Source organism: Janthinobacterium sp. Bl 1 (assembly GCF_058215535.1).
Genome location: NZ_CM177086.1, coordinates 1,996,637 through 2,449,905 on the forward strand (window position 1 = coordinate 1,996,637; position 453,269 = coordinate 2,449,905).

General features: G+C 63.2%; 407 protein-coding genes, 17 tRNA genes, 1 other RNA gene, 2 pseudogenes and 1 riboswitch (2 of these 428 running past the window's edge). Of the genes and pseudogenes, 243 read left to right on the top strand and 184 right to left on the bottom strand.

The annotated features are described in order from the left end of the window. The 3 genes in view from rsgA to AC4BCN_RS09005 are tightly spaced (at most 47 nt apart) and all read right to left on the bottom strand, a layout consistent with a single transcriptional unit that may run on beyond the window. Positions 1-505, bottom strand: the 5' portion of a protein-coding gene (gene rsgA / locus AC4BCN_RS08995) for a ribosome small subunit-dependent GTPase A (protein WP_034785059.1). 401 nt of this gene lie to the left of the window's left edge; 505 of the gene's 906 nt are visible here — the first part of the coding sequence; its start codon is at positions 503-505; its stop codon lies beyond the left edge, outside the window. After that, positions 502-867, bottom strand: a complete 366-nt coding sequence (locus tag AC4BCN_RS09000; protein ID WP_490493101.1) for a 4a-hydroxytetrahydrobiopterin dehydratase — start codon at positions 865-867, stop codon at positions 502-504. Before AC4BCN_RS09000 ends, rsgA begins: the two co-directional genes overlap by 4 nt. Positions 868-914: 47 nt before the next feature. Next, positions 915-2,144, bottom strand: coding sequence for a M48 family metallopeptidase (locus AC4BCN_RS09005; protein WP_490493102.1), 1,230 nt, complete (start codon positions 2,142-2,144; stop codon positions 915-917). 56 nt (positions 2,145-2,200) lie between these two features. Here AC4BCN_RS09005 and orn point away from each other — a divergent pair, with 56 nt between their 5' ends. Further along, positions 2,201-2,809, top strand: a complete 609-nt coding sequence (gene orn, locus AC4BCN_RS09010; protein ID WP_185982107.1) for an oligoribonuclease — start codon at positions 2,201-2,203, stop codon at positions 2,807-2,809. Positions 2,810-2,939: 130 nt separating this feature from the next. Here orn and AC4BCN_RS09015 read toward each other — a convergent pair whose 3' ends face one another. Then, positions 2,940-3,305, bottom strand: coding sequence for a hypothetical protein (locus tag AC4BCN_RS09015; RefSeq protein WP_490493103.1), 366 nt, complete (start codon positions 3,303-3,305; stop codon positions 2,940-2,942). After that, positions 3,302-4,246, bottom strand: a complete 945-nt coding sequence (gene gcvA, locus AC4BCN_RS09020) for a transcriptional regulator GcvA (RefSeq protein WP_490493104.1) — start codon at positions 4,244-4,246, stop codon at positions 3,302-3,304. The genes AC4BCN_RS09015 and gcvA overlap by 4 nt, the downstream gene beginning before the upstream one ends. Before the next feature lie 237 nt (positions 4,247-4,483). Between gcvA and AC4BCN_RS09025 the strand changes: the two genes are divergently transcribed. From AC4BCN_RS09025 to AC4BCN_RS09045, 5 genes are all read left to right on the top strand, one after another. Further along, on the top strand, positions 4,484-5,383 hold the full coding sequence (locus AC4BCN_RS09025; RefSeq protein WP_490493105.1) for a DMT family transporter: 900 nt from the start codon (positions 4,484-4,486) through the stop codon (positions 5,381-5,383). Between the two features lie 212 nt (positions 5,384-5,595). Continuing rightward, complete coding sequence (locus tag AC4BCN_RS09030; protein ID WP_490493586.1) at positions 5,596-6,681, top strand: hemin-degrading factor; 1,086 nt, start codon at positions 5,596-5,598, stop codon at positions 6,679-6,681. After that, positions 6,669-7,607 carry a heme/hemin ABC transporter substrate-binding protein gene (locus AC4BCN_RS09035; RefSeq protein WP_490493106.1) on the top strand — a complete coding sequence of 313 codons (939 nt, stop codon included), beginning with the start codon at positions 6,669-6,671 and terminating at the stop codon, positions 7,605-7,607. Before AC4BCN_RS09030 ends, AC4BCN_RS09035 begins: the two co-directional genes overlap by 13 nt. Beyond that, positions 7,604-8,656: a FecCD family ABC transporter permease gene (locus tag AC4BCN_RS09040; RefSeq protein WP_490493107.1), complete on the top strand. Its 1,053-nt coding sequence runs from the start codon at positions 7,604-7,606 to the stop codon at positions 8,654-8,656. Before AC4BCN_RS09035 ends, AC4BCN_RS09040 begins: the two co-directional genes overlap by 4 nt. Positions 8,657-8,664: 8 nt before the next feature. Continuing rightward, positions 8,665-9,453, top strand: a complete 789-nt coding sequence (locus AC4BCN_RS09045; protein ID WP_490493108.1) for an ATP-binding cassette domain-containing protein — start codon at positions 8,665-8,667, stop codon at positions 9,451-9,453. 9 nt (positions 9,454-9,462) lie between these two features. Here AC4BCN_RS09045 and AC4BCN_RS09050 read toward each other — a convergent pair whose 3' ends face one another. From AC4BCN_RS09050 to AC4BCN_RS09075, 6 genes are all read right to left on the bottom strand, one after another. Further along, positions 9,463-9,897, bottom strand: a complete 435-nt coding sequence (locus AC4BCN_RS09050; protein ID WP_490493109.1) for a hypothetical protein — start codon at positions 9,895-9,897, stop codon at positions 9,463-9,465. After that, entirely contained in the window at positions 9,894-11,333 is a 1,440-nt protein-coding gene (locus tag AC4BCN_RS09055; protein ID WP_490493110.1) for an efflux transporter outer membrane subunit, read from the bottom strand. The genes AC4BCN_RS09050 and AC4BCN_RS09055 overlap by 4 nt, the downstream gene beginning before the upstream one ends. Further along, entirely contained in the window at positions 11,330-12,412 is a 1,083-nt protein-coding gene (locus tag AC4BCN_RS09060) for an HlyD family secretion protein (protein WP_490493111.1), read from the bottom strand. Before AC4BCN_RS09060 ends, AC4BCN_RS09055 begins: the two co-directional genes overlap by 4 nt. 28 nt (positions 12,413-12,440) lie before the next feature. Beyond that, complete coding sequence (locus tag AC4BCN_RS09065; protein WP_490493112.1) at positions 12,441-13,967, bottom strand: MFS transporter; 1,527 nt, start codon at positions 13,965-13,967, stop codon at positions 12,441-12,443. Between the two features lie 178 nt (positions 13,968-14,145). Beyond that, positions 14,146-15,081 carry a LysR family transcriptional regulator gene (locus AC4BCN_RS09070; protein WP_072456293.1) on the bottom strand — a complete coding sequence of 312 codons (936 nt, stop codon included), beginning with the start codon at positions 15,079-15,081 and terminating at the stop codon, positions 14,146-14,148. A gap of 77 nt (positions 15,082-15,158) precedes the next feature. Then, a complete protein-coding gene (locus AC4BCN_RS09075; RefSeq protein WP_034759318.1) occupies positions 15,159-15,857 on the bottom strand; it encodes a UPF0149 family protein in 699 nt (232 codons plus the stop codon). A 103-nt stretch (positions 15,858-15,960) separates the two neighbouring features. Here AC4BCN_RS09075 and AC4BCN_RS09080 point away from each other — a divergent pair, with 103 nt between their 5' ends. Both AC4BCN_RS09080 and AC4BCN_RS09085 read left to right on the top strand, forming a co-directional pair. Then, on the top strand, positions 15,961-16,974 hold the full coding sequence (locus AC4BCN_RS09080) for a serine/threonine protein kinase (RefSeq protein ID WP_490493113.1): 1,014 nt from the start codon (positions 15,961-15,963) through the stop codon (positions 16,972-16,974). Between the two features lie 125 nt (positions 16,975-17,099). Continuing rightward, positions 17,100-19,535, top strand: coding sequence for a coiled-coil domain-containing protein (locus tag AC4BCN_RS09085; protein WP_490493114.1), 2,436 nt, complete (start codon positions 17,100-17,102; stop codon positions 19,533-19,535). Positions 19,536-19,545: 10 nt separating this feature from the next. Here the strand turns inward: AC4BCN_RS09085 and AC4BCN_RS09090 are convergent, their stop codons facing one another. From AC4BCN_RS09090 to AC4BCN_RS09140, 11 genes are all read right to left on the bottom strand, one after another. Continuing rightward, positions 19,546-20,499 (bottom strand): hypothetical protein, encoded by a 954-nt coding sequence (locus tag AC4BCN_RS09090; protein ID WP_128140109.1) that lies wholly within the window; start codon positions 20,497-20,499, stop codon positions 19,546-19,548. A 224-nt stretch (positions 20,500-20,723) separates the two neighbouring features. After that, entirely contained in the window at positions 20,724-21,098 is a 375-nt protein-coding gene (locus AC4BCN_RS09095) for a DUF8785 domain-containing protein (protein ID WP_034759290.1), read from the bottom strand. A 33-nt stretch (positions 21,099-21,131) separates the two neighbouring features. Next, a complete protein-coding gene (locus tag AC4BCN_RS09100; RefSeq protein WP_490493115.1) occupies positions 21,132-22,376 on the bottom strand; it encodes a TerD family protein in 1,245 nt (414 codons plus the stop codon). Then, positions 22,373-23,359, bottom strand: coding sequence for an HpcH/HpaI aldolase/citrate lyase family protein (locus tag AC4BCN_RS09105; protein ID WP_128140107.1), 987 nt, complete (start codon positions 23,357-23,359; stop codon positions 22,373-22,375). The genes AC4BCN_RS09100 and AC4BCN_RS09105 overlap by 4 nt, the downstream gene beginning before the upstream one ends. Continuing rightward, on the bottom strand, positions 23,352-24,458 hold the full coding sequence (locus tag AC4BCN_RS09110) for a cysteine protease StiP family protein (protein ID WP_456148931.1): 1,107 nt from the start codon (positions 24,456-24,458) through the stop codon (positions 23,352-23,354). Before AC4BCN_RS09110 ends, AC4BCN_RS09105 begins: the two co-directional genes overlap by 8 nt. Beyond that, positions 24,455-25,207 carry an HAD family hydrolase gene (locus AC4BCN_RS09115; RefSeq protein ID WP_490493116.1) on the bottom strand — a complete coding sequence of 251 codons (753 nt, stop codon included), beginning with the start codon at positions 25,205-25,207 and terminating at the stop codon, positions 24,455-24,457. The genes AC4BCN_RS09110 and AC4BCN_RS09115 overlap by 4 nt, the downstream gene beginning before the upstream one ends. Further along, positions 25,185-26,342: a phosphoribosyltransferase domain-containing protein gene (locus AC4BCN_RS09120; protein WP_072456304.1), complete on the bottom strand. Its 1,158-nt coding sequence runs from the start codon at positions 26,340-26,342 to the stop codon at positions 25,185-25,187. The genes AC4BCN_RS09115 and AC4BCN_RS09120 overlap by 23 nt, the downstream gene beginning before the upstream one ends. Then, positions 26,339-27,376, bottom strand: a complete 1,038-nt coding sequence (locus tag AC4BCN_RS09125) for an ATP-grasp domain-containing protein (RefSeq protein ID WP_490493117.1) — start codon at positions 27,374-27,376, stop codon at positions 26,339-26,341. The genes AC4BCN_RS09120 and AC4BCN_RS09125 overlap by 4 nt, the downstream gene beginning before the upstream one ends. Before the next feature lie 94 nt (positions 27,377-27,470). Then, complete coding sequence (locus tag AC4BCN_RS09130) at positions 27,471-28,187, bottom strand: TIGR00266 family protein (RefSeq protein WP_034759265.1); 717 nt, start codon at positions 28,185-28,187, stop codon at positions 27,471-27,473. Positions 28,188-28,388: 201 nt separating this feature from the next. After that, a complete protein-coding gene (locus tag AC4BCN_RS09135; protein WP_128140103.1) occupies positions 28,389-28,964 on the bottom strand; it encodes a TerD family protein in 576 nt (191 codons plus the stop codon). A 101-nt stretch (positions 28,965-29,065) separates the two neighbouring features. Continuing rightward, positions 29,066-30,148 (bottom strand): DUF475 domain-containing protein, encoded by a 1,083-nt coding sequence (locus AC4BCN_RS09140; RefSeq protein ID WP_490493118.1) that lies wholly within the window; start codon positions 30,146-30,148, stop codon positions 29,066-29,068. A 247-nt stretch (positions 30,149-30,395) separates the two neighbouring features. On the opposite strand from AC4BCN_RS09140, the gene AC4BCN_RS09145 reads away from it, so the two are divergent. From AC4BCN_RS09145 to AC4BCN_RS09160, 4 genes are all read left to right on the top strand, one after another. Continuing rightward, positions 30,396-30,821, top strand: coding sequence for a divergent PAP2 family protein (locus tag AC4BCN_RS09145; RefSeq protein WP_219330213.1), 426 nt, complete (start codon positions 30,396-30,398; stop codon positions 30,819-30,821). A 239-nt stretch (positions 30,822-31,060) separates the two neighbouring features. Continuing rightward, positions 31,061-32,233 (top strand): efflux RND transporter periplasmic adaptor subunit, encoded by a 1,173-nt coding sequence (locus tag AC4BCN_RS09150; protein WP_128140100.1) that lies wholly within the window; start codon positions 31,061-31,063, stop codon positions 32,231-32,233. Positions 32,234-32,236: 3 nt separating this feature from the next. Continuing rightward, positions 32,237-35,458 (top strand): efflux RND transporter permease subunit, encoded by a 3,222-nt coding sequence (locus AC4BCN_RS09155; RefSeq protein ID WP_139090853.1) that lies wholly within the window; start codon positions 32,237-32,239, stop codon positions 35,456-35,458. Positions 35,459-35,597: 139 nt separating this feature from the next. Next, the gene (locus AC4BCN_RS09160; RefSeq protein ID WP_490493119.1) at positions 35,598-36,065 is read left to right on the top strand and encodes a hypothetical protein; all 468 of its coding nucleotides are present in this window, start codon (positions 35,598-35,600) and stop codon (positions 36,063-36,065) included. A gap of 104 nt (positions 36,066-36,169) precedes the next feature. On the opposite strand, the gene AC4BCN_RS09165 is transcribed toward AC4BCN_RS09160, so the two are convergent. The 5 genes from AC4BCN_RS09165 to AC4BCN_RS09185 all read right to left on the bottom strand — a co-directional run bounded on the left by AC4BCN_RS09165 (position 36,170) and on the right by AC4BCN_RS09185 (position 42,879). After that, the gene (locus AC4BCN_RS09165; RefSeq protein WP_490493120.1) at positions 36,170-37,093 is read right to left on the bottom strand and encodes an SAM hydrolase/SAM-dependent halogenase family protein; all 924 of its coding nucleotides are present in this window, start codon (positions 37,091-37,093) and stop codon (positions 36,170-36,172) included. A gap of 17 nt (positions 37,094-37,110) precedes the next feature. After that, on the bottom strand, positions 37,111-39,624 hold the full coding sequence (locus AC4BCN_RS09170) for a TonB-dependent receptor plug domain-containing protein (protein WP_490493121.1): 2,514 nt from the start codon (positions 39,622-39,624) through the stop codon (positions 37,111-37,113). A 112-nt stretch (positions 39,625-39,736) separates the two neighbouring features. Beyond that, the gene (locus AC4BCN_RS09175) at positions 39,737-40,615 is read right to left on the bottom strand and encodes an NAD(P)H-hydrate dehydratase (RefSeq protein ID WP_490493122.1); all 879 of its coding nucleotides are present in this window, start codon (positions 40,613-40,615) and stop codon (positions 39,737-39,739) included. A gap of 18 nt (positions 40,616-40,633) precedes the next feature. Continuing rightward, positions 40,634-41,398, bottom strand: a complete 765-nt coding sequence (locus AC4BCN_RS09180) for a histidine phosphatase family protein (RefSeq protein ID WP_456148937.1) — start codon at positions 41,396-41,398, stop codon at positions 40,634-40,636. An 80-nt stretch (positions 41,399-41,478) separates the two neighbouring features. Next, positions 41,479-42,879, bottom strand: a complete 1,401-nt coding sequence (locus AC4BCN_RS09185) for an L-cystine transporter (RefSeq protein ID WP_070300878.1) — start codon at positions 42,877-42,879, stop codon at positions 41,479-41,481. A 263-nt stretch (positions 42,880-43,142) separates the two neighbouring features. Here AC4BCN_RS09185 and AC4BCN_RS09190 point away from each other — a divergent pair, with 263 nt between their 5' ends. After that, on the top strand, positions 43,143-43,520 hold the full coding sequence (locus AC4BCN_RS09190; RefSeq protein ID WP_490493123.1) for a nuclear transport factor 2 family protein: 378 nt from the start codon (positions 43,143-43,145) through the stop codon (positions 43,518-43,520). A gap of 9 nt (positions 43,521-43,529) precedes the next feature. Next, entirely contained in the window at positions 43,530-43,919 is a 390-nt protein-coding gene (locus AC4BCN_RS09195) for a hypothetical protein (protein ID WP_490493124.1), read from the top strand. A 3-nt stretch (positions 43,920-43,922) separates the two neighbouring features. Here the strand turns inward: AC4BCN_RS09195 and AC4BCN_RS09200 are convergent, their stop codons facing one another. Both AC4BCN_RS09200 and AC4BCN_RS09205 read right to left on the bottom strand, forming a co-directional pair. Beyond that, on the bottom strand, positions 43,923-44,528 hold the full coding sequence (locus AC4BCN_RS09200; RefSeq protein WP_490493125.1) for an IMPACT family protein: 606 nt from the start codon (positions 44,526-44,528) through the stop codon (positions 43,923-43,925). Between the two features lie 57 nt (positions 44,529-44,585). Further along, positions 44,586-44,852: a hypothetical protein gene (locus AC4BCN_RS09205; protein ID WP_490493126.1), complete on the bottom strand. Its 267-nt coding sequence runs from the start codon at positions 44,850-44,852 to the stop codon at positions 44,586-44,588. A 66-nt stretch (positions 44,853-44,918) separates the two neighbouring features. On the opposite strand from AC4BCN_RS09205, the gene AC4BCN_RS09210 reads away from it, so the two are divergent. The 4 genes from AC4BCN_RS09210 (at position 44,919) to AC4BCN_RS09225 (ending at position 48,336) form a co-directional block, all read left to right on the top strand. Next, complete coding sequence (locus AC4BCN_RS09210) at positions 44,919-45,692, top strand: AraC family transcriptional regulator (RefSeq protein ID WP_490493127.1); 774 nt, start codon at positions 44,919-44,921, stop codon at positions 45,690-45,692. A gap of 271 nt (positions 45,693-45,963) precedes the next feature. Next, positions 45,964-46,530 carry a PAAR domain-containing protein gene (locus AC4BCN_RS09215; protein ID WP_338681337.1) on the top strand — a complete coding sequence of 189 codons (567 nt, stop codon included), beginning with the start codon at positions 45,964-45,966 and terminating at the stop codon, positions 46,528-46,530. Continuing rightward, positions 46,527-47,246: a VRR-NUC domain-containing protein gene (locus tag AC4BCN_RS09220; RefSeq protein WP_338681338.1), complete on the top strand. Its 720-nt coding sequence runs from the start codon at positions 46,527-46,529 to the stop codon at positions 47,244-47,246. The genes AC4BCN_RS09215 and AC4BCN_RS09220 overlap by 4 nt, the downstream gene beginning before the upstream one ends. A gap of 4 nt (positions 47,247-47,250) precedes the next feature. Next, on the top strand, positions 47,251-48,336 hold the full coding sequence (locus tag AC4BCN_RS09225) for a type VI immunity family protein (protein ID WP_338681339.1): 1,086 nt from the start codon (positions 47,251-47,253) through the stop codon (positions 48,334-48,336). 73 nt (positions 48,337-48,409) lie between these two features. On the opposite strand, the gene AC4BCN_RS09230 is transcribed toward AC4BCN_RS09225, so the two are convergent. Together AC4BCN_RS09230 and AC4BCN_RS09235 are read right to left on the bottom strand one after the other, a co-directional pair. Beyond that, a tRNA-Lys gene (locus AC4BCN_RS09230) sits at positions 48,410-48,485 on the bottom strand. A gap of 79 nt (positions 48,486-48,564) precedes the next feature. Continuing rightward, a tRNA-Lys gene (locus tag AC4BCN_RS09235) sits at positions 48,565-48,640 on the bottom strand. 119 nt (positions 48,641-48,759) lie between these two features. On the opposite strand from AC4BCN_RS09235, the gene AC4BCN_RS09240 reads away from it, so the two are divergent. Both AC4BCN_RS09240 and AC4BCN_RS09245 read left to right on the top strand, forming a co-directional pair. After that, complete coding sequence (locus AC4BCN_RS09240) at positions 48,760-49,218, top strand: MarR family winged helix-turn-helix transcriptional regulator (RefSeq protein WP_128140089.1); 459 nt, start codon at positions 48,760-48,762, stop codon at positions 49,216-49,218. Further along, positions 49,215-50,714, top strand: coding sequence for an MDR family MFS transporter (locus AC4BCN_RS09245; protein WP_490493128.1), 1,500 nt, complete (start codon positions 49,215-49,217; stop codon positions 50,712-50,714). Before AC4BCN_RS09240 ends, AC4BCN_RS09245 begins: the two co-directional genes overlap by 4 nt. Here AC4BCN_RS09245 and AC4BCN_RS09250 read toward each other — a convergent pair. Continuing rightward, positions 50,708-51,796: an NADH:flavin oxidoreductase/NADH oxidase gene (locus AC4BCN_RS09250; protein ID WP_490493129.1), complete on the bottom strand. Its 1,089-nt coding sequence runs from the start codon at positions 51,794-51,796 to the stop codon at positions 50,708-50,710. The two genes, AC4BCN_RS09245 and AC4BCN_RS09250, sit on opposite strands and share 7 nt — an antisense overlap. A gap of 106 nt (positions 51,797-51,902) precedes the next feature. Here AC4BCN_RS09250 and AC4BCN_RS09255 point away from each other — a divergent pair, with 106 nt between their 5' ends. The 3 genes from AC4BCN_RS09255 to AC4BCN_RS09265 all read left to right on the top strand — a co-directional run bounded on the left by AC4BCN_RS09255 (position 51,903) and on the right by AC4BCN_RS09265 (position 54,943). Then, positions 51,903-52,217 carry an ArsR/SmtB family transcription factor gene (locus AC4BCN_RS09255; protein ID WP_490493130.1) on the top strand — a complete coding sequence of 105 codons (315 nt, stop codon included), beginning with the start codon at positions 51,903-51,905 and terminating at the stop codon, positions 52,215-52,217. 200 nt (positions 52,218-52,417) lie between these two features. Continuing rightward, entirely contained in the window at positions 52,418-53,683 is a 1,266-nt protein-coding gene (locus AC4BCN_RS09260) for a hypothetical protein (protein ID WP_490493131.1), read from the top strand. Positions 53,684-53,812: 129 nt separating this feature from the next. Then, the gene (locus tag AC4BCN_RS09265) at positions 53,813-54,943 is read left to right on the top strand and encodes an acyltransferase family protein (protein WP_490493132.1); all 1,131 of its coding nucleotides are present in this window, start codon (positions 53,813-53,815) and stop codon (positions 54,941-54,943) included. A gap of 40 nt (positions 54,944-54,983) precedes the next feature. Here the strand turns inward: AC4BCN_RS09265 and AC4BCN_RS09270 are convergent, their stop codons facing one another. The 11 genes from AC4BCN_RS09270 to ybgC all read right to left on the bottom strand — a co-directional run bounded on the left by AC4BCN_RS09270 (position 54,984) and on the right by ybgC (position 61,283). Then, a complete protein-coding gene (locus AC4BCN_RS09270; RefSeq protein WP_490493133.1) occupies positions 54,984-55,220 on the bottom strand; it encodes a type II toxin-antitoxin system RelE/ParE family toxin in 237 nt (78 codons plus the stop codon). Between the two features lie 13 nt (positions 55,221-55,233). Further along, positions 55,234-55,437 (bottom strand): type II toxin-antitoxin system RelB family antitoxin, encoded by a 204-nt coding sequence (gene relB, locus AC4BCN_RS09275; RefSeq protein WP_456148949.1) that lies wholly within the window; start codon positions 55,435-55,437, stop codon positions 55,234-55,236. A 143-nt stretch (positions 55,438-55,580) separates the two neighbouring features. Next, positions 55,581-55,656 (bottom strand) — tRNA-Lys (locus AC4BCN_RS09280). 89 nt (positions 55,657-55,745) lie between these two features. Further along, positions 55,746-55,821 (bottom strand) — tRNA-Lys (locus tag AC4BCN_RS09285). A 67-nt stretch (positions 55,822-55,888) separates the two neighbouring features. Continuing rightward, entirely contained in the window at positions 55,889-56,647 is a 759-nt protein-coding gene (gene ybgF, locus AC4BCN_RS09290; protein ID WP_128140083.1) for a tol-pal system protein YbgF, read from the bottom strand. A 134-nt stretch (positions 56,648-56,781) separates the two neighbouring features. Continuing rightward, positions 56,782-57,303 carry a peptidoglycan-associated lipoprotein Pal gene (gene pal, locus AC4BCN_RS09295; RefSeq protein WP_034759187.1) on the bottom strand — a complete coding sequence of 174 codons (522 nt, stop codon included), beginning with the start codon at positions 57,301-57,303 and terminating at the stop codon, positions 56,782-56,784. Between the two features lie 43 nt (positions 57,304-57,346). After that, a complete protein-coding gene (gene tolB, locus AC4BCN_RS09300; RefSeq protein ID WP_034759574.1) occupies positions 57,347-58,615 on the bottom strand; it encodes a Tol-Pal system beta propeller repeat protein TolB in 1,269 nt (422 codons plus the stop codon). Positions 58,616-58,620: 5 nt separating this feature from the next. Further along, positions 58,621-59,640 (bottom strand): cell envelope integrity protein TolA, encoded by a 1,020-nt coding sequence (tolA, locus tag AC4BCN_RS09305; protein WP_139090864.1) that lies wholly within the window; start codon positions 59,638-59,640, stop codon positions 58,621-58,623. Between the two features lie 48 nt (positions 59,641-59,688). Next, complete coding sequence (locus tag AC4BCN_RS09310) at positions 59,689-60,129, bottom strand: ExbD/TolR family protein (protein ID WP_223278896.1); 441 nt, start codon at positions 60,127-60,129, stop codon at positions 59,689-59,691. 15 nt (positions 60,130-60,144) lie between these two features. Next, positions 60,145-60,834 (bottom strand): protein TolQ, encoded by a 690-nt coding sequence (gene tolQ / locus AC4BCN_RS09315; RefSeq protein WP_128140080.1) that lies wholly within the window; start codon positions 60,832-60,834, stop codon positions 60,145-60,147. A 47-nt stretch (positions 60,835-60,881) separates the two neighbouring features. Continuing rightward, on the bottom strand, positions 60,882-61,283 hold the full coding sequence (ybgC, locus tag AC4BCN_RS09320; protein ID WP_230519454.1) for a tol-pal system-associated acyl-CoA thioesterase: 402 nt from the start codon (positions 61,281-61,283) through the stop codon (positions 60,882-60,884). 283 nt (positions 61,284-61,566) lie between these two features. Then, a riboswitch (ZMP/ZTP riboswitch) is annotated at positions 61,567-61,691 on the top strand. 111 nt (positions 61,692-61,802) lie between these two features. On the opposite strand from ybgC, the gene glyA reads away from it, so the two are divergent. The 11 genes from glyA (at position 61,803) to AC4BCN_RS09375 (ending at position 74,427) form a co-directional block, all read left to right on the top strand. Then, a complete protein-coding gene (glyA, locus tag AC4BCN_RS09325) occupies positions 61,803-63,050 on the top strand; it encodes a serine hydroxymethyltransferase (protein ID WP_034759173.1) in 1,248 nt (415 codons plus the stop codon). Between the two features lie 143 nt (positions 63,051-63,193). Continuing rightward, positions 63,194-63,655: a transcriptional regulator NrdR gene (nrdR, locus tag AC4BCN_RS09330; protein ID WP_034759169.1), complete on the top strand. Its 462-nt coding sequence runs from the start codon at positions 63,194-63,196 to the stop codon at positions 63,653-63,655. Between the two features lie 221 nt (positions 63,656-63,876). After that, positions 63,877-64,467: a type IV pilus modification protein PilV gene (pilV, locus tag AC4BCN_RS09335; protein ID WP_490493134.1), complete on the top strand. Its 591-nt coding sequence runs from the start codon at positions 63,877-63,879 to the stop codon at positions 64,465-64,467. Continuing rightward, complete coding sequence (locus AC4BCN_RS09340; RefSeq protein WP_490493135.1) at positions 64,464-65,432, top strand: PilW family protein; 969 nt, start codon at positions 64,464-64,466, stop codon at positions 65,430-65,432. The genes pilV and AC4BCN_RS09340 overlap by 4 nt, the downstream gene beginning before the upstream one ends. Positions 65,433-65,444: 12 nt before the next feature. Next, positions 65,445-66,101: a pilus assembly PilX family protein gene (locus tag AC4BCN_RS09345; protein WP_490493136.1), complete on the top strand. Its 657-nt coding sequence runs from the start codon at positions 65,445-65,447 to the stop codon at positions 66,099-66,101. Further along, complete coding sequence (locus tag AC4BCN_RS09350) at positions 66,098-69,955, top strand: pilus assembly protein (RefSeq protein ID WP_490493137.1); 3,858 nt, start codon at positions 66,098-66,100, stop codon at positions 69,953-69,955. Before AC4BCN_RS09345 ends, AC4BCN_RS09350 begins: the two co-directional genes overlap by 4 nt. A 59-nt stretch (positions 69,956-70,014) precedes the next feature. Next, the gene (locus AC4BCN_RS09355; RefSeq protein WP_490493138.1) at positions 70,015-70,515 is read left to right on the top strand and encodes a type IV pilin protein; all 501 of its coding nucleotides are present in this window, start codon (positions 70,015-70,017) and stop codon (positions 70,513-70,515) included. A 66-nt stretch (positions 70,516-70,581) separates the two neighbouring features. Then, a complete protein-coding gene (locus tag AC4BCN_RS09360; RefSeq protein ID WP_128140075.1) occupies positions 70,582-71,112 on the top strand; it encodes a GspH/FimT family protein in 531 nt (176 codons plus the stop codon). Positions 71,113-71,151: 39 nt separating this feature from the next. Next, positions 71,152-72,252 carry a bifunctional diaminohydroxyphosphoribosylaminopyrimidine deaminase/5-amino-6-(5-phosphoribosylamino)uracil reductase RibD gene (ribD, locus tag AC4BCN_RS09365; RefSeq protein ID WP_490493139.1) on the top strand — a complete coding sequence of 367 codons (1,101 nt, stop codon included), beginning with the start codon at positions 71,152-71,154 and terminating at the stop codon, positions 72,250-72,252. 27 nt (positions 72,253-72,279) lie between these two features. Next, the gene (locus AC4BCN_RS09370) at positions 72,280-72,915 is read left to right on the top strand and encodes a riboflavin synthase (RefSeq protein ID WP_035826106.1); all 636 of its coding nucleotides are present in this window, start codon (positions 72,280-72,282) and stop codon (positions 72,913-72,915) included. A 99-nt stretch (positions 72,916-73,014) separates the two neighbouring features. Beyond that, on the top strand, positions 73,015-74,427 hold the full coding sequence (locus AC4BCN_RS09375; RefSeq protein ID WP_490493140.1) for a hypothetical protein: 1,413 nt from the start codon (positions 73,015-73,017) through the stop codon (positions 74,425-74,427). Here the strand turns inward: AC4BCN_RS09375 and AC4BCN_RS09380 are convergent. Then, positions 74,424-74,849, bottom strand: coding sequence for an OsmC family protein (locus AC4BCN_RS09380; protein WP_034759136.1), 426 nt, complete (start codon positions 74,847-74,849; stop codon positions 74,424-74,426). The two genes, AC4BCN_RS09375 and AC4BCN_RS09380, sit on opposite strands and share 4 nt — an antisense overlap. 445 nt (positions 74,850-75,294) lie before the next feature. On the opposite strand from AC4BCN_RS09380, the gene ribBA reads away from it, so the two are divergent. From ribBA to nusB, 3 genes are all read left to right on the top strand, one after another. After that, positions 75,295-76,416, top strand: coding sequence for a bifunctional 3,4-dihydroxy-2-butanone-4-phosphate synthase/GTP cyclohydrolase II (ribBA, locus tag AC4BCN_RS09385; protein WP_128140071.1), 1,122 nt, complete (start codon positions 75,295-75,297; stop codon positions 76,414-76,416). 173 nt (positions 76,417-76,589) lie between these two features. After that, entirely contained in the window at positions 76,590-77,072 is a 483-nt protein-coding gene (gene ribH / locus AC4BCN_RS09390; protein WP_070219579.1) for a 6,7-dimethyl-8-ribityllumazine synthase, read from the top strand. 91 nt (positions 77,073-77,163) lie between these two features. Next, positions 77,164-77,634: a transcription antitermination factor NusB gene (gene nusB / locus AC4BCN_RS09395; RefSeq protein WP_034759129.1), complete on the top strand. Its 471-nt coding sequence runs from the start codon at positions 77,164-77,166 to the stop codon at positions 77,632-77,634. Between the two features lie 119 nt (positions 77,635-77,753). Here the strand turns inward: nusB and AC4BCN_RS09400 are convergent, their stop codons facing one another. After that, positions 77,754-78,677 (bottom strand): transglycosylase SLT domain-containing protein, encoded by a 924-nt coding sequence (locus AC4BCN_RS09400; RefSeq protein WP_490493141.1) that lies wholly within the window; start codon positions 78,675-78,677, stop codon positions 77,754-77,756. A gap of 478 nt (positions 78,678-79,155) precedes the next feature. Here AC4BCN_RS09400 and ubiD point away from each other — a divergent pair, with 478 nt between their 5' ends. From ubiD to AC4BCN_RS09435, 7 genes and pseudogenes are all read left to right on the top strand, one after another. After that, the gene (gene ubiD / locus AC4BCN_RS09405) at positions 79,156-80,640 is read left to right on the top strand and encodes a 4-hydroxy-3-polyprenylbenzoate decarboxylase (RefSeq protein WP_034759127.1); all 1,485 of its coding nucleotides are present in this window, start codon (positions 79,156-79,158) and stop codon (positions 80,638-80,640) included. A gap of 192 nt (positions 80,641-80,832) precedes the next feature. Continuing rightward, positions 80,833-80,931: signal recognition particle sRNA small type (gene ffs / locus AC4BCN_RS09410), an RNA gene on the top strand. A 239-nt stretch (positions 80,932-81,170) separates the two neighbouring features. Further along, positions 81,171-83,501 (top strand): annotated as a pseudogene (dnaX, locus tag AC4BCN_RS09415) (DNA polymerase III subunit gamma/tau). 42 nt (positions 83,502-83,543) lie between these two features. Next, positions 83,544-83,870 (top strand): YbaB/EbfC family nucleoid-associated protein, encoded by a 327-nt coding sequence (locus AC4BCN_RS09420; RefSeq protein WP_034759121.1) that lies wholly within the window; start codon positions 83,544-83,546, stop codon positions 83,868-83,870. Between the two features lie 47 nt (positions 83,871-83,917). Next, complete coding sequence (gene recR, locus AC4BCN_RS09425) at positions 83,918-84,508, top strand: recombination mediator RecR (RefSeq protein ID WP_034786598.1); 591 nt, start codon at positions 83,918-83,920, stop codon at positions 84,506-84,508. Positions 84,509-84,515: 7 nt separating this feature from the next. After that, positions 84,516-85,808 (top strand): CaiB/BaiF CoA transferase family protein, encoded by a 1,293-nt coding sequence (locus AC4BCN_RS09430; protein WP_490493142.1) that lies wholly within the window; start codon positions 84,516-84,518, stop codon positions 85,806-85,808. A gap of 66 nt (positions 85,809-85,874) precedes the next feature. Then, a complete protein-coding gene (locus AC4BCN_RS09435) occupies positions 85,875-87,008 on the top strand; it encodes an esterase-like activity of phytase family protein (protein ID WP_490493143.1) in 1,134 nt (377 codons plus the stop codon). On the opposite strand, the gene AC4BCN_RS09440 is transcribed toward AC4BCN_RS09435, so the two are convergent. The 4 genes from AC4BCN_RS09440 to AC4BCN_RS09455 form a co-directional block, all read right to left on the bottom strand. Next, positions 86,977-89,136: a putative bifunctional diguanylate cyclase/phosphodiesterase gene (locus AC4BCN_RS09440; protein WP_490493144.1), complete on the bottom strand. Its 2,160-nt coding sequence runs from the start codon at positions 89,134-89,136 to the stop codon at positions 86,977-86,979. The genes AC4BCN_RS09435 and AC4BCN_RS09440 overlap by 32 nt on opposite strands. A gap of 1 nt (position 89,137) precedes the next feature. Continuing rightward, the gene (locus AC4BCN_RS09445) at positions 89,138-91,999 is read right to left on the bottom strand and encodes a hybrid sensor histidine kinase/response regulator (protein ID WP_490493145.1); all 2,862 of its coding nucleotides are present in this window, start codon (positions 91,997-91,999) and stop codon (positions 89,138-89,140) included. A 310-nt stretch (positions 92,000-92,309) separates the two neighbouring features. Continuing rightward, positions 92,310-92,510 (bottom strand): YbdD/YjiX family protein, encoded by a 201-nt coding sequence (locus AC4BCN_RS09450; protein ID WP_092718220.1) that lies wholly within the window; start codon positions 92,508-92,510, stop codon positions 92,310-92,312. Then, positions 92,510-94,570 carry a carbon starvation CstA family protein gene (locus AC4BCN_RS09455; protein WP_128140064.1) on the bottom strand — a complete coding sequence of 687 codons (2,061 nt, stop codon included), beginning with the start codon at positions 94,568-94,570 and terminating at the stop codon, positions 92,510-92,512. Before AC4BCN_RS09455 ends, AC4BCN_RS09450 begins: the two co-directional genes overlap by 1 nt. A gap of 246 nt (positions 94,571-94,816) precedes the next feature. Between AC4BCN_RS09455 and AC4BCN_RS09460 the strand changes: the two genes are divergently transcribed. The 5 genes from AC4BCN_RS09460 to AC4BCN_RS09480 all read left to right on the top strand — a co-directional run bounded on the left by AC4BCN_RS09460 (position 94,817) and on the right by AC4BCN_RS09480 (position 100,436). Then, the gene (locus tag AC4BCN_RS09460) at positions 94,817-96,190 is read left to right on the top strand and encodes a cache domain-containing protein (protein ID WP_490493146.1); all 1,374 of its coding nucleotides are present in this window, start codon (positions 94,817-94,819) and stop codon (positions 96,188-96,190) included. A gap of 6 nt (positions 96,191-96,196) precedes the next feature. After that, the gene (locus AC4BCN_RS09465) at positions 96,197-96,826 is read left to right on the top strand and encodes a response regulator transcription factor (RefSeq protein WP_139090879.1); all 630 of its coding nucleotides are present in this window, start codon (positions 96,197-96,199) and stop codon (positions 96,824-96,826) included. Positions 96,827-97,090: 264 nt separating this feature from the next. Further along, a complete protein-coding gene (locus AC4BCN_RS09470) occupies positions 97,091-98,215 on the top strand; it encodes an EAL and HDOD domain-containing protein (protein ID WP_490493147.1) in 1,125 nt (374 codons plus the stop codon). 1 nt (position 98,216) lies between these two features. Beyond that, entirely contained in the window at positions 98,217-100,262 is a 2,046-nt protein-coding gene (locus AC4BCN_RS09475; protein ID WP_490493148.1) for a putative bifunctional diguanylate cyclase/phosphodiesterase, read from the top strand. Between the two features lie 84 nt (positions 100,263-100,346). Further along, positions 100,347-100,436 (top strand) — tRNA-Ser (locus AC4BCN_RS09480). Between the two features lie 288 nt (positions 100,437-100,724). On the opposite strand, the gene AC4BCN_RS09485 is transcribed toward AC4BCN_RS09480, so the two are convergent. Beyond that, positions 100,725-102,125: an aminotransferase-like domain-containing protein gene (locus AC4BCN_RS09485; RefSeq protein ID WP_490493149.1), complete on the bottom strand. Its 1,401-nt coding sequence runs from the start codon at positions 102,123-102,125 to the stop codon at positions 100,725-100,727. Between the two features lie 272 nt (positions 102,126-102,397). Here AC4BCN_RS09485 and AC4BCN_RS09490 point away from each other — a divergent pair, with 272 nt between their 5' ends. Both AC4BCN_RS09490 and AC4BCN_RS09495 read left to right on the top strand, forming a co-directional pair. After that, complete coding sequence (locus AC4BCN_RS09490) at positions 102,398-102,643, top strand: hypothetical protein (RefSeq protein WP_128142543.1); 246 nt, start codon at positions 102,398-102,400, stop codon at positions 102,641-102,643. A 221-nt stretch (positions 102,644-102,864) separates the two neighbouring features. Then, on the top strand, positions 102,865-103,137 hold the full coding sequence (locus tag AC4BCN_RS09495) for a DUF4242 domain-containing protein (protein WP_490493150.1): 273 nt from the start codon (positions 102,865-102,867) through the stop codon (positions 103,135-103,137). A gap of 190 nt (positions 103,138-103,327) precedes the next feature. Here the strand turns inward: AC4BCN_RS09495 and AC4BCN_RS09500 are convergent, their stop codons facing one another. Both AC4BCN_RS09500 and AC4BCN_RS09505 read right to left on the bottom strand, forming a co-directional pair. After that, positions 103,328-103,717 carry a hypothetical protein gene (locus tag AC4BCN_RS09500; protein WP_338681385.1) on the bottom strand — a complete coding sequence of 130 codons (390 nt, stop codon included), beginning with the start codon at positions 103,715-103,717 and terminating at the stop codon, positions 103,328-103,330. Between the two features lie 40 nt (positions 103,718-103,757). Continuing rightward, positions 103,758-104,504, bottom strand: a complete 747-nt coding sequence (locus AC4BCN_RS09505) for a hypothetical protein (protein ID WP_152546563.1) — start codon at positions 104,502-104,504, stop codon at positions 103,758-103,760. A gap of 242 nt (positions 104,505-104,746) precedes the next feature. Between AC4BCN_RS09505 and AC4BCN_RS09510 the strand changes: the two genes are divergently transcribed. From AC4BCN_RS09510 to AC4BCN_RS09525, 4 genes are all read left to right on the top strand, one after another. After that, positions 104,747-105,199 (top strand): GNAT family N-acetyltransferase, encoded by a 453-nt coding sequence (locus tag AC4BCN_RS09510; protein WP_254798629.1) that lies wholly within the window; start codon positions 104,747-104,749, stop codon positions 105,197-105,199. Then, the gene (locus tag AC4BCN_RS09515) at positions 105,200-105,694 is read left to right on the top strand and encodes a hypothetical protein (RefSeq protein WP_338681388.1); all 495 of its coding nucleotides are present in this window, start codon (positions 105,200-105,202) and stop codon (positions 105,692-105,694) included. 98 nt (positions 105,695-105,792) lie between these two features. Further along, on the top strand, positions 105,793-105,996 hold the full coding sequence (locus AC4BCN_RS09520) for a DUF3079 domain-containing protein (protein WP_338681389.1): 204 nt from the start codon (positions 105,793-105,795) through the stop codon (positions 105,994-105,996). Positions 105,997-106,060: 64 nt separating this feature from the next. Beyond that, on the top strand, positions 106,061-106,555 hold the full coding sequence (locus AC4BCN_RS09525) for a prolyl-tRNA synthetase associated domain-containing protein (RefSeq protein ID WP_338681390.1): 495 nt from the start codon (positions 106,061-106,063) through the stop codon (positions 106,553-106,555). A 10-nt stretch (positions 106,556-106,565) separates the two neighbouring features. On the opposite strand, the gene AC4BCN_RS09530 is transcribed toward AC4BCN_RS09525, so the two are convergent. Continuing rightward, positions 106,566-107,801, bottom strand: a complete 1,236-nt coding sequence (locus AC4BCN_RS09530) for an MFS transporter (RefSeq protein WP_425324032.1) — start codon at positions 107,799-107,801, stop codon at positions 106,566-106,568. 156 nt (positions 107,802-107,957) lie between these two features. On the opposite strand from AC4BCN_RS09530, the gene AC4BCN_RS09535 reads away from it, so the two are divergent. Then, positions 107,958-108,575: a TetR/AcrR family transcriptional regulator gene (locus AC4BCN_RS09535; protein WP_338681391.1), complete on the top strand. Its 618-nt coding sequence runs from the start codon at positions 107,958-107,960 to the stop codon at positions 108,573-108,575. On the opposite strand, the gene AC4BCN_RS09540 is transcribed toward AC4BCN_RS09535, so the two are convergent. From AC4BCN_RS09540 to AC4BCN_RS09555, 4 genes are all read right to left on the bottom strand, one after another. Next, positions 108,572-108,973, bottom strand: coding sequence for a GNAT family N-acetyltransferase (locus tag AC4BCN_RS09540; RefSeq protein ID WP_338681392.1), 402 nt, complete (start codon positions 108,971-108,973; stop codon positions 108,572-108,574). The two genes, AC4BCN_RS09535 and AC4BCN_RS09540, sit on opposite strands and share 4 nt — an antisense overlap. 143 nt (positions 108,974-109,116) lie before the next feature. Then, entirely contained in the window at positions 109,117-111,906 is a 2,790-nt protein-coding gene (locus AC4BCN_RS09545) for a TonB-dependent receptor plug domain-containing protein (RefSeq protein WP_338681393.1), read from the bottom strand. A 607-nt stretch (positions 111,907-112,513) separates the two neighbouring features. Further along, positions 112,514-112,981: a GNAT family N-acetyltransferase gene (locus AC4BCN_RS09550; protein ID WP_338681394.1), complete on the bottom strand. Its 468-nt coding sequence runs from the start codon at positions 112,979-112,981 to the stop codon at positions 112,514-112,516. A 36-nt stretch (positions 112,982-113,017) separates the two neighbouring features. Further along, positions 113,018-113,677 (bottom strand): XAC2610-related protein, encoded by a 660-nt coding sequence (locus tag AC4BCN_RS09555; RefSeq protein WP_070304132.1) that lies wholly within the window; start codon positions 113,675-113,677, stop codon positions 113,018-113,020. A 165-nt stretch (positions 113,678-113,842) separates the two neighbouring features. Between AC4BCN_RS09555 and AC4BCN_RS09560 the strand changes: the two genes are divergently transcribed. Next, positions 113,843-114,499 carry a tetratricopeptide repeat protein gene (locus AC4BCN_RS09560; protein ID WP_070304131.1) on the top strand — a complete coding sequence of 219 codons (657 nt, stop codon included), beginning with the start codon at positions 113,843-113,845 and terminating at the stop codon, positions 114,497-114,499. On the opposite strand, the gene AC4BCN_RS09565 is transcribed toward AC4BCN_RS09560, so the two are convergent. Genes AC4BCN_RS09565 through AC4BCN_RS09590 form a run of 6 tightly spaced genes read right to left on the bottom strand, consistent with a single transcriptional unit; the run spans position 114,486 to position 122,012 of the window. Further along, a complete protein-coding gene (locus tag AC4BCN_RS09565) occupies positions 114,486-115,463 on the bottom strand; it encodes a ribonuclease Z (RefSeq protein WP_034759052.1) in 978 nt (325 codons plus the stop codon). The two genes, AC4BCN_RS09560 and AC4BCN_RS09565, sit on opposite strands and share 14 nt — an antisense overlap. A gap of 38 nt (positions 115,464-115,501) precedes the next feature. Continuing rightward, on the bottom strand, positions 115,502-116,335 hold the full coding sequence (fdhD, locus tag AC4BCN_RS09570) for a formate dehydrogenase accessory sulfurtransferase FdhD (RefSeq protein WP_034759049.1): 834 nt from the start codon (positions 116,333-116,335) through the stop codon (positions 115,502-115,504). A 12-nt stretch (positions 116,336-116,347) separates the two neighbouring features. Continuing rightward, positions 116,348-117,268: a bestrophin family protein gene (locus AC4BCN_RS09575; protein WP_034759046.1), complete on the bottom strand. Its 921-nt coding sequence runs from the start codon at positions 117,266-117,268 to the stop codon at positions 116,348-116,350. A gap of 27 nt (positions 117,269-117,295) precedes the next feature. Beyond that, positions 117,296-118,276, bottom strand: a complete 981-nt coding sequence (locus AC4BCN_RS09580; protein ID WP_034759042.1) for a cytochrome d ubiquinol oxidase subunit II — start codon at positions 118,274-118,276, stop codon at positions 117,296-117,298. Positions 118,277-118,306: 30 nt separating this feature from the next. Then, complete coding sequence (locus AC4BCN_RS09585) at positions 118,307-119,686, bottom strand: cytochrome ubiquinol oxidase subunit I (RefSeq protein ID WP_338681398.1); 1,380 nt, start codon at positions 119,684-119,686, stop codon at positions 118,307-118,309. Between the two features lie 13 nt (positions 119,687-119,699). Next, the gene (locus AC4BCN_RS09590; RefSeq protein WP_034759036.1) at positions 119,700-122,012 is read right to left on the bottom strand and encodes an FdhF/YdeP family oxidoreductase; all 2,313 of its coding nucleotides are present in this window, start codon (positions 122,010-122,012) and stop codon (positions 119,700-119,702) included. A 165-nt stretch (positions 122,013-122,177) separates the two neighbouring features. On the opposite strand from AC4BCN_RS09590, the gene AC4BCN_RS09595 reads away from it, so the two are divergent. Both AC4BCN_RS09595 and moaA read left to right on the top strand, forming a co-directional pair. Next, entirely contained in the window at positions 122,178-122,462 is a 285-nt protein-coding gene (locus AC4BCN_RS09595) for a helix-turn-helix domain-containing protein (RefSeq protein WP_034759551.1), read from the top strand. 103 nt (positions 122,463-122,565) lie between these two features. After that, positions 122,566-123,633, top strand: a complete 1,068-nt coding sequence (gene moaA, locus AC4BCN_RS09600; protein WP_051992023.1) for a GTP 3',8-cyclase MoaA — start codon at positions 122,566-122,568, stop codon at positions 123,631-123,633. 5 nt (positions 123,634-123,638) lie between these two features. Here the strand turns inward: moaA and AC4BCN_RS09605 are convergent, their stop codons facing one another. Further along, complete coding sequence (locus AC4BCN_RS09605) at positions 123,639-125,060, bottom strand: aminotransferase-like domain-containing protein (protein ID WP_034759030.1); 1,422 nt, start codon at positions 125,058-125,060, stop codon at positions 123,639-123,641. Positions 125,061-125,214: 154 nt separating this feature from the next. Between AC4BCN_RS09605 and AC4BCN_RS09610 the strand changes: the two genes are divergently transcribed. From AC4BCN_RS09610 to AC4BCN_RS09635, 6 genes are all read left to right on the top strand, one after another. Continuing rightward, positions 125,215-126,177 (top strand): Dyp-type peroxidase, encoded by a 963-nt coding sequence (locus tag AC4BCN_RS09610; protein WP_338681400.1) that lies wholly within the window; start codon positions 125,215-125,217, stop codon positions 126,175-126,177. 46 nt (positions 126,178-126,223) lie between these two features. Then, positions 126,224-126,607, top strand: a complete 384-nt coding sequence (locus AC4BCN_RS09615) for a hypothetical protein (RefSeq protein WP_046682396.1) — start codon at positions 126,224-126,226, stop codon at positions 126,605-126,607. A 108-nt stretch (positions 126,608-126,715) separates the two neighbouring features. After that, positions 126,716-128,551 carry a lipid A export permease/ATP-binding protein MsbA gene (gene msbA, locus AC4BCN_RS09620; RefSeq protein WP_034759026.1) on the top strand — a complete coding sequence of 612 codons (1,836 nt, stop codon included), beginning with the start codon at positions 126,716-126,718 and terminating at the stop codon, positions 128,549-128,551. A gap of 156 nt (positions 128,552-128,707) precedes the next feature. Continuing rightward, positions 128,708-129,823 carry a toxin-antitoxin system YwqK family antitoxin gene (locus AC4BCN_RS09625; RefSeq protein ID WP_338681401.1) on the top strand — a complete coding sequence of 372 codons (1,116 nt, stop codon included), beginning with the start codon at positions 128,708-128,710 and terminating at the stop codon, positions 129,821-129,823. An 8-nt stretch (positions 129,824-129,831) separates the two neighbouring features. Further along, positions 129,832-130,965: a toxin-antitoxin system YwqK family antitoxin gene (locus AC4BCN_RS09630; RefSeq protein WP_338681403.1), complete on the top strand. Its 1,134-nt coding sequence runs from the start codon at positions 129,832-129,834 to the stop codon at positions 130,963-130,965. Between the two features lie 132 nt (positions 130,966-131,097). After that, positions 131,098-131,547, top strand: coding sequence for a MarR family winged helix-turn-helix transcriptional regulator (locus AC4BCN_RS09635; RefSeq protein ID WP_490493151.1), 450 nt, complete (start codon positions 131,098-131,100; stop codon positions 131,545-131,547). Here the strand turns inward: AC4BCN_RS09635 and AC4BCN_RS09640 are convergent. Beyond that, a complete protein-coding gene (locus AC4BCN_RS09640) occupies positions 131,537-132,877 on the bottom strand; it encodes a chloride channel protein (protein WP_490493152.1) in 1,341 nt (446 codons plus the stop codon). The genes AC4BCN_RS09635 and AC4BCN_RS09640 overlap by 11 nt on opposite strands. 83 nt (positions 132,878-132,960) lie before the next feature. Continuing rightward, positions 132,961-133,881: a LysR family transcriptional regulator gene (locus AC4BCN_RS09645; RefSeq protein ID WP_490493153.1), complete on the bottom strand. Its 921-nt coding sequence runs from the start codon at positions 133,879-133,881 to the stop codon at positions 132,961-132,963. 94 nt (positions 133,882-133,975) lie between these two features. On the opposite strand from AC4BCN_RS09645, the gene AC4BCN_RS09650 reads away from it, so the two are divergent. After that, positions 133,976-134,986, top strand: coding sequence for a zinc-binding alcohol dehydrogenase family protein (locus AC4BCN_RS09650; protein ID WP_490493154.1), 1,011 nt, complete (start codon positions 133,976-133,978; stop codon positions 134,984-134,986). A gap of 6 nt (positions 134,987-134,992) precedes the next feature. On the opposite strand, the gene nhaR is transcribed toward AC4BCN_RS09650, so the two are convergent. Then, a complete protein-coding gene (gene nhaR / locus AC4BCN_RS09655) occupies positions 134,993-135,892 on the bottom strand; it encodes a transcriptional activator NhaR (RefSeq protein WP_139090894.1) in 900 nt (299 codons plus the stop codon). Between the two features lie 159 nt (positions 135,893-136,051). Between nhaR and AC4BCN_RS09660 the strand changes: the two genes are divergently transcribed. Together AC4BCN_RS09660 and AC4BCN_RS09665 are read left to right on the top strand one after the other, a co-directional pair. Beyond that, a complete protein-coding gene (locus tag AC4BCN_RS09660; protein WP_072456397.1) occupies positions 136,052-137,014 on the top strand; it encodes a TerC family protein in 963 nt (320 codons plus the stop codon). A 64-nt stretch (positions 137,015-137,078) separates the two neighbouring features. Next, positions 137,079-137,480 (top strand): tellurite resistance TerB family protein, encoded by a 402-nt coding sequence (locus tag AC4BCN_RS09665; protein WP_034759008.1) that lies wholly within the window; start codon positions 137,079-137,081, stop codon positions 137,478-137,480. Here the strand turns inward: AC4BCN_RS09665 and AC4BCN_RS09670 are convergent, their stop codons facing one another. Together AC4BCN_RS09670 and AC4BCN_RS09675 are read right to left on the bottom strand one after the other, a co-directional pair. Then, positions 137,481-137,834 carry a YnfA family protein gene (locus AC4BCN_RS09670; RefSeq protein ID WP_139090895.1) on the bottom strand — a complete coding sequence of 118 codons (354 nt, stop codon included), beginning with the start codon at positions 137,832-137,834 and terminating at the stop codon, positions 137,481-137,483. It lies immediately after the preceding gene. A gap of 45 nt (positions 137,835-137,879) precedes the next feature. Then, positions 137,880-139,043 carry a sugar diacid recognition domain-containing protein gene (locus tag AC4BCN_RS09675; RefSeq protein WP_490493155.1) on the bottom strand — a complete coding sequence of 388 codons (1,164 nt, stop codon included), beginning with the start codon at positions 139,041-139,043 and terminating at the stop codon, positions 137,880-137,882. Positions 139,044-139,185: 142 nt separating this feature from the next. On the opposite strand from AC4BCN_RS09675, the gene AC4BCN_RS09680 reads away from it, so the two are divergent. Both AC4BCN_RS09680 and AC4BCN_RS09685 read left to right on the top strand, forming a co-directional pair. Beyond that, entirely contained in the window at positions 139,186-140,517 is a 1,332-nt protein-coding gene (locus tag AC4BCN_RS09680; RefSeq protein WP_490493156.1) for an MFS transporter, read from the top strand. A 32-nt stretch (positions 140,518-140,549) separates the two neighbouring features. Further along, positions 140,550-141,830 (top strand): glycerate kinase type-2 family protein, encoded by a 1,281-nt coding sequence (locus AC4BCN_RS09685; RefSeq protein WP_490493157.1) that lies wholly within the window; start codon positions 140,550-140,552, stop codon positions 141,828-141,830. Here the strand turns inward: AC4BCN_RS09685 and AC4BCN_RS09690 are convergent, their stop codons facing one another. After that, a complete protein-coding gene (locus AC4BCN_RS09690; protein ID WP_490493158.1) occupies positions 141,831-142,847 on the bottom strand; it encodes a zinc-binding alcohol dehydrogenase family protein in 1,017 nt (338 codons plus the stop codon). A gap of 171 nt (positions 142,848-143,018) precedes the next feature. Between AC4BCN_RS09690 and AC4BCN_RS09695 the strand changes: the two genes are divergently transcribed. From AC4BCN_RS09695 to AC4BCN_RS09710, 4 genes are all read left to right on the top strand, one after another. Then, the gene (locus AC4BCN_RS09695) at positions 143,019-143,924 is read left to right on the top strand and encodes a LysR family transcriptional regulator (protein WP_490493159.1); all 906 of its coding nucleotides are present in this window, start codon (positions 143,019-143,021) and stop codon (positions 143,922-143,924) included. A gap of 96 nt (positions 143,925-144,020) precedes the next feature. Continuing rightward, positions 144,021-145,565 carry a DUF1800 domain-containing protein gene (locus tag AC4BCN_RS09700; protein ID WP_490493160.1) on the top strand — a complete coding sequence of 515 codons (1,545 nt, stop codon included), beginning with the start codon at positions 144,021-144,023 and terminating at the stop codon, positions 145,563-145,565. 11 nt (positions 145,566-145,576) lie between these two features. Beyond that, positions 145,577-146,767, top strand: a complete 1,191-nt coding sequence (locus AC4BCN_RS09705; RefSeq protein ID WP_490493161.1) for a DUF1501 domain-containing protein — start codon at positions 145,577-145,579, stop codon at positions 146,765-146,767. Positions 146,768-146,856: 89 nt separating this feature from the next. Further along, positions 146,857-147,957, top strand: a complete 1,101-nt coding sequence (locus tag AC4BCN_RS09710; protein ID WP_490493162.1) for an AI-2E family transporter — start codon at positions 146,857-146,859, stop codon at positions 147,955-147,957. Between the two features lie 107 nt (positions 147,958-148,064). Here AC4BCN_RS09710 and AC4BCN_RS09715 read toward each other — a convergent pair whose 3' ends face one another. Then, the gene (locus tag AC4BCN_RS09715; protein WP_010396348.1) at positions 148,065-148,289 is read right to left on the bottom strand and encodes a hypothetical protein; all 225 of its coding nucleotides are present in this window, start codon (positions 148,287-148,289) and stop codon (positions 148,065-148,067) included. A 141-nt stretch (positions 148,290-148,430) separates the two neighbouring features. On the opposite strand from AC4BCN_RS09715, the gene AC4BCN_RS09720 reads away from it, so the two are divergent. Genes AC4BCN_RS09720 through AC4BCN_RS09730 form a run of 3 tightly spaced genes read left to right on the top strand, consistent with a single transcriptional unit; the run spans position 148,431 to position 150,933 of the window. Further along, positions 148,431-149,189, top strand: coding sequence for a phosphatase PAP2 family protein (locus AC4BCN_RS09720; RefSeq protein WP_490493163.1), 759 nt, complete (start codon positions 148,431-148,433; stop codon positions 149,187-149,189). Between the two features lie 12 nt (positions 149,190-149,201). After that, the gene (locus AC4BCN_RS09725; RefSeq protein WP_490493587.1) at positions 149,202-150,110 is read left to right on the top strand and encodes a diacylglycerol/lipid kinase family protein; all 909 of its coding nucleotides are present in this window, start codon (positions 149,202-149,204) and stop codon (positions 150,108-150,110) included. A 4-nt stretch (positions 150,111-150,114) separates the two neighbouring features. Next, positions 150,115-150,933: a metallophosphoesterase family protein gene (locus tag AC4BCN_RS09730; protein ID WP_490493164.1), complete on the top strand. Its 819-nt coding sequence runs from the start codon at positions 150,115-150,117 to the stop codon at positions 150,931-150,933. A 30-nt stretch (positions 150,934-150,963) separates the two neighbouring features. On the opposite strand, the gene AC4BCN_RS09735 is transcribed toward AC4BCN_RS09730, so the two are convergent. The 4 genes from AC4BCN_RS09735 to AC4BCN_RS09750 form a co-directional block, all read right to left on the bottom strand. Further along, positions 150,964-151,254, bottom strand: coding sequence for a type II toxin-antitoxin system RelE/ParE family toxin (locus tag AC4BCN_RS09735; protein WP_139090904.1), 291 nt, complete (start codon positions 151,252-151,254; stop codon positions 150,964-150,966). Then, entirely contained in the window at positions 151,247-151,492 is a 246-nt protein-coding gene (locus AC4BCN_RS09740; RefSeq protein WP_485879335.1) for a type II toxin-antitoxin system ParD family antitoxin, read from the bottom strand. The genes AC4BCN_RS09735 and AC4BCN_RS09740 overlap by 8 nt, the downstream gene beginning before the upstream one ends. Positions 151,493-151,588: 96 nt before the next feature. Next, a complete protein-coding gene (gene cls, locus AC4BCN_RS09745; RefSeq protein WP_490493165.1) occupies positions 151,589-152,965 on the bottom strand; it encodes a cardiolipin synthase in 1,377 nt (458 codons plus the stop codon). 11 nt (positions 152,966-152,976) lie between these two features. Beyond that, on the bottom strand, positions 152,977-155,088 hold the full coding sequence (locus AC4BCN_RS09750) for a site-specific recombinase (RefSeq protein WP_128140029.1): 2,112 nt from the start codon (positions 155,086-155,088) through the stop codon (positions 152,977-152,979). A 320-nt stretch (positions 155,089-155,408) separates the two neighbouring features. On the opposite strand from AC4BCN_RS09750, the gene AC4BCN_RS09755 reads away from it, so the two are divergent. Next, complete coding sequence (locus tag AC4BCN_RS09755; protein ID WP_139090906.1) at positions 155,409-156,518, top strand: porin; 1,110 nt, start codon at positions 155,409-155,411, stop codon at positions 156,516-156,518. On the opposite strand, the gene AC4BCN_RS09760 is transcribed toward AC4BCN_RS09755, so the two are convergent. The 3 genes from AC4BCN_RS09760 to AC4BCN_RS09770 all read right to left on the bottom strand — a co-directional run bounded on the left by AC4BCN_RS09760 (position 156,506) and on the right by AC4BCN_RS09770 (position 159,040). Continuing rightward, positions 156,506-157,084, bottom strand: coding sequence for a DUF3617 domain-containing protein (locus tag AC4BCN_RS09760; protein ID WP_139090907.1), 579 nt, complete (start codon positions 157,082-157,084; stop codon positions 156,506-156,508). The two genes, AC4BCN_RS09755 and AC4BCN_RS09760, sit on opposite strands and share 13 nt — an antisense overlap. Before the next feature lie 67 nt (positions 157,085-157,151). Beyond that, positions 157,152-158,699, bottom strand: a complete 1,548-nt coding sequence (locus AC4BCN_RS09765; RefSeq protein ID WP_128140026.1) for a TerC family protein — start codon at positions 158,697-158,699, stop codon at positions 157,152-157,154. An 83-nt stretch (positions 158,700-158,782) separates the two neighbouring features. Further along, the gene (locus tag AC4BCN_RS09770; protein ID WP_490493166.1) at positions 158,783-159,040 is read right to left on the bottom strand and encodes a hypothetical protein; all 258 of its coding nucleotides are present in this window, start codon (positions 159,038-159,040) and stop codon (positions 158,783-158,785) included. A 294-nt stretch (positions 159,041-159,334) separates the two neighbouring features. Between AC4BCN_RS09770 and AC4BCN_RS09775 the strand changes: the two genes are divergently transcribed. Continuing rightward, a complete protein-coding gene (locus tag AC4BCN_RS09775) occupies positions 159,335-162,181 on the top strand; it encodes a M16 family metallopeptidase (RefSeq protein WP_490493167.1) in 2,847 nt (948 codons plus the stop codon). Positions 162,182-162,251: 70 nt separating this feature from the next. On the opposite strand, the gene AC4BCN_RS09780 is transcribed toward AC4BCN_RS09775, so the two are convergent. The 4 genes from AC4BCN_RS09780 to AC4BCN_RS09795 all read right to left on the bottom strand — a co-directional run bounded on the left by AC4BCN_RS09780 (position 162,252) and on the right by AC4BCN_RS09795 (position 164,544). Further along, a complete protein-coding gene (locus tag AC4BCN_RS09780; protein ID WP_128140864.1) occupies positions 162,252-162,887 on the bottom strand; it encodes a YiaD family glycine zipper/OmpA-like lipoprotein in 636 nt (211 codons plus the stop codon). A gap of 211 nt (positions 162,888-163,098) precedes the next feature. Beyond that, entirely contained in the window at positions 163,099-163,245 is a 147-nt protein-coding gene (locus AC4BCN_RS09785; RefSeq protein WP_010396376.1) for a lmo0937 family membrane protein, read from the bottom strand. Positions 163,246-163,440: 195 nt separating this feature from the next. Next, positions 163,441-163,707 (bottom strand): hypothetical protein, encoded by a 267-nt coding sequence (locus tag AC4BCN_RS09790; protein ID WP_490493168.1) that lies wholly within the window; start codon positions 163,705-163,707, stop codon positions 163,441-163,443. Positions 163,708-163,872: 165 nt separating this feature from the next. Next, on the bottom strand, positions 163,873-164,544 hold the full coding sequence (locus AC4BCN_RS09795) for an outer membrane lipoprotein (protein ID WP_490493169.1): 672 nt from the start codon (positions 164,542-164,544) through the stop codon (positions 163,873-163,875). A 174-nt stretch (positions 164,545-164,718) separates the two neighbouring features. On the opposite strand from AC4BCN_RS09795, the gene AC4BCN_RS09800 reads away from it, so the two are divergent. After that, a complete protein-coding gene (locus tag AC4BCN_RS09800) occupies positions 164,719-165,495 on the top strand; it encodes a Crp/Fnr family transcriptional regulator (RefSeq protein WP_252867014.1) in 777 nt (258 codons plus the stop codon). 85 nt (positions 165,496-165,580) lie between these two features. On the opposite strand, the gene AC4BCN_RS09805 is transcribed toward AC4BCN_RS09800, so the two are convergent. Beyond that, positions 165,581-165,799, bottom strand: a complete 219-nt coding sequence (locus tag AC4BCN_RS09805) for a YMGG-like glycine zipper-containing protein (RefSeq protein WP_086138583.1) — start codon at positions 165,797-165,799, stop codon at positions 165,581-165,583. Positions 165,800-165,968: 169 nt separating this feature from the next. After that, positions 165,969-168,005 (bottom strand): AsmA family protein, encoded by a 2,037-nt coding sequence (locus tag AC4BCN_RS09810; protein WP_490493170.1) that lies wholly within the window; start codon positions 168,003-168,005, stop codon positions 165,969-165,971. Between the two features lie 256 nt (positions 168,006-168,261). On the opposite strand from AC4BCN_RS09810, the gene AC4BCN_RS09815 reads away from it, so the two are divergent. The 7 genes from AC4BCN_RS09815 to AC4BCN_RS09845 all read left to right on the top strand — a co-directional run bounded on the left by AC4BCN_RS09815 (position 168,262) and on the right by AC4BCN_RS09845 (position 172,630). Continuing rightward, positions 168,262-168,666, top strand: a complete 405-nt coding sequence (locus AC4BCN_RS09815; RefSeq protein ID WP_051992010.1) for a DUF4398 domain-containing protein — start codon at positions 168,262-168,264, stop codon at positions 168,664-168,666. Between the two features lie 26 nt (positions 168,667-168,692). Further along, positions 168,693-169,592, top strand: a complete 900-nt coding sequence (locus AC4BCN_RS09820) for an OmpA family protein (RefSeq protein WP_034758945.1) — start codon at positions 168,693-168,695, stop codon at positions 169,590-169,592. Between the two features lie 84 nt (positions 169,593-169,676). Beyond that, positions 169,677-170,213, top strand: a complete 537-nt coding sequence (locus AC4BCN_RS09825; RefSeq protein WP_070304102.1) for a ferritin-like domain-containing protein — start codon at positions 169,677-169,679, stop codon at positions 170,211-170,213. A 58-nt stretch (positions 170,214-170,271) separates the two neighbouring features. Next, the gene (locus AC4BCN_RS09830; protein WP_034758939.1) at positions 170,272-170,574 is read left to right on the top strand and encodes an ElaB/YgaM/YqjD family protein; all 303 of its coding nucleotides are present in this window, start codon (positions 170,272-170,274) and stop codon (positions 170,572-170,574) included. Positions 170,575-170,591: 17 nt separating this feature from the next. Next, positions 170,592-170,978 carry a phage holin family protein gene (locus AC4BCN_RS09835; RefSeq protein ID WP_070224915.1) on the top strand — a complete coding sequence of 129 codons (387 nt, stop codon included), beginning with the start codon at positions 170,592-170,594 and terminating at the stop codon, positions 170,976-170,978. A 21-nt stretch (positions 170,979-170,999) separates the two neighbouring features. Then, positions 171,000-171,338: a hypothetical protein gene (locus AC4BCN_RS09840; RefSeq protein WP_034758933.1), complete on the top strand. Its 339-nt coding sequence runs from the start codon at positions 171,000-171,002 to the stop codon at positions 171,336-171,338. A gap of 137 nt (positions 171,339-171,475) precedes the next feature. Then, the gene (locus AC4BCN_RS09845) at positions 171,476-172,630 is read left to right on the top strand and encodes a patatin-like phospholipase family protein (RefSeq protein ID WP_436483993.1); all 1,155 of its coding nucleotides are present in this window, start codon (positions 171,476-171,478) and stop codon (positions 172,628-172,630) included. A gap of 90 nt (positions 172,631-172,720) precedes the next feature. On the opposite strand, the gene AC4BCN_RS09850 is transcribed toward AC4BCN_RS09845, so the two are convergent. The 3 genes from AC4BCN_RS09850 to AC4BCN_RS09860 are packed head-to-tail and all read right to left on the bottom strand — an operon-like array spanning position 172,721 to position 173,726. Further along, positions 172,721-173,023, bottom strand: coding sequence for a hypothetical protein (locus AC4BCN_RS09850; protein WP_490493171.1), 303 nt, complete (start codon positions 173,021-173,023; stop codon positions 172,721-172,723). Between the two features lie 44 nt (positions 173,024-173,067). Further along, on the bottom strand, positions 173,068-173,220 hold the full coding sequence (locus tag AC4BCN_RS09855; RefSeq protein ID WP_010396415.1) for a DUF3309 family protein: 153 nt from the start codon (positions 173,218-173,220) through the stop codon (positions 173,068-173,070). Positions 173,221-173,279: 59 nt separating this feature from the next. Further along, a complete protein-coding gene (locus tag AC4BCN_RS09860; RefSeq protein ID WP_128140018.1) occupies positions 173,280-173,726 on the bottom strand; it encodes an outer membrane lipoprotein in 447 nt (148 codons plus the stop codon). Between the two features lie 269 nt (positions 173,727-173,995). Here AC4BCN_RS09860 and AC4BCN_RS09865 point away from each other — a divergent pair, with 269 nt between their 5' ends. The 3 genes from AC4BCN_RS09865 (at position 173,996) to AC4BCN_RS09875 (ending at position 176,216) form a co-directional block, all read left to right on the top strand. After that, complete coding sequence (locus AC4BCN_RS09865; protein ID WP_034758917.1) at positions 173,996-174,550, top strand: hypothetical protein; 555 nt, start codon at positions 173,996-173,998, stop codon at positions 174,548-174,550. 82 nt (positions 174,551-174,632) lie between these two features. Next, positions 174,633-174,944: a BON domain-containing protein gene (locus AC4BCN_RS09870; RefSeq protein ID WP_128140016.1), complete on the top strand. Its 312-nt coding sequence runs from the start codon at positions 174,633-174,635 to the stop codon at positions 174,942-174,944. 72 nt (positions 174,945-175,016) lie between these two features. Further along, positions 175,017-176,216: an AI-2E family transporter gene (locus AC4BCN_RS09875; protein WP_425324033.1), complete on the top strand. Its 1,200-nt coding sequence runs from the start codon at positions 175,017-175,019 to the stop codon at positions 176,214-176,216. A 57-nt stretch (positions 176,217-176,273) separates the two neighbouring features. On the opposite strand, the gene AC4BCN_RS09880 is transcribed toward AC4BCN_RS09875, so the two are convergent. Together AC4BCN_RS09880 and AC4BCN_RS09885 are read right to left on the bottom strand one after the other, a co-directional pair. Next, positions 176,274-177,221 (bottom strand): YihY/virulence factor BrkB family protein, encoded by a 948-nt coding sequence (locus AC4BCN_RS09880; protein WP_034758909.1) that lies wholly within the window; start codon positions 177,219-177,221, stop codon positions 176,274-176,276. Positions 177,222-177,292: 71 nt separating this feature from the next. Next, positions 177,293-178,321 (bottom strand): OmpA family protein, encoded by a 1,029-nt coding sequence (locus tag AC4BCN_RS09885; protein WP_490493172.1) that lies wholly within the window; start codon positions 178,319-178,321, stop codon positions 177,293-177,295. 471 nt (positions 178,322-178,792) lie between these two features. Between AC4BCN_RS09885 and AC4BCN_RS09890 the strand changes: the two genes are divergently transcribed. Both AC4BCN_RS09890 and pbpC read left to right on the top strand, forming a co-directional pair. After that, positions 178,793-184,537 carry an alpha-2-macroglobulin family protein gene (locus AC4BCN_RS09890; RefSeq protein ID WP_490493173.1) on the top strand — a complete coding sequence of 1,915 codons (5,745 nt, stop codon included), beginning with the start codon at positions 178,793-178,795 and terminating at the stop codon, positions 184,535-184,537. A 17-nt stretch (positions 184,538-184,554) separates the two neighbouring features. Further along, on the top strand, positions 184,555-186,639 hold the full coding sequence (pbpC, locus tag AC4BCN_RS09895) for a penicillin-binding protein 1C (protein ID WP_490493588.1): 2,085 nt from the start codon (positions 184,555-184,557) through the stop codon (positions 186,637-186,639). 54 nt (positions 186,640-186,693) lie between these two features. On the opposite strand, the gene AC4BCN_RS09900 is transcribed toward pbpC, so the two are convergent. The 10 genes from AC4BCN_RS09900 to AC4BCN_RS09945 all read right to left on the bottom strand — a co-directional run bounded on the left by AC4BCN_RS09900 (position 186,694) and on the right by AC4BCN_RS09945 (position 195,580). Next, a complete protein-coding gene (locus AC4BCN_RS09900; protein WP_490493174.1) occupies positions 186,694-187,290 on the bottom strand; it encodes a hypothetical protein in 597 nt (198 codons plus the stop codon). 153 nt (positions 187,291-187,443) lie between these two features. Further along, positions 187,444-187,773, bottom strand: coding sequence for a hypothetical protein (locus AC4BCN_RS09905; RefSeq protein WP_490493175.1), 330 nt, complete (start codon positions 187,771-187,773; stop codon positions 187,444-187,446). A 115-nt stretch (positions 187,774-187,888) separates the two neighbouring features. Continuing rightward, entirely contained in the window at positions 187,889-188,401 is a 513-nt protein-coding gene (locus AC4BCN_RS09910; RefSeq protein ID WP_128140003.1) for a hypothetical protein, read from the bottom strand. Between the two features lie 27 nt (positions 188,402-188,428). Then, complete coding sequence (locus AC4BCN_RS09915; protein ID WP_490493176.1) at positions 188,429-188,923, bottom strand: hypothetical protein; 495 nt, start codon at positions 188,921-188,923, stop codon at positions 188,429-188,431. A 116-nt stretch (positions 188,924-189,039) separates the two neighbouring features. Then, positions 189,040-190,386, bottom strand: a complete 1,347-nt coding sequence (locus AC4BCN_RS09920) for a sigma-54-dependent transcriptional regulator (RefSeq protein ID WP_490493177.1) — start codon at positions 190,384-190,386, stop codon at positions 189,040-189,042. Then, the gene (locus tag AC4BCN_RS09925) at positions 190,373-192,274 is read right to left on the bottom strand and encodes a sensor histidine kinase (protein ID WP_490493178.1); all 1,902 of its coding nucleotides are present in this window, start codon (positions 192,272-192,274) and stop codon (positions 190,373-190,375) included. Before AC4BCN_RS09925 ends, AC4BCN_RS09920 begins: the two co-directional genes overlap by 14 nt. A gap of 30 nt (positions 192,275-192,304) precedes the next feature. Then, the gene (locus AC4BCN_RS09930) at positions 192,305-193,096 is read right to left on the bottom strand and encodes an ABC transporter ATP-binding protein (protein WP_034786306.1); all 792 of its coding nucleotides are present in this window, start codon (positions 193,094-193,096) and stop codon (positions 192,305-192,307) included. Positions 193,097-193,107: 11 nt separating this feature from the next. After that, complete coding sequence (locus AC4BCN_RS09935) at positions 193,108-193,917, bottom strand: ABC transporter permease (protein WP_370385376.1); 810 nt, start codon at positions 193,915-193,917, stop codon at positions 193,108-193,110. Between the two features lie 27 nt (positions 193,918-193,944). Continuing rightward, entirely contained in the window at positions 193,945-194,946 is a 1,002-nt protein-coding gene (locus tag AC4BCN_RS09940; RefSeq protein WP_436484003.1) for an ABC transporter substrate-binding protein, read from the bottom strand. A 397-nt stretch (positions 194,947-195,343) separates the two neighbouring features. Then, positions 195,344-195,580, bottom strand: a complete 237-nt coding sequence (locus AC4BCN_RS09945; protein WP_070304091.1) for a hypothetical protein — start codon at positions 195,578-195,580, stop codon at positions 195,344-195,346. 467 nt (positions 195,581-196,047) lie between these two features. Between AC4BCN_RS09945 and AC4BCN_RS09950 the strand changes: the two genes are divergently transcribed. Together AC4BCN_RS09950 and AC4BCN_RS09955 are read left to right on the top strand one after the other, a co-directional pair. After that, positions 196,048-196,548, top strand: a complete 501-nt coding sequence (locus tag AC4BCN_RS09950; RefSeq protein ID WP_223278908.1) for a winged helix-turn-helix domain-containing protein — start codon at positions 196,048-196,050, stop codon at positions 196,546-196,548. A gap of 268 nt (positions 196,549-196,816) precedes the next feature. Further along, positions 196,817-197,689, top strand: a complete 873-nt coding sequence (locus tag AC4BCN_RS09955; protein WP_490493179.1) for a M90 family metallopeptidase — start codon at positions 196,817-196,819, stop codon at positions 197,687-197,689. 4 nt (positions 197,690-197,693) lie between these two features. On the opposite strand, the gene AC4BCN_RS09960 is transcribed toward AC4BCN_RS09955, so the two are convergent. After that, positions 197,694-198,383: a LytR/AlgR family response regulator transcription factor gene (locus tag AC4BCN_RS09960; RefSeq protein ID WP_490493180.1), complete on the bottom strand. Its 690-nt coding sequence runs from the start codon at positions 198,381-198,383 to the stop codon at positions 197,694-197,696. Further along, positions 198,380-200,041 (bottom strand): histidine kinase, encoded by a 1,662-nt coding sequence (locus AC4BCN_RS09965; RefSeq protein ID WP_490493181.1) that lies wholly within the window; start codon positions 200,039-200,041, stop codon positions 198,380-198,382. The genes AC4BCN_RS09960 and AC4BCN_RS09965 overlap by 4 nt, the downstream gene beginning before the upstream one ends. A 164-nt stretch (positions 200,042-200,205) precedes the next feature. Here AC4BCN_RS09965 and AC4BCN_RS09970 point away from each other — a divergent pair, with 164 nt between their 5' ends. The 3 genes from AC4BCN_RS09970 to AC4BCN_RS09980 all read left to right on the top strand — a co-directional run bounded on the left by AC4BCN_RS09970 (position 200,206) and on the right by AC4BCN_RS09980 (position 203,616). Further along, complete coding sequence (locus tag AC4BCN_RS09970) at positions 200,206-202,320, top strand: serine hydrolase domain-containing protein (protein ID WP_490493182.1); 2,115 nt, start codon at positions 200,206-200,208, stop codon at positions 202,318-202,320. Between the two features lie 173 nt (positions 202,321-202,493). After that, positions 202,494-203,060 (top strand): glycine zipper domain-containing protein, encoded by a 567-nt coding sequence (locus AC4BCN_RS09975; protein ID WP_456149053.1) that lies wholly within the window; start codon positions 202,494-202,496, stop codon positions 203,058-203,060. 196 nt (positions 203,061-203,256) lie between these two features. Then, positions 203,257-203,616, top strand: coding sequence for a hypothetical protein (locus AC4BCN_RS09980; RefSeq protein ID WP_034758862.1), 360 nt, complete (start codon positions 203,257-203,259; stop codon positions 203,614-203,616). 20 nt (positions 203,617-203,636) lie between these two features. Here AC4BCN_RS09980 and AC4BCN_RS09985 read toward each other — a convergent pair whose 3' ends face one another. Next, positions 203,637-204,503: a universal stress protein gene (locus AC4BCN_RS09985; RefSeq protein WP_034758861.1), complete on the bottom strand. Its 867-nt coding sequence runs from the start codon at positions 204,501-204,503 to the stop codon at positions 203,637-203,639. Positions 204,504-204,671: 168 nt separating this feature from the next. On the opposite strand from AC4BCN_RS09985, the gene phbB reads away from it, so the two are divergent. Then, positions 204,672-205,418 carry an acetoacetyl-CoA reductase gene (phbB, locus tag AC4BCN_RS09990; RefSeq protein ID WP_490493183.1) on the top strand — a complete coding sequence of 249 codons (747 nt, stop codon included), beginning with the start codon at positions 204,672-204,674 and terminating at the stop codon, positions 205,416-205,418. Positions 205,419-205,586: 168 nt separating this feature from the next. On the opposite strand, the gene AC4BCN_RS09995 is transcribed toward phbB, so the two are convergent. The 6 genes from AC4BCN_RS09995 to AC4BCN_RS10020 form a co-directional block, all read right to left on the bottom strand. Continuing rightward, positions 205,587-205,967, bottom strand: coding sequence for a TraR/DksA family transcriptional regulator (locus AC4BCN_RS09995; RefSeq protein WP_456149055.1), 381 nt, complete (start codon positions 205,965-205,967; stop codon positions 205,587-205,589). Positions 205,968-206,077: 110 nt separating this feature from the next. After that, on the bottom strand, positions 206,078-206,497 hold the full coding sequence (locus AC4BCN_RS10000) for a VOC family protein (RefSeq protein WP_034758858.1): 420 nt from the start codon (positions 206,495-206,497) through the stop codon (positions 206,078-206,080). 84 nt (positions 206,498-206,581) lie between these two features. Then, positions 206,582-207,055, bottom strand: a complete 474-nt coding sequence (locus AC4BCN_RS10005) for a hypothetical protein (RefSeq protein ID WP_490493184.1) — start codon at positions 207,053-207,055, stop codon at positions 206,582-206,584. Further along, on the bottom strand, positions 207,040-207,909 hold the full coding sequence (locus AC4BCN_RS10010; protein WP_490493185.1) for a hypothetical protein: 870 nt from the start codon (positions 207,907-207,909) through the stop codon (positions 207,040-207,042). Before AC4BCN_RS10010 ends, AC4BCN_RS10005 begins: the two co-directional genes overlap by 16 nt. Before the next feature lie 37 nt (positions 207,910-207,946). Further along, on the bottom strand, positions 207,947-208,729 hold the full coding sequence (gene otnI, locus AC4BCN_RS10015; protein WP_490493186.1) for a 2-oxo-tetronate isomerase: 783 nt from the start codon (positions 208,727-208,729) through the stop codon (positions 207,947-207,949). Positions 208,730-208,860: 131 nt separating this feature from the next. After that, the gene (locus AC4BCN_RS10020) at positions 208,861-210,231 is read right to left on the bottom strand and encodes a DEAD/DEAH box helicase (RefSeq protein ID WP_077401657.1); all 1,371 of its coding nucleotides are present in this window, start codon (positions 210,229-210,231) and stop codon (positions 208,861-208,863) included. Positions 210,232-210,393: 162 nt separating this feature from the next. Between AC4BCN_RS10020 and AC4BCN_RS10025 the strand changes: the two genes are divergently transcribed. From AC4BCN_RS10025 to AC4BCN_RS10035, 3 genes are all read left to right on the top strand, one after another. Further along, a complete protein-coding gene (locus tag AC4BCN_RS10025) occupies positions 210,394-210,777 on the top strand; it encodes a hypothetical protein (protein WP_490493187.1) in 384 nt (127 codons plus the stop codon). Positions 210,778-210,879: 102 nt separating this feature from the next. Further along, positions 210,880-211,533 (top strand): hydrolase, encoded by a 654-nt coding sequence (locus AC4BCN_RS10030; protein ID WP_034758835.1) that lies wholly within the window; start codon positions 210,880-210,882, stop codon positions 211,531-211,533. Positions 211,534-211,600: 67 nt separating this feature from the next. Beyond that, positions 211,601-213,451: an amidohydrolase gene (locus AC4BCN_RS10035; protein ID WP_490493188.1), complete on the top strand. Its 1,851-nt coding sequence runs from the start codon at positions 211,601-211,603 to the stop codon at positions 213,449-213,451. A gap of 13 nt (positions 213,452-213,464) precedes the next feature. On the opposite strand, the gene AC4BCN_RS10040 is transcribed toward AC4BCN_RS10035, so the two are convergent. The 3 genes from AC4BCN_RS10040 to AC4BCN_RS10050 are packed head-to-tail and all read right to left on the bottom strand — an operon-like array spanning position 213,465 to position 215,913. Next, positions 213,465-214,823 carry a vWA domain-containing protein gene (locus AC4BCN_RS10040; protein ID WP_490493189.1) on the bottom strand — a complete coding sequence of 453 codons (1,359 nt, stop codon included), beginning with the start codon at positions 214,821-214,823 and terminating at the stop codon, positions 213,465-213,467. Then, complete coding sequence (locus tag AC4BCN_RS10045; protein WP_490493190.1) at positions 214,823-215,425, bottom strand: TadE/TadG family type IV pilus assembly protein; 603 nt, start codon at positions 215,423-215,425, stop codon at positions 214,823-214,825. The genes AC4BCN_RS10040 and AC4BCN_RS10045 overlap by 1 nt, the downstream gene beginning before the upstream one ends. Further along, positions 215,425-215,913 (bottom strand): TadE/TadG family type IV pilus assembly protein, encoded by a 489-nt coding sequence (locus tag AC4BCN_RS10050; RefSeq protein ID WP_485879388.1) that lies wholly within the window; start codon positions 215,911-215,913, stop codon positions 215,425-215,427. Before AC4BCN_RS10050 ends, AC4BCN_RS10045 begins: the two co-directional genes overlap by 1 nt. 562 nt (positions 215,914-216,475) lie before the next feature. Between AC4BCN_RS10050 and AC4BCN_RS10055 the strand changes: the two genes are divergently transcribed. From AC4BCN_RS10055 to AC4BCN_RS10100, 10 genes are all read left to right on the top strand, one after another. Beyond that, on the top strand, positions 216,476-217,171 hold the full coding sequence (locus AC4BCN_RS10055) for a LuxR C-terminal-related transcriptional regulator (RefSeq protein WP_490493191.1): 696 nt from the start codon (positions 216,476-216,478) through the stop codon (positions 217,169-217,171). A 204-nt stretch (positions 217,172-217,375) separates the two neighbouring features. Next, on the top strand, positions 217,376-217,549 hold the full coding sequence (locus AC4BCN_RS10060; RefSeq protein WP_070304077.1) for a Flp family type IVb pilin: 174 nt from the start codon (positions 217,376-217,378) through the stop codon (positions 217,547-217,549). A gap of 116 nt (positions 217,550-217,665) precedes the next feature. After that, entirely contained in the window at positions 217,666-218,226 is a 561-nt protein-coding gene (locus tag AC4BCN_RS10065; protein ID WP_490493192.1) for an A24 family peptidase, read from the top strand. 42 nt (positions 218,227-218,268) lie between these two features. Then, positions 218,269-219,096 carry a Flp pilus assembly protein CpaB gene (gene cpaB / locus AC4BCN_RS10070; protein ID WP_490493193.1) on the top strand — a complete coding sequence of 276 codons (828 nt, stop codon included), beginning with the start codon at positions 218,269-218,271 and terminating at the stop codon, positions 219,094-219,096. 27 nt (positions 219,097-219,123) lie between these two features. After that, positions 219,124-220,620, top strand: coding sequence for a type II and III secretion system protein family protein (locus AC4BCN_RS10075; RefSeq protein WP_490493194.1), 1,497 nt, complete (start codon positions 219,124-219,126; stop codon positions 220,618-220,620). A gap of 9 nt (positions 220,621-220,629) precedes the next feature. Beyond that, positions 220,630-220,902: a pilus assembly protein gene (locus AC4BCN_RS10080; protein ID WP_436484026.1), complete on the top strand. Its 273-nt coding sequence runs from the start codon at positions 220,630-220,632 to the stop codon at positions 220,900-220,902. 37 nt (positions 220,903-220,939) lie between these two features. After that, positions 220,940-222,100 (top strand): CpaE/TadZ family protein, encoded by a 1,161-nt coding sequence (locus tag AC4BCN_RS10085; protein WP_490493195.1) that lies wholly within the window; start codon positions 220,940-220,942, stop codon positions 222,098-222,100. Positions 222,101-222,163: 63 nt separating this feature from the next. Next, positions 222,164-223,510, top strand: a complete 1,347-nt coding sequence (locus AC4BCN_RS10090; protein ID WP_490493589.1) for a TadA family conjugal transfer-associated ATPase — start codon at positions 222,164-222,166, stop codon at positions 223,508-223,510. 5 nt (positions 223,511-223,515) lie between these two features. After that, complete coding sequence (locus AC4BCN_RS10095) at positions 223,516-224,484, top strand: type II secretion system F family protein (RefSeq protein WP_490493196.1); 969 nt, start codon at positions 223,516-223,518, stop codon at positions 224,482-224,484. Positions 224,485-224,502: 18 nt separating this feature from the next. Continuing rightward, the gene (locus AC4BCN_RS10100) at positions 224,503-225,444 is read left to right on the top strand and encodes a type II secretion system F family protein (protein WP_490493197.1); all 942 of its coding nucleotides are present in this window, start codon (positions 224,503-224,505) and stop codon (positions 225,442-225,444) included. 76 nt (positions 225,445-225,520) lie between these two features. On the opposite strand, the gene AC4BCN_RS10105 is transcribed toward AC4BCN_RS10100, so the two are convergent. After that, positions 225,521-226,303, bottom strand: a complete 783-nt coding sequence (locus tag AC4BCN_RS10105) for an inositol monophosphatase family protein (RefSeq protein ID WP_034758799.1) — start codon at positions 226,301-226,303, stop codon at positions 225,521-225,523. 195 nt (positions 226,304-226,498) lie between these two features. Here AC4BCN_RS10105 and AC4BCN_RS10110 point away from each other — a divergent pair, with 195 nt between their 5' ends. The 12 genes from AC4BCN_RS10110 to AC4BCN_RS10165 all read left to right on the top strand — a co-directional run bounded on the left by AC4BCN_RS10110 (position 226,499) and on the right by AC4BCN_RS10165 (position 240,425). Next, positions 226,499-227,263, top strand: a complete 765-nt coding sequence (locus AC4BCN_RS10110) for an RNA methyltransferase (protein ID WP_490493198.1) — start codon at positions 226,499-226,501, stop codon at positions 227,261-227,263. Beyond that, positions 227,260-228,162: a LysR substrate-binding domain-containing protein gene (locus tag AC4BCN_RS10115; RefSeq protein ID WP_490493199.1), complete on the top strand. Its 903-nt coding sequence runs from the start codon at positions 227,260-227,262 to the stop codon at positions 228,160-228,162. Before AC4BCN_RS10110 ends, AC4BCN_RS10115 begins: the two co-directional genes overlap by 4 nt. A 90-nt stretch (positions 228,163-228,252) precedes the next feature. Next, the gene (locus tag AC4BCN_RS10120; protein ID WP_490493200.1) at positions 228,253-229,446 is read left to right on the top strand and encodes an MFS transporter; all 1,194 of its coding nucleotides are present in this window, start codon (positions 228,253-228,255) and stop codon (positions 229,444-229,446) included. Between the two features lie 70 nt (positions 229,447-229,516). Beyond that, positions 229,517-230,044: a hypothetical protein gene (locus AC4BCN_RS10125; protein WP_490493201.1), complete on the top strand. Its 528-nt coding sequence runs from the start codon at positions 229,517-229,519 to the stop codon at positions 230,042-230,044. Between the two features lie 7 nt (positions 230,045-230,051). Then, the gene (locus AC4BCN_RS10130; protein WP_490493202.1) at positions 230,052-231,686 is read left to right on the top strand and encodes a GMC family oxidoreductase; all 1,635 of its coding nucleotides are present in this window, start codon (positions 230,052-230,054) and stop codon (positions 231,684-231,686) included. After that, positions 231,683-232,639 carry an esterase/lipase family protein gene (locus AC4BCN_RS10135; RefSeq protein ID WP_490493203.1) on the top strand — a complete coding sequence of 319 codons (957 nt, stop codon included), beginning with the start codon at positions 231,683-231,685 and terminating at the stop codon, positions 232,637-232,639. The genes AC4BCN_RS10130 and AC4BCN_RS10135 overlap by 4 nt, the downstream gene beginning before the upstream one ends. A 285-nt stretch (positions 232,640-232,924) precedes the next feature. Further along, positions 232,925-236,563, top strand: a complete 3,639-nt coding sequence (locus AC4BCN_RS10140) for an EAL domain-containing protein (protein WP_490493204.1) — start codon at positions 232,925-232,927, stop codon at positions 236,561-236,563. A 152-nt stretch (positions 236,564-236,715) separates the two neighbouring features. Then, the gene (locus tag AC4BCN_RS10145) at positions 236,716-237,297 is read left to right on the top strand and encodes a phasin family protein (RefSeq protein WP_490493205.1); all 582 of its coding nucleotides are present in this window, start codon (positions 236,716-236,718) and stop codon (positions 237,295-237,297) included. A gap of 138 nt (positions 237,298-237,435) precedes the next feature. Beyond that, entirely contained in the window at positions 237,436-238,107 is a 672-nt protein-coding gene (locus tag AC4BCN_RS10150; RefSeq protein WP_034758777.1) for a TetR/AcrR family transcriptional regulator, read from the top strand. A gap of 41 nt (positions 238,108-238,148) precedes the next feature. Then, positions 238,149-238,922, top strand: coding sequence for a tetratricopeptide repeat protein (locus tag AC4BCN_RS10155; RefSeq protein ID WP_034758773.1), 774 nt, complete (start codon positions 238,149-238,151; stop codon positions 238,920-238,922). An 11-nt stretch (positions 238,923-238,933) separates the two neighbouring features. Next, entirely contained in the window at positions 238,934-239,479 is a 546-nt protein-coding gene (locus AC4BCN_RS10160; RefSeq protein WP_046682536.1) for an LOG family protein, read from the top strand. Between the two features lie 349 nt (positions 239,480-239,828). Continuing rightward, entirely contained in the window at positions 239,829-240,425 is a 597-nt protein-coding gene (locus tag AC4BCN_RS10165) for a PEP-CTERM sorting domain-containing protein (RefSeq protein ID WP_128139971.1), read from the top strand. A 96-nt stretch (positions 240,426-240,521) separates the two neighbouring features. Here AC4BCN_RS10165 and AC4BCN_RS10170 read toward each other — a convergent pair whose 3' ends face one another. The 3 genes from AC4BCN_RS10170 to AC4BCN_RS10180 all read right to left on the bottom strand — a co-directional run bounded on the left by AC4BCN_RS10170 (position 240,522) and on the right by AC4BCN_RS10180 (position 242,153). Beyond that, entirely contained in the window at positions 240,522-241,034 is a 513-nt protein-coding gene (locus AC4BCN_RS10170) for a YgjP-like metallopeptidase domain-containing protein (protein ID WP_034758768.1), read from the bottom strand. A 178-nt stretch (positions 241,035-241,212) separates the two neighbouring features. Beyond that, positions 241,213-241,593 carry a KGG domain-containing protein gene (locus AC4BCN_RS10175; protein WP_490493206.1) on the bottom strand — a complete coding sequence of 127 codons (381 nt, stop codon included), beginning with the start codon at positions 241,591-241,593 and terminating at the stop codon, positions 241,213-241,215. A gap of 47 nt (positions 241,594-241,640) precedes the next feature. Beyond that, entirely contained in the window at positions 241,641-242,153 is a 513-nt protein-coding gene (locus AC4BCN_RS10180) for a phasin family protein (RefSeq protein WP_490493207.1), read from the bottom strand. A gap of 144 nt (positions 242,154-242,297) precedes the next feature. Between AC4BCN_RS10180 and AC4BCN_RS10185 the strand changes: the two genes are divergently transcribed. The 3 genes from AC4BCN_RS10185 to AC4BCN_RS10195 are packed head-to-tail and all read left to right on the top strand — an operon-like array spanning position 242,298 to position 243,960. Beyond that, positions 242,298-242,459 (top strand): hypothetical protein, encoded by a 162-nt coding sequence (locus AC4BCN_RS10185; RefSeq protein ID WP_490493208.1) that lies wholly within the window; start codon positions 242,298-242,300, stop codon positions 242,457-242,459. 37 nt (positions 242,460-242,496) lie between these two features. After that, on the top strand, positions 242,497-243,378 hold the full coding sequence (gene purU / locus AC4BCN_RS10190; protein ID WP_034758753.1) for a formyltetrahydrofolate deformylase: 882 nt from the start codon (positions 242,497-242,499) through the stop codon (positions 243,376-243,378). Positions 243,379-243,417: 39 nt separating this feature from the next. Continuing rightward, the gene (locus tag AC4BCN_RS10195; RefSeq protein ID WP_490493209.1) at positions 243,418-243,960 is read left to right on the top strand and encodes a YaeQ family protein; all 543 of its coding nucleotides are present in this window, start codon (positions 243,418-243,420) and stop codon (positions 243,958-243,960) included. Between the two features lie 60 nt (positions 243,961-244,020). On the opposite strand, the gene AC4BCN_RS10200 is transcribed toward AC4BCN_RS10195, so the two are convergent. Then, positions 244,021-244,815 (bottom strand): head GIN domain-containing protein, encoded by a 795-nt coding sequence (locus AC4BCN_RS10200; RefSeq protein WP_139090958.1) that lies wholly within the window; start codon positions 244,813-244,815, stop codon positions 244,021-244,023. Positions 244,816-245,000: 185 nt separating this feature from the next. Here AC4BCN_RS10200 and AC4BCN_RS10205 point away from each other — a divergent pair, with 185 nt between their 5' ends. Next, positions 245,001-245,636 carry a class I SAM-dependent rRNA methyltransferase gene (locus tag AC4BCN_RS10205; RefSeq protein WP_034758744.1) on the top strand — a complete coding sequence of 212 codons (636 nt, stop codon included), beginning with the start codon at positions 245,001-245,003 and terminating at the stop codon, positions 245,634-245,636. Positions 245,637-245,688: 52 nt separating this feature from the next. Here AC4BCN_RS10205 and AC4BCN_RS10210 read toward each other — a convergent pair whose 3' ends face one another. Both AC4BCN_RS10210 and AC4BCN_RS10215 read right to left on the bottom strand, forming a co-directional pair. Next, entirely contained in the window at positions 245,689-246,963 is a 1,275-nt protein-coding gene (locus tag AC4BCN_RS10210; RefSeq protein WP_490493210.1) for a c-type cytochrome, read from the bottom strand. Beyond that, positions 246,960-247,682: a c-type cytochrome gene (locus AC4BCN_RS10215; protein WP_490493211.1), complete on the bottom strand. Its 723-nt coding sequence runs from the start codon at positions 247,680-247,682 to the stop codon at positions 246,960-246,962. The genes AC4BCN_RS10210 and AC4BCN_RS10215 overlap by 4 nt, the downstream gene beginning before the upstream one ends. 155 nt (positions 247,683-247,837) lie before the next feature. Here AC4BCN_RS10215 and AC4BCN_RS10220 point away from each other — a divergent pair, with 155 nt between their 5' ends. Both AC4BCN_RS10220 and AC4BCN_RS10225 read left to right on the top strand, forming a co-directional pair. After that, positions 247,838-249,259, top strand: coding sequence for an aminotransferase-like domain-containing protein (locus AC4BCN_RS10220; RefSeq protein ID WP_490493212.1), 1,422 nt, complete (start codon positions 247,838-247,840; stop codon positions 249,257-249,259). Between the two features lie 89 nt (positions 249,260-249,348). After that, the gene (locus tag AC4BCN_RS10225) at positions 249,349-249,696 is read left to right on the top strand and encodes a DUF4870 domain-containing protein (RefSeq protein WP_034758731.1); all 348 of its coding nucleotides are present in this window, start codon (positions 249,349-249,351) and stop codon (positions 249,694-249,696) included. A gap of 21 nt (positions 249,697-249,717) precedes the next feature. Here the strand turns inward: AC4BCN_RS10225 and AC4BCN_RS10230 are convergent, their stop codons facing one another. From AC4BCN_RS10230 to AC4BCN_RS10240, 3 genes are read right to left on the bottom strand one after another with little or no spacing between them, the layout of a single operon-like run. Then, positions 249,718-250,143, bottom strand: a complete 426-nt coding sequence (locus AC4BCN_RS10230; protein ID WP_072456552.1) for an SMI1/KNR4 family protein — start codon at positions 250,141-250,143, stop codon at positions 249,718-249,720. A 20-nt stretch (positions 250,144-250,163) separates the two neighbouring features. Next, the gene (locus tag AC4BCN_RS10235) at positions 250,164-250,811 is read right to left on the bottom strand and encodes a 3'-5' exonuclease (RefSeq protein ID WP_490493213.1); all 648 of its coding nucleotides are present in this window, start codon (positions 250,809-250,811) and stop codon (positions 250,164-250,166) included. 9 nt (positions 250,812-250,820) lie between these two features. After that, positions 250,821-251,330 (bottom strand): ProQ/FINO family protein, encoded by a 510-nt coding sequence (locus AC4BCN_RS10240; RefSeq protein WP_485879409.1) that lies wholly within the window; start codon positions 251,328-251,330, stop codon positions 250,821-250,823. Between the two features lie 580 nt (positions 251,331-251,910). On the opposite strand from AC4BCN_RS10240, the gene rpoD reads away from it, so the two are divergent. Next, positions 251,911-254,469, top strand: coding sequence for an RNA polymerase sigma factor RpoD (gene rpoD, locus AC4BCN_RS10245; protein WP_128139960.1), 2,559 nt, complete (start codon positions 251,911-251,913; stop codon positions 254,467-254,469). Positions 254,470-254,533: 64 nt separating this feature from the next. On the opposite strand, the gene AC4BCN_RS10250 is transcribed toward rpoD, so the two are convergent. From AC4BCN_RS10250 to ppc, 3 genes are all read right to left on the bottom strand, one after another. Further along, positions 254,534-255,673, bottom strand: coding sequence for an HAF repeat-containing protein (locus AC4BCN_RS10250; RefSeq protein ID WP_490493214.1), 1,140 nt, complete (start codon positions 255,671-255,673; stop codon positions 254,534-254,536). A gap of 54 nt (positions 255,674-255,727) precedes the next feature. After that, a complete protein-coding gene (locus AC4BCN_RS10255; protein ID WP_490493215.1) occupies positions 255,728-257,524 on the bottom strand; it encodes a PAS domain-containing sensor histidine kinase in 1,797 nt (598 codons plus the stop codon). A 179-nt stretch (positions 257,525-257,703) separates the two neighbouring features. Continuing rightward, the gene (gene ppc, locus AC4BCN_RS10260) at positions 257,704-260,553 is read right to left on the bottom strand and encodes a phosphoenolpyruvate carboxylase (RefSeq protein ID WP_490493216.1); all 2,850 of its coding nucleotides are present in this window, start codon (positions 260,551-260,553) and stop codon (positions 257,704-257,706) included. A 243-nt stretch (positions 260,554-260,796) separates the two neighbouring features. Between ppc and hemC the strand changes: the two genes are divergently transcribed. The 4 genes from hemC to AC4BCN_RS10280 are packed head-to-tail and all read left to right on the top strand — an operon-like array spanning position 260,797 to position 264,922. Continuing rightward, positions 260,797-261,801, top strand: a complete 1,005-nt coding sequence (gene hemC / locus AC4BCN_RS10265) for a hydroxymethylbilane synthase (RefSeq protein ID WP_436484053.1) — start codon at positions 260,797-260,799, stop codon at positions 261,799-261,801. Next, positions 261,794-262,576, top strand: coding sequence for a uroporphyrinogen-III synthase (locus AC4BCN_RS10270; protein WP_490493217.1), 783 nt, complete (start codon positions 261,794-261,796; stop codon positions 262,574-262,576). The genes hemC and AC4BCN_RS10270 overlap by 8 nt, the downstream gene beginning before the upstream one ends. Beyond that, the gene (locus AC4BCN_RS10275) at positions 262,573-263,721 is read left to right on the top strand and encodes a uroporphyrinogen-III C-methyltransferase (RefSeq protein ID WP_058049383.1); all 1,149 of its coding nucleotides are present in this window, start codon (positions 262,573-262,575) and stop codon (positions 263,719-263,721) included. Before AC4BCN_RS10270 ends, AC4BCN_RS10275 begins: the two co-directional genes overlap by 4 nt. 4 nt (positions 263,722-263,725) lie before the next feature. Further along, the gene (locus AC4BCN_RS10280) at positions 263,726-264,922 is read left to right on the top strand and encodes a heme biosynthesis protein HemY (protein WP_080698801.1); all 1,197 of its coding nucleotides are present in this window, start codon (positions 263,726-263,728) and stop codon (positions 264,920-264,922) included. 78 nt (positions 264,923-265,000) lie between these two features. Here the strand turns inward: AC4BCN_RS10280 and AC4BCN_RS10285 are convergent, their stop codons facing one another. Continuing rightward, the gene (locus AC4BCN_RS10285) at positions 265,001-267,442 is read right to left on the bottom strand and encodes a membrane-bound PQQ-dependent dehydrogenase, glucose/quinate/shikimate family (RefSeq protein WP_490493218.1); all 2,442 of its coding nucleotides are present in this window, start codon (positions 267,440-267,442) and stop codon (positions 265,001-265,003) included. Between the two features lie 611 nt (positions 267,443-268,053). Between AC4BCN_RS10285 and ppa the strand changes: the two genes are divergently transcribed. Continuing rightward, positions 268,054-268,596: an inorganic diphosphatase gene (ppa, locus tag AC4BCN_RS10290; protein ID WP_034786159.1), complete on the top strand. Its 543-nt coding sequence runs from the start codon at positions 268,054-268,056 to the stop codon at positions 268,594-268,596. A gap of 52 nt (positions 268,597-268,648) precedes the next feature. Here the strand turns inward: ppa and AC4BCN_RS10295 are convergent, their stop codons facing one another. Then, positions 268,649-269,782, bottom strand: a complete 1,134-nt coding sequence (locus tag AC4BCN_RS10295; protein ID WP_490493590.1) for a GNAT family N-acetyltransferase — start codon at positions 269,780-269,782, stop codon at positions 268,649-268,651. Between the two features lie 91 nt (positions 269,783-269,873). On the opposite strand from AC4BCN_RS10295, the gene AC4BCN_RS10300 reads away from it, so the two are divergent. Further along, on the top strand, positions 269,874-271,490 hold the full coding sequence (locus AC4BCN_RS10300) for an NAD+ synthase (RefSeq protein ID WP_490493219.1): 1,617 nt from the start codon (positions 269,874-269,876) through the stop codon (positions 271,488-271,490). Positions 271,491-271,531: 41 nt separating this feature from the next. Further along, positions 271,532-271,870, top strand: coding sequence for a P-II family nitrogen regulator (locus AC4BCN_RS10305; RefSeq protein WP_034758685.1), 339 nt, complete (start codon positions 271,532-271,534; stop codon positions 271,868-271,870). Between the two features lie 143 nt (positions 271,871-272,013). Here AC4BCN_RS10305 and AC4BCN_RS10310 read toward each other — a convergent pair whose 3' ends face one another. The 3 genes from AC4BCN_RS10310 to trxB all read right to left on the bottom strand — a co-directional run bounded on the left by AC4BCN_RS10310 (position 272,014) and on the right by trxB (position 274,415). Next, positions 272,014-272,643 (bottom strand): trimeric intracellular cation channel family protein, encoded by a 630-nt coding sequence (locus AC4BCN_RS10310; RefSeq protein ID WP_034758680.1) that lies wholly within the window; start codon positions 272,641-272,643, stop codon positions 272,014-272,016. 136 nt (positions 272,644-272,779) lie between these two features. Beyond that, positions 272,780-273,454: a Smr/MutS family protein gene (locus AC4BCN_RS10315; RefSeq protein WP_490493220.1), complete on the bottom strand. Its 675-nt coding sequence runs from the start codon at positions 273,452-273,454 to the stop codon at positions 272,780-272,782. Between the two features lie 7 nt (positions 273,455-273,461). Beyond that, the gene (gene trxB / locus AC4BCN_RS10320; protein ID WP_034758671.1) at positions 273,462-274,415 is read right to left on the bottom strand and encodes a thioredoxin-disulfide reductase; all 954 of its coding nucleotides are present in this window, start codon (positions 274,413-274,415) and stop codon (positions 273,462-273,464) included. Positions 274,416-274,630: 215 nt separating this feature from the next. On the opposite strand from trxB, the gene AC4BCN_RS10325 reads away from it, so the two are divergent. The 3 genes from AC4BCN_RS10325 (at position 274,631) to AC4BCN_RS10335 (ending at position 279,046) form a co-directional block, all read left to right on the top strand. Next, positions 274,631-276,991: a DNA translocase FtsK gene (locus AC4BCN_RS10325; protein ID WP_070304042.1), complete on the top strand. Its 2,361-nt coding sequence runs from the start codon at positions 274,631-274,633 to the stop codon at positions 276,989-276,991. 5 nt (positions 276,992-276,996) lie between these two features. Further along, a complete protein-coding gene (gene lolA, locus AC4BCN_RS10330; protein ID WP_490493221.1) occupies positions 276,997-277,653 on the top strand; it encodes an outer membrane lipoprotein chaperone LolA in 657 nt (218 codons plus the stop codon). 73 nt (positions 277,654-277,726) lie between these two features. After that, positions 277,727-279,046 carry a replication-associated recombination protein A gene (locus AC4BCN_RS10335; protein WP_100876302.1) on the top strand — a complete coding sequence of 440 codons (1,320 nt, stop codon included), beginning with the start codon at positions 277,727-277,729 and terminating at the stop codon, positions 279,044-279,046. A gap of 2 nt (positions 279,047-279,048) precedes the next feature. On the opposite strand, the gene AC4BCN_RS10340 is transcribed toward AC4BCN_RS10335, so the two are convergent. Continuing rightward, positions 279,049-279,786 (bottom strand): NAD-dependent epimerase/dehydratase family protein, encoded by a 738-nt coding sequence (locus tag AC4BCN_RS10340; RefSeq protein WP_490493222.1) that lies wholly within the window; start codon positions 279,784-279,786, stop codon positions 279,049-279,051. Beyond that, positions 279,783-280,073: a DUF2917 domain-containing protein gene (locus AC4BCN_RS10345; RefSeq protein WP_051991977.1), complete on the bottom strand. Its 291-nt coding sequence runs from the start codon at positions 280,071-280,073 to the stop codon at positions 279,783-279,785. The genes AC4BCN_RS10340 and AC4BCN_RS10345 overlap by 4 nt, the downstream gene beginning before the upstream one ends. A gap of 180 nt (positions 280,074-280,253) precedes the next feature. Between AC4BCN_RS10345 and AC4BCN_RS10350 the strand changes: the two genes are divergently transcribed. From AC4BCN_RS10350 to AC4BCN_RS10370, 5 genes are all read left to right on the top strand, one after another. Then, a complete protein-coding gene (locus AC4BCN_RS10350; RefSeq protein ID WP_490493223.1) occupies positions 280,254-281,675 on the top strand; it encodes an aminotransferase-like domain-containing protein in 1,422 nt (473 codons plus the stop codon). A 149-nt stretch (positions 281,676-281,824) separates the two neighbouring features. Continuing rightward, positions 281,825-282,028 (top strand): hypothetical protein, encoded by a 204-nt coding sequence (locus AC4BCN_RS10355; RefSeq protein WP_070304037.1) that lies wholly within the window; start codon positions 281,825-281,827, stop codon positions 282,026-282,028. 135 nt (positions 282,029-282,163) lie between these two features. Then, positions 282,164-283,453 (top strand): serine--tRNA ligase, encoded by a 1,290-nt coding sequence (gene serS / locus AC4BCN_RS10360; RefSeq protein WP_072454834.1) that lies wholly within the window; start codon positions 282,164-282,166, stop codon positions 283,451-283,453. Between the two features lie 76 nt (positions 283,454-283,529). Next, a tRNA-Ser gene (locus AC4BCN_RS10365) sits at positions 283,530-283,619 on the top strand. Between the two features lie 268 nt (positions 283,620-283,887). Continuing rightward, positions 283,888-283,977, top strand: a tRNA-Ser gene (locus AC4BCN_RS10370). A gap of 159 nt (positions 283,978-284,136) precedes the next feature. On the opposite strand, the gene AC4BCN_RS10375 is transcribed toward AC4BCN_RS10370, so the two are convergent. Then, the gene (locus AC4BCN_RS10375) at positions 284,137-284,757 is read right to left on the bottom strand and encodes a hypothetical protein (RefSeq protein ID WP_338681543.1); all 621 of its coding nucleotides are present in this window, start codon (positions 284,755-284,757) and stop codon (positions 284,137-284,139) included. Between the two features lie 129 nt (positions 284,758-284,886). Between AC4BCN_RS10375 and hisC the strand changes: the two genes are divergently transcribed. The 13 genes from hisC to AC4BCN_RS10440 all read left to right on the top strand — a co-directional run bounded on the left by hisC (position 284,887) and on the right by AC4BCN_RS10440 (position 299,833). Continuing rightward, complete coding sequence (gene hisC / locus AC4BCN_RS10380; protein ID WP_338681545.1) at positions 284,887-285,942, top strand: histidinol-phosphate transaminase; 1,056 nt, start codon at positions 284,887-284,889, stop codon at positions 285,940-285,942. Between the two features lie 186 nt (positions 285,943-286,128). Continuing rightward, positions 286,129-286,458: a PadR family transcriptional regulator gene (locus tag AC4BCN_RS10385; RefSeq protein WP_034758635.1), complete on the top strand. Its 330-nt coding sequence runs from the start codon at positions 286,129-286,131 to the stop codon at positions 286,456-286,458. A gap of 11 nt (positions 286,459-286,469) precedes the next feature. Next, entirely contained in the window at positions 286,470-287,000 is a 531-nt protein-coding gene (locus AC4BCN_RS10390; protein WP_338681546.1) for a DUF2812 domain-containing protein, read from the top strand. 1,085 nt (positions 287,001-288,085) lie between these two features. Then, the gene (locus AC4BCN_RS10395; protein WP_490493224.1) at positions 288,086-288,955 is read left to right on the top strand and encodes an NAD(P)-dependent oxidoreductase; all 870 of its coding nucleotides are present in this window, start codon (positions 288,086-288,088) and stop codon (positions 288,953-288,955) included. Between the two features lie 205 nt (positions 288,956-289,160). Then, complete coding sequence (locus tag AC4BCN_RS10400; RefSeq protein ID WP_490493225.1) at positions 289,161-290,225, top strand: YeiH family protein; 1,065 nt, start codon at positions 289,161-289,163, stop codon at positions 290,223-290,225. 16 nt (positions 290,226-290,241) lie between these two features. Next, positions 290,242-291,591, top strand: coding sequence for a D-amino acid dehydrogenase (locus tag AC4BCN_RS10405; protein ID WP_490493226.1), 1,350 nt, complete (start codon positions 290,242-290,244; stop codon positions 291,589-291,591). A gap of 29 nt (positions 291,592-291,620) precedes the next feature. After that, positions 291,621-292,436: a thiazole synthase gene (locus tag AC4BCN_RS10410; protein ID WP_490493227.1), complete on the top strand. Its 816-nt coding sequence runs from the start codon at positions 291,621-291,623 to the stop codon at positions 292,434-292,436. 70 nt (positions 292,437-292,506) lie between these two features. Beyond that, entirely contained in the window at positions 292,507-293,514 is a 1,008-nt protein-coding gene (locus AC4BCN_RS10415; protein ID WP_490493228.1) for a porin, read from the top strand. A gap of 225 nt (positions 293,515-293,739) precedes the next feature. After that, entirely contained in the window at positions 293,740-295,554 is a 1,815-nt protein-coding gene (gene xsc / locus AC4BCN_RS10420) for a sulfoacetaldehyde acetyltransferase (protein WP_490493229.1), read from the top strand. A 188-nt stretch (positions 295,555-295,742) separates the two neighbouring features. Beyond that, positions 295,743-296,744, top strand: a complete 1,002-nt coding sequence (gene pta / locus AC4BCN_RS10425) for a phosphate acetyltransferase (RefSeq protein ID WP_490493230.1) — start codon at positions 295,743-295,745, stop codon at positions 296,742-296,744. Between the two features lies 1 nt (position 296,745). Next, positions 296,746-297,507: a TSUP family transporter gene (locus AC4BCN_RS10430; protein WP_490493231.1), complete on the top strand. Its 762-nt coding sequence runs from the start codon at positions 296,746-296,748 to the stop codon at positions 297,505-297,507. A 299-nt stretch (positions 297,508-297,806) separates the two neighbouring features. After that, positions 297,807-298,694, top strand: coding sequence for an RNA ligase family protein (locus tag AC4BCN_RS10435; RefSeq protein ID WP_490493232.1), 888 nt, complete (start codon positions 297,807-297,809; stop codon positions 298,692-298,694). Beyond that, positions 298,691-299,833 (top strand): AAA family ATPase, encoded by a 1,143-nt coding sequence (locus AC4BCN_RS10440; RefSeq protein WP_490493233.1) that lies wholly within the window; start codon positions 298,691-298,693, stop codon positions 299,831-299,833. Before AC4BCN_RS10435 ends, AC4BCN_RS10440 begins: the two co-directional genes overlap by 4 nt. Before the next feature lie 4 nt (positions 299,834-299,837). Here the strand turns inward: AC4BCN_RS10440 and AC4BCN_RS10445 are convergent, their stop codons facing one another. From AC4BCN_RS10445 to AC4BCN_RS10455, 3 genes are read right to left on the bottom strand one after another with little or no spacing between them, the layout of a single operon-like run. After that, positions 299,838-301,568, bottom strand: coding sequence for a cobaltochelatase CobT-related protein (locus AC4BCN_RS10445; protein WP_490493234.1), 1,731 nt, complete (start codon positions 301,566-301,568; stop codon positions 299,838-299,840). After that, complete coding sequence (locus tag AC4BCN_RS10450; protein WP_490493235.1) at positions 301,565-302,539, bottom strand: AAA family ATPase; 975 nt, start codon at positions 302,537-302,539, stop codon at positions 301,565-301,567. The genes AC4BCN_RS10445 and AC4BCN_RS10450 overlap by 4 nt, the downstream gene beginning before the upstream one ends. A 40-nt stretch (positions 302,540-302,579) precedes the next feature. Beyond that, entirely contained in the window at positions 302,580-303,428 is an 849-nt protein-coding gene (locus tag AC4BCN_RS10455; RefSeq protein ID WP_490493236.1) for an IclR family transcriptional regulator, read from the bottom strand. Positions 303,429-303,641: 213 nt separating this feature from the next. On the opposite strand from AC4BCN_RS10455, the gene xsc (AC4BCN_RS10460) reads away from it, so the two are divergent. From xsc (AC4BCN_RS10460) to AC4BCN_RS10510, 11 genes are all read left to right on the top strand, one after another. Then, a complete protein-coding gene (gene xsc / locus AC4BCN_RS10460) occupies positions 303,642-305,447 on the top strand; it encodes a sulfoacetaldehyde acetyltransferase (protein WP_490493591.1) in 1,806 nt (601 codons plus the stop codon). A 287-nt stretch (positions 305,448-305,734) separates the two neighbouring features. Beyond that, a complete protein-coding gene (locus AC4BCN_RS10465; RefSeq protein WP_072454822.1) occupies positions 305,735-306,151 on the top strand; it encodes a nuclear transport factor 2 family protein in 417 nt (138 codons plus the stop codon). Positions 306,152-306,176: 25 nt separating this feature from the next. Further along, complete coding sequence (locus tag AC4BCN_RS10470; RefSeq protein WP_490493237.1) at positions 306,177-307,616, top strand: NAD(P)/FAD-dependent oxidoreductase; 1,440 nt, start codon at positions 306,177-306,179, stop codon at positions 307,614-307,616. Positions 307,617-307,730: 114 nt separating this feature from the next. After that, positions 307,731-308,792, top strand: a complete 1,062-nt coding sequence (tauA, locus tag AC4BCN_RS10475) for a taurine ABC transporter substrate-binding protein (RefSeq protein WP_490493238.1) — start codon at positions 307,731-307,733, stop codon at positions 308,790-308,792. A gap of 84 nt (positions 308,793-308,876) precedes the next feature. Then, positions 308,877-309,692 (top strand): taurine ABC transporter ATP-binding protein, encoded by an 816-nt coding sequence (locus AC4BCN_RS10480; protein WP_035828937.1) that lies wholly within the window; start codon positions 308,877-308,879, stop codon positions 309,690-309,692. A 79-nt stretch (positions 309,693-309,771) separates the two neighbouring features. Then, positions 309,772-310,566, top strand: coding sequence for an ABC transporter permease subunit (locus tag AC4BCN_RS10485; RefSeq protein ID WP_051959683.1), 795 nt, complete (start codon positions 309,772-309,774; stop codon positions 310,564-310,566). A gap of 292 nt (positions 310,567-310,858) precedes the next feature. Next, positions 310,859-312,286: an amino acid permease gene (locus tag AC4BCN_RS10490; protein ID WP_338681561.1), complete on the top strand. Its 1,428-nt coding sequence runs from the start codon at positions 310,859-310,861 to the stop codon at positions 312,284-312,286. After that, the gene (sorA, locus tag AC4BCN_RS10495; protein ID WP_490493239.1) at positions 312,279-313,505 is read left to right on the top strand and encodes a SorA family sulfite dehydrogenase catalytic subunit; all 1,227 of its coding nucleotides are present in this window, start codon (positions 312,279-312,281) and stop codon (positions 313,503-313,505) included. Before AC4BCN_RS10490 ends, sorA begins: the two co-directional genes overlap by 8 nt. A gap of 10 nt (positions 313,506-313,515) precedes the next feature. Next, a complete protein-coding gene (sorB, locus tag AC4BCN_RS10500) occupies positions 313,516-314,127 on the top strand; it encodes a SorB family sulfite dehydrogenase c-type cytochrome subunit (protein ID WP_072454818.1) in 612 nt (203 codons plus the stop codon). Between the two features lie 299 nt (positions 314,128-314,426). Beyond that, the gene (locus AC4BCN_RS10505; RefSeq protein ID WP_490493240.1) at positions 314,427-315,872 is read left to right on the top strand and encodes a glycoside hydrolase family 19 protein; all 1,446 of its coding nucleotides are present in this window, start codon (positions 314,427-314,429) and stop codon (positions 315,870-315,872) included. 103 nt (positions 315,873-315,975) lie between these two features. Then, a complete protein-coding gene (locus tag AC4BCN_RS10510; RefSeq protein ID WP_490493241.1) occupies positions 315,976-318,339 on the top strand; it encodes a chitinase C-terminal domain-containing protein in 2,364 nt (787 codons plus the stop codon). A gap of 109 nt (positions 318,340-318,448) precedes the next feature. Here the strand turns inward: AC4BCN_RS10510 and AC4BCN_RS10515 are convergent, their stop codons facing one another. Beyond that, positions 318,449-319,723, bottom strand: coding sequence for a maltoporin (locus AC4BCN_RS10515; RefSeq protein WP_490493242.1), 1,275 nt, complete (start codon positions 319,721-319,723; stop codon positions 318,449-318,451). Between the two features lie 310 nt (positions 319,724-320,033). Between AC4BCN_RS10515 and AC4BCN_RS10520 the strand changes: the two genes are divergently transcribed. The 8 genes from AC4BCN_RS10520 (at position 320,034) to AC4BCN_RS10555 (ending at position 329,699) form a co-directional block, all read left to right on the top strand. Then, a complete protein-coding gene (locus AC4BCN_RS10520; protein ID WP_139090994.1) occupies positions 320,034-321,338 on the top strand; it encodes an ABC transporter substrate-binding protein in 1,305 nt (434 codons plus the stop codon). 94 nt (positions 321,339-321,432) lie between these two features. Continuing rightward, complete coding sequence (locus AC4BCN_RS10525) at positions 321,433-322,293, top strand: carbohydrate ABC transporter permease (protein WP_070306090.1); 861 nt, start codon at positions 321,433-321,435, stop codon at positions 322,291-322,293. 10 nt (positions 322,294-322,303) lie between these two features. After that, positions 322,304-323,122: a carbohydrate ABC transporter permease gene (locus AC4BCN_RS10530; RefSeq protein WP_034758454.1), complete on the top strand. Its 819-nt coding sequence runs from the start codon at positions 322,304-322,306 to the stop codon at positions 323,120-323,122. A 15-nt stretch (positions 323,123-323,137) separates the two neighbouring features. Continuing rightward, a complete protein-coding gene (locus AC4BCN_RS10535; RefSeq protein ID WP_070306091.1) occupies positions 323,138-324,184 on the top strand; it encodes an ABC transporter ATP-binding protein in 1,047 nt (348 codons plus the stop codon). A gap of 1 nt (position 324,185) precedes the next feature. Continuing rightward, the gene (locus AC4BCN_RS10540; protein ID WP_490493243.1) at positions 324,186-325,661 is read left to right on the top strand and encodes a mannitol dehydrogenase family protein; all 1,476 of its coding nucleotides are present in this window, start codon (positions 324,186-324,188) and stop codon (positions 325,659-325,661) included. A gap of 15 nt (positions 325,662-325,676) precedes the next feature. After that, complete coding sequence (locus tag AC4BCN_RS10545) at positions 325,677-326,594, top strand: helix-turn-helix domain-containing protein (RefSeq protein WP_139090997.1); 918 nt, start codon at positions 325,677-325,679, stop codon at positions 326,592-326,594. 55 nt (positions 326,595-326,649) lie between these two features. Further along, complete coding sequence (locus tag AC4BCN_RS10550) at positions 326,650-327,576, top strand: helix-turn-helix domain-containing protein (protein ID WP_051991963.1); 927 nt, start codon at positions 326,650-326,652, stop codon at positions 327,574-327,576. Between the two features lie 71 nt (positions 327,577-327,647). After that, complete coding sequence (locus tag AC4BCN_RS10555; RefSeq protein WP_490493244.1) at positions 327,648-329,699, top strand: esterase-like activity of phytase family protein; 2,052 nt, start codon at positions 327,648-327,650, stop codon at positions 329,697-329,699. Between the two features lie 102 nt (positions 329,700-329,801). Here the strand turns inward: AC4BCN_RS10555 and AC4BCN_RS10560 are convergent, their stop codons facing one another. Together AC4BCN_RS10560 and AC4BCN_RS10565 are read right to left on the bottom strand one after the other, a co-directional pair. After that, the gene (locus AC4BCN_RS10560) at positions 329,802-331,886 is read right to left on the bottom strand and encodes a S9 family peptidase (RefSeq protein WP_490493245.1); all 2,085 of its coding nucleotides are present in this window, start codon (positions 331,884-331,886) and stop codon (positions 329,802-329,804) included. Positions 331,887-332,004: 118 nt separating this feature from the next. Next, the gene (locus AC4BCN_RS10565) at positions 332,005-332,712 is read right to left on the bottom strand and encodes a glutathione S-transferase family protein (RefSeq protein WP_490493246.1); all 708 of its coding nucleotides are present in this window, start codon (positions 332,710-332,712) and stop codon (positions 332,005-332,007) included. A gap of 115 nt (positions 332,713-332,827) precedes the next feature. Here AC4BCN_RS10565 and AC4BCN_RS10570 point away from each other — a divergent pair, with 115 nt between their 5' ends. From AC4BCN_RS10570 to AC4BCN_RS10580, 3 genes are all read left to right on the top strand, one after another. Then, complete coding sequence (locus AC4BCN_RS10570) at positions 332,828-333,193, top strand: winged helix-turn-helix transcriptional regulator (RefSeq protein ID WP_139092584.1); 366 nt, start codon at positions 332,828-332,830, stop codon at positions 333,191-333,193. Between the two features lie 61 nt (positions 333,194-333,254). Further along, on the top strand, positions 333,255-333,845 hold the full coding sequence (locus AC4BCN_RS10575) for a hypothetical protein (protein ID WP_139092583.1): 591 nt from the start codon (positions 333,255-333,257) through the stop codon (positions 333,843-333,845). Between the two features lie 239 nt (positions 333,846-334,084). Further along, positions 334,085-335,728, top strand: coding sequence for a methyl-accepting chemotaxis protein (locus tag AC4BCN_RS10580; RefSeq protein WP_490493247.1), 1,644 nt, complete (start codon positions 334,085-334,087; stop codon positions 335,726-335,728). Here the strand turns inward: AC4BCN_RS10580 and AC4BCN_RS10585 are convergent. The 3 genes from AC4BCN_RS10585 to AC4BCN_RS10595 form a co-directional block, all read right to left on the bottom strand. Next, complete coding sequence (locus tag AC4BCN_RS10585) at positions 335,700-336,548, bottom strand: DUF2071 domain-containing protein (RefSeq protein WP_490493248.1); 849 nt, start codon at positions 336,546-336,548, stop codon at positions 335,700-335,702. The genes AC4BCN_RS10580 and AC4BCN_RS10585 overlap by 29 nt on opposite strands. A gap of 62 nt (positions 336,549-336,610) precedes the next feature. Further along, positions 336,611-337,393: a 3-hydroxybutyrate dehydrogenase gene (locus tag AC4BCN_RS10590; RefSeq protein ID WP_070306111.1), complete on the bottom strand. Its 783-nt coding sequence runs from the start codon at positions 337,391-337,393 to the stop codon at positions 336,611-336,613. 92 nt (positions 337,394-337,485) lie between these two features. Continuing rightward, positions 337,486-338,547 (bottom strand): AraC family transcriptional regulator, encoded by a 1,062-nt coding sequence (locus AC4BCN_RS10595; RefSeq protein ID WP_490493249.1) that lies wholly within the window; start codon positions 338,545-338,547, stop codon positions 337,486-337,488. A 139-nt stretch (positions 338,548-338,686) separates the two neighbouring features. Between AC4BCN_RS10595 and AC4BCN_RS10600 the strand changes: the two genes are divergently transcribed. The 5 genes from AC4BCN_RS10600 (at position 338,687) to AC4BCN_RS10620 (ending at position 346,307) form a co-directional block, all read left to right on the top strand. Next, positions 338,687-340,297 carry an FAD-binding oxidoreductase gene (locus AC4BCN_RS10600; protein WP_490493250.1) on the top strand — a complete coding sequence of 537 codons (1,611 nt, stop codon included), beginning with the start codon at positions 338,687-338,689 and terminating at the stop codon, positions 340,295-340,297. Beyond that, a complete protein-coding gene (locus tag AC4BCN_RS10605) occupies positions 340,294-341,862 on the top strand; it encodes a glycerol-3-phosphate dehydrogenase/oxidase (RefSeq protein ID WP_490493251.1) in 1,569 nt (522 codons plus the stop codon). Before AC4BCN_RS10600 ends, AC4BCN_RS10605 begins: the two co-directional genes overlap by 4 nt. After that, complete coding sequence (locus AC4BCN_RS10610; RefSeq protein ID WP_490493252.1) at positions 341,859-342,203, top strand: hypothetical protein; 345 nt, start codon at positions 341,859-341,861, stop codon at positions 342,201-342,203. Before AC4BCN_RS10605 ends, AC4BCN_RS10610 begins: the two co-directional genes overlap by 4 nt. Before the next feature lie 3 nt (positions 342,204-342,206). Continuing rightward, the gene (locus tag AC4BCN_RS10615; protein ID WP_490493253.1) at positions 342,207-343,784 is read left to right on the top strand and encodes an FGGY-family carbohydrate kinase; all 1,578 of its coding nucleotides are present in this window, start codon (positions 342,207-342,209) and stop codon (positions 343,782-343,784) included. A 249-nt stretch (positions 343,785-344,033) separates the two neighbouring features. After that, complete coding sequence (locus AC4BCN_RS10620; protein WP_490493254.1) at positions 344,034-346,307, top strand: TonB-dependent hemoglobin/transferrin/lactoferrin family receptor; 2,274 nt, start codon at positions 344,034-344,036, stop codon at positions 346,305-346,307. A gap of 202 nt (positions 346,308-346,509) precedes the next feature. Here AC4BCN_RS10620 and AC4BCN_RS10625 read toward each other — a convergent pair whose 3' ends face one another. From AC4BCN_RS10625 to AC4BCN_RS10635, 3 genes are all read right to left on the bottom strand, one after another. Continuing rightward, entirely contained in the window at positions 346,510-347,868 is a 1,359-nt protein-coding gene (locus AC4BCN_RS10625; RefSeq protein WP_490493255.1) for a diguanylate cyclase domain-containing protein, read from the bottom strand. A 289-nt stretch (positions 347,869-348,157) separates the two neighbouring features. After that, entirely contained in the window at positions 348,158-349,351 is a 1,194-nt protein-coding gene (locus tag AC4BCN_RS10630) for an aminotransferase-like domain-containing protein (protein WP_490493256.1), read from the bottom strand. A gap of 176 nt (positions 349,352-349,527) precedes the next feature. After that, complete coding sequence (locus tag AC4BCN_RS10635) at positions 349,528-350,439, bottom strand: DMT family transporter (RefSeq protein ID WP_490493257.1); 912 nt, start codon at positions 350,437-350,439, stop codon at positions 349,528-349,530. A gap of 137 nt (positions 350,440-350,576) precedes the next feature. Between AC4BCN_RS10635 and AC4BCN_RS10640 the strand changes: the two genes are divergently transcribed. The 3 genes from AC4BCN_RS10640 (at position 350,577) to AC4BCN_RS10650 (ending at position 354,791) form a co-directional block, all read left to right on the top strand. Then, a complete protein-coding gene (locus AC4BCN_RS10640) occupies positions 350,577-352,010 on the top strand; it encodes an aminotransferase-like domain-containing protein (protein ID WP_490493258.1) in 1,434 nt (477 codons plus the stop codon). A gap of 89 nt (positions 352,011-352,099) precedes the next feature. Next, on the top strand, positions 352,100-354,019 hold the full coding sequence (gene htpG, locus AC4BCN_RS10645; RefSeq protein ID WP_490493259.1) for a molecular chaperone HtpG: 1,920 nt from the start codon (positions 352,100-352,102) through the stop codon (positions 354,017-354,019). Positions 354,020-354,227: 208 nt separating this feature from the next. Further along, positions 354,228-354,791, top strand: a complete 564-nt coding sequence (locus AC4BCN_RS10650; RefSeq protein WP_456149132.1) for a TetR/AcrR family transcriptional regulator — start codon at positions 354,228-354,230, stop codon at positions 354,789-354,791. A 15-nt stretch (positions 354,792-354,806) separates the two neighbouring features. Here AC4BCN_RS10650 and AC4BCN_RS10655 read toward each other — a convergent pair whose 3' ends face one another. Next, positions 354,807-355,223 carry a hypothetical protein gene (locus AC4BCN_RS10655; protein WP_490493260.1) on the bottom strand — a complete coding sequence of 139 codons (417 nt, stop codon included), beginning with the start codon at positions 355,221-355,223 and terminating at the stop codon, positions 354,807-354,809. An 80-nt stretch (positions 355,224-355,303) separates the two neighbouring features. On the opposite strand from AC4BCN_RS10655, the gene AC4BCN_RS10660 reads away from it, so the two are divergent. Further along, complete coding sequence (locus tag AC4BCN_RS10660; RefSeq protein ID WP_490493261.1) at positions 355,304-355,933, top strand: TetR/AcrR family transcriptional regulator; 630 nt, start codon at positions 355,304-355,306, stop codon at positions 355,931-355,933. On the opposite strand, the gene AC4BCN_RS10665 is transcribed toward AC4BCN_RS10660, so the two are convergent. The 4 genes and pseudogenes from AC4BCN_RS10665 to AC4BCN_RS10680 form a co-directional block, all read right to left on the bottom strand. After that, complete coding sequence (locus AC4BCN_RS10665) at positions 355,930-356,631, bottom strand: DsbA family oxidoreductase (protein WP_490493262.1); 702 nt, start codon at positions 356,629-356,631, stop codon at positions 355,930-355,932. The two genes, AC4BCN_RS10660 and AC4BCN_RS10665, sit on opposite strands and share 4 nt — an antisense overlap. Positions 356,632-356,692: 61 nt before the next feature. Beyond that, positions 356,693-357,025 carry a carboxymuconolactone decarboxylase family protein gene (locus AC4BCN_RS10670; protein WP_139092567.1) on the bottom strand — a complete coding sequence of 111 codons (333 nt, stop codon included), beginning with the start codon at positions 357,023-357,025 and terminating at the stop codon, positions 356,693-356,695. 63 nt (positions 357,026-357,088) lie between these two features. Next, positions 357,089-357,634, bottom strand: coding sequence for an OsmC family protein (locus AC4BCN_RS10675; RefSeq protein WP_490493592.1), 546 nt, complete (start codon positions 357,632-357,634; stop codon positions 357,089-357,091). A 21-nt stretch (positions 357,635-357,655) separates the two neighbouring features. Further along, positions 357,656-358,750, bottom strand: a pseudogene (locus tag AC4BCN_RS10680) (alkene reductase); the annotation flags it as partial. A 165-nt stretch (positions 358,751-358,915) separates the two neighbouring features. On the opposite strand from AC4BCN_RS10680, the gene AC4BCN_RS10685 reads away from it, so the two are divergent. Further along, a complete protein-coding gene (locus tag AC4BCN_RS10685) occupies positions 358,916-359,281 on the top strand; it encodes a hypothetical protein (protein ID WP_139092565.1) in 366 nt (121 codons plus the stop codon). Here the strand turns inward: AC4BCN_RS10685 and AC4BCN_RS10690 are convergent. Beyond that, complete coding sequence (locus AC4BCN_RS10690) at positions 359,258-359,989, bottom strand: alpha/beta fold hydrolase (RefSeq protein ID WP_139092564.1); 732 nt, start codon at positions 359,987-359,989, stop codon at positions 359,258-359,260. The two genes, AC4BCN_RS10685 and AC4BCN_RS10690, sit on opposite strands and share 24 nt — an antisense overlap. A 134-nt stretch (positions 359,990-360,123) precedes the next feature. Between AC4BCN_RS10690 and AC4BCN_RS10695 the strand changes: the two genes are divergently transcribed. After that, positions 360,124-361,161 (top strand): hypothetical protein, encoded by a 1,038-nt coding sequence (locus tag AC4BCN_RS10695; RefSeq protein WP_490493263.1) that lies wholly within the window; start codon positions 360,124-360,126, stop codon positions 361,159-361,161. 1 nt (position 361,162) lies between these two features. Here AC4BCN_RS10695 and AC4BCN_RS10700 read toward each other — a convergent pair whose 3' ends face one another. The 5 genes from AC4BCN_RS10700 to kynU form a co-directional block, all read right to left on the bottom strand. After that, entirely contained in the window at positions 361,163-362,188 is a 1,026-nt protein-coding gene (locus AC4BCN_RS10700; RefSeq protein WP_490493264.1) for a leucine-rich repeat domain-containing protein, read from the bottom strand. A 2-nt stretch (positions 362,189-362,190) separates the two neighbouring features. Beyond that, complete coding sequence (locus tag AC4BCN_RS10705) at positions 362,191-364,245, bottom strand: toxin-antitoxin system YwqK family antitoxin (protein WP_490493265.1); 2,055 nt, start codon at positions 364,243-364,245, stop codon at positions 362,191-362,193. 102 nt (positions 364,246-364,347) lie between these two features. Then, positions 364,348-364,893, bottom strand: a complete 546-nt coding sequence (locus AC4BCN_RS10710; RefSeq protein WP_490493266.1) for an RBBP9/YdeN family alpha/beta hydrolase — start codon at positions 364,891-364,893, stop codon at positions 364,348-364,350. Between the two features lie 15 nt (positions 364,894-364,908). Further along, positions 364,909-365,796 carry a tryptophan 2,3-dioxygenase gene (gene kynA, locus AC4BCN_RS10715; RefSeq protein ID WP_490493267.1) on the bottom strand — a complete coding sequence of 296 codons (888 nt, stop codon included), beginning with the start codon at positions 365,794-365,796 and terminating at the stop codon, positions 364,909-364,911. An 8-nt stretch (positions 365,797-365,804) separates the two neighbouring features. Further along, entirely contained in the window at positions 365,805-367,055 is a 1,251-nt protein-coding gene (gene kynU / locus AC4BCN_RS10720; RefSeq protein ID WP_490493268.1) for a kynureninase, read from the bottom strand. A 606-nt stretch (positions 367,056-367,661) separates the two neighbouring features. Between kynU and flhD the strand changes: the two genes are divergently transcribed. The 14 genes from flhD to cheY all read left to right on the top strand — a co-directional run bounded on the left by flhD (position 367,662) and on the right by cheY (position 380,627). Then, positions 367,662-368,009 carry a flagellar transcriptional regulator FlhD gene (flhD, locus tag AC4BCN_RS10725; protein ID WP_490493269.1) on the top strand — a complete coding sequence of 116 codons (348 nt, stop codon included), beginning with the start codon at positions 367,662-367,664 and terminating at the stop codon, positions 368,007-368,009. Positions 368,010-368,039: 30 nt separating this feature from the next. Further along, the gene (flhC, locus tag AC4BCN_RS10730) at positions 368,040-368,603 is read left to right on the top strand and encodes a flagellar transcriptional regulator FlhC (RefSeq protein WP_338681606.1); all 564 of its coding nucleotides are present in this window, start codon (positions 368,040-368,042) and stop codon (positions 368,601-368,603) included. A 75-nt stretch (positions 368,604-368,678) separates the two neighbouring features. Further along, complete coding sequence (locus AC4BCN_RS10735; RefSeq protein WP_490493270.1) at positions 368,679-369,485, top strand: class I SAM-dependent methyltransferase; 807 nt, start codon at positions 368,679-368,681, stop codon at positions 369,483-369,485. A 218-nt stretch (positions 369,486-369,703) separates the two neighbouring features. Then, entirely contained in the window at positions 369,704-370,564 is an 861-nt protein-coding gene (gene motA / locus AC4BCN_RS10740; RefSeq protein ID WP_128139895.1) for a flagellar motor stator protein MotA, read from the top strand. Between the two features lie 58 nt (positions 370,565-370,622). Beyond that, complete coding sequence (motB, locus tag AC4BCN_RS10745; RefSeq protein ID WP_034758370.1) at positions 370,623-371,597, top strand: flagellar motor protein MotB; 975 nt, start codon at positions 370,623-370,625, stop codon at positions 371,595-371,597. A 46-nt stretch (positions 371,598-371,643) separates the two neighbouring features. Further along, entirely contained in the window at positions 371,644-372,192 is a 549-nt protein-coding gene (locus AC4BCN_RS10750; RefSeq protein ID WP_034758366.1) for a hypothetical protein, read from the top strand. An 83-nt stretch (positions 372,193-372,275) separates the two neighbouring features. Further along, positions 372,276-372,641 carry a response regulator gene (locus AC4BCN_RS10755; protein WP_034758362.1) on the top strand — a complete coding sequence of 122 codons (366 nt, stop codon included), beginning with the start codon at positions 372,276-372,278 and terminating at the stop codon, positions 372,639-372,641. Positions 372,642-372,684: 43 nt separating this feature from the next. Continuing rightward, complete coding sequence (gene cheA / locus AC4BCN_RS10760; RefSeq protein WP_490493271.1) at positions 372,685-374,883, top strand: chemotaxis protein CheA; 2,199 nt, start codon at positions 372,685-372,687, stop codon at positions 374,881-374,883. 30 nt (positions 374,884-374,913) lie between these two features. Further along, complete coding sequence (locus AC4BCN_RS10765; RefSeq protein ID WP_034758356.1) at positions 374,914-375,420, top strand: chemotaxis protein CheW; 507 nt, start codon at positions 374,914-374,916, stop codon at positions 375,418-375,420. Positions 375,421-375,616: 196 nt separating this feature from the next. Beyond that, entirely contained in the window at positions 375,617-377,341 is a 1,725-nt protein-coding gene (locus AC4BCN_RS10770) for a methyl-accepting chemotaxis protein (protein WP_490493272.1), read from the top strand. 70 nt (positions 377,342-377,411) lie between these two features. Further along, positions 377,412-378,284: a CheR family methyltransferase gene (locus AC4BCN_RS10775; protein ID WP_092712375.1), complete on the top strand. Its 873-nt coding sequence runs from the start codon at positions 377,412-377,414 to the stop codon at positions 378,282-378,284. Positions 378,285-378,293: 9 nt separating this feature from the next. Further along, a complete protein-coding gene (cheD, locus tag AC4BCN_RS10780; protein ID WP_034758343.1) occupies positions 378,294-378,902 on the top strand; it encodes a chemoreceptor glutamine deamidase CheD in 609 nt (202 codons plus the stop codon). A 108-nt stretch (positions 378,903-379,010) separates the two neighbouring features. Beyond that, positions 379,011-380,081: a protein-glutamate methylesterase/protein-glutamine glutaminase gene (locus AC4BCN_RS10785; RefSeq protein ID WP_035826603.1), complete on the top strand. Its 1,071-nt coding sequence runs from the start codon at positions 379,011-379,013 to the stop codon at positions 380,079-380,081. Between the two features lie 147 nt (positions 380,082-380,228). Further along, positions 380,229-380,627 (top strand): chemotaxis response regulator CheY, encoded by a 399-nt coding sequence (gene cheY, locus AC4BCN_RS10790; RefSeq protein WP_026132837.1) that lies wholly within the window; start codon positions 380,229-380,231, stop codon positions 380,625-380,627. Between the two features lie 75 nt (positions 380,628-380,702). Here cheY and AC4BCN_RS10795 read toward each other — a convergent pair whose 3' ends face one another. Continuing rightward, positions 380,703-381,455 (bottom strand): SDR family oxidoreductase, encoded by a 753-nt coding sequence (locus AC4BCN_RS10795; RefSeq protein ID WP_338681610.1) that lies wholly within the window; start codon positions 381,453-381,455, stop codon positions 380,703-380,705. A gap of 293 nt (positions 381,456-381,748) precedes the next feature. On the opposite strand from AC4BCN_RS10795, the gene AC4BCN_RS10800 reads away from it, so the two are divergent. Beyond that, complete coding sequence (locus AC4BCN_RS10800) at positions 381,749-382,201, top strand: hypothetical protein (protein ID WP_139092555.1); 453 nt, start codon at positions 381,749-381,751, stop codon at positions 382,199-382,201. 39 nt (positions 382,202-382,240) lie between these two features. Here the strand turns inward: AC4BCN_RS10800 and panC are convergent, their stop codons facing one another. The 5 genes from panC to metG all read right to left on the bottom strand — a co-directional run bounded on the left by panC (position 382,241) and on the right by metG (position 387,048). Further along, a complete protein-coding gene (gene panC, locus AC4BCN_RS10805) occupies positions 382,241-383,080 on the bottom strand; it encodes a pantoate--beta-alanine ligase (protein WP_456149145.1) in 840 nt (279 codons plus the stop codon). 54 nt (positions 383,081-383,134) lie between these two features. After that, positions 383,135-384,058 carry a segregation and condensation protein A gene (locus AC4BCN_RS10810; protein WP_490493273.1) on the bottom strand — a complete coding sequence of 308 codons (924 nt, stop codon included), beginning with the start codon at positions 384,056-384,058 and terminating at the stop codon, positions 383,135-383,137. A 17-nt stretch (positions 384,059-384,075) separates the two neighbouring features. Continuing rightward, on the bottom strand, positions 384,076-384,285 hold the full coding sequence (locus AC4BCN_RS10815) for a DUF3460 family protein (RefSeq protein ID WP_035826611.1): 210 nt from the start codon (positions 384,283-384,285) through the stop codon (positions 384,076-384,078). A gap of 107 nt (positions 384,286-384,392) precedes the next feature. After that, on the bottom strand, positions 384,393-384,872 hold the full coding sequence (locus tag AC4BCN_RS10820; RefSeq protein ID WP_034758490.1) for a GNAT family N-acetyltransferase: 480 nt from the start codon (positions 384,870-384,872) through the stop codon (positions 384,393-384,395). 19 nt (positions 384,873-384,891) lie between these two features. Next, positions 384,892-387,048, bottom strand: a complete 2,157-nt coding sequence (gene metG / locus AC4BCN_RS10825) for a methionine--tRNA ligase (protein WP_490493274.1) — start codon at positions 387,046-387,048, stop codon at positions 384,892-384,894. A gap of 160 nt (positions 387,049-387,208) precedes the next feature. Between metG and apbC the strand changes: the two genes are divergently transcribed. From apbC to AC4BCN_RS10840, 3 genes are all read left to right on the top strand, one after another. Next, the gene (gene apbC, locus AC4BCN_RS10830; RefSeq protein WP_034758315.1) at positions 387,209-388,297 is read left to right on the top strand and encodes an iron-sulfur cluster carrier protein ApbC; all 1,089 of its coding nucleotides are present in this window, start codon (positions 387,209-387,211) and stop codon (positions 388,295-388,297) included. A gap of 154 nt (positions 388,298-388,451) precedes the next feature. After that, positions 388,452-388,859: a DUF4399 domain-containing protein gene (locus AC4BCN_RS10835; protein WP_072454785.1), complete on the top strand. Its 408-nt coding sequence runs from the start codon at positions 388,452-388,454 to the stop codon at positions 388,857-388,859. 138 nt (positions 388,860-388,997) lie between these two features. Next, positions 388,998-390,674: an alkaline phosphatase family protein gene (locus AC4BCN_RS10840; RefSeq protein WP_338681619.1), complete on the top strand. Its 1,677-nt coding sequence runs from the start codon at positions 388,998-389,000 to the stop codon at positions 390,672-390,674. A gap of 208 nt (positions 390,675-390,882) precedes the next feature. On the opposite strand, the gene AC4BCN_RS10845 is transcribed toward AC4BCN_RS10840, so the two are convergent. Both AC4BCN_RS10845 and lysA read right to left on the bottom strand, forming a co-directional pair. Further along, a complete protein-coding gene (locus AC4BCN_RS10845; RefSeq protein WP_490493275.1) occupies positions 390,883-392,445 on the bottom strand; it encodes a phospholipase D family protein in 1,563 nt (520 codons plus the stop codon). Positions 392,446-392,507: 62 nt separating this feature from the next. Beyond that, positions 392,508-393,752: a diaminopimelate decarboxylase gene (lysA, locus tag AC4BCN_RS10850; protein WP_490493276.1), complete on the bottom strand. Its 1,245-nt coding sequence runs from the start codon at positions 393,750-393,752 to the stop codon at positions 392,508-392,510. Between the two features lie 148 nt (positions 393,753-393,900). Between lysA and AC4BCN_RS10855 the strand changes: the two genes are divergently transcribed. The 17 genes from AC4BCN_RS10855 to aqpZ all read left to right on the top strand — a co-directional run bounded on the left by AC4BCN_RS10855 (position 393,901) and on the right by aqpZ (position 403,456). Beyond that, positions 393,901-394,812 carry a LysR family transcriptional regulator gene (locus tag AC4BCN_RS10855; protein WP_139092551.1) on the top strand — a complete coding sequence of 304 codons (912 nt, stop codon included), beginning with the start codon at positions 393,901-393,903 and terminating at the stop codon, positions 394,810-394,812. A gap of 154 nt (positions 394,813-394,966) precedes the next feature. Beyond that, positions 394,967-396,373 carry a glutamate--tRNA ligase gene (gene gltX, locus AC4BCN_RS10860; RefSeq protein WP_128139883.1) on the top strand — a complete coding sequence of 469 codons (1,407 nt, stop codon included), beginning with the start codon at positions 394,967-394,969 and terminating at the stop codon, positions 396,371-396,373. A 124-nt stretch (positions 396,374-396,497) separates the two neighbouring features. After that, positions 396,498-396,573: transfer RNA gene (locus AC4BCN_RS10865), tRNA-Ala, on the top strand. A gap of 67 nt (positions 396,574-396,640) precedes the next feature. After that, positions 396,641-396,716 (top strand) — tRNA-Glu (locus AC4BCN_RS10870). 133 nt (positions 396,717-396,849) lie between these two features. After that, positions 396,850-396,925 (top strand) — tRNA-Ala (locus AC4BCN_RS10875). Between the two features lie 36 nt (positions 396,926-396,961). Continuing rightward, a tRNA-Glu gene (locus AC4BCN_RS10880) sits at positions 396,962-397,037 on the top strand. 47 nt (positions 397,038-397,084) lie between these two features. Continuing rightward, positions 397,085-397,160 (top strand) — tRNA-Ala (locus AC4BCN_RS10885). 301 nt (positions 397,161-397,461) lie between these two features. Beyond that, positions 397,462-397,537, top strand: a tRNA-Glu gene (locus tag AC4BCN_RS10890). Positions 397,538-397,661: 124 nt separating this feature from the next. After that, positions 397,662-397,737: transfer RNA gene (locus tag AC4BCN_RS10895), tRNA-Glu, on the top strand. Positions 397,738-397,803: 66 nt separating this feature from the next. Beyond that, positions 397,804-397,879: transfer RNA gene (locus AC4BCN_RS10900), tRNA-Glu, on the top strand. 95 nt (positions 397,880-397,974) lie between these two features. Further along, positions 397,975-399,144, top strand: coding sequence for an elongation factor P maturation arginine rhamnosyltransferase EarP (gene earP / locus AC4BCN_RS10905; protein ID WP_490493277.1), 1,170 nt, complete (start codon positions 397,975-397,977; stop codon positions 399,142-399,144). 135 nt (positions 399,145-399,279) lie between these two features. Next, positions 399,280-399,855: an elongation factor P gene (locus AC4BCN_RS10910; RefSeq protein ID WP_034758247.1), complete on the top strand. Its 576-nt coding sequence runs from the start codon at positions 399,280-399,282 to the stop codon at positions 399,853-399,855. 200 nt (positions 399,856-400,055) lie between these two features. Beyond that, on the top strand, positions 400,056-401,162 hold the full coding sequence (locus AC4BCN_RS10915; protein WP_223279124.1) for an amidase family protein: 1,107 nt from the start codon (positions 400,056-400,058) through the stop codon (positions 401,160-401,162). Positions 401,163-401,191: 29 nt separating this feature from the next. Further along, entirely contained in the window at positions 401,192-401,602 is a 411-nt protein-coding gene (locus AC4BCN_RS10920; RefSeq protein WP_490493278.1) for a hypothetical protein, read from the top strand. A gap of 65 nt (positions 401,603-401,667) precedes the next feature. Then, positions 401,668-402,126: a hypothetical protein gene (locus AC4BCN_RS10925; RefSeq protein WP_490493279.1), complete on the top strand. Its 459-nt coding sequence runs from the start codon at positions 401,668-401,670 to the stop codon at positions 402,124-402,126. Beyond that, positions 402,126-402,551 (top strand): GNAT family N-acetyltransferase, encoded by a 426-nt coding sequence (locus AC4BCN_RS10930; RefSeq protein WP_490493280.1) that lies wholly within the window; start codon positions 402,126-402,128, stop codon positions 402,549-402,551. The genes AC4BCN_RS10925 and AC4BCN_RS10930 overlap by 1 nt, the downstream gene beginning before the upstream one ends. A 215-nt stretch (positions 402,552-402,766) precedes the next feature. Continuing rightward, on the top strand, positions 402,767-403,456 hold the full coding sequence (gene aqpZ, locus AC4BCN_RS10935; RefSeq protein WP_490493281.1) for an aquaporin Z: 690 nt from the start codon (positions 402,767-402,769) through the stop codon (positions 403,454-403,456). 158 nt (positions 403,457-403,614) lie between these two features. On the opposite strand, the gene AC4BCN_RS10940 is transcribed toward aqpZ, so the two are convergent. Beyond that, positions 403,615-404,445: an AraC family transcriptional regulator gene (locus AC4BCN_RS10940; RefSeq protein WP_485879484.1), complete on the bottom strand. Its 831-nt coding sequence runs from the start codon at positions 404,443-404,445 to the stop codon at positions 403,615-403,617. Between the two features lie 228 nt (positions 404,446-404,673). Between AC4BCN_RS10940 and AC4BCN_RS10945 the strand changes: the two genes are divergently transcribed. The 4 genes from AC4BCN_RS10945 to AC4BCN_RS10960 all read left to right on the top strand — a co-directional run bounded on the left by AC4BCN_RS10945 (position 404,674) and on the right by AC4BCN_RS10960 (position 408,600). Then, complete coding sequence (locus AC4BCN_RS10945) at positions 404,674-405,825, top strand: MFS transporter (RefSeq protein ID WP_490493282.1); 1,152 nt, start codon at positions 404,674-404,676, stop codon at positions 405,823-405,825. Between the two features lie 236 nt (positions 405,826-406,061). Further along, positions 406,062-407,444: a cysteine--tRNA ligase gene (cysS, locus tag AC4BCN_RS10950; RefSeq protein WP_490493283.1), complete on the top strand. Its 1,383-nt coding sequence runs from the start codon at positions 406,062-406,064 to the stop codon at positions 407,442-407,444. 42 nt (positions 407,445-407,486) lie between these two features. Continuing rightward, a complete protein-coding gene (locus AC4BCN_RS10955; RefSeq protein WP_490493284.1) occupies positions 407,487-408,056 on the top strand; it encodes a hypothetical protein in 570 nt (189 codons plus the stop codon). Next, positions 408,049-408,600 (top strand): hypothetical protein, encoded by a 552-nt coding sequence (locus AC4BCN_RS10960; RefSeq protein WP_490493285.1) that lies wholly within the window; start codon positions 408,049-408,051, stop codon positions 408,598-408,600. The genes AC4BCN_RS10955 and AC4BCN_RS10960 overlap by 8 nt, the downstream gene beginning before the upstream one ends. Here AC4BCN_RS10960 and dbpA read toward each other — a convergent pair. The 6 genes from dbpA to AC4BCN_RS10990 form a co-directional block, all read right to left on the bottom strand. Continuing rightward, entirely contained in the window at positions 408,587-410,011 is a 1,425-nt protein-coding gene (gene dbpA, locus AC4BCN_RS10965) for an ATP-dependent RNA helicase DbpA (protein WP_139092542.1), read from the bottom strand. The two genes, AC4BCN_RS10960 and dbpA, sit on opposite strands and share 14 nt — an antisense overlap. A gap of 110 nt (positions 410,012-410,121) precedes the next feature. Beyond that, positions 410,122-410,358, bottom strand: a complete 237-nt coding sequence (locus AC4BCN_RS10970; protein ID WP_034758223.1) for a hypothetical protein — start codon at positions 410,356-410,358, stop codon at positions 410,122-410,124. Between the two features lie 205 nt (positions 410,359-410,563). Next, positions 410,564-412,228 carry an acid phosphatase gene (locus AC4BCN_RS10975; RefSeq protein ID WP_490493286.1) on the bottom strand — a complete coding sequence of 555 codons (1,665 nt, stop codon included), beginning with the start codon at positions 412,226-412,228 and terminating at the stop codon, positions 410,564-410,566. A gap of 105 nt (positions 412,229-412,333) precedes the next feature. Further along, the gene (locus AC4BCN_RS10980) at positions 412,334-414,829 is read right to left on the bottom strand and encodes a TonB-dependent siderophore receptor (RefSeq protein ID WP_490493287.1); all 2,496 of its coding nucleotides are present in this window, start codon (positions 414,827-414,829) and stop codon (positions 412,334-412,336) included. Positions 414,830-414,931: 102 nt separating this feature from the next. Continuing rightward, positions 414,932-415,942 carry a FecR domain-containing protein gene (locus AC4BCN_RS10985; RefSeq protein ID WP_490493288.1) on the bottom strand — a complete coding sequence of 337 codons (1,011 nt, stop codon included), beginning with the start codon at positions 415,940-415,942 and terminating at the stop codon, positions 414,932-414,934. Position 415,943: 1 nt separating this feature from the next. Then, entirely contained in the window at positions 415,944-416,462 is a 519-nt protein-coding gene (locus tag AC4BCN_RS10990; protein ID WP_128139868.1) for a sigma-70 family RNA polymerase sigma factor, read from the bottom strand. 228 nt (positions 416,463-416,690) lie between these two features. On the opposite strand from AC4BCN_RS10990, the gene AC4BCN_RS10995 reads away from it, so the two are divergent. Next, the gene (locus AC4BCN_RS10995) at positions 416,691-417,359 is read left to right on the top strand and encodes a hypothetical protein (RefSeq protein ID WP_128139867.1); all 669 of its coding nucleotides are present in this window, start codon (positions 416,691-416,693) and stop codon (positions 417,357-417,359) included. Between the two features lie 68 nt (positions 417,360-417,427). Here AC4BCN_RS10995 and AC4BCN_RS11000 read toward each other — a convergent pair. The 5 genes from AC4BCN_RS11000 to AC4BCN_RS11020 all read right to left on the bottom strand — a co-directional run bounded on the left by AC4BCN_RS11000 (position 417,428) and on the right by AC4BCN_RS11020 (position 420,145). Continuing rightward, a tRNA-Met gene (locus AC4BCN_RS11000) sits at positions 417,428-417,504 on the bottom strand. Between the two features lie 142 nt (positions 417,505-417,646). Then, a tRNA-Met gene (locus AC4BCN_RS11005) sits at positions 417,647-417,723 on the bottom strand. Between the two features lie 56 nt (positions 417,724-417,779). Continuing rightward, entirely contained in the window at positions 417,780-418,958 is a 1,179-nt protein-coding gene (locus AC4BCN_RS11010) for a 50S ribosomal protein L11 methyltransferase (RefSeq protein ID WP_490493289.1), read from the bottom strand. Between the two features lie 58 nt (positions 418,959-419,016). After that, complete coding sequence (locus tag AC4BCN_RS11015) at positions 419,017-419,874, bottom strand: hypothetical protein (RefSeq protein ID WP_490493290.1); 858 nt, start codon at positions 419,872-419,874, stop codon at positions 419,017-419,019. Positions 419,875-419,935: 61 nt separating this feature from the next. Beyond that, the gene (locus AC4BCN_RS11020) at positions 419,936-420,145 is read right to left on the bottom strand and encodes a hypothetical protein (protein WP_034755039.1); all 210 of its coding nucleotides are present in this window, start codon (positions 420,143-420,145) and stop codon (positions 419,936-419,938) included. A gap of 177 nt (positions 420,146-420,322) precedes the next feature. Here AC4BCN_RS11020 and AC4BCN_RS11025 point away from each other — a divergent pair, with 177 nt between their 5' ends. After that, the gene (locus AC4BCN_RS11025; RefSeq protein ID WP_490493291.1) at positions 420,323-420,490 is read left to right on the top strand and encodes a hypothetical protein; all 168 of its coding nucleotides are present in this window, start codon (positions 420,323-420,325) and stop codon (positions 420,488-420,490) included. Between the two features lie 4 nt (positions 420,491-420,494). Here the strand turns inward: AC4BCN_RS11025 and AC4BCN_RS11030 are convergent, their stop codons facing one another. The 3 genes from AC4BCN_RS11030 to AC4BCN_RS11040 all read right to left on the bottom strand — a co-directional run bounded on the left by AC4BCN_RS11030 (position 420,495) and on the right by AC4BCN_RS11040 (position 428,740). Beyond that, on the bottom strand, positions 420,495-424,253 hold the full coding sequence (locus tag AC4BCN_RS11030; RefSeq protein WP_490493292.1) for an AAA family ATPase: 3,759 nt from the start codon (positions 424,251-424,253) through the stop codon (positions 420,495-420,497). Between the two features lie 16 nt (positions 424,254-424,269). After that, a complete protein-coding gene (locus AC4BCN_RS11035; protein WP_490493293.1) occupies positions 424,270-425,496 on the bottom strand; it encodes an exonuclease SbcCD subunit D C-terminal domain-containing protein in 1,227 nt (408 codons plus the stop codon). 142 nt (positions 425,497-425,638) lie between these two features. Beyond that, positions 425,639-428,740 (bottom strand): PAS domain-containing protein, encoded by a 3,102-nt coding sequence (locus AC4BCN_RS11040; protein WP_490493294.1) that lies wholly within the window; start codon positions 428,738-428,740, stop codon positions 425,639-425,641. A 201-nt stretch (positions 428,741-428,941) separates the two neighbouring features. Here AC4BCN_RS11040 and AC4BCN_RS11045 point away from each other — a divergent pair, with 201 nt between their 5' ends. Both AC4BCN_RS11045 and AC4BCN_RS11050 read left to right on the top strand, forming a co-directional pair. Then, positions 428,942-429,313, top strand: coding sequence for a YajD family HNH nuclease (locus tag AC4BCN_RS11045; protein WP_034755042.1), 372 nt, complete (start codon positions 428,942-428,944; stop codon positions 429,311-429,313). A 20-nt stretch (positions 429,314-429,333) separates the two neighbouring features. Beyond that, on the top strand, positions 429,334-430,002 hold the full coding sequence (locus AC4BCN_RS11050) for a response regulator (RefSeq protein WP_128139862.1): 669 nt from the start codon (positions 429,334-429,336) through the stop codon (positions 430,000-430,002). Between the two features lie 63 nt (positions 430,003-430,065). On the opposite strand, the gene AC4BCN_RS11055 is transcribed toward AC4BCN_RS11050, so the two are convergent. Continuing rightward, positions 430,066-432,219 (bottom strand): TonB-dependent receptor domain-containing protein, encoded by a 2,154-nt coding sequence (locus AC4BCN_RS11055; RefSeq protein ID WP_490493295.1) that lies wholly within the window; start codon positions 432,217-432,219, stop codon positions 430,066-430,068. Between the two features lie 169 nt (positions 432,220-432,388). On the opposite strand from AC4BCN_RS11055, the gene AC4BCN_RS11060 reads away from it, so the two are divergent. Further along, positions 432,389-433,735 carry a sensor histidine kinase gene (locus AC4BCN_RS11060; RefSeq protein WP_490493296.1) on the top strand — a complete coding sequence of 449 codons (1,347 nt, stop codon included), beginning with the start codon at positions 432,389-432,391 and terminating at the stop codon, positions 433,733-433,735. A gap of 33 nt (positions 433,736-433,768) precedes the next feature. Here AC4BCN_RS11060 and AC4BCN_RS11065 read toward each other — a convergent pair whose 3' ends face one another. Both AC4BCN_RS11065 and AC4BCN_RS11070 read right to left on the bottom strand, forming a co-directional pair. Beyond that, complete coding sequence (locus AC4BCN_RS11065) at positions 433,769-436,981, bottom strand: di-heme oxidoredictase family protein (protein ID WP_490493297.1); 3,213 nt, start codon at positions 436,979-436,981, stop codon at positions 433,769-433,771. Positions 436,982-437,270: 289 nt separating this feature from the next. Beyond that, positions 437,271-438,239: an IS1595 family transposase gene (locus AC4BCN_RS11070; RefSeq protein ID WP_490493298.1), complete on the bottom strand. Its 969-nt coding sequence runs from the start codon at positions 438,237-438,239 to the stop codon at positions 437,271-437,273. Positions 438,240-438,429: 190 nt separating this feature from the next. On the opposite strand from AC4BCN_RS11070, the gene AC4BCN_RS11075 reads away from it, so the two are divergent. The 8 genes from AC4BCN_RS11075 to AC4BCN_RS11110 all read left to right on the top strand — a co-directional run bounded on the left by AC4BCN_RS11075 (position 438,430) and on the right by AC4BCN_RS11110 (position 451,477). Then, positions 438,430-439,707, top strand: coding sequence for a winged helix-turn-helix domain-containing protein (locus AC4BCN_RS11075; protein WP_490493299.1), 1,278 nt, complete (start codon positions 438,430-438,432; stop codon positions 439,705-439,707). After that, positions 439,704-440,696: a DUF2804 domain-containing protein gene (locus AC4BCN_RS11080; RefSeq protein WP_490493300.1), complete on the top strand. Its 993-nt coding sequence runs from the start codon at positions 439,704-439,706 to the stop codon at positions 440,694-440,696. Before AC4BCN_RS11075 ends, AC4BCN_RS11080 begins: the two co-directional genes overlap by 4 nt. 106 nt (positions 440,697-440,802) lie before the next feature. Beyond that, the gene (locus AC4BCN_RS11085) at positions 440,803-443,469 is read left to right on the top strand and encodes a bifunctional acetate--CoA ligase family protein/GNAT family N-acetyltransferase (RefSeq protein ID WP_490493301.1); all 2,667 of its coding nucleotides are present in this window, start codon (positions 440,803-440,805) and stop codon (positions 443,467-443,469) included. A 115-nt stretch (positions 443,470-443,584) separates the two neighbouring features. Further along, complete coding sequence (locus AC4BCN_RS11090; RefSeq protein ID WP_490493302.1) at positions 443,585-444,217, top strand: hypothetical protein; 633 nt, start codon at positions 443,585-443,587, stop codon at positions 444,215-444,217. A 190-nt stretch (positions 444,218-444,407) separates the two neighbouring features. Continuing rightward, positions 444,408-446,987, top strand: coding sequence for a DUF349 domain-containing protein (locus AC4BCN_RS11095; protein WP_490493303.1), 2,580 nt, complete (start codon positions 444,408-444,410; stop codon positions 446,985-446,987). Then, the gene (gene moaE / locus AC4BCN_RS11100; protein ID WP_338681670.1) at positions 446,984-447,457 is read left to right on the top strand and encodes a molybdopterin synthase catalytic subunit MoaE; all 474 of its coding nucleotides are present in this window, start codon (positions 446,984-446,986) and stop codon (positions 447,455-447,457) included. Before AC4BCN_RS11095 ends, moaE begins: the two co-directional genes overlap by 4 nt. Before the next feature lie 121 nt (positions 447,458-447,578). After that, positions 447,579-450,185, top strand: coding sequence for an ATP-dependent chaperone ClpB (gene clpB, locus AC4BCN_RS11105; RefSeq protein WP_490493304.1), 2,607 nt, complete (start codon positions 447,579-447,581; stop codon positions 450,183-450,185). Between the two features lie 170 nt (positions 450,186-450,355). Next, positions 450,356-451,477, top strand: a complete 1,122-nt coding sequence (locus tag AC4BCN_RS11110; RefSeq protein WP_034755057.1) for a polyamine ABC transporter substrate-binding protein — start codon at positions 450,356-450,358, stop codon at positions 451,475-451,477. Between the two features lie 84 nt (positions 451,478-451,561). Here AC4BCN_RS11110 and AC4BCN_RS11115 read toward each other — a convergent pair whose 3' ends face one another. From AC4BCN_RS11115 to ppk1, 3 genes are all read right to left on the bottom strand, one after another. Continuing rightward, on the bottom strand, positions 451,562-451,690 hold the full coding sequence (locus AC4BCN_RS11115; protein ID WP_256267160.1) for a hypothetical protein: 129 nt from the start codon (positions 451,688-451,690) through the stop codon (positions 451,562-451,564). A gap of 198 nt (positions 451,691-451,888) precedes the next feature. Continuing rightward, a complete protein-coding gene (sixA, locus tag AC4BCN_RS11120; protein WP_070304180.1) occupies positions 451,889-452,347 on the bottom strand; it encodes a phosphohistidine phosphatase SixA in 459 nt (152 codons plus the stop codon). A 25-nt stretch (positions 452,348-452,372) separates the two neighbouring features. Next, on the bottom strand, positions 452,373-453,269 hold the end of the coding sequence (gene ppk1, locus AC4BCN_RS11125; protein WP_485879506.1) for a polyphosphate kinase 1. 1,197 nt of this gene lie beyond the right edge of the window; the window shows 897 of its 2,094 coding nt (coding positions 1,198-2,094); its start codon lies off the right edge, out of view — the gene reads right to left on this strand; it ends in the stop codon at positions 452,373-452,375.

Here is a 453,269-nt window from a genome sequence, read left to right on the forward strand (position 1 = left end):
TCGACGACTGGCCCGCCAGCAGGGGCGCCAGGGTGGCCACGGCATGCTCGGGTTCGGCGCGCGCCGACACTTCATCGACGGGATAGCCCATCGAGGAATACGGCAGCAGGCGTTCGCGGGCGCGTTCCAGCGACGCGGTCACGTCCGTTTTGTTGAGGATGATGCGCGCTTCGATGCCGGCCGCGTCGGCCGCCACCAGCGAGCGCGAGATCAGGTCGTCGGCAAAGCCCGGCTCCGTCGCCACGACGATGAACAGCTGCGTCAAATTGGCGGCCAGCAATTTCGATTTGTACTGGTCCGAGCGGTACAGCAGGGTCTTGCGTTCCTCGATGCGGTCGATGACGGCCTGGTCGTTCGAGGTGCGCGTCAGGTGCACGATGTCGCCCACGGCCACATTGGTTTTCTTGCCGCGCGTCACGCATTGCAGTTTGGCGCCGTCCACGTCGGCCAGGTAGTGGCGGCCGTGGGCGGCGATGATGACGCCCGTCAACTTGCCTTCGCTCATGCGGTCACCTGGCTGCTCTGGTAGATGAGGTCTGCCTTGGCGGCGCAGATGAAGTCGTTTTCGGACAGGCCGCCGGCGCCCTGGTTGACCGAGTGCGTGTCGTAGCGCACGGCGCAGGTTTTGTAAGTAATGATGAGCTCCGGATGGTGGTCTTGCGTATGGGTCATATAGGCCAGGGCGTTCACGAACGCCAGGGTCTGGTAGTAATTCTTGAAGCCGAAGTCGCGGCACAGCTTGCCATTTTGCACCGTCCACTGGAGCAGCAGGGCATGCAGGGTGGCGATGTCCGTGTCGCCCAGCGCCTGCTGGCGCGGCGAGCAACTCAGTTGGGCCAGGTCTTGCGAAGTCGATGGCGTAGTCATGTCGTAGCCCCTTTCAGGTGGCGGATGCGCACGCTGGCCGGCGGGTGCTAGTCGTAAAAGGCCGAGTGCAGCGGGTCGGGCGTCAGGGTCGACGCATTGTCTTCATACATTTTGACGAGGGCCGAGACGAGGTCGTCCGCCTGCGTGTGCGTGGCGGCAAAGGCATCCGCTTCGAATTCGTGCTTGCGCGAGCTGAGCGACGTCAACGGTCCCAGCAGGAAAGTGAAGACGGGCAAGGCCAGCATGAACAGCAGCAGGGCCAGCGCGTCCGTCGGCTGGCCCGTCAGCGCCAGGGCGACAGGGTCGACACCGAGGCCCGCGTAAAACCATGGCTGCGTCTTCAGGAAGCCCAGCAGCGCGAGGAAACCCAGCGAGATGACGAACATCATGGCGATGCGCTTGACGATGTGCTTGAGCTTGAAGTGGCCCAGTTCATGCGCCAGCACGGCTTCGATTTCCTGCGGCGCCAGGCGCGACAGCAGGGTGTCGAAGAAGACGATGCGCTTGTTGGCGCCAAAGCCCGAGAAATACGCATTGCCGTGGGCGCTGCGCTTCGAGCCATCCATGACGAACAGGCCTTTCGAGGCGAAACCGACGCGCTGCATCAAGCCTTCGATGCGGCTTTTCAGCGCTTCGTCGGCCAGCGGCGTGAATTTGTTGAACAGTGGTTGAATAAAGTTGGGGAAGATGACCATCATCAGCAAGGAGAACGCGCTCCAGACTATCCAGGCATAGAACCACCACAGGTCGCCACTTTTTGCCATCAGAACAAGTATGACCCAGAGTAACGGCAGGCCGACGGCCGTGCCCATGCCTATGTTCTTGAGCAAGTCCGTGAAAAACAGCTTGCTTGCCATCATGTTGAAGCCGAAACGCTGCTCCAACACGAACTGCTGGTAGTACTCGAAGGGCAGGTCGATCAGGCCGGAAATGGCGGCAAAGGCGGCGATCAGGCCGATCTGGTACAGCATGGGCGAGCCCGGCCCCATCCATTCATTCAGGTGCAGCGCCAGCCATTGTAGGCCGCCCAGCAAGGTAAAACCGATCAGCACGGCGTAGTTGACCAGCAGGGTCAGCAGGCCGAACTTGGTCTTCGCCACCGTGTAGTCGGCCGCCTTCTGGTGCGCGGCCAGCGGGATTTTTTCCGCGAATTCGGGCGGCACCGCGGCGCGGTGGGCCAGCACGTGGCGAATCTGCCGCGAAGCGAGCCAGAAGCGCACGGCCAGGGTCAAAACGAGGACGGATACAAACAAAATCGAAAACGCGAGTGAATACATTCTGTGCCTGTGAGAAAATGGCTGATTATTTAGTTTGATTAGGCCAAGAGAGAATTATGTCACAAGCGACCGACTTAACTGCAGCCACCTCTGCATCCGCCCCCGCACCCGCCGTGCCGGCACGTCCAAACGAGATGAACCTGGTCTGGGTCGACATGGAAATGACGGGCCTGGAGCCCGATACCGACCGCATCATCGAAGTGGCGGTGGTGGTCACGGACATGCATTTGAACCTGCTGGCCGAAGGCCCCGTGTTCGTGATTCATCAATCCGATGAAACCCTGAACAAGATGGATGCCTGGAACAAGGGCACACACGGCCGCTCGGGCTTGATCGACAAGGTGAAAGCGTCGACCGTGACGGAAGCCCAGGCGGAAGCGGAGCTGATCGCGTTCCTGAAGAAATACGTACCGGCAGGCAAGTCGCCCATGTGCGGCAACACCATCGGCCAGGACCGCCGCTTCATGGTGCGCGGCATGCCGAAGCTGGAAGCGTTCTTCCACTATCGCAATGTTGACGTATCGACACTAAAAGAGCTGTGCAAGCGCTGGAAGCCTGAAATCGCCACCGGTTTCAAGAAGCACCAGAAGCATACGGCGCTGGCCGATATCCTGGAATCGATCGAGGAATTGAAGTACTACCGCGAGCACTTCATCAAGTTGTAATGATGTTGTCGGCTTACGCGCTGCGCGCTAAGCCGACCTACGGGCTCTGATCTGTTGCTCCGGCTGGTTTGGTGGTGTTGTCGGGTTACGGGCCATCCACCGCCGCTGGCGTAGGTCGGCGTAGGTCGGCTTAGCGCCCTGGCGCGTAAGCCGACGCATCCACCGGCTCGACATCGAGGGCGGACCAAGCGCCATCCTCATCCTGCCACTCCAGCACAAACGGTCCCGTTTGCCGCAAGTCCGTGATCCAGCGCACCTCGCCTGGCTGGCGGAAATAGGCCACGCACTGGCCGAACCCCTGCCCCAGCCGGCACAGCACCAATCCCTCGCCCGCCACGGCGCACCATTGCTCATGGTCATCGATCAAGGCTACGGCCGGGTCGCCATAGAACTCGCCCACGCTGGTTTGCCTGCCATCGGCCGCCATCACCGTGGCATGTTCATATTCATGCTGCACACTATATTCGGCGCTGCGCGCCAGTTCCCTGCTCGTCATGCTGTCTCCACTGTGGTCCAGACGGTTTCCTGGTCGGCGCGCGCCTCGGCGATCAGCCATTCGCAGAATGCATGCACGAGGGGCCGTGTTTCCGCCTGGGGCGAGCGCAGCAGATAATAGCAGTGGGGGCCGCGCACGGCGTGTTCGAATACGCGCACCAGGCGGCCAGAGCGCAAATCGTCGCCGATCAGGGGACTGGCGGCAATGGCCACGCCCTGGCCGCTGGCGGCTGCGTCCAGGCACAGATAGGTGTGCGAAAAGCGCGCGCCGCTGTTGCCGCTATTGCCGCTGTAATGCACGCCGCAGCTGTGCAGCCAGCGCGTCCAGTCGATTTCGCCGGGCAGATGCACTTCCGGCTCGTCGTGCAGCAGCGGGTAGCGCAGCAGGTCGGCGGGGTGGCGCAGGCTGGCCGCGTTGGCGCGGAAACCGGGGCTGCAGACGGCGGAAAACCATTCTTCCATCAATAAATCCACTTTCAGGCCCGGATAGCGGCCCGGTCCCAGGCGGATGGCCACATCGACGCCATCGCGCGCCAGGTCGACCGGGTGCATCGAGGCCAGCACGCGCAGTTCGATCTGCGGGTAGCGGTCGCGCAGCCGGCCCAGGCGCGGCATCAGCCAGCGCGAGACGAGCGAGCTGGTGGCCGTCACCGTCACCACCTTGTCGTCGCCCTGGCGCCGCGCCTGTTCGGACACGTCGGCCAGCTGGTTGAGGATCGGTCCCAGCGAGGCCGCATAGCGCTGGCCCGCGCTGGTGAGCACCACGCCGCGCGGCAGGCGCTGGAACAGCACGATGCCCAGCCACGCTTCCAGCTGTTTCACGTGGTGGCCGATGGCGCCGGCCGACACGTGCAATTCTTCGCCCGCGCGCTGGAAGCCTTCATGGCGGGCGGCCGCTTCGAAGGCGTGCAGGGCGGCGAGTGGGGGCAGGGGACGTGACATGGCATTCTCAGGAGAATTGAGCCTCAGTAATATTTGGCCTATCCGTGAAGAATATTGGTTTGTTTCATTTTGCGCAAGCGAATATGATGCCGTCACTGCGTAAAGTGACCCGCAATAGGATTCACGCATGAATCATCTCCCGGCCTTGCTGGGCATTTATATTTACAACGTTACAACGCCTGGAAAACCGTCGCGATACGCAGCAGGTTTGCCCAGGTGTACTCAAAGAGGTTAGTCATGTCTGATCGCCGCGCTGTTGCGCTGGTGTTGCTGTCGGCCGCCGGTTTCGGCAGTTCCGCAGTGTTTGCCAAGGCGGCATATGCGTCCGGGGTCAACCCGTCGACCATGCTGGCCTTGCGTTTCGTTATCGCCGCCATGCTGTTGCTGCCGCTCGTGTGGCTCGGTGGCTGGCGCTTGCCGCGCGGCCGCCTGCTGGCCGCCTACATGCTGATGGGCCTGATGTACACGGCCCAGTCGCAAGGCTATTTCAATGCCCTCATGTATGCCAGCAGCGGCCTGTGCGGCATGCTGCTGTACGTGTATCCCGTGCTGGTCACCATTCTGGCGCTGGCGCTGGGCTGGGAAAAGCTGGACCGCCGCATGCTGGTGCTGATGGCGCTGGCCATTGCCGGCATGGCCATCACCCTGGGCGGCAAGCTGCAGGGACAGCCCATCGGCATCGCCCTGGCATTGATGGCGGCCGGCGTGTACGCCGTGTACATCCTGTTTGGCAACAGCCTGTCGAAAAGCCGCGAGAATATTCACCCATTGGCCGCCTGCGTCGTGATTTTGGGCACGGCCGGCCTGTCGAACAGCGCGATCGCCCTGTGGCAGGGCGTGTCCTTGCCAGGCACGGCGACGGGCTGGCTGGCCGTCAGCGCCATCGCCCTGTTCTCGACGGCCATCGCCATTGCCGCCTTCTTTGCCGGCGTGGCGCAGATCGGCGCGGCCAAGGCATCCATCATTTCCACGTTCGAGCCCGTGATCACGATGGCCTTCGGCGTGACCTTGCTGAAGGAGTCCGTCAGCGGCACGCAATTGCTGGGCGGCGCCATGGTGCTGGCCGCCGTGGTCTTGCTGGCGCAGCGGCCCACTGCCAAGCCGGTCTCCATGCCGGCCGTGCAAGCGAGCGCCTGACCTTTTTTCCCGAACTGATCGGTTGTATCGATCGGTCTCCTTTGCGCCGCGACGGGTTTCCTGTCGCGGCGCTTTTTTTTGCGCGTATTTTCTTCATATAAATAACACTTGATTGCGAATGATTCTCATTTATAATTGACTTCAAGATTCCCCCACCACCAGCCAGCCCATGCCAGCCAGTGTTCGCCTTGAAAGGAGACACCGTGTCGAGCATGCCCCCTATTTGCAATACCGAGCTGGTCACCAGCGAATTTACCCGCCTGCGCCGCGAGAAAAAAGCCCGCCACCGCGACATCGCCGAGGAACTGGGCATTTCCGAAGGCGAGCTGATCGCCGCGCATGCCGGCCTGTCGCTGGCCAATGGCGCCTTGCTGGGCGCCGAGCGCCTGCAGGCCGACTCGCCCGCCATCATCGCCGCGCTGGAACCGCTGGGCGAAGTCATGGCACTGACGCGCAACGCTTCGTGCGTGCATGAAAAGACGGGTGTCTATCGAAAAGCCAGCCACAACAATCACGTGGGCCTGGTGCTCGGTGGCGACATCGACCTGCGCGTGTTCTACCGCCAGTGGGCGCACGGCTTTGCCGTACGCGAGATGGGAGAAAAGGAAGTGCAGCGCAGCCTGCAGTTTTTCGATGCGGCCGGCCAGGCCGTGCACAAGATTTTCCTCAAGCCGCAAAGCGATATTGCCGCCTATGACGCGCTGGTCGCGCATTTTGCCGACGCGGACCAGGCGCCCGGCATTGCCGTGACGGCGCTGGCGCCGCCGCCGGCCGAATTGCCCGACGCGCAGATCGACGTGGCCGGCTTTCGCGCCGCCTGGGCCGACTTGCGCGACACGCATGAATTTTTCACCGTACTGAAAAAATATTCGGTCTCGCGCCTGCAGGGCTTGCGCCTGGCCGAGCCGCGCTTCGTGCAGCAGCTCGACAAATCCTGCGTGCTCGACCTGCTCAAGGACGCCGCGCTTGAAAAAGTATCGATCATGGCTTTCGTCGGCAATGCCGGCATGATCCAGATCCATTCGGGCCCCGTGCACAAGATCGCCGTGATGGGGCCGTGGATCAATGTCCTCGACACGCGCTTCAACCTGCATTTGCGCGAAGACCATATCGCCAGCGCCTGGGTGGTGAAAAAGCCCACGGTCGATGGCCTGGTGACGTCGGTGGAACTGTTTGACGCCAAGGGCGACACCATCGTCATGTTCTTCGGCGAACGCAAGCCGGGCGTGCACGAATTGTGCGAATGGCGCCATATCGTCGACCGGGTGGCGCAGGAGGGCGAACTATGCGCCGCATGATCGCCGCCAGCGTGGCGCGCCGCATCGCGCTGAAAAAGATGGGGGCGGGTGCGCTGGCCCTGGCCGCGCCGATGCAGGTGCTGGCCGCCGTGTCCGACGCGGGTAAGCCTGTGGTGAAAACGCGGCGCATCGTCAGCGTGGGCGGCGCCCTGACGGAAATCGTCTATGCGCTCGAAGCGCAGGGTGAACTGGTGGGCGTCGATACGACGTCGCTATATCCAGCTGTGGCGCAACAGCTGCCGCAGGTCGGCTATGCGCGCACCTTGTCGGCCGAGGGCGTGCTGTCGCTGGCACCCACGCAGCTGATCGCCACCGAGGAAGCGGGGCCGCAAGCCGTGCTGCGCCAGGTGCGCGACGCGGGCGTGCCGGTGGCGGTGCTGAACGCGAATAACAAATTCGAAGGCTTGCTCGAACGGGTGAAACAAGTGGGGCAGATCACGGGCCGTGCCGATCCGGCCGCGCGCCTGGCGCAAGCCTTGCAGCAGCAGTGGGACGGCGCCCTGGGCAAGGTGCGCCAGCGCGGCCACTCACCGGTACAATCAGCTGTGCGCGTGCTGTTTATCCTCGCCCATGCGCCGAACCAGGTGATGGTGGGCGGGCGCGAGACGGGCGCCGACGCCATGCTCGCGTATGCGGGCGCCGTCAACGTGATGGGCGGGCAGGGTGGATTCGCCGGCTACAAGCCGCTCACGCCGGAAGCCGTGATCGCCGCGCGGCCCGACATCGTGCTCGTCACGGACCAGGGCTTGAAAGCGTCGGGCGGCGTGGACGGCATCTTGAAACTGCCAGGCCTGGCGCAGACGCCGGCCGGGCGCAAGCACCGCATCGTGTCGCTGGAAGCCATGCTGCTCTTGGGCTTTGGCCCGCGCATGCCGCAGGCGCTGGCCGAACTCGACGCCGCATTTGTCAAAGCCATGGCCGCATGAACGTGGCCTGCGCGATGTACGCCGCGCATTGTCGCTGGCCACGCTGGGGTGCTGGCGGCATGCTGGCTGTGGCGTTGTTTGCCGGTCTGCTCATCGCCGTGCAGGCGGGCGCCGTGCCCGTGACGCTGGCCGACTGGCTGGCGCCATTTCAAGCGGGCGGCGAGGCGCTGTCCGGCGGCGCGTATGTGCTGTGGCATATCCGTTTGCCGCGTGCCCTGTTCGCCGCCCTGATTGGCGCCGCGCTGGCGCTTGCCGGCGGCTTGACGCAAGGGCTGTTCCGCAATCCGCTGGCCGACCCGGGGCTGCTGGGAGTGAGCAGCGGCGCCGCCTGCGCGGGCGCGGCCACCATCGTCTTTGCCGCCAGCCTGCACGTGGCGCCCGAGCTGCGCGTGTGGCTGCTGCCGGGGGCCGCGTTTGCGGGCGCCATGCTCATCTACGTGCTGCTCGACCGCGTTGCCCGCTGGGCCACGCCCGGCTCCATCGTCGGCCTGCTGCTGACGGGCGTGGCGCTGAACGCCATCACGGTGGCCGTCATGGGCCTGTGCATCTACCTGGCCAGTGACGACCAGTTGCGCACCCTGACTTTCTGGACATTGGGTTCGCTGTCGGCCGGCAGCTGGCGCCAGGTGGCGGCCTTGCTGCTGGTGCTGGCGGGCGCGCTGTGGGCCACGCGCTACCTGATGCGTGCATTGAACGCGCTGGCGCTGGGCGAGGCGCAGGCCCTGCACGTGGGCGTCGACGTGAGCCGGCTGCGCACGCAGGTGATCGTGCTGGTGGCCGTGCTGACGGGGTTTGCCGTCGCCTGGTGTGGCGGCATCGGTTTTATCGGCCTGATCGCGCCGCACCTGGTACGCACCTGGCTGGGCGCCGACCAGCGCCGCGTGCTACCGCTGTCCATGCTGGCCGGCGGCTTGCTGCTGCTGTTGGCCGACACCCTGGCGCGCACGGTCGCCATTCCCGCGGAAGTCCCCGTCGGCATTTTCACGGCCTTGCTGGGCGGGCCATTTTTCCTGATGCTGTTGCGGCGCTTCCGCCACGGCACCGCCTAGAGGTGAACATGACGCCCCTGCTGGAACTCTCCTTCGCCACAACACAACTGGGCCAGCAGTATTTCGGCCCCTTCACTGTGCGGGTGGCGCCCGGCGAGCGCATCGCCATCCTCGGTCCCAGCGGCGCGGGCAAGTCGACCCTGCTCAAACTGATGGCATGCGAACTGCAGCCGCAGGCGGGCCAGGTGATGCTTGCCGGCCGTCCCCTGGCGCGGTGGCCGCTGGCCGACCTGGCGCGGTGCCGCGCCGTGCTGCCGCAAGGCTCGAACGTGGCCTTCGGCTTGCAGTGCGAACTGGTGATCGGCCTGGGACGGGTGGCGCGCCTGGTCGATCCGCAACTGGAGCGCATCGTGCAGGACGCTGCCGCGCTGGCGCACGCCGGGCATCTGCTGGGCCGCCGCCTCGATACCCTGTCCGGCGGCGAGCAGGCCAGGGTACAGCTGGCGCGCATCTTCGCGCAGATGTGGGACGTACGAGATGGCTTGATACTCGTCGATGAACCGCTGGCGGCGCTCGATCCCGGCCTGCAGTTCGATCTGCTCGACAGCCTGCAGCAGTTTTGCGCCGCGCGCGGCCACGCCGTCATCGCCATCCTGCACGATATCAACCACGCCTTGCTGGGTTTCGAGCGCCTGCTGCTCGTGCGCTCGGGCCAGCTGGTCGCAGACATCGCCAGCGATGCCGGCGCCGTGCCCGCCCTGGCCGCGCTGTACGGCATCGCCCTGACGACGGCGACCAGCAGCGACGGTCACGTGTGCGTCATCCCTGCCAGAAGCGCGGTGCGCAGGGCCGCCTGATCGACCCATTTACCAGACGTCCGCCGCGCGCGGCCGCGCCATCTGGCCGCTGCCCAGCAGCCACACCATCAGGGCGTCGGCCTGTTCGCGCGTGGCCGCCACCTCTTGCACGATGCCGAACGCTTTCATGGCGCCGGCCGCCATCGCCTGCAGGCGCGCGCGCCGTTCCGCATCCGCCTCGATGGACACCAGGCCGCGGCAAATGGCGGCCAGCGCCACCTTGTTGTGCTTGAGCCACAGGCCGCGCCGCTTGCGGTCGACCTGCGCTTCGTCGCTGCGTTCTTCTTCGAACAGCATGACGAACGGTTCGCCATGGCGCAGCAGCGCATCCATGTCGTTTTCCCACAGCGGGGCATAGCCGGCGACGGCCGTTTCAGGGCGAAAGCGCACGATGGGAAAGTCGCTGACGTCGTGGATGGAAAAATGTGCGGGGTTCGGTTTCATTGGGTACTTTCTTGCGGGGTGCTTGAAAAGGCTTGCCAGCCGCCGCCCAGCGCCTTGTAGACCTGGACCAGCGACAGCGACGCGGTGGCGCGGCTGTCGACCAGCGCCGCTTCGTTGTTCAATAGGGTGTTTTGCACGTGCAGCACGTTGATCAGGTCCGTGCCGCCCTGGCGGTACTGCAGTTCCGCGCTGTCCAGCGCGCGCCGTCCCTGTTTGACGGCTTCATCGAGGCTGGCCTGGCGGCGGGCGTTGGCCTGGTAGCCGGACAAGGCGTCTTCCACCTCGTGCCAGGCGGCCAGTACCGTCTGCCGGTAGGCGATGGCCGCTTCCTGCTGCTGCGCTTCGCGCAATTGCAGCTTGCCGCGCAGGCGGCCGCCATCGAACAGGGGCACGCTGAAGCCGGGACCGAAGGCAAAGCGCTTGGCATCCCAGCCGATATCGGACAGCTGCATCGCTTGCAGGCCGACGCTGCCCGAGAGCGTGATGCGCGGATAAAAATCGCCTTGCGCCACGCCGATGGCGGCCGTGGCCGCGTGCAGCTGCGCTTCGGCGCGGCGGATGTCGGGACGCCGTTCGGCCAGGCTGCTGGGCAAGCCCAGCTGCACTTGCATGGCCACGGCGGGAATGTCCTTGACCGCCGCCAGCTCCGCCTGCAAAGCTTGCGGTGGCAACGCCAGCAAGAGGGCGAGGGCATTGCCCAGGCGCGCTTCGCGCTGCTGCAGCGGCGGCAAACGCGCTTCGATGGTGGCCACGTGGGCCGCCGCCTCGGCCTCGTCGAGCTGCGTCGCCGCGCCTTCGCGCAGGCGGATGCGGGTCAGCTCCAGTGTATGGCGGGCGATGTCGAGCAGCTGCTGCGTAATGGCCAGGGTTTGCTGCGCGCCGCGCAGCTCGATGTAGTCGCGCGCCGTTTCGGCCAGCACGGCCAGCAGCACGCCGCGCTGTGTCTCCATCGCCACGTCGACGCGCGCGTTTGCCGCTTCCACTTCGCGCCGCACGCGGCCCCACAGGTCCAGCTCCCAGGCCGCATCGAGGTTGCCTTGCCACAGGCTGTAGGCGGATTGGCCGTTGTTGCGTGACGGGTCGCTCAAGCCTTGTTCGCTGTTGCGCGCGCGGCTGTAGCCGCCATTCGCGCCCAGGGACGGGCCTTGCGCGGCGCCGATGACGCCGCGCGCGGCGCGGCTCTGTTCGAGCCGGCTGGTGGCCGCCAGTACGTCGAGGTTGGCGCCGGCGGCGCGCCGCAGCAGGGACGACAAGGTCGCGTCGCCAAAGCTGTCCCACCAGTGCTGCTCGATGGCGCCATCCTGTGCCGCCGCGAATCGGGCATCTTCCGCCTGACGCCATTGCTGACCCAGGTCATGGGGCGGACGCTGGAAGTCGGTGCCGACGCTGCCGCAGCCGGCCAGGCCCAGGGCCGTGATCAAGATCAGTGCTTTCATCGCGCGCTCACCTGTTGCAGCTGTTGACGGCGCGCGGCCGTATCGATGCGCACTTCGGCCGACATGCCCACGCGCAGGCGAGTGCCCCGGTCCCGGTCGCCATCCTGCTCCGGGTCGAGCGCGATCCGCACGGGGATGCGCTGCACCACCTTGGTGAAGTTGCCGGTGGCGTTTTCCGGCGCGATGGCGGCAAACGTCACGCCCGTGGCCGGCGCGATGCTGTGCACGGTGCCGTGCAGGAGCACGCCCGGATAGGCGTCGACGGCGATGCTGGCGCGCTGGCCCTGGCGCACGTGCGTGAGCTGGGTTTCCTGCAGGTTGGCGACGACGAAGCTGCGGTTCAGGGGCACCACGGCCATCAGGCTGGCGCCGGGAGCGACCAGGGCGCCGACGCGCACGGCGCGGCGTCCCACGATGCCGTCGATGGGGGCGCGCAGCTGCGTATGCGACAGATCCAGTTCAGCCCGTTGCAGGCTGGCGCTGGCGCGCAGCAGGGCCGCTTCGGCCGCGCCTTGCTGCGCTTGCAAAATGTCCGTCTGCTTGCGGGTGGCGACGAGGGCGGCGCGGTTTTGCGCCAGGCGCGCGCGGCTCACGTCGAAGCGCGATTGCGCCTGCTGGGCGTTTTGCACGCTGCCGGCGCCCTGGCCGGCCAGGTGCGTTGACCGGGCCAGTTCCTGCTGCGCCAGTTTGTCTTCCGCCTGGTTGGCCTCGACCAGGGTGCCGGCTTGTTCGATCACAGATTGCTGGCGCTGCAAGGTGGCGCGGGCATAGTCCAGCTGCGCCTCGGCGCCCGCTACTTCGGCGCGTGCCGAGGCGGCGGCGGCCTGATAATCGCGGTCGTCGATGCGGGCCAGCAGCTGACCCGCCTTGACAGCCTGGTTGTCTTCCACCAGCACTTCCCGCACGATGCCGCCCACCTTGGGAGAAAGCACGGTGTAGTCGGCGCTGACGAAGGCGTCGTCGGTGCCTTGTTCTTCGCTGCGGGATAACAGCAGTTGCCAGGCGCAAAAGGCGAGGGCGCAGGCCAGCAGGGCCAGGCCGAGGAGGAAAGCGCGCGAGCGCAGTATGGGTTTTTGCATGGGGATGCTCTTTCGTAAAAATGAAAATTCAAGCGGCGCGCGGCGGATAGACGCGCGTCGGCAGGATGGGGATGATCACAATCATGGCCAGCGCGATGGCGGCCACGCAGAGGTACAGGTCGGACGAGGTCAGGGTGACGACTTGCGCATGCATGCGCTGTGCCAGCCCTGGCACATCGACGGCGCCCGGCAGATTGCCCAGGCGTTCGCTGAGCACCGTTGAATGAAAATGGTTGCGGCGCGTGATCAGCGCATCGAGCACGCCGGTGGCGACGACGGCCGACATGCCCTTGATGGTGTTGAACCAGGCCGAGGCGAATGGGCCATCCTGCGGCGCCAGACCCGTGGTAGCGAGCAGCAGCAAGGGAATCACGGCCATCGGTTGCGCAAAGATCTGCACGGATTGCAGCAGGTAGAAATGCGTGCGTATCCAGTCGGGAGACATGCGCGCGCCCAGCACGCAAGAGACGGCCAGCATGCCCAGGCCGATGGCCAGCACCCAGCGGCAGTCGACGGCGCGCAGATTGCACAGGGCGGCCACCAGCGGCAGGGCGACCAGCTGCGGCAGCGCCACCATCAGCATCACGGGCGCCGTTTGCAGCGGGCGGTAGGCGTGCACCTGCGCCAGGTAGGACGAGGGGATCAGGATCACGGCCAGCAGCACGAACAGCACGCCGCCCAGGGTCAGCAGGGCGTGGCTGAGATTGCGCCGCGACAGCAGCTGCAGCTTGAAAAACGGCAGTGGATGCGACCACTCGTTGATGAAGAACAGCACCAGCAGCACGGCGCCGCCGCCCAGCAGCACGCAGATCAGGGGCGATGCGAACCAGTTCAGGCGCTCGCCCTGCAGCATGCCGACCACCAGCATGCTGATGGCGGGCAGGCCAAGCAGCAGGCCGCGCCAGTCGAACTGGCGGAAACGTTCGAGGCGCAGCGGGTCTTGCGGCAAGCCCCAGGACACCATCAGCAGGGCGACGATGCTGCCCGGGACGACTTGCCAGAACGCCCATTGCCAGCCCAGGTACTCGGTCCAGAAGGCGGCCAGCGGCGTGCCCAGGCTGGGACCGAAAGTGGCGCTCAGCGCATAGCCGCCCAGGCCATACAGCTTGATGTTGGGCGGCAGGAAGCGCAGCGCCACCGTCATCAGCATGGGCGGCAGGGCGCCGCCGGCCGCGCCCTGCACCACGCGCAGGAACATCAGCACGGACAGGTTCGGCGCAAACGGGCATAGCAGGCCCGCGGCCATGCAGACGATGATGGCGGCGGCCGTCAGGCGGCGCAGCGAAAAGGTGACGGAACACCACGGCGCGAACGCCATGGCCGACACCGAGGCGGCCGCATACAGGGCCACGAGCCAGCTGGCGTCGTCGCGCGCGATGCCCATGGCGCCGCGGATGTCGGCCAGCGCGATCTTGGTGATGTTTTCATTCAGGCCGGCCACCAGCACGGCCAGCAGCACGCCGGTCAGGCCCGTGGCCAGGCGCAGGCCGAAGGCGGGAGGTGCGGGCGGCGGCGCGGCCGCAGGGGCGGCGCCGGGAAGGGGTACAGCGGACACAGGGAACTCCGTGGATGAGGATTAGTCCACGCAGTATAGGTAGCCGTTAATCTTGTGAAAATTGATAATTAAGGAAGTGTGAATTGCGTCTGGCGCAATGATGGGTGGGGTCGGACCCTGTGGGTCTGACCCCGGTCTTTGTCGTTGGGTTTGGCGTGTGAGTTCAGATCAACCCCAATCAAATGCTGGGGTCAGACCCGCAAGGGTCTGACCCCGTGCACAGCTCCTTGATCATCCGGCGTAGCCAGCGGTGCGCGTGGTCGTGGTCGAGGCGCGGGTGCCAGGCCTGGAAGACTTCCACGCTGTCGACGGGGATGGGCAGTTCGAACGTGCGCAGCTTCAGGCCCAGGCGCTCGACGATGGCCAGCAGCGGTGTGGGCATCAAGGGCAGCAGCAGGCGCGAATCGGCCACGGCGAAGATGGCGGACTGGAAGTTGGGGCTGATCAGCGAAACCCGGCGCGTGTAGCCCCGCTCGGCCAGTGCCGTGTCGAACGGGCCGCGCGCCAGGCCGCGCCGCGAGACGCTGATATGTTCGTATTCGGTAAAACTGTCGAGGTTGATGGGGCCGTCGAAGATCGGGTGGTCGCTGCGGGCGATGCCGACAAAGCCGCTGCTAAACAGCTGCTGCAGCTTGATGTCGGGCGCAAAGGCGCGCCGCGCGCTGATGTACAGGTCGATGCGGCCCGCGTGCAGGGCGTCGTTTTCCGTGGCCCCATCGCCTTCGGGCACGAAGCGCAGCACCGTGTGCGGCGCGTGCACGGCCAGGAGGTCGCGCAGCTTGCCGCCGTAGGCGCCGACAAACACGTCGTTGGCGCACAGGCTGAACGTGCGTTCCAGGGTGCGCAAGTCCACTTCGCGGCCCGACGTGAAGATGGCGTGCGCCTGCTCCACCACGCCGCGCACCTGCTCGCGCAATTCCAGCGCGCGCGGGGTGGGCGCCAGGCCGCGCCCGGAGCGCACGAAGACGGGGTCGCCGATGGCGTCGCGGATGCGCGCCAGGGTGCGGCTCATGGCCGGCGCGCTCAAGTTCATGCGCCGCGCGGCGGCCACGGCGCTGCCTTCCTCGAGCAGGATGTCGAGGGCGACGAGCAGGTTCAGGTCGGGAAGTTTCATGCGCCGATTATAGCCCGGGGGCCAGCGTCGGCGCTGCGCCGGCAGGACGCCGGCGCAACAGGGATGCTACTGCGCGATTACTCGGCTGCCGGCTCGGCGCCGCAGCATTTCTTGAACTTCTTGCCGCTGCCGCAAGGGCAGTCGTCGTTGCGGCCCACTTTCGGCTCTTCGCGTTTCATGGTTTGCACCGGTGCCTTGCGGCGCGGGACCCAGAAACGGTGGATGGCCGGCAGGTTCGCTTCCAGTTCCTGCGCCAGCTTGTGCGCCTTGACCGGGTCTTCCACCAGTTTCAGCTCTTCTTCCTTGATTTCGTCGGCGCCCAGCAGGTAGATCGGCTGCATCAGCTCGGCCACTTCGGAATCCCAGATTTCATTCCACGAGCCTGGACGCAGTTCCATGCCGTCCCAGAAGCCCCAGCACCAGGCTTCGGCGTCGATCAGGGTCTGGCCTTCGTAGTCGTGTTCGACGAACAGGGCTTCGAACTCCTTCGGCGCCACTTCGAACGTCACCAGCACTTCGTTCATGAAGCGCATGATCAGGTTGACGATGCGTTCTTCTTCCTTGCTGTTCTTGAATTTCGGCGCGTCGTTGACATCTTCGCCCCACACGCGCGGCAACCACTCGGCCGGCATGATCGGTTCCGGACCGATGGCCACGGCCGTCAGATAGCCGTGCAGCATATCCATGGTCATCGCGTCTTCGGAGCACCGGTCCGACAACAGGAATTGGTCTAATTCGTCAAATTCTTTTTCTGATAATGGCTGTTCGAGTTGCATGGCTTGCTCTTTGATTGAATGTAAGGCGCCAGTATACGCCTTGCTGCGGCTTGCCGCCGAAGTGTTTGCACCTGCGGCCCGCGCGCGCCTTACAATGTCGCTTATGCACAATGAAAACCAGCCGCACGAGGACGACCGGCCCGTCCATCCCTTTTCCGCCCTGAGCCCCGATTGCGTGCTCGATGCCCTCGACAGCGTGGGACTGCGCGGCGATGGCCGTCTGCTGGCCTTGAACAGCTATGAAAACCGCGTCTACCAGGTCGGCATCGAAGACAGCGCGCCGCTGGTGGCCAAGTTTTACCGTCCCGCGCGCTGGAGCGATACGGCCATCCTGGAAGAACACGCGTTCGTGTCGGAGCTGGTCGAGCGCGAAATCCAGGTGGTGCCGGCGCTGGACATCAATGGCAGCACCCTGCACCAGTACCAGGGCTTCCGTTTTGCCGTCTTCCCCCGCCACGGCGGCCGCGCGCCCGAGCTGGACGACCCGGCCACTCTGGAATGGATAGGGCGCTTCATCGGCCGCATCCACGCCGTCGGCGCGCTGTCGACCTACAAGGAACGGCCGGCGCTCGACCACCAGACGTTTGGCGTCGAACCGCGCGAGTTTCTATTGGAAGGTAATTTCCTGCCGCCCGAACTGCTGGCCGCCTATTCCAGCGTGGCGCAGCAGGCGCTCGACGGCGTCAAGCGCTGCTATGACCGCGCGGGCGACGTGGCCATGCTGCGCACGCACGGCGACTGCCATGGCGGCAACGTGCTGTGGACAGACGCCGGCCCCCATTTCGTCGATTTCGACGACAGCCGCATGGGACCGGCCATCCAGGACCTGTGGATGATGCTGTCGGGCGAGCGCGGCGACATGGTGCGCCAGATGAGCGACATCCTGGCCGGCTACGAGGATTTTTGCGATTTCGACCCGCGCCAGCTGTACCTGGTCGAAGCGCTGCGCACCCTGCGCCTGATCCATTATTCGGCCTGGCTGGCGCGCCGCTGGGACGACCCCGCCTTCCCCGTCGCCTTCCCGTGGTTTAACACGCAGCGGTATTGGCAGGACCGGATATTGGAACTCAGGGAGCAGGTGGCGTTGATGGACGAAGCGCCATTGTGGCCTGTTTGACCTAAACGCCCGAAAAGGGCGGTAAACGCCCCTCTTCTTGCCGCGCTGATTTGTGCATGCCTGCTCGATAATGGTGTTAATAAATTCCCATAAGCAACGGAATTCACCCGAACAAGCGAGAAATCATGCAAGCACAGCAAAATCAGCGCCAGGCCGCCTCCCTCACCGTTGCGTATTCCGCCGACGACGAGTTCGACCAGGACAGCATCGTCTCGCTGCATGATTTCAAGGACCTGGAGCGCAAGGCGGAAGTGCCGGCTGCCGCCATCGCGTCCGAACCGCAAGCCGAACCGCAAGCTGAACCGGCAGCCGAAGCCGATACCAAGGCGCCCGCCGTCGAACGCCAGAAAATGGAATTGAAAGCCATCCACGAGGCGATTGCCCGCGTGGAAGCGGAAGCGAAAGCTACCTGCGCCGCCGAAAGCCGCGCGCTGGCCGAGGCGCGCGTGCGCTCGCTGGCCGAGGACCGCGCCGCCATCGACGCGGCCGCCGCCGCCGCCGCCCAGCAAAATGCGCAGGCCGCCGAGGAAGCGATTGCCGCCAACCGCGAACGTCTCGATACCATGCGCGCCGCGGCGCAAGCGAGCGTGGCCCGTCTGGAAGCCGTCAAGCAGGAGACGGCCGAACTGCGCGCCCGCGTGGAGTCCGACAATGAAATCCGCCTGGCCGCCGAACAGCGTGCGCGCGCCGAACAGGAAAGCCGCTTGCGCGCCAGCGAGCAGGTGGCCGTGCAGTCGGAACTGGCCGAGCAGGCCGCCCGCGCCGCCGAAGAATTGCAAGTGCAGACGGAGCAGGCGCGCCTGCAGGCCGTCGAGCGCGTCGCCGCCGTGCAGGCGGCCAAGGAAGAAATGGTGGGCATCGCCTCGGCCGATGCACGAGTGGCAGTGCTGGCGCGCGAACGCGAGCGCCATGCGCACGGCGCGCGCCAGACGGCGCAGATGCTGGCCGAAGCGGAAAGCGAAGCGCTGGACTTGACGGTGCAGCGCGAGCGCGCCGACCAGATCGCACTGGAATCGGCCTTCAACCGCGCCGCCGCCGAAGTGCGCGCCCTGGAAGAAGCGCGCGCGTTGGCGCACCTGGAACAGGAGCGCGAAGCCATCGCCTTGGCGCAGGCGGAATCGGAACGCCATGCGGCGCAGTCGCTGCGTTTGCGCCTGCAGACGGAAAAGGAATTGCGCGACGCGGCCATCCACCGCGAGCGCCTGGAAATGGTCGCCGTGGCCAGCGCGCAGGCGCGCCGCGATGCCGACGTGCGCATCCTTGCCGCCACCGAGGCGCGCATCGAGGTGGACCGCCAGCTGCGCGCCGTGGCGCTGGCCCGCGTGACGGCCGAACAGGATGCGGAAATCGCCGGCCACGCCAAGCTGGAAGCGGAAACGGCGGCCCTCGAAGAAACCAAGGCACGCGAAGCGGCCGAACAGGCAGCCGCCGTGGCAGCCGAGCGCGAACTGGAAGAGCAGCAGCGCGCCGCCAGCCTGGCGCAGGAGCGCGCCGAACTGGCGCGCCAGGCGTCGGAACTGGTCGCCAGCCAGAATGAAGCCGAGCAGGCCGAAGTCGATGCCGGCAAGGCGACATTGGCCGCGCAGGAACAAGCGTCGCAACTGGCGCAGGAAAAAGCCCGTCAGGCAGAGCAGCTGCTGCAGGCGGAGCAGGAGCGCCTGGCCGCTGAACAAGCCGCCATCGCCGCCCTGAAAGAAAAACTGGAGGCCGAAGCGCTGGCGTTCAACGCGGCGCAGGAACGCATCGCCGCAGAAGGCGCGCAAGCGGAGCTGCTGCGCGGCCAGCACGCGGCCGAACAGGCTTTGCGGGAAGCGGCGCAAAAGGAAGCGGACGCCATCCGCATCCTGATGGACCAGGCCCTGGTCGAAGGCGAAAAAAAGGCCGCCGCAGCGTTAGCCGTGCAGGCACAGGCGCGCCTGGCCGTGGAGCTGGGCCAGGTGCATAGCGAGCGCGCCCGCGTGGAAGAAGACAAGGCGCAAGCGGCCGATGCGCTGCTGGCGTCCGAGCGCGATTTTGTCGCGGCCGAACGCGAGTCGCTGGCCCTGATCGCGCAAAAACTGGTGCAGCAGCGCCAGACCAGCAGCGCAGAAGAGCGCGCCTCGCAAGCCATCGCCGGCCGCCTGGAAGCGGAAAAGCAGGCCACGGCAGCCGCCGAAACGCGCGCTGCGATGGAACAGCAGGCGCTCGACGCCATGCGCCAGCGCGAGCAGCTGGAATTGGCGGCACAGCAGGCCGCCAGCGAGAAACTCGACGCGCAGCAAGCCTTGCTGGCCAGCGCCCAGGCCCATGCGGCCCTGCAGCGCAAGGCGGCCGAGACGACGCGCGCGATGGCGGCCGCCAAGCAGCAATTGCTGGAACGGGAAATGGAGCGCGCGCAGCAGCAAGAGCGCGAACTGGCCGCCCTGCGCGCCAGCCTGGAGCAGCCGCAAAGCGCATTTTCCAGCTCCCTGACCGCCGCCCGCGCGAAAGCCGAACAGGTGAGCTCGGCCAGTTTGACGCGTGAAGTGATCGAGAGATTGACGCAGCCGAACGACGCCGGCGCCGTGTGGCGTTCGCGCTAGGCTCGAACGTTTAAAACTTCCTGCCCACGCCCACCAGCAGCACATCGGCATCGCGGTGGTAATCTGTTACCACCCGGTTCCACGCCACTTGCGCCAGCCAGTGGCGGTTGACATGGTAGCGGGCCACGGCTGACAGCAAGCCTGTCAGGCGCGTATCGTGGCCCTGGGTGTCGCGGCCGTCCCAGGCCACGTAGGGCCCCGCGCCCATGCCGAATTCCACCTTTTCATTGAGCGAGCGGATCAGCCACAGCTGGGCGGCCGCGCCGCGCCGGTGCGCCAGCACCGTGCTGCCTTCGTCGATGAGGGTGGCGCTCCAGTCCACGTATTTTCCCGCCGCGCGCCGGTATTCCAGGGTGAACGGGCGCGAGGATTCGGAGCGGAAGCTGTTGACGATGGTGTGGCCTGTTGACAAGGTCAAGGTGTCGTCGTACGCCCAGTTCTGCAAGTGCAGCTTGGCGCCCGGCACGCCGTCATAGCGGTAGCCGGCGCCGATCAGCAGGTGCGTGGTGGTGTCCTTGCCGCTGGGGCGGATGCGGTTGACCTGGGCCAAGGCATACCAGCGGTTGTCGAATTGCCAGCGCGCCTGCAGGCTGGCGATGGAACCCCAGCCGTGGTCATTGTCGAAATTGTGCGGCGCTTCGTCCGTCTTGGCCGTGTCGAAGAAAAAATAGCGGCCGATGCCGGCGCCCAGCATCAGTCCCTGGTCCACGTTTTTCGTGCGCAGCCAGACCTGGCCCGCCATGCCGTCGCGGTGATGGTTTTCCGGATGCCCTTCGTTGATATACGACAGGCTCACCGCATTGTAATTGCCCACCGGCTGCGTGTAGCTGATGGCGCCGACAAAGGTGCGTTCATTGGTCGAGTTGACTTTCAGGGAACCTGCCATGCCGGAGATATCCTGTGCCTGGGTGGACAGGGGGAGGGCGGCGGCCAGCAGGGCCAGGACGGTGTATGGTAGGCGCATGACGTTTCCAGTGACAGAGGTGAATACACGCTAACGGTCGTCTGGCGGCGCATCATGCGATTGCGCAAGCATCTTGCACATTGACTACATTTGTAAACTGTTTCAGCCAGAACTCATCACAAGTGTATAAGAAAGTCAGAATGCGTGAGGCGCGTCAGCGATGAGGCGGGAGAGAGGGGCGGTACTGGCAGGGGGGGCCGGCGCGATGCTGCGACATTGCGGTGTTACTGGCTCAATACGACTTTATCGGCAAAATATTCCGTCTCGCCGAAGCATTGCGTGGGCACGCCCTTGTGCTGGCTGTAGGTGACGAGGATGCGCTTGCCGGCGGCCGCCGTCAACTGCTTCGCCACATCTTCATCGCGCACGCTGAACTGGAATTTTTCCGGGATGGTGCCCGGCAGCGCCGTCAGCAGCAACTCACCCTCCCATGTCTTGCAGATCCAGCCCCGCTTGGAGAACTTTTGCAGGTAGCCCGCCCGTTCGCCTTCCGAGTACGAGAAGCTGAGGGCCATCCACGTGTAGGCTGCCAGCAGCAGGAAGCCGGCCACGAGGAAGATGGCAAAGGCGAAGGTGACTTTTTTGGTCGTAGGGGTCATGTTAGGACTTTTATCGTTAAATTGTACGTACACTCAGTCTTTCCGTCCGGCTTTCCAGTTCAAGCCAAAGTTATATCTTTCGTCCATGGCCTGGTGCGCCGTGATTTTACCTTGGCCGCCGAAGTATTCCACCAATTTTGTCACCTGCAGGTTGCCGCCGTGGTTTTCCAGCATGGCGATGGCGCACATGGCGTGCTGGCTGTCGCTGTCGAGGCGCACTTCCACCGTGGGCTGGCCGGGAATCTCGATCGTCACGACGCCATCGGTGGCGGCCCAGTTCGGCACGCCTTCATAGATGAAGGCGTAGACGAGCACGCGCTTGATCTGGTCGAAATGGGTGCCGTTGATGAAGATGTTTTCGCCGCTGCTGATGCTGCCCGTGCGGTCGTCGCCTTCCAGGTGGATGTACGGCGGACGGTCGTAGGCGCCCCAGCTGTTGCCCAGTGCCTGCACGGCGCTTTTGCTGCCATTGCTCATTTCGAACAGGCAGCCGATATCGAGGTCGATGCCGCCCGAGCGGCCGGCCGGCTTGTTGAACAGCTTGCCGAGGAAGCCCGTGTCCAGTTTCGATGCGGGCGCCTGGCCTTGCGACGCATTCTGGTTCCAGTTCAGGTTGACCTTGATGCGGCCATAGCCGCCGCTGTCGCGCTTGTCGAGCGAGATCTTGTCGCCGCGCTTTTCCAGACGGATTTTCGACAGCGAGATTTTATTCGCCGCAGGCGGAGCTGCTGGCGCAGGCACGGAAGCCGGTGCTGGCGCCGGGGAGGACGCCCCCGCTTCGCTGCCGCCGAAGTGCTTCAGCAGCGCCGCCAGGCCGCCCGCGAAACCCTGGCCCACGGCGCCGAAGCGCCAGCTGCCGTCGCGGCGATACAGTTCGCCGATGATCACGGCTTTCTCGTCCTGGAAGTCATTGCCCGTGAAGGCGAACGTGGCCGCCTGGCCCAGCGCCATGCTGGAGTTGCCCAGCGCGCGCATGCTGCCCTGTTCCGTCGCCGCAGTAAACACCAGCTTGTCGATCGACGCGGGCAGGCGGGCAAGGTCGACCTGGAAGGTGGAGCGGGGACCATTCAGTTCCACCGTGACGGCATTGTCGGGCGCGCTTTTCTGGTTGTAGAACACCATGTAGCGGTCGTCCGACAGCTTGCCGGCCGCATCGACGCCGAAGCAGCTGACGTCCACTTCCATCGAACCCGAAACGATATCGAGCGTGACGGCAAACGGGCCATTCAAGCCCAGGTCAGCCAGTTTGCCTTTTTGTCCGCGTGTGAAATTGGTCATGGTCGTGCAATCCCTTCGTCGCTTGAGAGTTGAGTCAATGAGGTAGTCGGATGGTGCGCGGCGGCGCCATCGGCCGCATGGCGGATGCCGAACAGGCGCGCCTGCTCGATGATGCGCAGCGCCCAGCTGGAATGGGTCGCCACCTCGCACATCGATTCCTGCATGCGGAACACGGCCGGGCTGTCCGGGTCGATGATGCGCAGCGCCAGTTCGATGTCCGACTGCGCCACCTGGTAGTGGCGTTCGATCTGCGGCACCTGGTCCGGGTGGATGGCCGTCTTGGCGATCATGCCGTGCGCCATGTCCTGCGCCACTTCCGCGTCGAGCCAGCTGCCCTGCGACAGGTGCTCGAAGACGGGCGCCGTCAGCTGGAAGCCGTGCGGTTTGAAGATCGTCACCAGGCGGCCGATGACCTGGCCCAGCGGCGTCTGGTAGATGGTACCGCTGGTGGGGCGGCGCAATCCCAGCAGGGCCAGCAGATCGTTGCCGCCGATGCGCAGGGCCAGGATGCGGCGCCGCACTTCCGGCGCGGACAGGATGATGCGGAACTGCTTCATTTCCTCGTCGTCGAATACTTCCGCCGTTTCCAGGGTCGGCATCAGCAGATGGTGCGTGTGGCGCACCAGCTCGAAATACGCGTTGAAATTGCTGCGCGTGGATTTCGGCAGCACGAAGCCGCTCAATTTGTCGGCACCGGGCATGGCCAGCACGCGCGCCAGCACGTCGAGATTGCGCACGCGCACGAAGCGCAAGGTATCCGAGTCGTCGCACATGTTTTGCAGCGCCAGCGACAGGTTGAACAGCGCGTAACTGAGGTCGCGTTCCGCAATGGCGTCTTCGGTGCAAAGGATCACCGAGCGCAAATGGCTGAATTTGTCGCCATTGGCGATCGCCAGCAAATCCTTGTGCGTGGTCGGCACATACATGGAGGCGCCGAGCGCCGCTTTATGCTCGCTTTGTGGGTGTAGGGAGTTGTTATCCATCGACTGCGCTCCTGATAAGGGCAACCGCCTGGTAAGGCAGCGCCGGTTCTACTGTGACGGGTATGGCTTTTTCCTGCGCCAGAAGCAGCAAATGTGCCACGTCCGGCGCATTCGTGTCGCGCACGATCAGGCGCTCGGGCACGCGGCGCAGCAGCACGCGCGTCGCTTCGCCGATGCCCGGCTTGATCAGGTTGATGTCGCTGATGCCGTATTCCTGCTGCGTGGCAGCCATGTAGGCTTGCGAGCGGGCCGCCATTGCTGGCGCATCGCTCGCTTCGGCCAGCGGCACGCCGCTGCTGGCGGCAATGGCCACGGCGTCGGCCACCAGGCCGTCGGCGAAAGCGCGCGACTGGTCGTGCTGCTCGAACTGCGCGTAGTACACGCAGCCGTGGAAGTCGTCCGGGCCGATGGCTTCGTTGAGCACGGAGCGGCTCACCAGCCCCGAGACGGTGGCATTCAGAATGCTCGATGGGATCAGGTAGTCGCTGGCCGAGGCGGCGCAGGCGGCCGTGCCGGCCAGGTCGGACAGCACGAACAGGCCGCCGTCGATCGCCGTGCCATGCGCCGCATTGAAGTCGTTGACCGTCTGGCGCAGTTCGCGCGAAATCACGCCCTTGCCCGTCCAGCCGTCGACGAAGACGAGGGAGTCGGCCGCATGGCCCTGCGCCAGGATGTGCTGCAGGGCGTTCGCGTCGATGCCGCGGTCGCGGATGATGGAGACGGAATAATGGCTGCATTCGCGCTGGAATACCTGGCGCAGCAAGTGACCCAGGATGACGCCCACGGGCGTGCCGGCGCGCGCCAGCGACACCAGCGTGATGGAACCCGTGCGGCGCGCCGCGATCAGCGCGGCCAGGCGCAGGCAGTCGCGCGCCATCTGCAGGCGGTTGGCCGCAAACGCACTCTGGAACAGGGCCAGGTAGGCGGGCGAAGGCAAGGACTCTGGCGACAGCATTTCGCTGTAGTGGCGCTGGCCGGACTGGATCAAACGCTCTTTTTCGGCCAGGTCGCGTATCGGTTCGAGCGCCATCGGCGTGAGCAGGAACTCCACGTCTTCCTGGCGGTAGCTGCCGCTGAAATGCTGCGTGCCGCCGGTCATAGCGCCGCCACCGTGAGTGCCGCCAGCTGGGTGCCGTTGGGGATGATGGCGTAGTCGCAGGCCGCCATGAAGCGGGCGTCCGAACGGCTGTCGCCCATGCCGAAGCTGACGATGGGGCCATGTTCGGCTTCCAGTTCCGCGCGCAGGTAGGCGACGGCGCGCGCCTTGTTCAAGGTCTTCGGCAGCACGGCCAGGTTGTTGCCGTTGCGGTGAATGAAGTAGTCGGAACCTTCGGTGGCTATCCACTGCTGCAGCACCTGTTCTTCGATGTCGGCCAGGCGTTCGCCGCGCGCTTCATGGTCCTTGACGACGATGTAGAACGGCGTGTTGTAGTCTTCGATCAGGCGCGCGCGCGAAGGCATGCCCGTCTTGACCTGGAAATCGTCGATCATGCGCATGGCGTCCCGAAGGCCGGGCAGGGCCGTCTGCATGTCGTCCTGCATCAGGGCCAGCCAGCCAGAGTCGAGCGCGCCGCCAGGCTGCAGCACGATGCCGCCGTAATCGAGCACGCTGTAGCTGGTAAACGGCAGGTTGACCCGGCGGAAGGCGTCGCCATTTCTGGCAGTGGCGGGAATCAGGGTCATGCCGCTTTGCGCGAATTCAAAGAAGGCGCGCTGGCGCGCCGTCGTAAACGAGCAGGCGTCGCCATTTTTCAAATAGGCGGCCGCTTGCAGGTCGGTCTCGCCCGGGCATTTTTTAGGGGTCTGGAACAGTGTGTCGTCCAGATCAACAAACAGGAATTTCTTCAATTTTGGTCTCTGACTGAAAGTGGAACAGGCGGCCGTTCAACTGGCCGGCGAGTTGCATGAGGGCCGGGCTGGCCGGGGTTTCATGGCAGATGAAAACGTGCTGGTACTGGCCAGGCGCCACGTTGTACAGGTAGTTGGCGATGCCTTCGCCGTAATTGTCGTCGCAGTTGACGATGTGGCCGACGGAACCCCACGACAAAATCGGCGAGCGCGTGGTCGACTGCACCACGACGTTCTTGCCCAGCGCTTCGAGTTCGCGCGCCAGCAAAAACGACGGGTGCATGAATTCGCCCGTACCCAGTACGAGCACCGAATCGCCGGCGCCGATTTCCTGCGCCAGCTGCACGGCCAGGCCTTGCGGCGGCGCCAGGGCGCGGCCCACGCCGATGCGGCCGAACGCGGGGCTGGCGCCCCGTTCCGCATTCGCCTCGAAGCGCTGTGCGCTGGCCGCCACGGGAGCCGGCGCGTCGCCGGCCTGGAATGCATACTGGCCGGAGAGCGCCGCGCCGATGCTGGTGGGCAGGCCGAAACGCTCGCTCAAGCCCGCGTTGGCGGCCTGGCCCATGAAATTGGTGATCACGCCCAGGTGCAGCTTTTCCAGCTGCGGATAACGCGCGCGGCACACTTGCACCAGGTTGGCGAAGGTGTTGCCGGTCGACGCTTCATCGTCGATCAGCACCAGGCTGCGCGCCGTGGAAAACAGGGCGCTGGCCGCGTCCGACAAATGCAAAAACTGGCGCGGCGCGTGGCTGTGCGATTCCTCGAATTCGAAGAAGGGCACCGTGCCCACGCGGTAGCGCGAGCTGTGCAAAAACAGGGCTTTGCCATTCGGGTTGGCGCGCAGCCATGCCTCGAACACGCCCTGGCCCAGGCCGACGGCCGTTTCCGCCATGGCGATGAAGACGACGGGACCGGGCAGGCTGGGGGGAATCTGCGCGGCCAGGTCGTCGTGGATGGTTTGCATGGCGCGCGGAGTGACGGGCCAGTGCTTGCCCAGCACTTTGGACAGGAACAGGAAGCCGCGCTTGGCGTTGGCGCGCGCGGCAAAGCCGATCAGCCAGTCCAGCGGAAAGCGCGCCTCGTCCACTGTCAAGGTCAGCTCGCCCGTGGGCATCTGCTGCTTGACGATGTTCATGGCAGCTCCACGGCGTAGGCGGCTTCGCCCACGCGCATGCCTTCCTGGACGGCGGGCACGGTGAGCTTGTCAAAGCCCTGGTCGAAACCGGCCAGCGCCAGGTAGGGCAGGTTGGGGCCGGCCGCGCAAGCCATGCCGATGCCGCCCGACATGCGTGGGTTGATCTCCAGCAGCGCCAGGCCATTCGCGCCTTCGCGGAACTGGATGTTGAAGACGCCATTCAGGCGGTAGTCGTGCGCCAGTTTCTCGCAAGCCGCCAGCAGGTCGTCGCGCAGTTCGATCAGCTGGCCGCTGCCGCCCCCATGCAGCTTCTTGCGCGGGACGGCGCAAATGAGCTTGCCCTGGTCGGCGACGCAGTCGGCGCTGTATTCGTGGCCATCGAGGTATTCCATCAGCAGCAGGGTCTTGAACGATGCCATCTGCGCCAGGCCGTTGCGCAGCTCCTGTGTATTGATCTGGTAGGCGGCGCCGGCCAGCAGCAGCTGGGCGCTGGTGCGCTCTTCATCGAGAATGGCAAAGCCCAGGGCATACACGGATTCGGACGGCTTGATGCACAGTTTGCGATGCAGCGGCCGCAGCTCGGCGTAGGCGGCGTCGTATTCGGCGATGGTGGTCACGGCGCGATAGTCGGCCGGGCGCGCCATCGGCAGATCGAGGCCGTCGCAGAAGCGCGCCTTGTCGTGCATCAGGGTCAGCGTCTCTTCGCTGGCCACGCTGAGCACGCGCGTGCCGATGGCGGCGAAGCGCGCGCTGGCGCTGCCGATCAGGCCCGCTTCCTTGCCGGGCCAGAAAATCGTGATGCCCCGCTCGCGGCAAAATTCCAGGCACCACTCGACATAATTGAGGCCCGTGAGGCCCGACGGTTCGACCGCGTATTCGTGGGCGGACAGAAAGGCGGCAGCGTGCGCGTTCGTATTGCTGCACACGATGTGATAGCGGGGCGCGCCGTTTGTCGCGGCCATGTCGGCCTCGCGGATCAGACGCATGGCCGTGCCGACCGAGGAAAATGTTTTGTTGAACCAGACTCTTTGCATGTACGGGGACCGGGTGGAAATAGGGGAGCCGCGCGCAGGTGCGCGCGCGGGGATTCTAAACGACCAGACTTAACCTGGCCTTAGAAGGAGGAAATCAGCCGGCTTTGCCCGACGCCGTCCACTTCAGGAACGCATCGCGGTTGCGCGAGCAGATGAACACCTTGCCCGAGCCGGAAAAGCGCAGCACGATGCCTTCGCCGCTGGTCACGCTGTTGACGATATTGCCGAGGAAGCCGCCGATGCCGCCGCCGCTCGCGCCGCCGCCCGTGGTCACGGAAATCTCGTATTTCAGGCTGCTGTCCCAGCAGACGACGTGGGAATTGTCGATCACGACATCCTTGCCCGGCTCGACGTCGAGCTGGAACATGGAGCCGAAGCCCGACACCACCACTTGTCCCGTGCCGGCCGTCTCCATGACGAAGAAGCCGCCCGACTGGGCGAACAAGGCGTTGCCGATGCTTTGCGTGCGCACCTTCATTTCCGTGCCCGAAGTGGCGGCGACAAAGGCTCCGTCGTTGAGCAGGTACTGGCGCGCGCCCACGTCGACCACTTCGATGGCGCCCGGCAGGGTGGGCGAGAGCAGGCAGTCGCCGCTGCCGCGCACCGCTTCGATATGCTGCTGGAAGAACGATTCGCCATTCGCGAAGCGGCGCATGATGGCGCTGCCCAAGCCGCCCGTCATCTTGCCTTTCAAGTCCAGCGCCGTCTCCATCATCACCATCGCATCGGATTCGCAATAGATGGTTTCGCCCTGCTTCATGCTGACGTGCAGGAATGGATCGACGTCGCCCGTGACACTAAATACTGGCATGATAAATCTCCAAAAAAAAGCCGCCTGAACTGTGCAGGCGGCAGCAATGATATGACATTAAGATAATTCACCTCGGAAAACCGTAGCGAGCAAGCTCGATTTCGGGTTAAGTCGCGCAGCTGTACGGAGGTACGGGACCGCCGAGGTAGCGAGCAACGCAGGCCCGAAAGTGAGCGGCGCAGTAGGTTTAACGAGCGTGAATCAAGCGTTGACGCCGAACGAGCGTGCGAGGGGGCCCAGGCCGCCGTTGAAGCCCTGGCCGATCGCCTTGAACTTCCATTCGCCGTTGTAGCGGTAGATTTCGCCAAAGATCATCGCCGTTTCCGTCGAGCTGTCTTCGGACAGGTCGTAGCGGGCGATTTCTTTTTCGCCTTCCGCGTTCAGGCAGCGGATGAAGGCTTTCGAGACCATGCCGAAGTTCTGGCGGCGCGCGTCGGCGTCGTGAATGGTGACGGTGACGCTGATGCGGTCGATGTCGGCCGGCACGCGCGACAGGTCGATTTCGATGCGCTCATCGTCGCCGTCGCCTTCGCCCGTGGTGTTGTCGCCCGTGTGGACGACGGAACCGTCGGTCGACTTCAGGTTGTTGTAGAAGATGAAGTCAGAGTCGCCACGGACTTTGCCGTCGCTTTTCAGGAGGAACGCGCTACCGTCAAGGTCGAAGGTGGCGCCGTCCGTCGAACGAGGATCCCAGCCGAGGCCGACGATGATCTTCTTCAGGTTCGGTGCTTCCTTGCTCAGGTTGACGTTGCCGCCTTTTTGCAAACTGATTGCCATGTGGTGCTCCTTTTTAATAAATAACTCAAACAGACCTGCATGGGATGAGCGCCATGGCGCTCGTGCCATTACTCTTTCAACTGGGGGCGGAGCCCCCGATTTCAAGCTTCTGCCGCGTGCCGTTTGCGATAACGCAGCGATGACCACAGCGAGACCAGGATGAAGGCCACGCCCGACAGGCCGGTGAACCACTCCGGAATATGGTACTTGACGGACGCCAGCATGATCAAGGCGAGAATCCCGATCGCATAATGGGCGCCGTGCTCGAGGTAGACGAATTCGTCCAGGGTACCCTTGTGCACGAGGAAGACCGTCATCGAGCGCACGAACATGGCGCCGATGGCCAGGCCCAGCATGATGATGACGACGTCGTTGGTGATGGCAAACGCGCCGATCACGCCGTCAAAGCTGAACGAGGCGTCCAGCACTTCCAAGTACAGGAAGCCGCCGATACTGCCGCGCGCCACCGTTTTTACCAGGTCGCCATTGCCGTTTTTGGCCGGCGCGGCGCCTTCTTCCTCCTCATCCTGCAAGTCCGGTTCGCCTTCTTCCAGCAAGCCGCTGATCCAGTTCACGCCGATGTAGACGGCGATGCCGACGATGCCGGAAGCGAGCACGCTGTATTTTTCGTCCACGGGACCCATCGCCACGCAGGCGGCCACGGCGCCCATGGTGATCAGCACGGCCAGGCTTTCGGTGCCCAGTGCGTTGACTTTTTCCTCGGCCCAGCCCAGCCAGTGCAATTCTTTCTCGTCGTCAAACAGGAAGTTCAGGAAGACCAGCAGCAGGAAAGCGCCGCCGAAGGCCGCCACTTGCGCATGGTTGTCCGTCAGGTGCTTGGCGTATACGTCCGGCGTCGTGGTGGCCATGGTCCACACGTCGACCAGGCCCAGGCCCGTGGCCACCGATACGATGACGAGCGGGAACAGCAGCCGCATGCCGAAGACGGCCACGAGGATACCGACTGTCAAAAACAGTTTTTGCCAGAATTCATTCCAGTGGCGCAAGACCGAGGCGTTGACCACGGCATTGTCGAACGACAGCGACACTTCCATGATGCCCAGCACGCCCGTGATCCACAGCGCCTGGATCATGCCGGCCATGCCGCCATGGCTGTAGCCCCACCAGCCCGACACCGCCATCAGGATAAAAGTGACTAAAAAGGAAATTCTGAAATGCCGCATGAGGACCCCGTTGCAAGTATGAAGACGTTTGATTATCCGCGCCGCTGTGCGCGCCGCACTCAGTGTTGATATACGTCAATTGTTGTATATGCCATGATTTTATATGATCGCCGCCCCCGGCGGCGTTTTTATGACCCGACGAAGGACAGTTCTGCTGGCGCGGATGATCTGCGATAATTGCGGCGCGCCTGTCTGGCTGCCGCAGCCCCAGACACACACTCTACATCTATATAAGAAGGAATACCCCGTGGATATCGCTTACCTCGTCACGCCCCTGATCACCTGGATCCTGGTCGGACCGATCAAATTCCTGATCAACAGTGTCCGCACGCGGCAATGGGCGTTCGGCCTGGTCGGCAATGGCGGCTTTCCCAGCAACCATAGCGCCGTCGTCTCCAGCATGGCGACCCTGATCGCCTTGCGCGAAGGCATCGGCCATCCTGCCTTCGGCGTGGCCGTGACCTTGGCCTTTATCGTCATCATCGACGCCAACAGCCTGCGCCAGCACGTGGGCAAGCAGGCAGCCGCCATCAACCGCCTGGCCGGCGAAGCTGCCAGTCCTGCGCACAAGACCTTGCGCGAGCGCATGGGCCATACCCTGGTGGAAATCGCCGGCGGCTTGTGCACGGGCGTGGCCATCGGTTTCCTGATCAACACCGTGTTTGCCCGCTAAGTTCGCTTCTCCTGAAACGCAAAACCCCGCTTTAAGGCGGGGTTTTGCGTTTCAGGGCGTAAAAACTACGTTTCATCCATTGAATAAAGCATTACAGGAAACCGCCGATTGACATGCCCGGATGCGCTCATGGATACTTTGGCGCTTGTGGTTTTAATAAAAATAAATGCTTGCTATCGCCTGCAGCCCTATCCGGGCCGCCGGGACGGTCGTGGCGCTATCTATCCGGAGAAATACCCATGTTGCGCAAAACCCTGTTTGTTCTGGCAATCGCTTCTGCCCTGGCCGCCTGCGGCAAAGAGTCCAAAGATCCCGGCAAGGGCGGCAAGGATGGCAAGGAACAGGCGGGCGCCGCCGTCAATCTGCTGGTCTCCCCGGAAGACATGCTGACCATCCAGAGCAATGCGCTGGCGTCGGGACCTGTCATCACCGGTTCCGTGCAGCCCGAGCGCAACGCGGACTTGCGCGCCGAAGTGTCGGCCGTGGTGATCCAGGTGCTGAAGGAAAACGGCGAAGCCGTGAAACGGGGCGACGTGCTCGTGCGCCTGGACGAAACGGCCATCCGTGACAGCCTCAATTCGGCCGAAGAAGCGAGCCGCGCCTCGAGCCAGGTGCTGGAACAGTCCGAACGCATGTTCCAGCGCATGAAAACCTTGCGCGCCTCGGGCATGACGTCGACGCAGGCGCTGGAAGACGCGGAAATCCGCCGCAACAATGCGCAAAGCGATCTGTCCGCCGCGAAAAGCCGCGCCGCCCAGGCCCGCCAGCAGTTGCAGCGCACCCTCGTGCGTGCGCCGTTTGACGGCATCGTGAGCGAGCGCAAGGTATCGAATGGCGATACGGCGCAAATCGGCAAGGAATTGATCCGGGTCATCGATCCGACCAGCATGCGCCTCGAAGGCTTGGTGTCGGCCGACAAGATCGGCGTCGTCAAGGTGGGCCAGCCCGTGCTGTTCCGTATCAATGGCTATCCAGGGCAGGATTTCGCGGGCAAGGTGCGCAGAGTCGATCCTGCCGCCAACGCCGTCACGCGCCAGGTGGCCGTGCTGGTCGATTTCAACGACAAGGAACAGCCGCGTGTGGCGGGCCTGTATGCGGAAGGGCGCATCGAGACGGAAACCGTCAGCGCGCTGATGATCCCCGATTCGGCCCTGGTGAAGGCGGGTGACGTGACGTACACGTGGAAAGTCAAGGACAAGGCCTTGCATAAGGTCAACTTGCGCATCGGCGCGCGCGACGTGCGCACGGGCCAGTGGGAAGTGCAAAGCGGCCTGGCCAGCGGCGACACCGTGCTGCGCACGCCCGGTTCCACCTTCAAGGATGGGCAGAAAGTGGAATTGACGGCAGCCAAGGCCGTGCCCGCCGCTGCCGTGGCCAGCAGCAGCGCCGCCGTTGCCGGTAAAGGAAACTAAGCCATGTTCCTTTCCGATTTCAGTATCAAGCGGCCCACGGCCACCATCGTGCTGATCCTGGCGATGATGTGCGTCGGCTTGCTGGCGCTCAAGAAGCTGCGCGTCAATCAGAACCCGGACGTCGAAGTGCCCTTCATCGTCGTCAGCATTCCTTACCCTGGCGCCTCGCCCGACACGGTCGAGCGCGAAGTGGTGAACCGCCTGGAAAAGTCGCTGCAAAGCATTTCCGGCGTGACCGAAGTCAACAGCGATTCGAATGAAGGTTCGGCCAGCATCTTCCTGAAGTTTTCCTTCAACACCAACCTGATCGAAGCGTCCGACAATATCCGCAATGCGATTGCCGCCGTGCGCTACAAGTTGCCGACGGAAATGCGCGAGCCTATCTTGCAGCGCATCGACCCGGCCGCCGAACCGATCATGCAACTGGCGCTGTCGTCGAATTCGCAAAGCCACGCGGAAATTTCGCGCCTGGCCGAGGACGTGCTGTCGGACCGCTTCCGCACCGTCGATGGCGTGGCGCTGGTCAACGTGGGCGGTTCGCTCAAGCGCGAACTGTCCGTGCTGCTGCGGGCGGAAAAATTGCGTGAGTACAATGTGTCCGTCAGCGACGTCGTGACCGCCTTGCGCAACCAGAACACGAATGCCCCCGTGGGCAAGGTGCGCGGTATTCTGGACGAGAAAAGCATCCGCCTCGTGGGCCGCATCGAGTCGCCAAGCGACTTCGAGAAAGTCGTGATCAAGCGCCGTGGCGAGGAAATCGTGCGCCTGGCACAAGTGGCCACCATCGAAGACGGCTTTGCCGAAGTCAACAGCCTGAGCATGCGCAGCGGCAAGCCCAACGTGGGCATTTCGATTACCCGCGTGCGCGACGCGTCCACCGTCAGCGTGGCCAACAAGATCCGCGACATGGTGGCGGAAATCAACAAGACCTTGCCGAAGGGCACCTTGCTGCAAGTGACGCGCGACGGCGGTGAAAACGCCCAGCATAGCTTGAACAATGTGATCGAATCGCTGGTGCTGGGCGCCGTGCTGACGATTTTCGTCGTCTACGCCTTTTTGAACTCCTGGCGTTCGACCCTGATCACGGCGCTGAGCTTGCCCACGTCCGTGATTGCCGCCTTCATTGCCGTGTGGCTGTGCGGCTTTACCCTGAACTTCATGACCCTGCTGGGCCTGTCGCTGGCCATCGGCGTGCTGATCGATGACGCCATCGTCGTGCGCGAAAACATCGTGCGCCACATGCAGATGGGCAAGGACCGCCGCACGGCCGCGCTGGAAGGCACGGCCGAGATCGGCATGGCCGTGGCCGCCACGACCTTCTCCATCATCGCCGTTTTCATTCCCGTGGCCTTCATGCCCGGCATCTCCGGCGAATGGTTCCGTCCGTTTGCCTTGACGGTGACGTGCTCGGTGCTCGTCAGCCTGGGCATCTCGTTTACGCTCGACCCGATGCTGTCGGCCTACTGGGGCGACCCGGTCGAGGAACACTCGGCGCCGAAAAAAGGCATTGGCCGCGTGCTCGATAAATTCAACCACTGGTTCGACCATCAGGCCGACCGCTACGGCCGCGTGATCGCCTGGGCTCTGCATCACCGCCGCTGGATGGCCGTCATCGCCTTCGGCAGCCTGGTGGGCGCCATTGTCCTGCACGCTACGCATGGCGGCACGAGTTTCCTGCCGGCATCCGATTCGGGCAACCTGATGATCAATGTGCGCACGCCATCGTCGAGCAGCATCGAGTATTCGCGTCTGAAACTGGAAGCGGCGGCCGTATTGGCGCGCACCTTGCCTGAAACCAAGGATACCAACAGCTCCATCAATGCGGGCGGAGGACGAGTCTATGTCGACATCGGCAAGCGCAACACCCGCAAGCGTTCGGCCAAGGAAATCGCGGTCGAGCTGCGCGAGAAGATGTCGCGTCTTGTGGGCGCCGAATACGTGGTCCAGGACGACTTGAGCAACGGTTCGCAAAAACCGATCCAGGTGGAATTCACGGGCCCGGATTCGCGCAAACTGATGGAAATTACGAATGCCTACATGGACAAGCTGCGCGCGATTCCTGGCGCCGTCGACGTGGGCCTGTCCGAGCAGGATCCGAAGAACGAGCTGCAGATCGAGCTCAACCGTGGCCTGGCCAACTCGATGGGTATCTCCGTCAACGACGCGGCGCAATCGTTGCGCGTGGCGTTTGCCGGTGTGGAAGTGGGCGACTGGGTCGATCCGACGGGCGAAACGCGCGACGTGGCCGTGCGCCTGCATCCCGACGACCGCGTGGCATCGGAAAATATCGAGCGCCTGCCGATCAGCGTGACGGGCACGTCGCAAATGGTGCCGCTCGACCAGATCGCCACCATTACCATGGGCAAGGGCCCATCCGGCATCGAGCACAAGAATGGCAAGCGCACGATTACCGTGTCGGCAAATGCGCAAGGCCGCTCGAACGGCGAAGTGACAAGCGACGCCATGAAGCTGGCCAACTCCATCGACTTCCCGCCCGGCTACGGCCTGGCGCTCGGTGGCGCGGGACAGGACCAGCAAGAGCTGTTCACGGAAATGCTGATTGCGCTGGTGATGGGTATCGGCCTGATGTATTTGATCCTGGTGATGCAGTTTGGTTCCTTCACGGCGCCGGTGGCCGTGATGATGTCCTTGCCGCTCAGTTTGATCGGCGTGGTGGTGGCGCTGGTGATCACGAACAACACCCTCAATCTGATGAGTTTTATCGGTATCATCATGCTGATGGGTCTGGTCGCCAAGAACGCCATCCTGCTGCTCGACGCGGCGCGCAAGCGTGAGGAAGAGGGCCATGGCCGCGAAGAGGCGCTGATGTATGCCGGCCGCATGCGCCTGCGCCCCATCCTGATGACGACGTTTGCGCTGATCGCCGGCATGTTCCCCGTGGCGCTGGGCCTGGGCGAGGGCGGCGAGTTCTACCGTCCATTGGCGATCGCCATCATCGGCGGCACCATCACCTCGACGATTCTGACCCTGCTGGTTGTGCCGACCTTCTATGACAGCATCGAGATCGCCCGCGATGGCGCCGTGGCCAAGTTCCACCGCCGCGCCGCGCGCATGCCCGTGGCAGTGGCCATGATCTTGACCCTGCTCGAGTGCGTGCTGACCCTGTTGCTGGTGCGCTTCGTCTACCGCATGCTGAAGAAGGCCGTGCTGTTCCTGATGGGACGCCGCACGCCGAAAGCGACATCGGTCAGCCTGCAAAAGTAATACCGGGCCAAGGCGCAGCTTTCGCTACGCCGTGGTATTGCAAGAGCCTTCTGCGGAAGGCTCTTTTTTTGTCTGCGCTTAACTGCTGCGCGGCGGCGTGGTGGTACCCGTACCTGTGCCCGTACCAGTGCCGGTGCCAGTGACCGTACCTCCGGTGCCGGTTCCTGTGCCCGGCGTGGTGCCGTTGGGGGGCGTGGTTGGCGGCGTGGTCGTGCCATCGGGGTTGGTTGTGCCTGGTGTCGTCCCCGGCGTTGTGCCGGGTGTCGTGGTATCCGGCGTGGTGGTGCCCGATGTGCCGCTGGTCCCGCTTGTTCCGCTGGTGCCGGGTGCGGTTGCCGGGTTCGTCGTGTTCGGCGAGGTGGTGGCACCGGTGCCAGTGTCGGTGTCGTTACGTTTGTTGCATCCGCCCAGCAGCGCACAGACGATGGCGCTACCGAGAACGAGCTTGCTGGTGGTCAGGAGTGGAGCCGTCATGATTGTTCCTTTTCAGTGGAATGCTGTCGTGGAAAAGCATGCCTTGCCAGATCGCGCATCTGGAACAAGGCTGGCATCGTTTGCAAAATTTAGAGTAGGCAGGTGGACGCAGGTTCACCACAATTACAAATGAGCGGCGTTGTGGAGGCGGGGAAAGCGTTTGGTTTGACGTAGCGCAAACCTGCAGTAGCAAAATTTGAAACGGCCAGGACTGCGTGTCCTGGCTGCGGACCATGCTTATTTCGACGAAGAAACTTTGCTCACTTCCACTTCCCAATCCACGCCCGACTCGATGTGGTGTTTGGCAGCAAAGTCACCCTGGCTGATGGCGACAGCCACGTCGAGCAGGCTGTTCAGGTAGACCAGCGGCTTGCCCTTGGCGACGCCGCCAAACGTGTGCTCGAATGGCGCCGTGACCTTGGCCACTTGCTTACCTTTGTGCAAGATGCGCACTTGCAGAGGATCGTGCAGTTTTACCTGCAACTCGTCGAGCAGCGATTTCGGGATATTCGTCCACACATTGCCATACTTGACGTCCAGCACGGGCACGATGCCGCGGATGGTGTTGCCGTCGCGGACAGGCTTTTGATACGCGATTTTCACCACGGATTCGCTCGGCAATTGCGGGCCCACCTGTTCATAGCGGATGGCGCCTGACGCCAGGCGCGCACCGACATACGCGTACACGTCGCGGCCATGGAAGGTGTACGACTCGGCGGATCCCGCCAGGCGGTTGATCTTTTCATCGATTTCGCGCAGCTCTGCCACGCCGTCGCGCTCGGCGATCAGGGTGAACAGGCCATTGTCCGGCCCCACGAAGTAGCGCCCACCCTTGGTTTTCAGCACCACCGACTTGCGATTGGTCCCCACGCCCGGGTCGATAACGGACACAAACACCGTGCCTTGCGGCCAGTAATTGGCTGTCTGGTACAGGCGGTAGGCGCCCAGCCAGATGTCGTAGTCGGGAATCTGGTGCGTCAGGTCCGAGATGGTCAGCTGGGGATCGACGCCATAGGCGACGCCATGCATGGCGGACACTGCGCCATCGGCCGTGCCGAAGTCCGTCATCAGCACCAGCGGTGTGGCGGCCTGGGCGGCGGACAGCATGAGGGCGCTCAGGCAGGTGCCGGCGACGAGGTGGGATATTTTCTTGATGATCATGGGTTCTTTCCGTGGCGTTAGAAGGTGTAGTTCAGCTTGGCGTAAAAGTACGCGCCATTGACGCCGATGGGGTTGATGAAATTGTAGGGCAGGGCGCCGCCATACGTGGCGTTATTCGTTTCCCGCACGCGCTGCGGATAGCGGTCGAGGATGTTGTTGCCGCCCACGCTCAGGGTCAGCTGCCTGCTCAGTTTCAGCTGGCCTTCCAGGTCCAGCGACCAGACGGCGCCGAAGCGCTGTGCGGGGATGCCGTCGATCAGGGGCGCATCGCTGTCGTACGAAAAATCTTTCAGCTCGCCAAAGCGCGTGGCGCGCGCCTGCACGCCCCAGCCGGCCGCCTGCCAGTCGGCGCCGAGTATCAATTTGCTGTTGGGGGACGCATGTTTGATGCGGAACAAACTCGTCTCCGTCAGCAGGGTCAGACTCGGATCGATATTGGCCAGCGCAGCGGAACTCTGGCGCACCTTGTCGAGGCTGGTCTTGTTCAGGTTCAGCGCCGCGTTCAGGTTCAGTTTTCCTGACGTGAACGCCAGGTCGTGGTTCAACACCACATCCAGGCCGCGGGTAGCGGTGTCGAGCAAATTGGCCAGGTAGGCCACAGACTGAATGTCGCTGCGGCCATTCGCGGCCAGGTAGGCCGTGACGGCGTCGCTTTGCAAGTCGCTCGAGCGCGTGATGCGGTCGCGGATGCGGATCACGTAGGCATCCACCGTCACGCTGGTGGCGGCGGCCGGTTTCCAGGCCAGGCCCAGCGAGACGTTGGTCGATTTTTCAGGTTTCAGCTGTTGTGCCCCGAAGCTACGCGCCAGCGGGTCGCTGGCCGGCAGCAGGGCCGCCGTTTGCAGGGCCGTGCCATCGGCGTTGAAGTTCAGCGTGGCAAAGCGGAAACCCGTCTGCACGAGGGCTGGCGCGCGGAAACTGTTCGACAGCGAGCCGCGCACGAGGAAGTTCTCCGTCACTTTATAGCGGGTGGACAGCTTGCCCGTGCTGGCGCTGCCGAAGTCGCTGTAGTGCGAATAGCGGGCGGCGGCGCCCACCAGCAGGCGCGACGTGATATCGCTTTCCACGTCCGCATACACAGAGCGGATCTGGCGGCTGCCGTCGTAGGCGTCCGATGGGCGCAAGCCCGGTCCGGCCTGGGCGCCCGGTGGCGCATCCGTGAAGCTGCCGGCCGCATACGAGGCTGGGTCGCCGGCCGAGCTGGTGTAGGTTTCGCGCATCCATTCGGCGCCCACGGCCACGCTCAAGGGAGCGGGCAAGCCGATGTCGATGGTCCGCGTGGCATCGACGTTCAAGGCGTTCTGGCGGAAATCGAAGCCGGCCAGGCTGAAGCGCGTGGGGCTGGCTGCACCCAGCGAAGCGTTGACGGAATGGCTCACGCCGTAGTCAAAGCGGTCGCTGCCGTGGCGCGCGCTGGCGTCCCAGTTCCACTCGCCCGCGCTGCCGCGCACGCCGGCCACGATGCTGAGGTCGCGTTTGTCGCCATTGGTGACGGGGCGGTAGCCGTTCGGATACAGGGCCAATACGTTCGACGGGTCGCCCGGATAGCGGAAGTAGGCGCTGCCGTCGGACTTGCGCTCGTTGAGAGTGGCAAACGAGTACAGATCGAGGCCGTTGGCCAGGGTGAGCTGGGTGTTGTAGAACACATAGTTGTTGCGCTGGCGCGAGTCGCCCGACTTGAACACGACCTTGCCGTCGAGCGCCTGGTCGGCTGGCGTGAAGTTATAGGACGTCCAGCCAGCGTCGCTGGGGCCGGCCCGTTCCGTGGGCGAGCGGCGCCGCGTTTCCGCGCCGAAGCGGAAGAACCCCGCCTCGCCCAGCGGCACGCCATAGTCGGCGTTGACGATGACGGTCTGGCCATCCGTCAGGGTTTGATCTGTCGGATCGAAATGCGTGTGATTGGCGCCGTAGCTGATGGACGCGGCGCCGCCCGTGCGGGCCTTTTTCAGCACGATGTTGATGACACCCGCCACGGCGTCGCTGCCGTACTGGGCGCCGGCGCCGTCGCGCAGGATTTCGATGTGGTCGATGGCGTTGGGTGGAATCGCATTGATGTCGACCGGCACGGTGCCGGCAAAGCTGCTTTCCGTGTCGAGCACGGCGCTCGTGTGGCGGCGCTTGCCGTTGATCAGCACCAGCACCTGGTCGGGCGCCAATCCCCGCAACTGGATGCCGCGCACGGAGTCAGACGCGCCGCTCGACTCGATGCGGGGGAAGTTGATCGACGGCGACAGGTTTTGCAGGGCCGCGCCCACGTCGCCCGTCGACAGCGCATTGCTCACTTCGCGCGCGCCGAAACGGTCGATGGGCACGCTGCTGTCGAACACCGTGCGGTTGCGCGCGCGCGAACCGACGACGGTGACCTGGTCGATGCTGGCGCTGGCCGTCTCTACGGCCGTGCCTGTGCTGGTGCTGGTTTGCGCGTCCTGGGCCCAGGCGGGCGCGGCGGCCAGCATGGCGCAGGCCAGCACGATGGCGCGCAGCGGCGTGGCGGGAAGGGATGGGGAGGCGGTTGAATGGCGCGGATACAAGGCGGTGTCCTTTGGGCTCGATTAATGTTCGTATGGAAACAATTGCAATGAGCTTAAGGGAGGCGCCCGCCAGCGCTAACGATTCTTTCTGGATATGCTTATGCTGTTGTTTTTATGCCGCCAGATTGCGCAGCAGCGCCGGAATCTCGGCCGGGATTTCGCGCGCCAAGTAGCCGAGGATGCCGAAGCGCAGGGCCAGCTGTTCGCCCGCCAGCGCATGCAGGGCGATGCCCCAGGCGCACGCCTGCTCCAACGGTGCACCGCGCGCCGCCAGGCCCGTGATGATGCCGGCCAGGGTGTCGCCGGAACCGGAAATGGCCAGGCCGATATTGCCGCCCGCATGCGTCCAGGTCGTGCCATCGGGCATGGCGATGACGGTCAGCGCGCCTTTCAGGGCGACGATGGCATTCCAGCGCCGCGCCGCGTCCGTGGCACAGGCATGCGGGTCGGCCAGCACGGCGTCTTTCGACAGGCCCATCAGCTGGGCCAGCTCGCCCGCGTGCGGCGTCAGCAGCACGGGCTGGTCGAAGCGAAAGTGCGCGGGCTTGCGCACGACCTGCATGGCGCGCGCGTCAAGGATCAAACGGCTGGCGGCAAACAGGGGCAGCAGGTGGCGCATCAGCTCGCAGCTGGCGGCCGTGTCGCACATGCCCGGCCCGACGAGCACGGCGTCCACCTTGCCGGCCAGCGGCGCCAGCTGGTGTTGCGCCTCGTGCCGGAAGCCGCCTTGTGCCGTTTCGTCCAGGCCGATGACCCGCGCCTCGGGCATGGCGATGGCCACTTGCGCCGCCACCGACGCGCCCGTCGCCAGGGTCAGTTTGCCCGCGCCCGCGCGCAGGGCGGCCGTGGCCGCCAGCAGAATGGCGCCCGGCATTTCCGCCGAGCCGGCGACGATCAGCAGATGGCCGCGCACTTCCTTGTCGCCGTCGGGCTGAGGCATGGGCAGGGGCCAGGAGCGCAGCAGGGTAGGCGTGATGTCGGTGGTGTCCATGCATGGTCTCCGAGAAAACTAGGACTTGGGCGCGGCCGGCATGTCGGGCTGGGCCGTGACAGGTGTACCCGATTCTTCCAGTGGCGCGACGAAGTTGCACAGGTCCAGCTGCAGCTTGCCGTGCTTGCCCAGGGCGGGATTGAAAGCATAGGACGTGACGCCGCAGTTGGGCACGTCGGCCGCCTTGTCGATGGCCAGGATGGCTTGCTCGTCGCAGCGCTCGAGCAGGTAGCGGAAGCAATTGACGATGACCTGGTGGCCGACGATCAGCACCCGCTCGCCCCGGTATTCGCGGGTGATGGTGTCGAGCACGCTGCGCAGGCGCAGGATGACGTCGCACCAGCTTTCGCCGCCCGGCGGACGGAAGTAAAACTTGCCGACGTGCTGGCGCTGCTCGTGCAATTCCGGGTACTTGCTGGCGATGCCGTGCACGGTCAGGCGGTCGAGGATGCCGAATTCCTTTTCGCGCAGGCGCTCGTCGGCCACCACGGAGCTCAAGCTGTCCGCATCGATGCGCGCCAGCACGGCTTGCGCCGTCTGCTGCGCCCGCACGTACGGCGAATACAGCACGACGGTCGGTTGTTGTTCAGGGGGAAGGGTGGCGAACCAGTCGCCGAGGGCTTGCGCCTGGCGCGTGCCAAGCTCGGAGAGGGGGACGTCGACATCGCGCTCGGCGATGGCGATCAACAACTGCTTTTCCGCTTCGGCGGCATCGCGCGCCACGTTGCCGGCACTTTGGCCGTGACGCACGATCCAGATTTGCTGCGGCCATTTCTGTTCCATCGCCTTGCGCCTTCCTCTGCATTTATTGTTGATAAATATAGAGGAAAGCGGCAAGGCGCGGCGCGCCGCTGGAGAGATGCTTAGGCGGCGTGTTCCGCTTCGTCGAGGTCCGGCGCGTCGTCGCTGTTGTAGACGGCCAGGTCGGTCTGTCCCATGACCCTGCTGGTGACGGTGCCGGCCGTGATCGAGCCGCTCACGTTCAGGGCCGTGCGGCCCATGTCGATCAGCGGTTCGACGGAGATCAGCAAGCCGGCCAGCGCGACGGGCAAGTCCATCGCCGACAGCACGATCAGCGCGGCAAACGTGGCGCCGCCGCCCACGCCGGCCACGCCGACGGAACCGATGGTGATGATGGCCAGCAAGGGCAGCAGGAAGCTGACCGTGAATGGATCGACGCCGACTGTCGGGGCGATCATGACGGCCAGCATGGCAGGATAGATGCCGGCGCAGCCGTTCTGGCCGATGGTCGAGCCGAACGAGGCGGCGAAGTTGGCGATGCCTTCCGGCGTGCCCAGGCGCTGGGTTTGCGTCTGCACGCTCATCGGAATGGAGCCTGCGCTGGTGCGCGACGTGAACGCGAAGGCCAGCACGGGGAAGACTTTTTTCACGAAGCGCAGCGGGTTCAGGCCCACGCCGGCGATGATGGCCAGGTGCACGAGGAACATCAATATCAGCGCGCTGTACGAGGCGACGACGAAGTTGATCAGTTTCAAGATGTCCGTGTAGCTCGACGAGGCGACCACTTCAAACATCAGTGCGAACACGCCGTACGGCGTCAGACGCAGCACCAGCGTGACCATGCGCATGACGATGGCGTGCGCCACTTTCATGAAGTTCTCGAACGAGGCGAAAATCTCCGGCTTTTTCGCCGCGATGCCCGTGGCCGAAATGCCGATGAAGATCGAGAACACGACTACGGCGATGGTCGACGTCTTGCGCGCGCCCGTCATGTCGAGGAAGGGGTTGGTCGGCACGAAGCTGACCAGCAGTTTCGGCAGGGACAGGGCTTTCGCCGTTTCCAGCGAGCCTTGCAGCTGTACGCCGCGCGCCACTTCGGCGGCGCTCGACGTCAGGCCGACAGCCGTCAGGCCGAACAGCTTGGCCATCAAAATGCCCAGCGCGGCGGCGACGGTCGTAGTGATGAGCAGGGTGCCGATGGTCAGCGCGCTGATCTTGCCCAGCGAGCTCGCGTCCTTGAGTTTCAGGATGGCGGAAATGATGGACACCATGATCAGCGGCATGATGATCATCTGCAGCAGTTTGACGTAGCCGCTGCCGACGATGTCCATGTATTCATTGGTGCCGGCGATGATGGGCGAGCCGGCGCCGTACAGCCACTGCACGGCCGCGCCGAGCAGCACGCCCAGGCCCAGGCCCGTGAAGACGCGCACGGTAAACGTCGCGTGTTTGCGTTGCTGGTGGAACATGAAAGCGAAGACGAGCAACGCAACGAGCAGGTTCAGGATGATGTTAATTGCCATGAAGGGGCCTTATCTTGGTTTTATTCGAGACTGCACGGAGCACATAAAACAGTACTACAACTGACAGCTGCCCCAGCCCGGGGCGGAAGGGCAAGCACTGTACAGTACTATGGTGGCGTTTTGCGCAATACCGCTGCGAATATTACGCTATATAAATATGCTTCACAGGTATAAGCCTTGTGGCTGATTGTGAATTTAGCTATTTCGTGCAAGCATGCTTTTCCCGTTTGCTAAGATGCGCCAGACTATTTGATAGGAAGAAGATGAATGCATTAACTGAAGTACAAGTGCTCGATGCGGAAGAGCGCTTGCGCCTGGCCATGATGGCCTCCGACGTGGCGGCGTTGAATGTCTTGCTGGCCGACGATTTGCTGTTTACCAATCACCTGGGCCACTTGCTGAGCAAGCATGCGGACCTGGCCGCGCACGAGCAGCGCCTGCTGGCCATCACCGACTTGCGCGCGTCCGAGCGCCATGTGCGCATCAACGGCAGCGTGGCCGTGGTCTCCGTGCGCATGCAGCTGACGGGCATCTATCATGACGTGGAAACGCATGGCGACTTCCGTTTTACGCGCGTCTGGGCGCAGGACGCGGCCGGCGCGCTGCAAGTGATCGCCGCCCAGTCCGGCGTCGTGGCTTGAGGAGTATCAGTGGATCATCGTTCCAAAGGGCAGCTGTTTGAAGCTGTCATCGCCGCCGGCCCGGCCACCCTGGCCATTACGGCCGGCTACCCCGTGCTGTTGTACAACCTGGTGCGCACCTGGGCCGACGCCCCCGGCGCCAATGCGCTGGCCGCGCTGCTGCTGACGGGCGGCGTGTGGGCCTTGCTGGAATTCTGGCGCATCGCGCTGGCCACGGTGGCACGCAAGGCATATGCATTCAACTGGCGCTTCTGGCTGGCCATCGCCGGTTTTCTTGGCTGCTTCGTGCGTTTCGTACCGGACATGCCTGCCGGACTGATGTTGCTGTTGATGGTGCTGCCGGCGCTGGCGTGGACGCATTTCATCATGCTGCAGCTCAAGCGCCCGCCCAATTTGTAAGTTTTATTCTTCCTCTTCGGCTTCCAATTTCAGCCAGGCTATCCGTCCATTGCCCGCCTCATGCAGATGCGCGAGCAGGGCGGTGGCCGCCGTTTCAGGCAGGCTGAAGTCGAACAGCACGTGCTCGCCGTGTTCCACGTTCAGCAAGGTAGCGCCGGCGCCATCGAGTTCGCGGCGCAGCATGCCTTCCATCGCATACGGCACCGTGCAGCGCAGGGTACGCTGGCGCACGATGGCCGTCTTTTCCGCTTGCAACAACGCTTGCGCCACGCTATCCGTGTAGGCCCGCACCAGGCCGCCCGCACCGAGCTTGATCCCGCCAAAGTAGCGCACGACGGTCGCCAGCACGCCTTCCAGGTCCTGGTGGCGTAGCACGTCGAGCATGGGCCGCCCGGCCGTGCCGCTCGGTTCGCCATCATCGACGGCCGCCGACTGCCCGCCCGCCAGCAGCGCCCAGCACACATGGCAGGCGCCAGGATGCTGCGCCTTCAAGTCATTGACCACCTGCTGCGCGTTGGCGCGGTCCGTCATCGGCTGCACGCAACCGATGAAACGGCTTTTCTTGATGATCAGTTCGCTGTGGACTGGGGCGGCAATGGTAAACGGCATGGCGGGTGCGAAGGCGGGCAAAGCAGCATGATAGAGGAAATGCGCGCCGTGGACGAGTCAGCCTGCTCGCGCTGCAGGAGCGGCCACCAGTTCGCGCAGCGCCGCATCGCGCACTTGCACAATATCGAACAGTCCCAGCGCGTGCAGGGCGGGCAGGGCGTCGACAATGTCGCGCTCGGCGATGGTCCGTTCGGCGATGCCGCTGGACTCGTCCAGCCATAGCCGGGCATTGGCCAGGAAGGCGCCCACCGTGCCCTTGCGTACGGTGACGCCATTGAACTGGCCCTGGTTTTGTTGATCCGGCAATACGTCTTCTGCGCGCATGATGCACTCCTGAATGTTGGAAAGACTTCACTGTATGATGGCCAGATTGTCTTGCCTGCGTTGTTTATGCCATTCAATACGTCAAATCCGTCAATCTTGTCATCATCGCTGCCGCTGCGCGCCATGCGCATTGTCCAGCCACAGGAGAGGTTGACGGCGGCGCACCGCCACGCCAGCGGCCAGCTGTTCGGTGCCATGCGGGGCTTGCTTTCCGTTGCCGCCGACAGCGGGCAGTGGGTGGTGCCGGTCAGCCACTGCGTGTGGATGCCGCCCCATCACGTCCATGGTCTGCGTTCGCATGGCCCGTTTGCGGGCTGGAGCGTGTATGTGGACGAAGCCAGTTGCGCCAGCTTGCCCGCCGCGCCTTGCGTGATGCGCGTCTCGGGCTTGCTGCGCGAAGCGGTGGGCCGCGCCAGCGCCTGGGACGATGGCGCGCTCGACGCACGGCAGGAACGGGTCGCGGGCGTGATCCTCGACGAAATCGCCGCCGCGCCGCACGAGCCCTTCGGCTTGCCCCTGCCCACGGACCCGCGCCTGCTGCGCGTGGCGCGCGCCATCCTCGATGACCTGGCCGACGAGCGGGGCGTGGAAGCGCTGGCCGCCTGGGCCGGCGTATCACCGCGCACCCTGGCCCGCCGTTTCACGATCGAGACCGGTTTTACGCCTTCCGCCTGGCGCCAGCGCGCCCGCATCCTGCGCGCCTTGGAATTATTGGCTAGTGGCCAGCCTGTCACGGCGATTGCGCTGGACCTGGGCTACGACAACGTCAGCGCCTTCATCGCCATGTTCAAGCGGGTGATGGGCGTGACGCCGGGGAGGTATGGGGAGGGGATGGAATAGCTGGTGCGCAAAACAAAAAGCCAACCGCGAACGGTTGGCTTTTTGTTTGCTGCAAATTCTTGGTAGGCCGTGCGAGATTCGAACCTGCGACCAACGGATTAAAAGTTCAGGCCTCTAACGTGTCAGAACCCGCATGCATTCCCCGTTCTTGTGCTCAGTACTATCTTTGCCCGGACTTCTCACTGCGGTACCTAGAACTTGTTGCGTTTTATTATTTTCCCTTTACAATGAATTGTTAATGTTTTTTTTATAAGATTAATGTGAGGGCAATATGGGGCAGCTTATCATCGTATTAGGCGACAAAACAGACCATGGCGGGATAGTGATTACAGCAGGGTCTACGACGGACACTATGGGGTTTCCGTGGGCGCGTCAGGGTGATATGGTGAGTTGTCCGCGTTGTAAAGGCGTGTTTCCAATTGCGCAAGGCGATCCCAACTTCATTTCTGATGGTGCTCCTGTCGCCTACGACGGCTGCAAGGTCGCGTGTGGGGCAACCCTCATCGGTGGCAAGCAGGGCATAACAACGACTGTTCCTAGTGGCGGAGCCGCCCCCGGTACTGGAGGTGGACTTGATGATCGGTTTGGGCTGATTAGCGGTACGATGGCTGCGGCCTACGAAGACGAACCTGTAGACTCGGAGGGGCAGAGGTTCAAGGGCCGCTTCCAAGTGCTTGACCGTATCACTGGCGAACCTGTTGCAGCTACTAGCGTGCGTGTACGATCAACGGACGGCCAGTACCTTACCGGGCAGACTGACAGCGAGGGATTCACTCAATGGATCGAGCGTGATGCCTCCGAAGCGCTTGCGTTTGACCTTATGGAGTCAGGCGCATGAGTGGCCCTTACCCTACAGGAGAAATGTCGCTCAATGGAACTACAACACCTGTTCATATCAATTTCGCCGAGGTAAACGGAAAAGACAAAGACGTACTGTGTATGGCTGTTTGCGAGTGTAAGGCTGTGCCAGAAATTGGTAAGAAAGGGCAAAGCCTGCGGCAAGTGTGCGTATCAAAAATGATGAGCAAACGCGACGCCTTGGCGGGTTATCAGAGCGAGCACAAGGCTGAAGTCAACTACGATATGACCAAGTACCCGCCAGTGCCGATCATGGATTTCAATACAAAAACGATGGCCCACCGTTGGGCGCCCGGCTGGATTAAGAAGAACTGGGACGCCGACCCTACGCATCCGCTATGGTTGCCGGGCGAAGGTTATGTGCGCCGCCCGGATGTTGTTATCGTCAAAGACCCTACAAAGCCGCCAACACACGACAATATCAAACAGGTAGTCGAGATCAAGTTCGATGGTGACCCTTGGGGCAGCCTTCAAGCAGAAAGCTATGAAATAATATCTGGCGAAGACAAGTTGGCATTGCTGACGCCGACAATGTGTAGCTGTGACGATCCAGACCGCAAGAAGCGTACAGAGGATTTGAAGGCGGAAGAACTGAAGGACGAGTTGAAGGGAATGCTTGACATCATCGCCAATAAGGGCGGGCGTGGTGGAAGACGTCCTAGGCTACCCAAGAAACTTCCGAATCTAAAGGACTAAGAGCATGGATGAACTTTCAAAAATCGACAGGATTAAGCTCCTGAAAGAGAATCAGGAAAGGATGGCGATTCCCGGTGGCCAATTCATGGAACGTGCGAAGAAAGGCTACGTGGGGGCGATTCCCGCCTTGACAGGTACGTTGTTCTTCAAAGACGCCCATACGCCTGCTGCACGGGCTGCAATTTGTGCATGCTTCGACGAGTACGAAGCCATAGCAGGGCAATATCTTACTTGGCTCTGGCGTGAAGAGCCTAAAGATGGCAAGGATCGTCTGCCCTACCGTGACGCCCAGCCTATGGCTGAGTTGATGAAGCAGCTAACGGAGGCTAGTGCCGTAAGCTTCGGGTACACGAGTGGGGAGCAGAATGTAGACGCGGGTGAATGGGAATTTCAAGTCGCTGGCAGGGGTGACTGGCAGGCTAAGATGGGTACTTGGGGGCTGTCTGTCGTACGCTTTTCCATGCCCCATTTGTACGCGGAAGAACACCCGCTGGCCTTTCAGGCGATGTTTGTCAAGTTCGCCGACTTGTTGAAAGCCGTGCATGGGTATGGCGGCAATGGGCTGGTGCTGTCGTTGGTGCGTGCCTACGACAACGAGCCTACTGAAGCGATCACCTCAGAAGAATACTATGACTACGACATTGGCAGTCCTATCAAGGCAATGAAGGGTGCCGGGACTGGGATTAAAACAGTGTCATGGCTGACCGCGATCAATAACGAATTGCTTGAAAAGGCCGGCGGTATTTCGGCGGCGCGCTCGGAGTTGCCGATGGACTGGTTTGCCCTGTACCCGTACAGCGAAGGCATAGTCATTCAGGCTGGGCCTTACGCGGCACCTGCGTCAGTAGATGATGATCCACAGCCAGCATCCTATGTGTTGCCGAACATGCTGCTGAAGGAAGTAAGAAGCACCAACATGGGAAGTTTTCACGGCGCATCTGCGTTTGGTGAGCCGCGTATCCGTGGCGCTGCTGCCGCTCGCTGGATGGCTCGCTTTGATGTGCCGCCTGAGGAACTGCTTAGTTTCAAAGCCAAGCTGTTGGACGAACCTAAGCTAAGCAAGGAGACGACGTTGCCAGGGCGACTTTAAAAATAGAAATACAGGGACGCAAAAAAGGGCTACGCGCCGAAGCGGGTAACCCTGCCCTGTCCTGCTAAATTCTTGGTAGGCCGTGCGGGATTCGAACCTGCGACCAACGGATTAAAAGTCCGCTGCTCTACCAGCTGAGCTAACGACCCAAAAACTTTGACAACTAACTGCGGTAACTCTGTGCGGCATGTGCTTGCCATGAAGACTTGCAAACAAACCACAAATTCTTGGTAGGCCGTGCGGGATTCGAACCTGCGACCAACGGATTAAAAGTCCGCTGCTCTACCAGCTGAGCTAACGACCCAAGGGCGGCTATTATGACGGCCAGCGGCGGTTTTGGGAAGGGCAGGGGCGGAAAAAACCTTGCATGGTGCCCGGACGTGCACTAATATAGGTAGATAGTCTACCTACTTATAAATTCTTATGTCCACTACCGAAGACCTTCCCATCCCCGAACGCGCGCTGGCGCTGTCCGATGAATTGCGCACGGCGTTCAAGCGTTTGCTGCGCTCCATGCAACGCGAAGGGGGCGAGCTGGAAGGCAGCGTGTCGATGATGCAATACATGCTGCTGGCCCTGATCCACGAGCAGCCCGGCATCGGCGTGGCCGCGCTGGCGCGGCTGCAGAACGTGCGCGGGCCGACCGTCAGCGCGCAGGTCAAGTCGCTCGAAGAGGCGGGGCTGGTCGAGCGCGGCGCGCCCGATCCGCAAGACCGGCGCCGCTCGGGGCTGCAGGTGTCCGCGCAAGGCCTGGCCATCCTCGAAACCCTGCGCGCGCGCCGCCGCGATGTGCTGGCGCAGCGCATTGCCCGTCTGACGCCGCAGCAGATCGATGCACTGGAAGCGGCCATGCAGCCGCTGCTTGAGATCGGACAAGCATGAGTCGCCACGATCAAGCCACAGGCGCAGAAAAAGGCGCTGCCAAACCCGTCACCGAGCGCGAAGTGCGCGCCATCTATCTGGGCCTGATGGCCGTGCTGGGACTCGGTGCGCTGGACCAGAGCATCGTCGCCACGGCCTTGCCGCGCATCGTCGATGACCTGGGCGGCATGGCCCATCTGTCGTGGGTGGTCACGGCCTACGTGCTGGCCTCGACGGCCACCATGCCCCTGTACGGCAAGCTGGCCGACCAGTACGGCCGCCGTCCCATGATCATTACGGCCCTGCTGACCTTCTTGCTCGGTTCCGTGCTGTGCGGGCTGGCGCAGAACATGACGGAACTTATTATCTTCCGTGCCATTCAGGGCCTCGGGGCGGGCGGCTTTATGCCGCTGGCGCAAATCATCATCGGCGACATCGTGCCGCCGGCCGAGCGGGGCAAGCGGCAAGGCATGGTGCCCATCGTGTATGCCGTCACCAGCGTGCTCGGTCCCGTGCTGGGCGGCGTGATCACGGATGCCTTGTCGTGGCACTGGATTTTCTATGTCAACCTGCCCATCGGCGCGGCTGCTTTTGTCATCATCGCGCGCGCCATGCGCAAACCGGCGCGCACGCATGCGCACAAGATCGATTATCTGGGCTCGGCATTGCTGACGGGCGCCATCACGGCGGCGCTGCTGGTGCTGGCGCTGGGCGGCACCGAGTGGCCGTGGGATGGGCTGGCCATCAAGGTGTGCGGCGGCATTGCCGTGCTGCTGGGGATCTGGCTGGCGGTGCACGTGGGGCAGGTGGATGAGCCCGTGCTGCCGCCCGACCTGTTCGAAAACCGCACCTTCAATATCGCCAGCCTGGTGATGGCCGTGACCTTCATGGGCCTGATGGGCGCCAGCGTCTTCTTTCCCTTGTTCTTCCAGCTGGTGATGGGCACCAGTCCGGCGGAGTCCGGCGTGATGACGGTGCCGATGATGGTGGGGCTGGTGGCGTCGTCAATCTTCAACGGCCGGGTGCTGTCGCGCTCGGGCAAGTACAAGATGGTGCAGGTGGCGGGATTGGCGGTGGCGCTGCTGGCGTTTGCCGTGCTGGCCTGGGGCATGGAAACGTCGCGTGGCTACTGGATCATCGAGCCAGCCATCTTTTTCCTCGGCACGGGGCTGGGACTGGTGATGCCGAACATGACGATCGCCGTGCAAAATGCCTTGCCCCTGGCGCGCCGCGGCGTGGGCACGGCCATGCTGGCGTTTTTCCGCTCGCTGGGCGGCTTGCTGGGCGTGACGGCGTCCGGCGCCATTCTCGCACATCAGCTGCACAAGCACGGCGTGGAAGCCGTGTCGGCGCTGGGTGCGCAGGCGGCGGCGCAGACGGTGGACGTGTACCGCCATGCGATCGCCAGCGTGTTTGGCGCCGGCGCCGTGCTGCTGCTATTGGGACTGGTCTTCCTGTTGTTCCTGCCGGAACTGCCCCTGGAGGGACATCCGGCGACGGTCAAGGACGATCAATAGCGCTCGAGCCAGTGCGCGTATGGCGCCGGCAGGGTCCACGAAGCGCGGTCCACGCCGAGTTCTTTTGCGGCAAAGTATGCCCAGTGCGGATTGGCCAGGTGCGCCTTGCCGACCATCACCACGTCGAGCTGCTCTTCCTTGACGACGCGCTCGGCAATCGCTGGCGTGCCGAATCCCCAGGCGGACGAGACGGGAACGCCCGCTTCGCGGCGCACGCGCTCGGCAATCGGGCCCATGAAGGCCGGGCCCCATGGAATCGACACGTCGGGAATCGTGAAGCCCATGCTGACGCTGATCATGTCCATGCCCGCGTCCTTGAACTGGCGCACGAGGCCGATCGATTCGAGCAGGGTTTGCTCGTCGCGGCCATCGAATTCCAGCACGCCAAAGCGGATCGTCAGCGGCAGGTGCTCTGGCCACACTTCGCGCACGGCTTTCAATGTTTCCAGCAAGAAGCGGCTGCGGTTTTCCAGGCTGCCGCCATAGATATCGTCGCGCTGGTTCGAGTGGGCGGAAAAGAAGCTTTGCGCCAGGTAGCCGTGGGCGAAGTGCAGCTCCAGCCATTCGAAACCGACTTCGCGGGCGCGTACGGCCGCGTCGACGAAGTTCTGTTTCACGCGGGCGATATCGTCGAGGTCCATGGCGCGCGGCACTTTCGGCAGGCCGCCGCCAAAGGCGATGGCGGACGGGGCGATGGTTTGCCAGCCGCGCGCGTCGCCTTCAGGGATGTGGTCGTCGCCTTCCCATGGACGGTTGGCGCTGGCCTTGCGGCCCGCGTGGGCGATCTGGATGCCGGGCACGGAGCCGGCCGCCTTGATTGCTTTGACGACAGGCACGAAGGCTTGCGCCAGGTCATCGTTCCAGATACCCGTGCAGCCGGGCGTGATGCGGCCTTCCGGTGCCACGGCCGTCGCTTCGACGATCACCAGTCCCGCGCCGCCACGGGCCATGCCCGCGTAATGCGACAGATGCCAGTCGTTGGCCACGCCATCGACGGCCATGTACTGGCACATGGGCGGCACGGCGATGCGGTTGCGCAGGGTGATGCCTTTGAGGGTGTAGGGCTGGAAGAGGGCGGACATGGTGGCCTTTGTGTTTGTTGGTGGAAATGTGGGTGAATGCTGATTCGGAAGTTCGTAAATATTCGAAGAATGGAATTAGTATAGCGCATGCTGTATGATTCTGCACATGCGTCCACATAAACATCCTGCCGCCAGCGAATTCGTGCTCGAAAGAGTGCTGTACGCCTTGAGCGATTCCATTCGCCTCGACATCGTGCGCCACCTGGCCAGAGTCGACGCGGCCGCTTGCGGCGATCTGGACGGCGGGCGGCCGAAGTCGACCGTTTCCCACCATTTCAAGGTCTTGCGCGAAGCGGGCCTCGTCTACACGGAAAACGCGGGCACGACGCACATGAACACCTTGCGCCGCGCCGATATCGAAAGCCGCTTTCCCGGCTTGCTCGGCGCCATCCTGGCGCAGCCTCCAGCGAATCAGCCCTGAATCTGTCGTAGAATGCCTGCAAGATTGCCGAATTTGCAGCACTGGAGTGCAGTCTCAAGCTGAAAGGTTGATCACGCATGAGAATTCCTGCACGCTATCGCTAGTGCTGCGCCACCGCTTTCGTACTGCTCACTGGCTGCTGGCCTTACACGGAGCCGGCCACGGGCGAATATGCCGATGTGTTGCGGCGCGGCGAAAAGGTGACCAAGGCCGACACGTACGGGCGGTTTGCCGCCTTGTCGGTCGAGTACCGCCAGGGTGGCGGCTCCCTGATGTCCACGCACAACAATTCCATGCGGCTGATCCATAGCGATAAAGTTGTCGTCAAGACCACCGATGGCATCGAGCGCTGGACCGACTTCGCCCAGCCCGTCTTTTTCGTCAGATTGCCTGACGATGACAGCGTGCTGGCGCTGGTCCACGAGCAAGCGGGCAAGGCCGTGGTCGAGAAGATCGCGGCGTCGAAAGACGGCTACCGTGGCACCGAGACGTACACGCATGGCTTTCCATTGTCCCCCGGCGTGCGCTATTTTCCCGGCGACCAGTGCCCCGGTTTCCTGTTGCGTGGCTTGCCGCTGAAAACCACCGTGCTGCCCAGTCCGCCAGAAAGCGACGGCGACCTGCACGCCCAAGTCCTGGCGGCCATCTCGCCCGATGGGGCATCATTTGCGTTTGTCGACAGCGAGTATGCGCCGTCCGTGGTGCTCGTCGTCGATGCGGACGGCAAGCGGCGCGACCCGATTCCGCTGCCGAGAATTTACCTGGCGGACGCGCCCACCTACCAATTCCATCCTTACGAGCGGTTATGGGCCTGGTCGCGCACGGCGCTGCCATGGCACAAGAACGGCGCGGGCAGCTGGGAAGTGCGGCCGGACGGCACCGCGCCCGAGGCTGTCGGCGCGCGTAATGCGGTCGAGCAATTGTTTATCAGCGATCAGACGGGTTACCGTAGCTGTTTTGCTGCCGCGAATGCCGCCTGCCAGCCCGGCTGGCGCGGGGCGAACGCCGCCGAGCAGCGCAAGACTTTTGTATGGGACGGCAGCACGCCGCCGTTTGCCTATGTGCCGGTAGCCACCACAGCCGCTTTTGGTGCCAGGGTCGGCTTGCTGTTGTTGTCCGGGAGATGCTGCCGTGTGCCGTCTTACCATTTGTATCTCGATGGCGCGCCGGCGGCGGTGGCCGCGCAATTGTCCGCACGCTTGCGCGAGAGCAAGACGCCGTTCGTACGTATCGACGAGTGCCCGCGCCGCGTCGGCTATGAGGGCAAGTGCGAGGTGCAGCTGGCCCGACAGATCGGGCGGGCGCAGTCGCTTGGGCGCGAACTGGAGCAGCTGCTCGATACATGGGAAGAGCACGATGGCGTGCTGTTCGTCATGCCGTCCATGGCGGTCGCCGTGCGCGCGAACGAGCAGGGCGGCAGCGTGATCCAGACCCTGTTGCGTGCCGATTTTTCGCGCAAGGATTGATATCGGTCGTCTGCCGCGCGTCACCGAAATGCCAGGCTCGGCTATGATGTCGGCCTTTCGGTAAATCCTCGGCCGCGCGCCCGTTGCGCGCATGGCTGGCGAGACTACCTGGCACGGCAAGGATAGGGAATGACGGCAGCAGCAGTGGTATCACAGGCGGACCTGGCACATCGTCCGCAGTTTGGCTGGATCAATGGTTTGAAGGCAGGCGCGGCGCAGCTGATCGTGTTGCACCATCTGGCGTTTTACGGGCCCATGTCCGACTACGTGCAGCCGCTGTGGCCCGAGCTGCTGGACTGGCTCGGTGGCAGCGCGCGCATCGCCGTGCAAGTGTTTCTCGTCATCGGCGGCTTTCTCGTCGCCAAATCGCTCTCGCCCGCCGGCCGCCCCGGCATCGCCAACCCTCTGCAAGCGGTCTGGCGCCGCTATGCCAAGCTGGCGCCGCCTTTCCTGGCTGCCACCTTGCTCGCGGCCATCATCACGCCTGTGGCCGGCATCTGGATGCAGCACGACTCCATGTCGGCCGCCGTCACCCTGGGCCAGCTGAGCGCCCATGCCTTGCTTTTGCACGGCGTACTGGGCTATGAGTCGCTGTCGGCCGGCGCCTGGTACGTGGCCATCGATTTTCAACTGTACCTGCTGACCGTATCGCTGCTGTGGCTGAGCGGCCGCGTGGCGGGCCAGCGGCGCCGGCACTGGCTGATGCCGCTGGCCGTCACCGTGGGCATCACCTTTTCCCTGCTGTATTTCAATCTGGACGCGGACTGGGATAACTGGGCGCCGTATTTCTTCGGCAGCTATGGTCTCGGCATGCTGGCCTGGTGGGCCAGCGATCCGGCCCGTAAACCCGGCGCCATGACCGTGCTCATGGCCATGGCCGCCGTGCCCGTCCTGCTGGCCCTGGCCGTCGACTACCGCAGCCGCATCGCGCTGGCCCTGATCGTCGCCTGCGCCCTGTTCCTGTTCGGCCGCGCCCGCACGCCTGCACAGGGCGGCGCCTGGAACATCATCAACGCGCTGGGCCGCATCTCGTACGCCGTGTTCCTCGTCCACTTTCCCGTCAGCCTGCTGGTGAATGCCTTGTTTGTCACCTACGTTCCACTCGATCCCGAGTGGCAGGCACTGGGCATGCTGACGGCCTGGGGCGCCAGCCTGGCGGCCGGCGCGGCGTTTTACCGCTGGGTGGAGGTGCCGCTGGGGCGGGTGATGGGGAGTGTGGTGGCGCATCTGGCCGGGCGGCAGGCGCTGGTGTCGCGTTAGAAACTCGGGGCGTCATGCAAAAGGGTGGAGGTATTGTTGCTCAAGGATATAGTTGCCGCGTATGCATGACGGCAAGAATTTCTATCGCGCTTGCTTCAACTCGATACACGACGACATAGTTTGGATGGGCAACCAGTTCGCGCGTGCCTGAAACTCTTCCGGACCGGTATAGGTGAGGGTGGCAGGGAAGCCGGGAGATGGCGTTGTCGATGTCATGGTAAAGCTGCAGCGCTGCCGGCCGGTTGTGCTGCGCGATATACGTGAGTATCGCGGTCAAATCTTCTTGAGCTTCAACCTTCCATTAAATCGGCAGCATGGCCGTCAGTCTGCGGCGTGACGATTTTCCTCAGTTGCGCCATGACTGTCTCGTGCGAGGCGGTAGCGCGGTCATCATTGAGCGATGCCAGCACCTTTGCGCGAAACCATTGTTCATAGGTTTCGGCTGCTTCCGTTGTAGCAAATTCGGACATGGTCGAGGATGGTGTGGCGTTCATGATTGTCTGATTATACGACGGTCCGATAAAGCTGTATCGCAGGTGGCAAGGCGTTTGATTTGTGTCAGCGATGGCATCGCGTGCAAGTGATGCTGCTGAAAACAAAAAAGCCAACCGCGAACGGTTGGCTTCTCTGAAGTATTTGGTAGGCCGTGCGGGATTCGAACCTGCGACCAACGGATTAAAAGTCCGCTGCTCTACCAGCTGAGCTAACGACCCAAAAACTTTTTACAACAACTTCGGTAACACTGTGCAGTAAAAAAATGCTTGCTATAACAACTCGCAAGCAGATCAGTACTGCGTATTCGTGGTAGGCCGTGCGGGATTCGAACCTGCGACCAACGGATTAAAAGTCCGCTGCTCTACCAGCTGAGCTAACGACCCGAAGAAGAAAGATTATAGGGGGTGCCCGGGATTCTGTCAAACCTAACGGGCAACTTTTTCCCCGCTTTTACTTTTTGCCGCCCCGTTCCTTGGCGGCCTGGGCCGCGCTGGAGTCAGGGTAGCGCGAGATCAGGGCGTTCAGCGTCTTGGTCGCGTTGGCCTTGTCTTTCAGCTCCGTGTAGCAGCTGGCGATGTTGAGCATGGCGTCGGGCGCTTTCGGGCTGTCCGGGTAGTTCTTCAGCACTGCCTGCTGGGCCGTGATGGCGCTCTTGCAGTCGCGCTGGGCGTAATAGGCGTTGCCCAGCCAGTATTGCGCGTTGGCCGCGTAGGCCGATTCCGGATAGCGTTTGACGAAGCCGTCCAGGGCCGTGACGGCGCCCTTGTAGTCGCCTGACTTGAACAGGCCGAACGCGGATTCGTACGCGCTTTGCTCGGATACGCCCACGGCCGCTTCCTGGCCGTCAATGGTGACCTGGCGCGGTTCGAGCTTGCGCAGGCGCGCGTCGATGTCGGTGTAGAAATCTTTCTGGCGCTTCTGCACATTCGCCAGGTCGTTGCCCAGTACTTCGATCTGGCCGCGCAGGCGGGCGATCTCTTGCATGGTCTGGTCGTGCTGGTTGATCAGGCTCAGGGTGCTGGTCTTGTCCGCCTTGCTGTCGACGCGGCTGTTCAGGTCGCGCGCCATGGCGTCGACCTTGGCGCGCAGCTCGAGGATGGCCTTGCGCGCTTCGTCGTCATCGAACAGGGCGGCGTTGGCGTGCAGGGGCAGGTAGGCAAACGCGGCCATCAAGGCGGCGGCGACGCCGGCTTTCGAGAATGTCATCATGGGTCGGGCTTTCTAAGGTTACGCAAACATGCAAACGGGGCGCCGGGCGGTGAATCACCGCGCTGCGCCCCATTATTATGCCTATGACTGGCCAGTTAGGTAAGCGCCAATGCTGGCGCGCTCACCTGTCAACATCAATAAACGATGTCAGCGCGGCGGTTTTCTGCCCATGCTGCTTCGTTGCTGCCTTGTGCTTTAGGCTTTTCTTTGCCCAGCGACACGGCTTCCATTTGGCCTTCTGGCACGCCCAGGGCTGCCATCGACTTGCGCACGGCTTCAGCACGTTTCTGGCCCAGGGCCAGGTTGTACTCAGCGCCACCGCGTTCATCGGTGTTACCTTGGATCAGGATTTTGCGGCTAGGCGTTTTCACCAGGTAAGCAGCGTGGTTTTGCACGACTGGGGTGTCCGCTTCGCGCACGACGTATTTGTCGAAGTCGAAGTAGATGCTGCGGTTAGCCAGCACGCCTTTTGGATCGTCCAGTGGATCGACCGATGCGGTCGTCACTGGCTGAACTTGACGAGTGTCAACTGGAGCTGCGACTTTTTCAGGAGCGCGCTCAACCACTGGGGTTTCTGCTACTTTGACTGGGGTGCTGCAGGCGGACAGCAGAGCTGCGGTAGCGGCGATGAAAGCCAAACTTTTAAAGTTACTCATTTTTATTCTCCGGGTCATGGTTAAAGGTGAAACTGTACAGCATTTACTTCATAAAAGGACCCCAGGTGGGCTCCTTGATATTGCCAGCTTGCGTAGTCAAACGCTGTTTGACGCGGCCATCCACCGATACCACTGCCAGCGACTTGCGTCGTCCGGATTCGGTCGCGTACATGATATATTTCCCGTTGGGCGAAAAGCTCGGTGATTCGTCGTTGGCGGTGTCCGACAGACGCAGTTCCTGGCCACTAGCCAGGTCGAGCGCGTAGAGCTGGAAATTGCCGTCGCGACGGGAAATATAAGCAAGTGTCTTCCCGTCGGACGAGATCCGCGGGCTGATGTTGTAGGAGCCGCCAAACGTCACGCGCTTGGCTTCGCCACCGCTGGCCGACATACGGTAGATTTGTGGTCCGCCGCTGCGATCGCTGGTGAAGTAAATGCTTTGGCCATCGGCCGAGAATTGAGGTTCCGTATCGATGCCGCTGCTGGTGCTGGTGCGGCGCAAGCCGCTGCCGTCGGCATTGACGGTGTAGATCTGGGTATGGCCGTCGCGCGACAGGGCCACGGCCAGGCGCGAGCCGTCCGGGCTCCAGCTCGGCGCGGAATTGCTGCCTTTTTCATTCGACACGATGGTGCGCTGGCGCGTCACCAGGTTTTGCACGTAGACGATGGGCTTTTTCTTTTCAAACGACACATACGCGACCTTGGTGCCGTCCGGCGACCAGGCAGGCGAAATGATCGGCTCGTTCGAGCGCAGGGCGACCTGGATGCCTTCGCCATCGGCGTCGGCCACTTCCAGCCGGTATTCGCGGCCCGATTGCGTGACGTAGGCGATGCGCGTGGCGAACGCGCCTTTGACGCCCGTCAGCTTTTCATAGATATCGTCGGCGATCTTGTGCGCCAGCAAGCGGTTGAACTGCGGCGCGGCCGCATTGTTCATGCTGGAAATCTGCGCACCCTTGATGGTGTCGAACAGCTTGTAGCGCACGTCCAGGCGGCCATCGGCCATGCTTTGCACGGTGCCGGCCGCCAGCGCATCGGCGCCGCGCGACTTCCACTGCTCGTAGCTGACGGGCGCCGTTTCCGATACGGGCGCATCGGCATCGATCAGCTTGAACACGCCGCTGCGCGCCAGGTCGGCCTTGATAATGCCCGACAGCGATTGCGGCGCCGCCGATTCATTGACGAAGCTGGCGACAGCCACCGGAATCTGGTTGCTGCCGATCCCCGTAATCTCCACGCGCAGCTGCGCCTGGGCGCTTGACGCTCCCAGCACCAGGCTGGCGCAGAGCACGACATAGCTCATTTTTTTCATGGTCATCATTTAGGCAAATCCTTCATCTCGAATATGAGTTCAATCTCGCGTTCCACGGTGCCGTCTTTTTTCTTCGGCAGTGGCGACGATTTATTAATGGCGTTTTCCACCGAGCTGTCATACGCCGGCAGGCCGCTACTTTTAATCTTTCGGACCGAAATAATTTCCCCAGTTGGCAGTTGCTCGATCTTGAACACGGCGCGCGGGTTGCCCGGCACGTCCGTGCTACCGCTGTACGCGATATTGCTCTTGATCTTGCTCGTCAGGGCAGCGACATAGCCGCTGTCCTTGCGTGGCGCGGTCGATTTCTCGGCCGTGCCCGTCGTACCGGCGCCCGCCGCACCCGTGATGCGGCTCATTTCCGCAGCGCGTGCCTTGTCGGCGGCCTTTTTCTCTTCCGCCGCTTTTTTCGCCTTGGCAGCTTTTTCCGCCGCCGCTTTTTTATCGGACAGTTCTTTCTCGGCTTTTTCTTCCGCCGCTTTTTCTTTCTCTTTGGCCTGCTTGGCTTTCTCCAGCTTGTCGGCCTTTTCTTTTTCCAGCTTTTCAGCCTTGTCTTTTTCTTTCTGCTTCTGTTTTTCCAGTTCGCGCTTTTCTTCCTCGCGTTCCTTCTGTTCCTGCTTGCGGCGTTCTTCGGCTGCCGCTTTCTCTTTTTCTTCCTTCAGCTTGGCCTTTTTGCGTTCCAGAGCGATCTCCGCCTCGCGCAGGTCGACCTTCGGCTCGGGCGCGGCCACCGGCGGCGGTGGCGGCGGGGCCGGCTGTTCCACTTCCGGTTCCGGCGGCGGCGTTGGTGTCGGCTCCGGTTCCGTCGCCACTTCGGGCGGCGGCGCGGCCGTCTGCACTTTCATGTCCCACACTTCCGCTTCGACGGCGACAGGTTCCGTATTTTGCCAGTGTACGCCCACCCACAGGAAAAACAGCAGCCCAAGGTGCATCGCCAGCGCCAGGCCCAGCGAGGGCCAGCGGCTGCGTTCGCGCGGCACGCTGTAGGGCTTGCCGAGTACATGGTCGATTTGTTTGTTCTGCAAAGTCTAGTCTATCTAAAAACGGTCAAGTCTGGAAACAGGATGCTGCGCTTACTTGGTGGCCAGGCCAACGCGGGTAATGCCCATCTTTTTCGCTTCCGAAATGAGCTGGATCACATCGTCGTACTTGCTTTCCTTGTCGCCCGCGATCATTACGGGATAATCGGGATTGCTCTCGTGCAAACCGCGCAGCTTGCGCAGCAGGGCGTCGCGGTTCGGTTCCGTTTCCGGCGACAGCTGCTCCTTGCCGATGACGCCGATCGACAGCGAACCATTCGGTTTCAGCACGATCTGAATATAGTCATCGGGCGGTTTCGCCGACTTTTCCGCGTTGGGCAAGTTCACCACGCTGGGATTGTTCGACGACGGCATCACCATGAAAATGATCAGCAGCACCAGCATCACGTCGATGTACGGCACGACGTTGATCTCGGACTTGAACTTGCGGCCACGGCCGCCGCGCATGCCGCCGCTATTGAATGAGGAACCCATGGACGCTGCTCCCTCTTAGCGCGACTGGCGCTGCAAGATGTTGGAGAATTCCTCGACGAAGCTCTCGAAGCGGATCGCCAGGCGGTCGATGTCATGCGAAAAACGGTTGTAGGCGACGACGGCGGGAATCGCGGCGAACAGGCCGATGGCCGTGGCGATCAGCGCTTCGGCAATGCCGGGCGCGACGGCGGCCAGGGTGGCTTGCTGCACGTTGGCCAGGCCGCGGAAGGCGTTCATGATGCCCCAGACGGTGCCGAGCAAGCCGATATACGGCGAGACGGAGCCGACGGAAGCGAGGAAAGCCAGGTGCGATTCGAGCACGTCCATTTCACGCTGGAAGGCAGCGCGCATGGCGCGGCGTGCACCGTCGAGCACGGCACCGACGTCCAGCGCGTCGCGCGAACCGTAGGAAGCCTTGCCCTTGATGAATTCGCCCATGCCTGCATCAAAAATGCGGGCCAGCGCGCCGCTCTGGTCGCGGTTGCCGCTGGCGTTCTGGTGCAGCGCATGCAGGTTGCCGCCGGCCCAGAAGCTGCGTTCGAATTCGATGGTTTGCTTGCGCGCTTGGCGCACGGCAAACATCTTGCGGAAAATGTAGGTCCAGCTGGTCAGGGAAATCAGCAGCAGCAGTGCCATGATCAGTTGCACGATCAGGTGGGCATTGGAGATGAGCGCGAGGAAAGAAAGATCTTGTGTAACGTTCATTGGCTGGCAGTCTGTTGGGTGAATTATCCGGAGGTGGCGGGTGGGGTTCAGGCGGCGCGCATGCGGGCCGCTACCGCATCGGGCACGGCGCGCGGGCGCAGTGCCGAATCGACGCAGCCGATCTTGACGCGTGCCGTGTTGAGCAGGCTGTCGCCGCACCAGGCTTGTTGCAGGAAAACGATGGAGGCGCGCCCCATTTTCTCTATGCTTAATGTCAATCTTACCGTGTCATCGAGCCTGGCTGGCGCATGATAGTCGGCGTTAACGCTTTTGACAACGAACATCGCGTCATGCTGCTCCAGCAATTCCTGCTGGCCCACGTCGATGGCGCGCAGCCATTCGGTGCGCGCTCGCTCGAAGAATTTCAGGTAGTTAGCGTAATAGACGATGCCGCCGGCGTCGGTGTCTTCATAGTAGACACGTACGTTCCAGGTAAAGACTGAAGGCATGTTTATTGCGCCAGTAGTGAGATTGAGCAACATTTTACGCGATTTTTCTTCTTGTGACTGTGGGCGCTTGCTGGAAAGCCATGCAAAAGCTGCATATAAGTTGCACCGCAGCATTGTAAATCGGCGTGCTGCAATGGCAAGCTTCGTAACATACGCTTACAAGCCTGAGCCAGGTTTAAGTCCAGCTTAAGACYCCAGGCCTGCGGTGCGCGCGCGGCGATTATAGCCGCACGGTTGCATTCCTTGCTCAATTTCGGCACTTAACTTACAATTTGCATTCCATTACGTCTCACGTGACTGGCGAAAAGTCGGGCGATCTCCATGGATGGTGATCGGCAAACCGGCGAAAGGTGGGCACCCACCGGGAAACGTGAGATTTTTCATCAGCCGTTCGCCTGGGTAGCCACTATGGAAAAGCACGAAGAGGCTGCCTGTCCAATGTTGTTATTCACTTAACGCCGGCTCCCCTCATTCGATCCAATCTGCCAGTACAAGCACCCTCATACTTGGAGTTTTTACATGTTTGCAAAAGATCACACCCTCGCCAACGTCGATCCTGAATTGTTCGCCGTCATTCAAAAAGAGAACACGCGCCAGCACGATCACATCGAACTGATCGCGTCGGAAAACTACACGTCGCCAGCCGTAATGGAAGCGCAAGGCTCGCAGCTGACGAACAAGTACGCCGAAGGTTATCCAGGCAAGCGCTACTACGGTGGCTGCGAATACGTCGATGTGGCCGAGCAACTGGCCATCGATCGTGTGAAACAGCTGTTCGGCGCCGAATGCGCGAACGTGCAGCCGAACTCCGGCTCGCAAGCGAACCAGGGCGTGTTCTTTGCCATGTTGAAACCAGGCGACCTGATCATGGGTATGTCGCTGGCCGAAGGCGGCCATCTGACCCACGGCATGCCGCTGAACATGTCCGGAAAATGGTTTGACGTCGTGTCCTACGGTTTGACGGCGGAAGAAGACATCGACTACGAGGCAATGGAGCGCCTGGCGCGCGAACGCAAGCCGAAGCTGATCATCGCCGGCGCGTCCGCATTCTCGAAAAAGATCGACTTCGAACGCTTCAGCAAGATCGCCAAGGAAGTTGGCGCCTACTTCATGGTCGACATGGCCCACTACGCCGGCCTGATCGCCGCCGGCCTGTACCCGAACCCGGTGCCGTTCGCCGACTTCGTCACCTCGACCACGCACAAATCGCTGCGCGGCCCGCGCGGCGGCATCATCCTGATGAAGGCCGAACACGAAAAAGCCATCAACTCGGCCATCTTCCCTGGCATCCAGGGCGGCCCGCTGATGCACGTGATCGCCGGCAAGGCCGTCGCCTTCAAGGAAGCGCTGAGCCCTGAATTCGTCGAATACCAGAAGCAAGTGATCAAGAACGCCGACGTGCTGGCGAAAACGCTGATCAAGCGCGGCCTGCGCATCGTGTCCGGCGGTACCGAATCGCACGTCATGCTGGTCGACCTGCGCGCCAAGAACCTGACGGGCAAGGAAGCCGAAGCCATCCTCGGTTCCGCGCACATCACCTGCAACAAGAACGGCATCCCGAACGACCCGCAAAAACCATTCGTCACCTCGGGCATCCGCCTGGGCAGCCCGGCGATGACGACGCGCGGTTTCAAGGAAGCGCAAGCGGAAGAAGTGGGCAACCTGATCGCCGACGTGCTGGACAATCCGCATGACGCCGCCACCATCGAGCGCGTGAAAGCGGCCGTGAAAGTACTGGCCGACGCGCACCCTGTGTACGCCGCATAATAATTTGTCCAGAATGTGTCATACGGAGTAAGATTCTGTATGACACATTCCTTCGTGCCCAAGGGCGCCCGGAGTGATTCGGGCGCCCTTTGTACAAGGGCGGCGATTTCCCGTAATTATTACTATAAAGTTGTAGCCAGCCCATGAAATGTCCATTTTGCCAGCACGGCGACACCCAGGTTCTCGATACGCGCGTATCGGAGGAAGGGGATGCCATTCGGCGCCGCCGCCGCTGCGGCAAATGCGACAAGCGTTTTACCACGTACGAACGGATTGAACTTATCATGCCGGCCGTCGTCAAAAAGAATGGCAGCCGGACGGAGTTCGCTGCGGATAAGTTGCGCGGCAGTCTGATGCTGGCCTTGCGCAAGCGTCCCGTTGCGGCCGCCTCTGTGGATACGGCCATCGCCTCCATCCAGGAAAAGCTGCTGACCAGCGGCTTGCGCGAAGTCGATTCCGGCTATATCGGCGAACTCGTCATGCAAGAATTGAAGCGCCTCGACAAGATCGCCTACATCCGCTTCGCTTCCGTCTACAAGAATTTCGAAGACCTGGCCGAATTCCAGGATGCGATCGCCGAAGTGGGGCAGGCGCGCAAGCCTTGACCTTCGGCTTCTCGTTCACCTACGTCAAGGTTCGCCTGGCTAAGCGGCCTGTAATCACCACCGCTGTGTTCCCCTGGCAAGCGGCCTGATCAATCCCACCGCTGTTCTTCCCATCTTATTGCCGTGTTGTTTGCGCCAGCGCAGACCCGGCTTTTTGCGCGCGCCTATCTTGTAGCTGGGCCGCCTGTTCCTGCGACTCTTTCTGCGGAAGGGAATAGCGCATGCGCAATAGCGGTCGCACTATGTTTCCTGCCGGTGGCAGCAGCCTCGTCGAGGTGCTCGTGTCGTTGCTGCTGTTGGCGCTGGGTCTGCTGGGCGCCAGCATCCTGCAACTGCACTCCCTGCGCGCGCGCCATGAGTCGGCGCTGTTGTCGGCGGGCGTGCAACTGGCTGCAGGTATGGCAGAACGCATGCGCGCGAACAGCGTGCTCATGAATGGCCCCGATACGGGCAATCCCTACCTGAACGTGGCCTACGCGGCGGCGGACGACGCCGAAGCGGGCGGCGTTGCGCCCGACTGCTTCGGCGCCACTGTCTGCAGCGCGGCCGACCTGGCGCAATTCGACATCGCCGAATGGAAGCAGCGGCTGCATGCGGCCTTGCCCGGCGCGCGCCTGCATATCTGCCGCGACACTTCCGCATGGGATGCCGCCGCCCAGGGCTTGCAGTGGACGTGCAGCGGCGGCAAGGGCGCGCCCATCGTCATCAAGCTGGGCTGGCGCGGCCGCCTGCCCGATGGCTCGCCCGCCGTGAATGCGGCAGGCGAGTCGCTGCCCAGGCTGGCATTCCAGCTGGGCGGAGGCGGTGCATGAGCGAGGTCCTGTATCGGCATCGCGGCATGAGCTTGGTCGAATTGCTGGTGGCCCTGTCGCTGGGTGCGCTGCTGATGCTGGCCGCCAGTAGCGTATTGCTGGCGGCCAGCGGCAGTTATGGCGACCAGTCCGCCAGTGCGCGGCTCGATGACAACGGCCGTTATGCGCTCGACACCATCGCCCGCGCCGTGCGCCAGACGGCGTACGTGAACTGGGACAGCAGCGCCGCGCCCGTCGCCCATGCCGATGACGACAGCGCGAATGTGGCCGGGCTCGATGCGCGCAGCCTGGGCAAGAACAGCGAGGGCATCAGCGGGGCGTTGCCCGGCGCCCTGCATGGCAGTGACGTGCTGGCCCTGCGCTATTACGGCGCCGGCAAGGGAGAGGGTGGTGACGGCTCCGTGCTCAATTGCGCGGGCTTCGGCGTGGGTGCCGCGCAAACGGAGGCGCAGCGGGGCTGGAGCATTTTCTATGTGGCACAAGGTGCCGATGGCGAGGGCGAGTTGCGCTGCAAATACCGTGGCGAGAACGGCTGGGGCGCGGACGCCATCATTCGCGGCGTCGACGGTTTTCAGGTGCTGTATGGCCTGGACACGGATACGCCGCCCGACGGCGTGGCGAACCGCTATGTCAACGCCAGCGCGTTCGAGGCCTACGATGCGGCGCTGGTGCTGGAGGGGGCGGATGCGGCCGCGCGCCAGCGCGATCTGCACCGGCGCACGCACTGGAAGCGCGTGGCCAGTGTGCGCGTGGCCCTGTTGCTGCATGGCGAGGCGGGCCAGGCGGACAAGATGATGGCATTGGGGCCGGCGCAGTTCGACCTGTTCGGCAAGGCGTATGCCGAGGCGCACGGCGCCGGCGACACGGGCGTGCGCATCGCGCGCGCCTCCTTGCCCGCCGCGACGCGCTCGCGGCTGCGGCAACTGGTGCAGACGAGCATCATGCTGCGCAACGGGCCGGCCTAGGCGGGCAGCGCGATGGCTTGCACGGGCATCCGCCGTTGCGAACCGTGGTGCCCAACTTGCGTACGCCACGGTGGCGCCACCCTCGTGTATGTGCTGTGCCTGCTGGTGATCATCTTGTTGCTGGGCATATCGGCGGCGCAGATGGCCTTGCAGGGCGAAAAGGCGGCACGCGGCGAGCGCGACCGGCAGATCGCGTTTCAGGCGGCGGAGGAGGCATTGGTGGATGCGCAGAACGATATCGAAGGTTTACCTGGTGCGCCCGGACGCAGCAGCCTCTTCGGGCCAGGCAGTGCGGCAGGGTTTGCGGACGGTTGCGGCGAAGGAGGCGCACTGGGCCTGTGCCTGCCCGCAGCGCCGGACGCGCCGGCCCTCTGGCTAAGTACGGATCTCGATGGTGCCGACGCTGGCAGCCGCGCGGTGCCGTATGGCCAGTTTACGGGCGCCGTCATGCAGACGGGGCAGGGTTTTCTGCCGTCGCGCCGACCCCGCTACCTGATCGAACTGCTGCCGTTTCACCCGCCCGGCGCGCAGGCCACGGCAGCGGCCGGCGGCCTGGCCACGGAAAGCTATGTGTACCGCATCACGGCCATCGGTTTTGGGGCGCAGGAAAGCACGCAAGTCGTGCTGCAAAGTTATTACCGCAAGCAGGCGGTGGGAGCGGGGCCATGAGGGCTTGGATATCTGGCCGGCTGCTGGTCGGCTCGATTTGCCTGGCTTGCGGCGCCGCCATCGCGGCCGCTCCTCCCGTGGTGCTGGCGCGGGCCGACGCGGGTTTGTACGGCGCCAGGGTGCCGCCGAATCTGCTGCTCAACCTGTCCCTCACGCATGCTGCCGCCGCTGCCGCGCATGGCGGCGACTATGCGCCGCAGCGCGAATACGCAGGGTACTTCCATGCGCGCATGTGCTACAGCTATCCGTACCGCAGCAAGGATGGCGCCATGCTGCCGGACTTGCGCGTAGCGACCGCTTACTTCTCCGTGCTGAAACCGGCCGATGCCTTGCACGGCTGCGGCGGCGACAGTTTCAGTGGCAACTTTCTCAACTGGGCCAGCGCCAGCATGCTCGACATCGTGCGTTATGCCTTGACGGGCGGCGACCGCGTCATCGACGAAGTGCGCAAGACGGTGCTGCAGCGCGCCTATTTGCCCGACGCGGACAGTCCCATCGACTTCTTTGCCCACCCCGTCTTTTTCCCGCGCAAGATACTGCAGACAGGCGTGGCGGCCGCGACGCCGTTTGCGCTGGCGCAACTGGCCATCGTTTCCTGCCGTAATCGCCTGCTGTTCGGCGACGCCAGCTTGCCCCCGGGCGGCAGTTGCGATGCGCCCGGCACTGCAGCCACGCACGGCGTGTTCCTCGCGCGCGTGCGCGTTTGCGATGCCGATGAAGGGCCGGTGCGCGACGACTTGTGCCTCGCGTATGGCAAGAACTACAAGCCGGTGGGCGCCGTGCAGCGCCATGGCGGCAGGGTACGCGTGGGCGTGTTTGGCCATTTGAACGGCGTGTCCGGCAACGCCGGCCCCGTGTATGGCGGCGTGCTGCGCGTGCCGCTGGCCCATGTGGGCAGGCAGCGCTGGGCGGCGCCCGACTTTATGCCGCAAGACAATGCCGACGCCGAGTGGAATCCCGCCAACGGCGTGTATGCGGCTCAATCTACGTCCAAAGCTGCAGGCTCTGGCGGCGGGGTGACCGCTTACATCAATGGCCTCGGCCGCGGCAATGCCGGGTATCCGGGCGCGTACGCGAAGGCGGCGCCGCTGGCTGAATTGCTGTACGAATCACTGCGCTACCTGCAGGGGCGGCAGGCAAGCCCTGTCGTGCCACCCGCCACGGCCCCGCCTGCCATCGACGACGGTTTTCCGGTCGTAACGCCATGGAGCGACCCGCAAACGGCCAGTTGCCAGCGCCAGGCCGTCGTCAGTCTCGGCGACGCGGGCATGGCCGGTGACCGTTACGTGCCCGGCAATGTTCCTGTGGCTCCCGCATCCAACGGCGACCGCGCACGCGCTGCCGATGGCTTCGCGCTGCCGCCTTTCGATGCGATGGTGTGGACGCATGCGGTGGGCAGCCTGGAAAGCGGTGGCGCGCAGGGCAATCCCGCGCCACGGCCGGACTTGGCGGCACTGGAATTGCTGGCCGACGGGGTGGGCGGCGCCAGCTACCACGCGGCGGGGCTGGCTTATTGGTCGCACGTGCAAGCCTTGCGTCCTGGCGGCAAGAACGACGGCGTTGCCAAGGTCGAGCACTACGCGGGCGACTTGCGCCAGGGCGATCCGGCCGGCGTGCCCGCCACCACACCACTGCTACTGGCGGCCAAATATGGCGGCTTTCTCGATGCGAATGGCGACGCCAACCCGTTCAAGAGCGCGACGGGCAGCGCGCTGGACGAGTGGAGCCTGGATGGCCGCTGGCCCGCCCATTATTTGTCCGGCAGCGATCCGGCCTCCCTGATCGCGGGACTGCGCGCGGCCTTTGTAGCCGCCGACAAGGCTACCTTGCCGGCGACGCTCGCGGGGCCAGCCCTGATGGCGCTGGCCAGCGTGACGGAAGAGGCATACTGGTTCCAGACGCAGCTGCGCCTGGCCGATGGCGGCATGACCGTGTCACGCTCTGCGTTTGCCGTGGGCGCAGATGGCGCACTGCTTCCCGGCAAGCCATGGTGGCGCGCCGGCGGCCAGGATAAGCCCGTGCCGGATGGAGCGCCCGCGGCCTTGCGTCCCGTCTATACGCTCGACGCCAAGGGTGCTCTGATGCCGCTGGCCTGGAAGGGGCTCGACGCGGAACAGCGCGGCGCATTCGACGGCGGCGATGGACGGGGAGAAGCGCGCCTGGCGTATCTGCTTGGTCAGCGCGGGAGCGAGGTGGGCCAGCCGAGTGGCTTCCTGCGGCGCCGCTCAGGCAGCCTGGGTACCGCGCCGCATGGCAATCTGCTGTACGTGGGCGCGCCGGGGCTGGGCATGCCGGGCGCCAGCTATGGCGTGCACCGCAAGGCGCTGCTGCAGCGGCGCAAAATGCTGTACCTGGGCGCCAACGATGGCTTGCTGCATGCGTTCGATGCGCGTACGGGCAGCGAATTGTTTGCCTATCTGCCGCAAGCGCTGCTGCGCGCTGCGCCAGCCGCTGCGAGCACTCACTACAGCCCTGGCCCGCTGCTTGACGGCGCGGCGGCCACGGCGGAAGTAATGGCGCTCGGACATTGGAAGACGGTGCTGGTGTCGGGCATGGGCGGCGGGGCGCAAGGCGTGTTTGCGCTCGACATTACCGACCCGGCCCGCTTCGCGCAAGACGGGGCGCTGGGGGAGTTTACGGACCACGACGACAGGCTGATGGGCAACGTGCGTGCGCCGCCCGCTTTCGCCCGCATCAACATGGGCGGCAAGGAGGGTGCGCCGGCCTACCGCGATTTTGCTGTCGTCGCCAGCGGCTATAACAACCATGTCAATGACGGCAAGGACACGACGGCGCCCGCATCGGCCGCCGCCATCTTCTTGCTGGCGCTGGACAAGGCGCCCGGCACACCATGGACGTTGGGAAGTAATTACTTCCGGCTCAAGGTGCCTGTTGCCATCGGTGGCGGTGATGGTGGCCATGGCAGCGAGGCGGATACGGGCGCCAATGCCGTCCTCCACGCGCTGGGTCCGCCTTCCGTGGTGCCGGGCAGCGACGGTGCGCTGGCCTTCCTGTATGCGGGCGATTTGCAGGGCAATATCTGGCGCTTCGACTTGGCTGGCGGGCCGCCATGGAAAGAGGGGCAGGGACGCAAGCTCGTTTTTGTCGCGCGCGATGCGCAGGGCCGGCGCCAGCCCGTGACGCAGCAGCTGAATGTGGCGTATGCGCCCGGTGGCGGCTATCTGCTGCTGTTCGGCACGGGCAAGCTGGTCGAGGCGGCCGATACCTGGCCCGCCGCCTTCCTGCCGCAGTCGTTTTACGCCGTGCACGACGATGTGCGGAAGTCGTCCTCCACGCACAGCCGGGCCGACCTGGAGCAGCGCAGCCTGAGCGAAGCGGCAGGCGGCGTGCGCGTCGATGGCGCCGAACTGCGCTATACGGGCAGCGATGCCATGCGCGGCTGGTACTTCGATTTTCTCGATACCGCGCAGACGGGCGAACGCAGCATCAACAGTGCCGTGCTGGCCGCCGGCAAGGTGCTGTTCAATACCGTCCTGCCGGGGCGCGACCCTTGCGCCAGGCCGGCCACCCGCCTGTACGTGCTCGACGTGCTGAGCGGCTTTGCGGCCGATGGCGACGGGGTCGTGCAGGCGGGCGCGCAGACAGGGCGCTTGTACGATGGCCTGGCGCGCGCGCCGCCGCTGGCGCTGGAACTGAACAGCACGGTGGGCGCCGCGACGGCGGCAGGGCGGGCCGAGGGACGCAAGGAACTGGCCGTGCTGCAGCCTGGCTTGCCCGGCGCGGCCAGCGCGGCGGTGCTCAAGGTCGTCAGCGCGCCGTTGCCGGCCCGGCGCCTCAGTTGGCGCGAAGTGGCGAACTGGCGCGAATTGCACGAGGCGGCCAAGAAAAAATAGGCCCGGCAAGGCGGAGGCACGGTATCGGCTGGCGCTTTTTTGGGAAGAAGGAAGATCGCATGGGGACGCTGGCAAGGCAGAACCGGGCCGCTGCAAACGGTGGTGCTCTTGCTGCCGCCCCGGGCTTCAGCCTGATCGAACTGCTGTCCGCGCTGGCGATCATGAGCTTGCTGCTGGCGCTGGCCGTGCCCGCTTATCAAGGCCATCTCGTGCGCGCCAAGCGGGTGCAGGGGCAGGCGGCCCTGCTGCGGCTGATGCAACAGCAGGAGCGCTATTACTCGCAGAACAATCACTATCTGGCATTTTCCTCGGCGTCGCCGGCTTCGCAGGCGCAGCAATTCCCGTGGTGGTCGGGCGACGGGGGCGCGGCCGGCAGCGCATATGAAATCGAGGCGCTGGCCTGTCCGGGCCTGGCGATCGGGCAATGCGTGCTGTTGCGCGCCATGCCGGGCACGTCCAAGGTTGATGCGCAATTCCAGGATGCCGATTGCGGTGTCCTGTCCTTGAGCAGCACGGGCCAGCGCGGCAGCAGCGGCCCGGCCAGCCGTTGCTGGCCTTAAGCCATGGCCACGCGCAAGCGGCCACCGAGGAGCAGGCACAAATTCGGGCGTACCCTCGGGCATACCATGCTCGAATTGCTGGCCGTGCTGGCGATTGCCGCGCTGCTGGCGGCCGCTGCCTTGCCCAGCTTGCAGCAGGTACTGGCGCGCCAGCAAGTGCGCGCGGCGGCCACGGACTTGTTCTCGGCCATCGAACTGACGCGGGCGCAGGCGATGGCGCGGGGACAGCGCGTGTTGCTGATGCCGGCCGGGCCCGGTGGCACGGACTGGCGCACGGGCTGGCTGATCTTCATCGACCGCAATGCCAGCCTGGCGTTCGATGGCGATGATGAATTGCTGTTCCGCCAGGGGCCGCTGCCGGAGGGCATCACGGCGCAGTTCGCGTTTTCGTCGGCCACGGCGCCGTTTTATATCGCCTACAATGGCGCAGGACGCAGTTGCAGCGCGACCAATAGTCTGGCGGCGCGCTGGGGTACTTTGTCCCTGGCTTTGGGAAAGCAGGTGCGCCATATTAAAATCAATATGCTGGGCAGGGTGCGCGTGTGCGATCCGCAGCAGCAAGCGGCCAATTGCAGCGGCGTGGCCGACAGTTCGTAGCAAGACTGATCAATTACTCACCTTCAAGCAAAGTAGCCCGTGGAAATACTCAACGATATCGATGGCATGCGCCTGGCGCTGGAATGGGCGGCGCGCGGTCTGTACACGACCTCGCCCAATCCCCGCATCGGCTGCGTGATCGTCAGGGATGGCCAGGTGATCGGCGCCGGCGTGACGCAGGCGGCCGGGCAAGATCATGCCGAGGTGCAAGCGCTGGCCAATGCGGCGGCGCGCGGCAACGACGTGCGCGGCGCCACCGCTTATGTCACCTTGGAGCCGTGCAACCATCACGGCCGTACCCCGCCATGCTCCGATGCGCTCGTGCGCGCGGGACTGGGCCGCGTCGTGGCCGCCATGACGGACCCGAACCCGCTGGTGGCGGGGCAGGGACTGGCCAAGCTGGAAGCGGCCGGTATCGCCGTCACCACGGATGTGCTGGCCGACGAAGCCTATGAAATGAATATCGGCTTCTTTTCGCGCATGCAGCGCGGCAAGCCGTGGGTGCGCATGAAAACGGCGGCCAGCCTGGACGGCATGACGGCCTTGCACAATGGGCAAAGCCAGTGGATCACGGGGCCGCTGGCGCGCGCCGACGGCCACGCCTGGCGCGCGCGCGCCTGCGCCATCCTGACGGGCATCGGCACGGTCAAGGCGGACGACCCGCAACTGAACGTGCGCGCCGTCGAGACGCCGCGCCAGCCGCGCCGCATCGTCGTCGACAGCCGGCTCGACATCAGCCTCGACGCGCGCATCTTGCAAGGTGGCGGCACGTGGATCGTGGCGGCCGTCGCCAACCCGGAAAAGGAAGCGCAGTTGCGTGCCCTGGGTGCGGAAGTCATCATGCTGCCGAACGGGGACGGCAAGGTCGACCTGCCCGCGCTGATGCTGGAACTGGGACGCCGGCAAATCAATGAAGTCCACGTCGAGGCCGGCGCCAAGCTGAACGGTTCGCTGATCCGCGAAGGCTGCGTCGACGAGTTGCTGGTCTATCTGGCGCCCACCTTGCTGGGAGACGCGCAAGGCATGTTTGACTTGCCTGCATTGACGGATATCAAGCAGCAGCGCACTTTGCAATTTCACCAGGTTCAGCAAGTGGGCGAAGATGTGCGTATCCTTGCAAGATTCGCCCAGCGCAATTAATACTTTTATACTTTATAGGGTTAGTTCATGTTTACAGGAATTGTTGCCGCCATCGGCAAGATTGAAACCGTGCAAGCACTTGACGGCGGCCTCGATGCCGGCGTGCGTCTGAACATCCATGCGGGCGGCTTGCCGCTGGCCGATGTGGCCTTGGGCGATTCCATCGCCATCAATGGCGCCTGCATGACGGTGGTGGAAAAATCGGACACCGGCTTTGCCGTCGATGTCTCGCGCGAAAGCCTCAATTGCACCGTGGGCCTCGATACCACCACGGAAGTGAACCTGGAAAAAGCCCTGACCCTGGCCGAGCGCCTGGGTGGCCATCTGGTCTCCGGCCACGTGGACGGCCTGGGCATCGTGCGCAAGTTCGAAGCCGTGGGCGAATCGTGGGAACTGGTGATCGAAGCGCCGCACGAGCTGGCGAAATACCTGGCCTTCAAGGGTTCCGTCGTCGTCAATGGCGTGTCGCTGACCGTCAACCGGGTCGAAGACTTGGGCGCGGGCGCCGTCAACGGCTGCCGTTTCTCGATCAACCTGATCCCGCACACGATCGCCATGACGACCCTGAAACACTTGACGGTCGATGGCAAGGTCAACCTGGAAATCGATCTGATCGCCCGCTATGTCGAGCGCATGTTGTCGCTGGACAAGGCTGCCGCTTAACACTGCAGCTTGAAGCAGCACAGCCGCGGCCTTGCCAAGCGTGTGTTGCTTTTCTTTCAGACGCGCATACTATGAAGCTTTCCGCAGTGGAGGCTAGCCATGGACCCGATTTCGCGCGCAACCGTGCCCAATACCATCCCGGCCGCGTCTCGCGTGGGCGAGACGGTACCGCTGGCGCCGCTGGCGCCTGCGCTGCCCGTGCCGCCGTCCAGCGCGGCGGCGGCCCTTGCCATCCAGTCCTCGACCCAGGTCGACATCTCCCCGCTGGGCCAGTTCCTGTCCGGCGTGGCCTTGTCGCGCCGGCAACTGCTGGCCTTGCAGGGCGCCACGGAAGAGGCCAGGGCGGCAAATACCCCCGTGAATGTCAATGACGATTTGCTGGCGCTGGCGCGGCAGTTGACGGAATCGTTCGCCCAGCTGCAAACGAGCGGCATCGACGCCAGCCAGCTGGCGACGGCCGGCGACACGCCGGGCAGCCTGGCGCAGCGCTACGATTTGCTGTCGGGCGACGGCACGACGGATGCGGCCGCCACGCTGGCGCAGGACGGCAGCTTGCTCACGCAAGCGCAGCTGGCCCGCATCGGCATCGACTTGCGCAATGAAGATGTCGATGCGCCAACGTTGCAAGCCGCCTATGCGGCCGACAGCAATGCCACCCTGGACGCCTTGCAACAGGGAACGGACGTGCTGGCACAGGTGGGCGCCGTGCTGGCCCGGCAGCAGGGCGCGCCGCTGGCGACCAATGTCGAAGCGGATTTGACGGGCGAAACATTGCCGTCCAGCGCCGTGCAGGCGTCGCAAGCCACGCAGCCGCAGCCCATCGACGATGCGCCGCCTCAAACGGCTGCCATCGCACAGCGGCATCTGGAACTGCAGCGGCAACTGGAAGCGGAAGAGCTGAACCTGGACTTGCAGGAACTGCGGCCGCCACCGGCGACAGCCGGCCAGGATCTGCAGCAGGCGCAGCGGGCCGGCCAGCGGCGTTTTGACGCCCAGGATATCGACACGCAGCGCCTGGATGCCGAACGCCAGGCCCTGCGGCAGGAAGATGCGCGCCTGGACGCGTTACGCCAGGATCAATTGCAGCAGACGCAGCGCGAAGAGCAGGCGCAGGCGGCAGCCGATGCGATGGAGCGTACACGGCTGACCTCGGCACAGCTGGCCGACAGCGATGCCCAGTTGCTGGCGCAGGCAGAGGCCGCGCGCGCGCAGACCCGGGCGCGCGATACCCAGTTACAGGCGCGAGCAGGACTGGAGGCGACGGCCCAGGCCCGGCTGGCCCAGCAAAATGCCCAGGCGCAGCAGCAAGCCGCGCAAGCAGCGGGCCAGGCCGTGCCCTTGCCGTCATCGCAAGACCCGTCCGTGGCGGCGGCTATTGCCGCGTATAACCTGAACAATGCAGCCCTGAATCCCGGCCTGATGAACCGGCCATTGCCGGCCAGCGACTCGCGCCTGCCGCTGGTGGCGCCGGTGGCTGCTGTGGAACCCGTCAAGCCCGTGCCTAAAATCTAGGGCAGCAGGGTGGCGTCCAAGGTAATGTTGGCTTTCAGCAGTTTCGATACGGGGCAGCCAGCCTTGGCCTTGCCCGTCAATTCCTCGAATTTCGCCTGGTCGGCGCCCGGTATCTTCGCTTTCAAGATCAAATGGACGGCCGTGATGGCAAAGCCGTCGTCCACCTTGTCGAGGGTCACTTCGGCCGTCGTCTCCATTTTTTCCGCCGTCAGGCCCGCTTCGCCGAGGATCAGCGACAGGGCCATGGTGAAACAGCCCGCGTGCGCGGCGCCGATCAATTCCTCGGGGTTGGTGCCGGGCTTGCCTTCGAAGCGGCTGGCAAAGCCGTAGGGATATTCCTGCAAGGCGCCGCTGCGCGTGCTGATGGCGCCCTTGCCATCCTTGATGCCGCCTGACCAGATTGCCGATCCGTTGGTTTTCATATTGCCGCTCCTGTGTAGGGTATCGCTGCGAGTGGGGTATCAGCGCCGTGGCGTTGACGGGCTGATCTTATGCTCTTTGCAAGGCCGGCGGCGCGCGTCTTGCCGCCGCCGTGTGCGCTGGAACGGGGAATCGGCGCTTTGTGGGGCATGCAGGGAGGCTGCCGGCATATCCGTGCCGCTAAACTGTCTTATTTCAGGTCTGCAAGCGCTAAATCCTTTAAAATAGCAGGTTATAAGAAAATTCCCGGAAATCTGAGGAATATTCGTGCTTGATGTTTCAGGTTTAGGTTCAGTTTTTAGTTACACTAACAACGCCTGGCAAAACCGACGCGAGCGGTTTGGCCAGGCGTCATACAAGCGCAAWTGTATTAAGTTTTAGTGTTCATAACACGCCGGCAAAACCGACGCGCAGCAGGTTTGGCCAGGCGTCATACAAGGATGAACAATGTCTATATCCAGCACCGAAGAGATCGTCGCTGAATTGCGCGCCGGCCGCATGGTGATACTGGTCGATGAAGAAGACCGGGAAAATGAAGGCGATCTGGTGCTTGCAGCCGATTTCGTGACGCCTGAAGCCATCAATTTCATGATCACGCATGCGCGTGGCCTGGTCTGCCTGACCCTGACGGAAGAGCGTTGCGACGAGCTGAACCTGTCGATGATGACGTCGCGCAACGGCACCGCCTACGGCACCAATTTCACGGTCTCCATCGAAGCGGCCGAAGGCGTGACGACGGGCATTTCCGCCGCCGACCGCGCCAAGACCATCCAGGTGGCCGTGGCCAAGGGCACGCAGCCCAGCGATATCGTCCAGCCCGGCCATATCTTCCCGCTGAAAGCGCAAAAAGGCGGCGTGCTGATGCGCGCAGGCCATACGGAAGCCGGTTGCGACCTGACGGCCATGGCCGGCTTGACGCCCGCGTCCGTGATTTGCGAAATCATGAAGGACGACGGCACCATGGCGCGCCTGCCGGACTTGCTGGTGTTTGCCGAGCAACATGGCCTGAAAATCGGCACGATTGCCGACCTGATCCATTACCGCAGCCAGACCGAGTCCCTGGTCGAACGCGTTGCCGAGCGCACCCTGCATACGGCGCACGGCGAATTCCGCCTGATCGCCTTCCGCGACAAGCCCAGCGCGTCGGCCCATCTGGCCCTTGTGCATGGCGACCTGGCCCCCGGCCTGGAAGCGCTGGTGCGCGTGCACCAGCCCGTTTCCCTGCTGGACGTGCTGGAAAGCGAAGCGACCACCCACTCGTGGACGGTGGCCGCCTCGATGGCCGCCATCAAGCAGGCCGAGCGTGGCGTGATGGTCTTGCTGAACTGCGGCGAGACGTCGAGCGAGCTGTTTGCCCAGTTCGCCGCCCTGGATACGCCGCAAGCCAAGCCGAAAGGCCGCGCCGCCAGCATGGATCTGCGCAGCTATGGCATCGGCGCGCAAATCCTGCGCGACCTGGGTGTGAGCAAGATGCAATTGCTGGCCAGCCCCCGCAAGATGCCGTCGATGGTCGGTTTCGACCTGGAAGTGACCGGTTTTCAGTGCCATCCTGGCCAGACGCCTGACTAAATCTACTGCGCGTCGCGATTTGCGGTCTGTGATGCTCACTGTACCTTCGTACAGTTGCGCTTCTCGACCACAACTCGCTGCCGCTCGCTACGATTTTGTCAGGCGTCGATGTGAGAGTAAACGATGGCGGCATGTGCGTGCCGCCCTGAACCACCAGATTAAAGAGGCTTATGATGACCGTAGGAACATATGAAACCAATTTTGCCGGCGAAGGTTTGCGCGTCGGTATCGTCCAGGCACGATTCAATGAAATCGTCGGTGGTGGCTTGCTGTCGGCATGCCTGGAAGAGTTGAGCAAGCTGGGCGTGGCCGATGAAGATATCCTGCACGTGACCGTGCCGGGCGCCCTGGAAATCCCACTGATTCTGCAAAAAATGGCGGAAACCGAGCAATTCGACGCCCTGATCGCACTGGGCGCCGTGATTCGCGGTGAAACCTACCACTTCGAGCTGGTATCGAACGAATCGGGCGCGGGCATCACGCGCGTCGGTCTCGATTACGGCATCCCGATCGCCAACGCAGTGTTGACGACCGAAAACGACGAGCAGGCGGAAGTGCGCATGCTGGTCAAGGGAGCTGAAGCGGCGCGCGTGGCAGTGGAAATGGCTAATCTGGCGCAAGCGCTGGAAGAGTTGCAGGAATCCGAGGAGGACTAGCCGTGAGTGCGCCGAAGCATGCTGCGTTGCAGCGCCTCGCCGTATTCGTCACTATCTGCAGTACATACGTACTTAAGAACAGGTAACAATCATGACTGAGAAAAATTTGCTCGCCAATCCCAGCAAAAACCGCACGCCGCGTCACCGCGCGCGCGAGTTTGCGCTGCAGGGCTTGTACCAGTGGCTGCTGAACAATGAAGACGCGACCACCGTCGTGAACAATATTCGCGCGGCCCACGGTTTCGACAAGGCCGATGGCGATCATTTCACGGTGCTGCTGTACGGCGCCATCAAGGATTCGCTGGCGCTGCGCGAAAGCATGGCACCATTGATCGACCGCAATATCGCGGAACTGTCGCCGATCGAACATGGCATCCTGCTGATCGGCGCTTTCGAGCTGAAGAACAACATGGAAATCCCGTACCGCGTCGTCATCAACGAAGCGGTCGAGCTGGCCAAGTCGTTTGGCGGTATCGACGGTCACAAGTATGTGAACGGCGTGCTGGACAAACTGGCAGTGAAATTCCGCGAGGAAGAAGTCAACGCCAACAAGCGCAAGTAATACAGCGTAGTTCCTGCGGCGGCTGCCGCAGGGCAACAAAAAAGCCACCGGCACTTGCGTGCGGTGGCTTTTTCATTGGGTGCTGCTTTTTGGATGCCCCTGTGAGGGCTTTTAAAGGGTCACAGGCCGGCGATCTCGTTGTGGGGCAATACTTTGATGGTGATGCCGCTTGCCGCTTCTGCTGCCGGTGCCTTGGCTGGTGCTGGCGTGTTCGATGCCATCACCGGCGTCGTGGTCGGCACGCGCTGGCCAGCCGACACTTGTTTCAGGCGGCGGTATTCGGCCAGCACGCGCGAGCCGTAGCCCGAATCGGTGGCGAAGTTGGCGGCGCCGACATAGGTTTTCAGGCCCGCTTCGACGGAACCGCCACGCGTGACGTAGTCTTTCAGGATCAGGGATCCGACGCGGATGTTGGCGACGGGATTCAGGGCTGCTTGCACGCCGCCCATTTCCTGGAAGCGCTCGTGGTGCACTTTCGACATGACTTGCATCAAGCCTTGTGCGCCGACGGGGCTTTCCGCGAACGGGTTCAAGCCCGATTCGATGGCCATCACGGCCAGGATCAGCAGCGGGTCCAGCTTGATTTCGCGGGCCGTCAGGTAAGCCGTCGACACGAGCATATTGGTCGCGTCGTTGGCCACGCGGTAGCGCTTGGAGAGCCAGTTGGTAACCCATTGCTGCTGCTTTTGCGTGCCCAGCAAGGCTTTTTCTTCCTTGCTCAGCGGTGCGTCGCTGGCGGCGGCCGTTTGCACGGAAGCGGGCGCTTCCATCAGTGCCGACAGGGCTGGCGCTTCAACGGCTTGCGCTTCTGCCATCGGCAGCGGGAATAGGCTGTGCGTCAGTTGCTTGCCCAGGTCAGGGCGGAACATCAGCAGGGCGATCAGTGCCAGGGCGGAAATGCCGAAGACTGTCAGTGTGTGTTGTGCCGTGGTTAAAACGCCACGGGCCGAAATGGCTTGTGCGCGGGCGCGCAAACGCGCCAACGCTGGCTGACCAGCCACGGTTGAAGCAGGTAATGCTGCTTCAGTGCTACGATGAGTCATAGAGTTCCCCGAAATGTCGCGTCAACAGGCAGTCCCTCCGCGGTGTCGCGGTGTTGTGGGTACTGCCAATGCCGTGCATCAGAAATATCATCGTTTCCGCCGCGTATGGATGCGTGCGAGAAACGCCGTCATTGCTTGCTTGAGCTGATCGGTCCCATGCTGGTATTGGATCAGTCGCAATACAACTTTTACCGGGGGTAAGGCAGACGCCTTTTGAAAACACTCCTTAAAATGTCATGTGGAGCCCCGACTCCGTGAATGAAAGAGAAACGCTAAAATCAAGCTCTGGGCCGGCGTGCTCTTTCAAGTTGGGCGAATTGTAGAAGCCGTTTTATATCAAGTCAATACTAACGAATCGTTTCTTTATTACTTTTATGTCTTACTTTTTGACTTGCATTGTGCCAAAAGCCAATAAAATCAATTACTTGGCATAGATCCTTCAGCAACGGCGTCCGACGTCAAAAAAAATTAAAAACACATGAAATATTCAGATTTACGAGATTTTATTTCTCAACTGCAACAAATGGGTGAACTTAAGCCCATTTCGACCCCCATTTCACCGATTTTGGAGATGACGGAAGTGTGCGACCGCACCTTGCGCGCGGGCGGACCGGCCTTGCTGTTCAATAATCCGACGGGATACACCATGCCGGTGCTGGGCAACCTGTTCGGCACCACGCGCCGCGTGGCGCTGGGCATGGGCGCGGAAGACGTCAGCGAGTTGCGCAAGATCGGCCATGTGCTGGCGCGGCTGAAGGAACCGGAGCCGCCGAAGGATTTCAAGGATCTGCTGGGCCTGGGCTCGCTGGTGAAATCCGTGTGGGACATGTCGCCCAAAGAATTGCGCGGCGCGAAGTGCCAGGAAATCGTCTGGGAAGGTAACGACGTCGACCTGGCGCGCCTGCCGATCCAGCATTGCTGGCCTGGCGACGTCGCACCGCTGATCACTTGGGGCCTGGTGATCACCAAAGGGCCGAACAAGAAGCGGCAAAACCTCGGCATCTACCGCCAGCAGGTATTGGGACGCAACAAGGTCATCATGCGCTGGCTGGCGCACCGGGGCGGGGCGCTGGACTTCCGCGAGCACGCGATTCAAAGCAAGGGCAAGCCGTATCCGATCGCCGTCGCGCTCGGTGCCGATCCCGCTACTATATTAGGGGCCGTCACGCCGGTGCCTGACAGCCTGTCCGAATACCAGTTCGCCGGCTTGCTGCGCGGCAGCCGCACGGAGCTGGTGAAAGCCATCGGCAGCGAGTTGCGCGTGCCGGCGTCGGCCGAAATCGTGCTCGAAGGCCATATCTACCCGGACGAAAACCATCCGAGCGGCTACGAGCACGCGCTGGAAGGGCCGTATGGCGACCACACGGGCTACTATAATGAGCAGGACAGTTTCCCTGTGTTTACCATCGACCGCATCACCATGCGCCGCGACCCGATCTACCACTCCACGTACACGGGCAAACCGCCGGACGAGCCGGCCGTGCTGGGCCTGGCCCTGAACGAAGTGTTCGTGCCGCTGCTGCAAAAGCAGTTCAGCGAAATCACCGACTTCTATCTGCCGCCCGAAGGTTGCAGCTACCGCATGGCCGTGGTGCAGATCAAGAAACAGTACGCGGGCCACGCCAAGCGCGTGATGTTCGGCGTGTGGAGTTTCCTGCGCCAGTTCATGTATACCAAGTTCATCGTCGTCGTCGACGAAGACGTGAATATCCGCGACTGGAAAGAAGTCATCTGGGCCATCACCACCCGTGTCGACCCCATCCGCGACACGACCCTGGTCGACAATACACCGATCGACTACCTGGACTTCGCCTCGCCGGTCAGCGGTCTGGGCAGCAAGATGGGTATCGATGCGACGAATAAATGGCCGGGCGAAACGACGCGCGAGTGGGGCACGACGATTGCCATGACGCCGGAAGTGAAGGCCAAGGTGGATGGGATTTGGCAGGAGCTGGGTTTATAGGTAGTGACGTAGGTCGGCTTAGCGCGCAGCGCGTAAGCCGACGTTGCGGTGCTTGCATGTTCGAGGCTTGGATACTCAGTAGCGCCTGCATACAGCGTGCGGCTTAGGCCGGCCTAAGCCGACCTACGCCGACCTACTCAGCATTCACACGGCAATTTCCCAATCTTGCGCAGGTCGGTTATAATTGTCCTTGGCGGGCCCCTGCGCATCGTGGCATGGCTAACCTGGTCAGGTCGGGAACGAAGCAGCCACGGCTATTAACCATGAGTGCCGCAGATCAGGCTCGCCTCCTTCGGGAATGTTTTATCAGGATCAACAATCAAGCTGCCATGGGCAGCTTTTTTGCTTTTACGGCCCCGTTTTCTTGCCGATCCGCAGCATTGTCGGGCTTGCCGTGTTTTCACTGTTTCTAGCTGGCCATGTTATACAATTGCTGCTTTGCCGCGTTTGCCAGATTTGTCCTGGCCCGGCCATGAGGCTTGCGCCCGCCGCGCAGGATCACCCGCAAAATCGCATGGTAAAATCTCAGCATGTCCTATCAAGTCCTCGCCCGTAAATACCGCCCCAAGAATTTCGAGACGCTCGTCGGCCAGGAGCACGTCGTGCGCGCGCTCACGCATGCCTTGCACAGCGGCCGATTGCATCACGCCTACCTGTTCACGGGCACGCGCGGCGTCGGCAAGACGACCCTGTCGCGCATCCTGGCCAAGTCGCTCAATTGCATCGGCCTTGACGGCACGGGCGGCATCACGGCCCAGCCTTGCGGCCAGTGCGAAGCGTGCACGGCGATCGATGCGGGACGCTTTGTCGACTATATAGAGATGGATGCGGCGTCGAACCGCGGCGTCGATGAAATGGCGCAGCTGCTCGAGCAAGCCGTGTATGCACCAAGCAATGCGCGCTTCAAGGTCTATATGATCGATGAGGTGCACATGCTGACGAACCACGCGTTCAATTCCATGCTGAAGACCCTGGAAGAGCCGCCCGAGCACGTCAAGTTCATCCTGGCCACGACGGACCCGCAAAAGATACCCGTGACCGTGCTGTCGCGCTGCCTGCAGTTCAACCTCAAGCAGATGCCGCCCGGCCACATCATCAGCCACCTGGACAATATCCTGGGGCAAGAGGGCATCACCTTCGAACAGCCGGCCTTGCGCCTGCTGGCCCAAGGCGCCCACGGTTCCATGCGCGATGCGCTGTCCCTGACGGACCAGGCCATTGCCTACGCGGCCGGCGCAGTGACCCTGGACGCCGTGCAAGGCATGCTCGGTGCGCTCGACCAATCGTACCTGGTACGCCTGCTCGACGCGCTGGCGCAGCAGGATGGCGCCGACCTGCTGGCCGTGGCCGACGAGATGGCGTCGCGCAGCCTGTCGTACAACGGCGCCCTGCAAGACCTGGGTACCTTGCTGCACCGCATTGCGCTGGCGCAAACCGTGCCCGCCGCCTTGCCGCAGGATCTGCCTGAGTACGCGGACATCGTCCGTTTGGCTACCGCGTTTGACGCGGAAGAAGTCCAGCTGTTTTACCAGATCGCCGTGCATGGCCGCAATGAACTGGGCCTGGCGCCCGACGAATACGCGGGCTTTACCATGACCTTGCTGCGCATGCTGGCCTTTCGGCCCGGCATAGGCGGCGCCGAAGGTGTGCCTGCTGCCGCGCCAGCTTCTGTATCGGGCAACCGTCCCGCTGCCGTGGCCGCCGCGCGCGCCGCGGCTGGCGCATCCGCACCGGCCGCCCGCGCCGCCACGAACAGCGTGGCCAGCCATGCAGCCGTGACCCCGCCCGCCGTGGTCGCCGCCGCTGCCGCCMGCMTGGMCMRCAGCGAAGCGCAACGCCYRYKSGYGGSYGSSCCGGCACCGGCACCGGCAGCTGTAGCCGCCCCGGCGCCGGCACCAGTGGCGCCGCCACCTGCCGCTCCGGCTGCGGCCGCCCCGGCAGCATCGGGCGCCCCGATCAGTTCCGCCCGCGCCGCCATCAATGCGGCGCTGGAAGCGGCCCGTGCCGCCTCGAAAGGCCGTCCGGGCAGCGCGCCGTCGGCGCCATCGTCGGCGCCCAAGCCGGCTGCCCCCGCACCGGCAGCGGAAGCTGTCGCCGCAGCGCCAGTGGCCCCGGCCGCACCTGTGCAGGCAGCACCGCCACCGCCCGCCGCCGCAAAAGCGCCTGCGCCGTGGGACGATGCGCCACCGGTCGCCGTGATGGAAGCGCCAGTGGCCGCTACGGCGCCCGTGCAGCAGGCGCGTCCTGCCGCGCCGCCGCCACAGCAGGCACCCGCCGACGACGACTTGCCGCCGTGGGTCACCGAATTCTCCGACGACAGCGCTTCGGCTGCCGTGTCGGCACCCGCCGCGCAGAGCAGCGAGCAGCCGGCCGTCATCATGCCGCAGCGCGCCGCCAAGCAAGCCGCGCCGAGTGGGCCATATGTGATCACGCCCGTGCCGGGTCTGGACTGGGACGGCAACTGGCCAGCCGTCGCCGCCGTGCTGCCCCTGCGCGGCATAGCCCAGCAGCTGGCCGTGCAGGCCGAGCTGATCGAATGCCTGCACGACGGCCACAGCACGACTTTCCGCCTGCGCGTGCCGATCGACACGTGGCGCAGTCCGGCCAACGTGGAAAAACTGGCGGCCGTGCTCAGCGAGCGCTTCGGCCGCAAGGTCAATGTCGACACGGAACTGGGCGCCGTCTGGTACACGGCCAGCGCGGAAGCGCAGGCCCACCGCGAGGCGTGCCAGCTGCAAGCGGAAGCAACCATCGCCAGCGATCCCTTCGTGCTCGACATGAAGCGTGCATTCGACGCTTTTGTTGTGCCGGGAACGATTACCCCTGCACCGGCCGGCTCCGCCGCGCCGACCCTGCATTGATTATTAACAAAACTCATAAACTGAATTGAACGGAGCATTCTCATGATGAAAAATCAACTGGCTGGCCTGATGAAGCAGGCGCAAGCAATGCAAGACAACATGAAAAAGGCCCAGGAACAACTGGCGCTGGTGGAAGTGGAAGGCCAGTCCGGCGCCGGCCTGGTGAAAATCGTCATGACGTGCAAGAACGACGTCAAGCGCGTGTCCATCGACCCGTCGCTGTTGGCCGACGACAAGGACATGCTGGAAGACCTGGTGGCCGCCGCCTTCAACGACGCCGTGCGCAAGGCGGAAGCGACGTCGGCTGAAAAAATGGCAGGTTTGACTGGCGGCATGAACTTGCCAGCCGGCTTCAAAATGCCATTCTGATGCACTGCCGCATGCGCTCGATCTATGGCACGGGGCAAGGTTGATCCATGTCCAAGTCGCTTGAATTCTTGACCGAGGCGCTGCGGCGCCTGCCCGGCGTCGGCCCCAAGTCGGCGCAGCGGATGGCGTTTCATTTGTTGCAGCACGATAGGGAAGGCGCGGCCATGCTGTCGCGCGCCCTGTTCCAGGCCGTCGATGCCGTGCATCACTGCGGCCTGTGCAATACCTTTACCGAACATGAAGTGTGCGAGACCTGTCTCGACGAAGAGCGCGACAAGCGCTTGCTGTGCGTGGTGGAAACGCCCGCCGACCAGCTGATGATCGAGCAGACGCTTACCTACAAGGGCCTGTATTTCGTGCTCATGGGTAGATTGTCTCCGCTGGACGGCATCGGCCCGAAAGATATCCACCTCGAAAAACTATTGAACCGCGCCAACGATGGCGTGGTCGGCGAAGTGGTGCTGGCCACCAACTTTACCAATGAAGGCGAAGCGACGGCCCACTACATCAGCGAAATGCTGAAGGCGCGGGGCTTGCGCGTGAGCCGCCTGGCCCGCGGCGTGCCCGTGGGCGGCGAACTGGAATACGTCGACGCGGGCACGATTGCCCGCGCGATGCTCGACCGCAGGGCAACCTGATTACAACATGACAGAATCCTCCGCGACCACTGGTCCATTGCAAGGCATTAAAGTGCTGGAACTGGGCACCCTGATCGCGGGGCCGTTCTGCGCCCGCATGCTGGCCGAATTCGGCGCCGACGTGATCAAGATCGAGTCGCCCGATGGCGGCGACCCCATCCGTACCTGGCGCGTACTGAAGGATGGTACCTCGCTGTGGTGGTCGGTGCAGGCGCGCAACAAGAAAAGCGTCACCCTGAACCTGAAGTCGCCCGAGGGCAGGGCGATTGCCCGCCAGCTGGCCCTGGAAGCGGACATCATCATCGAGAACTACCGCCCCGGCGTGCTGGAAAAGTGGGATCTCGGCTACGAACAGCTCAAGCAGATCAAACCGTCCATCATCATGGTGCGCCTATCCGGCTTTGGCCAGACGGGCCCGATGAAGGATTTGCCGGGTTTTGGCGCCATCGGCGAATCGATGGGCGGCTTGCGCTATGTGTCCGGCTTTGCCGACCGTCCGCCCGTGCGCGTCGGCGTATCGATCGGCGACTCCGTGGCGGCCCTGCACGGCGTGATCGGCGCCATGATGGCTTTGCGCCACCGTGACGTGACGGGTGGGGCGGTCGCCGGCGAAGGGCAGATGGTCGACGTGGCGCTGTACGAATCCGTGTTCAACCTGATGGAATCCTTGGTGCCCGAATACGACCAGGCGGGCGTGGTGCGCGAGCGCACGGGCGGCTCGCTGCCCGGCATCGTGCCCTCGAATACCTACACGACGGGCGACGGCGAAAACATCGTGATTGCCGGCAACGGCGACGCCATCTTCAAGCGCTTGATGCTGGCCATGGGCCGCATCGACATGGCGGGCGACCCGCAACTGGCACGCAATGACGGGCGCGTTGCGCGTACACAGGAAATCGACGCCGCCATCGGCGCCTGGTGCGCCACGCACACGATAGACAGCGCGCTGGCTGTGCTGAAGGCGGCGGATGTGCCGGCCGGCAAAATCTACTCCGTGCGCGACATGATGAGCGACCCGCAATTTCTCGCCCGTGAGATGTTCGAACAGCACCAGTTCCCCGACGGCACGCCCGTCAAATTGCCCGCCATCAGCCCGAAACTGTCGGCCACGCCGGGCAAGACACAATGGCTGGGGCCGACCCTTGGCCAGCACAACGACGAGGTGCTGGCGTCGCTGGGCTACGATGCGGCCGCCATTGCGCGGCTCAAGGTCGATGGGGTGGTGTACCGGTGTGATGCCGATAATGTATGTCGGATTAGCGGCGCTTCGCCGCGTAATCCGACGCTACCACTGTACTGACCAATAATGTTGTCGGATTACGCGCTTCGCGCTAATCCGACCTACGCAACTTATCTGATACCTGCCATGCACCGATTTCTCCACCGTGCGCTTGCCCTGGCATCCGCCGCCATTGTCCTCTCCGCCTGCGCCAGCTTCCCCCACGATGCACCGATTACGGGCCTGCGCCTGATCGGCGAACAGCGCATCGCGCTCAAACACGCGTTCGAGGGCACCTCGGTGGGCGGCTTGTCCGGCATCGATTACGATGCGGCCAACAAGAGCTGGGTGATGGAAAGCGATGACCGCTCGGAAATCAATCCGGCCCGCTTCTACCGCGCTGCCTTGAACTTTGACAGCAAGGCGTTTACCAGTGTGACCTTGAGCAGCGTGCATTTCTTCACGCAGCCCGATGGCAGCCGCTATCCGAACCTGGCGCATGCCAAGCTGGACCGGAGCGACCAGGTGGCCGACATCGAAACCATCCGCGTCGATCCGCAGGATGGCAGCCTGTGGTACGGCAGCGAAGGCAACCGCAAGGTGGGTCTGCACCCGTTCGTGCGCCACGCCGATAGCGGCGGCCGTTACCTGGCCACCTTGCCGACACCGGCCATGTTCAATGTCTCGAAGGAAGGAATCGGCTCGCGCAACAACATGACGTTTGAAGCGCTGTCGTTTGCCAGCGATGGCAAGAGCTTGTGGCTGGGCATGGAAGCGGCCCTGTACCAGGACGGCCCGCTGGCCACGCCCGATAACGGCTCCATCGTGCGCATCACGCGCCTGGACCGCGCAGGCAAGGTGCTGGGCCAGTATGCGTATCCGATTGAGCCGGTGGCGTCGCGGCCCGGGCCCGGACGCGAGGCGGACAATGGCGTGTCGGAAATCCTCGCCGTCAACGACCATCAGTTGCTGGTGGTGGAGCGGGCCGGCGTGGCCAATGCGGACGGCGTCTACACGAACCACGTGCGCATCTACGAAATGGAAACGGAGGGCGCCACCGATGTGCAGGCGCTGCCGGCCCTGGCGGGCGCGACCTATGTGCCGGCGCGCAAGCGTTTGCTGCTGGACCTGGAAAAGATCGGCCTGGCACGGGTCGACAATATCGAAGGCATCAGCTGGGGCCCGCGTCTGGAAAACGGCCGCCGCAGCCTCGTTTTGATTTCCGACGACAATTTTAATCCGCTGCAAGTCACGCAAATCCTTGCCTTCGAAGTGCTCTAGTTTCCAGGCTGGCCAGCTGGTTCGCCTGCCTGGCCAGCATGGCCGTGATCGTGTCGTGCGGTGAAGGGTGGCCCAGGAAATAGCCTTGCACCATGTCGCAGCCGTATTCTTCCAGCATCACCAGCTGCTCGTCCGTTTCCACGCCCTCGGCCACCACCACCATCTTCAAGCCATGCGCCATGGCGATGATGGCGCGCGTGATGGCCGCGTTTTCCGCATCCTGCGGCAAGCCGGCGATAAAACTCTTGTCGATCTTCAAGGCCCGCACGTCGAAGCGTTTAAGATAATTCATTGAAGAATAGCCCGTGCCGAAGTCGTCGATGGACAGATACACGCCGATGCCACGCAACTGCTCCAGGGTCACCATGGTGGCGCGCGCATCGTCCATCAAGGTCCCTTCCGTCAATTCCAGTTCCAGCAGGCGCGCATCGAGGCCCGTGTCGGCCAGGGCCGAGAGCACGATCTGCATCAGGTTTTCATCCTTGAATTGCTTGGCCGACAGGTTGACGGCCATGCGGATGGCGCGCCCGCTACCGTTTTGCCACGCCTTGGCCTGGTTGCAGGCCGTGCGCAGCACCCATTCGCCGATGGGCACGATCAGCCCCGTTTCCTCGGCCAGCGGGATGAATTCCGTGGGCGAAATGATGCCCCGTTCCGGATGGCGCCAGCGCACGAGCGCTTCCACGCCGACGATCTGCGTACTGGGCACGTCGATCTGCGGCTGGTACAGCAAATATAGTTCGTTGTTCTGCAAGGCTTTCCTCAAGCCCACTTCCATCTTGACGTGGCTCATGATTTCCATCGTCAGCGACGAGCTGTACAGCTTGGCATTGTTCTTGCCGCAGTTCTTCGCGTGGTACATGGCCGTGTCCGCATATTTGAGCAGCGAGTTGCAATCCTCGCCATCTTCCGGATACAGCGAGATGCCGATGCTGGCGGTGACGAAAATCTCGTGCGCCTCGATCATGAACGGCCGGCGCATGGCTTCCTTGACCCGGTGCGCCACGTTCAGCGCATCTTCCACCCGTTCCAGGTCGGGTATCAATATCGTGAATTCATCGCCCCCCAGGCGCGCCAGGTTGCTGCCGCCGAAGGTGGCTTCAAACTCGTGTTCGGCGCGCAGCACCAGGTCGCTGGGGCGGATGGTTTCGCGCAGGCGCTCGGACACCACCTTGAGCAAATGGTCGCCCACGTCGTGGCCCAGGGTGTCGTTGATGCGCTTGAAGGCGTCGAGGTCCATGAACAGCACGGCGAATTTCTTGTCGTGCTCCTTCGAGCGCACCAGTTCGCGTTCCAGGGTTTCCAGGAACGCCTGCCGGTTGGGGATGCCCGTCAGGCTGTCGCAATAGGCGAGGCGGCGTATCTGTTCTTCCGTGCGCTTGCGCTCGCTGATGTCGCGTACCAGGCCCAGCACTTCATCGGCCCCCGTCGCCACCAGGCGCGCTTCGAAATGGCGCGTGCTGTCTTCGTGCGTGAGCGTGTAGTCGACCGAGCCGATGTGCTGCGTGGCCAGCACGGCGTGCGCCTGGTCGAGCAGGCGCGCGGCGATTTCGGGCGGCAGCACGTCGCGGATATGGCTGCCCACGCAGTCGGTGATGGAAAAGCCGGCGCTGGCGTCGTGGCCCTGTTCGTAGTCGAGATAAAAACCTTCGCTGTTGAGGCGAAAGAAGGTGTCCGGGATGGCGGCCAGCACGGCGCGGTTGTGCGCATCGGCGATGCGCAGGCGGGCGATGGCGTCGCTGGCGCGCAGCACGTACAGCACGCGGTGCCCGAGGATGGGCCAGTTGATGGGCTTGGAAATGAAATCCGTCGCGCCCACCTCGTAGGCGCGCGTGACGGCTTCCAGCTCGTCGCCGCCCGTGACCATGATGATGGGCACCGTGCCGCCCACTTCCTGGTGGCGGATTTCGCGGCACACGGCAAAGCCGTCCATGGCCGGCATGTCGACGTCGAGCATGACGAGGTCCGGGCCGCTGTGCTTGTAGCTGGCCAGCGCCTGCACGCCGTCTTCGGCCTCGATCACGTCCAGGCCCACCTGCGTGAGCATTTGCCGCATCAGCAAACGCATCACGGGATCGTCGTCGGCCACCAGCACCAGGCCGCGGGGAGGGGAGAGGGGCGCTGTCATGTCAGTGTTCCTTCACGAGGATGGCGTTCAGCGATTCGCGTACGGTCAGGAAGGCTTGCTGCATCTGCTGCAGCAGGGCAGCCGCGCCCTCGGTGCCGCCGCCGCGGCCCAGTTTTTCCATCTCCTTGCACAGCTGCGCCAGGCCGTCGGCGCCCACGTTGGCGCTGCCCGACTTGAGGCTGTGCGCCACCTTGCGCAGCGCTTCCGCATCGGCGCCGGCAATCGCTGCGCGCATGGCGCTCAACTGGCGCGGCGTCTCGCTGGTAAAGGCGAGGATGACCCGCTCGAGCAGCGCATCGCCATCCGTGCCGGACAGGGCGCGGATGTTTTCCAGCGCCTGCCGGTTCAGCGGCTGGGCCGATGTCGGCGTTTGCTCGGGCGGCGGTGCGGGCTGCACCTCCACAGGCGCTTGCGGCTCCGGCGCTTCGCTGTGGTGCACGGTGGCCGCGCGCGGCAGGGTGATCCAGCGGGCGATCGTGTGGCCCAGGTCCTGCTGCGTGAACGGCTTGCTCAGGTAATCGTCCATGCCGGCCGCCAGGCACGCTTCGCGGTCGCCCTGCAGCGCATTGGCCGTGATGGCGACGATGGGCAGCACGCGCGCGTGGCCGCACTGCTGTTCATGGCGGCGGATTTCCGCCGTGGCGGCAAAGCCATCCATCACGGGCATCTGGCAATCCATCAGGATCAAATCGAAATCCTCGGCCTGCGCCGCCTGCATGGCTTGTTCGCCGTTGCGCGCGCAGACCACGTCCAGGCCCAGGCTGTCGAGCATGGCCAGCGCCACTTCCACGTTGACGGGATTGTCCTCGGCCAGCAGCACGCGGCGGCGCTGGCGCCGGCCCACTTGCCTCGCCGCATGCGGCGGATGGATGCGCATGCCCTCGCTGGCGCGCGGCGGCGTGACGATGCAGTCGAACAGGTCGCATTCGCGGGCCGGCTTGATCAACTGGAAGGCCACGCCCGCCTCGCGCCGCTGCACGGGGTCGGCCGCCGCCTGTTCCGTGCTCAGCAGCAGAAGCTTGAGCTCGGCCAGCAGCGGGTCGCTCTTGATGGTGGCGGCCAGGGCCAGGCCGCTGGTGCGCGGCAATTCCATGTCGAGCAGCGCCACGCCATACGGCGTGCCCGCCTGCGCGGCCGCGTGCAGCTTGGCCAGGCAGTCGCTGGCCGTGCCGGCGCTGTCGCTGACGATGTGCCAGCTGGCCAGTTGCCGCTCCAGCACGGCGCGCGTGGCCGGTGTGTGGTCGACGATCAAGGCGCGTAACCCTCGCGTGGTTTTCAGGTTGAATGACGGGTCGTCGCTGTCGACTCGCCGCTTATCGAAATTTACTTCGAACCAGAAGATCGATCCTTGCGTTAAAGCATTATCAACGCCGATAGTGCCGCCCATCAGCTCCACCAGCTGCTTCGAGATCGTCAGTCCCAGGCCCGTGCCGCCATGCTTGCGCGTGGTCGAGCCGTCCGCCTGCGAGAACGATTCGAAGATGCGCGTCTGCGCCTCGCACGACACGCCGATGCCCGTGTCGTGCACCTCGAAACGCAAGCCCACGCTGGGCGCGTCTTCGCTGCAGACGGTCACTTTCACGGTGACCTTGCCCGTTTCCGTGAACTTGATGGCGTTGCCCAGCAGATTGACGATGATCTGGCGCAAACGGTTCGGGTCGCCGCAGATGGCAATCGGAATGTCAAACGCGATGTCGAATTCCAGGCTGATGTTTTTCGCTTGCGCCTGCGGCGCGAACACGTGTTCTATGTCGTCGAGCAATTCGCGGAAATTGAAGCGGATGTATTCCACGCTCAGTTTGCCCGCCTCGATCTTGGAAAAGTCGAGGATGTCGTTGATGATCACCAGCAAATTCTGCCCCGAGCGCTGCACCATGCTCGTGTAGTGGCGTTGCTGCGGGCTCAAAGGGCTGGCCAGCAGCAGCTCCGTCATGCCCAGCACGCCATTCATCGGCGTGCGGATTTCATGGCTCATGGTGGCAAGAAACGCGCTTTTCGCCTGGCTGGCCGCCTCGGCCGCATCCTTGGCCTTTTCCAGCTGCGCCGTGCGCACGCCCACCTGGCGCTCGAGCTGGTCGCGGTAATTGGCCAGGGTGCTGTCGCGGCTGTCGATCTGCGCCAGCATGTCGTTGAAACTGTCGATCAGCACGCCCAGCTCGTCGCTGCGCTGGTGCGCGATGCGGTGGCTGTAGGTCTGGCTGCTCGACACTTTCTGTGCCGTATCGATCAGCTTGGTGATCGGTTCGGCGATCACGCTTTTGAAGCGCCGCGCGAGGAACACGGCGATCAGGAAGGACAGCACGGTGGCGCCGCCGATGGCGCCCACGTGGCGGCCGATGTCGCGCCACATGTGGTTCAGGTCGGCCTCGATCAGCACGGCGCCGATCAGCTGCTGCAGCTGCTGCTCGCCTGGCCGGTAGACGGGACGGTACAGACGCATGGCGGGCGCCAGGGGCGTGCCCGTGCCTTGCGTGACGGGCTGCACGGCCATGTCGGCCAGCAGGGCCGGGTCCAGGTCTTCCGGCGAGGCCAGGCCATCGGCATGCTGCGGCGCGCGGTACAGGGCGAACAGGCGCCCGTTCCGGTCGAACAGCGCCGCCTGGGCGACCTCGTCGCGCGCGGCCAGCGCGGCCAGCACCTGTTCCGCCTGCGGCTGCGCCGATTTGCCTGCCAGCAAGTGCCCCGCGCCGGCCGCGCCGATCACGCCCGCCAGGGACAGCAACTGCTTGCCTTCATCGTCCTTGTGGCTGAGCACGGATGTCAGCGCAAACGCCACGAACACCAGCAGCAGCGCGCAGCCCGACGACAGTACCGAAATCATGGTCAGCTTCTGGCTGATGCTGGAGCGTTGGAAATTGAACATGGTTGCGGCGCTTCTCCGGTCGGCCTGTTGACTGTTTTTTAATTTCCTATTGGAAAAATATAGACGCGAAGACACACCATGATATTGATGTGGGTCTAAGGAAGGAGAGGGGAGGGAAACTTATACGAGATGAAACAAATAGGGCGGTCCTGCAAGACCGCCCTCAAATTATTGCTGAGCTACAACACCTGATCCAGCCGTAGCGAGCGGAAGGGAGAGGTGGCCGAGAAGCGCAACCGTACTAAAGTACGGTGAGCATCGCAGGCCACCTATACCGACGCGCAGTAGGCTGGGGCAGGTGTCACCACAGCTAACAACAACCACCACGCTTACCGGCGCCGCCGTAGCGGGCTTCCTGCCGTTCGCGGAAGAACTCTTCATACGTCATCATCGGCTCGCCGGGATGGGTGACTTCCCGGTGCGCCACATAGGTGTCGTACTCGGGCAAGCCGCACATGAGCCGCATGCTTTGCCCCAGATACCGTCCAGCCTTGATGATATCGGCTATCATCATTGCACCGTGGGCATGGCCTGGAATGGCGTTTCCTTGGTGCTCGGCTTGCTGTCGGCGCGCGCCTTCAGGATGGTGCGGATGCCGAAGAACAGCACGCTGACGACGACCACCACGAAGAAGGCTGCAAGGCCCGCGTCCAGGTAATCGTTGAAGATGATCTGCTGCATCTGCGCCACCGACTTGGCCGGCGCCAGCAGGGTGCCTTCATCGAGTGCCGCCGAATATTTCTTGGCATGGGCGAGGAAGCCGACGCGCGGATTGGCGTCGAAAATCTTTTGCCAGCCTGCCGTCAGGGTGCACAGCAGCAGCCAGATGGTTGGCGTGATGGTGACCCATGCGTACTGGCCACGTTTCATCTTGAACAGTACGCACGTGCCGAGGATCAGCGCAATCGCGGCCAGCATCTGGTTGGCGATGCCGAACAGCGGCCACAGGGTGTTGATGCCGCCCAATGGATCGACGACGCCCTGGTACAGGAAGTAGCCCCAGGCCGCCACGCACAGGCCCGTGGCCAGCAGGTTGGCGATGACGTTTTCCGTCTGTTTCAAGGCTGGCACGAAGCTGCCCAGCAAGTCTTGCAGCATGAAGCGGCCGGCACGCGTGCCCGCATCTACTGCCGTCAGGATGAACAGTGCTTCGAACAGGATGGCGAAGTGGTACCAGAAGGCCATCATGGCCTTGCCGCCGATGGCGCCGGACAGGATCTGCGCCATGCCGACGGCCAGGGTTGGTGCGCCGCCGGCGCGCGAGATGATGCTGTGCTCGCCCACGTCCTTGGCCGTTTGCGTCAGCATTTCCGGCGTCACATAGAAGCCCCACTGCGAGATCGCCTGTGCGGCGGACTCGGCCGTGGTGCCGATCAGGGCGGCCGGGCTGTTCATGGCGAAATAGATGCCTGGTTCGATGGTCGAGGCGGCCACCAGGGCCATGATGGCGACGAACGATTCCATCAGCATGGCGCCATAGCCGATGAAGCGGGCATGGCTTTCGTTTTCAATCATCTTCGGCGTGGTGCCCGAGGAAATCAGCGCGTGGAAGCCGGAGACGGCGCCGCAAGCGATGGTGATGAACAGGAAGGGGAACAGATTGCCCGACCAGACAGGGCCGGAGCCGTCGATGAACTTGGTCATGGCCGGCATTTTCAGGTAAGGCGCGACGACGATGATGCCGATGGCCAAGCCCAGGATGGTGCCGATTTTGAGGAATGTCGACAGGTAGTCGCGCGGCGCCAGCAGCAGCCACACGGGCAGGACCGAGGCGATGAAGCCGTAGCCGATCAGCATCCACGTCAGTTCCGTGCCGGTGAACGTGAACATCGGGCCCAATACCGCGTGTTCCTGCACGTACTGGCCGCCGATGATGGCCAGCATCAGCAAGACGAAGCCGATGATGGAAATTTCGCCGATGCGGCCGACGCGGATGAAGCGCGAGTACACGCCCATGAACAGGGCGATGGGGATCGTCGCCATCACGGTGAAGCTGCCCCATGGGGAGCCAGTCAGCGCCTTGACGACGATCAATGCCAGCACGGCCAGGATGATGACCATGATCATGAAGCAGCCGAGCAAGGCGATCATGCCGGGAATCTCGCCCAGTTCAGCTTTGATCAGGTCGCCCAGCGAGCGGCCGTCGCGGCGCATGGAAATGAACAGCACGATGAAATCCTGCACGGCGCCGGCGAACACGACGCCAGCCAAAATCCACAGCATGCCTGGCAGATAGCCCATCTGTGCGGCCAGCACGGGGCCGACGAGGGGACCGGCGCCGGCGATCGCCGCGAAATGGTGGCCGAACAGCACATATTTGTTGGTTGGCACGTGGTCGAGGCCATCGTTGTGCTTGAAGGCCGGCGTCATGCGACGCGAGTCCAGGCCCAGCACCTTGTCGGCGATGAACAGGCTGTAGAAACGGTAGGCGATCAGATAGACGCAGACGGCGGCGATGACGATCCAGATCGCGCTGATCGATTCGCCGCGTTGCAGGGCAACGACGCCCAAGGACCCGGCGCCTGCCAGCGCAAGCGCTGCCCAGCCGAGCTGTTTGAAAATGCGGTTCATGCTTCCTCCAGAGATGTGACGGGCGCTGTGCCGTGCGATGATGTGTGCTGCCGAGCCTGGTCGTCGCCAGTTTGGGTGTGAATTCGTGGTATCTGCAGCTTATGGCGAGTATTCAGGAATCGTATAATTGCCGCAAGCGCAGCACTACGCAGTAACGCTCAGTATTACTACGCAGACCGATCGCCGCGCCGCGACGTAAAATCACGCATTCCCACCAGCATCGACACCGCCCGAGCGCGCAAGGCCATGAAACTCAGACAGAAAGTCATCTTCCTCGCCATCACGCCGCTCATCCTCGCCCTGTGCGCCATCGTGTTCGCCGTGCGGCACCAGGCGATTACCCTGGCCGAGCAGCAGCGCGCCACCATCCAGCAAGCGTATTTGGCCAGCAAGGAGGCCGAACTCAAGCATTACGTGACCCTGGCCAGCCATTCCATCGCCTCCCTGTACCAGTCGGGGCGCAAGGATGACGCCACGCAAGAGGAGGCCAAGCGCATCCTGTCCGCCCTCAGCTATGGCGACGATGGCTATTTCTTTATCTATGATTTGCAGGGCAAGTCGCTGATGCATCCGCGCCAGCCCGAACTGGTGGGGCAGAACCTGTGGCAATTGCGCGACGCCGAGGGCAATCTGACCATCCAGCGCCTGATGCAGCGGGCCAAGAGCGGCGGCGGCTTCGAACGCTACAACTGGATCAAGCCGTCGACGAACAAGTCCGCGCCCAAGCTCGGCTATGTGATCCTGATGCCGGAATGGGGCTGGATGATGGGTACCGGCATTTATATGGATGACGTGGACCAGGCGCTGGCCAAGGTCGACGCCCAGCAGTCGCGCAATATCCGCTCGACCATGGAGCTGATCGCCGCCATCGCCATCCTCGGCTCGCTGCTGGTGGCCGCCTGCGGCCTCGTGCTGAACTTGCGTGAATTGCGCGTGGCCGATGCCAAGCTGAAAGTGCTGGCGCAGCGCGTGGTGGAATCGCAGGAGGAAGAGCGGGCGCGGCTGTCGCGTGACTTGCATGACGGCATCAGCCAGTGGCTGGTATCGATCAAGCTGCAGATCGAGGCGGGCATCGCGCGCCTGGGCGGCAATGCGGAACAGAAAGACAAGGCGCCCGCCACGTTCGAGCGGGCCGCCGAGCAGCTGAACAAGGTGCTGGGCGAGGTGCGGCGCATTTCGCACAATCTGCGCCCGGCCATTCTGGATGACCTGGGCCTGGCCGCCGCGCTCGACCACCTCGTGCATGAATTCAACGACAGCAGCAGCGCGCAAGCCAGTTTCACGGCCAGCCCCGCGGCGGCGGGCGAGGGCTTGCCCGATATGGTGAATACCGTGTTGTTCCGCATCGCACAGGAAGCGCTGACCAATTGCGAGCGCCATGCCCACGCCCGCGGCGTGGAAGTGAGTCTGCGCGAGGCAGGCAAGGCCGTGGAATTGCGCATCCAGGATAATGGCGGCGGCTTCGATTTCGACGGCATCGCCCTGCATCCGCAGCGCGGCATCGGCCTGCGCAACATGACGGAACGCATGGAAGCCATCGGTGGCGGCCTGCACATCACCTCGTCCCCTGCCGGCACCGTGGTGCTGGCGCGGCTCGAGCTTTCCTCCACATTAAAATAGAGAACCATGACCGAGAAGATCAACATCCTGCTGGTGGACGACCATCCCCTCGTGCGCGACGGCTTGCGCGCGCGCCTGGAAGCGGTGGCGCATTTCGACGTCGTGGCCGAGGCGGGCGGCGCCGACGAAGCATTGAGTCAGGCGCGCGCGCACCAGGTAGACCTCGTGCTGATGGATATCAATATGCGCGGCACAAACGGGATTGAAGCAACGGCGCTGTTCAAGCAGGCGTTTCCGCAGATCGCCGTGCTGATCCTGTCCATGCACGACAAGCTCGAATATGTGTCGCAAGCCATCGCCGCCGGCGCGCGCGGCTATGTGCTTAAAGATGCCCCTGGGAAAGATATTGTGTTTGCCATCGAGACCGTGATGTCCGGCGGCATTTATTACAGCGCCGCCCTGGCGCGGCAACTGTCTCGGCCGCAAGTCCACGATTCTTTCCTCACCACGCGCGAGCAACAGGTGCTGCAGCACATCGCGGGAGGCCAGTCGAACAAGCAGATCGCCCGCGCGCTGGACCTGAGCGTGCGCACGGTGGAGACGCACCGGCTGAACATCAAGCGCAAGCTCGGCATCGAAGGGCAGGCTGAATTGATCAAATACGCGGTCGAGCACGCCCATGGCGGCAGCGCCTGAGCAAGCGTGCGCGGCGCCGTGTTGTTGGCTAAGCCGCATGCCAGGCGGGTCTCGCGGGGGAATGTTCTTTTTGAACATCTATTGCCAAAATTAAACTGTTTCGTGGGTGAGATTCGGATAGAATGATTCTCGCTGTCGAGGGCATCCCTGTCGGGCCAGGGTTGCCAATGCTGGTCAGTTTATTTACTATGGCGCCCTACCCACACTGAGATACCGATGTCAGCGTCTGAATCAAACCTGTTTCCGTTGGTGGGATTACAAGCAGTGGCCAATGCTCATAACGAGTGGGTCGCTGTCACCTTGCATGTACCGCAGGCCTTGACGGCGCCGCTGCTGGCGGCGCTGGCCGCTGCCGATGCGTATGCCTTCCTGGCGCCGCTCGATTGCATCATTCCCCTGGCCGACCCGCATGGCGTGGACGAGGCCGTGCTGGCGCAACTGGCGCCGCAACGCACCATCTTCCGTTTGCCGGCCCAGCTTGCCGGCGACAAGCAACTCCAGAAAAAATGCCGGCAATGGCGCGACGCCGGCTACCGCATCCTTCTCGATGGCGCCGATGCCGGTCCCGTGGCGGCGGCGCAAGTCGACGCGCGCGCGCTGAGTTTTGACGCGGCAGGCGCACACCCGGCCCTGCATCAGCTGCTGCCCTTGCCGGGGCCGCACCTGGCCTACAACATCGCCGACGCGGGGCAGATTGCCTCATTGCAAGAACTCGGTGTCAGCTGGTTTGCCGGCGATTACGCCTTGCAGCATGCGCGCCAGCAAGGCGAGCCGGAAGACGCCACGTCGCGGCGCCGGCTGATGTCGCTGCTGGGCCTGTTGGCCCGCGATGCTGACGCGCACGAGCTGGAAGTGCCGCTCAAGCAAGACCCGGCCCTCAGCTATCATTTATTGAAACTGGTCAATTCAGCCGCCTTCGGTTTCACGGCGCCGATTACCAGCTTCAGCCAGGCCATTACCTTGCTGGGCCGGCGCCAGCTGCAACGCTGGCTGCAATTGCTGCTGTATGCGCGGCAACAGGACGATGGCAAGATCCATGCACTGCTGCCGCTGGCGGCCGTGCGCGCGGCGCAGATGGAAGCGCTGTGCCAGCTGCGCGGCGGCGACCGCGACGCGCAAGACCTGGCCTTCATGGCGGGCGTGTTTTCGCTGCTCGACGTCCTGCTGGGCATGCCGATGCAAGAGATCATCGCCACCCTGAACCTGGCGCCCGAAGTCAGCGCCGCCTTGCTTGAGCGCAATGGCGAGCTGGGTACCTTGCTGGCGCTGGTCGAAAGCGCCACGCCGCCGCCGGACGGCTTGCGCCGCGCCGGCATCGATGGAGAAACCTATTGGCGCAGCCTGCTGCAGGCCTACCAATGGGCCATCCAGGTCAGCCGGAACCTCTAGCATGACCCTGTTTCCGGTGTCGGATTTCCTCGGTGACAGCGCCGCCCTGTGCGACGCCGTCGTGCGTTTGCGCGGCCCCGCGCTGGTCGCTGAGCTGGGCCGTATCGCCAGCACGGTGATGGCCAGCCCGCATGGCCAGTTCCTGCCCGTGGCCACTACGGACGCCGCCGCGCCGGCCGTACCATTTCCCCGCGATACGCCCGCCCTGCTGCAGGAAGTCAGTTTCGACGGCCACTGTTTCGGCCATTACAGCGTGGCCGGCCGTCCGCTGTATAACGATGCCGACCGCCGCCACCTGGCCAGCCTGGCATCGTTGACGGCCGGCGTCCTGCAAGTGCATTCGCTGGCACAACGCTCGACTCATGCCTACGCGCAAGTCGAAGCCTTGCTGGCGCAGCAGACGCAAATCCTCGACCAGTTGCACGAATCCGTGCTGACGATGGACTTGACCGGCTACATCACCAGCTGGAACAAGGGTGCCGAGCGCCTGTTCGGCTACACCTCGGTGGAAGCCGTTGGGCGCAACATCCTGTTCCTGTACGAGGACGAAGACACGGGTTTCCACGATGCCTTCCTGGAGCAGGGAGGGCGCCTGATGGAGGTGCGCCGCCGAAAGAAGTCGGGCGAGATCTTCTGGGCCAGCTTGTCCCTGTCGCCGCTGCAAGACCTGGACGACAAGCCGATCGGACTCATCGCCTACCTGACGGACATCACGGAACGCAAGCTGGCCGAAGAGCGGCTGCACCACCTGGCCTATTACGACCCGCTGACCAGCCTGCCCAACCGCACCTTGCTGGCCAAGCTGGTCGACCAGGCCCTGAGCGTGGCGCAGCGCAGCAAGATGCTCGGCTGCGTGCTGTTCATCGACCTGAACCGCTTTAAACTGATCAACGACACCCTGGGCCGGCGCATCGGCGACGAACTGCTGCGCCAGGTCTCCCTGCGTTTCCGCCAGGTATTGCGCGACCAGGACCTGGTGGCGCGCCTGGGCGGCGACGAGTTCGCCGTCGGCCTGTTCGACATTGGCCAGCATTTCGAAGCGAGCATGGTGGCGCAAAAGCTGCTGGCCTCGCTGGTGGAGCCGTTCCTGATCGAAGGCCACGACTTGCGCGTGGGCGCCAGCATCGGCATCAGCGTCTACCCGCAAGACGCGCAGGACGCGGAAACCCTGCTGCGCCTGGCCGACATCGCCATGTACCGCGCCAAGCAGGACAGCGGCGGCGAAGCGGAAAGCGTGGCTTTCTACAGCCAGGACATGAACCTGGGCATGCAGGCGCGCATGCGCCTGGAAACAGGCTTGCGCCAGGCTTTGTCCGAACAGCAACTGCTGCTGCACTACCAGCCGAAATACGCCCTGGGCAGCGGCCGCATCATCGGCGCCGAAGCGCTGGTGCGCTGGCACCACCCGCAGCACGGCATGATCCCGCCCGCCGAATTCATTCCCCTGGCCGAATCGACGGGCCTGGTGGTGCAAGTGGGCGAATGGGTGCTGGAGGCGGCCTGCGCCCAGGCGCAAGCATGGAAACTGGCCGGCCTGCCGCCGATCCGCCTGGCCGTCAACGTCTCCGCCCGTGAATTCACGGCAGCCTTGCCGGCCAGAGTGGCGGCGACCTTGGCCCGCTACGGCCTGGAAGCGGCCTGGCTGGAACTGGAAATCACGGAAAGCACCCTGATGCACAACATCGAGAGAGTCATCGGCATCATGGACCGCATCACGGCCTTGGGCGTGGCCCTGTCCCTGGACGACTTCGGCACCGGCTACTCAAGCCTGTCCTATCTGAAACGCTTCCCCATCGATACCCTGAAAATCGACAGGTCTTTTACCACCGGCATCCCCACCGACGCCAGCGACTGCGCCATCGCCAGCACCATCATCAGCATCGCCCAGCAGCTGCACCATAAAGTGATCGCGGAAGGCGTGGAAACGGCCGAGCAACTGGCCTTCCTGAAGAGCTCAGGTTGCGACGAAGTGCAGGGCTACCTGTTCTCGCGCCCCTTGCCTGCGGTGGAGTTCGAGCGGGCGCTGCGGGAAAACTGGGGCGTATAAGGCAGGCGTGCCCGCTCTTTCCTGTCAGGCAAACGGTGCTAGCCATTGGTAAGCCACCGACCTTTATGTATAATGCTGCCATCTGGAAGCGTGGCCGAGTGGTTGAAGGCACTAGTCTTGAAAACTAGCGACGGGTTAAACTGTTCGTGAGTTCGAATCTCACCGCTTCCGCCAAGACATAAAAAATCTGAGTTACGTCGAACCTATACTGCCTGGTGGAAGCGAGCAGGGCGCCTGCGCGCCCTGCGTGTGAGATTCGAAGGGCTGGGCCTACCGGCCCAGCCCGCCCCGAATCCTCCATTTGCTGCCGCTGAGCGGCAGCCCCGCGCGCCGCAGGCGCGCGTTCGTGGTTCTAATCAGCTTTTCGACTGAGCCAGCTTCCACAGCATCCAACGCCTCAGTCCGAGTCTGAATGCCAGACCAGCTCATAGTGTAATAAACCAGACACAGGTTTGCGGACAATTAAACCACAGCAGCGCTGAACGACTCGGGCCGCCGCGCAAGCAGATGAGACAGTCGTTGCAGGCCCGCCTGCAAGCGTTCACGGTCCTTGATGCTGCCCAACGAGATCCGGATGGCATTCACGGAGTCGCTGCCAGTGGCGAATGCCTCCGCCGGCGTGACCGCGATGCCGGAGCTGGCGGCTGCACGCGCAAGCTGTGAAGAGTTCCAATACGCCGGCAACTCGATCCATACATGCAGGCCGTCACCCAAGCCGCTGTAGCGCCCCGCGAGAATATCGCGCGCCATCCGGTGGCGCAGGCGCGCCTCGTTGCGTACGCCTGCCAGCAATCCGTCAGCCGAACCGTCGAGTATCCACTGCGTGGCCAGTGCGGCCGTCAGAGGCGCGACCATCAGCGCAAAGGATCTGAGCGCGACCAGGAAACGTTCGCGCTCGAATGGGTCGCGTATCAGCACGAACGCGACACGCAGGCCGGGTGTCAGGCATTTCGACAGGGTGGAGATGTAGATCACCTGTTCCGGGGCAAACGTGGCAACAGGCGGCGGCGGGGCTTCGGCAAGCAGCCAGTAGGGATCATCCTCGACGATGCGCACATTGCAGCGCTGCGCGATGCTGGCGAGCTCCTTGCGCCGGCGTTCCGGCATGGTGATGGCGGTCGGGTTCTGTAATGTGGGATTGAGGTAGACCAGCCCGGGCTTGTGCTGGCGGCATGCTTGCTCGAGCATCTCGGGCAGCATCCCGTCCTTGTCCGCTTCCACGGCAATGACGTGCCGGCCGAATTGGCTTGCTGCGGCACGCAAGCCAGGGTAACTCATCGGCTCTGCCAGGATGACATCGCCAGGCTCCGTCAGCGCAAGGATCAATGCGGCGATCGCCGCTTGCGCACCGGGACAGACAAGGACCTGTCGAGCATCCAGATGTCCAAACATCGGTGCCAGCCATTTGGCCCCGGCCTGACGGTCGGAATCGCTTCCCCCTCCCAGGTGATAAGTCATCAGCAATTCATTATCTGCCCGCATCAATACCTGAGACAAACCTTGTTTCAGCATGTCGTCGAAGTCCACGCCATCGGGCGGTGGCGGGGTATTCATGGAGAGGTCAAGGATAGCGGTCAATTCGACTTTCGGCGCCGCGACATACGTGCCGCGAGCGCCGCGGCCCTCCAGCAAGTTGCGGCGTCTGGCTTCATCGTAGGCGCGTGTGATCGTCGTCAGGTCGACGTCCAGCTGCGCTGCCAGGTGACGCTGCGGAGGCAGACGGTCACCCGGTCTCAAGGATCCGTCTGCCACCGCCGCCTGCAAGGCATCGGCAATCTGCAAAAAACGTGGCCCCCCGTGCGGCGGCAATCGCGGCAACCAGATCGTCACATTGTCATCTTGTATGGCTTTCAACTGGGACATTTTGTCTCAATGTATGGAGATTGTTTTAAGGTAGTATGCCTTATAACGTGCAGCAACACCAATCTTGTATGGAAGTCGCTGACGTTTCTCCTCGCGCATCCGCATTCGGCACATCGCTGCGTCCGATGCCCTTGTTATTTCATGGGTAGCTATAATGGAAGAGTCAAACAGGATGCCTGGGGGATGGTTTGAACGGAAGCTGCTGAAGCAGCGTTTTGAGGCAGTGCTCCTCACGATAGATAGTGTCAAGTAATAGACTGGAAATACTTCAAATGATGGATTGGACACCTATAGTCTTCGTTACCTTCAAGGCTCTCGTGCTCGGCACGGGCATGTTCTTCGCCATCAAGTGGCATTACGATCAAGGCAAGAAGGACAAGGATAAGGCGAAGCAGAATCGCGCTGTGCTGCGCGCGAGCGGCAAGGTGGTCGCAGGCTTCATGCTATTGCTCATGGTCCTGGGACTCGTCACCTTCGTCGTTGTCAGGATGGTCGGTTTGGACATGACCTTCCCATGATGGCACCGCTTTGGCTGCGGATATCGAGTCATGCCGCAGCCATGACTCTCTGCCGCCATTTACGGGCCCGGCGCGCCGACCAGACTCGTATGTGTATTTTGTGGTGTTTTAAATAACACCAACCCACCAGCATGGTATATAACTAATAGATGTCACGTCATGTGTGACGCATGGGATTGGCGAGCCTTGTGCTCGCCCGAAAAACTCATAAGGAGAGCGCTATGCCAAAGTACGTTATTGAGCGTGATATTCCCGGGGCTGGAAAGTTGTCAGGGCAAGAACTTCAAGCCATTTCGCAGAAGTCATGCGGTGTACTAAGCAAGATGGGACCACAAATTCAATGGGTCCAAAGTTATGTTACCGGCGATAAAATCTACTGTGTTTACATCGCTGCAAATGAAGAACTGGTTCGCGAACATGCCCAGCTAGGCGGCTTCCCTGCAAGCCGCGTGTCGGAGGTCATCTCGGTCATTGATCCGACTACGGCGGAGTAGTGCCGCCCAAGTACTGTAGCCTCGTCCTTGGCGGAGCTTCGCTCTGATAATGCTGAACGTGGTCAAGCCGTTGCCGCCGCGCGGCAGCTCCGCGCGCTGTGGGCGCGCGTTCGATTATCTAATCAGATTTCGATTGAGCCAGCTTTCACAGCACCCAACACATCAGTTCGTTTCTTCAATCCTCACCTGATCATTTACGCGCGATCGGCCCCTTATCGACCGGCACAAACACTTCCCATTTATGTTGTATCGTGGGCTTTACGGTCTTGTCGCAATTCACAGCAACATTCGGTCCAGACAGGCCATGGCTCTTCGGAACCCATTTCACCCGCAAAGCTACCGCACATTTTGCCACCAGAATCTTCCGGTTCGGCTCCAATACCTGCCAGCTTGTTCCATTTTTGGAATTCTCGGCAGCCATGAATTTTACTGCTGCATCCCTGATTTCAAACAAGCCATGTATGTCACCGCGTGTCCGATCCTTGTCAAGCGTAGCAGCGAATGCCGATGCGGTACCGGCGGCAAGAACGCCGACAAGGGCGGTGCACACGCGTTTATTCAATCGTAACGGTAGCAACATATTTACTATCCAAATCGGCAACTTCGCCACCCTCACAAAATCAAGCCGCTTCACCGCGTCTATAAACAAACTCCTGACGGCCAATACCCTGCGTAACAAAGTCCGCATCCGGCGGTATGGTTTCCCAGAAAAACACATGTTTAAAAATGGGGATTTTGTTGAATTTTTTTGAGCGGAATATCCATCTGTTTTTCGTGAAATCGCTGTAGCGGTCGCCTTTGAACTGCTTGTGCACAGTGGTGAAAGGAAGCAACCTTTCCGCAATATCCGGGAATGAATAATCGGGATGGTTTTCCTTGAATTTCTCAAAAATTTCAAATTGATCTCTGCAGATAACTTGAATGGCAGTTTCCGGAAAGCGATAGCGCGGGGACCACAGGACGTTCCAGCCTGATTCGATTTCATTGATGAAATTCACCAGGCGCGGCGTCATGATATAGGCATCCGACTCGATATGGATGATCTTATCCACGCCTAATTCATTTGCCACCTTGACCGAGTGGAGAAAGCTACGCCACCAGCCAGGGTAGTCGGCCCCGCTTTGTCGTCCCAGATTGTTATCGAAGCGAATGATGAGATTTTTATCGCCATTCGACGCCAGCGGAGCGCTATGGGAAACTGTATTGATGATTTCGGCAGGTGGAAGAAATGGCGATCCATCATCAATCATTATCTTCTTTACCGCATTGATAGGAACATCTTTGTAATAATCGAGCCACCGCTGATACCGACTTCCCCATGATGGGGCATCTTTTATAAAGCTGGTGCAGAATATAATGGCTTTCATTTGCTCAGCACATTCTTTGTATTTGAAAAGTTCAGGTTATTCATGATTTGATCATTAAAATTTTCAACTATTTTAACAGATTGGAGGCGCCCTAATAACTGAATGGACATCCCGGCGATGCGGTGCCGCCTCCGCCCGCAGTACAGGCGGCCAAGCATCGGCGCAAGGACAAGAGGCCCCCAGGCTGCTCACTGATGCCGTAGCGTCCATATGCCTCAATCATCGCTGGTGATACTATCCCCATGGCAAAGGTCTCCCACGCGCAATCTTCTTACACCCGTGAACCAATGAAAAACACCACTATCGAATATCGTCATAACTTTCCCCTTGATCCGCTGGACGTTGTTCGCGTGTTCGATCAATCCGGCATCAAGCGGCCCACCAGCAACCTCCCTCGAATCGCGCGCATGTTTGCCGCGCCTTGCCTGGTGCTGTCGGCATGGGTGGATGGCGAGCTTGTGGGGCTGGCCCGTTCGCTGACCGACCATGCGTATTGCTGCTACCTCTCGGACCTGGCCGTAGACAAGCAGTACCAGGGCCTCGGTATCGGCAAAGAACTTGTCAAACGCACCCAGGCCATCATCGGCGAGGAAGTGTCCTTGATATTGCTGTCCGCCCCCGATGCCATGTCCTACTATCCGACACTTGGTTTTGAGCCTGCCGGCAATGCTTTCGTCATTCGGCGCAAACATTGAGTGAGCGCTTCAAGCCATTCCTGCGCCCTGATGAAACCCGTCTACACCCTCGCCGAAGCCCTGGCACAAGACCCGGCCCGTATCGCCAAGACCCGATCTCTCACTCTCGACAGTTCCAGGCCCCGCATGGGCCTGAAAGGCAGCCAAGGCCTGTTCGCTTCGGACGAGTGGTGGGAAAGCATCAAAGCCGGGCGCATCCAGACGCAAACGGTGACGGGCAGGATCGAGCGCATGTATTTCGCGGGCCAGGATAGCCGGCGTGGCGATCAAGTCAACAGTTTTACCTTGCGCCTGGCGGATGGCTCGACATTCGACGAGAGCATCTACACGCACCGCAAGCAGGACACCAAGCTGTTCGTGCCTGGCGCCATGGTGACGATGGTGTATGCGCTGGACGAACTCAAGGAGCAGCCGGCCGCCGACGGTAGTGTCAATGTGGCGCGTATCGTGCTGGAAGGGTATTGTGTCTTTCAGCCACACGAGCCATCTGCATAGAATTGACCTCGGACAAATTCCTCACTGGAATTCGTTTGACCGCCTCACGCGCCAGGTCTAGAGTCAACAAGGAGACTTCAACCGACTGCGTCCCCCCCATGGCCAAGCCCTTTCCCCTGAACCCCAAGAACCCCGAACGCATCTGCTGGGGCTGCGACAAGTATTGCCCGCCGGACGCCATGCGTTGTGGCAATGGTTCCGAGCGCACGCAGCACCCGATCGAGCTGTTTGGGGAAGGCTGGAATGACTGGGGGCTGGCGGCGGCCGACAGGGCCGACAAGGAGCCGGAGAATAAGCCTTGATGGCAATCCCCGCCACGCATTGACCCGCTACAATTCCTCATTGCGTCCGAGCTGAGGAATCACCATGCAAGAAACCCTGTCCCGCTGGCTGGAAAGCAATGCCGGCGATTGCCCATTCGTCGAGCACCCGGCCGTGCACACCATCGATGAAGCACTGATTCATGTGCCAGCCATGCCCGGCTTGATGGTGAAGAATCTGTTCGTGCGCGACGAGAAGGGGCGGCGGCATTTTCTCGTCATCGTGCCTTTCGACAAGCGCATCGGCCTGGCGGCGCTGGGACGTTTGCTGCCGTCGAGCAAACTGAGCATGGCTTCGCCCGAACGCCTGCTGCAGCACCTGGGCATCACGCCTGGGGCCGTCAGTCTGTTTGCGCTGATCCACGACAGCGCGCAGGCGGTGGAACTGCTGCTGGACCAGGCTGTGTGGGACGCTGATTCAGTGCAAGCTCATCCGCTGCGCAACACGGCCACGGTGGCGCTGTCGCATGCCGCCTTCGTCGATTTCCTTGCGCATACAGGCCACGTGCCCCGCATTCTGAACGTACCGGCAGCTATTTAAATAGGGTCTTTCAATGCCCGGTCACGGGCGCGCCGCCGCTGCGCCGTCCCGGCCGGAAACCGTGTTCGCGGGCCGACCAGGCGACAAGGAAGGCCAGCACCAGCAAGCTCACCATCGCCCACGGGAAAGCGCCCGCGCCCCAGGTTTCCAGCAGGGCGCCACCCACCACGCCCGCGGCCGCAATCGCCCCATTCCACGCCACCACATTCATCGACAAGGCCACGTCGGCGCCGCTGCCGGCCGTGTCCGCCAGCGCCGTTTGTAAAAGCGTTGCCGCGCCGCCAAAGCTCAGTCCCCATATGGCCATGCCCACGTAGATCAGGGTGGGGATGTACGACGCGAGGCCCAGCACGAGGGCCGTCACGGCGAACACGACCAGGCTGGCCAGCACGGTGGCGCGCAGGTGGCGCTCGACCAGCTTGCCCGTGATCCAGATGCCGGCCATGGCGGCGGCGCCGAAGACGAGCAGCACCAGGTCGATTCGCCGCGTCAATCCGGCCGGCGCGACGAACGGGGCGATGTAGGTGTAGAGAATGTTGTGGGCCAGCATCCAGGCGATGACGACGGCCAGCACGGGGCGCACGCCCGGCGTCGTGAAGACGCGGCGCAGGGGCAGGCGTTCATGGACGGACTGGCCCGGGTAGTCGGGCACCTTCGCCAGCACCCAGGCGATCAGGATCAATGTCAGTGCAGAAATGATCCAGAACGCGGCGCGCCAGCCGACGAGCGAGCCGAGCAAAGTGCCCAGCGGCACGCCCAGGGACAGGGCGACGGGGGCGCCCACCATGGCCAGCGCCAGGGCACGGCCTTGCTGATGCGGCGCCACCATGCGACGCGCGTAGCCGGCGAGCAAGCTCCACGCCAGCCCGGCCGCCATGCCGGCAAAGAAGCGGGCCGCCAGAGTCAGCCAGTAGTGCGACGACAAGGCCGTGACGGTATTGAACACGAGAAAGCCGATGATGGTCAGCAGCAGCACGTTGCGGCGGCGCCAGCCGCGCGTGGCGATGGTGAGCGGAATGGCCGCCAGCAGGGAGCCGAGCGCGTAGGCCGTGACCATTTGCCCGGCCAGCGCGGCGCTGATGTCGAGCCCCGCGCTGATCTGCGGCAGCAAGCCGGCGGGCAAGGTTTCAGTAACGATGCAGATAAAACCCGTCATGGCCAGGGCCAGCAGGCCGGCAACGGGGAGGCGGTCGGCCAGCACTGGGCTGGTTCCGGTAGTGATAGTGGCGTGATTCACGGCAAACATCCTTGTAAAGTAATCGGGCGCAGAAATCCCACGACCGTTATAGCGGTATATATGTATCGATCAGTATAAATATAGGCGATGGCGCGCCGCGTTGTCAACGACTTCTGTATCGAGTAGTATGTAAGTAGCGTATAAGCAGATGAGAAGGAGCGATGGATGGCGCAAATGGGACGGCCGCGCACGTTCGACCGGCAGGCAGCGGTGGAACAGGCCATGTTTTTATTCTGGCAACAGGGGTATGAATCGACGTCCTTGAGCCAGCTCAAGGCGAGCCTGGGCGGCGGCATTTCCGCGCCCAGCTTTTATGCGGCGTTCGGTTCGAAGGAAGCGCTGTTCCGCGAGGCGGCGCAATGCTATCTGGACACGTTTGCCCGCGTGACGGAATGCCTGTGGGACGATAGCCTGGCGCCGCGCGCGGCCATTGAGCAGGCCTTGCGCCAGTCGGCCAGCATGCAGTCCGAGCCGGGCCACCCGCCCGGCTGCATGGTGGCGCTCGGCTGCATGAGCGCGCCGACGGCCGAGCATGCGGCCGTGGCTGCACCGCTGACGGCTTCGCGCGCCCGCACGCGCGCCGGCTTCGTGCACTGCGTCAAGCGGGGCATGGCCAGCGGCGAATTGCCAGCAGATATGGATGCAGTGGCGCTGGCGTCCGTCTTCGACAGCTTTTTATCGGGCGTGGCGATCCAGGCCCGCGATGGCGTTGGCTACGCCGTGTTTGACTCTGCCATTACGCAGGTGATGCGCGTGTGGGATGTCAGCCGCTTGACCGCCTAGGCTGTAAAGCGAAACTCCAGCACATCGTCGCCATACTTGTCCGTTTCGCCCGTCGCCGTCCAGCCCAGGTAGCGGTAAAAGCCGAAGGAGCGCGAGGCGGGATCGCTGGAGCAGCCGAGGAACAGCCGCTGATGGCCTTGGGCCCGCAGTTCCGCCATTACCAGTTCCAGCAAGGTCTTGCCGATGCCTAAGCCTTCGAATGCGGGCGAGCTGTTTGGCGAAGGCTGGAATGACTGGGGGGCTGGCGGCGGCTGACAAGGAAAATGGCGCGGACAAGAGGACGCCATGAGCCGATGGTGGCCAGGCGGCAAACTGCTTGTCGGCGGCTGAAACCGTCCACTCTTCGCTTTCCTCCGCGAAGCACGATAATCGGCGCATCGCCTGTGCGCCACGCTCATTACCTATTGAACACGCCAAGACCGGGCTAAGTGCCTGGGTGAACCATCGGCATCCCCCTTCTGAAACTAAAAAGGGCTGAAGCCTGTGCAAGACAGGACTCAGCCCTTGGCTATCGGCGCACCATCACGCCGGCAGCAGGCGATTACATGAAGTGGTAGTTGGCGCTGATACGGAAGTAGCGGCCTTGACCATTGTGCAACTGTGGATTGAAGCCTTCCACTGCGTAACGTGGATCGTATGGCGCCTTGATATCAAACAGGTTCTTGATATTGAACGACAAGGTTAGATCCTTGAAGCCCGTGTAGGAATACGCCATATTGGTCGTCGTCCAGCTCTTCACGTCGCAGCTGCTGATGTAGTTGCTGTACTTCGGCAAGCCACCGAGTCCATATGCCGACTTCGGTTGACCCACGCCGTACTGGCAATATGGTTTCTCGTAGACCACGTCGTTGTCGCTACGGCGCAGCAACGATACGGGACCGACGAAATCTACCGACGTCGTCAGCGAGTGGTCGCCACGCGTCCAGTTGACGGACAGGTTGCCGCGGTTCTTCGGATTGTCGCCGACCGAAGTCGCATAGTCGGACAGGCCGCCGTTCGCACCGGAGGTGTCGGTTGCCACTTCGCCCGGACGCTCGGCGCGCTTGAAGCTCATCAGATAGCTCCAGTTCAGGTTGGCGGTCAGACGGCCCAGATCGCCCAGCGATTTGCGGTACGCCACTTCGAAATCGATGCCCTGCACTTCGGTGCTGCCCTGGTTCACATACGAACGGTTGACCTGGGAAATCGGACCAGAGTTAGGCACCACGTTGCCATTGCCATCGGTCACCAGGTTGACCGGATTGTTGTCGCGTATGACGCTGCCAGGGTAGCGGTCTTGACGATCAACCATGTACTGCGCACTGAACAAGGCGGTTTCATCCACTTTCTTGATGCGGTAGTAATCGACCAGCACGTCGATTTCCTTGGTCGGCGCCAGAATCAGGCCCAGGGAGTAGCTCTTCGATGTTTCAGGACGCAGATCAGGCGTGGCTGCGGACAGGCTGGAAATGCCTTTCTTGCAATCGCTGATATCGGCGCCGGAGGCAGGGTGAACGCCGTCCGGGCAGCGCAGCGGGTCGACCACGTTGCTGAACGACTGCACGCCGCCAGGCGAAACCTGGGTCAGCGCAGGGGCGCGGAAGCCTTCGGCATAGGTGCTGCGCACGGCCACGCGGTCGCTGATGGTCCACTTGGCGCCGACTTTCGGCACGAAGTTGGCCTTCAGGTTAGGATATTTGTCGTAACGGCCGGCAAAGTCCATTTCAAAGTATTTCGCAAACGGCGTGCGTACTTCGATGAAGGTCGAGCTGACATTGCGGCGGCCGTCGGCCGACGAGTTGGCCAGGCCGATGATGTCGCCGCGCTGGGTCGCCATGTCTGGCGTCAGGCCGATTTTTTCTTGACGGAATTCTGCGCCAAAGGCCACGCCAACCTGGCCGCCGGCCAGCTGGCCAAATGCGGTACTGGCCTTGGCGTCGACTTGCGTTACCTGGGCATAGCCGCGGTTTTCCAGGTCGCGCGTGACGCTAGGATCGGCATTGACCTGCGCCAGGGTCCAGTTTTGCGTCATGACTTTTTCCAGGGTCGGGCGATACAGCATGCCGTTCCAGTTTTCGACGCGCTCGGCACGGTTCCACAGTACGGCCGTTTCCCAGTCCCATGCACCAGCCGTGCCGCGCACGCCGGCGAGCAAGCGATAGGTTTCGTTCAGATTGACAGCGCCGCCAGGGGCGCTGACGCGGTAGCCGACCGCGGCGCGCTGCGTCGAAAACGGATTGTCAGGATGACCTACCGGCAAGATCATCTGGAACTGCTGCGGTGCGCCGTTGAGTTGATACACGGTGGTCGAAGCCGTACTGCGGAAGGCCGTTGGCACGCGCAGATAGGTGCGCTCGGAACGGCTGTAGCCGGCTTCGGCAAAGGCGGTCATGTCCTGGTTGATCTCGAATGTGGCGCGCGACAGGATGTTGGCGTCCTTGCCGGCGCTTTGCACTTCGGCGTAATCGTCGATGTTGAAGTTGCAGAAGGTGCGGCCTACCAGCGGGTCGCTTGCCAGCATGTTGTGCGCCGCCATGTTGCCGGTAATTTGCTGCGACGTAGGGCAGTCCAGGCGATTGACGATTTGCGCGCGCTGGGCGTAAGTGGTGGCGAATTTCTTCGTGCCTGGCACTGTCTCAGCGTAGAAGAAAGGCGACGTGGTTAGACTGCTGGAGAACGGGTTCAGGCGGCCGTTGATGTCGGCATACATGCCTCTCTCGACGTCCTTTTCGTTCTTGATGATGGTGCTGTCGCGCTTGGCTACGTCAAAGCTGACGAAGGCATTGAAGCGGTCCTTGCCAAAGCCGAAGATGCCGCTGGCGCTCTTGCGGGCAAATTCGCCGTCGTCGTTGGCGCTGATGCTGGCGCTCATTTCGGCGCCCGTGTACTTGGTTTTGGTAATGAAATTGACTACGCCGGCGATGGCGTCGGAACCATACACGGCCGAGGCGCCATCCTTGAATACTTCGACGCGTTCGATGGCCGACACGGGAATGCTGTTCAAGTCATAGACGGCCGATTTGCCCTGGTTCGGGTCGGCATAGGCGGATGCGGTGATGCGGCGGCCATTGAGCAAAATCAGCGTGGAAGACGAACCGAGGCCACGCATGGAGGCGGTTGCCGCACCGCGGGCGAAGCCGCCGTCGGTCACGTCCACCGACGAGCCCGAGCCGAAAGCAGGGATCGAGTGCAACAGTTCGGCCACAGTATTGGCGCCGGTGGCGGCAATCTGCTTGGCATTCAAGGTCTGGATAGGCGAGGAGCCTTCTTTTTCCGTGCGCTTGATGTTCGAACCGGTTACCAGGACTTTTTGCAAGGCCGGCTCTGCCGGTGCTTCCTGTGCAAATGCCATATGGGATGAGGATAATGTCAATGCGACAGCGACGACGCTGCGCTTCAAAACAAACTTCTTAGTCAATTCACTTCTCCGTACAGGTCATTCTCAGGACCCGTTTTTATGCGAAAAACTGTTGAAACAAGCGCATCGCGATAAGCGCGCGCCTGCCAACCCGATCTAGTTGACCGTTCAAGTGCAGTCATTTTTGTAAAATGTGATATTCATTTTACCTAGCAGACACATAAAAACATTTCTATGCAGGCAATGTCAATTTTATCTAGTACTGTTGCTCTTATTTACAACAGTAAAGATTTTCTTAACAAATAGATGCTACTGAAATTTCCGTTTTTTCAGCAGGTGATGAACGGAAGGACGCGCGCGCAGCGTGAGGCGGTGGGCATGAGAGAACATGCCGCTTCGGGCGGGCCACCTGTGATTCAAGGCTGTTGCCTTGCTGTCAATTCACGTGTGGCGGGAAATTGTCAACAGGAGTTTTTTTGATAACAGTGGAATAGCTGTCGCCAATATGCCGATATCGTCATGATGTAGAGCGCAAGTGGCTGTGGGAAAAGTGACGGGCTGCGCATGACAGAGGCGATGACGGTCCTCCCCTCCCTTGTTGTCAGTTGAGCATGAACTCCAGCACATCGTCGCCATATTTGTCCGTCTCGCCCGTCGCCGTCCAGCCCAGGTAGCGGTAAAAGCCGTAGGAGCGCGAGGCGGGATCGCTGGAGCAGCCGAGGAACAGCCGCTGATGGCCTTGGGCCCGCAGTTCCGCCATTACCAGTTCCAGCAAGGTCTTGCCGATGCCTAAGCCTTCGAATTCCGGCAGCAGGGCCAGGACGATGATTTCGCCCGTGTCGCGCTCGCCAAAGCAGTAGCCGACCAGTTGGCCGTCGTGATGGCAGACCTGGCCAGGCAGGCTGCCCGAACGCATCATTTCCGCCCAGGAATCGGCCGTGATACCGACTTCCGCCAGACGTTCTTTTGGGATGGCATTTTGCCGCGTCTTGCCGCGCAATTCGATGAAGGCCGGCGTGTCTTCCTCTTTGGCGGCATGAAAAGTAATCGATGCTGGATGTGTCGTCATATGTGTTGTTCGATGGTGTCGGATTGGGGGTAAATATCACTCCCAGGATTTGCGCATGATGTGCGCATGGCGCTGCCAGTCAACTACATTTCTCTTTTCGATGGCTTGCTGGCCAGGATTACCGCTATCGATGATTTCATCCTTGACGATGATCAAGTCGTTTTTTTCATTCAAGCGATATTCACGGTAGCGTTCGCAATCCTGTTCGCGCCGGGCGGTGGCGATTAATTTGTCAGCCCGCCACTTATAGCTGTCTTCATAAAAACATTGTGCCGCGCAGCCGCAATTGGGGATGCCGCCTTTGATTGCTCGATCGGCCATGCTGATATCCAAATTCGGAATGGCTGATAGTGGTTTGTTGAAACGGTATTGCTTCGCCGGCGAATCCCACAGCCACACATCGGAACAGCGGATGCGCCCCTGGCTATCCGTGTAGCCGGTGACCCACAGGTCGGCCTGGCCGTCGAAATTCATGTCCAGCAGCAGCGCGTGCAAATTGCCCGTGCCACTGCTGCTGCAACTGCCATTGATCCACTGCTTGCCGATTTTCAGCTGGTAGGTCTGTTTTTCATCGTGATTCGCATAGCGGATATCCGTGGCTTGCCGTACTTTGCCTGTCGCGGCTTTGTCCAGGTGCAAGGTGCCGCAATAAGCCGAGGTGGAAATCAGGGATAAAAGCAGAGCAATCAGTTTCATGGCGATATTCTTGGGCAGGCAATTGGGCGCAATGGCTAGATTGCATCATGCGGAGAATGATCATAACGCATGATTTGGGCAACGCGCCACACCATTCCCTATCGTGCATTCTGCGCGGAACAGTGCTGTGTACAATGCCAAAAAATCCCCGAATAAGGAATTCTGATGACATCCTCTCCCGAATCTTTGAATGAAGCGGGCATCCTCGCTTATAACGACGATAACCACGCCGAGGCGTTCAGGCAATTCGACGCGGCCGCGCGCACTGGCGACCCGGCCGGCCAGCATTTACTGGCCAGCTTGTATTACCAGGGGCATGGCGTGACGCAAGACTTGCCGAAAGCGGTGGAATTGTTCACGGCCGCCGCGCAAGCGGGTTTCCCGCCGTCGCTGGCCAACCTCGCCCTGATGTATGCGAGCGGTGATGGCGTCGCGCAAGACATGGCGCAATCGCTGGCTTACGGACGCCAGGCGGCCGAGGCGGGCGATGGCCAGTCGCAATTCAACCTGGCGCAGGCGTACCGCAAGGGCGATGGCGTACCGCAAGACTATGCCGAGGCGGCGTTCTGGTACAAGCAGGCGGCCGAAGCCGGTTCCCTGTCGGCGCAGAATGAATACGGCTTGCTGTACGCGCAAGGGCAGGGCGTGGAACTTGATTATGTGCAAGCGTACGCGTGGATCGCCATGCCGGCCGAGGCGGGCAGTACGCAATCGATCAAGAACCGCGACCAGTTGCTGGAAATCCTTACGCCCTCACAGCAGCAAGCGGCGCGCGCACTGGCGGCCGAATATGCGGCCCAATATGGCGTCAATCCCCACTAGATTTCTTTGCCGGCAGCTTGCTCAGCACACCGGCCGCATCGAGTTCATAGCTGTCGAAATCGCGTGCGAGGAATAGTTCGCCCGAGTAATGCAGCCGGGCCTCCGCTTCCAGCTCGGCCATGCCTTCCGCATGGTGATAGCGGGCGCTGAAGTGGGTGAGGATCAGGTTTGGCAAGCGCACCGCTTCGGCGAACTGCGCCACGCGCTGCACGGAACTGTGCGTGGGGCCGGGACCCACTTTCTGCAGCATCGCTTCCGTGTAGGTGGCTTCATGCACGAGCAGTTGCGCGCCGGCGCAGGCGTCCGTCAGCAACGACGGCGTGTCGTTGTCGCCGCCGATCACCACCGTGGCGCGCTGCGTTTCCGTCTGGCGGAAAGCGCCGGCCGCTAGTACCGTACCATCGTCGAGTGTCGCATCCTGGCCCGCCTGCAAGAGTCCCCAGGCGGGACCGGGCGGTACGCCGGCCGCCAGCAGGGCCGGCTTGTCCAGCTTCCACCTGCTTGTTTCCAGCGCAAAACGGTAGCCAACGCTTGGCGCCCGGTGCGACAGCGCGTGGCGCTCGATGGTCAAGCCCGCTGCTTCATGCACGACTTGCGCGCTGTCCACGTCGATATGGATCAGCGGGTACGTCAAAAACAGTTCCGTGTGCAGCAAGGTGGCATCGATCCAGGCCTTGATGGCGGCCGGGGCGATCAGCAGCAGGGGCCTCTTGCGTCCCGTCATCGAGGCGCTGGCCAGCAGGCCCGGCAGACCGTAGCTGTGGTCGCCATGCACGTGGGTGATGCAGATGCCGACCAGGTCGTGCACGGACAGGGGGATGCGCTGCAGCCGGTGCTGCGTCGCTTCGCCGCAATCGATCATCCACCAGTCGCGGTTGTGCGTGGTTTGCAGGGCCAGCGACGTGACGTTGCGGTAGCGCGTGGGCACGCCGGAAGAGGTGCCGAGAAAAGTCAGTTTGAACATGCCCGCATTATGCGGCAGCCGTGCGGGCTTGCCAATGTTCAGCCCACCGGTGGCACCTCGTCTGCCGTGTAATCGACAAAACCGTCGCGGCGGCAAAAGCTGGCCAGTTGCATGCCGGCCTGGCGCGCGATGCGGATGGCCAGCGAGGTGGGCGCCGAGATGGTGGCGACGAGCCCGATATGCATGCGCGCCGACTTGCGCACCAGTTCATAGCTGGCGCGGCTCGACAGGAAGACGAAGCCGTCGTGCATGGCGATGCGGTGCAGGGCCAGGTAGCCGATCAGTTTATCCAGGCCGTTATGCCGGCCCACATCCTCGAACACTTTCACGATGGCGCCCTCGGCCGTGCACCAGGCGGCGGCATGCACGCCGCCCGTCTTGTGCATCAGCTCCTGGTAGGGCAGCAGTTCGCGCGCGGCGCGGCCGAGGATGGCGCTGCTGGCGACCAGCGGCGGTAGGGGACGCGTGATCTTTTCCGGCACCAGGTCCAGCAGGGCCAGGCTTTCGATGCCGCACACGCCGCAACCGGTGCGCCCGGACATCGCGCGGCGGCGGCCCTTGAGCCGCATCAAATCCGGCTGGGCAATGGTCAGCCGCACTTCCGCGCTGTCCTCGCCGCAGCACACGTCGAGGTCGTAGATGTCGCGTACGCTGCCGACGATGCCCTCCGTCAAGGTAAAGCCGACGGCGAATTCCTCGAGGTCGCGCGGCGTAGCCATCATCACCGCGTGGGCGATGCCGTTGTAGACGAGGGCTACGGGATACTCCTCGGCCACCATGTCGTGGCCCGCCGTGGCCACACCGGCCTGGTGGCGCACCATGGGAACTTCCAGGAAACCGTCGCGTTCGGTGGTAGTGGTATCAAAGTCCATGCTGTTCTCCCGTTAATTGATTTGATAGCGCGGGCAGGGCTGGATCGATGGCGGCAGCGGGTCGCCGTTCAATTCCAGCAGCGAGCGTTCTGTTTCCCGCGTCATGGCGTTCAGGGCCAGGCAGTTGGGCGCCAGGCCGAACGGTTCGGCGATCTGTTGCGCGATGGCTTCCAGCGCAAACAGGGTGTAGGCAACAAAGACGGAAATGAGGGGCGTGGCCACGCCGATGGCGTCCACCAGGCCCAGCGGCAGTAAAAAACAGTACATGTAGACGGTGCGGTGCACCAGCACGCCATACGGATATGGAATCGGCGTGTTCTTGATGCGCTCGCAGCCGGCCACGGTGGCGGCCAGGTCGTTGAGCTGCGTGTCGAGCATCCACAGCAGCTGCGTCTGGCCCGGCTGGCGCCGCACGGCGTCGTACAGCATGGCCCGTACCGCATGCAGCACGGCGACGGGTTTGAAGTGGATACCTTGCAAGCGCTGCACTTCCTCGGCCGGCAGGTAGCGCGCCAGGTCTTGCTGCGGATCTGTCTGGCGCAGCTGGTGCTTGAGCGCGTAGACGAAGGCGGTCAGGCGGCGCAGCAGCAACTCGCGGTCCAGGCCGCTCGTTTCCTGCGGCAGATACGTGATCGCCTGCGAAGCCAGGGCCCGTGCGGCGATCAGCAATTGCCCCCAGATATGCCGCGCCTCGACAAAGCGCGCATAGCTGGCGTTGTTGCGAAAGCCGAGAAAGATCGCCAGGCTGATGCCGACCATGGGAAATGGCGCCGTATCGAGCGGAATCTTGACGCCGAAGATACGGCCATCCGTCAGCAAGGCCAGCGAACTGACGACCAGCATCAGCAGCAATTGCGGGATGATGGCTTGCAGCACCGAGCCATCCCATACGAACAGCATGCGAAACCAGTTGGTGGTGGGGCGGATAATCATGATGGAAGACGCATGCCGTGATGCCGGTTAATGTTTCCGGGGCACGACTTTGCCCTCGAAGACGTAGTATTGGAACAGGTTGTAGCCGATCATGATCGGCAGCATGGCACCCATGCCGATGAGCATGAAGATCAGGGTCGGCTCATCCGAGGCGGCCGCCGCGATGCTCAGCTTGCCCGGTACGAGGTCGGGGAAAAAGCTGATGGCCAGGCCCGCGAACGAGGCCAGGAACAGCACGATGGCGCCGCGGAACGGGCCGCGCACGCCGTTCACGTGCACGGCCCACAGGATGTAAATAAAAGCGCTGGCGGCGATGGCGGCCAGGGCCAGCAGCACGCCGAACACGCCCGGCTGCGCCCAGCGGTCGTGGCCGATGGCGCTGAAGACCATGGTGCCGGCCGACAGCACGATGGCGGCTGCGACAGTCGCCAGCACGCTGGCCGTCGCGTAGCGGCGCGCCGCCGCTTCCAGCTGGCCGCCCGTCTTCTTGATCAGGTACGTGCTGCCCAGCAGGCAATAGCCGGCCACCACGCCCAGCGCCGTGCACGCCGTGAAGATGCCGCTCAGCCAGCCCGGCTGCAAACCCGTGATGATTTCGCCCAGCACCACGCCTTGCGCCACGGCGGCCAGCAGGCTGCCCACGCCAAAGACCAGGTCCCACAGGCGCTTGTTGCCGGCCGCATGGCGGAACTCGATCGAGGCACCGCGCATGATCAGGCTGGCGATCAGCAGCATGATGGGGATGTACAGCTGTTCCAGCAAAGTGGCGTAAGCGCTGGGAAAGGCGCCGAACAGGGCGCCGCCCACCACCACCAGCCAGGTTTCGTTGGCGTCCCACACGTGCTCGATGGACTGGAAGATCAGGTTGCGTTCCTGTTCGCGGCGGGTGAACAGGCTGAGGATGCCCACGCCCAGGTCGAAACCGTCCGTGACGACGTAAAAGATCAGCATCAGGCCGATCAGGCCGAACCAGGCATTGCCCAGCATGGCATGCGAATTCATCTCCATTACAAACTCCTTGATTGGTAGCGGCGCATTTCAGTAGCCCACGGCATGAGTAGCGTCCGGCAGCGGCAGTGCCACGTCCGGGCCTTGTTGCAGCCATTTCTTGGCAAACACAAAGAAAGTGACGAACAGCACGATGTAAAACACGAAGAACATCAGCATGCTGCCGGCCACGGCATGGGCCGCCACGTCGGAGACGGCGTCGCGCGTGCGCAGCAGGCCGTACACGACCCATGGCTGGCGTCCCACTTCGCGCACGATCCAGCCGCACTCGACGGCGATGTAGGGCAGCGGTATCGTCAGCACCCAGGCCAGCAGCAGCTTGCGGTTGCGCACGAACTCTTCCACCCGTCCGCCCACCTTGCGCCAGACCACGAAGGTCCAGAACGACAGCAGCACGAACCACATGCCGATGCCGGCCATGGCGCGAAACGCGTAGTACAGCAGCGGCAGCATGGGCGGCTGGTCTTCGCGGGCGATGTCGGCCAGGCCCGTGATCTTGCCCGTGGCGCTATGCGTGGCGATCACGCTGAGCATGCCGGGCACTTCGATCGACCAGTCATTCTTTTGTTCAAGCTGGTTGGGCCAGGCCAGCAAGGACCAGGCCGCGCCTTCACCATCGCGGTTCGTGTGCCAGTGGCCTTCGATGGCCGCACCCTTGGCGGGCTGGGTCTTGAAGACATCGACGCCGCTCGAATCGCCGAGCCAGACCTGCAACGGTGCGATGATGAGCAGCAGCATCAGCGCCAGCTTGAACGAGCGGGCGAAGAAGGCCGGTTCGCGGCGCTTGAACATACACCAGGCGGAAATGCCGGCGATGACGAACAAGCCCGTTTCCACGGCGGCCACCCACATGTGGCCCACGGCCCAGGCCATGTCGGGATTGAAGATGGCGGCCACGTAATCGGTGACGACGATCTTGCCGTCGACCACGCGCACGCCGGCCGGCGTCTGCATCCAGGAATTGGCGACCATGATCCAGAACGAGGAAATGCTGGAACCCAGCGCCACCATGCCGGTGGCGAACAAGTGCACGCCCTTCGGTACGCGGCCCCAGCCGAACATCATGACGCCGATGAAGCCCGCTTCCAGCATGAAGGCCATGGCGCCCTCGAAGCCGAGGATGTTGCCGATGAACTGGCCCGAGTGGTGCGAGAACGGCGCCCAGTTGGTGCCGAACTGGAACTCGAGGGGAATCCCGCTGACGACGCCGACGGCAAAGTTCAGCACCAGCAGCTTGCTCCAGAAGCGTGCGTGGCGGTAGTAGACGGGGTCGCTGGTGCGCAGCCACAGCGCCTCGACAACGAACAGGAACAGCGACAGGCTGATCGTCAATATGGGCCACAGGATGTGGAAGATGGCCGTCATCGCAAATTGCGCGCGCGACAGGTCCAGAGTATCGAAACCGAACATGGCGTTCTCCTGATCAGCTGAGGGCGGCCGAAGGCGACAGCAGCACGGGGATGGATTTGAAGGTCGGCGTGCGCGAACCTTCACCCACGCTGTCGAGCGGCACCAGCGGATTGGTTTCCGGGTAGTAGGCGCCGATGCAGCCGCGCGGAATGTCGTACTCGACCAGCAGGAAGCGGTCGGCGCGGCGGGCTATGTCGTCATGCCACACGCCGATCAGGTCGACCCAGTCGCCGGCCGCAAAGCCCAGCATGGCCAGATCGTCCTTGTTGATGAAGACCACGCGGCGCTGGCCGAACACGCCGCGGTAGCGGTCGTCCATGGCGTAGATCGTCGTGTTGTACTGGTCGTGCGAACGCGTGGTCATCAGCACCATCAGGCGCTCGCCATATTGCTGGCGTGCACGGTGGATCGGTGTGTCCAGTTCGATGGCGTTGACGAGGAATTGCGCCTTGCCGCTGTCCGTCTTCCATACCCGTTCACGCGAGGCGATTTTCAGGTGGAAACCGCCCGGTTTGGCCACGCGCAAGTTGTAGTCGAAAAAGTCGTCGAAGACTTGTTCGATAGAATCGCGCAGCAGCGCATAGTTGCCGGCATAGCGCAGCCAGTCGATCTTTTCGCTGCCGATGGTCGCTTGCGCCATGCCGGCCACGATGGCGATTTCCGAACGCAGATTGGGCGAAGCGGGCTGGTTCATGCCGAACGAGATATGCACCATGCTCATCGAGTCTTCCACCGTCACGCCTTGTGCCACACCTTCCTGCACGTCGATTTCCGTGCGGCCCAGGGTGGGCAGGATCAGCGCATCCTTGCCGTGTACGAGGTGGCTGCGGTTGAGCTTGGTGGAGATGTGCACGGTCAGGTCGCATGAGCGCAGCGCGTCCCACGTGCGTGGCGTGTCCGGCGTGGCCATCGAGAAATTGCCACCGAGCGCCACAAACACTTTGACTTTTTTTTCCAGCATGGCGGCGATGGTGCCGACGGCGTCGTAGCCGTGGTGGCGCGGCGGCTCGAAATTGAAGACGAGGCCCAGGCGGTCGAGGAATTCCTTGGTCGGCTGTTCCTCGATGCCCATGGTGCGGTCGCCCTGCACGTTCGAGTGGCCGCGCACGGGACACAGGCCCGCGCCGCGCTTGCCGATATTGCCGCGCATCATCATCAAGTTCGACAGGATTTGCACGGTGGCCAGCGAGTTCTTGTGTTGCGTCACGCCCATGCCCCAGGTGGCGATGACGGCCTTGCCCTTCACGTAGATCTGCGTAAGTTCCTCTATCTTGTCGCGCGCCACGCCCGATTCGGCCAGCAGCAAATCCCAGCTTTCGGTGCGCAGGTCGGCCGCGAACGCGTCGAAGCCCGTCGTGTGTTCGGCGATGAAGGCGCAGTCGAGCACGCGCTCCTGGCCGTGGGCGATGGCCTCGTCATCGAGCTCGACGACGCGCTTGGCCATGGCCTTGATCAGCGCGAAGTCGCCGCCCAGGGTGGGGCAGATGAACAGCGAGCAAATGTTCGTGCTGCCGCCCGTCAGCATTTCCAGCGGGTGCTGCGGGCTCGTGAAGCGCTCCAGGCCCCGTTCGTGCAGCGGGTTGATGGACACGATGACGGCGCCGCGGCGCGACGCTTCGCGCAGTTCGCCCAGCATGCGCGGATGGTTGGTGGCCGGATTCTGGCCGAACAGCAGCAGGGTGTCCGCATGCTCGAAGTCGTCCAGCAGCACCGTGCCCTTGCCGATGCCCACCGTTGCCGGCAAGCCGCGGCTCGTCGCTTCGTGGCACAGGTTGGAACAGTCGGGAAAATTGTTCGTGCCGTAGGCGCGCACGAACAGCTGGTACAGGAACGCCGCTTCGTTGCTGGCACGGCCCGACGTGTAGAAGGCGGCCTGGTTCGGGTCGTCCAGCGCGTGCAGGTGGTGCGCCACGAGGGCGAACGCGTCGTCCCAGGAAATGGCCTGGTATTTGTCGCTGGCGGCGTCGTACACCATGGGGTCCGTCAAACGGCCATGTTGCTCCAGATCATAGTCCGACTGCTCCATCAGTTCGGTGACCGTGTGCTCCTGGAAAAACTCGGGGCGCACGCGCTTGCTCGTCGATTCGGCGGCCACGGCCTTGACGCCGTTTTCGCAGAACTCGAACGTCGACGCGTGTTCGCGGTCGGGCCAGGCGCAGCCGGGACAGTCGAAGCCGTCTGGCTGGTTTTGCTCGAACAGCGAGCGGTAATTGCCCGCGCTGACTTTTTCCTTGAACAGGTTGATGGCCACGTACTTGAGGGCACCCCAACCGGCCGCGGCATGGGTGTAGGGCGCGATGCGCGCGTCGGACTTTGGCTTGCTCATGATGACTCTCCTGGTGATGTGCGATGGGACAATCACATGGTAGGGGGGGCGGACTGCCCCGTAGGCGCACAGTTCCGGCTAAAAAAACAGAGTACAGATGGCAAGACGAGGATGCCGGTCGCGCCGGCGCCGGCCGTGATTTATGATGAGGACAAGGAGAAGAACATGCACAAGGAAGACAAGGAAGAGGGAATCGACGCGGCGCTGATCGCGCTGCTGGCACTGCTGTGGGAAGCACGGCGGGATGCGCCGGAAAAACCGTGGTCACTGGCCAAGCTGGCCAAGCGGGCAGGAATACAGATGAGCACCTTGCTGCGCCAGCTCAATGCCCTGTCCAGCGCGGGGCTGGTGAGCGTGACGACGGGGGAGAATGGCGGCGGCAGCGCTTCCTTGAGCGCGGCGGGCACCGAGCTGTGCGCCAGCGTGTTCGCGCCACCGCAAGGAGAGTAAAGCCGAATCTGTACTCTATCGCCTGGCACCGGACTGTACCTCCTTGAGTGCCTGCTTTCGTCCTATGCTACTTCCAGACGAATGCACATCAAGGGGAAGCACAATGAACACCATCAGGTATCCGCAGCCAGGCCATAGTGAACCATGCGTGGACATGCTGGGCCGCCCCCTGACGGACTTGCGCATTTCCGTCATCGACCAGTGCAATTTCCGCTGCACCTATTGCATGCCGGCCGAGCTGTACCCGAGCGATTATCCGTTTCTTCCCTCCAGCGAGCGCCTGTCCTTCGCGCAGATCGAAACGATGGCGCGCGCCTTCGTGCGCCTCGGCGTGAATAAAATCCGCATCACGGGCGGCGAGCCGCTGCTGCGCAAGAACCTGGAGCAGCTGATCGAGCGCCTGGCGCGCTTCACAACGCCGGACGGGCGCGCCGTGAGCATCGCGCTGACGACGAATGGCAGCTTGCTGGCGGCCAAGGCGCGTTCGTTGAAGGATGCAGGCCTGGACCGGGTCACCGTCAGTCTCGACAGTCTGGACAACGGTATTTTCCAGTGCATGAATGGCGTCGACTTTCCCGTCGAGAAAGTGCTGCACGGCATAGAGGTGGCACAAGCCGTGGGATTGAACCCCGTGAAGGTCAACATGGTCGTGCAGAAAGGCGTCAACGACAGCCAGATCGTGCCGCTGGCGCGCCGCTTCCGCCACACGGGCGTGATCCTGCGCCTGATCGAATTCATGGACGTGGGCGGCATCGGCGCTTGGTCGCGCACGCATGTCGTCACGTCCGAGGCGGCGCGCGCGCTGATCGCGGCCGAATTCCCCCTCGTGCCGCTGGCCGAAGGCAAGCCTGTCTTGCACGAGACGGCCAGCCGCTACCGTTACCGTGATGGCGGAGGCGAAGTGGGTTTCATTTCCAGCGTGTCCCAGCCGTTCTGCGGCGACTGCAGCAGGGTGCGCGTGTCGTCCGATGGCAAGCTGTTTACCTGCCTGTTCGCCCAGGACGGCCTCGACCTGCGGCCCCAGCTGGACTCGGCGCAAGGCCTGGAAACTCTGCTGCGCCAGCACTGGCAGCGCCGTGGCGACCGCTATTCGGAAGTGCGCGGTGCGCTGGCCCAGCTTGGCGGGCGCAAGCAGTATCCCACCGTGCGCATGTCGCTGGTGGGCGGGTGAATGGTCTAGAGGAATTCGGTGATGAGTTTGCCCAGCAAAATGATGGCTTGCTCGACGTCCACGCTCCACGGATAACTGTAGTTGAGGCGGATACAATGCCTGTAGGCTTGGCTGACGGAAAACATGCGCCCCGGGCCCACCGTGATCTTGCATTCCAGCGCGCGCCGGTACAGTTGCATGGAGTCTATGTCGCCGGGCAATTCCACCCACAGCACGTAGCCGCCCTGCGGATGCGAGATTTTCGTCCCGGCAGGAAAGAAGCGCAGCACGGCGGCGGCCATGATGCGTGCCTGCTGGGCATAGGCCTTGCGGGTGCGGCGCAGATGCTGTTCGTAGCCATCGTTTTGCAGGTATTCGGCAATCGCCAGTTGCGGAAACGAGGACGTGGCCAGGGTGTTGAGGAATTTGAGTTCCTCCACCTTGCCCCGGTAGCGCCCGGCCAGGGCCCAGCCCACGCGCTGCGCGGAACTGAGGCTCTTGGAAAACGAGGAACAGTGCAGCACCATGCCCTTGCGGTCGTACGACTTGAGCGAGGACGGGTGGGCGTCGCCGTAATACAGTTCGTTGTAGACGCCGTTTTCGATGGCGGGCACGTCGTGCTGCTCCAGCAGCTGGACCAGGGCGCGCTTGCGCTGGTCGGACATCTGGAAGCCCAGCGGATTCTGGAAGTTCGGCATCACCATGACGGCGGCGATCGGCTGCCGGGCCATGATGTCGGCCAGCGCTTCGATGCTGATGCCGTCGTACGGATCGGTGGACACTTCCACCACCTTCATGCCCAGCCGTTCGACGGCCATCAGCATGGCATAGAAGGTGGGCGACTCGACGGCGATGGTGTCGCCCGGCTTGGCCACGGCTTGCAGGCACAGGTTGATCGCTTCCGTGGCGCCCACGGTGACGATGATTTCATCGGGATCGACGGCCAGACCGTTTTCCATGTAGCGGCGGGCGATTTCGCGGATCAGCTGCGGGTTGCCCGGCGGCAGGTCGTCCGTCATGTTCCACACGCGGTTGCGGCGCGCCACGGCACCCGCATACTGGTTGATGCGTTCCCAGGGAAACAGCGACGGGTCGGGGTAGGGCGAGCCCAGCGGGATGGCATCGTGCAAGCCAATCGAGCGCAATGTCGACAGCACCAGGCGGCTGACGTGCACTTCCGCCGGAACGGGACTGGGCTGGGAGGCCTGCATGCACAGGTCGGCGGTCTGCACATCGCCGGCGCGCGGGCGCACGAAGTAGCCGGACTGGGGCCGGCTTTCGATCACGCCCATGCTTTCCAGCTTGACGTAGGCGCGCAGCACCGTGGTGATGCTCAGCTTGTGCTGCTGGCTGGTCTGGCGCACGGAGGGAATGCGTTCGCCGGGCAAGAGCACGCCCTTGGCCACCAGTTGCTCGATCTCGCTGACGAGCTTTTCATACAATTTCATTGGTATCCATTCTTTGATTCTTGCTCTACGTCATTGCATTATCGTCCAATTCATGGAGGCGGTATGGCTGCGGCCACCGCATGTTGTCGAAATGAAACTGTCGTTCGGCAGTTCTGGTTTAATATCCACACAGAAAGTAAAAAAGGAACATTTGATGGCAATCCCACAAAGCATGCTGTCTGTCGTCGCGCGCGACGAAGTGCATTTGCAGTTCAATGTGAAGGCCGGCGTCGATATGCGGCAGTTGTTCAAGCTGCTGGGCAAGCTGTGGGAATCCGAAGTCACGGGCATCCTCGACCCCACCCTGAACCGCCACCATCAGTTGACGGGTGGCACGGCCAACGTGGTACTGGGATTCAAGCCCGATCTGTGGCGCGCCGCTTGCCCCGGCTGCGTGCCGGACAACATGGCATCGTTCGCGCAAGACCTGGTGGGCGCCAACGGCAAGACGGCGCCGGCCACCCAGCACGATTTCTGGGTCTGGATCACGCAGTCGAACGCGGCCAACCTGTACGACAGCATGCGCACGACGCTCACTTTGCTGAGTCCGTTTGCAGAGCTGGCCAGCGAGCAGGTGTGTTTTCCGTATCACAATAACGTGACCTTCGACGGCTTTGCAGACGGCGTCGCCAATCCGAATCCGTTTCGTGCCAACGGCGTGGCCATCATTCCGGACGGCGAGGCGGGTGCGGGCGGCTCGACCGTGCTGCTGCAGAAATGGCGCATGGACGTGGAACGCCTGCGCGCCTTGCCCGTGCACGCGGCGGAGCAGGTGTGGGGCCGCACCAAGGCAGGCAGCCATGAATTGTCGCCGCTGCCCGTCGATTCCCACGTGGGCCGCAATCAGTTCATCCGCGATGGCGAGGAAGTCGATATCGTGCGCCGCAATGCCAATTACGCCAATGCCAGCGAGGCGGGTGTCATGTTTGTCGGTTTTTGCAAGGACATCACGGTGACCATGGGCATGCTGCGGCAAATGTACGGTGTAGGCTATGATGGCGTCACCAAGACGGACAGGCTGCTGGATTTTTCCACGGCGCTGTCGTCGGCGATCTATTTCGTGCCCAGCATCGATGCCTTGCTGACCGTGGGTATTTCGCCGGCGGATCCCGGCTAAGGGCCGCCCCGGCGGTTCCGATTTTTACTTTTACTAGGAGTTTTTCATGCGTATTCGTCCCGCCACCTTGCTGTCCGCCCTGATCTTCGGCAGCGTCGTCTTCAGCGCTTCCGCTTCCGCCGTCGGCCTGGGTTTCCTGGCCGATACGCCGATGGCTTACCTGAACAAGAATGACAAGCCCGTCTTCGTCAAGGCCGTCACCGACGTGCTCAATGACAAGAAAGATGGCGAAACCGTGCAATGGAGCAATGAAGGCTTGCGCAATTCCGTGCGCATCGCCGCCGAAATCACGGCCAGCGACACGGAAAAGACGGATGCGCAAACGTGCCGCAAGGTGCAGGTGGGCTTGAGCGCCAAGGGCCAGGAACAGACGCTCAAGCTGAAGGTCTGCAAGGCCGGCACGGCCGCGTGGAAAGTGGCGAAGAGCTGATCGTCCGTGTTGTTCCCTTGCCGGTTCTGCACCGGCAAGGTGCGACTTTCCTCTAGGTAAGTCTGGCAGCGGTTAGAATCACGCTTTACCCTCACTTTTCTCACCTGCATGCAGCAAAGTCGCCTCCTGTTTTTCCGCCTGGCCGGCCAGTTTCGCCGCTATGGCGCCATCGTTGCCGCCACCTTGCTGGCCGTGGGCGTGGCGTCCGCCACCGATGTGTTGTTAATCCGCCAGTTGCAAAACGTCGTCGATGCCATGCGTACGACGGCCAGCACGCAGGTCGCGCCCGCGTCCGGCGTGATGGGCATGCTGCAGGGCTGGGTCGACCGTTTCTTGCCGGCACAGGCGGGGCAGGTGGACTTGTGGGTGATTCCCGCCACCATCCTGGGCCTGGCCGTGCTGCGCATGGTGTCGAGCTTTGCCGGCGATTACGGTTCCGTCTGGCTATCGAGCCGGGTGCAGGCCGATTTGCGCGAAAAAATGTTCGCCACCATCATGCGCCTGCCCAGCCGCTTCTTCGACACCACCACCACCAGTTTGACGCAGTCGCGCGTGGCCTTCGACGCCAGTCAGGTGTCGCAGGCGGGCTTGAACGTGCTCAACGTGATGGTGCGCGATTCCGTCGCCACCGTCGGCTATTTGATCCTGCTGTTCAGCATCGACGTGAAACTGGCCCTGTTCTGCATGGCGTCGATGCCCATCGTGGCCATCGTCGTGACCTTGGCGGGACGCCGCATGCGCCATTTGAGCAAGAGTTCGCAGCAAGCCGTGGGCGAGCTGACGTCCGTGCTCGACGAAAGCATCGCCGGCCAGCGCGTGGTGAAAATTTTCGGCGGCCAGGATTATGAGCAGGCGCGCTTCGTCGACGTGGTCAAGCGCAACCGCCAGCTGGCCGTCAAGCATGCGGCCACGTCGGCCATGAATTCCGGCTTCATCATGATGCTCGTCGGTATTACCCTGTCGTCCGTGATCTATTTCGCCATGCTGCGCGCGCAAAGCGGCGCCATCACGCCAGGGGCCTTCGTTGCCTTCATGGGCGCCTTGATGGCCATGCAGTCGCCGATCAAGAATTTGACGAAGATCAATGAGCCGCTGCAGCGGGGCCTGGCGGCGGCCGAGTCCGTGTTCGGCCTGATCGACACGCCGCTGGAACCGGACCCGGGCACAGTGGCCCCGGCGGCCGTGCAGGGCAATTTGTCCCTGCAGAACGTGCAGTTCCGCTACAACAGCGACGACCCCGATGCGCCCACGGCCTTGAGCGATATCACGCTCGACATTCGCGCCGGCGAGACGGTGGCCCTGGTGGGCGGTTCCGGCGGCGGCAAGACGACCTTGCTGGGCTTGCTGCCGCGCTTCTACGACGTCAGCGGCGGCCAGATCCTGCTCGACGGCGTCGACGTGCGAGACTACGCCTTGCTGGCCCTGCGGCGCCAGTTTGCCCTCGTCAGCCAGGATGTGATTTTGTTCAACGACACGATGGCGGCGAATATCGCGTACGGCGACCCGGCCCCGGACCAGGCCCGCATCGAAGCGTCGGCGCGCGCCGCCTATGCGCATGACTTCATCATGCAACTGCCGCAAGGCTACGCCACCCAGGCGGGGCAGAACGGTTCACGCCTGTCGGGCGGACAACGCCAGCGCCTGGCGATCGCGCGCGCCCTGTACAAGGACGCGCCGATTTTGCTTCTGGACGAAGCGACCAGCGCGCTCGATACTGAGTCGGAGCGTTCCGTGCAGGCCGCGCTGGAAGTGCTGATGCGCAACCGCACCACCATCGTCATCGCCCATCGTTTGTCCACCATCGAAAGCGCCGACCGCATCGTCGTCATGCAGGGCGGGCGCCTGGTGGAATCGGGCAGCCACGGCGACTTGCTGCGGCAGGGTGGCGCGTATGCGCGCCTGCATGCGAGCCAGTTGTCGCCAGTCAAGGATAGCGTGGGCTGAGGTGTGGCGCGTCTGGCGTGCCAGCGCATCCGCCGGGCCGGAGCCGGACCAGCAGGTCCGTCCCGGCCTTTTTTCATGGGGCGGCAATCGTGCCCATGGCGCAGGGCGCTTGCCTTTATGATGGTGGCCGCAAAGCAACATGAACAATGGAACAACATGAAAAATCAACAAACGATGCGCTGGCTGCTGGCCGCCGCGCTGGGCGCAGCCTTGCCGCTGGCGGCGCAGGAGTCGCCGGCGGCGCCAACGCCAACCCTACAGGAGGAAGACCAGACTATGTATCTGGATGAAAATTTCATGCCAAGCAACCAGCGCCGCGCCGTGTATGCGCTGCGCACGCCGCCCGTGCGCGACGAGGCGCTGGGCGCCTGGCATATCCGCCTCGAATTTCCCGACACGCCGGGCGTGCTGGCCTTTGAAACCTACACCACGGACCTGGACTTGAGCCAGGTCAAGTTCGTGCGTTTTCGCAAGTCCTACTACGAGAATGGCCAGTTGCTGCGCGAAACCTATTTCAATGACCAGGGCGAGGAGCTGCTCGGCGGCTGCGTGTACTTTGAAAACGGCCAGGTCAAGCAGAAGGTGACGGCGCTGCCGAACGGGCGCGACAGCATCTCGGAAACGTATCACGAGAATGGCCAGCTGATGAGCCGCATCTTGTATCACGGCGACGAGATGGCCGATGGCGAGCACGTGTCGTATGGCGCGAACGGGGCCGTCAGCAGCCGCTCGTATCAACGCAATGGCCAGATGGATGGCGTGCAGGAATCGTTTTATGACGATGGCAAGCTGTTCCAACGGGGACAGTTCGTCGATGGCCAGCGCGAGGGCGAGTTTGTCACGTATGCGCAGGACGGCAAGGTGCTGGCCAAAACCGTCTGGGTGCACGGCCAGCCCGATGGCTGGTCGTTTGAAAGCCATGGCAATGGAAAACTGTCGAACAAGACGCTGTACCAGAAAGGTAACGTGCTCAGCCTGGAAAAGTGGGGAGCGAATGGCCATCCCATTTTTGCGTGGCATAAAGATGCACAGGGGCGTGACCACGGCGATACGACGGAGTGGCATGCCAACGGCGTGCGCGCCAGCGTGACCCCGTTCGTCAAAGGCCAGCGCCACGGCTTGCTGCAAACCTGGTACAGCGACGGCAGCCCGCGGCAAATCGTGCCGTATGAACACGGCAAGAAGCACGGCATCGAGCGCCACTGGGATAAGGCCGGCAAGCTGGTGCTGGAACAGGCATGGCAGGATGGCCAGCCGGTGGCGGCGAAGTAGTGGCTAACATGCATATTGGGACCGGCCAGCCATATCGACGGACCATGCGCCTGGTGCTGCTGGCTGCGCTCATGACGGCGGTGCCGCTGGCGGCGCAGGAGCAGGCTCCGGCACAGGGGCAACAGCAGGCGCAGGACAAGAGCGTCTATCTGGACGAAGACTATGCGGCGAGCGATGTGCGCCACGCCGCTTATGCGCTGCGCACGGCGCCCGTGCGCGACGAGGCGCTGGGCGCCTGGCATGTGCTGCTGGAGTTCCCCGATGCACCGGGCACGGTGGCGCTGGAAACCTACGCCACCGGCCCCGATCTGAGCCAGGCCAGCTTCCTCCACTTGCGCAAGTGGTATTACCCGAATGGACAGCTGGCCCGCGATGAGCGGCTCGATGCCCAGGGCAATGTACTGACGGGCAGCACGTCATTCTATGCAAACGGGCAGGTCAAGCAGCGCGTGACCGTGCTGGCGAACGGGCGCGACAGCATCTCCGAGAATTACCATGAAAATGGCCAACTGATGAACCGTATCAGCTACCACGGCAAGCAGATGGCCGATGGCGAGTACGTATCGTACGGGCCGAATGGCAGGATGAGCAGCCGCGCCTTCCTGAAAGGCGGCAAGATGCATGGCTTGCAGGAAGTGTTTTACGCTGATGGCAAGCTGTTCCAGCGCAGTCATTTTATGAATGACAAGCAGGATGGCGAATTCCTTACTCTTGCCGAAGATGGCAAGGTGCTCGCGCGCAAGGTCTGGGTGGATGGCGAAGCCGATGGCTGGTCGTTTGAAAGCCATGACAATGGCCAACTGGCGCAAAAGGCCCTGTACCGCAAGGGCAAGCTGCTGAGCATGCAGAAGTGGGGCCGCAATGGCAAGCCGTCGATCGCCTGGCAGCAGGACGCACAGGGGCGCGAGCAGGGCGATGTCACGGAATGGTATGACAACGGCGTGCGCGCCAAGGTCATTCCGATGCGCGATGGCCAGCGCCATGGCTTGCTGCAAGTCTGGGCGAGCGACGGCAGTCTGCTGCAGCTTGTGCCGTATGAGCACGGCAAGAAGCACGGCATCGAGCGCCGCTGGGATAAGCGGGGTAAACAGGTGTGGGAGAAGACTTGGCAGGCCGGAGTGCAAGTGCCCGCCGGTCAATAGGCAGTAGGGGGACGCCCGCCATTGCAGGTATTATGTACGGATTCCGGCCCGCCAGCAGGCGCGAAGCCGGCGGGATAACTGGAGGCAATGGTGGCGGAAGCGGAAGTATCGGCGATAGCCAGGGCGCAGGGCATGGCCTTGCAAAACATGCGCGTCGTCATGCGCGCGGCGCAGCGGCACTCGGCGCAGATCGAGAAGCAATGCGGCGTGTCGGGCGCGCAATTGTGGGTGATGCAGGAATTGCTGGAGCGGCCGGGCCTGCGCATGGGCGAGCTGGCCGGCAAGATGTCGCTGCACCAGACGACGGCCAGCAACCTGGTCGACGCGCTGGTGAAAAAATCCTATGTGCGCAAGGCGCGCGACCAGCCCGACCAGCGCGTGGTCACCTTGACCCTGACGGCGGAAGGCCAGGCCGTGATCGCCGGCGCGCCGCAGCCGGCGCGCGGTTTGCTGCCCAGTGCGCTGGCCCAGCTGGACCCCGATAGCCTGGCGCACCTGAACCAGGGCTTGGACGCCTTGCTGGCCGTCGTCGCCCCCGATGACAGGCAGGCGGGCATGCAGCCGTTTCCGTTTACGATGTAGTTTCCCGGCCCGCTTGCTGCAGCGGCAGCCGCTGCAACTGCAGCTGCGCCAGCGCGCCGTACAGCGGCTCGCTGAGCACGCGCGACACCGTGCTGGCCACCACGGCGCAGGCCATCAGGCTCAGCACCATGCCGTGGCCATCGACCATTTCCATGACAATGATAAACGCCGTCAGCGGCGCCTGCGTGGCGGCGGCCAGGAAACCCACCATGCCCAGCGCGATCAGGGCTGGCGCGTGCGGGTAGTGCAGCAGCACGGCGATATCGTGGCCGATACCGGCGCCGATGGCCAAGGAGGGCGCGAAAATGCCGGCCGGCACGCCCGACCAGACGGTCAGCCACGTCGCCACGTATTTGAAGGCGACAAAGGCGGGCGCCACGTCGGACGAGCCTTCCAGCATGGCGCGCGTGGCCACGGTACCGCTGCCGAACGTGGCGCCGTGGCTGGCGATGCCGATGGTCGCCACCAGCACACCGCAGACGGCGGCGAACAGCACGGGCCGGCCTTTTCTCCACGCAGACAATTTTCCTAATGGATTGCCCCGGGCGGACGCCAGCAGCAATCGCGCAAACAGGCCGCCCGCCACGCCCGCCACCAGGGTCACGAGCAAGCCTGGCAAGGCCAGCGCCAGGCCGATGGGGCCCGGGTGGATGATGCCGAAGTGGGTCGCGTTGCCGTGTATCGACACGGCCATCATGCCGGCCAGCACGATGCCGGCGACGATGAGGCCGCTGTTGCGCTGCTCGGGCGAGCGTGACAATTCCTCGATGGCAAACATCACGCCGGCCAGCGGCGTGTTGAAGGCAGCCGCGATGCCGGCCGCGCCGCCGGCCACCAGCAGGGAATGGGCGCTCACTTGCGAGTGACGGGGCAGCCAGCGGCGCGCGGCCAGCATCACGCCCGCGGCGATCTGCACGGACGGCCCTTCGCGCCCCAGCGACAATCCGCCCAGCAAGCCGCCCGCCGTCAGGACGATTTTCGCGGCACTGAGTTTCAGGGACACGAACAGCGAGCGCTGCTCGGGCGCCACGGCCGGGTCCAGTGTCGCCATCACTTGCGGGATGCCGGAGCCGGCCGCGCCCATCGCATAGCGGCGCGTCAGCCAGACCAGCAGGGCGGCGCAGGCCGGTGTCCACAGCAGGGCGAACCACCAGGCCTTGCCGTTAAAAAAGAGAAACAGGTCGAGCGCTTCCTCGGCCAGCCACGTAAAGCCCACGACGACGAGCCCCGCGATGGCGGCCATGCCGACGACGACGGCGCGCGACCACCACAGGCGCGGGTTGGCAAATTCATGCTTGAAGGCAGAGGGAATATCGTGCAAGTGCTTCATTGCGGCAAGTCCAGGAAGGGGCGCGCAGGGCGTCGGGAAGACTTGCCATTATATAGATGTATTTGCTCAAATGTATTTGAGCCTCATCTTCCGTGGGCGGCTGGCAACAGTATGTCTGTTTCGGCCAGGAAATCGACGAGGGCCCGTACTTTCGGCGCCAGGTGCGGCCCGGATGGCCACAGCAGCCAGCAACTGTGGGCCGGATGGGCGGCGATCGCGTAGTCCCTCAGCACTTCGATGAGGCTGCCGTCAGCGATGGCGGAGCGCACATAAAAGTTGGGCAGCCAGGCGATGCCCAGGCCTTGCCGGGCGAAGTGCAGCCGCGCTTCGACGTTGTTGCAGACCATGGACAGTGGCAAATCCAGCGTCGGCGCCTCGGCTTGCTGGCGCAGCTGCCACTGTTCGACCTTGCCGCTGTGGCGGAAGCGGTAGTGCAGGCAAGCATGTTGTTGCAGTTCAAGGGGATGGCTGGGTGTGCCGTGGCGCGCCAGATAGGCGGACGAGGCCACGAGGCAGGAGCGGAACTGGCCCAGCTTGCGGGCGGCCAGGCGCGAATCGCGCGGTGCGCCGATGCGGATGACGGCGTCGAAACCGTCGCCGACGACATCGGCCAGCGCGTCGGAAAAGTCCAGGTCGAGGGCGATGGCCGGGTGTCGTTGGGAAAAATCAGCCAGCGCGGGCAGGAATACGCTGCCCAGTTCCGGCAAGCCCAGGCGCAGGCGGCCGCGCGGCGCCAGCGTGCCCGCCAGTTCCTCCTGCGCCGCCTGCATTTCCGCCAGGATGCGTTCGCTGCGCGCGAGGAACAGCTTGCCTTCCGCCGTCAGGCTCAGCTGACGCGTGCTGCGCTGGAACAGGCGCGTGCCCAGCCGCTGCTCGAGCCGGGCCAGGCTCTTGCTGACGGCCGATGGCGAAATGCCGGCCTGGCGCGCGGCGGCGACAAAGCTGCCCGCCTGCGCCAATTGCACGAACAGAGCCACGCCGGAGAGATTATCGATGTCTTGCATGATTCATGACAGTTTGGTCAGGTGTGAAACGCATTGAAGCATATTTTTCTTTCTCGCGTGGCTGCTTACCATGCGGATTTACCTGGAGCATGCAATGAAGATGATCGGTTTCAAGAAAGGAAGCAGTGTGGATGAACAAGGCGGCCTGTTCGACATGGAAGGCCCGATGCCCGTGCCCGGCCCGCGCGACGTGCTGGTGCAGGTGCGCGCCGTCGGTATCAATCCGCTCGATACCAAAGTGCGTGCGGGGCTGGTGACGGTACCCGATGGCGTCACGGCATTGGGCTGGGATGCGGCCGGCATCGTGCATGCGGTGGGCAGCGAAGTGACCCTGTTCGCGCCGGGGCAAGCCGTGTATTACGCGGGTTCGTTCGACCGCGCGGGCGCAAATGCCGCATATCACCTCGTCGATGAGCGCATCGCGGGGCGCATGGCGGCGACCCTGGATTTTGCGCAGGCGGCCAGCGTGCCGTTGGCGGCGCTGACGGCGTGGCAACTGCTGTTCGAACGCTTTGCCATCGTTCCCGGCGACCAGCAGCCGCGGGGCAGCCTGCTGGTGCTGGGCGGCGCGGGCGGCGTTGGTTCCATGCTGATGCAACTGGCGCGCCAGTTGACGGGCTTGACGGTAATCGCCACAGCCTCGCGTGGCGACAGCATGGAATGGTGCCGGGCCATGGGCGCGCACCACGTGATCGACCATACACAACCGTTGCCGGCGCAGGTGGCGGCATTGAACGTGGCGCCCGTGCGCCACATCGCGGCGCTGTCGCACACGGCGCTGCATTTCATGGAATTGCTGGAACTCATCGCGCCGCACGGCAAGCTGGCCGTCATCGACGACCACGATGTTTTCGATGCGGCGCCGTTGAAGGGCAAGAGCATCTCCTTGCACTGGGAAATGGTGTTTACGCGGCCTTTGTTTGCCACCGAAGACATGATCGAGCAGCACCGCATCCTGAACCGCGTGGCGCGGCTGCTGGACGAGGGCGTGCTGCGCCATACGCTGCGGCAGCGCTTGTCACCGATGAACGCGGCCACCTTGCGGCGCGCGCATGCGCTGCTGGAGCGGGGCGGGCAGCCGGGCAAGATCGTCGTCAGCGGCTGAACGGATTTACACGAACAGCTCGCGCCGCGCGCTCTGGCTGATGGCGATGGTGGCCGGGTGGCGCAGGCGCCGTTCCGTGGTGATCGCATACACCTGCTCGACGAGGCTGTCGACCCGGCCCAGCGCCACCACGGCGTATTGCTCGCACACCTGGGGCGCGATGACGGTGGGCGCAAAAAACAGGCCGGCGCCGGACTGGCCAAACGCCTTCATCATGGCGCTGTCGTCGAACTCGCCGACGATGCGCGGGTGCAGGTTGTTGTCGCCGAGCCATTGCAGCAAGCGCCCGTAAATGGCGAAGTCTTCGCCGGGCAGCAGCAGCGGCGCGCCGTCCAGGCATTGCGGGAAGTCGCCGTTCAGCGTGGCGGCCAGGGCTGGCGTGCCGAACAGGGTCATGCCGCTTTCACCGAGCAAATGGTTAAAGCCGCGCACGCTCAAGTGGGCCGGCATGGGGCGGTCCGCCATGATCAGGTCGAGCCGGTGCACGGCCAGGTCCGCCAGCAGGCTGGCCAGCCGGCCTTCGCGGCAAATGATGCGCAGCGGCTCGGCCAGGCCCAGCGCCGGCTCCACGAGGCGGCAGGCGATCAGTTTCGACACGGAATCGGCGCAGCCCACGCGGAAGGTCGTCGTTGTCGTACGCGACTGGTCGCGCACGATTTCCAGCAACTCATCGCCCGTGCTGAAAATGCTTTCGGCATGGCTGAGGATGCGCCGGCCCGTGTCCGTCAATTCCAGCTGGCGCCCGCTGCGGCGGAACAGTTCCACGCCCAGGGTGTCGGCAAACTCGCTGAGCTGGCCGGAAATCGATTGCGGCGTCAGGTGCAGCTGCTCGGCCGCGCGCGCGATGCTGCCCGTCTTGGCCACCATCCAGAAATAGCGCAAGTGCTTGAAGTTGAGTGTCGACATGGTTTTTCCCGGCAGATTAATACATCGATTTTTTCGACGTATTCTTAAATTATATTCGATTTGTTCGATGTTTATATTCGGACTATGATGGCAGCTCAATTCATGCAAGGAGAGTGTCATGGACTTCAGAATACAAACAGATAGTTGCGGAGGCCGCCGATGAACGGCCTGGAAAGTATTGCAACGGCACCCATGTGGGCCGGCTTCATCGCCTTTGTCCTGGTGATGCTGGCGCTGGACTTGTTCGTCTTCGGCGGCAACAAGGCGCACAAGGTCAGCGTCAAGGAAGCGGCGACGTGGTCGCTCGTGTGGGTCAGCCTGGCCCTGCTGTTCAACGGCGGGCTGTGGTGGTACCTGAACGGCACGGCCGGACCCGAGATCGCCAACCAGAAGGCGCTGGAATTTTTCTCCGGCTACCTGATCGAGAAAGCGCTGTCGGTCGATAACGTGTTCGTCTTCCTGCTGATCTTCAGCGCCTTCCAGGTGCCGATCCAGTACCAGCGCCGCGTGTTGATCTACGGCGTGCTGGGCGCGATCGTCATGCGTGCCGTGATGATCATGGCCGGTGCGTGGGTAGTGAGCGAGTTCAGCTGGGTGCTGTACCTGTTCGGCGCCTTCCTGCTGGTGACCGGCATGCGCATGCTGGTGGCGGCCGATGCGGAGCCGGACGTGGCGAACAACCCCGTGCTGCGCTTTGCCCGCCGCCACTTGCGGGTGGCCGACGGCGACCACGGCGAGCGTTTCTTCGTGGCAAAGGGTGGCTTGCGCTATGTCACGCCGCTGTTCCTCGTGCTGATCCTGATCGAGGTGACAGATTTGGTGTTTGCAGTCGATTCGATCCCGGCGATTTTCGCCATCACGACGGACCCGTTCATCGTCTTCACGTCGAACCTGTTCGCCATCATGGGATTGCGTGCCCTGTACTTCCTGCTGGTGGACGTGGCTGACCGCTTCCACATGCTCAAGTATGGCCTGGCGATGGTGCTGGTGTTCATCGGCGCCAAGATGCTGATCATGCCGTGGTACCACGTGCCAGTGGAAGCATCGTTGCTGGTGGTGGCGGTCCTGATCGTGTCGAGCTGCGTGGCCAGCGTGTTCATCACCCGCAGCGACAAGAAGTAAATGCCGTACCGCGCGCCCTGCAATGGCGGGGCGCGCTTTTAAACTGACAATGGAAAGTGGAACTATGCGTACCTATGCAATGAACAGTCCCCAGGCAGCGGGACGTATCCTGGCCCTGATGATGGTGGTCGATGGCAACCTGGCCAGTGCCGAGCTGCAAGCGATGCACCGCAGCAAAATCCTCGAGCATATCGACCTGGAGCCGGCCGCTTTCCAGCAACTGCTGCAAGACCTGTGCGACGACATGCTGACGTCGACCGTGCATGGCGCCGTGCAACTGGCCAATGGCGTGATCGACAGCCTGCTCGATGAAATCACCGAGCCGGACTTGCGCCGCCAACTGCTGCAAGCCATGTGGAAGATCGCCGATGCGGACGACTGGCTGGCCGATGGCGAAGCCGTCTTGCTGGCCCGCGCCAGCGCGGCGTGGTCGGCGGAAACGAACTTCCGCCGGCATGCGGCGTAATTACTGCGCCTTGTGCCCCATGGCAATGACGGCGGCGCCGGCCAGGGCCAGGCCTACGCCGGCGACGTCGGTCCAGGCCGGCGTGACGCCGTCCACCAGCCACAGCCAGCCCAGCGCCGTGGCGATATAGATGGCGCCATACGTGGCATACACGCGCCCGCTGGCGGCCGGATGCAAGGTCAGCAGCCACACGAAGACGAGCAGGCTGAGGGCGGCCGGCAGCAGCAGCCAGGCGCTGCCCTTGTTGCTCAGCCATAGCATGGGCAGGTAGCAGCCCAGCAGTTCGGCCACGGCCGTGACGGTAAACAGCCCGAAAGTGCGGGCAAGACTGGTCCATTCGATGGCGTCGTTCATGCTATTCCTGTTGTGCGGTCAGCCGCCATTGTAGACGGGCATCTGTCAATTCAGTTGCAGGGCGACATACAGCAGCAGGCGGTCATCCGTGTCGTCCAGATCCAGCCCCGTCAGTTCGGCGATCTTCTGCAGCCGGTAATCGAGCGTGTTGCGGTGGATGTGCAGGGCCCTGGCCGTGGCCATCGGGTGGCTGTGGTGGCGGAACCAGGCGGCCAGGGTGCGCATCAGGGTGCCCGACTTGCGGTCGTGCGCCAGCAGACGCGCCAGGGTCTGGCGCAATTGCTCCGCCTGCCAACCCGCTTGCAGGCCGGACAGCAGCACGGGCAGGCTCAGTTCCAGATAAGAAAAAGTAGTTTGCCCGCCATCGCGGGCGCGGCCCACGCGCGCCGTCTGCTTCGCCGATTCATACGAAGCCGTGGCGCCATCGAGGCCCGGCAAGGCCACGCCCATGGCCAGGGTGGCCGGTGGCGTGAGCGCCTGCTGTGCCACCTGATGCAGTTCGAGCAGGCGCTGCCTGGCTTGCGCCGCGCGCGCCTGCTGCGGGCCGCTGGCGGGAAAGGCGTCGAGCAGCACCAGTTCGCCCGGCGAGACGACGGCCATCAGCAAGCGAGGCCAGCGGACCGACAGGTCGGACTGCACTTGCTGCAGCTGCGTCAGCACCTGGTCGAGCCGCTCGCCCGGACCTTCGCCCGCATCCGGTATTTCCAGCACGAACATGGCGCGCGGCACGCGCAAATCGACCGCCAGGCGCGCCGCCCACGCCTGCATGCTGGCGTCCGAAATCCCCGTGCGGTAGACGAGCTGGAACACGAATTCCTCGCGGTAGCGCTTTTCATGCTGCAGCTCGCTGACCAGCCGCGCCTGCTCCAGCATCATTTCCGCCATGGCCCGCACCAGTTCGCCGAACTGGCGCACGGCATCGGGCTCGCCCGTCAGGCCCAGCACGCCGCAAATCTCGCCGCGCACGGTCAGGGGCAGGTTGATGCCGGCCCGCGTGCCGGGCAGCCTGGCCATGTCGGCCGCGCCGATTTCCACGCTGGCGCGCCGGGCCAGCGCCAGTTGCGCACCCGGATGCAGGTCGCCCACGCGCTGCGGATCGCCGCTGGCCAGGATCACGCCGCGCGCATCGATGACGTTCACGCTGAAGGGAATGATGTGCATGGTGCGCCGGACGATGTCCTGCGCCAGGGGAAGGTCAATATTCGGCATGGGGTGGTCCGTCTCGTGCATCTGCATGGAATCATCGTATCAAACACCAATATTTCTTCATGCATCCGCACGATGACTGTTTCTGCCGGCGATTGTACGATGGGCTGGCCGTATCCCATAAAAAAATAGTCAGGAGACACCCATGACCACCCAACAAGGCGCCAGCCTGTCCGCCGGCGCGTCCGCGCAGGACCGCGTGCGCGAAGGCGCCTACCGCAAGGTCACCTTGCATCTGATCCCCTTCATCTTCATCTGCTACCTGTTCAATTACCTGGACCGCGTGAATGTCGGCTTTGCCAAGCTGCAAATGCTCGATGCGCTGCAATGGAGCGAAAGCGTGTACGGCCTGGGCGCCGGCATTTTCTTCATCGGCTACGTGGCCAGTGGCGTGCCCAGCAATCTGCTGCTGCACCGCCTGGGCGCGCGCAAGGTCATCGGCACCCTGATGATCGCCTGGGGCATCGCCTCGGCCTGCCTGATGTTCGTCACCACGCCGGCCGCGTTCTATTCGCTGCGCTTCATCACGGGTGTGTTCGAGGCGGGCTTCTTCCCCGGCATCGTGCTGTACTTTACGAACTGGTATCCCGCGTCGCGCCGGGGCCGCATCATGGGCCTGTTCATGTCGGCCATTCCCATTTCCGGCTTGCTGGGCAGCCCCTTGTCGGGCTGGATGATGCAATCGTTCGCGGGCCACGGCGGCCTGGCCGGCTGGCAATGGATGTTCCTGCTGCAAGGTATTCCTACCGTGCTGCTGGGCTTTCTCGTGTACGTGCTGCTGAACGACGGCATCACCCAGGCGAAGTGGCTCAATACCGAAGAAAAGCAGCTGCTGCGCGCCGACCTCGACGAGGACGAACGCCAGCGCCGCAACGGCGCGAATACGGCCGACACCTTCGCCAGCGTGCTGCGCAACAAGCATGTGTGGATGCTGGGCCTCGTGTATTTCTGCATCCAGATGGGCGTGTATGCGATCAACTTCTGGCTGCCCACCATCGTCAAGTCGCTCGGTTTCGCCAGCCCCGTGGCCGTGGGCTGGGTCAGCGCCATTCCCTACCTGTGCGCCAGCATCTTCATGATCTGGGTGGGCCGTTCGGCCGACAAGCACAAGGAACGCCGCTGGCATTTGAGCGGCCCCTTGCTGATGGCGCTGTGCGGCTTGCTGCTGGCGACCCAGGCGCACGGCAACGTGGTCGTCGCCCTCATCGGCCTATCGCTGGCGACCATGGGCGCGCTGTCCGGCCTGCCCATGTTCTGGCCCTTGCCGACGGCGTTTCTCGGCAGCGCGGCGGCGGCCGGCGGCCTGGCGCTGATCAATTCGCTGGGCCAGGTGGCCGGTTTCGTCAGTCCCTTCCTCGTCGGCTGGATCAAGGATGCGACGGGCGGCACCGACGTGGCCCTGTATATTCTTTCCGCAGTCATGCTGCTGGGCGCCATACTGGTGCTGCGCGTTCCCGCGCGCATCGTTAATCGCTAAGTGAACCGCTGATCGAACCGGAGGAATTGACCATGACGACGACCCTGCCACCGCCACCGCCACCGCGCGCCTTGCTGCAAGCGATGTTCCAGGCCGCCATCGCCGCGGCCCAGCCATCGCATTGCGTCCCGCCCCATCTGCCGCCCGCGCCCAAGGGCCGGCTGATCGTCATCGGCGCCGGCAAGGCGTCGGCCGCCATGGCGCAGGCCGTGGAGCGGCACTGGCCGGGGCCGCTGTCGGGCCTCGTCGTCACGCGCTATGGCTATGCCGTGCCGTGCGAACGCATCGAGATCGTCGAAGCGTCGCACCCCGTGCCCGATGCGGCCGGCATGGACGCGGCACGGCGCATGCTCGAGCTGGTCGGCAATTTGCACGCTGACGATACCGTGCTGTGTCTGATTTCGGGCGGCGGCTCGTCGCTGCTGGCCTTGCCACTTGACGGCATCAGCCTGGAAGACAAGCAGGCGCTGAACCGCGCGCTGCTGGCGTCGGGCGCCACCATCGGCGAAATGAATTGCGTGCGCCGCCATTTGTCCGCCATCAAGGGCGGCAGACTGGCGGCCGCCTGCCATCCGGCCCAAGTGGTGACCCTGGCGATTTCCGACGTGCCTGGCGACAAGCTGGGCGACATCGCTTCCGGCCCCACGGTGGGCGACGCCACGACGTGCGACGATGCGCTGGCCATCGTGCGCCGCTATGGCATGGACTTGCCGGACAGCATACGAAAGACCCTGGAAAGCGGGCGCGGCGAATCCGTGAAACCCGATGACCCACGCCTGGCGCGCACGCGCACAACCCTGATCGCCACGCCGCAGATGGCCCTGGAAGCGGCGGCCGACGTGGCACGCACGGCCGGCATCACGCCGTATATCCTGGGCGACAGCCTGGAAGGCGAGGCGCGCGACGTGGGCAAGGTGATGGCCGGCATCGCGCTGCAAACGGCCTCGCGGGGCCAGCCGTTTCCCGCCCCGTGCGTGCTGCTGTCGGGCGGAGAAACGACGGTCACCGTGCGCGGCAACGGGCGCGGCGGGCGCAACGTGGAGTTCCTGCTGGCGCTGGGCATCGCGCTCGATGGACACGAAGGTATCCATGCGCTGGCCGGCGACACGGATGGCGTCGACGGCCAGGAAGACATCGCCGGCGCGGTCCTGGCGCCCGACACCCTGCAACGGGCCTGGGCGCAAGGCATCAAACCCCGCGACAGCCTGGACAACAACGATGGCCACGGCTTCTTCCAGGCGCTGGGAGATGCCGTGATCACGGGCCCGACATTAACCAACGTCAATGATTTCCGGGCCATTTTGATTACCTGATTAATTAAAACTTTCCAGGACGATTTTCCCTTTCGCCGTATTGCTTTCCAGCAGAGCATGCGCGCGTTTCAAATTTGCCGCGTTGATCGTGCCGAAGCGTTCGGCCAGGGTGGTCTTGATGATACCAGCATCGACCAGCTGCGCCAGTTCCTCGAGCAATTCATGTTGTTTGACCATATCTGGCGTCTGGAACAGCGAGCGGGTAAACATCAGTTCCCAGTGCAAGGACACGCTCTTGCCCTTGAACTTGCGCACGTCGATGTGCTCGGGGTCGTCGATCAGGGCGAACTTGCCCTGCGGCGCGATCAGTTCCACGATGTGCTCGAAATGCTTGTCGGTCTGGTTCAGGCTGATCACGTAATCGACGGGTGGCAAGCCCAGGCGCGTGATTTCCTGCGCCAGCGGCAGGCTGTGGTCGATCACGTGGTGGGCGCCCAGTTCCTTGACCCAGTCCGCCGTTTCCGCGCGCGAGGCCGTGCCGATGATGGTGACGCCCGTCAGTTGCCGCGCCAGTTGCACGAGCACGGAACCGACGCCGCCGGCCGCGCCGATCACGAGCAGCGACTTGCCCGTATGACTCTTGTCGCGGCTGATCTGCAGGCGGTCGAACAGCAGTTCCCAGGCCGTAATGGCGGTTAAAGGCAGGGCGGCGGCCGGAGCAAAGTCCAGGCTGGCCGGCATGTGGCCGACGATGCGTTCGTCGACCAGCTGGAATTCGCTGTTGCTGCCGGGGCGGTTGATGGCGCCTGCGTACCAGACTTTGTCTCCCACCTGGAACAGGGTGACGTCCGGGCCGACGGCCGTGACGACGCCGGCCGCATCCCAGCCCAGCACTTCCGGCTGGCCGTCTTTCGGCGCGCGGTTCTTGCGCACCTTGGTGTCGACGGGGTTGACGGAAATGGCCTTGACGGCGACGAGCAGGTCGCGCCCCGTGGCGGCGGGCACGGGCAGCTCGATGTCGAGCAGGGCATCGGCATCGGTGATGGGCAGGCTGTGGCGGTAGGCGATGGCTTTCATGGGTGTTCCTTCGGTAAACGTGATGGAGTAGGCGTAGGTCGGATCAGGTCCTAAGGATCGTAATCCGACACCATTGATGGCGTCGCCATACGGGCTTGACGTATCATGGCCATTTTCTCGCCCTGGAAACAGGGGGCGCGTACCGAAACACTTTCAAAGGAATGTTGAAAATTGCTGCGACTCGATGACTTGCAGGTATTTGTGCGCACGGCCGACCGCGGCAGTTTGTCGGCGGCCGCGCGCGAGATCGGCATTTCGCCCGCGCTGGCCAGCGCCGCCGTCAAGCGCCTGGAAGGGGAGCTGGGCTTGCGCCTGCTGGCCCGCACGACCCGTTCGCTGAGCCTGACGGCGGAAGGCACGCAATACCTGGAACATGCGCGTGAAGCCTTGCGCCTGCTGCGCGCCGGCCACGATGCGCTGCTGGCCGGCAAGGACAGTTTCGGCGGAACCTTGAAAATTGCCATGCCTTCCGACTTGGGCCGCAATCTGATGCTGGGCTGGCTCGATGAATTCCAGTCGCGCCATCCGAAGCTGCACTATCAGCTCAGCGTCAGCGACCGGGTGGCCGACATGGTGCGCCAGCAAGTCGACGTGGCCATCCGCTATGGCCAGCAGGACGATTCGAGCATGGTCGCCATGCCGGTCGCGCCTGCCAACGACCGGGTGCTGGTGGCGTCGCCCGCCTACCTGCGCGAATACGGTCCCCTGCTGGCGCTGGAAGATTTGTCGCAGCGCAATTGCCTGCGCTTTGCGCTGGAAGACGGCTTGCATGACCGCTGGACCTTTTACCGCCTGCCGCAGCGCGAGCAGGTGACGATAGATGTGAGCGGCAACCGTAGCGCCGACGATGCCGACCTGGTGCGCCGCTGGGCCGTGGCGGGCCTGGGCATCGCCTACAAATCGCGGCTGGACGTGTCCGGCGACGTGGCCGCCGGCCGTTTGCACGTGCTGCTGCCCGAGGTGGCGGGCGAGGCCGCGCCCTTGCAACTGCTGTGCATGCACCGGGCGCAGGTGACGCCGCTGGTGCTGCAGCTGCGCGATTTCCTGCGCGACAAGTGTGCGGAATTGCAAAAATAGCATTATTGATTACAACTCGTTGCAAATGGCAATCATGCGCAGGTCAACCTGGGCGTACCCTCAGGCATTCTGGTTGAAACCGCTTGAAGGACCGCCATGACCCCTCACCGACTGTTGCCGACGACCTTGATTTCCCTGCTGTTGCTGGCCGGCTGTGCCGCCACCGGACCTGCCGTCCAGGCCGACCATCGCGGGCAGACCAGTTCCGCGCAGGACATTGCCCTGCTGGAAAGGGTCAGCTGGGGCGTGAACGCCGGCAGCGCGCGCCAGATGCAGGCGCAAGGCTGGCAGCGTTATTTGCAGGCACAATTGCATCCCGGCAAAGCCAGCCTGCCGCCCGCCGTGCAGGCGCAGATCGACGCCATGACCATCAGCCAGGTGCCGCTTGATCAACTCGTCATGTCCGTGGAGCAAAAACGCAAGGAGTCGGCTGCCGTCATGGACGACATGGCCAAGCAGCAGGCGCAAAAGGATTACCAGCAAGAACTCAACCGTCTGGCGCGCGAAGCGGCCACGCGTTCGCTGTTGCTGGATGTGTATTCGCCGAATCAGCTGCAGCAGCAGCTGAGCTGGTTCTGGCTCAACCATTTCAGCGTGCACCAGGGCAAGCACAACTTGCGCGCCATGGTCGGCGATTACGAGGCGAACGCCATCGCGCCGCACGCGCTGGGAAAATTCCGCGACTTGCTGGGCGCGACCGTCCACCATCCGGCCATGCTGCGCTATCTGGACAATGAAGCCAATGCCGCCAAGCGCATCAATGAAAACTATGCGCGCGAGCTGATGGAACTGCACACCCTGGGCGTGAACGGCGGTTACAGCCAGGCGGACGTGCAGGAGCTGGCGCGCATTCTGACGGGTGTGGGCGTGAATCTGGGGCCGGACATGCCGAAGGTGAAACCGGCGCTGCAGTCGCAATACGTGCGCCGGGGCTTGTTTGAATTCAATCCGAACCGCCACGATTACGGCGACAAGCAATTCCTCGGGCAAACGGTGAAGGGCCGGGGTCTGGCCGAGCTCGATGAAGCGCTGGATCGCCTGAGCCGCAGTCCCGCCACCGCGCATTTCATCAGCGGCAAGCTGGCCCAGTATTTCGTCGGCGACAATCCGCCCGCGCCCCTGGTGGCGCGCATGGCGGCCACCTTCCAGCAGAGCGACGGCATGATCGCCGACGTGCTGCAAACCATGTTCAACAGTCCGGAGTTCAAGCAGTCGCTGGGCAAGAAATTCAAGGACCCCATGCATTACGTGGTGTCGGCCGTGCGTCTCAGCTATGACGACAAGCCCATCCTGAATGCGGGCCCCATGCTGAGCTGGCTCTCGCGCATGGGCCAGCCCCTGTACGGCCGGCAGACGCCGGACGGTTATCCTTTGACGGACGCCTCTTGGGCCAGCCCCGGCCAGATGACGACGCGTTTCGATATCGCCCGCACGATCGGCTCGGGCAGCGCCGGCCTGTTCAAGACGGATGGCCCGCAGCCGCAGGAAAAGGTGGCGTTTCCCCAGCTGGCCAGCGCCCTGTATTACCAGTCGCTGCAGCCGACCTTGAGCCCGGCCACGCGCCAGGCCCTGGAGCAGGCCGCTTCGCCGCAGGAGTGGAATACCTTCCTGCTCTCGTCGCCCGAAATGATGCACCGCTGAAAGGAATTGTCATGAACCGTCGTGACTTGTTGAAAGCCCTGGCCGCCGCGCCCCTGTTGTCGCACGCGGGCAGCTTGCTGGCCGCACCGGCCACGAATGCGAAGCTATTGTTCGTCTTTTTGCGCGGCGGCTATGACGCGAACAATCTGCTGGTGCCCGTCGGCAGCGATTTTTACTATGCCTCGCGGCCGAATATCGCCATCGCGAAACCGGGCGAGGAGAACGGCGCGCTGGCCTTGAATGCCGACTGGGCCCTGCATCCGGCCTTGCGCGAAACCATCTATCCCATGTTTACGGGCGGCGAGGCGGCCTTCATTCCGTTTGCGGGCACGACGGATCTGACGCGCAGCCATTTCGAGACGCAGGACAGCATCGAACTGGGACAGGAACTGGGCGGGCGCCGCGATTTCCGTTCGGGCTTTTTGAACCGGCTGGCGCAAAGCCTCAATGCCAAGCAAGGCAACCACGCCATTTCCTTCACGGACCAGCTGCCGCTGATCTTCCAGGGCGGCGTGCAAGTGCCGAACATGGCGCTGCGCTCGGTGGGCAAGTCGGGCATTGATGCGCGTCAAAGCCAGGTCATCGCCGCCATGTACCGGGGCACGCCCCTGCAGCAACCGGTCAGCGCGGGCTTTGCCGTGCGCGACGATGTGACGAAGGAATTGACGGGCGAGATGCAGGCGGCCAACCGCAACGCCATCAGTACCAAGGGTTTTGAACTGGAGGCGCAGCGGATCGCCCGCCTGATGAAGGACAAATACAACCTGGGCTTCGTCGACGTGGGCGGCTGGGATACGCACGTGGGGCAGGGCGGCGCGAATGGCTACCTGGCGGGGCGATTCGATGAGCTGGGACGTGGCCTGGCCGCGTTTTCGCAGGAAATGGGCAGCGAGTGGCGCAATACCGTCGTCGTCGTGGTCAGCGAATTTGGCCGCACCTTCCGCGAAAACGGCAACCGTGGCACGGACCATGGCCACGGCAGCGTGTTCTGGGTGCTGGGCGGCGGCATCAAAGGCAAGCAGGTGGCGGGCGAACAGGTGGCGATTTCGCAGGCGACGCTGTTCCAGAACCGCGACATGCCCGTGCTCAATGAGTACCGGGCCGTGCTGGGCGGCTTGCTGCGCCGCACCTTCGGCTTGACCCCGGCGCAGCTCGACCACGTGTTTGCCGGCGTCAAGCCTGCGGAACTGGGCCTCGTTTAAAGCGGAATGCCGCCGTGTTACGCTATGCCTGCGCAACTGGCGCGTAGCCTAGACACGCTTTACATGGCGCCGGGCACGAATGGAGTAGCATGAGCGATACCCAACGCGATATTGTCAGCGCAGGCTTTTCCCTGGCCCTGATCGCCGTGACGGCCTTCGTCATGCAGCGTTTCTTTTTGCCGCTCGTGTGGGCCGGCATCCTGTGCGTGGCGACCTGGCCCCTATACCTGCGCGTGCGCGTGGCCCTGGGCCAGCGCCCCATCGTGGCGGCGGGCGTGCTGACCCTGGCGTTCGCCTGCATCTTCATCATACCCGTGCTGTTCGGCGTGGCGCAGGCGGCGCGCGAAGTGCCTGTGCTGGCCAATTTCGTCGTCCATGCGAATACGGACGGCTTGCCCGTGCCGGACTGGGTGGCGCATATTCCCCTGGCCGGCAGCGCCATCGGCGACTGGTGGCAAGCGACCTTGAGCCAGCCCCACGGCCTCGGCCACTTCTTTGCGGGCAGTGCCGTGGGCGGCTTTCATTCCGCGCGCGACATGCTCAAGGTACTGGGCGCGGACGTGTTCCACCGCCTGGTGGACTTTGGCCTGGCCTTTTTGTGCCTGTTTTTCTTCTACAAGGATGGCGAAGCGCTGACGCGCCAGATCACGGCCGTCGGCAGCCATTTCCTGCGCCCCGAACGGTGGGGCCGCTATGCGCAAAAAATCCCCACGGCCATACGCGCGACCGTCAACGGCCTGGTGCTGGTGGGCCTGGCCGAAGGCGTGCTGATCGGCATCGCCTACGCCATCGCCGGCTTGCCGTCGCCGGCCCTGTGGGCGTTCGCCACGGGCATCCTGGCCATCATTCCGTTCGGCGCGCCGCTCGCTTACCTGTGCGCGGCCGCCTTGCTGGTCTTCCAGGGCAGTGTGGGCGCCGCCATCGGCGTAGCCGCGTGGGGCACCGTGGTGCTATTCGTGGCCGACCATTTCGTGCGCCCCGGCATGATCGGCAACGCCACCCGCTTGCCCTTCCTGGCCGTGCTATTCGGCATTCTGGGGGGCGTGGAAACCCTGGGCCTCGTGGGCTTGTTCATCGGCCCCGTCGTGATGGTGTTGTTCGTGACGCTTTGGTACGAAGCGAACGTGTTTGACACGACGCTGCCAGTGCAAACACCTGCCAGCCCGGCCGCACCGGAACGCACACAGTAATGAGGGGTCGGCCAGCGTTGCCGCTGGCCGGTACTGGCGCGCTCCCGGCGTGGCCGGACGGAGCTGACTTTACAACAGGGTACGAGTACCTTGTTTTAAAGTCATTCTTAATGTGCCTTGGATAGAATGAGCAACCAACGGCGCATCAGCAGCACTTCAACATAGCCCGGCTCGATGCCCGTACCGCACTCGATCAGGGGATTGACGGTGTAGTAGCGCTTGCGGAAGTCGCGGCAGACGAGGATTTCGCGCTTGCCCATGCGGACGAGGAAAGAGCTTGGGGCGTATTCCAGGCCGAACCGTGAGCCAAAACCGCTATTCAATGTTGCCATGACAATTCCTTTGAGGGAGATGTGTTGAACGAGTCATCAGAATAGCATAACTACTGTATGAATACACAGTTACTGTATGAATAAACAGTATTTTTTTACTGGTGTGGTTTTTTTGATCATCACCGGGAACAGGAAAGAGAGATGAGTTTGCAAGAGAAAAATGACATGAGCATGACCACGGGCTGGACCACGAAACTGCGCCGCTTCGTCGAGGCGCGCCTGTCGCCCGAGGGCGAGCTGGGCCTGCATATGACGGTGGGCGTGGCCCTGATGCTGGTGGCCATCGTCGTCTTCCACGAGATTGCCGAAGCCGTGATGGGCATGGAGCAAATTACCGTGATCGACTTGCAGGTGGCGCAGTGGTTCAACCAGCATGCCGTGCCGTGGATCACCACTTGCCTTCTGGTCGTCACGCACATGCATGGCGTGATCGGCGCCATCACCCTGGCCACCTTGCTGGGCTGGTATCTGCACCGCAAGGGCGCCGATTATTGGCTGTTTACCCTCGTCATCACCATGCCGGGCGTCATGTTTTTGAACCTGCTGCTAAAGTACATTTTTGTCCGCGCGCGGCCCAGCTTTGATGAGCCGCTCTTGCAGACGGCCCTGAGCACCTACAGCTTTCCGAGTGGCCATACTGCCACCTCGACAGCCCTGTACGGCTTGCTGGCCGCCTACCTGATTTGCCAGACGGCGCCGGGCGCCTGGGGCAAGCGCATCGCCATCGCGCTGGGCGCTTTCCTGATGGCGGCGCTGGTGGGCTTCAGCCGCATCTACCTGGGCGCGCATTACCTGAGCGATGTGCTGGCGGCCATGGCGGAAAGCTATGGCTGGCTGGCCATCTGCATCGCCGGCGTGTCGACCCTGCGCCGGCGCCGGCATATCCGGCAAACCAAATAAGGGGAAACTGTCCTGAGCAAAATTGCAGTCATCATCAACGGGGGCGCCGGCTGCGGCTATGCGCCCGACTGGGCGCAGCAGCTCGAAGCGAAATTCGCCGCGGTGGGCCTCGACGCCGACATCACCCTGGCGCAAAGCGGCGCCGAGATGATCGCCACGGCCGAACGGGCCCTGCGCGATGGCGCGCCCATCGTCGTGGCCGGCGGCGGCGACGGCACCATCAATGCCGTGGCCTCTGTCGTTGTCGGCAGCGGTACGCCGTTTGGCGTCTTGCCGCTGGGTACCTTGAACCATTTTGCCAAGGATTTGAATATCCCGCTCGAGCTCGATGCGGCGATTGCCAACGTGGCGCAGGGCGTGCCGCACCAGGTCGACGTGGGCGAAGTCAATGGCCGTATCTTCCTGAACAATTCCAGCCTGGGCCTGTATCCCGATATCGTGCGCGACCGCGAAAAGCAGCAGCGCCGGCTGGGGCGGGGCAAGTGGCTGGCCTTCAGCTGGGCCCTGGTGGCGGCCTTGCGCCGCTATCCCTTCCTCAGCGTGCAACTGACACTCAACGACGCCGTGCATGCGCGGCGCACGCCATTCGTCTTCATCGGTAATAATGAATACATGATGGAAGGCTTGAATATCGGCGAGCGCGAACGGCTCGATGGCGGCCAGCTGAGCCTGTATGTGGCGCAGCGTCCGGGCCGCCTGGGCTTGTTGAAGCTGGCCTTGCACGCGCTGTTCGGCAAGTTGTCGCAGGCCAAGGATTTTGACGTGCTGACGGCCACCGACCTGGAGGTGGCCACGCACCACCGCCGCCTGCGCGTGGCCACCGATGGCGAAGTGACGATCATGAATACGCCGCTGCAGTACCGCATCCGCAAGGCCGAGCTGGCCGTGCTCGTGCCTGCACCGGCACTTTCTGGGGAGTAAGGCCATGCGTACCATCGTGCATTTGTCCGACTTGCATTTTGGCAGGGTCGATGCGGACTTGCTGGCACCTTTGCGCGCGCTGATCGAACGCCTGGAACCGGACGTGGTCGTGGTCTCGGGCGACCTCACGCAGCGCGCCCGCAGCGCCCAGTTCCAGCAGGCGCGGCAATTTCTGGACAGCTTGCCGGGGCCGCAGATCGTGGTGCCGGGCAACCATGACGTGCCCCTGTACAACGTCGTTTCCCGCTTCCTTACGCCGCTGGTGAAGTACCGGCGCCATGTGACGGACGATTTGTGGCCCGAATATGTGGACGAGGAAATCGCCGTGCTGGGCATCAACACGGCCCGCTCCCTGACGTTCAAGGATGGCCGCATCAGCCACGAGCAGATCGATTTCCTGCGTGAACGCCTGGGCAGTTTGCCACCCGGCTTGACGCGCATCATCGTCACCCACCATCCATTCGACTTGCCGGAGCACTTCGATGAAGACGACCTGGTTGACCGCGCCCCGCAAGCCTTGCAAATGTTTTCCGAATGCGGCGTGGACTTATTGCTGGCGGGACACTTGCATGCCAGCGTGGCGGGCAACACGGCCGAGCGCTACAAGATCGCCGGCTACGCGGCCCTGATGGTGCAGGCGGGCACGGCCACGTCCACGCGGGGCAGGGGCGAGTCGAACTCCTTCAATGTGCTGCGCGTGGAAAACAGTTGTATTCGCGTCGAGCGCTACAGCTGGAATGAAGGCAGCGCCGACTTTGAAAAAGTCAGCACGGAAGCGTTCGAGCGCCAGGGCGGCGTGTGGGCCAGTTTGCGGCCGTTGTGAGGCGTCGTGTCGCGTCGGATGGTGATTTCATTAAAGATGGCGTGCCGCATCCATGCGGTCATGCAGAATCCGCACGATGGCAATGCCATAGTTCGTGATGCGAAAATAAATCATGTGCCGTCCGACTTTGCGGCACCGGTAGCCGGGCCGAATCTGCTCGCATGCCGGCGCGGTCTCTGGCGCGCCTGCCAGGTCATCAAAGGCCGCCGTCATGCTGTCAAGATAATGACTGGCCTGCTGTACGCCCCAGCGCTGTACCGTATAAGCCCAGATCGCCTCAAGGTCATGCTCGGCGGCAGGCGTCAGCCGGTATTCAGCCATGCGCCGCCAGCATTCTCTGCTTGAACGCCTTGGCGTCGAAAGGCTGGGGTTCGCCGCTCGCCTCTCCTTCCATCAGCGCCGCGCGGATCGCCTCGAGTTCGGCGCTGCGTTCCTGTTCGCGCCGGATCAGGTCGCGGATGTATTCGCTGTCGTTGGTATAGCGCCCCGCATCAATCTGCGCCTTGATCCAGTCGTCTTGCTGGTCCGTCAAGGTAATGGTCTTGCGCACGGTAGCCATGGTAGTCAACTCCAGAGATGAGCAGCACGACGATTGTCATACTATTGGTGCAATATAGTGCATATCCGTGCAAATATCCAGTTGCCCCATCGGTGCTTACAGCCAGTAATTCATGAAGCGCGCCGCCCACTCCTTCATACGGTCGGAAAGTGGCCGTGTTTCCCATTTCGCCTTGGTGATCTCTTCCGAGTCGCGCAGGTCTTCCTGAAAGGCGTTTTCCATCTCTCGGCCGAAACTGTCGCCGAGCACGATCACGTTCAGTTCGCTGTTATGCAGGAAGCTGCGCATGTCGATGTTGGTCGAGCCGACGGTCGACCAGGCGCCGTCGATGACGGCTGTCTTGGCGTGCAGCACGGCCAGTTTCAAGTGGAAGATGCGGATGCCGCCGGCCAGCAGCTCGTCGTACAGCGAGTGTCCCGCATGGAACACGAGGCCGCTGTCGGACACGCCGGGCAGCACCACGGTCACGTCCACGCCCCGTTTGGCCGCCGCGATCAGGGCGTCGACCGTTTGCTGGTCGGGCACGAAGTAGGCGGACGTGATGTGGATCGATTTCTTGGCTTCCTGGATGGCCAGGATATACGCCTTGTAGATTTCAAAGCCGCCCTCGGGCTCGCTGGCCACGACGCGCACCAGCTTGTCGCCCACTTCCGATAGGTCGGGGAAATAATTGGCGTCAGGCAGGTCGGCCTGGTCTTGCTGGGCCCAGGTGCGGATGAACAGCCACTGGAAGGCGGCCACGGCCGGGCCTTCCACTTTCACATGGGTATCGCGCCAGCCCACGTCTTTCTTGTCCGTGGGCTTCGATTTCGAGCGGAACAGCGAGCTTTTCGCATAGGTATCGCTGATATTGATGCCGCCCGTAAACGCCATCTTGCCATCGACGATCAGCACCTTGCGGTGGTCGCGGTTGTTGATCTTCCAGTCGTCGCCCTTGAGCTTGGCTGGGTTGACTGGGTTGAAGGCCACCAGGTGAATGCCGGCCGCGCGCATGCGGTCAAAAAACGCTTGCGGCACGCCGATGGTGCCCACGCTGTCGTAGATGATGTTGACCGTCACGCCCGCTTTCTGCTTTTCGATGAGCATGTCGGCAAATTTGAGGCCCAGCGGATCCTGATCGAAGATATACGTTTCCAGGTTGATGCTGTTCTTCGCATCGCTGATGGCCTGGAACATGGCGGCCATGGTTTGCGGGCCGTCAAACAGCAAGGTCACCTTGTTGCCCTTGATCAAAGGCACGCCCGTGGCCGCCTCTTCCAGCGCGGCCTGGGTCTTCAAGTCCATGCCGGACTTGGCCCAGCGCTTGTTGAGCAGGGCGGCGCGGCTGTTGACGTTCAGCACGGCCCCTTTGCCCGTGATCACCTTGGGCTTGGCCACCGGTTCCAATGTGGTATTGAGGTTCTTGACATCGGGCAGCGAGGCGCATGCAGCCAGGGTCCAGCACAGCAGTAGGGCGGTGAGGCAGGGTTGCATGCGCCTAGCGGTCATTTTTGAGCCTTGTTTGTCAGTGACAGGTTTGCCGATTCATCGGCCAGTGCCAGGGGTGGCGGGTTTTTCGAGCCGAAGAAGAAAACGATGGGCGAGCGCAGGAAGCGCTTGCCCAGAATCTTCAACAATTGCATGCCGTGCTTGAAGCGCACCTGGCGCGAACGCAGGGCCACCCACAGGGCCAGGCCGAAGCTGACCAGCAGGTTGGCCGTGCCGATGGCGAAGATGCCCGACAGCGACTTGACGGCCAGCTGCCAGCTCATGTTGTGGTCGAGGCCCACCAGGGCTGTGGCGAAGTTGGCGGCCGAGAAGGTGATGTGGCGGATATCGATCGGCAAGCCGATCAAAAAGCCCAGGGTGCCGATGGAGCCCAGCAAGATACCGAAATAGAAATTACCCATCAGCCCGCCCAGGTTGTTTTCCAGATACAGGCCCAGCCGTTGCAAGCGCTCCTGGCCGATCACCCGTCCCAGGCCGCGCAATTGCGCGATGCGCTGGGCCCAGCGCGTGTACAGGGCCTGGTTGTCATAGTAGCCGGAAATCAGGCCCGCGACGAACAGGCACACGCCGGCGATCATCGCGTAGAAGATGGCGGGGCTGCCGATGGGGTCGATATCGTGCAGCAAGTGCATGGCCTTCTCGGGCGTGACCAGGTTGTGCCCCGTGATCGCCTTGTAGCCGAGCGCGATCAGCCAGGCCGTGGGAATGGCGGTGGCCAGGTTGCCCAGCACGGCCATGTTTTGCGTGCGGAAGACCTTGTTGATCAGTTCGGCCATGCTGTCGAGGTCGATATTCCGGCCATCCTTGCTGTGCAGGCCGGCGGCGATGCGCGAGGCCGTCATGGCCGGCTGCTTGGTGGCGACCGTGAAGTGCAGCAAGTGGATGAACATGAAGCCGATCGAGTAATTCATGCTGAACATGAACGCTTCGACCAGCGGCGCCGAGCGCAGATACGACATCAGTATCTTGAACAGGGCCATGAAGCCAATGATGATGCCGGCGCCTGCGGACGAGAGGAACATGGCGCCCATTTCGCGGCGGTTTTCCGCGATGTAGTGCTCGCCCGTGCGGCTCGCGTTTTCCGTCACATTGCGCGCCAGCAAGTTGATATTGTCTGAAAACAGGTCGCTGACCTTGTACTTGTGGTTATGCGCGCGTATCAGTTCCAGCGCCAGCCCGACGGCGCCCGCGCGGCGGCGGCTGACGGGTTGCGGGTGCAGCAAGTCTTGCGTGGCGTCGACCGTGATGGCGGCGATGTCCACGTTGTTCGATGCGGGCAATTCGCCGCTCGTGTCGACGAGAAACAGCAGCTTGCGCAGGCGCTCGATGCTTTGCGCCAAGGCTACCAATAAATACGTGAGGGGAATGCTGGTGCCCTGGTACAGCGCTTTCTTGCGGATCTTGGCGATGACGGCGTCGCACTGGTCCAGCATCACCAGCAAATGGCGCGCGTCCTCGATGTGCTCGATGTCGCCTTGCAGCAGGCTTGTGTAGGCGTCCAGGTAGGCGTTCACTTCCGTGTTCTGCACCATGAACGGCGACTGGAACACTTCGATTTCATTGTGGAAACGCGTCAGTTCCGGTTCCAGCCCCATGGCGCAGACGCGGTAGGACAGGGTGCGGATGGCGTCGAGCATGCCCGGCAGCATGATGTTGCCATCGCCGACGGCCAGTTCGATGTCGTCGCTGGTCAATACGTCGAACAGTTCCAGCCAGTCCGTGGCCGGCACGTTGCTGATCCACAAATAATCGGTCTTCAGGTACAGCACCTGGTCGAGCGCGTCGTTCAGGTATTCGTCGCCGAGGGCGGGCGGCAGCATGCGGTAGGCGATGCGGCGTTTCAATTCCGTGAAAAAACCGCTGTTCGACAGCACGCCGATATCGGTGTACAGGCTGGCGTGGCGGCGTGCGGCCAGCACGCGCAGCACGTATTCGTGCAGGGCGCGCGCTTGCGCGGGGTTACCTTTGAGTAGCTGGCGCAGGGTGCGCACGTTGGCAATCGCGGTAGCGCTGTCGTGGGAGCGCTTGGGACGCAGTGAGTTGAATAATTCCACCAGCAAGTCGATATTGCTGGAGTTGGGGTCAATGCGTTCGAGGATAGCTAGCATGCAGAAAAAACGGGCGAGCCGCTGTCGGTAAAACCAGTAGTGTACCGCCTGCGTCAGATCGAGCAACGTTCGCCACCGAACATTGCTTTACGGCAGGGCCTGCAATTCACGTCATTTTGCCGCAAATTGCCACCAATCATGGTCAATCTTGCGTGTTGTCAGTGTACGACGCATTTCCTGGGGCTAAGCTGAAGTTTCTGTTGTACAACGCACGGATGGCTGGACAAAAAGCGGGGATAAGGTAACACTGAGATCAGACACACAGCGCATGTCCTGATCAATACCGGGAAGTTTCATCTCACGTTACCGAGATATTTATCATGAAGACCTCGTATTTTGCGCTTGCTGTGATAGGGATGGGGCCTTTCGCGCTGGGCGCGACGGCCCAGGCTGCCGATGGCGCAGGCAGTGCCGCATCCAGTAACGTTGCCGTGTACGGCGTGCTCGACGCGGGAATCGTTGCCGAACGCGGTTGCGCCGCCAGTTGCGCCGGCGCAAAGGTGTCCGGCGGCGTCGCGTCCGGCTCGCGCCTGGGCGTGCAGGGCCGCGAAGCGCTGGGCAATGACGTCACGGCCGTGTTCACCCTGGAAGCGGGCATCCACAACGACACGGGCCAGTCGGAAGAGGGCCGCTTGTTCGGCCGCCAGGCCTACGTGGGCCTCGACAGCCGCCTGGGCGCGCTGACTCTGGGGCGCCAGTACAATCTGCAATACCTGACCCTGACCGACGTGGCCGACCCGTTCAAGGGCGGCATGGCTGGCAGCGCCAGCAATCTGGCCGGTTACAGCGTGAAACGCTACGACAATACCGTCAAATACGTGACACCGGCCTTGCGCGGCGTGACCGCCAGCGCCATCTACAGTTTCGGCGAGTCGCCGTACAGCAGCGCCAACAACCGCGCCTATGGCGCCACCCTCGGCTATTCGTCCGGTGCCGTGAATGTCAGCGTGTCGCATCAGCGCAAGAACAACTTCATCCTCGCCTCCGGTACCTTGCCCGCCATCGACATGTCGGCCCGCAACACCCTGATCGCGGCCAATATCGACCTGAAAGTAGCCACCGCCTTTGCCGCCGTGGGCGTGAACAAGGGCTATGGCAGTTCGCCGTGGGACCCGAACAATGCCTACAGCTCGCTGGCCCTGTCGATGTCGTCGTCGGACAGCCGCGACACCTTGCTGGGCGTGTCCGTGCCCGTGGGCGGCTTCAAGCTGCTGGCCTCGTACGTGAGCAAGGATGACCGCGACCTGGCCAACCGCGATGCCAAACAGGTGGCCGTCGGCCTCACGTATTCGCTGTCAAAACGCAGCGATTTCTACGCGTCCTACGCGAAGATCCACAACAAGAATGGCGCCCGCTACACGGTGGGCAATGCCAGCGATGCGGGCCGTGGCGACGCCGCCTTCAACATGGGCTTCCGTCACGGTTTCTGACCAGCAGTGGTTGAAGGGGCAGGGCAGCTAGCTCCCAGCCACTTGCCGTTGCTCGTCACATTCACCTGTTCCGGCGTGCCGCGCGCGCTGGTCGTCACCGCCAGCTGCATGTTGAACGCCTGGTCGCCGCTGAACAGCACCTTGCCTTCGCCGCTCGACTTTGGATTCGCGCATGTAAACGACACCTGCATGCCGCCCGCGATGTCTTTGTTCTTCGAGGTGCAATCGCCGGGCTGGCCCGTGGGAATCTGCTTGCGCGCGGCCATTTCCGGCGTCACGCACGCCGTCACGCGCACGGCGCCGTCGGCGCCCACGGTGGGCATGGCCATGCCGCGGCTGGCCGCCATGCTTTCCAGCTGCTTGCGTTGATCGGGAGGAAGGTTGCCTAGTTGCTGCAGCACCATGGACATGGCGTTGTCGGTGGCGGCGTCTGGCGACGCCATCTTGCTGTCGACTTGCCACAGGCCCGGCTTGATGGTGGTGGACGGCGAGGCGGCCAGGGCGCTCGTCTGGGCGCCCAGGGCGGCGCAAGCCAGCAGACTCAAGCGTAGCAAAGAATGTTTCATGTTGGCGTCTCCAAAAAAGGCAGACCCCAGCATACGGCATGGCAAGCGGGGCACGCTTGCCATTGTGTTACAAACTGTGATCGGGCTCGATGCGGCGCACGTCCACGCAGGCGATGCGGCGCTCGTCCGCTTCGACGATTTCGTAGCGCAAGTCGTCGAGTTCCAGTACTTCGCCCACGGCCGGCATGTTTTCGAAATGCGCCAGCAGGAAGCCTGCCAGCGAGTTGTACTCGCCGTCTTCGCTGACCAGGGTTTCCGTTTCGAACACTTGCTCCAGGTAATGCAGGTCCGTCGCGCCGTCGATGCGCCAGTGGCCGGGGCCCAGCACTTCCACGTCGGGCTGCTCGTCCTCGTCGGGGAATTCGCCAGCGATGGCTTCCAGGATGTCGATTGGCGTGAGCACGCCTTGCACGGTGCCGAACTCGTCAACCACCAGCACCAGCTGGCCGCGCGAGCGCTTCAGGGTTTCCATGGCTTTCAGCACGCCGGCCGCTTCCGGCACGACGACGGCTTCGCGCATGCTGGCCGGGTCGATCTTGCCATGCGACACCAAATCTTCGATCAGGTCCTTGCTGCGCGCGATGCCGACCACATTGTCGAGGTCATCATTGCAGACAGGAATCATGCTGTGCGGCGTTTCGCGCAGCAGTTGCAGCATCTTGTCGCTGCTGTCGTTCAGGTTGACCCACGACACGTCGCCGCGCGGCGTCATCACGGAGCGGATCGAGCGCTCGGCCAGGGTCAGCACGCCGCTGACCATGTTGCGCTCTTCCACGCCGAAGGCGGAGACGTCGGGCAATTCCTTGACTTCGTGCTCTTCGACGGTTTCGCGGCCCTTGCGTCCGCCCAGCAGGCTCAGCACGGCTTGCGCCGTGCGGTCGCGCAGCGGGGCGTTCGATTGCAGCTTGAGGAAGTTGCGGCGCGCCAGCTGGTTGAAGAACTCGATGACGATCGAGAAACCGATGGCGGCGTACAGATAGCCTTTCGGAATGTGGAAGCCCAGGCCTTCGGCCACCAGCGACAGACCGATCATCAGCAGGAAGCTCAGGCACAGCACGACGACGGTGGGGTGGGCGTTGACGAAGCGCGTCAGCACCTTCGAGGCCAGCATCATGACGACGATGGAAATGACGACGGCCGCCATCATCACGTACAGGTTTTCCACCATGCCGACGGCCGTGATGACGGCGTCGAGCGAAAAGACGGCGTCGAGCACGACGATCTGCGCCACCACGAGGCCGAAGCCCGCGTAGACTTTCGGGCCCGTCTGGGCATGCGTGACGCCTTCGAGGCGCTCGTGCAGCTCGCTGGTGGCCTTGAACAGCAGGAACAGGCCGCCGAGGAGCAGGATCAGGTCGCGCCCCGAGAACGAGAACGTCAATATGGAAAACAATGGCGTCGTCAGGGTGACCAGCCAGGAAATCAGCGAGAGCAGGCCCAGGCGCATGACGAGGGCCAGGGTCAGGCCCAGCACCCGGGCCTTGTCGCGCTGGTGCGGCGGCAGTTTCTCGGCCAGGATGGCGATGAAGATCAGGTTGTCGATACCCAGTACGATTTCCAGTACGACCAGCGTCAGCAGGCCGACCCAGATTGTCGGGTCAAATAACCATTCCATGTGTGTAACCTTGTAAAGTCAGTAAGTATCAAGCTTGCCTGGCGACTGGTGCCCCGGGCGTGATGGGTGCTGCTGTGTTCGTCTCAGTGGCGGACGCGCGGCGGCCGGGTGGCCAGCCGCACGTCCGCTTCGGAAAGTGCGCCCGGTCCCGCTTGCCAAATGATGGCGTAAAACGGCACGGCCTGGCGCGAGCTCGGGTACAGCGTGATGGGATCGTTGTCGCATTCGTCGGCGGTGCAGCTGTCGCCGGGCAATCCGGCATCGTGGCAATCAGCGGCAGGCGTGGCGGCAACGCCGGCCACATCAAGGTGCTGGAATGGGGAAGGGCTGGCGTAGGCCATGCTGGCGAACGCCTGGGGTAACGCGATGAAAACAAAAAGGCAGAGCAGGACGAGAGCTCGTCTCATATACAGGCAGATAGTTCTGGAACCGTGGAGTATAACACGCGCACATAACAGCTCGATGACAGGCACTTGCGTAACTGACAAGCATGACGTAAATTGCGAGATGGCAATGATTTCCCGTGGGCGCGAAGACGCAGCGCGGGCTCCATGGCAATTCTTGCGTTCAGTATGTATTCCATTGCGCCCGCTTGTGCGCCTTGTCTAATAACGTAGTGTTACCAGGACTCTGCCTTGAAACCCATTACCGCCCTCCTGCTTGCCGCCGGCATCCTGTCGCCGTCGTTCATCCTGGCCGCCACCCCCGTCGAAGCGGCACCGACCCAGAAAACCGGCAAGGCTGCACCGAACCGCGCCGCCGCCGTCAAAGTCACGTCCGTCGAAGGCATTACCGAATACCGGCTGGCCAATGGCTTGCGCGTGCTGCTGTTCCCCGATGCCAGCAAGCCGACCCTGACCACCAACATCGTCTACCTGGTCGGTTCGCGCCATGAAAACTATGGCGAAACGGGCATGGCCCACTTGCTCGAGCACTTGCTGTTCAAGCCCAGCGCCAACTTCGGCATCAAGAAGGGCACGAAAACCCCGGTCGAGATCCTGAACTCGACGGGGGCCGATTTCAACGGCACCACCTGGTACGACCGTACCAATTACTACGCCACTTTCCCCGCCAACGACGACAACCTGCGCCAGATGCTGGCCATGGAAGCGGACCGCATGGTCAACGCGGCCATCGACCAGAACGACCTCTGGAATCCGACAACGCAGAAGGGCGAAATGACCGTCGTGCGCAACGAGTTCGAGATGGGCGAGAGCGACCCGATCGGCGTGACGAGCGAACGCATCCAGGCTATCGCCTACGACTGGCACAACTACGGCAAGTCGACCATCGGCGCCCGTTCCGACATCGAGCAGGTGAACATCCCCCGCTTGCGCGCGTTTTATCATAAATATTATCAGCCCGATAACGCCGTGCTGATGGTGGCGGGCCGCTTCGATGAAGCGAAGGTCTTGAAGCAGATCAATGAACTGTTCGGCAAGATCCCGAAACCGACGCGCGTGATCGAACCGACCTACACGGCCGAACCCGTGCAAGATGGCGAGCGCGCCGTGACGGTGCGCCGCAGCGGCGGCACGCAGTTCGTCGGCGCCGGCTACCACGTGGCGCCGTCCGGCAACCCGGACGCCGTCGCCATCGAGGTGCTCGGTCACGTGCTGACAGATGCGCCGGCCGGTCGCTTGCACAAGGCGCTGGTGGAAACCAAGCTGGCCAGCAAGATCGAATACAACTCGGTAAGCAACCTGGAGCCGGGCTACAACCTGTTCGGCGCGCTGGTGCCCGTCGATGGCAACCTCGACGCGGCGCAAGCGGCCATGCTGAAAGTGCTGGAAGACTTGAAATCGCAGCCGGTCACGGACGCGGAAGTGGCGCGCGTGAAACAGCAGTTGAACAAGCAGGTCGAACTGATCACGTCGAACACGGCGCGCATGACGATCGCCCTGACGGAATCCCTGGCGGCCGGCGACTGGCGCTTGTTCTTCCTGCAGCGCGACCAGCTCGACAAGCTGACGACGGCGCAGGTGCAGGCGGCGGCCGAGAAATACCTGAAGAGCTCGAACCGCACCCTGGGCCGTTTCATTCCCACCGATGCGCCGGACCGCACGGTCGTGCCGGCCTACGCCGACGTGGCGCCGCAACTGGCTGGCTACACGGGCCGCGCTGTCGTGGCGCAGGGCGAAGCATTCGACCCGAGTCCCGACAATATCGAAGCGCGCACCACGCGCTTCACCTTGCCGAACGGCCTGAAGGGCGCCTTGCTGCCGAAGAAAACCAAGGGCAGCACCGTCAGCGTCGTGTTGAAATTGCAGATCGGCAGCGAAGAGAACTTGCGCGGCAAGGCGCAAGTGGGTGTCTACACGGCCAATCTGTTGTCGCGCGGCACGGATAAACTGTCGCGCCAGGAAGTGAAGGACAAGTTCGACCAGCTGGGCACGCAAGTGGCGATTTCGGGCGGCGCCGAGGGTGTGACCGCCATGCTGATGGGCAAGCGCGAGAACTTGCCGGCCGCCATGGACCTGCTGGCGCAAGTGCTGCAAAAGCCGGCCCTGAGCGAAACGGAATTCCTGGAATTGCAGCGCGAGCGCGTCGGCCGCGCGGAGCAGGAATTGCCTGAACCGCAGCCGCTGGCCGTGAACGCCTTCCGCCGCCTGCTCGACGCCACGCCGGAAGGCCATGTGCGCCACGTGGCGACCTTGCCAGCGGAACTGGCGCAATGGAAAGCCATCAAGGTTGCCGATGTAAAAGCCTTCCATGGCGCCTACTATGGCGCGTCGAACGCCACCTTTGCCGCCGTGGGCGACTTCGATCCGGCCGCGCTGAAGGCGCAAGTGGCCAGCCTGTACGGCAGCTGGAAGGCGCAGCAGCCATATGTGCGCATTCTTGATGCCGTCAAGCCTGTCAGCGGCGAGAAAGTCACGCTGGAAACGCCGGACAAGGCCAACAGCGTGCTGTTCGCCATCCAGCCGATTCCCCTCAAGGATGACGCCGCCAGCTATCCGGCCTTGCTGATGGCCAATCACATGCTCGGTGGCGGCGCCTTGCGCAGCCGCCTGGCCGACCGCATCCGCCAGAAGGAAGGCTTGTCGTACGGCGTCGGTTCGCAAGTGAGCATCCCGTCGCGCGAGCCGGCCGGCTACTGGATGGCGTATGCCATCAGCGCGCCGCAAAACACGGCCAAGGTGGAAGCGGCCCTGCGCGAGGAAATCGCCAAGGTGCTGGCCGACGGCTTCACGCAAGAGGAATTGGCCGAAGCGAAGAAAGGCTGGCTGCAATCGCAGGAAGTGGGCCGCACGCAGGACGCGGGCCTGGCGCGCGAACTGGCCGGCTACCTTGCCGAAGACCGCACCATGGCCTACGACAAGGACCTGGAAACGAAGGTGGCAGCATTGACCCTGGCGCAAGTGAACCAGGGCCTGCGCGAATACCTGAAGCCATCGGCTGTTTCGGTCGTGACGGCAGGCGACTTTGCCAAGGTGGCGAAAGAGGGCGAAAGCGGCGCCAAGGCAACGACGTCGAAATAAGCTGTTTCACATTAAAAAAACCCGCCGGCAAGTTAGCTTGCCGGCGGGTTTTTTATTGAAGCATGTCAACTTAGCGCGGAGCCAACTCCGCGACGTAGATTTCGACGCGGCGGTTGCGTGCGCGTCCCGATGCATCGGCATTCGAGGCGATCGGCTCGCGGGCGCCGCGGCCTTCCGTGACGACGCGGGTCGGCGAGACGCCGCGCATGGCCAGGTAGTCGCGCGTGTGGGCGGCGCGTTCCACCGACAGCGGTTCGTTGATGGAGTCGCTGCCCGTGCTGTCCGTGTGGCCGATGATGCTGACCGTCGTGTTCGGGTTTTCATTCAGCGTGGCGGCGAAGCGGTCGAGGATGGGGCGGAAGTTGCCCTTGATGTCGGCGCGGTTGGTGTCGAAGGAAATGTCGCTCGGGATTTCCATTTTCAGGCGGTTATCGGCCGTTTGCGAGACTTGCACACCGGTACCCTGTGTCGCTTGTTCCATCGCGCGCTTCTGGTTTTCCATGCGGTTCGACCAGATATTGCCGATGACGGCGCCCGCTGCCGCGCCGATCAGGGCGCCGCCGGCCGTGCGGCCGCTGCTGCCGCCACCGGTCGTACCGCCGATCAAGGCGCCCAGGCCGGCGCCGACGCCGGCGCCCGTGGCCGTGCCACGCTGCGTTGCGGACATGTCCGCGCAGCCGCTGGCGGCCAATGCGATCACCAGCATGCCGATCAGGGATTTGGCGCCAGGGCCTTTTTTGAATGTTTCTTTCATGGATTTTCTCCTTGTTTTGTTATTGGGACATACCCAGGAATTACCTGCACACGTTACTGCAAAATGCCGCGGCGTGCCAGTGCGCACGCACTGTATGCAAAAGGCGGCAAAAAGGCGGCGCCGTTTGCACGCGCGCCGCCCTGTCCAGCCAGTGCGCCAGCCTCTATAAACCGCGCCCGCTGATCAAACGCAGCAGCACCATGATCACGGCGACCACCAGCAGAATGTGAATGAAGCCGCCAATGGTATAGGAAGTTACCAGGCCCAGCAGCCAAAGAATAATGAGTACGACGGCGATTGTATACAGCATGATGTGTCCTCCGAGAGTAATGTGTGGATGACGGCGTCTGCCTTGGCCTTGCGCTGTCATCGGTTTTTGTCATTGCGCGGCGACTGGGTCGCTGAACGCTGATGCCATGACTTATTGTCTACTTTGTTTCTGAAATTTTCTGTACGGTGCCGTACACAAGCCTGATTTACCCAACTTATTCCTTATTTAGCCAGCTTATTTGGCCAAATTCCGCTCGCGCAGCGGCGGCCGTTCCTGTTCGCCATCCATGCCCGGTATCCAGGCCAGCATGCCGGCCAGGCCGATGGCGCCGGCCAGGCAGCTGACCATGCCGCCCGTCAGCAACAGCATCACGCCGAACATGGGCGCGCTCGCTTGCACGGGCGCCAGGTCCAGCGCGCAGAAGCCCAGCGCGGTGGCCAATACGCCCCCGCCAATAAAGCCGAGCCAGATCCGGCGACTGCCTGTCTTGTCGTTTTCCATCGCATCTCCTTGAAGACATCCGTTGAACTTTCTTGAATGCATCATCTCGCGGGACGGCAAGCTCATCTGTACGCCAACGAACATTATCAAAAAGAAAACGCCCGGACGGGCCGGGCGTGTGTCGAATTTGCAACTAATCGCAGCAGCGGCGCCGCCGCGGTTCGCTTAGCCGATGGCGCGCAAGCCGCCGTTGACGATGCGCACGCGGTCGCCCTGGCGCCAGTTCGGCGCGGCGCTCTGGTGCACGGTGCGCGTCTTGCCGTTATCGAGGCGCACGACGATGTTGTAGCTGCGCGTGGCGCGCACGCTGCCTTCGATCTGGTTACCGGCCACGGCGCCGCCAACGGCACCCAGCACGGTAGCCAGTTGCTTGCCGTGACCGCCGCCTACCTGGTTGCCCAGCAAGCCGCCGACGACGGCGCCACCGGCCGCGCCCACGCCGCTGCCTTCGGCGCGTGTATTGACTTCATGGATGGCTTCGATCACGCCGCAATTGCTGCACACTTGCGGCGCCGGGGCTGCCGCGTATTGTTGCTGTGGTTGCGGCTGGGGCTGCGGCTGGCGCACCGGTTGCTGCTGTTGCTGTTGCTGTTGCTGCTGCTGTGGCGGCAGGGCGGCCAGCGGCTGCGCGCCGGCAGGCTGCAGGTTCGCTGGCGGCTGGTTCGCCTGCAGGCTGGCCATCTGCTCGGCCGAGGTGCTGGCTGCCAGCGGCTGGCTATCGCCCTGGGATGAAGGCAGCCAGCCCATCAGGGCGGCCGTGCCCACGCCGCAAAACAGCAGGACGGCGACGGCGGCGGCAAGCACCAGCGGATGGAGGGATTTGGTGGTGGTGGTCATGGAAGGCTCCTTGTTTTTAAAATAATGAAATGGGTAGTGCGTGTTATCCGTGCATGCGGCCAGTGTGCTGTACCGCTTGCCCCGCTTCCGTGCGTCACCGTACATACAGGGACGGTACTGCACCGTAGGCTAGGTAAAAATTATGTCGAGTTGTAACGACACCAAGGAAAAGCAATGCCACTAACGAACGCCAGCACGACCCTGTCCCGCGATACAGGCCGAACCGGCCTGGGGTCGCCCGTGGGCGCGCAGGACGCCGGCAACCGCTTGCTGGCCAGCCTGCCCGAGCACGACTTGCGGCACCTGACGGCGCTGTTCGATACCGTCACCGTCGAGGTGGGCGAGGTGCTGTACGAACCTGGCCAGCCTATCGGCCACATCTATTTCCCCGGCGACTGCCTGATCTCGCTGCTGGCCGTGGCGGAAGGCCGCATGACCCTGGAAGTGGGCTCCGTCGGCCGCGAAGGCGTCCTGGGCGCTTCCGTCGCGCTCGGTCATGAACTGGCGCAAGTGCGTGCAGTCGTGCAACGTTCCGGCACGGCCAGCCGCATCGCGCGGGCCGATTTCTGCGCCGAGTTCGCGCAGCTCGAGTCTCTGCAGCGTTTGCTGTACCGCTACACGGACACCCTGCTGGCGCAAGCCATCCAGATTGCCGTGTGCAGCCGCTTCCACGTGCTCGAAGCGCGCCTGGCCCGTTCGCTGCTGATCACGCGCGACCGCCTGCAGTCCGAAAAATTCCACCTCACGCATGAATTCCTCGCCCATACCCTCGGTGTGCGGCGGGTCGGCGTGACCAAGGCGGCCAGCGCGCTGCAACAGCAAAAACTCATCACTTACAGCCGCGGCAATATCGAGATCCTCGATTCGGCTGGCCTGGAAGCCGTTTCCTGCCGTTGCTACGAGCTGGTCAAGGACAGCGGCACCATCGGCATGGCCAACGTCTTCGTCTGATTCCTGCTTTCCTTCCTGCTTGTACCACAGACGCAAAAAAGCGGGGTGGGCGCCTGGGCACCCACCCCGCTTTCTTGATCAACGATTACTTCGGCTTGACCTGATTACCGATCACGCCGCCGACAGCGGCGCCGCCGACTGCGCCGACAGCGCTGCCGCCCGTCAGCACGGAGCCGGCGACTGCGCCGACACCGGCGCCGATGGCCGTATTTTTATCTTGGGCGGACATGTTGGCGCAAGCCGTCAGACTCAGCAGCAGTGCGGCAACGGAAGTGGTAGCGGCGATTTTTTTAATGATTTGCATGATAGTTCTCCTATGAATTCGGACCTCGTGGCGCCGGCATGGTATGGGCCGGATGACTTCGTGACGCCGTGTGTTTCAGGCACGATCACAGAATAGAATTGTGGCAAGGCAGGGTCTGTTCGGCAACGCACATAGGCGTGTAACAATTGTAAAGGCACCCACCCCGCGTTCAGCGCACCTTGCGTACGGCTTTCCCCGGCTTGGGCGCCACCGGTTTCACGCGCGCCTGTGCCAGCAGTGCCGCGCATTCGCTATCCTCGACGGGGCCGGCATTGACCAGCGGCAGCAGCGCCGCCACGGGCGCCACCACGGCCAGCGCGAGGGCGCCACCGGCGCGCAGGGCCAGCACGCCCTTGTCGACGCTCACGTCGGGCTTGCTGAAAGTGCCATGCACATACAGGGGCGAGCGCAGCGAAAAGACGCGCAAGCCCTTGCTGTCCGGCCGCAGGGTCAGGTCCAGCCGTTCATCGGCCAGGTTCACCGTGCCATCGATATTCAGGACGGCGTCATCCGTGTCGACGATGAACTGGCGCGTGCGCATCAGTCCCTTGGTGACGGCGAAATCGGCGGCCATGCAGTTCAGCTTGACTTGCTTGTCGCCAGACAGTTTGGCCAGCACGACGCTGCCGATATTCAAGCCCATTTCTTCCAGCAGCAGCTTGCTGATGCTGCCCCGGTTGATCAGCGCGCGCACTTCGCCGTTCGAGCTGCCCAGCAGGGTGGCGACGGAATTGCCCGTGGCCGACAGCGAAGCGTCGCCATTGATTTCGCCCACGCTGGCCTGCAGGGCAGGCAGGCGGGGGAACAGCTGCTGGATGTGCAGATGGCGCGCGCTGGCCTTGAGTTCGGCGGCGATGCCGTTGGCGATGACCTTGCCGCTGCCGTCGAGCTTGATTTGGGACGTCAGGGTGCCGCCCGCCACGTTGAAGTTGAGCGGCGTCAGGGACAGCACGCCATCCGTCAGCACCACATGTGTGTCGAGCTTGCTGATCGGCAGCTCGGCGTCGCGCGTGATCTTGTCCGCCGTGTAGCGCACGTCGGCGTCCAGGCTGGTCCAGCGCTCCGTCTTGAACGTCTCCACCGGCAAGACGCGGCCAGCCGGCTGCGTCGACGGCACGCCCCGTTCCTTCTTGCTGGCGCTGGAATCGGCGCCCACCAGCGGACCCAGGTCGGAAAATTGCAGCAGGCGCGAGTGGACTTCGCCCGTCAGGCGCTTGCGCGGCGTGCTGGCGGAAAAAGCCAGCTTGCCACTGATGTCGCTCGACCCTACCTTGCCGCTGAACTTGTCGTATACCCACTCGCCGCCGCGCGGCGCCAGGGTGCCCGTCAAATGGCCTTCCGTGCTGAAGTGCGGCGTTTCCGGCAGCAGCACGCCCGTCAATGGATACAGACGGGCCATGCTGGGTCCGGACAGCTTCAGGCGCACGTCGAGCGCGGCCAGATTCGTCGGGCGCGTCAGCGTGCCTTCGATTGCCATGCTGTTGCCGCCCGCGCGCATGTCGGCCTGGATGGGGAAGGGCGTGCCTTGCTGCTGCAGCGACAGTACGCCGCCCGCCTTGCCGCCGCCCTTGACGGTTTCGCCACGGTATTTGCCCGACAGCGTCCAGGCGATGCCGTAGCGCGTGTCGCCCGCGATGGTGTCGACATCGGCGCGCATCGCCGTTTTGCTGACGCCATCGTCCAGGGTCACGGTGCCCTTGCTGAAGACCACGCTTTGCAATTCCAGCTGCCACGGCGACGGCTGTTCCTGCTTGTCGAAGGTCCAGTTGTTCTTGCCGTCCTTGTTGCGCAGCAAGCGCACCTGCGGCGTGTCGAAGCGCAATTGCGGGATGATGATTTTCTTGTCCAGCAGGGCCAGGGGATTGAGCGAGAACGCCAGCTGGCTGACGGTGGCAAGCTGCGCTTCGTCGTCCCTTCCTGCCATGGCACTCGGGTTGCCCAGACGCACATCCTTGGCCTGCAGGTGCGGCCACGGCAAATAGTCGCGCCAGCTTTGTTTTCCTCCAGCCGTCGGTTGCTGCCACGTCAGCGCCAGGTCGCCCTCGATGGCAAACGGCCGCGCCAGCGCTTCGCTGACGCGCGCGTTGAGCCAGGGTTTGGCGCGGTTCCAGTCCATGTTCAGCAGGACGATGGAAGCCGTGACGGGTACGGCGATGAGTACGGCGGTGCTGGCGAGGGCTATTTTCTGACGGCGGGAGAGCGGCATGAGCGGATTCTTTCTGTACAAGTAGTCATGATGCTACAGGAATCGTCCTGAAGCCGGGGCCGTTTCAGGTTTTACTGGCGGGCACGTGCGCTAGCGCACGTTGCCCATGCAAGTATTGTCGATTTCCTACCCTATGTGCGGCACCGAACGGATATGCGGGGAGCCGGAGCCTATAACGTCTACATCAAACGCCGTTCCTGATTCCAGATGCACCGACGTATGAACCTTACTGCTTACATTCTCCAGGAGAAGAAAAATGACAAACCGAGATTTCAAGATGTCCCCGTTGGCCGCCTTGGCCGCCTGCGCCACCGCCGTTGTCCTGATGACGGGCTGTTCCAGCCTGAAAACGCCAGCCACGGCCGACGTTGCCGTGTCGCGCGCCGCCGTCGATAACGCGGCCAGCGCCGGCGCCGCCGACCTGGCGCCTGATGAAATGCGTTCGGCCCGCGAAAAAATGCGCATGGCCAACCAGGCGCTGAAAGACCGCGACTACAAGACGGCGCGCGACCTGGCCGACCAGGCGCAAGCCGATGCCAAGCTGGCGCAAAGCAAGGCCAACTCGGCCAAGGCCACCAGCGCCGCCGACGAGATCAACGAGAACATCCGCGTCATGCGCGAAGAGCTCGACCGCGCCAATCAGCAAGCCCCAAAACAATAACTAATAACAATAACTAGGACCCCATCATGAAAAAAGCTACCTACACCACCATTCCCGGCCTGCTGGCCATGGCCGCCTTTGTCGCCGCCTGCAGCTCCGCACCGACCACCACCAGCCTGCTCGATCAGACCCGCGGCGATTACATGGCGGCGCAATCGAACCCGATCGTGTCGACCTATGCGCCACGCGAATTCCGCGAAGCGAGCGCTGCCCTGGAAGCGGCGAACGCGGCCGCCACGCGCCAGGAAGATAGCGAAAAAGTCGACAAGCTGGCCTACCTGGCCAAGCAAAAGATAGCCACGGCACAAGAAGTCGCCAAGCAGAAAGCTGCGGAAGCCGATATCGCCAACGCCGGCAAGCAGCGCGATCAATTGCGCCTCGATGCGCGCACGCAGCAGGCTGACCAGGCCACGGCCCGCGCCCAGTCGGCGCAGGCGGATGCGGAAGCGGCCAAGGCCCAGGCGCAAGCTGCCGAAGCATCGGCCCGCGATGCGCAAGCCCGCGCCGCCGGACTCGAGGCGCAGCTGGCCGATCTGGCGGCCAAGAAAACCGAGCGCGGCATGGTGATCACCCTGGGCGACGTGCTGTTTGGCACGGACAAGGCGAATCTGACGGCCGATGGCGCGAATACGGCGCGCAAGCTCGCTGACGTGCTGAAAAACAACCCGCAGCGCACCGTGCTGATCGAAGGCTTCACGGATAGCACGGGCGGCTCCGCGCACAACCTGGAATTGTCGCAACGCCGCGCCGAATCCGTGCGCAATGCGCTGCTGGAGCAAGGCATCAGCCGCGACCGCATCGCCACGAAAGGCTATGGCGCCGCCTATCCGGCCGCCGGCAATGACACGGCGGCAAACCGCCAACTGAATCGCCGGGTGGAAATCGTCTTGTCCGAGGACAACACGGCGATTCCCGCCCGCCGTTAAACGCCTTGGGGCGTTGTAAGCCAAAGGCAGCACCGGCCGCAATCTGGCCGGTGGATACCCACGCAAGTATTGAAAGGAAGCATCATGACACCAACATCTGTTGAGATTCCAGCTGGCATCGATACGGCGGCCATCCGCGCTGCCGCGAAAAACCTGGACGACGGCGCCGTGACGGCCGGCTACCAGGCCGACCGCGAGGAGTTGATCACTCTGTTGAATGGCGCGCTGGCCACCGAACTGGTGTGTATCGCGCGCTACAAGCGCCATTACTACACCGTGAGTGGACGCGACAATGGCAGCATCAAGGCCGAGTTTCTCGAACATGCGCAGCAGGAGCAGGAACATGCCGACTGGCTGGCCGAACGCATCGTGCAATTGAATGGCAAGCCAGATTTTAATCCTGCAACATTGCTTGCGCGTAGCCATGCCGAGTATGATGACTCCGAAGACGTGCAAAGCATGGTGCGTGCCAATCTGATCGCGGAGCGGGTAGCGATCGAGTCGTATCGCCAGATGATTGTGAAAATCGGCGACAAAGACCCGACCACACGCCATTTGTTGATCAAAATCATGGCTGTTGAAGAAGAGCACGCCGATGATATGCGCGATCTAATGGAATAGTGTTTTTGAGTAAAGTAGGTATAGTAACTACATTCATCCACAGCTAAGGAGCTAAACCATGTTGGAAAATAATATCACCACCGTTAATAACGATGTCAAAACCCTCGTCAAGGATGCGCAAGCCCTGTTCAGCGCCGCTGCCGCCCTGACCGGCGAAAAAGCCGATGAAGTGCGCATCAAGGGCATGAAAACCCTGGACGCCGCCCTGGCCAAGGCGCATGAAGCGCAAGCGTCGGCCATCGTTGCCACCAAGCAGATGGCTGCCCAGGCAGACGGCTATGTCAAGGAAAACCCATGGCGTACGGTGGCCGTTGCCGCTGGCGTCGGCGTGCTGGTCGGCTTCATCCTGGGCCGCAAGTAATCCACTGCAGGAGCGATATGGACAAGTCTGCTTCGTCTCACCAGGGGCCGGGATTGATCGGCTCGGTCGCCGGCCTGGCCAAGAACGCCGTCGGACTGATGTTGTCGCGGCTGGAACTGGCCACCATCGAACTGTCGGAAGTGCGCAATCACATGCTGCAGCTGGTTGTCATTTTCGCGCTGGCGACGGTGGCGGGCTTGTTTGCCATCGCTTACGGCAGCGTGCTGATCGTTTTCCTCGCCTGGGATAGCCTGGGCTGGAAGATCCTGGCGATCATGACGGTCGTGTTCGTACTGCTGGCCATCGCGCTGGTCATGTATGCGCGCGCCATGCTGCGTCAAGGAAAGCTGTCGATGCCGGCCACCATGGCGGAATTGAAGGCCGACCGCGACATGCTGATGTAAGCTGCCTCACGAGGAGAATTCATGTCGGAAACCGACAAATTGGCGGCGCAAGCCGCCCGCAAGCGCCTGCTGATCGCCCAGGGCGAAATGTACCGCGTGGGCATCGTGCATGCGCGCGCCAACGTGGGCTATGCATTGCGTCCCGAGTCGATGCTGCAGGGCGTGGTCGAGACGGCGGTCGGCTTTGCCGGCCATCGCGTCGAGTCCCTGCTGGCGCCGGGCGGCATGCGTTTGCAAGGCGCCATGCCTTACGTGCTGACGGCGCTATCGTTTATCGGACGCAAGAAGCTGGTCAAGCCGGCCCTGGTCCTCGTGGCCGTGGCCGCCGTTGCCGCCAGCTGGCTGCGCCGCAAGCGCTGAACGCCAGCCGTGTTGCACAGGAACGCCGTCATTGACGGCGTTTTTTTTTGCCTGCACCCAAGGTCCGGCGCGCATACACGCAATCCCTTACAATGATTCACGCCGTATTTCGCGCGGCGGACAGAGGGGCCATCTTGATGACGCATTCGAAGACACCGATCAATCAGTTAAATCCCTCGCGCCTGCGCATCGTGCTGGTGCTGCAGGGCGGCGGCGCACTGGGCGCCTACCAGGCCGGCGTCTACCACGCGCTGCACGAACATGGCCTGGCGCCCGACTGGGTGGTGGGCACCTCGATCGGCGCCATCAATGCCGCCATTCTGGCCGGCAACAAGCACGAAGACCGGCTCGTGCGCCTGAAACAGTTCTGGCAGCGCGTGGCGCACCGCGACAGCATCGACATGAATTTGGTCTCCGATCAGCAGCGCCGCTCGAACATCTGGCTGGCCACGCTCGATACGGTGCTGCGCGGCGTGCCCGGCTTTTTCAAGCCGCGCACCTTCAGCCTGTTTCCTGCGGGAGTCGCCGTCAAGCCGGAAGAGGCCAGTTTTTATGACACCAGCGAGCTGGCCAGCACCCTCGAGGAACTGGTCGACTTCGATTACCTGAACGAGCCGGGCGGCATGCGCCTGACGGTCAACGCCCTGCGCGTCAAATGCGGCAGCCTCACCAGCTTCGACAGCCAGCAGCAAGCCCTGACGGCCGACCATATCCGCGCCAGCGGCGCCTTGCCGCCCGGCTTTGCCGGCGTGCGCGTCGATGGCGATTTATATTGGGATGGCGGCCTGTACTCGAATACGCCGCTCGAAACCGTGCTCGACGACACGCCCCACGTCGATACGCTGGTCTTCATGGTGGACCTGTGGAGCTCGGAAGGGCCGGAACCGACCACCCTCGATGAAGTGCAGACGCGGCAAAAGGATGTCACCTTCGCCTCGCGCTCGAAGCGGCATATCGCCGATTATGTCAACACGCACACCTTGCAGCGCAAATTGCGCGAACTGTACGCCGGCCTGCCCGACACCAAGCACAACCGCCAGCAGACGGAAGAACTGGTGGCGCTCGGTTGCGACAGCACCATGCACATCGTGCGCCTGCCGTATGCGGGGCGCGACTGGCACATGGCGGCCAAGGATATCAATTTTTCCAAGGGTTCGATCGAGTGGCGCTGGGAGCAGGGCTACCAGGATGGCTTGCGCGCGATCAAGGCGGCCGGCTGGCTGGCTTTTGTCACGGAAGATACGCCGCTCGTGGTGCACGAACTGCCCCCCTACGAACGCGACGCTGCTTAGTGACGCCTGTCAAAACCTGCTGCGCGACGGTTTTGCCAAGGCGTTGCAAGAGTATAGAGCAAGAGTACAGAGCAAGAGTACGGTTCTGCATCACTGCGGATGTGCCGCCTCGCGCAGTTTTTCCGCGTTCGCCATGTCTTGCCGGTAGGTGTCTTGTGCATCCTTCAGGCAGGTGGCGCGCGCGGCGGACGGTTCCAAACGGCAGGCTTTTTTGGCCTCGGCCAGGGCGGCGGCGATTTCCTTGCGCAGGGTGCGCAGCTGGGCTTGCGCCGTGTTGTCTTCCTGGTACCAGCGTTGCGGGTCGCCTGGCTGCGGCGTGGCTGTCTGGGCCAGTGCCAGCGGCGCCAGGCTGCAGGCGAACAGGGTGGCCAATAGTGTGTTGTGGATAGTCATGGTATTTCCTCCTTGAAATAAAAAAGGCGCCGTAGCGCCTTTTTTTACAACCTGCCTGTCAGCAATAGCAGGATCAGTATCACTACGACCAGGCCGGCGATGCCGCTGGGGCCGTAACCCCAGTTGCGGCTATGCGGCCAGGTGGGCAGGACGCCGACCAGGGCCAGGATCAAGATGATCAGAATGATGGTGCCCATGGTATCTCCTTGTTGGTGCGTGGTCCGGCGCAGGCTTGCTGGCAAGCCTGGCCAGCGGATTAATAGCGGTAGACGCGGCCGTCAACGATGCGCACGCGGTTGCCCGGGCGCAAATCATTGGCGTTGTCCTGCACCACGGTACGGTATTCGCCGTTGTCGAGACGCACGCTGATCTGGTAAGCCTGGGCCTGCTGCTTGCGGCCTTCGACCTGGTTGCCCACGACGCCGCCGGCGACGGCGCCCGCCACGGTGGCGGCCGTGCGTCCGCTGCCCGAACCGATGGTATTGCCCAGCAGGGCGCCGGCGATGCCGCCGACCACGGCGCCGGCGCCGCTGGTTTGGCCACCACCCTGCACGATCTGGATGGAGTCGACGGTGCCGTACATGGCGGACTCAGGCTGGTTGGCCGGGTAATACTGTTGTGATTGGGACGGGCCGGTGGCGCAACCGCTGAGTACGGCGGTTGCGGCGAGCATCAGTGCGGCCAAGGTGGCGTTGGTTTTCATTTTATTCTCCTGACGAGGTGAGGGTGTAGTGCCATCTTAGTCATGCCCCCGTCCCGGGTCTGTACGCTGCCGCACGTACATATTTGCTGCCAAAAATGGTATTTTTTACCGTGGCGATTCATCAAAACGTTGTTATTTCTCCCTGTCTCCCTTTTGCTTTCAAAATAAATTACTTGTGTACGGCAGCGTACAGAAGAGCGGCGACTATCCACGTAAAACGGTAGTCATGCCAAGCAGACATGTTTGGCACCACCAGGGAGAAATACAATATGAACAAGAATAAGCTTTTCACTGCCATCGTCGTCAGCCTGGCATGCGCCGCCTGGGGCGGCCAGGCAGTGGCCGCCACGCCGGAAGCAAAAGCAGCCTACAAGGCGGCCAATGAACAGGCTGCCCTGAACTACAAGCTCGCGCATGCCGAGTGCGAAAAAATCACGGGCAATCCGAAGGATGTCTGCATCGCCGAAGCGAAGGCCGTGCGTACCTACGATGAAGCCGTGGCCCAAGCGCAATACACAAATACCCTGCGCGCCTACACCAAGGCGCGCATCAAGATTGCCGATGCCAATTACGACGTCGACCTGGCGCGCTGCAATGCGGTGACGGGCAACGACAAGGATGTCTGCGTCAAGCTGGCCAAGTCCACCAAGGTGGCGGCCCTGGCCGATGCCAAGGCGGACAAGAAAGTCATCGAAGCGCGCAGCGATGCGCGTGAAGCAAAAAGAAAAGCCGAGTACAAGGTCGCGACAGAAAAATGCGATGCATTAGCCGGCGCAGCCAAGGATGACTGTATCAAGGCTGCAAAAACCCAGTTTGGCTACTGAGCGCCATCCGGCGCGCAGTCACCACACTGGTATAAGAAGCTCATTGTGAGCACATTGATTGACCACTCCTAAGGAAAAAACCATGAAATTCACTAAATCTATCGCTACTGGCCTTTTCGTCGCTTCCCTGTTCGCCGTTGCAGGCTGCGCTTCGACCCCAACCAAGGAAGGCACGGGCGAGTACATCGACGACGCGGCCATCACCACCAAAGTGAAAGCCAGCATCTTCAACGAGCCTACCCTGAAATCGACGGAAATCAACGTGGAAACTTTCAAGGGCGTGGTTCAGCTGAGCGGCTTCGTTGCCCAGCCTGGCGATGCCGCCAAAGCGGGTGAAGTTGCCCGTGGCGTCAAGGGCGTGAAGTCGGTGAAAAACGACATCCGCGTCAAGTAATGGCCTGACCCGCCGCAGCGGCCAGCCCCACGGCTGGTGCTGCGGCCCACCACCGACCGTCGCGGGAATCGCATGCATATCCAGCCTTCAGATACCCCGCCCGAGCCGGTGGCGGCTGCTTCCACCGAGCCTGCCGGGCCACCTCCCGGCACGCCCGTGGAGCACCTGGACGCATCCTTGCGTTTGCCGCTGCATGTCAATGCGCGTGGCATGGCGCTGGGCATCATCGCCACCGTCAGCTTCATTTATGCGCTGCAGTGGGCACAGAAATTCCTCATTCCCGTCATCTTCGGCATTTTCATTGCCTATACCCTCAATCCCGTCGTCGCCTGGCTGGAAAAGCTGCGCCTGCCGCGCGCCATCGGCACCACGGTCGTCACGGCCCTGATCCTGTTCGGCTCCATCGTCGTGGTCGAGCGCGTGCAGGGCGAATTCGAATCCATCGTTGAAGAGTTGCCAGCCGCCACGCATAAACTGTCGCGCCTGATCGCCGCCAATACGGGCGGCAAGAACAGCACCTTCCAGAAGATGCAGGCCGTGGCCAATGAGATCGAGCAAGTGGCCGCCGGCGCCGAGGCGCGCCGCAACAACCGCCGCGCCGCGGCAGCGTCCGAAGGCCCCAATTTCAAGATCATGGACTGGGTCTGGGCCGGCTCGCTGGGTCTGGTGGGCTTTGTCAGCCAGGCCACCATGGTCATCTTCCTCGTGTTTTTCCTGCTGCTGTCGGGCGACACCTTCAAGCGCAAGCTCGTCAAGCTGACGGGACCGTCGCTGAGCCGCAAGAAGGTCACCGTGCACATCCTGGAAGACATCAATACCTCGATCCAGAACTATATGTTCATGCTGCTCGTCACGAATGGCTTGCTGGCCGTCCTGATGTGGATCGCCCTGCGCGTGATCGGCCTGGAAAACGCGGGCGCCTGGGCCATCGTGGCCGGCTTGCTGCACATCATGCCGTACTTCGGCCCCTTGCTCATCACCATCGCCACGGGGCTCGTCGCCTTTTTGCAGTTCGAATCGCTGGAAATGGTCTTGCTGGTGACGGGCACGTCGATGGCCATCGCCACGCTGGTCGGCACTTTTGTCACCACGTGGATGACGGGGCGCATCGCCCGCATGAACCCCACGGCCGTCTTCATCAGCCTGCTGTTCTGGGGCTGGCTGTGGGGCGTCTGGGGCTTGCTGCTGGGCGTGCCCATCATCGTCATCGTGAAGGTCGTGGCCGAGCGCGTGCAGGGCATGGAAGTGGTGGCGGAATTGCTGGGCGAGTAAGTTGAGGCTGGATAAGAAAAACGGCGCCTGCGGGCGCCGTTGTTGCGTGCAGACTGCTTACGACTGGTGGCGTTTCAATATCTTCACTTGCAGGTCGCCGTCTTCCGTCTTCGGCATATCCTTCATGCTGCCCAGCTGCAGGGCGAACTGGCGCGTGAATTCGGCGCCCAGGAAGAAGATTTGCGCCGAGTAATACACCCACAGCAGCAGCGCCACCAGCGAACCGGCCGCGCCATAGCTGCTGGCCACGCCGCTATTGCCGATATACACGCCAATCGCATATTTCCCCAGCGAAAACATGAAAGCCGTGCCGATGGCGCCGATCAGCACGTCGCGCCAGGACAGGCGCACGCGCGGCAGCATTTTATAGATGACGGCAAACAGGCTGGCGATGACGGCAAAGCCGATCAGGTTCGACAGGATGGTAAACAGCACGGCCGTGTCCTTCCACACGCCCTCCCAGAAGTTGGCGAGGATGGCCATGGCGGCATTGACCACCAGCGACACCATCAGCAGGAAGGCCAGCACCAGTACCAGGCCGAACGACAGCAGGCGCGTGCGCAGCATGTCCCAGGCGCCCGCTTCCTTCAAGGGCGGCACTTGCCAGATTTCGTCGAGGCTGGCTTTCAGCTCGGCAAACACGCTGGTGGCGCCAAACAGCAGCAGGGCGCTGGCGATGAGCGTGGCGATGCGGCCCTGTTCATGGTTTTTCGCGCCGGCCAGCACGAGCTGAATGGCTTCGGCGCCCTGCGTGCCCAGCAAGCCCTGCAGTTGCCCCATCAGCTCGCCGCGCGCGGCGGCCGGGCCATAGAAAAAGCCGGCGATGGCAATCACCAGCACGAGGATGGGGGCGATGGAAAACAGGGTGTAATAGGCGAGGGCGGCGCCCTTGCTCGAGGCGCGGTGTTCCAGCCATTCGGTGACGGAACAGACGAGGACACTGCGCATCTGCTTGCTGAACGGCGCCAGGCTGGCCAGTTTGGGATAGCGGGTAGAGAAATTCATGGTGGCTTTCAATGCAAAAAGGGGCGCGAGCCCCTTTTTTTTAATTCACAAGTGGCGTACCACTGTTCAGCTTATTGCACGCGGCGTTCGATGGTGATTTGCTCCACTTCAACGCGGCGGTTTGGTTCCAGGCACTTGATCAGGTCGGCACGTTTCTTGTTGTCGCAGGTGACGACAGGATTCGTGGAGCCCTTGCCTTCGGCCGTCAGGCGGTTGGCGGCAACACCATGGGCGACCAGGTATTCCTTGACTGCATCAGCGCGCTGCTGCGACAGTTTCAGGTTGTACTTGGGCGAACCGATGCGGTCGGCATAACCACTGATGACGACGTTGTTGACGTCCGGCGCTGCGGTCAGCACGCGGGCGATTTCGTCGAGCTTGGTCTGTGTCGGACCCAGCTTGGCGCTGTCGAACGCGAACAGTTCCGTTGCCGACATCGTCACTTTTTCAAAGCGTGCTGGCGGCGGTGGCGGCGGTGGTGGCGGCACGACCACGACGACTTCTTCACGCACTGGCGGTGGTGGCGGTGGTGGCGGCGGTGCAGGCGGTTTGTCGAACGCGAAGTTCAGACCCACGGTGACGTAGTAGTTGTTGGACTTGCTGCTCGGGTCGAAGGTATTGCCGCGCAGGAAGCCGTGCACATTGCGCACGTCAGCCTGGAACGACAATTGATCGTTGATCGTGGACTGGAAACCCAGGCCCACGCTGGCGTATGGCGAGCTCTTGCTGCGTTCACCGAAGGCGAAGCTGGTGTCTTTATCGCGTTGCATGCCGGCACCGACCAGCAGGAAGGGACGGAAGGCTTTGCGCGAGAACATGTACAGGCCGTCTACGCCCAGCGTATTTTGCTGGTAGCGCTGGCCGCCATCCTTGGAACGGGCATACGTGGTGCCCAGCTGGATATCCCAATCCTGGGAAACAGGCTTACCGAAACGCAAGCCTGCGCCATAGCCGGTTTTATCCGTGGCAAAGTCGGAATCTGGTTTGAGTGCGTTGATGCTAGGTTGAATATACCAGGAGGGATTGATTTCCTGGGCCTGTGCGCCGAGGGCAGAGCACAGGACTGCGGCGGCAACGGCGATTTTTTTTAGATTATTCACAAGTAACTCCCAACGTTGATAAGAGATTTTCTCTACGGCATCAAAACGACATCTTGCTACACGTGCTATTGCTAGAGATAGACCACACTTCCAGGTGCGCTTTCTTGCGATAAATGCACTGCTGTTGGACTAGAGAATACGGTTGCAGGTTCGCGTGGTCGGTGCGCTGGCGCACAAAGCATTGCGGTATATCAATGGTGTTGCAGATTCACGACAAGGGCTTTGGTGTTGAAAAAAACTAATTTGCTAGGTGAAACTTTTACAAGCACGCCACTTCCTGGCGCCGTGGCAAGAGGCAATCGTACGGCTTGTCACCTGCATGCCACTGTATATTAGCAACAATGATGAGCTTGATAACTAATATTACATTGATGTTGTATTCCTGCCGCGTTCTGTTGCTTTTCCGGGCTTCCGCCAGGCAACTTTTGCGCGCCGCAGCCAGCTCCGCCACTTTTCATCAAGGAGTCACCCGTGCCTGACCTGCCCCGTATTTTTTCTTCCCCGCTGCCTGGCAAACGGGGCACCTTGTGCCTGCTGCTGTCGCTGGGCCTGGCGGCGCCGGCCTGGTCCGATAGCGGCGTGTCCGTGTTTTCACCGAACGGCACGGTCAAGGCCGTGCGCCAGGTACGGGCTCAGTTCGCCACGCCGATGGTGCCGTTCGGCGACATGGGCTTGCCCGCGCCGTTCGCCATCGATTGCGGCAAGGCCGAGCCTGGCGTCGTGGCGGGCGCGGGGCGCTGGGCCGACGAGCGCAACTGGAACTTCGATTTCGAGCGCGACTTGCCGGCCGGCGTGGCCTGCAGCTTCACCTTGAAGCCGGGGCTGAAGGACCTGGCGGGCCAGGCTTTGCAAGGGACGACGTCCTACCGTTTCACCACGGGCGGCCCGGCCATAGTCGAGGCCGTACCGTATGATGGCCAGCCCTATATCGATGAAAACCAGATATTCGTGCTGGGCCTGGACGCCACGCCGAACGAGGCCAGCGTGGCCGCCAATGCGTATTGCCGCGCCGATGGCATCAATGAAAAGATTCCCGTGCGCGTGTTCAAAGGCAAGGAACTGGAGCAGGTATTGACCCTGCGCAAGAGTTTCCTCGACCGCTATCTGACCGTGTACTTCAAACAGCGGGGCGTCGTGTGGAAAGCGGGCATGCCCGTCGCCAGCAAGGGCGCGCCGCCGTTGCCCGTCACCGTGCTGCAATGCAAGCGCAGCTTCCCCGCCAACGCCAAGGTGTCGCTCGTGTGGGGCGAAGGCATCGCCAGCGCCAGCGGCATCGCCACGGAGAAGGCGCAAACCCTGCAGTTCAAGACGCGTCCCGACTTCACGGCCAAGTTCAGCTGTGAGCGCAGCAATCCGAAGGAGCAATGCATACCCTTCCTGCCCATGCGCGTGCAGTTTTCCGCACCCGTGAAAGCATCGCTGGTGCGCGCCATGACCCTGAAAGGCGGCGGCAAGACGTATGTACCGACGATTTCAAAAGAGGAAGAAAAGGCGGAATTCCTGTACAGCGCCGCCTTCAACGGCCCCTTCCCCGTGCAAGCGAGTTTTGTCTTGAGCCTGCCGCCGAAGCTGACGGATGATGCGGGCCGCGCCTTGCTCAACCGCGCGCGCTTCCCCATGACGGTGCGCACGGGCGAACAACCACCGCTGCTCAAATTCCCGGCCCCGTTCGGCATCATCGAAGCGAAGGGCGACGGCTTGCTGCCCGTGACGGTGCGCAATATCGAACCCGTGCTGACGGGCAAGGAAATCGCCCAGCCATCCGCAGCCGCCACGGGCGCCACCTTGCGCGTGCCCGACAATGACGACAAGTTCATCATCGAGTGGATGCAGCGCCTGGCCGGCAACGGCGACGGCGGCGAATACTGGCAGCCCTACGCGCAATATGCGGGCAACATGAGCAAATCCGTGCTGTCGGGAGCCTCCGGCACGCGTCCCATCAGCCTGCCGCGCCCCGATGGCAAGAAAACCTTTGAAGTGATCGGCATTCCGCTGCAAAAACCAGGCTTTTACGTGGTCGAACTGGCCAGCCCCATCCTCGGCAAAGTGTTGTTGGGCAAACCGACGACGGCCTATATCCGCACGGCCGCGCTGGTGACGAATCTGGCGGCCCACTTCAAGCATGGCGCGCAATCGTCGCTCGTGTGGGTGACGTCGCTCGACAAGGGCGCGCCTGTTGCGAAAGCGCAAGTGGCCGTGCGCGACTGCGCCGGCAAGCTGTTGTGGCAAGGCGCCACGGGCGCGGACGGCGTGGCGCACATCCCCGGCGAGCTGGCCAATTCCAGCTGCAAGAACAATGGCCGCTACTTTATCAGCGCGCGCAGCGGCGGCGACATGACGTTCACCCTGTCGGACTGGGTGGGCGGCATCGAAGCGTGGCGTTTCAATTTGCCCACGGACGACACGCGCGCCGACAACACCCTGCTGGCCACGGTTTTTGACCGCACCTTGCTGCGCGCCGGCGAAACCGTGCACATGAAGCATTTTATACGCAAGCACACGGGCGAGGGCATGAGCCTGGTCGACAAGAACAACGGTCCCGGCAGCGCCACCTCCGTCGTCATCACGCACCAGGGCAGCGACCAGAACTATCAATTGCCGCTGCGCTGGTCCGCCAGCGGCACGGCGGAAAGCGACTGGCTCATTCCCGCCGACGCCAAGCAGGGCGAATACAGCGTAACGATGGCGGGCCGTCCTTCCGGCAGTTTCCGCGTGGAGGCATTCCGCGTACCGACCATGAAAGCCGTGCTGCAGGGCCCGAAAGCGCCCGCCGTGCAGGCCAGGCAGTTGGCCCTCGATGCGCAAATCACGTATCTGGCCGGCGGCGCGGCCACCAACGCGCCCGTCAAGCTGCGCACGGTGCTGCAAGACAAGAGCGTGACGTTTGCCGATTATCCCGAGTACAGCTTCAGCAATGGCGACGTGAAGGAAGGTCTTGTCAAGCAGGGCACCGGCTACGACGACGATGAGGGCGGGTGGCAGGACGAAGGCAATGGCGGGCGTGCCGACGCCGGTGCGGCGGCCGCGCGCACGCAAAGCTTGACCCTGGACAAGGCGGGCGGCGCGCGCATCGTCATCGACCAGCTGCCGCAGCTGTCCACGCCGCGCGACCTGGTGGCGGAAATGGCGTTCCAGGATGCGAATGGCGAGACGGCTTCCGTTGCCACGCGCGTCCCGCTGTGGCCGTCAAACTATCTGATCGGCATCAAGCCCGATGCCTGGGCCCTGAGCAAGGATGCCTTCAAGTTTACCGTGGCCGTGCTCGGCACCAATGGCAAGCCCGTGGCGAACGCCCCGGTCGCCGTCGATTTCTTCCAGCGCAACAGCTATTCGCACCGCCGGCGGCTGATCGGCGGTTTCTATGCATATGAAAACAGCAGCGAAGTGGTCAAGCTGGGCCCTGCATGCGCGGGCAAGACGGATGGCAAGGGCTTGCTGATGTGCGACGTGAAGGCGCCCGCCAGCGGCAACCTGATTTTGCGCGCCAGCACGCGGGACAGTGCCGGCAACGCGGCTGTCGCCAACCGCGAAACGTGGGTGGCCGGCAGCGGCGACTGGTGGTTCAACGCCAGCGACAATGACCGCATCGACGTGCTGCCTGAAAAGAAACGCTATGAACCGGGCCAGGAAGCAAGCTTGCAGGTGCGCATGCCGTTCCGTTCGGGCACGGCGCTGATCACGGTCGAGCGCGAAGGCATTCTCGATACCTATGTGCGCCAGCTCAATGGCCGGGAACCAGTGGTGAATATCCCGGTCAAACCGAACTACGCACCGAATGTGTATGTGTCCGTGTTTGTCGTGCGGGGCAGGGTCGATGGCGTGCAGCCGACGGCCCTGGTGGACTTGGGCAAGCCGGCCTACAAGATGGGCATTGCACCGCTGAACGTGGGGTGGCAGGCGCATGAACTGAACGTGATGGTGGTGTCCGACAAAGAGGTGTACAAGACGCGCGACAAGGCGGAAGTGTCCGTGCGCGTGCGCCGCGCCGACGGTAAACCGTTGCCAGTCGGCGCCGAAGTGGCGCTGGCGGCCGTCGATACGGGCTTGCTGGAACTGATGCCCAACGATAGCTGGAAATTGCTCGACACCATGATGGCGCAGCGCAGCCTGCAGGTGGAAACGGCGACGGCGCAGATGCAGGTGATCGGCAAGCGCCACTTTGGCCGCAAGGCCTTCCCGGCCGGCGGTGGCGGCGGCAAGGGCGCCAGCCGCGAGCTGTTCGACACCCTGCTGTTCTGGAAGGGCACGGTCAAGCTCGACGCCAAGGGCGAAGCCACGGTGCAAGTGCCGCTCAACGATTCATTGACGGCGTTCCGCATCGTCGCCATCGCCAGCGCCGGCAAGGAACTGTTCGGCACGGGCAGCACGGACATCCGCAGCTCGCAAGACTTGATCCTGATGTCGGGCTTGCCGACCCTCGTGCGCGAAGGCGACCAGTTGCGCGCCGGTTTCACCGTGCGCAACACCTCGGCCGCCTCGCTGAATGTGGAATTGAACGCCAGCGCGGCTGGCAAGGCCTTGCCGCGCCAGAGCTTGACCCTGGCGGCGGGCGAAGCGCGCGAAACGGGCTGGGATTACCAGGTGCCGCTCGGCGCGCAACAGATTGTGTGGGAGATCGGCGCCAAGGCAGGTAGCCATACCGATAAACTGAAAATCACGCAAAAGGTAGGCCAGGCCACGCCCGTACGCACGTACCAGGCAACCTTGCAGCAAGTCGACAAGCCCATCAATATGTCCGTGCAAATGCCGGCCGGCGCCTTGCCGGGCCGGGGCGGCATCCAGACCAGCTTTGTCGCCAAGCTCGGCGGTGAGCTGCCAGGTGTGCGCGAGTACATGGCCGCGTATCCGTACACCTGCTTCGAGCAAAACACGTCGAAGGCCATCGCCCTGCAAGACCAGGAGGCGTGGAACAAGCTGGCCGCCAGCCTGCCCGCCTACCTGGATGGCGACGGCATGCTGAAATACTTCCCCATCATGGAACAGGGCAGCGACAGCTTGACGGCGTATGTGTTGTCGGCAACCCGGGAAGCGGGCTATGCGATTCCCGAACAGACGAAAAACCGCATGGAAGCAGCCTTGACGGCCTTCGTGCAGGGCCGCATCGTGCGCCGTTCCGCGCTGGACACGACCGACCTGGCCGTGCGCAAGCTCGCCGCACTGGAAGCGTTGTCGCGTTCGAACAAGGTGCCGCCCGATGCGCTGGAAAGCATCAGCATCAACCCGAACCTGTGGCCGACTTCCGCCGTCATCGACTGGAGCCTGTTGCTGCAACGCACGCCGAGCCTGGCACGCCGCGATGCGCTGCTGGCCGAGGCGCAGCAGATTTTGCGTTCGCGCCTGAATTTCCAGGGTACGACCATGGGCTTTTCCACCGAGCGCAAGGATAACTGGTGGTGGCTGATGGTCTCGGGCGACGTCAATGCCAACCGGCTGCTGCTGGCCGTGATGGACAACCCGGCGTGGAAGGATGACATCGGCCGCCTCGTGCGCGGCAGCATGGGCCGCCAGAAGAAGGGCCGCTGGGATACGACGGTAGCCAACGCCTGGGGCACCTTGGCCATCAACAAGTTCTCGGCCAAGTTCGAATCCACCCCCGTGACGGGCGCCAGCGCCGTCAAGCTGGGCGGTGATACGCAAGCGCTCGTGTGGAACGGCGCGGCGAAAGTGGGCCCCGTGCTGCAAGCGTGGCCGAAGGGCACGGACACCCTGGGCCTGGCGCACAGCGGCACGGGCAAACCGTGGGCCACCGTGCAAAGCCTGGCGGCGATCCCGCTCAAGGCGCCTGTGTCCAGCGGTTACACGATCAAGAAAACCATGACGCCGGTGGAACAGAAGACGGCGGGCGCATGGTCGCGCGGCGACGTCTACCGCGTGCGCCTGGAGTTGTCGGCGCAGGCGGACATGAGCTGGGTCGTGGTCGACGATCCGATTCCCGCCAGTGCCACGGTGCTGGGCAACGGCCTGGGCCGTGATTCGCAGCTGATGACGGCCGGCGAAAAATCCACGGGCTGGGTCTGGCCCACGTTCGAGGAACGCGCTTTCGACGCCTTCCGCGCGTATTACGCGTTTGTTCCGAAGGGTAACTGGAGCGTGGAATACACGGTGCGCCTGAACAATGCTGGCGACTTCAGCCTGCCGGCCACGCGCATCGAGGCCATGTATTCGCCCGAGATGTTTGGCGAGTCGCCGAATGCGAATGTGAAGGTGGGGCAGTGAAAGGCAAGGTTTTACTGATGGGCTGCCTGCTGGCCGGCCCGGTCTTCGCCGAGGCGATTCTGACGCCGGCCCAGGTGCAGGCTGCCTACCGCAGTTCGGAAGCGCAGTTGCTCGACCGTAGCGGCGCGCCGCTGCAATCGTTGCGCGTGGACATGAAGGTGCGGCGCTTGCGATGGGTGCCGCTGGCCGATATCTCGCCGGCCGTGCAGCAAGCCGTGCTGCTGGCGGAAGACCAGCGTTTCATGCAGCATGGCGGCGTGGATGTGTCCGCGCTGGCGACGGCCGCCTGGGACAATCTGTTTTCCAAGAAACCTCGGGGCGCCTCGACCATCACCATGCAGCTGGCGGGCCAGCTCGATGCGGACTTGCAGGCGTCCTCGGGCGGACGCAGCCTGCGCCAGAAGTGGGACCAGATGCGCGCCGCGCAAGCCATCGAGGATAGCTGGAGCAAGGCGCAGATTTTTGAAGCGTATTTGAATCTGGTGTCGTTCCGCGGCGAGCTGCAGGGCATCGCGTCCGCCTCGTACAGCCTGTTCGGCAAGGCGCCGTCCGGCCTGAACCAGACGGACGCCATCATCCTGGCCAGCCTCGTGCGCGCACCGAACGCGCCGCCGGCCACCGTCACGCGGCGTGCCTGCGCGCTGGCAAAAGAATGGCGCATGGATAGCAGTTGCCAGCTGATCGGCCAGCGCGTGCAGACGGCCCTGCAGCGCAATGCGCTGGCCGCGGAGCTGGCGCCGGCGCCGCAAGTGGCGCAGCAGTTGCTGAAACAGCCCGGTGCGCAGGTCGCCAGCACGCTCGATGGTCCTTTGCAGCGCTTCGCGCAGGAAAACCTGCGCCAGCAACTGGCCTCCTTGCGCGAGCGCAATGTCAACGATGGCGCCATCATCGTGTTAGATAACCGCAGCGGCGAAATCCTCGCCTATGTCGGCAATGCGGGCGGCAGCCATGTCGATGGCGTGGCGGCCCTGCGACAGGCCGGTTCCACATTAAAACCGTTTTTATATGAACTGGCCATCGAGCGCCGGCTGATGACGGCCGCGTCCGTCATGGACGACTCGCCGCTCGACGTCGCCACGGCGTCCGGCATGTATGCGCCGCAAAACTACGACCGCAATTTCAAGGGTTACGTCAGCGCCCGCACCAGCCTGGCCAGCTCCCTGAACATTCCCGCCGTGCGCACGGTGCTGCTGACGGGGCAGGACGGCTTTTACAACCGTCTCAAGGAAGTGGGCCTGTCCAGCCTGACGGAACCGGCCGAGTACTACGGCCCGTCACTGGCGCTGGGCTCGTCCGAAGTGACCCTACTGGAACTGGCCAACGCCTACCGCGCGCTGGCCAACGGCGGCTTGTACAGCACGGCCAGCCTGCAGCCGGGGCGGGCTGGCAAGGACCGGCGCCGCGTGATGGAGCCGGGCGCCGCCTTCATCGTCGGCGATATCCTGGCCGACCGCGCCGCGCGCAGCATGACGTTTGGCTTGCGCAACGAGCTGGGGACAAATTTCTGGAGCGCCGTCAAGACGGGCACGAGCAAGGATATGCGCGACAACTGGTGCATGGGCTACTCGGCGCGTTACACGGTGGGCGTCTGGGTGGGCAACTTCGACGGCAAGCCCATGTGGGACGTGTCGGGCGTGACGGGCGCCGCGCCCGTGTGGCGCGACGTCATGGATTATCTGCACAAGAACGTGCCCAGCCATGCCCCGAAAGCGCCGCCCGGCGTATTGCAGCAGATGGTGGCGTATCAGCCCGCGCTCGAAGCGCCGCGCCGCGAATGGTTTATCGCCGGCACGGAAAGCCCCGTCATCGCCGTTCTGGGCGACACCGTGAAGCCGCCTGCCATCGTGTATCCGGCCGAAGACAGCATCCTCGCCATCGACCCCGACATCCCGCCCGCCTTGCAGCGCGTGTTCTTCCAGGCCCAGGGCAGCCATGCCTTGCGCTGGGTACTCGACGGCAAGGATATGGGCGCGGCGCTTGACAGCATCAGCTGGCGTCCCGTGCCGGGCAAGCATGTGCTGGCGCTGGTCGACGATGCGGGCAAGACGGTGGCGCAGGTGGCGTTCCAGGTGCGGGGCAATGCGCTGGCGTCGCTGCAGTAGGCGGGGTTAATTGCGTCTTACGCAAGCATCTAGCGGAATAGAGTCAACCGCCATTTATGGCGCGCTGATGATCTTCGTCAGCGCAATCCGGTACGCCGGCTGCACGTCGCCATTCTTGTCCAGCTTGTCCGTCATGATCACGCCATAGCCTTGCGCGTACCACACGTATTCGCCGCTTTTGCCTTTGCTTTTGCCGCCCACATCATGCAGTTCGAACTTGCAGGCGTCGGGGAAGCGGCGGCCGCCCAGTTCCAGGCGTTCCCAGCCCAGGAAGGTGATGGAGAAATTGCGCTCGTCCGTGCGCGTGGAGGTGGTGATCTTGTCGGACAGGCCCGCCAGCGGGTAGTGGGTGCTCGTTTGCGTGTCCGAGAACTGCACGCGCACTTCCTGGCCAGGGCGCATGTTGGCGGGGATGGCGGACTGCGGCGTGTAGACATTCTTGCTGCGCACGGTGCCGTCTTCATTGTAGTGGGCGTTGCCCGTCAAGAATACCTGGCCATCGCGGATATCCTGGTAGGACGTGGCCAGCAGCACGCCGCCGTTGAGGATCAGTTGCGTGCCCTTTTGTTTCTTGCCCTCGAACAGTTCCTCGACGTTGACTTGTGCGTCGCCATTGTTCTTGCTGAACTTGATGCCCGTCGTCAGTTCCATGCACTCGCCTACGGTGGGTGCCGCCTGTACGCTCGCGGCCGCCAATACGCCCGCCGCCATCATTCCACACCATGCTGCTTTCATTGTCTTCCTGGCTATCTTGTAAAGGCGCAATGATAGCGTGACTGGAAGCAACGTGGCGCAGCGCTGATGCTATTTCGTGGGGGCGATGGGAATGCTGGGCACCGCAGGCGTGGACGCTGGCGGCTCGGTGGGCGTGCCGCTCTGCGGTTTGTCCCCATGATTGGCCGTCTGTTTTCCGCGCCGCGTGCGCTTGTCCGTGCGGGTTTTGCTGGCCTTGCCGTCGTGGACCAGCTTGCCTTTGTTGTCGAGCTTGTCGGAGGCATCCGATTGCTGGCCCGGGTCCCTGGCATTGTTGGTGTGGTTGCCCGTCTGGTTCAGATTCGTCGTCGACTGGGCTTGCACCCAGGCGCCGCCAACGGTCATCAGGGTGGCGGCCAGCAAGAGAGCGGGAGTTTTCATGGTGCGTGTCCTGTGTAAGAAGTTGGGAGTTGCTGTCGAGACTCGATTGTCACATGCGTGTCCCCGTTTCCAAGTAGGAATATGCCGCATGCGCGTGTGAGCATATTGCCAGTGTTCACGCATGTTGGCCCGCACGCAAGCGCAGGCGCCGCGCGCTCAGGCCATCGCGCACGGACCATGCCAGCGAGATGGCGCCCATGGCGGCCAGCCACTGGCCGGGTCCGCCGGGCGGCAGGGCCTGCATGGCGGCCGGCAGGGCAAGCCAGCCGGGCAGCGCCTGCAGCAGCAAGGTGGCGATCACGCCCAGGTTGATGAACAGCAGGACGTGCAGGATGCGTTCGGGCACGGGCAAGCGGCGCGTGTCGCCTTCGACCACGGTGTCGCGCAGCGAGACCAGTATCTCCGCCAGCAGCAATGCCACGGGCCACCAGGCCAGCCAGCCATGCCAGCTGAACAGGCCCAGCGAGGGAAACAGCAGGCCGAAGATGACTTCGCGCGCGCTGTGCAGGCGCTGCTCGGCGGCTGCGCCCGGGCGCGACGGCAACCGCACGAGCAGCTCGTGGTTGAGGATGACGTCGACCCCGCCCAGCAGGCCGTGCAGCAGCAGCGCGGCCTGCAGCGCCGTCATGGCTATCCCGTGCCGCGTTGCCGGCGCTTAGCGGCCGGGCTGGCGCGGCGGCACCACACCCGTGTTGCCCGTGGTGCCAGAATTGCCAGTGTTGCCGGTGTTACCCGACGTGCCGGAGTTGCCGGTATTGCCGGAAGTCCCCGACGTCCCTGACGTGCCCGAAGTTCCCGACGTGCCTGTGCCGCCCGTATTGCCGTTCATGTTTTGCGTGCCGCTACGCGCGGCGTTGCCTGCGGACTGGCCGGCGCTGCCCGGGGTACCGCCGCCCGAGTTGGTGCCGCTGGTGGACTGTCCGGTCGTATCGTTGTTGCGCGATTTGCCCGATTTCTGCTTCTGTTTCTTGTCATGCTTGCGCGGCGTCGTGTCATCCTGTCGCGTATTTTGCTGCGTATCTTGCTGGGCCGCCGTGCCCGTGTTGCCAGTGTTGCCTGTTGTATTGCTATTGCCCGTCGATTGCGCCTGAGCCAGGGCGGCTGCGCCGCCCAGCAGCAGGGTGGCCAGCATCAATGCAGATGGTTTCATGGGAACTCCTTCTCGTGGCTTGAAGTGGAGTACCGATTCTGGCACGCGCGGGCAGGGCGGCAAGTAGGAGCGCGCCGCCCGCGGCTGTGGGTGCATGGCTGGCCGTGGCGCAGGCGTCAGCGAAATTGCTCGGTCGAAATGTCGAAACGCTTGAGCTTGTCGTACAGGGTTTTCTTGGGAATATTCAGGCTGGCCGCCGCATCGATGACGTTGCCATTGTGGCGGCGCAAGGCTTCCTCGATGATGGAAATCTCGAACGTGTCCACCTGCTCGGCCAGCGACGCTTCGCGGCAGCCGGCCGGGCTCAGGGTGTCGTCGAGCAGGCCCAGCACGAAGCGGTCGGCCACATTGTGCAGCTCGCGCACGTTGCCGGCCCAGCGCTGCGCCATCAAGGACGCGATCAGCTCGCCGCTGACGAGGGCGGCCGGCTGGCCGTAGCGCAGGGCCGCCTGCAGCACGAAGAATTCGAACAGCAGCGGGATATCCTCGCGCCGGTTGCGCAGGGCGGGCAGGGTCAGGCTGGCCACGTTCAGGCGGTAATACAGGTCGGGCCGGAATTTCCCCTGTTCCGCCAGCACATTCAAGTCTTCCTTGGCGGCGGCGATCACGCGGAAATTGACGGAAATGAGTTTGTTTGAACCGAGCCGCTCCACCTGCCGCTCCTGCAGCACGCGCAGCAGTTTCACTTGCAGGGCCAGCGGCATGCTTTCGATTTCATCGAGAAACAGGGTGCCGCCGTTCGCGTACTCGATCTTGCCGATGCGCTGGCGCTGCGCACCCGTAAACGCGCCTTTTTCGTGGCCGAACAGTTCCGATTCGAAGATCGATTCGGGCAGGGCGCCGCAGTTGATGGCCACGAACGGGTGGTCTCGCCGCTCGCTGAAGTCGTGCAGGCAGCGGGCAATCAGTTCTTTTCCAGTGCCCGTTTCGCCGAGGATGATGATGTCGGCCGATTTCGGCGCCAGGTTCAGCACCAGCTGGCGCACCTTGGCCATGGCCGCGCTGCGGCCCACGATGCGCGCTTCGATGCCGACGCGCTGCTCGAGCTGGCGGCGCAAGTTCATGTTTTCCAGCACCAGGTGGCGCTTGTCGAGGGCGCGGCGGCACACTTCCACCAGCAAGTCGGCGGAAAATGGTTTTTCGATGAAATCGTAGGCGCCGCGACGCATGGCACCCACGGCCATCGACACGTCGCCGTGACCCGTGACGAGGATGACGGGCAGGCTGGCATCCTGCGCCACGGCGATATCGAGCAGTTTCAAGCCATCGATGCCCGGCAGCTTGATGTCGCTCAATAAGATGCCCGCAAATTCAGGCACCAGATAGGGCAGCGCTTCCTCGGCCGTGGCGACGGCCGTCACTTGCAAGCCCGCCAGTTCCAGCGATTGCCGGGCGCCCTTGCGCACGACGGCATCGTCTTCCACCAGCAGCACTTGCATGCCTTCAAAATTATTCTCGTGCATCAGATGTTTCCTTGTCTCTCTCCCCCGGGTCGCAGCTCAGGGTGATGGTAAATTGTGCGCCGCCCCCTTCCTGCGCGCTGCGGTTGCGCACGGCCAGGGCGCTGCCGGCAGCGCGCAGTATGCCTGCGCTGATCGACAATCCCAAGCCCAGCCCGTGTTCCTTGGTGGTATAGAAGGGATCGAAGATCTTGTCGAGCGAGGCCAGCGGGATGCCGGGGCCATTATCGGTGATATGCAGCACGGCAAGGCTGCCTTCGCGGCGCACCTGGAACCAGATTTGCACGGCTTCGTTTTCCGGCACGGCATCCATGGCGTTGGTGATCAGGTTGGTAAACACCTGTTCCAGGCCAATGGCGTTGCACAGCACGATGATATCGTCCTCCAGCCAGCTTTCATGCAAGGTCAAACGCTGCGAGTTTTTGCGCGTGCGGATTTGCAGCATGGTTTGCGCGAACGCCTGGCGCACGCTGACGGGTTTGCGCGCATCGTCGCTGCGCCGCGCAAAGCCTTTCAGTTGCGACGTGACATAGCCGAGCCGCTTGACGAGGTCGGAAATGGTCGACAGGTTGTCGAGCGCATCGTCGATCTGCCCCCGCGCCAGGAACACCTTGGCATTATCGGAAAATGTTTGCAGGGCGGCCAGCGGCTGGTTCAGCTCGTGCGTGACGCCGGCCGCCATCTGGCCGATGGCCGCCAGCTTGCCGCTTTGCACCAGTTCCGCCTGGGCATAGCGCAAGGTTTGCTCGGCCCGTTCGCGCTCCGTCACCTCGGCTTGCAGGCGGCCATTCGCGTGGACCAGGTCGGCCGTGCGCTGCTCGACCTTGATTTCCAGCTGTTCATACGCGCGCGCCAGGGTTTGCTGTGCATTGAGCTTGTCGGCGATGCGGCGCCGGCGCTGGCGCGCATACATCAGGGCCAGCAGCAGCAAGGCCCAGCCCAGCGCGGCGGCGATGGCCGCGTTGCGCGCCGCCTCATTCACCTGGTCGAGTTCGGCCAGCACCGTGATCTGCCATTGCAGCGGCCCCAGCGCGCGGTTCACGGCCAGGTAGTCGGCGCTGCCGGACAAGGCGGGGGTATCACCCGTCTGCGGACGCTCCAGGGTCATCACGCTGGCGCCGTCGGCAAACTGGCGGCTGACGCGGTGCGGCAGGATGGGCAGGTTTTCTTGCAGGAACTGGCGCTGTTCGCTGATGTCTTTCTTGGCGTCCGGCGACAGCGGGGCCAGGGTCTTGAACTTGAAGGCCGGCGTGGTGGCCAGGATGATCACGCCATTCGCATCCTTGACCCAGATCTGTTCGCCAGCGCCGGGCGTGCGCCACGATTGCTCGATCCAGTCCAGGTTGACCTTGGCGGCGACGATGCCGATGATGCGCCCGTCGCGCTGCACGGGCTGCGAAATGAAATAGCCGGCCTCGAAGGTGGAAAAGCCGATGCCGTAGAAGCGGCCGATGCCGCCTGCGATCGCCTTCTTGAAATACGGACGGAAACCGTAGTTGACACCCACATACGAGCTGCGGTCTTGCCAGTTGCTCGACGCCAGGGTCGTGCCCTTGTCGTCGAGCACGTAGACGGCAAAGGCGCCCGCGCGGCGGTTCATGTCGACCAGGTAGGCGTTGATTTGCGTGACTTTGTCGGCGCTGGGCTGTTCCAGCAATTGCGCCACCGCATCGCTCTGGGCCACGGCCAGGGGCAGGAATTCGTACTTGTTGAGGGCGCCGCCGATGGACGCCGCATACAGTTCCGCGCGCGAATCCAAGGTGCGGTGCAATTCGTCGAGCTGGCGCTGCTTGACCCAGGCATACGACGCCCACGTCAGCACGACCAGCGACCCCACGGCCAGCAGGGGGGCGAGTAGCCTTGGGGTCTGACCCGCCGGGTCAGACCCCAAATAAGTTTGCGGTCGCTTAATCAAGCTCCCTCAATCGGCGGTACTGGCCATGGTTTCGGCATTGTGATGACGCTGCTGCTCTTCCATCACCATCTCGCCCAGCATGCGCTTGAGGCGGTTGAACTCGGGGTCGCTCGGGTCGCGCGGGCGGGGCAGGTCGATGGCCACGTCGCGCTTGATGGTGCCGGGACGGTAGGTCATGACGATGGTGCGGTCGGCCAGGTAGATCGATTCCTCGATCGAGTGCGTGACGAACACGATGGTGGTGCCGAAGACTTTCCAGATTTTCAGCAATTCATCTTGCAGGTTGCGCCGCGTCAAGGCGTCCAGCGCGCCAAACGGTTCATCCATCAGCATGATCGGCGAATCGAGGGCCAGTACGCGGGCGATGGCCACGCGCTGGCGCATGCCGCCAGACAAGTCTTTCGGGTAGCGGGCACGGAATTCCGTCAAGCCCAGCATGCTCAGCAGCATGTCGACCCGTTCCTTGATCTCGGCTGGCGTCTTGCCGGCGATTTCCAGGCCAAAAGCGATATTGCTCTCGATGGTCATCCAGGGGAACAGCGCGTATTCCTGGAACACCATGCCGCGGTCGGGGCCGGGCTCGGTGATCAGCTTGCCGCCGGCCAGGATCTGGCCCGACGTCGGCTGCGAGAAGCCGGCGATGGCGTTGAGCAGGGTCGACTTGCCGCAGCCGGACGGTCCCAGCAGGCAGATGAACTCGCCGCTGGCGATTTCCAGGTTGATGTCCTTCAGGGCAATGACGTCCGCGCCGCCCGTGGTGAAGATTTTATTGACTGCGTTGATATTGATCGTGGTCATGGCCGTTCCTCTTAGTGTTCCAGGCCGCGGTGCCACTGCAGCAAATGATTATTCAGGGCATTCATGGCGATATCGATGGCCAGGCCGAACAGGCCGATGGTAAACATGCCGGCGATAATCTTGTCGGACCAGAAGTACTCGCGCGCTTCCAGAATGCGGAAACCGAGGCCGCTGTTGACGGCGATCATTTCCGCCACGATCACGACAATGAAGGCCGTGCCCATGCCGATGCGCGCGCCGGCCAGGATGTACGGCGTGGCGGCCGGCAGGATGACGCGGCGGAACATGGTCATCTGGCTGGCACCCAGATTGCGTGCGGCGCGGATGTAGATGCCGTCGACCTGGCGCACGCCGGCGATGGTATTCATCAGCACGGGGAAGAAGGAACCGATGCTGATCAGGAAGAAGGCGGGCGGGTTGCCCAGGCCGAACCACAAGATCGCCAGCGGAATGTAGGCGATCGGCGGAATCGGGCGCAGCACCTGCACCAGCGGATCGAACAGTTTATAGATGGTCTTGTTGGTACCCATCAGCAAGCCCAGCGGCAAGGCCAGGCCGGCACCGATGGCAAAGCCGCCCAGCACGCGCGACAGGCTGGCCCAGGCGTCGTGCGGCAATTCGCCGGAGAACATCCACACGAGGTAATTGCCCGCTTCGGGCGTGTACGCTTCCATGGGAATCAGGTATTCATACCATTTCACGACCACGGCGACGGGCGAGGGCAGGATTTGCGGGTTGATCCAGCCGAACGTGGACATGGCTTGCCACAGCAGCAGCACGGCGACGGGCACGGCGGCGCCGTGCGCGAAGCGTTTCATCATTTGAATATTCATCGTGACACTTTCAGATTAGCGTGGTGCGTAGGACTTCTTGGCTTTTTCCAGCAGATCCAGCTTGACCCAATCCTTGGCGGCAGGCGCTTTGGCCATGCGGCCCACGCCGAATTTCACCATGTAGTCGGTGGTCAGCTGCACGTGGCTTTGCGTGATGTCTTCCGTGAAGATGGCGTTGTCGATGGCGTCGCGGTAATCGTCGGTGGTGATCTGGTTCTTGAACATCGATTCGCGCACGTATTTTTCCGCCAGTTTCGGGTCGGCCAGGAAGGCGCGCGTGGCGGCGACGAAGCAATCCATGAAGCGCTGGGCCACGGCCGGCTTTTCCTTGTACATTTTTTCCGTCATCACGAGCGCGCGCACGGGCTCGCCCAGCGGCGTGTCGTAGGGCTTGAGGATGGCTGCGCCGTATTTCTTGTGGATGGCCTGGGTCGAGTACGGCTCGGACTGGCTCATGACGTCGATATCCTTGGTCAGCAGCGCCTGGTTCAAGTCCGGGTAGCCCATGTACAGAATTTGCACGTCCTTGCCCGGCTTGTCGGACCAGGTCAACTTGGCCTTGGTCAGTTCGGCAAACAGCAGGATTTCCTGTGGGCCGCCGCGCGTGACGCCGACTTTCTTGCCTTTCAGGTCGGCAATGCCCTTGATGTTCAGGTCGGGACGGCCGACGATCTGCACGCCGCCCTTGGCGAAGCCGCCCACCAGGTACACGGGCAAGCCGGTGGCGCGGCCCGTGATGGCCGCTTCCAGCGCGCTGGCGGACACGTCGATTTCGCCAGCGATCATGGCCGGCACGATGTCGAGGCCCTTGGCGAAGATGCGCTCTTCGATCTTCAGGTCGTATTTCGGCGCGATTTCCTTCATGTAGGCGACGGCGCCGTAATGGGCGAATTTCAGGTTGCCCAGGCGTACGGTATCGGCAGCGTGGACGGCCAGCGGGAATTGCGCGGCCAGAGCGACGGCCACGGCCAGTGCCTTGGTGTTGAGGAAGGACGAGATGCGGAAGGTGCTTGCCATGCTGTTGTCTCCAAAAGGTAGATGGTTTTTATATAGTGGGTCAGGCCGCCGCTCTGATGGCGGCTATGAAAATATAAAAGCATCTTCCGTGCCAGTGGAGCGCATTTTGGCGTTTATTGCAAGTGATTGTTTATAAAGGTTTAATTTGAATCTATTGAAATTGGGAAATGGCGAGATTCCGCCTTTCCGCACGGGGAGGGAAAAGACTGTGCGGATTGCCGCATTTTGACGGGCGGGTTCGATGTCGGCTGCGGGCTCACAGCAGGTGAACCTTCATGGCGTGGCCGACTCCAATCGTAAAAAAACGCGTTGCAAATAGGCTGGCAACGCGTAACTCCCCCGTGGAGTAGGGGCGGCGCCGCGCGGGCGCCTGATGGATAGGCTCTGTCTGCCGGGCTTACTTTGGCGTCGTGGCCGGCGGCAGGGCCGGCGCGGTGGCCGGGTCCGTCAGCGGGGCAGGCGGCGTCGTGCTGCCAGGACCCGCTTCCGGCGTGGCTGGCGCGACGGGTGGCGGCATCACTTGGGGTGCGGAAGCGGGGTTGGGTGCCGTTTCGGGCAGCGGCGCGTCGGCCGGTTTTTTGCAGGCGGACAAGGTGATCAGGGCGGCGGCGGCCAGCAGACTGGGCATATTCATGATGGTTCCTTTGCAAAGTATCAAGATTGGCGCGATGCGGGCGGCGGGTGCCGCGCGCGAAGCTTGAATTTATTACAAGGATGCCGACGCTTCTGTTCGCTATTTCACGTTGTGCGCGTATGCAAGCGCAGCGTTTTTAGATGTCTTTTATAGATGCATTCAGAGAAATAATTCAACAAGGCAATATTTTTCACTTTCTTGCTTCTAATGTTCGTTAACGCACAGACCAGTGAGGATCAGGATGGCATTCTGTGCCCAGACGCTCAGGATTCGTGGCGTTCTGGTATAAAAATTGCCAAGAACTTAACAATCCGGGCTACCGGCAATCGTTTAAAAGGAGTATTCAAATGCATGCAATGACTCAGTCTCACGTGAAGAGCGAATTAAAGGCAGCGCACCAGGAACTTCGTAGCCCCGAAAAAGGCTCGCAAATGGTAGAACGCGCAGCACCCATCCCCCCGGAACGCATGAATCCCATTTCCATGGCACCGATCGAGCGCGTGCGTTCGACGTCGGCCACCCTGCGCCGCATCGAAAACATGCAAAAGCTGATCGGCGAATTGTCGCTGCACGAGATGCTGGCCGATGAAATCGCCTGGTTCCTCAAGTTTTCGCCATCGGGCGCCCGCAAATACATCCGCGACCTGCGCGAAGCGGGCGTGATCGAACTGGCCCGCTACATCGAAGGCACCGCCACCTATCTTGGCAAGGCAGTGTACCAGCTGACGCCGGATCCTGAGCGCGTGCGCGCCTTCCTGGCCGCCATCGTCCAGCCAAAACGCGAAGGCGCGCCACCGCGCAAGGACCGTCCCGGCCTGCGTGAGCAAAGCATGGCAGGCAGCGGCCGTCACTTCCACATCCTGGCCGATGACACGCATTACGCCATCCGCGTCAACCGCGGTCCCGTGACGCGCGATCCGCTGGTGGCAGCCTTGTTCGGAGCGCCGCAGCAAAAGTCGGCCGAGTAAAAACGCGTCTGAGCGGCCGCCTGGCGGCCGGCGGGCGGAATGCTTGTGGTTTTGATTCTCAGATGCATGTCGAAAGCCGGGTCACAACCCGGCTTTTGGCGTTGGGGCAGGCCGTTTCATGTCGCCTGATTGAAAAGACTGCAAGCATCCCCATGTGGGCTGGACTGCTGCCCGCAACGCGCGGGTTCACTTGAAGGAGCTTGTCCTTGTCTGCCTACGCCACCTAGTTCTCCTGTCTGCCATTGCCTTACCTGAAGCGGGTCGCTGCATGAATCCGCTGCTGTGGATCGCCATCGTCACGGCTGCCATCGTCTTTTCGCTGTGGTTTCCCCGCTGGCGTTTGAAGCGGGCCCTGGCCAGGCCCTTGCCGCCGGAAGGCCTGGCCGTGCTGGAAAAGAATATCCCCGTGTATCCGCGCATGCCGGCGTCGCTGCAGGAGCAGTTGCGCCGTCTCGTCGTGCAATTCCTGTATCAGAAGAAATTCGTCGGTTGCGGCGGCCTGGAGATCACGGACGAGATGCGCTACACCATCGCCGGCCAGGCTTGCCTGCTGTTGCTGAACCGCCAGACGCAGGTGTATCCGGAACTCGACACCATCCTCGTGTACCCCACGGAATTCATCGTCACGCGCGATGAAGTGGGGCCGGGCGGCGTGGTCACGCCATCGGCCAATGGGCTATTGGGCGAATCCTGGGGCGATGGCAGAGTCGTGCTGGCCTGGGATCACGTGCAGCGCGGCGCGGCCGACTGGACCGATGGGCACAATGTCGTGCTGCATGAATTTGCCCACCAGCTCGACAGCGAATCGGGCGCCGCGAATGGCGCGCCGTATTTGCCCAGCGTGTCGAGCTACCGCAGCTGGGCCACCGTGCTGTCGCGCGACTTCGACAACCTGCGCCACGACGCCATCTACCAGCAGCACAGCGTGATGGACCATTACGGCGCCACGAATCCCGCCGAATTCTTTGCCGTGGCCACGGAAACCTTCTTTGAAAAGCCGTACCAGATGGCCGAGCACCACGAAGAACTGTACGCGCAATTCTTGCAGTACTACAAGGTCGACCCGCGCGACTGGATGGCGCCGCCCGTGGAACCCGAGCACATGGCCTCGCCGTTTCCCAACTACGCGGCACACTGGTAAGCGTTCAGCCCAGCAGCCGCTGTTTCAGCGCGGGATAGCTGCTGCGCGACACGGGTATGCCCGTGCTCGTTTGCGTGTCGAGCGCGTATTTGCCGCCTGCCGCGATCTGCAGCCTTTTGAAGCCCAGGCTGTTGACGATGTAGGAGCGGTGCACGCGCAGGAAGTGGGGCGGCAGCAGGGCCATGAGCTTGTCGATGGCCAGGTCATGAAAACACTGTTCGCCGCTGCGCAGCACGATATTGCTGTAGTGGCCATCGGCTTGCACATGGTCGATGTCGGCCATGGCGATCCATTCCAGCGCTCCGCGTTTCTTGACGGCCAGCGAGGCCGCTTCCGTATGCAGCCCCGTATAGCGTTGCAGCGCCTTGTGCAGGCGTTCGCGGCTGAAAGGCTTGGCAACGAAGTCGAGCACGCCGAACTCGAAGGCCGTGATCGAGCGTTCCGCATGGGCCGAGACGATGATGGTCTGGAACGGGGCTGTCTGGGCCAGGCGCAGCAAGTCATAGCCGTCCGCGCCATGCAGGTTCAGATCGAGCAGCAGCAAGTCGACCTGTTCCTGGGCCAGCGCGGCCAGCGCTTGCGGGACATTGTCATGCAGCACGAGTTGCGTGAGGCGCGCACCGAAATGCGCGCGCACCTCGCGTGCGAGGCCTTGCGCGATCAGCGGTTCATCTTCCAGTATCAACACATTCATGGCGCCGCCGGCAAGGTAAAGGTGAGGCGCCAGCTCGCCTGTTGCTGTTCGCTGGCATATTCACGGTCATAGCGGGCCGCATCGCCAAACACGGCGTGCAGGCTGGCGCGGATGTACTGTTCGCCCACGCCGCCGCCCGCATGCTGGCGTGTCTCGCCTTCGGGCAGGATCAGGGTCAGCACCTGCGTTTGCGCATGTTGTGCGATGCGCAGGATAAAGGCCGCGCCGTGGCGGTAGCGGTTGTGGCTGAACGCATTTTCCAGCGCCGTCAGCAAGGTGGCGGGCGGCACGGTGATGCCCGCCGCCTCGCCATCGAGCTGCAGGCTGCACGGCTGCTGCAGCCGCGTGCCCATGATGCTCAGGTAATTCTCGCACAGGGCCAGTTCCTGCGTCAGGGCGATGCTGGGCTGCTGCGCGAACTCGTTGAGCATGCGCAACTCGGCGCCCAGTGCCTCGATGAAGGTTTCGGCCGCCTGCGGCGATTGCGCGTTGAGTTCGCTGATCAGGCTCAGGGAATTCATCAGGAAATGCGGTTGCATGCTTTTGCGCAAGAGCTGGTTTTCCAGCTGCTGGGCGCGTGCCGCCTTGCTGCGTTCGCGCAGCAGCTGCGCCAGCAATTGCGCACACAGGGGCAGCAGCAAGAAGCACACGACGAGGGCGAAACCGCCTTCGGCAAACTGGCTGCCCGTCAGCAGGAACAGGGCGCACGAGGCCAGCGCGATCAAGGTGCCGCCGCGGCTGCCCGGCAGGCGGCGCCACAGGGCGCCCAGGTTGAGCGCCAGGCTTGCTGCCAGGCCCGTCAAGAACATCGACCAGCAGCGCGAGTCGAAATGTGCGGGCAGCGCGCCGGCCAGCGCAATGCCCGCCAGCAGTACCGCCGCCGCCAGCGGCCAGCGTGGCAGCCGGTATGCCGTATAAAAATACAGGGGCAGCAAGGCGGAAAACAGCCAGGTCAGCGCACTGACGGCGTACAGGCGCGGCAAATGCATGGGATAGGCATAGCCGGTAACGCTGCGCCAGAGTTCCACCACCAGCAGCAGCGCCGCCACCAGGCACAGTGCGGCAAACATGGCCCAGTGCCGCTGCCGCTGGTACAGCGCCGTCAAGGCGAGAAACAGCAGGGCGACGGCACCCAGCGCCCCGGCCAGCAGCAGTGGCGGCAGCCGGTACCAGGCCAGCGCCGCGCGGTAGTCTTGCCGGTCGACCAGGTACAGCGCATACAGTGGCGACGCCAGGCGTTCAGGCGCCTGCTGCGTCGACAGCAGCAGGCGCAGGTGGTGCTTGCCCACGGACAACTGCCGTGGCGTCAGGTGGATGGCGAAATCGATGTCGCCCGCGCGTTCCCCGCTGGCCTGGCGGGCCGGTTGGCCATTGCTGCCGATCAATATGCCATCGAGCCAGACTTCGCTGGAAGCCAGCGCCGACAGCACCAGCAGCTGCGTCGACGAGGGCGTGGCGGCCACGGTGACATCGCGCTCGACGCACAGCAGCTGGCCCGGCTTGAGCAGCTGGTACAGCGATGCGGCGGGCGTGGCGCGCGTTGTGCCGCAGGCGCGCCAGCCTTCGGCCAGCGATAGCCTGTCCATGCCCATGGCGAACGAGGGCAAGGCCAGGCAGCACAGCAGCAGGTAGCGGAAGACGGAGGGCATGACGGGCATTGTAGCTGCTCATTTGCCAACCCTTTGCAACATTTTCATCCACTTCGGTGCCGTTCATGCGGTCCACGTGCATTTCGTGCACGGCCTGCTAGCGGTGTGTAAAAGACACTTACCATGCATCAGCGCCGTGCTGTGGACACGGCCCTCACCATGGAATATTAATTATGCAAAGCAGCAAATACTACGGTTTCGCCGGCGCGCTGGCGCTGTTCTGCGGCGTGGCGCAGGGCGCTCCCGCTACCTGTTCCGCACCTTCCGCTGCGCTGGCCACGCGCCTGGCCGACTTCGACGGCTGGGTGGCCCAGCGCATGGACAAGGCCCGCATCCCGGGCGTGACCGTCGGTTTCAGCCAGGGCGACGTGGAATGGGTCAAAGGCTATGGCTATGCGGACCTGGAAAACCGCGTGCCGGCCACGGCCCGGTCCAGCTACCGGCTCGCGTCCGTCACCAAGCCCATGACGGCGGTGGCCATCCTGCAACTGGTGGAGCAGGGCAAGATCAACCTGGATGCGCCCGTGCAAACGTATGTGCCGTATTTCCCCGTCAAACCGTTTCCCGTGACGGTGCGCCAGTTGCTGGGCCACCTGGGCGGCATCGACGCCTACCGTAACAGCAAGGCGGAAAAGCACTTCAAGGAGCACAAGGATACGCGCCAGTCCATCGCCGTCTTCGAGCGGTTCGACCTGATCGCCGAACCGGGCACGCGCTTCCGCTACACCAGCTATGGCTACAATTTGCTGGGCGCCGTCATCGAGGGTGCCTCGGGCGAAAGCTATGGCGGCTACATGCGTCGCCACGTGTGGGAGCCGCTGGGCATGGACACCATCGTGATGGATGACCCGGACACCGTGATTGCCCATCGCGTGCGCGGCTACCGGCTGGCCGGCAAGGAGTGGAAAAATGCGGAATTCGTCGACATCAGCAGCCGCTTTTCCGCCGGCGGCACGCGCGCCAGCGTGCCCGACATGCTGGCGTTCGGCAGGGGCGTGCATGAAGGCAAAATCCTGTCGGCGGTCAGCGTGGCCGCCATGGTGCAGCCGATGGCCACGCGCGCCGGCCGCTTGACGGACTATGGCATGGGCTGGGAAGTCGTCCCGACGGGCGGGCGCTATGCGATTGCCCATAGCGGCCAGCAGCCGGAAACCGTCACCTATCTGTACAGCTTCCCCTCGCGCAAGCTCACCCTTGCCGTCGCCGCCAATCTCGAGCGCGTCAATCCCGAGGCGTTCGTGCAGCGCCTGTTCGAAGTCGTCACGGGTGAACCGTGGCAGCTGAACACGTATATCGCCGATGCGGGCGCGCAGCGCGCGTATCAGGTGGCGCAAGGCATGTTCGAGGAGGGCAGGGCATATGCCGAGCGCACGGATCAACCGTATGCCGATGCGGCCGCCACGCGCGAGGCATTTTCGCAAATTAACCGGCAAGCGCTGGCGCCCGATGCCAGGGCGGCACGCGCCTTCATCGACACGGCCCGCCATCCCGCAGGTGGCCGCGTGTTTCTCACGGTCGGCGCCAGCATGGCCAGGCAATTGCGCGAGGCCGGTGTCGACCTGAATCAATACGCGCGCGGCGGCGCGTTGGCGTTTGCACGCGACTATGTCCTGTTGTCGCAAGGAACAAAGGCAGGCGCCTTGCCCCGCTTCGATCCCGCTTTCGAACAAGCCATCGTGGCCCTGGCCGGCAGCTGGGACCGCACGGCCGCCATCGCCTGGCCAGCCGAACCCGCATCCATCGCCGCACTCGATAGCCAGTTGCGCACGGCCTTCCGCGGCCAGCGCGCCTATCCCGATTTCGTGCCCGAACTGCAGGAACTGGCGCAAGCGTCGGCCGCGCGTGGCGAGGTGGAGGCGGCGCTGGCGGCCAGCCGCCTGGCCGTGGAACTGTATCCGCTCAGCGACCGCGCGCATGCGCTGCAAGGCTTGACCCTGCTGACCGCCGGCAAGACGGAAGCGGCCCTCGCCGCCCTGCGCCTGGCGCTGGAGCGCGATCCGCTCGGTGCGGCCAGCCCGGCGGCGCTGAACCTGGAAGCCTACCGTTTGAAAGGCAGCGGCGCCGTGGCGCAAGGCATGGCCGTGCTGCAGGCGGCCGTCAGCCTGCATCCGCGCGACGCGAATCTGCAGGACAGCCTGGCCGAGTTTTATGTCGAGCAAGGCTTGCGCCCGCAGGCTGTCGAGGCCTACCGGCAAGCGCTGCGGCTCGACCCCCGCTATCCGGGCGCCGTGGGCGCAAAAGCGGCGATCATCCGCCTCGGTGGCGAGACGAAGGCGCTGGCGCCTTAGAACACCTAATGGGCTTTGCGCGCACAACAATTCCTGTCCGATATCCGCAGCCCGTTCGGCGCAGCCGCATGATTGGCGGCTGTGTGCGCAAGCGAACGGTATCCTGGCGCCGTCCGGCGCACCCTATCGTAGCGGCGCACGGTGCGCCAGCAGCCGACCAGGAGGGCCGTATCATGTCACGCATCATCGCAGGTCATTTTCAGTTGCAGGAACAGATCGACGCCGCGCGCGCGGCCCTGAACCAGGCGGGCTTTCCCGACAGCCGCATCAGCGCCTTTTTTGTCAACCAGCCGGGCCAGCATGATCTGCACGCGCTTGGCGGCGACCGCGACATGTCGCCGGGCGCGAAGGAGACGCCCGAAGGCGTGGTGGAAGGCGTGGCCGTCGGGGCCGCCGTCGGCGCGGGCATCGGCGCGGCCACCACGCTGGCGACGGGGCCGCTGGGCCCGGTGGTGGGAGCGCTCGTGGGCGCCCACGTGGGCTCGCTCTACAGTTTCAATAAAATGAAAGACGCGGGCGAACCCGAAGCAAATGGCGAGGGCAATGGCGAAAACCGCCGCCAGCCCCGCCATCCGGGCATGCTGATCGCCGTCGCGCTCGGTGGCCCCGACGAGCGCGAACGGGCGCTCGAGACCTTGCACCGTCTCGGCGCCGAGCACATCGAGGAAGCGGAAGGCACGATCGCCAATGGCGACTGGCTGGATTTCGATCCGCTCAGCATACCCGTACTGGTGGCATGAATCGGCGCGCCAGCCGCAGAATATGCATAAATTCCGCGCTGCATGAAATTTAGGTATGATCCTTGTTAGTATTCGTAATTATTGGTAAACAATGCCGACAGGGATAGTTTCCGCGCGCCCGAAGTGACACTGGACCAAGGTGACTGCCTGTAGTACTTGCCTCGCATGCTAACGGGTATGAATAGGAGGTCGCGTCATGACACAGGCATGGTTCATTCTGACACGGGCCGATGGGCGCGACATCTGCGCGCCCTCGCCGGCACAGCTGGCCGATGCGCTGGCCGAGGTTTACCGCGGCGGCGCCGTGGCGCAGGATGGCAGCCCGGCTGCCGTCCTGTTGCGTTTTGGTTACGACGATGGCTTGATGTATCAGGTCGAGGTCGCTAGCGGAGGCGAAGTCACTTTCGAGGAATGGTCGGACCGCGATTGCGAAATCGCCCTGGCCAGTCCGCGCCACATGTCGGCCCTGCCGCAGGACGACGCGCTGCAGCTGTGGCAGTGGCTGGCGCAGCGCCAGGTGGCGAAGATCCGCAGCCAGCCCTGGCAGGGCGGCTAGCCCGCCGCTTTCAATACGCCCTAGTGCGCCATCAGCACGGGGATCGTCATGCTTTGCAGAATCGTGCGCGTGACGCCACCGAGGATGGTTTCGCGCAGGCGCGAATGGCCATACGCTCCCATCACCAGCAAGTCGGCCGACAGGTCGGCCGCCTGCGACAGCAGCGCTTCGCCGATATCGCCGCGCCGCACGCCACCGCCATCGAGCAAATGCAGCCGCGCTTCCACGCCGTGGCGCGCCAGGTATTGCGTCAGTTCCGCGCCCGGCTGTTCGCCGTGCTCGGCGGCATGCACCTGGGCGTCGAAGATGGCCACGTGGACTTGGCCGGCGCGCTGCAGCAGGGGCAGGGCGGCGCTCACGGCGCGGCTCGCTTCCTTGCTGGCGTTCCAGGAAATGAGTACATTGCGCGCGGCCGCAGGCGGCGCCAGTAGGGGCAGCGGTGGCGCATACGGCACGATCAGCACGGGACGGCCCGAATGCAGCAACACATAGGCGGGAAAGTCGCGCATCACGGACGGCGATTTATCCTTGGCATTGTATTGGCTGATGACGACCAGGTCCGCATAGCGGGCCAGCAGGCTGATGCCGCCCGCCGCCTCGTCGTCGAGCACGCGCTGTTCGAACGAAGCGACGCCGGCCGCGCGCACTTGCGCTTCAAAACCGTCGAGGGCGCGCGTGGCCCGGTCGCGCAGGAAGTTCAGGTGCAAGCTCAGGTTCGGGTCGGCATCGAGGTCGGGCTGGTTCTGGTACAGCAGGCGCGACACGCCCGTCAGCGCCACACCCGTCAGGTGGCCGCCGCAAGCCTGGGCGATGCTGGCCGCCGCTTCGATGCGGGCGGCGCGCCCGGCGCTGTCGTCAATGTGGAGCAATACGGTCTTGTACGTCATGGCCTGTCCTCTCGCTGTGCAGTAGCGGCCATTCTGGCACAGTCCGGGGTGCCGGCCGCGCACGACTGCACCAGGCTGAGCAGTTGATCTGGCGCAAGGCTGGCAACAAAAACTGCTCCTACACTTGATGCCACGCAGAACAACCATAACAAGCGGGGAGAGACAGTCATGAAGGAACAAAAGGTAGCGCTGGTCACGGGCGGCATGGGCGGCCTGGGTACGGCCTTGTGCCGCCGCCTGCATGCGGCGGGCTTTGCCGTTGTGGCCGCGCATACGCCGGGCAATGCGAGGGTGGCAAGCTGGCTCGACGAGCAGCAGGCGCAGCAGTATTACTTTCATCCGCTGGCCATCGACGTGACGGATTTCGATGCCTGCAGCGAGGCCGTGGCCAGCGTGCTGGCGCAGTTCGGCCGCATCGACGTGCTGGTCAACAACGCTGGTATCACGCGCGACCAGAGCATGCGCAAGATGGAGTTGCCGCACTGGTCCGAAGTCATGCGCACCAATCTCGACAGCCTGTTCAACATGAGCAAGCAGGTGCTCGAACCGATGCTGGCACAACCGTGGGGCCGCATCATCAATATCTCGTCCGTCAATGGCCAGAAGGGCGCGTTTGGCCAGTGCAACTATGCGGCCGCCAAGGCGGGCGTGCACGGTTTCAGCAAGGCGCTGGCGCTGGAAGTGGCGCGCCACGGCATCACCGTCAACACGGTCTCGCCCGGCTACCTGCGCACGCAGATGGTGACGGCCGTGCCCGCCGATATCATGGAAACGAAGATCCTGCCGCAAATTCCCCTGGGCCGCCTGGGCGAGCCGGACGAAGTGGCGGCCCTGGTCGCTTACCTGGCGTCGGACGAGGCCGCGTTTGTGACGGGCGCGAACATCGCCATCAATGGCGGACAGCACATGAGTTAAGCAAGCGTACAGCTTGCAAAGAGGCAATGGCAGTAGAGGAGACCCGTCCACCCAGCCGGCGCACAGACGCTGGCGGAGGACGTCAGGCAGTATGGCAGTCACGCTGGAAAACAAGGGGCAGGGCAGCGATGCCTTGCCCTTTGTTGTGGTGCCGCAGTCATGCTGCCGTCATGGTATTGGGCGCTGGGCTTTTTCCAGCCGCGTCTGGCAATCGATGCACAGCCGTGCTTCCGGGCGGGCGTTCAGGCGCGACAGGCCGATGGCTTCGCCGCAGTTGTCGCACAGGCCGTAGCTGCCATCGGCAAACTTGGCCAGCGCGTGCTTGATGATGGCCAGCTGCGCCTGATTGTGCTCGGCCGCTTCGCTGACGAGGGCGTTCAAGGTGCGCACGCTGGCGTTGTCGGCCGGCGAGGCTTCGATTTCATTGAGCAAGGAGGCGCGCGCGTCCGCTTCGGCCGCTTCGTTCTCGATCTGTTCCAGCAACGCCAGCTTGCGTTGCTCCAGCACGCCCTGCAGGCGCTGCAACTGGTCTTGCGGCAATCCATTCATGGCCATCACCCGGTAGAGGTTACTTCCATCATGGTAGTCCAAGATTGGCGGCTCTGCTTGCGCTACCACCCGCGCCGCGTTTGACGCGGCGCAGGCTGGCAGCGGCCGTTCTATGCTGGCTCTTTCAGGCAGTTGACCATCCAGGCGACGCCGAACTGGTCTTTCAGCATGCCGAAGCGCTTGGCCCAGAACGTTTCTTCCATGGGCATCTGTATGGTGCCGTCACGCGCCAGCGCGTCGAAGGCCCGTTCCGCCTCTTCCGGCGTATCGACGGTCAGGCAGATCGAGCTGCCGTGCATGCCCTTGGCGCCATCCTCGGTGCAGCCGCCATCCGAGCCCATCAGCATGGTGGGGCCCAGCTGCACGGAGCCGTGCATGATCTTGTCATACCAGTCTTCCTTGACTTGCTCCTGGCCCGGGGTGCCCCGGAATGGCATCAGGCACAGGTCGGTGCCATGCAGGTGCTGGCGGTAGTATTCGAGCGCTTGCGCGCAGTTTCCATTGAATTGCAAATACGGTTCGATACGCATCTTGGTCTCCTCTGGTCATCGTCCCGCAAGCACGATTGCCACGCGGGGGAGGTCCCAGTATAGGCGCTCACTGGCCGATTTCAATCACTCCGGGGCCATCTCTTGCAGGCGCTCACGCACCTTGCCCAGTGTGCTGAGGATGCGCTCCGGATTGCCGGCGAGCACGGCGCTGCCCAGGTGCAACAAGCTCGTCGCCAAACTGATCCAGTGCCGCACGTCGTCGTTGCGGGCGATGCGCAGGCGCACCGCGTCGAGCAAGCCGCTGAGCTGGCGCTGTGCTGTCTCCAGTCCTGCCACCGTGTGCCCTGCCGCATCGGCATACAGCTGGTTGGCTTGCTGGCGCAAGGCCACTTCCAGGGCGAAGACGGCTTGCGCCTGGCTATGGCTGATGCCGTCGGCGCCCTGGCTGGCGCGCTTGCGGATGGCGCGCATGACGGCGCCGTGCAAGGTGACGGCCGCCTGCGACAGACTGTCGGCCAATTGCTCGACGCGCATGGCGCTGCTGAGAGCCGCTTCGCGGCGTTCGCTGTTGCTGCTCCTGCCTACCGATCCGTCCATTGTGCCTCCGTGGTGGTGAGGGCGGCGGCGAGCTGGGCGTGTTCGCGCCCCAGTGCCGCCAGTTGCCGGCGCGCCAGGGTATGGCGCAAGCCAGCCAGGCGGTATTCCTCGGTTTTGTTTTGCTGCATGTTTTTCGCCAGCACGGCCAGCAGGCGCTGCTGCGGCGTGTCCGCATACGCGATTTCCACGTCGAGCAGGCCGAGCACCATGTCGCGCTCGTTGTCGCCGCTTTTATCGTACAGCGCCAGCAAGCTGTCGAGCGCAGCCAGCAAGGCCTGCAGCGGCGCGTCGCCATCGTGCAGCACTTGCGCCAGGTGCGCCTGCTGGCTGGCCGCGCTGCTCAGGCGCGACAGTTGCTGCAGCAACTCGGTATAGGCGCTGACATGGCGGTCATCGATGCCGCTGCCCGGCCAGGCGCGGATGGCGGCGCCGGCGCCGGCCAGTTCCGGCCGCACGTCATACGCGTCGGCATCGGCCAGCCGGCCCAGCGCCTGCAGGTACAGGCGCACGGCTTGCGCCAGGCGTGCGGCGTCCGCCTGCGCGGCGCGGCGCTGCGCATCGAGCAGGCGTTCGCGCGCGTCTTCGGCCGGCGACAGATAGGGGCGGGCGCGCTGGTAGCTGTCGACGTGGCGCTGCGACAGTTCGCTGAAAGCGGTCAAGGCATCGGTGCCGGCCGCCAGGGCGCGCACTTGCGCCAGCTCGGGGCGCGCGGCGGCGCAGCCGCACAGCACGGCAGCCAGGCAGAGGCTCAGGTACAGGTGCAAGTAAAGGGCGCGGCGATGGCGGGCGGGCAGGGCAAACACGTCACCTCTCGACAGGAAATACTGTATGGAAAGGTATTGTCGTGCCGGCATGCGCTACCCGCCTTGTGCGGGCGCAAGCAGGCTGCGATCAGGCGCTCGTCAATTGCTCGCGCCAGCCCAGTCCGGCAACGGTGTCGCTGGCGGGACGGTATTCGCAGCCGACCCAGCCTGCGTAGCCGATCTGGTCCAGCAGCTTGAACAGGTGGCGGTAATTGATTTCGCCTGTACCCGGTTCGTGGCGGCCCGGCGTGTCGGCGATCTGGATGTGGCGGATCAGGGGCAGCATGGCGCGGATGGTGTTGCTCAGCTCACCCTCCATGCGCTGCATGTGATAAATGTCGTATTGCAGGAAGATATTGCTGCGCTGGCAGTCGGCGATGATGTCGGCCGCCTGCTGGCTATGGTTCAGAAAGTAACCGGGCATGTCGTGGTGGTTGATCGGCTCGATCAGCACGTTGATGCCATGCGGACGGCAGGCGTCGGCGGCAAATTGCAGGTTGCCGATCAGGCTTTGCCGCGCCCGCTCCAGGCTCATGCCGGGCGGCACGATGCCGGACATGCAGTGCAGCTGCTTCGCCCCGAGTTCCAGCGCATAGTTGAGCGCCAGCTGCACGTTGATGCGGAATTCCTCGCCCCGGCGCGGGTCGCAGGCAATGCCCCGCTCGCCGCGCTCCCAGTCGCCGGGCGGGAAGTTGAAGAGGGCCAGCTGCAGATGGTGGCGCTCCAGCAGCATGGCAATCTGCCGCGCCTCGACGGCATAGGGAAACAGGAATTCGACGGCATCGAAGCCCGCATCCCTGGCGGCGGCAAAGCGGTCGAGGAAGGGCAGTTCGGTAAACATCATGCTGAGGTTGGCAGCGAAGTTCGGCATGGCGGCACGCAGGTGAGGGCAATGGACACTATCCTAGCCCAAATCGGCAATTGGTGGCGGGCATGAAAAAACCGTTCCAGAAACAAGTTCTGGAACGGTTTTGATTGCTGCGATACGCTTACCCGCGGGTATTAACGGCCGCGGCCGCCGGAGCGATGCGAAGCTGCCGAACGCGGCGCATTGCCGCTGCGGTTGCCGCCGCCACCGCCGCCCGATGGGCCGGCGCTGCGTGGCTTGGCGCCGCTGCCGCCGGTTTTCACGCGCACGACGGCGCCCGCTGGCGCGCGGCTGTTGTTGCGGTGGCCACCGGTGCCGCTGCGCAATTGCACAGGCTGGGCGCGGGCGTTCAGGTCGGGCTCGAAGCCCGGGATGACTTCGCGCGGCAGGGTTTGCTTGATCAGCTTTTCGATGTCTTTCAACATTTCGTGCTCATCCACGCAGACCAGCGACACGGCTTCGCCCTTGGCGCCGGCACGGCCCGTGCGGCCGATACGGTGCACATAGTCTTCCGGAATGTTCGGCAAGTCGTAGTTGACGACGTGCGGCAACTGGTCGATGTCGATACCGCGCGCGGCGATGTCGGTGGCGACCAGCACTTGCAAGGTGCCATCCTTGAACTCGGACAGCGCGCGCGTGCGCGCCGACTGGCTCTTGTTGCCGTGGATGGCCAGGGCGCCGATGCCGTCCGCGCCCAGCTGTTCGACCAGTTTATTCGCGCCATGCTTGGTGCGCGTAAAGACCAGCACTTGCGTCCAGTTGTTCGACTTGATCAGGTAGGACAGCATCGGGTGCTTCTTGTCGCGGTCGACTGGATGGATCTTTTGCTTGATCACTTCCACGGTCGAATTGCGGCGCGCCACTTCGATCATGGCTGGCTTGTTCAGCAAGCCATCGGCCAGGGCCTTGATCTCTTCCGAGAACGTGGCCGAGAACAGCAGGTTCTGGCGTTTTGGCGGCAGTACGGCCAGCACTTTCTTGATGTCGCGGATGAAACCCATGTCCAGCATGCGGTCGGCTTCGTCGAGGATCAGGATTTCCACTTTCGACAGGTCAACCGTGCCCTGGCCCATGTGGTCCAGCAAACGGCCCGGCGTGGCGACGAGGATGTCGACACCATGCTTGAGCTGCTTGATTTGCGGGTTGATGCCGACGCCGCCGAAGATCACGGCCGAGTTCAATTTGGTGTACTTGCTGTAGGCGCGCACGCTTTCCTCGACCTGCGCGGCGAGTTCGCGCGTCGGGGCCAGGATCAGGGCGCGGATAGGGCGCGTCGAGGTGTTGCTGGTGATGGCCGCGCCATTGGCGTCGGTCGACAGGCGGTGCAGCACGGGCAGGGTGAAGCCGGCCGTCTTGCCGGTACCGGTTTGTGCGCCGGCCAGCAAGTCGCCGCCAGCCAGCACGGCGGGAATCGCCTGCGACTGGATCGGGGTCGGCACGGTGTAGCCGTGTTCGGTAACAGCACGTACGATAGCGTCGGACAATCCGAGGGAGGAAAAGGACATGGTAACTTTATTGTGAGATCGGCCTGTCGCCATCGTGAGGCGCCAGTCGCAGGCAATCAGATTAGGGGTCGAAAGACAGCGGCAAGGGGACTGGTCATATGTGCCGCACACGCGAAGTATAACAGCCTGGCAAAAACGCGCCTGTTTTGTTTCAGGTTTGCAATGTCGCAAGTAAAGAAAAGGAGGCCAGGCATCGATCTCGCCGTCTGGGAAACGCTCGCTATACGTATCAAACCAGGCGCGCAGGGCTTCCAGGCCGTGCCACGGCTCAGGGCGCAGGTACTGGCAGATATACAGGCCGGCCTCCGTCAGCCTGGCGTCGGTATCGGGCATGGCGCCGGGCGCCTGCGGCCGTGCCGCCAGCAGCTGCGCGATGTGCTGGCGCTGCTCTGGCGTCAGGCTGGCCGCGATCCTGAATTCAAATCCCATGTTTTCTCCTTGAAGAACAGGCTGCTGTCGTGGTCATTTTTCATTATCGAAAAAATTGCATATAGCTTGGCATTCTTTCCGTTTTTGTTTTCAAAGTATCTCGTCCATACTGCATAGCACTGGCCCGGCACACACAGCGTGACGCAAGGGCAGGAATAGCAGCACCGTATAACGACATCTCTATTTTTATATTCAATTATTTTCACTAAGGAAAACATCATGCCTATCGCCACCGCCCAAGCCGCACAAAAACTGCTGACCCCGAACGATCATACCCTGATCATGATCGACCACCAGTCGCAAATGGCCTTCGCCACCCGTTCCATCGACCTGGCCCTGCTGCGTAACAACGCGGCCTTGGTGGCCAAGGCGGCAGCGGAATTCAAGGTGCCGACGATTTTGACGACGGTGGCGGCGAAATCGTTCTCAGGCCCGATCTTCGACGAAATCCAGTCCGTCTTCCCGGATCAGGCGCCGATCGACCGCACCAGCATGAACACCTGGGAAGATGCGCGCATCGCCGACAAGGTGAATGGCTACGGCAAGGGCAAGATCGTGCTGGCCGGCCTGTGGACCTCCGTCTGCATCGTGGGCCCCGCGCTGTCGGCGCTGGAGCAGGGTTTTGAAGTCTACGTGATCGCCGACGCCAGCGGCGACGTCTCCGACGAAGCCCATGCGATGGCCATGCAGCGCATGATACAGGCGGGTGCGCAGCCGATGACGTCCGTGCAATACTTGCTGGAACTGCAGCGTGACTGGGCCCGCGGCGAGACCTACAACGAGACGGTGGCGACGGCCGTGGCGCACGGCGGCGGCTATGGCCTGGGCCTGATCTACGCCAAATCGATGTTCAACGCCAGCGAAGGCCATTGATTTTTCGCTGATTTTGGCTCCGTCGCCCGCCGGCGGGGCCGTGTTTTCATTTGATCCGGGAGTTCCCATGCACGCAAACACCATCTTGCTCAACGGCCGTTTCCACACGGTCGACAGGACGCAGCCGCTGGCGTCCGCCGTCGCCATCGCCGATGGCAAATTTCTCGCCGTGGGCGACGTGGAAGACGTGATGCGCCATCGCGGCCCCGCCACGCAGGTGATCGACCTGGCTGGCCGCACGGTGATTCCCGGCTTGAACGACTCGCATTTGCACCTGATCCGCGGCGGCTTGAACTACAACCTGGAATTGCGCTGGGAAGGCGTGCCGTCGCTGGCCGATGCCTTGCGCATGTTGAAAGAACAGGCGTTACGCACGCCGAATCCGCAATGGGTGCGCGTCGTGGGCGGCTGGACGGAATTCCAGTTCGCGGAAAAGCGCATGCCGACACTCGATGAAATCAACGCGGCCGCGCCCGATACCCCCGTCTTCATCCTGCACCTGTACGACCGCGCCTTGCTGAACCGGGCCGCCCTGCGCGTGGTCGGCTACGATAAAAATACGCCGAACCCGCCCGGCGGCGAGATCGTGCGCGATGCGGCCGGCAATCCGACCGGCTTGCTGATCGCGCGGCCGAACGCCATGATCCTGTATGCCACACTGGCGAAAGGCCCCAAGCTGCCGCTGGAATTGCAAGTGAACTCCACGCGCCAGTTCATGCGCGAATTGAACCGCCTCGGCATCACCAGCGCCATCGACGCGGGCGGCGGCTTCCAGAATTATCCCGAGGATTATGCCGTCGTCGACGAGCTGGCGCAAAAAGAACAGCTGACCATCCGCATCGCCTACAACCTGTTCACGCAAAACAAGGGCGCGGAACTCCAGGACTTCCAGAAGTGGACGGGCATGATCAAGCCCGGCGACGGCACGGATTTTTACCGTCATAACGGCGCCGGCGAAATGCTCGTGTTTTCCGCCGCCGACTTCGAGGATTTCCTCGAGCCGCGCCCCGAGCTGGCGCCCGGCATGGAAGACGAGCTGGAAAAGGTCGTGCGCCATCTGGTCGAGCAGCGCTGGCCGTTCCGCCTGCACGCCACCTATGACGAATCGATCAGCCGCATGCTCGACGTGTTTGAAAAGGTCAACCGCGACACGCCGTTCGGCGGCTTGCACTGGCTGTTCGACCACGCGGAAACCATCAGCCCGCGTAATATCGACCGGGTCAAGGCGCTGGGCGGCGGCCTGGCCATCCAGCACCGCATGGCCTTCCAGGGCGAGTACTTCGTCGAGCGCTATGGCGCCGACGCGGCGAAAGCCACGCCGCCCGTGCAGCGCATGCTCGACGCGGGCGTGCCCGTCGGCGGCGGCACGGATGCGACCCGGGTCGCCAGCTACAACCCGTGGACGGCGCTGTACTGGCTGGTTTCGGGGCGCACCGTGGGCGGCCTGGCCCTGACGGATGCGGCGGGGCGATTGTCACGCGACACGGCGCTGGAACTGTGGACGGCGGGCAGTGCCTGGTTCTCCAGCGAGCAAGGCAAGAAAGGGCGCATCCGCGAGGGCATGCTTGCCGACCTGTCCGTGCTGTCGGCCGATTATTTTACGGTGCCGGAAGAGGCGATCAAGTCCATCGAATCCGTGCTGACCATGGTGGGCGGCAAGGTCGTCTACGGTCAGGCGGAGTTCACCAATCTGGCGCCGCCACCGATTCCCGTACTGCCAGAGTGGTCGCCCGTGCGCACGGTGCCCGGCCATTACCGGCCCGTGGCCAAGCAGGCGCAAGCCGCCATGCCGCACCAGTGCGCGGGCGCCTGCGGCGTGCACGCCCACGCCCACGACCGGGCGCGCAAGTCGGCCGTGCCGATCAGCGATTTTTCCGGTTTCTGGGGCACCCTGGGCTGCAGCTGCTTCGCCTTCTAGGAGCGGGCTGGCCTTATTTGGAAATGCGCAGGATGGCCGAGGCAAGCCGCGTGAAACAGGGGCTCAGGTCGCTGTCCGTGGCCGCATAGCAGTACAGGCCCACGGGTTCGGCCGGCTTGCGGCAAGCCGCTTTCGCATCGGTGGTATTGGCCAGGCAGCGCAGCAAGTCTTCACCCAGTTCATTGTCCGGCCCTTCCTTGTTTTTCAGCGAGGCGCCCATGCCCAGGGTAAAGACGTAAATGCCTTCCTGACGCGCTTTGGCCGCCATCGCCTCGACCAGGTTGCGCGAGGCGCGGTGCACATTCGTCCATTGCACCTGCGCCGATGAGAGGGACGAGGTCACGACGCGCGGTGTGTTGGTGACGATGGGAAATTCGCGCAGCGCCGCGTCGTTGGCTTTGGCGTACTCGTTATTCGCGTTGTACCAAGGAGGAAGCGCCGTGATCTGCATGGCATCGCAGTCGCCGTACTGGCGCGTATCGCTCACCGCCATCTTGTACAGACCGACCAGCGCGGGGTTTTGCAAAGCCGTAAAAGTGGCCAGCGCGCCCGCCGTCTTGCAGTTGCCGCCCGTATTGGGGAAGTACGAGGAAAATGCCGCAGGCGAGCCGTCGGAAAAAAACACGATGACGCGCAGGCTGGAGCGGTTGACCTGTCCGATGTCGTTCAGCTGCTTGCGTGCCTGGAACATGCCTGCGGAAGAATTGGTGCCGCCGACAAAGGCGAATTGATCGATCTTTCCACCGTTCATGGTCATGCTGGCGCGGTCGAAACCGCGCTCGATCTGTCTGATCGGGACATCGATCTGCGCTTCCGAAGCGAAGTGCAGCAAGCCGACCCGGTCGACCGTGGAGTTGAATTTGTTCAGAAAGGACTTGCCCGCCGCCCGCACGGCGTCGGCATTGTTTTTCAGCGAACCCGAGGTATCCATCACCAGCACCATGTCCAGGTCCTTGCGGATGGTTTGCGCGCTGGCGGCCACGTTCAGGGTCTTGAAGCCGAGTACGCCCATCAGCGAGACGGGCAGCGAGGCGGTGGCCGAGACGTCGATGATGACGGTACCCTTGTCGAACGTGACGCCGACGGGGTTGAGGGTCGGCGTCGAGAGCAGGAACTGGTCCGGATAATTGATGTCGAAAAATTCCCTGGCCGACTGGCGCGCATTGGCCCGCTGGTCCTCTTCCGAGCTGCCCGCCGTGACGCCGCGCGCCGCCGCCAGGCTGGCCGAGTCGACGGCCGCGTTGAGCTTGGCCTTGACGAAGTAGCCGAGGGCCGAATCGACGGCCAGGCCCACCGAGGCGATCAAAACGACGGCCGACAGCGCCACCATGATCAGCACTTGCCCGTCTTGCCGCTTGTGTGGAATGCGCATCAGAATACCGTCATCGAAGTGAGGTTGGGCCCCAGCACGGGCGTTGTGCTGTTGCCAAATTTCAAGGTGCCGAACAGCATGTCGAAATGGTAGAAAGTTTCCACGGCGTAGATCAGTTCGCCGTCGGCCAGCTGGTCCCGCATCAAGGCCACCGTGGGGGCGGACTCGTCCTTGGCGATGCCCGTGCACGCGCCATTGCTCCAGCTGCCGCATTGCCACACCTGGCTGGCGGGCAGGTAGCCGCTGGCGTTGGCGCCCGCCTCCCAGCGATACTGTTCCAGCACGATGTTGCGCATGCCGCTCTTGGCCGTGTAGCCCATGATTTTGGTGATGTAGATCATGCCGCGCTGGTTCATGTCCAGCGGCGGCGTGCTGGCTGCCAGCGCATTCATGATGGCCTGGCTAGATCCGCTCAGGTCGGACGTGGAGCGCGAAGCCAGGTTGGCGCCTTCGCGGCTGATGTTGAGCAAGATGGTCTTGGTCTGGATGGCGCGCGACAGGTCGACCACCATGAACAGCAGCAGCGCCAGCAGTGGCAGCACGATGGCAAATTCCACGGCGGCGATGCCGCGCACGAGGCGCGCAGGAGAGTGACCGCGCATCACAGGCCGCCAAAGCTTTCATTGCGCATGGTGGCGGCCACGACGAAATGCGCCTGGCCATCGCGGAACAGGGCACGGATCATCGGCGTGGCAAACGCCCAGCGGCAATCGACGGAAATGACGACGATATCGCCGGCCTGGCCGAACATGGCGGCGCCGACGGCATCGCTGCCGTTGACGGCGATCACGGGACTGACCTTGTCATACATGCCCATGGAACTGTCCCGTATCTTCTGTATCACGGCCTGGTAGCGCTGCTGGTTGGCGCTGTCGGGGTCCAGGTCCTTGGCCCCCGTGACGGCATAGCGTGCGCCTTCGCGCACCGCGTGCTGCATGGTCATATTGGCAAAATAAGCCATGCTCAATTCGATGATGCCGATTATCAGCATGAGAAAGACCGGCGTTATCAGGGCAAATTCAAGCAAGGTGGCACCGCCTTGTCCGCGGTGCTTGCGGAATATGCGGGAATCGGCCTGTTTTAAACGCATGGGAATAATCCGGTAAAGTTCCGCGATGACAAATGTCGGGCGGATGGCATTGCGCCATTTGACTGGAGATTATTCTATATTGATTTTCAAGGGCGTGGCCGCTATTTAAATTATTACAGGTCAAGATAATCGAAATTAACTGCCATATTTCAATTGTGCCGGCCCCGTCCCGATAAGGCCGGGAGTAATATGCGCGGGTATGAAAACAGGCCTGATGTCAGGATTGTCCTGCGTGCAGGCAAGGACTTGTTTTGCAAGGTGATGCAACAAAAATGCTGCAATGTAAGCAACAGCAGCGGTGGCAGCAGCGCTGGCGCGCCCGCGCCGCGTCCGCCCCGGCCACGCTGCCCATCCATCGGCACACGCCCGCCATGCGGCGCCCGCTGGCCTGGGCCACGCACCGCGTTTGCGCGTGCCGGCCCGATGCCTCTTCCTTCGTGCCCCCGTGACTTCTTTCCCTGCGCGCAGCTGCGGAAGGCGCGCGCGCGGGCGAGGCAGGCAAGCCGATTCGGATCAACAACCCTCCCCCGAGGGGAGTGGGCTTCAAGTAAAGAGGTAAAGCATGTCAACAAAAAATGTCATCCGCGTCATGCTGGTGTCGGACCACAAGACCTGGCTGTGGGGCCTGGAGCAGCTGCTCGCCGGTGCCCAGCCGGCGATGCAGGTGGTGGCCAGCTCCACCGAGATCGACAGCGCGCTGCTGCTGGCGCGGACCCTGTGTCCCGACGTCATCGTGCTCGACGCCGACCTGGGCTGCAGCGGCGCCAGCGCCTGCGCCATCGACTATCTGCCGCAGCTGCTCGGCAATGGGGTGTCGCGGGCCTTGCTGTTCAGCGGCACGCAGGACCAGGCCGCATGCGCTCGCGCCGTACGCAGCGGCGCGCGCGCGGTGCTGGGCAAGGAAACGCCCGTCAAGCAGATGGTCGACGCCATCGCCCGCCTATATCAGGGCGAGTTGTGCCTGGATCCGGCGCTGCTCGACAGCATGCTCGGCGTGCTGAACAAGCCGGAAGCGGCGCCCGATCCGGAAGAGCAGCGGATCGCCAGGCTGACGCTGAAGGAGCGCAAGATCGTTGCCATGATGGTGGAGGGAAATGGTGCGCTGAACCGCGCGATAGCCCAGCGCGCTTTTATCTCGGAGCAAACCTTGCGTAATCATCTGACATCGATCTACAGCAAGCTCGATGTCACCAACCGCCTGGAATTATATGTGTACGCCACCCGCAACCGGCTGGCCGAGCCCATCCACGCGGAATGACGGTACATATGTACTGAATGTGAATAAAAAATTAAGATGATTTGTACTGTGCATAAAATGACTTTTCTCTGATTCGATTTGATGTTTGTTTATATAAAATACACGCATCAGAAAATGGCAAATAAAAACAAGGATGATGTTTTTATTTTCAGACTGTATTTTCAGTTTTTATCATGTTTGAAACTTGACCTGAAAGGGAATAATATGAATTGCATTAAAAACTTTATCGCCGAAGAAGACGGCGTGACTGCGATCGAATATGCGCTGATCGCTGCGCTGGTGGCTGCGGCGCTGGTAACGGCCGTCGGCTATTTCACCACCGGCCTCGATGGCGCCTTCAAGGCGATCGGCACCAAGCTGACGGGCGCGGCGATCTAAAACGCCGGCTCACCGCGCTGCACCCCGACAGGCCGGCTGCCGATCCGGCCCGGCCTGCCGACCTCCCGCCCAACGATGCGCATGCTGTCCTGCGCTCGGCTTGCATCAGGTACACGATGGATCCTCATTCTTTCTGGACGTTCAGCCCCGCCATACTCCTATGGGGGCTGCTTGCTGCGGCTGTCTGGCATGACGTGCGCCGCCGGCGCATTCCCAACCGCCTGGTGTTTTCCGGCGCCGTGCTGGGCGTGTTGCTCAACAGCCTGGCCTTGCCCGGGGTAACGACGGCCGGACCGTGGCTGGCGCTGGGCGGCCTGGCCGTCGGCCTGGGCTTGCTGCTGCCCATGCATGCGATGAAAGCGCTGGGCGCGGGCGACGTCAAGCTGATGGCGATGGTGGGGGCTTTTCTCGGTCCGCGCGCCACCGTGTTTGCCGTGCTGTGCAGCCTGCTCGCGGGCGGCGTGCTGGCGCTGGCCGTCGCCCTGTATCAGGGCACGCTGCGCCAGGCGCTGGCGAATGCCCGCCAATTGCTGCTGCAAGGCTGGCTGCGCGCCGCGGCGGGCGAGGCGCCGCAGCTTGATGCACCTGCCGCGCCGGGCGGCAGCTTGCCGTACGCGATCGCCATTGCCGCCGGCACCGCCATCTGGCTGGCCCTGGCGGCCGGCGGCCATGCATGACGCGCCCGTCCGGAACCCCACGCTTGATCAAGAGGAAAAACAATGAGAAATAGCCGCGTTGCGATCGTGCTGCTGCTGGCGCTGCTGATGGCGGGGGCCGCCGTGCTGGCGGCCGCGCGCTGGATGTCGGGGCAGGGCGCGCCGGCCAGCCAGACGGTGATGGTCGCGCTGGTCGATATCGGCGTGGGCGCGAAGGTGACGCCGGCCATGCTGCGCGGCACGGACTGGCCCGCCGGCGCCATGCTGCCCGGGGCGTTCGGCGAGGCCGGTGCGCTCGACGGGCGCATCACGCGCAGCGCCGTCAGCAGGGGCGAGCCCGTGCTGGAAAGCAAACTCGCGCCGCCCGGCGCCACCGGCGGCCTGTCGGCCATCGTGGCGGCCGGCAAGCGCGCCATGACGGTGCGCGTCAATGACGTTGTGGGCGTGGCCGGCTTCGCCCTGCCGGGCAATTTCGTCGACATTCTCGTGCATACGCAGGATGACCGCGCCAGGCCGGCAGGCGGCGCGCCACTGGCCATTTCCAAGATCGTGCTTGAACGCATCCTGGTGCTGGCCGTGGCGCAGGAGTCGGGCCGCGACGACAACAAGCCCAAGGTGGTCAACGCCGTGACCCTGGAGCTGACGCCGGATCAGGTGGAAAAGCTGGACCTGGCGCGCAGCGTGGGCAGCCTGTCGCTGGTGCTGCGCAACCAGGTCGATCCGGACCCCGTCAACACGGGCGGCGCCACCAAGGAGTCGTTGCTGGAACTGAAGGTGCCGGCGCCCGCGCCGGTGCGAGCGGCGCGGCGCCAGGCGGCCCCGGCACGCGCCGCAACGCGCGACAGCGTCACCGTCGTCAAGGGCATGGATACGAGCGTCCAGCAATTTTAACAATCAGCAGGCAAGCAAGGATGACCGATGAATACATTTCGTAAGCACGCCGCGAGTGCGGGCATGCGCCTGGCCCTGGCGGCAGGACTGGCCTGGCCTGCCATCGCCATCGCGGCGGCGCCCGCCAGGCAGGCCGTCATGTCGCCCGTCGCGGCGCCGGCCATGTCGCTGGGCGCCGATATCGCCCGCCTGGGCGAGCCCGTGCGCATCGCCGTGGGCAAGTCCACCTTGCGCAAGCTGAGCTTGCCGGTGTCGCAGATCGCCGTCAACGATGCGCGCGTGGCCGGCGCCAGGATGCTGGGCTCGTCCAGCCAGCTGTTCGTCTGGGGCCTGGCCCCGGGCAGCACCAACCTGATCCTGTGGGACCGGCAGCAGCGCCCCGTGATCGTCGATATTGAAGTCGAGATCGACGTCGAAGGCTTGCAGGCGCAGCTGGCCTATGTCTTCCCTGGCGAGCGCGCCGTGAAAGTTGGCGCGGCCGGCGGCAGCATCGTGCTGTCGGGGCAGGTGAGCGACGGCGTCAAGGCCAGCCAGATCCTCGAGATGGCGCAAGCCTATGCGCAGCGCGGCGTGGGCGAAGCGGCCGCAGCGGCCGATGGCGCCGCCAGTACGGGCGGCGGCGTCAAGGTCATCAATATGCTGTCGATCGCCGCGCCGCAACAGGTGATGCTGGAAGTGAAAATCGCCGAAGTGTCGAAGACCCTCGTCGACCAGCTCGGTGCCAGCGTGGGCCTCAGCGGCACGCGCGGCAACTGGAGCTATGGCTTGCTGTCGAACCTGCTCAGCGGCAACCCCAGCCAGCTGGGCGCCGTGCACGGCAAGAATGGCAACGGCCTGACGCTCGATGCGCAAAAGCGCGACGGCCTCGTCAAGGTCCTGGCCGAACCGAACATCATGGCCATCAGCGGCCAGGAAGCCAGTTTCCTGGCGGGCGGCAAGATTTTCATTCCGGTCGCGCAAGACAGCACGACCAACAAGATCACGCTCGAGGAAAAGGAATTCGGCATCGCCGTCAAGTTCACGCCCACCGTGCTGGAAGGGGGACGCATCAACCTGAAGGTGGCGCCGGAAGTGTCGGAGCTGAACCGCGAAGGCATCGGCATCACCACGGGCGGGGGCACCGCCGCCAATGCGGTGCTGCCGGCCTTTACCACGCGGCGCACCACGACCACGGTGCAGTTGTTCGATGGCCAGAGCTTTGCCGTTGGCGGCTTGATCAAGAACAATGTGACGACCAATATCAAGGCCTTGCCCTTCCTCGGCGAGATTCCCGTGTTGGGCGCACTGTTCCGCAGCAGCGATTTCCAGACCGACCGTACCGAGCTGGTATTCATCATCACGCCGCACCTGGTCAAGCCGCTCGATACCGCCGATGGCGCCGATATCGTGCTGCCGACCGACGCCTATGTGGCACCGAGCCGCGGCGAATTCTTCTTGCAAGGAAAAATGGAAGGCGCCGCCCCACCACGGCCACGGCAGGAAGCGGCCACGCAGACAGCGCCGGCCAGCCCGGACATTCAATAGGAGCACACCATGCAGCATTCCCTTTCCCTCCCCGTGCTGCTGGCCGCCCTGGCCGCCAGCGGCTGCGCCGCCACGCCGAACCTGGACCGCCAGTTCGGCCACAGCGTCGCGCAGCTGCGCGCGCGCCAGGTGCTGGCACCGCAGGCGGGCGCGAACCGCGACCCCGTGGCCGGCATCGACGGCAAGGCCGCGCAGGCCGCCCACGCGGCGTACCAGAAAAGCTTTGCCGCGCCCGCGCCGCAAGCGGCCGCCCTGACCATCGGCGTCGGGGCGCGCCCGTGAGCCTGGCACCGTCACCACAGAATCAGCAAGGCATATCGTGAAAATCGCCATCAATTCCCGGGATGAAAAAACGCTGTCCGAACTGGGGCGGCTGCTGCGCAGCCGCAACCGGCTCGACGAGATCAGCGCGGGCGGAGAATCGCTCGAACCGCTGCAGGCGGCGCAATCGCTGCCCGACGTGCTGATCTTCGACCGCCCGTCGAACGACGGCGCCGACCTGGCCGCCATCGAGCGCCTCAGCAACCTGCATCCGCGCATGGCCTTCATCGTGCTGTGCCACCAGCAGCCGCCCGAATTCCTGCTGCAGGCCATGCGCGCGGGCGTGCGCGACGTGCTGCCGTTTCCCGCCGTGCCGGCCAGCCTGCATGCGGCGCTCGAACGCATCGAGGAAAAGCTGGAGCGGCGCGAGCATGGCAACGGCAAGGTGCTGGCCTTCATCTCGTGCAAGGGCGGCAGCGGCGCCACCTTCATCGCCAGCAACCTCGGTTATGCGCTGGCCGCCGGCGGCCAGCAGCGCGTTGCCCTGATCGACATGAACCTGCATTTTGGCGACGCCTCGCTCTTCGTTTCCGAGAACAAGCCGCTGGCCACCCTGTCCGACGTCACGCGCGACATCCACCGGCTCGACTCCTCGTTCCTGGGATCGAGCATGCTGCACATCCTGCCCAACTACAGCGTGCTGGCCGCGCCCGAGGATCCGGCCCACGCCAGCGAAGTGGCGCCCGAACACATCGACGCCATCATCCGGCAAGCCAGGCGCCAGTACGATTTCATCGTGCTCGACGTGGGCCGCAACCTCGACGCCGTCAGCGTGCGCGCGCTCGACCACGCCGACATGATCTTTCCCGTCCTGCAGGCGACCTTGCCGTACATCCGCGACGGCAAGCGCCTGCTGGGCATGTTCCGCTCGCTCGAATACGCGAAGGAGAAGGTGCACATCATCGTCAACCGCCACGACAAGGGCGGCGAAATCCGCCTGCGCGACCTGGAAGCGGCCTACGGCACGGCCGTCTACCGCACCGTGCCCAATCACTATGCTTCGGCGGCCGCCTCCGTCAACCAGGGCATGCCGATTTTGCAGCTCGACAAGGCCAGCCCGATTACCCGCTCGCTGCAGGAATTCGCCGCCAGCCTGGCCGGCGGCGCGGCCAGCACGGCGCGCCAGGGCTGGCTGGGCCGGGTCCTGCGGCGAGCTTGAGTCACACGTTTGACCCACACCCCATAACCGGAGCATTTCATGGCTAGTTCCCCCACCGCCGCCTTGTCCATCCGCGAACGGCTCGGCAGCGCCAAGATCGCCACGCTCGCGCCGCAACGCGCGGCGGCCATCGACAACCACGGCTACCGCGCCCTCAAGCTGCGCATCCATGGGCTGCTGCTCGAACGGGTCGACCTGGAAAGCATGCAGCGCCTGTCGCAGGAGCGCATCCGCGAAGAACTGCGCGGCCTCGTCGAGCGCTTGCTGGACGAAGAGGCGGTCGTCATCAACGACGCCGAGCGCAAGAGCCTGACGCGCGACATTCAGCACGAGATGCTGGGCTTCGGGCCGCTTGAAACTTTGCTGTCGGACGCCAGCGTGTCGGACATTCTCGTCAACGGCCACAAGCAGGTGTATGTGGAGCGCGGCGGCCGCCTGGAGCTGACCGACATCTGCTTCGATGACGATGCCCACCTGATGAAAATTATCGACAAGATCGTCTCGCGCGTGGGCCGGCGCATCGACGAATCGAGTCCCATGGTCGATGCGCGCCTGCCCGACGGTTCGCGCGTGAACGCCATCATCCCGCCGCTGGCCATCGACGGTCCCGTGATGTCGATCCGGCGTTTCTCCGTCGACCCGCTGCGCCTGGCCGACCTGGTCGCCTACCGCAGCATGACGGCCGAGATGGCCGAGGTGCTGCAGGGCCTGGGCAAGGCGAAGATGAACATCCTCATTTCCGGCGGCACGGGCAGCGGCAAGACCACCATGCTCAACGTGATTTCCGGCTTCATCGGCCATACGGAACGCATCGTCACGGTGGAGGACGCGGCCGAGCTGCAATTGCAGCAGCCGCACGTGGTGCGCCTGGAAACGCGGCCCGCGAATATCGAAGGCAAGGGCGAGGTGAGCCAGCGCGCGCTGGTGCGCAATGCGTTGCGCATGCGCCCCGACCGCATCATCCTGGGCGAAGTGCGCGGCGCCGAGGCGCTCGACATGCTGGGCGCCATGAACACGGGCCACGAAGGCTCGATGGCCACCATCCACGCCAATACGCCGCGCGACGCGCTGACGCGGCTGGAAAACATGATCAGCATGGCGGCGGTCAACCTGCCCAGCAAGGCCATCCGGCAGCAGATCAGTTCGGCCGTGTCGGTGGTGGTGCAGGTGTCGCGCCTGATCGATGGCAAGCGCAAGGTGACGTCGATCCAGGAGATCACGGGCATGGAAGGGGAGGTCATCACGATGCAGGAAATTTTCAGCTTCAAGCAGACGGGCGTGGCCGAGGGCGGCGCCGTGGTCGGGCAGTTCTCGGCCAGCGGCATCCGCCCCCGTTTCCTCGAGCGCCTGAACAGCTTTGGCATTGGCGTGTCGGCCGCCCTGTTCGAACCTGCGGCGGCGGGGCGCTGACCGCCATGCTTTCCTACCTTGTCTATCTGTTCCTCTTCCTGGCCGTTCTGCTGCTGGTGGCGGGCACCTGGCTGGCGTGGCAGGCGGCGCGGGGCCCAAGCGCGGCGCGGGTGGCGCGGCGCCTGCAAGCCATGTACACGGCCAGCGACGGCGAACAGGCGCTGTCGATCACCAAGCAGCGCCCGCTGAGCAGCTATCCCTTCCTGCAGGGCGTGCTGGAAGGCTTGCCCGGCGCGCGGCGCATCGAGCAACTGCTGCTGCAGGCGGGCATGCGCTGGCTCGTGGCCTGTTTCCTCGGCTATTGCGCGCTTGGCGCGCTGGCCGGCCTGCTGGCGTCCAGCGTGCTGCCCTTGCCATGGTATGTGCGTCTTGGCCTGGGCGCGGGCGGTGCCGCGCTGCCGTATCTGCTGGCGCGCCGCGCCAGGAGCCGGCGGCTGGTGCGTATCGAGCAGCAACTGCCGGACGCGCTGGACCTGATGGGCCGCGCCATGCGCGCCGGCCATGCGTTTCCCACCGCGCTGAAAATGGTGGGCGAGGAGATGACGGGGCCGCTGGCCGACGAGTTCCGCGCCGTGTTCGACGAAGTCAGTTTCGGCGTCGCGATGGCCGATGCGCTGGGCAACCTGGCCGGGCGCGTGCCCAGCACGGATTTGCGCTATGTCGTCATCGCCGTGCTGATCCAGCGTGAAACGGGCGGCAACCTGACTGAACTGCTGGGCAGCATCAGCGCCATCATCCGCGACCGATTGAAATTGCTGGGGCAGGTGCGCGTGCTGTCGGCCGAAGGGCGCATGTCGGCCTGGGTGCTGGGCTTGCTGCCGTTTGGCGCGGCGCTGATGATGCACGTGATGAATCCGCAGTTCATTGCCGTGCTGTACACGGATGCGGGCGGGCGCAAGATGGTCGGCGTGGCGCTGGGCTTGCTGATGGTTGGCGTGCTCTGTATCCGAAAAATTATCCATATCCGGGTGTGACATGAAAGAAGAGACACGATGAGTGGCATGAGTGCGGCGCAGTTGGCTTTGCTGGGCCTGCTGTTCCTGATTGTTTTCGCGCTGGCCGTGCTGGTGCTGCGCCTGTTCGCCGGCAGTGCCGTGCAGCAGCGTCTGCAATCGCTCGGTGATGCGGGCGCCGCCGGCGACCGGGAGCGCCATGCGAGGCGGCGCTGGGTGGCGCACGCCGTCAGCCTCACGCGCCCGCTGGCCAGGCTGTCGCTGCCCGACGAAGGCTGGGAAAGTTCGCCCATCCGCAGCCGCTTCGTCCATGCCGGCTGGCGCAGCCAGGCCGCGCCGGCCCTGTTTTATGCGGCCAAGACGGGCCTGTTCGTGGGCTTGCCGCTGCTGCTGTATTTCCTGCTGCGCCAGGGCGGACAGAATATGCTGTTGTGGCTGGTCGCGGCGGCCGCCCTCGGCTATTACCTGCCCAACGTCTGGCTGTCGCACTGTTTGAAACAGCGCCAGCGCGAAGTGTTCGAGACCTTTCCCGATGCGCTCGACCTGATGACGGTGTGCGTCGAAGCGGGGCTGGCGATGGATGCGGCGCTGGCGCGCGTGGCGCAGGAAATCGGCCTGAAAAGCGCGGTCCTGGCCGAAGAGCTGCAACTGGTGACGCTGGAACTGCGCGCCGGCAGCGCCAAGGACAAGGCCTTGCGCAACCTGGCCCTGCGCACGGGCGTGGACGATGTGGATGCGCTGGTGACCTTGCTGATCCAGGCCGAGCGCTTTGGCACGAGCATCGCCGCGTCGCTGCGCGTGCAATCCGACCAGCTGCGCACCAAGCGGCGCCAGCGCGCCGAAGAAACGGCGGCCAGGATCGCCCTCAAGCTGCTGTTTCCGCTGATCTTTTTCATTTTTCCATCGCTGATGGTCGTGCTGATGGGCCCGGCGTTCCTGCAGATTTACCGCGTGCTGCTGCCGGCCATGCGGGGCAGCTGAAGGGTAGTCGAGCGGGCAAAAAAAAGCTGCCGGAGTTTCCTCCGGCAGCTTCTTTACATCAGCCCTTGCCTGGCAATCAGGCGAATGGCGTGAGCAGCGTAATCATCTGCCCAAAGATCTTCGGGCTGGCGGCGATGACGTCGCCCTTGTACAGGTAGTCCGATTCGCCGGAAAATTCACCGACGATGCCGCCCGATTCCGTGATCATCAGGGCGCCTGCTGCGATATCCCAAGGCTTCAAGCCTTTTTCGTAGAAGCCGTCCAGGCGGCCGCAAGCGACGTAGGCCAGGTCCAGCGCGGCCGAGCCGGCGCGGCGTACGCCCTGGCTGCGTTCGCCCATGATCGCGTACATCTTCAGGTATTCGTCCAGCGCGCGGGCGCTGCCGGCCACGTAGCCGGTGCCCAGCAGGGCGTTCGAGATGCGGTCGAGCTTGGTGACGCGGATGCGTTTTTCGTTCAGGTAGGCGCCGGCGCCCTTGGTGGCCGTGAACAGGTCGTTGCGGACCGGGTCGTAGATGACGGCTTGCGTGACGACGCCGCGATGCGCGAGCGCGATCGAGATGCAGTATTGCGGGAAGCCGTGGATGAAGTTGGTGGTGCCGTCCAGCGGATCGATGATCCACTGATATTCATTCTCGTCGTGCGAGTTGGCGGAAGCTCCCGATTCCTCAGCCAGGAACGCGTGGTCCGGGTAGGCTTTGGACAGCACCTCGATGATGGCTTGTTCGGCCGCCTGGTCGACGTCGGTGACGAAATCGTTATGTTGTTTTTCCGTGACGACGACGCGGTCGAGGTCAAAAGAGGCGCGATTGATGACGGCGGCGCCGCGGCGGGCGGCTTTGATCGCCGTGTTGAGCATTGGGTGCATGTGAGCTTCCGTTAAAAGCACGCGACCGCCCATGGCCGCCTTGCGGCGCCGGTACGATAGAGTGCAAGAATGAATTAAAGAGCGGAGCGGTGCCGAAGTGGTTAAAATCCCGGCCTGGCGTCAGCGTTTTGTGACTCCGTTTCCCGAAATTTCCTGTATCGATACCGCGCAATAGCGCTATTTTAAATGAATCTGCCCGAAATCAACACGTCTCTTTTCAAACGCCTGCGATTTATTCTTGTCGAAACTAGTCGTCCTGGCAACATTGGCGGCGTCGCGCGCGCCATGAAAACGATGGGTTTTTCCGATCTGGTGCTGGTCAACCCCCGTTTTCCCGATGCCTTGACGGATGCGGAAGCGGTGGCCTTCGCCAGCGGCGCGCAGGATATTTTGTCGGGCGCGCGTATCGTCGGCTCGATTGCCGAGGCGCTCGAAGGCTGCAATTACGCGGCCGCCGTGTCGGCCAGGTTGCGCGAATTTTCGCCGCCCGTCACTGCCCCGCGCGCCATCGCGGCCCAGCTGGCGGCCGGCGCAGACTTGCACGCGGCCGTCATCTTCGGCAACGAGCGCTTCGGCTTGCCCAACGAGATCGTCGAGCAGTGCAATGTGCTGATCAACATTCCCGCCAATCCCGAATATTCGTCGCTGAACCTGTCGCAGGCGGCGCAGGTGGTCGCCTATGAATGCCGCGTGGCGGCGCTCGGCGATGGGCAAATGGCCAGCCCCGTCGGTTTCCATGGCGACGCGGCCAGCCTGGCGCAGGTCGACGGCATGTATGCGCATCTGGAGCAGGCGCTGATCGCCATCGATTTTCTCGACGCCGACAACCCGAAAAAGCTCATGCCCCGTTTGAAACGCCTGTTTTCGCGCACGGGGCTGGAAACGGAAGAAGTCAATATCCTGCGCGGCATCGCGCGCCATATCCTGGCGGTAGCCAAAAAAGGCCCATGATAGAGACCCGGCTGCTGCGCCAGTTCATCGCCGTCGCCGAGGAACTGAACTTTCGCCGCGCGGCCGAACGGCTGCACATGGCGCAGCCGCCGCTGTCGCAGGCGATATTGCGGCTGGAAGAGGCGCTCGGCTACCCTGTTTTCGAACGCACCAACCGCAAGGTCGCCTTGACCCCGGCCGGCAGCACTTTTTTGGCCACGGCACGCCAGGTGCTGGCCACCCTGGAAGAGGGCGTGGCCGCCACGCGCCGCGTGGCGCAAGGCATCGAGGGCCACTTGCGCCTGAGTTTCATCCATATCACGCCGTATGCCCACGTGCTCGATGCCTTGCGCGCGTTTCGCGCCGCGTCGCCCGCCGTGCAGTTCACCTTGCGCGAAGCGTCGACGCAGCAGCAGGTCGAGTGGCTGGAGCGGGGCGACATCGATATCGCCCTGCTGCGCGCACCGGGCCGCAGCACGCCGGGCTTGCGCTTCGAGCGCCTGTCCGGCGAAGACATCGTGATCGCGCTGCCCTTGGACCACCGCTGCGCGGGGCTGACGCGGGTGGACCTGGCGGAGCTGGCCGGTGACGATTTCGTCGCTTCGCCGCGCGAGCTGGGCCAGGGCTTCCACGACCAGCTGGCCAGCCTGTGCCTGCATGCGGGCTTCGTGCCGCGCGTGGTGCAGCAGGCGCGCCGGCTGCAAACGGTGCTGGGACTGGTGGCGGCCGGTTTTGGCGTGGCCCTGTTGCCGGCCAGCCTGGCGGCCTGCGCACCTGCGGGCGTGGTCATGCTGCCGCTGGCAAGCGGCGCGCCCGAGGCGCTGCGCCAGCTCGACCTGTACATGGCGTGGGACCCGCAGCGCACGTCGCCCGTGCGCGAGCGGCTGCTGGCGCAGCTGCGGCGGTCTGCCGCACATTGAGACTTGAAAAGTCTCGTTTCAAGATAAATAAGATATTTTACAGATGATGGCCCAGGGGCCAGCATGGCGTTTTGCCTGTCTGGAGCCGCCATGTCCACTGTTTCATCGCGCTGCGGCGCCCTGCCGCCCGCGATTTATCTGCTCTCCCTGTGCAGCTTCGCCTTTGGCTTGTCCGAATTCATCGCCGCCGGCCTGTTGACGCCCATGGCGCGCGACTTGCACGCCAGCGTGGCGGCGGCCGGCGGCGCCATTGCCGCGTATGCGCTGGGGGCTGCCATCGGCGCCCCGATCCTGACGGCCATGCTGGCGCGCCGGCCCACGCGCCAGGTGCTGGTGGCCACCATGCTCGTGCTGGCGGCCGGCAGCATGGCCATGGCGACTGCGCCGGCGCTGGGCGCGCTGCTCGGTGTGCGCTTTGCCGTGGGACTCGCGCATGGCGTGTTCATGGCCGTCGCTTCGCATGCGGCCACCAGCCTGGTCGACCCGTCCCGCGCGGGACGGGCGCTATCCGTCGTCTGGCTGGGGCTGACCCTGGCGCTGGCGGTCGGCGTGCCGCTGGGGACGTGGCTGGGCGCCGTCTCGTCGTGGCGCTGGGTATTTGCGGCCATCGGCGTGCTGGCCCTGTGCGGCGGCGCCGGCTTGCGCTTCGCCATGCCGGCCGTGCGCCAGGAAACCGCTGCCGTCTCGGCCCTGGCCAGCCTGCGCGCCATCTTGCAGCCGCCCCTGCTGCTGGCGGCCGGCGTGGCGGCGCTGGTCAGCGTGGCCACCTTCAGTTTTTTCACCTATGTTTCGCCGTTCCTGCTGCAGCTGGGCGGACTCGATGCGGGCTGGCTGGGCGCCGCCATGCTGTGCTTTGGCGCGTGCGCCATCGGCGGCAACCTGCTGGGCGGCTGGTGCGCGGACCGTCCCCACGCGCTGCGCGCCACCGTGCTGGCATTGGGCGCGCTGGCGCTCAACTTGCTGGCGTTTTATGTGCTGCGCGCCCAGCCCGTGGCCCTGCTGGCCCTGTGCGGCACTTTGGGCTTGCTGTTCTTCGCCCTCGTGACCCTGTCCACCGTGCGGCAGCTGCGCCTGGCGCAGCAGCATTGCCCGGGCAGCGACGCCGTGGCGGCGGGCTTGAATATCGCCGCCTTCAATGCGGGCACGGCGGCCGGTGGCGTGCTCGGCGGTGCGCTGATCGTCGCCTTTGGCTTGCCCAGCATCGCCATCGGCGGCGCGCTGGCGGCGCTGCTGGCCATGTTGCTGCTGTGGTTCCCGTCGCGCAAACTAGATGGGTCGCTCTAGTTTTTGCGCGCGGATCGCCGCCCCCTTTGGCGTACACTGGCCTGCAAAAGGCCGTACAAAACAAGGGAGAATGGGGATGCGACGCAGATCGTTTCTGAAACTGGGCGTGCTTGGCGCCGGTGTGCTGGCCGCCGGCGGCGCCGCCTACCGCCTGGTGCGCGGGCCGGCGCCGCCTGGCCGCTTCGTGCTCGATGGCGAAGCGCGCGCGGCGCTGGCGGCCATCGTGCCGGCCATGCTGGGCACCGCATTGATTCGGGAAGCCACCGCGCGGGCCACGGCGCTCGATGGCGCCATCGCCGGCGTGGACACGGCCATCCGCGGCTTGCCCCTGGCGGCGCAGCAGGAGGTGCAGGACTTGTTTGGCTTGCTGGCGCTGGCGCCCGCGCGGCGTTTCGTCGCCGGCGTGCATGGTGGCTGGCTTGACGCCGACCCGGCACAGGTAGCCGCCTTTTTGCAGGCGTGGCGCACGCACCGCCTGGCCACCCTGCAGACGGCCTACTTGGCCCTGCACGACTTGATCCTCGGCGCCTGGTATGCCGATGCCGCCCACTGGGCCGCCATCGGTTATCCGGGACCGCTGCCCGAACTGAGCGCATAAGGCATCCATGAGCACATCCCCCATACCCGACCCGATCGCCATCGGCGTGGCCGCCGGCTGGAACGTCACCGACGCCAGCACCCTGGGCGCCGACCGCAGCTTCGAGGCCGATGTCGTTGTCATCGGCAGCGGCGCCGGCGGCGGCGTGACGGCGGAAATCCTCGCGCTGGCCGGCCTGAAGGTCTTGATCGTCGAAGAGGGCGGCTTGAAGTCCTCGCAAGACTTCAAGATGCGCGAAGCGGACGCTTATCCCGCGCTGTACCAGGAATCGGCCGCGCGCAAGACGCGCGACAAGGCGATCAATATCCTGCAGGGACGCACGGTCGGCGGTTCGACCACCGTCAACTGGACCTCGAGCTTCCGCACGCCGCCAGGCACGCTCGAATACTGGGGCAAGCACTTTGGCTTGTCCGGCTATGGCGTCGATGCCATGGCGCCGTGGTTCGCCATGATGGAAAAGCGCCTGCACGTGAGCGACTGGGCCGCGCCGCCCAATGAAAACAACGATCTGCTGCGCCGTGGCGCCACGGCGCTGGGCATCCCCACGGCCGCCATCCGGCGCAACGTGAACGGCTGCTGGAACCTCGGCTACTGCGGCATGGGCTGCCCGACCAACGCCAAGCAGTCGATGCTGGTGACGACGATCCCGTCGGCGCTGGCGCTGGGCGCGGGCCTGCTCGTGCATGCGCGCGCCGAGCGCTTCATCTTCAAGGGCGAGCGCGTCGACAGCCTGCAGGTGACGGCGCTCGACGCCGCCGGGCAAGTGCCGACGGGCGTGCGCCTGACGCTGCGCGCCAAACACTTTGTGCTGGCCGGCGGCGCCATCAACTCGCCTGCGCTGCTGCTGCGCTCGCAGGCGCCCGACCCGCACGGCTTGCTGGGCCGGCGCACCTTCTTGCATCCGACCGTGGTCTCGGCGGGCCTGTTCCAGCAGAGGGTCGACGCCTATGCGGGCGCGCCGCAGACGATTTATTCCGACCATTTCCTGCACGTGGCGCCCATCGATGGCCCCATCGGCTACAAGCTCGAAGCGCCGCCTTTGCACCCGTTGCTGATGGCCACCACCATGGGCGGCTTCGGCGACGAGCATGCGCGCACCATGCGCGAATTCCCCCATGCGCACGCCTTGCTGGCGCTGCTGCGCGACGGCTTTCACCATGATGCGGCGGGCGGCAGCGTCTCGATCGACAGTTTTGGCGCGCCCGTGCTCGACTATCCGCTCACGCCTTTTCTCTGGGATGGCGTGCGGCGCGCGTTGCTGTCGATGGCGGAAATCCAGTTCGCGGCCGGCGCCAGGAGCGTCTATCCCGTGCACGAGATGGCCAGCCACTACACGAGCTGGGCGCAGGCGAAGCAAGCCATCTGCGATTTGCCGATGAAGGCGCTGCTGGCGCGCGTGGTGTCGGCCCACGTGATGGGCGGCTGCGCCATGTCGGACGATGCGCGCCTGGGCGTGACGGGGGCCGATGGCCGCTATCACGGCGTGCGCAACCTGTCCGTGCACGACGGTTCTCTGTTTCCCACCTCGATAGGCGCCAATCCACAACTGACGATCTACGCGCTGGCCGCGCGCCTGGCCAGCGGCCTGGCGCAAGCGCTGACGGGCAAGCCGGCGCCCGTGCCCATCGCGGCGGCCGCATGATCGCGCGCATCCTCAAGTGGCTGATGCTGCTGCAAGTGCTGGCCGTGCTGGGCTTGGCGTACCTGGCCATGCAGGCGTGGGGCGTCGCTTCGCCGATGCTGGCCGTGCTGCTGGCGCTGGCCATGCTGCTGGCCGTGCGCGCGCTGATCGTCGTGCGCAATTTCCGGGAGAGCCGGCGCCTGGGCAGTTCCGTGCCGGCTGAATACCAGCTGGGCGCCATGGGCGCGGCGCGCCTGTTTTTCGGCGAATTGCGTGCCACCCTGTGGACGTCGTCATGGGGCATGCTGCGTCCGCGCCTGCATGCGGCCGACACCATCGCCGGCCGGGGTCTGCCCGTGCTGCTGGTGCACGGCTATGTGTGCAACCGCGGCTACTGGACAAAGCTGAGCCGGCAATTGGCGCGGGCCGGCATCGTGCACGAGGCGATCGACCTGGAACCGATCGGCGCCGACATCGAGGAGTTCGTGCCGCAGGTGGAACTGGCCATCGCCGAGCTGTGCGCCCGCACGGGCAGCGACCGCGTGATTCTCGTCGCCCACAGCATGGGCGGCCTGGTGGCGCGCGCCTGGCTGCGCCATTACGGCGCGGCCCGCGTGGCGCGCATCATCACGATCGGGACGCCGCACCACGGTACGGCGCTGGCCAACCTGGCGGCGGGCGCCAATGCGCGCCAGATGAGCCGCGTCGATGGCACGCCCAGCGGCTGGCTGGCGCAGCTGGCCGCCAGCGAGACGCCCGAGACGCGCGCCCTGATCACGTCGATCTATTCGCATCACGACAATATCGTCGCGCCGCAAGCGTCCGCGCAGCTGCCGGGCGCGCGCAATATCGCTTTCGGCGGCATCGGCCACGTGGCGCTGGCCAGCGATGCGCGCGTGCTGCGCCAGCTGCTGGCAGAAATCACTATCAAGAGCGAAGTCGCCCAGCCTCCCTCCGCTACCCATTTCGCCTGAGTCCTGTTGTGTTTTGTCTGCATGGCAAGACTGTCTCTTTTGACTCTGCTGTTGCCCATGTTTAACAACGCACGAGGCAGAAAATGCTGTTTTCCACTGGCGTACTGTATTAAGCTAACGTCAGAAGATAAGCGGGGAAAATTTGTTCATGAGGCCGCTTGAGCCGTTCTGCAGGCGTACGTGGGCCAGAAATTTCCCTGAATGTATGGCAAGATGTTATACGATTGTTATGTAGCCCGCGCATGCGGAAAAATGAGTCCATGCCGTTTTTATTGGGGGCGCTAATTGTCCGCACGTATCCTGATTATCGAAGATAACGCCACCAATATGGAATTGATGGTGTACTTGCTGCGTGCCTTCGGGTACACGCCGCTGGCCGCCTATGACGGCGAAGAGGGTGTGCGCATGGCGCGCAGCGAGTTGCCGGACTTGATCATTTGCGACGTGCATTTGCCCAAGCTCGATGGCTATGGCGTGGTGGCGGAGCTGAAGAAGGACCCGCAGCTGCGCAAGATCCCGGCGCTGGCCGTGACGGCGCTGGCCATGGTGGGCGACCGCGAGCGCCTGCTCGAAGCGGGCTTCAATGGCTACATCGGCAAGCCGATCGAACCCGACCTGTTCGTCGCGGAGCTGGAGTCTTTTTTACCCGGGGCGCCGTCGACGCCAGTTAAAAACGACATAGCCACCATCCTGATCGTCGATGATCATGTGCTGAACCGCGAGTTCCTGACCGCACTTCTCGGCTACGGCGGACACCGCCTGCTGGAGGCGGCCAACGGCGCTGACGCGCTGGAAATACTGCGTACCGAGCGACCCAACCTGATCATCTCCGACATCCTCATGCCGAACATGGACGGCTACGAATTCGTCACGCGCGTGCATGCCGATCCCGCGCTGGCCGACGTGCCCATCATCTTTTATACGGCCACCTACCGCGAGCAGGAAGCGATCCTGCTGGCGCAGGCGTGCGGCGTGCGCTGGGTCTTGCCCAAGCCGTCCGATCCCGAAGTCATCGTGCGCACCGTCAACGAGGCGCTGGGACTGATGCCGGCGGCGGCCCAGGTGCCTGCGGCGCCGGGCGCGGGCGGCGGAGCGGCGCTTCCCGCCACGGGCCAGCTGGCCGGCATCGAGCACCAGGTCAGCGGCTACCTCGACGAACTCGAATCGAGCAGCCAGCAGATTTCGCAGCTGGCCAGCCAGCGCGAGGGGCAAGCCGCGCTCCCCGAAGACCTGGGCATCATGACGGAGCGCTTGTCGCGCTCACTGTCGAGCCTGCAGGCAGTGAGCCTGCGCCTGACGGCCCTGATCGAACTGGGCATCGAGCTGGGCGCCGAACGCGATCCGCGCGCCCTGATCGAGGCGGGCTGCAAGGTGGCGCAGAATATCTGCGTCTCCAAGTACGCCTGCATCGGCGTACTGGAAGAGGGCGCCGAAAAGCTCAGCTATTTTTCCTCGTGCGGCACCGAGAAAAACCTCGACCGCATCGCCAGCACGCCGCGCACGGGCATTTTGAACCGCTTGCTGGAACAGCGCCAGCCTTACCGGGTCAATGGCTTGAAGGGAGATCCCGGCGCGCTGGGCCTGCCCGACACGCACCCGCCCGTCCACTCCTTCCTCGGCGTGGCCATCGCGTCGCGCGAGCGCAGCCACGGCTGGCTGTACCTGGTCGACAAGCTGGGGGCGAATGAATTTTCCGAAGTCGACGAGCGGGTCGCCGCCACGGTGGCGGCGCAGATCGCCGTCGCTTACGACAATCTGCTGCTGTACGACGAGATCAAGCGCCACCACGAGCAGCTGACCCTGGACATGGCGGCGCGCATCCGCCTCGATGAAGACTTGCGCCGCTTCCGCCTGGCGATGGACGCCACGGCCGACGCGATTTTCCTCGTCGACCGCGCCGGCATGTGCTTCGTCGACGTCAACCAGACAGCGTGCCGCATGCTCGGTTTCGAACGCGAGGATTTCCTGCGCGTGGGCCCGGGCCGCGCGCACGAGGGCGAATCCCAGCTGGAAGAACTGTACAACAAGCTGCTGGCCGGCGACCAGGGCGGCCCGATGACGGAATTGCAGCTGCAGCGCAAGGATGGTTCGCCGCTGTCGGTGGAAGTGCAGCGGCGCACCCTGCGCTCGGGGCAGAGCTGGATCCTGGTGGCCGTGGCGCGCGACATCACGGAGCGCAAGGATGCCGAACAGCGCCTGATGAAGCTGGCCCATTTCGACACCTTGACGGGTTTGCCGAACCGCAGCCAGTTCTACGCCTCGCTGACCCATTCGCTGGCCCAGGCCGCCGAGCACCAGTGGGCCGTGGCCGTGCTGTTCATGGATGTCGACCGCTTCAAGAATATCAACGATACCCTGGGCCACACCATCGGCGACGACCTGCTGCGCCAGTTTTCCAGCCGCCTCGTCGATTGCCTGCGCGTGCGCGACACCATTGGCCGCTTTGGCGGCGATGAGTTTGCCACCATCCTGCTGCTGCCCGAAGGCGCCCAGCATGCCGTCGGCGTGGTCGACAAGATCCGCGAGGCGATGCGCAAGCCCTTCGACTTGCAGGGCCACGAGGTGACGGTGACGGTCAGCATCGGCATTTCCGTGTTCCCCGATGATGCGGCCGATGCGGACACCCTGATTCAATATGCCGACACGGCCATGTACCGCGCCAAGGAGGCGGGCCGCGACGCCTTCCGCTTCTTCACGGCGGAAATGAACGCGCAGTCGATGGCGCGGCTGGACATGGAAAATGCCCTGCGGCGTGCCATCGACAACGAGGAATTCGTGCTGTTCTTCCAGCCCAAGGTGAATATCATTTCGGGGCGCATCAGCGGCGCCGAGGCGCTGATACGCTGGCGCCGTCCCGGCCACGGCATGGTTTCGCCGGCCCTGTTCATCCCCCTGCTGGAAGAAACGGGTCTCATCGTGCGCGTCGGTAACTGGGTGCTCGACGAGGCCTGCAAGAAGATCAGTGAGTGGGGCGCCAGCAGCATCGGCCCCGTGCACCTGTCGGTGAACGTGTCGGGCATCCAGTTTTTCGTCGGCGGCCTGGAAGAAGAGGTGCTCAAGGCGATCCGCAAGCACGATATCGCGCCCGACCTGCTGGAGCTGGAGCTGACGGAAAGCTCGCTGATGTCGAATGCCGAGGAAACCATCGCCGTGCTGCGCAACCTGAAGGCGCTGGGCATCCAGATTTCCATCGACGATTTCGGCACCGGCTATTCCAGCCTGGCCTACCTGAAGCGCTTCCCCATCGACAAGCTGAAGATCGACATCGCCTTCGTGCGCGAAGTGACGAGCAATCCGGACGACGCGGCCATCGTGCTGGCCATTATCAGCATGGCCCACAGCATGAAGCTGGAAGTGATCGCCGAAGGCGTGGAAAACGATGCGCAGCTGGCCTACCTGCGGCGCCATGGCTGCGACGAGATGCAGGGCTATTATTTCAGCCGCCCCGTGCCGCAGGAAGAATTTGAGCAGATGCTGATGGGTGGCAAGCTGCTGCAGGCGCCGCAGGATGCGGGCAGCGAAGAGCAGCAAACCCTGCTGATCGTCGACGACGATGTCTTCATGCTCGACGTGCTCAGCGACTTCCTGGCGCAGGACGGCTACCGCATCCTGACGGCGCAGACGGCCGCGGAGGGCTTCGACATCCTGGCGCGCCACAAGGTGCAGGTGATCCTGTGCGACCAGTGCATGCCGCTCATGAGCGGCACCGAATTCATGGAGCGGGTCAAGCACCTGTGTCCCGACACCTTCCGCATCATGCTGTCGGCCTTTGCCGACCTGACGCCCATCATGGCGGCCATCAACCGCGGCGCCGTCGACCGCTTCTATACCAAGCCGTGGAAAGGCGCCGTGCTGCGCGAGAATATCCGCGAAGGCTTCCGCCTGCACAAGCTGCTGCATGGCCAGGTGAAAGCGGCGGCCTGAGGATTTTCCGCAGCGGGTAATTGGCCGCCGCGTGCGCTGGCGCACCTTGCGCAGCAGCTTTCCACCGAATTAGACTCCCGTCTCTAGTTTTGCTCTCTAGAATAAAACGCATCCATGAAGTGGCATGGCCTTTCACATGACGGGAGCTGGCGATGGCGAAGAAATTGAAGGAGCTGACGGAAGACACGGAATTGGCGAGCGCCGTGCGCTCGTCGGCGCAGCAGATCTGGCAAGCGGGCCTCGGCGCTTTTGCGAAGGCGCAGGAAGAGGGCGGACGCGTGTTTTCCAGGCTGGTGAAGGAAGGCACGGAATTCCAGAAACGGGCCGAAGACAAGGTGGCCGACGTCAGCGGCAGCGTCGGCAAACTGGCCGATGGCGTGGGCAAGCAGGCCAGCGGCTCCTGGGACAAGCTCGAACAAGTGTTCGAAGAGCGCGTGGCGCGCGCGCTGGCCACCATCGGCGTACCCACGCAGCAGGACATCGCCGCGCTGCATGCGCAGATCGATGCCCTGAGCCGGCAAGTGGCGGCGCTGTCGGCCAAGCCCGCGCCGACGCCCAAGCCGAAGGCGGTGGCCAAGCCTGCCGTGAAGGCGGCGCCAAAAGCCGCATCGAAAGGGGCCGTAGCCAAAAACTGCACCAAAACGGCGGCCAAGGCTGCGCGGCAAGCCGCGAGCAAAGCGGTGAGCAAACCCGCCGCGAGGCCGGCGGCGAAGAAAAAAGCGCCGGCCGCCTGAGCTGGCGCCGCATTCCTCCAGCCTGCTCGCGCAGGCTTTTTTTTGCCTGCGGTTTTCGCCGGCGCCAGCGGGCGCAGTGTTTCATTACGACTATCTTAGGTGGTATGCTTGAGGCAGAACACAGAGAGATTGCCCGCCATGCTACAAAAAGCACCACGCCGTACCCGCGAACGCATCCTGGAGTTGTCGCTGCGCCTGTTCAATGAGTTTGGTGAGCCGAATATCACGACGACCGTGATTGCGGAAGAGATGAACATTTCGCCGGGAAACCTGTATTACCACTTCCGTAACAAGGACGACATCGTCAACTCGATCTTCGTCCAGTTCGAGGCGGAAATCGAACGCATCCTGACCGTGCCCGACGGGCGCCGCTCGAATATCGAGGATGTCTGGCTGTACCTGCACCTGATGTTCGAACTGATCTGGCGCTACCGCTTTTTCTATCGCGACCTCAACGATTTGCTGTCGCGCAACCGCAAGCTGGAACTGCACTTCAAACTGATCCTGGCGCACAAGATCAAGGTGGCCACCCAGCTGTGCGAAGACTTGCGCAGCGAACAGTCGCTCGAAGCGTCGGACATGGAAGTTGCTGCCATGGCGACGAATATGGTGGTCGTCGCCACCTACTGGCTGTCGTACGAGTACGTGCGTAACCCGCGCAAGTACAGCGAGCAGCAATCGATGTCCGATGCGCTGGCGCGCGGCTGCTACCAGGTGCTATCGCTGATCGGGCCGTATCTGCGCAATGAAACGCATTTGCTGTTTCGCAAACTGTCGGAAGAGTATGTGACCAAACTCAAGAACGACTGACGCTGCTGCTGGCGCCACGTCGTCAATTACAGGAGAGAGAGATGGCTTGGAAACAATTCCCCTATCCGGACGAAGCATATGTCTACACGCCGCAAACCCTGGAAGCGGCCTGGCCGCGCCTGCATGCGGGCGATGTGGAACCGTTTCCCACGCACCCTGCGCTGCTGCAAGCCTGGCTGGCTTTCCACGCGGGCGACTTCGAGCGCGCCGTGAAGCTGGGCCTGGCCGTCGGCGTGCCCGGCTATGCGGTGGCGCACAAGGCCACCTGTATCTATGCCACGCACCTGGAAGGAAACGATAGCCAGAAACTCGACATGTACGAGGAAGTGGCCGAGCGCTGCGAGCGCCAGCAGAGCGAGCAGCCGGACAATCCGGCCGGCTACTACTGGCATGCCTACAGCCTGGGCCGCTACGCGCTGGGCACGTCCGTCGTCAAGGCACTGGCGCAAGGCATGGGTGCGCGCGTGCGCAACAGCCTGGACCGCACGATGACGGTAGCGCCCATGCATGCGGAAGCGCATATCGCGTTTGGGATTTATCATACGGAAATTATCGACAAGGTCGGCGCCATGATAGGCAGCCTGACCTACGGCGCCAACAAGGAAGATGGCTACCAGCACTTCAAGACGGCGCTGGCCCTGACGCCGTATTCGGCGCTGGCGCACAGCGAATATGCGCGCGCGTTGAACATGCTCGACGGAAAGAAAAAGCTGGCGGAAGCGCTGGCCCTGTATGAAAAGGCGGCCGAGTGCGTGGCGCTGGACGCCAAGGAACGCCTCGAAGTCGAGGCGGCCATCGATGAATTGAAAGGGTAGGGATTACTGTGATCAAGGCTTTATGTGTGTACTGTGGCGCCAACGCGGGCGTCTCGCCGGACTATGCCGTGGCGGCGCGCGAACTGGCGCGCGTGCTGGTGGCGGAAAATATTTCGCTCGTGTATGGCGGCGGCAAGGTGGGCCTGATGGGCGTGATCGCCGATGAAGTGCTGCGCCTGGGCGGCGAGGTAACGGGCGTGATTCCCACCCAGCTGGTAGAGCGCGAAGTGGGCCACATGGGCTTGACGCGCCAGTTCATCGTGAAGGACATGCATGAGCGCAAGGCGATGATGGCCAGCCTGTCCGACGCCTTCATCGCCATGCCCGGCGGCTATGGCACCCTGGAAGAACTGTTCGAGATGCTGACGTGGGCCCAGCTGGGCTTGCACGCCAAGCCCATCGGCTTGCTCAATGTCGACCGTTTCTATGATGGCTTGATCGCTTTCGTGCAAAACGGCAAGGAACAGGGTTTCATCCGCCCGCAGCACGCGGCCTTCCTCAATGCCGACGCCGATCCGGCAGCGCTGGTGCAGCGCCTGAAGGAGTGCGCGCCGTAAGACCATGTTTGCCTGGCCGTGCGGGCGCCGTCGGACAACTATTTTTCCTTTCGCCGGAAAGAGCCATGCGGTGCGCACTGCATGGCTTTTTTATTTCTGCACGGGAAAATTGATCGGGCTGAATGACTTAATTAATAAAAATATGGCTATAAAATTACTCTAGAGGCATGTTTTTTTGAAAATGAAGATGATTTTTAATCATGGCTGTGGTCTACTGTCAGGGTTCAAAAGTTAGGAATATCGGACACCGACGAGCGTTGTACAGACTCCCAAAAAAAGGTGCCGAACCGTTTCAAGTTGCCACAACCACGCTACTTCTTCATCTCGAAAGGATGCTATTTTGAAACCTATGACCCTCTTGCGAGCGACCGCTGTCGCCGCCGTTCTCGCTGCCGCCGGCGGTGCCCATGCACAAACCACCACCATCGGCTTCGATTCGCTGGAACAACCGGGCTACTTCGGTTCCGTGTTCAATTCCTACTCCGAAGGCGGCTACAACTTCGACAGCAGCTTCCTCGGGCTGCTGAGCTCGGCGCATCAGGATAGCTTCGCCTATGCCGGCTCGGCCGGTCTCGGCGCGACCCCACTGTCGACGACTACCCTGAGCCGTGCCGATGGCGCCGCTTTCTCGCTGAGCTCGATCAGCCTGGCCGACTTTGTGAGCTTGCCCGGTTCCTTTGACGTGACGTTCGTCGGCCACCAAGTGGGCGGCGGCACGGTGAGCCAGACCTTCACCCTCGGTGGCGGCCACACCTTTGCCGATTACACGTTTACAGGTTTCAGCAATCTGCTGTCGGCAACGTGGAAGGAAGGCGCCTTGCACACCTTCCAGGTCGACAATATCGCCGCCACTGTCAGCGCCGTGCCGGAACCGGCCACCTACGGCATGCTGCTGGGCGGTCTGGGCCTGCTGGGCTTCATGCTTCGCCGCAAGAACGCCGCCTGAGCTTGAACATGGTGCCGGTCATGCCGGCGCATCAGTAAAAATGCCGCCCAGTTGTATGCCGGGCGGCATTTTTACGTGGATGTCATGACCAGGACTTCATGACCACAGGCGCTGGCCTGACAGGTCGAGCTGGGTCAGGTACAGGCGCACGTCGAATTCGTACTGGTGGTACTGCGGTTCCATATACGTGCACAGCTTGTAGAACGCCTTGTCGTGCTGCTTTTCCTTGACGTGCGCCAGTTCGTGCACGGCGATCATGCGCAGGAATTCCAGCGGCACTTCCTTGAACATGGTGGCCACGCGGATTTCATGCTTGGCCTTGAGCTTGCCGCCCTGCACGCGCGAGATCGAGGTATGCAAGCCCAGCGCATGCTGGATCACATGGATCTTGCTGTCGAACGCCACTTTGTTGATGGGCTCGGCATTGCGCAGGAATTCATTCTTCAAATCCTGCACGTACTGGTATAAAGCCTTGTCGTTGCGCACATCGTGCGCGTTCGGATAGCGTTTCAACAGGACGTCGCCCAGCTTGTCTTGTGCGATCAGTTGCTGCACTTGCGCTTGCGTTTGTTCGGAATAGGCGCTCAGGTATTTCAGGGATGGCTGCATGCGGGGAAGGGCGGGGCGTGGCGCGGAGGTGTCGGTAAGGCGAGAATGTACCATACCGCCGTGCCACGCGCTGCGCCAGCCCTTGCACGGGGCCGCCAAAGCCGCCCCGTGCCTTCCTGCGTCAAACCGCGCGCTGCCGGGCCAAGCCGCTCAGCCCGGCCAGTCCCGCCAGCCCCCGTCAGCCCTTGTCGTCTTCGTCCTTGCCGCCTTGCCGGCCAGTGCTGCCGCTGCGCGCCGCCGTGCTGCGGCTTTCATTGGCGCGCTGGGCCGATTGCCGGCTTTCGCCGCCTTTGCGGCCGATTTCCGCCATGTGTTCGCGGTTGCGGCTGACGGCTTCGCCGCCTTTCTGCCCGGCCCGGCGTGCTTCTTCCGAGTCGAATTCATGCGCCGTGCCTTTTTGATGGGCTGCCTGGCCGCCCTTGCTGGCAATTTCGCGTTGCTGCTCCTCATTCATGGCGGCGAAACCGCGTTTGCTCGTGCCTTTGGCGCTGCCCGATTCGCTGGTTTTCTGGCTGCTGCCAGCGCCTTTGCCCTGTTCATTTCCTTGATTGCTAGCCATGTCGCTCTCCTTGCTGTCGAGTGGGGTCAAGTGGTCAATGCAGGTGCTCAATGCGCCTGCTCGGATTGCCTGCTGGTATCGCGGCGGCTGCCCGCGCCGTCGCGGTGGCCCGTGGCATGCATTTTTTCAATCATTTCACGCTGGCGTTGCGCGGCTTTTTCCGTTTCTTCCGCCGTCTTGCGCACCACTTCGTCAGCGAAGGCCACTGCCGTGCGGCGCGCTTCGGGCAGGTGATTCTCTGCTGTGCGGTTCATTTCGACATTGGCGTTGGCGACGATATTGCCGAGTTGCTGCTGATACTGGCGCAGCTTGTTGCCGCTTGGCTGCAGCTGGCCGGCGGCCATCGACATGAACTCGCCCGTGTCGCGTGCGCACAGCAGTTGCTGGCTGGCGTTGCTCCATTCTTGCAGCAGGTCTTGCGCCAGCCGCAGATGCAGCTCGCTCAATTGCTGCACCGTATCGAACATCTTGCGCGATAGTTCCGTGGCGAAACTGCACTGGGCCTCGAGATGGGACTTCAGGGCGGGGCTGAGACTGGGGGAAATACTGTTTGTGAACATGTTCTACCTCAATGAAAAACTGATCCGGGAAACACCCGGTGCGCCGGGTGCGACGTATGGTGAAACAAGCAAAGAGATAGACGCCCAACGGCGTGCCAGGTTCCATGGCAGATGCCGGTTTGGCGCGAGAATGGGGTCCGGCAGATGGAAAAACGCGATCACTTTGTGCCAGATCAAATGAACGTCAATCAGGTCGCCGCAGTCGGCAGCCATGCCGCTTGTGTGGAAAAAGCATGTTTACAGGCCCGGCCGTGCGACAATAGCCGGCTCGCGGCAGCGCAGCCGATGGCCGGCGCGCGTGGCTGAGCCGAGCATAGCCTTACTTTTTCCTGATTCCGCGACCATGACGCATCCCGAATACATCCTGACCCTGTCCTGCCTGGACCAGCGCGGCATCGTGCACCGCGTCTCCGGCTTCCTGGCCGAACACGGCTGCAACATCCTCGATTCCGCCCAATTTGGCGACCAGGAATCGCAGCTGTTCTTCATGCGCGTGCATTTCGCGCTGGAAGACGGTGCCGTCAGCGACGCCCAGTTGCGCAGCGACTTCGCCGACCTGTCGCAAGCCATGCAGTTGAACGGCGCTTTCCATGGCCAATTGCACGATGCGCGCGTCAAGCCGCGCGTCATGCTGATGGTGTCGAAGATCGGCCACTGCCTGAACGATTTGCTGTTCCGCTACAAGAGCGGCTTGCTGAACGTGGAAATTCCCGCCATCGTGTCGAACCACATGGAGTTCTACCAGCTGGCGGCCAGCTACAATATTCCCTTCCACCACCTGCCGCTGGCCACCGGCGCGCCGGAAGCGGCCAAGCTGGCGCAGGAAGCGAAGATCATCGACCTGATGGACACGCACAAGATCGACCTGGTGGTGCTGGCGCGCTACATGCAAATCCTGTCGCCGGGCCTGTGCCAGGCGCTTGATGGCCGCGCCATCAATATCCACCACTCCTTCCTGCCCAGCTTCAAGGGCGCCAAGCCGTATGCGCAGGCGCATCACCGCGGCGTCAAGCTGATCGGCGCGACGGCCCATTTCGTCACGGGCGACCTGGACGAAGGCCCGATCATCGAGCAGGACGTCGAGCGCGTCGACCATGCGATGGATGCGGAAACCCTGACGGCCATCGGCCGCGACGTCGAGTGCGTGGTGCTGGCGCGCGCCGTGAAATGGTTCGTCGAGCACCGCATCCTGAAAAATGGCGACAAGACGGTGGTTTTCCGCTGATACCGACTTCACTATTCACTTTACCGAGACAGAAACACGATGGCCCTCAAAGCAACAATTTTCAAAGCCGATCTGCAGATCGCCGACATGGACCGCAATTACTACCAGGATCACGCGCTGACCCTGGCGCGCCACCCGTCCGAAACGGACGAGCGCATGATGGTGCGCCTGCTGGCGTTCGCCATCCATGCCGACGAGGCGCTGACGTTTACCAAGGGCCTGTTCGACACGGAAGAGCCCGACCTGTGGCAGAAAGACTTGACGGGCGCCATCCAGCTGTGGATCGAAGTGGGCCAGCCCGACGAAAAGCGCATCCTCAAGGCGTGCGGACGTTCGGACCAGGTCATCGTCTACAGCTATGGCGCAACGAGCCACATCTGGTGGAAGCAGATCGCCAATAAACTGGAACGGGCGAAGAACTTGACCGTGATCAACCTGCCATCCGAGGCGGCGCAAGACATGAGCAAGCTGGCGCAGCGCAACATGCAACTGCAATGCACGATCCAGGATGGCCAGATCTGGCTGACGGACAGCGTCAACACGGTCTTGATCGACCGCGAACCGGTGAAGCCGGCCCGCTGATGTCGGCTGTCTGAAACGCAAAAAGCCCGGAGCGATCCGGGCTTTTTGCATTGCGGTTGATTAATTCGGCGCTGCGCCCAGGCGGCGGATGCTGCTCGAACGCTGCATGCTGCGGCTGATGCGCGGGTCGCCGTAGTAGCTCACTTCGCCAGAACCGCCGATGCTGATGGCCAAGTCTTGCTTGGCCCACACGGTGGCTTCGCCCGAGCCGCCGATGCTCACCTGCACCTCGCGCGCGGCCAGGCGGCCCGCCTCGATATTGCCGGAGCCCCCGATCGATGCCGTCAGCTGCTCCGTCTTGCCGCTGGCCTTGAAGCTGCCGCTGCCGCCGATGGCGATGGACACCTGGCGGCTGTCGAGGTCGCGCGCGTGGATGGAACCGGAACCGCCCACGTCGAAGCGCAGGTTCTCGGCGCGCAAGCCCGTTGCCGTGATGTTGCCCGAGCCGCCCACGCTGACGCGCTCCACCTGGCGCGCCTGGATGACGATGGTCAGGCTGCTCTGGCGGAAGTTGGCGTTGCGCTTGGCGGGGCGGATGCGCAGGGTGCCGTTTTCCACGGCCGTGTCGATCAGCGGCAGGATATTGTCGTCCGCTTCGATGGTGACGCTGTCCGTGTTGCCGATGCGCAGTTCGACCGTGCCCGGCACGTTCAGCGCCACGGCATGGAAGCTGCCCACTTCGCGCGTCTGCTTTTGCAGCTTGCCGCTGCCCTGGATGCTGTTGCCGGAAATCCAGTCGAGCGGCGACGCCAGTGCCGGCGCGGCCGGAATGGCCAGCGCGCAGGCGGCCAGCAGCAGGGCGGTCGCGACGCTGGCGTGGCGGCGGTGGCGGCGGTGGAAAAGTATCGGTGTCATTCTCGCTCCCTGTTGGAATTGGTATGAGAGCATGGTATGCCAGCCGGCCGCGTCTGCGTACCGTCCTGCGACAGACTGCGCCAGCAGCGGCATGGAATGCAGGAGGCTGCGACAGGATGGCATGAGGTATCATGTCGGTGGGACATACGACGAGCGGCACGTGCCGCTCACACTACTGGAATTACATGCTGATCATCACCATCAAACAGGGCAAGGAAAAGAGCTTGCTGGGCCAATCGTGGATTTACGCATCCGCGATTGAAAAAGTCGAAGGCAAGCCGCAGGAAAAAATGAAGCCCGGTTCGACGGCCATCGTGCAAAGCTCCTCGAAGCAGTTCATCGCCCGCGCCGCCTACAATTCGAAGTCGCAGATCCGCGCGCGCATCTGGAGCTTCAAGGAAGACGAACCGGTCGACCACGCGCTGATCAAGCGCAGGGTCAAGGCCGCCATCGAGAAAAAACTGCCAGCCATCAAGAAGGCGGGCGAAAACCAGCTGCTGACCCTGATCAAGGGCGAGGACGAGGGCTTGCCGGGCCTGGTCGTGCAGCTGTTCGGCGGCGTACAAGGCTATCTGATCTGCGAATTCAACGCCGGCGGCGTCGACGCGTGGAAAGTGGCCATCGTGCAATCGCTGATGGCGTCCACCGGTTGCGCGAACGTGTACGAGCGCTGCGATGACCTGATGCGCAAGGGCGAAGGCTTGCCCCTGATCGACGGCGCCCTGGCCGGCGAAGAGCCGCCCGATGAGGTCATGCTGACGGACAACGGCGTGCGCTATGCGCTGGACTTGAAGACGGGGCACAAGAGCAAGTTCCGCTGAGGATTGCTGTGGTTCATGAAAAAGCCGGCGCAAGCCGGTTTTTTCATGTCTCCTATTCCAGCGGCACGCTGCGGTATTTATTGACTTCCAGCGCAGAAACCGCCGGCGCATCATTGCCCCACGACGCGCGCAGATAGGTGACCACGGCCGCCACTTCCGCATCATCCATGACGGGGCCGAACGGCGGCATGCCGTAGGGACGCGGGTTGCCGCGGGTGCCGGGCGCGAAGCCGCCGTTGAGCACGAGGCGGATGGCGTTCACGGCCGACTGCGTCGTCAGCGCGCGGTTGCCGGCCAGCGGCGGGTAGCCGGGCGGCACGCCCTTGCCGTCGGCCTGGTGGCAGCTCGCGCATTGCGCCTCATACAATTTCGCGCCCAGCGCCAATTGCTGCCTGGCTTGCTCCGACGTGTCGCGTGGCGCCCGTTGTGCGGGCTGCGCGGGGCCGGGCAGGCTTTTCAGGTAGACGGCCATCGCCTGCACGTCGGCTGTGCTCATGTGCTGCAAGCTTTGCCGCACGACTTCGGCCATGGGGCCGAAGACGGTGGCGCGCGGCGATACGCCCGTTTGCAGCAATTCCACGATATGCGCCGTATCCCAGTCGCCGAGACCCGCTTCCGCATCCGATGTCAGCGACGGCGCGTACCAGCCCAGCACGGGGATCATGCCGCCCGACAGGCCGTCGTTGCTGCCACCCAGGGTGGTGCGGCTGCTATGGCAGGCGCTGCAGTGGCCCAGGCCTTGCACCAGGTAGGCGCCGCGGTTCCATTCCATGCTTTTGTTTGTGAGCGGCTGGTACACGCCAGGTTTGAAATACAGGGCGCGCCAGGCGGCCAGCGCGATCTGCTGGTTGTACGGGAAGCGCAGCGCGTGCGGCGCGTTTGCCTGCTTGTGCGGCGGCACGCTCTGGAAATACGCATACAGGGCGTCGCTGTCTTCGCGCCGCACCTTGGTGTAGCTGGTGTAGGGGAAGGCCGGATACAGCAGCCGGCCATCTTTCGACTTGCCGTTGTGGATGGCGCGCCAGAAATCGTCGGCCGTCCAGCTGCCGATGCCCGTTTCCTTGTCCGCCGTGATGTTGGGCGAGAGCACCTTGCCGAAAGGCGTCTGCAAGGCCCGTCCGCCCGCGTAGGGCACGCCGCCGCGCGTCGTGTGGCAAGCCATGCAGTCGCCCGCCTTGGCCAGGTAGGCGCCGCGCGCGACCAGCTCTTCCTGGCTCAGGGCGCTGGCCACGGCGGGCGGTCCCAGGTCGTCCGCTGGATACAGCAGGAATGTGGCGCTGGCCGCGGCAATCAGCAGCAAGCCCGCCGCGATCATCCATTTTTTCATGGCGCCACCTGCGCGCTGGAACCGGGCACGCCGCCGCAATGCAGCGGCAAGGGCACGGTGATGCTGCTGGCGGGACGCGCGTCGGCGCTGGCCACTTGCGTACCCAGCCAGGCCGAGACGGCGCCGACATCCGCGTCCGACAGGCGCTGCGCCACTTGCGCCATGCAGTCGGGAGAGTGGGCGCGGCGGATGCCGTTCTTCCACGCGCCCAGCTGGGCGTTGATATAGTCGCGCGGCAAGCCCAGCAAGCCGGGGATGGCGGGCGCCACGCCGGCCAGTTGCTGGCCGTGACAGGCGATACAGGCGGGAATTTTTTTGCCGGCGTCACCGCGCAGCACCAGTTGCTGTCCCCGCGCCAGGGCCGTCGCGCCAGCGCTGCTGGGCTGGGCCCGCGGCGGGGCAGGGTGCTGTGCCGCAAAATACTCGGCAATTTCGCGCAGGTAATCGTCAGGCAAGTGTTCGACCATATAGTTCATCAGTGGATACTGGCGCCGTCCCTCGCGAAAGTTCAGCAGCTGGTTGTACAGGTAGCCGGCAGGCTTGCCGGCGATGCGGGGAAAGAAGGCGTCGTGCTTTTCCTGTTGCGCATGGCAGGACGTGCACGCCTTGATGCGCTGCTCCAGGCTGTCGTGGCTGGCGGCGATGGCAGCGGGCGCGGCCAATGCCATGCCGGGCAGCGCGAGGGTCAGCACCAGCACGAGGGGGGAATGCAGTAGCATGGAGAGTTGCATGGAAAATAGCCTGTCTCGTCGGTCGATATTGTGTGCCGGTGTTGCTGCCCGGTTAATTTTTATGAGCCTAGCATATACCGGGCGCTGTCACTGTGACAGGATCAGTTGTGCAATAAAACTACGGATCAGTTTGAGGAGCAGGGTTGAAACGATATGAGGAATTGGCGGAAGAAGTCGCCGCCATGATCAGCACGCAGCTGTTGCTGCCTGGCGATAAGTTGCCGTCCGTGCGCCAGCAGCATGCGCGCAGGGGCGTCAGCCCGTCGACGGTGTTCCAGGCGTATTATTTGCTCGAAGCGCGCGGCATGATCGTCTCGCGCCCCCGCTCCGGCTATTACGTGGCGCCGCAGCGCGCCGCGCTGGCGCCCGAGCCGGACAGTTCCCATCCGCTGGCCGCCAGCACCACCGTCGACGTCAGCGACCTCGTGTTCGAAGTGCTGGGCGCCGTCGGTGCGCGCGATATCGTGCCCTTCGGCTCGGCGTTTCCCAGCCCGCATCTGTTCCCGATGGAACGGTTGGCGCGGGCCGTGTCGGCCAGCATGCGCCGTCTCGACCCGTGGAGCGCCGTCACGGATTTATCCTTGGGCAATGCCGAGCTGCGCCGCCAGATCGCCCTGCGCTACCAGCTCGACGGCGTACCCGTTTCCAGCGACGATATCGTCATCACGAATGGCGCGCTGGAAGCGCTGAACCTGTGCCTGCAAGCCGTCACGCGGCCCGGCGACACGGTGCTCATCGAGTCGCCCAGCTTTTATGCCTGTTTGCAGGCGCTGCAGCGGCTGGAACTGAAGGCCGTGGAAATTGCCACCAGCCCCCGCGATGGCGTCGACCTGGCCGCGCTGGAAGAGCTGTTGCAGCGCCACCAGCCCAAGGCGTGCTGGCTGATGACGAGTTTCCAGAATCCCCTGGGCAGCCTGATGCCGCCGGAAAAGAAGCGCGCGCTGGTCGAACTGCTGGCGCGCCATGGCGTGCCGCTGATCGAGGATGACGTGTATGGCGAGCTGTATTTCGGCAAGCAGCGCCCCGGTCTGACGAAAAGCCACGACAGCGCGGGCTTGGTGATGCATTGCAGTTCGTTTTCCAAGACCCTGGCACCCGGCTTTCGCTTGGGCTGGGCCGTGGCTGGCCGCTATGCGCGCCAGGTCGGGCGCCTGAAACTGACGACCAGCCTGTCGGCGCCCATCCCCCTGCAGATGGCGCTGGCCGACTACCTTGCTCAGGGCGGCTACGACCGCCATTTGCGCCAGCTGCGGCTGACCCTGGCGGCGCAGCAAAACACCATGCTGCAAGCCATCGCAGTGCATTTTCCGCCCGGCACGCGTGTGACGCGGCCGCAGGGCGGCTATTTTGTTTGGGTGGAAATGCCTGTGGGTATCGATGCGCTGGCCTTGCACCGCAGCGCGCTGGCGGCCGGCATCAGCATCGCGCCCGGTCCCATTTTTTCCGCCACGCGCGCGTTTCGCCATTGCATCCGCCTCAATTACGGCCACCCGTGGAGTCCGCAACTGGAAGAGGCCATCGCCACCCTGGGGCGGCTGGCGCAGGCGGCAACAAGCAGTACATGAAAAAAGTCCCTTGCGGTAGCACATGTTTCATTCCAAAAAGAAATATTGCTGTTATATTGAAGTATCTATAACTAATGATGGGAATGATAATGGATAACACGCAGCCGGAAGTGGGTCGTACGCAAGATACGACGATGGCCATTCTGTCCCATGTTGGCGGCCTGTTCACCAGCTGGGTGGCGCCGCTGATCATTTACTTGATCAAGAAAGATGATGCGGATAAATTCTCGGCCGAGAACGCCCGCGAAGCGCTCAATTTCCAGATCACCCTGATCATCTGGTATTTCGCCTGCTTCATCCTGTCGTTCGTGCTGATCGGCCTGTTCCTGTTCTGGATCGTGGCGCTGGCCAACCTGGTGTGTTCGATCGTCGCGGCCGTCAAGGCCAGCAATGGCATCACTTACCGCTATCCGCTGACTTTGCGCCTGGTCAAATAAGGCTGCGCCGGCCGCCGGGTTTCAGCCCGGCCGGCCGGGCAGTATGAGGAATGACGCAAAGTCGGGTGCCACCGTGCTGGTGGCGCCTGTTTCATGCGACCACAGCACGACCACGGGCTCGCCCGATGGCCCCGTTTGCGCATAGTCAAAACAATAGTAATCGCCCGTGCCGAACTGGGCGAAGGGCAGCAGGGCGCTGGCCTCGTTGCCGCCACCCACATTCCTCAGCCATTCCTGCCAGCCCGTGTTGTAGTGGCGCTCGATTGATTCCCACGTCTTGCGCGCATTGGCCGCGTCGTAGACGGGAAATATGCTCAAGGCGCCCAGCGCGCGGCCATTGTTGACCAACAACCATTGCACGTAGGACGCGGGCAGCGCTCGCCCCAGCGCCTGTTCGGCGGCGGCGATCGCCTCAAGCGTGGTGCCGATGGACTTGTTCTTGTTCATGCTGCGGAAAGGCGCCAGCTTCACGCAGGCGGGTGCGGCGGGGCCGGCGGCGTGCTGGCGCGCGGGGCTTTTTGCGGCGCTACTTTACCGCCTTCGGCGATCCAGCGGCGGTACACGCGCAGCGCCACTTGTGCATCGTCGGCTGCGTACAGGATCTGCTTTTCCGTCAGGCGCGACGTGGCCCAGTTGGTGGTGGAGATCTTTTTCGATTTTTGCAGGTGCAGGCCGAAGAACTTGGCCACGGCCGTCTTCGCGCCCAGGTCGTTGCGCTGGCCGCCGCGCAGGGCGACGGACAGGTCGAGCACCTGGGCTGGCGCGATACCGAGCTTGTTGCGCAGGCGCTTGACGTCGTCGGACAGGCCAAAGCCCACTTTCAGGGTGGTGGTCGATTCGAGGATGGCTTTGAGTTCGGCCAGGGCCGGCGCCGGCGTGCTGCCCACCTGAAACAGGTAGGCGATGTCGTCGGTGGCCAGCTGGATCAAATGCGGTCCCGTGGAAGACTCGCCCTTGACGAACGTCGGCTTCGATTCCGTATCAAAGCCGATGGCATCCGCTGCCAGCAGGGCGGCCATGGCCGCTTTTGCATCATCGCTGGTGCGTACCAGCTTGACGTGCTCGAGGGCGATGCCTTGATACGGGGGGAGTGGCGGTGCGGCAGCTGTGTCCATGAAACCGGATCAGCCTTTGCGCGAGAATTTCGCGGTCAGCAGATTCAGTTTTTCCAGGCGCAAGCGGTTTGCTTCTTCGGCGGCGGCCGCATCGCGCTCGGCTTTCTTGCGCTCGGCTTCTTTCTTGAAGCGCTGCTGCAATACTTGCGTGGCGTGGTCGCGGTGGGTTTGCGTCACTTCCGCGCCGGCGGTGCCGTCGAGGTCGTAGCGTACCTTGGCTTTTTCCATCACGCGCAGGTAGCGCAATGAACCCGTGTGGATGCCCAGCGCCGTGCGCATCAGCTTGCGGTCCAGGTCCGGCAGGCGTGCCAGGATCTGCTTGTCGATACCGATCGACAAGGGCAGGCAATCGCGGAATGGCGGGAATTGCTCCTGGAACTGCTTCAGCAGGGCGCGCGCGGTCAGGCCGGCAGGCGCCGGCGTGGTCGCTGCGGCCGGTGCCGCCGCTGGGGCTGCATCGACTGGCGTGTCAGGAGTGGTGGCTTGCTGGTCTGGCGTGGAGCTGGTCATCGACATCATTGGTTGGGCTATAAAAGGGGAGCATAGCACGCGCCACAGGCAAGTGCATTGTCTTTTTTGGCAACTTGCGCTCAACTTGCGCTGCGATAAACGGCTTCGCGCTACAGCGGGCGCAGCGCGAAATGCGGGAAATGTGTATAATGTCGGCTTGCGCTGATGACTGGGCCCTGTTTTTGACGGTCTGGCTCAGGTGTGCAGGGGATAGGAGCAGTGCGGTACAGGCCATCACTTATTAGTATTTTTGATATCGGATATTCCGCTTATCAATTATCCAGATAACTGGCCTTCGTGCATAATCTTGCTCTCCGCTGTGTCTTCACTGAACAACAATAGATTCAAGCCCGTTCTGGTACGGGCTTTTTTTCATTCCGCAATGTACATCGCTTATTTATCTGACCCGGCTCCGGCCCCGCCGTTCCGCATGACGGATGCGCGGGCTTTGAACGTCCCGATAGACAGGCGCCGCTGCCGTTAACACGGCAGCCGCAACAATACGCTCCATCGAGTCCGGTTTCGCAGGCTTAGGTGGAATCATTCACTTCGCGCCGACACCATCTGGTCTCGCATTAAGAGATATCTCATGAAGAATACGCCAAAAACTTTAACGTTGTCTGCCAAGGCGCCACGCCCAGCCGCGGCACCACTTGCCGTACCCAAAACGACTTTATCTTACTTCATCGATAATGCGCAAGCGAATCCGGAAGCGACCGTCACGACGGCGCCGACCGTCGTCACCGTGGTGAAGAAAAGCCGCTCGCGCCTGGCCGCCGTGCCACCGGCCGATGCGGCTGCGGAAGCGGACGTCAGCGCACCAGCCGCCGAGGCTGTTGCCGAAGTGGCCGAGGTGGCCGACGCCGCCCCGGCGAAGACGCCAAGCGTGAAGATCGCCCCCGGCGCCAAGGCCCCGGCCGCGCCGCGCAAGGTCAGCGAAAGCGCCGCCACGAATAAGGTGGTGACGGCAGCCCGTTCGAAAGTCGTGCGCGCCAAGCCGGAAGCGGCGCCCGTGACCATCATCACCGGCGCGCAAGTGGTCAGCAAGACCACGGACGCCGATGCCCTGGCCGCCATCGATACCTCGAATTACTTCCTGCCAACCGTCAAGGTGCCAGGCCGCCGTGGCCGCAAACCGAGCGAATTCACGCCGGAAAACGATGAAGTGGCAGCACTGAACGCCGTCGAGCGCGCCGAACTGAAGGCCGTGTCGAAGGCGCGCGACCGCAAGGCCAAGGGCGGCCTGGCCGATGCATTGGGCGATCCGGAAGCATCGGCAGCGGACCTGGAACGCCGCCGCAAGCAGATCACGGGCTTGATCAACATGGGCAAGGAACGCGGCTTCCTCACCTATGCCGAGATCAATGACCAATTGCCGGAAAACATCATCGATCCGGAAGCGATCGAAGGCATCATCGCCACTTTCAACGACATGGGTATCGCCGTCTACGAGCGCGCCCCTGACGCGGAAAGCCTGTTGTTGACTGACAACGTCGCCACCGTCACCAGCGACGATGAAGTGGAAGCGGCTGCCGCGACCGCCCTGTCGACCGTCGATTCCGACTTCGGCCGCACCACCGACCCCGTGCGCATGTACATGCGTGAAATGGGCGCCGTGGCGCTGCTGACGCGCGAAGGCGAGATCGAGATTGCCAAGCGCATCGAAGGCGGCCTGAAAGACATGATCCAGGCCATTTCCGCCTGCCCGACCACCATCGGCGAAATCGTTGCACTGTCGCAAAAAATCGCGCGCGACGAAATCAAGGTCGATGAAGTGGTCGACGGCTTTGTCGATCTGAACGAAAGCAATGCCCCGGCGCCCGCCGCTGCCGCCGCGCCTGCCGCCGCCAGCGGCGACGACGAGGAAGAGGAAGAAGAAGCCGAGGAAGAAGACGGCGACGCCAATGGCGGCGCGGCCGGTTTCTCCAGCGAGCAATTGGCGCAGCTGAAAAAGAATGCGTTGGAAAAATTCAACGTCATTTCGACGCAGTACGACAAGATGCGCAAGGCGCCCGAGGGTTACAACTCGAAAGCCTACATCAAGGCGCAGGAAGCCATTTCGCAGGAATTGCTGGGCATCCGCTTCACGGCCAAGGTCGTGGAAAAGCTGTGCGACACCCTGCGCGGCCAGATGGAAGAAGTGCGCCACATCGAGCGCGCCGTGCTGGAACTGTGCGTGAACAAATGCGGCATGCCGCGCGCCCACTTCATCAAGGTGTTCCCGGGCAATGAATGCGATCTGGAATGGGTCGACCGCGAAGTCGATTGCAAGTATCCGTACAGCGCCATCCTCAGCCGTAACGTGCCTGCCGTCAAGGAACTGCAAAAGAAGATGATCGACCTGCAAGCGCGCGTGGCCTTGCCGCTGGCTGACTTGCGCAAGATCAACAAGCAGATGGCTGCCGGCGAAAAGCGCGCCCGTCACGCGAAACGCGAGATGACGGTCGCCAACTTGCGTCTGGTCATTTCGATCGCCAAGAAATACATCAACCGCGGCTTGCAATTCCTCGATCTGATCCAGGAAGGCAACATCGGTCTGCTGAAGGCCGTCGACAAGTTCGAATACCGCCGCGGCTACAAGTTCTCGACCTACGCCACCTGGTGGATCCGCCAGGCGATCACGCGTTCGATCGCCGACATGGCCCGCACCATCCGCGTGCCGGTGCACATGATCGAAACGATCAACAAGATGAACCGCATCTCGCGCCAGATCATGCAGGAAACGGGCAGCGAGCCGGACCTGGCGACCCTGGCAGTCAAGATGGAAATGCCGGAAAACAAGGTGCGCGAAATCATGAAGATCGCGAAAGAGCCGATTTCCATGGAAACGCCGATGGGCGAAGATGGCGATTCGCAACTGGGCGACTTCATCGAAGACAACACGACCCTGGCGCCGCTGGACGCCGCGCTGCACGCATCGATGCGCAACGTGATCAAGGAAGTGCTCGATTCCCTGACGCCGCGCGAAGCGAAAGTGCTGCGCATGCGTTACGGCGTGGAAATGTCGAACGACCACACCTTGGAAGAAGTGGGCAAGCAGTTCGACGTGACGCGCGAGCGCATCCGCCAGATCGAAGCGAAAGCCATGAGCAAGCTGCGCCAGCCTTCGCGTTCGGACAAGCTGAAAACCTTCCTGACGCAAAACTAAGCGTAGTGCAAGCAACAAAAAAAGAGGCGCAAGCCTCTTTTTTTTCGTCCATCCACAGCGTTGCTTACATGAAATACGTACGCTGGCCTTGCAGACCGGCGCGGTGATGGCGCTGCAGCTTGTACAGCGCCACGCCGCTGGCGCCGACGATGACGGTCATGAAGAACCAGTCCAGCGGGTTGCGGCGCGGCGGCGCCGGCGACGCTTGCGACGGCACGGCGAAGGCCTGGAACTTATGCCCCGTGTAGACGGCGCCCACCACCAGCCCGGCGTCCGTGATCTTGTTGGTCAGGTACAGGCCGTCGTCGCGGCGGCGCACAGTCATCACGCCTTCCTTGTAGACAAAGGTCATCGGTTCAAAGCCGTTGATGTTGACGCTGCCGACCACGTGTCCGGCCGCATTGACTGCCGTGGCGTAGCTGTCGCCCTGGCCGATCATGGCGCCCAGGTCGAGCATGCGCTTGCCGTCCCAGGCAAACGCGTGCCAGCGCCGTTTCTCCGTTTCCGAAGCGCCCACGATCAGGCCCGCGTCATTGATGGCGGTGGCCGAGCTGATGCGTCCGCCGGGCAGGGTGCCGATTTCCTGCATGCCCGCGCCGGGGCGGTAGACGAAGGCGCGGCGGTAGCCGTCGTCGCGCTGGGCCGTACCCACCACCACGCCATGGTTGTTCAGGCCGCTGGCATAGCTGCTGGCGCCGCCCAGGGTGCCCAGGTCTTGCAGGCTGTGGTCGGCTTTCGTCACAAAGGCGTGGAAATCGCCGCCGCTCGTATCGGCGTAGCCGGCCACCTGGCCGCCGCGCGCGATGGCCGTGGCATAGCTGCTGGTGCCGCCCAGGGTGCCCAGGTCGCGCATGCCGCCCGCCGCGTCGTAGCGGAAGGCGTGCCAGGCGCCGCTGGCCGTCTGCGCCGAACCGACCACCACGCCATGGATATTGATGGCCTTGGTAAAACCTTCATCGCCGCCCAGGGTGCCCAGCTCGCGGATGCGGCCATGCTGGTACGTCACGGCGCGGCGTCGTCCTTCTTCTTCCATGATGATGCCGGCCACGAGGCCCACCGGGTTCAGGTCGGACGCGATGCTGCCGTTGCCATCCCTTTCACCAAAGCCCCGTTCGGCGTAGATGGTGGCGCTGGCGATGGGGACGGCGGCCAGCAGGCACAGGCCGAGCAGTGGGGAGCGGAAGCGGGAGAACCGTGGCAGCATGATAGTTTCCTCAAAGAAAAAACTTACTATACTTTTTATGTTGAAAATGCATACTTAATTTTCTACTGTTTTTGCTAATTCTTGTGTTATGTCATGATTGGCTGGGTGGCCTTTCCTGGCCTGCGGCAAGTGGATGGCCAGCACCGTGCCCTGGCCGGCCTGGCTGTCGATACGCAGTTCGCCGCCCAGCGCGTGGACACGTTCGCGTATGCTTTTCAGTCCGAAGGCGGCCCGCTTGCCATGGTCGCCCGGCTGCATGCCGATGCCGTTGTCGCTGATGCGCAGCACGATGGCGTCCGCGTCCTGCGCCAGCGCCACTTCCACTTCGCTGGCCTGGGCATGGCGCACGATGTTCGACAGCGATTCCTGCAGCACGCGGAAGATGGCCGACGTCTGGCGGTGGTCCAGGCCCAGGTCGGGCGCCTCGCTGTCGAGCGTGAGCCGGTAGCGGATGGCGCCGCGCCCCTCCATCTGGCGGATCAGCCATTCGGCCGCCGGGCCCAGTCCCAGTTCGAGGGTGCTGGGATGCAAGTCATTGATGATGGTGCGCACCGAGCGGATGGTCGTATCGATGGTGTCGAGCACGCGCTGCGCGTGGCGGTGCAGGCGCGGGTGGCCCTTGGCCGTGCGCGCGTGCAGCAGCGATACATCGATGCGCAGCACCATCAGGTTCTGGCCCAGGTCGTCATGAATGTCGAGCGCGATGCGGCGGCGCTCTTCTTCCTTGATGGTTTGCTGGTGGTCGGTCAATTCGCGCAGCTGGGCCAGGGTGCGTTCCAGGTTTTCCTCGTTGCGCTTGCTGTCGGTGATGTCGATGGCCATGGCGATGATCATCTGCGGCCGGCCGTTGGCGTCAAACACGGGTTTCTTGTGCGTCTGCACCAGGCGGTTTTCCTGCAGCTGCGCGTTCCATACCAATTCTTCGCGGATCACCACCTTGCGGCTGGCAAACGCTTCCCGGTCCGCCGCGTGGAAGCCCACGTTCTGATCACTGGGGAAGTGCTGCAGGTCGCGTCCTTCGGCGATGTCCTGCTGGCGCACGCCCCATTGCTGTTCGCAAGCCTGGTTCATCAGCAGAATGCGCGAATCGGCATCCTTGAGGAACAGCGACAGGGGCATCATGGAAATGATGTCCTGCAGCCGCTCTTCGCTGCGCGCCAGGGCCGCTTCCGTTTGCGCGCGCATGGCGATTTCTGCGGACAGCTGGAGATTCACGTCGAGCAGCTGGGCCGTGCGCAGGGCCACGCGGCTTTCCAGTTCCGCATGGGCGACGCTCAACGCGTGTTCGGCCCGCTTTTGTTCCGTGATGTCGCTGGCCAGCACGAGCGCGCCCGTCAAGGTGCCCAGCTGGTCGTACAGGCAGCGGCCGCTGATCATGGCCCAGCGTTCCGAGCCGTCGCTGTGCCAGTACTGCAGTTCGCCCATGCAGCTGTGTTCCTGCGTGCGCCTCAGCGGGCACAGGCGCAGCAAGGTCGCTTCATCGTGGAATTCGCTCATCTTGTGGCCCAGCAGCTTTTCCGCCGGGATGCCCAGCATGTCGCACAGGCGCTGGTTGAGATGCAATATCGTGCCTTGCGCATCCGTTTGCCACATCCCGTCCTGCGCCGTCTCGCTCAGGTCGCGGTAGCGCATGACGCTGGCGTCGAGCTGCAGTCGCGTGCTGGCCAGGTGGTTGCGCAGCACGCGCAGCAGCCACAGTGCGATGCCGCCAGCGGTCGCCAGCAGCAGCGACAGCCAGACATGTTCCCAGAAGTTGAGTTCCTGCCAGGCCGCGCCCGCCAGCCAGCCCAGCACGACCAGGATGAGGGCGGCGCATGCCGCACCCAGCGTTTCAATCGACCATTTGCTCATCCGCATTCCTGGCGTCGTGGTTGGCCGCTGCGGTGCGCCTGGCGCCGGAGTGGGGGGAGGATATTCCACGCTAGTGTAATACCAAATGTTGCTTTCTTGAGAATATTTTTCCATTGAGCAAGCAAAAGGGCCGGCCCTTGCGGTGCCGGCCCCTGCCTGCCGATGGCAATGTGGTGCGATCAGCCCGTGTTGCGCAAGCCTGCCGCCACGCCATTGATCGACAGCTGGATGCCGCGGTGCACCCGTTCATCGACTTTACCGGCGCTGGACAGGGCGCGGTTGCGCTTGATCAATTCCACCTGCAAGTGGTTCAGCGGGTCGAGATAGGCGAAGCGGTTCTGGATCGAGCGGGCCAGCAGGGGATTGCCCGCCAGGCGCTCGGTATTGCCGGTGATCAGCTCCAGGCAGCGCAAGGTGTTGCCATGCTCGTCCGTGATGCGCTTGTAGATGCGTTCGCGCAAGTCCTGGTCCGCCACCAGTTCCGCATAGCGCGAGGCGATCGCCAGGTCCGTCTTGGCCAGCACCATGTCCATGTTCGACAGCAGGGTGGCAAAAAATGGCCATTCGGCGTACATGGCGCGCAGGGTGGCGATCCTGTCGTCCTTCGCGGCGCCGTCGGCCTCGTTGATCCAGGCCTCGATGGCGCTGCCGAAGCCGAACCAGCCCGGCAGCAGCAAGCGGCATTGGCCCCAGGAAAAGCCCCAGGGAATGGCGCGCAAGTCTTCGATGCGCTGGTTGGCCTTGCGCGAGGCGGGGCGCGAGCCGAGGTTCAGTTCGGCAATTTCCGCAATCGGTGTGGCCGAGAAGAAATACTCCGTAAAGCCCGGCGTTTCATACACGAGGTGGCGGTAGGCGTGGTAGGCGAGGTCCGACAGTTCCGCCATCACGGCTTCGAACTGCGCCAGCTGGCCGTTGCGGGCCGGATTGGCTTCGTGCGGCGCCAGGCTCGCTTCCAGGGTGGCGGCGACCAGCAATTCCAGGTTGCGCCGGCCGATTTCCGCGTTGGAAAACTTCGAGGCGATGATCTCGCCCTGTTCCGTCAGGCGGATCTGGCCGTTGACGGTGCCCGGCGGCTGGGCCAGGATGGCTTCGTAGCTGGGGCCGCCGCCACGGCCCACCGTGCCGCCGCGGCCGTGGAACAGGCGCAGCTTGACGCCGGCCTTTTGAAAGTCGGACACGAGCGCCAGTTCCGCCTTGTACAGTTCCCAGTTCGACGTGAGGAAACCGCCATCCTTGTTCGAGTCGGAATAGCCGAGCATGACTTCCTGCAGCTGTCCCTGCTTGGCGATCAATTGTTTTACCAGGGGCAAGGCCATGACCTGGCTCATGATGCCGGCCGCGCGCTGCAGGTCGGGGATCGTCTCGAACAGGGGGATGACCATCAGCTCGCACGTGCTGTCGCCGTCGCCTCCAGCCTTCCAGTCGGTGCGCAGCAAGCCTGTTTCTTTTTGCAGCAGCAATACTTCCAGCAGGTCGGACACGGTTTCCGTGTGCGAGATGATGTAGTTGCGAATCGCCCGCGCGCCGTAGCGCTGGCGGATGTCGCGCGCCGCGCGCAGGATCGCCAGCTCGGAATCCGTTTCCGTGGCGTAGGCAATGTAGGGCGAGTACAGCAAACGCGGCTGGGCCAGTTCGTTCAGCAGCAGCGCTTGCTTGTCTTCCTCGGACAGGGACGTGTAATCGGCGGCCACGCCGCTTTTCGCGAACAGGTCGGCCAGCACGCGCTCGTGTACGTCCGAGGTCTGGCGCATGTCGAGCGACGCCAGGTGGAAGCCGAAGATGTCGGCCGCGCGTGCCAGGGTCGCCAGGCGCGGGCGCACGAGGGCAGCGCCGTGGTGCGATTCGAGCGAGGCGACGATGGTGCGCAAGTCGGCCACAAAGGCGGCCGCGTCAGGGTAGGCGGCCGCCGCGCCCACTTCCTTGCGCAGGATGTTGGTGGCGCCCAGCGCGCGGGCCGTGGCGGCCAGGCGCGCATAGATGCCGATCAGGGCGCGGCGGTACGGCTCGTCGCTGCGGTGCGGCGAAGCGTCCGGCGACTGGTCGGCCAGCGCCTGCAGTTCGGCGCTCACGCCCACCATCAGGGTCGAGACGGACAATTCCGCGCCCAGCGCGTGCACTTCGTCGAGGTAGAAATCGAGGATGGTGGTGGCGTGGCGCGCCAGCGCGTGCTGCATGGTGCCCGCGTTGACGTTCGGGTTGCCGTCGCGGTCGCCGCCGATCCAGCTGCCCATCTGCACGTAGGCGGCGTTGATCGGTTCTACCGTACCGTCGCCGTTCGGGTACTCGGCGGCGATGTCTTCCTCGATGTCGTCATACAGGCCCGGCAGTTCGCGCAAAAAGGTGATGCGGTAGTAGGACAGGGCGTTTTCGATCTCGTCGGCCACCGTCAGCTTCGAGTAGCGCAGCATGCGCGTCTGCCACAGGGTGGCGACACGCGAGCGCAGCAGCTGCATGTTGGCTTGCCGTTCTTTCGGCGTCTGCGGCAGGTCGCGCTCGGCCAGCAGGCGGGCGATGTCGTGCTCGGCGTCGAGGATGCTCTTGCGCTGCACTTCCGTCGGGTGGGCTGTCAGCACGGGTGCGATCAGGGCGTCCTGGAAGAAGGTGTCGACGGTCTTGCGCGGCACGCCGGCCAGGCGCAGTTTTTTCAACGCGAAGCTGACGCTGCCCTTTTGCGCCGGCGAGCCGGCCAGCAGGTGGGCGCGGCGGCGGCGGATGTGGTGCTGGTCTTCCGCGATGTTGGCCAGGTGCGAGAAATAGGAAAAGGCGCGCACGACGGAAATCGTCTGTTCGCGGCTCAGTTCCTTGAGCATGGCGTCCAGTTCCAGCGCGGCGTCCGCGTCCGCTTCGCGGCGGAAGCGCACGGAAGTCTGGCGTATGGTTTCCACCACATTGAAGACGGCGTCGCCTTCCTGCTCGCGCAGCACGTCGCCCAGCAGGCGGCCCAGCAGGCGGATGTCTTCTTTCAGCGGCGCGTCCTTGTCGGAGCCGGCCGCTGGAACTATTTCTGGTGCTACTGCGTCATTGAGCATAATAAAGAACCAAAGTAAGTGTAAAAGCAAGGGAATGTGGATCGCACCGGGCGTTTGGCCGCAGAGGGGAGGGGGCGCATGATAAAATTTGTGGTCTTCAACATGGACGCTAGCCTGACTTGGCCTTCTAGGCCAAGGGATAACGATTATAGCGACGCCGGGCACCATTCCGATACAAATTGATATCGGACGGGCGAATTGGCAACGATAATGACAACGACAGCCACAGCGAAAGAACTTGTTTTGAAAGCATCCGAATTGACCCCGAACGAATTGAATATTCCTGCCCGCCTGGTGATCGCCACGCGCGAGAGTCGTCTTGCCATGTGGCAAGCTGAACACGTGCGTGCGCGTCTGGCCGCCCTGTATCCGCAGTGTAGCGTTGAAATTCTCGGCATGACCACACGCGGCGACCAGATTCTGGACCGCGCCCTGTCCAAGGTAGGCGGCAAGGGCCTGTTCGTCAAGGAGCTGGAAGTGGCGATGGAAGAGGGCCGTGCCGACCTGGCCGTGCATTCGCTGAAAGACGTGCCGATGGAGTTGCCTGAAGGCTTTGCCCTGGCCGCCATCCTCGAACGCGAAGACCCGCGCGACGCGTTCGTGTCGAACGATTACGCCAGCCTGGCCGAGCTGCCGCATGGCGCCGTCGTCGGCACCAGCAGCCTGCGCCGCCAGTCGCTGATCGCCGCGCGCTATCCGCACCTGACGATACTGCCTCTGCGCGGCAACCTCGATACGCGTTTGGGCAAGCTCGACCGTGGCGACTATGCCGCCATCATCCTGGCCGCCGCCGGCCTGAAGCGCCTGGGCCTGGCTTCGCGCATCCGCGCCGTGCTGGCGCCGGAAGACAGCCTGCCGGCGGCGGGCCAGGGCGCCATGGCGATCGAAATCCGCAGCGGGCGTGCGGACGGCGCCGACCTCGTGCGCCTGCTGGCGCCGCTGAATCACACGGCCACGGCGCAAGCCGTCACGGCCGAGCGCAAGGTGTCGAAGATTTTCGGCGGCAGCTGCCAGATCCCGCTGGCCGCGTTCGCCACCGTCGAGGGCGAACAGATGCGCTTGCGCGCCATGGTCGCCACGCCGGACGGCGCGCGCATGGCCAGCGCCGACGTCAGTGGTCCGGCGGGCGCCCCCGAACTGCTGGGCGAGCAAGTGGCCGAACTGCTGCGCGGGCAAGACGCCGCCGGCATCCTCGCCTCGTGCGCCGTCACACCCGACAATCATGAAGGCCTGGCGCCGCATGCCTGACACCGTGGTGATCACGCGGCCCGCGGCGCAAGCGGGGCCGCTGGCCGCCCACATCGCAGCGCTGGGCTTGCCAGTGCAACTGCTGCCGCTGCTGGAAATCCACGCGCTCGACGGCGAGGACGAATGCGCGCACTTGCAAGCCGTACTGGCGCGCCTGCGCGATTTTGACCTGGTGGCCTTCGTCTCGCCAAACGCCATCGATTGCGTCTTTGCGCACTTGCCCGCCTGGCCGGCCGGCGTGCCGCTGGCCGTGGTGGGCGAGGGCAGCAAGATGGCCCTGGCCGCGCATGGCGTGACGGACGCCAACGCGGCCATCACCAGCCCGCTGGATACGGCGCGCAGCGATTCCGAACATCTGCTGCTGGCGCTGGACTTGCCGGCCCTGCGCGGCAAGCGCGTGCTGATCGTGCGCGGTGATGGCGGACGCGATTACCTGGCCGACGGCTTGCGCGCGGCCGGCGCCGAAGTCGAGTTCGTCACGGCCTACCGCCGCAAGGTGCCGACGCTGACGCCGGCCTTGCGGGCGACCCTGGAAAACCTGTTGCAGCATAATAATGACTGGATCATCACCAGCTCGGAAGCGCTGCGCGGTTTGCTGGCGCTGCTGGGCGAAATGGATGCTGAAAAGACGGCTGTTGTGAAAATGCAACAGCAGCATCTGATCGTGCCGCACGCCCGCATTGCACAAACGGCGGCGGCCCTGGGTTTTGCCCGTGTCACCCTGACAGGATCAGGCGACGCAGGAGTGCTCGCCGCGTTACAATCACGACCATGAACGAAATGCCTACACTCTCCGAACCGAATGCAACGCCTGGCAGCGCCGTGAAGACGGCGCCGCAGGCGGCCGACCAACCTGCCGGCCGCGCGCCGACCTTGCTGGAACAGCTGCAAAAGCCCATGAGCATCGCCGTCATCGTGCTGGCCGTGCTGCTGGCTGCGCAAAGCTGGTCGACCAGCAAGCAGATCCGCAACCTGCGCGAAGAAGTGGCCAAGCGCCTGCAAAAGGGCGATGTCAGCAATGCCGAAACGGGCGTGCTGGCGCGCAACGTGCAAGAAGGCACGAAAGAGCTGGAAATCAAGGTGGGCGCGCTGGAAAACCGCCAGAGCGAAACGCAAAGCCAGCAGCTGGCCCTGGAACAACTGTATAACGACTTGTCGAAGAACCGCGACGAGTGGGCGCTGACGGAAATCGAGCAAGTGCTGTCGACGGCCAGCCAGCAGCTGCAGCTGGCCGGCAACGTGCCCGGCGCGCTGATCGCCCTGCAGAACGCGGACCGCAGCCTGTCGCGCTCGGACAAGCCGCAATTCATCACCATCCGCCGTGCCATCGGGCGCGACATGGAAAAACTCAAGGCCCTCCCTAGCGTCGATTCGACGGGCGTGGCCCTGCGCCTCGACGCCGTGATCGCCCAGATCGACTCGCTGCCGATGCTGTCCGACGAAACGCCGGCCTTGCCGGCTGCGCCGGAAAAACCGGGCAAGGCCAAGCCCGTGCGCGATGCCGCCGGCAAGCTGGTGGGTCCGCCTGCGCCGGAACCGATGCTGCAAAAAGTACGCGACGGCTTCAATACCTGGAGCGGCGACATGTGGGCCGACGTGCGCCAGTTGATCCGCATCCGCCGCGTCGATACGCCGGAAGCGCTGATGCTGTCGCCGACGCAATCGTATTTCTTGCGCGAAAACGTCAAGCTGCGCCTGCTCAATGCCCGCATGGCCTTGTTGTCGCGCAATGAAACGGCTTTCCGTAACGACTTGATCGCTGCGCAGGATGCGCTGGCCAAGTATTTCGACACCCGCGCCAAGAGCACGCAGACGGCGCAAGCGCTGCTGCGCCAGGTGCAGGGCAGCAACTTGGCCATCGAAATGCCAACCTTGTCCGACAGCCTGACGGCTGTGCGCAACTACAAAGCGAAGTCCTGAGCCCATGCGTCTATTTCTCTGGTTACTCGCCCTGATGGCCGCGGCGATCGGTATCGCCGTGACGGCCCGTTTCAACCCTGGCAACGTGGTGCTGTTCTATCCGCCATACCGCATCGACTTGTCGCTGAACTTCTTCCTGCTGCTGCAGGTCGTGCTGTTCGTGCTGCTGTACCTGCTGGTGCGCGCCGTGCGCGCCACCGTGCGCATGCCGGCGCAAGTGGCGGCCTACCGCCAGCGCAAGCGTGAGCGCGATGGCAACAAGGGCTTGCGCGAAGCCTTGAAAGCCCTGTTCGAAGGCCGTTTCGGCCATGCGGAAAAAGCTGCCTTGCGCGCCGCCGAGCTGGAAGAAAACGCCGGCCTGGCCGCGCTGATCGGCGCGCGCGCCGCGCACCGCATGCGCCAGTCCGAACGCCGCGACAGCTGGCTTTCCCGCGTCGAAGGCGATGCCAGCCTGAAGACGGCCCGGTTGATGACGGTGACGGAATTGCTGGTCGACGACCACCAGCCGGAAGCGGCCCTGGCCGCCGTGCGCGAACTCAATGCCAGCGGCACGCGCCACATCCACGCGCTGCAATGGTCGCTCAAGGCCGAGCAGCAGGCGAAGAACTGGCCGGAAGTGCTGCGCCTGGTGCGTTCGCTCGACAAGCACCGCGCCCTGCATCCGGCCCTGTCGTCTCGCCTGCGCGAGCTGGCCTACGATCATTTGCTATCCGACCCGTCGCATGACGCGGAATCGCTGATGCGCGTCTGGTCGACCGTGCCCAGCAGCGACCGGGTCAAGCCGTACATCGCCTGCCGCGCCGCCACGGCCCTGAATGCGCGCGGCCTGCACGATGAAGCGCGCCTCGTGTGCGAAGAGTCGCTGGCCGCCGACTGGGACGAGCGCGTTGTGCGCGCTTACCGCGAAGCGGCGGCGCCAAGCGGCACGCCGGCCTTGCTGCTGCAGATCGAGCATTGCGAGCAATGGATGAAACAGCGTCCGCTCGATGCGGAACTGGCGCTGACCCTGGGCACCTTGTGCCTCAAGCAAAAACTGTGGGGCAAGGCCCAGCGCCACCTGGAACAGGCCTTGTCGGACGCGAACGAGCCGCAAATGGTGCGCGACGCCCACCTGAAGCTGGCGCAGATGCACGACGCCTTGCAGCAGACGGAACAGGCTGCCGCCCATTACCGGCAGTGCGCTTTGGCAACCATCCTGTAAGCCACTTGTTTCTCCAGACGTAAAAAAGCCGTTCAGTGCAGACTGAACGGCTTTTTTTTGCGCTGCTACTTTGCTACTTTACTTCTTCGCGCTGTACTTTTTCGGTACGGCGGCACCTTCCGGCAAGGCATATGCGACCAGGGTGTCGCTCATCTTCGTGCCCAGCGAACCGTGGCCGCCGGCCATGACGACGACGAACTGGCGTCCCGACTTGTTCGACACATAGCTCATCGGCGTAGCCTGGCCGCCGGCTGGCAAGCGGGCTTTCCAGATCACTTTGCCGTTGCTGACGTCGTAGCCGCGGATGTAATAGTCGAGTGTGCTGCTGAGGAAAGTCACGCCGCCACCGGTGGTCACCATGCCGCCCAGGCTGGGCACGCCCAGTGGCAGCGGGATCGGCACGGGACCGCTGTCGCGCGTGGTGCCGTTCTTGTGCATCCACACTTTTTTCATCGTGCGCAGGTCGACGGCGGCCACATAGCCCCATGGCGGTGCCTGGCACGGGAAGCCCAGCGGCGACAAGAAGGCCTTGATTTCCACGGCGAACGGGACGCCCGTCTGCGGCTGCAAGCCCATTTCGCCGCCGGTGCCGCCCTTGGCCGTCGTTTCCGCGCGCGGTACGAGTTTTTCCAGGAAGCCCATGTAGTCGGGGTTGACGATCAACAACTGGCGCACAGGATCGATGGCCGCGCCACCCCATTCGAAGATACCCAATGGACCCGGGGAGATGACGGCACCCTTGCCGGCCGTTTGCGGCGTGAACGGGCCTTCATAGCGGCGTTCCTTGAAGATGATGCGGCAAGCGAGCTGGTCGAACGGTGTCGTGCCCCACATGTCCGCTTCGCTGATATTGCGCTCTGGCAGGAAGGTGAGGGCCGAGAACGGCTGCGTGGGCGACAGGGTGTCGCCGGCGGCAGGATTGCTCGTCGGCACGGCTTTTTCCGGCGCCGGTACGACCAGGCTGCCATCGCGGCGGTCGATCACGTAGATGTCGCCGCGCTTGGTGGTGGCCACGACGGATGGCACTTTGCCTTTCGGCGTGTCGATGTCGACCAGGCTAGGCTGGCCGCCGATGTCCATGTCCCAGATATCGTGGTGCACGGTCTGGTAGACCCAGCGCACTTTACCCGTTGCCAGGTCCAGCGCGACGATGGCGCTGTTGAATTTCTCGCCATTCTTGTTGCGGTTGCCGCCCCAGGTGTCGGGGGTTTCATTGCCCATCGGAATGTAGACCATGCCCAGCTTTTCATCGATGCTGGCCACGCCCCACGAGTTGGGCGAGTTGTTGGTGTAGTTCTTGCCTTCAGGGAAGGGCTGCGTATCTTCCGGCGTGGCAGGGTCCCAGTTCCACATCAGCTTGCCGGTGACGGGATCGTAGCCGCGGATCACGCCCGATGGTTCTTCCGTCGAATGGTTGTCCGTCACGCTGGCGGCGATCACGGCCATTTTCTGCGACACGGCCGGCGGTGAGGTCGGCATCAGGAAACCGCGTTTGATCATCGCCATGTTCTTGTACAGGTTGACGACGCCGTTGTTGCCAAAGCTCTTGCACGACTCGCCCGTATCGGCGTTGACGGCGATCATGGTGCCGTCCATGGTTGGCGCCAGGATGCGGCGCGGGCATTCCATGCCGGCAGCTTCGGGGGCGGGATTGTTCTTCGCGCGGCCCGCGTTCACGTCCCAGTACGCCACGCCACGGCAGATCATGTGCTGGTAGCTGGCCGCGTCGCGGTTGATCTTCGGATCGTGGCGCCAGATTTCCTTGCCCGTGTCCGGGTTCAGGGCGATGACGATATTGTGCGGCGTGCACAGGTACAGCATGTCGTTGACCTTCAGCGGCGTGACTTCGTTGGCGATCTCGCCCGGGTCGTTCGGACCCTTGAAGTCGCCCGTGTGGTAGGTCCAGGCTTCTTTCAGGCCGGAAATATTCGCCGGCGTAATCTGCGCGGCCGGGGCATAGCGGTCGCCATAGCCGGAGCGGCCATACGCGGACCAGTCATTGTGCTCGACGCCGGGCGCCAGGTCGCCCGTGGCGGTGGCGGCCATGTTTTCGGCAGGTACGTCGCCATGCAGGTCATGGTAGTCCTGGAACAGGGCGATGACACCGGCGATGACGGTCAGGGCCACGGCGGCGGAGAGCACCGTCTTGCCCGCTTGACCCTGTTTCGCCGCGGCGGCTGGCGCCAGGCGGCGGTTGACGAAGGGCAGCAGCAGCCAGACGGCGGCGGCAAACCAGATGTCGAGGCGCGGCAGCAATTGCCACCAGTCGAATTTCACTTCAATGACGGACCAGATGAGAGTGGCGATCAGCAGGAAGGCCATGAACGGTTGTGCGCTGCGCTTGCCCTGGAACACCAGCGCGCCGGCAACGAGCATGCCGATACCGGCCAGCAGGTAGTACCAAGAGCCGCCCAGAGAGGCCAGCCAGATGCCGCCGCCCAGCAGGGCGAGGCCAAACAGAATGAAAATAACGCCGGTGACCTTTAATAAAGGCCCGGGCCGGAAAGAGGGAATCATCATATTCCTTTTTGCAAGGATTTATCGGTGGCGCGTGATGCGCCATATTGAATCTAGCGAAGGCTTTGTTTGCAGAGTATGCGAAGTTTTGGAAACACCAGAATGTGACAGTTTATCAGAATTGATGAATGTCTTCTGGTCGCGCCATTTTTTGGCAGGGCCGCCATTTGAATAAATAAATGCTTCAAATAAGCGCAAATATTATGCTGGAAGAGGGAATTCCCGGGCTGGAGGATTGTGTTGAAGCGGCGACGTCGTCATGCGCCCGCATTGCGAGGAGAATAAGATTGACGCTGTTGTTATAAGTGGCTGCATAAAATGCAATATCGAATATAATAACCATGTTTGCCGCATGGTGATATTGAAATGAAAATAGGCGGATATTGGCGGTATTAACTCGGAACTGACCGTAGTAATGCTTAAGTGTTTCTACTTATTATTTTCGGCAGCCTGTTTATTGTCCCGGTGGCAGGCTGCGGGGTTCAGTGAACCGGGCGCGCCACTGTTGCTGGCAGGACGCGCAAAACGCCGGCGGGCCGCTGCTGCGTCGCACAAGCGGCCTGTACTTCGCTATAATTGCGCGGTTAAAACACCACCCGCTAATGAGGAATCCCATGAGTTTGAATAACGTCTCTTCCGGCCGCGACCTGCCGAACGATTTCAACGTCGTCATCGAAATCCCGATGAATGCCGATCCGATCAAGTACGAAGTCGACAAGGAAAGCGGCGCGATCTTCGTCGATCGCTTCATGGGTACCGCCATGCATTACCCGTGCAACTATGGCTACGTGCCAAACACCCTGTCGCCGGACGGCGACCCGGTTGACGTGCTGGTCATCACCCCGTTCCCGCTGATCCCGGGCGTGGTCGTGCGCTGCCGTCCTATCGGCGTGCTGAAAATGACCGACGAGTCGGGCGAAGACGCAAAAGTGCTGGCCGTGCCAGTCGACAAGGTCCTGTCGATCTACAGCCACTGGCAAAAGCCGGAAGACTTGAACGAACTGCGTTTGCGCCAGATCCAGCATTTCTTTGAGCACTACAAGGATCTGGAAAAAGGCAAATGGGTCAAGATCGACGGCTGGTATGGTCCTGAAGTGGCCAAGGAAGAAATCCTGAACGGCGTTGCAGCCTTCAAGACCGACGCCGCCAAAGCCTAAGAACACCGAGTAAGAAGAGCGCTCCCCGCCAGTCATGGCCGGGAACGTTTTTTTATGTGCGAAACGGACTGTGCTCGTTCAATTCATCGAGGTAGGCATCGATGCCGCCCCGTTCTCGTTCAAGGAAACGCTGCACGGCGTCGGCAAAGGCCGGGTGCGCCAGCCAGTGGGCGGACCATGTCTTTTGCGGCAGGAAGCCGCGCGCCATCTTGTGTTCGCCCTGGGCGCCCCCTTCGAAGGTGGCGATGCCGTTGGCGATGCAGAACTCCAGCGGCTGGTAGTACGCCGTCTCGAAATGCAGGCAGGGCACGTGCTCGAGCGCGCCCCAGTAGCGGCCATATAAAGTGTCTGCCGTGTGGATCACCAGCGAGGCGGCAATGGCCCGTTCTTCGCGCTCGGCGATCACCAAGAGAATGTTTTCCGGCATGCTGGCGCCTATGCGCCGGAAGAACTCCAGCGACAGATAGGGCGAGGAGCGGTGTTCCGCATAGGTATTGCTGTAGCAGTGGTGGAACAGTGTCCAGTCCGCGTCCGTGGCGTTCGCTCCGCGCACCTGGCGCAGGGTGACGCCCGCTTCCCGCACCTTGCGCCGCTCGGCGCGGATATTCTTGCGCTTCTTGTGCTCGAGGGTAGCGAGGAATTGCTCGAAATCCGTGTAGCCGGGATTGAGCCAGTGAAACTGCACGCCACTACGCATCAGGTAGCCAGCTTCCTCCAGCTGGCGTGCTTCGCTTTCCGGCGGGAACAGGATGTGGCAGGACGACACGTCGGCCGCTTGCTGCTGGGCTTGAAGAAAGGCCAGCAGGGCGGCGCGGGCCTGGCCATCGCGGGCCAGCAGACGCGTGCCGCTGACGGGCGTGAATGGTATCGCGGACAACAGTTTCGGGTAATATTCAAGGCCATGTTGCCGATAGGCGTCGGCCCAGGCCCAGTCGAACACGTATTCGCCATACGAATGCATTTTGAGGTACAGGGGCAGGGCGGCGGCCAAGGTTTCGCCTTGCCACAGCACCAAGTAATTTGGCTGCCAGCCCGTGTCCGCGCTGGCGCAGCCGGACTCGTGCAGCGCGTGCAAGAAGGCGTAGGAAAGGAAGGGAGTGGCGTCCGCCTGGCGTGCCAGCAGTTCAGACCAGGCCGCTTCGCCAATTTCAGCCAGGGTAGTGACGATAGCCGTGCGATAATTCATTGTTGTAGTGTGCATTCATCACTCTCGGGGCGCCGCCACCGGCCTGCGCGCCCCTGTCTTGTTTAATAGAACGAAAATATCCATCATCATCATGACAGTCAAAGTCGCAATTGCTCAAATGAATAGTACGGTCGGCGATCTGGCCGGCAACCGTGCCAAGATCTTCGACCTTTCCCGCCGTGCCTTTGACGCGGGCGCCGATATCGTGCTCACGCCGGAACTGTCGCTGGTCGGCTATCCACCCGAGGACTTATTGCTGCGCAATGCATTCTACGCAAAAACGCAGGAAGCGTTTGCGGGGCTGGCTGCCGACCTGGCCCAGTTCAAGGATTTGCACGTGGTGGTGGGCTTGCCCCTGCAAGACGAGAAGGGCGTGCGCCACAACGCCGCCTCTGTGTTGCTCAATGGCGAAGTGCTGGGCACCTACCGCAAGCATGATTTGCCGAACACCACCGTGTTCGATGAAAAGCGTTATTTCACGTCGTCGGACCAGGCTTTCGTGTTTGGCGTGAAAGGCGTGCGTTTCGGCATCAATATCTGCGAAGACACGTGGTTCGAGCATGCGCCGATGCGCGCCCGCGCGGCTGGCGCGCAAGTGCTGCTGGTGCCGAACGGCTCGCCCTACCACATGAACAAGCAGCATCTGCGCTATGACACCATGCGCAAGAATGTCAGCGCGCAAGGCATGGCCTTGGTCTACGCCAACCTGGTCGGTGGCCAGGATGAACTGATCTTCGATGGCGACTCGTTCGTCATGGATGCGGCCGGCACGATGTGCGCCCAGCTGCGCCACTTCGAGGAAGACTTGCAACTGGTCGAGTTCGACGGCGCCACGCCCGTGCCGCAGCCGCTGGCCGCGCCGTTGACCACCGAGGCGCAGGTGTACCAGGCGCTGGTGCTGGGCGTGCGCGACTATATCGGCAAGAACGGTTTTCCTGGCGTGCTGATCGGCATGTCGGGCGGTGTCGATTCCGCCCTGACCCTGGCGATTGCCGTCGATGCGCTGGGCGCCGACAAGGTGCGCGCCGTCATGATGCCATCGCAATTTACGGCCGATATCTCGTGGATCGATTCGCGCGACATGGTAAAACGCCTCAATGTGCGCTACGATGAAATTCCGATCAAGCACACCTTCGATGCCTTCCGCGCCACCCTTGCTGACGAGTTCGCCGGACTGGCGGAAGACGCGACGGAAGAAAACATCCAGGCGCGCATCCGCGGCACCTTGCTGATGGCCCTGTCGAACAAGCATGGCAGCATCGTGCTGACGACGGGCAACAAGAGCGAGATGGCGGTCGGTTATTGCACCCTGTACGGCGACATGGCGGGCGGCTTTGCCGTGATCAAGGATATCGCCAAGACGCTCGTGTACCGTTTGTGCGCCTGGCGCAACAGTGTGTCGGACGTGATACCCGAGCGCATCCTGACGCGCGGACCGTCGGCTGAATTGCGCGCCGACCAGCTGGACCAGGATTCCTTGCCGCCATACGACGTACTCGACGGCATCATGCAGCTGTACATGGAAGAAAACCGGCCGATCGCCGACATTATCGAGGCTGGCTACCCGCCGGCCGACGTGGCGAAAATCACGCGCCTGATCAAGATCAATGAATACAAGCGGCGCCAGTCGCCGGTGGGCATCCGCGTCACGCACCGGGGCTTCGGCCGCGACTGGCGCTACCCGATCACCTCCAAGTTCTACGAATAAGCAGCCAGGGGAACCCAATCTGTCGATTTTAAGGAGAAGCCATGAAACAGATTACCGCCATCATCAAACCATTCAAGCTCGACGAAGTACGCGAGGCCCTGGCCGATGTGAACGTGACGGGCTTGACCGTGACGGAAGTGAAGGGCTTTGGCCGCCAGAAGGGGCATACCGAGCTGTACCGCGGCGCCGAGTACGTGGTCGACTTCCTGCCGAAAGTCAAAGTTGAGGTGGTGGTCGACGACAGCGTATCGGAACTGGTGGTCGACGCCATCATCAAGGCAGCCCGCACGGGCAAGATCGGCGATGGCAAGATATTCGTGCGCGACGTGGAGCAGGTGATACGCATCCGTACGGGTGAAACCGGTCCGGACGCGGTGTAAGTCTGGACCAGCAATGTTGTCGGATTACGGCTCTCGGAGCCTAATCCGACCTACGTGTAGTAAGCTGTGTCATGTCGTAGGTCGGCTTAGCGCGCCAGCGCGTAAGCCGACATGCGCCGCCAACAACGTTGCCCGTCGACGTATCAGCGCCCCAGCCGCATATCGAATTTCCAGCAAATCAGGCGCAGAATCGTGATGCCGCTGGCGCTGGTCCACAGCGCGAAGTCGTGCTCGGCGCCGAAGTGCATCTGCAATAAATAAGCCCAGCAGCCGAAGAACGCGCAGATCGCGTACGGTTTGCCGTCGCGAAATACCATCGGTACTTCGTTGCAGACGATGTCGCGCATCACGCCGCCAAAAATCCCCGTAATCACCCCCATCATCGACGCGATGAACAGCGGCATGCCGGCGCGCGTCGCTTCGGCCACGCCCGCGATGGCGAACATGCCCAGGCCGATGGCGTCGGCGATGACGATCAGGCGTTCCGAGACGATCTGGCGTAAGTGCTGGATCAAGGGCGCGGCCGTCAGGGCCAGCACGAAGATGAGAATCGCGTATTCCTGGTGCGAAACCCAGAACAATGGGCGCTTGTCGAGCAGGATGTCGCGCAAAGTGCCCCCGCCAAACGCCGTGATGAAGGCCACGACGAACACGCCGACCAGGTCCATGCGCTTGCGGCGCGCTTCGATGAAGCCGGAAAACGCGCCCACCAGGATGGCGATGACCTCAATGATCTTGATCAGCGAGCCAGGCGGCAATTGGGGTGGCATCATGGGTGGCGCGCGTGCACGAGACGCTAAGCAGGAAATAATTGTCACAGGTTAACATGACACGGCCCCGAATGGTGACAAACGGGGGCCGTGCGCGTGGGCTAACTTGTTACTGAATTGTGATTTCTTGCTGCGGTGCTCAGCGGATGGGCTGCAGGGCGGAAGAAAGCAGTACGACGAGCGCGCCATCGCCCCCTTCGGAGCGGCGCGCCTGGCAAAAGGCGATGACTTCATCCTTTTGCACGAGCCAGCTGTGCACCATCGATTTCAAGACCGGTTCCTGGCCTTTCGAGCCCAAACCCTTGCCGTGGATCACGCGCACGCAGCGCAGCTTGCGCCGCGTGGCCTGGTTCAAAAAGGCGCCGATGCCGTCGCGCGCCTCGTCGCGGCGCAAGCCGTGCAAGTCGAGCTCATCCTGGATGGGCCAGTGGCCCTTGCGCATCTTCTTCACCACGTCCGGTCCCACGCCGGGGCGGGCGTAGTTCAGGGCCGGATCGTTTTCCAGGTAATGGTCGACTTCGAACAAGTCCGACAGGGACTCGCGCAGCACGGCCGCATCGTCCTCTTCCGGGGATAATTTGCGCGCCGATTGCTGGGCCGCCATGGCGCCCGCCTTGGGCAGGCTGGGCACGTAGCGGTCCGACTCGGGCAGGCGCTTGACGCCGCCGATGCTGGCCTTGAATAGATTGCTCTCCACGGCCTGCACCTTGACCTGCTGAGCGCGCTCCGCTTCAGCCTGGGCGCGCGCATCGGCCTGCTCCTTGAGCTGCTTGCTGACCGCTTTCAGGTCGGCAAAGTCTTTCATCGACGCCATGCGACGCTTACTCCTGGCCTTCCAGGTAGCGCTGGGCGTCCAGTGCTGCCATGCAACCCGTGCCGGCGCTGGTGATGGCCTGGCGGTAGATGTGGTCTTGCACGTCGCCGGCGGCAAACACGCCTGGTGCGCTGGTGGCCGTGGCCATGCCTTCCAGGCCCGTCTTGGTCTTGATGTAGCCGTTGTGCATGTCCAGCTGGCCTTCGAAGATGCCCGTGTTCGGCTTGTGGCCGATGGCGATGAAGACGCCATGCACGGAGAGCGCTTCGACCTTGCCGTCGATGGTCGACTTGATGTTCAGACCCGTCACGCCGCCTTCGTTGCCCGTCACTTCGTCCAGAGTGTGGTTATATTTCAACACAATCTTGCCTTCGGCAACCTTGGCGTTCAGGCGGTCGATCAAAATCGCTTCCGCGCGGAACTTGTCGCGGCGATGGATCAGCGTGACTTTATTGGCGATGTTCGACAGGTACAGCGCTTCTTCGACGGCTGTGTTGCCGCCGCCGACAACGGCCACTTCCTGGTTGCGGTAGAAGAAGCCATCGCAGGTGGCGCAGGCGGATACGCCCTTGCCCATGAATTCCGCTTCCGATGGCAGGCCCAGGTATTGCGCCGATGCGCCCGTAGCGATGATCAGGGTGTCGCACGTGTATTCGTGGCTGTCGCCCTTCAGGCGGATCGGTTTTTCATTGAGGAACGTCGTGTGGATGTGGTCAAACACGATTTCTGTATTGAAGCGCTCGGCGTGTTGCAGCAAGCGCTGCATCAGGTCCGGGCCTTGCACGCCCATCGGGTCGCCAGGCCAGTTTTCCACGTCGGTGGTGGTCATCAACTGGCCGCCTTGTTCCACGCCGGTCACCAGCATCGGGTTCAAGTTGGCGCGGGCGGCGTAGACGGCGGCGCTGTAGCCGGCTGGGCCGGAGCCGAGGATCAAAACGCGGGCGTGTTTGGTAGTGGTCATGGGAGGCTTCTCTATGAGTGGGGTCTATCCGAATTGGGGGCATACGCGCGAAGAACAAGGGCGTATTGCGCTTGCGCAAGCAATCCACGATTATAGACCAAGCCGCCTGTAGCGACGAATCGTGGGGCCGTCCGGGGCATATATGGCTTAGAATACTTCCTTATTATGGGAAATTCCCTTTCAGAAACATTTTTCACCTTGCAGCGCTTCCCAGAATGACTAAACCAGCCCAGGCCAATCAAAATAGCTACACCCGAAAACCGGTCGAACGCCGGCCCCTGCCCAACCGGCTGGTGCGGCTGCTGTCCGAGGCGCGCTGGTTCGCGCTGGCCGCGTTTGCCTTGTATTTCGTGCTGATCCTGGCCAGCTTCAACAAGCTCGACCCCGGCTGGTCGCACGCCACCAACGTCGACAAGGTGGCCAACCTGGGCGGCAAGCTCGGCGCGACCTTCTCCGATTTGCTGCTGTATATTTTCGGCTTTTCCGCCTGGTGGTGGTGCGTGTGGCTGCTGCGCACGGTATGGCATGGCTATCGCCGCCTGAGCAAGCGCTTCCTGCTGGAAGAGGAAGAGGTGGAGCGCGAGCACCATGTCGAGATGCTGATTCGCATCGTCGGTTTTTCCATCATGCTGATCGGCAGCATGGGCCTCGAATACCTGCGCATGGCGAAAAGCTTGCACGTGCAGCTGCCGCGCGACCCGGGCGGCGTGCTGGGCCAGCTGGTCGGGCACTCGGCCCACGTGGCTTTTGGTTTTACGGGCGCGACCTTGCTGCTGTTGCTGCTGTTCGGCCTCGGTTTCAGCCTGTTCTTCCACGTGTCGTGGTTGCAAGTGGCCGAGCGCATCGGTGGCGCCATCGAAGACGCCGTCAACTGGTTCGTGCTGCGCTACCAGGACCGCGAAGACCGCCGCCAGGGTGAAGTGGCCGCCGTGCGCCGCGACGAAGTGGTGGTCATCGAACGGGCCAAGCACGTGGAGAAACATGTGGCCGCGCCGCCCGTGAAGATTGAACCGCAGGTGGTGACGGTGGTGAAATCGGAGCGCGTGGAAAAGGAACGCCAGGCCCATCTGTTTGAGAACCTGGGCGATGGCAAGCTGCCGCCGCTGTCTTTGCTCGATGAAGCGCCGCCCGTGGTGGAAACCGTCTCCGTGGAAACCTTGGAATTCACGAGCCGCCTGATCGAAAAGAAATTGTCCGACTTTGGCGTCGATGCCAAGGTAGTGGCCGCTTACCCCGGCCCCGTCGTCACGCGCTATGAAATCGAGCCGGCCACGGGTGTCAAAGGTAGCCAGATCGTGGGCCTGGCGCGCGACCTGGCCCGTTCGCTGTCGCTGACTTCCATCCGGGTGGTGGAAACCATTCCAGGCAAGAATTACATGGCGTTGGAACTGCCGAACACCAAGCGCCAGATCGTGCGCCTGACGGAAATCCTCGGCTCCAAGGTCTACAACGATGGCGTGTCCAGCCTGACGATTGCGCTGGGCAAGGATATCGCGGGCAAGCCCGTCGTGGCCGATCTCGCCAAGATGCCCCATTTGCTGGTGGCCGGTACCACCGGTTCCGGTAAATCCGTGGGCATCAACGCGACGATTTTGTCGCTGCTGTACAAATCCGACCCGCTCGACGTACGGCTGATTCTGATCGATCCGAAGATGCTGGAAATGTCCGTCTACGAAGGCATTCCGCACTTGCTGGCGCCCGTGGTGACCGACATGCGCCAGGCCGGCCACGCGCTGAACTGGGCCGTGAACGAGATGGAACGCCGCTACAAGCTGATGAGCAAGATGGGCGTGCGTAACCTGGCTGGCTACAACGCGAAGATTGCCGACGCGAAAAAGCGCGAAGAACATATCCCGAATCCGTTCAGCCTGACGCCTGACTCGCCGGAACCGCTGGAAAAACTGCCGACCATCGTCATCATCATCGACGAGCTGGCCGATTTGATGATGGTAGTTGGCAAAAAAGTCGAGGAATTGATCGCGCGTATCGCGCAAAAGGCGCGCGCCGCAGGTCTGCACTTGATTCTGGCCACGCAGCGCCCATCTGTAGACGTGATCACGGGCTTGATCAAGGCGAACATCCCCACGCGTATCGCGTTCCAAGTGTCGTCGAAGATCGACTCGCGCACCATTCTCGACCAGATGGGCGCGGAAACCTTGCTGGGCATGGGCGACATGCTGTACATGCCGCCCGGCACCGGTTTGCCGATGCGCGTGCACGGCGCGTTCGTGTCCGATGAAGAAGTCCACCGCGTTGTCAGCCATTTGAAGCTGCAGGGCGAACCGAATTACATCGAGGGCATCCTCGAAGGCGGCACCCTGGAAGGCGACGGCGCCGAAGGCGGCGTGCCGGGCGAGGGCGGCGGCGAGGCCGATGCCCTGTACGACCAGGCGGTGGCGGTGGTGCTGAAAAACCGCCGCGCCTCGATTTCGCTGGTGCAGCGTCATTTGCGCATCGGCTACAACCGCGCCGCCCGTCTGCTCGAGCAGATGGAGCAGAGCGGGGTGGTATCAACCATGCAATCCAATGGCAACCGGGAAATCCTGGTGCCGGCGGCCAGTAGTGAACAAGGGTAAACAGAATGAAGAATACGACTTTCGCAGCAAAAATGATGATCGGCGCGGCCAGCGTCGCCTGCGGCCTGCTGTTCGCGGCCAGTGCCTCGGCCAGCGCCCTCGAACAATTCAAGAGTTTTGCGGCCGGCACCAAGTCGGCCAAGGGCGAGTTCGTGCAGCGCCAGGTCAAGAAGGCGGACGCCAGCGGCAAGGCGAAAGTGTCGACGCCGGCCAGCGGCACGTTCGAGTTTGCCCGTCCAGGCAAGTTCATCTGGACCTATCTGAAACCATACGAGCAGCTACTGCAGGCCGATGGCGACAAGCTGTACATCTACGACAAGGACTTGAGCCAGGTGACGGTCAAGAAACTGGGCGACGCGCTCGGTTCCTCGCCAGCAGCGATTTTGTTCGGCAGCAACGACCTGGAAAAGAATTTCACCCTGGCCGAAGCGGGCACGCGCGATGGCCTGGAATGGCTGAAAGCGACACCGAAAGCCAAGGACACGACGTTCGATGAAATCACCATCGGCCTGCGCAACGGCGTGCCGGAAGCGATGGAATTGCGCGATTCGTTCGGCCAGACGTCGGTGCTGGCGTTCAAGAATTTCCAGAAGAATCCGGCCTTATCTGCCAATCACTTTAAATTTGTCATGCCCAAAGGCGCCGACGTCATTAACAATTAAGACTGTCGCGCCTTGCGTATGAGCCGGCCTCGCAGCAATGCGGGGCTTTTGCATTCTTATTAGGTAACTCATTATGGCGGATCTCTTTTCCACCGCACCGCGCCAGCCGCTGGCCGAAGCCTTGCGGCCGGCTACCCTGAACGAAGTCATCGGCCAGACGCATCTGCTGGGCGTGGGCAAGCCGCTGCGCCTCGCGTTCGAGGCGGGCAAGGCCCATTCGATGATTTTGTGGGGGCCGCCTGGCGTGGGCAAGACCACGCTGGCGCGGCTGATGGCGAACGCCTTCGACAGCGAATTCATCGCCTTGTCCGCCGTGTTTGCTGGGGTAAAAGATATCCGCGCGGCCATGGATCAGGCACGCCACAGCCTGGACCAGTTTGGCAAGCACACTTTATTGTTCGTTGACGAGATCCACAGGTTCAACAAGTCGCAGCAGGATGCCTTGCTGCCCTTCGTCGAATCGGGCCTGGTGACGTTTATTGGCGCCACCACCGAAAACCCCAGCTTCGAAGTGAACTCGGCGCTGCTGTCGCGCGCGCAAGTGTATGTGTTGAAATCGCTCAACGAAGACGAGATGAAGCAGTTGCTGGCCAAGGCGCAAAGCACGGCGCTGACGCATCTGACATTCGACGAGGCGGCCGCCGATACCCTGATCGGCTATGCGGATGGCGATGCGCGCCGCTTTTTGAACTTGCTGGAACAGGCCGAGACGGCCGCCAGCTCGACGGGTACGACCAGGATCGACGCGGCCTTTGTCGACAACGCGCTGACCCTCAATTCGCGCCGCTTCGACAAGGGTGGCGACAATTTCTATGACCAGATTTCCGCGCTACATAAATCCGTGCGCGGCTCGAACCCCGATGCGGCCTTGTACTGGTTTTGCCGCATGATCGATGGCGGCGCGGACCCCCGCTATCTGTCGCGGCGCATCGTGCGCATGGCCTGGGAAGACATCGGCCTGGCCGACCCCCGTGCCTTGACCATGGTCAATGACGCGGCGGAAACGTATGAACGGCTCGGTTCGCCCGAAGGCGAGCTGGCGCTGGGCCAGGCCGTCATCTACCTGGCCATCGCCGCGAAAAGCAATGCCGGCTATAACGCGTTCAATACGGCCATGGCGTTTGTGAAGAAAGACAAGTCGAAGGAAGTGCCCGTGCACTTGCGCAATGCGCCGACGAAGCTGATGAAGGAACTCGGCTACGGCCACGCCTACCGCTACGCGCACGATGAGCCCGATGCGTATGCGGCTGGCGAAACCTACTTTCCGGACGGCATGGCCGAACCGGGCTGGTACCAGCCCGTGCCGCGCGGCCTGGAAAGCAAGATTGCCGATAAATTGGCGTGGCTGCGCGAGCTGGACAGGAAAGCGGGAAAACCAGCCGGCAAGGGCTGAGGTTACAGCCCCAGCAGGCTGAAACCGTCATCCTGCGGCGCGTAGCCGACCAGCTGGCGCGTCGCCGCAATCGACAGCCGCTTGTAGCGGTTGTCCGACACCCCATGCACGACGTGGTAGCCGGCCGGTACGTCCGCCGTCACGCAGCGGGCCAGCAATTGCACCACGTCACGCTCGCTGATGAAGGCGGCGATGTCGCGCGCGCTGTGCTGCTGGCCTGGCGCAAAGTGGGCCACGTTGGCGATGCGCACGGCGATTGCCGTCATGCCATGCTGGTGCGCAAAGGCGGAAGCCACGCCTTCGCCAAAGGCCTTGCTGGCGCCATACATGTTCGCGGGGCGCGCCGGCATGCTTTCCTGTACTTGCACGTCCAGCGGATAGCCTTCGATGGCTTGCGCGCTGCTGGCAAACACCACTCTTTTCACTCCCTGTTCCTGCGCCGCGCGGAAGATGTTGTGCGTGCCGACGATGTTCGGCTGCAGCAATTGCGCATCGAAATCGGCGCTGGCGTGCGGCACGCCAGCCAGGTGCAGCACCACATCAATATCGGCGCAGGCGGCCAGGCAGGCGGCATAGTCGGCGACGTCGAGCTTGATGGATGGGCAGGGCGCTTCGGCCAGCTTGCCTGTGTGCAGGTCGGCCAGGCGCAGGGAGAACTCCCCGTGCCTGCGCTTCCAGAAAGCGGTGCCGATGATGCCGGCGGCGCCCGTGACGAGGACGCGCAGTGGAGCTTGTGTCATGTATTCCTTGTGATCAGTGTGTGAGGCAGTGCCAGGTTCAGCCAGCGCAGCAGGGCAGGGCGCGGTGCGGCGGTCCCATGCACGCGGATGTGTCCGCTACCGACGGCTTCGACCAGCACCAGGCCGTCATTCGGTATCGTATAGCGTTCGCCGCTGCGCAGCACGCAATCCTCGAACTGGGCGTAGGCCGTGATCCACGCCGTGCCGGACAGGCATTCGATGACCCTGGCGTGCGCTTTTTCCAGGCGCAAAGGCCGTTCGCTGCGTAATTCGTGGTCGGTATGCATGGCATCGCTCCTGTTGTGCTGACAGGAACAGCTTAGGCGCTTGCCGTGAACCATGACAGATGCAGGAAAACGAAATTGTCATGAACACAGTGTCTCTTGTCGTACACTGTGCTTGTCAAAAAACTCGGCAACTGTATCTGTGCCGGCCACGCGCGCCAGCCGCATACTGAAGGGATGAACATGAGCGCGCATTTGAATCTGTACGAGCACCTGGCCAACGAGCTCGGCGCCTTGATCGACGCGCGCGTCTTCGCGCCCGGCGACCGCCTGCCATCGATCCGCCACCTGGCGCAGCAAAAGCGCATCTCCGTCAGCACGGTGATGCAAGCCTTGCGCCTGATGGAAGACCGGGGGCAAGTCGATGCGCGGCCCCAGTCCGGCTATTTCGTGCGCCACCGCGCCCCGCGCCGCCCGTGCAGCGCGGATGCCCAGCATTTGAAGGAGCCTGCCTTTGTCGGCATCAATAATCTGTTGATGCGCGTGCTGAAGGAAAACGAGGCACCCGATATCGTGCAGCTGGGCACGGCCTGGCCGCCCGACGAGATACTACCCATCAAGCGCATGCAGCGCACCATCAGCGCCGTGGCGCGGCGCGAGCCCGCTTTATTGAGCAAGGTCAGCTGTTACGACGTCAGCGAAAGCAATTTCCTGCGCCAGGTGACGCGCCGCGCGCTGGACTGGGGCAAGCTGGACCCGCATGAGATCGTCGTGACGAATTCCTGCACGGAAGCGATCAGCCTGTGCCTGCGCGCCGTTGCCAAGCCGGGCGACACGATCGCCATCGAGTCGGCCACGTATTTCGTGCTGCTGCAGATGATCGAAAGCCTGGGCATGAAGGCGCTGGAAATCCCCACCGACCCGAAGACGGGGCCGTCGCTCGACGCGCTCGAGCTTGCTCTGCGCGCCGGCCTCGTGCAAGCCTGCCTGTTCGTGCCGAACGCCAATAATCCCCTCGGTTGCGTGATGCCGGAAGAAAACAAGAAGCGGCTGGCGGGGCTGCTGTCGGAATTCAATATTCCGCTGGTGGAAGACGATGTATATGGCGACCTGTGCTTTGCCCCGCAGCGGCCGTGGCCCGTGAAAGCCTACGATACGAGCGGCAATGTGTTGTTGTGCTCCTCGTTTTCCAAGGCGATTACCCCTGCGTCGCGCGTCGGTTACGTGCTGGCCGGCCGCTTCGCGCAGGAAGTGGCCTTGCTGAAAACCGTGTCGAGCGGCGCCACCAGCCATTTCTTCCAGGCCGTGCTGGCCGATTTTCTGGAGGGCAGCAGCTACGACCAGCAATTGCGCAAGATGCGGCGCACCCTGGTGCAGCGCATCGCCCGCATGTCCGACGCCGTGGCGGCCAGCTTTCCGGCGGATTGCATGCTGTCCGAGCCGCAGGGCGGTTTCGTGCTGTGGGTGCAGATGCCGCCGCAAATCGATGCGCTGGCCTTGCATGGCCAGCCTATCGCGGAAGGCGTGGCGTACATGCCTGGCCAGCTGTTCTCGGCCTCGGGCAAGTTCGGCAATTATCTGCGCCTCAATTGCGGCAATCCGTGGACGCCGCGCATTGAGCAGGCTATCAGCCGGTTAGGGCGTCTCGTCAAGGACGCCTTGTAACTATTCTGCGCGCTTCAGTCCCCGTTTTTCACCGTTCGCTCCCTGTTTTTCGCCGCTGGTCGCAAGCCGGTGGCCTTGTTCGCGGCCGTTGGCTAAAGTAGCACCATACCAGCAGCAGTCAACGAAACAAACCAACCAGGAGTCACATCATGAACGCACTGAAAAACATGGAAATCACCTTTGTCGCCGCCGCCATCATCGCCATCGGCGCCAGCTTCGCCACCGCCGGCGCGAATACTCTGGAAGTGAGCGCCAGCAGCACCGTGATCGCCCAGGCTGCTGACAGCACGATGCCTGTCGTCACCGTCAGCGCCCGCCGCTTGAGCGCCGCCGAAAAAGCCGCCTTTATCTAAGCGCTGGATGTAAAGCGGGCGCGAGTGCCCAGCCATGCCGCCATGACGATGGCCGGCCATGTGCAAAACTCATAAAGAACTGAACGGGTCTTGGTACAATGAGTGCTTTCGATACATCGGCACCGCCATCCACCCATGATAGATATCCAACTTCTCCGTAAAGACATCGCCACCGTCGCAGAACGCCTGGCGACGCGCAAATTCCAGCTCGACGTGGCAGGTTTTACCGCCCTCGAAGCCGAACGCAAGGCGATCCAGACGCGCACCGAAGAGCTGCAGGGCAAGCGCAACGCGCTGTCCAAGCAAATTGGCATGTTGAAAGGCAAGGGGGAAGACACCTCGGCCGTGATGGCACAAGTGGCCGGCCTGGGCGATGAGTTGAAAGCCGATGAAGCGGCCCTGACCGTGGTGCAAGCCAAGCTGAGCGATTTCATCATGGCCGTGCCGAATTTGCCGCACGAATCGTCGCCCTTGGGCACGGACGAGTCCGGCAACGTGGAAGTGCGCAAGGTCGGCACGCCACGCACTTTTGACTTTGAAGTCAAGGATCACGTCGACGTGGGCGGCCCGCTGGGCCTCGACTTCGAAGTGGCCACCAAGCTGACCGGTTCGCGCTTCTCCGTCATGAAGGGCGGCATCGCCCGTCTGCACCGCGCGCTGGCGCAATTCATGCTCAACACCCACGTGGACGAGCACGGCTATACGGAATGCTATACCCCGTACATGGTCAACGCCGATTCCTTGCGCGGCACGGGCCAGCTGCCGAAATTCGAAGCCGATCTGTTCTCGGTGAAAAAAGGCGGTGCGGAAGGCGAGGGCGAGACCTTCTACCTGATCCCGACCTCGGAAGTATCGCTGACGAATATCGCCCGCGATGAAATCCTGGCGCTCGACCAATTGCCGCTGAAAATGACGGCCCATACGCCATGCTTCCGTTCGGAAGCGGGCAGCTATGGCCGCGACACGCGCGGCATGATCCGCCAGCACCAGTTCGATAAAGTCGAAATGGTGCAAGTGGTGCATCCGGACACTTCGTACCAGGTGCTGGACGAAATGGTCGGCCATGCGGAAACGATTTTGCAACGCCTGGGCTTGCCATACCGCGTGATGTCGCTGTGCACGGGCGACATGGGTTTCGGCGCCACCAAGACCTTCGACCTGGAAGTGTGGCTGCCGGCGCAAAACACCTACCGCGAAATCTCGTCCCTGTCGAACTGCGAAGCCTTCCAGTCTCGCCGCATGCAGGCGCGTTTCCGCAACGCCGCCGGGAAGCCGGAACTGGCGCACACCCTGAACGGCTCCGGCTTGGCAGTGGGCCGCACTTTGGTTGCCGTGCTGGAAAACTACCAGCAAGCGGACGGCAGCGTCGAGATCCCGGCCGTGCTGCGCCCGTACATGGGCGGCCTGACGCATCTGAAAGCCTAAAATAGTCCTTTTCTTTTCGCTGCGGGCTGCTATAATCTTGCCTTCTCGCAGCAATGCGGGAAAGACCGCAGCAAATGGAGAGGTGGCAGAGTGGTCGAATGTACTTGACTCGAAATCAAGCGTACGTTAAATCGTACCGTGGGTTCGAATCCCACCCTCTCCGCCAGAACAAATAGAGAAAGCTCCCGAAAGGGAGCTTTTTTTATTTGTGGCGGCGGAAAGGAGTACGCCCCCTGCGGGGCGTACGCGTGGGATTCGAAGACGAGCGCGTACTTGCGCGAGGCTCCCCGAATCGTCAAATTGGGTTTGGTTCTAAATGCCAGCCCTCAATTGCAAATCACCAATAAACCCCTACCCAAGCCAACAACACCCATGCTAAAATAGCGCCTCGTTCAAACCGGCACGCCAGTTTGGATGAATAGACCGCAGTAAACGGAGAGGTGGCAGAGTGGTCGAATGTACTTGACTCGAAATCAAGCGTACGTTAAATCGTACCGTGGGTTCGAATCCCACCCTCTCCGCCAGAATACATAAGAGAAGCTCCCGCAAGGGAGCTTTTTTTATTAGTGATGCAAAAAAGCCTGCGACGTATCAATGCAGGTAGAAAAACCGCCCAAAGCGCGCAGCGCAAGGCGTTTTTTCCTCCATTCAGCTTTGAATGCCAGCACCCCCACCAACGCAAGCTAGTGCACCAGCCGCGCCACCGCAAACGCCACACCTGCCAGCGCAATCATCGTCCCCACACACGACAGGATGACAGCCGACTTCGCCTCAGCCACATCAGATCTGGTCGCATAATTGGAGCGCACCACCGCCAAGTCCAGTTTCAAGCTGCTGACATCCGTCGTGAGGACAGTGACATCCGTTTTCAGGCCGGCGACATCCGTTTTCAGGTCTGCCACATCCACCTTGATGCCAGCCACATCCACCTTCAAATCAGCAACGTCCAGCTTCACACCAGCCATGTCTTTTGCCAGTGTATTGACCTGCTCGTCCATGGTGCAATCCTCCATGCTTTTCACTCGATGCTCCTCGCATTTTTCACCCCTGTCAAACAGTGTCCCGAGGGTATCGTGCATGGCCTTGCTATTCCTCGCCAAGCGTTGCGCCAGTGCCATCGCGCGTTGCAGGTCGGCCATTCCTTCGCCCTGTAGCTGGTCTGTTGCAGTCTGCAATTCGGCAGCGATTTGTTCGCTGAGGCTGGCGGCAACCTGCAGCCATGCATTGATCTTGCGCTGGCGTGTCTGTCGCTCCAGCGCGTCAGGCCGCAGCCACGGATCGCTCAGTTTGTGCATGCTATTCATGCTGCGTCCTCTTCAGCTTCGGCCGATGCCGATGCCGTCCACGCTACCCCTCGCCGTCGCCACCCACCTTGACCCCGCTCAGCCTATGGTAATCTACCCCCTCCCATCCCGACCCCACCAATAAAAGCAATGAGCCGATTCTGGAGCAACATCGTCAGCGAGCTGACCCCCTATATCCCTGGCGAGCAACCGAAACTGCCCGACCTGGTCAAACTCAACACCAACGAAAACCCCTACGGTCCATCGCCGCAAGTCCTGGCCGCGCTGCGCGAAGCAACTGAAGACAGCCTGCGCCTCTACCCCGATCCCACGGCCAGCGAACTGAAGCAAACCCTGGCCGACTACCAAGGCTTGAACAGCGCGCAGGTGTTCGTCGGCAACGGTTCCGACGAAGTGCTGGCGCTGGCCTTCATGGCCTTGCTCAAGCACGATGCGCCGCTGCTGTTCCCGGACATCAGCTACAGCTTCTATCCCGTGTATTGCAAGCTGTACGGCATCGATTACCTCACGGTAGCGCTCGACGATGCCATGCGCATCCGCCCGCAAGACTATCAGGAGCCGTGCGGCGCTATCATCTTCCCGAATCCTAACGCGCCGACAGGCGTCGACTTGCCGCTGGCTGGCGTGGAAACGTTGCTGCGCGACCATCCCGACGCCGTGGTGGTGGTTGATGAAGCGTATGTGGATTTCGGCGGCCAGAGCGCCGTGACCCTGGTCGAACGGTATCCGAACTTGCTGGTGGTGCAGACGTTCTCGAAATCGCGCTCGCTGGCCGGCTTGCGCGTCGGCTGTGCCTTCGGGCATCCTGATCTGATCGAGGCACTGGAAAGAGTGAAGAACAGTTTCAACTCGTATCCGCTGGACCGGCTGGCGCTGGCCGGTGCCGTTGCCTCGCTGCACGACGAAGCGTATTTCCAGCAGACGCGCCAGGCCGTGATCGCCAGCCGCGAACAGCTGACGGCGGATCTGGCGGCGCTGGGTTTCGAGGTGCTGCCGTCGGTGGCCAACTTTGTCTTTGCCCGTCACCCGCAGCATGACGCGGCGCAACTGGCCGCAGGCTTGCGCGCCCGTTCCGTGATCGTGCGCCATTTCAATGCACCGCGTATCAATCAGTATTTGCGCATCAGCATCGGCAACGTGGGCGAGTGCGCGGCCCTGATGACGGCCCTGCGTGCCCTGGTGTAATTTTTTTCTTTTGTAGCGGCCACTGCCCATAGCGGCGGTGGCGCCAATTCTTTCCGAACTTATCAAAAAGTGCAGACATTCCAGCCTGTCGTGCTACTATGGCGTAAGTCGCTATATCACTTATCGATATATCAGATGACGATATAACGATTTACGCTATATCGGCTATTGCCTTTGGGGAGGAATATGGATGCATCGATAGACAAGCTGCTGCCCTTGTCGGAAGCCACATATTACATTTTGCTGGCCTTGAACGAGCCGGCGCATGGCTACGCCATCATGCAGCAAGTCGAGGCCATCAGCGAGGGCGCCGTCAAGATCGGGCCAGGCACCATGTACGGGGCGTTTGCCAACCTGGAAAAGCAGGGCTTGATCGTGATGGTGAGGGAAGCCGAGCGGCGCAAGGTCTACACCATGACGGACATGGGGCGCCATGTGCTGCTGGCGCAATTGCGGCGCTTGCGGGTGATGGTGCGCGTGGGCGAGGCGAGTGCGCCCTTTTTAGCAAAATACTGAGGTGAAACAGGATGAGTGAGCAACGGTCGCATGTCTATAAATGGTTCATCGAGCTTGATGATGGCGAGATCGAGCAATGGCTGCGTTCGCAAGCCCTGGCAGGCTGGCATTTGACGGGCTTTCGCATGCCTTGCCGGTTTACGTTTGTCCGGGGCGAACCCGCCGATGAGGTCTACCGTTTCGACTCCTTTCCTGCATGGAAGCGCAGCGCCGAGTATGACCAGCTGTGCCAGGATGCCGGCTGGGAGCTGGTGTTTTACTGGTGGGGTAGTTATTGCTGGCGCAAGCCTGCGGCAGACGGCCAGCCGAATGAGATTTACACGGATACGGCCTCGAAGATTGCCAGGCAACAGCGCTTGCTGATGTATTTCGGCTTGACCAGTTTGCTGTTGGTATTCAATCTGCTGGGCAGCCGCGACCGCCAGATGGATATGTTGCGGATGGTGCTGACAGGCGTGCAGGCAATCATGCTCTTGCCCATGTCATACCTGATCTGGCGCACCGTCAGCCGCTTGCGCCGCCTGCGCCGGCAGGCGCTTTAGGCGCATCGGGCGCTGGCAGGCTTCCCGCCATGCACGGCCATTGCGCGTCAATCAATGGAGGCAAGCGGCAGCAGGATGGGCGGTATGGAAAAGCATTCAATCTTGCGCGAGATATTGTCGTGGATGGCAGGCCTGGTACGGCTGCCGGCAGCCGTACCAGGCGCCAGTTTGCTTACTGCTGGCTGGCCCGGCGGCGGCGTGCCATGACRCCCAGCCMGCCCAGRCCRCCCAGCAAMATWCCNTAGGTCGCTGGTTCCCGTACGGCCGACACGGACAGGTTATTGATGGTTGGCCAGATGCCGACCTGTCCAGCCGTGCTGACGGCCAGGTCCGAGAACGCGCCTGTCGACAGGAAGCCGACAAACGATGCCTGTGTCGGCAAGGCCAGCTCGTAGGTGAGCAGCTCGCCCAGCGCATTGCGCGCTGTCAAAGTGATGCTCTGAGCGTTGGCATAGCCACCGGCAGAGTTCGAGCCGAAGAAGAATCCCCCCACACCGCGTACGGCGCTGGAAAAGTTGGAGAACACCACGCTGTCATTGCGGTTGTTCGTGCTCAGCCAGTTGTCGCTGCCCGTGCCCGCGCCATACAGGATGGGCGAGGCGCCAACGCTGCTTGCCGTGTAGGCATAGCTGCCGGCATTGCGGAACAGCGGGCTGTCGAGCGCATCGATGGGCAAATCATCAAAGGTGTCGACACCGGTATTGCCTGCCGCTGCCAGATAGGCGGATTGGCTGGTGAAGACCGTGATGTCGGCGTGGGCGGCGCTGGCGGCGAGCAGCAGGGCGGCGGCGCTGATGATTTTCATGCGGGTGAGTGAGGTTTGCAAGATCGACTCCTTAACGAGGGTTGGGAAAAGGATGTGGCAAAAAGTTTCCTTATTTGTAATGCCAGTTCAATGTAATATTAAATAGAAAAAAATACAACATAAATCATTTATGATAATTTTGATCTTGCATATGTAAATCGCTGATGTTTGCCAATTGCTAAGGCATGGCGACCAAGGTGGGCGTCTGGCGGCACGATGCTGCTGGCGCGGGCCATTTGTGCAACAATAATCGGATTCATACATCGACAGGACGGACAATATGGCAAAAGTGGCATTCATCGGTTTGGGCGTCATGGGTTTTCCCATGGCAGGCCATCTGGCGGCGGGCGGGCACGACGTCACCGTGTACAACCGCAACCCGGCCCGCGCGGCCACTTGGATCGAGCAGCACAAGGGCAGCAGCGCCGCCACGCCGGCCGCCGCCGCTGCCGGTGCCGAGTTCGTCTTCACCTGCATCGGCAACGATAACGACCTGTACCAAGTCATTTTGGAAGAGGGCGGCTTGCTGTCCGCCATGGAGCCGGGCAGCATCCTGATCGACCACACGACAGCTTCCGCCGAAGCGGCGCGCACCATCCATGCGGCGGCGAAAGAGAAGGGCGTGTTCTTCCTCGACGCGCCCGTGTCCGGCGGCCAGGCGGGTGCGGAAAACGGCAAGCTGACGGTGATGGTGGGTGGCGACGCGGAAGCGTATGCACGCGCCGAGCCCGTCATCGCCCTGTTCTCGCGCGCCGTCACCTACATGGGCGCCTCCGGCTCCGGCCAGCTCACAAAAATGGTGAACCAGATCTGCATCGCTGGCCTCGTGCAAGCCTTGAGCGAAGGCATTGCCTTTGCGGAAAACGCGGGCCTTGACGCGGCGCTGGTGGTGGACGTGATTTCCAAAGGCGCGGCGCAGTCGTGGCAGCTGGAAAACCGGGGCAAGACCATGATAGAGCGCAAGTTCGACTTCGGTTTCGCCGTCGACCTGATGCGCAAGGACCTGGGCATTTGCCTCGCCGAAGCCAAGCGCAACGGCAGCGACTTGCCCGTGACGACCTTGACGGACCAGTTCTATGCCGAAGTGCAGCAGGCGGGCGGCAACCGTTACGATACATCCAGCCTGATTACCCGCTTGAACAAAAAGTAAAGTTTAACTCGTCAGTAGCGAGCGGCGCGTCCCTGCAAAGGGCCGCGCCGCTTGTCATTTACGGCGCTGAAAGTAATAAAACGTCAGTTTCCGGAACATTCAGTTTCGATTTTCATGGAAAAGCATGGACTTCGCTAGCTCATCGTGTATTATTAAAAAACGAGATGAAATGTCCCAATTTTTAAAACATTATGAGCGGACCCGCATGAAAACCAACTCCTCAGCGATAACACGCGTTGTCGACAAGAACATTCCCTACCTGTCTTCCGCCGTTGCCATCTGGCGTCCCCGCGCCGTGCTGCGCAGCTGGCCCGGCGTGGCCATCGCGCTGGTGATCGCTCTGTCGGCCACCTTCATTTCCAGCAATTACGGCGGCCCCCAGTTGCTGTACGCGCTGTTCTTCGGCCTGGCTTTTCACTTCCTCGCGTCCGATCCCACCTGCAAGCCCGGCATCGAGTTTTGCAGCAAGGTGCTGCTGCGCACGGGTGTGGCCCTGCTGGGCGCGCGCATCACCTTCAACCAGATCGCCTCGGTCGGTGTGACGCCGTTATTGATCGTCGTCGGCGGCCTGGTGGCGACTTTGGGCTTCGGCTATCTGCTGGCCAAGTGGCTCAAGCGGCCCATCACGGAAGGGATTTTGTCGGGCGGTTCCGTCGCCATCTGCGGCGCGTCGGCCGCGCTGGCCATTTCCGCCGTGCTGCCGCAAACCAAGGAAAACGAAAAATTCACCCTGCTGACGGTGGTCGGCGTGACGACCTTGTCGACCCTGGCCATGATCGTCTACCCGCTGCTGGTCAAGCTGCTGGGCTTTGACCCGACCGAGGCGGGCGTGTTCATCGGCGGCACCATCCATGACGTGGCGCAAGTGGTGGGCGCCGGCTACCTGGTCAGCAACCATACGGGCGACGTTGCCACCTTCGTCAAACTGACGCGCGTGGCTTGCCTCGTGCCTGTCGTGCTGGGCCTGTCGATCATGTTCAAGCGCAAGGAAGGCAAGAGCGAAGTCGATGCGCCGCCGCTCGTGCCCTTCTTCCTGATCGGCTTTGTCTGGCTCGTCATTACCAACAGCCTGGGCCTGATTCCGCACGAAGTGAATGGCTGGATCAACAATGCTTCGCGCGCCTGCCTCGTCATCGCCATTGCCGCGCTGGGCGTCAAAACGTCGTTCCAGTCGCTGGCCTCGCTGGGCTGGCGCCCCGTGATCATGCTGGTGATGGAAACCGTGTGGATCGCCGCTTTTGTCGCCATCGCCCTCCTGCTGACCCGTTAAGCGAACCGGGCCCGCCATGAAGATCCTTGTCCTCGGCGCCGGCGTGGTCGGTACGGCATCGGCCTGGTATCTGCGCCAGGCGGGCCACGACGTGCGCGTGCTCGAGCGCCAGGCGGGCGCCGCGCAGGAAACGAGCTTCGGCAATGGCGGTCAGATTTCCGTCTCGCACGCGGAACCGTGGGCCAATCCCGCCACTTTGCGCAAAGTGTTGACCTGGCTGGGCAAGGACGACGCGCCGCTGCTGTTCCGTCCCCGTCTCGATACGCTGCAATGGCAGTGGGCCTTGCATTACCTGCGCGAATGTTTGCCATCGCGGGTGGCGCGCAATATGCGCCAGATCGTTGCCCTGGCCGAGTACAGCCGGCAGAGCCTGCAAGCCTTGCGCCGCGAAACGGGCATCGCGTATGACCACCTCGAGCGGGGCATATTGCATTTCTATACGGACCAGCAGGAGTTCGATAAATCGCAATCGGGCGCCGCGCTCTTGCGCGAGCTGGGCTGCCCGCGCAATACGGTCAGCGCCGATGAAGTGATCCGGCTGGAACCGGCCCTGCGCCACGCGCGCAGCCAGATCGTCGGCGGCGATTTCACGGCCAGCGACGAGTCGGGCGACGTGCATTTGTTTACCACGGCGTTGGCGGCCCGCGCGGCCGCTGCCGGCGTGGATTTTCGCTTTGGCACGACGGTGACGCGGCTGCTGGCGGATGGCGAACGCATCACCGGCGTGGAGTGCATCGATGCGCAAGGGCGGCATCGCCTCGAGCACGCGGATGCCGTCGTGGTGGCCATGGGCAGCTTTTCCGCGCCATTGCTGCAGCCGCTGGGTATCCGCCTGATGCTGTATCCGGGCAAGGGTTACTCGGCCACCTATCCGATACTTGACTCATCCTCCGCACCAACCGTCTCGCTGACGGACGATGGTAACAAACTGGTGTTTTCGCGCCTGGGATCGCGCCTGCGCGTGGCCGGCACGTGCGAGCTGAATGGCTACACGCGCGAACTGAATCCCGTGCGCTGCGCCGCCATCACGCGCAGAGTGCAGGCGCTGTTCCCTGACGCCTGCGATTACAGCGACCCCGTCTACTGGGCCGGCTTGCGTCCGCTCACGCCATCGAACGTGCCGTACATCGGCGCCACGCGCTACCGCCAGTTGTTCCTCAACACGGGCCACGGCACCCTGGGCTGGACCATGGGCTGCGGCGCGGGCAGGGCGATCGCCGACCTCGTGTCGGGACGGCGGCCGGAAGTCGATTTTGCGTTTTGCGGGGAACGCTTGGCGCCGCAGTCTGCGGCAGAGGAGTTCCGGGGTCAGACCCGCCGGGTCAATGTACCCCAGTTTAACGGGGTTCAGACCCGCCGGGTCTGACCCCAGCTTTAACTTAGGAGATCACCACGATGAGAGACGACGCCACCCCCAGCCAACCACCGACCGGCCTGACCCTGGCCGGTACCACCTATCAGTCGCGCCTGCTGGTCGGTACCGGTAAATACAAGGATTTCGAGGAAACGCGACTGGCCATCGAAGAGAGCGGCGCCGAGATTGTCACCGTCACCATCCGGCGCGTGAATATCGGCCAGGAAAAGGGTGAGCCGAACTTGCTCGATTTCATACCGCCATCGAAATACACGATCCTGCCCAACACGGGCGGCTGCTACAACGCACGCGACGCCGTCTACACCTTGCAGCTGGCGCGCGAGTTGCTGGGTGGGCACCAGCTGTGCAAGCTGGAAGTGCTCGGTGATGAAAAGACCCTGTTCCCGAACATGCCGGAAACATTGAAGGCGGCGCAGGAGCTGGTGCGCGACGGCTTCCAGGTGATGGTGTATTGCAGCGACGACCCCATCCAGGCGCGCATGCTGGAAGACATCGGCTGCATCGCCGTCATGCCGCTGGCGTCCCTGATCGGCTCGGGCATGGGCATTCTGAATCCGTGGAATCTGTCGCTGATCATCGAGCAAGCCAAGGTCCCCGTGCTGGTCGACGCTGGTGTCGGCACGGCGTCGGACGCTGCCATCGCCATGGAACTTGGTTGCGACGGCATCCTGATGAATACCGCCATCGCGGCGGCGCGCGAACCGGTGCGCATGGCGCGCGCCATGAAATTGGCAGTGCAGGGCGGACGCGAGGCCTATCTGGCCGGGCGCATGCCCCGGAGAGCAGGCGTCATGAGCGCCTCGCCGTCGTCGCCGATGGCCGGGCTGATCGCCTGAGCCCGATTTGTAGCAAGGCAGTTGATTATCGTTTCAAGCGTTTATAAAAACCACAATACCTGGAGATGACATGAAACACACACTCGTAGCGGCAGCCATCCTGGCCTCCTTCGCCGGCAACGCCAGCGCCCAATCGTCCGTCACCGTGTACGGCTTGCTCGACGCGGGCCTGACGTCCGAACATGGGGGCGCGGACGGTTCCGTCACCAAGCTGGCCACCGGCGTGCAGTCGGGCAGCCGCATCGGCTTCAAGGGCACGGAAGACCTGGGCAACAACCTGAAGGCCAATTTCTTGCTGGAAAATGGCCTTGACGTGGATACGGGCGCCAACCGCCAGGGCGCCCTGTTCGGGCGCAAGGCTTACGTGGGCCTGTCGGGCGGCTTCGGCGCCGTGAACCTGGGCTTGCAGCACAACCCGCTGTTCACCGCGCTGGACAATATCGACCCGTTCGAGACTGGCATGACGGGCGCCTCGATCAACCTGATGAGCGTGGCCAGCCTGCGCACGAAAAATTCCATCATGTACGAGACGCCGAAGGTGAACGGTCTGTCGGCCGCCGTGATGTACGGGCTCGGCGAAAAGCCGGACAGCAACACCCTGGGCCGCACCATCGACTTTTCCATCGATTACGCCAACGGCCCGCTCGTGCTGACCCTGGCGCATGACAACCGCAAGGACACGCCGCTGAACACGGCCAAGGTCACCTTGCTGGGCGGCACCTACGACTTCGGCCCCGCCAAGCTGCACGCCGCGTATGAAACGGACAAGGATGACGCGGGCACGGATTTCCGCAGCTACATGCTGGGCGCGTCGGCCCCCGTGGGCGCGGCGGGCAGCGTAATGGCGTCCTATATCAAGAAGGATGACCGCACGAATGCGCGCCGCGGCGGGCGCCAGCTGGCCATAGGCTACACCTACGCCTTGTCCAAGCGCACGAATCTGTACACCTCGTACGGGCGCATCAACAACGATGGCGCTGGCACCAATTTCGTCGGCGACGCATCGAGCGGCGGCAGCGTGCCTTTGCCTGGGCATAACTCGAGCGCCTTCACGGCCGGCATGCGTTTGAAGTTCTAAGCACGGCGACGCACGTAGAGATGGCGGCTTGTCTGTTGCAGATAAGCCGCCATTGTTGTTTCAGCAGCGGTGCACATGCATGGATTCCGGATTCAGGAATGAAACAGTCCGATTTTTCATGAATTTTCATTGACAGCGCATTTCGCAACCGTTAAATTGAACACGCATTTCAAATATCGGAACAAAATATACCGATTTTTCATAAAACTGTAAGGAGACTGAGCCATGACCGATTTGTCCGACCAAAAAGCCGCCGCAGCCGCGATATCTGTTGGCCCGCAAAAGATGACGCCTTCCGAAGCGTTCGTGGAAACCCTGGCCGCCAATGGCGTGACCGACATGTTCGGCATCATGGGCTCGGCCTTCATGGACCCGATGGACATTTTTGCGCCGGCCGGTATCCGCCTGATTCCCGTCGTGCACGAGCAGGGCGCCGGCCACATGGCCGACGGTTACGCCCGCGTCTCGGGCCGCCATGGCGTGGTCATCGGCCAGAATGGCCCCGGCATCAGCAATTGCGTGACGGCGATTGCCGCCGCTTACTGGGCGCACACGCCTGTCGTGATCATCACGCCGGAAACGGGCACCATGAGCATGGGCCTGGGCGGCTTCCAGGAAGCGAACCAGTTGCCGATGTTCGAGGAATTCACCAAGTATCAAGGTCATGTGACCAATCCGGCCCGCATGGCGGAATTCACGGGCCGCTGCTTTGACCGCGCCATGTCCGAAATGGGCCCGACGCAACTGAACATCCCGCGCGACTATTTTTATGGCGAAATCAAGGCGGAAATTCCAAAGCCGAACCGCCTGGACCGTGGCGCCGGCGGCGAACAAAGCCTGAACGATGCGGCCGAATTGCTGGCGAAAGCCAAGTTCCCCGTCATCATCTCGGGCGGCGGCGTCGTCATGGGCGAAGCGATCGAGGAGTGCAAGGCCCTGGCCGAGCGCTTGGGTGCCCCGGTCGTCAACAGCTATCTGCACAACGACTCGTTTCCTGCCAGCCACCCGCTGTGGTGCGGTCCGCTCGGCTACCAGGGTTCCAAGGCAGCAATGAAACTGATCGCCAAGGCCGACGTCGTCGTCGCCTTAGGTTCGCGCCTGGGCCCGTTCGGTACCTTGCCGCAGCACGGCATGGATTACTGGCCGAAAAACGCCAAGATCATCCAGATCGACGCCGACAACAAGATGCTGGGCCTGGTCAAGAAAATCTCCGTCGGCATCTGCGGCGACGCCAAGGCGGCCGCCAAAGCGATCATTGCCCGCCTGGACGGCAAGACGCTCGACTGCGACGCGACGCGCGACGAGCGCTATGCCACCGTGCAAGCGGAAAAGGCGGCGTGGGAAGAGGAACTGACCAACTGGACCCATGAAAAAGATGCGTACAGCCTGGACATGATCGAAGAGCAGAAGAAAGAGCCGGGCAACTATCTGCACCCGCGCCAGGTCTTGCGTGAGCTGGAAAAAGCCATGCCGGAAGACGTGATGGTGTCGACCGACATCGGCAACATCAACTCGGTGGCGAACAGTTACTTGCGCTTTGAAAAGCCGCGCAGCTTCTTTGCGGCGATGAGCTTTGGCAACTGCGGCTACGCATTCCCGACCATCATCGGCGCGAAAGTGGCGGCTCCCCACCGTCCGGCCGTGTCGTATGCGGGCGACGGCGCCTGGGGCATGAGCCTGATGGAAACGATGACCTGCGTGCGCCACAATATTCCCGTCACGGCCGTGGTGTTCCACAACCGCCAGTGGGGCGCGGAAAAGAAAAACCAGGTCGATTTCTACAACCGCCGCTTTGTCGCTGGGGAGCTCGACAACCAGAGCTTTGCCGAGATCGCGCGCGCCATGGGCGCCGAAGGCATCACGGTCGACAAGCTGGAAGACGTGGGTCCGGCCTTGAAGAAAGCCATCGACATGCAGATGAATGAAGGCAAGACGACCATCATTGAAATCATGTGCACGCGCGAGCTGGGCGACCCGTTCCGCCGCGATGCGCTGAGTAAACCAGTGCGGCATTTGGATAAATATAAAGATTACGTTTGATGTGCTTGAGCCAGCGGAAAAAGCTGGGGCGGGCGGGTCTGACCCACGGAATTTACGCCTCGATCCGGCGTAATCCGACACCACGCTGACCGATCCTTGTATGACCCCGGCCATGCCGGGTTTTATGTGCCGGAACCATGCCTCATGCTTCCATGGTTCCGGCATTTTTTTACCGAATTGGAGTCGCCATGAAAGCCCTGCACCGCATCATCGCGCAAGCCCGCGCCGTGCCGAAACATATCGTCTTGTGCGAGGGCGGCGATGCGCGCGTGCTGCAGGCGGCCGCGCGTGCCGCTGCCGAAGGCCTGGCGCACATCACCATCGTCGGCAATCCCGCCGCCATCCTGGCCCTGGCCCAGGAGCACGCGCTGGACCTGGACGCCGTGCGCCTGGTCGACCCGGCCGAGTCCAGCGAGTCGGAACATTACGCCCAGCAATTATTCGTGTTGCGCCAGGCCAAGGGCATGACGGTGGAGCAGGCGAGGAAAGCCGTGCAAGAACCGCTGTGCTACGCCAACCTGATGGTGCGCCTGGGCGACGCGGACGGCTGCGTGGCGGGGGCCGTGCACACGACGGCCGACGTGGTGCGCAGCGCCATCCAGATCATCGGCGTCGACCCGGCCTTCAAGCTCGTATCGAGCTTTTTCCTGATGATGCTGTGCGAACCATTCCACAGCCTCAAGGGCGGTTTCATCTTTTCCGACTGCGCCCTCGTTGTTGATCCGAAAGCCGAGGAATTGGCCGACATCGCCATGGCCGCCGCCGACAGCGCGCAAGCCTTGCTGATGGAAGAACCGCGCGTCGCCATGCTGTCGTTTTCCACCAGCGGCAGCGCCCACCACGCGGCCGTCGACAAGGTGCATGCGGCAACAGACCGGGTCAAGGCCCAGCGTCCGCTGCTCGCCATCGATGGCGACGTGCAGCTGGACGCGGCCATCGTGGCCGAGATTTCCCAGCGCAAGGTCAAGGATTCCGTCGTCAACGGCCGCGCGAACGTGCTGGTGTTCCCGAACCTTGACGCGGGCAATATCGGCTACAAGCTGGCCGAGCGCATGGGCGGCGCCGTTGCCATCGGCCCCTTGCTGCAAGGCTTGAAGAAGCCCGCCAACGATCTGTCGCGCGGCTGCAGCGCCGACGATGTCTATAACGTGATTGCGGTCACGTCCGTGCAGGCCCAGGGTGGGCGCTGAGTTGTTCAGCTGGCCCGTGCTGGCGCTGCTGGGCGTGGTGGCGGCGGGCACGTACTTCCAGACCGTCACGGGCTTTGGCCTGGGCATGATCGTCATGGGCGTGGCCAGCGGCCTCGGCCTGGCGCCCGTGCCGGCGCTGGCGGCCCTCGTCAGTTTGTTGTCGCTAGCCAATTGCCTCGTGGCCTTGCCGGGCGCCTTGCACCACCTGGACTGGCGCGCCATCCGCGCGGCCAGCATCGGCTTGCTGCCGGCCATGGCGGCCGGCGTCTTGCTATTGGGATACCTGGACCAGGCGTACGCGCCGCTGCTGCATCTGTTGCTGGGCGCGGCCATCGTGTATGGCGGCGTCAGCATCTTGCTGCAGGCGCCACCTGGCCCCGGCGCGGCCGACAAGCGCAGCTTCTTCATCAGCGGCGTGTGCGGCGGCCTGTTCTCGGGCCTGTTCTCGCTGGCCGGACCACCGCTCGTGTACCAGTTCTACCGCCAGGAAATGAGTTTAAAGACCATCCGCTACAGCCTGATCTTTTTATTTGCCATCAGCGCGGGTGGACGTTCGCTGATGGCGGGCAGCCAGGGCCAGCTCGACGCGAAAGTACTGTTGCTGTGCGCGCTGGCCTTGCCCGTGGGGGGCCTGGCCACGATGGCCGGCAAACGCTATCCGCCGCCGATCGCCCAGCGCGGCATGCGCCGCATCGCGTTTGCCGTGCTGACCTTGATCGGCATTTCGCTGATGGCGGCGGCCGTGCCGCAACTGCTCGGCTAGTCTCCAAGCGTGCGGCGCTTGCAAAATAGTCAAACAGCCGTTATATTCCCCGTTCTTTCTAGAACCTCTTCCTTATTGGAGCCAAAAGTGCCTCGCTTCTTCGCCATCACCTGCTAACGCTGACGAAATGCTCTTTGCAGCATCGTTCGGCGCGTTGACGCCCCCGATTGCTGCGGCACTGCTCTTGCTCTTCCCGCACACGTATCCGAGACCCTGGTCTTGATCGTCCACGCCCGAACACGTCGTCAGCACCCCTGACCCTGTATGGACACGCCCCGGTGAACGCGGCGTGGGACGCTATGTTTTTACAATCTTTACCCTTATTCAAATACCCGCGCACGCCGCACCTGGAAGGCTCGCGCCTGCAGGATGGCGACGACGGCTCGGACCAGATGCCCCTGAAAAAGCTGGCCGGCCAGTATGTCGTCATCGAGGAAAAAATCGATGGCGCCAACTCTGCCGTGTCGTTCAGCGATGCAGGCGAGGTGCTGCTGCAGTCGCGCGGCCATTACCTGGCGGGCGGCGGCAGCGAACGCCAGTTCAACCTGTTGAAACCGTGGGCGCATGCGCACGAACACGCCTTGCTGCACCTGCTGGAAGACCAGTATGTGCTGTTTGGCGAATGGTCGTACAGCAAGCATTCCGTGTTTTACGACCGGCTGCCCCATTACTTCAACGAGTTCGACGTGTATTGCCGCCGCAGCCAGATGTTTTTGTCGACGGCGCGCCGCCACGCCATGCTGGCCCGCTCGCCCGTGCTGTCCGTCCCCGTGCTGTATGCGGGATTGATGCCGGCCACGCCGAAGCAGTTGTGGCAGCTGCTGCGCCATTCGCTGGCCAAGTCCAGTCTGTGGCGCGATGCCTTTGAGACTGCGGTGGCGCGCGAACGCCTGCCGCTGGATCTGTGCTGGAAGCAGACGGACAAGTCCGACCACGCGGAAGGCCTGTACCTGAAAGTGGAGGACGACGAGCAAGTGCTGGCCCGCTACAAGCTGGTGCGCCATGACTTTACGCAAACCATCCTCGACAGCGGTTCCCACCACAGCACGCGGCCCTTGATCCCGAACCAGCTGGCCGACGGCGTGGACCTGTACGCACCGCAGCCGCTCGTCACGTGGGAAAGCCTGGGTTTGCATACCTGCCATTCGCTCGATGAACTTGCAGCAATGCAAAGGAGTACAAAATGATGAACTGGAAAACCCTGCAGCAACTGGTGCCCATGCCTGGCCAGTCGCCCGATTTCAACGCCTGCCTGGCCGCCTTCCCGCAGCTGGAACTGGCCAAGACGACGCCGCAAAATCCCGTGTATCACGCGGAAGGCGATGTGTGGACGCATACGATGATGGTGGTGGAATCCTTGCTGGCCATGCCCGACTACCAGCAAGCCACGCGCGCGGAACAGGAAATCGTGTTTCTCGCCGCCTTGCTGCACGACGTGGCCAAGTGCAGCACCACGGTGATCGACCCGGTGACGGGCGCCATCGGCCAGCCCGGCCACTCGCGCAAGGGCGCGCTCGATGCGCGCATCGCCTTGTGGGATTGCGGCGTGCCGTTTGCCGCGCGCGAGGAAATCTGCCGCCTGATCAATGTGCACCAGGTGCCGTTCTTTGCGCTGGAAACGTCGCGGCGCGGCGTCACGCCCGAGTTCACCGTGCGCGAACTGTCGTGGCAAGTCGATATCCGGCTGCTGGCCATGCTGGCCGAGGCCGATATCCGCGGACGTATCTGTCCCGATCCGCAGCGCATTCTGGATGCCATCGAACTGTTCCGCGAGCTGGCGCGCGAGGAGGGCTGCTATGGCCAGCGGCGCGCCTTTGTTGACGATCACACGCGCGTGAAGTATTTTCGCGGCGCCGAGGCGCATCCCGACTATCCGCTGTTCCAGGAAGCGGGCTCGCGCGTGATCGTGATGTCGGGCTTGCCCGCGTCGGGCAAGAATACGTGGGTGGAGAAGCACCATCCGCGCCTGCCCGTCGTGTCCTTCGACGATGCGCGCACGGCCCTGGGCTTGAAGCACGGCAAGAACGAGGGGCAGGTGGGCGACTATGCGGAAGAGCGGGCGCGCGAACTGTTGCGCAAGGGCGAACCGTTCGTGTGGAACGCCACGCATCTGTCGAAACTGATGCGCGAAAAGACACTCAACCTGCTGTACAAATACCACGCGCAGGTGGAGCTCGTGTACCTGGAGCAGCCGCGCAAGGAGTTACTGCGGCGCAACGGCCAGCGCGACACGTCGCTCAGCAACAAGAAGCTGCAAGCGATGCTGTGGAACTGGGAAATCCCGCTGCCGATGGAAGCGCACACGGTGCGCTACGAAGTGAGCTGAAGGCTTAACGTTTGCGTCCACCGAGCAACTGCGCGATCTCGCTGAACAGTTCATTGTTCAGCGAGGCGGGCAGGGTGGTGGCCAGGCTGCGGCTGTAGTAGGCGCCCAGGTCCAGGCCCAGTCCCAGCCCGCAAATCTCGATGGCGCCCTGCGCTTCGCGGCGCGCCACCACTTGTTTCAGATGTTGCGCCAGGTAAAACTCGTCGTTGGCGAGATTCGTGGCCGTATCCATCGGGCAACCGTCGGACACGACGAGCAGGATGCGCCGCCGTTCAGGGCGTGCCAGCATGCGCGTGCACGCCCAGTCCACGGCTTCGCCATCGACGCCTTCGCGGTACAAGTCCGCCTTCAGCAGGGCCGCGATGTCGGGCCGCGCGCGGCGCCAGCTGGTATCGCCATCCTTGAAGACCATGTGCACGAGTTCATTCAAGCGGCCTGGATTCGCGGGCGAGCGGGCGCGTAGCCAGTCGCGCTTGACTCTTCCCCCGTTCCACGCGCCCGTCGTAAAACCCAGCAACTCCGTGGCAACGCCGGCCTGGTCCAGTGCGCGCAGCACAATGTCGAGTAGCACGGCCACGGATTCCGCATGCGTCTTCATGGAGCCGGAGCAGTCGACGAGGAAGGTGACGAGGCAGTCGGCTTGCGGCAGGAATTGTTCCTTGCGAAACAGCCTGCGCTCGGATGGTGAGCTGATCAGTTGCGCCAGCCGCCGGCCGTCGATATACCCCTCTTCTTCGCCAAACGACCAGCCGTCGCGCTCGGGCACGGCCAGCAATTGCGTGAACCGCCGCGCCAGGCGGGCCGTGTTGATGCCCAGGCTGGCGATGCGGGCATCCATGCGTTCGCGGTATTCGAGCAGCAGGGCGCGGCGCACGAGTTCGCCCGCTCTTTCCTCTCGGTCATACGCCGTGGAATAGGCGCGGTAGCCGCCATCGCCATCGCTGAAGGCGCGGCTCTCGCCCAGCGGGGCGGCATCGGGTAGATTGTCGTTATCGCTGTCGAAATCGAGCAGCAGCTTGAACGCGGCATACGCCTTGGCGTCGCCCGCATCGTCCTGGCCGCCATCGCGCGCGGCCTGCGCGTCTTTCAGCATGGCGTCGACGGCGTGGCTGATGGCCAGCGCATGGCGCGCAAAGGCTGCCTGGTCGGCGCGGTGGCGGCGCAATCCCGCCAGGTCGCCGCTCAATGCGGACGACACCGACCAGCGTGTCGCCTCGATGAAATCTTCCGTCTTTTCCAGCACGGGCCTGGCCATCATGCGCGACCAGCACATCTGGAATACCGTGTACAGCAGCAAGCCCGACGCGCCCTCGGCCAAGCCGGAATCGTAGAACGCGTGCGACCATGCAGTAAAACGGTGGCGCAGGTTGCCGATCACGCCAGCGTGCTGCTCGGGCGCCAGGGTTTCCACCCTTAACTGTTCCAGCAGTTCGAAGACGAGCCGCGCCACGGGTTCGGGCGGACACAAGGACTTGTGCAGGGCCGCATCCGTATGCAGCAGGCGCAGGGCCACACTGTCGGCCGCGCCGCGCAAGGACGGCAAATCCTGCAGCGCCGCATCGGGCTGCAGATGGGCCGCGTGGATCGGCAGGGGACGGTGGCCGTCGTGCAGGCGCCGGCCCCGGTAGCGTATCGAGGGAGAAGCGCTGAGGGCGCGGATGGCGCCCGCGCACAGCTCATCCGTTTCCTGCTGCTCGCGCGTGTAGGCGGCGGGCGCCATCGCTTCGGTACTCATGCCTGACTCGCCAGCAATTCCTCATTGAAACAGCGCTGATAGTACTCGGCCACCATGGGCCGCTCGGCCTCGTCGCATTTGTTGAGGAAGGACAGGCGGAAGGCCAGCGCCGGGTCGCGGAAGATCTGGCAGTTCTCGGCCCAGGTGATCACCGTGCGTGGCGACATCAGGCAAGCCAGGTCGCCCGCCGCATAGCCGTTGCGCGTGAGGCTGGCCACGGCCACCATGGCTGCGGCCAGCTGGCGGCCCGCCTCGTCGTTCATGGCGGGGACACGCGCCAGGACGATCTGCGTTTCTTCCTCCTGTGGCAAGTAGTTCAAGGTGGCAACGATGTTCCAGCGGTCGATCTGTGCGTGATTGAGCACTTGCGTGCCGTGGTACATGCCGTTCAAGTTGCCCAGGCCCACCGTATTCGAGGTGGCGAACAGGCGGAAGTGGAGATGGGGCGTGATGACCCGGTTCTGGTCGAGCAGGGTGAACTTGCCGTCGCGCTCGAGGATGCGCTGGATGACGAACATTACGTCGGGGCGGCCCGCGTCGTATTCATCGAAGATCAGGGCCACGGGCCGTTGCAGGGACCAGGGCACGATGCCTTCCTGGAATTCCGTCACTTGCTGCTGTTCGCGCAGCACGATGGCGTCCTTGCCGACCAGGTCCAGGCGGCTGATGTGGCCGTCGAGATTGACCCGCACGCAAGGCCAGTTCAGGCGGGCCGCCACTTGCTCGATATGCGTGGACTTGCCCGTGCCGTGCAAGCCTTGCACCATCACGCGGCGGTTGTGGGTGAAGCCGGCGAGGATTGCCAGGGTCACATCCTTGTTGAAGCGGTAGGCGGGATCGATATCGGGCACGTGCGGGTCGCGTTCCGTGAAGACGGGCACGAGCAGGTCGCTGTCGATATCGAACAGGCTGCGCACGGACTGCAAGGTTTGCGCCGCTGCGGCGGGGGGATGTTGGCGTGAATCTGGCACCTTGTTCTCCTGTGAAACCGCAGCGTGGGCGCTACGGCGGTTATGAATGAGCTGCGGAGTTACTTGATTGCAATGCGTCGTCGTCCCCGCCCGTCGTCGGCATGGTTTCCGATTCGATGGCGGCCAGGGCTTGCGCGGCGCGTTGCAATGCTGGCAAGAAATGTAAAGCCTTGTCGTGCGTCAAACGGATGATGGGTGCCTGGATGGCCACGGCCAGGTTCGAGCGGCCGTTCGGGTTCGGCACCAGCACGGCCACGCATAGCAGGCCGGGCAGGAATTCCTCGTCGTCCAGCGCATAGCCGTTGCGGCGCACCAGTTCCAGTTCGCGCTCGAGCTTGACGGGGTCCGTTTCCGTCTTGTCCGTAAAGCGCGTCAATTCCATGTGGCCCAGCAGGCGGCGCCGTTGCACGGGCGTCATTTGCGCCAGGAACAGTTTGCCGCTGGACGAGCAGTGGGCCGGCACCCGCGAACCGGGATGCAGGTAGAAGCGCAGCGGGGCCGCCGTTTCCACGCGGTCCAGGTACACCACTTCGCTGCCGCTGAAGGCCGTCAGGTTGCAGCTTTCGCCCACTTCCTCGACCAGCTGGCGCAAGACCATGCGGCGGGCGCCATGGAAAGTGTTGTTAATTAGCAGGTTCGACGCCAGGCGGCGCAGGCGCACGCCCGTGCTGTAGTGGCGGCCATCGCTTTCGCGCTGCAGCACGCCCACGCTTTCCAGCTGTTGCAGCATGCGGTGCAGGGTGGGCTTGGGCAAGCCCGTTTCTTCCACCAGCGCTTGCAGCGACAGCAACTGGTCTTTTTCGGCAATCACTTCCAGCAAAGCAAACAAACGCATCGTGGGCGTGTCGCCTTCCAGTTTTTCCGGCTCAAGTTTTGGGGATGAAATCATGTCCATGGTGGCCTCGGTTGTCTGTCTGAGTGTTATTTCATTTTCGAACTCAAATTGTACCGTTTCCTCGAAATTCTGTTTGACTTTTGATTGCCGAACGCTTAAATTGAATTGTATATCAAATTTCGGAACAAAATATACCGTTTTTTGATAATTTAGTTGCTCGCTACACTGCAGTTCATCACCACAGACCAGGAGACACCCATGAATGACATGACCGACCAAAAAGCCGCCGCAGCCGCGATACCTGTTGGCCCGCAAAAGATGACGCCTTCCGAAGCGTTCGTGGAAACCCTGGCCGCCAATGGCGTGACCGACATGTTCGGCATCATGGGCTCGGCCTTCATGGACCCGATGGATATCTTCGCCCCGGCCGGCATCCGCCTGATTCCCGTCGTGCACGAGCAGGGCGCCGGCCACATGGCCGACGGTTACGCCCGCGTCTCGGGCCGCCATGGCGTGGTCATCGGCCAGAATGGCCCTGGCATCAGCAATTGCGTGACGGCGATTGCCGCCGCCTACTGGGCGCACACGCCTGTCGTGATCATCACGCCGGAAACGGGCACCATGAGCATGGGCCTGGGCGGCTTCCAGGAAGCGAACCAGTTGCCGATGTTCGAGGAATTCACCAAGTATCAAGGTCATGTGACCAATCCGGCCCGCATGGCGGAATTCACGGGCCGCTGCTTTGACCGCGCCATGTCCGAAATGGGCCCGACGCAACTGAACATCCCGCGCGACTATTTTTATGGCGAAATCAAGGCGGAAATTCCAAAGCCGAACCGCCTGGACCGTGGCGCCGGCGGCGAACAAAGTCTCAATGACGCAGCGGAATTGCTGGCGAAAGCCAAGTTCCCCGTCATCATCTCGGGCGGCGGCGTCGTCATGGGTGACGCGATCGAAGAGTGCAAGGCCCTGGCCGAGCGCCTCGGCGCGCCCGTCGTCAACAGCTATCTGCACAATGACTCGTTTCCTGCCAGCCATCCGCTGTGGTGCGGTCCGCTCGGCTACCAGGGTTCCAAGGCGGCCATGAAACTGATCGCCAAGGCCGACGTCGTCGTCGCTTTGGGTTCGCGCCTGGGCCCGTTCGGTACCTTGCCGCAGCACGGCATGGATTACTGGCCGAAAAACGCCAAGATCATCCAGATCGACGCCGACAACAAGATGCTGGGCCTGGTCAAGAAAATCTCCGTCGGCATCTGCGGCGACGCCAAGGCAGCCGCCAAAGCCATCCTGGCTCGCCTTGACGGCAAGACGCTCGACTGCGACGCCACGCGCGACGAGCGCTATGCCACCGTGCAAGCCGAGAAGGCGGCATGGGAAGAGGAGCTGACCAACTGGACGCACGAAAAAGATGCGTACAGCCTGGACATGATCGAAGAGCAAAAGAAAGAGCCGGGCAACTATCTGCACCCGCGCCAGGTCTTGCGCGAGCTGGAAAAAGCCATGCCGGAAGACGTGATGGTGTCGACCGACATCGGCAACATCAACTCGGTGGCCAACAGCTACCTGCGCTTTGAAAAGCCGCGCAGCTTCTTTGCGGCGATGAGCTTTGGCAACTGCGGCTACGCATTCCCGACCATCATCGGCGCGAAAGTGGCCGCGCCGCACCGTCCGGCCGTGTCGTATGCGGGCGACGGCGCCTGGGGCATGAGCCTGATGGAAACGATGACCTGCGTGCGCCACAACATTCCCGTCACGGCCGTCGTGTTCCACAACCGCCAGTGGGGCGCGGAAAAGAAAAACCAGGTCGATTTCTACAACCGCCGCTTCGTTGCCGGTGAACTCGACAACCAGAGCTTCGCGGAAATCGCGCGGGCCATGGGCGCCGAAGGCATCACGGTCGACAAGCTGGAAGACGTGGGCCCGGCCTTGAAAAAGGCGATCGACATGCAGATGAATGAAGGCAAGACCACCATCATTGAAATCATGTGCACGCGCGAGCTGGGCGACCCGTTCCGCCGCGATGCGCTGAGTAAACCAGTGCGGCATCTGGATAAATATAAAGATTACGTCTGATTTGCTGCTGGAGTGTTGGATTACGCCCTGGCGGGCTAATCCAACCTACGCACAGCGGATGGCGTGTGTGTAGGTCGGATTAGCCGGGCGCAAGCCCGGCGTAATCCGACACAGCGCTGTGACGAAATTCTCACACATTGTCACGGAAGTATCATAATTTCACTAAAGAATACAAGGCGTCCCGTTTTTTGAATTATTTGATTTGACAAGCCCATGCTTAAGGCTTAAATTCAATAAAAGACAAAAAACGGAACGTAGCGTATCAAAAACGATTTACGGAGACCACCATGAACCACCCTGTACCGCACACCGACGCCGTCACCACTGACTTCCTGCAAGCGTTCGGCGATGCCTGGAACCGCCACGATATCGAGGCCCTGATGGCCGCCATGGCCGACGATTGCGAATTCCATGCCGTGGCAGGCCCTGACTTGCTGGGCAAGAGCTTCATCGGCCGCGACGCCGTGCGCGCCGGCTTCGAACTAGCCTGGCAAACCTTCCCCGATGCCGCCTGGCTGAATCCAGAACACTTCGTCAGCGGCGAGCGCGGCGTGACGGAATCGACGTTTGCCGGCACCAAGGCGGACGGCACGCGCATCGAAGCGCGCATGGTCGACATCTTCACTTTCCGCGACGGCAAGATCGCCGTGAAGAATGCCTTCCGCAAGGATCGCCCACCGGTTGCTACCGGCAACAAAGCCTGAGCCAGTACGTTCACCAGGAATGATCATGAACAAACCTGTCGACACCCCATCTGACGTATTGGGCAACAGCACCGCCGCCCGCACGTCCTACGATCCCGCCTACGATCCGCTGGTGGCCCAGCGCCCCGGCCACGGCAATGCCTACGCGCCCACCTACTGGATCGGCACGGCCGGCGAGCCGCCCGCCGACGACGGCCCCATCACGCATGACATCGACGTTGACGTGGCCATCATCGGCTCGGGTTTTACCGGCCTCTCCTGCGCCATCTTCCTGGCCCAGGAACACGGCATCAAGGCGACCGTGCTGGAAGCGAACCGGGTCAGCTGGGGTTGCAGCACGCGCAACGGCGGCCAGGCGCAATGCACGACGGGTCGCCTGAAACGCTCGCAGTGGATCGCTCGCTACGGCATGGACACGGCCCTGAAACTGCACGCGGAAGTGTGCGACGCGATGGAAACGTTCAAGAAGATCACGGCCGACATCGATTGCGACCCGCAGCCGGGTGGCCACCTGTACATCGCCCACAAGGCGAAAGCCATGCCCGCGCTGGAAAAAGAAGCCAAGATCATGCGCGAGATATTCAAGTACGACGCGCGCATCCTCGACGCCGACACCGTCAAGCGTGAGTATGTGGACGACAAGGAAGCGGCCGGCGCGCTGCACGAGCCGGAAGGCATCGGCATCCACGCGGGCAAGCTGGCCTTCGGTTACCTGCGCAAGGCCCGTGCGCTGGGCGCCAAGGTGCACCCGTCAAGCCCCGTGATGGGCTGGGAAACGCGCAACGGCGTGCATTATCTGCAAACGCCGGGCGGTGTGGTGCGTGCCCGTTCCGTGGCCGTGGCCACGGGCGGCTACACCTCGCCCCATCTGCATCCGCAAGTGAAGAACCGCCTGCTGCCGATTCTGTCGAACTCGCTCGTCACGCGTCCGTTGACGCCGGCGGAAATCGCGGCGTGCAATTTCCGCACCCACCAGGTGATCACCGATACGCGCATCCTGCGCCACTACTACCGCCTGATGCCGGACAACCGCGTGCAGATCGGCAGCCGCAGCGCCATCACGGGCGCCGACGCGCCGGACGACAAGTACAAACAGTTTTTGATCAACGATCTGCACCGCAAGTTCCCCGCGCTGACCGGCATCGCCATCGATTATTCGTGGTGGGGCTGGGTCGATGTCAGCCACGACATGATGCCGCGCATCGTGCAACCGGACCCGAAGCAATCGATCTTCTATTCGCTCGGCTACGGCGGCAACGGCGTCATGTATTCGGCGCAGGCGGGCCGGCGCATGGCCGAGCGCATCGCGGGCAAGGCCAGCGACACGGGCTTGCCGATCTTCAATTCGAAACTGCCGTACCCGAACATGATGGAACTGGTCGAGTCGCAAGCGTTCGCCCCGTTCCGCCGCCTGGGCCAGCGCTTCCTGTACCGCTGGTATCACTTGAAAGATGAAGTTTTCTAAAAGCAGCACTGCAGTTCAAGTCGTCGCATGAGCTGGCATAGACCGGCCAGCGGCGCCATCCGCAAGGATGTTATTGCCCGAACGTTCACACATAACAATAACTTGGAGTGAGACATGAACACTAATACGAGCAAAACCCCGAGCAAAACAGGTTTTTCATCGATGCGCCGCGCCGTCCTCGGCACCCTGGTGCTGGGCGCCGCCCTGGCTTCCAGCGGTACCGCCATCGCGCAAAGCAAGGAAGTGACGATTGCCTACCAGGAAATCAACGGTCCCTTCCTGGTGGCCATCGCCAGCGGCGAAGTGGAAAAAACCACGGGCTATAAAATCAACTGGCGCAAGTTCGACTCGGGCGCCAAGGTAGCCACCGGCATGGCGTCCGGCGACGTGCAGATCGGCGTCATCGGTTCCAGTCCCCTGACGGCGGCCGTCAGCCGCGGCGTCGACCTGCAGCTGTTCTGGATCATCGACGACATCAATGAAGCGGAAGCGATGGTGGCCCGCAATGGCGCCGGCATCACCAAGCCCACGGACTTGCGCGGCAAGAAGATCGCCGTGCCTTTCGTTTCCACCACGCACTTCCATACTATGTTCGCGCTGGAAACGTGGGGCATCAAGCCCACGGAAGTGAAATTGCTCAACATGCAGCCGAACCAGATCGCCGCCGCCTGGGAGCGCGGCGACATCGATGCGGCCTTCGTGTGGGACCCGGCCTTGAGCAAGCTCAAGCAAAACGGCAAGGTACTCGTCACGTCCGGCGAGCTGAGCAAGAAGGGCAAGGCCACGTTTGACGGCATGGCCGTCGAGCGCGCCTGGGGCGAAGCGAACGCCGACTTCATGGCCAAGTTCGTCAAGGTGATGGCCGCTGCCGACGCCGACTACCGCGCCAATCCGAAGGCGTGGACCATCGATTCCCCGCAAGTGAAAGCCAACGTCAAGCATTCGGGCGCGGCCGCCAAGGACGTGGCCGCTTCCGTGGCCCTGTACGCCTACCCATCGCTGCAGGAGCAGGCGTCGCCAGCCTGGCTCGGTGGCGGCGCCAAGGGCGGCGTGGCGCAAGCCTTGCTGGCCACGGCGCAATTTCTGAAGGGCGAAGGCAAGATCGACACCCTGGCTACCGATTACGCCAAGTATGTGACACCCAGGTATGCACAGGCCGCCGGCCTGCTGAAGTAAACGTTGTGCGATGGCGCGCCTGCGGGCGCGCTGACTGAACAGAATGCGTTGAACTGAAGTGACTACACCTATGCGGGGCACATGATGGAAAATCTCTACGTCAAGGATGTCAGCGTGATTTATCCGGGCAAGACGGCCGGTGAACGCGTACATGCCTTAAATAATATCAATCTCACCATCAATAGCGGCGACTTCGTCGTCGCGCTGGGCGCCTCGGGCTGCGGCAAGACCACCTTGCTGAGCCTGATGGCGGGCTTTATCGCGCCATCCAAGGGCGAGATCATGTTGGGCAGCAACAAGGTGGAAGGGCCGGGCGCCGACCGTGGCGTCGTATTCCAGAAACATGCCTTGCTGCCGTGGCTGAACGTGATGGAAAACGTGGAATTCGGCCTCAAGCTGCAAGGCGTGGCCAAGGCCGTGCGGCGCGAACAGGCGGCCAAGAACCTGGCGCTGGTCGGCTTGAAGGACTTTCACGACAATATGATTTATCAATTGTCGGGCGGCATGCAGCAAAGGGTGGGCATCGCCCGCGCCCTGACCAGCAATCCCGCCATGCTGCTGATGGATGAACCGATGGCCGCGCTCGACGCGCTGACGCGCGAAACCATCCAGGAATTGCTGCTCGATATCTGGGCCAAGTCCAGCACCATGTTCTTCTTCATTACGCACAGCGTCGACGAGGCGCTGTTCCTGGCGAACCGGCTGATCGTCATGTCGCCCCGTCCGGGCCGCATCACGCACACGTATGAACTCGATTTCAACAAGCGCTTCCTCGAATGCCGCGATGCGCGCGCCGTGAAATCGAGCCCGGACTTCATCAAGATGCGCGAAACGGTGCTCAACATCATTTATGGCGACGAGCGCGCTGTCAATAAAGAGCTGGAGGTGTCCCATGCATAGCCCATCCGCCGTGGGATTTCCTCCCGCCAGCACCAAGCGCGCCGGCTTCTTTGGCCGCCTGTTCGCTCCCCGCTGCGCCATGCCAGGCGAAGCGTTTGGCGCGCCGGGGCAGGGCAATTCCAGCCGCATCGCTACCGTCACCGTCATCGCCGTGCTCTTGCTGTGGTTCGGCGTGACGGCCAGCGGCATGGTCAAACCGCTGTTCCTGCCGTCGCCGCAAGCCGTCTATGAAAAGTTCATCATGGCGGCGACCACCGGTTTCGGCGGCGCTACCTTGTGGGAACACACCGTCGCCAGTCTGGTGCGTGTGTTCGGCGCCTTTGGCCTGGCCTGCCTGTTCGCCATTCCCATCGGCGTGATGATGGGCGTCAACCGCGTGGCACGCGGCATCTTCGACCCCTTGATCGAGTTCTACCGCCCGCTGCCGCCGCTCGCTTATTTGCCACTGGTCATCATCTGGTTCGGCATCGGCGAGTTTTCGAAGGTCTACCTGATCTTCCTGGCCATCTTCGCACCGATGGCCATCGCGGCCCGCGCCGGCGTCAGCTCCGTGTCGCTGGAGCAAATCCACGCGGCGTACTCGATGGGCGCTACCCGTTTCCAGGTCATCGTGCACGTGATCCTGCGTGCCGCGATTCCGGAAATCCTCACCGGCATGCGTATCGGCATCGGCGTGGGCTGGACCACCCTGGTGGCCGGCGAAATGGTGGCGGCCACGCGCGGCCTCGGCTACATGGTGCTCAGCGCTTCCGAGTTCCTGGCCAGCGATGTGGTGATCATGGGCATTATCGTGATCGGCTTCTTCGCTTTCCTGTTTGATTTGATGATGCGTTACCTCGAACGTACCCTCGTGCCATGGAAGGGCAAGGTGTAAGACGTTCTTGGGAGTGGCGCGCACGCCACAAGTGTTGCCGCCGCTCCCATTTTTTATAACCAGCAATAACTCAGCAATACCCCGTACTTACTCTCCAGCGCGCTTGCCCCTTGGCGACCGCGCCGGGCCGCTGCATTTCCAGATTGACTTATGGCATGCAGCCAACCAGACTGATTTGATGATGTATCGATGCTGCTTGACGGTGTTGCCTAAATAAAACAAAGCCGCGCGGCAGAAACATTTCGCAGCAGGCCAGGGCGCACCGAGCTTCAGATATTACTAGGAGACACACATGATTAGCGACAACCACAACAACACCGGCTTGCAGCACTCGCTGAAGCAACGCCACATGAGCATGATCGCCATTGGCGGCGTGATCGGCGCCGGCCTCTTTGTCGGCAGCGGCGTCATCGCCAAGGCCGCCGGCCCGGCCGCCATCCTATCCTTCCTGCTCACGGGCGGCCTCGTCGTCCTGATCATGCGCATGCTGGGCGAGCTGGCTTCGTCTCTGCCCGTGGTCGGCTCCTTTTACGAATATGCGCGCCTGGCCTTCGACGACAAGCCGAAGGTCTCGAAATTCCTCGGTTTCATGAGCGGCTGGATGTACTGGTATTTCTGGGTCGTTGTCGTCGCCCTGGAAGCCATCGCCGGCGCCAAGCTCGTCAACTTCTGGCTGCCCGACGTGCCGTCGTGGTCGATCAGCCTGGTGCTGCTCGTCTCGATGACCATCCTTAACCTGTTTTCGGTCAAGGCATTTGGCGAATTCGAATTCTGGTTCGCCTCGATCAAGGTGGTCGCCATCATCGTCTTCCTGTTCGTCGGTGCCCTGTTCATCACGGGTAGCTTGCCCAACAGCATCCCGACCCTGGGCTTTTTGACCAGCAACGGCGGCTTCATGCCCCACGGCTGGGGACCGGTGCTCAGTGGCGCCGTCGCCGCCACGGCCTTTTATTCGGGCGCCGAGATCGTCACCATCGCCGCCGCCGAAACGTCGGACCCGGCCAAGGCCATCGCCCGCGCCACCAATTCCGTCATCACGCGCGTGCTGATGTTCTATGTCGGTTCCATGTTTGTCGTCGTCTGCATCGTGCCCTGGGATTCGCCAGCCATCGCCACGCCCTTCGTCAGCGCCCTGACCGTCATGAACATCCCGTACGCGGCCCACATCATGAACGCCATCATTTTGACGGCCGTGCTGTCGGCCCTCAATTCCAGCCTGTACGCCTCGTCGCGCATGATCTTCGCGCTGACGCGCCGCGGCGATGCGCCCACGGGCCTGGTCAAGCTGAGCAAGAACGGCGTACCGATCCGCGCCATTTTGTTCAGCACCTTGTTCGCCTATTTCGCCATTGCCGTATCGTATGTGTCGGCCGACCTCGTGTTCCCCTTCATCGTCAATTCCTACGGCATCCTGATCCTGTTCGTCTACCTGCTCATTGCGATATCTCAATTGCGTTTGCGCCGCCGCCTGGAACGCGAATGCCCGGAACGCATCAAGGTGCGCATGTGGCTGTTCCCCTACCTGACGTATTTCACCATCTTCGCCATGCTGGTGATCCTCGGCGCCATGAGCGTGTCGTCCGATACGGAACAGCGCGTGTCGTTCTGGTTTGGCCTGTTGAGCGTGGTCATCATGAGCGTCATGTACTACATCAAGAAGCTCGTCAACGACGACCGCAACGGCGACAACGAAGCCAAAGTGGAGCTCAAGCATGTCTGACACGACCTTGTTGCCCGCAGGCCGGCGCCGCTTCCTGCGCACGACGGCCGCCCTGGGCGCCGCCGCCGTGGCGGGGCCATCCTTGGCGGAGTCCGCCTCAGTGACCTTGCCGTTTGAAAATGGCGAGCGCGAACTGGTGGCGTTCCCGCAAAAGCGCCCGCTGATCCTGCTGACCAGCCGCCCGCCCCAGCTGGAAACGCCGTTCAGTGTGTTCAATGAAGGTGCGATCACGCCCAACGACGCGTTCTTCGTGCGCTACCACTGGAGCGGCTTGCCCGCCAGCATAGACGGCGGCAGCTACCGGCTGCGCATCGCCGGCCTTGTCAAAACGCCGCTCGAGCTGTCGCTGGCCGAACTGAAGCAGCTGGCCGAGCCCGTCGATGTGGTGGCCGTGACCCAATGTTCGGGCAACAGCCGCGGTTTGTTTTCCCCGCGCGCCAACGGCGGGCAGCTGGGCAATGGCGCCATGGGCAATGCCCGCTGGACGGGCATCCTTCTGAAAACCGTGCTGGAAAAGGCCGGTATCGCGGCCAGCGCCGTGCAAGTGGCGTTCAACGGCCTGGAAACGCCACCCGTGGGCGACGGTCCCGACTTTCAAAAAGCCTTGTCCGTCGAGCACATCATGGCCGGCGACGTCATGCTGGCCTGGGCCATGAATGGCGAGGACATTCCTTTCCTCAACGGCTACCCGCTGCGCCTGATCGTGCCGGGGTTCTATGGCACCTACTGGGTCAAGCACTTGAGCGACATCACGGTGCTCGACAAGCCCTTCGACGGCTTCTGGATGAGCACGGGCTACCGCATTCCCGACAACGGCTCCGGCTTCATCGAACCGGGCACGCCCGTGGGCAAGACGACGCCGATCAGCCGCCTCAACGTGCGCTCCTTCATTACCAGCGTGCACGATGGCGCGCAGGTGAAAGCGGGGCGCGACCTGGCTCTGCGCGGCATCGCTTTTGACGGCGGCCAGGGCATCAGCGAGGTGACCGTGTCGGTGGACGGCGGCCAGACGTGGCAGGAGGCGAAGCTGGGCAAGGACCTGGGACGCTTTTCGTTCCGCGAATGGACGATGGTCATGAAGGCGCCACGCAAGGGCAAGCACGTGCTGATGGTGCGCGCCGTCAACCGCATCGGCCAGAGCCAGCCCATGAAAGCCCTGTGGAATCCCATGGGTTATATGCGCAATGTGGTGGAAACCACGCGCATCCAGGCAGTCTGAGGAGAACCATATGAAGATATTGTTTGCCGCGCTGGCACTGTCGGCGGCGGGCGGCGCGTGCGCGCTGGAAATCCATTTACCGCCGGAAACGGCGACCTATAAAGCCAGCGAATTGCCCGGCTACCAGCTGGTGCAGCGCAATTGCATGACGTGCCACGCGGCCCAGTATGCGTCGAGCCAGCCGCCCGCTTCGCCGCGCGCCTACTGGGAAGCGACCGTCAAGAAGATGAAAAAGCCGTTTGGCGCCCAGTTTGACGACGCGGACGTGCCGGCCATGGTCGATTACCTGGTGAAAACCTATGGCGTGGAGCGGGGCGCCATCGTACCTGCTGCAGCCGCCAAACCCGTGGCAGCCGCGGTCCCGGCCGCCAGCGGCAAGGATGTCAAAACCTTGCTGGCGGCGAACGGCTGCATGGCTTGCCATGCGCTTGACCAGAAAGTGGTCGGCCCCGGCTTTGCGGAAGTGGCGGCCAGGTACAAGGGCAAGGACGGAGTCGCCGCCGTGGCGGCCAACATCCGCAGTGGCGGCACTGGTAAATGGGGGCCCGTGCCCATGCCGCCATTCAGCCAGCTCAGTGCAGCCGACGCGGCGGCCCTGGCGAAGTACGTGCTGAACCGATAAGTTCGTCCCGGACGCGCGGCAACCCTTAATACCACTTGCCGCCACCCATACTGCGCGGTATTGCCCGCTGCCATGACGCAGCGGGCTTTTTTTTACCTGTCCCATTCGCCGCCGCATCGCTTGCCAATGCAGCGCTCACATGCACTGGTACTGTAAAAAACACCGTTATATAAAACCACTTGACTACCAATTTAGGGCGTCGCATTCTCTGTGCAGAAAGCCGATGCTTCGCTGTGCTTTCTTTACGTACAACATAAAAAGCTACTTCGATAGTTTTCGTATAACGTTCAGGAGACATTGTGAAGACACGGCAAATTAGCCGGCTGGCCTCGCCTTTGATGGCTGGCCTGCTGGGCAGCGCGCTGCTCGCTTGCGGCGGCAATTCCACCACCGAACCCCCATCGACCCTGCTGGCTGCCACGGCCGCCAGCGACAGCTGCGCGGCCTGGAGCGCCGCTGCCGTCTACACGGCGGGCCAGTGCGCCGTCTACGACGGCAAGGTGTACCGGGCCAAATGGTGGGTGCAGGGCACGGCGCCGAACAACGACCAGTGGGGACCATGGAGTCTCGATAGCAGCACGCCCACCCCGACGCCCACGCCCACACCGACACCGACCCCAACACCGACCCCAACGCCCACGCCGACGCCAGGGGTGCCCACCAAGGCCCAGGCCGAGGCGAACGAAGCGGCGCTGACGAACAACGATTTCTTCCGCAAGGTCAAGGCGTCGATCCGCACCCTGGGCAATACGGCAGTCGAGGCCGTGCAGCCTGGCCTGGCCAGCAATCCGCTCAACGTCAAGCGGGTCGAGCGCCTGCTGCCGGCGGCGAAGTGGGATTACTATTTTGCCGCGCGCGATGCCAGCTATACATATCAGCGCTTCCTGCAAGCCGTGGCCAAGTTTCCCGCCGTGTGCGACGACTACAGCGACGGGCGCAATGCGGACGCCATCTGCCGCCACAGCCTGAGCACCATGTTCGCCCACTTTGTGCAGGAAACGGGCGACCATAACGCCAGCAGCCCGCTGCCGCAATGGCGCCAGGGCTTGAAGTATTTGCGCGAACTGGGCTGCGACGAGACGGGCGCCGGCTGCGGCTACAACGTCGAGTGCGCCGACCCCGTCTTCAACAAGGTGTGGACCTGCGGCAAGAACGCCGATGGCAGCTTCAAGAAATACTTTGGCCGCGGCGCCAAGCAGCTGTCCTATAACTACAACTACGGCCCCTTCTCGCAAGCCATGCATGACGGCGACCAGTCCGTGCTGCTGAAGAATCCGGACCTGGTGGCCTCGACGTGGCTGAACCTGGCGTCGGCCACGTTCTTCTTTGTCTATCCGCAACCGCCGAAACCGTCGATGCTGCACGTGCTTGACGGCACGTGGGTACCGAACGCGGCCGATACGACGGCTGGCGCCGGCAACAACTTCGCCACCACCATCATGATCATCAACGCCGAATGCGGGCAGGGCACGGAAAAACAGGCCGCGCAAAACCGCATCGATTACTACAAGCAGTTTGCCGCCGACATGGGCTGGGATTATTCCGGCGAACAATTGTCTTGCGCCAACATGCAGCGCTTCACCCCGGCCAGTTCCGCTTCCTACAACATCTATTGGGAAAAGAACTGGAGCGCTGGTGGCGAGAACCAATGCCAGCTGGTCAGCTATCAAACCCCGTACAGCGCATTGCTGGCGGGGAACTACGTGAAATGCGTGGAAGCCAACTGGAATGTGAAGTTGCAGTAGCAGTAAAGGCAGGACCAGCCAGCCAGGGATAACAGTTGACAAGAGCCCCTCGAGGGGCCTGCAACAGCTCTCGATGTAAAACCATAACGGAGACCAATACAACATGAAATCGAATGCATTATTGATGGCCCTGCTCAGCGGCGTGCTCGTCGCTTGCGGAGGCGGCGGCCAGGACGGTACGACCGCCACCCCGAACACCTTGCTCGCCGCCGTCGAAGCGTGCGCCGTCTGGGATGCCGCCACCGTCTACACGGGCGGCCAGTGCGTGCTTTACCAGGGTGTCACCTACAAGGCCAAGTGGTGGACGCAGGGCAATGTCCCCAGCGCCACCGACCAGTGGGGCCCCTGGGCGGTGATGGATACGCCGACGCCAACGCCGACACCAACCCCGACGCCAACGCCAACACCGACACCGACACCGACGCCGACGCCAACGCCGACGCCGACGCCAACGCCAACGCCAACGCCAACGCCAACGCCAACGCCAACGCCAACGGCTTGCCGTCCGGACGGCCTGATTTCGGCCGTGCCGAATGTGCCGTATTGCAAGGTGTACGACGCGAATGGCCGCGAAGTGCTGAGCAATGGCTTGAACCGGCGCATCGTCGGCTACTTTGCCAGCTGGCGCACGGGCGTCGATGGCAGCCCAACGTATCTGGTGAATAACCTGCCGTGGGACAAGATCACCCACCTGAACTATGCGTTCGCCACCGTCGATCCGGCTACGTCAAAAATCGCCATCGGCAGCGGCGCCGCCAATCCCGATACGGGCCTGACGTGGCCGAACGTGCCGGCCGCGGCCATGGACCCGTCCCTGCCGTACAAGGGCCACTTCAACTTGCTGTCGCAATACAAGAAGAAGTATCCAGGCGTGAAACTGATGATTTCCGTGGGTGGCTGGGCCGGCAGCGGCGGCTTCTACACGGCCACGACGAACGCGGACGGCAGCATCAACACGGCCGGCATCAATACCCTGGCCGATTCCATGGTGGCCTTCGTGCGCCAGTACAACTTCTTCGATGGCGTCGACGTCGATTACGAACACCCGACCACCAACAATGAAGCGGGTAATCCGAACGACTTCGCCGTCTCGAAGCCGCGCCTGGCCGGCTTGATGACGAGCTACAACCTGCTGCTGAAAGTGCTGCGCCAGAAGCTTGACGAAGCGGCCGTGCAGGACAATAAATACTATCTGCTCACCATCGCCGGCTCCGCCTCGGGCTGGGTCTTGCGCGGCGAGGAAAATATGTCGGGGTTGAAATATCTCGATTACGCCAGCCTGATGAGCTACGACTTGCACGGCGCGTGGAACCAGTATGTGGGACCGAACGCGGCGCTGTTTGACGATGGCAACGATGGCGAACTGCGTGCCGGCAATGCCTACCAGTTCCAGAACATCGGCTATCTGAACACGGACTGGGCTTACCGCTACTACCGGGGCGCCATGCAGGCGGGACGCATCAATATCGGCGTGCCGTTCTACACGCGGGGCTGGAAGGATGTGACGGGCGGCACCAACGGCCTGTGGGGCACGACGCCGCTGATCAGCTCCACGGTCACCTGCGCCGGCACCAAGACGTGCGGCACGGGTGCAACGGGCATCGACAACGTGTGGTTCGATCTCGATTCCCAGGGCAAACCGACGCCGGGCGGCGGCAATCCGATCTGGCATGCGCTGAATTTGCAGAACGGTATCGTGCCGAGCTACCTGGACGCCTATAAAGTCACGGACAAGGCGCTGGTGGGCACCTATGTGCCGCATTACAGCAGCACCATGGTGGCGCCGTGGCTGTGGAATGCAACCAAGAAAGTGTTCATTTCCACGGAAACCACGCAGTCGATCGCGGCCAAGGCCCAGTACATCGTCAACAACAATATCGGCGGCGTGATGATCTGGGAAATGGCGGGCGACTATGCCTGGGATGCCACGCGCAATGGCGGCAAGGGCGAGTACTTCATGGGCACCACCCTGACGGACGTGCTGTACCAGACCTTCCGCACGGCTGGCGCGTATGGCAACAAGCGCGCCGAAATCGCCATGCCGGGCACGGCGGCCAACGTCAGCATCACCCTGGGTGGCTGGAAGCTGGGCGACAGCAACTTCCCCATCAATCCCGTGATGACGGTGAAGAACAACACGGCCACGACCCTGCCGGGCGGTACCGTGGTGGAGTTCGACTATCCCGTCTCGGCGCCATCGGACATGAGCGACCAGTCCGGCTTCGGCTTGACGGTCATCAATGCCGGCTACACGGGGCCGAACAATATCGGCGGCTTCACGAAGAACTACAACCGGGCCCGTTTCGCGATTCCCGCCTGGCAATCGCTGGCGCCGGGCGGCTCCGTGGCGCTGACCTTGAACTACCGCCTGCCGATCTCGGGACCGGCCAACTACACGGTTACCGTGGGCGGCACCAAGTACGCGCTGACGCAGGAGTACCCGGAACTGCCGGTGGCATTGCCGTAAGCTGAATACGGTAGGGTAAACAGAGAAGGGCGGAACCGAGGTTCCGCCCTTTTTTCGGGGTCAGACCCAACGGGTCTGACCCCAGCCTTTGCTTCTGGGTTGTTTCAGCTTAAAACCACGTCTCTACCTGGAAACCATAAGAGGTGCCGCTGGTATTGTTGTTATAGATCGGGCCGCCGTTGTTCGACGCATTGACCGAGGCGGTGGCCGCATCGTTCCATTTGCCGTAGGTCACGAAAGCGCGCAGTTCAGGACGCGACCACAGGCCAGGACCGGCCGAGATCGTCGGTGCGATGGTCAGCTTGGTCAAGCGCTTGGCTGGCTGGCCGCCCGATTGCGTCACGCGGTCCGTGCCCAGTTCGCCCACCAGCTTGAAGTTGTCGGTGAACGCGTACACAGGACGCACACCGACCGAAGTCCAGGTCGAGGAACCGGTAGCTTTCGACTCGTCTTTTTGCCACAGGGCGACAAATTCCATGCCAAAGTTGGGCATCGGCTGGATCGCCATGTCATTGAAGATGCGCGTACGTTTGCGGTCCGAACCGAAACCGGTGTCGCCCGAGGCGCCGAACTGGCCGTTGCCGGCGCCGCCGACGCCAGGACCGACGCCGTACTGCACGCCGAAGGTGTTGCCGCCGCCGAACACTTTACCTTGACGGTGGAATGCCGACAGCTGCCAGCCATTGTGCTTCTGGCCAAAAGCGTCGTTGTCCTTGCCTTCGCCGATGATGTAGGTCGCGGCCAGGTCCAGGGTGCCGTTTTCATTGACGGGAATCTCGCCGTAGATGAAGTTCTGGCGCACGGCAGACTTGGTGCTGACGACGCCGGTCGGCGACACGGTATTGATGTCGTTGTCCTTGAAGAAGGCATACGAGAATTTACCGGGGCCCGCAGGAATGCGGTCCAGGCCGGCGCCCGTGCCGTTCATGTTGATGTATTGCAGATCCAGCATGTGGATGTCAGGACGGTAGTAGAAGCGTTTACCGATCCAGGCCGTGCCGCCGTTGAGGAAATCGAGTCCCTGCGCTTCGACGTAGGCTTTGACGATGCCCAGCTTGTTGTCGCCGAAATCGGAGTTTGGCGCGTAGGCGTTGACCCAGATGGTGGCCAGGTAGTTCACGCCGCCGGACTTGGCGACGGATTTGGTGTAGCCGAACTCCGTGTAGGCGTCGCACTCATTGCCCAGACGATATTTCATGGTGTTGCCACCCAGGCCGAAGCAGCCTTGCGAACCGCCGTCGCCCGAGGTATTGCTGCCGGCGCCAGCGCGCAGGTAGCCGTGGAAGCCTTCGGCGTCGCTTGGGTACATGGGGTCGGCCATGGCGGAAGCGCTGGCGATGGCCAGGAGCAGGGCAGGTAAAGTTTTCAATGCAGTGCGATTCATGCGGTCTCCAGAAGAATGTTGGTGGTAGCGGTGGCGCCCCGGAAGGTGGCCACCGCACACGGTCTAATGCCGAAAACCAAGTCTAGCAGCGCTTTTTTGACCACCCTGATACAAAACGTGCAAGTACTGATACTTTCTTTCAGAGTGTTGTTTTTGCTACATATCGATACTCTTGCGCATGATGGGCTTGCAAAAGAGTATCGAATTGCGGTTTTGGAGTATCAGAAAGTATCAAAGTCCGGTGCTACATTGTGGTCGTGGTGCCAAGTAATCGGGCATTGCCAACGACAAAAAACACTGGAGACACACAATGAAACGTTCCGCCATTGCCGCGCTGATCGCCGGCTGCCTCAGCTCGTCCGCTTTTGCCGCCACCGACCTGGTCATCGCCACCGTCAACAACGGCCACATGATCGAAATGCAAAAGCTCGGCAAGTTCTTCGAGCAGGCCAATCCCGACATCAAGCTCAAATGGGTGACCCTGGAAGAGGGCGTCTTGCGCCAGCGCATGACCACCGATATCGCCACCAAGGGCGGCCAGTTCGACGTGATGACCATCGGCCTGTATGAAACGCCCATCTGGGGCAAGAAAAACTGGCTGATTCCCATCAAGCCGGACGCCAAATACGATATCGACGACTTGCTGCCCGCCATCCGCGAAGGCCTGTCCGGCGACGGCAAGCTGTACGCGTCGCCGTTCTATGGCGAAAGCTCGATGATCATGTACCGCAGCGACCTGGTGAAAAAAGCGGGCGTGACGATCGAGGACCGCCCGTCCTGGAACCAGCTGCGCGACGTGGCGGCCAAGCTGCACGATCCGGCCAACGGCGTGTACGGCATCTGCCTGCGTGGCAAGCCGGGCTGGGGCGATAACATGGCGCTGATCACCACCATGGCCAATTCCTACGGCGGCCAGCTGTTCGACATGAAATGGAAGCCGCAATTTACCAGCAAACCGTGGAAGGACGCGGTCAACATGTACGTCGACCTGATGAAGAAATACGGCCCGCCGGGCGCGGCCGCCAACAGCTTCAATGAAAACCTGGCCCTGTTCAACCAGGGCAAGTGCGGCATCTGGATCGATGCGACGATCGCCGCCTCTTTCATCACGGATCCCAAGCAAAGCAAGGTGGCCGACAAGGTGGCTTTTGCCCAGTCACCCGTCGGCGTGACGGAGCGGGGCGCCAACTGGCTGTGGATCTGGTCGCTGGCGATTCCTGCAAGCTCGAAGCACCCGAATGAAGCGCAGCGCTTCATCAACTGGGCCACCTCGCCCGACTACGTGAAGCTGGTGGCCAAAGAAACGAGCTGGGCCAACGTGCCGACGGGCACGCGCAAGTCGACGTATGCGAGCCCCGAGTTCCAGAAAGTGGCGAAATTTGCCGCCGCCGAAGGCAAGGCCCTGGCCACCACGCGCGCCGTGCAAAGCACCTTGCCGCCATCGCCATATGTAGGTGTGCAATTCGCATCGATTCCCGAATTCCAGGTGATCGGCGTGGCGGCAGGCCAGCAGATGGCGGCAGCGCTGCTGGGCAAGGTGACGGTGGACCAGGCGCTGGAGTTGTCGCAGCAGACGGCGGAGCGGGAGATGCGTAAAGGTGGGTACTACAAGTAGGCCTGCTGCATTGTTTGCGTACCCCAATAGCGTAAATCTGGGGTCGGACCCTCAGGGTCCGACCCCGGACTTACCCTTGCCCCAAGAGAACACTATGAAACGCATTATCCCCCGGACTTTGCTGACGCCGGCCGTGGTCGCCGTCTCCGTCATTTCCGTGATCCCGCTGCTGATCACCCTGTACTACGCGTTCGTGCGCTATTCCATGCTCGATCCGAGCGGCCATCCTTTCCATGGGCTGGCCAATTTCCACTTTTTCTTTACCGATGCCTCGTTCCTGCCGGCCTTGCAGAACACGTTTACCCTGCTCTTTTCCGTTATGCTGGTCACGGTGGTGCTGGGCACGGCGCTGGGGCTGCTGATCAATGAAGCGTTCCCGGGGCGTGCCATCGTGCGCGTGCTCCTGATTTCGCCTTTCCTCATCATGCCGGCCGTGAATGCCCTGATGTGGAAGAACATGCTGCTCAATCCGATCTACGGCCTGTTCGCGCAAATCAGTCTGTTCTTTGGCGCCACGCCCGTCGACTGGCTGTCGGCGCATCCCCTGTTTTCCATCATCATGATGGTCTCGTGGCAATGGCTGCCGTTTGCCTGCCTGATCTTCATGACGGCCCTGCAATCGATGGACCGCGAGCAGCTGGAAGCGGCGCGCATGGATGGCGCCACGTATCTGCAGCAGTTGCGCTACCTCTACATTCCCCACCTGGGCCGCGCCGTCTCGGTGGTGCTGATGATCGAAATGATTTTCCTGCTGTCGATTTTTGCGGAAATCTTTACCACGACGGGCGGCGGTCCCGGCTTCGACACGACCACCATCACCTTCATGATCTATCAGCAGGCACTGCTGTCGTATGACGTGGGAGCGGCCTCGGCCGGCGCCCTGTTCGCCGTGCTCATCGCCAACATCGCCGCCTTCTTCCTGATGCGCGTCATCGGCAAGAATCTGTCGAAATAAGGAGACCTTGATGCATAGCAAACTCAATCTATACGGCCGCACAGCCGCCGCCTGGCTGTTCGCGCTGCTGCTGTTCTTTCCCATCTTCTGGCTGGGCCTGATGGCCTTCAAGACGGAAGGGCAAGCCATTTCCACGCCGCCGCTGCTGTTTTTCACGCCGACCCTCGACAGCTTCCGCGAAGTGCTGGCGCGCGACAATTACTTCGGCTACGCGTGGAACTCGCTGTTTACCAGCGTGCTGTCGACGGCCATTGGCCTCTTGATCGCCATTCCGGCCGCGTATTCGATGGCTTTCTTTCCCACGAGCGGCACCATCGGCTTGCTGAAATTCATGCTCAGCTCGCGCTACATGCCCGGCGTGGGCGCCCTGATGCCCATCTATATCTGCTACCAGTACTTCGGCCTGCTCGATACGCGTATCGGCCTGACCATCATGTTCATGCTGATGAATTTGCCCATCATGATCTGGCTGCTGTACACGAGCATGAAGGAGCTGCCGCGCGAAATCCTCGAAGCGTCGCGCATGGATGGCGCCACCGTGTGGGATGAATTCCGCCACGTCGTGCTGCCCTTGTCCGTGGGCGGCATCGCGTCCACGGCGCTGGTCTGCATGGTGTGGTCGTGGAATGAATCGTTCTGGTCGCTGAACCTGGGCGCTTCCAACGCGGGCACCCTGGCCTGGCTCATCGCTTCGTATTCCAGCCCTGAAGGCCTGTTCTGGGCGAAATTGTCGGCCGCTTCGCTGATGGCCATCGCGCCCATCATGGCGCTGGGCTGGTTCTGCCAGAAACAACTGGTCCAAGGAATGACCTTTGGCGCTGTCAAGTAAATTTAGGATAACATCATGGCTTACCTTCAACTGAGCAATATCGAAAAATTCTTTGGCGAGCACCGCGCCATCAAGGGCATCGACCTGGAGATCCAACAGGGCGAGTTCGTCGTCTTCGTCGGGCCGTCCGGCTGCGGCAAGTCCACCCTGCTGCGCCTGATCGCAGGCCTGGAACCGATCGACGGCGGCAAGCTGTCGCTCGACGGGCGCGACATCACGGCCCTGCCATCGTCCAAGCGCGACCTGGCGATGGTCTTTCAATCGTATGCGCTGTATCCGCACATGACGGTGTTCCAGAACATGTCGTTCGCGCTGAAACTGGCCGGCGTCGATCCCGCCATCATCCGCGAAAAGGTGGACAAGGCGGCCGCCATCCTCGACCTGGGGAAATACCTGGAGCGCACGCCGAAGGAGCTGTCGGGCGGCCAGCGCCAACGGGTGGCCATCGGCCGCGCCATCGTGCGCGACCCGAAAGTGTTCCTGTTCGATGAACCGCTGTCGAACCTCGACGCGGCCCTGCGCGTGCAGACGCGCATCGAGATCGCCAAGCTGCACCGCGAACTGGGCGCCACCACGATTTATGTGACCCACGACCAGGTGGAAGCGATGACCCTCGCCGACAGAGTGGTGGTGCTGCGCGACGGGCAGATCGAGCAGCATGGCTCGCCATTGGAATTGTATGACCGTCCCGCCAACCGTTTTGTCGCACAATTCATCGGCACGCCCAGCATGAACGTGGTGCCCGCCGACGCGGCTCCGCAGCTGCTGGCGCAAGCTGGCAGCGCGGCGCAGGCCGATGGTTTTGTCGGCATCCGCCCCGAGCACGTGCACCTGGGCGCGGCGCAGCCGGGCAGCGTGCCCGTCACCGTCGACCTGGTGGAGTCCTTGGGTGTGGAAACCCTGACCTATGTGCGCTTGCCGAACAATGTGCAGGTGGTCTCGCGCGGCGCCGAGCGCAGCAGCCTGCAGCCGGGCCAGCAGACGCATTTGACGTTCGAGCCGGGCTTCGTCCATTATTTTGACCGCGCCGGCAAGACCTATGCCGCCGCCAAGGGAGTTTGAAATGAGCGCCATTGAACTGAAACAGACGAACCTGGCCAAGCTGGCAGGGAACGTGGCCGTGCCCGCGTACGTGCGCGAGACGCTCGTGCCCAGCATCGTGCATATCGGCGTGGGTGGTTTTTTCCGCGCCCACCAGGCCGTCTACCTCGACGATTTGCTGGCCTTGCCCGGCAACGTGGAATGGGGCTACTGCGGCGTGGGCTTGCTGGCGATTGATGCGGCCATGCGCGACGCCATGCGGGTGCAGGATGGCTTGTACACGGTGGTCGAGCGCAGCGCGGCCGGCGATCGCGCGCGCATCATCGGCTGCATCGGCGAATACCTGTATGCGCCCGACGACCCGCAAGCCGTGCTGGAAAAGCTGGCCGACCCCGGCACGCGCATCGTCGCACTGACCATCACCGAGGGCGGCTACTATGTGAACCAGGGCACGGGCGAATTCGATGCGGCTCACCCCGACATCGTGCATGAACTGGCGCATCCCGCAGCGCCGCGCTGCTCGTTCGGCTATCTGGCCGCCGCGCTGGCCCTGCGCCACCAGCGGGGACTGCCGCCGTTTACCATCATGTCCTGCGACAACCTGCAAAACAATGGCGACGTGACGCGCAAGATGCTGCTGGCCTTTGTCGCCCTGCGCGACCTCGAGCTGGCGCGCTGGCTGGCCAGTGATGGCAGCTTCCCCAACAGCATGGTCGACCGCATCACGCCGGCCACCACCGATGAACACCGGGCGCTCGTGCGCGACAGCTTCGGCATCATCGACGCCTGGCCCGTCGTCTGCGAGCCGTTCCGCCAGTGGGTCATCGAAGACGAGTTCCCGCAGGGCCGGCCGGCCTGGGAAAAGGTGGGGGCACAGATGACGCACGACGTGCTGCCGTACGAGAAAATGAAGCTGCGCCTCCTGAATGCCAGCCACCAGGCCCTGTGCTACATCGGCATGCAGCTCGGTTACACGTTTGCGCACGAAGCGATGGGCGACCCTGGCATCCGCCAGCTCGTGCGGCGCATGATGGATGACGAGGTCACGCCGCTGCTGGATGAAGTGGAAGGCATCGACCTGGCGCGCTATAAAGATACCCTGATCGAGCGCTTCTCGAATCCGGCCGTGCGCGACCAGCTGGCGCGCATTGGCACGGAGGGCTCCGCGCGCATCCCGAAATTCGTGCTGCCGTCCGTGCGCGAAGCGCTGGCGCAGGGCGGCGCCATCAAGCTGCTGGCGTTTACCGTGGCCTGCTGGTTCCGCTACCTGGAGGGCCACGACGAGCAGGGGCGCGAGATGCCCTTGAACGACCCGTATGCGGTGCGTCTGCGCGCGCTGGCGCTGCAGGGCGGCGCGGACGCCGCGGCGCTGCTGTCCCTGCGCGAACTGTTCGGCGACTTGAGCGACACATCAGCGTTTGCGCAGGCGGTGGCGCAAGCGCTGGCCAGCCTGTACGGGCTGGGCGCACGCGGGGCGCTGGAACAGATTGTGGCCTGACGGGGAGGGCGCGCCATGCCACGCAAAGCCGACGCTTGCTTGCCGCAGATGGAGCTGGAACAGCAGCGCGACGCCACGCCCGGCTTTGAGCCGAAAGGCAGTTTCGGCTTCATCCGCTACCTCGAGCACGGCTTTCCGAATGCGCTGGTGCGCTGGCATTACCATGACGAGTACGAACTGCACCTGATCGTCGAGAGCAGCGGCAAGGTCTTCGTCGGCGACTACATTGGCCAGTTCACGCCTGGCCACCTGGTGCTGACGGGGCCGCGCGTGCCGCACAACTGGGTCTCGCTCGGCACGCCGCCCGAAGGCGTGGTCTTGCGCGACATGGTGGTCCAGTTTTCGCACGCGCCGCTGGCGTCGATGGCCGCCGCCATTCCCGAATTGAAGGATGTTTTTCCGCTGCTGCAGCGCGCCTTGCACGGCGTGGAATTCTTTGGCGTCAGCGAACAGTCGCTGCGGCGCTTCCGGCGCATCCGCGACAGCAGCGGCCTGCCGCGCTTCATCGAATTTCTGACCTTGCTGGGTGAGCTGGCGCAGACCAGCGACTATCAGCTGCTGTCGACGGTGCCGATGCAGTCGAGCGATGACGACGTGGCGCTGGCGCGCATCAGTTCTGCCATCAATTACATCGTGCACAATTACAGCAGCCAGTTCTCGCTGAAGCAGCTGGCCGAGCAGGTGGACATGCCCGAGCGGACGTTTTCGCGCTTCTTTCGCCACGCCACGGGCAACAGCTTTACGGACTTCGTCAACCGCCTGCGCATCAACAAGGCGTGCCAGCTGCTGATGGAGACGGAGCGCTACGTCAGCAACATCTGCTACGAGGCGGGGTTCAATAACGTGGCCAATTTCAACCGGCGCTTCCTCGAATTGAAGGGCATGACGCCGAAGGAGTTTCGCCAGCAGGCGCTGGGCCGTTTTGGCGAGTGACGCTTTTTGAGGTACATTGGATGGCACAGGCGGGGACAGCCTGGGAGAGACGAGCATGGAATACCGATGGCAGAAGGACAGCGAGCGCAAGGCGCCCGAACTGGAACGCGAAAGCTACGACGGCATCATCAATTACCTGGAACATGGCTATCCCAGCTCGCGCGTGCGCTGGCACTGCCATGAAGAGTATGAGCTGCACCTGATCGTCGCCACCAGCGGGCGATTGTTCGTGGGCGACTATATCGGCGAATTCTCGCCCGGCCACCTGGTGCTGACGGGGCCGCGCCTGCCGCACAACTGGATATCCAACGTGATGCCGGAAGGGGGCGTGGCCCTGCGCGACATGATCGTGCAATTCGCCCACGCGCCGCTGGCCGGCGCCGCGCGCGTCATCCCCGAATTGCGCGAGCTGCTGCCGCTGCTCGAACGCTCCAGCTATGGCGTGGAGTTTTTCGACATGGGCCACGAGGCCGAACAGCACCTGGCGCGCATCCGCGCCACGCACGGCGCCGAGCGCTTCGCCGAATTCGTGCAATTAATGAGCAAGCTGGCGCGCACGGCCAACTACCGCTTGCTGTCGAGCGCCTCGCTGCGTTCCTACGACGATGACGCCACCCTGGCCAAGGTCAATTCCGTCCTCAACTACATCACGGACAATTACCGCGAGCCGATTTCGGCGGAAATGCTGGCCGAGCAGGTGGGCATGTCGCTGAGTAAATTCTCGCGCTTCTTCCGCAAGGCGACGGGCAACAGCTTCACGGATTTCATGAACCGCCTGCGCATCAACAAGGCTTGCCAGCTGCTGATGGACACGGATCAATACGTATCCAATGTCTGCTACGACGTGGGTTTCCAGAACGTGGCCAACTTCAACCGGCGCTTTTTGCAGGTGAAGGGCGTCACGCCCAAGGAATTCCGGCGCCAGGCCGATGGGCGCTTTGGCGGCATCGGCGGGCCTGTTGCGGATACGCCACCGCCGTAATGCCTGTCATGGGCTTGTCACTTTGAACAGTTATCCTCCACGGCTTCAACCCCACCCTAGCCGAGGAATGCATGAAGACTGCCGTAACGTCCACCCCGAAACTGACCCTGCTGGCTATCGCCGCCAGCCTGGCCCTGGCCGCCTGTGGCGGCAGCGACAGCCACAATGAGCCGGCCAAGCCCGTGGCGCAGACGGGCGTGTTCCTCGACGGTGCGGTGGAAGGGCTCGATTACGTGGCCGGCAGCGCGGCCAAGGCCAGCACCAATGCCAAGGGCGAATTCATTTGCAACCCGGGTGATACGGTAGCCTTCAGTGTGGGTGGACTGGCCCTGGGTTCGGCCCCATGCGGTCCCGTCGTCACGCCGCTGGCGCTGGCCGCCAGCACCAACGTGGGGGACGACAAGGTCGTCAACCGCCTGCTGGCGCTGCAACTGCTGGACGAGGACAGCGATCCGTCGAACGGCATCAAGCTGACGGCGGAAGTGAAGGCCGCGCTGGCCGGCAAGACCCTGGACTTTGCCGCCGTCCCGGCCGTCTTCAACGCGGCCCTGTCCGCGCATCTGGCGGCCGTGGGCGCGAAATTTGCCGGCCGGACGGTCGATGCGGAACGCCGCGCCCTCGCGCGCGAGCATTTCGAAGATACCCTGGCCTCGAAAGCGGGCGCGCCCGTCAACGAGGCGCTGACCCAAGCCAACCCGGTCGGCGAAGTCAAAGTGACGGTGACGCGCTACCAGATCCAGGCGGACAGCAAGTTCTACGTGCCGTACGAAGGCGCGAACGCCAAGATCAAGGGCGAATTCCCGAACGGCTTTTTGCCATCGTACGGTTCGGGCCTGGCCTACAAAGGCAAGAACGCCAACGGCGACCTGGAATTCTATGGCTTGACGGACCGCGGCCCGAACGGCGACGGCCCGCTGGTTCCCGATCCATCGGGCAAGGGCACGATCGGCAGCAAGATCTTCCCGTCGCCGAGCTTCACGCCCTCGTTTGGCGTGCTCACGGTCGGCAAGAACGGCGCCGTCCTGAGTTCGTCGACGCCGATCAAGGTGTCGGCCACCGTCAACAGCTCGGGCTTGCCCGTGCCAGTGGGCGCCGTCGGCAATTCGGCCGAGATTCCCGTCATGGATGCGATGAAATTCGACACGGCTGGCAAGGCTGTCTTCAATGCGGGCGGTCTCGATTCGGAGTCCATCGTCGTCGATGCCAAGCGCAACGCGCTGTGGGTGTCCGACGAATACGGCCCGTTCATCGTCAGGATCGATGCGGCCACGGGCATCATCCAGGCCAAGTATGAGCCGGGCAAGGGCTTGCCGGCGCTGTTCGCCAAGCGCCGCGCCAACCGCGGCATGGAAGGCATGACCCTGGACACGAGCAACGACAAGCTGTATGCGTTCCTGCAAAGCCCCCTGTCCGACGGTACTGCACCGTATTCGGTGACGAAGAAGAATGAACAGGTCGAGCGCTTCGCCCGCTTCACGCGCTGGATCGAATTCGACCCGGTGACGGGCAGCAGCGGCAAGATGTATGCGTATCCGCTCAATGCGGCCGACTACCAGGATGGCCGCACGGGCAACGCCAAGCTGGGCGACATGGTGGCGCTGGGCGGCGGCAAGTTCCTCGTCATCGAGCAGGGCGCCGCGCCGTCGGGCAAGGTGTTCAATAAACTGATGCTGGTCGAATTGAAGGGCGCCACGGACATCGCGGCCGCCGCTTTCAACGCAACGACGTCGGACCTGGAAAAGAGCAGCATGGGCGGCGCGGCCGTGAATGGCGCCGACTGGACGGCCGTCACGCCGCTGAAGAAAACCGTGCTGCTGGACTTGAACGCCATCGGCTGGGCGGCGGAAAAAGCGGAAGGACTGACCCTGATCGACGACTCCACCATCGCGCTCGCCAACGACAATGACTTCGGCTTGAAAACCAAGGTCTTTGACGCGAATGGCGTGGAAGTCGATGGCGCCGACGTGAGCAAGTGCACGGTCGATGCGAACGGCACCATCGTCACGAGCAGCACCGCCGGCTGCAACGCCGCCAACACCATCCGCGTGGCCCGCGGCGACGACCGCGAACGTCCAAGCCGCTTGTGGATCGTGAAGTTTGCCAAGGCGCTTAATACGTATTGATGTAGTTTGACGGACGTAAAAAAGCCGCAGGCGTGAGCTGTGCGGCTAGCGTAGAGCTGGGGTCAGACCCGCCGGGTCTGACCCCTGATTTTGCTTTATTGGTTATTTTTTCGTGTAGGTATTCAACCAATCCAAAACGGTGTGATGCCACAGCAGCGAATTGGCCGGTTTCAGTACCCAGTGGTTCTCGTCCGGGAAGACCAGCAGCTTGCTCGGGATGCCCTGGCGCTGCAGCGCCGTGAAGGTGCCCAGGCCTTGCGCGGTCGGGATGCGGAAATCAAGGTCGCCCTGGACCACCAGCATCGGCGTCTTCCAGTTTTTCACGAAGTTGACGGGGTTGAACTGCTCGTGCTTGGCCGGTGCGTCGTAATAAGGGCCGCCGTTTTCCCATTCCGTGAACCACAGTTCTTCCGTCGCGTACGCCATGCCGCGGTTGTCGAACACGCCGTCGTGGTTGACCAGGCATTTGAAACCGTCCGGCCAGTTACCGGCGATCCAGTTCATCATGTAGCCGCCGTACGAGGCGCCCAGCGCGCAGCTGCGCTCGCGGTCCAGCCATGGGAACTTCTTGGTGGCCGCTTCCAGGCCCTTCTGCAAGTCGACCAGCGGCTTGCCGCCCCAGTCGCCGCTGATGGAGTCCGTGAACTTCTGGCCGTAGCCGGTCGAACCGTGAAAGTCGATGAAGACGGTGGCGTAGCCGGCGCCCGCATACACTTGCGGATTCCAGCGGTAGCTCCAGCTATTGCCAAAGCTGCCTTGCGGGCCGCCGTGAACGAGGAAAGCGATTGGATACTTTTCACCGGCCTTGGCATTCCACGGCTTCATGACGTGGCCGTAGACGGTTTCGCCATTCGCGCCGGCGAACGAAAACTGTTCATATTCGCCGAAACGCACGTCGGCCAGGGCCGCCGCATTCTGCTTCGTCAGCTGCACCATCGGCGCGTTTTCCGACTTCGCGTCGAGTTTGCGCGTGTACAGCTGCGCGCCCGATGCCAGGTTGGCTTGGGCCAGCACGATGGTATTGCCGCGTACGTCGAAGTCGCCCACGGCGCCCTTGCCCGTCAGCGCATTGACCTTGCCGCTGGCCGCGTCGATGTGGAACAGACGGTGCTGGCCCACGTCATCGGCGGCGACGAGGAAAGCCTTGCTGTCCGGCGTCCAGCGGAAGTCGGCCACGGAACGGTCCCAATCGTCGGCCACGGTGCGCTTTTTGCCGGTGGCGACATCCATCAGCACCAAATGAAAACGGTCCGCTTCAAAGCCCGGCTTGGTCATGGCGACATAGGCAAGGGTGCGGCCATCGGGCGACCAGGTGGCTTTCGCGTCCCAGGCCGGATTGTCGGCCGTGAGGTTGCGCGGCGCCTGGCCGCCGGCGGAGGGAATCGTGTAGACGTCGAAGTTGGTCGACCACGATTCCGTGCGGCCGGCCACGCGCACGGAGAAGGCGACGGTCTTGCCGTCCGGGCTGAAGTGGTATTCGCCGTTGTCGCCGAACGGTTTCGATGGCGCGTCGCCGTCGAGGGTGCCGCTCAGGCTCACGGGCGCGGCGCTGACCTTGCCGGTCGAGTCGATCGGCGCCGAGTACAGTGCGTTGCGGCGGCCATCGGCCCAGGTATCCCAGTGGCGCACGAACATCTGGTCGTAGACCATGCCGCTTGCCTTGTTCTTGGCTTTGTCATCGAGGCGTTTTTTCGTGCAGGCGAGGTCCGCGCAATCGAGGAAGACGCCCATGCTGAAGGCCAGGCGGTCGCCCTGCGGCGACAAGCGGTAGGTGTCCACGTCCAGCGCCAGGTCGGTGACCTTGGCCGCTTCGCCGCCGTTCAGGGGCAGCTGCCACACTTGCGAGGAGCCGGAACGGCCGGACAGGAAGAAGATGGCGTCGCCGTTCGGCGACCATTGCGGGTCGCTGGCGCTGGCATCGCCGCGCGTGAGCTGGCGCGGTGCCGCGTTCGGCGCGCGCAGGTCGATCATCCACAGCTGCGTGTTGCCGCGGTTTTTGTCCAGGTTGGTGGTGCGCACCGTGTAGACGACGCGCGTGGCGTCCGGCGACAGCACGGGGCTGCCCACGCGTTCCATGGCCACCATGTCTTCCACGGTGAAACCGCGTGGCGCGGCCAATGCCGGCACGGCGGCAGTGGTGGCCATGGCGGCACTGAATGCTCCCAAGAGCAGCAGACGTAAACTCATTCAAACTCCCGTTTTATATTGCGACGTTATCGATATGGTATTGACGTGGCCGGCTGTACCGCCGGCAGCCCGACATCATAGCAATAAAGACGCGTCTGCTGCGGGAGTTGACCGCCGGTTAGCCGGCCTTTGCTGCCAGTTGGTCGAGCGCCACGTGGCCCAGGAAACCGCCCCGGCTGGTGGCCGGCAAGCCGTCTTCGATGGCGTGGGCAAAGCGGATGCCGGGGTCTTGTTCCAGCGCGGCCAATACGCGCGCCGTGTTCGGGTAATCGGCCAGGCTGGCCAGCTGCAGCGGTTCGGCCCAGCGCGCCGTGGCGGCCAGGTAGGCGTCGGCGATGGTCGGCGCGGCATCGGAGGCGAGCCATGCGCGGCCCTCGAGCAGGCGCTCCAAGTGGGCCAGGCTCTTGTTCACCTTCTCGACGGCCATCTCGCGCCAGACGGCCGCGCGCGCATCGTCCGGCGGCGCGCGCGAGGCCTGGAAGGCGGGCATGAAGGCCGCGTGAAACGTCGTGTGCAAAAAGGACAGCACGCTGTTGAGGCGGTCGTAGTCTGGCGTGCCTTGGGCAAAACCCAGGTTGCTGCTTGGCGCACGAGCGGCCAGGTGCAGCAGGATCGCCATGCTTTCCAGCAGCGGCATGCCCGTGTGCGTGAGCAGGGCAGGCGTCTGGCTCAGGGGATTGATGGCGAGAAAGGCCGGATGCTGCTTGCTGGCCGGGTCGCGCGCTTCCACGCGGGCAAGGCGATACGGCAAGCCGCTCCATTCGAGGGCGGCGATGGCGGCAAACGAGCAGCCGAACGGCACGCTGTAGATCAGGGTGGTTTCCAAGCAAGACTTCCATATGAGGTGAGGGAAGGGCAGTCTAATCGCGATGGTTACTATTTGGAAGAAGGCAGAATAATGTGGTATAGGTACATTTTTTATACCAGGTGGGGAGCGAACCATGAAAGACAATGTCTCCGGCTGCGCCGTGGAAGAGGCCATGCGCTTGCTGGGCGGGCGCTGGAGGGTGGTGCTGCTCAGCTATCTGATGGCGGGGCCGAAGCGCTTCAGCGAAATCCGCCGCGCCGTGCCGAATATCTCGCAGCGCATGCTGACCCTGGACTTGCGCGCGCTGGAAGAGGCGGGCTTGCTGACGCGCACGATCTACGCGGAAGTGCCCGTCAAGGTGGAATACCGGCTGACGGACGAAGGCTTGCTTCTGCGCGAACTGGTCGAGATGTTGCGGGCCATCGGCTTGCGCCTGCGCGGACAGGCGGACGCGGGCGGCGCCTTTCTCGCGCCCGATGTCGTGGATAATTCCCTATAGAAACAGCTGTTTTTATGCAAAGTGCTAGACTGCCGGCCTTAGCTCACTACTCTCGATACCCATGCGCCTGACTTCCATCGCCCTGACCGCCGCCGCCCTGTTCGCCGCCCTGCCGGCCCATGCCGCCACCATGCCCACGCTCGACCAGATCCACGCTGCCGTGCAGGCAGGCGTGGCCAAGACACAAGCGAAGACGCAGTCAAGCATGCCGTTCGTCATCAAGGTCACCAGCCTGGCCGGCTGCCAGGACTCGCAGGAAGTGCCGGGCGAAGTGGTGTGCCTGGTGGGCATGAGCGCCGGCATGCGCGATGGTTTTAATGTCCTGCCCTTGCGGAAAGAGGGCGATACCTGGGTCGGCGTCGAACGCAAGAACGCCAAGTTCGCGGGACCGTCGCCGGCCGAGGCGCAAACGATGATACGCGCGTGGGCCAAGGAAGAAGTGGCGCGCAATCCGGAAGCGGCCAAGGACGTGCAGATGCAGGAAGCGCAAAGCACAATGCAGGTCAAGGCCGTCAACGAATGCGACGTCAAGCGCAAGACGGGCTACCTCGCATGCGATACGGAATTGAGCGTGCCGAGCCGTTCGGAAGCCATCAAGACGGAACTGACGTTCATGCTCGAGAGCGGCAACTGGCGCTACGTGCCCCGTTAAACGTTTTTCTGCCGGGACAGCCACGCTGTTCCGGCATCATTCCTGCCATTCCCCGCGGCCACGCCGCCGTCTGCAATATTTGCAGATCCACAAGGCAATCTCCTCCGTGAAAATTGCCGATTTAAATTAATAATTAAATATTAAAATTAATGTATCGGTGCAGATTGCAGCCGGCTTGCTGCCGTGCCGCATTTGACCGTTCCCCCGTGCCAGCAAGGGCTACAGCCAAGGATCCGACCATGCGACTCAATCTTCCCGTCAGCGATACCGAAATCAATTTGAGCGATACCGAGACCATCGTCTCGACTACCGACTTGCAAGGCAATATCACCTATGCCAACCCGTATTTCATCGCCGTCAGCGGTTACAGCGCGGAAGAATTGATCGGTGCTCCGCAAAACATCCTTCGGCATCCGGACATGCCGGTCGAGGCGTTTGCCGATTTCTGGGCCACCATCCGCTCGGGCCGTTCGTGGAGCGGCATGGTGAAAAACCGCTGCAAGAATGGCGATTACTACTGGGTGCTCGCGAACGTCACGCCCGTGGTCGAGGATGGCGTGGCCGTCGGCTACATGTCCGTGCGCACCAAGCCGACGCGCCAGCAGGTGGCGCAGGCATCCGCCCTGTACGCGCGCATCAAGGCGGGGCAGGCCGATGGCATCGTCATCAGCCAGGGCGCGGCCGTGCGCACGGGCTGGCTGGCCAGGCTGGCGAGCTTGCGCGACCTGCCGCTGGGCAAGCGCATCGGCTGGAATCTGGGCTTGCTGAGCCTGGTATTGTTGCTGCAACTGGCGTGGAATACGGGCGTGCTGCCGGCCGGCGCGGGCGGCTGGCTGACGGGCCTATCCGTGCTGGCCTTGGGCGCGACCCTGTATTTCTGGCACAGCCTGCACCGCGCCGTGCTGCAACCGTTGCAGCAGGCGCGCCAGGCCTGCGACGTGATGGCGGGCGGCGACCTGACGGGGGAACTCGACACCACGCGGCGCGACGAGATGGGGCAGCTGCTGCGTTCCTTGCGCCAGCTGCGCGTGAATTTGCATTCCATCGTCGGCGACGTGCGCGGCAATTTCCTGCGCATCAGCATGGCCAGCCAGGAAATCGCCGCCGGCAATATGGACTTGTCGGGTCGCACGGAAGCGCAGGCGTCGGCCCTGCAGCAGACGGCGTCGAGCATGGAGCAACTGGCAGCCACGGTGCAGCAAAACAGCGGCAACGCCGTGCAGGCGAGCGACATGGCGGGCAAAGTCCACGGCCTGGCCGGGCGCGGCGGCGAACTCGTCGGCCAGATGGTGAGCATGATGGCGGACATTAACGCGTCATCGAAGAAGATCGGCGACATTACGGGCATGATCGAAGGCATCGCCTTCCAGACGAATATCCTCGCCCTGAACGCGGCCGTGGAAGCGGCGCGCGCGGGCGACCAGGGTCGCGGCTTTGCCGTCGTGGCCGGCGAAGTGCGCAGCCTGGCCCATCGCAGCGCGGCGGCGGCCACGGAAATCAAGCAATTGATCACGGCGTCTTTGGCGCAGGTGCAGGCGGGCGCGAAGCTGGCGCAGCAGGCAGGCGCCAGCAGCGCCGAGATGCTGGGCGCCGTGCAGGGCGTGCACGGCATCATGGAAGAGATCGCCTCGGCTTCGCGCGAGCAAAGCCACGGCATCGGCCAGGTCAACATGGCCGTCACGCAGATGGATGAAGTGACGCAGCAGAACGCGGCGCTGGTCGAGGAATCGGCGGCCGCCTCGGCGTCGCTGCAAGACCAGACCTTGCAGCTGGAGCAGGCGATGGCCCTGTTCAAGCTGGAACGGCGGCGCGGCGGCCAGGCCGCGCCTGTACGCCCACCCGAGCGCCGCCGCGCTACAGCAGGCGCTCTGACAGCGCCTTGAAGGCAACCTCGGGTACGACAAAGGCAAATGGTGCTGACAGGGGCGGCAACTGCCCCAGCAAGCCGCAGTCGGCGCGCAAGGCCGTCAGCGCTTGCACTTGACCCACATCGACGGGCAAGTCGATTTCGCCAAAGACGAGCTTGCCGTTGCGCGGCACGTGGGCGATGGCCGCATCCTGGCAGGCGAGAAAGGCGACGGCGTCGTGCCAGTTGCCGAACAGCGCTTGCCAGCCGGCATCGAGGCCATGCTCCGCCATGATGTCCGCCTGCACATCGAGCAGCGGGGCGCTGCCGGCGCCGCTGGCAATGGTGCAGCGGGCCTGCGTGGCCGTGACCTCATGCGTCATGCCGGCGGCCAGGTGCGTCGGAAGGATGTCGCTGAACAGCCGCGTCCCCAGCGCGTGCGGCAGGCTGTCCATGATGTTTTTCAGAAAATACACGCAGGGCACGGCGGGCGCCCCCGGCGGCGTGTGGTCCAGGTACAAGCGCCAGTTGCTTTGCAGCGGAGACGGCAGCAGCTTGCGTAAGGGACCGAGCAGGGCCGGGCCGAAATGCCCGTGGCGGTAGGTCAGCACCGTGAATGGCGTCTTGCCGCCGCGCTGCCACAGGGTCACGCCCGCAGGCAGCAGCCGCTGTGCGGCCTCTGCGTCGACCAGCCAGCTCACGTAGACGACGTCGCGCACGTCGCTGTGCAAAGTGAGGAAGGGCAGGCGCGACATGACGGCCTGGCGCACCTTGGCTAAGCGCGTGCAATTGGCGAGCGCGGCAAAGAGCCGCCCCGGCCAGCCCGCGTTTGGGTGGCGGTAAGTGTTGTCTTGCAATTGGGAACCTTCAGATGCGGTGATGCAGGCGGACGGCGCCGCCTGCCGGAGACGCTGCGTGTTTACTGCATATGCCAGCCGTGGCTGACCACAATCGATTGGCCGCTCAGTGCCGTCGACGGGAACGCCGCCAGGAAGACGGCAGTTTGCGCCACGTCTTGCGTGGTGGTGAATTCGCCGTCGATGGTGTCTTTCAGCATCACTTTCTTGATCACGTCTTCTTCGCTGATATTCAGCTGGGCCGCCTGTTCGGGGATTTGCTTGTCGACCAGCGGCGTACGCACGAAGCCCGGGCAGATGACGTTGGCGCGGATGCCGTCTTTCGCGCCTTCCTTGGCCACCACCTTGGCCAGGCCCAGCAAGCCGTGCTTGGCGGCCACGTAGGCGCTCTTGAACGGCGAGCCTTCGTGCGAGTGCACGGAACCCATGTAGATGATGGCGCCGCCGCGGCCCGCCTTGATCATTTCGCGCATGCAGGCGCGCGTGGTGAGGAAGGCGCCGTCCATGTGAATGGCCAGCATCTTTTTCCATTGCTCGAACGGGTAGTCGACGACGGGGCTGATGATCTGGATGCCCGCATTGCTGATCAGGATATCGATGCCGCCGAAGTGGGCCACGGCATCGGCCACGCCCTTGTCGACCTGTTCTTCGCTCGAGACATCCATGGCGACGGCAAACGCCTGGCCGCCCGATTGCTTGATTTCCTCGGCCGTCTTGCTGGCCGCTTCCAGGACCAGGTCGGCGATGACAACCTTGGCGCCCTGTTTTGCGTATTCGATGGCCATTTCCTTGCCGATGCCACTGGCGGCGCCGGTAATCAGTGCGACTTTGTCTTTGAGTTGCATATTAGTCCTTTGCATTGCGGGTTGGAGTGATCGTGGAAAATCTGACTTTGCCAGTATAGCGAGAAAACGCGGTGTGCATGCCCCGCGCACGTCTATGGGCCTTGCTGCCTGTCAAGGATTTCCTGCAGGCGCCAGGCGCCGGGATTGGTGCCCGCCCAGGTGCGAAACGCGTGATTGAACGCGCTTTGTTCCTGGTAGCCGAGCAGGAAGGCGATGTCGACCAGCGACAAATGCGGCTCGCGCAGATAGTCGCGCGCCAGGCCGTACCTGGCCTGGTCCAGCAGGGCCTGGAAGCTGGTGCCCGCGTCGGCCAGCTTGCGCTGCAAGGTGCGCGGCGTCATCGCCAGCGCGGCGGCAACGGTGGCCAGCCGCGCCGAGCCCTGGCGCAAGCCTGCCACGATGGCCGCGTGCACTTGCGCGTCGATGGCGCCGCCAGTGTCCGTTTCAGCCTCGCGCTGCGCCAGCAACTGTTCCGCATGCTGGCACAGCACGGGGTAGAGGCTGACGTCGGCGTTCGGCACTGGCCAGTCCAGCAATTGCGCGTCGAAGGTGGCCGTGTTGGCGCCCGCGCCAAAGGCGGGCAGGCTGCCCAGCACGCGCACGTATTCGTCGCGGTGGGCCGCGTGGCGCAGCAAGTCGCCGCCGCCATCGTGGGTAAATGCCAGCCGGGCCGGCGGCAGCGGCATGCCTGCCAGCCAGTCGCCACTGACACGGATGCCGGCAAAGACGCTGTCGACCAGGTGCCGGCTGGCGCCCGGGTAGTTGCTGGTCCAGCGGTAATGCGCGACGGCGCCATCGCGCTGCAGGGCCGACTGGCCCAGGTCGTGCGCCAGCCGTTCATAGCGGGCCGTCTGTTCCAGCACCTGGCCCACGTTGCTGCAACTGAGTAAGATCAAGCCATATGCGCTGTACGTGCCCATGCGCACCCGCTGGCCCACGTGCAGGCCGAAATGCGCATCGCCCGCCAGCATCGCACCCGCATCGAGCAGGCGCACGTAGTCGCGCGCGGCAAGGTTGGGTGCGGACGCTTCCAGGCTGTGCGGCGCCACGCCGGCCGCGTGGGCCAGAGTGGCTGCTGCGATGCCGTGCGCGCCGGCCGCTTCGAGCAGCGGCAGCAGATAGGCGCCGGCGACCCGGCCTTCAGTGCTTGTCATGATGGAACAATGCGATTGTCATGAAAAACCAATACCCTTCGTCTGTGGCGGCATATGCTATTGATCTAGCAAGAAAATCAGGCAAGAACAGTATAGCAAGCCGCCGTGGCGCGCAACTGGCCGAATACAGGGGATGTCGATGCAACGCTGGAATGGCTGGGGAGACGAGAGCATCACGTATGCGCTGAGCGGGGACGCGCTGGCGTTTCTGCGCGAGCGCCTTGGGCCGGGCAGCGGCATCGTCGATGCCACCTTCGACGACGCCTGCGCGCAAGTACCGGTTTCGCGCCTGGCGCCGCATCCGCTGATCGACACCCAGCCTGCCACGCGCGTGCGCCATGCGCTCGGCCAAAGCCTGCCCGACTGGTTCAAATTGCGCCATGGCCGCATCGGCGCGGTGCCCGATGGCGTGGCCTTTCCCGACAGCGCGCTGCAGGTGCGCCAGCTGCTCGCGTATGCGCGCCAGGCCTGCGTGGCCGTCATCCCGCACGGCGGCGGCACCAGCGTGGCCGGGCATTTGACGGTAGCGGCGGGACCGCGCCCCGTGCTGTCGCTCAGCCTCGCGCGCCTGTGCGCGCTGGGCCACCTGGACCGCGAAGCGCAGCTGGCCACGTTCGGCGCCGGCGTGTATGGCCCCGACCTGGAAGCGCAGCTGCGCGCACACGGCTACACGCTGGGCCACTATCCGCAGTCGTTCGAGTATTCGACCCTGGGCGGCTGGATCGCCACGCGCTCGTCGGGCCAGCAATCGTTGCGCTACGGCCGCATCGAGCAGCTGTTCGCGGGCGGCGAAGTGGAAACGCCGGCCGGCACCTTGAGCATCCCCACGTTTCCCGCTTCGGCGGCCGGCATCGACCTGCGCGAAATGGTGCTCGGCTCCGAAGGGCGGCTGGGCATCCTGACACAGGCGACGGTGCGCGTCTCGCCGCTGCCACCCTACGAAGCATTTCACGCCGTGTTTTTCGTGGACTGGGGCCAGGCGCAGGCGGCCGTGCGGGCGCTGGCCCAGTCGCGCCTGCCCCTGTGCATGCTGCGCCTGTCGAACGCCCTGGAAACGCAAACCATGCTGACCCTGGCCGGCCACAAGAAACTGGTGGGACTGCTGGAACGTTATTTGTCGCTGCGCGGCTGCGGCGACGGCAAGTGCATGCTGATGCTGGGCGTCAGCGGAGAGGAAAAACTGGCCCGCGCGGCCCTGCGCGGCGCCCTGGCGCTGGCGCGGCGGCACGGGGGCGTGCACGTGGGACGGCACATGGGCGACAAGTGGAAGCAGGGGCGCTTTCGCAATGTCTACCTGCGCAATGGCGCGTGGGAGCACGGCTATGTGATCGACACGGTGGAGACGGCCGTCGACTGGCCCCGCGTGGCCCCGATGATGGCGGCGCTGGAACAGGCGGGCGCCAATGCGCTGGCCGCGCATGGCGAGCAGGTGCACGCATACACGCATCTGTCGCACGTGTACGCACAGGGCGCCAGCGTCTACACCACCTATGTGTACCGGCTGGCGTCCACCTTTGAAGAAAACATGGCGCGCTGGCGTGCCCTGAAAGACGCGGCCGGCGCCGCCATTGTCGCCAACGGCGGCACCATCAGCCACCAGCACGGCGTGGGCACGGACCACGCGCCGTGGCTGGCGGCGGAAAAGGGCGAGCTGGGCATCGCCGCCATGCGCGCGCTGCTCCGGCAGTTCGATCCGCAGGGCATGATGAACCCGGGCAAACTGCTGCCTGACGCGGGAAGCGGATTGTGAACAGGGAGGATTTGCCCGGCATCCTGGAGCGCGAGTGGGACGTGCTGATCGTCGGCGGCGGCATCACGGGCGCCGGTATCTTGCTGGAAGCGGCGCGGCGCGGTTTGACGGCGCTGCTGGTGGAGCAGCGCGATTTCGCCTGGGGCACGTCGAGCCGCTCATCAAAGCTCGTGCATGGAGGCTTGCGCTACCTGAAGCAGGGCCAGTTCGCGCTGACGCGCGAGTCGGTGCACGAGCGGGTAGCCTTGCTGACGGATGCGGCGGGGCTGGTCGAGCCGCAAGGATTTGCCTTTGGCGACTATACGGGCAGGAAGCCGGGGCGGCGCCAGTTCATGCTGGGGCTGGCCATCTACGACGTGATGGCGGGCCGGCGCACGCGCCGCTATGTCGATGCGGCGGATTTTGCCATGCTGGCGCCGCACATCCGGCGCGACGGCCTGCAGGGCGGCATGCTGTACCAGGACGCGAAGACGGACGATGCGCGCCTGGTGCTGCGCGTACTGCAGGAAGCGCGCCGCCATGGCGGCGTGGCCGTCAATTACCTGGGCGTGGCGTCCTTGCAGCGCGACGGTGGCAAGGTCGCCGGCGCCACCTTGAACGATGCGCTCGATGGCAGGGCATTCACCGTGCGTGCGCGTCTGGTGATCAGCGCCACGGGCGCCTGGGCCGACGCCTTGCGCGGGCAAGTGGGAGAAACGCCGAAACTGCGGCCCCTGCGCGGCAGCCATTTGCTGCTGCCCGCCTGGCGGCTGCCGCTGGCGCAAGCCGTCAGCCTGATGCACCCGCACGATGGCCGCCCCGTGTTTGCGTATCCGTGGGAGGGTGTGGCCCTGGTGGGCACCACCGATGTCGACCACGGCGCCAGCCTGGACGTGGAGCCGGCCATCACGCGCGGCGAACTTGCGTATCTGCTGGCCGCCTTGCAGTGGCAGTTCCCGCAGCTGGCGCTGGGTGAGGGCGATGTGCTGGCCACGTTTGCCGGCGTGCGTCCCGTGATCGGCAGCGGCCAGCTTGACCCGTCGAAGGAAGCGCGCGAACATGCGCTATGGCTGGAAAACGGCTTGCTGACGGTGGCGGGCGGCAAGCTGACGACGTTTCGCGTGATCGCCCTCGACGCATTGCGCCGCGCCGCACCCCTGCTGCCGGGCTGGCAGGCGGATTTGCGCCCCTTGCCGATTTTCGATGCCACGCCGCCCTTGTCGGGCAAGGCCCTGGTGCTCGATGCCGAACAGCGCGAACGCCTGCTGGGCCGTCATGGCGCGGGGGCGCAGGCGCTGTGCGATGCGGCGCAGGACGGCGAGCTGGCGCCGATTCCCGGCACGCAGACCCTGTGGGCGCAGCTGCGCTGGGGCGCGCGCAACGAGGACGTGCAGCACCTGGACGACTTGCTGCTGCGGCGCACGCGCCTCGGTTTGCAACTGGCAGGCGGCGCGCTTGCTATCATGCCGCGCCTGCGCGCCATCTGCCAGCGTGAACTGGGCTGGGACGACGCGCGCTGGGAAAAAGAGCAGCAGCGCTACCTGGCCCTGTGGCGCCGCCATTACAGCGTGCCGCAAGGCGAATGAAAACCATAAAAAAGGAGAGCATCATCGAGACCATCCTGTTTGGCCAGCCCCTGGCACTGGGCGACGCGCGTATCACCTACGACAGCCTGTCGCCGCTGGACTTGCGCCAGAGCGTGGGCGTCCTCGTTGACGACCTGGGCGAAGACCTGTTGCAAATCACGTGCGCGAATGGCGACATCGTCGACGTGGGCTGGTATCCGGCGTGGAACGAACAGGGGCGCTTGCGCGTGGTGGCAGTGCGGGGCCAGGACTGGGAAGCGCCTGTCTTCAGCGCCCGGCCGGACAAGGATCCGCAGGCGCTGCTGCAGGCGCTGCGCGCCGCGCTGGCCAGCCTGGACTGAGCCATGGCGACCGCAGCCGGCCCCGGGCCGTACATTCTCGCCATCGACAATGGCACGCAAAGCGTGCGCGCGCTGCTGTTCGACCGCGATGGCAATCTGGCGGCGAAGGCGCAAGTGTTCCTCGAAGCGTATTACTCGGAGCACCCCGGCTGGGCCGAGCATGACGCCAACGGCTACTGGCACGCCGTGTGCGCAGCGTGCCAGCAGCTGTGGCGCGGCACGGACATAGCCAAATCGTCGGTAGCCGGCGTGGCCGTGACGACGCAGCGCGGCACGGTCGTCAACGTGGATGAAGGGGGGCAGCCCTTGCGGCCTGCCATCACCTGGCTGGACCAGCGCAGCACGCGCGATATCCCCCAGTTGGCGCCATGGTGGCGCGCCGCCTTCCGCGCCACGCGCCTCGATGGCACGATTAACTACTTCCGCCGTGAGGCCGAGATCAACTGGATCAGCGCGCACCAGCCCGACATCTGGCGCCGCACGCACAAATTCCTGCTGCTGTCGGGCTTTCTGAACCACCGCCTCTGCGGAAAATACATCGATTCGACGGGCTCGCAAGTGGCGTACATCCCGTTCGACTACAAGCGCCATGCGTGGGCCGGGCGCTTCGACTGGAAGTGGCAGGCGCTGGCGATTCAAGCCTCCATGCTGCCCGAGCTGGTGACGCCGGGCACGCGCATGGGCGCCATCACGGCATCGGCCGCCGCGGCGACGGGCATCCTGGAAGGCACGCCCTTGCTGGCGGCGGCCGCCGACAAGGCCTGCGAAGTGCTGGGTGCCGGCTGCGTCGAACCGCACGTAGCCTGTCTGAGTTACGGCACCACGGCCACCATCAATACGACCAACCGCAAGTACGTGGAAGTGACGCGCTTCATTCCGCCGTATCCGGCCGCCATGCCGGGCGCCTACAGCACGGAAGTGCAGATTTTCCGCGGCTACTGGATGGTCAACTGGTTCAAGGAGCAGTTCGGCGACCGCGAACGGGCGGCGGCGGCCGAAGATGGCACGGGCTTGTCCGCCGAAGCGCTGTTCGACCGCCTGGTCGACGCCGTGCCGCCCGGCTCCATGGGGCTGATGCTGCAGCCGTACTGGAGTCCCGGCATCAAGGTGCCGGGGCCGGAAGCGAAGGGCGCCATGATCGGCTTTGGCGACGTGCATACGCGCGCGCATATCTACCGCGCCATCCTCGAAGGCCTCGCGTATGCGCTGCGTGAAGGCAAGGAGCGCATCGAGCGGCGCAGCGGCATTGCCATCACCGAGCTGCGCATCGCGGGCGGCGGCTCGCAAAGCGACGCCGCCATGCAGTTGACGGCCGACATCTTCGGCTTGCCGGCCGCGCGCGCCCACGTGTATGAAAGTTCGGGCCTGGGCGCGGCCATCGCCGCCGGCGTGGGCCTGGGCTGGCATGGGGATTTCCCCGCCGCCGTGCTGGCGATGACGCGCAAGGGCAAGGTATTCCAGCCCCATCCCGAGCACCGCAAGATCTACGAGCAGCTGTACCGGCGCGTGTACCAGAAGATGTATGCGCGGCTGCAACCCCTGTACCGCGAGATCGCTGACATCACCGGCTATCCGGAATAGCTGGCCATTAAATCGTATTGCGAATCATTCGCATCCAGTATATGATGTGTTCCGCATTTCACTAAGGCAACTTATCCCGGTGACTGCAGTGCGCCGCCGGCCATGCGCCGGCGGCGTGTCCGCGCGGGCAGAGTTCCGCCGCAACGCTTCCTTCAACGCCGCCGCTTGATCGTGCACCGCTGTCCTCTGCCCCTGCATTTTTTCATTCCACAAGCATCGAGCAGCAAGCAAACCCAGGCAAGGATAGCGATGAAGAGCAGCAGCAAACAACGATTGACCCCGCTGGCCGCCGCGCTGGCGCTGGCATTGGGCGGCGCGCACGGCCACGCGTGGGCGGCGGCGATGGCCGACAAGACCGAGAAGGCCGACGCCGTGCAGATGCCCGCCATCAGCGTGTTCGGCGACGCCATCAGCGCCGGCACGGCTGGACGCTCGTACATCAACAGCGCCGACATCGAACGCCAGCAGGCCGACAATGTCGCGTCCCTGCTCGATACCTTGCCCGGCGTGGACCTGGCCGGCACGGCCCGTCCCAGCGGCCAGAGCCTCAATATCTGGGGCTTCAATAAAGTGCAGGACGTGAAAGTCATCCTTGATGGCGTGCCCAAGGGCTTCGAGAAATACCGCCAGGGTTCCATCTTCATCGAGCCGGAACTGATCAAGCAGATCGAAGTGAACAAGGGCGCGCATACGAGCTTGTATGGCAATGGCGGTTTCGGCGGCGTCATCACGGTCGAGACCAAGGATGCGCAGGACTTGCTGGAAGACGGCGAGAAAGCGGGCGCCATGCTGAAGTACTCGCGTCACTCGAACAATGGGGAAAACGACGCCACCGTGGCCGTTTACGGCCGCACGGAAGACGGCCGTTTCGATGCGATGGCCTTTACCACGCAGCGCAAGTCCGACGACTTGCGCAAACCCGATGGCAAGCCCTTCCGCTTTTCCGCCATCGACGCGCCATCGAGCCTGGCCAAGCTGAATATCCGGCTGACGCCGGAGCAGCTCTTGACCCTGACGGCGATGAAGAGCGGCAGTTCGGGCTGGGGCCCGTTCGCCGCCATGGGCGAGGACGTGCCAACGCCGACCGAGGCGGAAATCAAAAAATACGGACTGGAAGAAGCTTGGCAGCGCAAGGCCGTGTACCGCGACCAGGATGACGATACCTATTCCGTGAAGTGGCAGTACGCGCCGCAGAACAACCGATGGATCAAGCTGACGGCCAGCGCCGGCTATTCGCACACGGACCAGCATGACAAGCGTTTGCCCTCCGCGTCGCTCGGTTCCTACCTGGGGTCACTGGGCAATGAAAGCTGGGCTTCGTATGTGGACCGCATCGCCGAGGTGCGCAACGAAAGCCTGTTTAGCACGGGCGCCGTGTCGCACGTGCTGCTGACGGGACTGCAATGGCACAAGAACGTGCGCGACACCTTGATGTACTACCCGTCGTCGACGGCGTTGAAGGACCCCAGCTACAACTATGGCTACTTCCAGCCCTACTACATGCCGGCCGGGCGCCAGGAAACCACGGGCCTGTATCTGCAGGATGCGATGACGTATGGCGACGTGACGGTGACGGCGGCCCTGCGCCACGACAGAGTCGTTTCCGAGGGCGTGCCGAACAAGGCATCGCGCTACAACAGCACGCTGGCGGCGGCTGGCCACGACTTCAGCGAAAAGGCGCACGAAGACTGGTCGCCGCGCCTGGGCCTGTTCTGGAAGGCGTCCAGCCAGCTGGCGTTGTTCGGCGACTTGAGCCGCACCTGGCGCGCGCCAACGATCGACGAGATGTATTCGAATGAATACTATGTATCGGCCAGACAGGGTTCATCGACGCCGGGTACCAGCCGCGACCTGGCCGTCGAGCGCGTGACGGCCGTGCGCACAGGCGTCATGCTGCACCGGCAGAACGTGTTCATGGAACGCGACGACGTGCAGCTGCGCCTGACGGCGTACCAGAACCGCGTCAGCGACAATATCGGCCCGCGCCTTGGCATCCTGATCGAAGGCTATGTGCCGGGATCGGGCAAGGTGCCGCCGGCCCTGTCGTCCTATCGCAACCTGGCCGGTTTCCGCACGCAGGGCGTGGAGGTCGAGTCTTACTACAATTCGCCGCGCCTGTTTGCCAGCGCTTCGCTGTCGAAGCAGCGCGGCACGCGCACCGGTTCCCAGCGCGACCCGTGGGGCCAGGACGAACCTGTGTCGACCATCGCGCCCGATAAATTGATGGCGGGCCTGGGCTGGCGCATGCCCGACCTGGGCGCCAGCATCGGCTGGCAGGGCCGCTTCGTGGCGAAGCAGGAGCGCGTCTTGCCGGTGGGGAATGTGTACCGCCTGCCGCCATCGAAAGGCTATGCGTTGCATACTCTGTTCGCGTCGTGGAATGGCAAGCAGGGCGCGTGGCGCGGCACGGAAGTGCGGCTGACGGTTGATAATGTCTTCAACCGCAATTACATGCCCTATTTGAGCGAAGCCGTTACCGGCGTGGGGAGGAATGCGAAATTGAGCGTGTCGCGTAAGTTTTGATCAGTTTTAAGGATGGCGGGCCGGAGACGCGGGCCTGAGAAAATGCCGATGGCGGCGTTGCAGCTTCCTTGCCGTACTTTCGTACTGTCTGCGTCGCTGCGCCTTGCCCTCGACATTTTTCAGGCTCGCTTGGCCCGGAGTGCCTTTTTTTGTGACTTGGGCCTACTCTTTGTTCGCTGCATGTTCAGTTAGATTTCAAACGTCAACGTAACACCAACGCCTTGACCGTTTCCCAGGCCGTGCTGCCCGAGTGCGTGGCGCGGACCTGGTTGCGGCCCGCTTCCTTGGCCACGTACAGGGCGCGGTCGGCGGCGACGAACAGGGCTTCGCGGTCGTCCAGCTGGTGCGGGCGGATGGTGGCCACGCCGATGCTGACGGTGATCCATGGGGAAGTGCTTGAGCGCGGGTGCGGCAGTTGCAGCGCTTCGATGCCGGCGCGGATGGCTTCGGCCAGGTGCAGGGCGCTGTCGGCGTCCGTGTCGGCGAACAGCAAGACGAATTCCTCGCCGCCGTAGCGGGCCGCCAGGTCGCCGGGGCGGCTGGCGTGGGCGGCGATCGCTTGCGCCACCTGCTGCAGGCAGATGTCGCCGGCCGGGTGGCCCAGGCTGTCGTTGTACAGCTTGAAGTGGTCGACGTCGAGCACCACCAGCGACAGGGCACCGCCGCCGCGCACGGCGCGCTGCCACTCTTTTTCCAGGAAACTGTCGAAATGCCGGCGGTTGGCGATCTGCGTCAGCGGGTCGAGATAGGCGGCGCGCTGCAGCGCGTCTTCCGACTGCTTGTGGTGCGTGATGTCGTGCAGCAGGCCGATATACAGGGGCTGGCGCAGATACATGGGCGTGAGGGTCAGGTCCATGCTCAACGCCGCGCCGTTGCGGTGGCGGATCGCCACTTCGCGCGTGCCGTGGTTGTGCGCTTTTTCCGGATTGGCCGCGTGCATGGCGAAGTAATCGAGGTATTCCTGCGTTACGAGGGGGCTGAGCAGCTCGCCGATGAAGCGCCCGGCCAGTTCGTTTTCGCGGTAGCCCAGGTACTGGTCGCAGGCCGGGTTGGTGTACTGGATGCGGCCATCGGCCTCGATGATCAGCAAGCCCTCGGCCATGTTGTTGACGATGGTACGCAGGCGCTCGGCCTGCTCCTGCTGGGTTTCATTGTTGCTGCGGATTTTCAGCTGGGCGCGCACGCGCGCGCACACTTCGGCCATGCGCAGCGGCTTGCTGATGTAGTCGACGGCGCCGCAGTCGAGACCGGCCACCACATCTTCCGTTTCCGTCTTGGCGCTCATGAAGATGACGGGGATGCGCTGCGTCAGCGGATGCTGCTTGAGGCGGCGGCACGTTTCGATGCCGTCCATGTCCGGCATCAGCACGTCGAGCAGGATCAGGTCGGGCTGGGCGCGTTGGGCGATCGCCAGCGCCCGCTCGCCGGACGTGGCGACATAGGTTTGATAACCCTGTTCGCTCATCAGCTTGCGCAGCAGCTCAAGGTTGGCCGGCGCATCGTCGACAATCAAAATGGCGGCTTCATGCCGCTGGGAATGCTCCACACTGCCTGGACTCATTGCTTCCGGCCTTCTCGATGTACTCTGCGCTGCCTGCGTTTGCTGCATATTCGGTGATGCTGACCGGGTTCAAATCTGATACAGCGGTCAAATCATACCGCCTCGCCATTTTTTTGGGTGAAAAAATCGATGTTGCACGAGCAATGAAAATATTATTTTTATGATATTTTTAAAAATAAATACACGCAATTACTATCATGAAAGCGGTTTTTAGGCGGAAAAGACGCGTGCCCCTGGTGCGGGGCAGCGGGGGGCACGCCCCGCGTCAGGCGGGGCGTGGAGAGTGCAATTACATTTTTGCGGCGATCAGTTTGCCCAGGATGGCGATGCCCTCGCGGATGCGTTCCGGCGGCACCGTCACGAACGACAGGCGCAGGGTGTGCGTGTCCGGCGTGTTCGCGTAAAACGGCGCGCCCGGCACGAAGGCGACCTTGTTGGCGATGGCTTCATCGAGCAGTTTCATTGCATCGATGTGTTTCGGCAGGGTGACCCAGATGAACATGCCGCCTTCCGGCTTCGTCCACGTGACGCCGGCCGGGAAGTGTTCTTCCAGCGCCGACAGCATGGCCTGGCACTGGTTGCCATACAGGCTGCGGATGCTGGGAATATGCCGGTCCAGGAATCCATCCTTGATCACTTCATGCACGACCATCTGCGTCAGCTGCGACGTGTGCAGGTCGGCCGCCTGCTTGGCCAGTTCCAGACGGCGCACGAGCGGCATCGGCGCCACCACGTAGCCGAGGCGGATGCCGGGCGTGAGCACCTTCGAGAACGAGCCCATGTAGATGACGCCGTCCGGGTTCATGTTGATCATCTTCGGATACGGCTCGCCGCTGTAGCTGAGGGCGCCGTACGGATCATCCTCGATCAGCGGCAGGCCGTGGCGGGCGCAGGTTTCCACCAGTTCCACGCGGCGCGCCACGGACAGGCTGCGGCCCGTCGGGTTCTGGAAGTTCGGCAGCGCATACAACAGGCGCGCGCCATCGGCGACGGGGTTGATCGACGCCGGCACCAGGCCTTCGTCATCGGTATCGACGGAAACGAATTCGGGACGGTAGATGGAAAACGCCTGCAGGGCGCCCAGGTAGCTGGGGGTTTCCACCAGGACCTTGCTGCCTTCGTCGATCAGGACCTTGCCCAGCAAGTCCAGCGCCTGCTGCGAGCCGGACGTCATCAGCACTTGCTCGGGCAGGATGGTGCTGCCATTACTGGAGAGCGAGTCGGCGATCCACTGGCGCAGCGGCAGGTAGCCGTCGGTGGGGCCGTATTGCAGGGCCACCTTGCCATTGTTCGACAGGACCTTGTCGAAGGCGGTCTTCATTTCTTCCACAGGGAAGGTGGCGGGCGAGGGCAGGCCGCCGGCAAACGAGATGATCTCGGGACGCTGCGTGATCTTCAGGATTTCGCGGATGAACGAGCTTTGCAGCTGTTCCGCGCGTTCGGCAAAGCGCCATTGGATCGGATTCGGATTTTCAATTTTCATACGAGTCTCACGGAAGATGCCGAGCTGCGCCGGCTGGATTTGTTGGCCCGCTTGTGGCGGTGCGTTCGCAAGCGGCGCCGGATAGGCGTCGCCATGGTGCTGCGGTATTGTACGGCTTGCACGCCGCTGTGCCCATCCGCACGCGCAACGGCGTTGCAAATGGGCGTCAAGGAACCTCACTTCAGCTTGCGTCCGATGGCCACCACGGCGATCACGGCGCCGGCAAACAGCAGGCTTTCGCCCGTCAATGGCTCGTGCAACAGCACGGCCGCGCCCACCAGGGTCAGGAAGGGCTGCAGCAGCTGCGTCTGTCCCACGCGCGCCACGCCCCCCAGCGCCATGCCCCGGTACCAGAAAAAGAAGGCGATAAACATGGAAAACACGGAGATGTAGGCAAAACCCAGCCAGGCCGCGCCGCTGGCCTGCGCCATCAGCGCGCGCTGTGGCCACGCGTTCCACAGGACCACGGGCAAGACAAAAGGCACGGCCAGCAGCAGCGCCCAGCAAATCACATGCTGGCCCGGCATGGCTTGCGCCAGGCGTCCACCTTCCGCATAGCCGAGTGCGGCCAGCAGCACGGCGGCAAAGATCAGCCAGTCGGCCAGGTGGAAGCTGCCGCCGCCCTGGCGCAATGCGAACGCCACCACCAGCGCCGTGCCGAGCAGGGCCATCAGCCAGAATCCCGGGGAAGGGCGTTCCTTGCCGCGCAGTACGGCAAATACGGCGGTGGCCAGCGGCAAAATGCCCACCAGCACGGCGCCGTGCGAGGCGGGCAGGCTGCGCATGGCGACCGACGTCAGCCACGGGAAACCCACCACGCAGCCCAGCGACACCAGGGCCAGCGGCAGCCATTGTTCGCGGCGCGGCAGCGGCGCGCTCTGCTGCCACAGCCACAGGCCGGCCAGGCAGGCGGCAACCAAGGCGCGGCCCAGGGCGACAAAGGTGGGATCGAGTTCGGCCACGGCCAGCCGCGTAAAGGGCAGGGTCAGGCTGAAGAGGGCGACGGCGATCAAGCCCAGCAGCAGGCCTTTGCGGTCGGCGCTGAGGCGCAGGGAGTGGCTGGGGGAAGGTGTGGCGTGCGATGGCATGGCTGTCCTGGTGCGGGTGGTGTGGAATAAAGGCGGGCAGATGTGGATGAATGCGCCCGGTACTGCTATCCTAGAGCGCAATAGCAATACAGTACAAATACACTTTCACGCATAACTCCACATACTGTAATGGTCATATGAGCAATACACTCGCCTCTCCGTCCCTGCCATTGTTGTCGCGCGCCTCGGGCGAAACCCTGATCGACCAGATCGCGCGCTCGCTGGCGGCGCGCATCGATGACAAGCTGCTGCGCGGCGGCGCCCGCATGCCGTCGATCCGCCAGTGCGCGGCCAGCCTGGACGTGTCGTGCGCCACGGTGGTGGCCAGCTACGACAAGCTGGTGGCGCGCGGCTACCTGGAATCGCGGCGCGGCGCGGGCTTTTTCGTGCGCGAGCGCTCGCCATTGAACACGCCGGCGCCACCCGCTGGCGCGCAGGAAGCAGTGGCGCAGCCAATGGACGTCGTGTGGCTGATCCGTAACATGTTCCGCCAGACGCCGGCCATTCCCGCGCCCGGCATCGGCATGCTGCCCGCCGAGTGGCTCGATGGCGACCTCGTGGCGCGCGCCTTGCGCGACGTCAGCCGCCAGCCCGGCAGTTTGCTGCTGGGCTATGGCATGCCGCAGGGTTTCTTGCCGCTGCGCCAGCAATTGCAGCTGAAGCTGGCGGGGCTGGAAATCGCCTGCCCGCCCGAGCAGATCGTCACCACGGTGGGCGTGATGCAGGCGCTGGACCTCGTGGCGCGCGAGTTTGCCCGCCCTGGCGACACCATCTTCGTCGACGATCCTGCGTACTGGCTGATGTTCGGCGCCTTTGCCGCCATGGGCGTGAATGTCATCGGCATCCCGCGCCTTGGCGACGGTCCCGATATCGCCGTGCTGGCCGAGCTGGCGGCCCTGCACCGTCCGAAGCTGTACGTGATCAACTCGGTGCTGCACAATCCCAGCTCGACGTCGCTGTCGGCGGCGAAGGCGTTCCAGGTGCTGCGCCTGGCAGAACAGCACGATTTCCTCATCGTCGAAGATGACATTTATTGCGACATGCACCCGGGTGGCGCGGTGCAGCCGGCCACGCGTCTGGCCGCGCTGGACCAGCTGCGCCGCGTGATTTATCTGGGCGGCTTTTCCAAGAGCATGGCGGCGAACCTGCGCGTGGGCTTCATCGCCACATCAAATGAGCGGGCGCAGCGCCTGGCCGACCGCAAGATGCTGGCGACCCTGACCACCAGCGACATCGGCGAGCGCGTCGTGTATAAAATCCTCTCGCAGGGGCTGTACCGCAAGCATGCGGAGCGCCTGCGCGCGCGGCTCGACAAGGTGCGCGAGGGCACGTACCGCAAGGTCGAACAGGCGGGCTTGCGCTTCGATCCCGCGCCGGCCGGCATGTTCGTATGGGCCGATGCGGGCTGCGACGCGAATGTATTGGCCGAAAAGGCGCTGGCCGAGGGGCTGGTGCTGGCGCCGGGCAGCCTGTTCTCGCCGCGCCAGCTGCCGTCGACCCGCATGCGCCTGAACCTGGCCACGGTGCAGGACGAGCGGGTGTGGGCGTTTTTCGCCCGCGCGCTGGGCTAACACAGCACATTTTCCGGGTGCTCTTGAAATCGCTAGTACCATCCCCAACTCCGTAGAATCCGTCCCATCCACAAGACTATGAGGTAAAAATGGCTGTCTCCGAAAAGCAAACCCTGGGTTTTCAGACCGAAGTGAAGCAAATGCTGCACCTGATGATCCATTCCCTGTACTCGAACAAGGAAATCTTCCTGCGTGAATTGATCTCGAACGCGTCCGACGCGGCCGACAAATTGCGCTTTGAAGCGATCGATAACGACGCCCTGTATGGCAACGATCACGAATTGAAGATCAAGGTCAGCTTCGACAAGGATGCGCGCACCATCACCATTTCCGACAACGGCATCGGCATGACCCGTGACGAGGCGATCTCGCACCTGGGCACCATCGCCAAGTCGGGCACCAAGGAATTCTTCGGCAAGCTGTCGGGCGACCAGCAGCAGGATGCGGCTCTGATCGGCCAGTTCGGCGTGGGCTTCTATTCGGGCTTTATCGTCGCCGACAAGATCACCGTCGAAACGCGCCGCGCCGGCGCGGACGCCTCCGAAGGCGTGCGCTGGGAATCGGCCGGCGAAGGCGATTACAGCATCGAGACCATCGAAAAAACGGGCCGTGGCACGGACATCATCCTGCACCTGCGCGAAGGCGAGGACGAACTGCTGTCGAGCTGGAAGATCAAGTCCATCATCCGCAAGTACTCGGACCATATCTCGCTGCCGATCGTGATGCAGAAAGAAGAGTGGGACGACGAGAAAAAAGAAACCGTCCTGAAAGACGAATTCGAAACCGTCAACCAGGCCAGCGCCCTGTGGGCCCGCAACAAGGCCGACATCACGCCGGAACAGTACGACGAATTCTACAAGCACGTGTCGCACGATTTCCAGTCGCCGCTCACGCACACGCATAACCGCGTGGAAGGCCGCAGCGAATACACGCAGCTGCTGTATATCCCGGCCAAGGCGCCGTTCGACATGTGGGACCGCAACAAGCGCGGCGGCATTAAGCTGTACGTCAAGCGCGTCTTCATCATGGACGATGCCGAGCAGCTGATGCCGACCTACCTGCGCTTCGTGCGCGGGGTGATCGACTCGGCCGACCTGCCGCTGAACGTGTCGCGTGAAATCCTGCAGGAGTCGCGCGACGTCAAGGTCATCCGCGAAGGCTCGACCAAGCGCGTGCTGGGCATGCTGGAAGAACTGGCGAACGCGGACGAGCAGGACAAGAAGGACAAATACGCCGTCTTCTGGAAAGAATTCGGCCAGGTGCTGAAAGAAGGCATCGGCGAAGACGCGGCCAACAAGGAACGCCTGGCCAAGTTGCTGCGCTTTGCGTCGACCGCCAACGACAGCGACGAGCAAATCACGTCGTTCGCCGACTACGTGGCCCGCATGAAGGAAGGCCAGGACAAGATCTATTACGTCACGGCCGACAATTACGCCGCAGCGAAAAACAGCCCGCACCTGGAAATCTTCCGCAAGAAGGGCGTCGAAGTGCTGCTGCTGACGGACCGTGTCGATGAATGGATGCTGTCGTTTATCCAGGACTTCGAAGGCAAGGAACTGGTCTCCGTCGCCAAGGGTGGCCTGGACCTGGGCGCGCTGGAAGACGAAGCGGAAAAGAAAGAGCACGAAGAAACGGAAACCTCGTACGCCGACCTGGTTGGCAAGATGAAGACCGTGCTGGCCGACAAGGCCAAGGACGTGCGCGTCACGTTCCGCCTGACCGATTCGCCAGCCTGCCTGGTGGCCGATGAAAACGAATTGTCGGGCAACCTGCTGCGCATGTTGAAGGCTGCAGGCCAGAACGCGCCGGAATCGAAGCCGATTTTGGAAATCAACCCGAACCACCCGCTGGTGACGCGTCTGAAATATGAAGATGCGGAAGGCGGCAAGTTCGGCGACTGGGCCAACATCCTGTTCGACCAGGCCATGCTGGCCGAAGGCGGCTCGCTGGCCGACCCGGCCAGTTTCGTCAAGCGCCTCAACGAATTGCTGCTCAATTCGGCGAAGTAATTCCTTTGCCGTGGTACGTAGGTCGGATTAGCGCAAGTGTAATCCGACACGGCGGCTGATGCATCCAGGCCGGTCCTTTCCTCGCGAAAGGGCCGGCTTTTTTCATGCGCATGCCTCAAGCCCTGGCTGCGGCGACTTCAGGCATAATTGCCCCTTGTTGAATTTAATCCGTCAATGGCCGGCATGGCCGTTGGTGCAGGAGCCTGTCATGTCAGTGAGTACCCGCGACGCCCTTTTGAAAAGCGCAGAGATCCACCTGCGTTCAAAAGGCTACGCCGCTTTCAGTTATGCCGATTTGTCGGAAGAAATCGGCATACGCAAGGCCAGTATCCACCACCATTTCCCCACCAAGGAAAACCTCGGCGTGGCCTTGATCACGCAATATATCGACGTGTTTACGGAAAAGCTGCAGGCGATCGATGCGGCGCATGCCGATCCGGTCGAACGCCTGCGCGAGTTCGGCGGACTGTTCCTGGCCAGCGCCAACGATCATTTGCTGCCGCTGTGCGGCGCGCTCGCGGCCGAAATGGCGGCGCTGCCCGAATCGCTGCAGGCCCTGGGTAGGCAACTGATGGCGCAGCAGCTGGACTGGATGGAAAGCAATCTCGTGCAGGCGGCGCAGCTGCACGGCTGGACCTTGCAGAAGCCGCCGCGTGACTATGCCTTCATGCTGCTCAGCGCATTGGAGGGCGCCAGTTTTATCGGCTGGGCCCTGGGGCCTTCGACCGATCCGCTGGCCGCTTTCCATTACATGCTCGACAACCTGGCCTAGCGGCGGCCAGCCCGCTCAGGCAAACAGGGCGGGTTTGGCGATCATGAGCGCGCAGATGCTTACAAACACGGCCAGCTTGAGGCACAGCCAGGTTTTCAGCCTGGCGCCCGCCTGCGCGTATCCCTGTTCCACTTCTTCTTCCACCTTGTCCGCCCAGAAATGGTCGATGGCTTGCGCGCCGATAAAAAGCGCGAGGGACAGCCGCATCCAGCCCATGTGCAGCCAGGCCCATTCTTGCTCGTATAACAGGACCAGCCCGCCGGCAAGCAGTATCCAGCCTGCGACGGCGATCTGCTGATGGAGCTTATGCAAGGTCTCGCGGCCGGCAGGCTCGCGCATCAGGTTCAGCAGGCGCGGCGTCAGCATCATCGGGCCGATGAAGGCGATGGCGGCGACAACGTGCAGTATCAGCAGGAATGTATAGGTGTGCATGGCGTTCTCGTATCGGCAAGGACGGTTGTTTGTGGAACGTTTAGAATAAGTTTTACTACCCACTTCCGCTACTCGCATTCATGGCAAAAACTGCAGCGCATGCGGAACCCCGCAAGCGGCCATCCCAGGCCAGATCGGCTGCCACCGTCGCGGCGATGGTGGAGGCGGCTGCTCGCATTATTGAGGTGCGGGGCTGGGCCGCGTTGACGACGAATCACGTTGCCGAGCTGTCCGGCGTCAGCATCGGCTCCCTGTACCAGTACTTCCCGTCGAAAGAGGCGCTGCTGGCCGAACTGGTACGCCGTGAACGCGCAGTGCTGCTGCACGACGTGGGTCTGGCCATGGCGCTGGAGGGTGAATTGCCGTTCGCGATAGAGCAAGGTGTCATGGCCGGCCTGGCGCACCAGTTCAGGCGGCCCGCGCTTGCCCTCGCGCTGGAATCGGCGCCGTCGTCGCCATCGTTGCAGCGTGAGGACGAAGCCTTGCGGCAGGCGCTATCGGGCCAGCTTGCGGGGCTGCTGGCGCGTCATGGCGTCACCGATCCTGATATGGCCGCCGTTGACGTGATTGCGCTGTGCCGCGGCATCATCGACGCCGCGGCGTTGCGGGGAGAAACGGATATGGCGTCGCTTGCGCGGCGCCTGGGACGCGCGGTCCACGGCTATCTGGACACGGCGGGACTTGCCAGGGAAGCTGCCGCCAGCGCTTAGGGCAGGATGCAGCCGTCCAGGCCACACATTTCCCCGGCCGATGCGGCCAGGTTCTCCCGGGATCTGGCATGGAGGTTCTCCAGCGCCTGCCTGAAAACTTCTGGCGGCTGTGCGCCAGAAATGTGCGCTCCATTGCCGAAAACGAACAGCGGCACGCCGGAAGCGATGCGCGAGGCGCTGCGCTCATCGTCCTGCACCTGCTGGCGCAATTGCGGTGTCGACCACGCGCGCTGCACCGCCTCGGCAGGCATGCCCGCCTGCGCCGCGAGCAGGGCGAGGGAATCGCGGTCGAACAGCGATTTTCCGTGCGAAATACTCTGCGCATACAGCACTTCGACCAGGCGCTGTTGCAAAGCCTCGTCGTTGACGGCCTTGACGAGCATGTGCGCGTCCATGGTGTCGCCAAACAGCATGGTGTCGAAGCGGTAGTCCAGGCCTTCGGCCGTTCCATGCGACTGCACCGAATACAGCATGCCCTCGGCGGCCATCGGATCGCGAAATTTTTTCAGCAAGGCTGCCTTGATCGGTTCCGCTTGATGTCCCGGTGCGATGCGGTAGGCGCGCAGCCTGACCTGCACGGCGTCCCTGTGTTCGAAAGCGGCAAGGGCCTTCTCGAAGCGGCGCTTGGCGATCCAGCACCAGGGGCAGACGAAATCGGACCAGATGTCGACGACCAGCGCTTGTGTGTTGTTTTTCATGGTTGCTCCTTGAGTGGCCGGCCCGGCGTGCACGCATGCCAGGCCGGCTGATGCGGCAGTATCAAGCCTTGTCGAACGCGTCCAGCACGTGGGTGCTGTACACAACGGCGGCGCCGGCATTGAGGTTGATCGCCACGCCGAGCGCCTCGCCAATTTCTTCCACGGTCACGCCCAGTTTCTTGGCGGCGGCAGCGTGGAAGGCGATGCAGCCGTCGCAGCGCGTGGTGACGGCCACTGCCAGCGAGATCAGTTCCCGCGTTTTCGCATCGAGATGGTTGGTCTTGTCGCCGGCGCCACCCAGTGCGGCGATGCCTTTCATGGTGTCGGGCGTCAGTGCGTTCAATTGCAACGCACGTGTGTTGATGTCTTGCCGAGCTTGTTTCCAGTCTTCCATGATTTCCTCGCTATGTAGGCGCTTGCGCGCGGGTTGGTGGCTAGATGATTCCCGGGATGGGTATCAGGCCTCGATTACTTCCAGGGTGGGCAGCATGCGGATGGCCTTCGAGAAATTGGCCAGGTTGACCGACGTTTTGGTGACGGCCTGGTGCAGCGCCTCGACGCGCTCGCGCGAGGCATCCGTGCGCAGCCGCACCACGTAGCTGACTTCGTCGTAGCCGGGATTGACGTTCTCGTCCAGGCCGAGGAAGCCGCGCAGGTCCAGCTTGCCGTCCGTTTCGATTTCCAGGCTGTGCACGGTGATGCCCATGGCCGCCGCATTGGCTGCGTAACCGACTGACAGGCAGGCGTTGAGGGCGGCCATCAGCAGTTCTTGCGGATTGGGCGCCGTGTTTTGGCCCAGCAATTCATGCGGTTCGTCCGAGGCGATCTCGAAATGGCGCGCATGCTTTTCACCACCCAGAACATAGTGGCTGACAGTGGCCACGCTGCGCGTCTGGTGCTGCCAGCGGGTCTTGACGTTGAAACGCGCCTCGCCCTTGTCGGGATGCCCTGCCACGCCCTGCGCGAATTGCTGCAATGCCGCCACGTTGATGCCATTGAGCATATTGCTGGCAGGCGCCGCGCCATATGCGGGATAGTCCGTATAACCGTGGGACGGGGCGCCGCTGGCGCCGTAATAGGTCGAACGGTCGCTGTCGGCCAGCGGCCAGTTGTTTTGCATGCGCTCCACCAGATCCGGGTTGGAGATGAATGGCATGCCGAAGGCGATCAGGTCGAGGTCGCCTTTTTCCAGCTCGCTGCGCGCGAGTTCCTGCGTGAAGCCGCCCGCGCCGATCAGGGTGCCGTGATAGTCCTGGCGGAATTGCGCGCCAAAGCCGGCTGGCACTTCCGCCGCCGTGATGGTCGGCTGGTAGTTCAGGTGCACATAGGCCAGCTGCCTCGTATCGAGTGCCTGCGCCACGCTGCTCCACACTTGCGCTTCATCGGCATAGGCGCGCATGTCGTACAGGCGGCCGAATGGGGAGATGCGCACGCCGACCTTGCCGCTGCCGATGGCGGCCGACAGGGCGTCTATGGTCTCGAGCAAAAAGCGCTGGCGGTTGGCGATGCTGCCGCCGTACTGGTCGGTGCGCGTATTGACGGCGCTGCTGAGGAACTGGTCGAACAGGAAGCCGTTGGCCGCCATGATCTCGATCCCGTCAAAGCCAGCGTCGATAGCGACTTTTGCCGCATGCACGAAGTCGGCGGTGACGCGGGCGATCTCGTCGACGCTCAGCGCGCGCGGCACGCTGGGCAGCACCGGTCCCGCCTTGCCCGGTTCGATCCAGGCGTAGACGGTGGTGTTTTCCGCCGCCACGTCGCTGGGGCCGACGGGCGCCGCGTTGCCAGGCTGGATCGATACGTGCGACATGCGGCCCACATGCCACAGCTGGGCGAAGATCTTGCCGCCCTTGGCATGCACGGCATCGGTGACCTGGCGCCAGCCCTGGCCCTGCGTGCTGCTGTAGATGCCGGGCGTGTACAAATAGCCGCGGCCTTCATCGGAGACGGGCAAGCCTTCGGTGACGATCAGGCCGGCCGAGGCGCGCTGGGCGTAATACAGCGCGGTGAGCGCATCGGGATTGTTTTCGAGCGTGCGCGTGCGCGTCATCGGCGCCATGACGACGCGGTTGGCCAGGGAAATGCCGGACAGGTCATAAGGGGTGAACAGTTGATGCATGTGATGCCTCGCAAAGGTCGAATGCGCCGTGGCGCGGAAGGATTGCCGGGTTAAATACCGGGTTCGAAATAAGTCTACCATCTAGTAGGTAGGCAAGTCAACCGATCGCATTGCCGGCAAAATCGCTATGATGCGGCTTTGCACGGGACGATACGGATGATGGCCATGAAGACGCGCCTGATGGCGGGCCTGGGCGCGCACGCGCTGGGCTGCCTGTTGTTTATTGTGTTGAGCTGGCTGGGGTTTTACCTGTACACGCAGCTGTTCGGCAGCCTGGGCTCGCGCGGGGTGGCCGGCGGCCTGGCCCTGCTGCTGGTGTTTTACGTGTACGCGGGCACGAATCTGCTGCTGGCGCTGCTGCCGCCTGGCTGGTGGAAGCCTGCGTTGTGCGGCTTGCTGGGCGCGGCCGTGCTCGCGTATCTGCTGCCCCAGCATCCGCTGCGGGCGATCTACTTCAGCGTGCTGGCGGGCGGCTTGAGCTGGCTGGCCGTGCTGGCCAGCGCGCGTTTAAGCCGATATCTGCGCGGCTGACAGGCCCGTAATAAAAGCGGCGACGGCGATGGCGGCCGCTTCCGGCGCGGCCTGCAGCAGCATGTGCGGCGCGGCGATGTCGACCAGTTGCGCGCCCGCTGCCTGCCGCAGTATCTGCACGGCGTTCGCGGGCGGCACCAGGCGGTCGTGGCGGGCGCGCAGATACAGCACGGGCAGACTGCCGCGCGCGAAGCTGCGCGTGGCGTCCGTTTCCAGTACGGCGCGCAGGCGCTGGCGCAGCGTTGCCGGCGGCACTTGCGCCAGCGCCGCGGCCAGTTCATTCTGCAACTGCGGCGTGGAGAAGGGCGCCAGCAGCGCCTGGCGCAGGGCGAAGCCGGGCATCGTGCCGAAGGGCACGAGGCCCAGCAGGTGGCGCAGCGGCGCCAGCACCGGGCGCGGATTGCGCACGAACGAACAGCACAGGACCAGGGCGCGCATGCCGGGCGGCGGATCGGCGCGCAAAGCCGCCCCCAGCGGTCCCGAAAACGATTCGGCCAGCACGACGAAAGGGCGGTCCCGCGGCAAGCGCTCGCGCACGAATGCTTCCAGCGCCGCATAGTCGAGTGGCGCGGCCGGATAGGCGATGGCCAAGGTATCGATGGCGCTGTGCGCGCGCAAGGCGGCGTCGAAATGGTGGAACAGGCTGGCCGTGCCATCCATGCCGGGCAGGAGGACAAGCAGTGTCGAAGCGGGAGGAGAGATCGTCATTGCGGCCATCATAACAGCCGCGCCGGCGCACGCGCCGTCCGCCAGCCGCACGGCATGGGGGCTGGCGCCATGCTAGAATCGCCGGCGCGCCATGCGTGGCCGCAAGAGCGGCCAAATCCCCGACAGACAGAATCATGCATATCATTTTTTCGAATTACCGCACCCTGGGCGGCGCCTTGCTGGCAGCGGCCTGCATCCTTTCCCAGCCCGCCCGCGCCACGGCGGCGCCCTCTGCGCCGGCCGGGAAAAGCCTGTCGTCCTTGCTGGCCGGCGGTGCCTTGCCGCGCCTGAGCGAAGACCCGCAAGTGCGCGCGGCCCTGTTCGATTTCTTCGGTTACGCGCGCGGCAGCTACACGGAGGACGATGAACTGCTGCTGGCGCAGGCGCTCGAAGCGATCAGCGAAAAGCGCGACGCCACGCGCACCGTGCTGGCCGACGGCCGCCAGTTGCTGGCGTCGATGAATGACCGCAAGCAGGGCCGCGAACGCGGTGCCATGCTGCTCGACAAGCGCGGCACCATCATCGCCTTTGGCCTGGTCAATGGGCATTGCCGCCTGGAGGGCCAGCCGCTGGCGAAAGTCTGCAATCCCGATCCGAATGCGGTGCTGACCGTGTTCCACCGCAAGGGCATGCTGGTCGGCGATGCGGCGCCCTTGCTGGCCTGGGCCCGGCAATTGCCGCCCATGCTGGCGCTGATCGCGGGCGACAAGGAAGCGGGCGCCGATGGGCAAAAGATCGCCACGGTCGAATATGTGCTGGCGCAGCCGGCCCTGCCGGGCTGGAACCGCGCCCAGCTGCCGCCCGCGTATCCGCCAGCGCTGCTGCCGCTGCTGCTCGATAAATCGACGGTGCTGACGTCGGCCGGCGCCGGCGTGTTTGCCTATCCGCTCACGCTCAAGGGCAAGAAACAGAACAATGTGCTCGACCATGCGGAAGGCCGCCCGCCGCGCGACCTGGAAGTGGCGCTGCGCAGCTATGCCAGTTTCGACACGGTGGTCGAGCGCTATCGCCAGCTGGCCAAGGGCGCCAGGCTGCAGCGCAACGAGCGCACGGCCTACCTCGATGGCAACATGGGGCAGGGCAGCTACCGCGTCTACATCCGCAACACGGGCGCCGATGGCGTCATGATCGACGTGGCCTTGTGGCAGCGCAAGCTGGCCGCCAGCCGCTGATCTAGCAAGGGCCTGGCTGCTCGTAGCCCAGTTGTGCCAGCTGCGCGGCGATGGCGTCGTCGCGGGTTTTTTTGCCTGTGCGCAGGCGCGCATGCGTGAGGGACGCGGGCAAGCCATGCGCCAGCAGGGCGTCGATGTCGAGCATCGTCTCGGATGCCGACAGCTGGCGCAGGGCGGGCAGGGCGGCGAGGCCGGGCAGGCTCTCGAGCGTCTTGCAGGTGTGCAGATGCAGGCGTTCAAGCACGGGATTGGGGCCCAGCGCGATCTGCCGCAGCTTGATCTGGTCTTCCACCCATAGCGCCTGCAGCAGCGGGAAGCGGCCGATGTCGCCAAGGGTTTCCAGGCCGCGCACGCGTACCACTTCCAGTTTCCGCAACAGGGGCGCCTCGATGCGCGCGAGCGACTCGCGCCCGCCCAGCTGCAACAGCAGCCGGTCCAGGCGGGCCATCTCCGAGATGAAATCCAATGGCACCTTGTTCTTGATGCGGTACAGCGACAGCTCGTGCAGCGCCGGCAGGCCGGCCACAGTGTCGATATGCTGGTCGTGGCCCTCGATGACCAGGCTGGCCAGCTGCGTGTAGTGGCGCAGCGGCGCCAGGTCGATATTGTTTTTGGCCGACTCGCCCAGGTTCAGGTATTCGAGGCCGCGCAAATTATCGAGCTGCAGGATGTCGGCCTGCGCCAGCTTGTACACGCCCAGGCTCAGGCGCTTCAGGTGGCGCAGCTCGCCCAGGGTTTCCAGATGGATGGCTTGCCAGTGGCAGTCGATGGACAGGCTGGCCACATGCGGCAGCGCGCGCAGGATGCGGGCGTCGAACACCCTCGGGTCGTAACCGTAGATGCGGATGGTCAGCGCCGTGCCGCAGGTGGCGGCCAGGGCGTCGAGGTCGGCCAGCAGCGGCTCCGGCTCGCCCAGGGTATCGAACTGCACCAGTACCTGCTGGCCGCCCGCGATGGCGGCGCGGATCGCCCTGGCGTCGATGCGTTCGGGATTTTGGATGCGTAGCGGCTGTGTTGCTTGCGTCATGGTCATAGTCCTATCGGGTAGTCCACTTTCCTGGGAGGAGGGCAGCCTTCCGGCCCCGGAAACGTCTGCTTGCCCGTGTCGTCGTAGCGCTTGCCGCATTCCACGAGCACGCGCTTGCGGAAGGTGTAGATGCTGGCCACCTTGCCATTCGGGTGGTAGCAGATATTGTCGCCGTCGCGGTCGGACGAAGCATAGCTGATCATGGTCTCGCCGTTGACCGTGCGCGTGCTGTGGCCGCTGCGCGGCTCCGTGCATTTGAGCTGGCCGCTTTCGTAATAGACGTTCAAGACCGAGGTGTCGGCGGCGCGGTCGACCAGCAGTTCATCCTTGCGCTTGCCGTTCGGGTAGTTCGAATAGCCTTCCTGGCGCTGGCCGTACTGGAAGGCGTAGTAATACTGCGGCTTGCCGTCCGGGTAGTACATATGGTGGTACTCGCACACGTCGTCGCGCGTGCTGCCGTATTCCTTGAAGGTGCAGCGGTGGATGTCGTTGAGCAGCTGGCCGTCTTCATAGTATTCGCGCAGGTGCGTGAGCAGGCGGCCCTGGTCGATGACGGCCAGCCGCTCCGGCTTGCCGTTCGGGTAGTAGCGCGCGTCCAGGCCCTGCTTCTTGCCCATCTCCCACAAGGTATCGAGGCGCAGGATCTTGCCGCTGTCGTCGAATGCCTGTTCACGCCCATCGAGCTGGCCGTTGCGGTAGGTGGCCGTGTAGACCACGTATTCCTTGCCGGCCGGGCCCAGATAGCGCGTGCGGCTGCCTTCGAGCACGCCGGCCTGGTAATGGTCGCGCAGGCGCAGCGCGCCTTGCGCATCCATGTCGATCGCTTCACCCTGTTTTTTGCCTTGCACGAAAGTGACGCTTTGCGTGGCCTTGTCCTTGAGCTTGAGTTTCCACGGACCGTCGCGCAAGTCTTCGATGAAGCTGCCGTCGCCGTCTTCCGTGATCCACGCGCCATGGCGCGAGCCGTTCACGTAGTTGCCGCGCGTTTGCAGCTTGCCGCCCATGCTGCGTTCGTGCGGGCCGTTCAGCTGGCCGCCCGCGTAGGTGTCGAAGCCCGTCACTTCCTCCGCATCGGCATAGTTGACGACCGTCCAGCGGCCTTCGCGCTTGCCGGCCCGGTACATGCCGCTCTCGCTCTGTTTTGGGTAATTGAAGTACCACATGCCTTCCTGCAGGCCGTCGACGAAATGGCCTTTTTCGCTGCCTTCGTGCATGCCTTCGCGCACCCAAAGGCCCTGGCGCTTGCCTTTCGCGTACTGGCCCCGCTCGACCACCGAGCCGTCGTCCCAGGCCAGGCTGTAGATGACGGAAGGGCCTTCCTGGCTGCCCGTGAACTGCTTCGGCGCCGTTTCCCACGTCACTTGCCACAGGCGGTAATTGCGCAGGATGCCGGCGCCCGCATCGCTGTACAGGGTGTAGCTGGCGGTAAGAAAACGGTCGCCTTTCTTCTCGAAGGTTTTCTTGTAGATGATGGCTTCCTGGCTGCCAGCCTCCACGGGCTTGCCCTCGTCGCTGTAGTAGCCGACGACGGTGCCCTGCGTATGGTCGATGGCGTCGAAGTCCGCATTGCCGCTCTTGCCGCGCGCGACGCTGTAGTCCATCGGCGCCAGCTTGGCCAGCGCCGCCTTGACCTGGCCCGCGTTGGGAGCGGCGCTTTGCGCCACGATGCGGTTCAGGGCCGGCTGCAAGCCGTCGAGGCGCCGGTACTTGCCGGAACTGCGGTGGTAGCGGTAGGCGCGCAAGCCGTTCTTGCCGTCCTGCCGGAACAGCACCAGCATGGTTTGCACGCTGTCGTCCGATCCCTTGTCCAGCGAGGCGTAGAAGACGGAACGGATGACGGCGTTGCCGAACTGGTCGAGCAAAATGGGCTTTGAATTGCTGCCCTTGCACTCGCAGTAATAGCCGTTGACGCCTTCTTTTTCCTTGAGAAAGGCGATGTCGAAGCCGCTGTCCTGCGAGGCGGTGATGGCGGGATGGGCGAGGGTCTTGCCTTCGTAGAAGGGCGCGCCGTGGGCGAAGGCGGAGCAAAGCAGCAAGGGCAGAAGCAGACGTTTCATCGTGATACTGGCGCCGGGGCGCCGCAATGGAAAGGCCACGATTCTGCCTGCGTTCTTACTTGTGGGCAAATGGGCGCGCGTCTATCGTGTGCGCGCCCTGGTTCAGGGCTGGTGCGCGGCGCAGAAGTCCAGCAGCAGCTGCTCACCGTCCGGCCACGGGCCGTAGCCGGCGTCGCCGTTGATATGGCCGGCGTCGCCGATCATGGTGAAATCGCTGCCCCAGGCGGCGGCAAACGCGCGTGCCCGCGCGAAGCTGACGTAGGGATCATCGCCGCTGGCGACCACCAGGCTGGGAAACGGCAAGGCTTGCAGCGGCATCGGCGCAAAGCCCGTCGTGCCGGACGGGTAGGAGGGCGCTTCCACATCGCTGGGGGCGACGAGGAAGGCACCGGCGATCTTGTGCGGCGAGCCGCTGGCCGCCCAATGGGCCACCAGCGTGCAGGCCAGGCTGTGCGCTGCCAGCACGGGCGGGCGCTCGCAGCCGGCGATGGCACGGTCGAGCTCCGCCACCCATTCATCCTTGTCCGGCGTCTGCCATTCCCCGTGCGGCACGCGCGACCATTGCGGGTGGCGCGCTTCCCAATGGGTTTGCCAGTGCTGCGGCCCGGAATTCCACAGGCCGGCCAGGGTCAGGACGAGAGGCGACATCAATGCTCCTTAAAGTTATAACTCCGTGCGTAGGGCGAATAGCTCAGGGAACAATACCACGTCGAGCATCTTGCGCAAATAGCTGACGCCCGCCGTGCCGCCCGTGCCCGTCTTGAAGCCGATGATGCGCTCGACCGTCGTCACGTGGCGGAAGCGCCAGAAGCGGAAGGCCGTTTCCAGGTCGACCAGCTTCTCGGCCAGCTCGTACAGGGCCCAGTGTTTCGACGGGTCGCGGTAGACTTCCAGCCACGCCGCCTTGACGGAGACGTCGGCGCTGGTCGGCAGGGTCCAGTCGGCGTCCAGGCGCTCGGGGGCGATATGCAGGCCGCTGCGCGCCAGCAGCTTGATCGATTCATCGTAGACGGAGGGCGTGCGCAGGGCGGCGTCGAGCACCTTGTAGGTGTCGGGCGCCGTCGTGTGCACGTTGAGCAGGGCCGCGTTCTTGTTCCCCAAAATGAATTCGATCTCGCGGTACTGGAAGGACTGGAAGCCGGACGAGGCGCCCAGGTAGGGGCGGATGGCCGTGTATTCGGGCGGCGTCATGGTGGCCAGCACGTCCCAGGCGTGCACCAGTTGGTCCATGATGCGCGCCACGCGTGCCAGCATTTTAAAGGCGGGCGCCAGGTCGCCGCTTTGCAGGTTGGCGCGCACGGCGTGCATTTCGTGCAGCATCAGCTTCATCCACAATTCGCTCGTCTGGTGCTGCACGATGAACAGCATTTCGTTGTGGTTCGGCGACAGCGGATGCTGGGCCGTGAGGATGCGGTCCAGCGCCAGGTAATTGCCGTAGCTCATAGATTCGCTGAAATCCATCTGCGCGCCATGCCATTGCGCATCCTGGCCGCCCGCATGCATGGGGCAGCCGCTCGTGTTTTCCTTGTTCATATTCTTGTCGTCGCTCATGGGGTGATTCAGGTGACGGCATCGCGCTTGGCGGCGATGTCGTAGGCTAGTGTGTCGAGGATGTCGCGCAGGATTTCCACGGCATCCCACACGTCGGCAAAGCTCGTGTACAGGGGCGTGAAGCCGAAGCGCATGATGGCCGGTTCGCGGTAGTCGCCGATGACGCCGCGCGCGATCAGTGCCTGCATGACGGCATAGCCGTGCGGGTGCGTGAAGCTGACCTGGCTGCCGCGCCGCGCATGCTCGCGCGGCGTGACGAGACCCAGCGGATGGCTGGCGCAGCGCTGCTCCACCAGCGCGATGAACAGGTCTGTCAGGGCCAGCGACTTGCGCCGGATGGCTTCCATGCTCGTTTGCGCAAAGATGTCGAGGCCGCATTCGACGAGGGCCAGCGAGAGTATCGGCTGCGTGCCGCACAGGGCGCGGGCGATGCCGTCGGCGGGCGCGAAGCCCGGGTCCATGGCGAACGGCGTGGCGTGGCCCCACCAGCCGGACAAGGGCTGGCGGAAGCGCGCCTGGTGTTTTTGCGGCACCCAGATGAAGGCGGGCGAGCCGGGGCCGCCATTCAGGTATTTGTAGGTGCAGCCGACGGCCAGGTCGGCGCCGGCGCCGTTCAGGTCCAGCGGCACGGCGCCGGCCGAATGGGCCAGGTCCCACAGCGCCAGCGTGCCCTGCGCGTGGCAATGGCTGCTGATGGCGGCCATGTCGTGCTGGTAGCCGGTGCGGTAGTTGACGTGCGTGAGCATCGCGACGGCGCAATCGATATCGATGGCCTGCGCCAGTTCCTCGGGACTGTCGACCAGGCGCAGCTGGTAACCGCGGTCGAGCCAGGCGGACAGGCCTTGCGCCATGTACAGGTCGGTGGGGAAGTTGCTGCGTTCGCTGACGATGATGCGCCGCGTGGCGCATGCCGGATCGCTGGCCTGCATCTGCAGGGCGGCGGCCAGGGCCTTGAACAGGTTGACGGACGTGGTGTCGGTGATTACCACTTCGCCCGTGCCGGCGCCCAGCAGCGGGGCCAGGCGGTCGCCCAGGCGCTTGGGCAGGTCGAACCAGCCGGCCGTATTCCAGCTGCGGATCAGGTCCGTGCCCCATTCTGCCGTGATGACGTGCTGGGCGCGGGCCAGGGCCGCTTTCGGCCGCGCGCCCAGGGAATTGCCGTCGAGGTAAATCACGCCTTGCGGCAAGTCGAACTGCTGGCGCAAGGGCGCCAGGGGATCGTCGAGGTCGCGCGCGCTGCAGTCATGTCGAGAAATCATGGTGGCTTTCATGTTGGTACTTGTGTCAATGGCACGATATTGCTTGAAGCTTAAAGTATTGTGCGGAAGCAGGCAGTGTAGCAAATCCACGCCGGAAAGCGGAATTTCCGCGCTCGATGAGGCGCGCGAAGTGCCTGCCTGCGGGGCGTCAACGAAAAAAATCACGATTTTTAAAAATATTTTCAAATAGCCCTAAAGTTTCGCCAGACGCCGCCGTCAACGAATACATGAACGGTGTCAAACCGGCCGAAAAAGAATGCGGATCTTTGAAATATTTTTCAAAAAAGCCCTAAAGTTCCTGTCCAGGCAGCCGTTATCTAGGTAGACAGGCTTGATTCCGATCAAGTTGTTGTAAAAAAGTGATATTTTTTACAGGCCAAAAATTGGCTAAATCCGGCATGCAGCCAACCACTCACATCCGCGCCGTTACTGGCGTGCGACCATGATCGAGCAGTGTTTGTCAGACAAACACCTACGATTCCATCCGCCGTTTCCCGACCAAAAATACAGCGCTGCGCCTCTGTTGCGTTTAATGTTGCTCCTGCAGAATGTATCTCACTGGCAACAAACAATGCCAGCTGAATTCAACGGATTGAGGAGATGGAAATGACTGCTAACGACATGATGGCTGAGATTCGCGACGCTAACCTGAGCTACCTGATGCTGGCCCAGCAAATGATTCGTGCGGACAAGGTAACGGCCATCTTCCGTTTGGGCATTGCCGCCGAAATCGCCGAACTGATCGAAGGCATGAGCAATGCGCAGATCCTGAAGCTCGCTGGCGGCAACATGATGCTGGCCCGCTTCCGCTTCGACGACAGCGCCATCCTGGGCATGTTGACGAACTACAATAAAGACCGCTCGCTGGCCCAGTCGCACGCAGCCATTCTGATGGCGGGCCAAGGCGTCGAACAACGCGCTTGCCTCTGCAACATTTTAGCTGGAAACCTTTAGTTAGTATCAGTCAGTCGCGGAGTACACAGCATGGCCAAGAAAAGTGTCGTATCGGAAGCGCAGGAAATCCAGCTGGCCATCGAATTGATACAGCTGGGTGCCCGTTTGCAACTGCTGGAGACGGAAGTCTCGCTGTCGCGCGAACGCCTGCTGAATCTGTACAAGGAATTGAAGGGCGTCTCGCCGCCCAAGGGCATGTTGCCGTTTTCTACCGACTGGTTCATCACCTGGCAACCGAATATCCATTCCTCGCTGTTCATCAATATCCACAAATTCCTCGTCGATCACGCCGGCGCCACGGGCATCGAAGCCGTGATGAAGGCCTATAAGCTGTATCTGGAACAGATGCCGCCCGAAGCGGGCGAAGAGCCGCTGCTGTCGCTGACGCGGGCCTGGACCCTCGTGCGTTTTTTCAGCAGCAAGATGCTGGACATGGCGCCCTGCGGCAAGTGCGGCGGCAAGTTCGTCGTCAACTGCCTCGACCTGAACGCCGATTATGTATGCGGCCTGTGCCACATGCCTTCGCGGGCCGGCAAGACCAAGAAGGCGCGCGATGAAGCGGCCGCTGGTGCGTCGCCGGGCGTCGCTGCCTGAGCCTGCCCGATCTAGTGTACAAATATAGACAGAGAGCAAGCCGGAGCGGTCGCCTGACCGCACTCCGGCTTTTTCATGCCGGCATCGCTTACACTGGCGTTTTCCTTCTTTAACTTGCCCATGCTGCAACAAATCCTGCGCGCGCCCGCGCTCAAGGCCATCCTGATCCAGGTGCTGGCCTTTCCCTTGATGTTGCTATTGGTATATGGCCTGGCGCGCGCCGGCGTCGCCATGTCGCTGCCGGCGGTGACGCTGGTGCAGGGCGTGCTGGCGGCGCTCATCACGTGGCGCGCAGGACTGGCGCGCTGGTGGTGCGCCATCGGCCTGCTGTTTGCGCCCGCCTTGCTGGCCGCCAGCCTGCTCGATTTGCCCCCGGCCGTGTTCCTGGCGGCCTTTGTTTTCCTGCTGAGCCTGTACTGGTCCACATTCCGCACGCAAGTGCCGTTTTATCCGTCGGGGCCGAAGGTGTGGCAGGCCGTAGCCGGGCTGATCGCGGACCGTCCCGGCGTGCGCCTGATCGATATCGGCAGCGGCCTGGGCGGCCTGGTGCTGGACCTGGCGCGGCGCCGGCCCGACGGACAGTTTTCCGGCATCGAACTGGCGCCGCTGCCGTGGCTGGCAAGCCGCTTGCGCGCGAAGCTGGCGGGCAGCCGCGCGCGCTTCCTGCGCGGCGACTACGAAGCGCTCGATTTCGGCCGCTACGACGTCGTGTTTGCCTACCTGTCGCCAGCGGCGATGGCAGCCCTGTGGAGCAAGGCGGAAAGGGAAATGTTGCCCGGTAGCATGCTTCTTAGTTACGAATTCCAGATTGCGGCACGCAAGCCCGATAAGACCATCGCCGCCACAGAGGGTGGTCCTTTGCTTTACATATGGTGCTTTTAAGCAATTGTCTGCGTTATTTGCTTGCCCGTGGGGCAATCTCACGTTATTGTAGTTCCACACGGCATTTTCTCGGAATTGCGTTGAAAAGCAGAGCATTTCAATTAACTTTCGGTTACTTTTTTGCCACTGTCCTTGCCGGCGGCGCAGCCGCCAAAAGACAGGAACAGGTTTGAACATGCCGGGCACACAGCCCCGGCCATTATTGGGAGTCAGGGCACTTGTTAGTCATAATCGGATACATCATCGTTTGCGCCTCGGTCTTTGGCGGCTTCGCAATGGCCGGCGGCCATCTGGCGGCGCTGTTCCAGCCGCTGGAGTTGCTGATGATCGGCGGCGCCGCCCTGGGCGCCTTCCTTGTTGGTAACAATAACAAGGCCATCAAGGCGACGATCGCCGCCTTGCCGAGCCTGTTCAAGGGTTCGCGCTATACCAAAGAGCTGTACATGGAACTGATGTCCTTGCTGTTCGAAGTGCTCAGCAAGGTGCGCAAGGAAGGCTTGATGTCGATCGAAGGCGATATCGACAAGCCGGAAGAAAGCCCGCTGTTTTCCAAGTACCCGGCCGTGCTGGCCGACCATCACATCGTCGAATTCATGACCGATTACCTGCGTCTGATGGTGTCGGGCAATATGGACGCGTTCCAGATCGAAAACCTGATGGACAACGAAATCGAGACGCACCATCACGAAGGCGCCGTGCCGGCCCACGTGATCGCCAAGGTGGGCGATGGCTTGCCCGCGTTCGGTATCGTCGCCGCCGTGATGGGCGTGGTGCACACGATGGAATCGGTGGGCCTCCCACCGGCAGAACTGGGCATGCTGATCGCGCACGCGCTGGTTGGCACCTTCCTCGGCATCTTGCTGGCCTATGGCTTCGTCGGTCCGCTGGCCAGCCTGCTCGAGCAGAAGCTGGAAGAGTCGAGCAAGATGTTCCAGTGCGTGAAAGTGACCTTGCTGGCCAGCCTGAACGGCTATGCGCCGGCGCTGGCCGTGGAGTTCGGCCGCAAGGTGCTGTTCTCGACCGAGCGCCCGACGTTCAACGAGCTCGAAGACCACATCAAGAAATCGAAAACGAAGTAAGCAGTGAATATACGCCTGGATACCATGAGTCATTTGCAGCACACGGAAGGGGGACGCCATGGCCGATGAAGGCATGCGCCCGATTATCGTCAAGCGTATCAAGAAGACGGCTGGCGGCCACCATGGCGGGGCGTGGAAGATCGCCTACGCCGACTTTGTCACGGCCATGATGGCCTTCTTCCTGCTGATGTGGCTGCTGGGCTCCACCTCGAAGGGCGACTTGAACGGCATTTCCGAATTCTTCAAGACGCCGCTGAAAGTGGCGATGGCGGGCGGCTCAGGCAGCGGCGAGAGCAATTCCGTGATCCAGGGCGGCGGCCAGGACTTGTCGCGCCAGGATGGGCAGGTGCGCAAGGCGCAGGAAGAGCAGCAGCGCAAATCGTTCGACCTCAATTCCGCCAAGGCCGCGCTCGAACGCGAAGAAGGCAAGCGGCTGCAGGCGCTCAAGGCGCGCATCGAAGCGACCATCGACGCCAATCCCCTGCTGAAAAAATACAAGAACCAGTTGCTGCTCGATATCACCAGCGAAGGCTTGCGCATCCAGATCGTCGACGAGCAGAACCGTCCGATGTTTGCGCTCGCCAATGCGAATCTGCAACCGTACACCAAGGAAATCCTGCACGCGATCGGCTTCGTGCTCAACGAAGTGCCGAACCGCATCGGCCTGTCCGGCCATACGGATTCGACGCCCTACATGAGCGATGCCGGCTACAGCAACTGGGAATTGTCGGCCGACCGCGCGAATGCGTCGCGGCGCGAACTGGTGATCGGCGGCATGAAGGAAGAAAAAGTCTTGCGCGTGGTGGGCCTGGGCTCGGCCGCCCACCTGGACAAGCTCGACCCCTTCAATCCGATCAACCGGCGCATCAGCATCATCGTCATGAACAAACGCACGGAAGAAAATGTCTTGCGCGATGGTTCGGCGATCGAGCTGCCGGTGACCGATGCCGCTTCCGCCGCTGTCGCGTCAGGGTTGGCGGCCGGTGCGCCGCCCGCGGCGCCAGTCCCCGCCCCAGCTGCGGCGAAAAAATAACACGCAAGGCTGTCGACGCGTGGTGTACTGAAACAATGAGACCTTTATGACAAGAAAGAAAATACTTGGCTCGCATGTAAAACGCCTGCTGTCTGGCGTGTCGGACCATGGCCGCAAGCACTTGACGGAGGTGGAAACCGACCTGGTGCAGACCGGCATCTTGCTGGAAGAGGCGATCGAGAAGCTGTCCTTCAATTTCATGGCGATACACGCAGCCGTTGCTGCGCAGCAAGACACCATCGCCTTGCTGCTCGACGGCGGTATTCCGGCCGAGCAGCAGCGCGAAAAACTGCTGGCGTTGCAGGATGAGGTGGGGGGCTATGTGAATGCCGCCATCACCAGCCTGCAGTTCCAGGACATGACCAGCCAGCTGATCGAGCGCACCTTGAAGCGCGTGACGGGCTTGCGCGAGTTCCTCGGGACCCTGGGCGAGCATGGCGCGGAGATGTTGCCGGAGAGCGACAATGAAGAAATTGTCGCCTTGCTGGGGCGGGTCAGCATGGCGCTGGCGATTCAAAGCCTGGAGTTGCGCAGCGTGCTGCGCAAGGCTGTCAGTCAACAGCATTTGGAAAGTGGCGACATCGAGCTGTTCTAGCATGCCAGTGCGGAGCGCTTGTGGTTGCATGGATTGATTAATCAAATACTCGGGCAGGATGCCCGGAATAAGTGGGAGCAAAGATGGCCAAAACGATACTTGCAGTGGACGATTCCAGCTCATTGCGCCAGATGGTGGCGTTCAGCCTGAAAGCCGCCGGTTACCAGGTGGTGGAGGCCGTCGACGGCCAGGACGGACTGGAAAAAGCCAAGCTGCAAACCGTGGACCTGGTATTGACGGACCAGAATATGCCGCGCATGGATGGCCTGGAACTGATCAAGTTGTTGCGTGAACTGCCGACCTACCAGAAGGTACCCATCCTGATGCTGACGACGGAGTCGTCGGACGAGATGAAATCGAAAGGCCGTGCCGCCGGCGCCAATGGCTGGCTGGTCAAGCCGTTCGATCCGCAACGCCTGATCGAAGTGGTCAAGAAGGTGATCGGCTGATGCCAGCCGCGCAGTGCAATGATGCAATTGACGGAGTCACCCTATGACCATCGATATTAGCCAGTTTTTTCAGGTCTTTTTCGATGAGGCCGAAGAACTGCTGGCTGAAAAGGAACGGCTGCTGCTGGCCGTTGATATTGCGGCGCCCGACGCCGAAGACCTGAATGCCATTTTCCGCACCGCCCATTCGATCAAGGGCGGCGCGTCGACGTTCGGCCTCTCCGACATGAGCGAGGTGACGCACATCCTCGAGTCGCTGCTCGACCGCATCCGCCAGGGCCAGATGGCGCTGACGGCGGAACACGTCGACGCCTTCCTGGCGGCCAAGGATATCCTCAAGATGCAGCTCGACGGCCACCGTCTGGGCAGTGCCGTCGACCAGGATGCCGTGGCCAATGTGCGCATGATGCTGCAGTCGTTCTCGCAGGACGTGCCCGTGGCTGCGCTCACGCCCGTCGCACCGGCCTTCCATACGGCGGAAAAAGCCGCCGTCAGCCATGCTGGCGGCCATCGCATCCGCCTGGAACTGCCGGCCATGGAGCCGCGCGAAGTCGATGCGCTGGCGGCCGAACTGGGTTTGCTGGGCGATGTCGCCGTGTCCGCCTTGCCCGACGCGCGCAAGGTGCTGGAAGTGACGACGCATGAAAGCCTGGACGATATCCTGGCCATCTGCTCGTTCGTGCTCAATCCCGACGACATGGTCATCACGCAGGCGCCGCCACTGGCGCCAGGCGAAGCCGAAGCGGCCCGCGCGGCGCAGGAAAAGGCCCAGGGCTACGGTTTCTTCGACCCGCTGCCAGGCACGCCAGCCGCGCAGGGCGCGACGGACCCCGGCTATGGCTTCTTCCAGCCACTCGAGGATATCCGCGCCGCCGCCGGCGTGCAGAGCGACGCCGAACAGGGCTACGGTTTCTTCCAGCCCCTCGAACAGATACGCGCCGACGCCGCCAAGGCGGGCAACGCCAGCGCCGCCGCGCCGGCCGTGGCCAGCGCCGTGGCCGAAGCGGAACAGGAAAAGAAACCGGCCAAGAAAGAAGGCGACAAGGCCGGCGCCGAATCGTCGTCGATCCGCGTCTCGATCGAGAAAGTCGACCAGCTGATCAACCTGGTGGGTGAACTGGTGATCACGCAGGCGATGATCGAGCAGCGCGCCAGCGCGCTCGACCCGATGCTGCATGAAAAGCTGCTCGACAGCGTCAGCCACCTGACGCGCAACACGCGCGACTTGCAGGAAGCGGTGATGTCGATCCGCATGATGCCGATGGATTTCGTCTTTTCGCGCTTCCCGCGCATGGTGCGCGACCTGGCCACGAAACTGGGCAAGAAGGTCGATTTCATCACGAATGGCGCCGCCACGGAACTGGACAAGGGCCTCATCGAGCGCATCGTCGATCCGCTCACGCACCTGGTGCGCAACAGCATCGACCATGGCGTGGAAATGCCGGCCGCCCGCGTGGCCGCCGGCAAGACCGAAGCGGGCCGCTTGTTCCTCTCGGCCAGCCACCAGGGCGGCAACATCATCATCGAAGTATCCGATGATGGCGCGGGATTGAACCGTGAACGCATCCTGGCCAAGGCTGCGCAGCAGGGGCTGGACGTGTCCGAGTCGATGAGCGACGCCGACGTGTGGCAGCTGATTTTCGCACCCGGCTTTTCCACCGCCGAAGCCGTCACCGACGTATCGGGCCGCGGCGTGGGCATGGATGTCGTCAAGCGCAATATCAGCGCCATGGGCGGCGTCGTCGACATCCGTTCGGCAAAAGGCTTCGGCACGACGATTTCCATCTCGCTGCCGCTGACCCTGGCCATCCTCGACGGCATGTCGATCAGAGTCGGCGACGAAGTGTATATTTTACCGCTGGGCTTTGTCATCGAATCGCTGCAGCCAGCCGTTGAAGATATCAAGGACATCAGCGGCAAGGGGCAAGTGGTGAAAGTGCGCGGCGAATACCTGCCATTGATCCCGCTGTACCAGATGTTCGACATCGCGCCGCGCTTTACCAGCCCTTCGGAAGGCATCTGCGTGATCCTCGAGACGGAAGGACGCAAGGCGGCCCTGTTTGTCGACGACCTGGTGGGGCAGCAGCAAGTCGTGGTGAAAAACCTCGAATCGAATTACCGCAAGGTGGTGGGCATTTCCGGCGCCACCATTCTGGGCGATGGCGGCGTGTCGCTGATTCTCGATGTCGCCGCCCTGATCCGTTCCTCGCGCCAGCTGGCTGACGAGTCCATTTTTTCGTAATACCGATAGATAAAGATAGGAAAACGCACCATGTCAGATACTCAACAAACATCCGGAAGCAATGCGGGCGACGGCAAGGATATCGCCGGCCGTGAATTCCTGGCCTTCACCCTGGGCTCCGAAGAGTACGGCATCGATATCCTGAAGGTCCAGGAAATCCGCGGTTACGAAGCGGTCACCCGCATCGCCAACGCGCCTGAATTCATCAAGGGCGTGATCAACCTGCGCGGCATCATCATTCCCGTGGTCGACATGCGCATCAAGTTCAACCTGGGCACGCCCGTGTACGACCAGTTCACGGTGGTGATCATCCTGAACATCGGCGGCCGCATCGTCGGCATGGTGGTCGACAGCGTTTCCGACGTCACCACCCTGACGCCGGAGCAGGTGAAACCGGCGCCGGAAATGGGCACCGCCTTCTCGACCGACTACATGATCGGCCTGGGCACCATCGACGAGCGCATGCTGATCCTGGTCGACATCGACAAGCTGATGTCGAGCAGCGAGATGGGCCTGATCGACAAGCTGGCGGCGTAAGCCACCGCATGGCAGCAAGGCGGCGCCCGGTGCGCCGCCGTTTTTACCACGCAAAGAATCACTACAGATATGCATGTACCGGCGCGAATAGTATTTAGAGGCGCGCCGGCAGGCTGCAAGGTCCGACAGAGACCAGGCCACAACACGGCGCCGTCCGGTTGAACGGGCGCCGTTCACATAAATATTGGAGACTGTAATGAGTTTGCGCGATTTCAAGATAGGCACCCGGCTGGGGATAGGTTTTGGCAGCATTCTCGCCATCCTGGTGGTGGTGATCGTTTCGGCGAATGCACTGAATTACCGTAACAAGGCCCAGCTGCTCACGGGCCTGGAGCTGGCAAGCGAAAAGAATACGCAGGCGTCGCTGATGAAAAGCGCGATGCTGGAAACGGGTATCGCCATGCGCAATATCGGTTTGCAGGGCGATGTGGCCCTGATGCAGGCGGAAGAGGGCAAGGTGCGCGAGCAGCGCAAGCTGTACGACGGCGCGCGCGGCAAGCTGGCCACCCTGGGCCTGTCCGATGGCGAGAAGATGCTTCTGGCCAATATCGCCAAGGTCGACGGCGAAGTCGATGCAGCCTTCAAGGAAGCGATGGGACAGGTGCTGGCGTTTAACAGCGAGGGCGCGGCGAAGGTGATCGCCACCCGCATCGATCCCTTGAACAAGACGACCCTGGCCGATATCAACAAGCTGCTCGACTTGCAGCACGTGGCGCAGCAAAGCTTCATGGACGACTCGCTGGCGGCCGATGCGCGCCTGATGACGGTACTGTTCATCCTGGGCGGCGCGGCGGTGGCGATCGGCGCCTGGTGCGCCATCTTCATCACGCGCTCGATCACGGTGCCATTGTCCGGCGCAGTGGCCGTGGCGCAGAAGGTGGCGGCCGGCGAACTGACGTCGCGCGTGGTGGTCGAAGGCAAGGATGAAACGAGCGCGCTGCAGCAGGCATTGAAGGACATGAACGAGAGCCTGGTGCAGACGGTCAGCGACGTGCGCAAGGGAACGGAAACCATCACCGTGGCCTCGCGCGAGATCGCCAGCGGCAATGCCGACCTGTCGGCGCGCACGGAAACGCAGGCCAGTTCGCTCGAAGAGACGGCCTCGTCGATGGAAGAGCTGACGTCGACCGTGAAGCAGAACGCGGACAACGCGCGCCAGGCCAACCAGCTGGCCGTGTCGGCGTCGTCGGTGGCGGAGCAGGGCGGCAAGGTGGTGGCGCAAGTGGTCGATACCATGGGTTCCATCAAGGACAGCTCGCGCAAGATCGTCGACATCATCGGCGTCATCGACGGCATTGCGTTCCAGACGAATATCCTGGCGTTGAATGCGGCCGTCGAAGCGGCGCGCGCAGGCGAGCAGGGACGCGGTTTTGCGGTGGTGGCGTCGGAAGTGCGCAATCTGGCGCAGCGATCGGCCGGCGCAGCGAAGGAAATCAAGGGCCTGATCGGCGACTCGGTCGACAAGGTCGATGCCGGCAGCCGCCTGGTGGACGAGGCGGGGCAGACCATGGGCCTGATCGTCACGTCGATCCGGCAGGTGGCCGACATCATGGGCGAGATCACGGCGGCGACGCAGGAACAGAGCCACGGCATCGAAGAGGTCAACCAGGCCATCGCGCAGATGGACCAGATGACGCAGCAAAATGCGGCGCTGGTCGAGGAAGCGGCGGCGGCCGCCGAAAGCATGCAGGAGCAGGCGCAGAATCTGGGCGACGCCGTCAGCATCTTCAAGCTCGATGGCGAGAGCGCGGCGCAGGCGGCCATGCCCGCACCCGCGCCAGCGCCTGTAAAAGCGGCGGCACGGCCGGCACCGAGTGTGGCGGCAAATACACGGCGGTTGGCACAGACGGCGCAAGCCGGCTCGCCACCGCCCGCGAAAAAGCTGGCGGCGGCCGGCGGCGACGATTGGGAAGAGTTCTAACGCCAACCCGGTCCCGCTAGTTATACTTGCAAAGGCATTGGTCAGAGTAGTCATAGAGAGGTAAAAACAAATGCCGCAAACTAAAACGGATTCGGTCAAGGAATTTGATTTCACTGGCAAGGACTTCGAACGGGTCCGCGCCATGATTTACAAGCGGGCCGGCATCGCGCTGGCCGACAGCAAGCAGGAAATGGTCTACAGCCGCCTGGCCAGGCGATTGCGCGCGACCGGCATCTCCTCGTTCGTCCGCTACCTGGACGACCTGGAAGCGGGGCGCATGGGCGACGAGTGGGAAGCGTTCACGAATGCGCTGACGACCAACCTGACGTCGTTCTTCCGCGAGGCGCATCACTTCCCGCTGCTGGCCGAGCATGTGAAAAAACTGAGCGGGCCGATCACCATCTGGTGTTCGGCCAGTTCCACCGGCGAAGAGCCGTACTCGATCGCCATGACGGTGTGCGAGGCGTTCAATACGCTCACGCCGCCCGTCACCATCATCGCCACGGACATCGACACGAACGTGCTGGCCACGGCCGCCAATGGCGTCTACAACCTGGACCGGCTCGACAAGATGCCGGCCGACCGTGCGCGGCGCTTTTTCTTGCGCGGCAAGGGCGACCGCGAAGGACAGGTGCGGGTGCGTCCGGAACTGCGCCAGATGATCACCTTCAAGCCGCTCAACCTGCTGGCCGACAGCTGGCCGGTGACGGGGCAGTTCGACGTCATCTTTTGCCGCAACGTGATGATTTATTTTGACAAGGCGACGCAGCGCAAGATCCTGTCGCGCTTTGTGCCACTGATGAAGCCCGATGCCCTGCTGTTCGCGGGCCATTCGGAGAATTTTCTGTACGTGTCGGATTCATTGAAGCTGCGCGGTAAAACAGTCTATGAGCTCGACCAGCCCCGGGGCGCCGCGCCCAAGGCAACGTCGCATCGTACATGAGAGTGAAATATGAGCCTGGAATCCAAAGAGCAATTCGCCACTAACGTCTATTACGACAGGACGTTCAACTGTGACGCCGCCAAGATCTTGCCTGGTGAGTACTACTTTACCAACAAGGACATGCTGATCGTCACCGTGCTCGGCTCCTGCGTCTCGGCCTGCATCCGCGACCGCGTCACGGGCCTGGGCGGCATGAACCACTTCATGCTGCCCGATGGCGGCAGCGATCCGAACAGCCCGATTTCCGCGTCGATGCGCTATGGTACCTACGCCATGGAAATCCTGATCAACGATTTGCTGAAGGCGGGCGCGCGGCGCGAGAACATGGAAGCGAAAGTGTTTGGCGGCGGCGCCGTGCTGCGCGGCTTCACGGCGATCAACGTCGGCGAACGCAATGCGGCCTTCGTCATCAATTACCTGAAAGCGGAAAAGATGCGCGTGGTGGCCGAAGACCTCAACGACATCCACCCGCGCAAGGTCTACTTCTTCCCCCGCAGCGGCAAGGTGCTGGTGAAAAAGCTGATGCAGACGCATAACGATACCCTGGTACGCCGCGAACTCGATTACGCCAGCCGCCTCAAGGTCGCGCCGGTCGGCGGCGAAGTCGAACTGTTCTGACAAACACCCGACCAAACCTGCTGCGCGTCGCGCTGTGCGGCTTGCGGCGGTTTGTCCGGTGTACTAATTTAATAAAGAATACGGGCCGCAAGGCCTGGAAGGATAACTATGAAGATCAAGGTATTGATCGTGGATGACTCGGCGCTGATCCGCAGCGTCATGACGGAAATCGTGAATAGCCAGCCCGACATGGAAGTGGTGGGCGCGGCGCCCGATCCGCTGGTGGCGCGCGAGATGATCAAGCAGACCAATCCCGACGTGCTGACCCTCGACGTCGAGATGCCGAAGATGGATGGCCTCGATTTCCTGGAAAAACTGATGCGCTTGCGCCCGATGCCGGTACTGATGGTGTCGTCCTTGACCGAGCGCGGTTCGGAAATCACCATGCGCGCGCTGGAACTGGGCGCCGTCGATTTCGTCACCAAGCCGAAGATTTCGATCCAGAGTGGCATGCGCGAGTACACGGACATGATCGCCGACAAGATCCGCGCCGCCTCGAAGGCGCGCATCCGCGCGCGCACCCTGCCGTCGGCCGGCGACAAGGTGGCCGCGCCGCTGCCTGCCCTGCGCAGTCCATTGACGTCGAGCGAAAAGCTGATCATCGTGGGCGCCTCGACGGGCGGCACGGAAGCGATCCGCGAATTCCTCATGCAGATGCCGTCCGATTGCCCCGGCATCCTGATCACGCAGCACATGCCGGAAGGCTTTACGCGCTCGTTCGCGCGCCGCCTCGATTCGCTGTGCAAGATTTCGGTGCAGGAAGCGGCAGGCGGCGAACGCGTGCTGCCCGGCCACGCCTACATCGCGCCCGGCCATTCGCACCTGACCCTGACGCGCAGCGGCGCCAACTACATGACCAAGATCGACCAGGGCGAACCGGTGAACCGCCACCGCCCGTCCGTCGATGTGCTGTTCCGTTCGGCCGCGCAATCGGCCGGTAAAAATGCCGTCGGCGTGATCCTCACCGGCATGGGCAAGGATGGCGCACAAGGCATGTTGGAGATGAAGGCCGCAGGAGCGTATAATTTTGCGCAGGATGAAGCCAGTTGCGTGGTGTTCGGCATGCCGCGCGAGGCGATCGCTGTCGGTGCTACGCATGAGGTCGGCGCTTTGACGGCGCTGCCTGGCATGGTGCTGGGACACCTGGCGGCGCATGGTATGCGTGCTTTGCGCGTGTAAGCCACGTTTTATATGATCTGAGGCAAGTTTGTTCGCCTAAAAGCAACGAAAATGCTATCCTACAACTTGCTGCCGTAGTGTCGACCATAATGTCGGCATTCATGTCGATATTATTAACAAACCGCTACAGAAACAACGGAGTTATTCATGGCTGATCCAAAGATGAAATTTTTAGTCGTTGACGATTTTTCGACGATGCGCCGCATTGTCCGGAATCTGTTGAAGGAACTGGGTTATGCCAACGTCGATGAGGCGGAAGACGGCGTGATGGGCCTGGCCAAGCTGCGCGCGGAATCGTTCGATTTCGTCGTGTCGGACTGGAACATGCCAAACATGGATGGCCTGACGATGCTGCAGCATATCCGCGCCGATCCCGCACTGGCCAAGCTGCCCGTGCTGATGGTCACCGCCGAAGCGAAAAAAGAAAACATCATCGCCGCCGCGCAAGCTGGCGCCAGCGGTTATGTCGTCAAGCCGTTCACGGCCGCGACCCTCGATGAAAAGCTGAACAAGATTTTCGAGAAGCTGGAAAAAGCCGGCGCCTGATCCAGGCTTGACCGTTATCAAGAAAACGCTGCCCGTGCAAACCGGCAGCGTTTTTTTCGTCAGTTCGCGCCTTGCTTACACCAGGCCGCCATTCGCACGTAACGTTTGTCCATTCACCCAGCGGCCATCCGGCCCGGCCAAAAAAGCCACGGCCGCGGCGATATCGTCCGGCGTACCCAGGCGTTCAAGGGGCGCCATCTTGGCCATGCGCGCTATCGTTTCTTCCGTCTTGCCGTTCAAGAACAGGGCCGTGGCCGTGGGGCCGGGGGCGATGGCATTGACGGTGATGTTCTTGCCGCGCAGTTCCTTGGCAAAGATATTCGTCATCGTCTCGATGGCCGCCTTGGTGGCGGCGTAGACGGCATAGCCGGGCAGAGCCAGGCCGATCACGCTGGTCGAGAAATTGACGACGCTGCCGCCGTGGCGCAAGCGCGTCGCCGCCTGGCGCATGGTGTTGAAGCTGCCCTTGACGTTGATGGCGAACAGGCTGTCGAAGGTGACGTCGTCGGTCTCGGCCAAAGTGGGCAGTGCGGGCGGCATGATGCCGGCGTTGTTGACCAGCACATCGACGCCGCCGTAAGCCGCTTCGGCCGCATCGAACAGCGCTTGCACGTCGCTTGCCTCGGCCACGTTGGCCTTGACGGCGATGGCGGCGCCGCCTTCGGCCATGATGGCTGCCACCAGCTCGTCCGCCGCATCCTTGCCGCTGGCGTAGTTGACGACGACCTGGATGCCGTCGCGCGCCAGGCGGCGGGCGATGGCCGCGCCGATGCCGCGCGAGGCGCCCGTGACGATGGCTACCTTGGCAGAGTTGGATGTTGTGTTCATGGATGTTCTCCTGTGATGGTGGGAGGTCCGCATGCTGTTGCCGCGAGCCAGTGCCATTATTTTGATCTTTATTCATGGATGGATAAAGATGGGAGTTTTGATTTCAATGTGCAAATTGCATTAACAATGATGCCTGGCCTGCCTGGCAGGACAGGCAAGATCCCGCAGGTTTCATGAGATTGCGCAAAGGAATGAAATATTTCCTAAAGTTAACTTTACACGTCAAATAATTTGGCCCATGATCGCTGCAGTATTTCCCCTTTGTCCCCGACCCCGACAAGAAGGAGCGCGCGATGCGCCGAGCACCCGTATTATTTTTCGCCCTGAGCACGGCCCTGTTGGCGGCCTGTGGCGTGAGCCTTGAACAAACCGCCGTTGCGCCTGTCGCGTCTGTCGAGATGCAGGAGCCGGTCGCGCAATCGCCTGCCGAAGCCGATGGCCGGCATGCCTATCTGCACCGCGTGGGCAGCCATGATTATGTCAGCCTGAGCCAGCATGGGCCCGAGGGCGGCTTGCCCATCCTCACGGGCACGCAGCGCCACGCGCGCGCCATCCGCCTGCTGGCGGCCGATCCGGCCCAGGCAAGGGCCATCCTGCGCAGCCTGAGGCTGCCTGCGAACCAGCGCAAACTGTGGGCAGGAGAGGAAATCGTGCTCGACGCGGCCAGCTACGACATGTTGCAAGCGGCGCGCGGCAGCAACAAGCCGCTGTTTGCCGAACTCAAGCTGGTAGGGATGGAGAAGTAGAGAAAGAAACGGGGCCGAATGGCCCCGTTGTGATTGCGCTTAGATTTCCAGGTTGTCGATGAGTCGGGTCTGCCCCAGCTTGGCGGCAGCCAGCACCACCAGCGGTTCGCCGGCGGCCAGCTCGGCGGCGCTCGGTGCTTGCAGGTTGGCGCGCTTGCGCACGGCGATGTAGTCCGATTTCCAGCCGCGGCTGTTCAACAGCTGCATGCTGGCCTGTGCCAGTTCGCCCACGGCCAGATTGCCCTTGCGCACTTCCTCGGCCACGAAATTAAGTCCCTTGAACAGTTCCGGCGCTTCCGCGCGTTCGCTTTCCGATAAATACATATTGCGCGACGATAAGGCCAGGCCATCGTCCGCGCGGTAAGTTTCGGCGGCGATGATTTCCGTCGGCAGCGCGAACTGGCGTGCCATGTTGCGGATGATCATCAGCTGCTGGTAATCCTTCTTGCCGAACACGGCCACGCGCGGACCCACGCACGAGAACAGCTTGGTGACGACCGTGCACACGCCTTCAAAGAAGCCGGGGCGGAATTCCCCTTCCAGGGTATTGCCCAGGTCATCGGGCGGGCGCACGCGGTATTCCTGCGGTTCCGGGTACAGTTCCTTTTCCGTCGGCGCGAACAGCACGTACACGCCTTCCTTTTCCAGCTTGGCGATGTCGGCCGCCATGGTGCGCGGATATTTTTCGAAGTCTTCGTTCGGGCCGAATTGCAGGCGGTTCACGAAGATCGAGGCGACGACGGGGTCGCCATGCTTGCGCGCCAAACGCATCAGCGACAGATGGCCTTCGTGCAGGTTGCCCATGGTGGGGACGAACGCCGTGCGCAGCTGTCCGCTGAGCTGGTCGCGCAATTCTTCGATGTCGGAAATAATTTTCATGGATTGCTTTCGCTAAAACCCCGTTGTACGGTGGTCAGTGACAAAGGGAAGGGGTCAGGCGGGCGAATAGGCCAGCCGGACGTAGATGGGGGCAAACGGTTCTGCCTGCGTGATTTCGATCAGGGTTTCCTTGGCCAGTTCCAGCAGGGCCACGAAGTTGACCACCACCACGGGCACGCCGCCGGCAATGTCGAACAGTTCGCTGAACTCGACGAAGCGCGACGATTGCAAGTGGCGCAGGATGCTTGACATGTGCTCGCGCACGGACAGTTCCTGGCGGCTGATGCGGTGGTGCTGGGTCAGCTTGGCCCGCTTCAGCACGTCGAGCCACGCCTGCTGCAAGTCCACCGGTTCCACGTCGGGCCAGGTGGGCGTCAGGCTTTGCTCGATGAAAATCTGCGTGCGCACGAAATCGCGCTCGAACTGGGGGATGGCGTTCAGGTCGTAGGCGGCCAGCTTGATCTGCTCATACTCGAGCAGCCGGCGCACCAGTTCGGCACGGGGGTCGCCGCCATCTTCCTCGACGTCGCTTTTGCGCGAAGGCAAGAGCATGCGCGACTTGATCTCGATCAGCATGGCCGCCATCAACAGATACTCGGCGGCCAGCTCCAGGTTGCGCACGCGGATCTGGTCGACATATTTCAGATATTGCAGGGTCACCTGCGCCATCGGGATATCGAGAATGTTGAAGTTTTGCTTGCGGATCAGGTAGAGCAGCAAGTCGAGCGGGCCTTCGAAGGCTTCGAGGAAGATTTCCAGCGCGTCCGGCGGAATGTACAAATCCGTCGGCATGCGCATCATCGGCTCGCCATACAGGCGGGCGATGCCCAGCGGGTCGGCGGCGGGCGCCGCGTCCGTTACCGTTGCTGCAGGGTCGCCGCTGCCGTCGCCGTCAGCGACAGGTTCGGGCGACTCGATGACTGCGCCGGCACCGGAAGCGTCGGCTTCCGGCGTGACTGCAGACTCTTCAGGCAACATCGTGCCGGTTCCAGATCTTAGTTCTTGTTCTGGTAAACGTAAGCCTGTTGCTTGACGGCCGATGCCAGCTGGCGCTCCTGCTCATCGATGCTGACGGCCGGCTTGTCCCACAGCAGGGCGCGGCCCGCTTGCTGGCCCGCTTCCATGCCAGGATTCTTGGCCTTCAGTTCGGCGATGAACAAGGTGTGGTCGGATACGTAGTTGGTGTGTTTTGCAGGCAGTTTCATATTCTCTTCTGAGTGTCTTATGGGTAAGGTCAGCCGGCCGTATTTTACCGCGCCGTGCGGCCTGGCGGGTTGTTGTATCGGCAAGTCCAGGGCGAAATTGTTAAAAATCAATAACGCAGCAAACGCCGCATCACCATCGGTGCCGGTTCTGCGGGGTTGGCGTGCGAATATTCCAGTTCTTCGGCCAGGTCGAATTCGAAGGCCGCATAAAAATCGATCAGCTTGCGCTGGTCGCGCCGCACGGCCAGGCGCAATTCCTCGGCCTGGCACGACAGGCCGTGATGAATGATGGCTTCGAGCAAATGCTGCGAGACGTGGCTGCCCCGGTAGGCGGGCAGCACGCCCATGCGTGAAATCTTCCAGATGGCGGGATCGCTGTCGAGCGGCATCCAGCGCAGCGAACCGGCTGGAATGTCGTCGATCAGCAACAGAAAACCGCCACCGTGGCGCAATTGCTCCGCCACTTGCTCGGCCGTCTCGTGGTGTCCACTGGACGAGGCGGCCACCTTGCCGGCCCACGCGGCGCGGGTCAGCTCGGCCATCAGCTGTGCATCGGCATTCGTTGCTTCGCGCACCACGATATTCATCATCGGTCCTTGTGGAGGCTTAACGGATGCGCATGCCAGGTTCGGCACCCGGCCACGGGTTCAGGATGTAGATGCCGGGATTCGCCTTCTCGTCTGCGGCGGACGCGGCCATGACCATGCCTTCCGAAATACCGAATTTCATCTTGCGCGGCGCCAGGTTGGCCACCAGCACCGTCAGCTTGCCGATCAGTTCTTCCGGCTGGTAAGCCGAGCGGATGCCGGAGAACACATTGCGCAAGCGGCCTTCGCCCGCATCCAGGGTCAGGCGCAGCAGCTTGTCGGAGCCGTCGACCAGTTCGCAGTTGACGATTTTCGCGATGCGCAGGTCGACCTTGAGGAAGTCGTCGATCTTGATTTCGGGTGCCAGTTCCTCGATGGCGGCAGCGGCTGCCACTGGAGCTGCGGCGTCATTGGCGGCGTCGCCGGCCGGTGCGGCAATGGCTGCGGCCGCTTGCGGCGCGTCGAACAGCGCTTCGATCATCTTCGCATCCATGCGCGTCATCAAATGGCTGTAGGCGCCGATGGTGCGGCCCAGCATGCTGTTCGAGACGGCGTCGCCGAACACTTGCGTGTCGGCCCAAGTGAATTCTGCGTCGTTGAGGAACGATGCCACGTTCTTCGCCACGCCCGGCAGGACCGGCGACAGCAAAATCGTCAGCTGGCGGAACAGGATCAGGGCCGTGGTGCACACGTCGTGCAGCTCCGCCGTCTTTTCGGCGTCCTTGGCCAGGATCCACGGCTTGTTTTCATCGACATACTGGTTGGTGATGTCGGCGATTTCCATGATTTCGCGCAAGGCCTTGCCGAATTCGCGGTTCTCGAAGTGCGCAGCGATGCTGGCCTGGCGCTCGACGATGATGCCGTTGACGTCCACCGTCAGCGCGCGGTTGATCCAGCTTTGCGCGCCTTCAGACAGCGTCGATGCCAGCTTGCCATCGAAACGCTTGGCGATGAAGCCGGCGCAGCGGCTGGCGATGTTCACGTATTTGCCGATCAGGTCGCTGTTCACGCGGGCAACAAAATCTTCGCCGTTGAAGTCCAGGTCTTCCACTTTCGAGTTCAGCTTGAAGGCGATGTAGTAGCGCAGCCATTCCGGGTTCATGCCCAGGTCCAGGTAGCGCAGCGGCGAGATGCCCGTGCCGCGCGACTTCGACATTTTTTCGTTGTTGACCGTCAGGAAGCCGTGCACATTGACTTTCAGTTTGTCGATCACCGGGTGATTGGCGAATTTCAACATGGCGGGCCAGAACAGCAAATGGAAGGAAACGATGTCCTTGCCGATGAAGTGGATCTGTTCCGTCGACGGGTCATTCAGGAAGGCGTCGAAATCGATGCCTTTCTTGTCGCAATAGTTTTTCAGGCTGGCCAGGTAACCGACGGGCGCATCCATCCACACATAGAAGAATTTACCTGGTGCATCGGGAATCGGGATGCCGAAGTAGGGCGCGTCGCGCGAGATATCCCAGTCGGCCAGCTTTTCACCGGCTTCGCCCAGCCACTCGCTGACCTTGTTGACCATTTCCGGCTGCAAGCGGCCTGGCGTGTTGAGCCAATCCTTGAGGAATTCGAAGCAGCGCGGATCGGACAGCTTGAAGAAATACTGTTCCGACGGCTTCATCACGGGCGTCGCGTTGGTAAACACCGAGAACGGGTTGACCAGGTCGGTCGGCTGGTAAGCGGCGCCGCACACTTCGCAATTGTCGCCGTACTGGTTCTTGGCGCCGCATTTCGGGCATTCGCCCTTGATGTTGCGGTCGGCCAGGAACATGCCTTTGACCGGGTCGAAGAAGCGGTCGACGGTTTTCGTGACGATCAGGCCCGTATCGCGCAGCTTGCGGTAGATCGATTGCGACAGGTCGACGTTTTCCGGCGAATCGGTCGAATACCAGTTGTCGAAGGCGATATGGAAGCCATCGAGGTACTGGGCGCGGCCGGCCGCGATGTTGGCGACGAATTGCTGCGGCGTGATGCCTTCCTTTTCGGCGGCGATCATGATCGGCGTGCCATGCGTATCGTCGGCGCCCACAAAGTGCACTTCACGGCCGGCCGCGCCATCGCGTTGCATTCGCTGGAACCGGACCCAGATATCGGCCTGGATGTATTCCATGATGTGGCCAATGTGAAAAGCGGCGTTTGCGTAAGGCAGGGCAGTGGTGACGAACAGCTTGCGAGTCATGATTGATGCACTTTTGGGATGGATAATAGGACATTTTAACAGCGGAAAGGCAATATGAGCAGATGCAGGGCCGGCAAGTGATGCTTTTGCCGCCATCGCACCATGCAAATTTGCGCTAGACTGCGCGTATTGCACATATGTAGTACACACGGAGATTTACATGAGCATCACAGTAGAAGACGTCAAGGCCGCGCTGGCCCAGGTTATTGATCCAAATACACATAAAGATTTCGTTTCCAGCAAAACCGTCAAGAATCTGAAGGTCGATGGCGATGATATTTCCCTCGACATCGAGCTCGGCTACCCCGCCAAAAGCCAGATCGACCTGATCCGCAAATCCGTGCTGGCCGCCCTGCGCGTGCTGCCGGGCGTGGGCAACGTCAGCGTGGGCGTGTCGTCGAAAATCATTTCGCACACGGTGCAGCGCGGCTTGAAGCCGATGAGCAACGTGAAAAACATCATCGCCGTCGCTTCCGGCAAGGGTGGTGTTGGCAAATCGACCACGGCCGTCAACCTGGCCCTGGCTCTGGCGGCTGAAGGCGCCACCGTCGGCATGCTCGACGCCGATATCTACGGCCCGTCGCAACCGATGATGCTGGGCATCAGCGGCCAGCCGAAGACCCTCGACGGCAAGAGCATGGAGCCGATGGAAAACCACGGCCTGCAAGTGTCCTCGATCGGCTTCATGATCGATCCGGACGAGCCGATGGTGTGGCGCGGCCCGATGGTCACGCAAGCCTTGCAGCAATTGCTGGACCAGACCAACTGGCGCGACCTCGATTATTTGATCGTCGACATGCCGCCAGGCACGGGCGACATCCAGCTGACCCTGTCGCAGAAAGTGCCCGTCACGGGCGCCGTGATCGTCACGACGCCGCAGGACATCGCACTGCTCGATGCGCGCAAGGGCTTGAAAATGTTCGAGAAGGTTGGCATTCCTATCCTCGGCGTGGTGGAAAACATGAGCACGCACATCTGCTCGAACTGCGGCCATGCTGAAGAAATCTTCGGCGCCGGCGGCGGCGCGAAGATGTGCGCGGACTTCGGCGTGGAATTCCTCGGCGCCTTGCCGCTGACCATGGCGATTCGCCAGCAGACGGATTCGGGTACGCCCACCGTCGTGGCCGAGCCGGAAGGCCCCGTCGCCGTGATCTATAAGCAGATCGCCCGCACCATCGCGATCAAGGTGGCGGAAAAGGCGAAGGATATGACCAGCAAGTTCCCGAGCATCGTCATCAAGAACGATTGATGATCGGCCATGGGGTCAGACCCGCCGGGGGAGTGCATCCCAATGGGATGCGCTCCGATCGCGAAGCGACTGACCCCAGCAGCTCCCCGGCGCCATGGTCGCCAGGAATATGGTTTCATGCAGTCCGTGTTGTTATTTAACAAGAGGAGACATCATGCAATTGAACACCGTATTCCTGCGTCAAGCAGCCGCCGTGATCGCCGGTAGCCTGCTGGCCGCCAGCGCGTTTGCGCAATCCGTTTCCTTCGTCGAGCCAGCCGATGGCGCGACAGTGGCGAGCCCGTTCAAGGTCAAGTTTGCCGTCAGTGGCATGGACGTCAAGCCGGCCGGCGACATGACGGCCAAGACGGGCCACCATCATCTGCTCATCAATACTGGGCCGATGAAGGCGGGCGAAATGATACCCATGGACGAAAAGCATTTGCATTTCGGCAAAGGACAAACGGAAACGGACGTCACCTTGCCGCCGGGCCAGTACACCCTGACGATGCAGTTCGCCAACGGCGCACACCAGTCGTATGGTCCGGAGCTGGCCAAAAGCATCAAGGTGACGGTCAAGTAAGCCAGGCAAATTCATCTGTTCGGCATCGGGCCGGGTTCCAGCAATGGGCCCCGGCCTTTTTCTTGTTATTGCTTCTGTCATCATTGCGTCATATAGTCGGCGTATGCTGCCCGGTGGCCTAACTTTTGATGAGCGGATATGACGAAACCTTTCTCCCTTTCCCGGCAACTGGCACAGGCGCTGCTGCTGGCCGCTGGCGTGGCGGCGTGCCACGCGCATGCGGCCAAGGCGGTGCCCAATGCTGCGACGCAGCCGAAGCTGGTCGTGGTGCTGGTAGTGGACGGCTTGCCGCAAGAGCAGGTGACGCGCTACCGCGACCAGTTCGGCCAGGGCGGTTTCCGCCGCCTGCTGGAACAGGGCGCGTGGTTCAGCGATGCGCACCAGGCGCACGGCATCACGGTCACCGCCATCGGCCACTCGGCCGTGCTGTCGGGCGCCTACCCGTATCAGCATGGCGTGATCGGCAATAACTGGATCGATCCCGTCACGAAGAAATCCGTGTACTGCACCGAGGATGGCAATTTCCATTACATCGGCGAAGAGACGCAGCCCGATGACGGCACGGCGCCGACCAAGCTGCGCGTGAGCACCCTCGGCGACGAACTGCGTTATTCGACGGGTGACAAGGCCAAGGTCGTCACCGTGTCGGGCAAGGACCGTGGCGCCATCCTGCTGGCCGGGAAAACGGGCACGGCCTATATGTACATGGAAAAGACGGGCAACTTCGCCAGCAGCACCTACTATATGCAGCAGCACCCGCAGTGGGTGCAGCGCTACCAGGCGGCCAAGCCGCAGGACCGCTATTACGGCAAGAGCTGGACGCCGCTACTGGCCGATTCGGCCTATGCGCGCGATGCCCGGGATGATCTTGTTGCTGCCAAGCCGGGCACGCGCAACACCTTCCCGTTTGCCTACTACAGCGACAGCGGCAAGCTCGATGGCGAGTACTACAGCCGCCTGAAATCCGGCCCCTTCCTCGACGAGCTGACCCTGGAATTCGCCCGCGCCGCCATCGATGGCGAAAACCTGGGCCGCAATCCGGCCGGCGTGCCCGATATCCTCGGCGTGAGCCTGTCCGCGCACGACTATGTGAATCACGCCTACGGCCCGGAAAGCAAGATGTCGCACGACCATCTGCAGCGCCTGGACCGCATGCTGGCCGGCTTCTTTGCCGACCTGGATAAAAAAGTCGGCATGGATAACGTGCTCGTGGTGCTGACGGCCGACCATGGCTTCGCCAACGTGCCGGAATTTTCCGAAACGCGCGGCTTTTCCGCCAGGCGCATCGATGGCGCCAAACTGGTCGATGCGCTGAACCAGCACCTGGCGACAAACCTGGGCATCGACAAGCTGGTGACGGCGTCGTCGCTGCCGAATATCTACCTCGATTACGCGCTGGCGGAAAAGCGCGGCGTCCATCGCGCCACCCTGGAAGACGCGGCGGCCCGCTTTCTGATGCAGCAGGACGGCCTGGCTCAAGTCTACACGCGCACGCAGATGGAAACGGGAGCCGTCGCCACGCGCATGGACACCTTGATGCGTCGCGCCTGGAACCGCCAGCTGTCGGGCGACCTGATGCTGGTGACAAAGCCGGCCTGGTACTTCGGCAAGGGCAGCGGTGGCACCTCGCACGGCACGCCGTATACGTATGACACCAACGTGCCGCTGATGGTCTTCGGCCCCCGCTGGATCAAGCCGGGCGCCTATGGCCAGTACGCGGAAGTGGTCGACATCGCACCGACCTTGGCCCATCTGCTGCGCATACGCCAGCCGTCGGCGTCGGAAGGGCGGATTTTGACGGAAGCGGTGCGCTAAGGCTCTTGGGCAGTGGTGTTGTCGGCTTACGCGCTGCGCGCTAAGCCGACCTACGGGGTTTGCATGTCGGCGCCGCCGCCAATTTGACCGGCGTTGTTTGCGTTTCGGTGCCGCCACCAACACGACCGGCCTTGGCCTTGTGAAGAGCGTAGGTCGGATTAGCGGGGCAAAGCCCCGCGTAATCCGACAACAACGTTGGCAAAACCGCTTACAACAGCCAGTCGATCGGCAGCACCGACAGAATCGCCACGCCCATGCGCTTCCACACGCTGGTGCCTGGTTCCGTGTCGTAGCGCGTGGCGGCGCCGCTGGCGTCGCGGGCGAGCCAGTACAGCGCGCCGTCGTCGCCAAGCAGCACCTGGTAGGCGCGCTGCGGAATGGTGGTGCGCATGGCTAGCCCCAGCTGGCTGGCCAGCGCGGGGCTGTCGATGACGAGGCCCATTTCCGTATTCAGCTCGATCGAGCGCGGGTCGAAGTTGAACGAGCCGACAAAGATGCGCTGGTCGTCGACGGCAAAGGTCTTCGCATGCAGGCTCGATGCGGAGCTGCCGAAGCGGCCCGTCTGTTCGCGCGCATCGCCTGCTTCCCACGAGCGGCGCGATTCATACAGCAGCACGCCCGCTTCCAGCAGCGGTTTCCTCCACTTCGCATAACCGGCATGCACGGCCGCCACGTCGGTCGCTTCCAGCGCATTCGTCAGGATGCGCACGCCCACACCCTTTTTCGCCAGGTCGGCAAAGGCTTGCGTGCCCGATTTGCCGGGCACGAAATACGGCGACACCAGGTCCACTTCCTTTTCCGGCACGCCCAGCAGGTTTTGCAGGTTTTCCGCCACGCCAGTGCCGGGCCGGGCCTTGTCCAGCACCTTGGCCGGGTCGTCGCTGACCATGCGCGTCCTGGCCCATTCGAAGGGCAGGGTGCGTTCCATCATCTGCTTGACGAAGGGCGAGGTGCGCAGCGCCTGCACGTATTCCTCCGCCGCCTTGGTGTCGTCGATGCGGTCCGCTTCGGCGGCGATGGTGGCCGCGTCGCCTTCGACTGGGCTGGTCAGCAGCAGCCTGGCCGGGTAGGCCGAGGCGCTGTTCCAGTAGCGGTCGAAATCGTGCGAGACGTCATCGACGACGGGGCCGATGGCCAGCACGTCCAGGTCGGCAAACAGCACGTCGCCGGCCGCGCCAAAATATTCGTCGCCCACATTGCGCCCGCCAACGATTGTGGCCTGGTTGTCGGCCGTGAACGATTTGTTGTGCATGCGCCGGTTGAGGCGGGAAAAATCCGTGGCAAAGGCCAGTGCGCGCGGCGCGCGGGGAATAAAGGGATTGAACAGGCGGATTTCCAGATTCTGCTGCTTGCCCAGCATGGTCAGGGTCTGGTCCAGGCCCGCCGTGTTGTTATCGTCGAGCAGCAGGCGCACGCGCACGCCCCGTTCGGCCGCCTGGCGCAAGGCATCGAACAGCAAGGTGCCCGTGATGTCCTTGTGCCAGATGTAGTACTGCACGTCCAGGCTGCGCTGCGCCGCGGCGGCCAGCAGGGCGCGCGCGGCAAACGCGTCGCGCCCGTCGACCAGCGGATAGATGCCGGACACGCCCGGATGCTGCGCCACCATGGGCGCAATGGCCGTGGCCAGCTGGGTGTGCTTTGTGTCGGCGATGACGGTGGAGGGGGTGCGGCTTTCCAGCGAGGGCAGTGAAGCGCAGCCGGCGAGGATGGCGGACAGCAGCAGGGGCAGCAAGAAACTGCCGCTGCGGCGGGCAAGGGTGGTGGCGGGCATGGCGGGCTTTCATCGAGTTGCCCGATGTTAGCAGATGCGCATGCCCGCACGCGGGCGCTGTTTTAGAGTTGTTCCAGCGCGATCAGCTCGGCCACCGTCTGGCGGCGGCGGATCAAGCGGGATTGCTCGCCATCGACCAGGTATTCGGCCGCATGGGGGCGGCTGTTGTAGTTCGACGACATGGACGCGCCATACGCGCCCGCGCCTTCAAAGACGACGTAGTCGCCCACCTGCGCTGCTGGCAGCAGACGTGTTTCGACCACGCCGCCATCACGCTGGGTAAACACGTCGCCCGATTCGCACAGGGGGCCGCCGACGACGGTGGCGCATGCGGGGCTGGCGTCCAGTGCGCGGCCATCATGCGCGATGACCGACATTTCATGGTAGCTGCCGTACATGGCGGGGCGCATCAGTTCATTGAAGCCCGTGTCGAGCAGGGTGAAGTGGTTGCCGCCCATTTGCTTGGTGGCGCGCACTTCGGCCACCAGCAGGCCCGCGTCGGCCACGAGGAAGCGGCCCGGTTCGATTTCCAGGTGCACGGGATGGCCCAGGTGCGCCTCGATCTGCTTGCGTGCCGCATCCCACAGCTCGAAATAATGATTCGTGTCGACGGGCTGCTCGCCTTCGCGGTAAGGCACGGACAGGCCGCCGCCCGTGGAAATGGCTTCCAGGTCATGGCCCATGTTTTTCACCAGGTCGACCATGGTGCCGCAGACGGTTTCCAAGTGGCTGTAGTCGACGCCCGAGCCGATATGCATGTGCAGGCCCACCAGGTGCAATCCATGCGCGCGGATGACGGCCAGCGCCTCCGGCAGCTCTTCGTGCCAGATACCGTGCTTGCTGTTTTCGCCGCCTGTGTTGGTCTTGTTGCTGTGGCCATGGCCATAGCCGGGATTGATGCGCAGCCAGACGCGGTGGCCGGGCGACACGGGCCCCAGCTGGCGCAGCATGTCGACGGAGCCGCAATTGACTTCAATTTTTGCCGCCGCCACGCGCGCCAGGGTGGCGCGGTCGAACAGGTCGCAGGTAAACACCACGCCAGCGGCGCCATGCGTTTGCGCCGGCGTAAAGCCTGCCTGCAGCGCGCGTTCGATTTCGCCCAGCGAGACGGCATCCACGTGCACGCCCGCTTCGCGCATCAGGGTGAGCAGATGAATGTTCGAATTGGCCTTTTGCGCGAAGCGCACCGTGTCGAACTGCGCCAGTTGGGCGATGCGCGTGCGGATGGTGGCCGCGTCGTACACCCATAATGGCGTGCCGTGTTCCTGGGCGAGTTGGGCGAGGGTGGCGTCTGGCACTGGTTTCATGGTGGTTGTCTTCGTCATGTTTTAGGGTGGTGTCGGATTACGCGGGCCTTGCCCGCTAATCCGACCTGCGATGCTGGCAATGATGCGGGTTTTTTGGTTAAACATAAAATATCCATTTAAGCTGGCCTTATTCATTTATGATATGGGCATGACTATCTCCTTGCGCCATATCGAGGTCTTTCGCGCCATCATGACGACGGGCAGCGTGACGGCCGCCGCCGCCATGCTGCACACGTCGCAGCCCACCGTCAGCCGTGAACTGGCGCGCCTCGAGCATTTGACGGGCTTGACCCTGTTCGAACGCGAGCGGGGACGGCTGCGTCCGACGGCCCAGGCGCTGCAGCTGTTCGAGGAGGTGCAGCGCGCGTACTTCGGCCTGGAGCGCATCGTCAGCACGGCGGCGGCCTTGCGCCAGTTCGACCAGGGGCAGTTGTCGATCGCCTGCCTGCCCGTGTTTTCCCAGTCCTTGCTGCCGCAGGCGTGCAAGCGCTTCGTCGCCGATTTTCCCAAGGTGAGCATCAGCATCACGCCGCAGGAGTCGCCGCTGCTGGAAGAGTGGCTGTCCGCGCAGCGCCACGATATCGGCCTGACGGAAGTGGGCAATGCGCCGCCGGGCACGGCGCTCGCCACCCTGATGTCCGTCGATGAAGTGTGCGTGCTGCCCGACGGCCATGCGCTCGCCGGCAAGGCCGTGCTGCAGCCGGCGGACTTCGCGGGCCAGCCTTTTATCAGCCTGGCCGCCGTCGACCCTTACCGCCAGCAGATCGACGCCATCTTCGCACAGGCCGGCGTGGAGCGGCGCATGGCGCTCGACACGCACAGCGCCGCTTCCGTGTGCGCGATGGTGCGCGAAGGCGTGGGGCTGGCCATCGTCAATCCGCTCACGGCCCTCGACTATGCGGGGCAGGGCTTGCAGATCCGCCGCTTTGCCGTGTCCTTGCCGTTCACCGTGAATCTGGTCAAGCCTTTGCACCGGCCCTTGTCGCAACTGGTGGCCCTGTTCGAGCAGGCGCTGCATGCGCAGGCGGACGAGGTGAAAAGGCGGCTGCTGGCACTATAAGACAAGCCCCTTGAAGGACCGGGGGCCGACCCTCAGGGGAAATGGGACCCAGTGGGCCCCATTTCGATCACGAAGTGACTGACCCCGGGGTTTGCCTTAGGGCTTTGCTTAGGTAGTAAAATGGCGTTTTACTTATTCAAGCCTGATTACTTCGATGACCACAACCGCTACTCCCGTCCGTACCCGTTTCGCTCCCAGCCCGACCGGCTATCTGCACCTGGGCGGCGCCCGCACCGCTTTATACAGCTGGGCGTATGCCCGCCACTTCGGCGGCACCTTCGTGCTGCGCATCGAAGACACGGACGTGGAGCGTTCCACGCCGGAAGCCGTGCAAGCCATCATCGAAGGCATGAAGTGGCTGGGCCTGGACCACGACGAAGGGCCGTTCTACCAGATGCAGCGCATGGACCGCTACCGCGAAGTGGTGGCGCAGATGCTGGCCGAAGGCACTGCATACCACTGCTACTCGTCGCCGGAAGAAGTCGAAGCGATGCGCGAGCGCATGCGCGCCGCTGGCGAAAAGCCGCGTTACGACGGCACCTGGCGCCCGGAGCCGGGCAAGACCCTGCCGGCCATTCCTGCCGACCGCAAGCCTGTCGTGCGTTTCAAGAATCCGCTCGATGGCGACGTGAGCTGGGACGACGTGGTCAAGGGCACGATCACGATTTCGAACCGCGAGCTGGACGATCTGGTGATCGCGCGTCCGGACGGCACGCCGACGTACAACTTCTGCGTGGCCGTCGATGACTGGGACATGCAGATCACCCACGTGATCCGCGGCGACGACCATGTCAACAACACCCCGCGCCAGATCAATATCCTGCGCGCCATCGGCGCACCGCTGCCGCTGTACGGCCACCTGCCGATGATCCTGGGTGCGGATGGCGAAAAGCTGTCGAAGCGCCACGGCGCCGTCAGCGTGATGGATTACCCGGCGCAAGGCTTCCTGCCGGAAGCGATGCTGAACTACCTGGCGCGCCTGGGCTGGAGCCATGGCGACGATGAAGTGTTCTCGACCGAGCAGTTCTGCCAGTGGTTCAACCTGAACCACCTGTCCAAGTCCGCCGCCCAGTTCAACAATGAAAAACTGGCCTGGCTGAACAACCACTATATCAAGCAGGCCGACAACACGCGTCTGGCCGACCTGGCCCGTCCGCAAATGGTCGCCGCCGGCGCCGTCTTCGAAGGCGCGCCGGACCTGGCACAAGTGCTGGGCATGATGAAAGAGCGGGCCAACACGGTCAATGAACTGGCTGCCGCTTCGATGTTGTTCTTCCGCGAGCCGCAGCCGGAAGCGGAACTGGTGGCGCAGCACATCACGGATGCCATCAAGCCCGTGCTGGCGCAGTTTGCCGAGCGCATCGCCACGGTGGAGTGGAGCAAGGAAGCCGTGGCCGCCATGATCAAGGAAGTGCTGGCCGCCAACACCATCAAGATGCCGCTGCTGGCCATGCCTTTGCGCTTGATTTTGACGGGCCAGTTGCAGACCCCGGCCATCGACCAGGTAGTGGTGATCTTCGGCCGCGACACCGTGCTGGCGCGCCTGGCAAAGTGGCTGTAATCGCCGCTCTTAAATACGCGTAAAAATACGGTGCGGAAACCGCCCCTATGAAAAGTTGCTCATAGACGAAAAAGGGTATTTGCAGAGTGAAACTTCTTTGCTATACTCTTGTTTCTGCACCAACGGGGGTATAGCTCAGCTGGGAGAGCGCTTGCATGGCATGCAAGAGGTCAGCGGTTCGATCCCGCTTACCTCCACCAGCAGCAAAATCGCAGTCAGGTTTTGTTAGTCGTTGAAGTGGTGCAGATGTTGTTTGGAAGTTCCGCGGTCCCCATCGTCTAGAGGCCTAGGACATCACCCTTTCACGGTGAGTACAGGGGTTCGAATCCCCTTGGGGACGCCAGGTTGTTGTGGTATAGTAGTGGCAGTTGTTTGTACTGATTGTTGTAAGTTCAGGCCCGTAAAAACGGAATCTGGATGGAAAGCAAGTAGTGGAACAAAGTCGCCAAGTGCGGCTTTTATTATTTCTGCGCCCGGGGGGTATAGCTCAGCTGGGAGAGCGCTTGCATGGCATGCAAGAGGTCAGCGGTTCGATCCCGCTTACCTCCACCAACAGCGCAGAGGTAAAGAAGTAAATGTAGTGCCGAGGTCCCCATCGTCTAGAGGCCTAGGACATCACCCTTTCACGGTGAGTACAGGGGTTCGAATCCCCTTGGGGACGCCAGTTCAGTCTGGTGTTGTAGTAAAGAAGTAGCAGTGTTTCTGCGCCCGGGGGGTATAGCTCAGCTGGGAGAGCGCTTGCATGGCATGCAAGAGGTCAGCGGTTCGATCCCGCTTACCTCCACCAAAAGCGCAGAAATCACACAGTAATCAAAGTCGCCTCGAGCGGCTTTTTTTACTGGCGAGTATTTCTCGCCATACCCCTCGAGGGATAGGCGTAAGTCTGATTAGCGGCGCTCGCAATACGATATTGCCATATCGCACGAGCATCATTCTGTCCTCATAGCGGGATCCCTGCAAATAGATGCAAAATAAAACCCCCGGCAGTTGATTTCGTGAATCACCCCATGCTATACTTCGCGCACGCTTTTTTGAGGGGCTAAGCAAAGCCTTCAACGAAGAGTCCGCTGAGAGTAAAGCCAGCACAGGTCCCCATCGTCTAGAGGCCTAGGACATCACCCTTTCACGGTGAGTACAGGGGTTCGAATCCCCTTGGGGACGCCAGGATTTCGTTGTAAAGTAAGAGTGCAGTGCTGAACGGGCCTGACAAGTCAGGCTTTTTTTGTTTCTGCAATATTGCTGCAGTACCGGGTCAGGATGCGAAGTAGTGCATTCAGGACAGATTTCTGTCCCCATCGTCTAGAGGCCTAGGACATCACCCTTTCACGGTGAGTACAGGGGTTCGAATCCCCTTGGGGACGCCAGATTCGCAAGCAGTAAGATAAGCAACAGGTCGGGATGCAGAGCAGCGCATTCAGGACAGATTTTCTGTCCCCATCGTCTAGAGGCCTAGGACATCACCCTTTCACGGTGAGTACAGGGGTTCGAATCCCCTTGGGGACGCCAGACCGGCTGAATCAGCCAACAAAAAAGCCGCCTGGTAACAGTGCGGCTTTTTTGTTATGGGCTGCCATGTCACGTTTTTCTTTTCTCCTTTGAATATGCCATTAGCTACCGATCGCGCGCCATCCCTGGCCATCTTCTGCAAAGTCGTCGACAACTACGGTGATATCGGCATTTGCTGGCGCCTCGCGCGGCAGTTGCAGCGCGAGCACGGCGTGGCCGTCACCCTGTGGGTCGATGATTTGGCCAGTTTTCAGCGCATCTGTCCTGATATCGACGTGGCAGCCGAAGTGCAGCACGTATCGGGCGTCACGATACGCCATTGGCGCGGCCAGGATGGCGTGTTTGCGCCTGCCGATATCGCCGACATCGTCATCGAGTTTTTTGCCTGCGACATTCCGCCCGGCTATATCGCCGCCATGGCGCAGTGTTCGCCGCAGCCCGTGTGGCTGAACCTGGAGGGCTTGACGGCGGAAGAGTGGGTCGAGGGCTGCCATGCGCTGACGTCGCCGCGCCACGGCATGATCAAGCATTTCTTCTTCCCCGGCTTCACGGATAAAACGGGCGGCTTGCTGCGCGAAGCGGCGCTCGACGAGCGGCGGCTGGCGTTTCAGGCCGATGCTGCCGCCATGGCGGCATTCCTCGGGCGGTTCGGCGTGACGGCGGCGGACATGCGCGCTTTGAAAGTGTCGCTGTTCTGCTATCCATCCGCTCCCGTCGCCGAGCTGTTTGCGGCTTGGCAGGCGGGCAGCGAACCCGTGACATGCCTGGTGCCGGAAGGCGTCGCGTTCGATGCCGTTCAAGCGTTTATCGGCGACGATGCGGCGATGGCCGGGGCGGCGCGCACGCGCGGCGCGCTTACCGTGCGCGTGCTGCCTTTCGTGCCGCAAGACGATTACGACCGTCTGCTGTGGGCTTGCGACGTGAACCTGGTGCGTGGCGAAGACTCGTTTGTACGCGCGCAATGGGCGGGCCAGCCGTTTCTCTGGCACATCTATCTGCAGGATGAAAACTTGCATCACGTGAAATTGCGCGCCTTCCTGCAGCGCTATGCTGTGGACGCGGACGGCCCCATCGACAGCCTGGTGCAGGCGGCGCTGGCCTGGAATGGCGCCAGCGCGGACGCCTTGCCGTGGGCCCGGCTGTGGCACGCATTGCAGGCCGATCTGCCGCGCATCCGGGCGCGTGCACATGATTGGCAGCGGCAGATGCAGGCTAATGGCGATCTGGCAAGTAACTTGCTGGCGTTCGCTGGCGCGACGAGATAGGCGCTTGCCCAAAATTAAGGTAAAATGCCCGGTTATTTCTAACGTATTTTTAACCGATCAAACGCAAGCTTGCGGCGCTGATGGCGCACAGGCGGCAGATGGTCTTCATGCAACCCACTTTTTACGTACATTCCTATGAAACCCGCAAAAGAAATTCGTGTTGGCAATATCATCATGGTCGACAGCAAGCCTATGATCGTGTTGCGTTCTGATGTCAACGGTTCGAGCCGCACGGGCTTCACCTACAAATGGAAGATGAAAAATCTTCTGACGAACACCCCGATGGAAAACGTGTTCCGCGGCGACGACAAATTCGACGTTGTTGTTCTGGATAAAAAGCCAGTGACGTATTCGTACTTCGCCGACCCGCTGTTCGTGTTCATGGACACCGAGTACAACCAGTACGAAATCGAAGAAGAAAACCTGGGCGAAGCGCTGAACTACTTGAAAGATGGCATGGAATGCGAAGCCATTTTCTACGACGGCAAAGCTATCTCCGTTGAACTGCCTACGACCATCGCCCGTCAAGTGGTGTACTCGGAGCCAGCGGTCAAAGGCAACACTTCGGGCAACGTCCTGAAAGAAGCCAAGATCGAAAACGCCATCGACGCTCACCGCCACACCGTGCAAGTACCGCTGTTCGTGGCACAGGACGACGTCATCGAAATCGACACCCGCACCAACGAATACAAGCGTGTCGTACGCAACTGATTTGCTCCAGTACTGGACCATCAAGAAACGCTGCCTTCGGGCGGCGTTTTTTTTTGCTTGGAAAATAATTCCTTATCACAACTATTAGCTTGCAAGGACTGCTATGCTATGGCTAGCACATTATTGCGGCAGAAACATTGAAGTTTCTTGGAGATACGATGCAGCGCAGTCAGATGTTACGCAGTGGCGCGTCCCGGAGCGTGTCGCGCCCCGTACTGGCCCGTGCCACGGCGCCGGCCAGCCCCATGGCCCATCTGCTCGACGCCGGCGTCTTGCCGCAACAGCAGATGATGCAGGCAGGCAAACTCAGTTCCCATGCACTGACGTCGCAGTACCTGGCCCGCATCCGCTCCCTGTGCAGCATCGGCGCGCGCGCCTATCCCGGCATTGAAATCAATCCCGACGCCTTGAAAATTGCCCTGGAAATGGACCGCGAGCGGCAAGTGCACAAGGTGCGGGGCCCCTTGCACGGCATCCCCATCGTCTTGCGCGACAACATCGCCACGGGTGACCGCATGAAGACGCGCACCCAGGCGCCCCTGGCCACGCACGCCAGCTGCGATTCCTTCGTGGCGGCGCGCTTGCGCGCGGCCGGCGCCGTCATCATCGGCAAAAGCAATTTGCGCCAGTGGGCGGCCGTCAGCGTGCCGCATGCCAGTGCCAGCTGGGCCGGGCTCACCATCCTGGCCGTCGACAGCGCGGTGGATGGCTCCATCGTCGCGCCGGCTTCAAACTGCGGCCTGGTTGCCATCAAACCCACGGGCAGGGCCGCAGGCGGGCAGGGCGGTGAGCCGGCCACTGCCGGACCGATGGCGCCCAGCGTGCGCGAGGCGGCCTGGCTGCTCGCTGCCTTGAGCGGCGAGCGCCTGGCCGATGGCATGGTGTTTGATGCCGCCGGCCTGCACGGGCGCCGCATCGGCGTGGCGCGCAGCCTGTTCGGCCTGTGCGCCGGGACCGATGCCCTGATCGAGCAGGCGCTGCTGGTGTTGCGCGAACAGGGCGCGGAACTGATCGAATTGCCTCCCGCGCCCGGGTCGGGCGGCATCGACGCGCTGCTGCGTTCGCATGGGCTCGATGCGCTGGTGGGGCCGACTTGCCACGGCGTAGCGCAGCCGCAGTCCGACTTGCCGCATATCACGGTGCCTGCCGGCGTGGCCGGGGGCTTGCCGGTCGGCTTGTCCTTCATCGGCCCTGCCCACGGCGAGAAGCCGCTCATTGCGATGGCATATGCCTATGAGCAGGCGACTTTGCACCGGCGCACGCCCGCACTGCCATCGAGCATCACCCTGGCGCTGCGCCGACCATGATGATTCCTTTCGTTTTCTTTCGATAAATTATGCTTGCAACCTTGCTGCTGAGTGCCGCCGTGGCCGCCACCCCGACTTCTTTCGATGCCGAGCAGTTGTCCGGCAGCTGGTCCGACAGCGTGAATACGAATAGTGTGTGCGAAGAAGCACGCCTCTTCACGCGCATGCAGCTGTCTGACGACCATCAGCGGCTGGCGATCTTCAACGACCGCACGTGGAAAAGCAAGCTGGGCGAAACCAACCGCTTTGCCGCGACGGTCGTGGCGGAAACGGAGCATAGCCTGACGCTACGCTATGACAATGAAACCCGCCTCAATGCCGCTGGCAAGCTGGTGGAGTGGCAATTGATCATCGTCGCGCCCGGCGTGTACCGCTGGCGCGAGACGGGCTGGCCCGAAGGCAAGGTCAACGGGGTGGTCGGCATCCGCTGTTCTCCCTGAGGCGCGCGCACAAGCATGCCATTCTGCTATGCTTTCGGCATTACCCGATGTTTTTAGGAGATTGCATGTCCGCACGTTTGCTCTTGCCCCTGTTCCTGGGCGCTGCCGTGGCGCTGGCCGTCATGCCGGCGCAGGCGCGTACGCCCAAGCTGTCGCTGATCGAGCAGGCGCAAAGCTGCGATGGGAGCGCTACCTGCCCGTATTTCCCCGACGTCTACAAGGCGGACTACGCCTTTCGCAAGGCCTTTAATGTGGGCTTGAAAAAAGCGGGCCTGAAGCGGCAGCGCTGGGTGCCCGATGGCGTGGCCAGCCCGCTCAAGCCCGTCGAGATCGACGGCAAGGCGCGCCTGCTGAGCAGCGTCTGCGAACCGCACAATTGCGGCCACCATTACACCATCCTGTACGACCCGGCCGCGCGCAGCATGACGGGCGTGTACATGGGCAGCGATGTCAAGGGCGTCGCGCGCACCGTCTACTTCGGCGAGCCCAGCATCGCCGAAGCCGACTTGCTGTCCAAGAACTGATGCACGCGCCACTGCACATTTCCAGCGAGCCCGACGAGCTGGACGTGCCCATGATCCACCGCTACCTGAGCGAGCAGTCGTACTGGAAGCGGGGCGTGGCGATCGAAACCGTGCGCAAGGGGATCGCCAACGCGCTGTGTTTTGGCGGCTATGTGGATGGCCAGCAAGTCGCATTCGCCAGGGTCGTTACCGACTACACGGATTTTGCGTACCTGCGCGACGTGTTCGTTCTGCCGCACTTCCAAGGCAGGGGATATGGCAAGCAGATGGTGGCCGCCGTGCTCAGCGATGAACGCTTGCGCGATGTCGCCTGGATGCTGGGCACCGACGATGCGCACAGCCTGTATGCGGGCTTTGGTTTTACGCCGCTGGAGGCGCCGCAAAAGTACATGCGCCGCCCAGCGCCAGTAAAATTATCAAAATAATAGTTGATTCCATAAAAACTATTGATATTGTCGTATCAGATTAATATTGCCTTGATAATGACAATATGTCATTATGCGCGCTCTGCTGCGATTGCGCAGCCGTACTTTGCTGGTGTTTTTGCCTTGCCATCGCCATACGGTGAGGGCGAGCTCAATGAGCGGTCTGACTGGTCGTCCCCTGGGTACGTTTTTTCGACAATGTAAAGGAATACATCATGAAACAATATGGCGCCGAATTTCTCGGCACGTTCTGGCTGGTACTGGGCGGTTGCGGCAGCGCCGTGCTGGCCGCGGCCTTCCCCGGTCTTGGCATCGGCTTTGCCGGCGTGGCGCTGGCCTTTGGCCTGACGGTGCTGACCATGGCTTACGCCATCGGCCACATCTCGGGCTGCCATCTGAATCCCGCTGTCTCGATCGGCCTGTGGGCCGGCGGCCGTTTCCCTGCCAGCCAACTGTTGCCCTACATCATCGCGCAAGTACTGGGCGCCATCGTGGCCGGCGGCGTGCTGTACGTGATCGCCAGTGGCCAGGCCGGTTTCGACGTGAGCAAGGGCTTTGCTTCGAACGGTTTCGGCGCCCACTCGCCGGGCGGCTATTCGATGCTGTCGGCGCTGGTCATTGAAATCGTGCTGACGATGTTCTTCCTGATCGTCATCCTGGGCGCCACCGACAAGCGCGCGCCGGCCGGCTTCGCCCCGCTGCCGATCGGTCTGGCGCTGACCCTGATCCACCTGATCAGCATTCCTGTCACCAATACCTCCGTCAACCCGGCTCGCAGCACGGGCGTGGCCCTGTACGTGGGCGACTGGGCGACGAGCCAGCTGTGGCTGTTCTGGCTGGCACCGATCATCGGCGCCTTGCTGGGTGCGCTCGCCTACCGCCTGATCGCGGGCGAAAAAGCGTAGGTCGGCTTAGCCCGCAGGGCGTAAGCCGACAATGCCGGCAACGCAGCTTGTCGGCTTACGCGCGGCGTTGCCACGCTAAGCCGACCTACGCGGCTGGCCTCCCGGCCGAATGTCGGCAAACGCCTTGACGAAAGCAGCCCACGGGCTGCTTTTTTCGTTTACTCGGCGGCGCGCCACTCGCTCAGGTAGTGCTGCGGCGTGCGGCCAAGGATGCGGCGGAACATGGCGCTGAAGGCGCTGGGGCTGGCGTAGCCCAGCGCATAGGCGATGGCCGCTACGCCTTCGCCCCGGTCCAGGCGGCAGAAGGCCTCGGCCAGGTGGACTTGCTGCAGCCATTGGCGGTAGTGCAGACCCGTTTCTTTGGGAAATAAGCGGATCAGGGTGCGCGCGCTGGCGCCCGCGTCCTGCGCCCAGTCCTCGATACTGCGCCGGCTGCCGGGCGCGTCCATGATGGCCGAGCACACGGCCACCAGGCGCCGGTCGCGGGGCCAGGGGATGGCGAGGGGGACGGTATCGGCCGCCGCCAGTTCCGACAGGATCAGGTGCGCCAGCCAGTCGCCGCGCCCCTCTAGCGCATATTCGACCGGTTCGGCCAGCAAGGCCAGGATCAGCTCGCGCAGCAGCCGGCTCACTTCCAGCACCTTGCAATCGTCGCCATATCGGGCCGCCACCTGCGCATCGATGTACACGGTACGCATGCTCAGTTCGCTCAAGATGTGGACTTCGTGCACGACGCCCACGGGGATCAGCAGGGCGCGCCGCGGCGGCAATATCCACACGCCATGCTCGGTGGACACGCGCATCACGCCTTCCGTCGCATACAGCAGTTGCGCTCGCACGTGGCTGTGCGGCGCCGTATAGTCGCCCGCCGCATATTGCCTGGACATGGCCGTCACGGGGCGCGGCACGTGCTGGTAATCGTGCGAGCTGGTGCTGCGGCTGAACGGCACCCCATCAGGGTGAGTCTGGATCAGTGGTTGGGTGTACATGCTGGTCGTTGGATGCGCTCTTAATTGTCACTTGGTTGTCACTTGGGCGACGATTATTGGAAGTTATCAGTTCGGTGACCATACTATACTGGCTTCTTTGCCGGGCCGCCCGCCGAGCCCGATTATTGCGGATGACACATGCACACAACCACAACTGCTCCAGCATTGGCCAAGTCCGTGCCGGCGGCTCCTTCGCTTCATAGTTCCCAACAACAATCCGGTCTGGCCATGCACATCCTGGGCGCCGTCGCCTTCGTGCATTTGCTCAATGACTTGATCCAGGCATTATTGCCGTCGATTTATCCGATGCTGAAAGCCGAGTTTTCACTCAGTTTTACCCAGGTCGGCCTCATAACCCTGACGTTCCAGTGCACGGCCTCGTTGCTGCAGCCATGGATCGGCTTGTACACGGACCGCCGTCCGCTGCCATTCCTGCTGCCCGTCGGCATGTGCTTTACCTTGGCTGGCGTACTGATGCTGTCCATCGTGTCGACCTTCCCGACCCTGCTGATCGCCTCGGGCCTGATCGGCGTCGGTTCCTCGACCTTCCACCCCGAAGCGTCGCGCGTGGCGCGCATGGCCTCGGGCGGACGCTACGGCTTTGCCCAGTCGCTGTTCCAAGTGGGCGGCAACGTCGGCTCCGCGCTGGGGCCGCTGCTGGCAGCCGCCGTCATCGTCAACCGTGGCCACGGCAATATCGCCTGGTTCGGCCTGCTGGCCGTGCTGGCCATCGGCGTGCTGTACAAGGTCAGCCACTGGTATAGCGGCCACCTGGCCAGTTTCAAGCCGAAGGCGGGCGGCCACGGCCCTAATTTGTCGCGCAACAAGGTGATGGGCGCGCTGGGCGTGCTGGCCCTGCTGGTGTTTTCGAAGTACATCTACATGGCCAGCCTGTCGAGCTACTACACGTTTTATCTGATCGACAAATTCCACCTGTCGCTCGGCGATGCTCAGCTGTATTTGTTCCTGTTTCTCGCCGCCGTGGCGGCCGGCACCTTCATGGGCGGCCCCATCGGCGACCGCATCGGCCGCAAGCGCGTGATCTGGATTTCCATCCTGGGCGCCGCGCCATTTACCCTGCTGCTGCCCTACGTCGACCTGTTCTGGACGGCCGTGCTGACGGTGATCATCGGCTTCGTGATTTCATCCGCGTTTTCCGCCATCGTCGTCTTCGCGCAGGAACTGGTGCCGGGCAAGGTGGGCATGATCGCGGGGATTTTCTTTGGCCTGATGTTCGGCGTGTCCGGCATCGCCGCCGCTGCCATGGGTCACCTGGCCGACGTGGCGGGCATCGCCTATGTGTACAAAATCTGCTCCTACCTGCCGCTGTTGGGCATCCTGACGGTGCTGCTGCCGCATATCGAGCAGGCGAAAAAGTAAGCCAGCGTCGCGGGAGGGCTTGACGGCCCGCCCGCGCGCATGCGATATTGTCCCATGATCTCTTCCATCCTCCCTCCAGTCCTTGCATACCGCGCTGCCGCTGCGCTGTGTCCGTGTACCTGGCTTCGCGAGGATGCGGCCCGGCGCCGTTAAACTTTTTACTCCTCATTCCGATGGCCACAGCGTTGAAAAACCTGTGGCCATTTTCTTTTCCGCAACGCGCATGAAAGTCCCGCATGACACTTCATTTGTACGACACGTATAGCCGCAGCTTGCGGCCCTTCGAGACCATCGCCCCGGGCCAGGCGGGTCTGTACGCCTGCGGGCCCACCGTCTACGACTATGCGCATATCGGCAACCTGCGCACCTATCTGTTCGTCGACGGCTTGCGCCGCGCGCTCGAATTCAACGGCTTGCAGGTGCGCCACGTGATGAACATCACGGACGTCGGTCATCTGACGTCGGATGCGGACAGCGGCGACGACAAGATCGAGGCGCGCAGCGCCCGCAGCGGCAAGTCGGCCTGGGACATCGCCGCTGAATTTACCCGCGCGTTCGAGGGCGATCTGCACCAGCTCAATATCCTGCCGCCCACCGTCTGGTGCCGCGCCACCGACCACATCGCCGAGCAGATCGCCTTCATTCTCGACCTGGAAGCGAAGGGCTATACCTACCGCACGGACGACGGCATCTATTTCGACACGACGCGCCAGGACAGCTATGGAAAACTGGCGCGCCTGAACCGCGACGGCCTGCAGGCGGGGAAAAGGGTGGATCTGGGCGAGAAGCGCGACATCTGCGACTTCGCGCTGTGGAAGTTCAGCGACGTGCCTGGCCAGCGGCAAATGGAGTGGGACAGCCCGTGGGGCCTGGGTTTTCCCGGCTGGCATATCGAATGCTCGGCCATGGCGGAAAAGCACCTGGGGACGTATTTCGACATCCATTGCGGCGGCGAGGATCACGTGGCCGTCCACCACAGCAACGAGATCGCGCAAACGGAAGCGCGCCACGGCACGCGCCTGGCCAACTTCTGGCTGCATGGCGCCTTCCTGAAAACACAGGATGCGAAGATGTCAAAATCGTCGGGCGACTTTTTACGCCTGCATAGCCTGGTGGAGCAGGGCATCGATCCGCTGGCCTACCGCTACCTGTGCCTGGGCGCCCACTACCGCAGCAGCCTCAATTTCATGGACGAAGCGTTGCGCGCCGCCAGCAGCGGCCTGGCGCGCCTGCGCGTCAGCGTGCATGGTCTTGGCGAAGCGCAGGGTGAGGCCGCTCCTGATCCTGCATGGCTGGCGCGCTTTGCGGCGCAGGTCAACGATGACCTGAACTTTCCGCGTGCGCTGGCCGTGGCCTGGGAACTGTTGAAAAGCGAGCTGCCGGACGCCGTGAAAAAGGCCACCATGGCCCGCTTCGATGCGGCCTTGGGGCTCGACTTGCTGGCCTGGCAGCCAGCGCAGGTAGAGGTGCCGCAGCCCGTGCAGGCATGGATGGCGGAACGGGCCATCGCCCGCGCGCAGCGCCAGTGGGCCGAGGCGGACCGCTTGCGCGCACTGGCGCGCGCGGCCGGCTATGACATCGACGATACGCCGCAGGGGCAACAGGCGCGGCCTTTGTGAAGATGTCCGGCATAATGGCCGCCTGATGAAACTGGAGATGCCGTGAAGCGCCGTTTGCTGATACTGAGTTGTTGCCTTGTCTTTTCTGCCGCCCGGGCGGCCAGCGAATGTCCGGGCTTTCCCGCGCTGGCCACCTCCGGCGAGACGCTGCTGGCGCAAGTGCGTGCGCTGCCGCCCGTCGGCATCGACCGCGAACGGCAGGCGTGCGCGCCGGCGACCGTCATCGATTTCGCCTACAGCGGCGGGGTGCTGTGCAGTTTTGGCAGTGAAGTGGAGGCGGCGACATCTGCCGTCACGCACCTGGCCGATGGCGGTGAGCTGGTCGAATACCTGTATCTGTTCCCGTATGCGCCGGCCACGCACGCGCGCTTGCTGGCGCTGCTGGCCGCGCGTTTCACGCCAGTGGACAAGGCAGCCTGGCCCGCCTTCCTGCAAGCCGCCAGGCCGGGCAAGGAAACCACGGCCCTGTTCACGCATGGCGGCTTTTATATCTCGCTGGGCAAGCCTACCGAAGGCGATCCTGCCGAATGGTATTCGAATGTGATCTTTGAAAAGATGGACCAGCCCGCGCTGGGCGTGCGCAAGGTGTGCAAGGAAGCTCGCGATGGCTGAAGCGGATGCCTTTCCGGCCGCATTGGCCGGCACTGTGGCGCAGCTGCTGCCCGTGCTTTCATCAGGCCAGCTACATGCGCCCGTTCGGCCGTTTACGGCATGCCAGGATGGCGAGGCTCTGCGCATCCCCGTGCGCACGTATTACGACGGCAAGCAATTGTTGGCTTGTACGCAGCTGGCAGGCGACGCGGGCGTGATTGCCCTGTGCCTGGGCACGCGCCACCATGACGGCCATGTGCGCGAAGCGTGTGCAAGGCAGCTGTTGCTGCAGGAGCGGGCGTGGACGGTGCCCTTCGTCGTGCACCTGTGCGGCGAATACGTGCTGGAGATTGTCGAGGCAATTGGCGCGGCGCTGCCGGCCTGGAATACGCAGGCGCTGGCGCGCTACCTGCGGGAGAACCCCGCGTATGTGGACACGCTGGAGCGGCGCAGCATCAGTTACTGGAGTTGCTACTACCGAGGGCGCCATCCCGCGTGGGATAGCTACCCGGGACGCAGGACCATGGCGGCCCTGCGTGCATTGCAGCAGCTTACGCCTCGATAAAGCGCATCTTGAAGCTGCGGCCCTTGATGTTGCCGAAGTCGCGACCCAGGGTATTGCCCGCGTTCAGGCGCTTGAACGCGGCTTCGGCCACCTTGCGGTCCAGCGCCACGTAGGTCATGAACTCGAACACGTTGATCTTGCCCACTTGCTCCTTGGTGAGGCCAGCGTCGCCCGTCAGCGCACCCAGCAAGTCGCCCGGGCGCAGCTTGTCCTTCTTGCCGCCCATGATGCACAGGGTGACCATCGGCGCCGGCAGCGCCTCCATGCCGTCATCTTCCGCCAGTTCCTTCAGGTCGTGCCATTCGGCCGCGCTGTTCTGGTATTGCTCGATCAGCTTGACCCATTTTTTCTCGTTCGGCGCGCACAGCGACAGGGCCAGGCCCTTCTTGCTGCCGCGGCCCGTGCGGCCGATGCGGTGGATGTGCACTTCCGTGTCCTTCGACACGTCGACGTTGATCACGGCGCCCAGGTCGGAAATATCGAGGCCGCGCGCGGCCACGTCGGTGGCCACCAGCACGGAGCAGCTGCGGTTGGCGAACAGCACGAGGATTTCATCGCGCTCGCGCTGTTCCAGCTCGCCGTACAGGGCCAGCGCGGAAAAGCCTTGCTGGCGCAGTTCGTCGGCCAGCTCGCGGCAATGCACCTTGGTGTTGCAGAAGGCCAGCGTGGATTCCGGCTTGAAGTGTTTCAACAGCTTGCCGACGGCGCCATTGCGCTCGTCGAAGCCGATTTCATAGAAGCGCTGCTCGATCTTGTCGTTGTCGTGCTGCGCCTCGACCGTCACTTCCAGCGGATTGACGAGGAAGGACGCCGTGGCGCGGCGGATATCTTCCGGATACGTGGCCGAGAACAGCAGGGTCTGGCGACGCGCCGGGCAGGCGCTGACGATGCCGGCGATTTCTTCGTAAAAGCCCATGTCCGTCATGCGGTCCGCTTCATCGAGCACCAGCGTTTGCACGTGATTCAGGTTGATGGTGCCGCGGCCCAGGTGGTCGCGCAAACGGCCCGGCGTGCCGACGACGATGTGCGCGCCGTGTTCAAGCGAGGCGATTTGCGGGCGCATCGGCGCGCCGCCCGTCAGTGTCAGGATCTTGATGTTGCCTGCCGCGCGGGCCAGGCGGCGCAGTTCATTGGCCACCTGGTCGGCCAGTTCGCGCGTGGGGCACAGCACGAGGCCCTGCACGGCAAACCAGGCCGGATTGAGCTTGTGCAGGATGCCGATGCCGAAGGCGGCAGTCTTGCCGCTGCCGGTTTTTGCCTGGGCGATCAGGTCGCGGCCATCGAGCACCGCCGGCAGGCTTTGCGCCTGGATGGTGGTCATCTCGTGGTAGCCGAGCGAATCCAGGTTGGCCAAAAAGGCGGGCGTCAGCGGCAGGCTGGAAAAAGAGGTGGTGGCGGATGTGGTGTTCATAAGGGCGGAGCCGGTAAAAAGCGGGTGGATGGGCACAGTCTACAGGCGTTATACGCCCTTGTGCGGATGGTTGTGGAAGCTGGCGGCAAACGGCCGCCGGCGTTGGGATACTAGTTGTCGGGCGCCCAGATGGGCAAGCCGGTCAGATCGAGGCCAGCGTCGCGCGTCCATACGGGCAAGCCCGTGGCGTCGGTCGGCTCCAGCAATTCAAGCTGCACCTGCTTCAGCGCCACCTTGCGCGCGCGCGTGCGGCGTTGCGGTTCCGGCGCCGGCTCAGGCGCCTCGTGCGCTGGCGGCGGGCCGAAACCGGGCAAGTCGATGGTGGCGTTGTCTTTTTTATCTCTCATTTGCTAACCTCTGTCCCCGGCTCGCGAAAGCCCGGGGGCGGGCAAAAAGCTGTCCGCCGGTGTGAATACTCTGTAGCTTCGTCCACAAAACAAAAGCCCGGCTACTGGAGTCGGGCTCATTGTTGGAACAACCGTCAGGAATACCTGTCCTGCGGATTTAAGTGCGGCACGCAGTGTATCACAGGCGTGCCGCATTGTGGGTGGCTTAGCGGAAGCTCAGAGCGCCCGTCAGGTCGCCCGGCGGCAGCGCACCGCGCGACGCAAACGCGTCGTTGCGCACCTTCAGGCCTTCAAGCAGCGGCAGGTCGTGCAGGCGCGTGATCAGGCGCAGGATCGACGTGGTGTCATAAAAACTGTGGTCGACGGCGCCTTTCTTCGCGTATGGCGAGACGACGATGGCGGGAATGCGCGTGCCCGGACCCCAGCGGTCGCCTTTCGGCGGCGCCACGTGGTCCCACCAGCCGCCGTTTTCATCAAAGGTGATCACGACGATCATGTCCTTCCACTGCGGCGATTCCTTCAAGTGCTGGATGACGTTGGCCACGTGCTGGTCGCCCGATTCAATATCGGAATAGCCGGCGTGCAGGTTCAGATTGCCCTGCGGCTTGTAGAAGGTCACGGCTGGCAGCTTGCCCGCCACGGCGGCGGCGAGGAATTTGTTCGAGATCGGGCTGTCACCCGTGCCGCCGTCGCGCAGGTGTTCGGCGCGCGCAGCCGTGCCGGGCGCGAACTGCTTGAAGTAGTTCAGCGGCTGGTGGTGGAACTGGAAGTTCGGCTTGCTGCCGCCGCCTTTTTGGTCGAGCGCCGCTTGCCAGCCGCCGCCATACCACGCCCAGCTGACGCCCTTGCGCGACAGCAGGTCGCCGATGGTGTCATAGGTTTGCGGCGGCAGGGTGTTCGCGTCGGCCGGGTCGGCATGCAGCGGGTCGCCGTCGAAGGCGGGGCGGATGTAGCTCGGCTGATATGGCGGTGCCATGGTGTTGACGGCATAGCCGTCCGGCGTGATGGCGCCGTCGTTCACATATTTCGGCTTGCCGTCCAGCGCCGAGGCGGGGCAGTCGGGCGAGATCGCCAGGCGCACGCCCTGCGGGCCGTCGGACAGCACGGCGATCTTTTTCTTCGCCGCCGTTTCGGATGCATTGAAATATTCGTTGGCGCGGCCCGTGACGAGGAACTGGTGGTTCATGTAGGAGCCGCCGAAGGCTGCCATGAAGAAGTTGTCGCACAGCGTGTACTGCTCGGCGATCTGCCACAGGTTCAGGTTTTTCGACGTTTCGCCGTAGTGGCCCATCACCAGGCCGCCGCTGTCGGCCCACGCGGCAAAGCCGTCGTTCTTGCCGCCGTTGATCTGCATCTGGTTGTTATAGAAGCGGTGCACAAGGTCGCGCGTGATGATGCTCTCGGGCAGGGGCTTGCCGGCCGCGTCGCTCAATTTGTAGGGTGCGTTGGGCAGGCCGGAAATCTGGTCTTCCTTGATCAGGTAATCGGTGCCGCCGATATTTTGCTGGTTCGGCACGAGGCCGCCCCAGATCTTCGGCAGGGTGGCCAGCGGCTTGCCGTCGCGGTCCAACTGCTGCGCCTGTTCGGCCGTGACGGCGGACAGGGGCGCGCTGGTACCGGGGAAGTTGGCGAACAGGTTGTTGAAGCTGCGGTTTTCCAGGTAAATCACGACCACGTTCTTGACGTGCGCCTTGAGCTTCGCGTCGAGCGAACCCTTGGCGATGGTCTTTTTGGCTGGCGCGGCGTCGGCCAGCGCCGGCAGGCTTGCGGCCAGGCCGACTGCGGAAGCAGCCTGGAAAATGCGCCGGCGCGAGGGATTGGCGGGTTGGCCGGCCGGATCGGCTGGCAGGGCGGGGGCGAGGTCCTTCACACATTCTCCTTGGGTGTCTCTATGGGCACGGGCGTTGGCGGCAATGGCCGGCAACGCCCGTGAAGCGGGAAAATTGTATCACCGGCCCTGCGCCGGTGTGAAATGCTAGAACTGGTAACGCACGCTCAGCGCCACCTTGCGCGCCGGACCATACATGCCCGAGTACCACCAGTCCGACACGGACGCCGTGTATTTTTTGTCGAACAGGTTGGCCACGTTGACGGTGGCAGACAGCTTGTCGTTGACGTCGTAGCGCGCCATCAGGCTGGCCACCGAGTACGCCTTCTGTTCCCAGTGCATGGTGCTGTTGATCTGCCACGCGTCGATGTCCGAATACACGCGGCTTTGCCAGTTCACGCCGCCGCCGATGGTCAGGCGATTGAGGTCGCCGGGCAGGCGGTAAGTCGTCCACAATTTCACCAGGTGGCGCGGGAAGGTGGTCAGGATGGCCTTGCCGGCATTGTTTTCCGTCTGGCTGTAAGACCACGATGCCGAAATATTCCAGTCCGGCGTGATGGCGCCCGTCGCTTCCACGTCCACGCCCTGGGTCTTGGCGCCCTTGATGGCGCGGTTGGCAGGATTGTTCGTGCCAGGCACGGTGTAGCCAGGGTCCGATTCGGACAGATTGCTCTGGCGGATCTGGTACAGCGCGGCAGAGGTGTTCAGGCGGCCATCGAGCCAGCCGCTCTTGATGCCCGCTTCAAAGGTCTTGCCCTCGCGCGGCGCCAGCAGCTTGCCGTAGCGGTCTTGCGAGGCTTGCGGCTGGTAGATGGTGGAGTAGCTGGCGTAGGCGCTGTGCGTGCCGTCGATGTCGAATACGAGGCCGCCATACGGCGTGAAGACACGGCTCTCCGAGGCGGGGGACGCGCTGTAAAAATTCACGGACGGCGCGTCCGAGATGTAGTTCTCGCTGTAGCGCAGCACCTTGGCGCCGGCGATCAGCTTCAGGCGTTCGGAGAGATTGAAGCGGCTGGCCGCGTAGGCGCTGGCCTGGCGGCGCGTGCTGTCGTAGATGACGGTGGTACCGCCAAACACGGGCGTTGCCGTGCGATTCCAGCGATACAGGTTGACGGGCGTGTTTTCGACGCCCCGGTCGAAACGGCCATCGGTCGTGCTTTGAAATTCGCTGTAGTCCATGCCCAGCACCAGCTCGTGCTGGCGGCCGAACGCGCTGAACGGCCCGCGCACGTTGACGTCCACGCTGTTGACCTGAAGCTGGTAGTCGCGGTAGTCGGCGTTCAAGCTCAGGCCATCGCCCGTGGCCTGGTCGGGAAAGCCGCCACTCACGCTCAGGTAGACGGCGCGCTCTTCCTGCGACGATTGCACGCGATTGGCCGAGATCTTCAGTTTCCAGTCGTTGGCCAGCGCGTGCTCTAGGGTGGCGAAGAGGTCGGTCGAATTGGTGTCGAAGCGATTCGACTTGGCGGCCGGGCTGAAAGAGCGTGGCAGGTCCGTCATGACGCCATTGCTGTAGAACAGGGGGAAGCCCAGGTAGGACAAGGATCCGTTCGAGCGCTTGCGCTGGTGCGTGACGCCGGCCGTCAGCTTCGTGTCGCGTGACAGGTCCGCTTCGACCACGCCGTAGACCACTTTCTTGTCGCGGCTGTAGCCGTCGATGATGCTGTCGCCTTCTTCGTACACCGTCACCAGACGGCCGCGCACGGTGCCATTCTCGTTCAGCGGACCCGAGACGTCGGCCATGGCGCGCCGCTCATCGTAGGAAGCCAGCTCGCCCTCGACCGAGGCCTGGAACTGCGCCGTCGGCTTCTTGCGCACCATGTTGATGGCGCCCGAGGCATCGCCCGCGCCCGTCATCAGGCCCGAGGCGCCGCGCAGCACTTCGATGCGGTCGTACAGCGCCATGTCGGCCAGGCTTTGCGACGGTATCGCATTGAGGCCCAGGTTTTCCGAATGCGTGCTGACGCCATCGAGCTGGTAATTGGTGATCGAATAGCCGCGCGAAGTAAAGCCCGTGCGTTCGCTGCCCAGCGAGAACAGGGTGATGCCCGGCGTCTGCGCCATCACTTGCGCGATCGTGTTCAAGCCCTGGTCCTGCATGCGTTGCTGCGTGATGACGCTGACGGACTGCGGCGTTTCCCTGATCGACAGGCCCAGCGGTGTGGCCGTGGCGATCGGCAGGGTGGAGACATACGCGCCCGAGCCTTCCGTCGCATCCTGCTGCGCCTTGACCGACACTTCCGGCATCATCGCCATCGCCTCGCCACCCGCCGCAGCATCGGCCGGGCGCAGCACATAGCTGCCGTTGGCGCTGCGCTCGGCCTTCAGGCCCGTGCCGCGCAGCACGCCGTTCAGGGCGGCCAGCACGTCGTGGCGGCCGCTCAAGCCGGCCGAGGTCTTGCCGCGCGTCTGCTCCGGCGTGAAGCTGAGGATGACACGCGACTGGCTGGCGACCTGGCGCAGCGCGGTGGCCAGGTCGCCGGCGGGCACCTGAAAGTCGAGCGTGGCAGTGGCCGCCGCCGCGCTTTCCTGCGCCAGGGCTGGCGCCTGGACGTTCAGCAGCAGGGCCGAACCGATGAAGACGAGCTCGATGGCATACGCCATGGGTTTGATACGCGGCTTGGAATGAATGGCAGGAGACATGGTTACCTTGTGGTGTAGTCGTCAAAAAAGAACGTTGCCTACACAGGTCACGCGAGAATCGAAAGCGGGTACTTTTTTTTGCGCCAGCGTCAAAATATATTTTCAGCGCGGCTGGCGCGCCTCGACCTGCACCCAGTAGCGCGTGCGCAGGCGCACGTCCACGGGCAGGGAATCGGGCAGCGACAGCAGCACGGCATCCAGGTCGGCCAGCGGGAAGACGCCGGAGATGCGCAGGCCGGCGACGGCGTCGTCGCAGCCCAGCAAGCCGTGGCGGTAGCGGCTCAGTTCATGCAGGAAGTCGCGCAGCGGCATGGCGTCGGCCAGCAGCAAACCCTGGCGCCAGGCCCAGACATCGGGCGAGACGGCGTGCGCGGGCAAGGTAGTCTGCGCCGTCATGCCACCGCCCTGGCCCGCGCGGAGCACCGGGCTGGCGTTGCCATGGCGCGGCATCAGCCGGACGGCGCCTTCCTCGACGGCGACCAGGGTGCTGCCGTCCGCCTGGCGCACCGAGTAGCGCGTGCCCAGCGCCTGCGCGTGGCCTTGCGCCGTTTCGACGAGGAAGGGGCGGTAGGGCATGCCCGTTTCGCGGGCCGTGGCGATGAACACTTCGCCCTGCACCAGTTGCAGCAGGCGTTGCGTGCCCGTGTAGCGGATGTTGACGGCGCTGCCGCTGTTCAGGTGCAGACGGCTGCCGTCGGGCAGGGTCAGCTCGCGGCGTTCGCCCACGCCGGTGGACAGGTCGGCCAGCGCGGCGCGGGCCATGTCGGGCGCGTATTCCGAGCGCGCGCCGAACCAGCCCGTGAGGCCGATGGCCGATACCCACGCCAGCAACTGCAGGCTGCGGCGGCGCGAGATGGTCGAGGCAGGGCGGGAGCGCTGTGTCAACGCCGTGCGGCTGGCCTGCGCATCGAGTTCGCGCAAGCCGCCGCTGACGCTTTCGATGTGTTTCCACGCCCGTTCATGGTCGGGGTGCGCCTGGCGCCACTGCTGCCAGGCCGTTTTTTCCGCCGGCGTCGTTTCGCCGCTCATCAGGGTGGCCAGCCATTCTGCTGCCTGCATGGCGATGGCCAGATCGATGGGCTGGCCCTGTGCGTAGACGGTGGCGCCGCGCATGTCAGGAGGCGGCAAAATCGGGCACGGCAAAAAAGCACAGCAGGTTGGCCTTGCTCAGGTATTTTTTGACGGAATGCGTGGTGGTGCCCAGTTCGGCGGCGATCTCGGCGTAGGTCATGCCGTCCAGGTGGGCCAGCAGGAAGGCGGCCCTGGCCTTGGCGGACAACTGGTCCAGCGCGCGGTCGACCAGCTGCAGCGATTCGAGCAGGATGGACATCGCTTCTGGCGACGGCGTGCACGCTTGCGGCTGGTGCAGCAGGGCGTCGAGATAGGCCCGTTCCAGCTCTTCGCGCCGGCAGTGATTGGCCAGCAGGCGCTTGGCGATGGTGGCCAGGAAGGGGCGCGGCTGCGCGATCCCCGCACTGCTGCGCGCAACGAAAATCTTGATGAAGGTATCCTGCGCCAGGTCGCCGGCCAGCCCCGCATCGTGCAGGCGGCGCTTCAGCCAGTGCAGCAGCCAGGAATGGTGCTCGGCATACAGGGCCTGGAAGTCGGATGGCGGGGAAGGGGCGGACAGCATGCGAAGAGAGTGGGATAGCTTAATCTAAATGAGAATTGTTCTCATAATAACGCAGCGGCGCGCGCCAGGCAATCAGGAAAACGCGGCGTTGCTGAAATGCGACTGCGCGCCCGGGCCACGCGCGGTGCCGGATTTGCGCCTGCGCACGGCAGATGTAAAAGTTTCCTTTGCGCAAGCTTTCATGTGAGAAAATGCGGCTTGTCGATGTGGTGCGGAGCGGAGCGAAAAATGATGTGGATGGTTGGCGGTGCCCTGGTTCTATTGGTCGCCAGATTTTTATGGCTGGCCTATTTTCATCGGGTCAACGCGATGTCGCGTCAGGCGGAATTGATGAACTGGCTCGATATCGGCCGGGTGTCGAACCCCGATGGCGGCAAGGATATTCTGTTGGCGAGAAACGAGCGCGGCGCCAGGATAGACTGGCGCACGGGCGAAGTCTGGCTGATGAATCCCAAGGTGGCCGAGCCGTTTGCCGATTTCCTCGCCGTCGAGCGCTGGCTGACGATGCGCGACATGCCTGCGGCGGGCAAGCCGGCCGCAGCTACGCCTGCGTCAGTGGAGCCGGAACCGGAAGCGGCACCGGACGCCGGACCCGTGCGCGATACCTTGCCGGCATTCCAGCAAAAAGTCGATGCCTGCCTGGCCAAGGCCGAAGGCGGCCAGGAATTGCTGGAAACCAAGCAGGCGTTCGAGGCGGGCAGCGAGCCCTATCTCGAGGCGTCGACGGAACTGAGCAAGACGGCGCTCGAGCTCGAAGTGTCGCCAGCCATGGTGGCCACGTTTCATATCAGCGCCTTTGCCGCCCTGTCCGAAACGGCGGGCGCCGACAAGCTGGAACGCGTAGCGGCCAGCCTGCACGCGGCGGCCAGGCAGATCAGGGCCAGCGTCGCCGTGTAAAAAGCGGGCCTGACCCGGAATGAAAAAAACCGCTGACTCCCTTGCAGGAATCAGCGGTTTTTATGTATTGGTTGCGGGGACAGGATTTGAACCTGTGACCTTCGGGTTATGAGCCCGACGAGCTGCCAGACTGCTCCACCCCGCAGGCGAATTATAACCGAGTTTGCTGCGCTGCGAATGATCGGCATGACCTGCCTTAAATATGATTTACATGAGGGCTGTAAGAATGCTGCACAGCAATGGAAAAAGCCGCTGATCCCTTTGCAGAATCAGCGGCTTTTATATATTGGTTGCGGGGACAGGATTTGAACCTGTGACCTTCGGGTTATGAGCCCGACGAGCTGCCAGACTGCTCCACCCCGCAGGCGAATTATAGCGGGGTTTGCTGCAATGCGCAATGGCCGGGTTTCAGACCCTCGATTACGCCGTCGCCAGGCGCCACAGCGACGTGACTTCCTTCGAACGGGCCGCATGCAGGCTGTCGGTGGCATCCTGTGCGCGCGGGTGCGTGGGTTTCACATCCAGGCGGTCGATGACTTTCAGGCCCGCCTGTTGTATCCATTCCAGCAATTGCGCGCGCGGGCGCAAGCCCAGGTGCTCGGCCAGATCCGACAAAATCAGCCAGCCTTCGCCGGCTGGTTCCAGGTGGTCGGCCAGACCGGTGAGGAAGCCGCGCAGCATGCGGCTGTCCGGATCGTAGACGGCGTATTCGATCGGCGAGCTTGGACGGGCCGGCAGCCATGGCGGATTGCACACGACGAGTGGCGCGCGGCCGGAGGGGAACAAATCGGCCTGCACCACGTCGACCTTGTCGGCCACATCGAGGCGGGCCAGGTTTTCGCGCGCGCAGGACAGGGCGCGCGGATCCTGGTCGGTGGCGACGATGCGGGCGACGCCGCGCTGCGCCAGCACGGCGGCCAGCACGCCCGTGCCGGTGCCGATATCGAAGGCCAGGCTGGCGCGCGCGGGCAGCGGCGCTTCCGCCACCAGGCCCACGTATTCGCCGCGGATCGGCGCGAACACGCCATAGTGCGGATGGATGCGCTGGCCCAGGGCCTGCAGTTCCACGCCCGTGCGGCGCCATTCGTGCGCGCCGATCAGGCCCAGCAGTTCGCGCAAGGAGGCGATAAACGGCTCTTCGCCGCGGCCATATGCTTCATTGCACGCCAGTTTCACGTCCGGCGCGCGGCGCAGCGGGATCGTGTAGTCGGCGTCGAACGGCAACAGAAGCATGGCCAGGGTGCGGGCGCGCTGCGACTGGGCCTGGCGGTGCAGATGGAACGCCTCCGTGGCGGTCGGTTCCGGCTTGGCCAGCTTGGCGGCCTTGGCCTTCTTGCTTGGCTTGTCGTTCTTGTGGTCGGCGCGCCGCGCCAGTGCCTGCAGCAGCTGGCGCGCGTTCTGGAAGTCGCCGCGCCACAGCATGGCCGTGCCTTCGCAGGCCAGGCGGTAAGCCTGGTCGGCCGTCGTGCGGTCATCGGCGATGACGACGCGCTTGGGCGGCGGCATGCCGCTTTCCGAGCGCCAGCGGGCCGCGTGTTCGGCGCCGTTTTCGCTCCAGTGGATCTGCGGATGAACGGTAGGTGAAGAAGTGTCGGACATGGGATTCAATCGATAGAAGGGGGCGCGCGGCATGGTCGCCTGCGCAGGCCGTCTTCCATTATACGTTGCTGGCCGTGCCGTCTGTGCTGCCGGCGCTGTCCGTGCCATAGGCGAGTGCCAGCGCGCGGGCGCGCGCCTGCTCTTCCGGCGTGGCTTCCTCGGCTTTCTTCCCGGCTTCGACCGCTGCGTCCGGCTGCACCAGCTTGAGCAAGCGCAAGCTCAGGCTGCCCGCCAGGTCGCCATCGTTGCCGCTGGCGCTGGCGCCGTCGGACATGCCCTGATAGAGATTGCTTTGCAACTGCTGGCCCAGCAGCTTGAACAGGTCGTGCAGATTGCCGCCGAAATGCGTGTCGGGCAACTGTTTGGCGGGCAGGACGCCGTCATCGGATGCCGGGGCTTCCGGCGTTTCATTTTGCGTTTGCTCAAGCACGCCCGCGCTGATGTTCGATTGATATTGCACTTCCACTTCGAAGTCGAAGGTCAGGCCGTCGGCCGTCGTGATCTTGCCCTTGCCGATGAAATGCGCGTTTTCATCGAGGCTGAAGGCGGCCGTGCGGCTGCTGCCATTGGGGCCCGAGACGCTGGCGCTGCCGCTGCTGAAACTGGCTCCCGCCTGCAGGTCGACGGAATCGAAGGCGATGGTGGCGCCGTCGCCGAACAGCTGGCGCGTCATGTTGCTCAGGAAATCCTGCGCCACGTCGACGGTGGCGTTGCCCAGCGCATCGGTACGTTGCGACAGCCCCTTGGCCGACAGGTCCAGGCCATTTTTCGACAGGGCCACGACGTCTTGCGCCGTGCGCTGCATCAGGGCCGAGCCGGCCAGGCCCGTGGCGCCGTTGCCCGCGCGGGACGGCTGCTGGCCAGCCAGCGTATTCGGGGCGGGTTGACGGCTGGCGAGGGCGGGGAGCTGGGACATGGCGAGTTCTAAATGAGGGAAGTAGCGTAATTAACGGCATTCTACTCCCATTCTTTAACCATTAGTGGTGGTGCGACCAGCTACCGTCCGCCGACTCCAGGTAGGACTTGACGGCATCGGCCTGGCCCGTGGCGTGGCGCTTGAGTTCGCCGCATGCGCAAATGCCCTGGTACGGCTGGATATGCGAGCAGGCGGAGACTTTTTGCAGGTAGACCTGCATGGATTTGTGACATTTGACGCACTTGAAGGTGAGGCTGCGGGCGGCTTTCATGGGCTTCCTTGAACTGTTGCGGGGCGCATACGGGAACTATGCGAAGGCGGCGATTTTACCCCACTCCGCTTGCTGTTACATACTGTTGCAACTGCGCCACGCGGAAGTCAACTGAATCAGGTCTATCACGTTGAGAGAGTACGGAGGCCATCTGGTATCCATTGACGAGGTAGCACCATGGACAAGCATGACAAGGAAAAGTCTGCACAGCCCGGCAAGGAGCTGGTCAGGAAGTGGCTGAAAGCGGAGCTGGAACAGCGCCGGCCGCCGCCCGATCCCGAGCAGATCCGCCGCGAACTGGGTTGGGATATGCTCAGATTGTGCCGGGAGCCGGCCAGCCGTTAGCGACCTAACGTACGGTCACCACGCTCTTGCCGCCGGATCCCGGCTGCACGAGGATGCGGGTGGCGATGCGCTCCGTCATTTCCTGTACGTGCGAGATGACGCCCACCTTGCGGCCCATCGCTTGCAAGCCGTCGAGCGCATCCATGGCCACGCGCAGGGTTTCCGTGTCCAGGCTGCCGAAGCCCTCGTCGATGAACAGCGATTCCACGCGCACGCGGTTCGATGACAGCGAGGCCAGGCCCAGCGCCAGGGCCAGCGAGACGAGGAACGATTCGCCGCCCGACAGCGAGTGCACGGAGCGCAGCTCGCCGCCCATGTCCTGGTCGCGCACCATCAGGCCCAGCGACGGATTGTTCGGGTTGTCGATGCGTTCCAGCTGGTAGCGGCGCGCCAGGTGGTTCAGGTGCGCGTTGGCATAGCCGAGCAGCACTTCCAGGGTGAATTGCTGCGCGTAGTTACGGAATTTCTTGCCGTCGGCCGAGCCGATCAGCTCATTCAGGCTGGCCCAGCGCCGCTCGATGACGGCTTGCGCCTCGATTTGCGCCAGCATCGCTTGCGCGCTGTGGCGCCGGGCGTCGTCCTGCGCGATGGCCAGACGCAAGCGCGTCGCTTCCCCGTTCGCGGCCTGGCGTTCCTGCAGCAGGGCGTCCAGCGCCGCCTGCAGCGCGGCCACGTCCATTTCCAGCGCTTCGGGCGGCTGCTGCACGTGCGCTGCCAGCTGCTGCCGGCGTTCGGCCAGCACGGAAACGGCCGCCGTGTGGCGGTCGGCGATCACTTGCAGGGCGTCGCGTTCGGCGCGCATGGCGTCCGGCGCGATGGCCAGGCGCGCGCGCAAGCCGGCCATGTCGGTGGGCGCGTGGACCGGATGGGCTTCCTGGAACTGGCGCAGCCAGTCGTGCAGGGCGGCGGCGGCGCCATGTTCCTGTTCCCGCAAGGCGGCCAGGCGCTGCGACAGCTGCGCGCACGCTTCGTCGAGGCGCGTGCGCTGCTGGCTGGCCGATTGCGCCGCCGTTTGCTGCTGCGCCAGCTGTTCTTTCGCCTGCGCGGTGGCGCCCGCCAGGCTGCGCTCGACCTCGGCCACGCTCTGGCCCTGCCATAGCGCACTGCGCTGCGCTTGCAGCGCCGTGCGTTGTTTGTCGGCGGCGGCAAAGGCGGCATGGGCTTCCTGCGCCGTGTGCTGCGCCTTGCCGGCGGCCAGCAGCGCCGCTTCCAGTTGCGCGGCCAGGGTCGCCAGCGCGTGGCCTCGCTTGTCCTGGTCCGCCTGCTGCTTCAGCCATTGCCGGCTTTCCGATTCACGCGCGGCGCGGAAGGCGGCCGGGCCTGCGCGCCAGCCCTCTTTCCAGTCCTCGGCGCCGTCGGCGTCGGCAAAGGCGCCATCGAGCTGCGCCAGCAAGGCATCGAGCGCGGCGCGCGCCGTCTCGCCCTTGTCGGCGTTGCCCGCTTGCTGCGCCTGCAGCTGGGCCAGCCGCGCTTGCGCCTCGGCGACGGTGCTGGTGCAGCGCGCGTGCTCGCTGGACGCCAGTTCGTGCGTCGCCTGCGCCTGCTCGCGCCGCGCGCTGGCCTGGCGCAGCACCGCCTCCTGCTGCGCCAGCGCCTGCAAGCCTGCCGCATTGTCCGCCAGCTGCTGCGTGAACCAGTCCGTGCGCTCGTCTACCGGCGGCAGCTGCAGGGTGTCCGCATGCGGCTGCCATTGCGCATTCAGGCCGTCGATGATGGACGGCAGTGCAGATAGTTCTGCCGCCGTTTGCGCCTGTTCGCGCATATGGGCGGCCAGTGCCGCCTTGTGCGTGGCCAGCCGTTCCAGATTGCCGCGCACCTGCGTGCGGCAGGCCAGCACGTCATCCTGCAAGCTGGCCAGCATCGCCTGCAAGGCGTCGTCGGCGTGGCTGTACGGGTGTTCCAGCGCGCCGCAGACGGGGCAGGGCAGGTCATCCTGCAAATTGGCCCGCAGCTGCTCGACGCTGGCCGCGCATGCCGCTTCGGCGCCCTTCAACGATTTTTCCGCCTGCGCCAGGCGTGCTTCCAGCAGCGCCGTTTGCGCCGCTTCCGCCGCCAGTGCCGTGCTTTCCGTTTGCGCGGCCTGCGCCAGCTGGGCCGCCTTCGCTTGCCAGTGCGCCAGCGCCTGCCGCTGGCGTGCCAGTTCGCTCCAGGTTTTTTCCGCGCTGCTCAAGATGCGCGCGTGCGCCTCCAGCTGGCCGCGCTGTTCCTGCAGCCCCTGGCCATCGATGGCTTGCACGGCCGCCAGCGCCTCGCGCCGTTCGGCATCGCGCAGCGCCAGTTCGGCAGCGGCGCTGGCCAGCGCTGCTTGCGCCGCCTGCGTTGTGTCAAGGGCCTGGCGCACCTGCCGCGCCGATTCGGCCATGCTGGCGTCGGCCGCATCGGCTTGCGCGGCCGCTTGCCCGGCCTGGACAAACAATTGATCCCACAACTGCCACGATTGCGCCAGCGCCTGCCACTGCTGATGCGACGCCAGCCACTGGCGACCCGCTTCCTGTTCCGCCTGCGTGGTCAGCTGGCGCTGCTGCAGCGCGTGCAGCACGGCGCGCGCCGCCTCGTTGGCCTGGTCGGCACCTTGCGCCGCTTGCTTTGCCTGCTCATGCGCGGGCAAGTGTGCCGCAATGCCGGCATCGAGCGCCTTGGCCTGGTCGAGCAGGGGCGCCGCATCGCGCTGCGCCGCTTCCTTCGCCAGCAAGTCCGCTGCCGCCAGCTGCACGGCCTGCGCCAGTTGCGCTTCGCTGGCCACGGCCTGCGCCGCCTGCGCGCGCGACGCTTCCAAGGCCGCGCCCGTGCTGGAGATCTCGCCGGCCAGACGCGCCACGTCGTCGATCAGGGGCCGTGCCGGCTGCAGCAATTCCCACTGCGCCAGCGCCGCACGGCGTTCTTCGGCGGCGGCCCGTTCTGCATCCGCGCTGTCCAGTGCTTGCTGCGCGGACGCCACCTGGGCTTGCAGCTTGTGCGTTTCCTGATGCCAGCGCTGCTGCAGTTCCAGCACGGCCTTGCGCAAGTCGATGGTGTGCAGGGCGGTGTCGGCCGCGCTGCACAGCGCTTCGGTCTCCGCCCGTTCTTCCGGCGACAAGGGCCGCTGGTCGGCCAGTTTTTCACCCAGGCGCTCGAGGACCTGCTTTTCCTTTTTCGCCCGCTCGAAGGCGCGCATGGAAATGTCGGTATAGATGCTGCTGCCCGTCAGGGTTTCCAGCAACTCTCCCCGTTCATTGTCTTCCGTCTTGAGGAAGGTGGAAAACTCGTTCTGCGCCAGCAGCACGGCGCGCGTAAACTGGTCGAACGACAGGCCGATGCGCTTTTCGATCTCTTCCTTGACTTCCGTCTTGGTGCCGCCGATGGGCTGCAGCGCGGGCAGCTGGTGCAAGCTCATGGCGGTAGCCTGCAGCGCGCCTTCCGCCTTGGTGCGCGAGCGGCGCACGCTCCAGCGCGCGCGGTAACTGGCGCCATCGTTGCCGACGAAGTCCACTTGCGCGTAACCGTCAGGCGTGCCGCGGCGCAGCAGGGTGCGCGTATCCTGGGCGTTGACGGTTTCCTTGCCCACGTCGGGCAGGGCGCTGCCCCGGCCCAGCACTTTCAGCAAACGCGGCGTGGCGTCGTACAGGGCCAGGCACAAGGCGTCGAGCAAGGTGCTCTTGCCCGCGCCCGTGGGGCCGCTGATGGCGAACAGGCCGGAAGACGCCAGCGGCTCCTGCTGGAAGTCGACTTCAAATTCGCCGGCCAGCGAGGCCAGGTTCTTACCGCTGATTTTCAGTATTTTCATGGTTCTTCAGTTGCGCTCACGCGCCGGGCAGCAGCAGTTCGGCCAGGGCCGACAGTTGTTCGGGTGGTGCTTCCTTGCCATATTTTTGCAGGTACAGGCGGCGGAAGATGTCGTCGGGCTGTAGCTGGGCCAACTGGTCGAGCGTCAGGTTCTCGGGCGCGCTGCTGCGCGCGGCGCTCGACGTTTCGATTTTCGCCAGGCGCACGGGCTTGCCGTCGAGCGCCGTTTCGATGCGCGTGCGCAGGCCAGGTTCCGGCGCATCGAGGCGCACGCGCACTTCCAGGAAGGGCTGCGCTTCAGGTGGCGCGGCGGGCACGTCGAGGGCGGCCAGCTGTGCCAGTACTTCGTTGATGGGCGCCGGCGTGGCGGGCACGCGCAGCAGGGGCACGGCGCGCGGCACTTCGATGGCGCGCACCGGATTCAGCTGCTCGCCGTCGATATCGAGGCACAGCACCTGGTGGCGGTAGTGTACTTCGGCGAACGACAGGGGAATCGGGCTGCCGCAGTAGCGGATGTGCTCCTGGCCACCCACGGCCTGCGCCTTGTGCAAATGGCCCAGCGCCGCATAGGCGATGGCGGTATCGAAAATACCTGAGGGCAGCATTTCCGTGCCGCCGATGACGATGCGCCGTTCGGAGTCGTTCGACATTTCGCCGCCCACCATGTGGCAGTGGCCCATGGCGACGATGGCTTGCCCGGGCTGGCGGCGCGCCAGCGCCAGGTCCGTCAATTGCCGGTACAGCAGGGCGATGCCGCCCAGGTAGGCGTCCTGCGTGTCGCCGGCCGGCAGTTTCGGCACGTCGCCAGGGCGCAAAAAGGGCACGGCCAGACACCATGCCTGCACTTGGCCATCGCTGCCGGTGAGCGGCAGCAGCAGGCGTTCCAGGTCGATATTGCCTGCCTCGTCGCGCAGCAGATGGCCGATCACGTGGGTGCCATGCGCGGCCAGCAGGGGGCCGGGCGCTTCGAGACGGCCGGCCGAATCGTGGTTGCCGGCGACGACGAGCAGTTGCAGCGCGGGCAGGCGCGCGCGCGCCTGCTGCAGGAAGACATATAACTGCTTTTGCGAGGCGGCGGACGGGTTGGCGTTGTCGAATACGTCGCCCGCGACCAGCAGCACGTCGGCCTGTTCTGCCACGAGCGTGTCGAGCAGCCAGTCGAGGAAGCGCTGGTGTTCGTAGCCCCTTTCAAAATTGTGCAGGGCCTGGCCCAGATGCCAGTCGGAAGTGTGCAGCAGGCGCATGGTGTGGCAACGGTAGGGAGGACAGGCGCCAATATAGCAGGAATGATAGGGGTCAGACCCGTTGGGGGCATGTTTCCTGGTAGGGAACTTGCCGATCGCGAAGCGACTGACCCCAGCCTTCAGTTGGGCTTGCTCTCAACCATCAAGCCGTCAATGCGCCAGCTCTGTATGTATTGCGTCCATCCTGCTTGGCCTTGTACAGCAGCACGTCGGCGCGCTGCAGCAGCACGGCGGGAGAAATGTCTTCGTCGCGGTAGAAGGCCAGGCCGATGCTGGCCGAAATGCGCACGGTGATGCCATCGAGTTCAAATGGCTGCTGCATGGCGGCGACGATTTTTTCCGCCAGCACGGCCGCGTCTTCTGGCCGGGTGATCTGTTCCATGATGATGGTGAATTCGTCGCCGCCCAGGCGGGCGATGATGTCGGTGGCGCGCATGGTGTGCGTCAGGCGCTGCGCGAAGGCGCGCAGCAGGGCGTCGCCGGTGCCGTGGCCGTGCGTGTCGTTGACGGGCTTGAAGCGGTCGATATCCATGTACATGACGGCCATCAGGTGTTGCTGCTGGCGGCTCGCGTGCATGGCGTCGCTGAGTTTTTGCTGGAAGCCGGCGCGGTTCGACAATCCCGTCAGCGCATCGACCTGGGCCAGCTTCAGCAGGCGCTGTTTTTCGCGCTTTTGCACGGTGATATCCTGGCGCATCACGTGAAAACCCACCACCTGCAGCTTGTCTTCGCCGATTTGCGGGATGTAGATCACTTCCATACAGCGCTCGATGCCTTCCTTCTCGTCTTCTTCCTCGAAGCTCAAGGTTTCGCCGGCCAGCACTCTTTCGATATACGGCGCCACGGTGCGGTAGCGCGCCTCGCCCACCGTGTCGCGCACGCGCTTGCCCAGCGCCTGGCGGCCTGTCAGGCCGAATTCGCGTTCATAGGCGATGTTCAGGAAGCGGTAGACCTGGTCGGCGTCGATGTAGGCGATCATGGCCGGCAAGGTGTCGGCGATGGTGCGCAGGCGCGCTTCGCTTTCCAGCAGCGCCACTTCCGATTCGCGCAAGGTGGTGATGTCGTCCAGGGTTCCCACGTAGCCTTCGATCTTTCCGTCGATGAGGATGGGGGCAATTTTGACGGAGACCCAGACCAGTCGGCCGTCGCGCTGCAGGCAGCGCAGGGTCGACTGGAATGGCGCATGGCTGCGCGTGAGCTGTTCCAGCGCCACGTGCATCAGCGGATAGTCGTCCGGATGCAGGGCGCTGGTCCAGCCGGCACCCAGGGCGGCCGCGCGGGGCAGGCCCGTGATCGATTCGAAGGTGCGGTTGACGTAGGTGCAGCGGCGCTGGCGGTCCAGGCGCACGAGCCCCAGCGGCGAGGCGTCGTTGACGGCGGCCAGCTCGGCCTGTTTCTGGCGCAGTTCCAGTTCCTGCTGGCGGCGCTGCGAGATATCTTCGGCGATGCACAGGATGTGTTCGATCTGCTGGCGCTCGTCGAACACGGGCACGGAGACGGCGCGCAGATAGCGCAGGCTGCCGTCCGCCAGGCGCAGCGGTTTTTCCGTATGGTCGATGACGCCGTGCTCGGCCAGGATGGCACGGTCGTCCTCGGCATCGTGCAGGCCGAAGTCGGGCGGGAATGCCTGGCAATCGGTCTTGCCGATGACGTCGGCGGCCAGGTGGCCGGTGATGTCCTCGGCCGCCTTGTTCCACACTTCCATCTGGCCGAAGTTTTCCGGCCGTGCGCTTTTCACGTAGACCAGCACGGGCAAATGGTCGATCAGCGACTGCAGGAAGCTGCGGTTGTCCTGCAGCGCCAGTTCGTCGTGCTTGCGCGCGCTGATGTCGCGCGAGGTGACGGCCACGCCGTCGGTGATCGGCACCACCTGGTGGCGCAGCCAGCGCGTGGCGCCCGAGGCCAAGGTCAGCTCGAATTCATCTTCCAGCGGCTGGCGCGTTTCCATCACCAGCACGAAGCGCTGGAAGAAACGTTCGCCGCGCAGCAGCGGCATGTGCTGCAGCACGCGCTGGCCCAGCAGTTCGGAGCGCGGCTTGCCCAGCATGTCGGCGGCCCGCTCATTGACGTCGGCGAAAATGAAGTCTTCCACCGGCTTGCCCTGGGCGGGGCGCCAGGCTTTCAGCAGCAGCACGGAGTCGAGGCTGCCGTGGTGCGCCGCGCGCAGCAGGGCCTGCGTTTCCGTGGCCTGGCGGATGCTGCGGCGCAGGCGTGCGCTCTGGCGCATCAGCAGGGCCGTAAAGCCGGCAATGAGCACGCTGGCGGCGAGCAGCGCGCCCACATACAACAGGCGGCGGTGTTCGAAGCGGGCCAGGGCGACGGTACGGCTCACGCCCACCACGGCCAGCAGCGGGTAGCGCGGCAGCTCGCGGTAGCTGTAGATGCGCGGCGTCGCGTCGACGGGCGGCTCGATCAGCAGTTCCTCGGGGGCGTGCCGCGGCGGACCCGGCATGCGGAAGTCGATGCGGTCGCTGATGATCAATTGCTCGCCGATGCGCCCCACCGTCAGGCCGCTGTCGCGCGCCACCAGCATCAGCGCGCCATGCTCGTCGAGGTTCAGGCGGTCGTAGTCGTCGACAAAATACGTGGGGTCGACGTGGATGACGATGGCGCCGGCGAAGCGGCCCCGCGCATCGTTCAGGCGGCGCGCCAGGCGGATGGTCCAGCGCTTGCCGTCCGCGTCGAGCATCGGTGTGTCGACCAGGGCCGTGTCGGATGCGTTGGCGGCCAGCGCCCTGAAAAATGGCTGCGTGGCCAGGCTTTCCGGCAAATAGGCGTGGGCGCTGTCGATTACATTGCCCTGCGCGTCGATGAGGGCGATCGGCAGTTCCAGCTTCGATGGCAGCACGCTGTCGAGCAGCCCCTGGCGGCGTGTGAATTCATTGAGGCGCAGGCCGCCGTCCGTTTCCTCGTATTTGAGCTTGAACAATTGCGTGGCATGGTCCGTCTGGCGCAGGGTGAAACTGGTATGGTCGGCCAGGGTGCGTGCCAGCGACTGGCTGACGGCCACGGCGTCGCGCACGGCGCTGGCCCGCTCCTGGCCCACCTGATAGTAGACGGCCGCCCACAGCGCCAGCAGCAGGACGAGCGCGAACAGGGGCACCAGACTGATGCGGTACAGGCGGCGGGCAAGGCGTTGCAGGGGTCTCGTTATCGCTATCACGGGCGCTTGCAGGCTAGATTCATGGAAAAAGGGAGGGGCGGCGTGGCGCGCATGATAGCCGAAATCGGCTGCCTTGCGCATAAGCCCGTCGCCGCCACGCCCATCGTCTGTTCGCGGTCTGTCGCTGGGCTTATTTTGCGTTAAATCAAGCATCTGTGGCGCGGTGCATGCTAAAAAAAACGCCGCGGCGGTGATACGGGCTGGCGCCGTGGCAGAAAAAGTACAATTGCGCCCCCATCCTCATTAAAATGGATGCTTCCACCTTCCATATCGAAAGTTGTCATGCAGAGTAAAAAGCCCGACGCGGCAAGACTGGACAAGATCGTGGCCGAAGCGCGCCGCGCCGCCGACCAGCGCGAGAGCGGCTACCGCGAGCGCTCGCTGAAGATGTATCCGTGGGTATGCGGCCGCTGCATGCGCGAATTTACGCGTGCCAACGTGCAGCAGCTGACCGTGCATCACCGCGACCATAACCATGACAACAATCCGCCCGATGGCAGCAACTGGGAACTGCTGTGCCTGTATTGCCACGACAATGAACACTCGCGTTACCTGGAAGCGGACCGTGGCGCCGGCCTGCTGTCGGCCGAGGTGGCGCCAGCCACGCACAATCCGTTTGCCGCGCTGGCGGGCCTGATCAAGAAGAAGGACTGAGCGGGTTGCGCCGCTTCCCCATGCGCATCTTGCTGACCGAAGACGACCCGCAGCTGGGCCGCGCCACGCAGATCGGCCTGGAGCAGGGCGGCTACGCCGTCGACTGGGTCACGAGCGCCGAACACGCGCACACGGCCGTGCGCCTGCACGACTATGGCTGCATCCTGCTCGACCTGGGCTTGCCCGGGCAGGACGGCATGCAGGCGCTGGGCGTGCTGCGCGATAACGGCTACAGCGGCGCCGTGCTGGTCGTCACGGCGCGCGACAAGGTGGGCGAACGCATCGCCGGCCTCGACGCGGGCGCCGACGACTTCATCGTGAAACCGTTCGACCTTGACGAACTGGCCGCGCGCATCCGCAGCGCCTGCCGCCGCGCCGCCGGCCGCCTGCGCGAAAACCTCGTGCACGGCGACCTGGTGCTCGATATCGCGGACCGGCAGGTGACGCAACGGGGCTTGCCCGTGACCCTGACGGTGAAGGAATTTCGCATCCTGCAACTGCTGCTGGAGCACGGCGGCCGGGTGCTGAGCCGGGAACAGCTGGAGAAAAACCTGTACAGCTGGGGCGGCGAGGTGGAAAGCAACGCCGTGCAAGTGCACATCCACCACCTGCGCAAGAAGCTGGGGCGGGACTTGATACGCACCGTGCATGCGATCGGTTATTGCATCGACAAGCCCAAAGCGGCCTGACAAGGAAAACGGGCCGCCCTGAGGCAGCCCGTTGTGCTCAATGGCTGGTCAGCCATCAACTCATCAGAAATCGACGGTGGCCGACAGCCACAGACGGCGTCCGTCCAGGCTGTTGACATAGCGGTTGGCGTAGTTCAAGGTCGGCGCCGGTGAACCGCGGTACGGCTGGTAGTCGATGAAGTCCTTGTTGAGCAGGTTGTACACGGCCGCGTTCAGGGTCACGCGCTTGTTCAACTGGTAGCTGGTGCCCAGGTGCAGCATGGTGTAGCCCTTGTAGTCGCCCAGCGCAGCCTTGGCGGCGCGCGTGGAAGCCGAGGTGCCCGGATCGCGGAAGCGCTCGCTGCGGTACTCGGCGCGCAGCCAGCCGTTCCATTCGCGCGAGATATCCCACGAGAGGCGCGCATTGACGGCGTGCTTGGGCGTGTCGCTCAAGGGCTTGCCCGCGTTGCTGCCGCTCTTCTGTTCGCTTTCCGTGTACGTGTAGTTGGCGCTGGCCGACAAGGTCTTGCCCAGCGGGAAGCGCGTGTTCAGCTCGACGCCGCGTGTGACGGCCTCATCCACGTTGACGGACTGGCCAAACGCGTCGACGTTGGGCCAGTTGCCGAAGCTGACGCAGCCTGGACGGTTCGGCGACGGGCGGTAGTCGCAATTGACGAGGCCGGTGCCCGTCGTGATCTTGTCCTTGAATTCGTTGTTGAACAGGGAGCCGCTGGCCGTCCAGCCGGCCAAGTTGTCGAAGTAGGCGCCGATTTCCGTGGTCGTGCTCGTTTCCGGCTTCAAGTCCGGGCTGCCGACGAGGGGGATCGTGCCCTGGCCGCCGAAACCGTTGATGCCGGGCGACAGTTGCTCCACGCGCGGCGTCTTGTAGCCCTTGCTGACGCCGCCCTTGACGGTCCAGCTCGGCGTCGCGTTCCACACGGCATACGCGCGGGGGCTGGTCTGGCCGCCGAAGATGCTGTGATCGTCATAGCGGGCGCCGAAGGTCAGCGCGACGTTCTCCAGCACCTGCCATTCGTCTTCCACGAACAGGGCTTTTTGCGTGAATTCGAATTTTTTCGGCGCCACGCCATCCGTCATTTCCGCCTTCCACCATTGCGCGCCGACGGTCGCCATATGCTTGCCTAATGGCATGACCAGCTTGGTGTCGAATACCTGGCTTTCCACTTCCAGCGTACGCGCGCTGCCGGCGACGGCACCGGGCGTGCCTGGCGGAATCGTGCGGCCCAGGGTTTCCGTCTTGTTCACCATATAGCTGCTGTCCAGGGTGCCGAAGCCGAAGCGGCCCGTGTGCGACAGGGTCCACTGGTCACGGTTATATTTTTGTTCCGGGCCGTAGCCGCCTTGCACGGTCTTGGTGCCGAGCTGGCCGTTCGAATTGTCGTAGGTCTGGCGGCCCGCGTCCGCGTCGAGGATGACGGTGTGGTAGCGGTTCGGCGTGAAGGCCAGGCGCGCGCCAAAGTTTTCAATGTCCGCACGCACGGGGTTCGCGCCCATGCTGGCTGCCGTACTCCCGCCGGCCGCATTCGGGGAGCGGATATCGGCCGCGTCGCGGCGCTGCTTGCTGCCGCGCAGGGACAGGCCCAGCAGGTCGGTGGCGATGGGGCCGCTCAGGTAGAAGCGGCCGCTCTTGACGTCGCCAAAGTCCGATTCCTGCTGCACGGTGTAATCGGCTGAAACGGAACCCATCCACTGCTTGCCCACCTTGCGCGTGATGATGTTGATCACGCCGCCCATGGCGTCCGAGCCGTACAGGGTCGACATGGGGCCGCGGATGATCTCGATGCGCTCGATGGCGGCCAGCGGCGGCATGAAGCTCGTTTGCGTGCCGCCGAAGCCGTTCGGCGTGACGTTGCCGGCCGCGTTCTGGCGCCGTCCGTCGATCAGCACCAAGGTGTAGTCGCTTGGCATGCCGCGGATGCTGATGTTCATGCCGCCCGTCTTGTCGCCCGCCGCGCCCACGTCGATGCCTTCCACGCTTTCCAGCGCCTGCGTCAGGTTGCCGAAGCGCTCCTTCGACAGTTCCTGGCGCGTCAGCACCGTGATCGAGGCAGGCGCCTGCTTGATATCCTGCTCGAAACCGGAGGCGGAGACCACCACTTCCGGCATGCTGGCAGGCGCGCCCGTCTGGGCGTGCGCCGGCAGGCAGGACAGGGCGGCCAAGGCCAGGGCCAGGGTGGTGGGACGCGGCAGGCGCGCGCGGCGGGTGCTGTTGGACATGCAAACTCCTGAGGGTGGATGAGTTATTGGCGTATGTTGCTGTGCAGGCTAATGGGAATCATTGACGCAATAAGAATCATTTACAATTGCGCCCATGGCTACCCAAAAAATATTTCGCTCCGGATCTTGCGCAGAAGTTCTTAAGAGATTCTTAACGGCTGGCGGCGGCGTGAAAACCTGGTCCTTGCGGCGCACCCTGCTGGCCGTGCTGCTGGGCCTGACCCTGGCCCTGTGGGTGGGCAGCGCCGCCATCGTGTACGTGGAAGCGCGCCGAGAAAGCCAGGAATTGTTCGACCAGTCGCTGATCGAGACGGGTCATCTGCTGCTGTCGCTGGTGGAAAAGGATGCGCGCAAACACGGCTTGACGGGGCCCATCGACGTGCCGCTGCGCGGCCATCCGAATCCCCACCAGTATTTGCTGTTCAAGGTGCGCGACGCGCAGCAGCGCGTGCTGTACCGCAATGACGCGGCGACCGACATCGCCCTGTCGCGCAGCGCGCCGGACGGCCTGTCCTGGACCAGCATAGCCGGCCAGCGCTGGCGTCTGTTTTCGCTATGGGATCCGCAGCGCAGCCTGCAACTGCTGGTGGCCGAGCCGACCAGCCACCGCGACGACATCAGCCGCGGCTTCTTTTACCGTATCGCGCTGTTCGGCCTGCTGCTGGTGGCGCTGGCCACGATTGCCATCTGGTGGAGCATCCACCGCGTGTTTCGCGTGCTGCAGGCGTCGGCCGATGAAGTGTCGGCGCGCACGCCCGATGAACTGGCCGACGTCAGGCTCGCGGGCGCGCCCGCCGAGCTGCATCCGTTGCTGCTGGAAATTAACCGCCTGTTCGGCAGGGTGCGTCAAAGCCGCGACAACGAGCAGCGCTTCACGGCCGATGCGGCGCACGAATTGCGCACGCCGCTGGCCGCCATCAAGACCAATCTGCAAGTGCTGCAGCGGGCCCGCAGCGCGGACGAACGCGAGGAATTCATCGCCGCCCTGGGCGCCAGCGTGGAGCGCGCCACGCGCCTCGTCAACCAGCTGCTGGCGCTGGCGCAGCTCGATCCGCAGTCGCACGCGGAGACGGCGCTGGCGCCGGGCGACCTGACGCACTTGCTGGCGCAGCAGGGCGCCCAATGGCAGGCGCTGGCCGCGCCGTATCGGTTGTCGCTGAACGTGAACATGGCGCCGGCGCCGTGTGCGCTGCATGCGGACAGCCTGCAGCTGCTGCTGCGTAACCTGGTCGAGAATGCGCTGCGCTACACGCCTGCCCCGGGCGTTGTCGCCGTCAGCTGCGGCGTGGAAGCGGGGCGCAGCTATGTGCGCGTGGCCGATACGGGACCGGGCATCGCGCGAGGAATGCACGAGCGCGTGTTCGAACGCTTCGTGCGTCTGGGTGGCGCACAGCTGCCCGGCAGCGGCCTGGGGCTGTCCATCGTGCGCCGCATCGCCGAACGGCATGGCGCGGACATCGTCCTTGGCGAAGGGCTCCAGGGGCGGGGGCTGGCGGTGACCGTCATGTTTCCATGACGGCCCCGCCAGGGCAAGGTGCTGAGACCGACTTTATAGCGACTTCAGGAAGGCCAGCAGCGCGTCGCGGTCCGTCTTCGACAGGTTCTCGAAACGCTGGCGCGCCTTGGTCCCTTCGCCGCCGTGCCACAGGATCGCTTCCGTCAGGCTGCGCGCGCGGCCGTCATGCAGGTAGCCGGCCTTGCCGCCATTGCCCATGACTTTTTCCGTGTAGCCGATGCCCCACAGGGGCGCCGTGCGCCACATGCTGCCTTGCGCCTGGCCTTCCGTGAAAGTGTCGGCCAGTTCGGGGCCCATATCATGCAGCAGCAGGTCGGTGTAAGGGCGGATGGTCTGGTTGCGCAGTTCCGCGAACAGATGTCCGGCGCCCGTCTTCATTTCCACCGTGTGGCAGGCGGCGCAGCGCATGCCCTGGAACAGCTTCGATCCGGCGGCCACCTGCTGCGGGTCGACCTTGAGTTCCTCGATCGGCGCCACGCCTTTCGGGAAACCGCTGGCGATGCTGCGCTGTGCCGGCACGGCCACCAGGGCCAGGTATTGCGTGATCGACTGCAGGTCCGCTTCCGAGATGCCCGGCTGGGCGCCGCCCGCCGCGCAGGCTGCCGGTCCCGCCATGCAGGCGCGGTTGCGGTACACGGGCGAGGTGACGGCCATGTCCAGCAGCAGCGCGTCGGCGGCCTGGTGGCGCAAGGTGGCTTTCGCGGCCTTCCAGCCGAAGCGGCCCAGGCGCACGGCGCCCGTCTCCGGTTCATACACATAGTTGGGCAGCCCCATGACGCCGTCGGCATCCGGCGTGCTGCGCGCGCGCGCCAGGATGTCGGCTTCCGGCACGGCTTCCAGCAAGCCCGTGCCTATCATCGGCGGCGCCGCGCGCAGCGAGACGATTTGCGGCACCGGCCCTTCGAAGGCCAGGGTTGGCTTGCGCAGTTCGACCTGCGTGCCATCGGCCAGGGCAGTCTTGCGTGTCGTAAAACCGCCCACGCTGACGCTGTTGCCCCAGTTTTGCGGCACGCCGGACGGCGACACGGCATTCATCTGGATCGCCGTGCCGTATTGCGGATGCGGCACCTGCTGGCCCGCCGCATTGATGCTGGCGACGCGCACGGCCATCGTGTCGAGGCGCTGGTTCACAGCCATCGGCGCGGGGCTGCGGCCATTGTTGACGTGGCAGGCGATGCAGGCCGACTGGCCGTAGCGCTGTCCCTGCAGGCCGACGGCGGGCGCGTAGCGGTCGTTGCCGCCTTCGTTGTGGTCACCGGTGGTGAAGTTGGTGTGCACCAGGCGGCGACCCTCGACAAAGCGCTGCATGTTCTGCATGCCGATGTTGTTGTGCGGCTGCTGGAACATGAACAGGGCATTGTCCGAGTAGTTATACGACACGGAACCGAGGCCGCCGGACAGCGTTTCTTCCGGCAGGGGCACGCCATTGAGGCGCGGTTGCACGCCATACCACGGCCGCAGCCCTGCGCCCACGACATACGTCCATTCGTACGAGTAGTAGCGGATGCCGCCATCATCGCCTTTCGAGGCCATCGCGGCGGTGGTGGAAAACATCGATGGCGACACTTCGATGATGTCGCCGGCCGTCAGTGCGCGCGCCTTGACGTCGGTGCCATTCGGCATGCCGGCGGCATCGAGGCCGCCATGGCCCGGGTACTCCTTGATCAGCAAGGTGCAGGCGCCGTTGATGCCGTTGGCGTTAGTCAGCCTGTCGTTGGCCGGATAGGCCATGGGCTTGCAGACGGGGACGTTGCGGTCCACCAGTTCGCCGGGCGACATCCAGCCGTAGCCCGTCACGCCGGGACGGTCGAAGCCGCGGAAGAAGGCCACGCCGCCGGAGAGGAAATCGACGGTGGTGTACTGGTTGACGATCAAGGTGGGCTTGGTGACGCCGCTTACCTTGCTGTTGTCGATGATTTCCACGCCCCAGGTGCGGTTCTTGAAGTACTGCGGCACGAAAGTCAGGTAGTTGCCCGGACCCTTGTCTTGCGGCAGACCCGTGACGGGATCGACCGTTTCATTCGGGCCGTAGCCGATCTCATTCCATTCCTCGCCCCGCTCGCGGCCATGGCGCGCCAGGCCGCGCGCGCCGAAGCGCGTCACCAGCGTGCCGTCGGCGAGCGTGAATTGCAGGCTTTCCAGCGGCTGGGCGGCGGCGGGCAGCGGCGTCCAGCCGGCACCGTTGGCGGGGAATTTCAGCGCCGACGTCGTGGTCGACGGCAGGCTGTTGTCGCTGCCCGGCGTCTTGAAGCTTACTTCCAGCAGCGAGTAGCCGTACTGCGTGGCGCGCGCCACGCCCTGCAGGCGGATGTAGCGGGCATGGATGCCCAGGTTGAAGAATTCCTCGGTGCCGCCGTGGCCATTGCTCACGTAGCGCACTTGCGACCAGTTCTGCCCGTCGTCGGACACCTGCAGCGCGTACTGTTTGCCGTACGCGTTTTCCCACAGCAGTTTCATGTAGCCGACGGGCGTCTTCGCGCCGAAGTCGAACTGTATCCAGGCGCTGTCCTCGAACTTGCTGGCCCAGCGCGTGCCCGTCTTGCCGTCGATCGCCATGGCGGCCGACATGCCGTTGTTTTCCACGGGTGAGGAAGTGGCGGCCACGGGCGAGATGGCCACGCCGGGCTGGCCCGGATCGATGGTGACCGGGGGCGGTTCGGTGACGGGCGGCGTCACGGGCGGCAGTACGGGTGTGCCCGAAAATGCCTGGATTTCAAAGATGGAGTAACCATATTGGCCCGCGCGTTTGACGCCCTGCATGCGCAGGTAGCGTCCTTGCGCGTCGAACCCCGTGATGTCCTCGATGCCGCCCTTGCTGTCGCTGACGTTCTGGATGGTGGTCCAGTGTGTATTGTCGTCCGATACCTGCAGCAGGTAGGCGCTGGCGTGCGCGTTTTCCCAGGCGATATGCACACGGGTGATGCGTTGCGAGGCGCCAAAATCGAGGGTCAGGTATTCGTTGTCGGAGAACGCGCTGCCCCAGCGCGTGCCGTCGTTGCGGTCGATCGCGGCGCTGGCCGACAGGTCGCCCCGTTCCGCCGAGCTGGCCGTGGCGGCGACTGGCGTCAGTGCCGTATCGGCCGATGTCTGCGCCAGCAGGTGCTGCGCCATGGCGGGCGTGGCCGGCTTGTCGCCGCCACCGCCGCACGCCGCCAGCAGCAGGGCCAGGGCCAGCGGCAAGCGCCGCCTGGAAAAGTGGATAAAGCCGGTCTGGTGCTGCCGGGGCCGAAGCAGGGATGTGTGCATGCGATCTTCCTTGTTTTTATTGATGATGCAAGATTGGTCAGACTGGCTATCTCCGCATCCCCGCCTGTGGTGTTGCGTTTGCCTCACCGCCACGGCGGCGCCTTGCGGGGCAAAGATAGGGGAATGGTTTAATTGCTGTGTGGCAATATTGTTCTTAAGTTATAGAAGCACATACTGCATGTCAAGAAGTCTCGTGCGCTTGTCATCAACTGTTCATATAGCCCGGATTTTTTGCACTATGCTGGTGCGCAAGGTGAGTAAAAATGTGCGATGGCATGAATAAAATTGGCTATGTCACCGTTAGATGTGGAAATGCACCCAGCGTTGCTTTCAACAGCGTTTCCGGTGAACGGATACGCCTGGCGTCGAGTATCCAACGCCATCCCAGATAGTTCGGCAGGTAGCGCGTCGCCACGCCGTGAAACGGCCCCATCCATTGTCGCAAACGGCTGTGATAGGCGTTGACGTTCTGCACGTGGGCGGCGCCCTGCACGCGGATGCCGGCGCGCAGGTTGACGGCCTGGTGGCTGATCCCCGCTTCCCTGGCGAAGGCCCGATAGGCTGCATGACCATCGGTGACCAGCAGCACATCCTTGTCGATGACGGGCAACAAACAGTGGTGCAACTGCGCCTTGGTTAGCGCTCCTTTTCCCGTGACGAAATCGAGGGTCTGTCCCGTACGGTCGCGCGCCACCAGGATGCAAACCTGTTCGTTCGATATGCCGCGTTTATGAGCATGGCCGCCCCGGCGGCGGGGCGGACGCGTCATGTTTCTGGATCCCTTTTCCGATTCCAGCAGATATAACTCGTCTGCCTCGGCGATGCCGTGCAGGCCATGGGGCCGATCCGTCTTTGCCAGCGATAAAAACCGGTGGCGCCAGCGAAACGAGGTGTTACGGTGCACGCCCAGTTGGCGCGCGGCCTTGCGCACGGAATCCGATGCCAGCAGACAATCGGCGTAATCGAGCCACAGCGCCTTGTGGCGCAAGCGCGCCAGCGGCGTGCCGGTGAGTGCATTGAAGGTGCGGCCGCACGGCACGCAACGGTAGCGCTGCAGTCCGTGCGCATGACCATGCCGGTGCAGGTGCGCGGAGTCGCAGGCGGGACAGGCCAATCGCGGCTGCGCCACATTTTCCAGCAGCGCGACGGTCGCGTCGTGTGGCGCGTTGCCATGCAGCAGGGCAATGCCTGCCTGCCGCTGGCGTCTGCTCAAACGAGCAAACTGCGCAATCAAGGTGATCCATTCGGCTGGCCGCATGATCTGCTCCTGCAGGGTAAGTATGCAGAGTCAGACAAGACATCCGAGGGAAGATTCCGGCATTTCCCCTACTTGCCGATGACAGAGCCATAAAATTCAAGAAAAAAATGCATGGCGCGCGACGGGAATGCGGTATCTTCCTGAAATGCCTGCCGCCGACGCGTCCCCTTTTTTTGAGGAAGAACTGACCTTGCCAATTCCGCCCGCCGCACCGATACTCGCGCCGCTCTCCCTGGCCGCCGCGCGCGCCTTGCACCTGGCCGCGCAGGGCTTGCTGCAGGCGAGGCGTAAAAAGGCCGTGAAGGCCGACGTGCTGGCCGCCATCCGCCAGATGGGCGTGCTGCAGATCGACACCATCCATGTGGTGGCGCGCAGTCCCTACCTGGTGCTGTGGAGCCGGCTGGGCGACTATCCGCAGCCCTGGCTCGAGCAATTGCTGGCCGAGGGTGCGCTGTTCGAATACTGGGCGCATGAAGCGTGCTTCGTGCCCATCGAAGACTATGGCTTGTACCGCCACCGCATGCTGGACCCGGCCGCCATGGGCTGGAAGTATTCCGTCAAATGGATGGCCGAGCAGGGCGAGGCCGTCGCTTCCGTGCTCGAACATATCCGCGCCAACGGCGCCGCGCGCTCGGCCGATTTTGAACGCACGGATGGCCAGGCGGGCGGCTGGTGGAGCTGGAAGCCGGAAAAGCGCTCGCTCGAAGTCTTGTTTACCTCGGGCGTGCTGATGATCGCCAAGCGCCATCAGTTCCAGCGTTATTACGACCTGGCCGAACGGGTGTTGCCGGGCTGGCACGACGGCCTGCTGCCATCGGAAGCACAGGTGCGCCAGCGCCTGCTGCTGGCCAGCGTGAAGGCGCTGGGCCTGGCGCGCGCCAGCTGGATCAGCGACTACTTCCGCACCAAACAGCCGCGCGCCAGCCTGGCGCACGATTTGCAGGTGCTGGTGGACGAGGGGGCGCTGCTGCGCTGCACGGTAGCTGGCTGGGACGATGCGGTTTACGTGCATGCCGACCACGCGGAACTGGCGCGTGCTGCCGCCGCCGGCAAGCTGGCGCCCACCCTGACGACGATTTTGTCGCCGTTCGATCCCGTCGTGTGGGACCGGCGCCGCGCCCTGGAATTGTTCGGCTTCGACTACCGGCTCGAATGCTACACGCCCGCTGAAAAACGCCGCTATGGCTATTTCACCTTGCCGATCTTGCGCCGCGGCGCGCTCGTGGGGCGCCTGGACGCGAAGGCGCACCGCGCGCAGGGGCGCTTCGAAATCAAGTCGCTGGCGCTGGAAGACGGCGTGCGCGTCAGCCCCCGCCTGGTGCAGGACGTGGCCGGCGCCGTGCGGCGCCTGGCGCTCTGGCATGCCTGCCCGGATATTGAGATAGCCCAGGCGCAGCCGGCCGCTTTTGGCGCGCTGCTGACCGAGGCGCTGCACGACGGCGGCGCCGCCGCAAGGCAGGCCGCATGATGCTGCCGCCGGCTCCTCCCACACTGCTCGACGCCGACGGCCAGCCATGTTTTGGCCGCTATACGGGCCAGCTGGACGATTTCGACTGGGCCGCGCTGGCGCCGCCCTATGCGCGCGGCGGCCTCTGGCGCTTGTTCCACCACAAGCGCTGGCATTACGTGGCCCTGTCGACACCTGCCGTGTTCTGCGGCGTGGCCATCGTCGACCTGGGCTGGACCAGCACGGCCTTCGCGTATGCCTTCGACCGCCACAAGGGCAAGATCGTGGCCAGCTTTTCGCAGGATGGCGTGCCCGGCCTGTGCGCATCGGTGGCACCGCATGCGGGCGCCAGCAGCCGTTTCCGTTTTTTGTCTCAAAAAATCAGCATCGAGGCCCAGCCCCAGCAGCGCTACCGTTTGCGGCTCGATTGCGGCCATTTCGGCATCGATGCGGAATGGGGCCCGCCCGTGGCGCCCACCTTGCTGGCCATCGGCCCCGTGGGCGAGGGCGGCAGCGTGCATGCGACGCAAAAGTCGGGCGGTTTGCCCCTGTGGGGCACCGTGCGCTGCGGCGCCGTCGGCTACAGTTTGGACGACGGCGTGGCCAGCTTCGATTATTCGAACGGGCTGCTGGCGCGCGAGACGGAATGGCGCTGGGCTTCGGCGCACAGCCTGGACTTGGGATTCAATCTGCAGGCCGGCTATTTCGGCGCGCATGAAAACGCACTGTGGCTCGATGGCCAGCTGTATGCGCTGGGCCGTGCGCATTTCGACTTCAATCCCGACAACCCGCTGGCGCCGTGGCATGTGTGGACGGACGACGATTTGCTCGACCTGCACTTCAAGCCGGAAGGCGCGCGGCGCGAGGACAAAAACCTGTGGATCGCCGCCAGCCGCTACATCCAGCCCATCGGCACGTTCAGCGGCTGGGTGCGCACCAGCGCGGAGTCTCCCAAGCGCATCGTGGCGCAGCTGGCGGGCGTCACGGAAAGCCACCGCTCGCGCTGGTAGGCGCGTGATTTTTTGCGAAACGCGTGACAAGGTCAAGTTTTTTTGGCAACGCATCCTATACACTGGGACGTGACCAAGCCGCTCCGGCAAACCATGAGGCCAGAACATGAGTATCCGTAATCTCGACAAGCTGTTCAAGCCGGCCTCGGTGGCCCTGATCGGCGCCACGGCGCGCGAGCGCAAGCTGGGCGCCATCGCCCTGTACAACCTGCTGGGCGGCGGCTACCAGGGCGAGATTTGGCCCGTCAATCCCAAGTACGACGAGCTGATGGGCCTGAAATGCTACCGCAAGCTGGCGCACTTGCCGAAGGCGCCGGACCTGGCCATCATCTGCACGCCGCCCGCCACCATCACGGCCCTGATCCGCGAACTGGGCGCGCTGGGCACGCGCGCGGCCATCGTCATGACGTCGGGCCTCGATCCCGTGCGCGAGCAGTCGCTGCGCCTGGCCATGCTGAAGGCGGCAAAGCCGCATTTGCTGCGCATCCTGGGCCCCAACAGCATGGGGCTGCTCGTGCCGAAACTGGGCTTGAACGCCAGCTTCGCCCATGTCGGCGCGACGAGCGGCAAGATCGCCTTCGTCTCGCAATCGGGTGCGCTCGTGTCGGGCGTGCTTGACTGGGCCAACGCGCACGGCGTGGGCTTTTCCAAGTTCATTTCGCTCGGCGCCAGCTACGACATCGATTTTGGCGACCTGCTCGACTACCTGGCCGGCGACATCGACACGGCCGCCATCCTGCTGTACATGGAAGATATCCAGGCCGCGCGCAAATTCATGTCCGCGGCGCGGGCGGCCGCGCGCAGCAAACCCGTGATCGTCCTGAAAGCGGGGCGCGAGGCGGAAGGCGCGGCCATGGCGGCCTGGCACACGGGCGCGCTGGCCGGCTCCGACGCCGTGTACGACGCGGCCATCCGCCGCGCCGGCATGCTGCGCGTGTATTCGGCCGAAGAACTGTTCGACGCCGTGGAAACCCTCACGCACATCCGCTCGCAGCGCGGCGAGCGCCTGGCGATCCTGTGCAACGGCGGCGGCCTGGGCGTGATGGCGACCGATGCGCTGGTGAGCAGCGGCGGCAAGCTGGCCGAGCTGTCGCCCGATACCGTGATCGCGCTGGAAAAGGCGCTGCCACGGGGCTGGTCGCACGACAACCCCGTGGGCTTGCCCGGCGACGCGGCCGTGCAGCGCTATGCCGACGCCATCAAGCCGCTGCTCGACGAGCCGCAGGCGGATGCCTTGCTGCTGCTGCACGCGCCCACGGCCATGGTCTCGTCGATCGACATCGCCGAAGCCGTCACGCCGCTGATCAAGGCCACCTCGCGCACGGTGCTGTCATGCCTGCTGGGCGGCACCACCGTGGCGCCCGCACGCCAGGTCTTCAACCGGGCCGGCATTCCCACCTACGACACGCCGGAAAAGGCCGTGCATGGCTTCATGCAGATCGTGCAGTACCGGCGCAACCAGGAAACCCTGATGCAGGTGCCGGCGCAGTTGCCCATGTCGGCCATGCCGCGCCGCGCGCGCGTGCGCGAAATCGTCGCCGCCGCGCTGGCGGCCGGCCAGACGGTGCTCGGTGAATGCCGCTCAAAAGAGATTTTGGCCGCCTACGGCATCCCCGTCGCCACCACACGCATGGCGGCCGACGTGGAAGAGGCGCTGGCCGTGGCGGCCGACATCGGCTATCCCGTCGCGCTGAAAATCCATTCGCCCGACATCGCCCACAAATCCGACGTGGGCGGCGTGGCGCTCGACCTCGACACGCCCGACATCCTGCGCACGGCCGCCGCCGCCATGCTCAAGCGCGTGCGCCGCATGCGCCCCGACGCGCTGATCGACGGCTTCACGGTGCAGCAGATGGCGCGCCGGCCGCAATCGCATGAACTGATCGTCGGCGTGACGACCGACGCCGCTTTCGGCCCCGTGATCCTCGTGGGGCAGGGCGGCATCGCCGTGGAAGTGACGGCCGACCATGCGATCGGCCTGCCGCCGCTGAACATGGTGCTGGCGCGCGACATGCTGGCGCGCACGCGCGTGTCGAAACTGCTGGCCGGCTACCGCAACCAGCCGCCGGCCGACATCGACGCCATCTGCTACACGCTGATACAGGTGGCCGAACTGGTGGCCGACATCGGCGAACTGGCCGAACTCGACATCAACCCGCTGGTGGCCGACGCCGATGGCGTGATCGCCCTCGACGCGCGCATCCGTTTGCAACCGGGCCAGCAGCGCGACCGCCTGGCCATCCGCCCGTATCCGCAGGAACTGGAAGAGCCGGTGACGTGGATGGACCAGCCGATTTTGCTGCGCCCCATCCGGCCCGAAGACGCGCCGCAGCACATGGACCTGTTCCACGCGCTGGACCCGGACGACGTGCGCCTGCGCTTCTTTACGTCCATGCGCGAGCTGCCCGTGTCGCAGCTGGCGCGCCTGACACAGATCGATTACGACCGCGCCATGGCCTTCATCGCCACGCACACGGGGCCGGACGGCAAACCGGAAACCCTGGGCGTGGTGCGCGCCGTGGCCGACCCGGACAACATCCACGCCGACTTCGCCATCGCCGTGCGCTCGGCCCTGAAAGGCAAGGGACTGGGCCACATCCTGTTTGAAAAGCTCGTCGACTACTTCCGCAGCCGCGGCACGGAAGCGCTCGTGGGCGAGGCCATGGCGCGCAACAAGGGCATGCAGCGGCTGGTGAAAAGCTTTGGCGGCGACGTCACGCCATCGGAAGAGCCTGGCGTTGTCAATCTGCATATCGGCTTGCGCGCGCAGTAAAGAAAGCGCGGCTGGCCCGCCGCGGGTTTGTGCAGGATCAAACCGGCCGCTGTCGGTAGTCTTTACACTTTCACTTCCAGGATCAGATATCCAGCCCATTTTCGGGAGTGAGTGCATGCTTACGGCAACATATATATTGGTTTCCCTGTCGGTGGAACAGGCCAGCATCCGCATGAGTCTGCTGGCTTTTCAGAAATACATGCATGTGCAGCTGCGCCACCAGAGCAGGCTCAATCTGGCCCAGCTGCAGTATGCGGGCGACTGGCTGAGCCGGCTGTACCAGGGCGGCTACTGGCGCAAGGTAGAGATGTATCTGATCCCCGCCATCCGCCAGGCCGCGCCGCATGCGGACGGTTTGCTCAATGAGCTCAACGGCTTGAACCATGCGGCGCTGGAAAGCATCAACGTCGTGCAGCAGCGCGCGGGCGCCGCCATCGACCATTCCGAATTGCAGGCCGAGCAGCTGTGCGCCGCCATCGACGCCTTTTGCGCGGCCTTGCTGCAGCGCCTGGAAAAAGAAGAGCGCGAGCTGTTCGCGCTGGCGCGCAAGGTCATCGTCGGCGAAACATGGTTTGCCATCGCTTACCAGTTCCTCGCCCACGATGCGCGCGCGCAGGAAGCGCGCCGTGGCAAGGCGCAGGTGCTGCCCTTTGTTTTGCCGACAGCGGGCGGCAGCGCCGAAACGATAGCGGATGGCACAGAGTCTGCATCGCCCGTGCCGCCGCAGCCGCTGCGCGCGCAGGCTTGAACGCGGAGCGAGCGCACACCCCGTTCACCCGTTTGCGCCGGGGCCTCGTCCGTGGTTTTGCACTGGCGCTCTCATAGGAGAAATGCCAGCTTGCTTACTATGTTACTGATTTGGTAACTTGTACATACCTGTCCGATGCAATACCCCGGGCTTTGTTATGATGGTGGTTTTGATCCACGCGAAACCCGTCATGTTCGAATTTCTCTTCAAGCGTTCTGCCAGCAAGACTGCCGCACCCGATCCTGCCGTGGCAGAACAGGCCGCCGCCTCGGCGCAGAGCGCATCGCGCCGCGCCGAACAGGTTGCGCGTGCCCATGCCGTGGCCGGCGACGAAGCCGCCGCTGCCGATTTCATCATGTCCAGTGAATTTGCCGATGCCCGTCTGATCGCGGCCGAACACGTCCATGCCTTGCCCCTGCTGGAAAAAGTCCACCACGCCATGCGCAACACGGACCGCCGCGTGGCCAAGCTGATGCAGGGCCGCATCGACCTGATCCGTCACCAGGCTGCCGAGACGCAACGCGCCCAGGCCAGCATCGCCACGGCCCAGCGCCTGTTGAGCGATGAAAAACTGAGCCCGAACCAGGTGGCCGAGCTGGACCGCCAATGGCAAGTCATCAAGGCCACGCCCGAACTGGCGACGGCGTTTGCCGCCGCGCGCGCCGCGCTGGCCGCCCGCCTGGAAGCGCAAGTGGGGCTGCAGCGCGCCGTGATTGACGCCGTCGCCGCCGCGCGCGCCTTGGCTGCCAGCGGCCAGTCCGCCGGCGAGCTGGCGCAGGCGCTGGCCCGCCTCGATGCGGAACATGCGCAGCATGCGCAATCGCCCGAGCGCGCTTCCTTGCCGAAACACCTGGAAACCGATTTCACGCAGGCGCGCGAGCAGGCGCAGTCCGCCTTGCAGGCGCTGCAGCAGCACCAGGCCGTGTTCGACGTGCGCCAGGCCGCGCTGGCCGAATGGCAGGCGCAGGACGCCGCCACTCTGGACGTGGATGTCTTGAAACGCGCATGGCAAGCCTTGCCGCGCCTGCCCGAGTCGCCATTGTCCGACAGCCTGCAGCAGCAATTTGCGGCCGTGCTGGCCAGCGCGCCGGCGCCCGTGCACGCGGTGCCAGAGGCCGCAGCGGCCCATGCCGAGCCTGTACCTGTACCGCGCAAGCCGCGCCAGGAACACGCGCCCGTGTCGAAAGAAGCGACGGAGCAATTCTTCAAGACGCTCGACGCCATGGAAGCGGCCCTGCAGGATGGCTTGCTGCACGTGGCGTCCGAACACGACAAGACTTTGCGCGACACCAAGCACGGCCGTTTGACGCCGGCGCAAGCGGATCGCCTGGCCCATGTGCGCGCAGAGTTCAAGCGCCTGGCCGACTGGGCGCGCTGGGGCGGCAACGTGTCGCGCGAGGAACTGGTCAAGGCGGGCGAGGAATTGCCGGCGCAGCAACTCCCCATGGCCGAGCTGGCCAAGAAAGTGGGCAGCTTGCGCGAGCGCTGGAAGTCGCTCGACACCTTGTCCGGTCCCGCACCGAAGTCCCTGTGGGAGCGTTTCGACGCGGCATGCAGCGTGGCCTATGCGCCGGCGGCCCAGCATTTCAAGCAGCTGGCCGAAGAGCGCCACGGCAATGCGGCCAAGGCCCAGGAATTGATCGCGGAAACGGCGGCCCTGGCGGCCGAGGAGAGCACCGACTGGAAACACGTCGCCTCCGCCTCGCAGCGCTTGCGCCAGGCGTGGACGCGACTGGGCACCATCGACCGCAAGGAAAAGAAACGTCTGGACGCGGAATTTGGCGCCGCGCTGGATGCCCTGTCGAAGCCGCTCGATACGCAGCGCCAGATCGAGACGGCGCGCCGCGAACAATTGATCGTCGAAGTGGGCTTGCTCAAGCCGTCAGAGCGCAACACGGTCGACATGCTGAAAGCCTTGCAGGATAAATGGCAGGAACTGGCGAAAGCCTTGCCGCTCGAGCGCCGCGCGGAACAGGCGCTGTGGCAGCGCTTCCGCGCCGCCTGCGACGACATCTTCGCGAAGCGCAAGGAAACGGCCCACGCGGCCGACCACGAGCGTCGCGAACACCTGCATGCGCGCGAAGCGCTGTGCGCCGCGCTGGAAACGGCCGTCGTGCCCGAGGGCGACGACAAGAGCCGCACCGCCTTCATCAACCACTTGCTGCGCGACACGCGCGCCGCATGGAACGCCACGGGTCCCGTGCCGCGCGCCAGCGAAGCGAAGATCGAGCAGCGCTACCAGGCGGCCGTCGCCGGCGTGCAGGCGCAGGCGGACGCCATCGCCGAACGGGCTGGCGCGGCCCAGGCCAATGCCCTGCGCGACAAGCTGCGATTGGTGCAATCGCTGGAAGTTTCACTGGCTGATGGCGCTGGCACCGATGCGCAAGCATGGAGCGAGCGCTGGAGCGCCTTGCCGCCGCTCGACGCGCAATACGAACGCAGCCTGCAGCAGCGCTTTGCCGCCGCCCAGGCCGCGCTGGGCGAGGGCAGCGCCGCCTACGTGCGGCAATTGCAGGCCAACCAGGAGCGCTTGCTTGATGAAGTGTTGCGCCTGGAAATCGTCGCCGGCGTCGACAGCGGCGCCGAATTTGCCCGCGATCGCCTGAAAATGCAGGTGGAGGTGCTGCAATCGTCGCTGAAATCGGGCCAGAAGCCGCTCACGCAAGCGTCGCAGCTGATGCAGCTGTGCGCGATCGCGGCCGCCACCGATGCGCGCACGGCCAGCCGCATCGAAACCTTGCTGCGCCGTATCGGAGGAAACGTCAAATGAGTACCACCGTCCGCGTCCAGCAAGCCGATTTTGACTTGAGTCAAGAAATCGCACAATTGCGTGCAGGCAACCCCAAGGTGGGCGCCGTCGTCGGCTTCGTCGGCACGGTGCGCGACATGAACGAAGGACTGGACGTGGCGGCCATGGAGCTCGAGCACTATCCGGGCATGACGGAAAAGTCCATCGAAACCATCGTCGAGCAGGCGCGGGGTCGTTGGCCCCTGTCCGGGGCGCTGGTGATCCACCGTGTAGGGCCCCTGCTGCCGCAGGAGCAGATCGTGCTGGTGGCGGTCTCGTCCGCCCACCGGGGCGAGGCCTTCGCCGCCTGCGAGTTCATCATCGACTACCTGAAGACGGAAGCGCCATTCTGGAAGAAGGAAGACACGCCCGAAGGGGCGCGCTGGGTCGATGCGCGCGACAGCGATGAGACCGCGTTAAACAAGTGGGCGGCAAAAGCAAGCGCCATTTGAATCGTACGGGTCCCGCACCGTAGCTTTTGCCCAAATGCATCGGTTTTCTGCTTTGTGTATGCTTGAAAAGTACTCTCTCACCCCAATTTGGTTAACAACTAATTAACCGGGAGCGCTTTTCATGCGACAAGACAAACTCACTACCAAATTACAGGAAGCCCTGGCCGATGCGCAAAGCTTGGCCGTGGGCAACGACAACCCTTATATCGAACCAGTCCATTTGCTGACGGCCCTGTTGAACCAGGACGACGGCGGCGCCCGCTCGCTGTTGCAGCGGGCCGGCGTCAACGTGGGCGGCCTGTCCAAGGCCCTGGGCGCCTCGATTGAACGCTTGCCCAAGGTATCGGGCACGGGCGGCGACGTGCAGGTCAGCCGCGAATTCGTCGCCTTGCTGAACCTGGCCGACAAGGAATCGCAAAAGGCGGGCGACCAGTTCGTCTCCAGCGAAATGGTCTTGCTGGCGATGACGGACGACAAGTCCGACTGCGGCAAGCTGGCGCGCGAAAACGGCCTGACCCGCAAGGCACTGGAAGCGGCCATCGACGCCGTGCGTGGCGGCAACAAGGTCGACTCGCAAGAGGCGGAAGGCCAGCGCGAAGCCTTGAAAAAATATACGCTGGACCTGACGGAGCGGGCGCGCAAGGGCAAGCTCGACCCTGTCATCGGCCGCGACGATGAAATCCGCCGCACCATCCAGATCCTGCAGCGCCGCAGCAAGAACAATCCCGTGCTGATCGGTGAACCGGGCGTGGGCAAGACGGCCATCGTCGAAGGCCTGGCGCAGCGCATCGTCAATGGCGAAGTACCCGAGTCCCTGAAAGGCAAGCGCGTACTGTCGCTGGACATGGCCGCCTTGCTGGCCGGCGCGAAATTCCGCGGCGAATTCGAGGAACGCCTGAAATCCGTGCTGAAGGAACTGGCCATGGATGAAGGGCAAACCATCGTCTTCATCGACGAGATGCACACCATGGTGGGCGCGGGCAAGGCCGAAGGCGCGATGGACGCGGGCAATATGCTCAAGCCGGCGCTGGCGCGCGGCGAGTTGCACTGCGTGGGCGCCACCACCTTGGACGAGTACCGCAAGTACATCGAGAAGGATGCCGCGCTGGAACGCCGCTTCCAGAAAGTGCTCGTCGACGAGCCGACCGTGGAAGCGACGATCGCCATCCTGCGCGGCTTGCAAGATAAATACGCGCTGCACCACAAGGTGGAGATCACGGACGCGGCCATCATCGCCGCTGCCGAGTTGTCGCACCGCTACATCACCGACCGTTTCCTGCCCGACAAGGCGATCGACCTGATCGATGAAGCGGCGGCGAAGATCAAGATCGAGATCGATTCGAAGCCGGAAGTGATGGACAAGCTGGAACGCCGCTTGATCCAGCTGAAGATCGAGCGCGAAGCCGTCAAGAAGGAAAAGGACGAAGCGTCGTTGCGCCGCCTGGGCCTGATCGAGGAAGAGATCGTCAAGCTGCAGCGCGAATACAATGACTTCGAGGAAATCCTGAAGGCGGAAAAAGCCGTGGTGCAGGGTAGCACGCACATCAAGGAAGAGATCGAGAACGTCAGGCTGCAGATGGAGCAGGCCACGCGCGAGAGCAACTGGCAGAAAGTGTCGGAGCTGCAGTATGGCAAGCTGCCGCAGCTGGAAGCCCAGCTCAAGCAGGCTGACAGCGGCATCCCGAAACTCGATCCCGACCAGCCGAAGCTGCTGCGCACGGAAGTGGGCGCCGAGGAAATCGCCGAAGTGGTGTCGCGCGCGACGGGCATACCCGTGTCGCGCATGATGCAGGGCGAACGCGACAAGCTGCTGCACATCGAAGAGAAGCTGCATGAGCGCGTCGTGGGCCAGGATGAAGCGATCACGGCCGTGGCTGACGCCATCCGCCGCTCGCGCGCCGGCTTGAGCGATCCGAACCGTCCGTATGGCTCGTTCATGTTCCTGGGACCGACGGGCGTCGGCAAGACGGAATTGAGCAAGGCGCTGGCCACCTTCCTGTTCGATACGGAAGAATCGATGATCCGCATCGACATGAGCGAGTTCATGGAGAAGCATTCGGTCGCCCGCCTGATCGGTGCGCCACCGGGCTACGTGGGCTACGACGAGGGCGGTTACCTGACGGAAGCCGTGCGCCGCAAGCCGTACAGCGTGATCCTGCTCGACGAAGTGGAAAAGGCGCATGCCGACGTCTTCAACGTGCTGCTGCAAGTGCTCGACGATGGACGCATGACGGATGGCCAGGGCCGTACGGTAGACTTCAAGAATACCGTCATCATCATGACCTCGAACCTGGGTTCGCATAAAATCCAGGCCATGGAAAGCGATGATCCCGGTGTCGTGAAGCTGGCCGTGATGGCCGAGGTACGCTCGCACTTCCGTCCCGAGTTCGTCAACCGTATCGACGAAATCGTCGTGTTCCACGGCCTCGACGAGAAAAACATCGGCGCGATCGCGAAGATCCAGCTGAAGATTCTCGAAGAACGCCTGGCGCGCATGGACATGCAGCTGAGCCTGACCGACGCGGCCTTGCAGCAAATCGCCGAAGCGGGCTACGACCCGGTGTATGGCGCTCGTCCGCTGAAACGGGCGATCCAGCAGCAGATCGAAAATCCGCTGTCGAAGCTGATCCTGGAAGGCAAGTTCGGCCCGAAAGACGAGATCCGCATCGACGCCCAGAACGGCAGCCTGGTGTTTACGGGCGCGCAGGTGGGGCTGGACAAGGTGTAATGGGGCAAAGGCCGGGGTCAGACCCTCGTCATTGTTAGCGCTGAATTTTGCGTTGGCGGTGTTGGGGGTCTGACCCCAGCGGTGAAAGCAGGGCGCGATCAGGCTAGACCTGATCGCGCCCTTCTTGCTATCATCGTCACTATTTTCTGACTAATTCCGGAGGCGGTACGATGGCAAACACATGGCAAGCAGGGCGGCGCATTGGAGTGGGATTGGCCTTGGCGGCGGCCGTACTGGCCTTGCCTGCGCACGCTCAGGCTCAGGAAGAGAAAGTCCTGAATATCTATAACTGGTCGGACTATATCGGCGACGATACGATCAAGAATTTTGAGAAGGAAACGGGCATCAAGGTGCGCTACGACGTTTTCGACAACAACGAAATCCTCAATGCGAAACTGGTGGCGGGCAAGTCCGGCTACGACATCGTCGTGCCGACGGCCCAGTGGGCGCGCCTGCAGATCGATGCGGGCCTGCTGCGAAAACTCGACAAGAGCAAGCTGACGAACCTGGGCAACCTCGACCCGAACCTGCAGGCCAAGCTGTCGAAGATCGACCCGAACAACGATTACCTGGTCGACTGGCTGTGGGGCTACACGACGGTGGGTATCAACGTCAACAAGGTCAAGGCCGCGCTGGGTGGCATGCCCATGCCCGACAACGCCTGGGAACTGATCTTCGACCCGAAATATGCAGCCAAGCTGAAATCGTGCGGCGTGTCCTTCCTCGACTCGCCGTCGGAAGTGCTGCCGGCCGCACTGCAATATCTGGGCAAGCCCGCCTACTCGAAAACGGCCGCCGATTACCAGGAAGCGGGCAAGGTGCTGCAGGCGATCCGTCCCTACGTGACTCTGTTCAGCTCCTCAGGCTACATCAATGACATGGCCAACGGCTCCGTCTGCGTGGCGCTGGGCTGGTCCGGCGACATCAATATCGCGCGCCAGCGCGCCATCGATGCGAAGAACGGCAATGTGATCCAGGTGCTGGTGCCGAAGACGGCCGCGCTGATGTTCGACACCATGGCCATCCCGGCCGACGCACCGCACCCGAACAATGCACACCTGTTCATCAACTACATTTTGCGCCCGCAAGTGCATGCCAGCCTGAGCAACAAGGTGTTTTATGCGAACCCGAATCTGGCCAGCATCAAATATGTGCGCAAGGACATCGGCGAGAACAAGGCCATCTTCCTGTCGGACGCGGACAAGCAGCGCATGGCTGCGCCGGAAGCGACCACGGCCGATATCCGCCGGCTGATGACGCGCATCTATACGAAGTTCAAAACGGGAGTGTAAGACGGGAGTCTAAAAACGATGATGGCGCGAGGGACGGGCCTGTTTGGCCGTCGCTGGCGCCATGCGATAGTGCCGGGGTGAGCGCTACTCGTGATAGCGGTCCATCAGCTTATGGTGGCTGCCGCGCATTTCTTCGACCAGTTCAAAGGCGACAAAGCCGATGATGGCGGCGAAGATGGCGATGAAGAGAAAAACGAGGAAGGTGATTAACATGGTCTTTCAGCCGCCGTTGGACGGCTGTCCGCTGGGTTGCTCAATGTGCGGGAGCAGGGCTCTTGCACGTAGTTGATGCAATTAAACTCTAGCAGATCGGCAGCGCTTTACAAGGCTGCTGAGTTGCGAACGCCACTAGTATTTGTCCCAGCGCACTTTTTGCGCATTTCCCCGCATCGCCCCCTTATTTCACGACCCTTACTTCACCACCAGATCATGCGCCATCACGGCTTTCAAATAAACGCTGACGGGGTCGCCTGGCTCGCGCTGTGAAAACCACCAGGCGCTGGCCTTGCGCATTTCCCATTCCTGTTCCTCGCCCGTCAGCAGCAGGGCGGCGGCCTGGCCCAGGGTCGGCTGGTGGCCGACGATGAGCACGGTTTCCTTGCCGCCGGGCCAGTTGGCCGCCTTCAGGATGTCTTCCGCCTCGGCGCCGGGCGCCAGTTCCGGCATCAGCTTGAACTTGCGCCCCAGCGCTTCCGCCGTTTGCAGGGTGCGCAGGGCGGGGCTGACGAGGATGCGGCAATTTTCCGGTAGTTGCGAGGCCAGCCATTCCCCCATGCGGCGCGCCTGTTTCTGGCCTTTGACGGTCAGGGCGCGTTCGAGGTCGGGGACGCCCGGCTCGGCTTCTGCGTGTCGCCACAAGATGAGATCCATGCTGTACTCCTCTGTGTAGAATTGCCTATTCGCCGACCTCCGCGCCCGGCGTGCCCAGTGTGTGCATCAGGTATTGCTGGGCGCTGAACGGCGTTTGCTTGCCGCGCGGCTTGCGGCGCGCGTAATGGCCGGTCGGCTCCAGTTCCCATGCATTTGTATTATCCTTCAAATACGGATTCAAGCCCTCGGCGATCACGCGCCGTTTCAGCGCCCGGTCAAGCACGGGGAACGCCACTTCCACACGGCGGAACAGGTTGCGGCTCATCCAGTCGGCGCTGGCCAGGTAGACATCGTGCGCCAGGTCGTTGCGGAAGTAATAGATGCGGCTGTGTTCGAGGAAGCGGCCGATCACGGAGCGCACCTTGATGTTTTCCGACAGGCCAGGCACGCCCGGCTTCAGGGTGCAGGCGCCGCGCACGATCAGGTCGATCTTCACGCCATCGGTCGAGGCTGCATACAGGGCGCGGATCACGGATTCATCGACCAGCGCGTTGACTTTCACGATGATGCGCCCGCGCCGGCCCGAACGGGCGATCTTCGCCTCGTTGCGGATGGCCTTGATGATCTCGCTTTGCAGGCCGAACGGCGCCAGCCACAAGTGGTTCAGGTTGTGCGGCTTGGTCAGGCTCGTCAGGTGGATGAAGACTTCATTGACTTCGACGGCCAGGTCCTGGTTGGCCGTCAGCAAACCGAAGTCCGTGTAGAGCTTGGTGGTCGTCGGGTGATAGTTGCCGGTACCCAAGTGGGCATAGAAGCGCAGCGCGCCTTCTTCGCGGCGGATGACGAGCGCTACCTTGGCGTGGGTTTTCAATCCCACGACGCCGTACACGACCTGTGCGCCCGCCTGTTCCAGCTTGTCCGCCCAGTTGATATTGGCTTCTTCGTCGAAACGCGCCATCAATTCCACGATGACGGTTACTTC

Coding starts and splice junctions, on each gene's coding strand:
- AC4BCN_RS09000 (WP_490493101.1), bottom strand. CDS start 867: ATGACTACGCCATCGACTTCGCAAGACCTGGCCCAACTGAGTTGCTCG.
- AC4BCN_RS09005 (WP_490493102.1), bottom strand. CDS start 2,144: ATGTATTCACTCGCGTTTTCGATTTTGTTTGTATCCGTCCTCGTTTTG.
- orn (WP_185982107.1), top strand. CDS start 2,201: ATGTCACAAGCGACCGACTTAACTGCAGCCACCTCTGCATCCGCCCCC.
- AC4BCN_RS09015 (WP_490493103.1), bottom strand. CDS start 3,305: ATGACGAGCAGGGAACTGGCGCGCAGCGCCGAATATAGTGTGCAGCAT.
- gcvA (WP_490493104.1), bottom strand. CDS start 4,246: ATGTCACGTCCCCTGCCCCCACTCGCCGCCCTGCACGCCTTCGAAGCG.
- AC4BCN_RS09025 (WP_490493105.1), top strand. CDS start 4,484: ATGTCTGATCGCCGCGCTGTTGCGCTGGTGTTGCTGTCGGCCGCCGGT.
- AC4BCN_RS09030 (WP_490493586.1), top strand. CDS start 5,596: ATGCCCCCTATTTGCAATACCGAGCTGGTCACCAGCGAATTTACCCGC.
- AC4BCN_RS09035 (WP_490493106.1), top strand. CDS start 6,669: ATGCGCCGCATGATCGCCGCCAGCGTGGCGCGCCGCATCGCGCTGAAA.
- AC4BCN_RS09040 (WP_490493107.1), top strand. CDS start 7,604: ATGAACGTGGCCTGCGCGATGTACGCCGCGCATTGTCGCTGGCCACGC.
- AC4BCN_RS09045 (WP_490493108.1), top strand. CDS start 8,665: ATGACGCCCCTGCTGGAACTCTCCTTCGCCACAACACAACTGGGCCAG.
- AC4BCN_RS09050 (WP_490493109.1), bottom strand. CDS start 9,897: ATGAAACCGAACCCCGCACATTTTTCCATCCACGACGTCAGCGACTTT.
- AC4BCN_RS09055 (WP_490493110.1), bottom strand. CDS start 11,333: ATGAAAGCACTGATCTTGATCACGGCCCTGGGCCTGGCCGGCTGCGGC.
- AC4BCN_RS09060 (WP_490493111.1), bottom strand. CDS start 12,412: ATGCAAAAACCCATACTGCGCTCGCGCGCTTTCCTCCTCGGCCTGGCC.
- AC4BCN_RS09070 (WP_072456293.1), bottom strand. CDS start 15,081: ATGAAACTTCCCGACCTGAACCTGCTCGTCGCCCTCGACATCCTGCTC.
- AC4BCN_RS09075 (WP_034759318.1), bottom strand. CDS start 15,857: ATGCAACTCGAACAGCCATTATCAGAAAAAGAATTTGACGAATTAGAC.
- AC4BCN_RS09080 (WP_490493113.1), top strand. CDS start 15,961: ATGCACAATGAAAACCAGCCGCACGAGGACGACCGGCCCGTCCATCCC.
- AC4BCN_RS09085 (WP_490493114.1), top strand. CDS start 17,100: ATGCAAGCACAGCAAAATCAGCGCCAGGCCGCCTCCCTCACCGTTGCG.
- AC4BCN_RS09090 (WP_128140109.1), bottom strand. CDS start 20,499: ATGCGCCTACCATACACCGTCCTGGCCCTGCTGGCCGCCGCCCTCCCC.
- AC4BCN_RS09095 (WP_034759290.1), bottom strand. CDS start 21,098: ATGACCCCTACGACCAAAAAAGTCACCTTCGCCTTTGCCATCTTCCTC.
- AC4BCN_RS09100 (WP_490493115.1), bottom strand. CDS start 22,376: ATGACCAATTTCACACGCGGACAAAAAGGCAAACTGGCTGACCTGGGC.
- AC4BCN_RS09105 (WP_128140107.1), bottom strand. CDS start 23,359: ATGGATAACAACTCCCTACACCCACAAAGCGAGCATAAAGCGGCGCTC.
- AC4BCN_RS09110 (WP_456148931.1), bottom strand. CDS start 24,458: ATGACCGGCGGCACGCAGCATTTCAGCGGCAGCTACCGCCAGGAAGAC.
- AC4BCN_RS09120 (WP_072456304.1), bottom strand. CDS start 26,342: ATGAACATCGTCAAGCAGCAGATGCCCACGGGCGAGCTGACCTTGACA.
- AC4BCN_RS09125 (WP_490493117.1), bottom strand. CDS start 27,376: ATGCAAAGAGTCTGGTTCAACAAAACATTTTCCTCGGTCGGCACGGCC.
- AC4BCN_RS09130 (WP_034759265.1), bottom strand. CDS start 28,187: ATGCCAGTATTTAGTGTCACGGGCGACGTCGATCCATTCCTGCACGTC.
- AC4BCN_RS09135 (WP_128140103.1), bottom strand. CDS start 28,964: ATGGCAATCAGTTTGCAAAAAGGCGGCAACGTCAACCTGAGCAAGGAA.
- AC4BCN_RS09140 (WP_490493118.1), bottom strand. CDS start 30,148: ATGCGGCATTTCAGAATTTCCTTTTTAGTCACTTTTATCCTGATGGCG.
- AC4BCN_RS09150 (WP_128140100.1), top strand. CDS start 31,061: ATGTTGCGCAAAACCCTGTTTGTTCTGGCAATCGCTTCTGCCCTGGCC.
- AC4BCN_RS09155 (WP_139090853.1), top strand. CDS start 32,237: ATGTTCCTTTCCGATTTCAGTATCAAGCGGCCCACGGCCACCATCGTG.
- AC4BCN_RS09165 (WP_490493120.1), bottom strand. CDS start 37,093: ATGATCATCAAGAAAATATCCCACCTCGTCGCCGGCACCTGCCTGAGC.
- AC4BCN_RS09175 (WP_490493122.1), bottom strand. CDS start 40,615: ATGGACACCACCGACATCACGCCTACCCTGCTGCGCTCCTGGCCCCTG.
- AC4BCN_RS09180 (WP_456148937.1), bottom strand. CDS start 41,398: ATGGAACAGAAATGGCCGCAGCAAATCTGGATCGTGCGTCACGGCCAA.
- AC4BCN_RS09185 (WP_070300878.1), bottom strand. CDS start 42,879: ATGGCAATTAACATCATCCTGAACCTGCTCGTTGCGTTGCTCGTCTTC.
- AC4BCN_RS09190 (WP_490493123.1), top strand. CDS start 43,143: ATGAATGCATTAACTGAAGTACAAGTGCTCGATGCGGAAGAGCGCTTG.
- AC4BCN_RS09200 (WP_490493125.1), bottom strand. CDS start 44,528: ATGCCGTTTACCATTGCCGCCCCAGTCCACAGCGAACTGATCATCAAG.
- AC4BCN_RS09205 (WP_490493126.1), bottom strand. CDS start 44,852: ATGCGCGCAGAAGACGTATTGCCGGATCAACAAAACCAGGGCCAGTTC.
- AC4BCN_RS09210 (WP_490493127.1), top strand. CDS start 44,919: ATGCCATTCAATACGTCAAATCCGTCAATCTTGTCATCATCGCTGCCG.
- AC4BCN_RS09215 (WP_338681337.1), top strand. CDS start 45,964: ATGGGGCAGCTTATCATCGTATTAGGCGACAAAACAGACCATGGCGGG.
- AC4BCN_RS09220 (WP_338681338.1), top strand. CDS start 46,527: ATGAGTGGCCCTTACCCTACAGGAGAAATGTCGCTCAATGGAACTACA.
- AC4BCN_RS09225 (WP_338681339.1), top strand. CDS start 47,251: ATGGATGAACTTTCAAAAATCGACAGGATTAAGCTCCTGAAAGAGAAT.
- AC4BCN_RS09240 (WP_128140089.1), top strand. CDS start 48,760: ATGTCCACTACCGAAGACCTTCCCATCCCCGAACGCGCGCTGGCGCTG.
- AC4BCN_RS09245 (WP_490493128.1), top strand. CDS start 49,215: ATGAGTCGCCACGATCAAGCCACAGGCGCAGAAAAAGGCGCTGCCAAA.
- AC4BCN_RS09250 (WP_490493129.1), bottom strand. CDS start 51,796: ATGTCCGCCCTCTTCCAGCCCTACACCCTCAAAGGCATCACCCTGCGC.
- AC4BCN_RS09255 (WP_490493130.1), top strand. CDS start 51,903: ATGCGTCCACATAAACATCCTGCCGCCAGCGAATTCGTGCTCGAAAGA.
- AC4BCN_RS09265 (WP_490493132.1), top strand. CDS start 53,813: ATGACGGCAGCAGCAGTGGTATCACAGGCGGACCTGGCACATCGTCCG.
- relB (WP_456148949.1), bottom strand. CDS start 55,437: ATGAACGCCACACCATCCTCGACCATGTCCGAATTTGCTACAACGGAA.
- ybgF (WP_128140083.1), bottom strand. CDS start 56,647: ATGATGACATTCTCGAAAGCCGGCGTCGCCGCCGCCTTGATGGCCGCG.
- pal (WP_034759187.1), bottom strand. CDS start 57,303: ATGAGTAACTTTAAAAGTTTGGCTTTCATCGCCGCTACCGCAGCTCTG.
- tolB (WP_034759574.1), bottom strand. CDS start 58,615: ATGAAAAAAATGAGCTATGTCGTGCTCTGCGCCAGCCTGGTGCTGGGA.
- AC4BCN_RS09310 (WP_223278896.1), bottom strand. CDS start 60,129: ATGGGTTCCTCATTCAATAGCGGCGGCATGCGCGGCGGCCGTGGCCGC.
- tolQ (WP_128140080.1), bottom strand. CDS start 60,834: ATGAACGTTACACAAGATCTTTCTTTCCTCGCGCTCATCTCCAATGCC.
- ybgC (WP_230519454.1), bottom strand. CDS start 61,283: ATGCCTTCAGTCTTTACCTGGAACGTACGTGTCTACTATGAAGACACC.
- glyA (WP_034759173.1), top strand. CDS start 61,803: ATGTTTGCAAAAGATCACACCCTCGCCAACGTCGATCCTGAATTGTTC.
- nrdR (WP_034759169.1), top strand. CDS start 63,194: ATGAAATGTCCATTTTGCCAGCACGGCGACACCCAGGTTCTCGATACG.
- pilV (WP_490493134.1), top strand. CDS start 63,877: ATGCGCAATAGCGGTCGCACTATGTTTCCTGCCGGTGGCAGCAGCCTC.
- AC4BCN_RS09340 (WP_490493135.1), top strand. CDS start 64,464: ATGAGCGAGGTCCTGTATCGGCATCGCGGCATGAGCTTGGTCGAATTG.
- AC4BCN_RS09345 (WP_490493136.1), top strand. CDS start 65,445: ATGGCTTGCACGGGCATCCGCCGTTGCGAACCGTGGTGCCCAACTTGC.
- AC4BCN_RS09350 (WP_490493137.1), top strand. CDS start 66,098: ATGAGGGCTTGGATATCTGGCCGGCTGCTGGTCGGCTCGATTTGCCTG.
- AC4BCN_RS09355 (WP_490493138.1), top strand. CDS start 70,015: ATGGGGACGCTGGCAAGGCAGAACCGGGCCGCTGCAAACGGTGGTGCT.
- AC4BCN_RS09360 (WP_128140075.1), top strand. CDS start 70,582: ATGCTCGAATTGCTGGCCGTGCTGGCGATTGCCGCGCTGCTGGCGGCC.
- AC4BCN_RS09370 (WP_035826106.1), top strand. CDS start 72,280: ATGTTTACAGGAATTGTTGCCGCCATCGGCAAGATTGAAACCGTGCAA.
- AC4BCN_RS09375 (WP_490493140.1), top strand. CDS start 73,015: ATGGACCCGATTTCGCGCGCAACCGTGCCCAATACCATCCCGGCCGCG.
- AC4BCN_RS09380 (WP_034759136.1), bottom strand. CDS start 74,849: ATGAAAACCAACGGATCGGCAATCTGGTCAGGCGGCATCAAGGATGGC.
- ribBA (WP_128140071.1), top strand. CDS start 75,295: ATGTCTATATCCAGCACCGAAGAGATCGTCGCTGAATTGCGCGCCGGC.
- ribH (WP_070219579.1), top strand. CDS start 76,590: ATGACCGTAGGAACATATGAAACCAATTTTGCCGGCGAAGGTTTGCGC.
- nusB (WP_034759129.1), top strand. CDS start 77,164: ATGACTGAGAAAAATTTGCTCGCCAATCCCAGCAAAAACCGCACGCCG.
- AC4BCN_RS09400 (WP_490493141.1), bottom strand. CDS start 78,677: ATGACTCATCGTAGCACTGAAGCAGCATTACCTGCTTCAACCGTGGCT.
- ubiD (WP_034759127.1), top strand. CDS start 79,156: ATGAAATATTCAGATTTACGAGATTTTATTTCTCAACTGCAACAAATG.
- AC4BCN_RS09420 (WP_034759121.1), top strand. CDS start 83,544: ATGATGAAAAATCAACTGGCTGGCCTGATGAAGCAGGCGCAAGCAATG.
- recR (WP_034786598.1), top strand. CDS start 83,918: ATGTCCAAGTCGCTTGAATTCTTGACCGAGGCGCTGCGGCGCCTGCCC.
- AC4BCN_RS09430 (WP_490493142.1), top strand. CDS start 84,516: ATGACAGAATCCTCCGCGACCACTGGTCCATTGCAAGGCATTAAAGTG.
- AC4BCN_RS09435 (WP_490493143.1), top strand. CDS start 85,875: ATGCACCGATTTCTCCACCGTGCGCTTGCCCTGGCATCCGCCGCCATT.
- AC4BCN_RS09440 (WP_490493144.1), bottom strand. CDS start 89,136: ATGACAGCGCCCCTCTCCCCTCCCCGCGGCCTGGTGCTGGTGGCCGAC.
- AC4BCN_RS09445 (WP_490493145.1), bottom strand. CDS start 91,999: ATGTTCAATTTCCAACGCTCCAGCATCAGCCAGAAGCTGACCATGATT.
- AC4BCN_RS09450 (WP_092718220.1), bottom strand. CDS start 92,510: ATGATAGCCGATATCATCAAGGCTGGACGGTATCTGGGGCAAAGCATG.
- AC4BCN_RS09455 (WP_128140064.1), bottom strand. CDS start 94,570: ATGAACCGCATTTTCAAACAGCTCGGCTGGGCAGCGCTTGCGCTGGCA.
- AC4BCN_RS09460 (WP_490493146.1), top strand. CDS start 94,817: ATGAAACTCAGACAGAAAGTCATCTTCCTCGCCATCACGCCGCTCATC.
- AC4BCN_RS09465 (WP_139090879.1), top strand. CDS start 96,197: ATGACCGAGAAGATCAACATCCTGCTGGTGGACGACCATCCCCTCGTG.
- AC4BCN_RS09475 (WP_490493148.1), top strand. CDS start 98,217: ATGACCCTGTTTCCGGTGTCGGATTTCCTCGGTGACAGCGCCGCCCTG.
- AC4BCN_RS09485 (WP_490493149.1), bottom strand. CDS start 102,125: ATGTCCCAGTTGAAAGCCATACAAGATGACAATGTGACGATCTGGTTG.
- AC4BCN_RS09490 (WP_128142543.1), top strand. CDS start 102,398: ATGATGGATTGGACACCTATAGTCTTCGTTACCTTCAAGGCTCTCGTG.
- AC4BCN_RS09495 (WP_490493150.1), top strand. CDS start 102,865: ATGCCAAAGTACGTTATTGAGCGTGATATTCCCGGGGCTGGAAAGTTG.
- AC4BCN_RS09500 (WP_338681385.1), bottom strand. CDS start 103,717: ATGTTGCTACCGTTACGATTGAATAAACGCGTGTGCACCGCCCTTGTC.
- AC4BCN_RS09505 (WP_152546563.1), bottom strand. CDS start 104,504: ATGAAAGCCATTATATTCTGCACCAGCTTTATAAAAGATGCCCCATCA.
- AC4BCN_RS09510 (WP_254798629.1), top strand. CDS start 104,747: ATGGCAAAGGTCTCCCACGCGCAATCTTCTTACACCCGTGAACCAATG.
- AC4BCN_RS09520 (WP_338681389.1), top strand. CDS start 105,793: ATGGCCAAGCCCTTTCCCCTGAACCCCAAGAACCCCGAACGCATCTGC.
- AC4BCN_RS09525 (WP_338681390.1), top strand. CDS start 106,061: ATGCAAGAAACCCTGTCCCGCTGGCTGGAAAGCAATGCCGGCGATTGC.
- AC4BCN_RS09530 (WP_425324032.1), bottom strand. CDS start 107,801: ATGTTTGCCGTGAATCACGCCACTATCACTACCGGAACCAGCCCAGTG.
- AC4BCN_RS09535 (WP_338681391.1), top strand. CDS start 107,958: ATGGCGCAAATGGGACGGCCGCGCACGTTCGACCGGCAGGCAGCGGTG.
- AC4BCN_RS09540 (WP_338681392.1), bottom strand. CDS start 108,973: ATGAGCGTGGCGCACAGGCGATGCGCCGATTATCGTGCTTCGCGGAGG.
- AC4BCN_RS09545 (WP_338681393.1), bottom strand. CDS start 111,906: ATGGCATTTGCACAGGAAGCACCGGCAGAGCCGGCCTTGCAAAAAGTC.
- AC4BCN_RS09550 (WP_338681394.1), bottom strand. CDS start 112,981: ATGACGACACATCCAGCATCGATTACTTTTCATGCCGCCAAAGAGGAA.
- AC4BCN_RS09555 (WP_070304132.1), bottom strand. CDS start 113,677: ATGAAACTGATTGCTCTGCTTTTATCCCTGATTTCCACCTCGGCTTAT.
- AC4BCN_RS09560 (WP_070304131.1), top strand. CDS start 113,843: ATGACATCCTCTCCCGAATCTTTGAATGAAGCGGGCATCCTCGCTTAT.
- AC4BCN_RS09565 (WP_034759052.1), bottom strand. CDS start 115,463: ATGTTCAAACTGACTTTTCTCGGCACCTCTTCCGGCGTGCCCACGCGC.
- fdhD (WP_034759049.1), bottom strand. CDS start 116,335: ATGGACTTTGATACCACTACCACCGAACGCGACGGTTTCCTGGAAGTT.
- AC4BCN_RS09575 (WP_034759046.1), bottom strand. CDS start 117,268: ATGATTATCCGCCCCACCACCAACTGGTTTCGCATGCTGTTCGTATGG.
- AC4BCN_RS09580 (WP_034759042.1), bottom strand. CDS start 118,276: ATGGAGATGAATTCGCATGCCATGCTGGGCAATGCCTGGTTCGGCCTG.
- AC4BCN_RS09585 (WP_338681398.1), bottom strand. CDS start 119,686: ATGTTCGGTTTCGATACTCTGGACCTGTCGCGCGCGCAATTTGCGATG.
- AC4BCN_RS09590 (WP_034759036.1), bottom strand. CDS start 122,012: ATGAGCAAGCCAAAGTCCGACGCGCGCATCGCGCCCTACACCCATGCC.
- AC4BCN_RS09595 (WP_034759551.1), top strand. CDS start 122,178: ATGCACAAGGAAGACAAGGAAGAGGGAATCGACGCGGCGCTGATCGCG.
- moaA (WP_051992023.1), top strand. CDS start 122,566: ATGAACACCATCAGGTATCCGCAGCCAGGCCATAGTGAACCATGCGTG.
- AC4BCN_RS09605 (WP_034759030.1), bottom strand. CDS start 125,060: ATGAAATTGTATGAAAAGCTCGTCAGCGAGATCGAGCAACTGGTGGCC.
- AC4BCN_RS09610 (WP_338681400.1), top strand. CDS start 125,215: ATGGCAATCCCACAAAGCATGCTGTCTGTCGTCGCGCGCGACGAAGTG.
- AC4BCN_RS09615 (WP_046682396.1), top strand. CDS start 126,224: ATGCGTATTCGTCCCGCCACCTTGCTGTCCGCCCTGATCTTCGGCAGC.
- msbA (WP_034759026.1), top strand. CDS start 126,716: ATGCAGCAAAGTCGCCTCCTGTTTTTCCGCCTGGCCGGCCAGTTTCGC.
- AC4BCN_RS09625 (WP_338681401.1), top strand. CDS start 128,708: ATGAAAAATCAACAAACGATGCGCTGGCTGCTGGCCGCCGCGCTGGGC.
- AC4BCN_RS09630 (WP_338681403.1), top strand. CDS start 129,832: ATGCATATTGGGACCGGCCAGCCATATCGACGGACCATGCGCCTGGTG.
- AC4BCN_RS09635 (WP_490493151.1), top strand. CDS start 131,098: ATGGCCTTGCAAAACATGCGCGTCGTCATGCGCGCGGCGCAGCGGCAC.
- AC4BCN_RS09640 (WP_490493152.1), bottom strand. CDS start 132,877: ATGAAGCACTTGCACGATATTCCCTCTGCCTTCAAGCATGAATTTGCC.
- AC4BCN_RS09645 (WP_490493153.1), bottom strand. CDS start 133,881: ATGCAAGACATCGATAATCTCTCCGGCGTGGCTCTGTTCGTGCAATTG.
- AC4BCN_RS09650 (WP_490493154.1), top strand. CDS start 133,976: ATGAAGATGATCGGTTTCAAGAAAGGAAGCAGTGTGGATGAACAAGGC.
- nhaR (WP_139090894.1), bottom strand. CDS start 135,892: ATGTCGACACTCAACTTCAAGCACTTGCGCTATTTCTGGATGGTGGCC.
- AC4BCN_RS09660 (WP_072456397.1), top strand. CDS start 136,052: ATGAACGGCCTGGAAAGTATTGCAACGGCACCCATGTGGGCCGGCTTC.
- AC4BCN_RS09665 (WP_034759008.1), top strand. CDS start 137,079: ATGCGTACCTATGCAATGAACAGTCCCCAGGCAGCGGGACGTATCCTG.
- AC4BCN_RS09670 (WP_139090895.1), bottom strand. CDS start 137,834: ATGAACGACGCCATCGAATGGACCAGTCTTGCCCGCACTTTCGGGCTG.
- AC4BCN_RS09675 (WP_490493155.1), bottom strand. CDS start 139,043: ATGCCGAATATTGACCTTCCCCTGGCGCAGGACATCGTCCGGCGCACC.
- AC4BCN_RS09680 (WP_490493156.1), top strand. CDS start 139,186: ATGACCACCCAACAAGGCGCCAGCCTGTCCGCCGGCGCGTCCGCGCAG.
- AC4BCN_RS09685 (WP_490493157.1), top strand. CDS start 140,550: ATGACGACGACCCTGCCACCGCCACCGCCACCGCGCGCCTTGCTGCAA.
- AC4BCN_RS09690 (WP_490493158.1), bottom strand. CDS start 142,847: ATGAAAGCCATCGCCTACCGCCACAGCCTGCCCATCACCGATGCCGAT.
- AC4BCN_RS09700 (WP_490493160.1), top strand. CDS start 144,021: ATGACCCCTCACCGACTGTTGCCGACGACCTTGATTTCCCTGCTGTTG.
- AC4BCN_RS09705 (WP_490493161.1), top strand. CDS start 145,577: ATGAACCGTCGTGACTTGTTGAAAGCCCTGGCCGCCGCGCCCCTGTTG.
- AC4BCN_RS09710 (WP_490493162.1), top strand. CDS start 146,857: ATGAGCGATACCCAACGCGATATTGTCAGCGCAGGCTTTTCCCTGGCC.
- AC4BCN_RS09715 (WP_010396348.1), bottom strand. CDS start 148,289: ATGGCAACATTGAATAGCGGTTTTGGCTCACGGTTCGGCCTGGAATAC.
- AC4BCN_RS09720 (WP_490493163.1), top strand. CDS start 148,431: ATGAGTTTGCAAGAGAAAAATGACATGAGCATGACCACGGGCTGGACC.
- AC4BCN_RS09730 (WP_490493164.1), top strand. CDS start 150,115: ATGCGTACCATCGTGCATTTGTCCGACTTGCATTTTGGCAGGGTCGAT.
- AC4BCN_RS09735 (WP_139090904.1), bottom strand. CDS start 151,254: ATGGCTGAATACCGGCTGACGCCTGCCGCCGAGCATGACCTTGAGGCG.
- AC4BCN_RS09740 (WP_485879335.1), bottom strand. CDS start 151,492: ATGGCTACCGTGCGCAAGACCATTACCTTGACGGACCAGCAAGACGAC.
- cls (WP_490493165.1), bottom strand. CDS start 152,965: ATGCAACCCTGCCTCACCGCCCTACTGCTGTGCTGGACCCTGGCTGCA.
- AC4BCN_RS09750 (WP_128140029.1), bottom strand. CDS start 155,088: ATGCTAGCTATCCTCGAACGCATTGACCCCAACTCCAGCAATATCGAC.
- AC4BCN_RS09755 (WP_139090906.1), top strand. CDS start 155,409: ATGAAGACCTCGTATTTTGCGCTTGCTGTGATAGGGATGGGGCCTTTC.
- AC4BCN_RS09760 (WP_139090907.1), bottom strand. CDS start 157,084: ATGAAACATTCTTTGCTACGCTTGAGTCTGCTGGCTTGCGCCGCCCTG.
- AC4BCN_RS09765 (WP_128140026.1), bottom strand. CDS start 158,699: ATGGAATGGTTATTTGACCCGACAATCTGGGTCGGCCTGCTGACGCTG.
- AC4BCN_RS09770 (WP_490493166.1), bottom strand. CDS start 159,040: ATGGCCTACGCCAGCCCTTCCCCATTCCAGCACCTTGATGTGGCCGGC.
- AC4BCN_RS09780 (WP_128140864.1), bottom strand. CDS start 162,887: ATGCTGGTGATCGCATTGGCCGCCAGCGGCTGCGCGGACATGTCCGCA.
- AC4BCN_RS09785 (WP_010396376.1), bottom strand. CDS start 163,245: ATGCTGTATACAATCGCCGTCGTACTCATTATTCTTTGGCTGCTGGGC.
- AC4BCN_RS09790 (WP_490493168.1), bottom strand. CDS start 163,707: ATGGAAAACGACAAGACAGGCAGTCGCCGGATCTGGCTCGGCTTTATT.
- AC4BCN_RS09795 (WP_490493169.1), bottom strand. CDS start 164,544: ATGACCACCACCACCAAATCCCTCCATCCGCTGGTGCTTGCCGCCGCC.
- AC4BCN_RS09800 (WP_252867014.1), top strand. CDS start 164,719: ATGCCACTAACGAACGCCAGCACGACCCTGTCCCGCGATACAGGCCGA.
- AC4BCN_RS09805 (WP_086138583.1), bottom strand. CDS start 165,799: ATGCAAATCATTAAAAAAATCGCCGCTACCACTTCCGTTGCCGCACTG.
- AC4BCN_RS09810 (WP_490493170.1), bottom strand. CDS start 168,005: ATGCCGCTCTCCCGCCGTCAGAAAATAGCCCTCGCCAGCACCGCCGTA.
- AC4BCN_RS09815 (WP_051992010.1), top strand. CDS start 168,262: ATGACAAACCGAGATTTCAAGATGTCCCCGTTGGCCGCCTTGGCCGCC.
- AC4BCN_RS09820 (WP_034758945.1), top strand. CDS start 168,693: ATGAAAAAAGCTACCTACACCACCATTCCCGGCCTGCTGGCCATGGCC.
- AC4BCN_RS09825 (WP_070304102.1), top strand. CDS start 169,677: ATGACACCAACATCTGTTGAGATTCCAGCTGGCATCGATACGGCGGCC.
- AC4BCN_RS09830 (WP_034758939.1), top strand. CDS start 170,272: ATGTTGGAAAATAATATCACCACCGTTAATAACGATGTCAAAACCCTC.
- AC4BCN_RS09835 (WP_070224915.1), top strand. CDS start 170,592: ATGGACAAGTCTGCTTCGTCTCACCAGGGGCCGGGATTGATCGGCTCG.
- AC4BCN_RS09840 (WP_034758933.1), top strand. CDS start 171,000: ATGTCGGAAACCGACAAATTGGCGGCGCAAGCCGCCCGCAAGCGCCTG.
- AC4BCN_RS09845 (WP_436483993.1), top strand. CDS start 171,476: ATGACGCATTCGAAGACACCGATCAATCAGTTAAATCCCTCGCGCCTG.
- AC4BCN_RS09850 (WP_490493171.1), bottom strand. CDS start 173,023: ATGACTATCCACAACACACTATTGGCCACCCTGTTCGCCTGCAGCCTG.
- AC4BCN_RS09855 (WP_010396415.1), bottom strand. CDS start 173,220: ATGGGCACCATCATTCTGATCATCTTGATCCTGGCCCTGGTCGGCGTC.
- AC4BCN_RS09860 (WP_128140018.1), bottom strand. CDS start 173,726: ATGAAAACCAACGCCACCTTGGCCGCACTGATGCTCGCCGCAACCGCC.
- AC4BCN_RS09865 (WP_034758917.1), top strand. CDS start 173,996: ATGAACAAGAATAAGCTTTTCACTGCCATCGTCGTCAGCCTGGCATGC.
- AC4BCN_RS09870 (WP_128140016.1), top strand. CDS start 174,633: ATGAAATTCACTAAATCTATCGCTACTGGCCTTTTCGTCGCTTCCCTG.
- AC4BCN_RS09875 (WP_425324033.1), top strand. CDS start 175,017: ATGCATATCCAGCCTTCAGATACCCCGCCCGAGCCGGTGGCGGCTGCT.
- AC4BCN_RS09880 (WP_034758909.1), bottom strand. CDS start 177,221: ATGAATTTCTCTACCCGCTATCCCAAACTGGCCAGCCTGGCGCCGTTC.
- pbpC (WP_490493588.1), top strand. CDS start 184,555: ATGGGCTGCCTGCTGGCCGGCCCGGTCTTCGCCGAGGCGATTCTGACG.
- AC4BCN_RS09900 (WP_490493174.1), bottom strand. CDS start 187,290: ATGGAACTGACGACGGGCATCAAGTTCAGCAAGAACAATGGCGACGCA.
- AC4BCN_RS09905 (WP_490493175.1), bottom strand. CDS start 187,773: ATGAAAACTCCCGCTCTCTTGCTGGCCGCCACCCTGATGACCGTTGGC.
- AC4BCN_RS09910 (WP_128140003.1), bottom strand. CDS start 188,401: ATGACGGCGCTGCAGGCCGCGCTGCTGCTGCACGGCCTGCTGGGCGGG.
- AC4BCN_RS09915 (WP_490493176.1), bottom strand. CDS start 188,923: ATGAAACCATCTGCATTGATGCTGGCCACCCTGCTGCTGGGCGGCGCA.
- AC4BCN_RS09920 (WP_490493177.1), bottom strand. CDS start 190,386: ATGCACGAGAATAATTTTGAAGGCATGCAAGTGCTGCTGGTGGAAGAC.
- AC4BCN_RS09930 (WP_034786306.1), bottom strand. CDS start 193,096: ATGACCACGATCAATATCAACGCAGTCAATAAAATCTTCACCACGGGC.
- AC4BCN_RS09935 (WP_370385376.1), bottom strand. CDS start 193,917: ATGATGAAACGCTTCGCGCACGGCGCCGCCGTGCCCGTCGCCGTGCTG.
- AC4BCN_RS09940 (WP_436484003.1), bottom strand. CDS start 194,946: ATGGCAAGCACCTTCCGCATCTCGTCCTTCCTCAACACCAAGGCACTG.
- AC4BCN_RS09945 (WP_070304091.1), bottom strand. CDS start 195,580: ATGAATATGCCCAGTCTGCTGGCCGCCGCCGCCCTGATCACCTTGTCC.
- AC4BCN_RS09950 (WP_223278908.1), top strand. CDS start 196,048: ATGAATCCCATTTCCATGGCACCGATCGAGCGCGTGCGTTCGACGTCG.
- AC4BCN_RS09955 (WP_490493179.1), top strand. CDS start 196,817: ATGAATCCGCTGCTGTGGATCGCCATCGTCACGGCTGCCATCGTCTTT.
- AC4BCN_RS09960 (WP_490493180.1), bottom strand. CDS start 198,383: ATGAATGTGTTGATACTGGAAGATGAACCGCTGATCGCGCAAGGCCTC.
- AC4BCN_RS09965 (WP_490493181.1), bottom strand. CDS start 200,041: ATGCCCGTCATGCCCTCCGTCTTCCGCTACCTGCTGCTGTGCTGCCTG.
- AC4BCN_RS09970 (WP_490493182.1), top strand. CDS start 200,206: ATGCAAAGCAGCAAATACTACGGTTTCGCCGGCGCGCTGGCGCTGTTC.
- AC4BCN_RS09975 (WP_456149053.1), top strand. CDS start 202,494: ATGTCACGCATCATCGCAGGTCATTTTCAGTTGCAGGAACAGATCGAC.
- AC4BCN_RS09980 (WP_034758862.1), top strand. CDS start 203,257: ATGACACAGGCATGGTTCATTCTGACACGGGCCGATGGGCGCGACATC.
- AC4BCN_RS09985 (WP_034758861.1), bottom strand. CDS start 204,503: ATGACGTACAAGACCGTATTGCTCCACATTGACGACAGCGCCGGGCGC.
- phbB (WP_490493183.1), top strand. CDS start 204,672: ATGAAGGAACAAAAGGTAGCGCTGGTCACGGGCGGCATGGGCGGCCTG.
- AC4BCN_RS09995 (WP_456149055.1), bottom strand. CDS start 205,967: ATGAATGGATTGCCGCAAGACCAGTTGCAGCGCCTGCAGGGCGTGCTG.
- AC4BCN_RS10000 (WP_034758858.1), bottom strand. CDS start 206,497: ATGCGTATCGAACCGTATTTGCAATTCAATGGAAACTGCGCGCAAGCG.
- AC4BCN_RS10005 (WP_490493184.1), bottom strand. CDS start 207,055: ATGGACGGATCGGTAGGCAGGAGCAGCAACAGCGAACGCCGCGAAGCG.
- AC4BCN_RS10010 (WP_490493185.1), bottom strand. CDS start 207,909: ATGCCGGCACGACAATACCTTTCCATACAGTATTTCCTGTCGAGAGGT.
- otnI (WP_490493186.1), bottom strand. CDS start 208,729: ATGCCGAACTTCGCTGCCAACCTCAGCATGATGTTTACCGAACTGCCC.
- AC4BCN_RS10020 (WP_077401657.1), bottom strand. CDS start 210,231: ATGTCCTTTTCCTCCCTCGGATTGTCCGACGCTATCGTACGTGCTGTT.
- AC4BCN_RS10025 (WP_490493187.1), top strand. CDS start 210,394: ATGTCGCAAGTAAAGAAAAGGAGGCCAGGCATCGATCTCGCCGTCTGG.
- AC4BCN_RS10030 (WP_034758835.1), top strand. CDS start 210,880: ATGCCTATCGCCACCGCCCAAGCCGCACAAAAACTGCTGACCCCGAAC.
- AC4BCN_RS10035 (WP_490493188.1), top strand. CDS start 211,601: ATGCACGCAAACACCATCTTGCTCAACGGCCGTTTCCACACGGTCGAC.
- AC4BCN_RS10040 (WP_490493189.1), bottom strand. CDS start 214,823: ATGCGCATTCCACACAAGCGGCAAGACGGGCAAGTGCTGATCATGGTG.
- AC4BCN_RS10045 (WP_490493190.1), bottom strand. CDS start 215,425: ATGCGCGGTCACTCTCCTGCGCGCCTCGTGCGCGGCATCGCCGCCGTG.
- AC4BCN_RS10050 (WP_485879388.1), bottom strand. CDS start 215,913: ATGCGTTTAAAACAGGCCGATTCCCGCATATTCCGCAAGCACCGCGGA.
- AC4BCN_RS10055 (WP_490493191.1), top strand. CDS start 216,476: ATGTCAACAAAAAATGTCATCCGCGTCATGCTGGTGTCGGACCACAAG.
- AC4BCN_RS10060 (WP_070304077.1), top strand. CDS start 217,376: ATGAATTGCATTAAAAACTTTATCGCCGAAGAAGACGGCGTGACTGCG.
- AC4BCN_RS10065 (WP_490493192.1), top strand. CDS start 217,666: ATGGATCCTCATTCTTTCTGGACGTTCAGCCCCGCCATACTCCTATGG.
- cpaB (WP_490493193.1), top strand. CDS start 218,269: ATGAGAAATAGCCGCGTTGCGATCGTGCTGCTGCTGGCGCTGCTGATG.
- AC4BCN_RS10075 (WP_490493194.1), top strand. CDS start 219,124: ATGAATACATTTCGTAAGCACGCCGCGAGTGCGGGCATGCGCCTGGCC.
- AC4BCN_RS10080 (WP_436484026.1), top strand. CDS start 220,630: ATGCAGCATTCCCTTTCCCTCCCCGTGCTGCTGGCCGCCCTGGCCGCC.
- AC4BCN_RS10095 (WP_490493196.1), top strand. CDS start 223,516: ATGCTTTCCTACCTTGTCTATCTGTTCCTCTTCCTGGCCGTTCTGCTG.
- AC4BCN_RS10100 (WP_490493197.1), top strand. CDS start 224,503: ATGAGTGGCATGAGTGCGGCGCAGTTGGCTTTGCTGGGCCTGCTGTTC.
- AC4BCN_RS10105 (WP_034758799.1), bottom strand. CDS start 226,303: ATGCTCAACACGGCGATCAAAGCCGCCCGCCGCGGCGCCGCCGTCATC.
- AC4BCN_RS10110 (WP_490493198.1), top strand. CDS start 226,499: ATGAATCTGCCCGAAATCAACACGTCTCTTTTCAAACGCCTGCGATTT.
- AC4BCN_RS10115 (WP_490493199.1), top strand. CDS start 227,260: ATGATAGAGACCCGGCTGCTGCGCCAGTTCATCGCCGTCGCCGAGGAA.
- AC4BCN_RS10120 (WP_490493200.1), top strand. CDS start 228,253: ATGTCCACTGTTTCATCGCGCTGCGGCGCCCTGCCGCCCGCGATTTAT.
- AC4BCN_RS10125 (WP_490493201.1), top strand. CDS start 229,517: ATGGGGATGCGACGCAGATCGTTTCTGAAACTGGGCGTGCTTGGCGCC.
- AC4BCN_RS10130 (WP_490493202.1), top strand. CDS start 230,052: ATGAGCACATCCCCCATACCCGACCCGATCGCCATCGGCGTGGCCGCC.
- AC4BCN_RS10135 (WP_490493203.1), top strand. CDS start 231,683: ATGATCGCGCGCATCCTCAAGTGGCTGATGCTGCTGCAAGTGCTGGCC.
- AC4BCN_RS10145 (WP_490493205.1), top strand. CDS start 236,716: ATGGCGAAGAAATTGAAGGAGCTGACGGAAGACACGGAATTGGCGAGC.
- AC4BCN_RS10150 (WP_034758777.1), top strand. CDS start 237,436: ATGCTACAAAAAGCACCACGCCGTACCCGCGAACGCATCCTGGAGTTG.
- AC4BCN_RS10155 (WP_034758773.1), top strand. CDS start 238,149: ATGGCTTGGAAACAATTCCCCTATCCGGACGAAGCATATGTCTACACG.
- AC4BCN_RS10165 (WP_128139971.1), top strand. CDS start 239,829: ATGACCCTCTTGCGAGCGACCGCTGTCGCCGCCGTTCTCGCTGCCGCC.
- AC4BCN_RS10170 (WP_034758768.1), bottom strand. CDS start 241,034: ATGCAGCCATCCCTGAAATACCTGAGCGCCTATTCCGAACAAACGCAA.
- AC4BCN_RS10175 (WP_490493206.1), bottom strand. CDS start 241,593: ATGGCTAGCAATCAAGGAAATGAACAGGGCAAAGGCGCTGGCAGCAGC.
- AC4BCN_RS10180 (WP_490493207.1), bottom strand. CDS start 242,153: ATGTTCACAAACAGTATTTCCCCCAGTCTCAGCCCCGCCCTGAAGTCC.
- AC4BCN_RS10185 (WP_490493208.1), top strand. CDS start 242,298: ATGGAAAAACGCGATCACTTTGTGCCAGATCAAATGAACGTCAATCAG.
- purU (WP_034758753.1), top strand. CDS start 242,497: ATGACGCATCCCGAATACATCCTGACCCTGTCCTGCCTGGACCAGCGC.
- AC4BCN_RS10195 (WP_490493209.1), top strand. CDS start 243,418: ATGGCCCTCAAAGCAACAATTTTCAAAGCCGATCTGCAGATCGCCGAC.
- AC4BCN_RS10200 (WP_139090958.1), bottom strand. CDS start 244,815: ATGACACCGATACTTTTCCACCGCCGCCACCGCCGCCACGCCAGCGTC.
- AC4BCN_RS10205 (WP_034758744.1), top strand. CDS start 245,001: ATGCTGATCATCACCATCAAACAGGGCAAGGAAAAGAGCTTGCTGGGC.
- AC4BCN_RS10210 (WP_490493210.1), bottom strand. CDS start 246,963: ATGAAAAAATGGATGATCGCGGCGGGCTTGCTGCTGATTGCCGCGGCC.
- AC4BCN_RS10215 (WP_490493211.1), bottom strand. CDS start 247,682: ATGCTACTGCATTCCCCCCTCGTGCTGGTGCTGACCCTCGCGCTGCCC.
- AC4BCN_RS10225 (WP_034758731.1), top strand. CDS start 249,349: ATGGATAACACGCAGCCGGAAGTGGGTCGTACGCAAGATACGACGATG.
- AC4BCN_RS10230 (WP_072456552.1), bottom strand. CDS start 250,143: ATGAACAAGAACAAGTCCATCGGCACCACGCTTGAGGCGATCGCCGCC.
- AC4BCN_RS10235 (WP_490493213.1), bottom strand. CDS start 250,811: ATGGACACAGCTGCCGCACCGCCACTCCCCCCGTATCAAGGCATCGCC.
- AC4BCN_RS10240 (WP_485879409.1), bottom strand. CDS start 251,330: ATGATGTCGATGACCAGCTCCACGCCAGACCAGCAAGCCACCACTCCT.
- rpoD (WP_128139960.1), top strand. CDS start 251,911: ATGAAGAATACGCCAAAAACTTTAACGTTGTCTGCCAAGGCGCCACGC.
- AC4BCN_RS10250 (WP_490493214.1), bottom strand. CDS start 255,673: ATGCTGCCACGGTTCTCCCGCTTCCGCTCCCCACTGCTCGGCCTGTGC.
- AC4BCN_RS10255 (WP_490493215.1), bottom strand. CDS start 257,524: ATGAGCAAATGGTCGATTGAAACGCTGGGTGCGGCATGCGCCGCCCTC.
- ppc (WP_490493216.1), bottom strand. CDS start 260,553: ATGCTCAATGACGCAGTAGCACCAGAAATAGTTCCAGCGGCCGGCTCC.
- AC4BCN_RS10270 (WP_490493217.1), top strand. CDS start 261,794: ATGCCTGACACCGTGGTGATCACGCGGCCCGCGGCGCAAGCGGGGCCG.
- AC4BCN_RS10275 (WP_058049383.1), top strand. CDS start 262,573: ATGAACGAAATGCCTACACTCTCCGAACCGAATGCAACGCCTGGCAGC.
- AC4BCN_RS10280 (WP_080698801.1), top strand. CDS start 263,726: ATGCGTCTATTTCTCTGGTTACTCGCCCTGATGGCCGCGGCGATCGGT.
- AC4BCN_RS10285 (WP_490493218.1), bottom strand. CDS start 267,442: ATGATGATTCCCTCTTTCCGGCCCGGGCCTTTATTAAAGGTCACCGGC.
- ppa (WP_034786159.1), top strand. CDS start 268,054: ATGAGTTTGAATAACGTCTCTTCCGGCCGCGACCTGCCGAACGATTTC.
- AC4BCN_RS10295 (WP_490493590.1), bottom strand. CDS start 269,782: ATGAATTATCGCACGGCTATCGTCACTACCCTGGCTGAAATTGGCGAA.
- AC4BCN_RS10300 (WP_490493219.1), top strand. CDS start 269,874: ATGACAGTCAAAGTCGCAATTGCTCAAATGAATAGTACGGTCGGCGAT.
- AC4BCN_RS10305 (WP_034758685.1), top strand. CDS start 271,532: ATGAAACAGATTACCGCCATCATCAAACCATTCAAGCTCGACGAAGTA.
- AC4BCN_RS10310 (WP_034758680.1), bottom strand. CDS start 272,643: ATGATGCCACCCCAATTGCCGCCTGGCTCGCTGATCAAGATCATTGAG.
- AC4BCN_RS10315 (WP_490493220.1), bottom strand. CDS start 273,454: ATGGCGTCGATGAAAGACTTTGCCGACCTGAAAGCGGTCAGCAAGCAG.
- trxB (WP_034758671.1), bottom strand. CDS start 274,415: ATGACCACTACCAAACACGCCCGCGTTTTGATCCTCGGCTCCGGCCCA.
- AC4BCN_RS10325 (WP_070304042.1), top strand. CDS start 274,631: ATGACTAAACCAGCCCAGGCCAATCAAAATAGCTACACCCGAAAACCG.
- lolA (WP_490493221.1), top strand. CDS start 276,997: ATGAAGAATACGACTTTCGCAGCAAAAATGATGATCGGCGCGGCCAGC.
- AC4BCN_RS10335 (WP_100876302.1), top strand. CDS start 277,727: ATGGCGGATCTCTTTTCCACCGCACCGCGCCAGCCGCTGGCCGAAGCC.
- AC4BCN_RS10340 (WP_490493222.1), bottom strand. CDS start 279,786: ATGACACAAGCTCCACTGCGCGTCCTCGTCACGGGCGCCGCCGGCATC.
- AC4BCN_RS10345 (WP_051991977.1), bottom strand. CDS start 280,073: ATGCATACCGACCACGAATTACGCAGCGAACGGCCTTTGCGCCTGGAA.
- AC4BCN_RS10350 (WP_490493223.1), top strand. CDS start 280,254: ATGAGCGCGCATTTGAATCTGTACGAGCACCTGGCCAACGAGCTCGGC.
- AC4BCN_RS10355 (WP_070304037.1), top strand. CDS start 281,825: ATGAACGCACTGAAAAACATGGAAATCACCTTTGTCGCCGCCGCCATC.
- serS (WP_072454834.1), top strand. CDS start 282,164: ATGATAGATATCCAACTTCTCCGTAAAGACATCGCCACCGTCGCAGAA.
- AC4BCN_RS10375 (WP_338681543.1), bottom strand. CDS start 284,757: ATGAATAGCATGCACAAACTGAGCGATCCGTGGCTGCGGCCTGACGCG.
- hisC (WP_338681545.1), top strand. CDS start 284,887: ATGAGCCGATTCTGGAGCAACATCGTCAGCGAGCTGACCCCCTATATC.
- AC4BCN_RS10385 (WP_034758635.1), top strand. CDS start 286,129: ATGGATGCATCGATAGACAAGCTGCTGCCCTTGTCGGAAGCCACATAT.
- AC4BCN_RS10390 (WP_338681546.1), top strand. CDS start 286,470: ATGAGTGAGCAACGGTCGCATGTCTATAAATGGTTCATCGAGCTTGAT.
- AC4BCN_RS10395 (WP_490493224.1), top strand. CDS start 288,086: ATGGCAAAAGTGGCATTCATCGGTTTGGGCGTCATGGGTTTTCCCATG.
- AC4BCN_RS10400 (WP_490493225.1), top strand. CDS start 289,161: ATGAAAACCAACTCCTCAGCGATAACACGCGTTGTCGACAAGAACATT.
- AC4BCN_RS10405 (WP_490493226.1), top strand. CDS start 290,242: ATGAAGATCCTTGTCCTCGGCGCCGGCGTGGTCGGTACGGCATCGGCC.
- AC4BCN_RS10410 (WP_490493227.1), top strand. CDS start 291,621: ATGAGAGACGACGCCACCCCCAGCCAACCACCGACCGGCCTGACCCTG.
- AC4BCN_RS10415 (WP_490493228.1), top strand. CDS start 292,507: ATGAAACACACACTCGTAGCGGCAGCCATCCTGGCCTCCTTCGCCGGC.
- xsc (WP_490493229.1), top strand. CDS start 293,740: ATGACCGATTTGTCCGACCAAAAAGCCGCCGCAGCCGCGATATCTGTT.
- pta (WP_490493230.1), top strand. CDS start 295,743: ATGAAAGCCCTGCACCGCATCATCGCGCAAGCCCGCGCCGTGCCGAAA.
- AC4BCN_RS10435 (WP_490493232.1), top strand. CDS start 297,807: ATGTTTTTACAATCTTTACCCTTATTCAAATACCCGCGCACGCCGCAC.
- AC4BCN_RS10440 (WP_490493233.1), top strand. CDS start 298,691: ATGATGAACTGGAAAACCCTGCAGCAACTGGTGCCCATGCCTGGCCAG.
- AC4BCN_RS10445 (WP_490493234.1), bottom strand. CDS start 301,568: ATGAGTACCGAAGCGATGGCGCCCGCCGCCTACACGCGCGAGCAGCAG.
- AC4BCN_RS10455 (WP_490493236.1), bottom strand. CDS start 303,428: ATGATTTCATCCCCAAAACTTGAGCCGGAAAAACTGGAAGGCGACACG.
- xsc (WP_490493591.1), top strand. CDS start 303,642: ATGACCGACCAAAAAGCCGCCGCAGCCGCGATACCTGTTGGCCCGCAA.
- AC4BCN_RS10465 (WP_072454822.1), top strand. CDS start 305,735: ATGAACCACCCTGTACCGCACACCGACGCCGTCACCACTGACTTCCTG.
- AC4BCN_RS10470 (WP_490493237.1), top strand. CDS start 306,177: ATGAACAAACCTGTCGACACCCCATCTGACGTATTGGGCAACAGCACC.
- tauA (WP_490493238.1), top strand. CDS start 307,731: ATGAACACTAATACGAGCAAAACCCCGAGCAAAACAGGTTTTTCATCG.
- AC4BCN_RS10480 (WP_035828937.1), top strand. CDS start 308,877: ATGGAAAATCTCTACGTCAAGGATGTCAGCGTGATTTATCCGGGCAAG.
- AC4BCN_RS10485 (WP_051959683.1), top strand. CDS start 309,772: ATGCCAGGCGAAGCGTTTGGCGCGCCGGGGCAGGGCAATTCCAGCCGC.
- AC4BCN_RS10490 (WP_338681561.1), top strand. CDS start 310,859: ATGATTAGCGACAACCACAACAACACCGGCTTGCAGCACTCGCTGAAG.
- sorA (WP_490493239.1), top strand. CDS start 312,279: ATGTCTGACACGACCTTGTTGCCCGCAGGCCGGCGCCGCTTCCTGCGC.
- sorB (WP_072454818.1), top strand. CDS start 313,516: ATGAAGATATTGTTTGCCGCGCTGGCACTGTCGGCGGCGGGCGGCGCG.
- AC4BCN_RS10510 (WP_490493241.1), top strand. CDS start 315,976: ATGAAATCGAATGCATTATTGATGGCCCTGCTCAGCGGCGTGCTCGTC.
- AC4BCN_RS10515 (WP_490493242.1), bottom strand. CDS start 319,723: ATGAATCGCACTGCATTGAAAACTTTACCTGCCCTGCTCCTGGCCATC.
- AC4BCN_RS10520 (WP_139090994.1), top strand. CDS start 320,034: ATGAAACGTTCCGCCATTGCCGCGCTGATCGCCGGCTGCCTCAGCTCG.
- AC4BCN_RS10525 (WP_070306090.1), top strand. CDS start 321,433: ATGAAACGCATTATCCCCCGGACTTTGCTGACGCCGGCCGTGGTCGCC.
- AC4BCN_RS10530 (WP_034758454.1), top strand. CDS start 322,304: ATGCATAGCAAACTCAATCTATACGGCCGCACAGCCGCCGCCTGGCTG.
- AC4BCN_RS10535 (WP_070306091.1), top strand. CDS start 323,138: ATGGCTTACCTTCAACTGAGCAATATCGAAAAATTCTTTGGCGAGCAC.
- AC4BCN_RS10540 (WP_490493243.1), top strand. CDS start 324,186: ATGAGCGCCATTGAACTGAAACAGACGAACCTGGCCAAGCTGGCAGGG.
- AC4BCN_RS10545 (WP_139090997.1), top strand. CDS start 325,677: ATGCCACGCAAAGCCGACGCTTGCTTGCCGCAGATGGAGCTGGAACAG.
- AC4BCN_RS10550 (WP_051991963.1), top strand. CDS start 326,650: ATGGAATACCGATGGCAGAAGGACAGCGAGCGCAAGGCGCCCGAACTG.
- AC4BCN_RS10555 (WP_490493244.1), top strand. CDS start 327,648: ATGAAGACTGCCGTAACGTCCACCCCGAAACTGACCCTGCTGGCTATC.
- AC4BCN_RS10560 (WP_490493245.1), bottom strand. CDS start 331,886: ATGAGTTTACGTCTGCTGCTCTTGGGAGCATTCAGTGCCGCCATGGCC.
- AC4BCN_RS10570 (WP_139092584.1), top strand. CDS start 332,828: ATGAAAGACAATGTCTCCGGCTGCGCCGTGGAAGAGGCCATGCGCTTG.
- AC4BCN_RS10575 (WP_139092583.1), top strand. CDS start 333,255: ATGCGCCTGACTTCCATCGCCCTGACCGCCGCCGCCCTGTTCGCCGCC.
- AC4BCN_RS10580 (WP_490493247.1), top strand. CDS start 334,085: ATGCGACTCAATCTTCCCGTCAGCGATACCGAAATCAATTTGAGCGAT.
- AC4BCN_RS10590 (WP_070306111.1), bottom strand. CDS start 337,393: ATGCAACTCAAAGACAAAGTCGCACTGATTACCGGCGCCGCCAGTGGC.
- AC4BCN_RS10595 (WP_490493249.1), bottom strand. CDS start 338,547: ATGACAAGCACTGAAGGCCGGGTCGCCGGCGCCTATCTGCTGCCGCTG.
- AC4BCN_RS10600 (WP_490493250.1), top strand. CDS start 338,687: ATGCAACGCTGGAATGGCTGGGGAGACGAGAGCATCACGTATGCGCTG.
- AC4BCN_RS10610 (WP_490493252.1), top strand. CDS start 341,859: ATGAAAACCATAAAAAAGGAGAGCATCATCGAGACCATCCTGTTTGGC.
- AC4BCN_RS10615 (WP_490493253.1), top strand. CDS start 342,207: ATGGCGACCGCAGCCGGCCCCGGGCCGTACATTCTCGCCATCGACAAT.
- AC4BCN_RS10620 (WP_490493254.1), top strand. CDS start 344,034: ATGAAGAGCAGCAGCAAACAACGATTGACCCCGCTGGCCGCCGCGCTG.
- AC4BCN_RS10625 (WP_490493255.1), bottom strand. CDS start 347,868: ATGAGTCCAGGCAGTGTGGAGCATTCCCAGCGGCATGAAGCCGCCATT.
- AC4BCN_RS10630 (WP_490493256.1), bottom strand. CDS start 349,351: ATGAAAATTGAAAATCCGAATCCGATCCAATGGCGCTTTGCCGAACGC.
- AC4BCN_RS10635 (WP_490493257.1), bottom strand. CDS start 350,439: ATGCCATCGCACGCCACACCTTCCCCCAGCCACTCCCTGCGCCTCAGC.
- AC4BCN_RS10640 (WP_490493258.1), top strand. CDS start 350,577: ATGAGCAATACACTCGCCTCTCCGTCCCTGCCATTGTTGTCGCGCGCC.
- htpG (WP_490493259.1), top strand. CDS start 352,100: ATGGCTGTCTCCGAAAAGCAAACCCTGGGTTTTCAGACCGAAGTGAAG.
- AC4BCN_RS10650 (WP_456149132.1), top strand. CDS start 354,228: ATGTCAGTGAGTACCCGCGACGCCCTTTTGAAAAGCGCAGAGATCCAC.
- AC4BCN_RS10655 (WP_490493260.1), bottom strand. CDS start 355,223: ATGCACACCTATACATTCCTGCTGATACTGCACGTTGTCGCCGCCATC.
- AC4BCN_RS10660 (WP_490493261.1), top strand. CDS start 355,304: ATGGCAAAAACTGCAGCGCATGCGGAACCCCGCAAGCGGCCATCCCAG.
- AC4BCN_RS10665 (WP_490493262.1), bottom strand. CDS start 356,631: ATGAAAAACAACACACAAGCGCTGGTCGTCGACATCTGGTCCGATTTC.
- AC4BCN_RS10670 (WP_139092567.1), bottom strand. CDS start 357,025: ATGGAAGACTGGAAACAAGCTCGGCAAGACATCAACACACGTGCGTTG.
- AC4BCN_RS10675 (WP_490493592.1), bottom strand. CDS start 357,634: ATGCTCAATGGCATCAACGTGGCGGCATTGCAGCAATTCGCGCAGGGC.
- AC4BCN_RS10685 (WP_139092565.1), top strand. CDS start 358,916: ATGAAGACGCGCCTGATGGCGGGCCTGGGCGCGCACGCGCTGGGCTGC.
- AC4BCN_RS10690 (WP_139092564.1), bottom strand. CDS start 359,989: ATGACGATCTCTCCTCCCGCTTCGACACTGCTTGTCCTCCTGCCCGGC.
- AC4BCN_RS10695 (WP_490493263.1), top strand. CDS start 360,124: ATGCATATCATTTTTTCGAATTACCGCACCCTGGGCGGCGCCTTGCTG.
- AC4BCN_RS10700 (WP_490493264.1), bottom strand. CDS start 362,188: ATGACGCAAGCAACACAGCCGCTACGCATCCAAAATCCCGAACGCATC.
- AC4BCN_RS10705 (WP_490493265.1), bottom strand. CDS start 364,245: ATGAAACGTCTGCTTCTGCCCTTGCTGCTTTGCTCCGCCTTCGCCCAC.
- AC4BCN_RS10710 (WP_490493266.1), bottom strand. CDS start 364,893: ATGTCGCCTCTCGTCCTGACCCTGGCCGGCCTGTGGAATTCCGGGCCG.
- kynA (WP_490493267.1), bottom strand. CDS start 365,796: ATGAGCGACGACAAGAATATGAACAAGGAAAACACGAGCGGCTGCCCC.
- kynU (WP_490493268.1), bottom strand. CDS start 367,055: ATGATTTCTCGACATGACTGCAGCGCGCGCGACCTCGACGATCCCCTG.
- flhD (WP_490493269.1), top strand. CDS start 367,662: ATGACTGCTAACGACATGATGGCTGAGATTCGCGACGCTAACCTGAGC.
- flhC (WP_338681606.1), top strand. CDS start 368,040: ATGGCCAAGAAAAGTGTCGTATCGGAAGCGCAGGAAATCCAGCTGGCC.
- AC4BCN_RS10735 (WP_490493270.1), top strand. CDS start 368,679: ATGCCGGCATCGCTTACACTGGCGTTTTCCTTCTTTAACTTGCCCATG.
- motB (WP_034758370.1), top strand. CDS start 370,623: ATGGCCGATGAAGGCATGCGCCCGATTATCGTCAAGCGTATCAAGAAG.
- AC4BCN_RS10750 (WP_034758366.1), top strand. CDS start 371,644: ATGACAAGAAAGAAAATACTTGGCTCGCATGTAAAACGCCTGCTGTCT.
- AC4BCN_RS10755 (WP_034758362.1), top strand. CDS start 372,276: ATGGCCAAAACGATACTTGCAGTGGACGATTCCAGCTCATTGCGCCAG.
- cheA (WP_490493271.1), top strand. CDS start 372,685: ATGACCATCGATATTAGCCAGTTTTTTCAGGTCTTTTTCGATGAGGCC.
- AC4BCN_RS10765 (WP_034758356.1), top strand. CDS start 374,914: ATGTCAGATACTCAACAAACATCCGGAAGCAATGCGGGCGACGGCAAG.
- AC4BCN_RS10770 (WP_490493272.1), top strand. CDS start 375,617: ATGAGTTTGCGCGATTTCAAGATAGGCACCCGGCTGGGGATAGGTTTT.
- AC4BCN_RS10775 (WP_092712375.1), top strand. CDS start 377,412: ATGCCGCAAACTAAAACGGATTCGGTCAAGGAATTTGATTTCACTGGC.
- cheD (WP_034758343.1), top strand. CDS start 378,294: ATGAGCCTGGAATCCAAAGAGCAATTCGCCACTAACGTCTATTACGAC.
- AC4BCN_RS10785 (WP_035826603.1), top strand. CDS start 379,011: ATGAAGATCAAGGTATTGATCGTGGATGACTCGGCGCTGATCCGCAGC.
- cheY (WP_026132837.1), top strand. CDS start 380,229: ATGGCTGATCCAAAGATGAAATTTTTAGTCGTTGACGATTTTTCGACG.
- AC4BCN_RS10795 (WP_338681610.1), bottom strand. CDS start 381,455: ATGAACACAACATCCAACTCTGCCAAGGTAGCCATCGTCACGGGCGCC.
- AC4BCN_RS10800 (WP_139092555.1), top strand. CDS start 381,749: ATGCGCCGAGCACCCGTATTATTTTTCGCCCTGAGCACGGCCCTGTTG.
- panC (WP_456149145.1), bottom strand. CDS start 383,080: ATGAAAATTATTTCCGACATCGAAGAATTGCGCGACCAGCTCAGCGGA.
- AC4BCN_RS10810 (WP_490493273.1), bottom strand. CDS start 384,058: ATGTTGCCTGAAGAGTCTGCAGTCACGCCGGAAGCCGACGCTTCCGGT.
- AC4BCN_RS10815 (WP_035826611.1), bottom strand. CDS start 384,285: ATGAAACTGCCTGCAAAACACACCAACTACGTATCCGACCACACCTTG.
- AC4BCN_RS10820 (WP_034758490.1), bottom strand. CDS start 384,872: ATGAATATCGTGGTGCGCGAAGCAACGAATGCCGATGCACAGCTGATG.
- metG (WP_490493274.1), bottom strand. CDS start 387,048: ATGACTCGCAAGCTGTTCGTCACCACTGCCCTGCCTTACGCAAACGCC.
- apbC (WP_034758315.1), top strand. CDS start 387,209: ATGAGCATCACAGTAGAAGACGTCAAGGCCGCGCTGGCCCAGGTTATT.
- AC4BCN_RS10835 (WP_072454785.1), top strand. CDS start 388,452: ATGCAATTGAACACCGTATTCCTGCGTCAAGCAGCCGCCGTGATCGCC.
- AC4BCN_RS10840 (WP_338681619.1), top strand. CDS start 388,998: ATGACGAAACCTTTCTCCCTTTCCCGGCAACTGGCACAGGCGCTGCTG.
- AC4BCN_RS10845 (WP_490493275.1), bottom strand. CDS start 392,445: ATGCCCGCCACCACCCTTGCCCGCCGCAGCGGCAGTTTCTTGCTGCCC.
- lysA (WP_490493276.1), bottom strand. CDS start 393,752: ATGAAACCAGTGCCAGACGCCACCCTCGCCCAACTCGCCCAGGAACAC.
- AC4BCN_RS10855 (WP_139092551.1), top strand. CDS start 393,901: ATGACTATCTCCTTGCGCCATATCGAGGTCTTTCGCGCCATCATGACG.
- gltX (WP_128139883.1), top strand. CDS start 394,967: ATGACCACAACCGCTACTCCCGTCCGTACCCGTTTCGCTCCCAGCCCG.
- earP (WP_490493277.1), top strand. CDS start 397,975: ATGCCATTAGCTACCGATCGCGCGCCATCCCTGGCCATCTTCTGCAAA.
- AC4BCN_RS10910 (WP_034758247.1), top strand. CDS start 399,280: ATGAAACCCGCAAAAGAAATTCGTGTTGGCAATATCATCATGGTCGAC.
- AC4BCN_RS10920 (WP_490493278.1), top strand. CDS start 401,192: ATGCTTGCAACCTTGCTGCTGAGTGCCGCCGTGGCCGCCACCCCGACT.
- AC4BCN_RS10925 (WP_490493279.1), top strand. CDS start 401,668: ATGTCCGCACGTTTGCTCTTGCCCCTGTTCCTGGGCGCTGCCGTGGCG.
- AC4BCN_RS10930 (WP_490493280.1), top strand. CDS start 402,126: ATGCACGCGCCACTGCACATTTCCAGCGAGCCCGACGAGCTGGACGTG.
- aqpZ (WP_490493281.1), top strand. CDS start 402,767: ATGAAACAATATGGCGCCGAATTTCTCGGCACGTTCTGGCTGGTACTG.
- AC4BCN_RS10940 (WP_485879484.1), bottom strand. CDS start 404,445: ATGTACACCCAACCACTGATCCAGACTCACCCTGATGGGGTGCCGTTC.
- AC4BCN_RS10945 (WP_490493282.1), top strand. CDS start 404,674: ATGCACATCCTGGGCGCCGTCGCCTTCGTGCATTTGCTCAATGACTTG.
- cysS (WP_490493283.1), top strand. CDS start 406,062: ATGACACTTCATTTGTACGACACGTATAGCCGCAGCTTGCGGCCCTTC.
- AC4BCN_RS10960 (WP_490493285.1), top strand. CDS start 408,049: ATGGCTGAAGCGGATGCCTTTCCGGCCGCATTGGCCGGCACTGTGGCG.
- dbpA (WP_139092542.1), bottom strand. CDS start 410,011: ATGAACACCACATCCGCCACCACCTCTTTTTCCAGCCTGCCGCTGACG.
- AC4BCN_RS10970 (WP_034758223.1), bottom strand. CDS start 410,358: ATGAGAGATAAAAAAGACAACGCCACCATCGACTTGCCCGGTTTCGGC.
- AC4BCN_RS10980 (WP_490493287.1), bottom strand. CDS start 414,829: ATGTCTCCTGCCATTCATTCCAAGCCGCGTATCAAACCCATGGCGTAT.
- AC4BCN_RS10985 (WP_490493288.1), bottom strand. CDS start 415,942: ATGCGCGGCGCCACCGTCTACGCACAGGGCCAGCCCATCGATCTGGCC.
- AC4BCN_RS10990 (WP_128139868.1), bottom strand. CDS start 416,462: ATGCTGTCCGCCCCTTCCCCGCCATCCGACTTCCAGGCCCTGTATGCC.
- AC4BCN_RS10995 (WP_128139867.1), top strand. CDS start 416,691: ATGATGTGGATGGTTGGCGGTGCCCTGGTTCTATTGGTCGCCAGATTT.
- AC4BCN_RS11010 (WP_490493289.1), bottom strand. CDS start 418,958: ATGTCCGACACTTCTTCACCTACCGTTCATCCGCAGATCCACTGGAGC.
- AC4BCN_RS11015 (WP_490493290.1), bottom strand. CDS start 419,874: ATGTCCCAGCTCCCCGCCCTCGCCAGCCGTCAACCCGCCCCGAATACG.
- AC4BCN_RS11020 (WP_034755039.1), bottom strand. CDS start 420,145: ATGAAAGCCGCCCGCAGCCTCACCTTCAAGTGCGTCAAATGTCACAAA.
- AC4BCN_RS11025 (WP_490493291.1), top strand. CDS start 420,323: ATGGACAAGCATGACAAGGAAAAGTCTGCACAGCCCGGCAAGGAGCTG.
- AC4BCN_RS11030 (WP_490493292.1), bottom strand. CDS start 424,253: ATGAAAATACTGAAAATCAGCGGTAAGAACCTGGCCTCGCTGGCCGGC.
- AC4BCN_RS11035 (WP_490493293.1), bottom strand. CDS start 425,496: ATGCGCCTGCTGCACACTTCCGACTGGCATCTGGGCCAGGCCCTGCAC.
- AC4BCN_RS11040 (WP_490493294.1), bottom strand. CDS start 428,740: ATGCGCAAGGCAGCCGATTTCGGCTATCATGCGCGCCACGCCGCCCCT.
- AC4BCN_RS11045 (WP_034755042.1), top strand. CDS start 428,942: ATGCAGAGTAAAAAGCCCGACGCGGCAAGACTGGACAAGATCGTGGCC.
- AC4BCN_RS11050 (WP_128139862.1), top strand. CDS start 429,334: ATGCGCATCTTGCTGACCGAAGACGACCCGCAGCTGGGCCGCGCCACG.
- AC4BCN_RS11055 (WP_490493295.1), bottom strand. CDS start 432,219: ATGTCCAACAGCACCCGCCGCGCGCGCCTGCCGCGTCCCACCACCCTG.
- AC4BCN_RS11065 (WP_490493297.1), bottom strand. CDS start 436,981: ATGCACACATCCCTGCTTCGGCCCCGGCAGCACCAGACCGGCTTTATC.
- AC4BCN_RS11070 (WP_490493298.1), bottom strand. CDS start 438,239: ATGCGGCCAGCCGAATGGATCACCTTGATTGCGCAGTTTGCTCGTTTG.
- AC4BCN_RS11080 (WP_490493300.1), top strand. CDS start 439,704: ATGATGCTGCCGCCGGCTCCTCCCACACTGCTCGACGCCGACGGCCAG.
- AC4BCN_RS11085 (WP_490493301.1), top strand. CDS start 440,803: ATGAGTATCCGTAATCTCGACAAGCTGTTCAAGCCGGCCTCGGTGGCC.
- AC4BCN_RS11090 (WP_490493302.1), top strand. CDS start 443,585: ATGCTTACGGCAACATATATATTGGTTTCCCTGTCGGTGGAACAGGCC.
- AC4BCN_RS11095 (WP_490493303.1), top strand. CDS start 444,408: ATGTTCGAATTTCTCTTCAAGCGTTCTGCCAGCAAGACTGCCGCACCC.
- moaE (WP_338681670.1), top strand. CDS start 446,984: ATGAGTACCACCGTCCGCGTCCAGCAAGCCGATTTTGACTTGAGTCAA.
- clpB (WP_490493304.1), top strand. CDS start 447,579: ATGCGACAAGACAAACTCACTACCAAATTACAGGAAGCCCTGGCCGAT.
- AC4BCN_RS11110 (WP_034755057.1), top strand. CDS start 450,356: ATGGCAAACACATGGCAAGCAGGGCGGCGCATTGGAGTGGGATTGGCC.
- AC4BCN_RS11115 (WP_256267160.1), bottom strand. CDS start 451,690: ATGTTAATCACCTTCCTCGTTTTTCTCTTCATCGCCATCTTCGCCGCC.
- sixA (WP_070304180.1), bottom strand. CDS start 452,347: ATGGATCTCATCTTGTGGCGACACGCAGAAGCCGAGCCGGGCGTCCCC.